Annotated in this window: 385 protein-coding genes, 1 tRNA gene, 2 other RNA genes, 4 pseudogenes, 1 riboswitch and 1 other annotated feature; of the genes and pseudogenes, 66 read left to right on the top strand and 326 right to left on the bottom strand. The window is 38.3% G+C overall.

All coding sequences use genetic code 11. From position 1 onward, the window contains the following. Positions 1–749: 749 nt before the first annotated feature. From sufB to KI375_RS06860, 12 genes are all read right to left on the bottom strand, one after another. Complete coding sequence (gene sufB / locus KI375_RS06915; RefSeq protein ID WP_207447643.1) at positions 750–2,147, bottom strand: Fe-S cluster assembly protein SufB; 1,398 nt, start codon at positions 2,145–2,147, stop codon at positions 750–752. 131 nt (positions 2,148–2,278) lie between these two features. Beyond that, on the bottom strand, positions 2,279–2,710 hold the full coding sequence (gene sufU, locus KI375_RS06910; RefSeq protein WP_212972757.1) for a Fe-S cluster assembly sulfur transfer protein SufU: 432 nt from the start codon (positions 2,708–2,710) through the stop codon (positions 2,279–2,281). Further along, positions 2,700–3,929, bottom strand: coding sequence for a cysteine desulfurase (locus KI375_RS06905; protein WP_212972756.1), 1,230 nt, complete (start codon positions 3,927–3,929; stop codon positions 2,700–2,702). Before KI375_RS06905 ends, sufU begins: the two co-directional genes overlap by 11 nt. Continuing rightward, on the bottom strand, positions 3,929–5,239 hold the full coding sequence (gene sufD, locus KI375_RS06900) for a Fe-S cluster assembly protein SufD (protein WP_212972755.1): 1,311 nt from the start codon (positions 5,237–5,239) through the stop codon (positions 3,929–3,931). The genes KI375_RS06905 and sufD overlap by 1 nt, the downstream gene beginning before the upstream one ends. Before the next feature lie 17 nt (positions 5,240–5,256). Further along, entirely contained in the window at positions 5,257–6,042 is a 786-nt protein-coding gene (gene sufC, locus KI375_RS06895) for a Fe-S cluster assembly ATPase SufC (protein WP_207448071.1), read from the bottom strand. Positions 6,043–6,263: 221 nt separating this feature from the next. Continuing rightward, positions 6,264–6,416: a YuzK family famiily protein gene (locus tag KI375_RS06890; protein ID WP_207447651.1), complete on the bottom strand. Its 153-nt coding sequence runs from the start codon at positions 6,414–6,416 to the stop codon at positions 6,264–6,266. A gap of 291 nt (positions 6,417–6,707) precedes the next feature. Continuing rightward, complete coding sequence (locus tag KI375_RS06885; RefSeq protein ID WP_212972754.1) at positions 6,708–7,013, bottom strand: thioredoxin family protein; 306 nt, start codon at positions 7,011–7,013, stop codon at positions 6,708–6,710. 107 nt (positions 7,014–7,120) lie between these two features. Then, on the bottom strand, positions 7,121–7,504 hold the full coding sequence (gcvH, locus tag KI375_RS06880; protein WP_212972753.1) for a glycine cleavage system protein GcvH: 384 nt from the start codon (positions 7,502–7,504) through the stop codon (positions 7,121–7,123). 99 nt (positions 7,505–7,603) lie between these two features. Next, positions 7,604–7,963, bottom strand: coding sequence for an arsenate reductase family protein (locus tag KI375_RS06875; RefSeq protein WP_212972752.1), 360 nt, complete (start codon positions 7,961–7,963; stop codon positions 7,604–7,606). 277 nt (positions 7,964–8,240) lie between these two features. Beyond that, a complete protein-coding gene (locus tag KI375_RS06870; protein ID WP_212972751.1) occupies positions 8,241–10,025 on the bottom strand; it encodes an acyl-CoA dehydrogenase family protein in 1,785 nt (594 codons plus the stop codon). A gap of 181 nt (positions 10,026–10,206) precedes the next feature. Further along, positions 10,207–11,388 (bottom strand): acetyl-CoA C-acetyltransferase, encoded by a 1,182-nt coding sequence (locus KI375_RS06865; protein WP_212972750.1) that lies wholly within the window; start codon positions 11,386–11,388, stop codon positions 10,207–10,209. Between the two features lie 297 nt (positions 11,389–11,685). Continuing rightward, positions 11,686–14,019: a 3-hydroxyacyl-CoA dehydrogenase/enoyl-CoA hydratase family protein gene (locus KI375_RS06860; protein ID WP_212972749.1), complete on the bottom strand. Its 2,334-nt coding sequence runs from the start codon at positions 14,017–14,019 to the stop codon at positions 11,686–11,688. 346 nt (positions 14,020–14,365) lie between these two features. On the opposite strand from KI375_RS06860, the gene KI375_RS06855 reads away from it, so the two are divergent. From KI375_RS06855 to KI375_RS06835, 5 genes are all read left to right on the top strand, one after another. Further along, positions 14,366–14,638 (top strand): hypothetical protein, encoded by a 273-nt coding sequence (locus KI375_RS06855; protein ID WP_244852365.1) that lies wholly within the window; start codon positions 14,366–14,368, stop codon positions 14,636–14,638. A gap of 21 nt (positions 14,639–14,659) precedes the next feature. Next, a complete protein-coding gene (locus KI375_RS06850; RefSeq protein WP_212972748.1) occupies positions 14,660–15,013 on the top strand; it encodes a spore coat protein in 354 nt (117 codons plus the stop codon). A 137-nt stretch (positions 15,014–15,150) separates the two neighbouring features. After that, positions 15,151–15,348, top strand: coding sequence for a helix-turn-helix transcriptional regulator (locus KI375_RS06845; RefSeq protein ID WP_212972808.1), 198 nt, complete (start codon positions 15,151–15,153; stop codon positions 15,346–15,348). A 5-nt stretch (positions 15,349–15,353) separates the two neighbouring features. After that, the gene (locus tag KI375_RS06840) at positions 15,354–15,818 is read left to right on the top strand and encodes a hypothetical protein (RefSeq protein WP_212972747.1); all 465 of its coding nucleotides are present in this window, start codon (positions 15,354–15,356) and stop codon (positions 15,816–15,818) included. A 39-nt stretch (positions 15,819–15,857) separates the two neighbouring features. Beyond that, positions 15,858–16,748, top strand: a complete 891-nt coding sequence (locus tag KI375_RS06835) for a CPBP family intramembrane glutamic endopeptidase (protein ID WP_212972746.1) — start codon at positions 15,858–15,860, stop codon at positions 16,746–16,748. Positions 16,749–16,782: 34 nt separating this feature from the next. Here KI375_RS06835 and KI375_RS06830 read toward each other — a convergent pair whose 3' ends face one another. Continuing rightward, positions 16,783–17,976: an FtsW/RodA/SpoVE family cell cycle protein gene (locus KI375_RS06830; protein WP_212972745.1), complete on the bottom strand. Its 1,194-nt coding sequence runs from the start codon at positions 17,974–17,976 to the stop codon at positions 16,783–16,785. 400 nt (positions 17,977–18,376) lie between these two features. On the opposite strand from KI375_RS06830, the gene KI375_RS06825 reads away from it, so the two are divergent. From KI375_RS06825 to opp4C, 7 genes are all read left to right on the top strand, one after another. Beyond that, the gene (locus KI375_RS06825; RefSeq protein ID WP_212972744.1) at positions 18,377–18,694 is read left to right on the top strand and encodes a thioredoxin family protein; all 318 of its coding nucleotides are present in this window, start codon (positions 18,377–18,379) and stop codon (positions 18,692–18,694) included. Between the two features lie 147 nt (positions 18,695–18,841). After that, the gene (locus tag KI375_RS06820) at positions 18,842–18,985 is read left to right on the top strand and encodes a lmo0937 family membrane protein (RefSeq protein WP_207447693.1); all 144 of its coding nucleotides are present in this window, start codon (positions 18,842–18,844) and stop codon (positions 18,983–18,985) included. A 439-nt stretch (positions 18,986–19,424) separates the two neighbouring features. Continuing rightward, complete coding sequence (locus KI375_RS06815; RefSeq protein ID WP_212972743.1) at positions 19,425–20,417, top strand: ABC transporter ATP-binding protein; 993 nt, start codon at positions 19,425–19,427, stop codon at positions 20,415–20,417. Positions 20,418–20,421: 4 nt separating this feature from the next. Then, positions 20,422–21,414: an ABC transporter ATP-binding protein gene (locus KI375_RS06810; RefSeq protein WP_207447697.1), complete on the top strand. Its 993-nt coding sequence runs from the start codon at positions 20,422–20,424 to the stop codon at positions 21,412–21,414. A 42-nt stretch (positions 21,415–21,456) separates the two neighbouring features. Further along, the gene (opp4A, locus tag KI375_RS06805) at positions 21,457–23,193 is read left to right on the top strand and encodes an oligopeptide ABC transporter substrate-binding protein (protein ID WP_212972742.1); all 1,737 of its coding nucleotides are present in this window, start codon (positions 21,457–21,459) and stop codon (positions 23,191–23,193) included. Between the two features lie 140 nt (positions 23,194–23,333). Further along, on the top strand, positions 23,334–24,299 hold the full coding sequence (gene opp4B / locus KI375_RS06800) for an oligopeptide ABC transporter permease (RefSeq protein ID WP_207447702.1): 966 nt from the start codon (positions 23,334–23,336) through the stop codon (positions 24,297–24,299). Positions 24,300–24,312: 13 nt separating this feature from the next. Continuing rightward, entirely contained in the window at positions 24,313–25,212 is a 900-nt protein-coding gene (gene opp4C / locus KI375_RS06795) for an oligopeptide ABC transporter permease (RefSeq protein ID WP_207447704.1), read from the top strand. 296 nt (positions 25,213–25,508) lie between these two features. On the opposite strand, the gene KI375_RS06790 is transcribed toward opp4C, so the two are convergent. The 8 genes from KI375_RS06790 to KI375_RS06755 all read right to left on the bottom strand — a co-directional run bounded on the left by KI375_RS06790 (position 25,509) and on the right by KI375_RS06755 (position 36,149). After that, positions 25,509–27,332 carry an ABC transporter ATP-binding protein gene (locus KI375_RS06790; RefSeq protein ID WP_212972741.1) on the bottom strand — a complete coding sequence of 608 codons (1,824 nt, stop codon included), beginning with the start codon at positions 27,330–27,332 and terminating at the stop codon, positions 25,509–25,511. Beyond that, positions 27,329–29,044, bottom strand: a complete 1,716-nt coding sequence (locus KI375_RS06785) for an ABC transporter ATP-binding protein (protein WP_244852362.1) — start codon at positions 29,042–29,044, stop codon at positions 27,329–27,331. Before KI375_RS06785 ends, KI375_RS06790 begins: the two co-directional genes overlap by 4 nt. A gap of 157 nt (positions 29,045–29,201) precedes the next feature. Beyond that, positions 29,202–30,503: an ABC transporter substrate-binding protein gene (locus tag KI375_RS06780; protein ID WP_207447716.1), complete on the bottom strand. Its 1,302-nt coding sequence runs from the start codon at positions 30,501–30,503 to the stop codon at positions 29,202–29,204. A gap of 374 nt (positions 30,504–30,877) precedes the next feature. Further along, on the bottom strand, positions 30,878–31,351 hold the full coding sequence (locus KI375_RS06775; RefSeq protein ID WP_207447718.1) for a CarD family transcriptional regulator: 474 nt from the start codon (positions 31,349–31,351) through the stop codon (positions 30,878–30,880). A 382-nt stretch (positions 31,352–31,733) separates the two neighbouring features. Next, positions 31,734–31,901, bottom strand: coding sequence for a methyltransferase family protein (locus KI375_RS27915; protein WP_374706816.1), 168 nt, complete (start codon positions 31,899–31,901; stop codon positions 31,734–31,736). 458 nt (positions 31,902–32,359) lie between these two features. Next, complete coding sequence (locus tag KI375_RS06765) at positions 32,360–32,545, bottom strand: hypothetical protein (RefSeq protein WP_207447720.1); 186 nt, start codon at positions 32,543–32,545, stop codon at positions 32,360–32,362. Between the two features lie 336 nt (positions 32,546–32,881). Further along, positions 32,882–34,183, bottom strand: coding sequence for an alpha-glucosidase/alpha-galactosidase (melA, locus tag KI375_RS06760; RefSeq protein ID WP_207447722.1), 1,302 nt, complete (start codon positions 34,181–34,183; stop codon positions 32,882–32,884). Positions 34,184–34,415: 232 nt separating this feature from the next. Then, on the bottom strand, positions 34,416–36,149 hold the full coding sequence (locus KI375_RS06755; protein WP_207448081.1) for a glycoside hydrolase family 2 protein: 1,734 nt from the start codon (positions 36,147–36,149) through the stop codon (positions 34,416–34,418). Between the two features lie 263 nt (positions 36,150–36,412). On the opposite strand from KI375_RS06755, the gene KI375_RS06750 reads away from it, so the two are divergent. The 4 genes from KI375_RS06750 (at position 36,413) to KI375_RS06735 (ending at position 40,849) form a co-directional block, all read left to right on the top strand. Continuing rightward, on the top strand, positions 36,413–37,231 hold the full coding sequence (locus KI375_RS06750; protein WP_244852360.1) for a helix-turn-helix domain-containing protein: 819 nt from the start codon (positions 36,413–36,415) through the stop codon (positions 37,229–37,231). 367 nt (positions 37,232–37,598) lie between these two features. Further along, positions 37,599–38,534 carry a DoxX-like family protein gene (locus KI375_RS06745; protein WP_212972740.1) on the top strand — a complete coding sequence of 312 codons (936 nt, stop codon included), beginning with the start codon at positions 37,599–37,601 and terminating at the stop codon, positions 38,532–38,534. 130 nt (positions 38,535–38,664) lie between these two features. Further along, positions 38,665–39,285, top strand: coding sequence for a DUF4166 domain-containing protein (locus KI375_RS06740; protein WP_212972739.1), 621 nt, complete (start codon positions 38,665–38,667; stop codon positions 39,283–39,285). Then, entirely contained in the window at positions 39,254–40,849 is a 1,596-nt protein-coding gene (locus tag KI375_RS06735; RefSeq protein ID WP_212972738.1) for a YndJ family protein, read from the top strand. The genes KI375_RS06740 and KI375_RS06735 overlap by 32 nt, the downstream gene beginning before the upstream one ends. 126 nt (positions 40,850–40,975) lie before the next feature. Here the strand turns inward: KI375_RS06735 and KI375_RS06730 are convergent, their stop codons facing one another. The 24 genes from KI375_RS06730 to KI375_RS06615 form a co-directional block, all read right to left on the bottom strand. Further along, the gene (locus KI375_RS06730) at positions 40,976–41,590 is read right to left on the bottom strand and encodes a hypothetical protein (protein WP_212972737.1); all 615 of its coding nucleotides are present in this window, start codon (positions 41,588–41,590) and stop codon (positions 40,976–40,978) included. Positions 41,591–41,706: 116 nt separating this feature from the next. Further along, entirely contained in the window at positions 41,707–43,005 is a 1,299-nt protein-coding gene (murA, locus tag KI375_RS06725) for a UDP-N-acetylglucosamine 1-carboxyvinyltransferase (protein WP_212972736.1), read from the bottom strand. Further along, entirely contained in the window at positions 42,992–43,804 is an 813-nt protein-coding gene (locus KI375_RS06720; protein WP_212972735.1) for a DeoR/GlpR family DNA-binding transcription regulator, read from the bottom strand. The genes murA and KI375_RS06720 overlap by 14 nt, the downstream gene beginning before the upstream one ends. Positions 43,805–44,220: 416 nt before the next feature. Next, complete coding sequence (locus KI375_RS06715) at positions 44,221–45,237, bottom strand: Gfo/Idh/MocA family protein (protein ID WP_244852358.1); 1,017 nt, start codon at positions 45,235–45,237, stop codon at positions 44,221–44,223. 177 nt (positions 45,238–45,414) lie between these two features. Further along, positions 45,415–46,596 carry an N-acetylglucosamine-6-phosphate deacetylase gene (locus KI375_RS06710; RefSeq protein WP_212972734.1) on the bottom strand — a complete coding sequence of 394 codons (1,182 nt, stop codon included), beginning with the start codon at positions 46,594–46,596 and terminating at the stop codon, positions 45,415–45,417. After that, positions 46,583–47,359, bottom strand: a complete 777-nt coding sequence (locus tag KI375_RS06705) for a glucosamine-6-phosphate deaminase (protein ID WP_374706810.1) — start codon at positions 47,357–47,359, stop codon at positions 46,583–46,585. The genes KI375_RS06710 and KI375_RS06705 overlap by 14 nt, the downstream gene beginning before the upstream one ends. Before the next feature lie 27 nt (positions 47,360–47,386). After that, positions 47,387–48,286 (bottom strand): Gfo/Idh/MocA family protein, encoded by a 900-nt coding sequence (locus KI375_RS06700; RefSeq protein ID WP_212972733.1) that lies wholly within the window; start codon positions 48,284–48,286, stop codon positions 47,387–47,389. A 30-nt stretch (positions 48,287–48,316) separates the two neighbouring features. Then, positions 48,317–49,354, bottom strand: a complete 1,038-nt coding sequence (locus tag KI375_RS06695; protein WP_212972732.1) for a Gfo/Idh/MocA family protein — start codon at positions 49,352–49,354, stop codon at positions 48,317–48,319. A 67-nt stretch (positions 49,355–49,421) separates the two neighbouring features. After that, entirely contained in the window at positions 49,422–50,927 is a 1,506-nt protein-coding gene (locus tag KI375_RS06690) for an extracellular solute-binding protein (protein WP_212972731.1), read from the bottom strand. A gap of 126 nt (positions 50,928–51,053) precedes the next feature. Then, complete coding sequence (locus KI375_RS06685; protein WP_212972730.1) at positions 51,054–52,580, bottom strand: extracellular solute-binding protein; 1,527 nt, start codon at positions 52,578–52,580, stop codon at positions 51,054–51,056. A gap of 90 nt (positions 52,581–52,670) precedes the next feature. Next, positions 52,671–53,534 (bottom strand): carbohydrate ABC transporter permease, encoded by an 864-nt coding sequence (locus KI375_RS06680; protein ID WP_212972729.1) that lies wholly within the window; start codon positions 53,532–53,534, stop codon positions 52,671–52,673. A gap of 13 nt (positions 53,535–53,547) precedes the next feature. Beyond that, positions 53,548–54,516 (bottom strand): ABC transporter permease, encoded by a 969-nt coding sequence (locus KI375_RS06675; RefSeq protein WP_374706809.1) that lies wholly within the window; start codon positions 54,514–54,516, stop codon positions 53,548–53,550. 143 nt (positions 54,517–54,659) lie between these two features. Further along, positions 54,660–55,709 carry a LacI family DNA-binding transcriptional regulator gene (locus KI375_RS06670; RefSeq protein ID WP_212972728.1) on the bottom strand — a complete coding sequence of 350 codons (1,050 nt, stop codon included), beginning with the start codon at positions 55,707–55,709 and terminating at the stop codon, positions 54,660–54,662. Positions 55,710–56,083: 374 nt separating this feature from the next. Further along, positions 56,084–56,452: a transfer-messenger RNA gene (ssrA, locus tag KI375_RS06665) on the bottom strand. Positions 56,453–56,597: 145 nt separating this feature from the next. Then, positions 56,598–57,335 (bottom strand): type II toxin-antitoxin system Phd/YefM family antitoxin, encoded by a 738-nt coding sequence (locus tag KI375_RS06660; protein WP_244852355.1) that lies wholly within the window; start codon positions 57,333–57,335, stop codon positions 56,598–56,600. A gap of 82 nt (positions 57,336–57,417) precedes the next feature. Beyond that, a complete protein-coding gene (locus KI375_RS06655) occupies positions 57,418–58,629 on the bottom strand; it encodes an MFS transporter (protein ID WP_212972726.1) in 1,212 nt (403 codons plus the stop codon). A gap of 93 nt (positions 58,630–58,722) precedes the next feature. Beyond that, on the bottom strand, positions 58,723–59,526 hold the full coding sequence (locus KI375_RS06650; protein ID WP_212972725.1) for a sugar phosphate isomerase/epimerase family protein: 804 nt from the start codon (positions 59,524–59,526) through the stop codon (positions 58,723–58,725). Positions 59,527–59,953: 427 nt separating this feature from the next. Beyond that, on the bottom strand, positions 59,954–61,564 hold the full coding sequence (locus tag KI375_RS06645; protein ID WP_212972724.1) for a gamma-glutamyltransferase family protein: 1,611 nt from the start codon (positions 61,562–61,564) through the stop codon (positions 59,954–59,956). Between the two features lie 22 nt (positions 61,565–61,586). Then, positions 61,587–62,714 carry a Gfo/Idh/MocA family protein gene (locus KI375_RS06640; RefSeq protein ID WP_212972723.1) on the bottom strand — a complete coding sequence of 376 codons (1,128 nt, stop codon included), beginning with the start codon at positions 62,712–62,714 and terminating at the stop codon, positions 61,587–61,589. A gap of 4 nt (positions 62,715–62,718) precedes the next feature. Continuing rightward, positions 62,719–63,528 (bottom strand): sugar phosphate isomerase/epimerase family protein, encoded by an 810-nt coding sequence (locus KI375_RS06635; protein WP_212972722.1) that lies wholly within the window; start codon positions 63,526–63,528, stop codon positions 62,719–62,721. 316 nt (positions 63,529–63,844) lie between these two features. After that, a complete protein-coding gene (locus tag KI375_RS06630) occupies positions 63,845–64,951 on the bottom strand; it encodes a Gfo/Idh/MocA family protein (RefSeq protein ID WP_212972721.1) in 1,107 nt (368 codons plus the stop codon). A gap of 32 nt (positions 64,952–64,983) precedes the next feature. Further along, positions 64,984–65,862: a carbohydrate ABC transporter permease gene (locus tag KI375_RS06625; RefSeq protein WP_244852353.1), complete on the bottom strand. Its 879-nt coding sequence runs from the start codon at positions 65,860–65,862 to the stop codon at positions 64,984–64,986. Between the two features lie 11 nt (positions 65,863–65,873). Continuing rightward, positions 65,874–66,836, bottom strand: a complete 963-nt coding sequence (locus KI375_RS06620; protein WP_244852379.1) for a carbohydrate ABC transporter permease — start codon at positions 66,834–66,836, stop codon at positions 65,874–65,876. 181 nt (positions 66,837–67,017) lie between these two features. Next, entirely contained in the window at positions 67,018–68,361 is a 1,344-nt protein-coding gene (locus KI375_RS06615) for an ABC transporter substrate-binding protein (protein ID WP_212972720.1), read from the bottom strand. A 323-nt stretch (positions 68,362–68,684) separates the two neighbouring features. Between KI375_RS06615 and KI375_RS06610 the strand changes: the two genes are divergently transcribed. Together KI375_RS06610 and KI375_RS06605 are read left to right on the top strand one after the other, a co-directional pair. After that, positions 68,685–69,137 (top strand): LytTR family DNA-binding domain-containing protein, encoded by a 453-nt coding sequence (locus KI375_RS06610; protein ID WP_212972719.1) that lies wholly within the window; start codon positions 68,685–68,687, stop codon positions 69,135–69,137. Between the two features lie 22 nt (positions 69,138–69,159). Continuing rightward, positions 69,160–69,537 carry a DUF3021 domain-containing protein gene (locus KI375_RS06605; protein ID WP_212972718.1) on the top strand — a complete coding sequence of 126 codons (378 nt, stop codon included), beginning with the start codon at positions 69,160–69,162 and terminating at the stop codon, positions 69,535–69,537. Positions 69,538–69,722: 185 nt separating this feature from the next. Here KI375_RS06605 and KI375_RS06600 read toward each other — a convergent pair whose 3' ends face one another. The 33 genes from KI375_RS06600 to KI375_RS06445 all read right to left on the bottom strand — a co-directional run bounded on the left by KI375_RS06600 (position 69,723) and on the right by KI375_RS06445 (position 114,591). Next, positions 69,723–70,592 carry an AraC family transcriptional regulator gene (locus KI375_RS06600; protein WP_212972717.1) on the bottom strand — a complete coding sequence of 290 codons (870 nt, stop codon included), beginning with the start codon at positions 70,590–70,592 and terminating at the stop codon, positions 69,723–69,725. 153 nt (positions 70,593–70,745) lie between these two features. Further along, positions 70,746–71,474, bottom strand: coding sequence for a glucosamine-6-phosphate deaminase (locus KI375_RS06595; RefSeq protein ID WP_212972716.1), 729 nt, complete (start codon positions 71,472–71,474; stop codon positions 70,746–70,748). A gap of 4 nt (positions 71,475–71,478) precedes the next feature. Continuing rightward, on the bottom strand, positions 71,479–72,450 hold the full coding sequence (locus KI375_RS06590) for an ROK family protein (RefSeq protein WP_212972715.1): 972 nt from the start codon (positions 72,448–72,450) through the stop codon (positions 71,479–71,481). A gap of 262 nt (positions 72,451–72,712) precedes the next feature. Then, entirely contained in the window at positions 72,713–73,180 is a 468-nt protein-coding gene (smpB, locus tag KI375_RS06585; protein WP_207447792.1) for an SsrA-binding protein SmpB, read from the bottom strand. A 98-nt stretch (positions 73,181–73,278) separates the two neighbouring features. Next, on the bottom strand, positions 73,279–75,600 hold the full coding sequence (rnr, locus tag KI375_RS06580; protein ID WP_212972714.1) for a ribonuclease R: 2,322 nt from the start codon (positions 75,598–75,600) through the stop codon (positions 73,279–73,281). A gap of 21 nt (positions 75,601–75,621) precedes the next feature. Continuing rightward, positions 75,622–76,368 carry an alpha/beta hydrolase gene (locus tag KI375_RS06575; RefSeq protein WP_212972713.1) on the bottom strand — a complete coding sequence of 249 codons (747 nt, stop codon included), beginning with the start codon at positions 76,366–76,368 and terminating at the stop codon, positions 75,622–75,624. Positions 76,369–76,543: 175 nt separating this feature from the next. Next, positions 76,544–76,774, bottom strand: a complete 231-nt coding sequence (secG, locus tag KI375_RS06570; protein ID WP_212972712.1) for a preprotein translocase subunit SecG — start codon at positions 76,772–76,774, stop codon at positions 76,544–76,546. Positions 76,775–76,961: 187 nt separating this feature from the next. Beyond that, positions 76,962–77,156, bottom strand: a non-coding RNA gene (gene ssrS / locus KI375_RS28120) — 6S RNA. A gap of 130 nt (positions 77,157–77,286) precedes the next feature. After that, entirely contained in the window at positions 77,287–78,912 is a 1,626-nt protein-coding gene (locus KI375_RS06565) for an extracellular solute-binding protein (RefSeq protein ID WP_212972711.1), read from the bottom strand. Positions 78,913–79,703: 791 nt separating this feature from the next. Further along, entirely contained in the window at positions 79,704–81,755 is a 2,052-nt protein-coding gene (locus KI375_RS06560; RefSeq protein ID WP_212972710.1) for a glycoside hydrolase family 65, read from the bottom strand. A gap of 24 nt (positions 81,756–81,779) precedes the next feature. Beyond that, positions 81,780–84,065: an AraC family transcriptional regulator gene (locus KI375_RS06555; protein WP_212972709.1), complete on the bottom strand. Its 2,286-nt coding sequence runs from the start codon at positions 84,063–84,065 to the stop codon at positions 81,780–81,782. 87 nt (positions 84,066–84,152) lie between these two features. Beyond that, positions 84,153–87,413, bottom strand: a complete 3,261-nt coding sequence (locus KI375_RS06550; RefSeq protein ID WP_244852350.1) for a fibronectin type III domain-containing protein — start codon at positions 87,411–87,413, stop codon at positions 84,153–84,155. Between the two features lie 401 nt (positions 87,414–87,814). Beyond that, positions 87,815–89,350 (bottom strand): type 2 periplasmic-binding domain-containing protein, encoded by a 1,536-nt coding sequence (locus KI375_RS06545; RefSeq protein ID WP_212972708.1) that lies wholly within the window; start codon positions 89,348–89,350, stop codon positions 87,815–87,817. Between the two features lie 20 nt (positions 89,351–89,370). Continuing rightward, complete coding sequence (locus KI375_RS06540) at positions 89,371–90,240, bottom strand: carbohydrate ABC transporter permease (RefSeq protein WP_212972707.1); 870 nt, start codon at positions 90,238–90,240, stop codon at positions 89,371–89,373. After that, positions 90,240–91,175 carry an ABC transporter permease gene (locus KI375_RS06535; protein WP_212972801.1) on the bottom strand — a complete coding sequence of 312 codons (936 nt, stop codon included), beginning with the start codon at positions 91,173–91,175 and terminating at the stop codon, positions 90,240–90,242. The genes KI375_RS06540 and KI375_RS06535 overlap by 1 nt, the downstream gene beginning before the upstream one ends. A gap of 302 nt (positions 91,176–91,477) precedes the next feature. Beyond that, positions 91,478–92,341, bottom strand: coding sequence for a carbohydrate ABC transporter permease (locus KI375_RS06530; RefSeq protein WP_244852348.1), 864 nt, complete (start codon positions 92,339–92,341; stop codon positions 91,478–91,480). Positions 92,342–92,346: 5 nt separating this feature from the next. After that, a complete protein-coding gene (locus tag KI375_RS06525) occupies positions 92,347–93,264 on the bottom strand; it encodes a carbohydrate ABC transporter permease (RefSeq protein ID WP_212972706.1) in 918 nt (305 codons plus the stop codon). 96 nt (positions 93,265–93,360) lie between these two features. Continuing rightward, positions 93,361–94,704 (bottom strand): ABC transporter substrate-binding protein, encoded by a 1,344-nt coding sequence (locus tag KI375_RS06520; protein WP_212972705.1) that lies wholly within the window; start codon positions 94,702–94,704, stop codon positions 93,361–93,363. Positions 94,705–95,140: 436 nt separating this feature from the next. Then, positions 95,141–95,953, bottom strand: coding sequence for a PP2C family serine/threonine-protein phosphatase (locus KI375_RS06515; protein ID WP_212972704.1), 813 nt, complete (start codon positions 95,951–95,953; stop codon positions 95,141–95,143). Continuing rightward, positions 95,946–96,398 (bottom strand): HIT family protein, encoded by a 453-nt coding sequence (locus tag KI375_RS06510; RefSeq protein WP_212972703.1) that lies wholly within the window; start codon positions 96,396–96,398, stop codon positions 95,946–95,948. The genes KI375_RS06515 and KI375_RS06510 overlap by 8 nt, the downstream gene beginning before the upstream one ends. Positions 96,399–96,836: 438 nt before the next feature. Continuing rightward, positions 96,837–98,435, bottom strand: a complete 1,599-nt coding sequence (locus tag KI375_RS06505) for an extracellular solute-binding protein (protein WP_212972702.1) — start codon at positions 98,433–98,435, stop codon at positions 96,837–96,839. A 286-nt stretch (positions 98,436–98,721) separates the two neighbouring features. Continuing rightward, on the bottom strand, positions 98,722–100,356 hold the full coding sequence (locus tag KI375_RS06500) for an extracellular solute-binding protein (protein WP_306419788.1): 1,635 nt from the start codon (positions 100,354–100,356) through the stop codon (positions 98,722–98,724). Between the two features lie 70 nt (positions 100,357–100,426). Next, positions 100,427–102,655 carry a right-handed parallel beta-helix repeat-containing protein gene (locus KI375_RS06495; protein ID WP_212972701.1) on the bottom strand — a complete coding sequence of 743 codons (2,229 nt, stop codon included), beginning with the start codon at positions 102,653–102,655 and terminating at the stop codon, positions 100,427–100,429. Between the two features lie 182 nt (positions 102,656–102,837). Next, on the bottom strand, positions 102,838–103,008 hold the full coding sequence (locus tag KI375_RS06490; RefSeq protein WP_212972700.1) for a twin-arginine translocase TatA/TatE family subunit: 171 nt from the start codon (positions 103,006–103,008) through the stop codon (positions 102,838–102,840). A gap of 28 nt (positions 103,009–103,036) precedes the next feature. Then, the gene (locus tag KI375_RS06485) at positions 103,037–103,948 is read right to left on the bottom strand and encodes a metallophosphoesterase family protein (RefSeq protein ID WP_212972699.1); all 912 of its coding nucleotides are present in this window, start codon (positions 103,946–103,948) and stop codon (positions 103,037–103,039) included. Between the two features lie 271 nt (positions 103,949–104,219). Further along, positions 104,220–106,511, bottom strand: a complete 2,292-nt coding sequence (locus tag KI375_RS06480; protein ID WP_212972698.1) for a helix-turn-helix domain-containing protein — start codon at positions 106,509–106,511, stop codon at positions 104,220–104,222. A 352-nt stretch (positions 106,512–106,863) separates the two neighbouring features. Then, on the bottom strand, positions 106,864–108,150 hold the full coding sequence (eno, locus tag KI375_RS06475) for a phosphopyruvate hydratase (protein ID WP_212972697.1): 1,287 nt from the start codon (positions 108,148–108,150) through the stop codon (positions 106,864–106,866). Positions 108,151–108,176: 26 nt separating this feature from the next. Beyond that, positions 108,177–109,718 (bottom strand): 2,3-bisphosphoglycerate-independent phosphoglycerate mutase, encoded by a 1,542-nt coding sequence (gene gpmI, locus KI375_RS06470; protein WP_212972696.1) that lies wholly within the window; start codon positions 109,716–109,718, stop codon positions 108,177–108,179. Further along, the gene (gene tpiA / locus KI375_RS06465; RefSeq protein ID WP_212972695.1) at positions 109,711–110,472 is read right to left on the bottom strand and encodes a triose-phosphate isomerase; all 762 of its coding nucleotides are present in this window, start codon (positions 110,470–110,472) and stop codon (positions 109,711–109,713) included. The genes gpmI and tpiA overlap by 8 nt, the downstream gene beginning before the upstream one ends. A 69-nt stretch (positions 110,473–110,541) precedes the next feature. Beyond that, positions 110,542–111,726: a phosphoglycerate kinase gene (locus KI375_RS06460; protein ID WP_212972694.1), complete on the bottom strand. Its 1,185-nt coding sequence runs from the start codon at positions 111,724–111,726 to the stop codon at positions 110,542–110,544. Positions 111,727–112,025: 299 nt separating this feature from the next. Beyond that, positions 112,026–113,033 (bottom strand): type I glyceraldehyde-3-phosphate dehydrogenase, encoded by a 1,008-nt coding sequence (gap, locus tag KI375_RS06455; RefSeq protein ID WP_207447844.1) that lies wholly within the window; start codon positions 113,031–113,033, stop codon positions 112,026–112,028. A gap of 66 nt (positions 113,034–113,099) precedes the next feature. Next, on the bottom strand, positions 113,100–114,131 hold the full coding sequence (locus tag KI375_RS06450) for a sugar-binding transcriptional regulator (RefSeq protein ID WP_212972693.1): 1,032 nt from the start codon (positions 114,129–114,131) through the stop codon (positions 113,100–113,102). Positions 114,132–114,348: 217 nt separating this feature from the next. Beyond that, positions 114,349–114,591: a glutaredoxin family protein gene (locus KI375_RS06445; RefSeq protein ID WP_212972692.1), complete on the bottom strand. Its 243-nt coding sequence runs from the start codon at positions 114,589–114,591 to the stop codon at positions 114,349–114,351. Positions 114,592–115,151: 560 nt separating this feature from the next. On the opposite strand from KI375_RS06445, the gene KI375_RS06440 reads away from it, so the two are divergent. Continuing rightward, positions 115,152–115,223: transfer RNA gene (locus tag KI375_RS06440), tRNA-Arg, on the top strand. Between the two features lie 1,148 nt (positions 115,224–116,371). Next, complete coding sequence (gene clpP / locus KI375_RS06435; protein WP_207447850.1) at positions 116,372–116,974, top strand: ATP-dependent Clp endopeptidase proteolytic subunit ClpP; 603 nt, start codon at positions 116,372–116,374, stop codon at positions 116,972–116,974. A gap of 97 nt (positions 116,975–117,071) precedes the next feature. Here the strand turns inward: clpP and KI375_RS06430 are convergent, their stop codons facing one another. From KI375_RS06430 to KI375_RS06315, 24 genes are all read right to left on the bottom strand, one after another. Beyond that, complete coding sequence (locus KI375_RS06430; RefSeq protein ID WP_212972691.1) at positions 117,072–118,796, bottom strand: ABC transporter ATP-binding protein; 1,725 nt, start codon at positions 118,794–118,796, stop codon at positions 117,072–117,074. A 163-nt stretch (positions 118,797–118,959) separates the two neighbouring features. Beyond that, positions 118,960–119,217: an HPr family phosphocarrier protein gene (locus KI375_RS06425; protein ID WP_212972690.1), complete on the bottom strand. Its 258-nt coding sequence runs from the start codon at positions 119,215–119,217 to the stop codon at positions 118,960–118,962. 18 nt (positions 119,218–119,235) lie between these two features. Beyond that, positions 119,236–120,189, bottom strand: a complete 954-nt coding sequence (gene whiA, locus KI375_RS06420; RefSeq protein WP_212972689.1) for a DNA-binding protein WhiA — start codon at positions 120,187–120,189, stop codon at positions 119,236–119,238. A gap of 345 nt (positions 120,190–120,534) precedes the next feature. Next, positions 120,535–121,497 carry a gluconeogenesis factor YvcK family protein gene (locus tag KI375_RS06415; protein ID WP_212972688.1) on the bottom strand — a complete coding sequence of 321 codons (963 nt, stop codon included), beginning with the start codon at positions 121,495–121,497 and terminating at the stop codon, positions 120,535–120,537. Further along, positions 121,494–122,387 carry an RNase adapter RapZ gene (gene rapZ, locus KI375_RS06410; RefSeq protein WP_212972687.1) on the bottom strand — a complete coding sequence of 298 codons (894 nt, stop codon included), beginning with the start codon at positions 122,385–122,387 and terminating at the stop codon, positions 121,494–121,496. Before rapZ ends, KI375_RS06415 begins: the two co-directional genes overlap by 4 nt. Positions 122,388–122,711: 324 nt before the next feature. Further along, a complete protein-coding gene (gene trxB, locus KI375_RS06405) occupies positions 122,712–123,662 on the bottom strand; it encodes a thioredoxin-disulfide reductase (protein WP_212972686.1) in 951 nt (316 codons plus the stop codon). 202 nt (positions 123,663–123,864) lie between these two features. Further along, positions 123,865–125,382, bottom strand: a complete 1,518-nt coding sequence (locus KI375_RS06400; RefSeq protein ID WP_212972685.1) for a tetratricopeptide repeat protein — start codon at positions 125,380–125,382, stop codon at positions 123,865–123,867. A 205-nt stretch (positions 125,383–125,587) separates the two neighbouring features. After that, positions 125,588–126,133: an acyltransferase gene (locus tag KI375_RS06395; protein ID WP_212972684.1), complete on the bottom strand. Its 546-nt coding sequence runs from the start codon at positions 126,131–126,133 to the stop codon at positions 125,588–125,590. Then, a complete protein-coding gene (gene ppaX, locus KI375_RS06390) occupies positions 126,130–126,783 on the bottom strand; it encodes a pyrophosphatase PpaX (RefSeq protein WP_212972683.1) in 654 nt (217 codons plus the stop codon). The genes KI375_RS06395 and ppaX overlap by 4 nt, the downstream gene beginning before the upstream one ends. A gap of 35 nt (positions 126,784–126,818) precedes the next feature. Continuing rightward, entirely contained in the window at positions 126,819–127,628 is an 810-nt protein-coding gene (lgt, locus tag KI375_RS06385; protein ID WP_212972682.1) for a prolipoprotein diacylglyceryl transferase, read from the bottom strand. Between the two features lie 22 nt (positions 127,629–127,650). Continuing rightward, positions 127,651–128,592, bottom strand: a complete 942-nt coding sequence (gene hprK / locus KI375_RS06380) for an HPr(Ser) kinase/phosphatase (RefSeq protein WP_207447873.1) — start codon at positions 128,590–128,592, stop codon at positions 127,651–127,653. 212 nt (positions 128,593–128,804) lie between these two features. After that, positions 128,805–129,161, bottom strand: coding sequence for a phage holin family protein (locus tag KI375_RS06375; protein ID WP_212972681.1), 357 nt, complete (start codon positions 129,159–129,161; stop codon positions 128,805–128,807). A 1-nt stretch (position 129,162) separates the two neighbouring features. Then, entirely contained in the window at positions 129,163–130,344 is a 1,182-nt protein-coding gene (locus tag KI375_RS06370) for a DUF4097 family beta strand repeat-containing protein (RefSeq protein WP_212972680.1), read from the bottom strand. A gap of 124 nt (positions 130,345–130,468) precedes the next feature. Then, on the bottom strand, positions 130,469–133,336 hold the full coding sequence (gene uvrA / locus KI375_RS06365) for an excinuclease ABC subunit UvrA (RefSeq protein WP_212972679.1): 2,868 nt from the start codon (positions 133,334–133,336) through the stop codon (positions 130,469–130,471). Positions 133,337–133,343: 7 nt separating this feature from the next. Then, positions 133,344–135,323 (bottom strand): excinuclease ABC subunit UvrB, encoded by a 1,980-nt coding sequence (gene uvrB / locus KI375_RS06360; RefSeq protein ID WP_212972678.1) that lies wholly within the window; start codon positions 135,321–135,323, stop codon positions 133,344–133,346. Between the two features lie 566 nt (positions 135,324–135,889). After that, a complete protein-coding gene (locus KI375_RS06355; RefSeq protein WP_212972677.1) occupies positions 135,890–136,147 on the bottom strand; it encodes a CsbA family protein in 258 nt (85 codons plus the stop codon). A 132-nt stretch (positions 136,148–136,279) separates the two neighbouring features. Continuing rightward, complete coding sequence (pstB, locus tag KI375_RS06350) at positions 136,280–137,065, bottom strand: phosphate ABC transporter ATP-binding protein PstB (protein ID WP_212972676.1); 786 nt, start codon at positions 137,063–137,065, stop codon at positions 136,280–136,282. Between the two features lie 12 nt (positions 137,066–137,077). Further along, positions 137,078–137,911 (bottom strand): phosphate ABC transporter ATP-binding protein PstB, encoded by an 834-nt coding sequence (gene pstB, locus KI375_RS06345; RefSeq protein ID WP_212972675.1) that lies wholly within the window; start codon positions 137,909–137,911, stop codon positions 137,078–137,080. Between the two features lie 16 nt (positions 137,912–137,927). Continuing rightward, a complete protein-coding gene (pstA, locus tag KI375_RS06340) occupies positions 137,928–138,812 on the bottom strand; it encodes a phosphate ABC transporter permease PstA (protein ID WP_212972674.1) in 885 nt (294 codons plus the stop codon). Then, positions 138,809–139,720 (bottom strand): phosphate ABC transporter permease subunit PstC, encoded by a 912-nt coding sequence (pstC, locus tag KI375_RS06335; protein ID WP_212972798.1) that lies wholly within the window; start codon positions 139,718–139,720, stop codon positions 138,809–138,811. The genes pstA and pstC overlap by 4 nt, the downstream gene beginning before the upstream one ends. 234 nt (positions 139,721–139,954) lie before the next feature. After that, on the bottom strand, positions 139,955–140,893 hold the full coding sequence (locus KI375_RS06330; protein WP_212972673.1) for a phosphate ABC transporter substrate-binding protein PstS family protein: 939 nt from the start codon (positions 140,891–140,893) through the stop codon (positions 139,955–139,957). A gap of 436 nt (positions 140,894–141,329) precedes the next feature. Then, positions 141,330–143,132, bottom strand: a complete 1,803-nt coding sequence (pnpS, locus tag KI375_RS06325) for a two-component system histidine kinase PnpS (RefSeq protein WP_244852346.1) — start codon at positions 143,130–143,132, stop codon at positions 141,330–141,332. Further along, positions 143,132–143,833: a response regulator transcription factor gene (locus KI375_RS06320; RefSeq protein WP_212972672.1), complete on the bottom strand. Its 702-nt coding sequence runs from the start codon at positions 143,831–143,833 to the stop codon at positions 143,132–143,134. The genes pnpS and KI375_RS06320 overlap by 1 nt, the downstream gene beginning before the upstream one ends. Before the next feature lie 197 nt (positions 143,834–144,030). Beyond that, complete coding sequence (locus KI375_RS06315; protein WP_212972671.1) at positions 144,031–146,103, bottom strand: heavy metal translocating P-type ATPase; 2,073 nt, start codon at positions 146,101–146,103, stop codon at positions 144,031–144,033. A gap of 567 nt (positions 146,104–146,670) precedes the next feature. Here KI375_RS06315 and KI375_RS06310 point away from each other — a divergent pair. Continuing rightward, positions 146,671–146,913: a ferredoxin family protein gene (locus KI375_RS06310; RefSeq protein ID WP_207447913.1), complete on the top strand. Its 243-nt coding sequence runs from the start codon at positions 146,671–146,673 to the stop codon at positions 146,911–146,913. Between the two features lie 34 nt (positions 146,914–146,947). Here KI375_RS06310 and KI375_RS06305 read toward each other — a convergent pair whose 3' ends face one another. Next, positions 146,948–147,676 (bottom strand): class I SAM-dependent methyltransferase, encoded by a 729-nt coding sequence (locus KI375_RS06305; RefSeq protein WP_212972670.1) that lies wholly within the window; start codon positions 147,674–147,676, stop codon positions 146,948–146,950. 298 nt (positions 147,677–147,974) lie between these two features. Here KI375_RS06305 and KI375_RS06300 point away from each other — a divergent pair, with 298 nt between their 5' ends. Then, positions 147,975–148,166, top strand: coding sequence for a hypothetical protein (locus KI375_RS06300; RefSeq protein WP_212972796.1), 192 nt, complete (start codon positions 147,975–147,977; stop codon positions 148,164–148,166). A gap of 171 nt (positions 148,167–148,337) precedes the next feature. Then, a complete protein-coding gene (locus tag KI375_RS06295; RefSeq protein ID WP_207447917.1) occupies positions 148,338–148,526 on the top strand; it encodes a hypothetical protein in 189 nt (62 codons plus the stop codon). A 109-nt stretch (positions 148,527–148,635) separates the two neighbouring features. Here the strand turns inward: KI375_RS06295 and KI375_RS06290 are convergent, their stop codons facing one another. The 22 genes from KI375_RS06290 to flaG all read right to left on the bottom strand — a co-directional run bounded on the left by KI375_RS06290 (position 148,636) and on the right by flaG (position 173,060). After that, positions 148,636–149,064, bottom strand: a complete 429-nt coding sequence (locus KI375_RS06290) for a disulfide oxidoreductase (RefSeq protein WP_212972669.1) — start codon at positions 149,062–149,064, stop codon at positions 148,636–148,638. A gap of 4 nt (positions 149,065–149,068) precedes the next feature. Beyond that, positions 149,069–149,758: a thioredoxin domain-containing protein gene (locus tag KI375_RS06285; RefSeq protein ID WP_212972668.1), complete on the bottom strand. Its 690-nt coding sequence runs from the start codon at positions 149,756–149,758 to the stop codon at positions 149,069–149,071. A 584-nt stretch (positions 149,759–150,342) separates the two neighbouring features. Beyond that, positions 150,343–151,527: a PDZ domain-containing protein gene (locus tag KI375_RS06280; RefSeq protein ID WP_244852342.1), complete on the bottom strand. Its 1,185-nt coding sequence runs from the start codon at positions 151,525–151,527 to the stop codon at positions 150,343–150,345. A 375-nt stretch (positions 151,528–151,902) separates the two neighbouring features. Beyond that, on the bottom strand, positions 151,903–153,342 hold the full coding sequence (locus KI375_RS06275) for a S41 family peptidase (RefSeq protein ID WP_212972666.1): 1,440 nt from the start codon (positions 153,340–153,342) through the stop codon (positions 151,903–151,905). A gap of 267 nt (positions 153,343–153,609) precedes the next feature. After that, entirely contained in the window at positions 153,610–154,581 is a 972-nt protein-coding gene (locus KI375_RS06270; RefSeq protein WP_212972665.1) for a homoserine dehydrogenase, read from the bottom strand. Positions 154,582–154,663: 82 nt separating this feature from the next. After that, complete coding sequence (locus KI375_RS06265; RefSeq protein WP_212972664.1) at positions 154,664–155,962, bottom strand: O-acetylhomoserine aminocarboxypropyltransferase/cysteine synthase family protein; 1,299 nt, start codon at positions 155,960–155,962, stop codon at positions 154,664–154,666. A gap of 93 nt (positions 155,963–156,055) precedes the next feature. Further along, positions 156,056–156,166: riboswitch (SAM riboswitch) on the bottom strand. 99 nt (positions 156,167–156,265) lie between these two features. After that, positions 156,266–156,877 carry a peroxiredoxin family protein gene (locus KI375_RS06260; RefSeq protein WP_212972663.1) on the bottom strand — a complete coding sequence of 204 codons (612 nt, stop codon included), beginning with the start codon at positions 156,875–156,877 and terminating at the stop codon, positions 156,266–156,268. Beyond that, a complete protein-coding gene (locus KI375_RS06255) occupies positions 156,874–157,251 on the bottom strand; it encodes a hypothetical protein (protein WP_212972662.1) in 378 nt (125 codons plus the stop codon). Before KI375_RS06255 ends, KI375_RS06260 begins: the two co-directional genes overlap by 4 nt. Before the next feature lie 585 nt (positions 157,252–157,836). Beyond that, complete coding sequence (cls, locus tag KI375_RS06250; RefSeq protein WP_212972661.1) at positions 157,837–159,291, bottom strand: cardiolipin synthase; 1,455 nt, start codon at positions 159,289–159,291, stop codon at positions 157,837–157,839. A gap of 344 nt (positions 159,292–159,635) precedes the next feature. Then, positions 159,636–161,063, bottom strand: a complete 1,428-nt coding sequence (locus tag KI375_RS06245) for a murein hydrolase activator EnvC family protein (RefSeq protein ID WP_212972660.1) — start codon at positions 161,061–161,063, stop codon at positions 159,636–159,638. A 144-nt stretch (positions 161,064–161,207) separates the two neighbouring features. Further along, a complete protein-coding gene (gene ftsX / locus KI375_RS06240) occupies positions 161,208–162,098 on the bottom strand; it encodes a permease-like cell division protein FtsX (protein ID WP_212972659.1) in 891 nt (296 codons plus the stop codon). Then, the gene (gene ftsE, locus KI375_RS06235) at positions 162,088–162,774 is read right to left on the bottom strand and encodes a cell division ATP-binding protein FtsE (RefSeq protein ID WP_207447946.1); all 687 of its coding nucleotides are present in this window, start codon (positions 162,772–162,774) and stop codon (positions 162,088–162,090) included. The genes ftsX and ftsE overlap by 11 nt, the downstream gene beginning before the upstream one ends. A gap of 584 nt (positions 162,775–163,358) precedes the next feature. Continuing rightward, the gene (gene cccB / locus KI375_RS06230) at positions 163,359–163,703 is read right to left on the bottom strand and encodes a cytochrome c551 (RefSeq protein ID WP_212972658.1); all 345 of its coding nucleotides are present in this window, start codon (positions 163,701–163,703) and stop codon (positions 163,359–163,361) included. Between the two features lie 207 nt (positions 163,704–163,910). Beyond that, positions 163,911–165,009, bottom strand: a protein-coding gene (gene prfB / locus KI375_RS06225) for a peptide chain release factor 2 (RefSeq protein ID WP_212972657.1) whose coding sequence is annotated in 2 segments (ribosomal slippage) — positions 163,911–164,936 and positions 164,938–165,009 — 1,098 coding nt in all. Because the reading frame shifts where the segments join, the coding sequence is not laid out codon by codon here. 60 nt (positions 165,010–165,069) lie between these two features. Next, complete coding sequence (gene secA, locus KI375_RS06220; protein ID WP_212972656.1) at positions 165,070–167,580, bottom strand: preprotein translocase subunit SecA; 2,511 nt, start codon at positions 167,578–167,580, stop codon at positions 165,070–165,072. Positions 167,581–167,730: 150 nt separating this feature from the next. Then, on the bottom strand, positions 167,731–168,258 hold the full coding sequence (locus KI375_RS06215; RefSeq protein WP_212972655.1) for a chromate transporter: 528 nt from the start codon (positions 168,256–168,258) through the stop codon (positions 167,731–167,733). Beyond that, on the bottom strand, positions 168,255–168,830 hold the full coding sequence (locus tag KI375_RS06210; RefSeq protein ID WP_212972654.1) for a chromate transporter: 576 nt from the start codon (positions 168,828–168,830) through the stop codon (positions 168,255–168,257). Before KI375_RS06210 ends, KI375_RS06215 begins: the two co-directional genes overlap by 4 nt. A 296-nt stretch (positions 168,831–169,126) precedes the next feature. Next, the gene (hpf, locus tag KI375_RS06205) at positions 169,127–169,681 is read right to left on the bottom strand and encodes a ribosome hibernation-promoting factor, HPF/YfiA family (RefSeq protein WP_244852340.1); all 555 of its coding nucleotides are present in this window, start codon (positions 169,679–169,681) and stop codon (positions 169,127–169,129) included. Positions 169,682–169,849: 168 nt separating this feature from the next. Further along, a complete protein-coding gene (fliT, locus tag KI375_RS06200) occupies positions 169,850–170,200 on the bottom strand; it encodes a flagellar protein FliT (RefSeq protein ID WP_212972653.1) in 351 nt (116 codons plus the stop codon). Beyond that, on the bottom strand, positions 170,200–170,604 hold the full coding sequence (gene fliS / locus KI375_RS06195; RefSeq protein ID WP_212972652.1) for a flagellar export chaperone FliS: 405 nt from the start codon (positions 170,602–170,604) through the stop codon (positions 170,200–170,202). The genes fliT and fliS (KI375_RS06195) overlap by 1 nt, the downstream gene beginning before the upstream one ends. 31 nt (positions 170,605–170,635) lie before the next feature. Then, positions 170,636–172,663 (bottom strand): flagellar filament capping protein FliD, encoded by a 2,028-nt coding sequence (fliD, locus tag KI375_RS06190; protein ID WP_212972651.1) that lies wholly within the window; start codon positions 172,661–172,663, stop codon positions 170,636–170,638. A gap of 19 nt (positions 172,664–172,682) precedes the next feature. Next, a complete protein-coding gene (gene flaG, locus KI375_RS06185; protein ID WP_244852337.1) occupies positions 172,683–173,060 on the bottom strand; it encodes a flagellar protein FlaG in 378 nt (125 codons plus the stop codon). Between the two features lie 218 nt (positions 173,061–173,278). On the opposite strand from flaG, the gene KI375_RS06180 reads away from it, so the two are divergent. Continuing rightward, positions 173,279–173,527 (top strand): hypothetical protein, encoded by a 249-nt coding sequence (locus KI375_RS06180; RefSeq protein WP_212972650.1) that lies wholly within the window; start codon positions 173,279–173,281, stop codon positions 173,525–173,527. Positions 173,528–173,863: 336 nt separating this feature from the next. Here KI375_RS06180 and KI375_RS06175 read toward each other — a convergent pair whose 3' ends face one another. After that, positions 173,864–175,198 (bottom strand): putative bifunctional diguanylate cyclase/phosphodiesterase, encoded by a 1,335-nt coding sequence (locus KI375_RS06175; protein WP_212972649.1) that lies wholly within the window; start codon positions 175,196–175,198, stop codon positions 173,864–173,866. Between the two features lie 424 nt (positions 175,199–175,622). Between KI375_RS06175 and KI375_RS06170 the strand changes: the two genes are divergently transcribed. Further along, on the top strand, positions 175,623–176,552 hold the full coding sequence (locus KI375_RS06170) for an aldo/keto reductase (RefSeq protein ID WP_212972648.1): 930 nt from the start codon (positions 175,623–175,625) through the stop codon (positions 176,550–176,552). Between the two features lie 210 nt (positions 176,553–176,762). On the opposite strand, the gene KI375_RS06165 is transcribed toward KI375_RS06170, so the two are convergent. Then, positions 176,763–177,536 carry a hypothetical protein gene (locus KI375_RS06165; RefSeq protein WP_212972647.1) on the bottom strand — a complete coding sequence of 258 codons (774 nt, stop codon included), beginning with the start codon at positions 177,534–177,536 and terminating at the stop codon, positions 176,763–176,765. Between the two features lie 238 nt (positions 177,537–177,774). On the opposite strand from KI375_RS06165, the gene KI375_RS06160 reads away from it, so the two are divergent. Then, complete coding sequence (locus KI375_RS06160) at positions 177,775–178,230, top strand: NUDIX hydrolase (RefSeq protein ID WP_212972646.1); 456 nt, start codon at positions 177,775–177,777, stop codon at positions 178,228–178,230. Between the two features lie 50 nt (positions 178,231–178,280). On the opposite strand, the gene KI375_RS06155 is transcribed toward KI375_RS06160, so the two are convergent. The 8 genes from KI375_RS06155 to KI375_RS06120 all read right to left on the bottom strand — a co-directional run bounded on the left by KI375_RS06155 (position 178,281) and on the right by KI375_RS06120 (position 186,002). After that, complete coding sequence (locus KI375_RS06155) at positions 178,281–179,819, bottom strand: plasmid pRiA4b ORF-3 family protein (RefSeq protein WP_212972645.1); 1,539 nt, start codon at positions 179,817–179,819, stop codon at positions 178,281–178,283. A 605-nt stretch (positions 179,820–180,424) separates the two neighbouring features. Then, on the bottom strand, positions 180,425–181,876 hold the full coding sequence (gene nagE / locus KI375_RS06150; RefSeq protein WP_212972644.1) for an N-acetylglucosamine-specific PTS transporter subunit IIBC: 1,452 nt from the start codon (positions 181,874–181,876) through the stop codon (positions 180,425–180,427). 373 nt (positions 181,877–182,249) lie between these two features. Beyond that, complete coding sequence (locus tag KI375_RS06145) at positions 182,250–182,720, bottom strand: hypothetical protein (protein ID WP_212972643.1); 471 nt, start codon at positions 182,718–182,720, stop codon at positions 182,250–182,252. 295 nt (positions 182,721–183,015) lie between these two features. After that, complete coding sequence (locus KI375_RS06140) at positions 183,016–183,351, bottom strand: hypothetical protein (RefSeq protein WP_212972642.1); 336 nt, start codon at positions 183,349–183,351, stop codon at positions 183,016–183,018. 181 nt (positions 183,352–183,532) lie between these two features. Beyond that, complete coding sequence (locus KI375_RS06135; RefSeq protein WP_212972641.1) at positions 183,533–183,733, bottom strand: YjfB family protein; 201 nt, start codon at positions 183,731–183,733, stop codon at positions 183,533–183,535. A gap of 100 nt (positions 183,734–183,833) precedes the next feature. Next, the gene (locus KI375_RS06130) at positions 183,834–184,799 is read right to left on the bottom strand and encodes a metallophosphoesterase family protein (protein WP_212972640.1); all 966 of its coding nucleotides are present in this window, start codon (positions 184,797–184,799) and stop codon (positions 183,834–183,836) included. Positions 184,800–185,101: 302 nt separating this feature from the next. Then, on the bottom strand, positions 185,102–185,557 hold the full coding sequence (locus KI375_RS06125) for a DUF2269 family protein (protein WP_212972639.1): 456 nt from the start codon (positions 185,555–185,557) through the stop codon (positions 185,102–185,104). 40 nt (positions 185,558–185,597) lie between these two features. Next, a complete protein-coding gene (locus tag KI375_RS06120; RefSeq protein WP_212972638.1) occupies positions 185,598–186,002 on the bottom strand; it encodes a globin domain-containing protein in 405 nt (134 codons plus the stop codon). Positions 186,003–186,682: 680 nt separating this feature from the next. On the opposite strand from KI375_RS06120, the gene KI375_RS06115 reads away from it, so the two are divergent. Together KI375_RS06115 and KI375_RS06110 are read left to right on the top strand one after the other, a co-directional pair. Beyond that, positions 186,683–187,915 carry a dicarboxylate/amino acid:cation symporter gene (locus tag KI375_RS06115; protein WP_212972637.1) on the top strand — a complete coding sequence of 411 codons (1,233 nt, stop codon included), beginning with the start codon at positions 186,683–186,685 and terminating at the stop codon, positions 187,913–187,915. A gap of 40 nt (positions 187,916–187,955) precedes the next feature. After that, positions 187,956–188,381 carry an OsmC family protein gene (locus KI375_RS06110; protein WP_212972636.1) on the top strand — a complete coding sequence of 142 codons (426 nt, stop codon included), beginning with the start codon at positions 187,956–187,958 and terminating at the stop codon, positions 188,379–188,381. A 97-nt stretch (positions 188,382–188,478) separates the two neighbouring features. Here KI375_RS06110 and KI375_RS06105 read toward each other — a convergent pair whose 3' ends face one another. The 4 genes from KI375_RS06105 to KI375_RS06090 form a co-directional block, all read right to left on the bottom strand. Then, positions 188,479–189,798 (bottom strand): ABC transporter substrate-binding protein, encoded by a 1,320-nt coding sequence (locus tag KI375_RS06105; RefSeq protein ID WP_212972635.1) that lies wholly within the window; start codon positions 189,796–189,798, stop codon positions 188,479–188,481. 144 nt (positions 189,799–189,942) lie between these two features. After that, complete coding sequence (locus KI375_RS06100) at positions 189,943–190,806, bottom strand: helix-turn-helix transcriptional regulator (protein ID WP_212972634.1); 864 nt, start codon at positions 190,804–190,806, stop codon at positions 189,943–189,945. Positions 190,807–191,141: 335 nt separating this feature from the next. Next, positions 191,142–191,396, bottom strand: coding sequence for a FliH/SctL family protein (locus tag KI375_RS06095; RefSeq protein ID WP_212972633.1), 255 nt, complete (start codon positions 191,394–191,396; stop codon positions 191,142–191,144). 88 nt (positions 191,397–191,484) lie between these two features. Then, a complete protein-coding gene (locus KI375_RS06090) occupies positions 191,485–191,703 on the bottom strand; it encodes a hypothetical protein (protein ID WP_212972632.1) in 219 nt (72 codons plus the stop codon). A gap of 462 nt (positions 191,704–192,165) precedes the next feature. On the opposite strand from KI375_RS06090, the gene KI375_RS06085 reads away from it, so the two are divergent. Together KI375_RS06085 and KI375_RS27630 are read left to right on the top strand one after the other, a co-directional pair. Continuing rightward, positions 192,166–192,501, top strand: coding sequence for a hypothetical protein (locus KI375_RS06085; RefSeq protein ID WP_212972631.1), 336 nt, complete (start codon positions 192,166–192,168; stop codon positions 192,499–192,501). Between the two features lie 17 nt (positions 192,502–192,518). Further along, positions 192,519–192,653 (top strand): hypothetical protein, encoded by a 135-nt coding sequence (locus KI375_RS27630; protein ID WP_280528627.1) that lies wholly within the window; start codon positions 192,519–192,521, stop codon positions 192,651–192,653. Between the two features lie 148 nt (positions 192,654–192,801). Here KI375_RS27630 and KI375_RS27310 read toward each other — a convergent pair whose 3' ends face one another. The 39 genes from KI375_RS27310 to KI375_RS05890 form a co-directional block, all read right to left on the bottom strand. Then, positions 192,802–193,263 carry an HIRAN domain-containing protein gene (locus KI375_RS27310; protein ID WP_244852334.1) on the bottom strand — a complete coding sequence of 154 codons (462 nt, stop codon included), beginning with the start codon at positions 193,261–193,263 and terminating at the stop codon, positions 192,802–192,804. Positions 193,264–193,748: 485 nt separating this feature from the next. Then, positions 193,749–193,979: a HipA domain-containing protein gene (locus KI375_RS06075; RefSeq protein ID WP_212972630.1), complete on the bottom strand. Its 231-nt coding sequence runs from the start codon at positions 193,977–193,979 to the stop codon at positions 193,749–193,751. Between the two features lie 97 nt (positions 193,980–194,076). Next, positions 194,077–194,304, bottom strand: coding sequence for a hypothetical protein (locus KI375_RS06070; protein ID WP_212972629.1), 228 nt, complete (start codon positions 194,302–194,304; stop codon positions 194,077–194,079). Positions 194,305–194,468: 164 nt separating this feature from the next. Further along, on the bottom strand, positions 194,469–196,082 hold the full coding sequence (locus KI375_RS06065; RefSeq protein ID WP_212972628.1) for a GIY-YIG nuclease family protein: 1,614 nt from the start codon (positions 196,080–196,082) through the stop codon (positions 194,469–194,471). A gap of 345 nt (positions 196,083–196,427) precedes the next feature. Next, positions 196,428–196,628, bottom strand: a complete 201-nt coding sequence (locus KI375_RS27910) for a flagellin (protein ID WP_212972627.1) — start codon at positions 196,626–196,628, stop codon at positions 196,428–196,430. Beyond that, positions 196,625–196,960: a hypothetical protein gene (locus tag KI375_RS06055; protein WP_212972626.1), complete on the bottom strand. Its 336-nt coding sequence runs from the start codon at positions 196,958–196,960 to the stop codon at positions 196,625–196,627. The genes KI375_RS27910 and KI375_RS06055 overlap by 4 nt, the downstream gene beginning before the upstream one ends. Continuing rightward, the gene (locus tag KI375_RS06050) at positions 196,957–197,361 is read right to left on the bottom strand and encodes a hypothetical protein (RefSeq protein ID WP_212972625.1); all 405 of its coding nucleotides are present in this window, start codon (positions 197,359–197,361) and stop codon (positions 196,957–196,959) included. The genes KI375_RS06055 and KI375_RS06050 overlap by 4 nt, the downstream gene beginning before the upstream one ends. Positions 197,362–197,586: 225 nt before the next feature. Continuing rightward, positions 197,587–197,778, bottom strand: a complete 192-nt coding sequence (locus KI375_RS27305; RefSeq protein WP_244852332.1) for a flagellin N-terminal helical domain-containing protein — start codon at positions 197,776–197,778, stop codon at positions 197,587–197,589. Between the two features lie 326 nt (positions 197,779–198,104). Next, positions 198,105–200,633, bottom strand: coding sequence for a YheC/YheD family protein (locus tag KI375_RS06040; protein WP_212972624.1), 2,529 nt, complete (start codon positions 200,631–200,633; stop codon positions 198,105–198,107). 217 nt (positions 200,634–200,850) lie between these two features. Further along, the gene (locus KI375_RS06035) at positions 200,851–201,690 is read right to left on the bottom strand and encodes a flagellin N-terminal helical domain-containing protein (protein ID WP_212972623.1); all 840 of its coding nucleotides are present in this window, start codon (positions 201,688–201,690) and stop codon (positions 200,851–200,853) included. Positions 201,691–201,957: 267 nt separating this feature from the next. Continuing rightward, the gene (gene csrA / locus KI375_RS06030) at positions 201,958–202,185 is read right to left on the bottom strand and encodes a carbon storage regulator CsrA (RefSeq protein WP_212972622.1); all 228 of its coding nucleotides are present in this window, start codon (positions 202,183–202,185) and stop codon (positions 201,958–201,960) included. Positions 202,186–202,189: 4 nt separating this feature from the next. Next, on the bottom strand, positions 202,190–202,627 hold the full coding sequence (gene fliW, locus KI375_RS06025) for a flagellar assembly protein FliW (RefSeq protein WP_212972621.1): 438 nt from the start codon (positions 202,625–202,627) through the stop codon (positions 202,190–202,192). Between the two features lie 11 nt (positions 202,628–202,638). Then, positions 202,639–203,193 carry a DUF6470 family protein gene (locus KI375_RS06020; RefSeq protein WP_212972620.1) on the bottom strand — a complete coding sequence of 185 codons (555 nt, stop codon included), beginning with the start codon at positions 203,191–203,193 and terminating at the stop codon, positions 202,639–202,641. Between the two features lie 69 nt (positions 203,194–203,262). Further along, entirely contained in the window at positions 203,263–204,135 is an 873-nt protein-coding gene (flgL, locus tag KI375_RS06015; protein WP_212972619.1) for a flagellar hook-associated protein FlgL, read from the bottom strand. Between the two features lie 13 nt (positions 204,136–204,148). Further along, positions 204,149–205,636, bottom strand: coding sequence for a flagellar hook-associated protein FlgK (flgK, locus tag KI375_RS06010; protein WP_212972618.1), 1,488 nt, complete (start codon positions 205,634–205,636; stop codon positions 204,149–204,151). Between the two features lie 42 nt (positions 205,637–205,678). Next, positions 205,679–206,161, bottom strand: a complete 483-nt coding sequence (locus KI375_RS06005; protein ID WP_212972617.1) for a flagellar protein FlgN — start codon at positions 206,159–206,161, stop codon at positions 205,679–205,681. Positions 206,162–206,180: 19 nt separating this feature from the next. Then, positions 206,181–206,618, bottom strand: coding sequence for a YaaR family protein (locus tag KI375_RS06000; protein ID WP_212972616.1), 438 nt, complete (start codon positions 206,616–206,618; stop codon positions 206,181–206,183). Positions 206,619–206,852: 234 nt separating this feature from the next. Then, on the bottom strand, positions 206,853–207,662 hold the full coding sequence (locus tag KI375_RS05995) for a flagellin N-terminal helical domain-containing protein (protein ID WP_212972615.1): 810 nt from the start codon (positions 207,660–207,662) through the stop codon (positions 206,853–206,855). A 21-nt stretch (positions 207,663–207,683) separates the two neighbouring features. Further along, the gene (gene fliS, locus KI375_RS05990) at positions 207,684–208,115 is read right to left on the bottom strand and encodes a flagellar export chaperone FliS (RefSeq protein ID WP_244852330.1); all 432 of its coding nucleotides are present in this window, start codon (positions 208,113–208,115) and stop codon (positions 207,684–207,686) included. Between the two features lie 44 nt (positions 208,116–208,159). Next, the gene (locus tag KI375_RS05985; protein WP_212972793.1) at positions 208,160–208,462 is read right to left on the bottom strand and encodes an EscU/YscU/HrcU family type III secretion system export apparatus switch protein; all 303 of its coding nucleotides are present in this window, start codon (positions 208,460–208,462) and stop codon (positions 208,160–208,162) included. A gap of 24 nt (positions 208,463–208,486) precedes the next feature. Further along, the gene (locus tag KI375_RS05980) at positions 208,487–210,667 is read right to left on the bottom strand and encodes a hypothetical protein (protein ID WP_212972613.1); all 2,181 of its coding nucleotides are present in this window, start codon (positions 210,665–210,667) and stop codon (positions 208,487–208,489) included. Between the two features lie 304 nt (positions 210,668–210,971). After that, positions 210,972–211,229 carry a flagellar biosynthesis anti-sigma factor FlgM gene (flgM, locus tag KI375_RS05975; RefSeq protein ID WP_212972612.1) on the bottom strand — a complete coding sequence of 86 codons (258 nt, stop codon included), beginning with the start codon at positions 211,227–211,229 and terminating at the stop codon, positions 210,972–210,974. A 100-nt stretch (positions 211,230–211,329) separates the two neighbouring features. Beyond that, the gene (locus tag KI375_RS05970; RefSeq protein ID WP_212972611.1) at positions 211,330–211,737 is read right to left on the bottom strand and encodes a TIGR03826 family flagellar region protein; all 408 of its coding nucleotides are present in this window, start codon (positions 211,735–211,737) and stop codon (positions 211,330–211,332) included. A gap of 168 nt (positions 211,738–211,905) precedes the next feature. Next, positions 211,906–212,616, bottom strand: a complete 711-nt coding sequence (locus tag KI375_RS05965; protein ID WP_212972610.1) for a ComF family protein — start codon at positions 212,614–212,616, stop codon at positions 211,906–211,908. Further along, positions 212,613–214,013 carry an ATP-dependent helicase ComFA gene (locus KI375_RS05960; protein ID WP_244852328.1) on the bottom strand — a complete coding sequence of 467 codons (1,401 nt, stop codon included), beginning with the start codon at positions 214,011–214,013 and terminating at the stop codon, positions 212,613–212,615. The genes KI375_RS05965 and KI375_RS05960 overlap by 4 nt, the downstream gene beginning before the upstream one ends. A gap of 91 nt (positions 214,014–214,104) precedes the next feature. Next, a complete protein-coding gene (locus tag KI375_RS05955) occupies positions 214,105–214,725 on the bottom strand; it encodes a YesL family protein (RefSeq protein WP_212972609.1) in 621 nt (206 codons plus the stop codon). Positions 214,726–214,804: 79 nt separating this feature from the next. Further along, positions 214,805–215,710: a carbohydrate ABC transporter permease gene (locus KI375_RS05950; RefSeq protein WP_212972608.1), complete on the bottom strand. Its 906-nt coding sequence runs from the start codon at positions 215,708–215,710 to the stop codon at positions 214,805–214,807. 2 nt (positions 215,711–215,712) lie between these two features. Then, entirely contained in the window at positions 215,713–216,609 is an 897-nt protein-coding gene (locus KI375_RS05945; protein ID WP_212972607.1) for a carbohydrate ABC transporter permease, read from the bottom strand. 73 nt (positions 216,610–216,682) lie between these two features. Beyond that, positions 216,683–217,987 carry an ABC transporter substrate-binding protein gene (locus KI375_RS05940; RefSeq protein WP_244852326.1) on the bottom strand — a complete coding sequence of 435 codons (1,305 nt, stop codon included), beginning with the start codon at positions 217,985–217,987 and terminating at the stop codon, positions 216,683–216,685. Between the two features lie 457 nt (positions 217,988–218,444). After that, positions 218,445–219,986: a response regulator transcription factor gene (locus KI375_RS27625; protein ID WP_212972605.1), complete on the bottom strand. Its 1,542-nt coding sequence runs from the start codon at positions 219,984–219,986 to the stop codon at positions 218,445–218,447. 7 nt (positions 219,987–219,993) lie between these two features. Beyond that, positions 219,994–221,757 carry a cache domain-containing sensor histidine kinase gene (locus KI375_RS05930; RefSeq protein WP_212972604.1) on the bottom strand — a complete coding sequence of 588 codons (1,764 nt, stop codon included), beginning with the start codon at positions 221,755–221,757 and terminating at the stop codon, positions 219,994–219,996. 161 nt (positions 221,758–221,918) lie between these two features. Further along, the gene (locus KI375_RS05925; protein WP_212972603.1) at positions 221,919–222,761 is read right to left on the bottom strand and encodes a DegV family protein; all 843 of its coding nucleotides are present in this window, start codon (positions 222,759–222,761) and stop codon (positions 221,919–221,921) included. A 737-nt stretch (positions 222,762–223,498) separates the two neighbouring features. Further along, positions 223,499–224,179 carry a response regulator gene (locus tag KI375_RS05920; protein WP_212972602.1) on the bottom strand — a complete coding sequence of 227 codons (681 nt, stop codon included), beginning with the start codon at positions 224,177–224,179 and terminating at the stop codon, positions 223,499–223,501. A gap of 43 nt (positions 224,180–224,222) precedes the next feature. Then, the gene (locus KI375_RS05915) at positions 224,223–225,365 is read right to left on the bottom strand and encodes a sensor histidine kinase (protein ID WP_212972601.1); all 1,143 of its coding nucleotides are present in this window, start codon (positions 225,363–225,365) and stop codon (positions 224,223–224,225) included. Positions 225,366–226,095: 730 nt separating this feature from the next. Next, positions 226,096–226,899, bottom strand: a complete 804-nt coding sequence (locus KI375_RS05910) for a carbohydrate ABC transporter permease (RefSeq protein WP_212972791.1) — start codon at positions 226,897–226,899, stop codon at positions 226,096–226,098. A gap of 50 nt (positions 226,900–226,949) precedes the next feature. Further along, on the bottom strand, positions 226,950–227,876 hold the full coding sequence (locus KI375_RS05905; RefSeq protein ID WP_212972600.1) for a carbohydrate ABC transporter permease: 927 nt from the start codon (positions 227,874–227,876) through the stop codon (positions 226,950–226,952). Positions 227,877–227,960: 84 nt separating this feature from the next. Beyond that, entirely contained in the window at positions 227,961–229,208 is a 1,248-nt protein-coding gene (locus KI375_RS05900) for an ABC transporter substrate-binding protein (protein ID WP_212972599.1), read from the bottom strand. Between the two features lie 292 nt (positions 229,209–229,500). Next, positions 229,501–231,009: an alpha-glucosidase/alpha-galactosidase gene (gene melA, locus KI375_RS05895; RefSeq protein ID WP_212972598.1), complete on the bottom strand. Its 1,509-nt coding sequence runs from the start codon at positions 231,007–231,009 to the stop codon at positions 229,501–229,503. Between the two features lie 102 nt (positions 231,010–231,111). Further along, entirely contained in the window at positions 231,112–231,984 is an 873-nt protein-coding gene (locus KI375_RS05890) for an AraC family transcriptional regulator (RefSeq protein ID WP_212972597.1), read from the bottom strand. Between the two features lie 141 nt (positions 231,985–232,125). Between KI375_RS05890 and KI375_RS05885 the strand changes: the two genes are divergently transcribed. Continuing rightward, the gene (locus tag KI375_RS05885; protein ID WP_212972596.1) at positions 232,126–232,773 is read left to right on the top strand and encodes a YigZ family protein; all 648 of its coding nucleotides are present in this window, start codon (positions 232,126–232,128) and stop codon (positions 232,771–232,773) included. A 945-nt stretch (positions 232,774–233,718) separates the two neighbouring features. On the opposite strand, the gene KI375_RS05880 is transcribed toward KI375_RS05885, so the two are convergent. From KI375_RS05880 to KI375_RS05730, 31 genes are all read right to left on the bottom strand, one after another. Next, positions 233,719–234,591: an ROK family protein gene (locus KI375_RS05880; RefSeq protein ID WP_212972595.1), complete on the bottom strand. Its 873-nt coding sequence runs from the start codon at positions 234,589–234,591 to the stop codon at positions 233,719–233,721. An 88-nt stretch (positions 234,592–234,679) separates the two neighbouring features. Next, positions 234,680–235,576 carry an ROK family protein gene (locus KI375_RS05875; RefSeq protein WP_212972594.1) on the bottom strand — a complete coding sequence of 299 codons (897 nt, stop codon included), beginning with the start codon at positions 235,574–235,576 and terminating at the stop codon, positions 234,680–234,682. A gap of 51 nt (positions 235,577–235,627) precedes the next feature. Next, positions 235,628–237,031, bottom strand: coding sequence for a glycoside hydrolase family 1 protein (locus KI375_RS05870; RefSeq protein WP_212972593.1), 1,404 nt, complete (start codon positions 237,029–237,031; stop codon positions 235,628–235,630). A gap of 43 nt (positions 237,032–237,074) precedes the next feature. Next, positions 237,075–238,580 carry a response regulator transcription factor gene (locus KI375_RS05865; RefSeq protein ID WP_212972592.1) on the bottom strand — a complete coding sequence of 502 codons (1,506 nt, stop codon included), beginning with the start codon at positions 238,578–238,580 and terminating at the stop codon, positions 237,075–237,077. Next, complete coding sequence (locus KI375_RS05860) at positions 238,573–240,333, bottom strand: sensor histidine kinase (RefSeq protein WP_212972591.1); 1,761 nt, start codon at positions 240,331–240,333, stop codon at positions 238,573–238,575. The genes KI375_RS05865 and KI375_RS05860 overlap by 8 nt, the downstream gene beginning before the upstream one ends. A gap of 207 nt (positions 240,334–240,540) precedes the next feature. Next, entirely contained in the window at positions 240,541–241,989 is a 1,449-nt protein-coding gene (locus KI375_RS05855) for an ABC transporter substrate-binding protein (RefSeq protein WP_212972590.1), read from the bottom strand. A 206-nt stretch (positions 241,990–242,195) separates the two neighbouring features. Beyond that, positions 242,196–243,179, bottom strand: coding sequence for a carbohydrate ABC transporter permease (locus KI375_RS05850; protein WP_242698373.1), 984 nt, complete (start codon positions 243,177–243,179; stop codon positions 242,196–242,198). A 47-nt stretch (positions 243,180–243,226) separates the two neighbouring features. Continuing rightward, a complete protein-coding gene (locus tag KI375_RS05845) occupies positions 243,227–244,153 on the bottom strand; it encodes an ABC transporter permease (RefSeq protein ID WP_207452199.1) in 927 nt (308 codons plus the stop codon). 483 nt (positions 244,154–244,636) lie between these two features. Continuing rightward, the gene (locus KI375_RS05840; RefSeq protein ID WP_212972589.1) at positions 244,637–246,088 is read right to left on the bottom strand and encodes an ABC transporter substrate-binding protein; all 1,452 of its coding nucleotides are present in this window, start codon (positions 246,086–246,088) and stop codon (positions 244,637–244,639) included. A 253-nt stretch (positions 246,089–246,341) separates the two neighbouring features. Beyond that, positions 246,342–247,127, bottom strand: coding sequence for a DeoR/GlpR family DNA-binding transcription regulator (locus KI375_RS05835; RefSeq protein ID WP_212972588.1), 786 nt, complete (start codon positions 247,125–247,127; stop codon positions 246,342–246,344). Between the two features lie 354 nt (positions 247,128–247,481). After that, complete coding sequence (locus KI375_RS05830) at positions 247,482–249,071, bottom strand: extracellular solute-binding protein (protein WP_244852323.1); 1,590 nt, start codon at positions 249,069–249,071, stop codon at positions 247,482–247,484. Between the two features lie 22 nt (positions 249,072–249,093). Beyond that, on the bottom strand, positions 249,094–249,972 hold the full coding sequence (locus KI375_RS05825) for a carbohydrate ABC transporter permease (protein ID WP_212972789.1): 879 nt from the start codon (positions 249,970–249,972) through the stop codon (positions 249,094–249,096). Positions 249,973–249,993: 21 nt separating this feature from the next. Next, positions 249,994–250,851 carry an ABC transporter permease gene (locus KI375_RS05820; RefSeq protein ID WP_207452250.1) on the bottom strand — a complete coding sequence of 286 codons (858 nt, stop codon included), beginning with the start codon at positions 250,849–250,851 and terminating at the stop codon, positions 249,994–249,996. A 534-nt stretch (positions 250,852–251,385) separates the two neighbouring features. Beyond that, positions 251,386–252,396, bottom strand: coding sequence for a histidinol phosphate phosphatase domain-containing protein (locus tag KI375_RS05815; protein WP_212972587.1), 1,011 nt, complete (start codon positions 252,394–252,396; stop codon positions 251,386–251,388). 124 nt (positions 252,397–252,520) lie between these two features. Then, positions 252,521–253,447: a metallophosphoesterase family protein gene (locus tag KI375_RS05810; RefSeq protein ID WP_212972586.1), complete on the bottom strand. Its 927-nt coding sequence runs from the start codon at positions 253,445–253,447 to the stop codon at positions 252,521–252,523. Between the two features lie 941 nt (positions 253,448–254,388). Beyond that, positions 254,389–257,184 (bottom strand): VWA domain-containing protein, encoded by a 2,796-nt coding sequence (locus tag KI375_RS05805; RefSeq protein WP_212972585.1) that lies wholly within the window; start codon positions 257,182–257,184, stop codon positions 254,389–254,391. Continuing rightward, complete coding sequence (locus KI375_RS05800) at positions 257,168–258,979, bottom strand: vWA domain-containing protein (RefSeq protein ID WP_212972584.1); 1,812 nt, start codon at positions 258,977–258,979, stop codon at positions 257,168–257,170. Before KI375_RS05800 ends, KI375_RS05805 begins: the two co-directional genes overlap by 17 nt. 9 nt (positions 258,980–258,988) lie before the next feature. Beyond that, entirely contained in the window at positions 258,989–259,759 is a 771-nt protein-coding gene (locus KI375_RS05795) for a DUF58 domain-containing protein (RefSeq protein WP_244852321.1), read from the bottom strand. 95 nt (positions 259,760–259,854) lie between these two features. Beyond that, positions 259,855–260,844, bottom strand: coding sequence for an AAA family ATPase (locus tag KI375_RS05790; RefSeq protein WP_212972788.1), 990 nt, complete (start codon positions 260,842–260,844; stop codon positions 259,855–259,857). 19 nt (positions 260,845–260,863) lie between these two features. Further along, complete coding sequence (locus KI375_RS05785; protein WP_212972582.1) at positions 260,864–262,468, bottom strand: hypothetical protein; 1,605 nt, start codon at positions 262,466–262,468, stop codon at positions 260,864–260,866. 2 nt (positions 262,469–262,470) lie between these two features. Further along, a complete protein-coding gene (locus KI375_RS05780; protein ID WP_212972581.1) occupies positions 262,471–263,325 on the bottom strand; it encodes an ABC transporter permease in 855 nt (284 codons plus the stop codon). Further along, on the bottom strand, positions 263,322–264,260 hold the full coding sequence (locus KI375_RS05775; RefSeq protein WP_212972580.1) for an ABC transporter ATP-binding protein: 939 nt from the start codon (positions 264,258–264,260) through the stop codon (positions 263,322–263,324). The genes KI375_RS05780 and KI375_RS05775 overlap by 4 nt, the downstream gene beginning before the upstream one ends. Next, positions 264,257–266,686, bottom strand: a complete 2,430-nt coding sequence (locus KI375_RS05770) for a COG1361 family protein (RefSeq protein ID WP_212972579.1) — start codon at positions 266,684–266,686, stop codon at positions 264,257–264,259. Before KI375_RS05770 ends, KI375_RS05775 begins: the two co-directional genes overlap by 4 nt. 398 nt (positions 266,687–267,084) lie before the next feature. Beyond that, positions 267,085–270,195, bottom strand: a complete 3,111-nt coding sequence (locus tag KI375_RS05765; protein WP_212972578.1) for an alpha-mannosidase — start codon at positions 270,193–270,195, stop codon at positions 267,085–267,087. A 5-nt stretch (positions 270,196–270,200) separates the two neighbouring features. Further along, positions 270,201–270,812: a YesL family protein gene (locus KI375_RS05760; RefSeq protein ID WP_212972577.1), complete on the bottom strand. Its 612-nt coding sequence runs from the start codon at positions 270,810–270,812 to the stop codon at positions 270,201–270,203. 37 nt (positions 270,813–270,849) lie between these two features. Beyond that, a complete protein-coding gene (locus KI375_RS05755) occupies positions 270,850–272,196 on the bottom strand; it encodes a sulfatase family protein (RefSeq protein ID WP_212972576.1) in 1,347 nt (448 codons plus the stop codon). A 95-nt stretch (positions 272,197–272,291) separates the two neighbouring features. Further along, positions 272,292–273,599 carry a glycoside hydrolase family 125 protein gene (locus KI375_RS05750; protein WP_212972575.1) on the bottom strand — a complete coding sequence of 436 codons (1,308 nt, stop codon included), beginning with the start codon at positions 273,597–273,599 and terminating at the stop codon, positions 272,292–272,294. Between the two features lie 2 nt (positions 273,600–273,601). Beyond that, positions 273,602–276,310, bottom strand: coding sequence for an alpha-mannosidase (locus KI375_RS05745; RefSeq protein ID WP_212972574.1), 2,709 nt, complete (start codon positions 276,308–276,310; stop codon positions 273,602–273,604). Positions 276,311–276,861: 551 nt separating this feature from the next. Then, positions 276,862–278,391, bottom strand: coding sequence for a UDP-glucose--hexose-1-phosphate uridylyltransferase (gene galT, locus KI375_RS05740; RefSeq protein ID WP_212972573.1), 1,530 nt, complete (start codon positions 278,389–278,391; stop codon positions 276,862–276,864). Positions 278,392–278,667: 276 nt separating this feature from the next. After that, positions 278,668–279,657, bottom strand: coding sequence for a UDP-glucose 4-epimerase GalE (gene galE / locus KI375_RS05735; protein ID WP_212972572.1), 990 nt, complete (start codon positions 279,655–279,657; stop codon positions 278,668–278,670). Positions 279,658–279,708: 51 nt separating this feature from the next. Beyond that, positions 279,709–280,878 carry a galactokinase gene (locus KI375_RS05730; protein ID WP_212972571.1) on the bottom strand — a complete coding sequence of 390 codons (1,170 nt, stop codon included), beginning with the start codon at positions 280,876–280,878 and terminating at the stop codon, positions 279,709–279,711. Between the two features lie 522 nt (positions 280,879–281,400). Between KI375_RS05730 and KI375_RS05725 the strand changes: the two genes are divergently transcribed. Together KI375_RS05725 and KI375_RS05720 are read left to right on the top strand one after the other, a co-directional pair. Continuing rightward, entirely contained in the window at positions 281,401–282,615 is a 1,215-nt protein-coding gene (locus KI375_RS05725; protein WP_212972570.1) for an ROK family transcriptional regulator, read from the top strand. Positions 282,616–282,767: 152 nt separating this feature from the next. Continuing rightward, positions 282,768–283,949 (top strand): M14 family zinc carboxypeptidase, encoded by a 1,182-nt coding sequence (locus KI375_RS05720; protein ID WP_212972569.1) that lies wholly within the window; start codon positions 282,768–282,770, stop codon positions 283,947–283,949. Between the two features lie 245 nt (positions 283,950–284,194). On the opposite strand, the gene manA is transcribed toward KI375_RS05720, so the two are convergent. The 26 genes and pseudogenes from manA to KI375_RS05595 all read right to left on the bottom strand — a co-directional run bounded on the left by manA (position 284,195) and on the right by KI375_RS05595 (position 312,926). Next, on the bottom strand, positions 284,195–285,142 hold the full coding sequence (manA, locus tag KI375_RS05715; protein ID WP_212972568.1) for a mannose-6-phosphate isomerase, class I: 948 nt from the start codon (positions 285,140–285,142) through the stop codon (positions 284,195–284,197). A 4-nt stretch (positions 285,143–285,146) separates the two neighbouring features. Next, complete coding sequence (locus KI375_RS05710; RefSeq protein ID WP_212972567.1) at positions 285,147–285,560, bottom strand: VanZ family protein; 414 nt, start codon at positions 285,558–285,560, stop codon at positions 285,147–285,149. Positions 285,561–285,851: 291 nt separating this feature from the next. Beyond that, on the bottom strand, positions 285,852–286,466 hold the full coding sequence (locus KI375_RS05705; protein WP_212972566.1) for an SGNH/GDSL hydrolase family protein: 615 nt from the start codon (positions 286,464–286,466) through the stop codon (positions 285,852–285,854). A gap of 60 nt (positions 286,467–286,526) precedes the next feature. Beyond that, positions 286,527–287,804, bottom strand: coding sequence for a DUF4129 domain-containing protein (locus tag KI375_RS05700; RefSeq protein WP_212972565.1), 1,278 nt, complete (start codon positions 287,802–287,804; stop codon positions 286,527–286,529). 21 nt (positions 287,805–287,825) lie between these two features. Continuing rightward, entirely contained in the window at positions 287,826–288,926 is a 1,101-nt protein-coding gene (locus KI375_RS05695; protein ID WP_212972564.1) for a DUF58 domain-containing protein, read from the bottom strand. Continuing rightward, positions 288,923–289,897 (bottom strand): AAA family ATPase, encoded by a 975-nt coding sequence (locus KI375_RS05690; protein ID WP_212972563.1) that lies wholly within the window; start codon positions 289,895–289,897, stop codon positions 288,923–288,925. Before KI375_RS05690 ends, KI375_RS05695 begins: the two co-directional genes overlap by 4 nt. Positions 289,898–290,079: 182 nt before the next feature. After that, entirely contained in the window at positions 290,080–291,132 is a 1,053-nt protein-coding gene (locus KI375_RS05685; RefSeq protein WP_212972562.1) for an aldose epimerase family protein, read from the bottom strand. A gap of 317 nt (positions 291,133–291,449) precedes the next feature. Then, positions 291,450–291,986, bottom strand: coding sequence for a DUF4870 domain-containing protein (locus tag KI375_RS05680; RefSeq protein WP_212972561.1), 537 nt, complete (start codon positions 291,984–291,986; stop codon positions 291,450–291,452). A 217-nt stretch (positions 291,987–292,203) separates the two neighbouring features. Then, a pseudogene (locus tag KI375_RS05675) lies at positions 292,204–293,181 on the bottom strand (alpha-L-arabinofuranosidase C-terminal domain-containing protein); the annotation flags it as partial. A 27-nt stretch (positions 293,182–293,208) separates the two neighbouring features. Next, positions 293,209–293,817 carry a hypothetical protein gene (locus KI375_RS05670; protein WP_212972559.1) on the bottom strand — a complete coding sequence of 203 codons (609 nt, stop codon included), beginning with the start codon at positions 293,815–293,817 and terminating at the stop codon, positions 293,209–293,211. Between the two features lie 13 nt (positions 293,818–293,830). Next, positions 293,831–294,055 (bottom strand): hypothetical protein, encoded by a 225-nt coding sequence (locus KI375_RS05665; protein WP_212972558.1) that lies wholly within the window; start codon positions 294,053–294,055, stop codon positions 293,831–293,833. Positions 294,056–294,077: 22 nt separating this feature from the next. Next, positions 294,078–294,224: a hypothetical protein gene (locus KI375_RS05660; RefSeq protein WP_212972557.1), complete on the bottom strand. Its 147-nt coding sequence runs from the start codon at positions 294,222–294,224 to the stop codon at positions 294,078–294,080. Positions 294,225–294,348: 124 nt separating this feature from the next. After that, positions 294,349–295,224: an RNA-guided endonuclease InsQ/TnpB family protein gene (locus KI375_RS05655; protein ID WP_306419786.1), complete on the bottom strand. Its 876-nt coding sequence runs from the start codon at positions 295,222–295,224 to the stop codon at positions 294,349–294,351. Beyond that, positions 295,190–295,507, bottom strand: coding sequence for a helix-turn-helix domain-containing protein (locus KI375_RS27795; RefSeq protein ID WP_306419785.1), 318 nt, complete (start codon positions 295,505–295,507; stop codon positions 295,190–295,192). Before KI375_RS27795 ends, KI375_RS05655 begins: the two co-directional genes overlap by 35 nt. A gap of 465 nt (positions 295,508–295,972) precedes the next feature. Continuing rightward, positions 295,973–296,884 carry a family 43 glycosylhydrolase gene (locus KI375_RS05650; protein ID WP_212972556.1) on the bottom strand — a complete coding sequence of 304 codons (912 nt, stop codon included), beginning with the start codon at positions 296,882–296,884 and terminating at the stop codon, positions 295,973–295,975. 330 nt (positions 296,885–297,214) lie between these two features. Beyond that, positions 297,215–298,033, bottom strand: coding sequence for a GNAT family N-acetyltransferase (locus KI375_RS05645; protein ID WP_212972555.1), 819 nt, complete (start codon positions 298,031–298,033; stop codon positions 297,215–297,217). Positions 298,034–298,120: 87 nt separating this feature from the next. Beyond that, on the bottom strand, positions 298,121–299,875 hold the full coding sequence (locus tag KI375_RS05640) for a glycoside hydrolase family 35 protein (RefSeq protein WP_212972554.1): 1,755 nt from the start codon (positions 299,873–299,875) through the stop codon (positions 298,121–298,123). Between the two features lie 60 nt (positions 299,876–299,935). Then, the gene (locus tag KI375_RS05635) at positions 299,936–300,973 is read right to left on the bottom strand and encodes a LacI family DNA-binding transcriptional regulator (protein WP_212972553.1); all 1,038 of its coding nucleotides are present in this window, start codon (positions 300,971–300,973) and stop codon (positions 299,936–299,938) included. A 127-nt stretch (positions 300,974–301,100) separates the two neighbouring features. Continuing rightward, positions 301,101–302,495: a glycoside hydrolase family 30 protein gene (locus KI375_RS05630; RefSeq protein ID WP_212972552.1), complete on the bottom strand. Its 1,395-nt coding sequence runs from the start codon at positions 302,493–302,495 to the stop codon at positions 301,101–301,103. Between the two features lie 303 nt (positions 302,496–302,798). After that, complete coding sequence (locus KI375_RS05625; RefSeq protein ID WP_212972551.1) at positions 302,799–303,425, bottom strand: YesL family protein; 627 nt, start codon at positions 303,423–303,425, stop codon at positions 302,799–302,801. Between the two features lie 219 nt (positions 303,426–303,644). Beyond that, positions 303,645–304,550: a carbohydrate ABC transporter permease gene (locus KI375_RS05620; protein ID WP_212972550.1), complete on the bottom strand. Its 906-nt coding sequence runs from the start codon at positions 304,548–304,550 to the stop codon at positions 303,645–303,647. Further along, positions 304,537–305,418: a carbohydrate ABC transporter permease gene (locus KI375_RS05615; protein ID WP_212972549.1), complete on the bottom strand. Its 882-nt coding sequence runs from the start codon at positions 305,416–305,418 to the stop codon at positions 304,537–304,539. Before KI375_RS05615 ends, KI375_RS05620 begins: the two co-directional genes overlap by 14 nt. 93 nt (positions 305,419–305,511) lie before the next feature. Next, complete coding sequence (locus KI375_RS05610; RefSeq protein WP_212972548.1) at positions 305,512–306,816, bottom strand: ABC transporter substrate-binding protein; 1,305 nt, start codon at positions 306,814–306,816, stop codon at positions 305,512–305,514. A gap of 642 nt (positions 306,817–307,458) precedes the next feature. Then, positions 307,459–310,425, bottom strand: a complete 2,967-nt coding sequence (locus KI375_RS05605) for a glycoside hydrolase family 43 protein (protein WP_244852375.1) — start codon at positions 310,423–310,425, stop codon at positions 307,459–307,461. A 92-nt stretch (positions 310,426–310,517) separates the two neighbouring features. Then, on the bottom strand, positions 310,518–311,510 hold the full coding sequence (locus tag KI375_RS05600) for a glycoside hydrolase family 43 protein (RefSeq protein WP_212972546.1): 993 nt from the start codon (positions 311,508–311,510) through the stop codon (positions 310,518–310,520). A gap of 126 nt (positions 311,511–311,636) precedes the next feature. After that, complete coding sequence (locus KI375_RS05595; RefSeq protein WP_212972545.1) at positions 311,637–312,926, bottom strand: ABC transporter substrate-binding protein; 1,290 nt, start codon at positions 312,924–312,926, stop codon at positions 311,637–311,639. A 409-nt stretch (positions 312,927–313,335) separates the two neighbouring features. On the opposite strand from KI375_RS05595, the gene KI375_RS05590 reads away from it, so the two are divergent. After that, positions 313,336–315,063, top strand: a complete 1,728-nt coding sequence (locus KI375_RS05590) for a heparinase II/III family protein (protein ID WP_212972544.1) — start codon at positions 313,336–313,338, stop codon at positions 315,061–315,063. 56 nt (positions 315,064–315,119) lie between these two features. After that, a complete protein-coding gene (locus KI375_RS05585) occupies positions 315,120–315,404 on the top strand; it encodes a hypothetical protein (RefSeq protein ID WP_212972543.1) in 285 nt (94 codons plus the stop codon). Between the two features lie 93 nt (positions 315,405–315,497). Here KI375_RS05585 and KI375_RS05580 read toward each other — a convergent pair whose 3' ends face one another. The 11 genes from KI375_RS05580 to araB form a co-directional block, all read right to left on the bottom strand. Then, positions 315,498–316,853 carry an ABC transporter substrate-binding protein gene (locus KI375_RS05580; RefSeq protein ID WP_212972542.1) on the bottom strand — a complete coding sequence of 452 codons (1,356 nt, stop codon included), beginning with the start codon at positions 316,851–316,853 and terminating at the stop codon, positions 315,498–315,500. 173 nt (positions 316,854–317,026) lie between these two features. Then, positions 317,027–318,322: an ABC transporter substrate-binding protein gene (locus KI375_RS05575; protein ID WP_212972541.1), complete on the bottom strand. Its 1,296-nt coding sequence runs from the start codon at positions 318,320–318,322 to the stop codon at positions 317,027–317,029. 289 nt (positions 318,323–318,611) lie between these two features. After that, on the bottom strand, positions 318,612–319,907 hold the full coding sequence (locus KI375_RS05570; protein WP_212972540.1) for an ABC transporter substrate-binding protein: 1,296 nt from the start codon (positions 319,905–319,907) through the stop codon (positions 318,612–318,614). Between the two features lie 149 nt (positions 319,908–320,056). Further along, complete coding sequence (locus KI375_RS05565; RefSeq protein WP_212972539.1) at positions 320,057–321,001, bottom strand: glycoside hydrolase family 43 protein; 945 nt, start codon at positions 320,999–321,001, stop codon at positions 320,057–320,059. Between the two features lie 173 nt (positions 321,002–321,174). Next, positions 321,175–322,341, bottom strand: coding sequence for a sn-glycerol-1-phosphate dehydrogenase (locus KI375_RS05560; RefSeq protein ID WP_244852316.1), 1,167 nt, complete (start codon positions 322,339–322,341; stop codon positions 321,175–321,177). Between the two features lie 91 nt (positions 322,342–322,432). Beyond that, positions 322,433–323,938, bottom strand: coding sequence for an arabinosylfuranosidase ArfA (gene arfA / locus KI375_RS05555; protein WP_212972538.1), 1,506 nt, complete (start codon positions 323,936–323,938; stop codon positions 322,433–322,435). 172 nt (positions 323,939–324,110) lie between these two features. Continuing rightward, complete coding sequence (locus KI375_RS05550; RefSeq protein WP_212972537.1) at positions 324,111–324,377, bottom strand: hypothetical protein; 267 nt, start codon at positions 324,375–324,377, stop codon at positions 324,111–324,113. Between the two features lie 9 nt (positions 324,378–324,386). Continuing rightward, positions 324,387–325,871, bottom strand: coding sequence for an alpha-N-arabinofuranosidase (locus KI375_RS05545; RefSeq protein WP_212972536.1), 1,485 nt, complete (start codon positions 325,869–325,871; stop codon positions 324,387–324,389). Positions 325,872–326,048: 177 nt separating this feature from the next. Further along, positions 326,049–327,533: an L-arabinose isomerase gene (gene araA / locus KI375_RS05540; protein WP_212972535.1), complete on the bottom strand. Its 1,485-nt coding sequence runs from the start codon at positions 327,531–327,533 to the stop codon at positions 326,049–326,051. A 297-nt stretch (positions 327,534–327,830) separates the two neighbouring features. Next, positions 327,831–328,526, bottom strand: coding sequence for an L-ribulose-5-phosphate 4-epimerase (gene araD, locus KI375_RS05535; RefSeq protein WP_212972534.1), 696 nt, complete (start codon positions 328,524–328,526; stop codon positions 327,831–327,833). A gap of 63 nt (positions 328,527–328,589) precedes the next feature. Further along, entirely contained in the window at positions 328,590–330,257 is a 1,668-nt protein-coding gene (gene araB / locus KI375_RS05530; RefSeq protein WP_212972533.1) for a ribulokinase, read from the bottom strand. A 333-nt stretch (positions 330,258–330,590) separates the two neighbouring features. Between araB and KI375_RS05525 the strand changes: the two genes are divergently transcribed. Then, positions 330,591–331,697 (top strand): GntR family transcriptional regulator, encoded by a 1,107-nt coding sequence (locus tag KI375_RS05525; RefSeq protein WP_212972532.1) that lies wholly within the window; start codon positions 330,591–330,593, stop codon positions 331,695–331,697. Positions 331,698–331,940: 243 nt separating this feature from the next. Here the strand turns inward: KI375_RS05525 and KI375_RS05520 are convergent, their stop codons facing one another. The 14 genes and pseudogenes from KI375_RS05520 to KI375_RS05455 all read right to left on the bottom strand — a co-directional run bounded on the left by KI375_RS05520 (position 331,941) and on the right by KI375_RS05455 (position 350,258). Next, complete coding sequence (locus tag KI375_RS05520) at positions 331,941–333,848, bottom strand: glycoside hydrolase family 127 protein (protein WP_244852314.1); 1,908 nt, start codon at positions 333,846–333,848, stop codon at positions 331,941–331,943. A 178-nt stretch (positions 333,849–334,026) separates the two neighbouring features. Beyond that, positions 334,027–334,860 (bottom strand): AraC family transcriptional regulator, encoded by an 834-nt coding sequence (locus KI375_RS05515; protein WP_212972530.1) that lies wholly within the window; start codon positions 334,858–334,860, stop codon positions 334,027–334,029. 25 nt (positions 334,861–334,885) lie between these two features. Continuing rightward, a complete protein-coding gene (locus tag KI375_RS05510) occupies positions 334,886–337,261 on the bottom strand; it encodes a glycoside hydrolase family 127 protein (protein ID WP_212972529.1) in 2,376 nt (791 codons plus the stop codon). Between the two features lie 70 nt (positions 337,262–337,331). Next, positions 337,332–338,593: pseudogene (locus KI375_RS05505) on the bottom strand (glycoside hydrolase family 27 protein). 100 nt (positions 338,594–338,693) lie between these two features. Next, entirely contained in the window at positions 338,694–339,557 is an 864-nt protein-coding gene (locus KI375_RS05500; protein WP_374706814.1) for a carbohydrate ABC transporter permease, read from the bottom strand. A 132-nt stretch (positions 339,558–339,689) separates the two neighbouring features. Further along, positions 339,690–340,664 carry an ABC transporter permease gene (locus KI375_RS05495; RefSeq protein WP_212972527.1) on the bottom strand — a complete coding sequence of 325 codons (975 nt, stop codon included), beginning with the start codon at positions 340,662–340,664 and terminating at the stop codon, positions 339,690–339,692. 97 nt (positions 340,665–340,761) lie between these two features. Continuing rightward, positions 340,762–342,369 (bottom strand): type 2 periplasmic-binding domain-containing protein, encoded by a 1,608-nt coding sequence (locus KI375_RS05490; RefSeq protein WP_212972526.1) that lies wholly within the window; start codon positions 342,367–342,369, stop codon positions 340,762–340,764. Positions 342,370–342,587: 218 nt separating this feature from the next. Next, entirely contained in the window at positions 342,588–343,862 is a 1,275-nt protein-coding gene (locus tag KI375_RS05485; RefSeq protein ID WP_212972525.1) for an ABC transporter substrate-binding protein, read from the bottom strand. Further along, positions 343,849–344,859, bottom strand: coding sequence for a glycoside hydrolase family 43 protein (locus tag KI375_RS05480; protein ID WP_212972524.1), 1,011 nt, complete (start codon positions 344,857–344,859; stop codon positions 343,849–343,851). The genes KI375_RS05485 and KI375_RS05480 overlap by 14 nt, the downstream gene beginning before the upstream one ends. Positions 344,860–344,882: 23 nt before the next feature. Beyond that, positions 344,883–346,403, bottom strand: a complete 1,521-nt coding sequence (gene arfA, locus KI375_RS05475) for an arabinosylfuranosidase ArfA (RefSeq protein WP_212972523.1) — start codon at positions 346,401–346,403, stop codon at positions 344,883–344,885. Positions 346,404–346,425: 22 nt separating this feature from the next. Next, on the bottom strand, positions 346,426–347,034 hold the full coding sequence (locus KI375_RS05470) for a DUF624 domain-containing protein (RefSeq protein WP_212972522.1): 609 nt from the start codon (positions 347,032–347,034) through the stop codon (positions 346,426–346,428). 29 nt (positions 347,035–347,063) lie between these two features. Next, on the bottom strand, positions 347,064–347,888 hold the full coding sequence (locus KI375_RS05465) for a carbohydrate ABC transporter permease (RefSeq protein WP_244852312.1): 825 nt from the start codon (positions 347,886–347,888) through the stop codon (positions 347,064–347,066). 11 nt (positions 347,889–347,899) lie between these two features. After that, positions 347,900–348,805 carry a carbohydrate ABC transporter permease gene (locus KI375_RS05460; protein WP_212972521.1) on the bottom strand — a complete coding sequence of 302 codons (906 nt, stop codon included), beginning with the start codon at positions 348,803–348,805 and terminating at the stop codon, positions 347,900–347,902. Positions 348,806–349,355: 550 nt separating this feature from the next. Further along, positions 349,356–350,258, bottom strand: a complete 903-nt coding sequence (locus tag KI375_RS05455) for an ArsR/SmtB family transcription factor (RefSeq protein WP_212972520.1) — start codon at positions 350,256–350,258, stop codon at positions 349,356–349,358. Positions 350,259–350,754: 496 nt separating this feature from the next. Here KI375_RS05455 and KI375_RS27790 point away from each other — a divergent pair, with 496 nt between their 5' ends. From KI375_RS27790 to KI375_RS05445, 3 genes and pseudogenes are all read left to right on the top strand, one after another. Further along, the gene (locus KI375_RS27790) at positions 350,755–351,000 is read left to right on the top strand and encodes a type 2 periplasmic-binding domain-containing protein (RefSeq protein WP_212972519.1); all 246 of its coding nucleotides are present in this window, start codon (positions 350,755–350,757) and stop codon (positions 350,998–351,000) included. Positions 351,001–351,201: 201 nt separating this feature from the next. Next, positions 351,202–351,654 (top strand): annotated as a pseudogene (locus KI375_RS27285) (ABC transporter permease subunit); the annotation flags it as partial. Positions 351,655–351,822: 168 nt separating this feature from the next. Then, on the top strand, positions 351,823–352,782 hold the full coding sequence (locus KI375_RS05445) for a glycoside hydrolase family 43 protein (RefSeq protein WP_212972518.1): 960 nt from the start codon (positions 351,823–351,825) through the stop codon (positions 352,780–352,782). 197 nt (positions 352,783–352,979) lie between these two features. Here the strand turns inward: KI375_RS05445 and KI375_RS05440 are convergent, their stop codons facing one another. From KI375_RS05440 to KI375_RS05425, 4 genes are read right to left on the bottom strand one after another with little or no spacing between them, the layout of a single operon-like run. Further along, positions 352,980–353,855 (bottom strand): ABC transporter ATP-binding protein, encoded by an 876-nt coding sequence (locus KI375_RS05440; protein ID WP_212972517.1) that lies wholly within the window; start codon positions 353,853–353,855, stop codon positions 352,980–352,982. Between the two features lies 1 nt (position 353,856). Further along, positions 353,857–356,745, bottom strand: coding sequence for an ABC transporter permease (locus KI375_RS05435; RefSeq protein ID WP_212972516.1), 2,889 nt, complete (start codon positions 356,743–356,745; stop codon positions 353,857–353,859). A 15-nt stretch (positions 356,746–356,760) separates the two neighbouring features. Further along, positions 356,761–357,813 (bottom strand): efflux RND transporter periplasmic adaptor subunit, encoded by a 1,053-nt coding sequence (locus KI375_RS05430; protein WP_212972515.1) that lies wholly within the window; start codon positions 357,811–357,813, stop codon positions 356,761–356,763. Then, entirely contained in the window at positions 357,782–358,477 is a 696-nt protein-coding gene (locus tag KI375_RS05425) for an ABC transporter ATP-binding protein (RefSeq protein ID WP_212972514.1), read from the bottom strand. Before KI375_RS05425 ends, KI375_RS05430 begins: the two co-directional genes overlap by 32 nt. Before the next feature lie 375 nt (positions 358,478–358,852). Here KI375_RS05425 and KI375_RS05420 point away from each other — a divergent pair, with 375 nt between their 5' ends. Together KI375_RS05420 and KI375_RS05415 are read left to right on the top strand one after the other, a co-directional pair. Next, a complete protein-coding gene (locus tag KI375_RS05420) occupies positions 358,853–359,938 on the top strand; it encodes a GntR family transcriptional regulator (protein WP_212972513.1) in 1,086 nt (361 codons plus the stop codon). Positions 359,939–359,999: 61 nt separating this feature from the next. Next, positions 360,000–361,322, top strand: coding sequence for an ABC transporter substrate-binding protein (locus KI375_RS05415; protein ID WP_212972512.1), 1,323 nt, complete (start codon positions 360,000–360,002; stop codon positions 361,320–361,322). Positions 361,323–361,586: 264 nt separating this feature from the next. Here KI375_RS05415 and KI375_RS05410 read toward each other — a convergent pair whose 3' ends face one another. The 5 genes from KI375_RS05410 to tagU all read right to left on the bottom strand — a co-directional run bounded on the left by KI375_RS05410 (position 361,587) and on the right by tagU (position 367,807). Then, positions 361,587–363,326, bottom strand: coding sequence for a phospho-sugar mutase (locus KI375_RS05410; RefSeq protein ID WP_212972511.1), 1,740 nt, complete (start codon positions 363,324–363,326; stop codon positions 361,587–361,589). A gap of 199 nt (positions 363,327–363,525) precedes the next feature. Then, positions 363,526–363,804, bottom strand: a complete 279-nt coding sequence (locus KI375_RS05405; protein WP_212972510.1) for a hypothetical protein — start codon at positions 363,802–363,804, stop codon at positions 363,526–363,528. A 65-nt stretch (positions 363,805–363,869) separates the two neighbouring features. Further along, the gene (locus KI375_RS05400; RefSeq protein WP_212972509.1) at positions 363,870–365,300 is read right to left on the bottom strand and encodes a serine hydrolase domain-containing protein; all 1,431 of its coding nucleotides are present in this window, start codon (positions 365,298–365,300) and stop codon (positions 363,870–363,872) included. 265 nt (positions 365,301–365,565) lie between these two features. Further along, entirely contained in the window at positions 365,566–366,648 is a 1,083-nt protein-coding gene (locus tag KI375_RS05395) for a Gfo/Idh/MocA family protein (RefSeq protein WP_207453219.1), read from the bottom strand. Between the two features lie 229 nt (positions 366,649–366,877). Further along, positions 366,878–367,807: a polyisoprenyl-teichoic acid--peptidoglycan teichoic acid transferase TagU gene (gene tagU / locus KI375_RS05390; RefSeq protein WP_212972508.1), complete on the bottom strand. Its 930-nt coding sequence runs from the start codon at positions 367,805–367,807 to the stop codon at positions 366,878–366,880. Positions 367,808–368,461: 654 nt separating this feature from the next. Between tagU and KI375_RS05385 the strand changes: the two genes are divergently transcribed. Beyond that, the gene (locus KI375_RS05385) at positions 368,462–369,574 is read left to right on the top strand and encodes an RNA-guided endonuclease InsQ/TnpB family protein (RefSeq protein ID WP_212972785.1); all 1,113 of its coding nucleotides are present in this window, start codon (positions 368,462–368,464) and stop codon (positions 369,572–369,574) included. 184 nt (positions 369,575–369,758) lie between these two features. On the opposite strand, the gene KI375_RS05380 is transcribed toward KI375_RS05385, so the two are convergent. From KI375_RS05380 to KI375_RS05330, 11 genes are all read right to left on the bottom strand, one after another. After that, the gene (locus KI375_RS05380) at positions 369,759–370,163 is read right to left on the bottom strand and encodes a DinB family protein (RefSeq protein ID WP_244852309.1); all 405 of its coding nucleotides are present in this window, start codon (positions 370,161–370,163) and stop codon (positions 369,759–369,761) included. A 244-nt stretch (positions 370,164–370,407) separates the two neighbouring features. After that, positions 370,408–372,006, bottom strand: coding sequence for an extracellular solute-binding protein (locus KI375_RS05375; protein WP_244852373.1), 1,599 nt, complete (start codon positions 372,004–372,006; stop codon positions 370,408–370,410). A 662-nt stretch (positions 372,007–372,668) separates the two neighbouring features. After that, entirely contained in the window at positions 372,669–374,255 is a 1,587-nt protein-coding gene (locus tag KI375_RS05370) for a type 2 periplasmic-binding domain-containing protein (protein ID WP_212972506.1), read from the bottom strand. Between the two features lie 232 nt (positions 374,256–374,487). After that, positions 374,488–376,095, bottom strand: a complete 1,608-nt coding sequence (locus tag KI375_RS05365; RefSeq protein ID WP_212972505.1) for an extracellular solute-binding protein — start codon at positions 376,093–376,095, stop codon at positions 374,488–374,490. A 23-nt stretch (positions 376,096–376,118) separates the two neighbouring features. Next, entirely contained in the window at positions 376,119–376,991 is an 873-nt protein-coding gene (locus KI375_RS05360; RefSeq protein ID WP_212972784.1) for a carbohydrate ABC transporter permease, read from the bottom strand. A 26-nt stretch (positions 376,992–377,017) separates the two neighbouring features. Further along, entirely contained in the window at positions 377,018–377,965 is a 948-nt protein-coding gene (locus KI375_RS05355; protein WP_244852306.1) for an ABC transporter permease, read from the bottom strand. Between the two features lie 59 nt (positions 377,966–378,024). After that, the gene (locus KI375_RS05350; RefSeq protein ID WP_212972503.1) at positions 378,025–378,786 is read right to left on the bottom strand and encodes an SDR family NAD(P)-dependent oxidoreductase; all 762 of its coding nucleotides are present in this window, start codon (positions 378,784–378,786) and stop codon (positions 378,025–378,027) included. Between the two features lie 3 nt (positions 378,787–378,789). Next, positions 378,790–379,944, bottom strand: coding sequence for a M20 family metallopeptidase (locus tag KI375_RS05345; RefSeq protein ID WP_212972502.1), 1,155 nt, complete (start codon positions 379,942–379,944; stop codon positions 378,790–378,792). A gap of 15 nt (positions 379,945–379,959) precedes the next feature. After that, complete coding sequence (locus tag KI375_RS05340; RefSeq protein ID WP_212972501.1) at positions 379,960–381,063, bottom strand: Gfo/Idh/MocA family protein; 1,104 nt, start codon at positions 381,061–381,063, stop codon at positions 379,960–379,962. A gap of 254 nt (positions 381,064–381,317) precedes the next feature. Next, entirely contained in the window at positions 381,318–382,466 is a 1,149-nt protein-coding gene (locus KI375_RS05335; RefSeq protein WP_212972500.1) for a mandelate racemase/muconate lactonizing enzyme family protein, read from the bottom strand. A gap of 108 nt (positions 382,467–382,574) precedes the next feature. After that, the gene (locus KI375_RS05330; protein ID WP_212972499.1) at positions 382,575–383,864 is read right to left on the bottom strand and encodes an aspartate aminotransferase family protein; all 1,290 of its coding nucleotides are present in this window, start codon (positions 383,862–383,864) and stop codon (positions 382,575–382,577) included. 199 nt (positions 383,865–384,063) lie between these two features. Here KI375_RS05330 and KI375_RS05325 point away from each other — a divergent pair, with 199 nt between their 5' ends. Then, on the top strand, positions 384,064–384,828 hold the full coding sequence (locus KI375_RS05325) for an IclR family transcriptional regulator (protein ID WP_212972498.1): 765 nt from the start codon (positions 384,064–384,066) through the stop codon (positions 384,826–384,828). 17 nt (positions 384,829–384,845) lie between these two features. After that, entirely contained in the window at positions 384,846–385,793 is a 948-nt protein-coding gene (locus KI375_RS05320; protein ID WP_212972497.1) for a fumarylacetoacetate hydrolase family protein, read from the top strand. 709 nt (positions 385,794–386,502) lie between these two features. Here KI375_RS05320 and KI375_RS05315 read toward each other — a convergent pair. Continuing rightward, positions 386,503–387,114 (bottom strand): YesL family protein, encoded by a 612-nt coding sequence (locus KI375_RS05315; protein WP_212972496.1) that lies wholly within the window; start codon positions 387,112–387,114, stop codon positions 386,503–386,505. 860 nt (positions 387,115–387,974) lie between these two features. On the opposite strand from KI375_RS05315, the gene KI375_RS05310 reads away from it, so the two are divergent. Next, positions 387,975–388,718 carry a sulfite exporter TauE/SafE family protein gene (locus KI375_RS05310; RefSeq protein WP_374706812.1) on the top strand — a complete coding sequence of 248 codons (744 nt, stop codon included), beginning with the start codon at positions 387,975–387,977 and terminating at the stop codon, positions 388,716–388,718. Between the two features lie 98 nt (positions 388,719–388,816). Here KI375_RS05310 and KI375_RS05305 read toward each other — a convergent pair whose 3' ends face one another. The 5 genes from KI375_RS05305 to KI375_RS05285 all read right to left on the bottom strand — a co-directional run bounded on the left by KI375_RS05305 (position 388,817) and on the right by KI375_RS05285 (position 393,293). Beyond that, complete coding sequence (locus KI375_RS05305) at positions 388,817–388,939, bottom strand: AgrD family cyclic lactone autoinducer peptide (RefSeq protein WP_212972495.1); 123 nt, start codon at positions 388,937–388,939, stop codon at positions 388,817–388,819. After that, on the bottom strand, positions 388,923–389,522 hold the full coding sequence (locus KI375_RS05300) for an accessory gene regulator ArgB-like protein (RefSeq protein ID WP_212972494.1): 600 nt from the start codon (positions 389,520–389,522) through the stop codon (positions 388,923–388,925). Before KI375_RS05300 ends, KI375_RS05305 begins: the two co-directional genes overlap by 17 nt. Before the next feature lie 14 nt (positions 389,523–389,536). Then, complete coding sequence (locus tag KI375_RS05295) at positions 389,537–390,802, bottom strand: hypothetical protein (RefSeq protein ID WP_212972493.1); 1,266 nt, start codon at positions 390,800–390,802, stop codon at positions 389,537–389,539. Between the two features lie 29 nt (positions 390,803–390,831). After that, on the bottom strand, positions 390,832–391,614 hold the full coding sequence (locus tag KI375_RS05290; protein WP_212972492.1) for a sensor histidine kinase: 783 nt from the start codon (positions 391,612–391,614) through the stop codon (positions 390,832–390,834). Between the two features lie 731 nt (positions 391,615–392,345). After that, positions 392,346–393,293 (bottom strand): alpha/beta hydrolase, encoded by a 948-nt coding sequence (locus KI375_RS05285; RefSeq protein WP_212972491.1) that lies wholly within the window; start codon positions 393,291–393,293, stop codon positions 392,346–392,348. 302 nt (positions 393,294–393,595) lie between these two features. Between KI375_RS05285 and serC the strand changes: the two genes are divergently transcribed. Together serC and KI375_RS05275 are read left to right on the top strand one after the other, a co-directional pair. Next, positions 393,596–394,684 (top strand): 3-phosphoserine/phosphohydroxythreonine transaminase, encoded by a 1,089-nt coding sequence (gene serC / locus KI375_RS05280; RefSeq protein ID WP_212972490.1) that lies wholly within the window; start codon positions 393,596–393,598, stop codon positions 394,682–394,684. Between the two features lie 123 nt (positions 394,685–394,807). Continuing rightward, positions 394,808–395,824 carry a Gfo/Idh/MocA family protein gene (locus KI375_RS05275; RefSeq protein WP_212972489.1) on the top strand — a complete coding sequence of 339 codons (1,017 nt, stop codon included), beginning with the start codon at positions 394,808–394,810 and terminating at the stop codon, positions 395,822–395,824. A 71-nt stretch (positions 395,825–395,895) separates the two neighbouring features. Here KI375_RS05275 and KI375_RS05270 read toward each other — a convergent pair whose 3' ends face one another. Together KI375_RS05270 and KI375_RS05265 are read right to left on the bottom strand one after the other, a co-directional pair. Further along, the gene (locus tag KI375_RS05270) at positions 395,896–397,041 is read right to left on the bottom strand and encodes a GntR family transcriptional regulator (RefSeq protein ID WP_212972488.1); all 1,146 of its coding nucleotides are present in this window, start codon (positions 397,039–397,041) and stop codon (positions 395,896–395,898) included. 239 nt (positions 397,042–397,280) lie between these two features. Further along, positions 397,281–397,526: a hypothetical protein gene (locus KI375_RS05265; RefSeq protein WP_212972487.1), complete on the bottom strand. Its 246-nt coding sequence runs from the start codon at positions 397,524–397,526 to the stop codon at positions 397,281–397,283. Between the two features lie 179 nt (positions 397,527–397,705). On the opposite strand from KI375_RS05265, the gene sspL reads away from it, so the two are divergent. Beyond that, positions 397,706–397,864, top strand: coding sequence for a small, acid-soluble spore protein L (sspL, locus tag KI375_RS05260; RefSeq protein WP_212972486.1), 159 nt, complete (start codon positions 397,706–397,708; stop codon positions 397,862–397,864). A 51-nt stretch (positions 397,865–397,915) separates the two neighbouring features. Here the strand turns inward: sspL and KI375_RS05255 are convergent, their stop codons facing one another. Beyond that, positions 397,916–398,233: a DMT family transporter gene (locus KI375_RS05255; protein ID WP_207453921.1), complete on the bottom strand. Its 318-nt coding sequence runs from the start codon at positions 398,231–398,233 to the stop codon at positions 397,916–397,918. Position 398,234: 1 nt separating this feature from the next. After that, positions 398,235–398,573 (bottom strand): DMT family transporter, encoded by a 339-nt coding sequence (locus KI375_RS05250; protein WP_207453919.1) that lies wholly within the window; start codon positions 398,571–398,573, stop codon positions 398,235–398,237. 175 nt (positions 398,574–398,748) lie between these two features. Here KI375_RS05250 and KI375_RS05245 point away from each other — a divergent pair, with 175 nt between their 5' ends. From KI375_RS05245 to KI375_RS05210, 8 genes are all read left to right on the top strand, one after another. Next, complete coding sequence (locus KI375_RS05245; RefSeq protein WP_212972485.1) at positions 398,749–399,996, top strand: serpin family protein; 1,248 nt, start codon at positions 398,749–398,751, stop codon at positions 399,994–399,996. 173 nt (positions 399,997–400,169) lie between these two features. Further along, positions 400,170–400,844 (top strand): response regulator transcription factor, encoded by a 675-nt coding sequence (locus KI375_RS05240; RefSeq protein WP_212972484.1) that lies wholly within the window; start codon positions 400,170–400,172, stop codon positions 400,842–400,844. After that, positions 400,841–401,917, top strand: coding sequence for a sensor histidine kinase (locus KI375_RS05235; protein ID WP_306419783.1), 1,077 nt, complete (start codon positions 400,841–400,843; stop codon positions 401,915–401,917). Before KI375_RS05240 ends, KI375_RS05235 begins: the two co-directional genes overlap by 4 nt. 55 nt (positions 401,918–401,972) lie before the next feature. Next, on the top strand, positions 401,973–403,709 hold the full coding sequence (locus KI375_RS05230; RefSeq protein ID WP_212972483.1) for an ABC transporter ATP-binding protein: 1,737 nt from the start codon (positions 401,973–401,975) through the stop codon (positions 403,707–403,709). Between the two features lie 140 nt (positions 403,710–403,849). Continuing rightward, on the top strand, positions 403,850–404,179 hold the full coding sequence (locus tag KI375_RS05225) for a PadR family transcriptional regulator (protein ID WP_212972482.1): 330 nt from the start codon (positions 403,850–403,852) through the stop codon (positions 404,177–404,179). Continuing rightward, positions 404,176–404,580 (top strand): permease prefix domain 1-containing protein, encoded by a 405-nt coding sequence (locus KI375_RS05220; RefSeq protein WP_212972481.1) that lies wholly within the window; start codon positions 404,176–404,178, stop codon positions 404,578–404,580. The genes KI375_RS05225 and KI375_RS05220 overlap by 4 nt, the downstream gene beginning before the upstream one ends. A 13-nt stretch (positions 404,581–404,593) precedes the next feature. Continuing rightward, positions 404,594–405,226 carry a hypothetical protein gene (locus KI375_RS05215; RefSeq protein ID WP_212972480.1) on the top strand — a complete coding sequence of 211 codons (633 nt, stop codon included), beginning with the start codon at positions 404,594–404,596 and terminating at the stop codon, positions 405,224–405,226. A 319-nt stretch (positions 405,227–405,545) separates the two neighbouring features. After that, entirely contained in the window at positions 405,546–406,112 is a 567-nt protein-coding gene (locus KI375_RS05210; protein WP_212972479.1) for a hypothetical protein, read from the top strand. Here KI375_RS05210 and KI375_RS05205 read toward each other — a convergent pair. Then, entirely contained in the window at positions 406,109–406,615 is a 507-nt protein-coding gene (locus tag KI375_RS05205; RefSeq protein WP_212972478.1) for an REP-associated tyrosine transposase, read from the bottom strand. The two genes, KI375_RS05210 and KI375_RS05205, sit on opposite strands and share 4 nt — an antisense overlap. 281 nt (positions 406,616–406,896) lie before the next feature. Between KI375_RS05205 and KI375_RS05200 the strand changes: the two genes are divergently transcribed. Together KI375_RS05200 and KI375_RS05195 are read left to right on the top strand one after the other, a co-directional pair. After that, the gene (locus KI375_RS05200; RefSeq protein ID WP_212972477.1) at positions 406,897–407,598 is read left to right on the top strand and encodes a FadR/GntR family transcriptional regulator; all 702 of its coding nucleotides are present in this window, start codon (positions 406,897–406,899) and stop codon (positions 407,596–407,598) included. After that, complete coding sequence (locus tag KI375_RS05195; RefSeq protein ID WP_212972476.1) at positions 407,595–408,827, top strand: CynX/NimT family MFS transporter; 1,233 nt, start codon at positions 407,595–407,597, stop codon at positions 408,825–408,827. Before KI375_RS05200 ends, KI375_RS05195 begins: the two co-directional genes overlap by 4 nt. 112 nt (positions 408,828–408,939) lie before the next feature. On the opposite strand, the gene KI375_RS05190 is transcribed toward KI375_RS05195, so the two are convergent. Both KI375_RS05190 and KI375_RS05185 read right to left on the bottom strand, forming a co-directional pair. Further along, positions 408,940–410,178, bottom strand: a complete 1,239-nt coding sequence (locus KI375_RS05190) for an MFS transporter (protein ID WP_212972475.1) — start codon at positions 410,176–410,178, stop codon at positions 408,940–408,942. A 155-nt stretch (positions 410,179–410,333) separates the two neighbouring features. Continuing rightward, positions 410,334–410,789: a CBS domain-containing protein gene (locus KI375_RS05185; RefSeq protein WP_212972474.1), complete on the bottom strand. Its 456-nt coding sequence runs from the start codon at positions 410,787–410,789 to the stop codon at positions 410,334–410,336. A gap of 135 nt (positions 410,790–410,924) precedes the next feature. Between KI375_RS05185 and KI375_RS05180 the strand changes: the two genes are divergently transcribed. From KI375_RS05180 to KI375_RS05160, 5 genes are all read left to right on the top strand, one after another. Further along, the gene (locus KI375_RS05180) at positions 410,925–411,356 is read left to right on the top strand and encodes a MarR family winged helix-turn-helix transcriptional regulator (RefSeq protein ID WP_212972473.1); all 432 of its coding nucleotides are present in this window, start codon (positions 410,925–410,927) and stop codon (positions 411,354–411,356) included. A gap of 813 nt (positions 411,357–412,169) precedes the next feature. After that, entirely contained in the window at positions 412,170–412,931 is a 762-nt protein-coding gene (locus KI375_RS05175; RefSeq protein ID WP_212972472.1) for a polyphosphate polymerase domain-containing protein, read from the top strand. A 30-nt stretch (positions 412,932–412,961) separates the two neighbouring features. Beyond that, on the top strand, positions 412,962–413,642 hold the full coding sequence (locus KI375_RS05170) for a DUF4956 domain-containing protein (RefSeq protein ID WP_212972471.1): 681 nt from the start codon (positions 412,962–412,964) through the stop codon (positions 413,640–413,642). A gap of 341 nt (positions 413,643–413,983) precedes the next feature. Then, entirely contained in the window at positions 413,984–415,444 is a 1,461-nt protein-coding gene (locus tag KI375_RS05165; protein WP_212972470.1) for a sulfatase family protein, read from the top strand. 496 nt (positions 415,445–415,940) lie between these two features. Further along, positions 415,941–417,671 (top strand): methyl-accepting chemotaxis protein, encoded by a 1,731-nt coding sequence (locus tag KI375_RS05160; protein ID WP_212972469.1) that lies wholly within the window; start codon positions 415,941–415,943, stop codon positions 417,669–417,671. 129 nt (positions 417,672–417,800) lie between these two features. Here the strand turns inward: KI375_RS05160 and proS are convergent, their stop codons facing one another. From proS to KI375_RS05130, 6 genes are all read right to left on the bottom strand, one after another. After that, complete coding sequence (gene proS / locus KI375_RS05155) at positions 417,801–419,243, bottom strand: proline--tRNA ligase (protein ID WP_212972468.1); 1,443 nt, start codon at positions 419,241–419,243, stop codon at positions 417,801–417,803. 48 nt (positions 419,244–419,291) lie between these two features. Then, positions 419,292–419,490: a binding site (T-box leader), on the bottom strand. 347 nt (positions 419,491–419,837) lie between these two features. Continuing rightward, positions 419,838–421,208 carry an extracellular solute-binding protein gene (locus tag KI375_RS05150; RefSeq protein WP_212972467.1) on the bottom strand — a complete coding sequence of 457 codons (1,371 nt, stop codon included), beginning with the start codon at positions 421,206–421,208 and terminating at the stop codon, positions 419,838–419,840. A 56-nt stretch (positions 421,209–421,264) separates the two neighbouring features. Further along, complete coding sequence (locus KI375_RS05145; RefSeq protein ID WP_212972781.1) at positions 421,265–422,143, bottom strand: carbohydrate ABC transporter permease; 879 nt, start codon at positions 422,141–422,143, stop codon at positions 421,265–421,267. A 33-nt stretch (positions 422,144–422,176) separates the two neighbouring features. Beyond that, positions 422,177–423,121, bottom strand: coding sequence for a carbohydrate ABC transporter permease (locus KI375_RS05140; protein ID WP_244852302.1), 945 nt, complete (start codon positions 423,119–423,121; stop codon positions 422,177–422,179). Positions 423,122–423,179: 58 nt separating this feature from the next. Next, positions 423,180–424,160, bottom strand: a complete 981-nt coding sequence (locus tag KI375_RS05135) for a Gfo/Idh/MocA family protein (protein ID WP_212972466.1) — start codon at positions 424,158–424,160, stop codon at positions 423,180–423,182. A gap of 12 nt (positions 424,161–424,172) precedes the next feature. Beyond that, positions 424,173–424,994 carry a sugar phosphate isomerase/epimerase family protein gene (locus KI375_RS05130; protein WP_212972465.1) on the bottom strand — a complete coding sequence of 274 codons (822 nt, stop codon included), beginning with the start codon at positions 424,992–424,994 and terminating at the stop codon, positions 424,173–424,175. 362 nt (positions 424,995–425,356) lie between these two features. Between KI375_RS05130 and KI375_RS05125 the strand changes: the two genes are divergently transcribed. Then, a complete protein-coding gene (locus tag KI375_RS05125) occupies positions 425,357–425,665 on the top strand; it encodes a helix-turn-helix domain-containing protein (protein WP_212972464.1) in 309 nt (102 codons plus the stop codon). 594 nt (positions 425,666–426,259) lie between these two features. Here the strand turns inward: KI375_RS05125 and KI375_RS05120 are convergent. The 26 genes from KI375_RS05120 to KI375_RS04995 all read right to left on the bottom strand — a co-directional run bounded on the left by KI375_RS05120 (position 426,260) and on the right by KI375_RS04995 (position 457,516). Next, entirely contained in the window at positions 426,260–426,799 is a 540-nt protein-coding gene (locus KI375_RS05120; RefSeq protein ID WP_212972463.1) for a chromate transporter, read from the bottom strand. A 13-nt stretch (positions 426,800–426,812) separates the two neighbouring features. After that, a complete protein-coding gene (locus tag KI375_RS05115; RefSeq protein WP_244852300.1) occupies positions 426,813–427,424 on the bottom strand; it encodes a chromate transporter in 612 nt (203 codons plus the stop codon). 133 nt (positions 427,425–427,557) lie between these two features. Beyond that, on the bottom strand, positions 427,558–428,697 hold the full coding sequence (locus KI375_RS05110; RefSeq protein ID WP_212972462.1) for an ROK family transcriptional regulator: 1,140 nt from the start codon (positions 428,695–428,697) through the stop codon (positions 427,558–427,560). Positions 428,698–428,916: 219 nt separating this feature from the next. After that, positions 428,917–429,861 carry a formylglycine-generating enzyme family protein gene (locus tag KI375_RS05105; RefSeq protein WP_212972461.1) on the bottom strand — a complete coding sequence of 315 codons (945 nt, stop codon included), beginning with the start codon at positions 429,859–429,861 and terminating at the stop codon, positions 428,917–428,919. 193 nt (positions 429,862–430,054) lie between these two features. Beyond that, positions 430,055–430,780, bottom strand: coding sequence for a GntR family transcriptional regulator (locus tag KI375_RS05100; RefSeq protein ID WP_212972460.1), 726 nt, complete (start codon positions 430,778–430,780; stop codon positions 430,055–430,057). A gap of 15 nt (positions 430,781–430,795) precedes the next feature. Then, positions 430,796–431,551, bottom strand: a complete 756-nt coding sequence (dagF, locus tag KI375_RS05095; protein ID WP_212972459.1) for a 2-dehydro-3-deoxy-phosphogluconate aldolase — start codon at positions 431,549–431,551, stop codon at positions 430,796–430,798. Position 431,552: 1 nt separating this feature from the next. Then, positions 431,553–432,656 (bottom strand): DgaE family pyridoxal phosphate-dependent ammonia lyase, encoded by a 1,104-nt coding sequence (locus KI375_RS05090; RefSeq protein ID WP_212972458.1) that lies wholly within the window; start codon positions 432,654–432,656, stop codon positions 431,553–431,555. Next, the gene (locus KI375_RS05085) at positions 432,634–433,764 is read right to left on the bottom strand and encodes an amidohydrolase/deacetylase family metallohydrolase (RefSeq protein WP_374706804.1); all 1,131 of its coding nucleotides are present in this window, start codon (positions 433,762–433,764) and stop codon (positions 432,634–432,636) included. The genes KI375_RS05090 and KI375_RS05085 overlap by 23 nt, the downstream gene beginning before the upstream one ends. A gap of 77 nt (positions 433,765–433,841) precedes the next feature. Further along, the gene (locus KI375_RS05080; RefSeq protein ID WP_212972456.1) at positions 433,842–434,843 is read right to left on the bottom strand and encodes a zinc-dependent alcohol dehydrogenase family protein; all 1,002 of its coding nucleotides are present in this window, start codon (positions 434,841–434,843) and stop codon (positions 433,842–433,844) included. Between the two features lie 180 nt (positions 434,844–435,023). Then, a complete protein-coding gene (locus KI375_RS05075; RefSeq protein ID WP_212972455.1) occupies positions 435,024–436,169 on the bottom strand; it encodes an oligogalacturonate lyase family protein in 1,146 nt (381 codons plus the stop codon). 52 nt (positions 436,170–436,221) lie between these two features. Beyond that, on the bottom strand, positions 436,222–437,586 hold the full coding sequence (locus KI375_RS05070; RefSeq protein ID WP_374706803.1) for a sulfatase family protein: 1,365 nt from the start codon (positions 437,584–437,586) through the stop codon (positions 436,222–436,224). Further along, entirely contained in the window at positions 437,558–440,827 is a 3,270-nt protein-coding gene (locus tag KI375_RS05065) for a glycosyl hydrolase (RefSeq protein WP_212972453.1), read from the bottom strand. The genes KI375_RS05070 and KI375_RS05065 overlap by 29 nt, the downstream gene beginning before the upstream one ends. 86 nt (positions 440,828–440,913) lie before the next feature. Beyond that, positions 440,914–443,262, bottom strand: coding sequence for a helix-turn-helix transcriptional regulator (locus KI375_RS05060; RefSeq protein WP_212972452.1), 2,349 nt, complete (start codon positions 443,260–443,262; stop codon positions 440,914–440,916). A 243-nt stretch (positions 443,263–443,505) separates the two neighbouring features. Next, complete coding sequence (locus KI375_RS05055) at positions 443,506–445,035, bottom strand: extracellular solute-binding protein (RefSeq protein ID WP_212972451.1); 1,530 nt, start codon at positions 445,033–445,035, stop codon at positions 443,506–443,508. 54 nt (positions 445,036–445,089) lie between these two features. Continuing rightward, positions 445,090–445,959 carry a carbohydrate ABC transporter permease gene (locus KI375_RS05050; protein ID WP_212972450.1) on the bottom strand — a complete coding sequence of 290 codons (870 nt, stop codon included), beginning with the start codon at positions 445,957–445,959 and terminating at the stop codon, positions 445,090–445,092. Between the two features lie 16 nt (positions 445,960–445,975). Further along, the gene (locus tag KI375_RS05045) at positions 445,976–446,938 is read right to left on the bottom strand and encodes an ABC transporter permease (RefSeq protein ID WP_212972778.1); all 963 of its coding nucleotides are present in this window, start codon (positions 446,936–446,938) and stop codon (positions 445,976–445,978) included. 325 nt (positions 446,939–447,263) lie between these two features. After that, positions 447,264–448,277, bottom strand: a complete 1,014-nt coding sequence (locus KI375_RS05040; RefSeq protein WP_212972449.1) for a sugar kinase — start codon at positions 448,275–448,277, stop codon at positions 447,264–447,266. Next, entirely contained in the window at positions 448,274–448,927 is a 654-nt protein-coding gene (locus tag KI375_RS05035; RefSeq protein WP_212972448.1) for a bifunctional 4-hydroxy-2-oxoglutarate aldolase/2-dehydro-3-deoxy-phosphogluconate aldolase, read from the bottom strand. The genes KI375_RS05040 and KI375_RS05035 overlap by 4 nt, the downstream gene beginning before the upstream one ends. Positions 448,928–449,104: 177 nt before the next feature. Next, positions 449,105–449,743: a YesL family protein gene (locus KI375_RS05030; protein ID WP_212972447.1), complete on the bottom strand. Its 639-nt coding sequence runs from the start codon at positions 449,741–449,743 to the stop codon at positions 449,105–449,107. Positions 449,744–449,810: 67 nt separating this feature from the next. After that, positions 449,811–450,683: a carbohydrate ABC transporter permease gene (locus KI375_RS05025; RefSeq protein ID WP_212972446.1), complete on the bottom strand. Its 873-nt coding sequence runs from the start codon at positions 450,681–450,683 to the stop codon at positions 449,811–449,813. Between the two features lie 3 nt (positions 450,684–450,686). After that, complete coding sequence (locus tag KI375_RS05020) at positions 450,687–451,598, bottom strand: carbohydrate ABC transporter permease (protein ID WP_212972445.1); 912 nt, start codon at positions 451,596–451,598, stop codon at positions 450,687–450,689. 42 nt (positions 451,599–451,640) lie between these two features. After that, on the bottom strand, positions 451,641–452,903 hold the full coding sequence (locus tag KI375_RS05015; RefSeq protein ID WP_212972444.1) for an ABC transporter substrate-binding protein: 1,263 nt from the start codon (positions 452,901–452,903) through the stop codon (positions 451,641–451,643). Positions 452,904–453,615: 712 nt separating this feature from the next. Continuing rightward, on the bottom strand, positions 453,616–454,770 hold the full coding sequence (locus KI375_RS05010; RefSeq protein WP_212972443.1) for a Gfo/Idh/MocA family protein: 1,155 nt from the start codon (positions 454,768–454,770) through the stop codon (positions 453,616–453,618). A 49-nt stretch (positions 454,771–454,819) separates the two neighbouring features. Further along, a complete protein-coding gene (locus KI375_RS05005) occupies positions 454,820–455,665 on the bottom strand; it encodes an SDR family oxidoreductase (protein WP_212972442.1) in 846 nt (281 codons plus the stop codon). A 56-nt stretch (positions 455,666–455,721) separates the two neighbouring features. Further along, positions 455,722–456,816, bottom strand: coding sequence for a mannonate dehydratase (gene uxuA / locus KI375_RS05000; RefSeq protein ID WP_212972441.1), 1,095 nt, complete (start codon positions 456,814–456,816; stop codon positions 455,722–455,724). Positions 456,817–456,883: 67 nt separating this feature from the next. Beyond that, entirely contained in the window at positions 456,884–457,516 is a 633-nt protein-coding gene (locus KI375_RS04995) for a GntR family transcriptional regulator (protein WP_244852298.1), read from the bottom strand. Positions 457,517–458,242: 726 nt separating this feature from the next. Between KI375_RS04995 and KI375_RS27905 the strand changes: the two are divergent. Then, positions 458,243–459,088 (top strand): annotated as a pseudogene (locus tag KI375_RS27905) (cache domain-containing sensor histidine kinase); the annotation flags it as partial. Further along, positions 459,083–460,030, top strand: a complete 948-nt coding sequence (locus KI375_RS27900) for a methyl-accepting chemotaxis protein (RefSeq protein ID WP_374706811.1) — start codon at positions 459,083–459,085, stop codon at positions 460,028–460,030. The pseudogene KI375_RS27905 and the gene KI375_RS27900, both read left to right, overlap by 6 nt. Before the next feature lie 659 nt (positions 460,031–460,689). Here the strand turns inward: KI375_RS27900 and KI375_RS04985 are convergent. After that, positions 460,690–461,169 (bottom strand): transposase, encoded by a 480-nt coding sequence (locus KI375_RS04985; RefSeq protein WP_244852296.1) that lies wholly within the window; start codon positions 461,167–461,169, stop codon positions 460,690–460,692. Positions 461,170–461,373: the final 204 nt, after the last annotated feature.

The raw sequence follows: 461,373 nt of genomic DNA, 5'->3' as shown, positions 1-461,373 counted from the left end.
GGCTGTAGTGGGGTTATTAATTATCCCCTTAATTATATTATATTTCTACGTTGATCGAACTAGGATATTTGAAATATTATTTTTTGGATTTTCTATACATCTATTATGGACTTACATAGATATTGTATTAGGTGCCACCACACTATTTGTCCATTTATATTTTATAATTCCCATATTACCATTTGCCCTGAGTATAAATTCATCAGTACTACCTATTGGATTTATACTGATGTACCAATACTGTTTAAACAATAACAAAAACTTTTATTTATATACAGTTCTAGTAAGTGGGGTATTTTCATTTGGATTCGCGTCAATCGAAATGTTAATGGGCTTTATTGATTTTAATCGAGGTATGAATGCATTTTTTATTTTCATCATTGATCTAGTCATTGTGTTTTTATCCTACTGGCTAACTAATTTTGTTAAAAGACTAAGTAAAGACAGAGTAAAGCCCTCACACAAGTGAGGGTTGTTTTTTTACACTTTCTCCATACAACTAAGATTAGCCGCCATGTACGTGCTACTTTTCAGATTTACATTTTAAATCATAGAGTAGCTAGTTGCTTGCATTCCAATCTGATTTGTCAACACATACTTAGATATTACGAAAAAATAGAAGAAGACGAACTTCAAAAGTTCGCCTTCTTCACTAAAAGAAAATCTGACTTGGCATAAAGTTGGCACGCAGTCACATTTCCCTTTTCTATTTCACCCTAACCCTTGTCGTACCAAAGGTTGTAGGGAGATTATCCAATCGAACCTTCCATCTCAAATTTGATTAGACGGTTCATTTCAACAGCGTATTCCATTGGTAGTTCTTTTGTAAATGGTTCGATGAAGCCCATAACGATCATTTCCGTTGCTTCTTGCTCACTGATTCCACGGCTCATGAGGTAGAAGAGTTGTTCTTCAGATACTTTCGATACTTTTGCTTCATGCTCCAATGAAATATTATCGTTTAAGATTTCATTGTATGGAATCGTATCGGAAGTGGATTTATCATCCATAATAATCGTATCACACTCAATCGTAGACTTAGCACCACTCGCTTTGCGGCCGAAGTGGACCATTCCGCGATAAGAGACCTTTCCACCATGTTGAGAGATTGATTTTGACACGATGGAAGAAGATGTATTTGGTGCTAAATGCATCATTTTCGCACCAGCATCTTGGTGTTGGCCTTTTCCTGCCATGGCAATCGAGAGGGTCATTCCACGTGCCCCTTCTCCCATCAAAAAGACAGAAGGATATTTCATCGTTAATTTAGAACCGATATTTCCATCGATCCATTCCATTGTCGCATTTTCTCTACAAATGGCCCGTTTCGTTACTAGGTTATACACGTTATTTGCCCAGTTTTGAATGGTTGTATAACGACAATAGCCACCTTTTTTGACGATGATCTCCACAACGGCACTATGAAGAGAGTTCGTTGTATAAACAGGCGCTGTACATCCTTCTACATAGTGGACAGATGCGTCTTCATCGACAATAATCAATGTACGTTCGAATTGTCCCATGTTTTCCGAATTAATCCGGAAATATGCTTGAAGCGGTGTATCAACCTTTACACCTGGAGGAACATAAATGAAAGATCCTCCAGACCAGACAGCGGAATTCAACGCAGAAAATTTATTGTCTGATGGTGGGATTACTGTTGCCCAATGTTCACGGAAAATATCTTCATTTTCCTGAAGAGCAGAATCTGTATCCTTAAAGACGATCCCCATCTCTTCAAGATCTTCTTTCATATTATGGTAGACAACCTCTGATTCATATTGAGCGGAAACTCCAGCCAAATACTTTTGCTCAGCTTCTGGAATTCCTAATTTATCAAACGTTTGCTTGATTTCTTCAGGAACCTCATCCCAAGAACGCTCTGTATGTTCAGATGGTTTTACATAATAGGTAATCTCATCAAAGTTCAATCCACTTAAATCTCCACCCCATTGAGGCATTGGACTTTTGTAAAATTGCTCAAGAGATTTCAAGCGAAATTCTAACATCCACTCTGGCTCTTCCTTCATTCTGGAGATTTCTTCTACGATCTCTCTCGTTAATCCCCGTTCTGAACGAAAAATGGAAACGTCCTTGTCATGGAAACCATATTTATAATCGCCAACTAACGGTGCTTCTTTCGCCATTCTTCATTCCTCCATTCTAGAAATTTTCCCTGCAAGAAGCAGGTCACAAAGGCGTTTCGGATTTCCCTTGCCTATTTCGAATCTCGCCTTTGCTCCTTCAGCGAGTAAAATCTACACTGAATGAGTTTCGTTTATTCATTCAATCCTTTTTCCATTGCCTTCCACGCAAGTGTGGCACATTTAATTCGGGCTGGAAACTTGGAAACTCCTTGTAAAGCTTCCATATCACCAAGATCAAAATCTTCTTCATCATAATCCTTGCCCTGGACCATTTCGGAAAAAATATGAGAAAGCTTATAGGCTGTTTCTACATCTTTTCCAATAATGGTTTGTGTCATCATCGAGGCAGATGCCATTGAAATGGAACAGCCTTCTCCTTCGAACTTGGCATCTGTCACCTTGCCATTCTCTACCTTCATGGTAAGATGAATTCGGTCTCCACATGTCGGATTATTCATGTCAACAGTAAGATTACCATCCTCTAAGCTGCCTTTATTACGCGGATTTTTGTAATGATCCATTATGACTTGCCGGTAGAGTTGATCAAGGTTACTAAAAGCCATTCGTGAAATACTCCTTTGTTTTGACTAAGCCAGCTACTAGCTTGTCAATGTCTTGTTCCGTGTTATATAAATAAAAGCTCGCTCTTGCTGTTGCAGAAACATTTAACCATTTCATCAAAGGCTGTGCACAATGATGACCTGCACGGACGGCGATCCCTTCTGCATCCAAAACAGTAGCCAGATCATGTGGGTGAACATCCTCTAAATTGAAGGTGATCACACCTGCACGCTGTTCAGCTTGTTCTGGTCCATAGAGCTTTAATCCCTCTACAGCAGACAATTTCTCCATTCCATATGCTGCTAATTGATGTTCATAGGCGAGAATCTCGTCAGGGCCAATCTCATTTAAAAAGTCGATTGCTGCACCTAGGCCGATCACACCAGCAATAATAGGCGTTCCTGCTTCGAACTTCCATGGAAGCTCCTTCCACGTAGATTCTTGCAGCCCAACAAAATCAATCATTTCGCCACCAAATTCGACTGGCTCCATATTCTCTAACAGTTCCTTCTTCCCATACAGAACACCAACGCCTGTAGGACCACACATTTTATGAGCAGAGAAAGCAAAGAAGTCACAGTCTAAATCTTGTACATCAACCCTCATATGGGGGGCGCTTTGGGCACCATCGACAACCATAACTGCGCCATTCTGGTGAGCAATCGCAGCTAATTCTTTAATGGGATTAATCGTCCCTAATACATTCGAAACATGCATGATTGAAACAATTTTCGTCTTCGCTGTAATCGTCTGACGCGCATCCTCAAGATCGATCGTTCCATTTGCTTGTAAGGGAATATATTTTAAAGTAGCTTTTTTTTCCTTCGCGATTTGTTGCCACGGAATAATGTTACTGTGATGCTCCATATAGGAGATCACAATCTCATCGCCTTCTTCAAGGTTCGCTCTACCGAAGCTTGCTGCAACAGTGTTCAGAGAGGTTGTTGTGCCTCTTGTAAAAATGACTTCCTCCATCAAGGAGGCATTGATAAATTGGCGAACCTTTTCTCGTGCTTCCTCGTAGCGATCAGTCGCCCGAGTGCCCAATGTATGAACACCGCGGTGCACATTCGAATTATATTCTCGATAATACTGATCTAATGCTTCTATGACTTGCACAGGCTTTTGCGAGGTCGCAGCACTATCCAAATACACAAGCGGGTGTCCATTGACTTCTTGATCGAGAATCGGGAAGTATTGGCGAACCTCTGAAAATGTCATTACTTAACTTTCCTCTCAATGATTTCTGTTAACTGATTTTTAACAGACTCAATAGGTAATCTCTCTACAACAGGTGCTAGGAAGCCATGAATAATTAATCTCTCTGCATCTACTTTGGAGATTCCTCGACTCATTAGGTAGTAAAGCTGCAATTCATCTACACGCCCAACGGAAGCAGCATGTCCAGCCATTACATCATCTTCATCAATAAGTAGAATCGGATTTGCGTCACCACGGGCTTTTTCACTTAGCATTAAAACACGTGACTCCTGCTCAGCATTTGCACCTGACGCACCTTTTTCGATTTTTCCAATTCCATTAAAAATAGAAGAAGCAGCATCCTTCATCACACCGTGCTTTAGAATAAAGCCTTCTGTTTCTTTTCCATGGTGGACAATGCTTGTTGTAAAGTTTTGTGTTTGCTTTCCTGTTCCAACCACAACGGTTTTCGCATTACTATTGGAACCATCGCCAATTAAATCTGTCACATTTTCAAAGATCGTGTCTCCATCATTCATCATCCCTAAAGCCCAATCAATAGTAGCATCGCGCCCTGTAATACCACGGCGATTCACATAGGTTGCAGAGCCTTTTGCGAGGGTATCAACGGCACCATAAACGACTTTGGCATTATTCTCTGTTACAACCTCAGAGATAATATTAAAAATACCATTGGTTTCATCAGATACAGAAAGATAGTTTTCAACATAGGTAACAGAACTATTATCATCTGCTACAACAAGCACATGATTAAACATCGCCGCTTCCTGATCATCGAAAATAAAGACAGATTGAATCGGTTCTTTTACCTCTACATTTTTAGGAATATATAGGAATGCCCCGCCATTCATTAGCGCAGCATGAAGAGCTGTTAATTTATGTTCGTCAACCTTTACGGCATTCTTCATAAAATACTTTTGTAAAAGCTCGCCATGTTCTTTGGCTGCTGTTTGAATATCTGTAAATATAACCCCTTGCTCCTGCAATTCATCTGAAAGAGTTAAATAGGCTGCTGTTTGATTATGTTGAATATACAAATTCTTATTTGCATTCTCAACATGAACAACATTCTTTGCAATCTCAGGCAAATCATTTAAAGATTGGAATACTGTTCCTTCTGCCTGATGCTTTTGAAAATCAGTGAGATTCCACTTTGTGATTCTTGTTTTATCAGGTTGTGGCATCGGTGTTTCATCCGCAAGGGCCAATGCTTCTACTCTAAGATCTGTTAACCAAGCAGGCTCGCCTTTTTCAGTCGAGAAGGAGCGGATATAGTCTTGATCGATTGCCATTTTCGTATCAATTGTCATTATGATCCTCCTAACACTTATGCTTCTTGACCAACTGTTTCGTCTTCAATTCCTAGCTCTTCTTTAATCCAATCATACCCTTGTGCTTCTAGTTTTTGTGCAAGCTCTGGACCACCAGATTTTACAACACGGCCTTGCATCATCACATGCACCTTGTCAGGGGTGATATAATTTAGAAGACGTTGGTAGTGAGTAATGATCATGCAACCGAATTCGCTGGAACGCATTTCATTAATTCCTTTTGAAACAATTTTCAATGCGTCAATATCAAGACCTGAATCAATCTCATCAAGAATCGCAATCGCTGGTTGGATCATCATTAGCTGTAAAATTTCATTCCGTTTCTTTTCCCCGCCAGAGAATCCTTCATTTAAATAGCGTTGCGCCATATCAGGATCCATCTCTAATAAATCCATTTTGCTATCCATTTCCTTAATGAATTTCATTAAAGAAATTTCATTACCTTCCCCGCGACGAGCATTGATGGAAGAACGAAGGAAATCGGCATTGGTTACACCACTGATTTCACTTGGATATTGCATCGCTAGGAAAAGGCCAGCTAAAGCGCGCTCATCCACTTCCATTTCTAATACATCTTTACCGTCCAAATGAATAGAACCGCTTGTCACTTCATATTTGGGATGGCCCATAATCGCAGAAGCCAACGTTGATTTACCGGTCCCGTTTGGCCCCATTACTGCGTGAATTTCCCCGCCCTTTATTTCTAGGTTTACACCTTTTAAAATCTCTTTACCTTCGATCTCCACGTGAAGATCTTTAATAACTAATGTTGAAGCCATGATCATACCTCCGTATCGAGATTGTGATTTTTTATTTGAATGAGTATTTCTTTTCTTTTACTCCTCTCCCATCTTAAACCATTTTAAAATTATTATCAACTAGGGAGGGTTTTTATACTATAGCAATTCTTTTTAAAAAAGCGCGTTAAAAAAGGCTGGCATATAAAATGCCAACCTTGTAATTCTAGGTTTCTACGTTTATTAAGGTCAGTTTAATTGATTTCTTAAACATGTATTTTCCGTTCTAAATCCGATGCCACTCTTTGAGAACGCAAGTAGTCTTTTTCTCGTTTTTTCTCAATCGTCATTCGAATGTCATGTTGTCTTTTGTAAACCTCGTAGCCGACTCCATGCGCCGCATGCATCGCTTTTTCCATACCATCTGTGTACTCAATCTTTAAGGGATTAATTAGGGACCAATCCTTTCATTTTTTGACCTTTTTAAATACCTTCTAAAGGTCATTTTTTCATTGCCCTCTTTACGTTCCCTATTATAAACGATAAAAAACAAATAAGAAAATAGAAAATTTCGCACAATACAAGCCTTCACACGCATAATATAAGGGTTAAAACGTCCTTTTGTGCAAAAGTATCTATTTAAAAAACTCTATCTAAAGACCTATAAAACTAGGTCTAAAAACCTATAAAATTAAGCTTTTTTGAAATTATTAAGGCAGCTGTAGTTGCTCGAATAAATAAGGGACAGAGTGAAAGGCATAGATTTTGTTTTCAACTTTCCCTTTATTTAATTGAATCAGACACGGAACACTTTCAATTGAAAATTGTTCAGCGATTTCTGGTAAATAATTAAGATCTGCTTTTTTAAAAGGAGGCTCCGCCATCATTTGTTCGACAATTCCCAACATTTTTCCAGCCACTTGACATGTCCCGCATAATGGCGTGTAAAAATAGAGAATCAATGATTGCTTGTTTTCTACAGCTTCGATTATTTCATCTTTTGTACATTCTTTCATGAAATCATCCTTTTTGAAAAATACACAGTCGTTACAGTACAATCTCTAAGTAAAAAATTTAACCCGCAGATCGCGGGTTAAAATGGTGTTTTTATTTAATACTTCTATTATTCCGCAGTTGTCATCTCCGCATATTTTTCCGCGGTCATCAAGTTGTCCAGTTCGCTTTTATTCGATGGTTCGATAACAATCATCCAAGCTTTTTCATATGGAGATTCATTCACAAATTCAGGGCTGTCATCGAGGTCTGCATTGACTTCAACGACTTTCCCACTAAGTGGTGAATAAAGCTCTGAAACTGTTTTAACAGATTCTACACTGCCAAATGGTTCATTCGCTGTGACGCTATCCCCTACTTCAGGAAGCTCAACAAATACGATATCTCCTAGTTCATCTTGTGCAAATTCTGTAATTCCAATCCTTACTTTTTCTCCTTCTTCTTTCACCCATTCATGCTCTTCTGAATAGAGTAATTCTTTTGGTGTATTCATCTTGATCCCTCCACAGTAATAATAATCCTATCCAAAAACGACCTTTTTCAACCTTCTATGTACATTGTTTCTTTATCGGCCTTAGGCACTTCTGTTGGCCTAGCTCGCCCAGGTGTTGTTAAATTCCTCTTCTTTAAACCCAACGGTCACTGTTTGACCATCTGTTACGATCGGCCTTTTGATTAGCATGCCATCAGTAGATAGGATGTCAAGTAATTCATCTTCTGAAGCTGTACCAATCTTGTCCTTCAATCCGAGCTCCCGATATTTCTTGCCACTTGTATTAAAAAACTTTTTTAATGGCAACCCACTTGCTTGATATAATTTCTCCACTTCATTACGGGATGGAGGCTGCTCGACAATATGTATTTCATCATATTCTACTCCATGCTCATCCAGCCATTTTTTAGCTTTTCGACATGTTCCACATTTAGGATACCAATAAAAACGTAAAGCCACTAGTATCTCTCCAATCCAAATAGATTGCACTGATTATAACATAAAAAATAATCATACACATAGACGAAAGTCTTTTTAATAAATACCCATGCAAGTTGCGATCACTTCAATGAGAGTTCCGATCAATCATTCTATGCTTGCAATTATTTAGTCGAGATCTTTGTCCATTTAACCTATAGGCTTGACCATTTGTTGGGAGGTTTTAACCGCACCATAAAAAAACACTGAGTTAAGGTGCTCTCCTGTCGGACAGCGCACCCATCTCAGTGTAATGCGATTAGACAATATAGCGTTCGGCCGCAATTAAGCGATCAGCTGCCGCTCTTTTCTTGGCAATACTATTAATCGGTGTATGACGAATTAATTTACGCAAAGCAGAGTTCATCATCCGGAAGGTATCCCCTTCTTCAATCGCGGCCAGACTCTCCCGTGCAAATTGCTCCACTTTTATGATTGCCTGTTGGCAAAAGATTTCCGTGTAAAGCTGTTTTTGCTTGTTTTTTTCAACACCGGTTTTGGCTATTGCCTTTTCAGTCCGAACCACAACCGATTCCATCGCATAAGCCAAGGAAACAACATCAGCCATCTTACTTAAGATCTCCTGCTCTTGTTCCAATTTCGGTCCGAATTTCTGGGCACCTAAACCAGCTATCATTAAAGCCACCTTTTTGGCCCCAGTAACTAAGTATTTTTCTTGCTCTAATGGTTTATCTCCAGGCTCTTCTGGTATGAGCATCATTAATTCTTCTTGCAAGGTCTGGGCTTTCTCTAGCAATGGAAGCTCCCCTTTAAAGGCCATTTTTAAAAAGGTGCCTGGAACGAGCAAACGATTTATTTCATTTGTGCCTTCAAAGATCCGATTAATTCGTGAATCGCGATACGCTCTTTCAATCTCGTACTCTTGCATATAACCGTATCCACCATGAATTTGCACACCTTCATCAACTACATGATCCAATACTTCTGAAGCAAAAAATTTATTCAAAGAGCATTCAATTGCATATTCGCGAATTGATTCTGCCACTTTGCTACCGTCTTTTACTTCCTCCTCTGTTAACTGGTTCATTTTCTCTTCAAACAAGCCAACGGTTCGATAAACAGAGCTTTCTGCTGCATATAGCTCCGCACCCAATGCCCCGAATTTTTCTTTCGTTAAATGAAATTGGGCGATCGGGGTTTGAAATTGTTTTCGTTGATTGGCATACTTTAATGTAATTTCAAGCGCACGTTTAGATCCACCAACAGCTCCAACGCCAAGCTTATAACGCCCAATATTCAAGATATTAAAGGCAATCCGGTGGCCTTTCCCAGCTTCACCTAAAAGATTTCGAACAGGTATTTCCGCATCTTCTAAGATTAACGTCCGTGTAGATGAGCTTTTAATCCCCATTTTCTTTTCTTCCGGGCCGGTAGAGACCCCCGGAAAATTACGTTCCACAATAAAAGCCGAAAAATGCTTCCCATCAATTTTCGCATAAACAATAAAGAGATCTGCAAAAGCGGAATTGGTGATCCACTGTTTTTCTCCATTTAAAAGATAATGGGTGCCGGCTTCATTTAATGTAGCTGTTGTTTTCGCTCCTAATGCATCTGAGCCTGATCCCGGTTCTGTTAAGGCATAAGCAGCTAATTTTTCACCTGTAGCAAGGTCTGGTAGATAAGCTTGCTTTTGCTCTTCATTACCAAACAAAACAATTGGGAGTGAACCAATTCCGACATGGGCGCCATGCGAGATTGAAAAACCACCCGCTTGTGACATCGCTTCTGCAATTAAGGAGGAACTGATTTTATCTAACCCTAATCCACCATAATCTTCTGGAACATCCGCTCCTAACAGTCCGAGTTCTCCAGCTTTTTTCAGCAATTCGACTGAACGATCAAACTCATGATTCTCTAGGTATTCAACTTGCGGCAAAACTTCCTTCTTAACAAAATCATCACTCGTTTTGTAAATCATTTTATGTTCATCTGTATAGTCTTCTGGAGTAAACAATTGCTCAGGCTTCAGCTCTTCAATTAGAAAGGCCCCGCCTTTCATAATTTTCCCAACCTTATTTCCCATGCCAATTCCTCCTTAGATAAAGTGAAACCTCAATTTAGCTCCCATTGATACAAGATGGACTCAGGCTAACATCACCGATCCTGCGGCAAACGCAACATCCTGTCAGCAGAACGAATCGGACTTTTACTGGCATTTGATTAAATCATGTTTTACTTTCTTGCAATAGGGATCTTACTTCCAGTTAATTTGGAATCAATTCAAACACACCGGCTGCGCCCATTCCTCCGCCAATACACATCGTCACAACACCAAATTGAACATTTCTTCGTTTCATTTCATGAATAAGGGATAGTGTCAATTTTGTTCCTGTACATCCAAGTGGATGCCCAAGTGCAATGGCTCCTCCATTCACATTTACGATATCTTCATTAATTCCTAAAGCACGAATGACCTGAATCGCTTGTGAAGCAAAAGCTTCATTTAATTCAAATAACCCGATATCTGCCAATTCAAGTCCTGCTAATTTCAATGCTTTCGGCACAGCTTCAATCGGACCGATTCCCATTACCTCTGGTGGAACCCCTGCCACAGCAAAAGAACGGAATTTAGCGATGGGTTGTAGCTCAAGTGATTTAGCTTTTTCATGGCCCATAACCAATACAGCAGCAGCACCATCACTCATTTGTGAAGAATTTCCAGCTGTCACAGTGCCTCTAACAGAAAAGGCTGGCCGAAGCGTCGCTAGCACCTCTGCAGTCGTATCTGCTCGGACGCCTTCATCCTTGGAAAATAAAATTGTCTTTTCCTGGAGCTTATAATCTGAATCTACCTTTCGTGAGGTCACTTCAACAGGGATGATTTCATCTGCAAATTTTCCTGCTTCTATCGCTTTGACGGCCTTTTGATGACTGCTAACCGCAAAGGCGTCCTGTTCCTTGCGGCTAATTCCATATTTTTTTGCTACTTCCTCAGCTGTATGGCCCATGCTCATATAATATTCAGGCATATTTTCTGCAATTTTCCGATTCGGACGTACAACATGCCCCATCATTGGCACCAAACTCATTGATTCTGCTCCACCAGCGACAATTGTCTCAGCCTGACCTAACATAATTCTTTCAGCAGCATAAGCAATAGACTGTAAACCCGATGAGCAATAGCGATTAATCGTAATTGCTGGAACAGTCTCAGGTAACCCTGCCAAGGCACCAATATACCGAGCCATATTCATTCCTTGTTCTGCTTCCGGCATTGCACAGCCAATAATCAAATCATCAAGCTCTCCATCATAATCTCCTGCCCGCCTCAACGTTTCCTTTACCACCAGTGCGCCAAGATCATCTGGACGTGTCGAAACCAGTGTCCCCTTTTTGGCTCTTCCAACCGGAGTTCTAGCCCCTGCAACAATCACGGCCTCTTGCATGTTATTCCTCCTCACCCTCTCTGTAAAAGGATGTTCAAAAAGTCCGGTAAAAATGACACTGCGAGATAAAAGATCTTCGACTAAGTATCGACACGTCCTGTGTCGAAAGTCGAAGTCCCCACATCCTGTGCAAGTCCGCTGCTCAAAGCTACGCCGCCTTGAACTTTCGAGGTACAGGATGTACTAGTGTCGGTGTTGCTGACAGTACGTCAGCGTCTTTAACCGAATTGGTCCTTTTTATCCTCCCTTTTGAACACACTCTGTAAAATAGAATACCTCTACGATTATAAGAATCTATTAATTTCTTAACGGCTTTCCTTTCATGAGCATGTATTGCATCCGTTCTTGTGATTTTGGTTCAGAGACAAGTTGGATAAATGCCTCCCGTTCAAGATTTAATAAATATTGTTCATCTACTACTGTTCCGTACGGCAGATTTCCCCCTGCAATCACATAGGCCAGTTTTTTGGCGATTTTCATATCATGCTCTGAAATATATCCGGATAATCTCATCGCTTCTGCGCCTACTAATAAAGCAGCATACCCGGTTTCTCCTGTGACAGGAATTTTCTCAGGTTCAGGTGGTTGATAGCCTTGCTCATATAATGTGATCACCCGTTGTTTGGCGTCCCAAAGCTGATGATCAGCATTTACACTAATTCCATCTGCATGTGTTAAAAAGTTGTTTTCAATCGCTTCTTCTGCGGACGTTGACACCTTTGCCAGTGCGATCGTTTCAAAAACACGATTCGCAACCGCCTGTAAATCCACTTCAACGCCTTCAGGGATGTTTCTTAAAATTTTGAGATATAATTCTTTATTGCCTCCGCCGCCAGGAATCAACCCTACACCTGTTTCTACAAGGCCAATATAGGTTTCCAGCGAAGCTTGAATATGTGCTGCGGGTAAACTCACCTCAGCTCCTCCACCAAGCGTCATACCAAAAGGAGCAATCACAACTGGTCTTTCACTATATTTAATCCGTAACATCGCCTCTTGAAACTTCCGTACAATAAGCTCAACTTCAAATACATCATCATCCTGAGCAGCCATCAATATCATCGCAATATTGGCACCCACACAAAAGTTTTTCCCATGGTTGCCAATGACAAGCCCTTTATAGTTTTTCTCCACTTCATCAATTGCATAGTTGATCATTTGAATAATATCAAAGCCAATCGCATTATTAGGGGATTGGAATTCTAATAACAGGACTTCATCACCAATATCTATTAAGTTGGCTCCACTATTTTTCTTTACGATCCTTCCTTGCTTTTCTAATAAACGTAAATCAATCTGCTTCGGGCTCTTTATAACAGGTTGATATTCCCCATTCCTTCCATAAAAATGCGCGTCATGATAGAAGGCGGTGTGTCCGTTTTCCACCATGGTTTTAACCCAGTCTGGGACAGCGATACCCTCTGCTTCCATCTTTTGTACTGCTTTTTCAACCCCAATCGCATCCCATAATTCAAATGGACCGATTCTCCAACCAAATCCCCATTTCATCGCCTGATCAATCGCGACAAGATCATCGGCAATCTCCCCGACTAACTCGGCGGAAATCGTCAGGACAGGCGCAATAATTTTCCAAAGAAATTGACCTGCTGGGTCATCAGAATACAGCAAGGTTTGTAAACGTCTATCAAGCCCCTTTGCCTGTTTGGCCATCTCCAAGCCAGTTGTTTTTAATTTCCTTCGTGGCTGATATTCAAAGGTTGCTGGATTTAATTCCAAAATATCCTTTCCTTTTTTCCAATAAAATCCTTTACCAGCCTTACTTCCAAGCAAATGTTGTTTTTCCATTTTCTTCATAAATTCCGGGATTGCAAAAACCTGTTTTTCTGCCCCATCAACCTTGTCAAAAACATTCTGTGCGACATGGATAAATGTATCCAGCCCAACAACATCAAGAGTACGGAAAGTGGCACTCTTTGGCCGTCCAAGCAAGGTTCCTGTAATGGAATCCACCTCTCCGATGCTTAAACCAGCAGCCAACATCTCGCGTACAGTTACAAGCAATCCATAGGTACCGATTCGGTTGGCAATAAAATTAGGTGTATCCTTTGCCTCGACGACTCCTTTTCCCAGTACATCTTCCCCGAACCGTTTCATAAAATTCAGTACCTCTTGATTAGTGTGCGTAGTCGGAATCACTTCAAGCAATTTCAAATAACGTGGCGGATTAAAGAAATGAGTGCCTAGAAAATGCGTTTGGAAATCCTTAGATCGCCCTTCTGCCATTGCTTCAACTGAAATGCCAGACGTATTAGAACTTACAATACTCCCTGCTCGTCGGTGTTGATCAATTAATTTTAATACTTGCCTTTTCACTTCCAGTTTTTCAATCACCACTTCAATAATCCAATCAACATCCGTTAACTTTTCGATATCATCTTCCATATTTCCTGGCGTTATCAAAGCCAAGCGTTTCTTATGTGTAAGAGGAGCTGGTTTATCTTTCAATAATCTTTTTAAAGCCATATTGGCTAACTGATTACGGTCACCTGCCTCATCCGGCACAACGTCTAATAATAAAGTCGGAATACCTACATTCGCCAAATGAGCAGCAATTCCTGCTCCCATTACACCTGACCCAATCACAGCCACCTTTTTAATTTGGTCAATCAAAAAACATTCCTCCTTTTTTGAATGAACAATCATTCATTTTTTCGTAAAAAAGTAATACGATGATCCTCGTTGGTATTATCAATATATCGAAATTTGTATCCGCTTGCAATAGAAATAAATTACTGACGGTTTACACCAAATGCCCCACTGCTTTACACTATATTGTTGCACATTCTTGAGTAATGCTGAAATTAAAACCTTGATTGCGCTACTTCAACCTCATATTGCGTATCTTGGGCTCTAATTGTGCGACTTCATTTTCTTATTACGTATCTTCAACCTTTATACATAAATAATCCAAAGGCAAGCCAAACTATATATGTCAAAATAAAGGAGGTAAATGATCATGTTGCAAAATCAACCTATGAACCAACAAAATCAGCAATCCATTATGCCACAGCCACCCCATGTCATTACAACGAAGGACTTTTCTTATATTAATGACATGCTTGCATGGAATTTGCTTGCGATGAAAAAAGCTCATCACGCTGCATCTCAATGTCAAGATCAGAAAATCAAAAACAAATTGGAAGCCTGTGGACAGATGCACCAACAACATTATATGAAAATTTTAGGTCACTTAGAAGAAAAACAACAAAATAATTCCATTACCCAATAAAGATTGAAAGGAGTTCTCTTTATGCAAAATTCAAATCAAAGCCAAAACATGCAACAAATTAAGAATCCAAGTACTGAAGTTCCGAAAACACCGCAAATGAATGAGCGTGATTTTGTCAACGATATTTTAAGTCAGGAGAAATATATGACCAACGCCTATTCTGTTGCCTTAAATGAAGCAAGTCATCAACATCTTTATGACGATTTATTAGCAATTTTTAATGAAACGCAAAATATGCAGCATGATTTGTTTAATCTAATGTTTGAAAAAGGCTGGTATAAGCTGGAAGCGGAACAAACGCAAAAAATTCAGCAGTCCTACCAGCAACATCAAGGGTATACAACTCAATTCCCTTACCAAGGCACTATCCAATAACAGAATAAGCAATTGAACAGACTTCGTAAAGGTCTGTTCTTTTTTACCCAAAATGTTAATTAGACTTTACATATAGTTAACTGTACTTTACAATGAGTGTTAAATCAATTTAACATAAGGAGGAGCAGTATGTGTTCATGCAAAATCGTGTAAAGGAGTTGCGTGCCAGATTTCAGTATTCGCAAACAGATCTAGCCGAGCAAGTCGGGGTGACTCGTCAAACCATTGCCGCGATTGAAAAGGGCGATTATACACCTTCTTTATTATTAGGATTATCAATCTGTAAAATTTTCAACTTGCCAATGGAAGATGTTTTCTGGTTAGAGGAGGAGTGATCCAAATGAAACAGTCTATTTTATTTATGATACTTAGTTTACTCAATCTGTTTCTAACAGGGTGGGTGCTGACCGCTTTGTATGACGCCTATTCTCAATTTGCGGTCATTATAAAAGAAGATCCGGCTTTACCATGGGAAGTTACAATATCTACTTGGCCATTCTTTTTTCTTATTATTTATGCTGTCATTCTAGTATTCTTCTATCGGCATAAAAAGAAACAAAACGAGAATTTATCTTGGCTATTCCCTATGCAGTTTTCAGAAAAAGATGAGCGTGAGCGAGCAATTTCAGGAGAAGCCTTTAGAAAAGCCTATATTGCTACTTGGGTTTCAGCTCCAATAGCAGCTGCTGCACTTGTCTTTTATCCATTATTTGAAGATCAATTTCGCTATTTTCCGATTATCATCATACTACTAATCCCAATGGTGCAGATCGTTACCTATTTCTTTCATATTCGAAAAATCTAGCACCAGATAACTTTCTCATCATTAAAGGAGGTCATAAAGTTGTTTACGAATCAAAACAACCAAATCCGCTCCGGCTGGATCATCCTGATCGGCCTAATCGCGATGTATATTGCCCAAAGTATTTTTTCCATTCCCGGAATGCTATTTTTGGCGGTTACGGAATTCACGAATCAATCTGCGACCATTACCATTGACATAATGTCCGCCCTCGAGAATCGACCATGGATGCTGTTGCTTATCCAAGGTGGAGGCACAATCGGAGGAATCCTAGCAACGATCCTTTTGTGGAAATTCCTTAACAAGAAAACGCTGAAAGAACTTGGGTTTAAACGATCATGGAAAGACTTCGGTTTTGGCCTTTTCCTCGGTGCGATTTCGATTACATTGATTTTTCTTTTCTTACTCGCCATCGGAGAGATCGAGCTGCTGAACTCTTTTTCACAACCGGATTTTAATGTTTTTACTTTTAGTTTTCTCATTATGTTTATTCTGGTCGGATTTTTTGAAGAAATGTTTTTCCGTGGATATGTCATGCAAACGATGGCCTCACGGCAAAATAAAAAATGGCTGATATATCTCGTTTCGGCTGTGGTCTTTAGTGTTGCCCATGGAGCTAATCCAAATGTAAGTATTATTGGCTTGCTCAATATTGTCTTTGTAGGTCTATTATTTGCTTATATGTTTGAACGGACCAATAATTTGTGGCTTCCGATTGGGTATCATATTACGTGGAATTATTTTCAAGGAAGTGTTTTTGGCTTTGCAGTTAGCGGTATTTCCCCACACGGCCTCTACCAAATTGATAGTACAAACGGAAATACGCTTTTAACAGGAGGGGCCTTTGGCCTTGAAGGCGGCTTAATTGCCACAGTTTTCATCTTAATTGGATTTCTTATTACTTGGTTATACACGAAAAATAGAATTGTATAAGCAAAAGGCTGCCTACCTTAGTAGACAGCCTTTCTTACTCCTCATCTTCAGAAGCAAACATATATCGTTTATAATGATATCTTACTGATAACACAATACCGATCACCATCATATTGGCGAGTAATCCACTTCCCCCATAGCTAATAAATGGAAGAGGAATCCCTGTTATTGGCATTAATCCAATCGTCATACCAATATTTTGGAAAACATGGAAAGCGATCATCGCTACAACCCCTGCACAAATATACGAATAAAATGGGTTTTTCGTATCTAACCCCGTTTTCGTAATTTGGTATATTAACAGGAAGAAAAGACTAATCACAATACTCGCACCAATAAAACCGAATTCTTCTCCAATCGTTGTAAAAATAAAATCAGAGTGACTTTCAGGCATGTATACTTCCCCTTTAAAAAATCCTTTACCTGACGTCATTCCTGAACCAATTGATTGCAAGGCGTTCACAAGCTGATAACCTTCATCTGTTCGAAAATTATATGGATCTAACCAGGAATAAATTCGCTTATATTGATGCGGCTCCAAAATCCCTTGTAAAAGCTCATGATAATAGACTGCAATATAGAGGAGAGCACTGCCAACAACCCCACAAACGGCGAACAAAGGAACTAAAATCTTCCACGTAATCCCTGACACTAAAATAACCGCCAATAAAATCGCCACAAAGACAAGTGCTGTACCAAGATCTGGTTGTTTCAGGATTAATAATGCGGGAACTCCTGCAACAACGCTCAATTTTACTAGTAGCCAAAAATCCGATTTGAGGGATTTATGAACAAATTTTACCTGGTGACCAGACGTTACTTTTGCCAGAGCCATAATTAAAAAGATTTTCATAAATTCAGCTGGCTGGATTAATCCCGCGCCTGGGATCGCATACCAACTACGGGCCCCGTTTCGTTCTGGGGCTAAAAAGAACTTCTTCGGAAAATTCAAGGCATCAATCGCCAATAGACCAAATAAGGAAAGTGCACAGAGCCCATAGGCATACCAAGATATCTTTTTCAACTGATCGGAATCAAGGCGCATCATAACATAGGCGGCAATCGCTCCAATTACATACCATTTAATTTGCCCAGTAACAAAATTGTTGACATACTGTCCAGTTTTTTGCGCGCTATAAATCGTAATTAAACTTACTAAAGCCATAAGCATTAATGTTAAAATTATACCGTAATCTATTTTAGGAATTGCTTTTTTAGATGATGTCATAATCTCTTCCTCTTTTTTTAAGTTCAGAACTCCATCTTACCATTATACTGAAAATGTAGCGATTAAAAAAGGAACAAATTATGGACTTTTTATTTCTAGGCCTAGATAATTGAAATATAGTGTCCAACATCCGTACAATATAAGAAGATGTTCAAAAAGTCCGGTAAAAATGACACTTCGAATTTCTTCGTTGGCTTGCCTTTCCGCTGCTCAAGACTACGCCGCCTCGAACTTTCGACGTACAGGATGTACTAGTGTCGGTGTTGTTGACAGGACGTCAGCGTAGTCGCCGACTTGGTCCTTTTTATCCTCCTTTTTGAACACGCAGTATAAGAAATGGCGATTCCCCAATTTAGGTGAATCACAATTGATACAAAACTAACCAAATGGAGGGTTCCGAATGGAAGACATACAAAGTCAAGAAAAGTTTGAGCAAGTGATTTCAGGTGAAAAGCCAGCCATCATTAAATTTGAAGCTGACTGGTGTCCAGATTGTAAACGGCTAGATATGTTTATTGGCGATATTATAGAAGAAAATCAACAATTTACATGGTACCAAATCGATCGTGATCAATTCCCTGAGCTTGCCGATCAATACCAAGTCATGGGCATACCAAGTCTACTTATTTTCCAAAATGGCGAGAAACAAGCCCATCTTCACAGTGCTAATGCAAAAACCCCTGAAGACGTTATAGCATTTTTAGAAAAAAATAAATAAAAGCTATCTCTATACAGTTTAAGTAGTTCGAGTGAAATCTTCATATTACAATTATCAGGCTCCGGATATCCTTCCGAAGCCTTTTTTCGTTTGATCCCCAAAAAATTGGGTACATTATGTAGAAAGACAAAAGAAAGGAGCTTTCTTATGCTTTGGACAATTATAGGTCTTCTAATTATCCTCTGGGTTCTGGGATTAGTCACAAAGATTGGCGGCGCTCTTATTCATATTCTACTCGTGCTAGCCGTCATCGTATTTATCGTCAACCTTTTTAGGGGACGAACTCGCTAGCTGCTGGGGAAGGTCCCGGATTTTACTCCGGCCTTCCTTTTTCTTTTTCCTTTCCTCAAGATCCTACCTCCTCTATTTCCTTTCTAAAAAACAGTATATTTATATAATATTAAAATGGATGAAAATACAAAATATTACATTATTACAGACTATTTTTCGACATGTTTTTTAATAATCCATCCCCATCATTCCTTTACCACTTTAAAGTTATAATGCTTTTCATCACTGATATTAAATAAAGCATCTTCTTCCAATCGTAACTTTTGTGAAATAAAAAAAGTTATTGTAATACAATCTATTCTATTATAAAATACATAGTAATAAAGTTATAAAAAGGGCTTTTTGATATATTTCTTGGTATTCAGACATTCATTATGAATTGTCTGAATTTATAGATTTACAAAAAGTAAATAATAATATATTTGAAGGTGTGTATGAGATGAATATGCTCGAAGTAAAAAACCTGAAGACCGGGTTTGATATAGATGGAAAGATCTACAATGCTGTAGATGATGTCTCATTCTCTGTAAAACCTCGACAAGTCGTTGGTGTTGTTGGTGAATCAGGTTGTGGGAAAAGTGTCATGTCCCTTTCCGTTATGAATTTACTACCAAAAGGAATCGGAAAAATTACAAATGGAGAGATTCTCTTTGATGGAAAAAATATTGCTGGCTTATCCGATAATCAAATGAATAAGATTAGAGGAAAAGACATTAGTATGATTTTCCAAGAGCCCATGACATCCTTAAATCCAGTCTTTACGATTGGATATCAAATAAAAGAAATATTATTAAATCATCAAGATATATCTAAAAATGAAGCAAAAATGAAATCTGTCGAATTATTAAAAAAAGTTGGTATTCCACGAGCTGAAACAGTTGTTGATGAATATCCCCATCAACTTTCAGGCGGAATGCGTCAAAGAGTGATGATTGCGATCGCCATTGCCTGTCAACCGAAGCTATTGATCGCCGATGAGCCAACAACCGCTCTTGATGTAACCGTACAAGCGCAAATTCTTGACTTGCTTAGCAGCATCCAAGAAGAGACAAATATGTCGATCATTTTAATCACCCATGATTTAGGTGTTGTATCTGAAATGTGTGATGAAGTGATTGTCATGTACGCCGGAAAAATCGTCGAACGAACAAATGTCGATCGTTTATTCTATAACCCTCAGCATCCATATACAAAGTTATTGATGGCAGCTATCCCGAGAATTGAAGAAGAAGTCGAGGAGCTTGCAACCATTAAAGGCATTGTTCCTTCTTTAAAAAATATGCCGCAAGTGGGCTGTCGGTTTGTTGACAGATGTCCATTTGCTAAACCAGATTGTAAGACGATCTCCCCTCAACTTGGAGAGGTGGAGCCAGGACATGAAGTTTCTTGCTTATTATATGAAAGTAGCTATCCAAAAGAGAGTGTGAGGTAATCCTATGAGCCATACATCAAACAAGCAAGATCAGAAGAATTTATTAGAAGTGCAAAATTTGAAAACCTACTATCCCATTAAGGGTGGTTTTTTAAGAAAAACAATTGGAAATGTCAAAGCAGTAGATAATGTTTCTTTTACAATCCGAAATGGTGAAACATTAGGATTAGTTGGTGAATCTGGCTGTGGAAAATCCACTACAGGTCGTACCATCCTAAGACTTTTAAGTCCAACTGATGGAAGCATTCTATTTAATGGTCAAGACATCACATCTTTAAAAGGTAAATCACTAAGAGAAATACGCAAAGATATTCAAATGGTGTTTCAGGACCCTTATGCAACATTGAACCCTATGCAAATGGTTGGAAATGTTGTCTCAGAACCGATTATGAACTTTACGAATAAATCGCAAAAAGCTTTAAAAAATGAAGTGTTAGAATTATTGAACAAAGTGGGACTTCCAGAAGATGCTTATTATAAATATGCCCATGAATTTTCCGGTGGACAAAGACAACGGATTGGTATCGCCAGGGCCCTAGCTCTCAGACCAAAATTAATTATTGCTGACGAGCCAGTATCAGCACTTGATGTATCCGTGCAATCCCAAGTGTTGAACCTTTTGAAAGAGCTGCAGGATGAATTTGATTTAACGTTTTTATTTATTGCTCATGACCTAAGCGTTGTAAAACATATGAGTGATCGAATCGGTGTCATGTACCTAGGAACCATGGCAGAGATTGGTGAAAAGGATAGTATCTATGCTGAACCACTACATCCTTATACACAAGCTTTAATTTCAGCCATTCCTTCCCCTGATCCAAGGGAGAAAAAAGAACGGATTGTTTTGCAAGGAGATGTGCCTAGTCCGGCCAACCCTCCTAAAGGCTGCCCATTTCACCCAAGATGTCCAAAAGCATTTGCGGAATGCGCCTTAACTAAACCTCAATTAAAGGAGGTGAAGCCAGGGCATAAAGTAGCCTGCCATTTATATAATTAATATGCTTATTATTGATAAAAGAGAATAACGGAGGGGAATCTCATGAGAAAATCAGTATTATGGTCTTTAGTCGTTCTGCTGACCATGTCACTGTTTTTAGCGGCATGTGGCGGCAATTCAGATGGCGAAAAAGAAGAAACAAATAAGGATAGCAATAATAATGAACAAGCAGGAGATAGTTCTGAACCTAAAGAAGGCGGCATCGTGACGTTTGGTACATCTCAAGCGCCAGAAGGTGTGTATGATCCAGCTTTCTCTGGAAGTATTGTTGATAGCCATGTTCAAGGTTTTATGACAGAGAGTATTTACACTGTCAATGATGATCTAGTATATGAACCAAATCTAGCGAAATGGGAAATTAGCGATGATGCAAAAACTTATACATTCACCTTTGAAAAAGGCGTAAAATGGCATAATGGTGAAGAATTAAAGGCTGATGACTGGATTTTTGCATTGGAGACTTTAGCAGATCCAGATTACACAGGACCACGTTACAATTATGTTTCTGATATAAAAGGGGCTAGTGCGAAAAAAGAAGGAAAAGCTGATTCAATCGAAGGAATTGAACAAGTAGACGATTATACGGTGAAAATTACTTTTGAGGAAGCAAAAGCAAATAATCTAGAGAATCTTTGGTCCAATCCAATGCCAAAGAAACATTATGAAGGCATTGCTGTTGCTGACTTGGAAGAGTCCAAAGAAGTTCGTGAAGAGCCTGTTGGCTTAGGACCATTTAAAGTTAAAAAGGTTGTTGATGGCGAGTATTCCGAATTAGAGCGTTATGATGATTATTGGCAAGGCAAGCCGCTACTTGATGGTGTTATTGTCAAGATCATTGATCCATCATTAGCAAGTGGGTCATTTGAAAACGGCGAAATCGATATTATGGATATTACTCCTCAAGACGTAGCTGAACTTTCTAATCTAGATAATGTTCGTGTCGAAGAAACCAAAGGTGTTGGCTATTCTTATATTGGTCTTCGTTTCGGTCATCGTGATCAAGAAACACATAAGAATATTGCTGACTTCGATAAATTCAATTCAAAAGAATTACGTCAAGCTTTATTACATGCAATTGACCGTCCAGCGATGATTAAAGCATTTCTTGAAGATAAGGCTGAAGTCGCCAATACTGTTATCCCAACTGTATTCTGGACAGCAGCAGATGAAGCCGAATTAAATCAATATGAATTTGATCAAGATAAAGCAAAACAACTTTTAGATGATGCTGGCTATAAAGATGTAGATGGTGATGGGTTTGTAGAAGATCCAGATGGCGAGGAATTTAAGATTTCATTTGGTCATTATGCAGGATCCGCAGCATTTGAAGGCCGTTCACAAGCAATTGTACAAGCATGGAATGATATCGGTGTAAAAACGGAACTTGCAACAGGTTCGCTAATTGAGTTTAACTTATATAACGATATGAAAGACAACGATGATGATGCCCTAGAAGCATTCTTTGGTTCTTGGAGTATGGGGTCTGACCCTGATCCAGCCGGATTATGGGGAAATGACGCTGAATGGAATTATGGTCGTTGGGTTGATGAAGAGAACCAAAACCTATTGAATGAGGCTTTAGGTGAAAAAGCCGCTGGCGATCAAGATTACCGTAAGCAAGTGTATGTTGATTGGCAAAAACATTTCAATGAAGAACTACCAGCTCTTCCACTATGGGAAAATTTAGACCTATATGGCGTTAACGAGCGCCTACAAGGTGTCCATATAAATGCTGTCGGTTTCCAAACAGATATTCATAAGTGGTATGTTACAGACTAAACATTCATGTAGATGATTCATCGCTTTTTCTATCCAACTAAAAGTCGTTGAAAAAACAATTCTTCCTACTTATCTGGGACCCTTTATATAGGTGGCCCTAGATAAGTAGGTAAATTTTATTATTGATAAGGAGAAGTCACATGCTTCAATACTCATTACGCAGAATACTTGGCATGATCCCATTATTGCTCCTTATTTCGTTTGTAGTGTTCGCCTTGGCATTAATGATGCCTGGAGATCCATTTGCTGGCGAAATTGATCCTTCAAATACAAATCCACAATATATTGAAGAAATGAGAGAAAAATTAGGGTATAATGATCCAATTTACGTACAATACGGAAGATGGATCTCTAATTTTGTCCAAGGAGATTTCGGGAAATCCACTGTCTATAAAAAACCTGTAGCAGATCTGATTGCGCAGCGAATACCAAATACATTATTTTTGACAGTTACTTCATTAGTCATTACGTATATTTTTGCTTTTGCAATGGGATTATTCGCCGGAAGAAAGCCATATACACTAGGAGATAATGCGATTAGCACATATAATTATTTAGGGTTAGCCGTGCCTTCTTTTGTCGCTGGGATTGTCTCAATTTACTTTTTCTCCTTTAAATTAGGATGGTTTCCATCCAGTGGTTCAGTCTCGATTGGCTTAGACAAGGGAACTTTGAGTTACTATTTGAGTAGACTGCAGCACGTTTTATTACCTGCAGCTGTTTTAGGTTTAATGGGAACAGCCTCCTATACACAATTTTTACGAAACGACATTATTGAAAATAGTCGAAAAGATTATGTCAGAACAGCAAGAGCCAAAGGAACAAAAGAATCAAAAATTTACAATCAGCATATTTTGCGTAATTCAATTATTCCACTTGTTACATTTTTAGGATTTGATATTGCCACATTAATTGGTGGCGCCGTTATAACGGAAACTATTTTTACTTATCCAGGAATTGGGCAACTCTTTTTAGAATCTGTTGAAAGAAGAGATTATGCCGTCGTTATGTCGATCACAATGTTACTTTCATTCTTAACACTTCTTGGAAATTTAATCGCTGACCTACTTTACGGTATCGTTGATCCGCGGATTAGGCTAGATTGAGGAGGGGAAACGTATGGAAATGATTACTGATAACAAAATTACAAAACCGCAAAAAAGCCCCTCTCCATGGATGATTGCGAGAAGAAAGTTCGTTAAAAATAAATTAGCGATGACGAGTTTCATTTTTGTTGTTCTCGTTATCCTGCTTTCTATATTTGCACCTTTATTAACAAATGAAGATATCGCTCGTGTTGATTTTATGAAAATCAGTCAGCCGCCATCTAGTGAGCATTGGTTAGGAACTGATACCAATGGACGTGATGTATTTGCACGTATACTTTACGCTGGGCGATCTTCTTTAACCATCGGCTTTGCTAGCATGTTTCTGATTATATTAACAGGAACGATTGTTGGGGCGATTGCAGGGTATTTCGGTGGCGCACTAGAGACTATCTTAATGCGTTTTACTGACTTTGTCCTAACCTTTCCTTTTTTAATCTTTGTAATTGTATTAAATGCTATCCTTGTAGGGAAGATCTCAGGGATTTGGACACTAATCCTCGTTATCTCCGCTTTGAGCTGGGGAGGAGTGGCCCGGCTTGTCCGGAGCCGAGTTTTAGCTGAAAAGGAAAATGAATATGTATTAGCAGCTGAGTCGATCGGCGGGAAGCCATCGAAAGTGATTATCAAACATTTGCTGCCGAATGTCGCTTCCACTATCATTGTCCAAGCTACCTTGTTAATGGCTTCTACGATTGTCATCGAATCAGCTTTAAGCTTCTTAGGCTTAGGGGTTCCACCAGATACACCGAGCTGGGGGAATATGTTATTTGAAGCACGAAATTCTGATGTACTTAAGAATAAACTCTGGATGTGGGTCCCACCTGCAACGATGATTACCTTAGTTATTTTATCGATTAACTTTATCGGAGAAGGGCTAAAGGATGCCTTAAATCCAAAATCCAGAAGATAAAAAGATGACCGTGAGATCCTCACGGTCATCTTTTTAAGGTTTAAATTTTGTGCTGGATCCAGCTCCAGCGCCCAGCGACTAGCAAACTTTCGGTGCCTTCCTACGATAAGTCAACATCCATTCGCTTTTCAAGCTCATGGTGTTTCCTTTATCTCAGGGCTACAGGATGTAGGTCAGAACAGCGTTGCGACGTACAGGATGTACTAGTGCAGAAAAAGCGCCAGGACGGCGCGTTTTTAGCTGTTCATCCTTACTAAAAAAGTTTGTACGTCGCTAAACGGGCACTTGCGCTTTTCTTAACCTGTTGCGCCAACAAATTGGCTGCGGTACAAGTCTGCGTAAAATCCATTTTGAGCAATCAATTCTTCATGGCTGCCTTTTTCAATAATATCCCCTTCATTCATAACTAATATCAAATCGGCATCGCGAATCGTTGAAAGTCGGTGAGCAATGACGAAACTTGTTCTTCCTTCCATCAGTTTATTCATTGCTTTTTGGATATTCATTTCGGTACGAGTATCGACACTACTAGTTGCCTCATCCAATATCAATATTTTTGGATCTGCTAAAATCGCGCGGGCAATCGTGATCAGCTGTCTTTGCCCTTGCGAAATATTAGACGCATCCTCGCCCAAAATCGTGTCATATCCATCAGGCAATGTGCGAATAAACTCATCTGCATAAGCACTCAATGCCGCTTGTACAACCTCTTTCTCATTCGCACCTTCTCGGCCATAGGCAATGTTTTCACGAATCGTTCCTTTAAATAACCACGTATCCTGGAGAACCATCGCAAACAATGCTCTTGCCTGCTCCCTTGATAATTCAGCAAGATTTCTTCCATCTATTAAAATTTTCCCTTGATCAATCTCATAAAATCGCATTAATAAATTAATAATTGTCGTTTTACCTGCGCCTGTTGGCCCCACAATCGCAATTGTTTGACCTGATTCCACTTCTAGAGTTAAATCTTGGATAATCGTTTTTTCTTTCTCATAACCGAATTGCACATGCTCAAAGCCAATTCTCCCTTGCAATCCTGCAAGATCTATCTGCGCAGGCTCTTCTTTTATTTCCTCTTCTTCATCTAAAAGATTGAACACTCGTTCTGCAGACGCCAAAGCTGTCTGAATCATATTGGCAATCCCAGCTGCTTGCGCCATTGGTTGTGATAACTGTTGAGAATACTGGATAAACGCTTGTACATCCCCTACTTGGATATTCCCGCTTAGCACGCGAATTCCACCGACAATGCTGACAAACACATACCCAAGATTTCCGACAAAGGTCATAAGTGGCATCATAATTCCACTAATAAATTGCGCTTTCCATCCTGAATCATACAGTCGATCATTCATTTGATCAAAATCAGCGATCGCCTTTTTTTCATAGCTAAATCCTTTTACAACTTGATGACCGGAAAACATCTCCTCAATATGGCCATTGACATTCCCCAGCTCTGTTTGCTGTTGGACAAAATGCTTTTGCGAGCGGGATGCAATCATCTGCACAACAAGAATACTTAGAGGAAACGTAATCAGTACAACTAACGTAAGCAACGGACTAATAACTAACATCATAATAATCGTGCCGATAATCATAATCGCGGATGTGATTAATTGAGATAAGGCTTGTTGAATCGAATTATTAATATTATCGATATCATTAATCACCCGACTTAAAACATCTCCATGTGGATGCTGGTCATAATATCTAAGTGGAAGACGTGTTAATTTTTCATTCACTTCTTTCCGCAATTCTGCTGTTGTTCTTTGCGAGATTCCTGCCATCATATACTGTTGGAAATAAGAAAAAATCGCCGATAATATATATAGCCCTAATAAAATAAACAGCAGTTTTGCTAAGAATGGAAAATCAACACTTACTCCGTTTTTGATACTGGCAAAAATAGAGGATGTCGCATCCCCAAGAAATTTAGGGCTAATTACATTAAATAATGTTGCAAAAATAGCAGCAATCGCGACAAGAATAATCTGCACTTTTCTCGGCTTCAAATAAGCACTTAAGCGAAACAGTGTTCTTTTAAATTCCTTTGGTTTTTCACCATGCATTGCTTGTCCACGTGCCGGGCCTCGTTTAGGCATTTTCTGCTGGCTCATGCTCCTTCCACCCCAATTCCCTGTGATGCAGCAATCTCTCGATAAATTTGATTTTCCGCTATTAATTGATCATGTGTGCCAATTCCAGCAATTTTCCCTTCGTTCAAAACAATGATTTGGTCTGCTTGCATAACGGTGCTAACTCTCTGTGCCACCATAATGATGGTACTATGCTCTTCCATTTGGCTGAGCCTAGCTCTTAATTTTGCATCTGTTTTATAATCTAATGCCGAAAAGCTATCATCAAACAAATAAATTTCCGGCTTGCGAATTAAAGCACGAGCGATAGATAATCGCTGTTTTTGCCCGCCAGAGAAATTAGCCCCTCCCTGAGCCACTTTCGCATAAAGGCCTTCCTCTTGTTTAAAAACAAAATCTGAAGCTTGCGCGATTTCTAGGGCTTCCTTCATTTCTTCTTCTGTTGCTTGTTCCTTCCCAAACTGGAGGTTCTCTGCAATCGACCCACTAAATAAGGTGGCTTGCTGAGGAACATAACCTATTTTTTGACGTAATTCTGTTTGCGCCATATCTCTCACATTCACACCATCAATGAAGATCGCTCCCCCTTCCGCATCATAAAAACGAGGGATTAATTTAAGCAAGGTGGACTTTCCTGCACCTGTACTACCGATAATCGCAGTTGTTTCTCCGGGCTTTGCTTGAAAGGATAATTGGCGTAAAACAGGTTTTTCTGCTCCTTCATAACGAAAGCTCACATCCCGAAATTCGATATATCCGTGGGCTTGAGATGTTTTCGCTGATTGCGGATCCTCAATATCCTTTTCGAGCGCAAGAACTTCATTAATTCTCTTTACAGAGGCTTGAGCTCTTGGTATCATAATAAACCCCATGGAAAGCATCACAAGTGACATCAGGATCATCATCGCATATTGCAGGAACGCCATAAGGTTACCTACTTGCATAACTCCTTCATCAATTCGAATCGCGCCAAACCACACAATCGCGATGTTGGTAAAATTCATGATAATCATCATCACCGGAAACAGTACTGCCATCATTTGATTTACTTTGATGCCTGTATCACGAAAGTCTTCATTTGCTTGGTTAAATCTACTTTTTTCAAAAGCCACTTTATTGAAAGCGCGAACCACTCGAATCCCGGTTAAATTTTCGCGAACAATTAAGTTAAGCCGGTCCGTCTTTTTCTGCAAAGAGGCAAATAAAGGCATGGCCTTTCTTGAAATAATAAAAATGACAAGCACTAAAATAGGGAGTGCGCCTAGAAAAACAAGTGATAAGCCTGGATCTCTAGTCACTGCTAAAATAATCCCTCCGACAAGCATTAAAGGCGCACGTGTCATCATACGCAACACCATATTTAACACATCTTGGACGATTTTCACATCATTCGTGGATCTTGTGATTAAGGAAGCAGGTCCAACTTTGTCAAAGGCCTGTAAGGAAAAATCCTCCACTTTGACAAACAAACTCCTTCTCACATCTCGTCCAAACCCTTGGGCGGTTTTCGATGCGAAATAGGAAACACCCACTGTAATCACAACAGCTATTAAAGCAGCAAGTATCATCCAAATTCCGACCTTTATTATGTAAGAAATATCTCCCTTGACAATCCCAATATCAACCACATTCGCCATTAGGGTCGGCAGAAGCAACTCTAATAGAATACCAGCGAGCGTTAAAATAATAACCGCACTAATCTGCCATTTATAGGATTTCAAATGCCTCAACACGCTACCATCACTTCCCTTTTCATTTCCTCTTCTAATGGTATGGTTTATTCTTTCATTGGTCAATGATTTTATGTAGGAATATTTCTTCTATTTTAATCGATTTCTTCTACCAAAAAAGGTCTCCCAGTTCAAACGATGAGAGACCATTCTATCATTTTTAGCTTGCCCCTTTTTCATCCTTAATTCTAATCTCTTCCTTCTCGGTCAGTTCTCGGATAAAGGTATTGACATCAAGTCCCGATTCAATGAAATCCTCACCTAAATGCTCAATTTGTTGAAATGCGCCAACATCAAATTTTGAACGTGATTCAGGACCGCCAGCAGCTTCTAGCTTATATAGCGCTTGTAAATTTTTCCCTTTAAACTTTTCCATTCTTTCCCCCACTAGCATATCATCAATATCCTTTCCTTCAAATAGATGGTTGAAAGGTGCATGGATTGGGGATTCTCCTAAAGAGCCAATATGCTCATCAGAATATAAAAATTTCATTACTTCCATCGCTTCGTCCTTATGTTGGCTTGGCTCTGTAATGCCAAACCCCCAACCGCCTGCCAATGGACCGATATTGGAAGCCTCTTCCCATTGTGGGTATGTGACAATATCAAAGTTTAAATCTTCAGGTGTGGCCATATCCAGCCATAATGGTCTCATCGCCAATGTCCTAGATTCTGTCCACGCGTCCCCTTCCGGCTTTTCATTCCCCGGCATATTATAAACACTCTCTACCATTTCCAGCCATTGCTTAACATAAGGGTTGTCTGTCCATAATACTTCTTCTGTTTCAGGATCAATTAATTGCGTCTTTCCGATAATCTGGGTCAAAGGTAAATGTCCATTACCGGTGATATCCAATCCCTGATATTGTATACCATTCCTTTCACCTGTTACTTTGGATGCAAGTGTAATTACTTCCTTCCAGGTCATCCCATCTGTCGGATATTCAACACCAAATAGATCAAAAATATCTTTATTATAATGTAAGGCATAACGATCAGCCATAAAAGGCAATAGCCAAAATTCGCCATTCGCCCATGATTTCCATTCATCCAAGTGCGCTGGATCATATTGCGATAAATCGAAGTCATGCTTGTCTAGTAATGGTGTCATATCGTAATTCAGCTCATATTCTTCTAAAAGCGCAACATGGTACTGGCGATGAGCAAAGATCATGTCTGGAATATTGCCAGCGGAAAGTGCCTCCTCAATCCATTCTTTATTCCCGGTATCCCCTCCGATGTTATTCACCGTAATATGAGGAAATTGTTCTTCCACTGCCTCTTTAATATTTTTCTGAAAGTCTTGTCCCCAATCATCCCACATCATAATCGTCAAAGTAATGTCCTCTTTTTCAGCGCTCTCTTCAGAATCAGACACAACTTTCTCCTCTTTATTGCAACCAACCAATAACAATACGATCAATACAGAAAAAATAATTGACTTTAATAATAGCTTGCACATAAACCTACTCATCTCCTTTATTATTATAAAAATTTTGAAACCGCTATCATTTTTGTGCATATTTAACTGTACTGCCGCTATCTCTCAGGCTTAGAACGATCGGTAAATTGATATTATTGCCGAGCTGATAACAAAATTGTCTATTTTTAATATACTGAAATCTTGCTATATACATCATAGAATTAAATAAATATACTTACAATGGTAAATTTTATATGAATGAAGGATAAAATATTGCTATCGTTAATCAAATTTTATGCAAATCAAAAAAACCCTTCCATTTCAAAAAATCAGAAGGGTTGTGCGCCGCTATATAGGGCGACTTACGCTTTTCATTGTCTAGCTCCAGCGCCCAGCGACTTACGATTTTGATGTTATTGAGCAACTTTTAATAAGTCATCTGCTTGCTCTTCGGTAATATCTTCAATAATGCTAATTTCACTTATTAAGGCTTTATGTGCATCACTTAGTAATTGCTTTTCTGTTGAATTAAGCGGTTTTTCTCTTTGTCGATATAGTAGTTCTTGCACGACTTGAGCGGAATTTTGCATTTCTCCTGATTTAAGCAATTCCATGTTTTGCTTATATCGTTCTTTCCATGGTAGGTCACCTTTCGGCTGTTCATGATGGAAATTCTCTACAATTCCTCTTGCTGTCTGAAGATCGACAACAGCGCGGATTCCCACTTTGGCTAAATTCGCTCGTGGTAACATAATGTTCAATTGAGTAATCGGAATAGAAATGACGCAATATTCCTTTGTGTGACCCTGTATTTCTTTCATTTCAATCGTTTGAATAACCCCTGCTCCATGCATTGGATAAAATACTTTGTCACCTATATTAAACAAATGATCCACTCCTGTATTTGTTCTATTTATATTATACCACCATTCAAACAAATACACAAATTAATAATTTTAACATGATATTTTTACTCAAGTCAACAATTTTCATCTTTTTTTATAAAAAAATCGACGATCGTTAATTCGTCATATATATTATAAAAAATCTACTTGAGAAACAGTGAAATCACTTCATCCACAGAGTCTAATATTCAGACAGTGCACCATTCAGCTAGCAGGTATATCTAACGGTTTTTACTCTCTCATCAAAGATATCTACGAACTTTTTTACAATATTCCTTGTATTTACTGCCATAAATTTTTCCAAAGAATCTTCTTCGCGGCAAATTTGGCGATTAATAAACCAAAACCCGACAACGAAATATAGTTACAATATCCAATTTGGGATAATTAAAAATATCCCGATCAACATAAACAAAAATGCTGTATAGATTGGATTTCTACTAATGGAAAATACATCTGATGTAACGAGTTCATTCGGATGATCCTCATCTAAGCCAACACGAAAACTTTTACCAAATACGATCAGGCTCAACAAAAAGATGATAAGACCAAGAATACTAAATGTAATACCTATCCAGGTTAATATCCGTTCTTTAAATAATACGGCACTCGTCCCCCACTTACAATTCTCATATTCACCTCGAATTCTTGAAGTGGGGTCTTACTGCCAGTTAATTCGGGATAAACTTTGATTATATTCTGCCTTTGAAATACAACAAGCTTTAGAGGTTATCTTCAGCTTTGCTCCTCCCCTGCACAAAACGTACAAACGTTCTCTAACATTCCTCGTTCCACCTAACAAAATGACCACTATCACTTTCAATTGGTATTTCAAATTATGCCGATGATTGAACATCATATCTAGACAATCGTGCCCGTTTAATGAAGATCGCTTTGCATAATTTTAAATTTCGTCGTTACTTCCGTATTCATACTAAATCATCCTTTTTAGATTATTATCTGTTCTATCCATACTTAAAGTTCCTATTCTTATTCCATTATAAGTCGTTTGTTGAAAGAATAAGTACTCAGATGAACACCATTCTCAATTCCTAAAATTTCTCTACCTTTCCATAAGCCAATTTCACTTGTTCTTTTAGTTGCTGATTCTCTTTCTCTAATTTCTTTACCTTTCTTTTCAATGATTGAATAAGAGAGCAGCTTTATTACCTTCATTTATGTTCCAATTGATTTGTAGGATCTATTATTTGTCGTTGACGTAAGGATTCCATACGCTCACGTAGTTCAGAATTATTGGATAATGTTGCTTTTTTACAATCATAACTGACCATCCAAAACGTCTTTCCTTTCATGTATTCTGACTTATCAAAAATGATGTTTCCACCTTTTATACTATTAGTCCTTTATTCTATAAAAAACCTCTAAAGGCATAATTGTATTGCACAAAAAACGCAATTTAATATCAATACAACAAGAAAAAACCAATTCCTCCATTTTACTGAGAAATTGGCTTTTTAATGCTTTAATTTCTTTTTTTCCTTACACTAGCCTTTATTGATATTTCGGTAACCAGTCTCCATGAGCCTCAATCAAATCGTCACAAAGTGCGACAATATCATCAATGGATAGCTCTGCTGAGGTATGTGGGTCAAGCATAGCAGCTTGATAAATATGTTCTTTCTTTTGCGTAATGGCAGCTTCAATTGTCAATAATTGTGTGTTGATATTCGTTCTGTTTAAAGCGGCTAGTTGCTCTGGTAAATCGCCAACATATGTTGGTGTCACACCACTTCTATCTACAAGACATGGTACCTCTACTACCGCTTTTTCAGGTAGATTGCTAATTAAGCGGCCGGTGTTTAAGACATTCCCGCCAATTTTATAAGGGACATCTGTTTCCATTGCTTCGATGATATATGATCCATATTCATGTGTTCTCTTATGCTGTAATTGTTGATCATGTACAAGATCATCGCGCATCTTTTTCCAACCCTCGATTTGATTCACACAGCGACGTGGATATTCATCAAGTGGGATATTAAACTTTTCTATTAATTCTGGATAGCGATCCTTAATAAAATATGGATGGTATTCAGCATTATGCTCAGATGATTCTGTAATGTAATAACCAAATCGTTTCATCAACTCAAAGCGAACCATATCATGATGCTTTGTTTCTTGCTTTTCCTCTGCTCGTTTTTTAATTTCTGGGTATAGGTCTTCTCCATTACGAGTAATTTCGAGTAACCAGGCCATATGATTAATCCCAGCAATTTTCCATTGAATATTGTCTGTTGGCATGTCCAATGATTTCAAAAGTCCTGGTGCACAAGCTTGAACACTATGACAAAGTCCTACTGTCTTAATCCCTCCATGACGCAACATGGTACCTGTCAGTACAGCCATTGGATTCGTGTAGTTTAGGAACCAGGCGTCTGGACATACCTCACGCATATCTTTGGCAAAATCAAGCATGACAGGAATCGTTCTAAGATTTCTAAAGATCCCGCCAATCCCAACAGTATCCGCGATCGTCTGGCGAAGACCGTATTTTTTCGGCACTTCAAAATCAGTAATCGTACAAGGATCATACCCACCAACTTGAATCGCATTAATAACGTATTTAGCTCCTCGAAGCGCTTCCTTTCGATCTGTATAAGCTTTAATTCGAACAGTAGAGCCTGTAGTAGATTTTAAATTATTCAACATAGCCTCTGAATCTTTTAATCTTCCTTGATCAATATCAAAGAGAGCAAATTCAAAGTCCTGAATACTCGGGACTAACATACAATCTCCTAGAACGTTTTTCGCAAATACTGTACTTCCTGCACCTAAAAAAGTGATTTTCGACATAATTTTCCTTCCTCCTTTAAATACCATAGCAACTTATTGCTACTTCAAAATATATGAAGATTGCTGATTACCTCTATAATAATCGCTAATGAATAAGCTTTCAATGGTAAAATGAATTGAAAAAAGGGTATAATATTGCTTTTTTATTTTATCACAGGTTGGGCATTCTTCTTAATTTAGAAACGCTCTCTGCTTCAATTTCTCCCACATATTAATCTCTTCTATCTTCTTTCTATTCGTCTGAGTCTTCAATTGCAGCCTTTTGACTATTTATCTTCCGAATCACAGAGGGATCAAATTTTGCCTTGCGCTCGTAGGTATAGAGACCATTTACTTCCTGTTCAATATCATAAAGCTGGGTATAACAAAAAGCACAAACAGCCGGATTTTTTAATAAGGTCTCTGTCAATCCCTTATATCTCTGCAAAAAGTCTTCTTCAGATTCTGGCTTATTTCCATAACCCCATCCTTCTTGATCTCCAGGGTTCCACCAAATCCCTCCATATTCACTGACAAAATAAGGCTGATTTTCATATTGTTGACGATCTGGGAATGTCACATACGTTTTTCCGCCACGGCCCATTTCTGCAAATTTTCCGGCGAATTTTTCCACATCCTGTTCATAATCATGGATATCAAATATATCTGTTACGACATGGAAGTTCCCGCTAGTATCAATCACAGGACGTGTGGGATCTAACCGTTTTGTCACTTCATACGTAATACGGAGCACTTCATCATTTTGCCGTGTCCCATTTTGATCCCATGTTTCGTTAAATGGGCACCAACCAATCAGTGCAGGACTATTGAAATCCCTTTCAACTGCTTCCATCCATTCCGGTAAAAAATGTTCCAATCCTTTGGAACCTGTAATATCTAATCCCCAGTTTCCGTGCTCTCCCCAGACAAGATAGCCGAGTTGATCTGCCCAATAGAGAAAACGAGGTTCAAAGATCTTTTCATGAAGGCGTGCCCCATTAAATCCCATTTCCATCGAGATTTCTATATCCTTTTTTAAATCTTCATCAGTGGGCGCTGTATAAATCCCTTTGGGATAAAAGCCTTGATCAAGCACCAAACGCTGGAAAACAGGATTCTCATTAATCAAAATCGCTTTGTCTTCAATCGAAACAGAACGGACGCCAAAATAACTTTCCACTTGATCAACCACTTGTTCACCTTTTTTAAGCGATAAGGTTAGATTATAAAGTTCTGGTTTCCCAGGTTCCCATAGATGAACCTCTGATAATGAAAGATTGCTATGAATAGAAGCACCCGATACATAAGTCGCTGCTTTTGCAACGCTTTTCCCTTTGTATGTAGCCTCTAATTCTACCTCTAATTCTTTTTCATATTGGTTTAAATGGACATCAACTGATACTATTCCTGTCTTAGGATTAGTTTTATAGGCTGTGTTTCTGATATAAGTATGTGGAACAGTCTCCATCCAAACGGTCTGCCAGATACCCGTGGTGCGAGTATAGTCACAACCAGCTGAATAATACCCGCCACTTTGTTTTCCACGCGGCTGTAAGCCAGAACGATTATCATCCTCCGCACAAACAACAATAACGGCCTCTTCTCCATCGAGAAAATCGCTTACATCAAATGAAAAGGGCGTATAACCTCCTTTGTGCTCTCCAGCCTTTTGTCCATTCACCCATACATGGGCATGATAATCAACAGCTCCAAAATGGAGAATAGTCCGTTGCTTCAACCAACTCTTGGGAATTTGTACCGCTTTCTTATACCAGACAGCTGCCATAAAATCAGTATAGCCAATGCCTGATAGTTCACTTTCTGGGCAAAAAGGAACTTGGATGGTATCCGTAAAAGGACCATCTTTGAAAAATTCACGCTCAATCCCGCTTTTTCCATGGTCAAAAGCAAACTGCCATTCACCATTGAGGTTGAGCCAATCCTTCCTTTCCAACTGCGGACGTGGATATTCATTGCGAATTGTCATCAATCATCTACCTCCATTTTAAATAATTGCTTTCTTCAAAAATCATTATACACATGTTCACCTAAATTAACGAGAGAAACAAAAATCACATATTCACATTGTATTCCTTTCATCTTATTGCTATATTCATGATAAGAATCATTCACCCATCATTACAATGGTAAAAAAATAGAAAGCAGGGTAGAATATTGCTATCTGAACACTCCAATAAAAAATATGAATCTTTCGGTTTCAGATTTAACGGGAGCCACCAGGATGAGATTGTGGGAATTTATGCTATCGGCTGGGAAAATGTGAATTCTCCCAATTATAACTGGGATGGCATGGCGCGAAGCGAAGTTGGCAAATATGTATTTCAATATACCTTATCAGGTCAAGGTATGATCGAAATAGATGGAAAAAGGTATCCCTTAACATCTGGAAAAGCCTTTTTGGTAGAGTTGCCCAGTCCACACCGCTATTTTTTTCCTAAAGAGAGTGAGCATTGGGAGTTTATTCATATTACTTTATATGGGAAAGAAATTCAAAGAGTCTTTCAACTGATCCATGAGGAAAAGGGACAAGTGATCACCTTTCCACCTGAATCAGAATTGATCCAATTATTATTAACGATTTATCAAAAAGCAGTGGAGAAAAACATCACGGATGCCTATCAGGCTTCTGCATTAGGTTATTCTTTTATGATGGAGCTTTATCGATTTGCTCGTCATTTGGGTTCACCTATCCAGCAATGGCCGGAACCTATTAATAAGGCTGCCTTATTTGCTCAAAAACATTATGATAAACCCATTGGGCTCGATGATTTAGTCGAAGCATCTGGTTTATCCAAATATCATTTCACACGACTTTTTCATAAAACAACATCGATGACCCCGTTAAACTATTTAACCAAAATCCGCCTCGATAAGGCGATGGAATGGCTTCTTACCTCCGATCAGTCTATTCAAGAGATTGCTCGAAAAGTTGGCTATTCCAATGGTAACTATTTCAGTAAAGTGTTTCATAAGCGAATGGGAATGTCTCCCGGACAATTTCGCAAAAGCAAACACACTGTACCTGTGGACCATATCGTGGTGGATTAACAAGAAAAGCGCAAGGCGCCCGCCTATCGGCGACAAGCAAATGTTCTGGGACAAAGAAAGGCGTTCTTTGCCTTTCATTGGCCCAGGCGCCCGTTTAGCGACATACAAACTTTTATAGTAAGGATGAACAGCTAAAAACGCACCGTCCTGGCGCAACGCTGTTCTGACCTACATCCTGTTGGCCTCCGACAAGCAAATGTTCCTGAACCTAGGAAGGGGCTTTTTCCCTTCATAGGTTCAGGGTTATTTGACCTCGTGGGGCTAGGCGCTGGAGCTAGACACCAATCTTCCCTGTTAGAACTTATCAACAATTTAGGTTTTTGTCATTTGCTATACAGCAAAAAAACAGAGCTTAAGGTGGTGAACCATGAAAGCAAAACCAATTTATGTAGAAGTCCCTATCAAAACGGAAATTGAGCGTTTATGGGCAGCTTCTCAAGAGCCTCAAAAACATGAGCAATGGGATTTGCGCTTTAGCTCCATTACTTATATGCCAAAAAAAGCAGATGAAGCGCAGCTCTTTACATATGAAACAAAGATTGGATTTGGGATGAAGATTGCGGGCTGGGGAAAAAGCACTGGTGAGGTGCAAAGTAAGGATGGTTCCCGTACGTCGGCTCTACACTTTGGTACAGAGCAATCTATCAGCATTATCCGAGAAGGGCGCGGGTATTGGAAGTATAAACCAAATGGGGATGCTATCGATTTTATCACCCAGTATGATTATCAAGTGAATGGGGGGAGATTTGGGAAATTATTTGATGGGCTCATTTTCCGTCCTCTGATTGGCTGGGGAACTGCTCTAAGCTTTGATGTTTTAAAAAGGTGGTTGGAAAAAGAAGAAACCCCTGCCTCCCAATTCTTACGCTTTTTCTCCGGTTGGATGATCACGTTTCTTTTCTTTTTTATTTGGCTGTATCATGGATTAGTGCCAAAGATCGTCCATCCCCATCCCGAGGAAATAAGTATGATGACCAATTTATTGCCTATCCAGCTTCAAGGTGCGCAAACGTTGACAGCGCTAATTGGAATAGCAGAAATCCTGTTCGGACTATGTTTAGTCATTGCCCGTAAAAAAAGAAAATGGTACATCTTACAAATGTTTGCTTTCCCAATTTTAGGCTGCTCTGCCATTATGGCCAATCCAGATTATTTAGCACATCCTTTTAGTCCACTCACTTTTAATCTAGCATTGGTCATTCTATCCATACTCGGTTTTCTATTACACAAGGATCTTCCTACTGCAAGGAGCTGTAAACAACAAAAGCGCAAGCGCCCGTTTAGCGACGTACAAACTTTTTAGGGCCTAACGAGATAAAGGAAACACAGTGAGCCTGAAAGGCGAGCTGATGTTGACTTATCGTAGGAAGGCACCGAAAGTTTGCTAGTCGCTGGGCGCTGGAGCCGGACGACGAAAAAAATGAGGTGCCCATATGTCGATTTATAAGGAAGTTATTGGAGAGGAATTCTTCCAATTACACCCCATGCTTCAAAAGAGGTATCAATTTCCTTTCGAAGCGAAAGGAATCATGAGTCATATTCAAGGTGGACCTAAATGGTTATTTCCACTATTTTACATAGCTACTAATTGGAAGCTGCTTTTTCCAGAGCGAGGAGAGAATATTCCTTTTTCCATCAAAAATATCCCTTTAAAGGGACCAGAAGATGAAGAACAAATTTATTGGGAACGCGTTTTTCATTTTGGCTCGAAAAAGAGATTTTTCAATGCAAAAATGAGTCTAGATCCTAATCGAATGATCATTAAAGACTATCTTGGCGAACCAAGCTTATTTTACTCTGATTTAACGATGTCTGTATTGAGTGATGGGAGTTTGCAAATTGATTCAAAAGATCAAAAACTTGTTTTAGGTAGGTTTGAAGTATCCCTTCCAAAAATGCTGCAAGGCTTGGCATGTGTTAAAGAGAGGTATTTGGAAGATCAAGAGTGTTTTCATATTTCAGTTGCCGTGACCAACCCGCTAATTGGAACCGTATTTGCTTACGAAGGAGAGTTTAGGTCGCATGAAGTTACGCCCGTTCATCCTTGTTCATAGCCTTTTATTTTTATTGATCGCCAATTTTAGTAGCCAACCCTGGCCTTCCATTATGCTGACGATTGGACAAATTGTTTATATTCCCATCGTATTGCAACTCATATCTAAACAACAAGGTTGGTTGAACAGAATGTATTACTATTTCGCCATTCCTGCTTACAGCGCTGTCGCTTTTTTACAATGGACAGACCAAACTTCTTGGGATGGCTGGGTCGCTGCGATTTATTTCCTGTTTACGATCATGGTAGCGATCTATGGAGTAAGTCGATTTTTACAAAGAGGTTTCGTGCATTTAGAGGAATTTTCCATCGATCTAGGACTTATTTATTTGGCGATGGGAGGAGCTTGGTTTTTGGCATATGAAGCAGGATGGAACACTGGTTTTTCAGCGATCCTTACCTGGCTAACAGCGATCCATTTTCATTATTCTGCCTTTCTATTGCCGATTTTTATTGGATTTTTAGGAAGGCAGGCTAAGTCGACAGCCTATCGCTGGATCAGCTCTTTGCTTTTAGTATCTCCGCTTATTGTCGCGATTGGCATCACTTTTGCCCGTTGGATTGAGTTGCTTTCTGTCCTCCTCTATATCATTGGCATTGGCGGATTAATTTTCTTAGCCTTTCAATGTGCGTTTCAAAACCTTTGGCAAAAACTGCTCGTGCGCATTTCATTTCTCTCATTAGCCGTCACGATTAGTTTTTCACTTTTATATGCCTATGGCAACTTATCGCATTTATTTATTGTTAATATTGATTTCATGCTTCGTTTTCACGGCTTGCTGAATTGTGTTGTGTTCGCTCTCTGCGGGGTAGTGGGATGGTCGCTCCATGTCCCTTCCCAAAAACCAAGCAGATCCGCTTTTCCGATTAGCCAGATCCGCGGAGGATTGGTGATTGGGGAAAACCTTATGGAAATAATAAAAAATGACCGTAATGGCCCTTCTTATTGGGGATTAGTCGATGATATGCGTGTTTATGGGGTGGATAAACAAACACTCTCTCCTATGATTATTGATTTTTACGAACGGACTATTGATTATCGACTTTTCGCAAAAATTAACTGGTCTAGTTGGTTTAAACCTTTGGCCGCTCTCTATCGAATATGGAGTAAATGTATGCAGCAAATCAATTTACCCATTCATCACCGTGAAATTGAGATGACAGGAGACATCTGGCGGATTCGCAAGGATTTAGACGGACGAACAGCGCCTCGCGCCTGGCTACGGAAGATTGATGATGAAATTGTGTTTGTCGCCCTTTACTCTGAACACAGAACAAACGAAAGAAACTATATGAATATCGCGCTACCGCTTCCATGGTCTGCGATGATTGGAATCTTAGATGTAAAGCCTTTAGGATCCGGCTTACAACTAACAAGCAAAAGAGACCAGCAACAATCTGATGCTGGCATTTATCTCACTTGGAAAAGGTATGTATTCAAACTACCTCTGGAAGAATGCTTTCATATCGAAGAGGTGCAAACAGGAGAATTGCGTGCCAAGCATAAAATGTGGATCTTCGGTCTTCCTTTTCTAAAAATTGATTATAAAATTAAGCAAAAATAAAGCGAGACTTGTCAGGGTGTTAGCGTCCGTTCCCCCACTCAGCCTTCTTTGGGTCTTATCGTCTTGAAGTGGGAGCTTACGGACGGCTGCACTGGATAAGAGGACTTTAAGTCTTCTTCTTTTTCTTTAATTGTTTCTCTTTAATTCATGATGAACCCTCTTAAATTCCTTTCTAAACTCCGCTTTCTTTACATTACGATTCTGTGCAATGTCATAAAACTTTTTCCCTGCCTTATGTTCATTCACAATATCCACCAAGGCACTATTGCTTAACTTTGCAATAATCGCAGCGTTCATTATATGATAAGTCTCCAAGGAATTTTCTGTTTGGATTTTTTTCAATTCTTCGGGAGAGATAGCAGAATATCCGGCGATATATCCGAGAATTTCTTCCTGATGATCTTTATAAAACTTTTTCATCTTCTTATGCTTGGCTTTCATTTTCTTATGCTTTGCCTTTATTTCCTTCACATCGATGCCAAAATGACTAGCCGTTTTTTCCCAAGATTTGCTTTTTTGATGATGATTCAATACATCCTCAATATCTTTTCCCGCAAGGTGAGCAATCCCTTTTGCATGGAAAATATCCTTTTTGGAATAACCTTTTTCAATCAATGACTGAAGTTCCCCTTGATCCATGTGAAAATGAGTCGTTTCATGTGCTGTTGCATTTCCAGTCAGAGTAGTTATTGCAATGAAAGAAATACAAAGTGCAATTACAAGTGTTTTTAATTTTAACAAATCTGAGCACTCCCTTTTTGATTATTTCGCTTGTTAGTATAACCCAAAAAGGAAAAATCATTAAAACAATGCCCTCTATCCTCAGTTCATTAATATTTATTGTCTGAAGAAGTTTGTTATTTTGAGTGAACTTCATGAATCATAGCTTCTTCATCTAGCTGGGAATCTTTTAAGGCAATTATAGCCCCAAGTGATTGGAAAGTTTCAACCACATTTTCATATCCACGTTCGATGTGCTGAATACCAGTAATCTTTGTTTCCTCTTCTGCCACAAGACCCGCAAGGATTAAACAAATACCCGCCCTTATGTCAGAAGCGTGGACGAGTGCGCCATTCAAAGGTGTTCCTCCCTTGATGAAAGAAACGCCTGAACGGACTTTCATATCCGCCCCCATTCTTCTTAACTGCTGGACATGCTGAAAACGCTGGGGATACACTTTATCACTAATAATACTTTTACCCGGCGCTTGTGTAAGTAATGCCGTTAATGGTTGTTGTATATCAGTCGGAAACCCAGGATACATAGACGTTCTTACTCTCGAGGCTTTTATAATACCATCAGAATGTGCGGTGATCGACTGATCATCCACCTGGATCGTTAATCCGATTTCCCTAAGCTTTAAAATGCAAGCAGTCAAATGATCAGGAATAACATCCTGTACCGTGACAGTCCCGCCTTTCATTCCAGCTGATATTAAAAAAGCACCTGCAATTAAACGATCGGGAATAACGCGATGGACGCCACCCTTTAAATGTGGAACACCTGTAATACGGATCGTGTCTGTTCCAGCTCCACTGATCTTGGCGCCCATTTTATTCAATAAAATTGCTGTATCGATCACTTCCGGGTCACGAGCCGCATTTAATAAGATCGTACTTCCTTTGGCTCGCACAGCCGCTAACATGATGTTAATCGTGCCACCTGAAGTAATTCGGTCAAAATAAATTGTTTCCCCTCTTAGTTCAGTCGCTTCCACTTCATAATAATCCTTGTGAAAGGTAAATTTCGCCCCCATCATTTGTAGTGCTTTGATATGCTGATCCATCGGACGACTAACAAAATCATCTCCACCAGGATAACCTAGCGATATTTTGCCAAACTTCGCTAGTAAAGCACCCACAAAATAATAAGCTGTTCTAAAAGCGGAAGATTTTTTAGGCTCGAGACATGTGTGATTAATCTTCCTAGGATCAATCTGCACTGCCCCCGATGAATCACGATACATTGTACAGCCAATTTCGTTTGCTATTTTACATATGACCCGAAAATCAGAAATATTTGGAACACCGAGTAAGGTTACCTCATCATCAGCTAAACAGGCTGCCGCTAGCAAAGCTAATGAGCTATTTTTAGAACCTGGGATATGAATTTCACCTTGTAATTCTGGAGAGGATTGTACACTAATCCATTTCATCTATTTCACTTCCATTCTCTTCTTCATCTGCAAATATGATGTCAACATTTCTTTTTCTAATTTCTTGAATTGCTCTTTCCGGTGCTGCTTGATCTGTTATCACGAAATCAATTGTTTCAATTGGAGTAGAAGTAATAAACATTTGTTGTCCTAACTTCTCATGTGGTGCAAGGCAAATGTTTTTACGGGAAACCTGGGCAACAGTGCGAGCAAAAGCCCCACTCTCTGGTGTCGCAGTACTAATTCCATCCCCAGAAACTCCACCACCTGTTAAAAAGCCAATATCTAATGTAAACTTGTTCATCATTTCAATCGCTAATATATCAATCATACTGCCAGCCGATTCTGCTCGCAATTTTCCACCGATTAAGTAGGATGTAATATTTTCTTGCATTCGAATGAGTGCAGCAATTTTCATTGAATTGGTGATTACAGTAAAAGGAATATCTGTGGGAAGATATTTCAACATTCCATATTGAATACCAGCACCACCTATATAGACCGTATCATCTTGCTTAATATAAGAAGCTGCTAGCTTGGAAATCGCATTTTGGTGAGGAGCACCTTCTCCGTATCGCTGTGATTCCGGTTGTGGCAAGGTCCGAACCTTTGGATTAGAAGACCTTGATATCGCTCCCCCATATGTCTTTTGTAGTAGACCCTGTTCCTCCATAATCGTTAAATCCCGGCGTATAGAGTCAACAGACATTTCGAACAACTCAGATAGATCCTTTGCAATAACTCTGCCTTCTTGCTTTAATAATTCTAAGATCTTCTGTCTTCGTTCCTCTGCTAACATTCTATTCATCCTTTCAAACTAACATCTGCCTCTTCTTCTTATTATTATGCCGGATGTTTCACTTTTGTCAATGAATTCATTCGTTTTGTTTCACATTAGTGCGTTTTTTTAAATACTTAGCTTTTCTCCCCTCAAACCAGCAAAAAGCCGACGGCGCTGTATCGCCGAACGGCTTGTAATTTCATAGTTTATAAAAGTGAAACTTCATTCAGTAGGGGTTTTTTGATCCTCCACTGTATGTTAAGGATCAAAGGCTAAATTCGCAACATCCTGTTGGCAGACTCAAATGCGACGTCCTGTCGATTCGTCTGCACTAGTACATCCTATACGCCGCTACGCCCTTTGTGGCCTGCGTCCTAAAGACCTGAACCAATCGGGTATTTACTGATAGTTGTCTCCCTATACGATTCCCTTTCTTAGATAAGCGTTTCAATTTCAGAATACTTTTTCGCTCGCTCATCGGCCTCGATTGCTGCTTTTGTAGCTTCTAAAATATCTCGATGGGTGATCCCTATTTGCTCACCATTGATGCGCCGTAAGAAATCCCTTGTAATATTTCCCTCCATATTTTCTAGTTCTACACGTCTAGGTTGTTGTTCATGAGTCACCAGGAACATTAAATTCTCATTAGTAATCAAAGGGTCTCCCGATAGACGCAGCTCAGCATATCCTTTTGTACCCACGACGAAGACACGTCCATCTCCATATGTTTTGCTTGCTGCCGGTGTGTGCCAATCCACATAAAGCTGTGCGAGGATATTACCTTTTAGCAAAACTTGAAGGGAGGCAGTATCATAAAAAGTGGGATATTCCGGTAAAATATTTTTGCTTACCATTCCCTCTACCTCAATGATTTCTGCACTAGTCAACCAACGCAACAAATCAAAATCGTGAACAGACAGATCTATTACCAATCCCCCACATTGTTCCTTAGAAAAATGCCATTTTGGACGGTTAGCAGGTTTTAATTTGTGGGGTTTGCGGATGCCGATGTTAACGATCTTCCCTAAATCTCCCTCATCTATATACCTTTTTAATGTTTGAAATGCTGGCCGATAACGTTCTGTCAAAAGCATGCCCACTTCGATTTTGCCTCGTTCTATAGTAGATTTCAAGCGCCTATAGCCTTCCCGATTCGTAACAGCAGGCTTATCAACCATGATATGTTTTCCTCGCTCTTCACAAAGTTCAATCAGATCTATTTTTTGGTTATTAATCGCAGAACTTCCAACAATATCGACGTAACTGCCGAGTAAGACTTCTTTATCTTCTACAATTGGAAGCTTGTATTTGCTTGCCATGGATGTAAGCAATGGTTTATTTTCTGTTTCATACATACCCACACATTCATATCCAAGCTCTAACATTTCCTCAATAAAAATGCCAATATGTTCGTGCTGACATCCGATTATAGAAAAAGCTCTTTTATCCATCTTGATCTCCTCACAGATTATATTTGTTCTTTAGATTGGCAGCGCACACCTCCTATAAATTTTGCAAGGTAGATCTTTTCTCCCTCACAATGAAGCAAATTATAAAGAGGAATAAAGCGTGACGAAGCTCATCCCATTGATGGTTAGCAGTTAGTCTCATCGTCTTGAAGCAGAGGCTTACGGACGGTTGCACTGGGGATATACGAGTGCTCCAGCTTTATAAGTCTGCAGAATATTTACATGCTTATCTTCCAAGTTAAAAACCACCAAATCAGCGGGCGCTCCTTCGAACAGGCCTTTTTGCGTTGGAAGCTTCATAAAAGTAGAAGGACGAATGGCGGCCATTTCCCACGCTTCCCGTAAAGTACATAGCCCTGTTTTTAAAAGATGACTGATCCCGTCTTTGAGCAATTTTACTGAACCTGCCAATAGATTGGGATTTTCCTGTAAATATAGCTTGCCTTCGGATGTCAGCACTACCTTACCACCAATATGTGTTTCATACTCCCCCGGCTCAAGCCCACTTAAATAGACTGCATCACTAACTAACATCGATTGAAAGCCCTTTGTTTTCATCGCCACTTTTAGGAATGATTCTGGTAAGTGGAATCCGTCGGCAATGAGACATGTCCAAAGATCATCTTGTGCTAATTGCTCCCAAATATAATTTGGGTGACGCGGCAGCATAACATGTGCGCCATTTCCTAAATGTGTTGACACCTTAGCCCCAGCTGCAACGGCTTTTTGTATTTGACCAGGGGTCGCGGCTGTATGCCCAATTGCAACCACCACGTCGTTTTCAACACATTTTGATATAAAATCAAATGAACCGGGCCATTCGGGAGAAAGTGTGATGATTTTAATCATCCCTCTCGCGGCTTTTTGCCAGGTCTGAAAAAGATCCCAGTCAGGAGCTTTGATGTATTCCTTCCCATGTGCACCTCTAGGACCATCTTCTGGAGAGATAAACGGCCCTTCAAGATGGATTCCGGTTATACATTGTTGAACTTGTTGATCACTTGCTTTCGCAATGACTTCCACTGCCTTTTCGATGGCTTCATCATGGTTGGTTATGATGGTTGGACAATAAGATGTGACCCCCTCTTTCCATAGGGATCTTGTTGTCTGTTCTACAAGTTCTGGTGAAATTGGCAGTGTATTAAAATCATTGCCCCTATAACCATTAATTTGTAAATCAACCAGCCCTGGAGCTATATATGGAAGTCCCCTCTCCCTTTGTTTAGCCACAGCTTGTATGTGATTAATTTTCCCCTCTTCTATTGATACTAAAATCTGTTCACCCGTTGCATAATGAATCCCTTCAATCACTGTTTTTATTTTTTGCTCATTCGCTGCCATAAGAGTCCTCATCTAAATAAAGGATACAATTTGGATGGCGACGCAAAACAGTTGCTGGATTTTTACTTGAAATCGGATTGTTTAATGTTTCTCTCACCGCAGCCTTCTTTGTCGTCCCTGGAACGATACAATATAAAGAGTTTCCCGACATTAGTGCAGGGATCGTTAAAGTAAGTGCATGTGTTGGCACATCGTCAATCGTCGGAAAACATCCGTCATTTACTTGTTGTTGACGGGAGATCTCATCTAGCTCCACCGCTTTAATAAATTGTGGATCTTCAAAGTTTGCAACTGGCGGATCATTAAAAGCGATATGACCATTCTCACCAATTCCTAAGCAAACGATATCCACTGGAGCTTCTTTTAAAAGCTGGCTATACCGTTTACATTCTTTTATTTCATCATTTGAACTGTCAATTAAATGCGTTGTTCCCGGTTTAACACAATCAAAAAGCTGTTCTGTTAAAAATGTACTAAATCGTTGTGGTGACTCAGCTGCTAGCCCAATATATTCATCCATATGAAAAACCGTAACACGATTCCAATCGATGTCTGGAGCCTTCCTTAATGTTTCAAGAAATTCATTTTGAGATGGAGCCGAGGCAAAGATCATTCGAATGTTAGTTTTTTCCTGTAAGAGTTCTTTCATTTTTGTTATAACATCTACTGCTGCAGCCTGCCCCATCGCTTTTCTACTTTCATATACTCTAACGGTTAAGCTTCCGACCTTTTCCTTTTTAATAGGATGTATAAGTAGATTCAACTTGCAAATAACCCCTTTCCCTGTTTCTTATAAGTTGACCGTTTTTCCAGTTGAGCGGCTTTCATTTGCCGCTTCCAAAAATCTCGTAATTTCCAGTATCTCCTCATACTGAATGGGCGATTTTCCAGTATTAAAAAACGAAATGATTTGCTCTAAGAGAGTAGCATAATAGGGTTTTTTATAAGCAGATACATCAACAAAATCTGTCCCTTCTTCTGTATGGATCAATGCGCCAAATGAATGATTGCCTTTGCGATTTCCTCGGACAGATCCGATTCGTCCATCTGCCCATTCACCAATAATCAAATCATGATCCGTACTCGTTGCAACCGTTACCTTTTGACATCCACTGCCAAACACTCGATAGAGCATTTCTACAGTATGAATCCCATACCAGAATAGACCATGATGAGGTTCGATCGCTAACGGTCCATAACAATCCATCCCTATACGATTTATCAGATCTGCTTTCTCAAGCACAGCTGATAAACCAGCTGCATACCGAAGAGCGGAACAACTCATGATTGGAGTTTGATATTGTTTAGCTAGTCTCTGAATCTCCTTCGCCTCTTCTGTTGTCGTGGCAAATGGTTTATCAATAAATGTTGGCTTTTTAAAGGAGACAATTTTTCTAAATTGCTCCAAATGAACTCTCCCATCAACAGATTCTAATAATATCGCATCACATTTTTCTGCAACTTCCTCTGGGGTATGGACCATTTCTATCCCGTAGCCATCTCGTAATTCCCTTGTAAAACCCTCTACACGATTATAGCTTAACTCCATGTCTGACGATCCTCCGGGATATGCTACAACCACTTCTCCTCCAGGTACATGAAAATCATTGTTGGGATCATTTAATAATTTAGTAAACGCTATAACATGCGACGTATCTAAACCAATCATACCAATTTTAATAGCACTCATGCATCGTTCCCCTCCACAAAAAATATTTCCTCATGCTCTTACCTTCACTTCTTTTCCAGTTCTTGCAGATTCATATATAGCTAAAATTAGATCCACAGCTTTTCGGGCTTCCTCACCAGGTACAAGTGGAGCACGGTTTTCATTTACTGCTTGGATCATGTCATCCACATAGATGTAATGCCCTTGACTCGAAATTGCTTTTGGATCATTGCTCCCTCCTTCTGTATTACTCACTTGTGGCATTGGTTCATCATGATCAATGAAATTCCACAGTTTAAAGCCACTGTCTCCAAAGATAATAGACCCCTTTTCGCCATGAACTTCAAACCTAGTTTCTTGACCCGGATAAACGGATGTCGTTCCTTGGATCACACCAAAAGATCCGTTTTTATATTTCACCGCCACAACTGCGGTATCCTCTACTTCAATCTTGCGAATTAACGGAGCAGAATAAGCAAACACAGATTCCACCTCACCTGCCATCCATTGAATTAGATCAACGCCATGTACCCCTTGATTCATTAATGCTCCACCGCCATCTAATTCCCAAGTGCCTCTCCAACCAGCACTCTCATAATATTCAGGGCTTCGGTAATATTTTAGATAGGCATCTGCTAGAACTAGCTTGCCAAGTTTTCCTTCTTGAATGGCTTTTCGCGTTTTAATTGCTGCCTCTAACGTCCTTCTCTGATAAACAGCCCCTAATTTTACATGATAATTTTTACAAGCTTCTATCATGTCTGTCATTTTTTCCTGAGTAATATCCAGCGGTTTCTCGCATAACACATGAATTCCAGCCTGTGCAGCCGCAATAGTTACATCTGCATGTATCCCACTTGGCACACAGACAGATACGATATCAATCGCTTCCGCTGTAAACATCTTTTCATAGTCTGTATACGTATGGTTGTGATTTATACCATACTCGCTCGCCAATTTCTCTGCCTTTTCTTTATCAACATCACAAATAGCAACTAGTTTGGCATCATTATGCGCTGCAATCGCTCTTGCATGGGAGGCTGAAATCACTCCTGCACCGACAATCGCAAAATTTGTTTTCTTCTTCATTTTCATCACCCTTTTTTATATAGAATTGTTAGATCCCTCTATAGAGCAGAGGGATCCTTACATATAACTAATTTAACTCTGCTTCCTGCATTCTATTGTAAGCCTCTTCATATATGTCTATTACTTCTTGTACACCTAAATTTTCAATTTCTTTCACATAGGTATCCCATTCACTTAAATCTCGTTTTCCAATAATAAATTTAGCAATTTCTTCATCACGATGTTTCGTAACTGCTTCTCCTTGAATAGCGATGACCTTTTGTTCTTCCTCTGAAAACGCAGGAACTGGAACGATCAGCGCATCGTATTGTGGACTTTCTTTATATGCTTGCTTTACCTCATCGCTAAATAGGACCATATGAGAATCATAATCAAACCATGAATAAGTTGAATATAAGGATATACCTGTCTCTGTACGTAATTCTGATGGGCTTGGATAGTCTTCAATCCAGCTTTTCTTCCCATCTTCTTCCTCGTAAGTTTCCCCTTCAATTCCCCAGCTTAAAGCATCTCTCCCTTCCTCAGAAAAGGTCCAGTCAATAAATTGAATAACTGTATCTATGTGATCAGAATTTACCGCGATGGAGTATCCTCTTTGCTGTGTATGTGCAGAGTAATCTAATTGCGAGCCTTCAGAAAAACCGGCAGGAGGTGGCATATTAACTAACGTATAATCTTCATTTTCTTTACGGTTTTCAACATTAAACATGTCAATTCTTGAAATATAGTCTTGTGTAATAAATGATGTGTTGGTAGACATTAATTCTTGCCATCCTGCTACATCTAGCGATAAGAAATCTGGAGGAATTAGGTCTTCCTCGTAAAACTTATTAAGATACTCTACCATGACAAGATAATTGTCCTCGACAGGTCCGTAGCGCCATTCATCTTTTTTATTATCATAATAGTAATTCCAATCTGTTCCAAAGTTTGTTGCAAAGTTTCGGATTTTTTCTGTACCATTACGGAAACCGAGTGGATAACTTTCTGGATAGACCTTCTTTAATGCTTGTAAAACTGTATGAAGCTCATCCCAATTATTCGGTATCTCTAAATCATGCTTTTCAAAAATATCCTTTCGATACAACCAAATCATTCGATTCGTTTCCCCAATCCCAATGTTAGGTGAAACATACATTTTTCCATCATGAGATAGAGCTGCTCTCGCTGCATCTGGAAATTGATCCATCCAAGCCTGTAAATTAGGCATACTCTCAATATGATCCAATAAATTTACTAAAGCACCTTGTGAACCATATTTATTCCCTGTGGCGTAATCTGGCATGCCGATTAAGTCTGGCAAGTCTCCCGAAGCAATTACAAGATTTAAAGACTCATTATAAGGATCTGCCGCGATATCAATATCCATATTCATATTACCGCCATCTTCCATTAAGTCCCATATCAGCCAATCTTTTTTAGTCGGCCAACTTGGATGTTCATTCGTATAAAATTTAATCGTCGGCCTATTTTTATTTGAACCGATTTCATTCATAGATGAATCATCTGAACAAGCGATCATTAATCCAGAAACAAACAGCATCATAATTATAAAAGAAATCACCTTTTTCATTGGTTGAACTCCTTTAAATTGTAAATTCATTTGTTTTTTGAGTAGCCCCTTAAGAACTTATTTTTATAGCGATCTCTTTATCCTTTAAGTTAGCTCCCTCCCGAAAGCAAAGGGACCCAGCTCTAACTAATTTAATTCCACTTCCTGCATTCTCCTGTAAGCCTCTTCATATATGTCTATTAATTCTTGTACACCTAAATTTTCAATTTCTTCCACATAAGCATCCCATTCACTCAAGTCTCGCTTGCCGATCATAAACTTAGCAATTTCTTGGTCTCGATGTTTTTTAATCGCTTCCCCTTTAATCGCTATGACTTCTTGCTCTTCCGGTGTAAAGGATGGTACAGGAACGATTGGCGCATCGTATTGTGGAGACTCTTCATATGCCTGCTTAACATCATCACTAAATAAAATCATATGTGCATCGTAGTCGAACCAAGAATAGGTTGAATTTGTAGATAACCCCGTATCAATTCGCAGCTCAGCCGGGCTTGCATAATCTTCAATCCAGCTCTTCTCACCATTTTCTTCTTTATAGGTTTCCCCATCAATTCCCCAACTTAACTTGTCTCTTCCCTCTTCAGAAAAGGTCCAGTCAATGAATTGGATTGCTTTGTCGATATGATCGGAATTTACCGCTATCGAAAATCCACCATCATTTGTGTGTGCAGAGTAGTTTAATGGCTCCCCATCAGCTAAACCAATCGGTGGCGCCATATGTTTTATTGTAAAATCAGGGTTCTCTTCGCGATTTGTAAGATTAAACTCATCAATTCTACCAATATAATCTTGTGTTATAAAAGAAGTATCCGTCGAAATCAATTCCTGCCATCCAGCTGTATCCGTTGATAAAAAGTCTTGAGGTATTAACTTTTCTTGATAAAATTTATTGAAATACTCAATCATCACACGATAGTTTTCTTCAATTGGTCCATAGCGCCACTCATCCTTTTCCTCATCATAGTAATAATCCCAATTTGTTGCAAAATTAGGCGCAAAGCTGATCAATTTGTCTGTACCATTCCGAAAACCAAATGGATAGCTCTCTGGATAGATTGATTTTAACTCTTGCAAAGCTGTATAAAGCTCATCCCACGTAGTAGGGGGCTCTAAATCATGCTCTTCAAAAACATCTTGCCGATACATCCAGAGCATACGATTGGTTTCCCCTATACCAGTGTTAGGAGATACATACATTTTTCCATCATGGGAAAGTGCCCTTCTTGCTTCATCCGGAAATTGTTCCATCCATGCTTGTAAGTTCGGCATATCCACAATATGATCCAATAGATTCACCAATGCTCCATCAGCGCCATATTCATTAGGAGTTCCAAAATTTGTCATCCTCATGATATCAGGTAAGTCTCCAGAAGCCACAATCAGATTTAAAGACTCTCCATAAGGTTCCGCCGCAATTTCCAGTTCAAGATCCATATTCGTCTCATCCTCTATAATGTCCCACACGATCCAATCTTCATTTGTTGGCCAGCTTGGGTGTTCATTCGTATATAATTTTAATGTTGGTCTATCTCCATCAGATTCCGAATCAGAAGACAAATTGGAATTAGAACCACTTGATGAATTGCTTGAACAGGCTGCCAGCACAGTGGACACAAACAACACCATTATGAAATAAAAAAGCAATTTTTCCATCATGAATCCCCTTTCAAATTTTCTACTTTGAATAGCTAAATATTCTAATCCAAAGGCTTCCTCCTAACAAATTCTTTTTACGTCATTTGCCTAATCTTTTAAAGAACCAATCATCACCCCTTTCACAAAATACTTTTGGAGGAAAGGATAGAGTAAAAGAATAGGCAGTGTTGAAACAAGTATCGTTGCATATTGGATAGATTCCTGGATAACCACTGCATCTGTCCCCGACACTGAAGCCATTTCTTCAACAAGAACCATATTTCTAAGAATAATTTGCAAGGGGTATAAAGCATTATCCCTTAGATATAAAAGCGGCAGCATAAAGTTATTCCAAATTCCTACTGCGTAAAACAAACCAATTGTGGCTAACACTGGTTTTGATAAAGGCAAAACAATTCGAATAAATATACCAATATCATTTAACCCATCAATTTTTGCAGATTCCTCTAATTCATTCGGTATTGTCGACGAAAAGAAGGTTCTCATAATAATTAGATTCCATGTAGAAATTGCTGCTGGCAGTACCATGGCCCAAACCGTATCCATTAACCCTAAATTTTTAACGACAAGAAATGTAGGAATCATCCCACCGCTAAATAAAATGGTGAAAACAATCATTAGCATAAAACCTTTACGAAAAATCATCTTTTTCTTTGATAGTGCATAAGCTCCCATTGCGGTAATGATTAGCGATATGATTGTGCCTAACGTTACATATATAAGAGTATTCAGATATCCCGTGCCAATCCTTGGATCACTTAACACATGTAGATAATTTTTTAACGTTATACCCTTTGGAATTAAATTTACGTCCCCTCGCAAGACGTGAACATCTCCACTTAACGAGACAGCAATCATATGAAGGAAAGGGTACGTCGTAACCAGGGCAACTCCTAACAAAATAATGGCATTTACGATTGTAAACGTAGTGATATTTCTTCTATTTCTCATTCATAGCCCCTCCTTACCACAGACTTTCTTGTCCAGATTTCTTTGAAAGATAATTGGCAGCAAATAAGAAAATAAAACTTATGACACCAAGAAATAATCCGATTGCCGTAGCATAACTGTAATTCCCATGAACTAAGCCAACTCGATAAACATAAGTAGAAATAATATCTGCAGTCTCATAGGTAACTGGATTGTAAAGCAAAAACACCTTTTCGAACCCTATTTCCAGTACTTGACCGATATTTAAAATACCAACTATAAAAATCGCCGGTAATATGCCAGGTATCGTAATATATCTTAATTTTGCAAATCTCCCTGCGCCATCTATATCTGCTGCCTCATATAACTGCGGATTAATCCCTGTTAGCGCAGCTAAAAAGATAATCGTTTCCCAGCCCATATGCTGCCAAATTTCGGATGAAACAAAAATACTACGAAATAATTCCGGGGTAATCATCCAATTGATTGATTCGATTCCTAAATGAGAGATCATTCGATTCACTACTCCATCTGAGGAGAGGAAAACAACAATCATACCTGCTACAACCACATTGGAAATAAAATGGGGTAAGTAACTAACAGTTTGCACAAAGCGCTTAAAGAACATATTCTTCACTTCATTCAATAAAAGGGCAAAAATAATTGGGATAGGAAAGCCAATTATGAATTTGTAAAACCCTAACAAAAATGTGTTACGTAATAAGAGATAAAAATCCGGGCTTTCAAAAAACGTCGTAAAATATTTCACCCCGACCCATTCACTATCCAACACGCCGGCAAATAAGTTATAATCTTTAAACGCAATAATAATTCCAAACATTGGTGCATAATGGAAAATTAAGTAATAAAGTAAACAAGGAGCAAAGAGGATTAATAAATATTTACTATCATTCAGCTTTTTCATAAAAGCTTTGCTTTTCTTCACTTTGACATTTGCCTTCACCATCATCTTATTTGTTTCGACAGTACTTAACTCTTTCATGACTTTCTACCTCCCCTTTATAATGATAAAAAATCTCTAGTACCGTAATTGGAAACGCTTTCAATGGCAAGTTGATGATCAAACAATAGCTATCATCTCCTATAGTAATCGATTACTTTAAAGGCAGGACTTTGGAGTATGATTTAAAAAGCGGTTTCTAAAACTTGTGTAGAATGTCGTTCAATTATCTTAGGCTGTAGGACAATATCCACTTTTTCCATTCCTTTTCCATCTAATTGATCAAGCAGGATATTACATGCCATTCTTCCCATTTCATAATCTGGTTGCTGTATGGTTGTTAAGGATGGTGTAATCATCTGGGAAAATTCAATATTATCAAATCCGATAACAGACATCTGTTCAGGAACTTTCACACCGTGATTCGCTAGTTCATTCATAACACCAAATGCAGTCATATCATTACAAACAAATATAGCCGTCGGCAAATTGGAACACTGTAACAATTTTCGGGTTAAATCAATCCCATTGTTAAATTCATAATTTCTTTCTGATAGTTCTTCCTCGTTTGAAGCAATTTGAATCCATCCCTTTTCTGTCTTCATTCCGTATTTCTCCAACGCATGCTGATATCCTTCGTAAATACTTTGTCGACTTGGCCGAGTTAAGGGAGAACTAATAAATGCAATTTTTCGGTGAGCTTTTTTTATTAAATACTCAGTTGCCAAAAAACCTCCTTTTCTAAAGTCAAACTGGATCTGGCTGCAATCCAATCCTTCAATGGTTTGGTCAAATGCTACAACATTTAACCCCTTTTGCACTAAAGCTTCAACCAACTCTTTATTAGACGAAATTGAAGAAACAATTAACCCCCTTACTTGCTTTTCCAATAATGTTTTTAAATATTCACCTTCAAGTTCAGGGCTTCGGTGGGAGTTACATAAGAGGACATGATATCCTCTATTTCTTGCTATATCTTCAATCCCTAAAACAATGGAAGAATAAAAAGGATTAGTGATGGATGGTATGATCACACCCACTGTCATGCTATTATTGGTTTTCAACTGTCTACCAATCATATTTGGGATATAATCTAATTCCTTTGCTACTTGCTGTATTCTCTCTTTTAATTTGTTGCTAACTGGATAGCCACTATCGCTTAATACCCGTGAAACCGTAGCAGTAGAAGTTTGTGCTTTTTTCGCGATATCATAAATCGTTGCCTGCTTTTTCATCTGTTCAGCACCTTATAGTAATCGATTTCTAAAAATCATTACTATTCCCTATTCGTAATATTTTTCTATCATTTCCAACCTATTTAACCAAATAGGCTAAAGGTTCAGATATTTTTTACGTTTAAATGTTTTTGATTATCTCTAGTTGATGATTATAATTTACTGAACTCTCTTCTAAAAGACAAGTCTTTTAATTGTCTTTTCATGACCGGAAACTGTCTTTTAATCGCGACACTTCAATTGACGTTGTGAAAACACGAAACAGTTAGATGCACACTTTATTTTTAAAATTAGAGGTTATAATAAAAAAACCTTACTTCTAAACTGGGTTGTCAGCAAAAAAAGCCAAAATAAAAACCACCAAATTATATATTTGGTGGAGACGGTGGGAATCGAACCCACGTCCAGAAATATCGCCACTTAAGCGTCTACGAGTGTAGTCGACATATTGTTATTTCGCGACTTCTTCGGCCTATCGACGGGCTTCCAAAGCGCTAGCCTGTTTAATCTCTTCCTTGGCCCCCAGGCGGAGAGCTTTTGGCGTATCCCACTAAGAGTGAGTCCCTTACCCTACCACATGGGCGATGGAGGGAGGAACCGCATCAGTGCCTTATTAGGCAGCTGCTAATGCGAAGTTATTGTTTTCTTTGCCAGTTATTATTGGCGTTGACGTTTTGACGAGGCCGATCCCCTCGACTCGCAACTTAAGCTCAAACTATCCCTGTCGAATCCGTAACGTCCCCATATAAAGGAATAAGGATTTGCTCCTCAGATCCTTTCCAAGTGGGAACTTGGAATAAATGAAGCCAATTGCTTACGTTCACTATTATAACATAATACCATAAAACATCAAGAATTCACGACTGCCAATATTTGCTGTGGTTATTGTCATTTGAAAATTTTCTCCAGCTCAATCGTTACATTTTCAAAAAGAAAGGATTTTGCCATATCCGGATATTTGAAGGTGTTGGTAGCATTCACTTCGTTTTTTTCAAAATAATAAATTGTAACATCCCGATTGAATGGGTTGGCGATCCAGTATTCTTTCACTCCGGCTTCCATATATAAATCTAACTTTTTCACCATATCTTTACTTCTTGTACTCTCTGATAATACTTCTACGACAAGTGACGGAACGCCCATATAATAATCTCTTTCATCTATGTGATCATCCAGATCACATATCACCATTAAGTCTGGTTGAACAACATTCGGATCCTTCCGGTTGGGCCTTTTTAAGCTAATATCATAAGGGGCAACAAACGGCATGCATTCATCTTGAAATGTATTAAAAAATAGACCAAACAATTTAGTGACTGCATATTGATGGGCCGTTTTTGGTGAGGGCAATAAATAAATCTCTCCATCAATGTATTCATAGCGATTCTCCATATCACTAGTTAATTCCAAAAACTCCTCATACGAAGCCTTTCTTCCTTTGAAATGATACTGCTCTGCTGATTCCTTAACTGAACTGTCCCATATAACCTCCTTCGTTGGATGATCCTTCATCGATTGCAATCGAGCTATTTCTGTACCATTACGGGTAATGATGACTTCTTCTTGGGCAGCAAGTTGTAAATACTTCCCAAAATTATTCTGTACTTCGGTTGAACTGACAATCACAGGATTCCACCTCACAATCCACATTAGCTAAAATAGCTAACTTTATTATAGCTAATGAATCATAAATTGCCAAATCATCTATTTATAGATCTACTCCCTCAGATTTAGCCTTTACTTGGTACTTTGCATCTTTTCGAATCCACATCCACAAGAAGCTAAAACCAACTGCTCCTAATAATGCAATCACAGTACTTACTTGGTACATCATTTGCGGCCCAAGTGACCCGAATAGCCAACCACCAAAAAGGCCTGCTATAATCCCGGATATGCCTCCCCATGTCAATGCATAGACGGCTTGTCCACTTGCACGCAGTTCAACTGGGATCAATTCAGCTGTTAACGTTGTGCCTATATAGTAATAGCCACCGAAACTAATGCTATGGAGCATTTGGATAAAGATAATTTGAACAGGTGATACTGCAATAGACATTAAAAACCAACGCAACACAAATAATAAACTCACAATAATAAGACAACCGATCATTGTAGGAATATTCCTTTTTAAATAACGATCAAATAATAAGAAAACAGGCACCTCAAAAATTGCAGTCAAAAAAGCCGCCCAGCCAATTAATACTACAGAACCACCTAACTGATCAATATATAAGGAGCTAAAAGTTTGATTCATCGAATTCGGTACGGAAATCAATACACCTAATAAAACAAATACTAAGAAATACTTATTCCCAAACAAAGCCTGGCCATATCCGCCTTTTGCTATTTTTTTCGTCCCCTCAACTTTTCCAGTTGGAAGCTTGATCGTAAATAAGATCGTTAAAAACAGCATTACACTGTAAACAATCCAGAGATTTCCGATCCCTATCCAATCAATCAATGGACTAACAGCAACAGCCAAAAGCGCCCACCCTAATGAACCCCATAGCCGAAACGAACCAAATTTATACCTTGTCCCTTCAATGGTATTCAAGATCAAACTATTACTTTGTGAAAATAGAGGCGTTTGAAAGAGGAAAAAACAAAGCATCGCTATAAAAGCCCATACCATCGAATTTAATTGGAAAACAAATTGCACGATGATCAGATTTCCAATCAGCATAATCACTAAAATACGGCGAATATTTTGCAGGCGATCACTCCAATATCCCCAAAAGGGATTTGCAAAAATCGAAACAAAAGGACCACCTGCCATAAGCATGCCAATCGCCATTTTATTAAAACCCACACTTTGAAAATAAAGTGGAAAAAAAGAAAGTAAAATTGAGATAGAACCATAAAGAAAAAAATTAAATAGTTTTACATGGATAAGGGTATTTTTATCTGTCGTATGTGCCAATCGTAGGTTCCTTTCCAAGTGAATATTGTGTCGAAGCTGATCTCTTCCAAATGTAGCATGCGATTTCCTCTAATTTTTGAACATCCTTTAAAATTAAATTTCTGCTTTTTTTATCAATCGCTTAACCGCACCTAACAGCCATTCAATTTCGATGTATTGATGTTTTTCAGCATTATGCTCAATTCCCCAATACCCATCATAACCACCATCTTTTAACATGCGAATGATGCTTTCTCCTTTTTCTGCTGTGGCGGTTCTTGCATCAAAATGGGTATGACAAACCCACGGAGCCACCATTTCATCACCAATGCTTGCATCTTCCTGCCAACGGCCCATATGCAATAAAATGCCAAAACTAGGATGATGAACGGCCTCCGCAATTTTTTTCAAATTTTTCGGACTTAATGAAGGACCTGTATGATTTTCTGGACCAATCTTATAGCCAAGATTGGCTGCACGATCAGAGAACTCCTTGTACCGTTTTACAATATATTCAAATTGCTCTTCCTCCATATCCAATGAAAAACCTGGATGTGAACTGAAATGACCTCCTGTATCGATTCGAATTGTTTTAGCTTGAAGCATCTCACCGACTTTTATATGTTTCAGGGCATTTTGATAGAGGCCTTCCCGTTTTTCCGGATCTGAATCCCATATATGTGCCCCATCAATCGCATAGTTGACTAATGTCATTTCTCTTTCATCCAATGCCTCACGAATTTTCTTTACATATTCTTCTTCAGGAGCCTCAAAACTTTGATTAGCAAATTGCCCATTCCAAAAATCTACTGTATCTAATCCATATCGATATTTAACCGTTTCCAAATAACCGAAAATATCCATCTTCCCCTCATACATCGTATTCCTAAATGAATAACCACCAATCGATAGCTTCATAGAATAGCCCCCTAATATAGAATTGTCTTCATATGCCATCTCTGACATTTTACCACTATTTTATAATTGATCCATATTTTAGACCTACTGCTAATGTTCCCGGAACGAAGAAGGGTTATTTTGCGGAATATCGTTTAAAAAGCTCGACGTCCTGTCGAAACACCGATGGACTCGCATCCTGCCGTCTGTAGTTAGACAGCACGGCGAAGCATAAGCCGATGTTGACTTACGTCGCTGAGCGCTGGAGCTAGACACCAACCGCAACATAAGCTAGTTACCCATAAGCCAAGAATTTTATAGTTCCCTTACCATAAAAAGTTGTCCAGCATAAACATATGCACTGAACAACTTTTTCATCACGATTATTTTCCCACCGCTATTCGTATCAATTACCTGTGTTTTCCGTTTTTCTTCTTCTCATGGGGCTCTACCAAACCGCAATACTACCATCCGCCCTGGGCTCAGTTCCACCAGTTAAAATACCCGTTTTCTCATCTCTGCATATAATTTGCCCCCGGCCAAACATACCAGAGTCTATGGCTCTTTGCACAGCATGGCCTTTCCTTATTAAAGCTTGTGCGATATGATCAGGAAATTGCGGCTCGACTTCAATTAATTTTTCCTTTATCCATCTCCATCTTGGAGCATCTAAAGCAGCTTGTGGATTAAGCATAAAATTAACCATATTCATCACGATTTGAACATGGGCCTGAGGCTGAATCATTCCACACATTATACCGAATGGCCCAACTGGCATATTATCCTTTGTAATAAATCCAGGGATAATCGTGTGAAATGTTTTTTTTCCTCCTTCTAATCTATTTGCAACTTCAGGATTTAATGAAAATCCACTCCCTCTATTTAACAAACAAATACCAGTGTCAGGTACAACTACTCCAGAACCAAAATCTCCTGCATGACTTTGTATAAATGAAACCATATTCCCCTCTTCATCCGCTGTTGCTAAATATGCAGTACCGCCTGGAATCGGCTCACCTGCTTCTGGTAATATAGCTTCATCTTGAATTAAACCTCTTCTTCCCTTGGCATATTGCTCTGAAAGTAACTCCTTCTCTGTCACACTCATGCTTCGCGAATCAGTAATATATTTTAAACCATCTACAAATGCTAATTTTACAGCTTCAATTTGTTTGTGGTACGTATCTACAGAATCTTTGCTGTGAAAATCAAAATCTTTTAAAATCTGTAAAGCTAATAAGGCTACTAATCCTTGCCCGTTCGGTGGAATCTCCCATATATCAAAGCCCTTATAGTTTACATTTATGGGTTGTACCCACTCAACTTGATATCTAGCAAGATCTTCCATTGATAAAAAACCATTATATTCGTTTACACAGTGGACAATTTTTTCCGCAAGTTCCCCACGATAAAAAGCTTCTCCATTTGTTTCAGCTATTAATTGTAAACTCTTCGCATGGTCAGGGGCTCTCCACACTTCACCTATATAAGGTGCTCTCCCGTTAGGAGCATATACCTTAAACCATTCTGCAAACTCTTCGCCCTTGAACTTATTTTTAAACTCATGAAAACGAATATTCCAATACCTACCAATTTCTACTGATACCGGAAAACCTTCAAGTGCATAGTCAATGGCTGGTTGTAATACGGTAGACAATGGAAGTCTGCCATATCTTTCTGACAAAGCCACCCAAGAAGCCGGTGTTCCTGGCACAGTAATAGGAACTACTCCTTGACCTGGCATACTATCATATCCCATGCTCTTTACTTTTTCGATAGAAATACTTTGTGGAGCTGGTCCACTTGCGTTTAATCCATGTAATTTTCCTTTGGTCCATACTAAGGCGAACGAATCACCGCCTATGCTAGTGGAGTTTGGTTCTACTATTGTCAAACAAGCTGATGTTGCAATTGCAGCATCAATGGCATTTCCCCCATTTTGCATAATTCTCAGTCCTGCTTGCGCTGCTAAAGGTTGCGTTGTTGCAACCATCCCCTTTCTACCATGAACAGCCATTCTTTTAGATGGATAAGGATAAAATTGGTGATCTGTATTCATGCTTTTCCCTCACTTAAATAGTTCACCTAAATATAGATGTGGATTTTGATTGATTAATGACTTCATCTACTGATACTTCCCGGCCAAGCGCATTGGATAAGTAAATACCTTCACTGATAAGCATAGTTTGTAATGCAATAGCAGCGGTTGGCAAGAGTTCCACTCTATTTTGCAGGGCGGCAATCCAATGATCTTGTGGTGAATCATATGCATCTTCGCTTTCATTCAAGCTATGTCTCCTTATCTCCATACGCTCTAAGTCAGGTGTACTATCAAAATCTATATCGGCAATCGTTGAATGGAAACTAAAATCTTTTTTACTAAATTCTCCTGGGTATGCAGGTAGTCGAATTCCACCTGAAGATCCTACAATACTAGGCCCATCAAATTGATTCAAATGGACAGACCAAGCTTCTATAATATCCAGTGTTAAACCTCCATGAAATCTAATAAATCCAAGTCCCAATTCTTCAACATTGAATCCACTTTGTTCTTGTCTATGGCGATCCATTGGCATTTCTTGATATAATTTTCCAGTGATTCTGTCTACCTGAGGCAAATCAAGCAGGTATAAAATTTGCGCAATATGATAAACACCCATATCAAATAATGCGCCGCCTCCAGCGGTTTCTTTTCTTGTAAAAGCAGGAGTTCCATAGCCATCTACAAATGGTCTGCCCCTTCGCCTAAAACCCGTTGAACGTGCATGATAGATATTTCCCAACATGCCTTCGTTTATCAAAGCTTTAGCTGCTTTTGTGTCACTCCGGAATATGGATCTTAATTGAATATGAAGTAGTTTTCCATATTCTTTTGCTGCCTCAACCATTGCTTTCCCGTCAAAATAGGTTCCAGCAATAGGTTTTTCACAATATACATGCTTGCCTGCTTGAAAAGCTTCAATTGTAATAGCCGAATGTAAATTATTATGCAAACAAACATCAACGGCATCAATATCATCACGTTTTAACATCTCTTTATAGTCTGAATAAACATGCGGGATATTGAACTTTTGCGCAACTTCCTTTGCTTCGTTTCTATCAAGATCACATACTGCAATAATTTCCACATTATTTATATCCAAATAATTCTTTATATGCTGTTTACCAATTAAACCAACCCCAATAATGGCGACTTTTATTGCTTCCATATTCTCATCCTTTCTCAATAGTATAGACTTCTATCAAACTCTTCTTTAACGAAGCTAATGCCCATTCAATTTCTAGATAATGATTTTCTGCAGGATTATATTCTATTGCCCAATATCCACGATACCCTGCGTCCATAAGCGTCTTTATCTCATTTTTCATATGATTTAAATCTGTTCTTTTAGGATCAAAGTGAACATGGTAAGCATAGGATGCCAGCATAGAATTGCCATGCGATTGATCCTCCCCCTCCCACCGGTTAGCATGGAGTAAAATTCCATAATTCGGTCGGTCAACAGCCTTTGCTATATCAAGCATGGTTTTTGGAACAAGTGATGGTCCCATATGATTTTCCGGACCTATATAAATATCATATTCCTCTACGACCTCACAATATTCTTGATAACGCTTTACAATTAAATCAAATTGTTCTTCATTTATTTGTAAGGATTCATAGCCGCCAGTATCGATTCTAACTGTTTTAGCACCCAATAATTTTGCTGCTTCTAAATGCCTTAAAGCATTTTCGTGTAATTTTTCGCGAATAGCTGGATCGGGATCCCAAATGTGAGCCCCATCAATCGCAAAGTTTACAACAGTCAAGTCTCTTTCCTCTATCGCATCTTTTATATTCTTAATATATGTTTCGTCTGATAAAATTCGAAACGCTTCTTCTTGTGTAGTAAAAAATCCATTCCATAAATCAACAGTATTTAAATGGTATCGATATTTTACCGTTTCTAAGTAATGGATAATATCCATCTTATTTTCTTTAAGCAAATTATAGAAAGAAAATCCGGCTAAAGATATATTCATAAACGATTATTCCTTTCAAAAGAGATCTTATGTTTAGGAGGCCACTGAAAAAATCATTTCCGTAAGGGCGTGTAAAAATTAAGTTGTTGATTTCCGTTCCAGGCGGCTTCGCTTTCCACGGGCGTGACGGGGAGCCGCCCACTCCAACCAATAGAATCCTTAACATAGATTAAATCTTGAGGATAACGAATATTCACACCGAAAATACATCGTCTTTTTCACAGTAAATCATTCATTTTCCTAAAAAGTGTAATATTTTCAGTGGTCTCATATTTAGGAGGGTTTATTCATTTTCTTAGATTTTGAAATTAAAATTCTAATAAGTTGGCAAGTTCTGATCGATATTATTCTTTGCAGCAAGTTCAACGGGCTGCCCTTTTCTAGCTGATTCATAAACAGCCTCGACCAATTCTAATGCTCTAAGACCTTGTTCCAATGTGCTTTTCGGCATATCTAATCCTTTTACACAATCAATAAAATGCTTAACCTCATATGCATGTCCTTGCTGCAACTCATCATTTGGGGAAGGGAAACTCCAGCCTTGATTAGAAGTAACATGTGGTTTTAAGCTTGTTAGTTCCTCTAGAGATTTCCCATATCCAGTATGACTATGCACTCTTAACCCACCAGCATCGTGCGTTGTACTCACATAGGCTGTTCCTTCTTTTCCAAACACCTCCAAGCGGACATCCATTCCGCCAGTTATTGCCCAACTAACAATCAACTCTGCCATCCCGCCATTTTCGAAGCGAACAATAATGACGGCGGAGTCTTCAGCGCCGTTTTTGCAATATTCATCCCATTTTAGAGTTCCTGTCTCCGCATAAATTCTTTTAATTTTAGAATTCATAATCCATTCCAAAGTATAAAGCCCATGTATTCCCATATCGATTACTGCTCCACCACCTGTCAAATCTGCATCCCAAAACCATTTACTATGAAAAGGCCCGTTATGGACTTCATTGGACCGAAGCATAATGATATCTCCTAAGCCACCTTGATCGATAATTTCTTTTATTTTTACTAAAGCTGGCTTAAATCTCATGTTCTCACCATAAAGTGCTAAAACCCCATTCTCCTTGGCAGCAGCTACTATTTCTCTAGCCTCTTTTGCATTACGTGCCAACGGCTTTTCGATTAGGAATGGTTTCTTTTCCTTTATGCAGGCCATTGCTATTTCATAATGTAGATGATTAGGGACAGTAATATCTACACAATCTATATTGGGATTCGCAACTAATTCTCTCCAGTCATTGGTCCAATTTTCCACTCCGAAATCATTTGCAGTTTTCTTTGCATTCTCCATACTTTTTGAAGCAATCATGCCAATATTAATATCAAACATTTTATAACCTGTTGCATGTGCTTTGCCCATAAATCCCGTTCCGATAATTCCAACTCGAATCTCTTGTTGACTGATCATGTTTAAAACTCCCCTTTCAAAAATATATTGCTTTAACCTTTGGCACCAGAGATAACAATTCCTTTAATAACATGTTTTTGAAAAATGAAGAATAATATTAATGGCGGCAATATAGCGATCAAAGAAGCCGCCATTAAAAGGTTCCAGGGTGTAGCTGTATACATGCTTGTAAAATTAGCCAATCCCAAAGAAAGCGGATACTTATCTGTGCTGCTTAAATAAATTAAAGGACCTATTAAATCATTCCAACGATACATAAATTCCAAAATTGCTGCTGTCGTCATCGCTGGAATCGATAAAGGTAATATAATTCGGAAATAAAGTGTAAATGTACCACCTCCATCAACTTTCAATGCGTCATCTAACTCTCTTGGTAAGCCTAAATAAAATTGTCTTAATAAAAAGACTATAAAGGCACTTGCACCGAAAGACGGTATAACTAATGGTAAATAGGTGTTTAGCCACCCGAATTCATTAAAGATTAAATACTGAGGAATCATTGTCACTTGTGGTGGTATCATCATTGTCGCTAAAACGATTGCAAACCAAATATTTCTACCTCTTGCACGCAATCGTGCAAATGCAAAAGCCACCAGTGTAGATGTGAAGACAGTTGCGGTAACTGTAACAACTGTATACCACGATGTGTTCCATAGGTATCTACCAAATGGGACAACTTCAAACACTTCAATAAAATTACTCCATTGTAAAGGCCAAGGAATCCAAGTCATTGGTACTGTATGTACTTGACCTAGTGTTTTTAATGAGGTGGATATCATCCAGACTAATGGAAATAAAAATAAACAGAGACATAAAAATAGAAATAAATAGGTTACTACTTTGCCGAATGGGCTTACATCTCCCGGTTTGTATAATTTTCTAAACCATTTATCAGGAAAAATATTTTTCAAACTAACCGCTCCTAACTTCTATTATCATATTCATAATGTATTTGTTTCTGTGAAATCCATAAAGTTAGCATAGTTAGTAAGGCTATGATCAAAAATAATATCCAAGCTTGAGCTGAAGCATAGCCCATACGAAATTGGCTAAATGCTGTTTCAAAAAGATTGAGTACATAAAAATATGAGCCCCATTCCGGACCGCCCGAGGTAATAACATAAGCCTCAGTAAAAATTTGAAAGGACGATATTATGGCCATAATGGTATTAAACAAAATGACCGGTGAAACCATTGGGATCGTAATTTTGAAAAATCTCTGGAAAGCATTTGCACCATCAATCGCTGCTGCTTCATATAGTTCATCAGGTAGACTCTGTAAACTAGCTAGAAAAATGATCATGGTGCTTCCCAATGCTGTAAAACGCATTAAAACAAATGATGGAATAACCCAAGTTGAACTTGTAAACCACCCAGGTCCTTTGGCATCAAATATAGAATGAATAATGTTATTAACAACACCGAAATCTGGATTGAGTAGCCATGCCCATAGAAAAGCCACTGAAACTCCTGAGATTATGCTCGGTGCATAATAAAATGTTCTAAAAAGTGCTTGTCCTTTAACCTTTTGATTTAATAAAATAGCTAGCAGTAGACTTATGATGATGGTAAATGGGACGCCTAAAATGACAAAGTACCCAGTAACCTTCAGAGATTTATAGAATAAATTATCTTGGAATAATTTAGTATAGTTAGATAGACCAACCCATTCAGGTGTCTCGATTACATTATAATTTGTAAAGCTTAGAATGAGTGAGGCTATTATCGGACCACCAATAAAGAAGACGAAGCCTAAAAGCCAAGGAGAAATAAATAAGTAAAACATCCCCTCTTCCTTCTTTTGTTCTCTATTCATTGATCTTTTAAGTCTTAAATTTCTTTTTGTGTGATTATGTGACAAACTGTGCTGATTTCCATTTTCCACCAATTAGATCACCTCTTTTTAGCAATGAGGCTGGGACAAAAGTGTTTTTACCTAAGAAAAAGTCGAACCACTATCGTGTATATAACCCGCTCCGGAAATATACTTCGCTAAGGTAATTAATTATTCGTCTTCGGCACTTAATTTAGTTTTGTCACAGCCTCAAAGTAAGCCTTACTTTTAATCAATCATTTAAATTTCTTAGACCTTGATCGACTTCTTCCAATGCTTTATCAATGTCCTTATTATTATTGTAAACAGCGTCAATGTTCTGATTTATAATCGTTCTGATGTTTGAAAAATCGGATATTTTATGATTGTCAGCTGCTCTACCATATTTCATTGCTCCTTCTATCGCCTCTTTAATTTGATCTTTCGTCATAATAATATTTTCATAGCCTTCAATCGTTTGATAGTATTCATCATTTAGTTTTTCGTAAACGGGCGGATTATTTAAATCTACCATTTGTTGGTAGCCTCCACCTTCTGGATCTGTAATAAATTTAATAAATTCCCAAGCTTCGTCAGGATGCTTAGAATCCTTCCCTATTGTCCATGGATCAACATACATAGGAACTTGCCTATCTTCCCCAGCAAACGGTAATGCGGCAAATCCCCAATTAAATTCTGCGGGTAAATAAGACATTACTCCCCATCCACCATTAATGGCCATTGCAACTCTTCCAGAAAGAAATGGATCACTAATCTGGGATATTGCCTCCACTTGTGAAGGGTTAGGGGATACTTTATGCTTGTAAATTAGATCATAATTAGCTTGTATTGATTCCTTATTTTTAGGATTGTTTAACGCTTGTGGATCACCCATCTCACCAGTTTCATACGCTTCTTTTGTAAAAAAATCTCCCCCAAAGAACCAGGAAAAGCGATTTGGAGTTTCGGGATTATAAAGACCATAGATTGCCTCGTTCGGATTATCGATATTTTTTGTTAATTTCTTAGCCTTATCCACCATTTCATCCCAATCCCAACTTACATCTTCCCAATCCGTTGTAGGATATTCGACTCCGGCTTCATCAAAGATATCTTTGTTATAAAATAAATAAGTTCCCATGCTCAGCATCGGGATACCATAAGTTTTCCCTTGAACCTTATACAACTCCATCAGTTCATCAGGAATCCCATTTAAAAACTCTGCATCGCTCTCGACATAATTGCTTAAATCCAATAATGTATTTCTCTTTTGATAGGTACCAAACCCAGAACGCGACCAATTCGGGGACCAAACGTCCGGTGCATTTCCCCCAGCCAACATTGTGGAAAGGCGTTGGTCCATCTCATCTTGTGGGATCGTAACTAATTCAATCCGGATATTTGAATGTTCATTTTCAAAGTCTTTAACCATTTGCTTATACCACTCATCACGAACTGGACTAGTCGTTACTAACCAAGTTAATTCGATTTTTTTAGAGCTTCCTCCTGAACTTTTGTCAGAATTACATGCAGCAAGTATACTTGGAAATAGTAACAATATCGCAGAAAATACAGCTATCTTCTTAATTAAACTCAAAATTTCCCCTCCCTATTTTCGGTTAGTTTAGAAACCCCTTACAAATGAAGAAAAGTTACTATTTTCCACAAATCTTGGGATAACTTCTCTATATCCATTATTTTATAAAAGAAGGAGTTTTGTTTCTTATAGTAATTCAATAATTCCTTATAATTTTTTTACTACTGGCAATCATTTCATAAAGTATGACAAGTTCTGAATAAGGACTTTTGGATTTGAAATTAGCCCCGTAGACCTCATAGGCCAAATTTTCAACCAGATAGTCTATTTTTAAAAAAAGAGGAAAATAAGCTGTTAAAATAAAAATGTAAGGAGGGATGTAAATGGAGGAGTTAATCGTAAACATGGAAATATCTGATAAATACCACCCGCCAAGAGTACTTATTCAAGCGAATAATACAAAGTTAGGAAACCATATCTCGGAATATATCAAAAGTTTTGAGGCAGATAATAGGAAAATCTCGGTTAAATATGAGGATGGATATATCTTGTTAGATTCTGAAGAAATTGTTTATTGCGAAATTTATCAGAAGATACTCACTGTATATACAGATAAAGAAAAATTGAATATGCGGAAACCATTAATAGAAATTCTTAAGAAGCTGGACTCCAAAGATTATATCCAGAATTCCAAAGCATCCGTCGTAAATATTCATAAAATCAAGCGTTTGGAAATAGCCTTTTCTGGTAACTATTATGCTTTTTTATCCAATGGTTTAAAAATTACTGTATCTCGTCGTTTTGTAGGAGCGTTGAAAAAGCGATTAGGAATTTAATGAAGTAAGGAGGAACCTGAAAATGTTAAAAATAATAAAATCTGGGATTCAAGGTATTTGTATTGGGAGTACCATTTTAGTGATTAGCGGTATATTTTTTACAGAGGGATCCATTCAGATGTTGTTTTTGAGTCTAGTGTTAATGTCTTTGGTAATAGGGTTATTGTCAAATATTTATAACTATAAAAGAATACCACTCCTATTACAAGTGGTCATCCATGTTTCCGGATGTTTTAGTGTTTTTCTAATGACCGCCTATATCAATAAATGGTTTCCTTTTCAATTTGATATTGTTTTACAAGCCAGTTTAATCTTTCTTTTAATCTTTTTTTCAATTTGGACTATTTTTTACTTGAGGGCTAAAAAGGAAATTGCAGCAATTAACAATCACTTAAAATAAGAAGTGATAGAGGATATAATATAGGAATGATATTTTTAACAAAACACTCTGCTCATTCTGTAATTAGAATAAGCAAGAGTGTTTTGTTGTCTAGCCGAGGCAAACTCGTGACCTTTTATCTGACAGACAAAAGTTCTCCTACCGAACTGGCAGTTGAAAAGCATTTAGATGATTAACATCAGGAGTTAGTTAGCAAAAACCCTAGCTCTCGATTTATTTCTAAATTGCTTTGGGGTCATCCCGACAAATTTTTTAAATACCGAAGTAAAATATGGAATATTATTATAACCTGAGTCTAATGCAATCTCGATAATTTTCAAATCAGTTTTTGCTAAGAGATTTCTTGCATAATGAATACGCCTAGAATTCAGAAATTCAGTAACGGTCATATCCGTCCGTTTTTTAAACTCTCTGCTAAGATATGAGGGATTAATATGAAACACAGAGGCGATTCTAGTTAAGTTCAAATCCTGTTTAAAGTTCTGATTTATATAGCCAATGGACTCGACGATGATTTGCGGTAAGTCTACCTCATCAATACACTTTTTATTCACATTGATCTGCTTATTGTAAATTCTATTAATCTCGATGATCAAAATATGGAGCAATGAAATTAAATAATCCAAGGATGTTTTTGGGAAGCTATTATACTCTGTTTGCATTCGATCGAAAACTAATTCTAATCTTTCTTTTTCCGTGCAATCCAATTTGATCATCGGTGAATAATCAGCATAATTCACTTTTATAAATTCCAAGACATCTATTCCATCCATATTCGGAAATTTATCACCTAATTCTAAATTAAAAATAATCACTAATACTTTAAAACCTTTCTTATCGACTAGTTCTGTCTTATGCAATTTATATGGACTAATCACAAAAAGGTCACTGTGAGCAAAATCATATTCGTTATCTTCAATATAGCATTTTCCCTGCCCCTCAAGGATATACAAAATTTCAATTTGCTTATGCCATTCCCACATCATTTTCCAACCATTACTATTGTGATCAATCTTTAAGTCAATGTATTGTAAATCCTGCCTAGTCTGTAGCATACTAAATCTCCCCATTTTACTACCAAGAGTAGTCATATTCATATTATACGTTCGGGATATTTATTAATCTAGTTGTGCTAAAACGAATTTTTATAATTTTCAATATCAATAAAATAATACTTTTTTGTCCAAGGCTTTGTTTAAAACAATCTTTTAAGCCTTAAGTGATGTTCCTTCATCCAAGATAACGGTAAGATTCGGATGTAACTGTAAAACAGAAGCTGGAAGCTCTGGTGTTACAGGTCCATAAAGTGCTTTATACACAATTTCCGCTTTGTTTTCACCTTTTGCCAGTAAAATAATTTTTTTCGCTTTCATAATCGTCTTTATTCCCATCGTAATCCCTCTTTTGGGAACTCTATGAATCCCGCCAAAAACATGTGCCTTTGATTCTCTCGTTTTTTCGTCTAATTCAATAACATGTGTCGTTGTTCCAAATGCTGTCCCTGGCTCATTAAAACCAATATGTCCATTTAAGCCAATTCCTAAGAACTGGACATCAATTCCGCCTTTTTCTGCAATTTTATCTTCAAATTGCGAACAAATTTGCTTAAAGTCCTCTCGTTCTGAAATATCTTTTAAGAAGATTATTTGTTCTTTTCTTAAATTGAGCCTTGTAAAAAATTGATCATGCATTCTATAATAACAACTTGCAGGATTAGTGCTGGGCACCCCTATATATTCGTCCAAATTTACGGTGGATAAGTCACCAACGCTTACATGATTATCCATTATTTTTTCTGCAAGTTCTTTATGGAATCCAACTGTCGTGTTGCCTGTTGCAAATCCAAGAAGTGAGTTAGGTTTATTTTTTATTTGGATCAATGCGATTTCCGCTACTTTCTCATCGTATTCACTCTGTTTCAAAATATTGATATTCATTGTTTCACTCCCTTACATAAGATTCCACATTTTTCAATGCTACACTAGCTGCTCCCAATAATCCCACATCATTATGATTTAACTCTGTAACTCTTACACTCTTTAAATTTTTTTTGGTGACAGGAAGGGTATAATCATCTACAAATTGTTTAATTTTACTAATAACTGCTTTATGATTAAAAACTCCACCGCCAAAAACGATATATTCAGGATTAAATAAATTTAAAATATTCGTCGTCCCTATTCCTAAGCCTTCAATAGCTTGCTCAGAAACAATTTTTGCAAGTTTATCTCCATTATCAGCCGCCTGAAAAATCGTACTTGAATTTAACTTATTCCTTTTCTGAAGTTCAGATAAAACGGAGGTAGGATATAGATGAAACCCATCTACTGCTCGTGTAATCATGCCACCACCAGAACTAACGGTTTCAAGATAATGGTAACCATCTATGCAAGAGTTTATCAGCATCTTTCCCGCTTCTCCGGCATAATTAGCTACGCCCCTATATAATTGAGAATTGGATACGATCCCCATTGCAATGCCAGTTCCAACATTTAGATAGATAAAGTCTCCAGATTTCTGCCCAACTCCCCATTGCATTTCAGCTAACGTTGCCGAATTAACATCATTATCCAGAAATACTGGTAATTTTATTTTTTCATGGATCATTTCCGCTAATGGAACAGATTGAAAAATTGGAATATTTATAGCACTTTGCCAGATCCCTTTGTCCGGATCAACATGTCCAACTAATCCTACTCCAACTGCACTCACATTGAATCCAGCGTATTGGTCCACAAAATTACATAATGAATTATGGATACATTCAACTGACTTTTCTTGCGAATCGCTATTCATTTTATACCATTTTTTATGAATAATTTTTCCGAAGTCGGATACAATGCCAATTTGAATTTTGGTTTTCCCAACATCGATACCAATAACTGAAGTAAGTGAATTATTTTTGGTTATCATTATAAAATACCACTTTCACATATTATAGTCTTTTTACAACTGATTGCTCACTAGCATTTTCCCGGCTTACGATAAACCGATATAGCATTTATCCTTCCTCATTCCTCCTTATAATTTAGCTTTATAAAATAATTATAAAAAAATCTCATAAAATAACTAACATTTTTATGACACTTTCTTATACAAATTTGCTATTTGTCCATGTGGTGTAAAAATAAAAAGTTGTCCAGCACATATGCACTGAACAACTTTTTCATTATGATTATACTTTTTGTCTCTCTCGAAAGGCTCTTTCGATATCTCGCTTGGCTTCTTTTCGTTTCAAGTCCTCGCGTTTATCGTATTTCTTTTTCCCTTTGGCGAGTCCGATCAGTACTTTTGCGTAGCCGTTTTTAATATAGATTTTCAATGGAATAATCGAGTATCCTTGTTCCTTCGATTCTCCAATTAATTTACTAATTTCTTTGCGGTGCAATAATAATTTTCTAGTACGTAAAGGGTCATGATTATAACGATTTCCCTGTTCGTATGGACTAATATGGACATTGTGTAAGTATAGCTCTCCATTTTGGATCCGAGCAAAGGAATCTTTTAAATTAACTCTTCCAGCCCGAATCGATTTAATTTCTGTCCCTTGTAAAACCATTCCCGCTTCATACGTTTCTTCAACAGAATAATCATGACGCGCCTTTTTATTTTGCGCAATCAGTTTTCCTTCCCCTTTTGGCATATGTAATCCCCCCTTCATTCTGTTCTATAAAATTTGGTTCCTTCATTATACACGAAGGAGAAAAAGGGTGGAAGCCTTTGCCTCCAACCCATCTGACATCATGACTTCTTTCTACCCGATTTTTTACTTTTATTTCGATAAGTCTTTTTTTTCTTTTTTCGTGGTGGTCTTGTAGACCACTCGTCATTATCACGGCGATTTTCTTGTGGTCCCTTTGCCTTATTCCCCTTTTTCAATTTAAGGATTTGCGGCTTCGTTTCATCTTCCTGTTTCGGTCGCTTCTTTTTCATACCGACAATTTCAAAATCAATATCATGCTCATCCTTATTAACATTGATCACGCGTACGGTAATCTCATCGCCAATCCGGAAGACAGTTCCTGTTCTTTCCCCAATCATCGCTAAATGACGTTCATCATAATGATAATAATCATCTGTCATATAACTCACATGGACGAGCCCTTCGATGGTATTGGGCAGTTCCACAAATAAACCGAAGTTAGTAATGGAACTAATCATCCCATCAAATTCTTCTCCAATTTTATCTTCCATATATTCTGCTTTTTTCATCTCATCCGTATCTCGTTCCGCATCAACTGCACGACGCTCCCTTTTCGACGTATGATCCGCAATATCTGGAAGCTCTGCATCCCACTTGCTCCGTGTGCCCTCATCCAACTTCCCTTCAAATAAGTATGTCCGAATCAAACGATGAACGATTAAATCGGGATAGCGGCGGATAGGTGATGTGAAATGTGTATAAAATTTAGTTGATAGACCAAAGTGACCGATGCTTTCTGGATCATATTTAGCTTGTTGCATTGAACGAAGCATCATCGTGGAAATCACCATTTCTTCTGGTTTTCCAGCAACTGCCTCAATAATATCTTGAAGAGCACGCGGGTGTACGGAATTAGCAGTTCCACGAACAATCAACCCGAAATTCGTAATAAACTCAAAGAACCTTTGCAGTTTATCTTCTTTTGGATCTTCATGTATACGATAGATAAAAGGTACATCCATCCAATGGAAACGCTCTGCAACTGTCTCATTGGCGATTAGCATAAATTCCTCAATGATTCGCTCCCCAATCGACCGTTCGCGAATCTCAACATCGGTTGGTTTTCCTTCCTCATCCACTAAAACCTTTGCTTCTTTAAAATCAAAATCAATGGCTCCACGTTTCATTCGTTTGTTTTGTAAAATGCCTTGAAGCTCCTCCATTAATTCAAACATTGGCACGAGGGTTTGATATTTCTCCCGTAATTCTTCATCCTTCTCGATTAACATTTGATTCACAGCTTCATAAGTCATTCGTTCTGCCGTCTTAATTAATCCAGGAAAGATCTCATGGCTGACCACTTCCCCTTGTCCGTTTATTTCCATTTCACAAGAGATCGTGAATCGATCTACTTGTGGATTTAACGAACAAATCCCATTCGATAAACGATGAGGAATCATTGGAATCACACGATCAACTAAGTAAACACTTGTACCACGCTCGTAGGCTTCACGATCAATCGCTTCGCCTTCACGAACATAATAACTAACATCAGCAATATGGACACCTAATTTATAATGTCCATTTGCCAGACGCGATAAGGTCACAGCATCATCTAAATCCTTCGCATCTGCCCCATCAATCGTCACAATCGTTTCATCGCGTAAATCTCGTCGATTCGGAATATCCGCTTCATCAACTACGTCAGGAATGCGATTAGCTTCCTCCATGACTTCGTCTGGGAATGCGAGCGGAAGTTCATGCTGATGGATAATCGATAAAATATCGATGCCTGGATCATTTTTATGGCCAAGGATTTCGACAATTTCTCCTTCAGCATTTTTTCGATCCTCAGGGAAAATCGTAATATGGACGACTACCTTATGGCCGTCGATCGCTCCCATACTTTTATTTTTCGGGATAAAAATATCATCGGCAATTTTCTTATCATCTGGAATAACAAAGCCAAAATATTTCGATTCCGAATACGTCCCGACAACTTTTTCAGAACCACGCTTTAAAATTCGGACAACCGTTCCTTCGCGCCTTGATCCTTTACTTTCATTTGCAATACGGACCAAAACATGATCTCCATGCATAGCGCCATTCTTCTCATGGGGAGGAATAAAGACATCATCAAGGCTTTTATCATCTGGAATTAAAAAAGCAAAACCTTTTGCATGCCCTGATAGTGTCCCACGCATCAAATTCATTTTTTCTGGTAAGCCATAGCGATTACTTCTCGTTCTGACGACCATTCCTTGTTCTTCCATATAGACAAGCGCTTTTACAAGGCTTTTAAAATCCTCGGCCTCTGTAACTTGTAAATTTTCCTCAATTTCACTAACAGTGAGCGGTTTTGCTTCTTCTTGCAAATATGCTAATACCTTTTCGATAAAAATTTGTCTATTCTCTTCCATTTCCAAGCCCTCCTTGGCCACCTACTCCGTCCAATCTAAGCTCTCTAGAAAATGATAAATATCCTTATGAAGAGTTTCCTTTTCTGGACCTAATGTAATCACATGTCCAGATTTTTCGTACCATTTGATCTCTTTTTGGGAGGATTCCACTTCTTCATAAATAATATTGGCACTTTCCGGATTAATCATCTGATCATTTCTTGCTTGTACAACAAACATGGGATTATAAATCATATCAACAGATCCTCGAACGCTCGCTATTAATTCCTGCATATCTTTTAGCGTGTTCATGGGAGTTTTTTTGAATTCATTCATTTCTTGTTCGATTTGCTCTATAGATTTTCCTTCGAATTGCTTATATTCTTTTGCATATTGTACAACTCCGTCATACATTGTTTCCTCCGTTTTAAAAAACACGGGAGCACACATGGGAATAATTCCCTTTACAGGTACAGTGTAACCCAGTTTCAAAGAAAAAACACCACCAAGTGAAAGTCCGGCGACGGCAATTTCATCATGTCCTAAATCTTTTAAGTGCTGATAAGCATTCATCACGTCCTGCCACCAATCCTCCGGGCCTGTATGAAGTAATTCCTCTGGTGGGACGCCATGACCTTTATAAATAGGTGCATGACTTGTATAACCCTTCTTTTCAAGAAAACGTGCTAGCATCCGAACATCCGCACTATTTCCAGTAAATCCATGTAATAGTAAAACAGCCCTTTTTCCTGCTTTAAATGTAAATGGCTGTGGGGGTATAATTTTCATTTTCATAACTCCATTTCTCTATATCTATGCGGTCAAGCTCTTCATTTAGTTTAAACAAAGATCGATCGAACAATCCAGAAAAACGATTGCTCATCTCGCCAAATTGTCCATTCACTATATATGTTAACCACTAAAAAAACCTGGCCCATATCGACCAGGTTTCGAATTCAAATATTTATTCAAACATAACCACGGCAATGGCCAATAAAAAGAACAAAACAGAAAGGATCACCGTTGTACGATGAAGAATTAAATCCATTCCACGCGCTTTTTGCTTTCCAAATAATTGCTCAGCGCCTCCAGAAATAGCTCCTGAGAGTCCAGCACTTTTTCCAGATTGAAGCAGAACAACACCTATAAGTGCGATAGAATCAATCAATAATAAAATAATGAGCAGTGTGTACACCAAATTCCCTCCCTAAAACGAACATAAAACGTTAACATAAATGTAACATAGTTGAGAACAATGAACAAGATATTTTTATATCGCTTAGAGTACTCAGCGATTCTATGTATGAATACAAACGTTGATGCCTATTTCAAAAGAATGAAAAATACCAGCTCCATATAGAAGCTGGATCATTGACCAATTTGTAAAAGCCACATTTGCCGTATCTAACTTAAAGAAGCTTTATACACCACTTGACTAAGTGGGTGTTTGCAGAAACCTTCCTGCTTGTCCTCCATGTCCTATAGACAGAGATTTGTCATTTGGGTTTCAATGTAAAACTCCCTAAATTCTAACTAGGTGAAAAACTTAATTAAAGGTACGAACAATGTAGCCTTTAAATGTATCTTACTCCTTTTCAAAAGATATAGCAATAGTAAATACTTACATAATGTGAATAGCCTTCTTCGTGGGTCAACCGGTATATACAAAGCTTCATACGTTCAGATCATCTTTCTATTTTTCCTTTCTTACTCTTTCCCTTTGCTGCTTTTATATCTTTCATAAGCCTTCTGCTGTGTCTCCATATATTTTTCCAAGCCCATTTTCTCTATGGTTTCAATGTATTTATCCCATTCAGAAAAGGATGATTCGCCCACAATAAATCTATCTCTCATTTCATTCACATACTTTTCAATATCTGCCCCAGACGTGTCCATTACTTTTTGTTCTTCATCTGTAAAAATAAAGGCAGGCCATACTTCTTCGATTAAATGTGGTTCTAATCTGTCCGCTGCATCTAATGACATATCCGTCCCTTGTGATCCCTGAAAATACTCTTCTGTAACAAGAGCCGGATAAGTACCACCAGGGTAAGTAAGATACTTTGAAACGGCCTGTTCGACTGTTAATCCATCAGGGTCATTTTTAATTTCGTCTACATATTCGTATTCTCCATCCTCAGTCTCTTCGTAAGTGACACCTTCAACACCCATGAAGAATAGCTTCGCTCCTTCTTCCCCATAAAAATGATCTATCCATCTTACAGTTGCAGCGGGATGCTCATTTGCACTAGTGATTACAAATGCTCCAGGGGTAGGGACTGGCGGCAATATACTTGTATATAGTCTGTCATGATTTGGGCTTGCTAAAGCCTCCGCCCCGATATAATTCTCTCCTTCTTTTCCAAATAGCACGTCTGGACTGAAATAATGGGTTACGCCATATACCCCCTCAGAACCTTTAGCTAGGTATTGATCTGTTGAAGCAGAAAAAATATTTTGATCAATTAGCCCTTCATCAAATAGCTTATGAATATATTGCAGCATTTCTTTATATTCATTCGTTGTTGGAAAAAATCGTAACTCTTCCTGCTCCGAGTCCATATCCACAAATTTATGTTTAAGACCACGATTGCCCAATCCATATGAGCCTTGTACCCATTCTACTAATGTATCAATTGAGTTTGCTCCGAAGGGAATCTCATCTGCTTGCCCATTCCCATTAGGATCTTGTTCCTTGACAGCTTTCAAAAATTGATAAAGTTCATCTGTGGTTGTAGGCATTTCCATATCTAATGCCTCCAACCAATCCTCTCTAATCCATGGCCTAGAGCTTAACAACATGGAAACGAAATCTGGTGAAAAAGCATAAGGAAAAGAATAGATATTCCCATCTGGCATTGTAATTCCATCTTTTATTTCCGGATACTCTTCAAGAATTTTCTTGAAATTAGGAGCATACTCATCAATCAAATCATTCAGTTGTATAAACGTTCCTTGTGCACCGTATTTCTGCAAATCAGTCACTGGCATACTTGTTGTATGAAAGGCATCTGGTAAATTCCCACTCGCTAATACTAGATTTCTTTTTTCCGTTAATCCAGCAGATGGTACCATTTCCCAATCTATGTTGATATTCGTTATTTTTTCATATTCATTATATAGCAAAACATCATTCCAATCTTCAGCCGTTGTATCAGCTCTCTCTGCAAAAAATTTCAGATTAATCGGCTCTTCTACAATTGGCATACCTGAAGCTTTTATTTCTTCACCCTTTCTTTGCTCTTCTTTATCTACACCTTGTTGTTTGCTACAAGCGGAAAGCAATAGTAACGTCAAAGCAATAACCGCGATAAATACTTTCTTACCTTTCAATCTTATCCTCTCCTATCTCTAAAAGATAAAGTGAGCCTTCAATCAGTGAGGGTTTTCATCCTCCACTGATTTCAGAGGAACAAAGGCTAAAATCGCGACCTCCTGTCGGCAGACTCAAACGCGACGTCCTGTCGCTTCGTCTGCACTAGTACATCCTATACGTCGCTATACCTTTGTGACCAACATCTTGTTGGCCTGAACCAATCGGGCTTTTACCGGCAGTGTATCCCCCGCCTATGCTTCTCCGTATTCTCTAAAGCCTTGAGGTGGGGGTTTACTGCACGTTAATGCGGGATAAAGTCCGCAAGTCATTCTTTCACTAACAGGTATGAACAACGAATTGCCAATCGAATTTACTAAAATACAGAAAACGAAGTATGTGGGACCTCCTCCCTTCTTTCTCATTTTGTAATAATCAGTTTATCATTGGTAAAAATTAAAGCATACAGGCGATTTTCGAACTTACTATGTAGTTTTTGTAAGGGGAATTTTTTTCAGATAGATCGCTTTTCTTATACACATAGACCATCATTGTACAAATTGACATATTTAGTAAAAGAACTACATGAATTTGTAAATGAGGCAATGCTATACATATAGAATGCTGGAGAAATACATCAATCCATCTCTCAGCTCTTATAATAAAAATAGAAAAAACCTTTTTTGTTTGACGATCAAAATCGTTCCAAAAAAGGTTTTCAACATAATTCTCCTATAATACTTTTTTCTTCTATTGGTGGTGTAATGACTTCGACATTCGACACAGGACGTATTAGTGCTTCTCTCTTCCTCTATAACCAAGCATGGAGACCTTCGTATTTTATCTTCCAGCTCCCATCATCTGGAAACCCTGGGCAATTCGGATTTGGTGCACCTTTCCAACCACATACCATCATCGCTACGGCTGTCAATAAACCGCCATTCCCCGGTAAATAAGCCGTCAATCCTGGTCTTTGATAATTATGCCCATTTGGTAAATAGGTATTTTTTGTTGCTTCCATCATTAAAAAGTCTACAGCCAGTTCTTTTTCTCCTAATCGAGACGCTGTCATAGCACACATCGGAAAATCCCATCCCCAAGCGCTTTCCCAATCCCAAACCTCGTATACCTTTCTGAGTGTATTTCTCATAATCTCTTTATCTATCAACATTCCAGGAAGAATTCCTAAGGCGCCTACCATAGACGGATGGTCATGATTTTTCTCCGTATAGGTTTGTTCACAGTTTTCATGCGCAAGATAGACATCTTTTTTCACAGGAGGGGTAGACATCGATTGAACGACTTTTAACCATACTGGATTCACACTGATATTTAATCTTTCCGCCCATTTTATAGCGATTTCTAAGCCGTACTTCCAATACTCTAATTCATATGGAGGATTCATACTTTCCCCCATTCGGTGACATTCTTGTGCTGGAATCAGTGGAGGACCCAAGATATAGGCAGCTTTTTCTTCATCCCAATGAGCGTAGGAAGCCATAAAATCAGCTGATGCAAAAATCATGTCTTTATATTTTTCCAACAATTCCTCTGTTGGAGAAGCCAGATAAAGTAATTCTGCTAATGCGATTGGATGCGGTTGTTGCCAGATAAGTCCTGGTGCTACAGGAGAAGGACTCTGCATGCCATCCATCCCGACCATTTTCGGCCATCTCGCTCCCTCATAGCCTTGGCTCTTGGCTAAGTCCTCTGCCAGTGGAAGGATTTTATTATACCATTCTAAGCTTTTATCAAGAATACCAGCGCGTCCCCATAAAGGAAAATGAGCTGCATGCCACCAATGCATTTCTAAATGAAATTTTCCAAACCAGCTATTATACATATACCCAGTCTCTTGTGGTGGCAATGAGCCTCCACTATGAATGGCACATAAATATTGAGAAAGAATAACTCTTCTTTCTAAATCAAAAGCCCTTGGATCAGCACTTCCGGAAAAATCAATCGCCCCACCTGTTTGCCAAAAATCTGCCCAGTGCTTTTCGCTTTCTGACAAAACATCCTTTCCTTTTACAACGGCAGGATCACTAGATGAGAATGATACAGTAAAAGCTTGTTCATTGGATGCTCCATCTGTAGTTAAGGTAAATTCATGTTGACCAGTTTGTTCCCAACTCCCTTGTTCCCAACTCCAGTATACTTGGTAGGAATCTTCATCAAGAACTCGCTTTAATAGAACAGATCGTTCAGTATTTTTAACAATCTCGGTTATATGCCGATCATCTGCCTCCCAATCTGGAAAAGTCGCTTTCGCCCATGCACGATCTGTCACATCTGGAGCAGGAAATGAAATTTTCACTTCCATTCTTTGACTTTTTAATAAGGGAGACAATACTTTTACACTAATCACATCTTGATGAGGGTGACAAGCAGTATATACCGTAACAGGCGCTCCATCTACTGTATAATGACTTTCCACAATCCCTGTCCATAAATGATGGTGCTGATCAATATTTTCAATTGAATCATGAGGGATTTCACAATGATCTTCTGTTAAAAAACGAAAGGCTATTCTCCCCAGCTGCAGGCGATGGGGATTTTGTCGCAGCCAATGATAGGCTTCATCACAATCCTCTGGCTTCATTGGATAATCAACTTGCCGTCCATAAGTATCGTAGCTTTGATAACGGATATCCTTTTTAGTATATAAGTTTCTACGCCCTGTATAGTGCCAGCCCCAATTGGATTGTGTCCCAAGTGGACTTTCATATGCCTCAGGATAGGTCTGCACCCCCGTAAAGTCAAAACTAAAACCAAATTCTCCATTTCCAACCGATAATGGTGCCAGTGGCTCTACCTTTTTAATAATTGGATCATGTCGTTCAACTATACTTTTTCTATCCATTCTCACACCTCAACAACATTATTTTTATTCGGCTAAACGGCTCTTTTTATCTTTTAGCATTTCCCGATATTTACCTGGTGTCGTATGTTTATATTTACGAAAGACGCGGATAAAGCTGTTCTCATGTTGATACCCTACCTCAACAGCAATAGCCGCCACCTTTTTATCTGTATTTAATAATAATTCCTCTGCTTTCTCAATTCGTAGTTTTGTTAAATATCCATAAATCGTATCAGCTGTTTTTTCCTTAAATATTTGGCTTGCTAAGCTAACACTAATCCCAATCGAATCAGCAATTTCCGTAATCCCAATGGCTTTATCTAAATGTTCCTCCATATAAGTAACCATTCTCTCACAAAGGAGATTCTCTTTATTTTCCGCTTGCTTTTTCCATTTTTCGCTTGCTTCTTTCGCCCCTTCTTTTAAAAGCTCTTCGATTTCCTCTAAACAAATCGTACTTATTTTATCCACTACTATTTCCTTAGACTTATTTTGAGTTTCTGGATTTTTTTTGCTCCAAATAACATTAATCATTTCGGTTAATTTTGAGTGAACGCTCGCTGGGAAGTATTGTTTATTGCGAAATTCTTGAATAATTTCTTCCACAAGTATCATCGCTTGCGTCTCATCACCTCCAATAATTGCTTCAGTCAATTGTTCTAAGCTAGGCTCGATTTTCATTGCAATATGCGGTTCATTTACATTGCATTCATCAATTTCTATAACACTTCCATAGCTTTTATAGAGTCGATATCCTAACGCTAACTCTGCTTCTAAAACCGCCTCCTTGATTTCCTCTACTTTTTGTTTCACTTGACTAATGCCAACAGAGGCAGTGAAACCTAATAACCGTTCAGATGTAGATAACGCTTTCAAAAACTCGCGTGATAGTGTGGTATTTCTTCCATCATATTGAAGTAAAACAGCAATTTTCCCTGGACCAAAATCCACACATTTATTATAAGAGTATTCCATAAGCACTTCTGAAATAATATTTTGCAGAGCGAATTTTAAAAGTGAGTGATCCGTACTTGGAAATTTCTTTAACCATGCCCAATAGTTATCAATTGAAATAATCGCTATGACTAAACTATGATGATTCCAGTCTCTGAAATAATGATTCCACTTTTCTTTTATTTCCTCTCCGGACTTTAATTCTCCTTGGTAGATATCCAGAATAAATTTCGACGATGCTTCTAGTTTCATCGTATCTAAAGTTTTAGCTAAATGGGCATGATCATCGATTAATTGGCCTGCAACATGCTCCAATTCGTTTAATCCTTGTTTTGAAATATCTTGTTCCTTCATTATAAATAGTTGCTTTAACCGAAAAACTGGGCGAAAAACCTTTATATTCATATAAAGAATGGCTGCCAAGCCAATAGAAAGAGCAATTAATGAGACTATAAATACAATATGACCCACTCGTCGAGATTTCGCCAATATACTTTCCTGGGTTACAAGCGAAACGTATTGCCAACCCGTAACAGGAGATTGCACCTGACTAGCCAATAAAGTTTCATCTTTATATGTAAAATCTCCTAATCTTTCTTTTCTAAGATTTGTCATACTTTCTTCAAGGCTCTTTTTATCAAATGAATAATTTGATACTGAATAAAGGATTTCATCTTGTTCATCCATAATAAATCGAGTACTATCTAGATTGGTTAGTTTTGGTGGATTGATGTTTGCAAATAAAGTTTCCTCCTTTAAATTAATGGCCACCAAACCTTTAAAATCACCATGAATTAATATTTTTCGAAAAAGAGTAATTTCCGAACCACTATTTTTCGCGCCCTCAGGCACCTCGCGCTTTTTCACAACCATCATCTTATCTGTTAGTTCATTGGCGACATCCGTCCATTCGGAATCAACAAACGTTTTTTTCGTTGCACTATAGCCGTGTGGAATCGTTACAAAACTCTTTCTGTTCATATCATATACGTATATACTTTTAATAATGGACGAATTATTGATGGAAGCGGATAACATTTTATAAATCTCTGTAATATTTCCATAAGAATTTTGCTCATCACTTGTAAGAAATTGGTAGACACCGTCATCTAATGCAACCTCTGTCGCAATTCTATTGTTTTCATTAATTGCTTCATCGATAAAATTCATACTGATCTGCAGCATCTGTTGCTGTGGATCATTTAATTGTTCTTGGAGAACAGCTTTAGATGTATTGTAAGATGTAATACTCACAATGATAATAACAATGAAAATTGTAATCGTTAAGAATAACCAAAGACTGGTCTGTGTTTTAAGTAAATTATAATTAAACCATTTTTGAAAAAAATTAGGCATGTATCTCCCCCCTTTTTTAGTATACTACATGCCTAATTATGGAATCCTTTTTTATTTTCATATTAATGGAAGAGTGATTTATATGTTTTACTCCTCCTTCCATTTACCAATCATGGCATTCGTATAGGATTTGAGGATATTATATAAATGAATGGGAAGTACCTGATCATTCTTTTGAGTTTTTGCCAATTCTTTAAAACTCTCCATATGCTTCACAACTTTTTCCTTTTTATTTTGCTTTTCATAGGCTTCTACCGCAGTTAAATGGAGATTCAGTACATGAGCGGATTTCTCATCAGTCCATTCTCCTGTTTCTTTAAACTGTTCGGTGAACGTCTTCATGCTAGCCGTGGCAACCTGATCTGGTGTGATTTTTACTTTATTTGATATCTTTGATTCCCCACTCGCATTCTCTGCTTTAAGGTAATAGACATACTCAACCCCAGGCTCGACGGTTCGATCGTAGAAAGTTTCCACTTTTGCATAGCCCACGTTTTCTACTTTACCATTCGCTTCTCTATAGACATTGAATTGATTCCCACCACCACCTGATGTCCATATTAACCCAACAAATGATTCTCCCACTAATCCAACTTTTAACCCTGTTGGCGCCTGTGGCAAAGGCAGATCAATGACTAGCTCTTTTGAAGGATTGGTCTCACCTATTTCATTCAGAGCCGTAATTTTGTATGCGTAACCAGATCGATTGTTATCAATGGTGTTATCCATATAATGTGTAGTCGTTATATTTTCGATCAGTGAAAAGTTATTGTCTTCATTTGCCTTTCTATAAATATTATAGCTTTCCGCTCCATCCACTGCTTCCCACAATAGTTTAAAAGTTGAAGTTGTGATTTTACCTGTCGTTAGTCCGACTGGAATTTCAGGTAAAATAACTGGGGGACCGGTTTTAGTACTAATACTATTTGTTTTTTCTGATTCACCACCAATTCCAGTTGCTGATAATTTATAATAATACTTTGTATCTGGAGTCAGATTCTCATCCGTATACTCCGGCTTTGTAGCACTCGCTACTTTTTTGTATGGGCCCTCTTTCTCATTTGCCCGATAGATGGAATAGCCAGTCACATCCTCAAGAGCTTCCCATTTTAATTGAATAGACATGCTTCTTGCTTTTATAACTTCCAATCCTTTAGGTGCAGCTGGTACTGGCTCTGAAGAATTGTAAGCAGGAAGTTCCAATTCCTTTGATTGTGGTGACTCCCCACTGGCATTAAGAGCAGATACTTTATAATAGTAGGTGTGTCCCGGTTCGAGATCATCATCCACATATTCTGCCATTTTAGAAGTGGCGACTGCTTTTAATTGATTCACAGATGATGAACGATAGATTAAATAGGTGTCTACATCATTTACAGGTAACCATTTTAAATTTACAGAAGCATCATCTAAAACTTCACCTTCCAATTCAGTAGGGGCCGATTCAGGTGGCTGCCCCTCTGAATTCGGTTTTAGCGCCATAAAATAATTCATTCGCGATGTATTATTGTTAGACCCTGTCACAACAAACGAACCTGCGGGATAATGCTTTTTATATAGTTTATACTTGACTGGTTGATCATCCTCTATCAATTTTCCAGTATCTTCATAAGATGCTAGCCATTCAGGCAATGTGCCAATTCGCGAATCATGGGCAACGTACACATCCGTATCTGCCACCACATGAAAGGAGACCAAATCATCATTAGAGGCACTTCTTGAATCAACTGCTGACCGAATCCATTCCATCCCAATAAGCTCATCAGGTATTGAAGTGAATCGATAAACGCTATTGCCTGTCATTCGATCTCCAGCAACAAAATCTCCAACCTGCAAATTCTTTTCGATTGACCATTTCTTTGCATTTTCTATTCCATTCTTACTATTATCATTGATGATTGCATTTCTGATCCATTCTCCATCCATCCCTACAACGGGTTCTTTGACAGATTCTTCTGGATCAGGATCTGTTGGTGGAATAAATGGCGGTCCTTCCCACTCTGGAGGCGATGTCGGATAATTCTTTGGAAAACTTGGTGCAGCTAGTTCATTTAAATAATATTCTAAGTTCGTATATCCTTCCCCGTGTATATCTCCATTTCGATCTTCCGGATTATTGGGATCTAATCCATTTTTAATCTCCCATTCATCTGGCATACCGTCTCCATCCGAATCAAGAGGCAGTGTTCCCTGTTGAAGAGTCGGATATCCCCCTACATCGTTCTCATGTCCGATGATAACACCTGTTTGATCTCTGACACTGTCAATTACACGTTTATCTACATCATCACGAGTCAGTGATGCACCCGAGTAATCTAATACATACTCATAGGCTTCTTCTGGTTCCTGTGTATGCACTAAAGGATATTCAAACCGTTCTGGAACGACTACACTTGGTCTTTCAGCCTCAATCATATCAGTACCTGTGTCCGTCCCATCAAGGATGCCATTTTGATTATGATCAAGGCGATTATTCTCAAGAAATACTTGATAGTTTTCATTTCCTCTAACAATCGCATATTCAGGATCTTTAGAATTTAAACCTGCAATAAAGTAATTTCCAACCACATTTCCATAACCTTTGGTACCTGATTCCCCTCCTGCTACATATGGATATTGGCCCCAATTATAGACAATATTGTTAACAAAATCGATCTGCCCTTTAGTTTTCGGATTACGATCATTATTATGAGCGTATACATTATGATGCATTGTAATTGTATTCATTTCAATTAAACCACCCATTGAGTGCGTAAGAAGCCCTTCCGACATAATCGACCATTGGACAGTAATATTTTTTGATTTAGGATCTTCATAGTTTTTGCTTTTAATAGACAAGACTTCATCGGTAGCCCAGGAAAACGTGCAATGATCAATGATCACATTTTGACTATCTTCTATATACATCGCATCATCATTAAAGTCTTCTTGGGCGCCCATACGAAAACGGATAAACCTGATAATAATATCTTGCGAATTAATGAAACGAAGTGTGTTTCCCCGTATGGTAATGCCATCTCCTGGGGCTGTTTGTCCTGCGATCGTGATATTGGACTTGTTGTTCACAACGGTCTTGGGTATGGTAATTTCACCTGATATATCAAAAACAATTGTCCTTGGCATATCACCCGCAGTCATTAAAGCGTCATGGAAAGTACCTGGACCTGTTAGCTCTCGACTTGTGACATGATAAACTTCCCCACCCCTGCCTCCAACTGAGGCATAACCAAATCCTTCTGCACCTGGGAAAGCTGGCAATTTGCTATTATCCGCTTTTGCAGAATGATCGTATGGTGGAAAAATAGCCAGACATAATACAACTGATAACATGAGGGTCAATATTCTCAAATATGATACCTCCTAAGATAAAGATAGACTCTCGGCATTCACCGAGTTAGATGATACAAGGTTTTCTTACTATTTTTTTATTTTTCCTCCTAAATTTTATAGGGACTATTCCATCCTATATTGAATGAGATTATCATCTACAAATGGTGAGTCTGCTAGTCATCGTTGATTTCCGTTCTATGATGCTTTCCAGGAGCATACGGTGATCCTCCTCATTGCTCATTTCATGCTAGCCTCATTACACCATACCGGCCCGCTACTTTTCTCCACCTTATTTGTGCAAATGTCTAAAACACAACATACTTTGCTGATGTACTTCATTGACTTAAAAATAATGCGAAACTGCCATCAGTAAGAGCTTCTTCATCCCCGACTGATGGTGAGCATGTTTCGCAATTTTTTCATTTTACTTTTTCATACCATTCCTGGACCCGTTCTGTTACAGTATCACCGCCAGATTCCTTCCATCTATCCACAAATTCATCAAATTTTTCAATCGGCCATTCTCCAATGACAATTTTGGTTAAATATTCCTGAAATAACTTATGAGACTGAATATCAGGAAAACCATCATAGACAGTACTTGGTAATCCATCTCCTGCAATTCGTCTTGCATCTTGGGTACTGATTTCAAAAATATCTTTCACCATTTTCTGCTGATCCTCTGGAAATGTTTCTTCAATTCTCTTTTCCATGTCCTCTTCTGTTGTTAAGTTCCTCATTCCTAGTGCAATTGGTGTTTCGTCTGTAGGGGGAATTAATACCTTTTTGCCATCCTCAACTTTGTGCTGTGCTCCCTCTATCCCAAATTGCACGAATTCTTCATTCGCATCATCATAAAAGAAGTCTAATAATTTCAGTGCAGCTGCCGCCTTATCTTCTGATGAAAGTGGGATCATCCATTCCGCTTCTCCCATACTCTTTTGGGTTACAAAACCTTCATAGCCCTCGACTTTTGGTAAAGGCATCCCGACAATATAAGCATCCGGAGCTCCTACCTTCATGGCTTCATAGCGCTCATGCAAGTTTGCTGGCAAATGATACCAGCTCCCTACTAGGTTATTGTTAATTTTTGCTGTCCATACCTCCCCTTTGTTTAAAAAGGTCTCATTGTCTAATAGTTTCTCCTCGTATAAATCACGAAGAAATTCAATAGCCGCCCTCATATTTTCTGAAGTACCTGCATAATTGATCTCACCATCGTAAATATCCCATTCAGGATTTCCTTCCCACATTGCCACACCATATAAAGCGAAAAGATGATCCATCCATTTTCCAAACTCTCTACCTGAAGTTGGTAATTCATCTTTTTCACCATTTCCATTAGGATCCTCATCCCGAAAGGCTATCAGTAGTTCTTTATATTCTTCCAATGTTTGCGGCATTTCTAGTTCAACCGCTTCAAGCCAATCCTTCCGTAGTAATGGCGCCCTTTCTGGAACAAGAAATACCTTTGGAATATAATAGATTTTTCCATCCTCCGACGCACTTCTAACAACATCCCATGCTTCTTCAGGAATATTCTTCCACACATTTGGAGCGTATTTAGGTAATAAATCATCAAGTGCTAACGCTCCCCCTTGTGTAATCAAGGTTTGTTCAACCCCGCCAATTGGACGTAATATATCTGGTAAATCATCTGAGGCAATCATATAATTTAACTGTTCTGCCGGATCAGAGCCCGCAGGTGTTGTCATTAACTCATATTCAACACCGGTTTTATCCGCGATATATTGGACATGCGGGTCATCGCTACCTGGAATGGTCCCTTTTCCTAGGTGACTTTTATACACTTTGACTTGCACAATTCCATCATCCGCATCTTCCCCACCTGCGGATTGTTTCGCTTCATTTTTACCACTACATGCCATCATTGTGATAGATGCCAATAGTAAAATAGCTAATAGAAAACAGCGCCTTCTAGTTAATCTCACCATCACTTTTCCCCCTATTTATTTTACTCTTTCAGTGATCCTAGTACTGCTCCTTTTACAAAATACTTTTGTAGATAAGGATAGACTAATACAATCGGAACAGTTGCAAAGATAATTGTTGCTGCTTTTAACGTTGTCGTATTAAAATCAAAATCTCCAACTATAAGATTCACTGCTGCCAACTCCTCTGGTGCTACAAAATATTCCCTCAATCTTAGCTGGAGCGGATACAAATTTTCATCTCGTATGAAAAGAATGGCTCGCATAAATGTATTCCAATAACCTACAGCATAAAATAAGCTGACTGTTGCAAGCACAGGTTTGGAAAGAGGCAAATAAATTTGAAATAAGAGGCGAAAATCATGGCAGCCATCTATTTTCGCTGCATCATCCAAATCACTAGGAATCCCCATAAAAAAGGTTCGGATAATCACCATATTAAATGTGCTAATTAAGCCTGGTATAATAAGCGCCCACAAAGAGTTCATCATCCCTAACTCTCTTACTGTTAAAAAGAAAGGAATCATCGGGGCATTAAAGATCATTGTAATCACAATGCCTAGCATAATCGGCTTCTTAAGTAAAAATTCTCTACGTGATAACGGAAAAGCTGTTAAAACAGAAAATAACATACTAAGAAGTGTACCCACTACTGTAATATAAACCGTGACAGCAAATGATCTCCACAAAACCTTATTTTGAAGAATATGTTCCCAGGTACCTGTTGTAAATTCTACTGGCCACAGGAAGACTTTTTTAGAATCAGCTGCGATCGGTGAACTAAACGAAACCGCCAATAATTGGAGTAATGGAGCGATCATTGTCAAAGCAGCCAAAATAAGAATCACATAGTTCAATACCTGAAATGTTTTTTCTCCTGTTGATATTTTCATTACCACAGCCCCTGATCTGTTTTTCTAGCTAAACGATTAAATATCCATAGTAATGCAAATCCAATGACGGATTGGAATAGTCCAATGGCCGTTGTCATACTATATTGACCTTGTAACACACCAGCCCGATATACATATGTTTCAATAATATCGCCTACTGAATAAGTCATCGGTGTTAATAAATTAAAGATTTGATCAAATCCTAGTTCAAGGAAATTACCAATATTAAGCAGGAACAACACCAATATAGTAGGAAATAACATCGGAATCGTAATGTGGATCGTCTGCTTCCATCTGCCTGCTCCATCAACTACAGCCGCTTCATATAAATTGGGATTAATCCCTGCGATGGCAGCTAAATAAATAATCGTCCCCCAACCAATTTCCTTCCATATACCAGAGAGCACAACAATCGTACGAAAATACTTTTCTTCCTGCATAAATAAAATCGGATCTACATCAAAGAATCCTAAGATAGCGTTTACAATTCCTTGAGTGGATAATAGCTCAAATACAATTCCACCAACCACTACCCATGAGAGAAAATGTGGTAAGTAAAACAAACTTTGAAGGGTTTTCTTGGCAAGAAGTACCCGAACCTCATTAAATAATAAAGCTAAAATGATCGGCGCAGGGAAACTAAACACCAATTGATAAAGAGCAATGGTTGCCGTATTTCTTAATACAAGAAAAAAATCTTGGTAAGAAAATAAGAACCGAAAATTATCTAAGCCTACCCATGGACTACCCCAAATCCCCTTAAAGATTTGATAATCTTGAAAAGCAATCACACTTCCAAATAAGGGAATATATTTAAATATAATGTAATAAATAATCCCTGGCAAAATCATAATATATAGCATCCAATGTTTTTTTATGTTTTCTACATAGCGATTTTTTCCCCTTCGCAGATTCAACTCCTTTTTCGAACTCATTTCTGTCTGATTTTGTGCGGATAACTCTGCCAACTTTCCACTCCCCCCTTTATGCTAAAATAATGTTCATTCGCTATTATACCGACGGCTCAACGGAACGAACAATTGACCAATCTTCCATTTTATGCACAATTATCTTTAATTCTGGAAAAATATTGGATTTGTGCATAGCGTAAAAGAATTGTTCATAAGTAAAATGTTAAGAAATGCAAAAAAGAACAGGGTATATATTGCTATACCATGTTCTTCCATCTCTAACTATCGAAAATTTAATCAAAAACGATTTGGTAAATAATTTTTATTTATCCCTTTGCTCCGGATATCACAATCCCCTGTATAAAGTATTTTTGCGCAAAGAAAAACAGGAGTAAAGGCGGGAGTACAGCCATAACTGACCCAGCCATTAATAAATTCCAAGGGGTCTGCGCATAGGTGGCCGTAAAATTAGCCAATCCCAATGATAATGGGTACAAATCCGAATTATTTAAATAGATTAATGGTCCCATCAAATCATTCCAGCGAAACATAAATTCCATAATCGCTGCGGTTGCCATCGCCGGGACTGAAAGTGGGAGAATGACTCGAAAAAATAAAACCGTGTAGCCACCCCCATCAATTTTCACCGCATCATCTAACTCACGGGAAATTCCTGTGTAAAACTGCCTTAATAGAAAAATTAAAAAGGCACTTCCTCCAAAGGCAGGAATAATAAGTGGTAAATAGGAATCGACCCATCCTAATTTGTTAAAAATTAAATATTGTGGAATCATCGTCACTTGCTGAGGAAGCATCATCGTGCTCAAAACAATGGCAAATAGAATTAGACTTCCCCTCGCCCGTAATCGGGCAAATCCAAAGGCAACCATAGCGGAAGTGAACACCGTAGCAAAAACTGAAATCGCGGTATACCAAACCGTATTCCAGATATATTTTCCAAAGGGATGGTCTGAAAATACGTCTACGTAGTTTTTCCATTGTAAAGGGTATGGAAACCATTCAGGTGGTAATTTAAATACCGCCCCTTGCGTTTTGAACGAAGTGGTCACCATCCAAAATAAAGGAAACATAAAGAGTAGTAGCCCAAGTAAAATAAGAAAATAGACTAAAACTTTTCCTGCTACTGATAATTCACCGGGAGCATAGCTTCTCTGTCTTCTTCGCTTCACTTTTTCTACCTCCTTGTTTCGGATTCATAATAGACATAGCGCTTGGAAACGAGCAGGGATAACATCGTTAAGGCAAAAATGATAATAAAAAGGATCCATGCTTGGGCGGATGCATACCCAATTTTAAAATCAGCAAAGGCAGTATCAAAGAGATAATATACGTAAAAATAGGACATCCAATTGGGCCCACCCTTTGTTACAACATATGCTTGAGTAAAGATTTGAAAGGAACTAATAATCGCTATGATTGAGTTAAATAAAATAACAGGAGAAATCAGTGGTACTGTAATATTAAAAAACCTACGGATTGGTCCTGCCCCGTCCATGGAAGCGGATTCATATAAGTCATTAGGTAAACTTTGCAAGCTCGCTAAGAAAATGATCATGGTGCCACCCAGTGCTGTTAATTGCATTAACACAAAGGATGGAATCACTGTTTTTGCATCTGTAAACCAACCAGGACCATCGATCCCAAAGACTGAATATAGAACAGAGTTAACGATCCCAAAATCAGGGTTTAACAACCATGCCCATAAAAAAGCAATCGAAACACCAGAAACCACTGTCGGAGCATAAAACATTGTTCGGAAAAAGGCTTGCCCTTTAATTTTCTGATTTAATAACAGTGCGAGCACTAATCCCGCACAAATTGTAAATGGAACAGCTAAAACAGCATAATACACTGTTACACTTAAAGATTTATAAAAAAGATCATCGGTAAATAAAACTTTATAGTTCCTTAGACCAATAAATTCGATTGCATCAGTAATATTATATTTTGTGAAACTAAGAAAAAGGGATGCAATGATCGGCCCGCCAATAAAAAATATAAAACCAAGTACCCATGGTGAAATAAACAACCAAAAAGCGACTTCTTCTCGTTTTTGTTGGTTTTTGAAGCCGCTCCTTCTCTTTTTCTTCATTCAAATCCCTCCTTATGTTGAGGTGTTTAGTTATACGCGACCGTCTTCCTTAAAATCACTTAGCATAGAAAACGGCCGGTGTACTGTTTCCCGTCTTTATTTATCCCCTGTCGCCCGTAATTGCGCATCCAAATCATTCAGACCTTCGTCTATATCTTTTGTGCCATCGTATATCGCATTAATATTTTGATTAATTGTATTTAATATGGTTGAAAAGTTACGAATTAAATGGTTATCTGCTTCAAATCCATATTTAATAGCACCTTCATGTAGTTCTTTTAGTTGCTCATTGGTCATCCCTGCTTGCTCAGCAACATGGTCTAACCATAGATCCATTAGCTGACTATTAGCTGGTGTTTCATTCGTCATTTCAACCAGTTCTTTCGCTCCTTTTTCAGGATCGATCAAGAATTTGATGAATTCCCACGCTTCATCTGGATGCTTACTTTTAGCGCTAATATTCCAAGGATCCACATACATTGGAATTCTCCGATTATCTACTGTGTAAGGCATGGGTGCAATTCCCCATTGGAATTCTGCAGGTTGATAACTACGAACGCCCCAACCGCCATTAATCGTCATCGCCACTCGACCAGTTAGAAAAGGATCGCCAATTTGCGAAACCGCATCCAATTGTGATTGTGTCGGGGATACTTTATGCTCATGAATTAAATCATAATGTGCTTGAATAGCTTGCCTATTAGCAGGATCATCCAATACATTCGGTTCTCCAATCGCTCCCGTTTCATAAGCCTCTTCTTTGAAAAGATCTCCACCCCAAAGCCAAGCGTCACGATTTCCATGATTGGTATTTAATAATCCAAAGACCTGATTATTTTTATCGCCTATGTTTTTCGTTAATTTTTTTGCATAGTCAACCATTGTATCGTAATTCCAAGATTCATCATCCCAGTCAGTGGGCGGATAATCCAATCCAGCCTCATCAAATAATTCTTTGTTATAAAAGATATAGGAACCCATTGCTAAAATTGGAACCCCATATTTCTTCCCGTCAATTGTATAAATATCAATAAGCTTCTCATCGATCCCTTCAACTGCATCAGGATCTTTTTCTAAATATGGGCTTAAATCTAATAAGGCACCTAGTTCTTGGTATGTGGCAAATCCAGAATCTGCCCAGTTTGATGACCAAACATCAGGTACATTTCCGCCTGCAATCATCGTTTGCAGCTTCTGATCGATCTGTTCTTGAGGAATTTCTTGAAGCTTAATTTTAATATCAGGATTCTCTGCCTCAAAATCCTTTACCATCTTCTCCTCCCAAGCTTTTAACACCGGATCACTACGGACTAACCATGTCAACTCCACCTTCTTTTTTCCAGCCTTTTCGTTTCCGGTAGAACTACACGCCGCCAACCCAAAAACCGACACAAAAATCAAACAAACGGTCAATACTTGAAATGCTGCCTTTCTCGTCATCTCGCGACCCCCTTGATATTTTGTGAAAAATAAGGATGACTTGTCCTTTAGCAGAAAATCATCCTTAAACTAACAATATTCATTTTAAAAGGAAATTATTCTTAAACGGTTTATACTAATAGCCGGAGGATTCCAAAGTTGAATAATAGGATTGTTGAGGGATTAACATTTGGAGAAGTTGTTATGAAGTTTCTGAGGCTGTCCAAAAAGTCTTCGGAAAAAAGGAGAAATGAATAGATAATAACGGGGTCGGTTCACGGGGAGAAAACCTAAATTAGCATTAGAAAAGAGGCTGAGACAAAAGTGTTTTCACACAAGACAGAACCGAACTACTAGGTTCATATACCCCTTTTGAAGGTTAGCATTTTAGTTCTGTCCCAGCCTCCTTCTATAGCATTTAACTTCATATTTAGCATAACAATCAGAAAATATTTGCCTATTGATTGCTGGCTCTAGTGGCTTCCTTTGAAATAGTTACTTTCCAGGAAACTATGGTAGTGCTATCTCTGACATTATTATCTTTGATATTCTTCAACATAGACTGAATGTTTTCGCCATCTTTAGAGTTAAAGAAAGAATTATAAATGTTTATCGGACTTGAATATGGTTCATTAGGGCATTCAATTAGACCATCAGTGGTTAGAAAAAGGTGATTTTCTCCTTGTCTTAATTCTTTTATCCCCATACTGAAACAAGGCACTTCCTGTTCAAATGTATTTACTTGTCCTATCCATTCATAGAATTGTCTTTGATTTAATTGGTACTGACCTAGTGTAGATAGTTCTGGATGAAATAAATAGAGAATACAGTCCCCAACTGAAAACCACCACACATATTTGTCTTTTCTTACCACAATTAAACAAGCAGTTTCTCCTTTGACATTTCGACAAGTAGATAAAAATTCTTGAGATTGGAACATATTTAATATTTGTTCTTCGAACATCTTAAATGTTTGATGAGTTGTCGGTAAAGATAGTAAATCTTTTATTTGAGAACTATCATTAACGAATTGTTCTACAATTATTTCGGCACTCTCTGATGTATTATGTGCGTCTAGAAGAATGATGAATTCCCAATCTTCCTTTTCATTTAACCATACCAAACATCCATCTTCATTCTTATATTGTCCTGCATTCGAATTACCACCATAACGCCCCACCACAATATGATTGAGTTGAAGAATATCTGGTTTATCGACGAAATTTTCTTGGCTCCCTATCCAGTTAAATTCTACGATATGGTTACTCATTTTCATTTCTCTCTAGATATCTTTTTATACGACTGCAAAGTTCAATAACATCGTTATTGTCCCCCATAGGGGCATCTTCCCAATCATAAACAGCATTTGGTCCCCAATATTCTTTAGGTGTATTTGGATAACGAGCTACTAAGTGCATATGAAGATGAGGAACAGCATCACCCATAACGTATGAATAAATATGTTCAGCATTTTCACTTTCTAATAATGCTTTGCTTACTCTAGCGATAATCATACCAAATGCTTTTGCTTCTTCCATATTCATATCCCCAAGTGTCGGAGCGTGTCTTTTTAAATCAATCATAATATGACCTAAATAGTTTGAATTTTCATTTCTATCAATATGACCAACGTAAACATATTCGTTCTCATAAATCATAACTCCAGATGTTTCAATATTTCCATCGTGTTTATTGCAAATAAAACACTCTTTCACAGGAATTCTCCCCTTTTTAATTATTTATAGAATTATAATATAAAAGATGTAGTATTGGTATAATTTTCTAAAAGTTCGTATTTCCCTGCAATAAAAACACCACCAAAACTGGCGGTGTTATCTTAAATAAATTATATCTTTTAATGAAAAACAGCTTATCTGTTAAACCCAAACGTTATACTGGCGTTGCCATTGTTCCATTTGATTTAAAGGCAAAACAAAAAATTGTTTATCCTTCAAGAAATATTGGGTTCGCCAAACAATTTAATCAAGATTTTTTTAGTCATGTTGCGGAAGGTTAACGAGTAAACATGGAAAATAGCCATACATCCTTTACCTAAACTATTTATCATTCCAAGATACAAAAAAGGTGCCTGTCATTTATATTGATCTAATACAGGCACCATAACCTGGCCTTAAACCACCTATCATTAGATTTTAATCCTCATTATATCTTTTAAATGCAGCATTTTTAATTTCCATATATTCTTCCAATCCCATTTTCTTTATTGTTTCTACGTATTTATCCCACTCTGAAAAAGAGATTGTTCCTGTAATAAATTTGTCTCTCATTTCATTAGCGTATTTTTCAATATCACTTGCAAGCGGTGCTAGTTTACTATTTTCCTCCTGCGAAAAGGTAAACTTTGGCCACACTTCCTCTATCAAATAGGGTTCTAACTTTTCGGTTGCCTTTAAGGAAGAGGGCAGACTTTTGAAATAATCCTCTTTTACAATACCTGGGTATCCCCCGCCAAGCCAAGAAAAGTATTTACTTTGTTCTTGTTGAATTGTATTACCATCAGTACTTTTTGTGATACTATCGACATATTCCAGATCGCCATTTTCATCCTTTTTATATGTCTCGCCCTCAACGCCCATAAAAAATAATTTTGCTCCTTCATCACTATAGAAATAATCCATCCAACGGGCAGTTGCGGCGGGATGTTTATTTTTATCAGTAATCACAAAACTTCCTGTATGAGACAGTGGAGAACCTACATAAGCATGCTGTTGCTCCCCATGAGGACCTATTAATGGCTCCATTCCAACATATTCGTTTTCTATGCCCCAACGACTTTCAGGGTTTGACGTCACAGAGCTGCCATATACTCCTTCTGAACCAGTTGCTTGAAATTGATTTGCATCAATCGAATAAATATTTTGTTCAATTAGCTTATCTTCATAAAGTTTATTTACATATTGAAGTAATTCTTTATAGCCATCCGAAATACGATAAAAACGTATTTCATCTGTTTCAGGATCCATATCAATAAATGGTTGATTAATACCTCTATTGCCTACTCCAAAAGCTCCATTTAGATAATATAGCAGTGTATCAATGGAGGTGGAACCAAATGGAATTTCATCGTCTTTTCCGTTTCCATTAGGATCTTGTTCTTTTACCGCCTTAAGATATTCGTAGAATTCATCTGTTGTTGTTGGCAGACCCATTCCTACTGCATCAAGCCATTCTTCTTTTATCCACGGTCTATTCACAACAAGGACTGATTTATAGTCCGGTGAATAGATCGTTGGTAAGGAATAAATATTTCCGTCAGGTAATGTAAGTCCTTTTTTAATTTCCGGGTATTCTTCAAACAGCTTTTTCAAATTTGGCATATTCTTATCTATCAAATCATTAAGTTCTAGAAATACACCCTGTTCACCATATTTAACTAAATCCGTATCTGGTACGAAAGCAGTATAAAGCACATCTGGATAATCTCCACTAGCCAATGATAGATTCCTTTTTTCTTCTAATTCTACTGTTGGAACTAAACCCCAATCAATGTGAATATTGGTCATTTCTTCGTATTTTTCCCAAACCAATAATTTGTTATAATCATCAGCTGTTAACGGAGATTTCCCTGTCATAAAGCTAATTGTGATAGGCTCATTAACTATAGGCATACCCGTCTTATTTAAGTTCTCTTCTCCTTTTTTCGTGTTTTTAGAATCTACCTCTTTATCGCTACATGCAACTAATGTTAATAAAAGTGCTGTAACTATCAAAGGTAATATTTTACATTTCATAAATATTAACCCACCTTGTTTTATTTTTTCAATGAATCAGTTTCATAATAGAAATTCAATATTAAAAACAGAACAATGTTGATTTCCGCTTCAATCAACTGGTGCGAAGGTTATAATAAATATTTGAATCACCACGATGTTCGAGTTTTATCTTTTGATCCATGATTATGAAATTAACTCTAATAACAAAAATTGGTTTGATTTTATTTTCATCAATTGCATCTGAAACTTTTCTTGCTGTTTTGGGATCAATGTACTAACATCGATCAGGCGTGCTTCCTTTTATTTAGCTATTTTTATAACGATCATAAGCCGCTTTCTGAATTTCCATATATTTTTCAAGTCCCATTCTTTCAATTGTTTCCACATATTTATCCCATTCAGAAAATGGGACATTTCCGGAAATAAACTTCCCGCTCATTTCATCCGCATATTTTTCTATATCTGTTTGTAAAGGAGCCAATTTTTGATACTCGTCTTCTGTATACATAAAAGGAGGCCATACTTCTTCGATTACATCTGCTTTGAACATTTCGCTTGCTTCAAGAGACGAAGGCAAGCTTTCAGCCCCTTTGAAAAATTCCTGTTTAACAAGTCCCGGATAACCTCCACCTAAATAAGTAAAGTATGGTCTTTGAGCCTGTTGTAAGCTGAGTCCATCTGGATTGTCTGTAATATGCTCCATATATTGCAATTCACCGTTATCTGCGGTTTCATAAGTCTCTCCTTCAACCCCCATAAAGAACAATTTTGCTCCGTCATCTCCATAGAAATAATCAATCCAGCGAGCCGTTGCTTCAGGATGCTGATTTTTATCTGTTATAGCAAAACTACCTTTACGAGCAATAGGTGAAGTGATGTATGCCCATTTTTTATCGCCATGTGGTCCTTCTAAAGCGGGCATTCCTACATATTCATCTTTTAATCCCCAGCGAGTTTCAGGATTTGAAGTAACAGAACTACCATATAAACCTTCGGATCCAGTTGCTTGAAATTGATTCTCGTCAATAGAAAAGATATTTTCTTCAATTAATCCTTCACTAAAAAGTTTATTCATATACTGAAGCAGTTCTTTATATCCATCAGCTGTCCGATAAAAACGCATTTCATTTGTTTCTGGGTCCATATCTAAAAAAGCATGGTTCCTTCCCCTATTTCCTACACCGAATGATCCTTTTAGGTAATATTCTAGAGTACTAATTGAGCTGGATCCAAAAGGAATTTCATCTGATTTTCCATTTTCATTAAGATCTGTTTCTTTCACACCTTTTAGGTATTGATAAAACTCCTCTGTTGTTTGCGGGGTATCCATCTCTAATGCCTCTAACCAATCCTTCCTAATAAATGGCTTTATATTACTTGTCATTGATAAGAAATCAGGGGAGTAGATCGTTGGTAGAGCATAAATCTGTCCATCTGGATGTGTAATACCCTTTCTAATATCTGGATATTGATCAAGTAATTGCTTAAAGTTCGGCATATATTTATCTATTAAATCATTTAATTCTATAAATATTCCCTGTTTTCCATATTTCGATAAATCCAGATCAGGTACTCCAGCTGAATAAAATACCTCTGGATATTCTCCACCAGCCAATGCTAAGTTTCTTTTTTCTGTTAATCCCTCATTAGGAATCAATCCCCAATCAATATTAATATTTGTCATTTTTTCATATTCTTCCCAAATAAGGACCTCGTTATAATTTTCAGCAGTGATCGGCGGCTTCCCTGTCATAAAGTTTAAAGTAATTGGCTCATTCACAATGGGCATATCAGTCTTATTAAAGTTTTCTATTTCTTCTTGATTTGAAGCAGATTCCTCTTCTTTTCCTTTGCCATTCGATTCTTTTTCATTCTTACTACAAGCCGACAATACCATGAATGCAATCGCTATCAAAATCATTAATTTTTTTATTTCCAATATCGACACTTCCCTTATACAATTCGTTTTTATTTGTTTTTATATATTTTTATCCTCTATTCAAAAACTCCTAATCTTGTAAAGCTTCCACTTCATCACTATCATTTTGAATCGAACCAAGATTATAGCCGTACTTCAAGTTGGCTGTTTTTTCATCAAACCAAATACCATAACGAAATTTCCCGTGAATGATATTATCTCTTATAACTCCTGTATGAGTCGCTTGTTCAAAAGTCAATGCATCTGAAGCAATGTCCGTCTGGGTTACAAGTGTATTAGCGGAGACCAATAATATTGAACTATTATGAATTTGAACAAACTGGTTTTTTATATCGATGACACGGTTATCTTTTATATCTACGATTTCACAGTTTGAGATATCCATGCCCTCTTCTGAATGATTGATTATGTTATTTAGTAGTGCAATAGTGGTTAAACCTTTACAATAGATGCCCGTTTTTAAAGCCTTCGTAACGATATTGTGATTAATATCTCCTAGTGAGCTATCTTCCAGCTGCAATCCTTCCTTTTGTGTTTCTTCCAAATGATTCTTAGAAATTACATATTGGGCACAGTTTTTTAAAAAGATACCATATTCATTCGGTTTAAAGATTTGGTTGTTTGTGATTGCTATATTTGAACAATCTATTAGTTCAACTGCGGATTTATCCATATAATTAATTGTATTATTTATTATTGATACGCGTTTTACATTGCTAATAATGATTCCATTATCTTTACTAACACTAAGCGTATTCCCCTCAATTTGTACATCTTCTGAAACAACATCAGTAGAGTAAATTCCAATAGCAAAGCGCCTATTTCCTTGGAAATACTCAGGATAAATTTCCTTTCCATTAATAAATTGATTTTTGGTTATATGCATTCGTCTGAATGGACCAGCCTCACCAAATGTTTGATGTTTAGCCCCACTAACTGCATAAATTCCTCCACCGCATTCATAAAAAGTATTCTCCGTGATCGTCACGTTTAACCATTTATAGGGACGGATTGCATAATAACACATTTCTTCAAATGTATTATTTCTTATCGAAATATTTTGATGCCATTTCCCCTCTTTATGCGTATGACCTCCAATACCAGCTGGCCAAGCTTTAAATTCAACAGTTGTCTCAATTCCGCTTTTTTGAAATGTGTAAGAGTTTCCCTTACCAAAATAGCAATTTTTAATGATAACATTCTTGCACTGAGTATCATCATATGGGAGTGCACCTTGAATTCCGCCAGTACCAGCATGGTCAATTTGAATCGCCTCTACATACCAACGATCCTCAGCCAATTCTCTATAGCCATAAAACTTACAACCCTCTATCACCACATTCTTGGAAGAATTAATTTCAATGGCATGTGCATCAATCAAATCGTAAAATTTGCAATTTCGAAATGTCCAATCCGCTGCGTGCGCAAATTGAAGTACATTTCCATCTTCATAGCAAAGAACGCTTGGATTAAATCCTACTAATTCGAATTGTGCATTCTCAAATAAAATATTACCATTCCCTGTATATCCCTCATGGGGAGTTCCGTTATATTCATAGTTGCGTAACATTGTTACTGTGTGGTTTCGCCAAAAGATGGCTCCCTCTTCACATATGACAGAAGTGTTTCCGTAAATTTCCAAGGCTTCTGACCAAACATAATCACCTTTCGTAACATATATAGTGATCGACTGCTTAATTTCATTTGATAAACGAAATACTTTTTGAAATGCTTCTGTATCGTCATTTTGTTTATCTCCTTTTGCCCCCCACCACTGAGGATAAACAGCAGCTCCTGAAAAATTACCAATTACCTTCCCACTACCAGCAAATATTTGAGTAGCTTTTGCCTCAATCAGGGATTGGATTTCAACCACTGTTCCTTTATCTGCATTTAATACTGCCCCATTATCGAATAATAATAATAGATTGTGGGGAAATAATAGGTTTTTCCCAATTAGATAAGTACCAGCCGGAAAATAAACGGTCGCCTGTTTATCACCCAATGTATCTAGTAATTGCTTTAATGCAGGAGCATCATCTTCTGTTCCATTTCCTGACACTTCAAAATCCTTAACATTATACCAATCTCCCCCACCAGAAGACTTTGGTTTAGAAATACTATTATCCTCTTTTTCTTCTTTATTATCTTGGGCATAAACATTAAGAACATTAGGTAATATTCCTGGAACAGTCATAAGACCTGCCATAATTCCTAGTGAACCGACAAATCGTCTTCTGGTCATATTTGGATTGAACTTATTTTTATCCTTATTATCGGGAGAACTATCTATTTTCATTTGCATACCCTCGCTTTTTTATGAATAGAACGGAACAATCCTGTTATCTTCCAAAATATCCTCCATTGGTTTACATTCTTTCAACATTTTACTGTTGGAGAAACTCACTTATTTACTTGATCCAATTTTGCATTCGTGTAAAAATTGTTTATGACCCATTCACCTACTTTTATGATCGGATTTTATTTATCATCATCTTTCTCTTTTCCCATAAGGTCATTTGCTGTTCTTTTAAATTCAGATAATGTCTTTCCGAAGGCAGCACCAAGCTCTGGGAGTTTTTTAGGACCAAATAGAATTAACGCAATAACGAGAATGATAACTAAACTTGGTATTCCAATATTTGGTAGCAATTGATCACCCCTTAATGATTTAAAACAACTACTCTTTATTAAATCTCACAAACACTTCCCGATCTTGTTTTCTCCCTTGAACATACGCCTTTTCGAAGGCGTATTCAGGATTAAAATCATCAAGGTCTATATGACATGTTTTTACTCGTAGATAATCTTGATCAATCTCAATGATTTTGAATTCGAAAGGTGTTTCTACAAATGAACTACTGGTTATAAATACATCATTAGAGATTGATTTTAAGGTATTTAAATGATTATGTCCTGACAAAACTAACTTTAGCTGCGGATATCTTTGGGTCATGTTTAAGATAGATTCTTGAAATGTAGCCGGTGGTTCATGGATGACTTTTTTCAATCCACTTTGTTCTGTGCTCATGCCAAAAACCGGACTATGGGTTACTAACACATGAATTTTGTCTGAATTTCTATTAATGCTGGTTTCTAATAACTGTAATTGTTCATCTGAAAAATAAGGATCCTGAATCTTTCCCCAATAAAACTCACGGCCACATTCCCAATGATTAGGCAGGACATGAACTACACAAGTATCGGAATGAATTTCGAAATTAGGTGATTGATTAATAAATAAATTTGGAGCTTCATTCAGCCAAATCTTTAAAGCATCAGGGTGATCCAAATCATGGTTCCCTAAACATAAATACATAGGAACAGAGAAACGAAATAAGTTCTCAGCCAGTCGAATTGTATCTTCATTGCATGAGTGGACAAGGTCGCCCCCATGAATAATAAAATCATAATGGCACTTTTTAATTTCTTTCCTTAGACAAGAAATAAGCTGGTTAATCTTTTCCGGATAAGCCGGTTGTTGATGGAACCCAATCGGATCCGCCCCAATATGGGTATCTGTTAAATATAAAAAACGAAGTATGGTCTGTCTCCTCCTTTCTTTAGGGAGATGAATTATTTCACTACTCACAAAAAGTCTATCATCAACGAAAATGGAACAAAACAAGTGATGCTTTTACTTCATGTGTGAGTTTTATGAGTGGGTTTTTCGTTCGATTTTTATTTGTTTTTCCATTCAAATATAAGATCAATGTAAAAATTGACATATGCAGTATAATATCCACATGATTCTGTAAAACATCCAATACTTCATAAGTATCTACTATTAAATTTGGAGCAACTCTAAAAAAGCAAACAAAAAATCTTTCCTGATCAACTATTACGTCATCCAGAAAAGATATTTACAAAACTTCTTTTTCATCTATATTTTGCTGATAAGACTTTCGATATTGGCTGGGAGTAATGCCTTCTTCTTTTCTAAATTTCCGGATGAAATTAGACACATCGAAATAACCAATATCTAAAACGATCTCTTTAATTGTACGGTTCGTGTGGAATAATTGATCTTTACATTCTTGCATTCGCAATTCCCATACAAACTGGGTAAAGGTAATCCCCGTTTGCTCTCTGATAAATTTGCTTAGATAAGTACTAGATATCTGAAAATGATCCGCAATACCTTCTAGGCTAAGGTCATGATGTTTGTACTGTTTTTGAATATATTCCATGATGTTATCGCGCAGCTGATAATTATGACTTTCTTTTCTTTTTTCAACTTCTAAACAAATTCGATCGATAGAAATATTGGCATTCTCTTTCATCTGAGCCAATGATTGGAATTCAGACAGTTCCTTCACTGCTTCAGTATGATGGAGGATGTCTAATTCAGAAGTGGTTTTCAAAATGGTGTTGATGATATCAAAACAAGTACATTTCAGTATATGGTTAGAAGTGTTCTTTTGGACAAGACTTGATAAGATTTCTACTAAGATTTCTTTTGCTACAACAGGATCTCCTTGTTTTAAGCTTTGAATAAATTTTAAGCGACTTTCTTCTGGAAACCAAATCGTTTCTTTGTTTTCTATAGAAAGATCTTCAAAAAAGATAACTTTATTTGCATAACCTAAGAGGCTATTTTCTGTAGAGGCAGAGGCTTCAATAAAAGAACGATTGATTTTATGTGCGCCTTTATAAATTCCTCCGACACCAATCACAGGCATCATCAGACGATATTCTTTTAAGACTTTGATCAAATGGTGTACAAATAATTGGCGATTATCATTCAGATCGGCTGAATTTTCTCTATTACTCACAATGAGAGTAGCAGTATAATCGTGAACTAATTCCACCCCATACCCAGTACAATCTTGATAGGAGACATGATCAATGAGTTTCACAAGCTTTTCCCAATAACAAAAGGCTTCTTGCCGTTTTATTTTCCCTTTATAAGATAGAGCTATGACGAAAAAGGAGTCCCCTCTTAGAAATACTTTTAGATCATTTGCTAAAGTAGTGATTTCTTGCACATTGTTCATTTCACCCTTAAGTAGATTTGATAGAAATTGGGCTCTAACAAAGGGTTTATGTATGACTATTTTTCTCTTTAAGTGTTCACTATCCTCATAAATGGATTCAATTTTTGTTCTAATTAACTCAATTTCATTTTTTCCCGCTAGATTTTGGCCGGACTGTTCTTTATTTCTTAGGGAGTGGACTAATTTTTCAATCGGCTTATAATGTTTCACAGATAGAAAACAAACAATAATCATCCCGGCTGCCGCAAGAATAAACAATATAACAAAAATGGATTGTTTCAGTGATGTCATTTTTCCATAAAACTGTTCTGTAGGCATTACAGTAACAAAAGTCCAATTACTTGTTTGCGAGCGGATAATAGAAAATGAATAATTGTCATTTTCAAAGTCTTCATTGGAAATGCCCGTTTTTTTCGAAGAAACCTCTTTTACAAAATCTAAATCCATTTGTATCCCATTTTTATTGGAAACTAGTAAATTAAATTCATCGTCAAAGATAAAGCTCGCTCCGTCATATTTACCTAGCGTATTTTTGATTAAATTGGACAATGATGTTTCTTTAATAAAAAAAGTAACGGTACCAATTGGAATAGAGCTATCAATAGGCATAGGATAGGAATAGGCTATAACTCGCTGATTATTACCATTAATAGAAATGGTGTTAATGACTTGTAACATAGGATCAGACTGGACCAGTAATCCCTTACTAAGGTCTTCTATACTCTGGGGTTGAACCTGATAGTTATTGCGAACAAAAGTCTGAAAAGTACTTACTCCTCTAGAAGAATAAACGAAATCCTTAGTCTCGTGGAAGTTTATAAATAATTCATCAATAAAAGTGTTGTTCATTTTATACTTTACGATTTCTGTTATAGCTTGTTTATCTAAATAGGGCTGCGTGAGCATATAAGGTGTTAAGCGCTGGTCATTTGAGATTCTAGTGGCCAAATGATTTAGTTCAACTAGTCTTGAATCCGTAATATCACCAATTTGGTTGATCTTATCCGTGTTTGATTGAATGATTTCTCTTTTTAAATTTCCTACTGATAAATGATATAAAATCATACTAATCGTGATAAATGGCAACATGAACACAAGCAAATAGGAAAAAAGATATTTATACAATAACCTCGGTTTCTTTTTAGACCATTTGAACATTTTCCCCCTCCTCCCCTATTTTTGATACGCTTTCAAAAAGGTCAATTACTCATTCATATTATAGTAACATGATGTAATTCTTACAATATAGGTCAATTTTGACAAAAACACAAGGGGGATTGAAAGCCCCCTAAAGTTAGATATGGTTATTTCAGCAGGATTACAGTAGATTCAATTTTAATTTTACCTTCATCCTAATAATGGATATATTTTTCTAGCTCTATTTAAATTGATCCACTCTTAATTTTGCATAAAAAAACTGCATCTCCAATTGTTAGATGGCATCTAACAACTGGAATGCAGTTCGGATTTCTTGTGTTTTTATAGATAACAAACTGTTATTGATCATCGATTATCTATTAATGTTATAAAATGTTTTCACACCCAAGTATTGCGCTGTTTCTCCCAAATTGTCTTCGATACGAAGCAATTGGTTGTATTTAGCAACTCGATCTGTACGAGATGGGGCACCTGTTTTGATTTGCCCAGCGTTTGTCGCTACGGCAATATCAGCAATTGTGCTATCTTCAGTTTCACCAGAGCGATGCGAGATCACAGCTGTGTATCCGGCACGCTTAGCCATTTCAATTGCATCAAAAGTTTCAGTAAGTGTACCAATTTGGTTCACCTTAACTAGGATAGAGTTTCCAATTCCTTCTTGAATTCCACGTTCTAGCTTTTTCGTGTTGGTTACAAATAAGTCATCCCCAACAAGTTGAACAGTTTTACCGATACGATCTGTCAACAGCTTGTGGCCATCCCAGTCATTCTCATCTAGACCATCTTCAATCGAGACGATTGGATACTTATTCACCATCTCTTCGTACCAATCAACCATTTCTTCTGAAGTACGGATAATGCCTTCGCCTTTCAGATTGTATTTGCCATCTTCATAAATTTCAGATGAAGCTACATCCATCGCTAATTTTACTTGTTCTCCTGGTTTGTAACCAGCTTTTTCGATAGCTTCCATAATTGTTTCTAGTGCTTCTTCATTTGATTTTAGGTTTGGCGCAAATCCACCTTCATCCCCCACACCTGTATTGTAGCCTTTTTCTTTCAACACAGATTTTAGGCTATGGAAAATTTCTGCACCCATACGCAAAGCTTCTTTAAAATTAGGAGCACCAACAGGCATGACCATAAATTCTTGAATATCTACATTATTGTCAGCATGCTCTCCACCATTGAGAATATTCATCATTGGTACTGGAAGTTGCTTTGAGTTAAATCCACCAAGGTACTCATATAGTTCAAGACCTAGGTAATCTGCAGCCGCACGTGCAGCAGCCATGGATACACCTAGAATCGCATTGGCACCAAGCTTACCTTTATTTTCAGTTCCATCTAATGCAATCATTGTTTGGTCAATGCCAACTTGATCTGTGACATCAAAGCCAATGATTTCATCAGCGATAATTTCATTCACATTATGAACGGCTTTTTCGACACCTTTTCCAAGATAACGGCTTTTATCACCATCGCGTAGTTCTACAGCTTCATATTCGCCTGTAGACGCACCACTTGGAACAAGCGCTCTACCAAAAGCACCTGATTCTGTATATACTTCTACTTCAACTGTTGGATTGCCACGAGAGTCTAATACTTCGCGTGCATAAACATGAGATATAAATGGCATAATCAATCTCTCCTTAAAAATAATTTTTATTTACGATCTATTATTGAACTTCCTGTCATTTCTTCTGGTTTTTCAACCCCAAGCAGGTCTAACATTGTTGGAGCTAAATCAGCTAAGATGCCTCCATCTTTCACTGTTATTCCCTTCTCTGTCACAATAACAGGTACAGGATTGGTTGTGTGAGCCGTCATTGGCTTCCCTTCAAGTGTCACCACTTCATCAGAATTTCCATGATCGGCTGTAATAATTGCTTTTCCGCCTTTTTCTACAATCAAATCGACAATTTTACCAAGGCACTCATCCACTGCTTCAATTGCTTTTACAGTCGGCTCTAACATACCTGAGTGGCCAACCATATCTGGATTGGCAAAGTTTAAAATGATCGCATCAAACTTATCCGCCCGAATCGCATCAGTCAAAGCATCGGTTACCTCATAAGCGCTCATCTCAGGTTGTAAATCATAGGTAGCGACTTTAGGCGAATTGATTAAAATTCTTTCTTCACCAGGGAATGTTTCTTCCCGACCACCACTCATAAAGAAGGTAACATGCGGGTACTTCTCCGTTTCAGCGATTCTCAGTTGTGTCATTCCCTGATTCGAAATCACTTCACCAACGGTATTGTCCAAGTTCACTGATTTAAAAGCGACATAGCCTTTTACAGTTTCAGAAAAATGGGTCATACAAACAAAATCAAGATTCTTCGGACGATCCTCGCCTCGATCAAATCCAGAGAACTCCTCATTAGTGAACACATTAGAAATTTGAATCGCACGGTCTGGTCGGAAGTTATAGAAGATCACTGAGTCCTCGTCATCAATCGTTGCAACTGGTTTACCATCAGCATCTGTCATAACAGATGGAATCACGAACTCATCAAAAATTCCATGCTCATAAGAGTCTGCAAGCATCTCCAATGGATTAGGGTAAACAGGTCCATCCCCATATGCCATCGCACGGTACGCTTTCTCCACACGGTCCCAACGCTTGTCACGATCCATAGAGTAGAAACGTCCGGAGATTGTTGCGAACTTCCCAATTCCATACTCATCCATTTTTGCTTGTGTTTCTTTAATATACTTTTCTGCTGTTTGTGGGCCTACATCTCGTCCATCTAAAATCCCATGGATATAGACTTCCTTGACACCTTCATCTGCTGCAAGTTTTAAAAGAGCAAAAAGGTGCTGAATATGACTATGAACACCGCCATCAGAAAGTAGTCCCATTAAATGCAATTTTTTACCCGTTTTTTTCACATGGTCAATCGCTTGCTGAAAAGTTTCGTTTTTAAAAAACTCACCATTACGGATTGCCACATTTACACGAGTCAAACTTTGGTAAACAATTCTTCCAGCGCCAATATTCAAATGGCCAACTTCGGAATTCCCCATTTGTCCTTCAGGTAATCCCACAGCCTCTCCGCAAGCTGTCAATTGATTATGTGGAAAAGTGTCCCAATAACGATCAAAGTTTGGTTTTTTTGCATGTTTCACTGCATTCCCTTTTTCTTCATTACGAATACCAAATCCATCGAGAATAATCAGTGCAACTGGTGCTGTTTTACTCATTGGCTGACGCCTCCAATAATTGAAGAAATGATGCTGCTTCTAGGCTCGCACCGCCTACAAGCGCTCCATCAATATCTGGCTGATTCATATATTCTTGAATATTTTCGGGCTTCACACTGCCACCATATTGAATTCTAAGTGCATCTGCTGCACTTTCGGATACATGCTGCTTCACAACTTGACGAATATGAGAGCAAACTTCATTGGCATCCGCAGCTGTGGAGGATTTTCCTGTTCCGATCGCCCAGATTGGTTCATACGCAATCACGGCTTGCTTCACTTGATCTTCTGATAATCCCTCTAGAGCCTTGACCACTTGTCCTTCAACAAGCTGTTTTGTTTCATTATTTTCACGTTGTTCTAGAGTTTCTCCCACACAAATGATTGGAACAAGACCATGCCGATAAGCAACATGTGCCTTCTTATTCACGCCCTCATCTGTTTCATTGAACATTTCTCTGCGCTCTGAGTGGCCAAGAATCACATAAGTAACACCAATATCGTTTAAAGCGACAGGACTAATTTCACCTGTAAAAGCTCCGTTTTCTTCAAAATGCATATTTTGTGCTCCTATTTTTACATCGGAACCCTGGACAGCATCGACTAACTGACCGAGGAACAATGCCGGGGAACAAATAACAGCATCTGCATGCTTAGCACTAGGTACCTGTCCCTTTACTTCATTCGCAAAATGAACCGCTTCTTGAAGTATTTTATTCATTTTCCAATTTCCTGCAATAATCGGTTTACGCAATGTTAACCACCCTTTCGTACAATCTGTGACAATAGCTAAAATTTGATTAAATAGCGAATCTAGCTTGTCTTATTTATCATCAAGAGCTGCAACGCCCGGTAATACTTTCCCTTCCATAAACTCAAGGGAAGCTCCACCACCGGTTGAAATATGACTCATTCGGTCTGCTAAACCGAATTTTTCAACTGCAGCTGCTGAATCTCCGCCACCAATGACAGAATATGTATTAGTGGCTTCCGCAAGCGCCTCTGCAACAGCTTTTGTTCCACCAGCAAATGCATTCAATTCAAAGACTCCCATTGGTCCGTTCCAAATGACCAATTTCGATTCTTGAATCACTTTTTGATACGTTTCTCTTGTTTTTGGTCCAATATCCAAAGCTTCCCAATCAGCCGGAATTTCTTCAATGGAGACCACTTTTTTATTGGCATTTTCTGAGAAGTCATCAGCTACAATTACATCTTGAGGCACGTAAAATTGGACGCCTTTTTCCTTGGCTTTATTCATAAATTGACGTGCAAGATCAAGCTTATCTTCTTCTAGTAGAGATTTTCCAACTTCATGACCAAGTGCCTTCACAAATGTGTAAGCAAGTCCACCACCAATAATTAGATTATCTACTTTATCTAATAAATGATCAATTACACCGATCTTATCTTTTACTTTCGCTCCACCAATAATTGCGGTGAACGGACGTTCAGGATTTGATAAAGCTTTGCCTAAAACGGAAAGTTCTTTATCCATTAAAAAGCCTGCTGCTGATGGTAAGAATTTTGCAATGCCTTCTGTTGAAGCATGGGCTCTATGTGCAGCACCAAATGCGTCATTCACATACACATCTGCTAAATCAGCAAAAGCTTTTGCCAGTTCAGGATCATTCTTTTCTTCCCCAGGATAGAAACGGACATTTTCCAGTAAGAGGATATCGCCCTCACCCAACTTAGAAATTTGCTCTTTTACAGAGTCACCATAAGCTTCATCTGCTTTGGCTACTTCTTTTCCTAACAATTCACTTAAACGATGTGCAACAGGGGTAAGACGAAGCTCTTCTTTTACCGCTCCCTTTGGTCGCCCTAAATGACTTGCTAAAAGAACGATCGCACCTTGTTCTGAGAGATATTGAATGGTTGGTAGAGCTGCACGAATACGGGTTTCATCCGTAATATTCCCCTCTTCCATGGGGACGTTAAAGTCTACTCGGCAAAAAACCTTTTTCCCTTTTACATCAAGGTCTTTAATTGATTTCTTTTCCATAATAGTACCTCCTCCTAGATAAAATGAAACTTAATCAGTGGGTACACTGATATAAGGTGAACTCAGGCTCTGCAGCTCCTGCGGCAACACCTGAGTGACCAACATCCTATTGGCCCCAACCAATCGGGCATTTACGGGCGGCTTTTCCTTCAGTATTAACTTTTCTGATCATCGAAAACATAAGTTGGGAGGCATTACCGGCCGTTAATGCGAGAAAAGATAAAGGGGAAGGGGACTAATGCCCGCTCCCCCAACTAAGGTGTTTCAAAGTTATTATGCTGTTCCATATATATTATAGATTATAGTCCTTGTTTCGCAACATAAGCAACAAGATCCACAACACGGTTGGAATAACCAGTTTCGTTATCATACCAAGAAAGAACTTTGACCATGTTACCTTCCATTACCATTGTAGATAGTCCATCAACAGTAGAAGAATGAGCATCACCATTGTAGTCAGTAGATACTAAAGGCTCATCTGTGTAAGCAAGGATTCCTTTTAGTTCACCTTCAGCCGCTTCTTTAAGAGCTGCATTTACTTCTTCAGCTGTAACAGATTTATCAAGTTCAGCAACAAGATCCACAACAGATACGTTTGGAGTAGGAACGCGCATTGCCATTCCGTTTAGTTTGCCTTTTAGCTCAGGCAAAACTAGGGCTACGGCTTTAGCAGCGCCTGTAGATGTAGGAATAATGTTTTCAGCTGCTGCACGGGCACGACGATAGTCTTTGTGTGGTAGATCAAGAATTTGTTGATCATTTGTGTACGAGTGAACAGTTGTCATCATTCCGCGCACAATGCCAAATTTCTCATTAAGAACTTTTGCAAAAGGAGCTAAGCAGTTTGTTGTACAAGATGCATTGGAAAGGACATGATGGCTCGCTGCATCATATTTGTCTTCGTTAACACCCATAACGACTGTGATATCTTCGCCATTAGCAGGAGCAGAAATAATGACTTTCTTTGCACCAGCTTCAAGGTGTTTTGCTGCATCTTCACGCTTTGTAAAGCGACCAGTTGATTCAACGACAATCTCAACGCCAAGATCTCCCCAGCCAAGAGCTGCTGGATCACGTTCAGCTAGTACTTTAACACGCTGATCACCTACTATAATAGTATCTCCATCCACAGATACTTCTTGATCAAGTTTACCATGAACTGTATCATGTTGTAGTAAATGCGCAAGCATACTTGCATCCGTTAAATCATTTACAGCTACAACCTCAACTTCCGGGTTATTAAGTGCTGCACGAAACACAACTCTTCCAATACGTCCGAAACCATTAATACCAACTTTTACTGACATATCTAACATCCTCCTTTTAATATCATGGATAATAATTATTAATTTATCTTTAAAAGAGATATCTATCTAAGATATATCTTTTAAAATCGACTTTGCGGCCCCTTCATCTGTAATTAAAATAGTCGATTCAGGTGCACTTTTAAAATAAGATTTAATCGCTTTGGCTTTTGATTTTCCACCGGCAGCTGCAATTACATACGATTTATCAAATAGATCTGATATTCGTAAACCAATGGTGGGGACTTTATGTACTATTTCCCCTTTTTCATCAAAATAATAACCAAAAGCTTCTCCAACTGCTTTTTCACCTATTAATTTTTTCATGACGTTTTGTTCAGTGGCTCTTCTATTCGCCATGGTGATTGCCTCGCCGATACCATGCACAATAATATCAGCTGATTTAATTTTTTCTACAACCTCCATAATGGCAGGTTCTTTCAGAAGAGATTGCTGAACTTCTAGGCTAACTTGATCTGGCACATATAGGACGCGGTGCATTCCATTTGTCTTCTCTGCCATTGTAGCACAGATAACATTGGCTTGATTTTTCAAGTCTTCCCCAAGCCCCCCTCGTGCTGGCACGAACAACAAATCTTTGCCTTGCCCCATCTCTGCTGTAAGCATTTCTGCTGTACAAGCCATCGTTGTTCCGCCTGTTACGGCAATTATTTGCTGATCTTCGAAACAGCGATTAAGTGCTTCTGCACAAGCTTTCCCTAATTCCTCTTTTACAATTAAGGATTCATCGCTATCACCTGAAACGATCACTACTTTCTTAATGCCCAACTTTGTCTTTAATGCTAGTTCCGTCTCGCTAATGCCAGTCAATTCCCTCATCACATCTTCAAGACCTGCAAGCAATTTTTTTCCTTTGTCTGTAACAGACATGCCAGCAGTATTGATGCGGATTAACTGACCAGCCTTAAGAAACTCCGCCTCACTTCTTAAAATCCGCTCGGTTGTCCCTAGCATATGGGCAAGTGTACGCCTGCCAACAGGTTCCGTTAAACTAATGGAACGAAGGATCTGATAGCGATTCTGCATAACAGACAGCATATCTGGCACTAATTTTGATTGAAGCTTTAAAAGATTGTGCATGTTTTTGCTCCTTTACCAGAAGGTCGCCTATTGTCCCGTCAAGACATATAATGTCCCAATCTAACTATAAAAATAGGATAGCAACTAATTTTATTGTAGCACTGGGTCTTTCACGAATCAATTTTAACAGCGGGCATTTTTTGTCCCGCATAGACATATTGTGACCCAATCAGAATACAATAAAACCATCTGCAATTATTTTACCATTAGTGGTTTTTTAAAGCAATTTAGATTTGACTTTTTCCTCTAAAATCAATAAATCAACGATACCTGATTGAACGATTTCTCCATCGATTTCAATCACAGGGATCATCAAACCGTATTTTTCAGTCCATTCTTCGTTTGATTCAATGTCTTTTTCAATGATGTGGATTGGATAATCATTCTGTAGTAGAGTTAGGATGCTTTTCGCATCCACACAAAGGCTACATTGATCTCTAGTGTAAAAAATAATATCCATAATCTATCCTGCTTCCTTATTTCCTTTTTCACGTTGTAATGATAACTATTTTTAGTATATGTACAAGCTTCTTTTGTATGTTCTAATGAACATATAAACCTTACAATTGCATCAATGATAAGGATCATTCATGCGCAAACATAGATCAGTCCTCAATAGACCGTCCCTTTAAAATGGGTTTGGCAGCGAGAGAAAATAATCTCTCACGAACCGGCTAGAGTGCATGAAGGATTATTTTTTAAGGTTTTTATCAGAAACGATAAACGCGACTAACATCCCGAAAGATATCATAAGCGTTAACGCACTAACAATGTCCATTGGCATCACTGCTCCTGGGAAGTCTCCCATCCGAAGACTTGCGGCAAAGCAACAGTGCTACCAAAACCCCTCATGCAAAGCCGATCTATTGTTCTTATATTATAACATATTATACTGATCAATAGGCCGATCTTCTAATGGATTAGAAACTTTTATTAAACAAACTGCTCTAACACACAAAAATATAGCTTGCATTCTATTGAAACTTGATCTATAATTTCATATCGTACGCTTCCTTTTTTGCCCTCGTAGTGTAACGGATAACACGTAAGATTCCGGTTCTTAAAATGTGGGTTCGATTCCTGCCGAGGGCGTATGAATACTGATACACCAACATTTGTTGGTGTTTTTTTATGTTGTTGACCAGCTTTTGACCAAGTAAGTTGATTTTTCATTCATATCTACAAAAACAAAACAATATCCAAAATAGACTCTCGGAATTTCAAAATGTAAATCCGCCTAATGACCAAAAGCATACTGGGAATCGAGGCCCTTTTCAAAAAAAGACATGCCAAAGAAGCGTCACAAGTGTATTTTTAAAAAAGAGAATGTTTTTGTAAACATCGTCTACCAAGATAGTGCGTGGTTGATTTCCGCTACAGTTGCTCGCTTTCCGCGAGGCGGGCGGTGAGCCTCCTCGGCGACGAGGAAGCTCACCGCATGCCCCCCGGAAAGCGTCCGCCTGGAACGGAAATCACCGTTGACAAGCAGACTCGCCATTTGTAGAAGATGATCTTCTCAATATAGAATGGAAGTTCTACAAAAAAAGTGAAATATCTCCTAAAAAATGTAGGAGGAGAATTAAAAAATAGTACAAGAGAACCTTGTACCAGCTAACTCGGTGAATGGCGAGAGTCTATCAAATTAAGAAGAAGGGACGAGGAAGCTAGTCCCTGTCCCTCCCCGTCTTAAAAAATAGATGGACGTGATAGGTTTGTGTTTCTTTCTGTTTTCTCTTGCTTTTGCAGCTCAGTATTGAGTGATTTTTCTGATAGATCAGGTGACTCTTGAGCTTTCTTGATAGCTGAATTTTTCGCCGCTTCATTTTCCGCTTTTCTTTCTTGTAACGCGGCATTCAATTTGTTGAGCAGATCCGTTTGCCGTTGCGCTTGGTTCACTTCATGATGGTGGTTCGATTTTTCTTAGGTAAAATACTTTTGTCCCACTTTTCGAAGAAATAAACCTGAGTCATCCCCTCCAAATCCCTTTCACAATTATCTTCAATCTATCTATATGCCTTCCCCTTACCCTAATTAAGGCGAGTTTTGCCTTAATAAAAATCACGTATTTTTGTTTAAAATCATCTTAATTGGAGAATATGGAATGTTATAGGAACAAATTTCCAAAAGGCAAATGTCAGGTTGAATATTTGACCTTTATTGACCATCAGTGTATGATAAGAATACATAAAGTTTTCAACACTTTAGGGAATCTGTTTTTTTAAAAAGAGGAGGAGAAATAAATGAATTTAATTCCTACAGTTATTGAACAAACAAGCAGAGGGGAACGAGCTTATGACATTTATTCTCGTTTGCTAAAAGACCGTATTATTATGCTTGGAAGTGGTATTGATGACAATGTGTCCAATTCCATTGTAGCACAGCTTTTATTCTTAGAAGCGGAAAATCCTGAAAAAGATATTACGATTTTTATTAACAGTCCTGGTGGGAGTATTACAGCAGGAATGGCCATTTATGATACCATGCAATATATTAAGCCAGATGTTTCTACAATTTGTACGGGGATGGCTGCTTCAATGGGTGCTTTCTTGCTCGCTGCTGGTAAAAAAGGCAAAAGATTTGCTTTGCCTAACAGTGAAGTGATGATTCACCAACCACTCGGTGGTGCTCAAGGGCAAGCAACTGAAATTGAAATTGCGGCTAAACGGATTCTATTCTTGCGTGAAAAGCTCAACCAAATTTTAGCTGATCGTACAGGTCAACCACTTGAGGTCATTCAACGTGATACAGACCGCGATAACTTTATGACAGCTGAAAGAGCGAAAGAATACGGGCTAATTGATAGAATCATCGAACGTAAAGAAGAAATTGAGGAGAAAAAATAATATTACCTAAAATTTCAAAAAGGTGATGAAGATTACAAAATGATCTTCATCACCTTTTTGATTGGCTTGTTTACTTCTAAATTAGAACCCGGCTTAATTAAGAACCTATTTCTTGAAATTGGATATTATGCAATCTTGCAAATAGTCCATTTTGTTGGACTAATTCCGTATATGTTCCATCTTCTTCAATGCCATTTTCTGTTACGACAATCACACGGTCTGCATCGCGAATCGTCGCCAGGCGATGAGCAATCACTAATGTCGTACGGTCCACAGCTAGTTCATTCAATGCTAATTGAATAATTTTTTCTGTTTCCGTATCAAGAGCTGAAGTGGCTTCATCCAAGATCAGGATTGGTGGATTCTTCAAAAACATGCGAGCAATGGCCAAGCGCTGTTTTTGACCACCAGATAGTTTTAAGCCTCGCTCACCAACTTGCGTTTCAAAGCCTTCAGGAAGTGAGTCGATAAAGTCCTCTAAATGAGCTTTCCTGGCTGCCTCACGTATTTCTTCTTCACTAGCATCCTGTTTTCCATAAGCGATATTTTCTAGAATTGTCCCTGTAAACAAAAAGACATCTTGCTGAACAATCCCAATTTGTGAGCGCAGCGAATGTTTGGTCATATCCCGAATATCTATTCCATCAATCTTAATGGCCCCTTTGTTTACATCATAAAAACGCGGGATCAAGGAACAAATCGTCGTTTTTCCTGCACCAGAAGGACCGACAAAAGCAACTGTCTCCCCTGTGCGAATATTTAAGTCAATTCCTTTTAATACCTCTTTATGGTCATCATATTGAAATTGAACATCCTCAAAAGAAATATTTCCCCTTAAGTAATCAATCGCAACAGCATTAGGACGATCTTGCACTTCTGGCTCTTGATCAATAAGATCCCTGAATCTTTTAAATCCAGCCATCCCTTTCGGATATAATTCAAGCAAAGCACTAATTTTATCCACTGGTTTGATCAATACATTTACATAAAGAACAAAGCTAACCAATTCTCCATATGTCAGTTTTCCATTAAAACTAAACCATGCTCCTACAACAAGCACCAATAAAGTAACGAGTCTTGTCATCATATAAATGCTGGAATGAGTTCCTGCCATGACTTTGTATGCCGCGAGCTTGGCGATCCGAAATAATCCATTATCTTTTTTGAAGCGATGAATTTCAAATTGCTCATTAGTAAAAGACTGGACAACCCGGGCACCAGAGACACTGTCTTCCACTCGTGCATTGACATCTGCAATCCGGCTGTACATATTTTTCCATGCATGATTCATTTTAATATTGCAATACGTCACCAACCAAATAAGGAAAGGCACCATGATACAAGTTATTACAGCTAAGCTAGGATTGATTTGGAACATGATCGCAAAAGCCCCAACAAAGGTCATGATCGCAATAAAGAAATCCTCTGGACCATGATGGGCGAGCTCGCCGATATCAAATAAATCATTCGAGATCCGGCTCATAATATGACCTGTCTTCGTATTATCAAAAAAGCGAAACGATTGGCGCTGAACATGGGTAAATAATTGCTCGCGCATATCTGTTTCAATATTAATTCCCAGCTTATGTCCTAAATAACTGACGATATATTGAAGCAATGTGCTCAATAAATATACAATAAGTAACAGAACACCCACCGTAAATATTTTATTCAAATCGCCTTCGGGTAATAGTTGATCAATAAACCATTGAACCGCTACCGGAAAAGCTAATTCTAGAATAGCCACGATCACCGCACTTGAAAAGTCGATAATAAATAAACGTCTATGTGGTTTATAGTAAGAAAAAAACTGTTTTAACATCGTCTAGCTCCTTCAATCATTAAATCCTATTCTACTATCTTTTATAGTGAATCCATTGAATATATCGTTCATATTACTCTATTTCTTATGTATGGTCCATACCTACTTTTTTCCAAAGAAAAAGAGTGTTAAACAATGCATTCAACACTCTTTCTCAAGCACACTAATTATTATTTTCAATAAAGCTGGACAACTGCGCAACTGCTTCTTCTTCATCACTACCTGTAGCAGAAAGTGTTACAAGTTCATTGGGTCCAATCGCAAGACTCATTAAACCCATGATACTTTTTGCATTGACATTTCGACCGCCTTTTTCAAGATAAACATCTGCGGCAAAATTACTTGCCTCTTGCACAAATTCTGCTGCATGACGAGACTGTAATCCAGCTGGCAATTTGACTTCTATTTCCTTGGCTACCATAGTTCCTCACCCCTTTCCTTATTTATATGTGTTGCTTGTTTCACCTTTGCGTATTTTTTCTGCAATTTCATCGATTTTTCTTAATCGATGATTAATGCCCGATTTGCTGATTGAATTTCCGGAAACCATTTCGCCTAATTCCTTCAAGGTTAAATCTTGATGCTCCATACGCAAAATGGCAATCTCTCGAAGTTTTTCAGGCAAGATATCTAAGCCTTCTGTTTCCTGTATATAGCGGATATTCTCCGCTTGTCTTAATGAAGCACCAATCGTTTTATTTAAATTAGCTGTTTCACAATTCACAAGCCGGTTCACGGAATTGCGCATATCCCGAACAATTCGGACATCCTCAAATTTCAATAAGGCATTATGAGCTCCGATCACACTAAGGAAATCAGCAATCTTCTCAGCTTCTTTTAAATAGGTAATATACCCATTCTTTCGCTCTAAAAACTTACTATTCAAGGAAAATTCATTCATGAGCTCACTGAGTGCCTGATTATGCTCTTTATATAGAGAGGCAATTTCAAGGTGATAGGAAGATGTCTCCGGATTATTGACAGAACCACCTGCTAGGAATGCCCCTCGTAAATACGAACGTTTGCAACACTCATCTACAATTAATTCTTGTGCAATATCGTGTATAAAGGTAAAACCTTCCCCTATAATTTTTAAATCGCGCAAAATGGTTTCTGACTGTTTTTTCAGACGAACAATATAGACATTATTCTTTTTGAGACGCATTTTCTTCCTAACTAATAATTCTACTTCAGTTGCATAAATCCTTTTTATTAAAATATAAATTCTTCTAGCAATGGCTGCATTTTCGGTTTGCACATTTACAACAAGAATACGATTGGAAAAGGAGAGTGAGCCATTCATTCTAATCAGGGCAGATAATTCAGCCTTTGCACAGCAATCTGCGGGTTCTAATGTTGTTAATTCTTTTTTTGTGTCTGAAGCAAACGACACCACTGCCACCTCCTAAGAAAAACGCAAGCGCTTTGGTCAGCCCCGAGACAGGAAAAGTTCGATTTTGATTTTAGATGAACATCGGCTAAGGCCACATCTTGGGGCAACGCCGATGAGCTCACATCCTATGAGTTTCTCGAGGCTAAGCGCTAGAGCTAGATCAAAACACTAGCTAAGTTATATACTTTCTTATAAATCGCAAGCGTCCATCATTATCCGGCTAATGCATCACATCCTCTAGGCATATTCATGATGAATACTTTCTCCATTTGTATGAGGATATATGTAAGTCATTAGATAACAGAAAAATGGACTGTTTTCGCAGCAATTCCTTTTCATTCCCTCCTACTTCTTTTCAATAAGGGAATAAAGAATCTGAGCGACTTTTGCAGTATCGTGTCGAACGAGCCCTTTATCTAAGCCAATAATTTCTTCTGCAATAACGCCAACTCCCAAATCCGCCAAGTTCTCTACATCAAAGACAACCGGTCTCGCTTGCTCTTCCTGGTATCGATATTTTAAATGGGTTGGGATTGGTTTATTATTGACAAGCACAAGATCAATAAAGGGACGATCCATATGGGAATATAGCGCGCGAATATGATCACTTGCGGAAAAGTTCAATGTTTCTCCAGGCTGTGTCATCAGGTTGCAAATATATACTTTTTTGGCTTTTGCTTTACAAATTTCTTCACCAATTCCAGGAACTAATAAGTTTGGTAAAAGACTGGTATACAAACTGCCAGGTCCCAGTACGATCAGATCCGCTTCACGAATCACTTGAACGGTTTCCCTCAAGGGCTTAATCAGCTCAGGAGTTAAAAAGACTCTTTTAACAGCTTTCCCTGATTCAGGAATTTTCGATTCGCCACTTACAATAGAACCGTCCTCCATTTCAGCATTCAATACAACACATTGATTGGCTGCGGGAAGAACATGACCACGTACATTTAATACCCGACTCATCTCTTGGATAGCATGAACAAAATTGCCAGTGATAGATGTGAGTGCTGCGAGAATTAAATTTCCTAGAGAATGGCCAGAAAGCTCACTATTTGAATTAAAACGATGCTGAAACATCTCAATGATCAAAGGTTCTTGATCTGATAAAGCAGCAATGACATTCCTTACATCCCCTGGTGGTGGAATTTCCATTTCCTCTCTTAAGCGCCCTGAGCTTCCACCATCATCTGCCACTGTTACAATGGCAGATAAATCAACAGGGAGATTTTTTAAGCCGCGCAATAGAACGGGTAATCCTGTACCCCCTCCTACGACAGCTATCTTGGGACTTGATGTTTCTGTCATAATGTTTTTCCCTTTCTCTTTTGAATGTCTCGATGGGTAATCGATACGTGATAATCATTTTCATAAAATTCACCAATATATTCAGAAAGGGCGACAGAACGATGTTGTCCACCCGTACAGCCAATCGCAATCACAAGCTGGCTTTTCCCTTCCCGTTTATAGAGGGGCAGCATAAAAGTGAGTAAATCTGTCGTTTTCGCAAGGAATTTCTGTGTATCATTCCATTTTAAAACATATTGATACACTTCTTCTTCCATTCCAGTTTTAGGCCGCATATGATCAATATAATGCGGATTTGGTAAGAAACGTACATCGAATACTAGATCTGCATCAATCGGAATTCCATGTTTAAACCCAAATGACATCACATTGACTGTAAAGACGGTCTTTCTATTTGCGGAAAAATCTTCTATAATTTTTTCGCGCAATTCTTTCGGCTGCATATTGGATGTGTCATAAATTAACTGAGCACGACCTTTTAATTCATCTAAAATATGACGTTCTCGTCTGATTCCTTCAAGTGGTAACCCCTCTGTCGCAAGTGGATGGGAACGACGTGTTTCTTTATACCGTCTTACAAGAGCCGCATCATTTGCATCTAGAAAAAGAATTTGGGGAGTCATCCATGTTGAACCAGAAAATTCATCCAACACACGTAATAAAGTATCAAAAAATTCACGCCCTCTTAAATCCATAACAAGCGCTACTTTATTCATCTTATTTCCAGATTCCTTCATTAATTCCAGAAACTTTGGCATCAATGCAGGAGGTAAGTTGTCCACGCAAAAGAAGCCTAAATCTTCGAAGCTATGAATGGCAACTGTTTTCCCTGCCCCCGACATCCCGGTAATTATGACTAGTTGTATGTCTTCAGATCCTATTGTGCTCATGCATCCCACTCCGTTTTCCGTTTCGCTTTCTTTCTCATGATATTATTATACTATCAATGACGTGTAAATAACAGCCTATCAATTCTTTTAAAAGTAGGAGTGTTTTTTTGTCAACGATAAAAAGCTGTTTAAAAAAAAAGCACAAGCCCTAAGGCTGTGCTTTCAAAAAAGGGATATTGTATAAAAAGGGGGTCAATATCTCATGTATATAATGTACCCGAAAATCATTGCACTACTGTTACAAACAGATTAATTCAGTGTAACTTTTTATTGCATCCAAATTGCAAGAATAGACAGGATTTCCCCTTGTTAAAACAGGCTTTATTATTGAGCAGTACCTATTTTATCCTTTAAATTTTCAATGAAAATTTGTGCACTTTGCGCAGCGATACTCCCATCCCCTGTTGCAGTAACAATTTGGCGAAGCAGTTTATCACGTACATCTCCAGCTGCAAAGATACCGGGAATTTTCGTTTCCATGTCTTCATTTGTTTCAATATATCCTTGGGAGTTAGTAATTCCTAGGTTTTCAAATGGTTTTGTTAATGGATCCATTCCAATATAGATAAAAACACCATCTGTTTTAAAATTGGATTCCTCTCTAGTCTCAGTAGAAATAAGCGTGACAGAACCGACTTTTCCATTTTCCTCATTTACTTCTTTTACGGTGTGGTTCCAGATAAATTCAATTTTGTCATTGGCAAAAGCACGATCTTGGAGGATTTTTTGAGCTCGCAGTTCATCACGACGATGGACAATCGTCACTTTACTAGCAAAACGAGTAAGGTAAACACCTTCTTCAACCGCTGAATCTCCACCGCCAACAACAACAAGCTCTTTATTCTTAAAGAAGGCTCCATCGCAAACAGCACAGTAAGAAACACCTCGACCAGTTAGCTCGGTTTCACCTGGAATGCCGATTTTACGATATTCGGCACCTGTTGTAATAATCACAGCACGTGCTTTATATTCTTTGTTACCTGCTTTTATCACTTTATACATTTCTTTATCCGTCACTTCTTTTATATCCCCGTAAGCATATTCAGCGCCAAATTTCTTTGCGTGGTCCATCATTTTCGTTGACAATTCTGGACCAAGAATATGTTCAAAACCTGGGTAGTTTTCTACATCCTCCGTATTAGCCATTTGCCCACCCGGAATACCGCGTTCAATCATTAGTGTAGACAGATTGGATCTTGATGTATAAACAGCTGCTGTCATTCCAGCTGGTCCTGCTCCTATAATAATCACATCATATATTTTCTCATCTGACATGCTGTACACTCCTTTTGTTATCTATTCATAGAGAATGTTCAAAAAGATCGATAAAAATTAATCCAGCAAATTTTCACCGTATAGGATGTACTAGTGCTTATTCACTGGCTCGGGCCTTTTATCCTTCTTTTTGAACATACATTTATTATTACTGATCTATTTCTATCGTATTAAAGAGCGCCAGTTTCGTCTATTTATCTGCTCATTCTAATTCGTTTTCCAAAATACGGACATACTTCCGTAAAGTGGACGTCGAAATAGCATACTCCTCAGCTATTTCCAATTGTGTTTTTTTATTATGGCGCGTTTTTAACCAAATATACTCTATTGCACCCGCTAAGGCGAAAGGATTTTTAATCGCCGTTTGATTTTCAAGCATTTTAAAAAAAGCACGAAACCATAAAAGGAGTAAGCTGCGTCTTTCCCATGCTTGTGCTTGATATTTCTCGAATAATACCATTGCCACTTCATGTCCTTGCATGATCTCATCTTCATACGAAGTAAATTCAGGATTTAGTTCTGTTTGTAAAATATAGTTTAAATATCTTTTTTCAAATGGCGTAAATTTGTCTAAGTCCATTTGCTCCAATTGCTTATAAATTACTGCTTTAGATGTGGACACAGAGATTAAAAAGATTCCATATAACCTATTTTCAAGATGCTCACTAGTCAACCATTTCATAATGGTCACATCCTCATTCTCAAAATGAGTGATCGCTTCTTCTGTGACCTTCCAAGGTTCCTTTTGTGAAAGCGCAGGATTGATTTTGGTTAATTTCTCCCAAGCCTCCATGGCTACTTTATGATTTCCAGAAAAATAAGCGGATTTCGCTAACCAATAATAATAAGAAGAATCTCCTTCATATCCGTATTTCTGTAAATGGCGCAGCCAAGAATAGGCTTGATGATACTTTCCAGCCAAAGCAAAGGTAGCGCCCAATTTATAACGATGTTCAAAATGAATCGGTTGGACTTTATCCAATGCTTGGAGTAATTCCTCTAACTCCTCTAGCTTATCTTCATAATAAAGAAATACAGCTAAGTTACAAAGAGCATGTAAATTACCTGGACTTTGCTCCAATACATATTGAATGATATCAAATGCTTTTGTTGTTTTACCTTCATAAAAATACGCTAGAGCCAAATTATTATATGCTGGCCAAAGCTCAGGATAATCCTTCACAGTTTGTTCAAGTAGTTCGATTGCTTGTGACATTAAACCTTCTTGCAATAAATCTCTGGCTTGGTCAAGTTGGGCAATCATTTCATCTTGTTTAACAAGTTCAGAAAAGCTTTCATCATCTTCTACACCAATTAAATCTAATAACTCCTTTGCTTCTTCCGTAAATTCTCCGACTTCGTCTAACTCAAGATAGAGTTGCGCATTCTTATAGGCTTCTGTAAATAGCCCTAAGTGGGCATCATTATTAGCCATAAAATAATAACATTCGGTTAAACTTTCATCTAATTCTGCCAACACCATTTGTAATAGCTTATTGGACTCCTCATATTCTCCAATTTCAGTGTGAACAATAGCTAATTGACAGGCAATGACCGGTTCCAAGGGCTCTAATTCGAAAGCTCTTTTCAAATACTTTTTCGCTTTCTTCATATCAAAACGATCATATGCTTTTATACCTCTATTAAAATAGTATTCTCCTGTTGGAATAAAAGAAAATATTTTGGCTTTATCTAATTTTCCTTTCGAGTTGTTAAACATCAAAATCCTCCGTTGCTGTATTCCTTGTCGCTTTTTGTAGTATATCATACGACACCCATGCTGACACACCTCGAATTTTGGAAATTTTTCTACTTTTATACCATTTTTTATTAAAAAAATGCAGACTAGGTATAACTACACAGGTCTGCCTCTTTTGCTTTATATATTTCAAAACAGAGACAGACTAAAAGCATAAATAAAACACCTATGATTTAGGTGTTTTATTCATCCCGTAAATGGGATCATCTTTCCAACGCTCTTCCCGCTCTTGCTTTGTATAGATCATTTTCATTGGATTTCCCCCTACGAATGCTCCTGCGGGCACATCCTTATGCACAAGAGTACCTGCTGAGACAATCGCATGGTCCCCAATTGTAATTCCTGGCAAAATCGTGGTATTGGCTCCAATCATGACATGGTCACCAATACTCACCTGCCCTAAACGATATTCTTTAATCAAATATTCATGGGCTAGAATCGTGGTATTATAACCAATTACAGTATTTTCCCCAACCTTGATTTTCTCTGGAAACATCACATCTAACATAACCATCAAAGCAAAAGCTGTTCTTTGACCGACCTCCATTTTTAGGAAACGCCGATACAGCCAATTTTTTAGTTTTAAAAAGGGGGTGTATCTAGCTGTTTGAATGACGATGAAGTTTTTCACTACTTTCCAAAATGGAACGGTTTTATACACATGCCAAAGTGAGTTCGCTCCTTCTACCGGAAAGCGCTCCGTGCGTCTCATTGAGGTTTAACTCCAATAATATTCAATAAATCAGCCATATGATCCAACATAAAATCAGGATGATAACTTTGTAAATGATCCTTCCCTTTCAAAGACCAAGCAACCCCGCAAGTGGCGGTACCTGCATTTTTACCACCAAGAATATCATGATAATTATCCCCAATCATGATCGTTTCCTCTGGTTGTGAATCAAGTAAATGCATGGCCTTATTCAATGGTTCAGGATCTGGTTTTACATTTTCCACTTCATCCATTGTAATCACCACTTTAAAAAACGGCTCTAAATGGGTTAACTTTAAGCCTTTTAAGACTGTATTCCTTTTCTTTGTTGAAACAATTGCCAGTTTGTAGCCATTTTCATGTAAAGTCCGTATCGTTTCAAAAACGCCATCAAATTCCTTCACAAGCAAATCATGTTGTTCGAGATTATGTTTTCGATACACTTGAATCATTTCTTCGGCTTTCTCAGGGTCAAGCCCATGAAACACATCGAATAAGGATGGCCCCATAAACGGAAGCACGTCTTCACGTTGGAATCTGCCAGGAAAATATTGTTCCAATGTATGTAAATAAGAAGAAATGATTAATTCATTCGTGTCAATTAAGGTTCCATCAAGATCAAATAATAATGTTGTAAGATTCTGTCGCATGCCAAAGCCCCTTCCTATCCTGTCTTTCTCTGGTGTCACGAACCTTGATCCTTATATTTTTGTTTGGCCATTCCTGTGTAACGACGATAGAACCAAATCGCAACGGCAATTAAAATGATGACAAGTGAAATGACTTGAGCCATCCGCAATGATTCCAGCATTAAGCTGTCCGTACGCAGTCCTTCCACAAAAAAACGCCCAATTGAATACCAAATAAGATAACTTAAGAAAAGTTCCCCACGTCGCAATGAGCTTCTCCTTAAAAGAAGCAGGATGATAAAACCAAGTATATTCCAGACAGATTCATATAAAAAAGTGGGGTGATAATACTCTCCATTTATATACATTTGGTCTATAATAAACTGTGGTAAATGGAGATTTTCTAAGAATGCTCTAGAAACGGCCTCCCCATGTGCTTCTTGGTTAATGAAATTACCCCAGCGTCCAATCGCTTGTCCTAAAATAAGACTTGGGGCAGCAACATCTGCCAGTTTCCAAAAAGATATATTTTTTTTGCGGCAAAAAATTACCGCGGTCGCAACGGCTCCGATTAGAGCGCCATGAATGGCGATCCCACCTTCCCAGATCCTAATAATCTTTTCTGGGTGCTGAGAATAAAAGCCCCATTCAAACAGTACATAATAAATCCGCGCACAAATAATTGAAATCGGAATCGCCCAGATCAAAAGATCCGTAAATGTATCTTTTGGAAGGCCCCTCTTATTCGCTTCACGTACAGCAACAATAAGAGCCAGAGCAATTCCTACCCCAATAATAATGCCATACCAGCGAATAGCAAAAGGTCCTAATTCAATCGCTATCGGGTTAATTGGTTCAATGCTCATTCTTCCTCTCCTTTCTAAATCGTTATGTCATCATATCATGGTCATTTCCATTTTGAATAACTTCTGCTAATCTTTCTGTAAATTGCTTCGCCGCATTCACTCCCATATTCTTCAAACGGAAATTCATTGCAGCCACTTCAATAATAACAGCAAGGTTACGCCCTGGTCTTACAGGGATAGTTAATTTCGGTATTTCTGTATGAATGATTTTTAGTTTGTCCTCATCAAGACCTACTCGATCATAATGCTTTTGCTCATCCCAAAGCTCTAAATGAACAGATAAGGTAATCTTTTTACTTGAACGAACAGCCCCTGCCCCAAACAAAGTCATTACGTTGATAATGCCCAATCCACGGATTTCCAAAAGTTGTTTTAATAACGGGGGCGGGCTTCCTACAAGCATGTTTTCCTCAATTTCACTAATTTCCACACAATCATCTGCGACAAGCTGATGGCCACGTTTAATGAGGGCTAATGCCGTCTCACTTTTCCCGACTCCACTTTGTCCTGTGATCAAAACACCAATGCCATAAATATCAATTAAAACACCGTGCACAGCCGTTGTAGGGGCTAACTCACTTTCTAAGTAATTCGTCAGCTTACTGGAAAAACGGGTCGTCTTCATCGATGTTCTTAGCAAAGGAACACTATTACGTTCTGCCGACTCAACTAATTCCTTGGGAATTTCTAGTCCTCTCGAAATAACAATAGCAGGTGTTATATCATTACAAAGCAATTCCATTCGTTCTTTTCTTTCACTTTTTAATAACCTGCTACTAAAATCAATTTCTGTTCTGCCTAGCAATTGAACACGTTCTGCAGGGTAATAATTAAAGAAGCCTGCTAATTCTAAAGCTGGGCGGGAAATATCCGTGGTTGTAATCGGTTTATGAACACCTTCTTCTCCACTTATAAGCTCCAAATCGAAACGCTCTATGATATCTTCTGTCCGAACTTTGGACAAGTCCATCACTCCTTGCCATTTAAATAAACTTCTAATGAATAAGCTATCTAGACATCATTGACTATTTTATCATTATATATGATATAAAAACCACTATTCGATTTAAGTTTTCTATCAACATTGATAGATACTCCTCTTTACCTAAGATTTTCACATACAAAACAGAGGCCCCAAAAAAAGCAGATATCTACCTTTTTGGGGCCTCCTACATGTCAATTTCTTTTTCTCGGTTCTATAATGATTTTTTGGATCAGGAGATTGATTAATGACATGATCACAGCGAGAAGCAAGGCTAAACCAAAGCCAGAGATTTCAAACAAGCTTCCCATTAAAGCATCTGTCATTAATAAGGTACATGCATTGATCACAAATAAAAATAATCCTAACGTTAGTAAAGTAACGGGTAAAGTGAAAAGAATGAGTATCGGACGTACAAGCATATTTAATATAGACAAAATGATGCTGGCTCCAATGGCTGACCATATACTTGACACCTCAACCCCTTCAAAATACCCCGCAAAAGCAAGAAATAAAAGGGCGTTGACAATAATCCCTATACTCCACTTCATCTTACTGACCTTCTTCTTCCTGGATATAGACAGAGCCTGTCTTCGTGTTAGCAAACAAATGAGCTTTTTCGTTATCTGTACCTGTCCGTTTGAATTTTACTTGTTTTTGAATGATTTCATTCTTTTCATGCATGATATCAATATTATTTAACTGCAGTTTATAATTCCCAACATTGGATTGAACGTCTCCATCAATCGCGATTCCATCGGGAAGTGTAACATGAATATTTCCTGTTACTGATTTTGTTTCAATGATATTTGGAGCTTGTTTTGTGACAATACAGTCAATATTGCCATTTAAGGATTGCAAGCTTAGATCCTTATAAACCCCTTCTGCTTTAATCGTACCATTGACTGTTTCGGCTTCCACCTTTTCAATTTGTGAATCAACTAGCGCCACTTGGCCATTGACAGTGTCTAAATCAAGTTTTTCTCCTTGAATGTTTGTAAGATCAGCTTTTCCATTTGTTGTTTTAATAACGAAGGATTCAGCTTGTAAATTTGTGCCTCTTACTCCGCCATTAAAGACACGAACCGAGATTTTCTTATACATTTTTTCAGGGATATAAATGACTGCTTCTACCTTCATCAGCTTAGATTGAGTTCCGAAGACGAGTAATCCATTCTCATACTTGAATAGGCTATGATCTAGAAAATAGGTTCTCGCTTCTTCGCGATCTTCTGTACGGTAAACTTTGGCTTGGCACTCTATTCTTATTTCCGACTGATCCCAGGTCTTGATTCTTACAGGACCGTTTGCCACATCAATATCAATTCGCTCAACCTGTTCACCCGCTTGCTGAAAAGCATGGGGAATTTCAACTGTTTGATTAAATTGAAAATCAAAATCCTTCATTTTATTAAAGGTAGTTTGAACAAAATCGAATAATCGTTCACCAGCCGATTCAAGCTGCGAATAGATATTTTCAGCAGAATCTGTTTTTTCCTTTTCCTTCTTTTCATCTGTTTGCTGATCATCTTGAGAAGTCTGTTCCTCTTGCGTCCCCTTTTGAAGAGACGTAGTTGGTTGTGGTTGAGATTCTTTCTCCGCCTCTTTTGGCTTGGAAGTCGAAGAACCCTTAGTCGGCTCTCCTTCAAGTGCTTCTAACAAAATAATTGCCTCTTGTGCTGAAAGCTTTCCATCCTGTACCATTTCAAGTATTCGTTTCTTTTCCTCGTTCACGTCAGCTTCCTCCTTTTAGGTTCTAACAGAATTTACGGATATAGGCCGTTGTAGGTTTCAAAAAAAGCTGATTCCATTACTAAAAAATTATCTATTCGACAAAAAACGAGGCCTGCCATGCACTTTAAACGTTCATTTTTTCCAGGATTTTTCGATTCATTCGTTCTTTGTCCCGCTCTAAGATCGGCTTTAGGTAGTGTCCCGTATAGGAATCAGTTGTTTGTGCTACTTTCTCTGGGGTTCCTTTTGTGACAATCGTTCCGCCTTTGTCTCCGCCTTCAGGTCCTAAGTCAATGAGATAATCAGCTGTTTTGATCACATCTAAGTTATGCTCTATAACTAGAACGGTGTCGCCATTCTCCACAAGTCTCTGTAAAACCCCTAATAAGCGGGCGATGTCCTCTGCGTGCAATCCAGTTGTTGGTTCATCTAATATATACAAAGAACGACCATTGGAACGACGATGGAGTTCCGAGGCAAGCTTCACCCTTTGTGCTTCTCCTCCAGATAACGTTGTGGCCGGTTGCCCTAACTTCATATACCCAAGCCCAACATCAACAATGGTTTGCAGTTTACGGTTGATTTTAGGAATATTAGCAAAAAATTCTAATCCATCTTCAATTGTCATATCTAATACATCTGCAATATTTTTCCCTTTATATTTTACTTCCAATGTTTCCCGGTTATACCTACTACCGTGACAAACTTCACAGGGAACATATACATCAGGGAGAAAATGCATTTCTATTTTGATAATGCCATCCCCTTTACAAGCTTCACAGCGTCCTCCTTTTACATTAAAGCTAAAGCGACCTTTTTTATATCCGCGAACCTTCGCCTCATTGGTTGAAGCATAAACATCACGCACATCATCAAACACTCCTGTATACGTGGCAGGGTTTGAGCGTGGCGTCTTTCCTATCGGGGATTGATCAATATCAATGACTTTTTCCAGATGTTCAACTCCGTTGATTTCTTTAAAATTGCCTGGTCTTGTTTTGGATTTATGAAGCCGCTGCGCCAAAGTTTTATAAAGGATTTCATTCACTAACGTACTCTTCCCTGAGCCTGATACACCTGTTACCGCAGTAAACAAGCCAAGGGGAATTTTCACTTGAACATTTTTCAGATTATTTTCTTTTGCCCCTTTAATTTCAAGATAACGACCATCCGGCTTACGGCGTTCAATTGGTAGAGGGATGAACCTGTCACCTGATAAATACTGTCCTGTTAAGGATGCCTTATTTTCAGCTACTTCTTTCGGTGTTCCTTGAGCAACAATTTCCCCGCCATGTACACCAGCACCTGGCCCAATGTCAACTAAATGATCGGCCGCAAGCATGGTATCTTCATCATGTTCGACAACAATTAAAGTATTGCCTATATCTCGCATGTTTTTTAGTGTCGCAATTAAGCGGTCATTATCCCGTTGATGAAGACCGATGGATGGCTCGTCTAAAATATAGAGAACACCCGTTAATCTTGAACCAATCTGAGTAGCTAAGCGAATTCGCTGGGCTTCTCCACCAGATAAAGTACCAGCAGCACGGTTTAATGTTAAATAATCAAGTCCAACATTGACAAGAAAACCGAGCCTTTCCCCAACTTCCCGCAAAATTAATTTCGCAATTTGCGCATCTTTCTCTGATAATACCAATTCCTGAAAAAACTGGTTGGCATCATTTACCGATAGCTCTGTTACTTCACTAATATGCCGGCCCGCTATCTTCACAGCTAAACTTTCTTCTTTTAAACGATGTCCCTTACAGCGAGGACAGCGCTGCTGCGCCATATATTTCTCCATTTGTTCACGGATATAATCGGAGCTTGTATCACGATAGCGTCGTTCCACATTATGAAGCACCCCTTCAAAACGGATACTGCTTTCACGCATACGACCAAAGTCATTTTTATAACGAAATGTAAATACTTCATCTGCGGAACCATGAAGAATAATGTTTAAATGTTTTTCCGGTAAATCTTCTACAGGCGTATCCATATCAATTTTAAAATGGGTACAGATCGTTTTTAAAAGCTGTGGATAATACTGTGAACTTACGGGAACCCAGGGAGCAATGGCATTTTCATTAAGGGTGAGGGAACGATCCGGAATCACCAAATCAGGATCCACCTCTAGTGTTGAACCAAGTCCATCACAATCAGGACAAGCTCCAAAAGGACTATTAAAAGAGAACATTCTTGGTTCCAATTTATCAATTGAAAATCCACATTCAGGACAGGCATGGTTCTCACTGAATAACAGTTCCTCTTGATCAATGATATCGATAATCACTTTTCCTTCCCCTAGGCCAAGAGCTGTCTCTAGTGAATCAGCAAGTCTTGCTTCAACGCCTTCCTTCACAACAACCCGGTCAATAATCACTTCAATCGAGTGTTTTTTGTTTTTTTCAAGCTTGATCTCTTCGCTCAGGTCTTCTACTTCTCCATCAATTCGCACACGCACATACCCTTGTTTTTTTATTCCTTCTAATACTTTTACATGGGATCCCTTGCGTCCGGAAATAACAGGTGCAAGTACCTGTAATCTTGTGCGCTCAGGATAGGTCATAATGCGATCAACCATTTGTTCAATCGTTTGTGAGCTAATTTCAATTCCATGGATCGGACAGATTGGCTTACCAACTCGTGCAAAAAGCAAACGAAGATAATCATAAATTTCTGTGACCGTTCCAACGGTCGAACGTGGGTTACGACTTGTTGTCTTCTGATCAATTGAAATAGCTGGTGAAAGACCTTCGATGGCATCTACATCCGGTTTATCCATTTGTCCTAAAAATTGCCGCGCATAAGCAGATAGAGATTCTACATATCTTCTTTGTCCCTCCGCATAGATAGTGTCAAAGGCGAGGGAGGACTTTCCAGATCCTGATAAGCCCGTTAAAACAACGAGCTTATCCCTTGGAATTGTCACATCAATATTTTTTAAATTATGAGCTCTTGCCCCTTGAATGATTATTTGGTCTTGTGCCATCGTTTGCTCATCCTTCCGCTTTCAATTCCAATAAAGCATCACGTAATTGTGCTGCACGTTCAAAGTCTAATGCTTTTGCCGCTTCTTTCATTTCCATTTCCATTGTCTCAATAAATTCTTCTCTTTCTTTTTTAGACATCTTTTTCAAATTCCCTTTAGCGGTATATTCTGCTGGATCCTCTGCTGCCACTGTAGCTCGAATAACATCGCGAATATCCTTCTGAATCGTCATCGGGGTGATACCATGTTCTTGATTATATTTTTCTTGAATAGAACGACGCCGTTCCGTTTCAGATATCGCCTTTTCCATGGAATCGGTCATCTTATCTGCATACATGATCACTTGTCCATCCGAATTTCTTGCCGCCCGTCCCATCGTCTGAATAAGAGAACGCTCTGAACGCAAGAATCCTTCTTTATCTGCATCTAATATCGCAACAAGTGAAACCTCGGGTAGATCCAAACCTTCTCTTAACAAGTTAATCCCTACTAATACATCAAAAGTACCCATTCGTAAATCTCGAATGATTTCAATTCGTTCTAATGTTTTAATTTCAGAATGCAAGTACTGCACTTTCACGCCAACTTCTTTTAAATAATCGGTTAAATCCTCGGACATTTTTTTCGTTAAGGTTGTAATAAGAACTCGTTCATTTCGTTCTACCCGTAATTGAATTTCACTAATCAAATCATCGATTTGCCCTTCGATTGGGCGGACCTCAATTTTAGGATCGAGCAATCCTGTTGGGCGAATAATTTGCTCGATCATTTTCGGTGTATGTTCTAGTTCAAATGGGCCTGGGGTAGCAGATACAAAGACAATATTGTTAATATGTTTTTCAAATTCGTCAAATTTCAAAGGACGATTGTCCAAGGCAGATGGTAAGCGAAAACCGTGATCCACTAACACTTGTTTCCTCGCTTGGTCACCATTATACATTCCTCGTATTTGCGGTAGGGTCACATGTGATTCATCAACTACAATTTGAAAATCCTCTGGAAAATAATCAAGCAATGTATAGGGAGTAGCGCCAGCCGGCCTTAGTGTCAAATGTCGTGAATAGTTTTCGATTCCAGAGCAAAAGCCCATTTCACGCATCATTTCCAAATCGTATCTTGTGCGCTGTTCCAGTCGTTGTGCTTCTAATAATTTGTCATTTTCCTTTAATATTGCCAACTGCTCCTCTAATTCTTTTTCAATATTAGCAATCGCTACCGTCATTTTTTCTTCACCAGTTACAAAGTGAGAAGCCGGAAAAACAGCAGCATGATCTCGTTCCCCTAACACTTCACCTGTGAGGACATCCACTTCTCGAATCCGGTCTATTTCATCCCCGAAAAACTCAATCCGGATACAATGCTCATCACGCGAGACAGGAAAGATCTCCACGACATCTCCGCGAACGCGAAACGTCCCGCGTTGAAAGTCAATATCGTTCCTAGCATATTGAATATCAACTAAACGACGTAATAGCTGATTTCGCTCAATTTCCATTCCTGTTCTCATTGATAAAACATGGTCGCGGTATTCAAATGGTGACCCTAGACCATAGATACAGGAAACACTGGCGATAATAATTACGTCTTTCCGTTCAAATAGTGCAGACGTCGCAGAATGTCGCAATTTATCAATTTCATCATTAATGCTGGCATCTTTCTCAATATACGTGTCTGTTTGCGGCACATATGCTTCCGGCTGATAATAATCATAGTAGCTGACAAAGTACTCCACAGCATTATTCGGAAAAAACTCTTTAAACTCGCTATACAATTGCCCTGCTAGTGTCTTATTGTGGGCAATCACAAGCGTCGGCTTATTTACATCCCGAATCATATTAGAGATAGTAAAAGTCTTCCCAGTTCCGGTCGCTCCTAATAAAGTTTGGTATTTTTTTTGATTATGAATTCCTTCGACAAGCTGTTCAATCGCTTTTGGTTGATCACCTGATGGCTTGTATCTTGATATCAATTCAAAAGTATTGTCCAATCATTCTTCCTCCTAACTTGATTTTTATCTATATATAGTCTAATAGGTGACTTCGATGTTCGACACAGGACGTGTCGGTAACTAGGCGAAGTTCCTTTATCTCGCAGTGTCATTTTTACCGGACTTTTTGAACATCCTCTAATAGTGATTTATTTTTACATGTCTTACATTTTACCACAACTCCTATAAAGATAACCAGTGAAAAGCGAACGTATTTTCGATATTTTTTTAATATCCATCACTGCTATAAATAATAATAGTCTCTCGTCATTCGCCGAGTCAGTTGAAACAAGGTTCCTGGACCACTTTTTTATTTCTCCTCCTGCATTTAATAGGGGATATTTCACCTTTGTATAATTGTCCATTCTATATTAAACAAGATCATAATCAACAAGCAGCGTATTTGCTAGCCCTTGAAAAGGTTTTGAAAATGAATACCATAAGCTCAATTCCTAGTAATTCGGCAAATTTACACCTCGAAATTCCGAAAGTATATTAATAGAAAAAAACAGGACCTCCTAGTGGGCCTGCCTTCTGTGTTCATAGTCATATTTCAATCCTATCCTTCAATCGTTATTCTTTGTCTTAGACTCCTTTTTAGCTGGTCTCTTCTTATTTACCATTCGATCCGTGATGAACAGGCCTGCTGTTAACGAGGCAGCCTCAATCGCAATTAAACCCCAACCATGAATATAGCCTTTATAAGCAGAAACAATAATTAAGGCCAAGGTTAAAAAAAAGCTAACACTTCTTCTATATGTCACTCTAGTAAACAGGACCATTAGTATCGCCGGAATAAAAATGGCTGAGAAAATTTTATCCATTGTCTCACCTACTCTATAATTAAAGCTTCTCTCTTAGTTTTTCTCAATTACAAAAAAAAAGCAAGTTTTAACTGTAGGTAAAACATAATATTAACACATGATCCAAAATTGCAGAAGTTTTATACTATAATATCAACCAAACTGTCCCATAATATATTGTTTTGTTTTTTCATGTTCTGGGTTCGAAAAAAGACTTTGAGTCGGCCCATATTCAACAATTTCACCATGGAGGAAAAAGGCCGTTTGATCTGAAATTCGAGCCGCTTGCTGCATATTGTGAGTAACAATGATAATCGTATATTTCTCTTTTAATTTTAAAATAAGACTTTCCAGCTTTTTTGTTGAAATCGGATCTAAGGCAGAGGTCGGTTCATCCATTAAAATCACATCTGGTTGAATCGCTAGTACTCTTGCGATCACTAATCGCTGTTGTTGTCCTCCTGATAAGCTTGTAGCAGGAGCACGTAAATCATCCTTCACTTCATCCCATAAAGCAGCGGAGCGAAGACAGGATTCTACTGTTTGATCCAGATGTTGTTTATCTTTTCGTCCGTGAATCCTTGGACCATAAGCGATATTATCATAGATGGAAACTGGAAAGGGATTAGCTTGTTGAAATACCATGCCGACTTTTTTTCTTAAGTCAACAACATCGACAGAAGGGTTGGTGATCTCCATTTCATTTAGATAGATCTTTCCCTCTGTTCGACTTTCTGGTATAAAATCATTCATTCGATTGAGTGTGCGTAGAAAAGTCGATTTTCCGCAGCCTGAGGGACCAATTAATGCGGTAATTTGGTTCTTTTTAATTTCAAGGTGAATATTTTTAAGCGCTTGGAAGTCTCCATAATAAAATTGAAGATTTTCTGCTTTCATTACGGTTTCTTTATTATGCGGCTGATGCAATGTTAAAACCATTAATTCCACCCCTTATCCAAAAATTCCAGCAATATATCCTGCTGTCCGTTCATCTTGAGGATCGGTAAACATTTCTTCTGTTGTCCCAAATTCGATTAAATCTCCCATGTAGAAAAAAGCTGTGTAATCAGATATTCGAGCTGCCTGTTGCATATTATGGGTCACAACAATGATCGTATATTCTTTTTTTAATTCACACATTAGTTCTTCAATTTTTCTAGTGGAAATAGGGTCTAATGCTGATGCAGGTTCGTCGAGTAAGAGCACCTGAGGCTTCATCGCAATCGCTCTAGCAATACATAGACGTTGTTGCTGCCCTCCTGAAAGACTTAGCGCAGACGAGTGGAGTTTATCCTTTACTTCATCCCATAAAGCAGATTTTCGCAGCGCCGTTTCAACAATTTCATCTAATTGCTGTTTCTTTTTTATTCCATGGTGAGCAGGACCATACGCAATATTTTTATAAATAGATTTAGCGAAAGGATTGGGCTTTTGAAAAACCATGCCTATTTGCTTTCGTAATTCAAACACATTTACTTCCGGTGAATGAATCTCAATATCACGATAATGGATCTTGCCTGTTACTTGGCAATGGTCAATACTATCATTCATTCGATTCAAGGAACGCAGGAAGGTTGACTTACCGCAGCCTGAAGGGCCAATCAAAGCTGTAATTGCCTGATCAGGGAAAGCAAGATCAATATTTTGTACAGCAATCTTATCTCCATAAGCAACAGTAACTCCTTCAGTCGCTACAATCGAACGTGTCGGAAGGAAAACGATATTTTTATTTGGCGTAAATCTATCCACTTGCGTATTTTGATTTACTACTTTAGCAATCGCCATTTTTAAACCACCTTTCTTATGTTGTAGTCATTTTTCTAAATACAAGATGACCAATCCAGCGCGCTAATCCGTTAAATAGTAAGATTGCTATTAATAAAAGCGCGGACGCACCACTTGAAATTGCTGCAGCATCAGGCATGATCCCTTCTCCATTAATTTTCCAGATATGCACAGCCAGCGTTTCTGCTGGTCGTAATGGATTGAGCGGAGATGCAGCCGAAAATGGGTTCCAATTGGAAAAGTCAAGTTGTGGACTGCTCATCCCAGCGGTGTAAATGAGGGCAGCTGCTTCTCCAAAGACTCGACCTGCTACAAGAATAATCCCTGTTATTAAACCAGGTAAGGCAGCTGGTAAAATAATTGTCGTGATCATCTCCCATTTCGAAACACCTAAAGCTAATCCTGCTTTCCTTTGTTCATCAGATACATTTTGAAGTGAATCTTCCACAACCCGAACCATTATTGGCAAATTAAATACAGTTAAGACACAGGCTCCTGACAGAATGGAAAAGCCCCACCCCATATAAATCACGAAGAACAGAAAACCAAAGAGCCCGACAACGATAGAAGGCAAAGAAGATAGTACTTCTATCATCGAACGAATAAAATCTGTGAACTTGTTCTTAGGTGCATATTCCGATAGATAAATTCCCGCCCCTAGAGAAATCGGAATTGTCATTACAATAGTTAACACTAGTAGGTAAAAGGAATTAAATAATTGGGGCCCAATCCCTCCACCCTCTTCAAAAATTTGTGGGGAAGCTGTGATAAAATTCCAACTTAGTTTTGGTACACCTTGAAAAAAGATATATCCTAGTAAACTAATAAGAAGCCCGAGAATAAGAAAGGCAATCCCGTAAAAAACGGTTGTTGCGATCCGATCGATCCATTTTGCATTCATACTCCTCGCTCCTTTCTTCCAATCCATCTTACGAGCATAATAAATAGAAATGACATCATTAATAAAATAAGGGCTAAGGACCAAAGAGCGTTATTTTCCGCTTGTCCTAATACGGTATAGCCCATCCCCATTGTCAAAATGCTTGTAAGTGTTGATGCGGGTTCCATTAGGGAGGTTGGCATTACAGGTGAATTGCCTATCACCATTTGGACTGCTAAAGCCTCTCCAAAGGCACGCGCCATTCCAAAAATCATCGCTGTCAGCAAGCCAGATTTAGCGGTTTTTAAAATTACTCGATAAATCGTTTGCCAACGTGTCGCTCCCAATGAATAAGATGCTTCCCTCAACGAACGGGGAACGGAAGCAATTGCCTCAACCGATAAACTTGTGATCGTCGGCAAGATCATCACTGAAAGTACGATTGTCCCCGCGGCAATGCCAAATCCACTTCCTGAAAAGGACTCTCTCAATAACGGAACCACGATAGAGAGACCGATAAAACCATAAACAACGGAAGGAATTCCTACTAATAGTTCCAAGACAGGCTGTAATACTTTTTTCCCGAATCGCGGTGAGATCTCAGACATAAACACCGCTGCCCCAATCGCAATTGGTGTACAAATGAGAGCGGAGAGAAGAGTGACAATAAAGGAGCCTGTAATCAATGGAAGTGCTCCAATAATCGGTTTTCCTAGCTCACTTACCACTCCAGGATTCCACTTCAACCCTGTCAAAAATTCTATAATACTCCCTTTATTAAAGAGGAAGATCGTGACTCCTTTAGAAACAACAAGAGCAAGAATCATCACGGTCAGTAAAATCGTGATGCCCACTGCAATCAAAGTGATCCCTTTTCCCATCTTCTCCAATCGCAGCTTCTTATTTGGCTTCGTGATATCCATATACATTTCACTTTCCGCTTTAGCCAAAGCGATCGACTCCTTTAATAGCAATGTGTAAGAGGCTGCGGCATAATTAAAATGTTCAGCTCCAAGGACGAAGAATGCATTGCCTTAGCCAAGGAAATATACGTAGACTCCTGCGGGAAGTGAGAGTTGCCACTCGCCCGTGGAAAGCGAAGTATATTTTCGGATCGGAGGTATATGCACCCTATGTTTCAGCCTCTTATCAAGCTTCTTTTATTATTGGTTACTTACTTCCCCGTTAGCATTTCGATCGACTTTCATGCTTGTGACGGGAAGGTAGTCCATTTTCGGAAGTAGCTTAGTTTGCACTTCCTCTGTTAACATATAATCAATAAATTGTTTTGTAACATCCACTGCATCACCATTCGTATACATATGCTGGTAAGCCCAGACTTTCCATCTATTCGTCTCTACATTTTCAGCCGTTGGTTCAGCTCCATCCATTTTCAAGGCCTGAATGGAATCATCAATATAAGAGAATGCTAGATAACTAATGGCACCAGGCGTTTCACTAACAATTTTTCGAACTGTACCTGATGAATCTTGTTCTTGTGCTTCAATCGCTTCCTCACCATTTAAAGCAAATGTTTCAAATGTATCTCTCGTACCTGAGCCTTGTGCTCGATTGACTACAATAATCTCTTGATCAGCACCGCCAAGTTCTTTCCAATTTTTGATTTTTCCTGTAAAAATATCAATCAACTGATCTTGCGTGATATCTTCAACACCAACTTCTGAATGAACAACGGGTGCCATGCCAACGACGGCAACTTTATGGTCTGTGAGTTTGTCAGCTGGAATCCCATCTTTTTCTTCAGCAAACACATCTGAGTTTCCTATATCAACGGCTCCTTCACTAATCTTACTAAGGCCCGTTCCACTTCCTCCCCCTTGGACATTAACAGTTACTTCAGGGTGTTGTTGCATAAATTGCTGAGCAGCCGCTTCAACTAAAGGTTGCATCGCACTTGAACCAACCACAGTAATGGAACCTGTTAATTCGTCACTCTCTGTTGATGTTTTTTTACTTGTTTCTGTACTAGGTTTACTAGTCCCTGATGCCGATTCTGAACCTGCCTCTGTATTACTACATGCCGCCAGAAGCATTGTAAACATAAAGAGACATCCGAGATACGCGATCCATTTCTTATTCATGAGTGAGCCACCTTTTCTGTTTGAATTGCAATCATTGATTGCTTATCTATACAATAAACAATCTCTTTTAAGTGCCTATAAATAGTATGTGAAGTTTATGTAAAGCTTTGTTTGGAATTTGTAAAGAACAAAAGCACAAGCGCCTTGATCAGCCCCGACAAGCAAATGTTCCTGAACCTAGGAAGGGGCTTTTTCCCTTCATAGGTTCAGGGTTATTTGACCTCGAGGGGCTAGGCGCTGGAGCTAGACGACAAAACTCAAAATTACAACTTATCCACAAGCCAAGAATTTTATAGTTTCCTTAACAAGAACAAGCGCCCGTTTACCGATGTACAAACTTTCTTAATAAGGATAAACAGCTATGCACGCATTTTCATGCAAATTATCCACAAGATAGCATTACTTCATCGATCTTTTCCCATGACAAAACCCTCGCTTATGAAAGCGAGGGTTTGTCATGGTTTTCATGTGTTTTTGGTAATGTAATAATAAAGGTTGTCCCTTTTCCTTCTTCACTTTGCACTTCAATTTTCCCATGATGGGATTCCGTTAAATGTTTTACAATCGCTAATCCGAGCCCCGTTCCACCAGAACGGCGAGATCGAGCCTTTTCTACTCGATAAAAACGTTCAAATATTCGAGGCAGCTCAGATGCTGGAATACCAATCCCGGTATCCGAGATACTAAGTTTTACTTGATCAGCCTCCTCCCATAGCTCCACGACAATCTTCCCTTCTTCGGGTGTATAAGCGATCGCATTAGAAAGGAGGTTTAAGACAATCTGGTGGACTCGATCCTTTTCTCCCTCCATCCAAATATCGTGCCTCTGTTCTGGAAGGACAAGGGTTAGTTTCTTCTTCTTCGCTTCTTTTTGAATCGTGTTCACCATATTCCAGACAGCCTCTGTCATATTCATTTGTTCAAGTTTTAAAGGAATATGATGCTGTTCAATTCTCGACAAATATAATAACTCACTAATTAATCGATGAAGCCGCTCGCTCTCCTGATAAATAATACTAAGAAATTCGCGACAGACATCTTCATCATGCATGGCTCCGTCTAATAAAGTTTCCGCAAATCCTTTTACCGACGTGATCGGTGTCTTTAATTCATGAGAAACATTGGCAACGAAGTCCCTTCTCATATTTTCGAGCCTGCGCACTTCCGTTACATCATGCAATACCGCGATCATCCCTTTTCTCACCTGATTCTCGCGGACATATGGGGCAAGATGGACATCCATGATTCGCTCCCTTGGATAATAGAAGGTAATTTCTTTTCTTAGTTCTTGCCCGGTTTTTAGACATTCCTCCATCAAGGAACTGAATTCTAAGTTTCGACTAGCATCCATATGCATTTTTCCTGGAAAAGCTTGCGGATCCTCTCCCATAAATTGCGCCATCGCCTTGTTCGCTAATAATATTCTGCCTTGCATATCCACTAATAAGACACCGCTCGTCATATTCGCTAATACACCTGAAAGCTGCTGTTCATTTTCTTGAATCGTCTCCATTTGATTTTTCAAGCTCGAAGCTAGCGTATTAATGGACGTTGCTAATTGACCTAATTCACCTCGAGGTTGGTGATGGACTCTGGCAGAAAAATCTTTCTCTTTTAGCCTTGCCGAAACGCTAATCATTTCTTCAATTGGTTTAGAGATGCTTTTCGCTAATCTCGTCCCAATTAAACCTGTGAGAAGAAAAACAGTAAGTAAGGAAATACTGATGCTAATCCATAGCTTGCGTAAAGCAAGATCAATTTTCTGAAGAGAATAAGCCACTCGAATGGCTCCAACTGTTTCGTCTCCTTCCATCATCGGAACGGTCACATACATCATATGAAAGCCAAGTGTTTTACTATAGCGAATAGAGAGACCTGAGGCAGCTTGATCCTGGAGGACCTGTTTTACTTCTGGTCGATTTAAATGGTTGTCCATCTCTGCAGGAGAATCCTCTGAATCAGCTAATACATTTCCGGCCTGATCCAAAACGGTTAATCGTGATTGGATTGATTCAGCTAACAGATCCATTTCCTCCTGAAGTTCTGGCGGAGTGGAAAGCAAGTCTTCCCTCTCAATGACATTTACTACTAATTTTGATGTTTGAAGTAAGTGGGTTTCTTTTAAATCATAATATGTATCTTTCATCATTCTTGATAAAAACAAGCCAGAAAGGACTAATAAAACTGAAATCAATAATAAAAAGGAAAATGTGATCCGCACCCATAATTTGTGAATCATCACGGTTGCCCCAATTTGTACCCGAACCCTCTCACTGTTTTAATATACAGTGGCTGCTTCGTATCTTTTTCAATTTTTTCACGTAAATGGCTAATATGGACATCGACAATCCGTGAATCTCCAACAAATTCATAATTCCAAACTGCATCTAATAATTGATGCCGATTAAGAACCTTGCCCTGATGATTCGCCAAATACAAAAGCAATTCAAATTCCTTCGGTGTTAAATCAAGCTTTTCACCAGCAAGCTCTGCCTCGTATTGATCGGGAAAAATAGCGAGATCGCCGATACGAATCATCGTTGCTTCCTGCTTTGGTGCATCAGCAGATTCATTCATTTGCGATCGTCTCAAAATAGCTTTCACTCTTGCAATGACTTCACGTGGACTAAAGGGCTTTGTCAAATAATCATCTGCCCCAAGTTCTAGCCCTAATACCTTATCAAATTCATCATCCTTCGCAGTTAGCATTAAGATAGGAGTTTTCAGTTTTTCCTGGCGAATGGTTTTACAAACATCCATACCATCCATACCAGGAAGCATTAAATCCAGAATAATTAAGGTAGGATCTTCTTCAAGAGCTTTCTGTAAACCTGAATTTCCATCTCCTGCTGTAATCACCGCAAAGCCTGCTTTTTCTAGATTAAATTGTAATAATGTAACAATGGAAGGCTCATCATCAATCACAAGCACCTTTTCCATTCAATTCGCCCCCTTTATCAGGTTGTTAAAAAGGATCAAAGACTAAATTCGCGACATCCTGTCGGCAAGGTCAAAACGCGAAGTCCTGTCCTTGCACTAGTACTTCCTGTACGTCGCAACGCCTTTGTGACCTGCGTCCTGCAGGCCTCCGGTAAAAAAGGACTGCCTCTGTACTTTTCGAGACAGCCTAATTGAACTTATGATTTTAATGTACGTTTTTCCATCAAAACAGTCAAGCTTAATAGTGTGACAAGCACAGTCGCTCCCATATCAGATAAGATGGCAATCCATAGAGTCAGGAGGCCTGGAATCGTTAAAAGCAAGGCGATTAGCTTTAATCCAAGGGCTAAACCAATATTGAGTCTAATCATTGCATTGACTTGTTTTCCAACTTTAATGGCAGAAGGTAGTTTGCCAAGATGATCTTGCATCAGCACGATATCAGCTGTCTCTATCGCACTGTCGGTTCCCTTGCCCATCGCAATCCCTAAATCTGCCGTAGCCAAAGCTGGAGCATCATTAATTCCATCCCCGACCATTGCAGTGATTCCTTGCCTCGTTAATTCTTTGATTTTCTCCACCTTTTGATCTGGCAATAATCCTGCATAATAATCAGTGAGTCCAATATTTACAGCGACTTTTTCAGCCGTTTGTTGGTGATCTCCTGTTAACATCGTTGTCCTCTTAATCCCTGCTTTATATAACTCTGCGACAATTTCCTTACTCTCAGGGCGTACCTCATCGGCAATTCCGAATAAGCCTAATACTTTCTCATGATCGGACACAGCTACTAACGTAAACCCTTCGTTTTTCAAAGTTTTTAAATCATTTTGAACAGCCACTGTCAAAGCAGGAGCCGGAATGCTTTTTTCATTTCCTAACGTATAATTGAAACCAGCAATCACGGCTTTCACACCTTGACCGATAATCGTTTCGATGTAGGAAGGCTCTTGCACAGCCACATCACATTCTTCTACTTTTTTCATCACAGCTTTCGCCAGTGGATGGGAAGAATTTTTTTCAATTGCACCGGCAATCGTTAAAAAAGCGTCTTGATCATAAATGACCATTTTCTCAACATGCGGCTCACCCTTTGTTAATGTGCCCGTTTTATCAAAAGCGATGGTGTCGACTTTGCCCAATTGCTCAAGAAACACGCCACCTTTGATTAAAATACCATGCCGAGCATTTCTTGTGATACCCGAGATTAAGGCAATTGGTGAAGAAATAATCAATGCACAAGGACAGCCAACAATTAAAACAGCAAGCCCTTGATAAATCCACTCTCCCCAGCTTCCGCCAAACAGCGGAGGAACAACGATCACTATAACTGCAATCATCATAATCGCAGGAGTATAATATTTGGCAAACTGATTAATAAACTTTTCTGTGGGCGTTTTTGTTTCCTGAGCTTCTTCAACAAGATGAAGAATTTTAGCTAAGGAAGAGTCTTCATAAGCCTTCGCAATTTTTATCCGCAAAACGCCCTCATTGTTAATACTTCCGCCAAAAACAGAGTCTTCTATCCCTTTTTCTACGGGCATCGATTCTCCAGTAATCGCCGCCTCATTCACAGAGCTTTTTCCCTCTATGACGATCCCATCTGAAGGGATTTTCGAACCTGATTTAACAAGGACGACATCCCCTACCTGTAAGGCTGAGATCGGGACAACGTTTTCGCCATTCTCGGAAATGCGTATCGCCTCTTTGGGGGCAACTTCTAATAAAGTCTTCATTGATTTACGAGCTTTTTGCATCCCTAGCCCCTCTAAATATTCGTTGATTCCGAACAAAATCGCAACCAATGTTCCTTCCTTCCACTCGCCAATGCCAAATGCACCAATTAAAGCAATGCTCATTAATGTATCAATATTAAACTTGAATTTGACAATGTTTTTTAACCCTTTTATAAAGGTAGTGTATCCACTTAGAGCAGCCGCAACAAGAAAAAGAAGAATCGCTATCCAGCTCTGGCTAGTACCTTCTACGAGTAGCGCACTAGCAAATAATAAAACGGATAATCCAATGAGCAATATTAAATGCTGGATTGAACGATGGTCCTGTGGATCTGCTTCTTGCTTGACGAGAACCGCCCCATCGGCCGCTAATATCTTTTCTATTTTTTGCAATTCGACTTGATCTGAAACAATTAATTTACTGGAGTTGAATAGGACCTTCGCATCCTTTCCATGTTCCAGCTTTTGGATATCCTCTTCCATCTCCCTTGCGCAATTGGCACAAGACAATCCTTGTAATTTGTATTCTGCCATTTTTGATCAACTCTTTTCGTTCTTAGTGCATGCTATTTCAGATAAGGCTCTATAAATAAAGTGAAACTGAATGTTAAGGATCAAAGGCTAAATTCGCAACATCCTGTTGGCAGACTCAAACTCGACGTCCTGTCACCTCGAATTCTTGAAGTGGGTGTCTTACTGCCAGTTAATCCGGGATAAATTTAAAATGGTTCCTTATCTAATTCATTTAGTGTAGATAGGTTTTACTGAACGACTACCATTTACTCTTCTATTTATATGCGTATATGCTCATATATTAATTATATTTCAACCATTTAATTTGTCAACTAATTCAAAAAAGATTCCCTTTTTTGTGACAATATACAAAAATTACTCCAGTTTCATCAAGAGAGTTTGCTTGTCCAATTGAAAATAGGAAAGAGATTTGCTATATTTGTATTGAGGCCAACAGGGGTTGGTCACAAAGGCTTTGCGACAGGGGTGTCGCGAACTTAGCCTTTGATCCTTATTTAATCAGTGGAAATTCCCCAATGATTGAATTCTCACTTTATCATAAGATACTATTTTAAAGGTGGTTTTTATATGTCCTACGTTATTACGGCACCATGTATAGGAGAAAAATTCGGCGAATGTGTCGAAGTTTGCCCTGTCGATTGTATTCTAGAGGGGGATGAGATGTTTTTCATCGATCCTGATCTTTGTATAGACTGTGGAGCTTGTCAAGCCGTTTGTCCTGTCGAAGCGATTTATCATGAGGAAGATATCCTTCCAGAAGATGAAAAATACTTCGATAAAGCGAAGGAATTCTTCGCAGCTGCAGATTAATGCATTTTAGAAAAAAAGGTGGACTTGCCCAAGTTCACCTTTTTTCTGCTTGTATAACCATATAGCCAATCTTATCAGCATACTCCATTAGTAAAAGGCTTTGTTCTACTAAAATTTGTTCAACATCTTCACTGTAGACCACGGTTCCTCCATTATCCAACATTTTTTCTTCATCTGCATACTCTGATAATTCTTCTGTCATTTTTCTATCTTTTATGATGGTAAAGTTTTGAAAACCTGCCTTTTTTAGCTTCGAAAACCATTCTTCCTTCGTTAAAATTTCCTGAATTTGATACAGATTTTTAAATTGCTCTAGCTCTTCAACCTTCATTTGTTCTTGCACACACATTTCATTACAAATAAAAGTTCCCGGTTGTTTTAAAACTCTTCTCAATTCGTCTAAGGATTTTTCTATTTTCGTAAAAGCGATAACAGATTCCGAAACAATTAAATCAAATTGTTCATCAGCAAATGGAAGTTCTTCGATATCTGCTTCAATAATATCGATTGGTAAAGCTTGTACGCCATTGTGTTGACGTAAATGGTGAATCATTTCTGGATGTTTATCAACTGCGACAACTTGACAGCCAATAGTTTCTGCTATATATAAAGTCGTTTGACCCATTCCACAACCTATATCAAGCACTTTCATTTCTTTAGTTAACTTTATATTTTCAAGCAGCCTTTTCGTCAAATAAAAACCACCTGGATGAGCCCCATACACTTTCCCTTTTGCTAATGCATCATGATAATTAAATGCCATCCTTTCCGCTCCTTCATTGCTTATTTATACAATAAGATATGATAGTTGCTCCTGAGCGTGATGTTATTATTTCCGCTTAACAACCAAGTTGTTTGTCCATTCAAAAGCTTAGAAAGGTACATAGTCTAATAAAGGATGGGTTACAGAGGATGTTCAAAAAATCAGGTAAAATTGACGCTGCGAATTCTTTGTCCCTTTTATCCTCCTTTTTGAACACGCACTTAAAGTTAGGGAGGTGTTAAGTTTGCCAGTGAATCAATATTATCATGCTTGTCGCCGTGGTGTTGGCCGTCCTGTGATGATTACAACCAGAGATGGTCAAGTGCATCGTGGCATTATTGACCGTGTCTCTTCCAATCGAGTTTATCTTCGTCCATTGGGTGGATCTAATTATGGAGGATATGGCTATGGCTGGGGATGGGGTTGGGGATTTGGCTGGGGAGTTGCTTTAGGAGCCATCGCTACCTTAGCTTTCATACCCTTCTTTTAACGTATATGCAAAGAAGGGATTCCACGTTAAAAATAATGGAATCCCTTCTTTTTCCAAAGTTATACACTATTGTCATGTACAAAACATTCGTCGATCTATATTTTTGCCTATACACCTTCCCAAAATCTGAATAGGATAAAGCGAAATCGTCATTTAGAAAGGAGGATGGACATGTCCCATGAACACGAAAAGAAGCCGAAAGAAATACATGTGGAAAATCTCGTTATTCACGCAAAAAATGTAGAAATAAAAGAAGAAGGGCAGGGTAAGCCCCCTCATCATCGAGACCCTTGGAATTTCTTTTGGGGAAGAAACCAAGAAGAAGCGGTGGAAGAACATTCCGAAGATAAAAAGGAGTAAGGCAAGCAAATCTATTTTAAAAAACTCAATCGCTGTTCATACGTTAATTGCAAAAAAAGGGAAATGCCAAAAAAGCACTTCCCTCTTTTCCTTTGCAATGAATATAAGCTTAATCTTTTGTTCTACGAAGCAACAACATAAAAACGGTAATGAGAATAAAGGCAATCAGGGCTAAAAATGGGATGGTGATGAATCCCAGCCAGTTAATATATTGACCATTACAGGGAACTCCACCAACACATGGTTTCACAGCCGCTAGCCCAGGAACCTTTTGAATTAAGTAATGATAAAAGGATACCCCGATTCCAATAATGGAAAAAGGCAGCACGTATTTTTTTATATTTCTATTCTGCTCAAATACGGCGATCCCAATGATCACAACTAAAGGATACATAAGGATTCTTTGATACCAGCAAAACTCACAGGGGATAAAGCCTTTGATTTCACTAAAATAAAGACTCCCTAATGTGGCGACAAGCGATACAATCCAAGCAAAATAAAGAAGATAATCCTGAAAGCTCGACTTGGTATTCTTCATCCTCTTACTCCAATCCTTTTTCAATGAGATTTGCAATAGATTTATAATCAAACGGATCCTTTACAACGACACCATTGATGATAACAGTTGGAGTCGATTCAATATTATGCTTTATTCTCAACTGATTATCAAGATTGACCTCTGGTGATTCTATTGGCTGTTCCTCATTATACTTTTCAATCTCTTGGTCAAATTGGTCTATATCTAATTCAACATTAGGTGCTGTTTCTTGAGCAATTTCTACTAAAGATTCATTTGTCACCCATTGTTCATCATGTTGTTCAGTTGCAGGCTGTGCCGCGAATAGAGATTCATGGAATGCCCAAAAGTTTTCAGGATCTTGCTTGAAAACAGCCTCTGAAGCTAATGCCGCGCGAACAGATTCCTCTCCGTGGAATAGAACATTTATATAAGATAGCTTCGCCTGTCCAGTATCGATATAATCCTCTTCAAGCTGCGGTAATACTCTTTCAGACCACGCTTTACAGCTTGGACATTTATAATCACCAAATTCCACGATAGAAACCGGAGCGTCTGCCTCTCCCATAGTAGGTTGATTATCAATATTGGGGTGTTCGACTTTTGGCGCATTTTCTTGATCTGCTTGATCCAGTTTCTGATTCAAAATGATAATAGCAGCGACGGCAATCACAACGACCGCAATCGTAATGATCATTAATTTCTTATTATTCATTTGGCACCTCTCCAGGTTTTTTCTAGTAAAGAAATGGGGGTTCTCCCCCTTTTAGTTCACGATATTCCCTTCTCACAGTAACTAGAGAATTGTCAATATGGGGGTTAGACCACCAATGAAAACAAATATTTTCCACTGTAGGGAAACATCACTTCAATTCCTTTGTTAATCCTATCATACCCCTGGAAGGTAGGTAAACTAACATTCCGTTACAAAACAATGTCTTCTTCGTGAACTTTTCCGTTATTTTCTGTTATAGAGGATGTTAAGAAAAGCGCAAGACTACCGCCTATCGGCGACAAGCTTTGCCTCAGGTTATTTATGCAGAGGATCGCTAAGTTCGCAACGTCCTGTCGCTTCCTTCATCTGCACTAGTACATCCTGTACGTCGCAACGCCGATGGACTTGCTCCTGCGGGTTCTCACCTATCACGCTTATCCCCGAGGAGTAGCCGCCTTCCGCTCCAATCAACTGGTGCAAAGTTTACAATAGGCATTTGAATCACTATAACATTCGTGTTTTATCTTTTGATCCATAATTATGAAATGGACTCATCTTTCAAAAAAGACCCTGTGCTTTTCTCCTTAACCAACCTGATCAGGCTGACCAAATTTCTGATTTTCTATGAAAAGAATGCCGAGTTCATGGTGATCTCCCTCATATAAAGCTCCTTGAACAATCCGGATTTCATTATTATGATCAAACACTTCTAATTTACAATATGCTCGATTTTTTGATAAAGCCTGATACATTTCTTCCTGACTATTAACATTTACTTTGTTACAGGTTTGAATAACTTCGCCTGTTTTGAGTCCCATTTTCTCAGCTGGAGAATTGGGCAGCACGTCCAAAACCATAACACCAGAATTTCTTGGAGCATAGTAGTACGGATTGTTATTTTCCCTTATACGGTGTCGGTAAACAAGCCAAACTCTTCCTATTAGAGCAAATACCGATGTCGTAATTGCAGCATATGCAGGTAAGAGGAAAACACTCACAATTCCTACGATGAGAACAAGCAAGCCAAGGCCAAAAACATTTTTCCCCATTCGCTTAACAGCAGCACCAGGCAATTCCGTTTGAATCTGCTGTTGAAAACCGAGCAAAAATGGCAGTAGCACAAGAGAATATCCCTCAGATCCAGACGATATAACAGGCCACCAATCAAAAGGCAATGTTAAGGCACCAGAAGGAAGAAAAAGAAAAGTAGGAAGAAGCCAAAATCTTTTTGTTTGCAAAGCCCCTACTGTTAACCCTCTACGGCTTGTCCGTAATTTAGGTGAGACATCCTTCAACCCATTTTTTATCATGAGCATCCCTTCAGCAACCATTAATAAGCCCAACATAACAGATGCGCCAAGCAGATAATTCGAATCCAACGAATCAAGGAAGTCCCATTCAATGGAAAATAGAGACAATGAGCTTACTAGTAGTAAAGGGATGCCAATCGTGAAAGCAGCTGATAGCAATCTAGCATTTCCAATAATAGTTAATACAATCGTAGCAACCGCTACTATTAATAGCAGTTGTAACGGAAAGGTCAAACCTAGCAAAATAGATACAATGGATAGAAGTATTCCAACGAGTATCCCCACAGGAAATAAATGTCTCAGCTCAAGAAAAATAGTATGTACTTTCATATGAAAATCACGTCGTTCTCGCTTTATTCTCCAGAACCCCGCCAATACCACCCATATTATTGAGAAATAGAAAATAGGATGAAGTAACATTCGCCCTATCCCTTTAGCAACTTCTATGGTCCATTCCAAGTCCCTCCACATCCCTTCCGAACATTAATATAAAAGAATGTTCAAACAGTCCGGTAAAAATGACACTGCGAATTTCTTCGTTGGCTTGTTTCTGTACTGCTCATGTATCTAAATGCATACATTCCGCTGCTCGAAACTGCGCCGCCTCGAACTTTCGACGTACAGGATGTACTAGTGTCGGTGTTGCTGACAGGACGTCAGCACCTTTAGCCGACTTGGTCCTTTTTATCCTCCTTTTTGAACACGCACTATAACTTCTATTTTACCAGACATTAGAAGAAAAAGAATAAAAATATGGCTAGACATCTGAAATTTTCAAAAATGTCTAGCCTATCTCTTTTGAACATCCGTTTCAACTGAAAATATGTTCATTCATCATTTATTTTTTTGTAAGGATTTTAAAGCAACTTGCAATTGAATATCATTTTTCTCATCTTTTATAAAAGAAGCAATTTTTCCTTCTAATTTTGCTACTGTCTGATCATCAATTTCCCCTGTTACTGGCAGTTCCTCGACCGATTGAAAGGCTCTCACAGCTTTTTCCGTTTGTTCATCAAAATAACCATCGATTCTGCCTGGAGAGAATCCTAATCCTTTCAACATCTCTTGAGCAAATTTAATATTTTCATCATTCATATTTATTTTGAATGGTTCCTTGTATTCAATGGCATGTACATTAAAATAGGCTGGCTGCTGAACCTCAATCGTAGGTTTAACCCCTTTACCATGTATCCAGTTCCCATCAGGGGTTAACCATTTCGCCATCGTTAATTTTAAATTACCTCCAGCTTCCAAAGGAATTGGTTGCTGCACTGTCCCCTTGCCGAAAGTTTTTGTACCGATCAAGGTTGTACCATTGACTTCATTTAAAGCGGCCACCAGAATTTCTGATGCAGAGGCGCTGCCTTCATCCATAAGTACAGTAATAGGGTAGTTTTTCTGCTGTTTCAATTCCGAATAATAGGTTTGCTTTTTACCTGAACGCTCCTCGATTTGAACATAGGGTTTATCCCCTGTCACTAATTGAGTCAGGATTTCTTGTACACTAATTAACATACCACCCGGATTTCCCCGTACATCAATCACAAGGCCATCAATCTTTTCCGCTTCCAGTTCCTTCAATTCTGCCTCAAAGTCTCTCGCTGTTGCCTCCGCAAAAGAAGTGATCTCAACATAGCCAAATTTCTTTCCGCCACTCTCTTTCACCTCGGAAAAAACGGTCAAAATTGGGACTTCGTCTCTGGCAATCTCGTATGTGAGCGCCTTAGATACACCAGTCCTCGTTATATCCAGTGTCACCGTTGTTCCTTTTTTTCCACGAATTTTACTCGATGCTTCGTATAAATCCAACCCATCAACAGGGTCCCCATCAATCCTAATAATTTGATCCTTTGCTTTTAGCCCTGCCTTTTCAGCGGGGGAATTTTTTATTGGGGAAATAATCACAAGCTTTCCTTCTTGAATGGCAATTTGAGCTCCGATTCCATTAAAGCTAGAATCCATACTCTCATTAAATCTTTCTGCGGTTTCTTCATCCATATACACAGAATAGGGATCTTGCAATGTCGCAACCATTCCTTGAATCGCACCTTGGGTTAATTTCTTCGTATCTACTTCTTCTACATAAGCCTGTTGGATTAACTCATAGGCTTCTGCTACTTTTTCCATAGCTGGTAGTATCTGCCCCGTTTTTGCTTCTTGACTCCCTTGTGTCTCTTGCCAATTCGGAAGAATCCACACCATACTCGCATATATACCGCTTGCTCCTAAAAGGAATGAACAAACGGAAATGATAACCAGCCACCTTTTCTTCATACGTTTCCTCCTCACCGCAATTAGGCCAACAGGATGTTGGTCAAAACGGCGAAGACATGCGGACGGAGGCCCACACGACGGTCAAAACGGTGTTGCGAAGACAGGGACGTACTAGTGGCAGGCGAAGCAACAGGACGCTGCGTTTTAAGCCTGCTGCCAGGACGACGCGAACTTAACCGTTTATCCATTTTAGCCGTTTATCTCTTCATCCATTCTCCTTTATGAATAGCCTCTATAAATCCTATGCGATGAGGGGACAAGTTATAACTAATTTAGGACAGCTGCTTTATTACTTTGAAAAATACTAATAAAATCTTCTAACATAGCGCTAGCTGTTGGTTTACTCCCCGCTCCCGGTCCTTGGATCATGATTTTTCCAGCCAAGGAAGTTTCCAGCACGACTGCATTATCTACACCTTCAACAGAATATAAAGGATGCCCGCTATCGATTTCAACAGGACGAACAAACGCCTGGATACGATCTCCTACCTTTTCCAACTCTGCAATATGCTTAAAACGGCCGTTAGAATTAGAAATCTTATCTTGTGAAAGGCTTGCTATTCCTTGGAGCTCAACTGTTTTCCACGGTGGTTGCTTCCCGTAGATCAACTGACTCAAAATCATAATTTTATAGAAAGCATCGATTCCCTCTACATCATTCGTTGGATCAGCTTCGGCAAAGCCAAGGGATTGAGCTGTTTTTAACACTTCGGCAAACGGAAGTTGTTTCTGTCTCATTTCCGTTAAAATAAAATTAGAGGTACCATTTAGCAATGCTTGAACCCGCTCAATTTTATTCAATTGTAGTTGCTGTTGAATGGTGCGGATAACGGGAACCCCGGCTGCAACGGTCGCTTCGTAGCCAATTTGAACATTGTTTTCTCGCGACTTTTCCAATAAACCTTCTCCGTGTTTAGCAAACATTTCTTTATTGGCTGTAATAATATGGCATCCATGCTTAATGGCTTCATCCAGGTAATGATGCGCTGGTTCAGCACCGACAATCGACTCAAAGAGGACATCAAGCCCTGGAATTGCTAAAATTTCTTCAATATTATTTGTTACCATAACATCTTCTGCTACTTCCCGCTCTTTCTTTTCATCTTGAATCAGCACCGCTACTACCTGCACTTCGGCTCCAATAAGCTCCTTTAATTTTTCTTGCTGATTACATATAACCTCATAAACGCCGGCTCCAACTGTGCCAAGCCCTAATAGTGCTGCTTTAATGATTCGCACCTATTTCTCCCCCTTATTCATGGATGTCATTTAAAAAAAGGAGACTGAAACGCATGGCGCCAGCCTCCTAGCTTTCTTTGCCTTACTTTACAGACACTTTTTCTACGGCTTTTCCGATCGCTTGATTAAGATCAGCTATAATATCTTCAACAGCTTCAAGACCAACCGAGATACGAATTAATTCTTCCTTTACCCCAACAACCTTTAACTCTTCTGCACTTAATTGTTGATGCGTTGTGGAAGCAGGATGGATAATTAATGATTTTGCATCTCCGACATTCGCAACATGGGAAAATAATTTCACATGGTCGATGGTTTGTCTTCCTGCTTCTCTTCCACCTTTAATACCAAATACGATAATTGAGCCAGCACCTTTTGGTAGATATTTTTGTGCTAGTTCATTGGATGGGTGATTTTCTAAGCCTGGATATGATACCCACTCAATCGCTTCATGATTCTCTAAAAATTCTGCTACGGCTTTTGCATTTTCTATATGTTTATCAATTCTCAAATGTAATGTTTCTAACCCTTGTAATAATTGGAAAGCATTATCTGGGCTTAAGCATGGTCCAAAATCACGTAGTAATTGCACACGTAATTTTGTTGCAAAGGCAGCATTAGGTACATCAATCCCATAACGAAGCCCATTGTATGTTTCATCCGGTTCTACAAAATCAGGGAATTTCTCGTTATTCCAATCAAACTTTCCTGCATCGACAGCAACCCCACCGATTACCGTTCCATGGCCGCCAATCCATTTTGTTGCAGAATGGATGACAATATCCGCTCCCCACTCAATTGGCTTACAAAGATAAGGTGTAGCAAAAGTACTGTCAACAATAAGTGGAATCTCATTTTCATGCGCAATATTTGCCACAGCTTCCACATCAAAAATATGCAAGCTTGGATTTCCGATAATCTCACCAAAAAGTGCTTTCGTTTTAGGCGTAATTGCTTTGCGAAAATTTTCCGGATCTTTCGGATCTACAAACTTCACATTAATTCCATATTTTGGCAGTGTCACAGCAAATAGATTATACGTACCTCCATATAGATCCGTGGCCGCAACAATTTCATCACCAGCACGTGTAATATTCAAAATCGAAAAAGCAATGGCTGCCATTCCAGATGATAGACCAACAGCGGCCGTACCCCCTTCAAGCAAAGCGACTCTTTTTTCAAATACATCAACCGTTGGGTTGGTAATCCTTGTATAGATATTTCCCGGTACTTCTAATCCAAATACCTTTTGCGCATACTCCGAATCTTTAAACACATAAGAGGTTGTTCTATGTACTGGAACAGCGCGTGCTCCTGTTTCATCTGGCTCTTGTCCTCCGTGCAATAATAAGGTTTCTGGTTTATATTGTTCTTGTGACATTCCCTCTCATCCTCCTTAATGATATCATCCTTATCGCTAACACTAGTCAAAAAACCCCCTTCTGATAAGAAGAGGGTTTGATTGTATTTCCGCTCCTTATCTCTCAGACCATGCAGTCTGTAGGAATTAGCACCTTTTCAGAATAATTCCTCTGAAGGTTGCTGGGCATCGCAGGGCCTATCCCTCCGCCACTCTTGATAAGAGTATTACGATTCACTGTTATTAACATCAAGTATAGTCTATTATTCTCAAAGAAGTCAACCTTATTTTCAAATAATATATCCATTATTTGTTGTTAATTGTCTATTTTAAATCTTTTACAAGCCTTTCCATCATTTCTTCGTCCATAGGACCGATAATACTTTTCGCTATTAATCCATTGGAATTGATAAAGTAACTTGTCGGAATAGAGATAACCTGGTATTTATCGCCCACTTCTCCCTTTTCATCTAACAGAATAGGGAAATGCAATCCATACTCCTTGACAAACTTTTCAACTTTTTCTCGCTTATTACCAACACGTTCACCGGAAGTAAGATTCACAGCAATCACTTCTACACCTAATTCTTCCACTTTTTCTTGATAAAATTTCTCCATATGGGGCATTTCTGCTTTACATGGACCACACCAGCTTGCCCAAAAATTCAATAATACTTTCTTTCCATGTAGGCCAGATAGTTTGAACTTTTCACCAGCTAATGTTTCTAATTCAAAATCAGGTGGAATATCCCCTTCGGCTAAGCCTTCCGAATAAACGCCATTGGATGTTTCGGTGGCAGCCTCCAGCCTCAGCTGGAGAACTTGTTCTTGAGTTTCTTCCACTTCTTTCTTCGCTTGTGTTTCTTGGACAATATTAATGACTAAAACCCCTGCTAAAATCGCTAAAAGACTAAAGCCAAATATTTTCTTCGTCATGATGAAACCTCCCATTTTCGCAGAGCTATCACTAAGATTATAGCCATGAGGAAATAAGTGACCATTGGAATGGATAGTAAAGAGTGATGAAGGGAATAAAATATCGCCTGCACAGCTGTATAAAGAATCAGTAATTGTTCTTTCCATAATAACTGATTTTTATTCGACACGAATAATATGAATACTCCACCGATGAATAATTGCATTCCCATCCATAGGAAAGAGCCTTGATCCAAAATAGCCTGGAGTACCTCATATACAATCATGGAGCAAATCCAAGCTTGATACATATTCACCACTTGCAAATTCCGAAGTCTAACCTTATGTAATGTATAAAAAATTGTTACTGCAAAACCAAGCCAGTATCCTTTCACACCGCCATTAAAGTATAAAATAGATAAGGGGTGAGCCCATATCATCGGAAATTGGAAGAGAAGGACACTGAACTTCCATGTTACCAGCCATATAAAAACAGCATTTCCATACCACTCTGCTGTTATCCTCTTTTTATAGAGATATAGGCCTGCTGCTGTGAGTATGCAGGCACCGACAATCGCAATCCAAGAAGCGGGAATCGTTAATGTACCAATGGTATACCACTTAATGAATCATCCCTCACTTTCCAAAGACAAATATCGCCTTATAAATGCATGTTCAAAAAGGACCAAGTCGGCGTCAATCGCAAACATCCGACACTAGTACGTCCTGTATGTCGAAAGTTCGAGACGGACTTGTAGATGATATACTGACTTCCGTGTTGTCCACAGGACGTGGGCGATTTTAGCGGGAGGTCCTTTCCCTGCCAACGAACTTTCATAGGATGTGATGACGTCGACGTTCAACACAGGACGTGCCGGTACTCAGTCGAAGATCCTTTAGCTCGCAGCGCCATTTTTACAATGACCTACAATAAGGAGGTCACAAAGGCGTTGCGACAGGTTATCGCCTTTGACCATCCTCTACAAGATCGGTGATAACAAGCGAGAAAATGATTCCTTAAAGCGAATGTAAAGGGAACGATTTTGGTATTCTTCCCAACTTAATCCATGAGAATGCTTCACATCCTCATGAAAGATATCGACTAATTGTTGGACAAGTGCTCGATCATATAAAAAGGCATTCACTTCAAAGTTTAATTTAAAGCTGCGAACATCAATATTTGCCGTACCAACTGTGGCAATTTTACCATCTGCAATAATCGTTTTTGCATGAATAAATCCATTATCGTAAATATAAACTTTCGCCCCTGTCTTTAGTAATTCCCCGACATTCGAATAGGTCGCCCAATAGACGAAAGCGTGATCTGGTTTATTTGGAATCATTAATCTTACATCGACCCCTGAAAGAGCGGCTATCTTGATTGCATCAAGCACACTTGCATCTGGAATAAAATAAGGTGTCTGAATGTAAATATATTTTTTGGCTGATGAGATAAGTTTTAATATCCCATATTTGATTTGCTCCCATTCAGAGTCGGGGCCGCTTGAAACAAGTTGGACATCTGTATCTCCTTTTGCACCAATTTCCGGAAAAAGTCTGTCCTCATAGCGAATTTTTGCCGATGAAGCTTGGTTCCAGTCAAGAATAAATCTTGTCTGCATGCTAAAAACAGCCTTACCGCTAATTTTTAGGTGGGTATCTCGCCAGTAACCAAATTTTTTATTTAGCCCAAGATACTCATCGCCAATATTGAATCCTCCGATATAGCCACTTTCACCATCAATGATCACAAGCTTGCGGTGGTTGCGAAAATTCACCTGTAAATTTAAGTGGGGGATTAAAGCAGGAAAAAAAGCACTTACCTTTCCACCAGCTTCAAGCAAAGGTCGAAAAAATCTTTTTGGTAATCGTCTTGAGCCCATTGCGTCATATAAGACTTTTACATCTATGCCTTCTTTCGCCTTCTTGACAAGCATTTGCAGTAACTCATTGCCGAGTTTATCATTCCTGATAATATAATATTCCATGTGGATATGATCTTTCGCTTTGTCTAAATCCTGTAATAAAGATTGAAACTTATCTTTTCCATCACTAAAAATCTCTACCTTATTATCTTGGGTTAAAATGGAACGATCATTCACAAGCAACATATAGATGAGATCTTTATATTGGATTGTTTTCGTATCGTGGAAAGGAAATTCTCCAGTTTGCAATAATTCAATTTGATTTTTAGTAATCTCCATAATGCCAATTTTATTCGAATCTTTCCATTGAAAAAGCTTTTTACGGCTTAAATTCTGTCCGAAGATAAGATATAAAATAAAACCAGCTACAGGGACAAAAAATAGAACCAATAGCCAAGCCCATGTTGAGCCAGGATCTCTTCTCTCCAAAAACACTACGAAGACAGCCAAAATAATATTTAATAAAAGTGCTAAACTAACCAAAGCTGCACTAATCGCTGTAAAAGTCATATAGGCTCCCCACATCATTTATTTTCTGAAAAGCAGATTCCCCTCCTTAAGTATTTCAGAGGTACATCCTTTTCAGTTCAGGTTTACTTACCATATGAATGGCTTTTTTCACAAAAAATACTCCACTATATCTTAGCATACTCTTTACATGAAAACACGAGGATTGAGCGTTTGAATTCACCTTTTGTCGGTCATTAGATCTTCTAAGCGAATTACCTTGCTACTTCCCTGTCAACTAGAGCGATATTACAGTAATTAATTTACTATGAAACGAAAAAAAGCCGCATCATCTTGATACGACTTTCAATCGGAAAAGGAGCATTAGTAATAAGTTGTTCCCTTTATTAATTTAAGTAGTTTAATGGATCTACAGCATTCGATTTAGAACCGTTCCATAATCCACCTGCATGTACTTCAAAATGCAAATGTTGACCATAAGAATGTCCTGTATTTCCCATAACGCCAAGTTGTTGACCTTTTTTCACTGATTGTCCTTCTGATACACTGCGGCTTCTCATATGCGCATACACTGTTTCATAGGTTTTTCCGTCAATATGATGAATGACAAACACGACTTCTCCATAGCTGGAAGATTGGTAGGATCTATGTACGACCCCGTCAGCTGCAGCTACAATTGGGACGGCACCACTATTGGCAATATCAATCCCAAAGTGGGTTGCTCCCCATCTTCCTCCAAAACCAGATGAAACAGTTCCAGCAGCAGGCCAAGAGAATGTACCCGAACTTGCTGGCGGGGCCTCCGGACTTGTAGAAGAAGAACTATTAGAATCACTTGAGCTACCAGAACTACTGGATTCAGGTGAAATTGTTTGGCTCTTTGTCACCGCAGGTGCTTCATTTGTTTGAGCTTCTTCTGCTTTCTTGGCTTCTTCTGCCTTTTTAGCTTCTTCCGCTTTTCTAGCTTCTTCTGCCTTTCTAGCTTCTTCTGCTTTCCTGGCTTCTTCTGCTTTTCTTTCTTCCTCTGCAATTCTATCTTTTTCCTGTTGGATCGCTTTTTGTAAAGTCTCCTCTTGAGTGCTTAATAATGCCTCTTCTTCCTCAAGAGACATTTTTTCGCTTTCAGCATGCTTTTTCTGAGCAGCTAGTTCATCCATTAACACTTTCTTTTCATCATTCTGTGACTTTAAGTCCGCTTTTATAACTTCTAATTCTTCCAGCATTTCATTTAAACTAGCAAGCTTCTCTTCTACTTTCTTTTGATCAGCCTCTAATTTTTCCATATCTGCCTGTTGCTCTTCTAAAATCTTTTTATCAGCACTAACTAATGTCGAAACAGCTGAGACACGATCGACTAAATCTCCGAAGCTGTTAGCGCCTAATACAACATCCATAAATTTAACAGAGCCGCCATTTTGTTGAATATTTCTTGCACGGTCTCTGAGCACTTCATTTCTCTTTTCAATTCGTTCTTTCAACTCTTTAATTTCCGCTTTTAATTGCTCAATTTCTGCTTTTGTATCATCGATTTGCTGTTCTTTTTCTTTTAATTTTTGATCGGTATCAGCAATCTTCATTTCTAATTTCTCAATTTCGTCTTCAACCGAATGTTGCTGGTTTAAAATATTAGAAATTTCCCCATCCTTTTGATTGATCGATTCATTTACATTCGACTTCTTATTATGAATATCGGATTGCTGTTGCTCTAGATCATTCAGTTTAGAAGTGGCTTGTGCCTTCCCCGTATTCGTAAATAAACCTCCACAAACCAACGTTGCTGCCAGTGTCACCGAAAGTACTGAACTTTTTTTCAAGAATCGTTTCCCCTTTCTCCCCTTGCATTTCCCCCGGATTATCAACTATTTCAGTGGGATGAAAAAATCCCACTGAATGAAGTTTGAACGAATCCGCTGTCTAGGCCAATGCAATTTTCTCCAAGATGCTTATTCGAAATTTCCTTATACTTTTAAAAAGCGTCGAACAGAAATGAAACTTCCCCATGCTCCGATAATGACGCCGATCAGTAAAAGTAAGAGACTTACCTGATAGACAAATGGTGTGTATTCAAGTGGGGACATAAAATAATCATCTGGAATACGTTGTGACAAAAAGTCATATCCATAATTATAAGCTGTTGCAACAATGCCAATAGGAATCACAGAACCTAGTATCCCCAACCAAATACCTTCAAAAATAAATGGCCAACGTATAAACCAATTCGTTGCTCCTACTAGTTTCATAATTTCTATTTCTCTTCTTCTAGCAAAAATAGTAATTTTAATCGTATTTGAGATTAGAAACATAGCTGTAAACAATAATCCAACAACAAGAACGGCCCCAACATTGCGGCTTGTCCTTAATAAACTAAACAAGTTCTCAACTTTTTTCTCGCCAAATTCAGCGGAATACACAAAATCTAATGCACGTATTTTTTGTGCCACAACAGGAGTTTCATCTGGTTGCTTTGTTTTGACAATATAGACATCGTGAAGAGGATTTTCATCATCACCAATAAGGCTCCATTCTTTCCCCATTGTTTGAATAAGATGATTGAGCTCGTCCTCTTTCGACGAAAAGACAACCGACTCTATTTCAGAGATTTCCTCAATGTTTTCTCCTAATTCCTTTTGTTCATCTTTATTTGCCGTCAAGTCAATATGTACGCGGATCTCCACATCATTTTCTATGTCTGTTGCAAATTTGTTCATATTCATCATAATGACAAGAAAAACACCAACCAACAGCAATGTCACCGTGACTGCACTTATTGATGCAAACGTCATCCAACCATTACGGCGCAGACTTTTGAAGCTTTCTCTCAGATGGCGACCGATGGTTCTAATTTTCATAGCCATATTCCCCCCGATGCTCATCACGGACAATTCTTCCGTTTTCGATGGCAATAACCCGATGTGTAATAGTGTTTACAATCTCTTTATTATGGGTGGCCATTATAACGGTTGTTCCATTTAAATTAATTTCTTCTAAAATACCCATGATTTCCCAAGCTGTATCAGGATCCAAATTTCCAGTAGGTTCATCCGCAATAATCAACTTAGGATTATTGACGATTGATCTCGCAATCGAAACACGTTGTTGTTCTCCGCCTGATAACTCTGAAGGAAGCATGCGCATTTTATGTTTCAGCCCGACCATGGAAAGAACGTCCATCACTCTATTTTTAATGTCTTTCGGTCGATGTTCTGTTACTTCCAAAGCAAAAGCCACATTTTCAAAAATCGTCAATGTGGGCAATAATTTAAAATCTTGAAAGACTACTCCAATATTACGTCTTAAAAAAGGAACTCTTCTATTTTTTAATGTGGATAAGTTAATCCCATTTACGAGTATTTTTCCCGATGTAGGTTTTTCTTCTCTATAGATCATTTTGATAAAAGTGGATTTACCAGCACCACTTGGACCAACAATATATATAAATTCACCCTGCTGTATATCAACATTAAAACGATTAGCGGCTATAATACCGTTCGGGTATTTTTTCACAATATCCTGCATTTTAATCATTTTCTCACCCGACCTTAAAAAAAAGCTGTATTTATAAAGGTTGTTCAAAAATTCCGGTAAAAATGACACAGCGAATTTCTTCGTTGGCTTGCTTTTTCGTTGCTCACGTATTAACTGCATACGTTCCACTATTCAAAGCTACGCCGCCTTGAATTTCTTGGTCCTTTTTATCCTCTTTTTTGAACACGCACTTATATGCTGTCAAATAAAGGGAATTCCCGTCAAACTATGACGAAATTTCATAACAAATTCATTATAACATCCCAATTTGCGCTTTTATATTACAGTTATATTTCATTTTAGAGCTTTAGTTCTAAATTCTTATCTTTTGCTATATAAACTATTATTTTTTTAGTGATTTTTCATTAAATTTTGTTTATTTATCTCATGTTCCTCAAATAAAGAGAGGTAAAAGTCCTATATTTATTGGGGTTATCCATAGGAATTATGGTGGTATATTAATAAGATTTTCGTCACTACTACATGACATTAGAAGTGGATTTCCTCGCGGAGAATAGGGTCTTTTGTCGTTTTAGTAATAATAAAAAACGACAGCTGTTTCTCACTGTCGTTTTGTTTCTCACTTATTTTTTCTCAGATAACCATTGAGCCACCTTGTCAGCGTCATCACCTGTAATGATATTTGGAGGCATTCCGGTTCGCCCATTTTCGATAACATCTAAAATTTCATCTTTAGATAATTCTGCACCAATATGGGCTAACTCTGGTCCGTTTTTACCTTCAAGATTTTCTCCGTGACAAGAAATACAATTGTTTTTCACGATTTCTTCTGCATCATTTGTTGCGGTTTCTCCGCCTGTATCGTTGTCAGTATTATTATTATCAGCGTTATCTCCACCACCGCCACAAGCAGCTAGACCAATCGCTAACATAAGTGCTAGTGGTAACCCCATCCATTTTTTCCTCATGGGAACAACTCCTTTTCTAGATTAATCTATTTTAGTATACCAATAACAGACATTAATTAAACGCAAAAAAGCGGTGTGAAAATAGGTATAATTTTCCAAAAGCACTAGGACTCCAACAGAGGCACGGGCTTGGGTAATTAGCACAAGTTTGTGAACCAAAAAAGGACTGAAAGAATAGCTCCTTTCAACCCTTTTATATTTTATTATTTAAACTCTTGAACGCAGGTAGGCATTGATAAAGGCATCAATATCTCCATCTGTCACTGCTTGAACATTGCCTGTTTCTTCATTCGTGCGATGATCCTTCACCATGGAATAGGGGTGGAAAACATAGGAACGGATTTGACTTCCCCAACCAATTTCCTTTTGCTCCCCTCGAATTTCTGCTAATTGTTTTTCCTTTTCTTCTAACTCGCGCTGATAAAGTTTCGCTTTTAGCATGTTCATCGCTTTTTCTCGGTTTTTAATTTGTGATCTTTCATTTTGGCATGTTACGACCGTCCCCGTTGGAATATGGGTAATCCGAACAGCGGAATCTGTTGTATTGACGTGTTGTCCACCTGCACCACTTGAGCGATACGTATCAATTTTCAGGTCATCCTGTTTGATATCTACCTCGACATCATCAGTAAATTCAGGCATAACATCACAGGATACAAAGGATGTGTGGCGACGCCCCGAAGAATCAAATGGTGAAATTCGTACTAAACGGTGGACACCTTTCTCAGCTTTTAAATATCCGTATGCGTTATGACCTTTAATCAACAACGTTACACTTTTAATGCCAGCTTCATCTCCGGGTAAATAAGAAAGGATTTCTGTTTTGAAATTTTTCTTTTCTGCCCAGCGTGTGTACATCCGCAAGAGTATCGATCCCCAATCTTGCGACTCAGTTCCACCTGCTCCTGGATGAAGTTCAATAATAGCATTGTTTTTATCATAAGGATCGCTTAATAATAATTGTAATTCAAAATCATTAAGACGCTGGATTAGATCCTGCAGTTCTCCTTCAAGCTCGGCTTCGAGGTCAGGATCACTTTCCTCTTTGACGAGGTCATGGGTTAATTCCAAATTTTCATGGATCTCTAGCAGTTCCTTATATTCATTCACAATGTCTTTGAGACTATTCGCCTCATTAATGATCGTTTGAGCCAACTGTTGGTCATCCCAAAAGCCAGGCTCAAGCATTCTTTCATCCAGCTCAGCAATCCTTGTTTCCTTCTCTTCTAAGTCAAAGAGACCCCCTAAATTCAGCTAATCGCTCCGCTGTTTTTTCAAGCTCTGTTCTTACCTCAAATAATTCCATTACAAGCACCTCAACTGTGTCAGATTTATTTCATTTAGATGGGAATAGCGATTAACGGACTTACGTTAATCGACCATGACATTGTTTGTATTTCTTACCACTTCCACATGGGCATGGATCATTCCGACCAACTTTTTCACTTTTTCGGATTGGTTTTCTTTTAACCTCTCCACCCTCTTCTTTTGGATTCACTGCCTGCCCTTTTGCAACTTCTTCCCGTTCCAAGTTATTTCTTATTTCCGCCTTCATGATATATTTAGCTGTGTCTTCCTCAATAGCCTCCACCATGCTTTCAAACATGGTAAATCCTTCACTTTGATACTCCCTAAGTGGATCAATTTGCCCATAAGCACGTAAATGAATACCTTGGCGAAGCTGATCCATTGCATCAATATGATCAATCCATTTAGTATCAACAGAACGGAGCAAGATGACTTTTTCAAACTCTCGCATTTGTTCCGGTGTTAAATATTCTTCTTTTTCATCATAATGCTTTTTCACTATGTCGAAGATGATTTCTTTCATTTCTTCTCGTTCTCTTCGCTCTAAATCTTCAACTGCCAAGTCACCCTCAAACAGAACGGTCGCATTTAAATAATCAATTAATCCTTGGATATTCCACTGTTCTTCTTCTGACTCAGCTGTATAGCTAGCAACCGCCCGATCAATCACAGATTGAATCATTTTTTCAACGATATCTCGGAGGTTTTCTGAGCTCATTACATCATCACGCTGCTGATAAATGATTTCTCTTTGCTGACGAAGAACATCATCATATTGTAAAAGCTGCTTCCGAGCATCAAAGTTATTTCCTTCTACTCGTTTTTGTGCTGATTCAACTGCTTTGGAAACCATTTTACTTTGGATCGGTTGAGAATCATCCATGCCCAGCTTTTCCATCATCGATTTCATATTTTCAGATCCAAATCGGCGCATTAATTCATCTTCCATTGAAAGATAAAACTGTGTAATCCCTGGATCGCCTTGACGACCAGAACGACCTCTTAGCTGATTATCAATCCTTCGTGATTCATGACGTTCCGTACCAATTACAGCTAAGCCACCTAGCTCTGTTACACCTTCACCCAGTTTAATATCTGTACCACGCCCAGCCATATTTGTCGCGATCGTAACGGCTCCTTGTTGTCCAGCTCCAGTAATAATTTCCGCTTCTCGCTCATGGTTTTTCGCATTTAATACATTATGCTTTACACCTTTTTTAGTTAGTAAAGAAGAGACTAACTCCGACGTTTCAATGGCCACTGTCCCGACAAGGATCGGCTGCCCTTTCTGATATCTTTCATAAATATCTTCTACCACTGCATTGAACTTACCATTCATAGAAGAATAAATTAAATCAGAACGGTCATCCCTAACAACCTCCACATTCGTTGGGATCGAAATGACTCGCATATTATAAATATTGCGGAATTCTTCTTCTTCCGTTTTGGCTGTACCAGTCATCCCCGCCAATTTATCATACATGCGAAAATAGTTCTGAAATGTGATCGTGGCCATGGTCATTGACTCACTTTGAATTTCAACGCCTTCTTTCGCCTCAATCGCCTGATGTAATCCGTCACTAAAACGACGTCCTTTCATCATCCGGCCCGTAAATTGATCGACAATAACAATCTCGCCTTCTTGAACCACATAATCCACATCATGCTGCATGCTGACATGTGCCTTTAAAGCTTGATTAATATGGTGGTTAAGGACAACGTGAGACAAATCGAATAGATTATCGATTTTGAAAAAACGTTCGGCTTTATTGATTCCCTCTTCTGTTAATTGAACCCCTTTTGTTTTTTCATCGTACGTATAATCTTCTTCTCTTTTTAAAATTTCTGCAAAAGCATTTGCCTGTAAATATAATTGTGTCGATTTCTGAGCTTGTCCTGAAATAATTAATGGTGTTCGTGCCTCATCAATTAAGATCGAGTCAACTTCATCAATAATTGCAAAATGAAGAGGGCGCTGAACCTTTTGTTCCTCATACAGCACCATGTTATCGCGGAGGTAGTCAAAGCCAAACTCATTATTCGTTCCATACGTAATATCTGCGGCATACGCTTCTTTCTTTTCTTCCTTTGACATGCTATTTAAATTAAGTCCAACAGTTAGACCAAGAAATTGATAAAGTTCACCCATTTCTGTTGCATCACGACTAGCCAAATATTCGTTGACTGTCACAACGTGGACACCTTTTCCAGTAATCGCATTTAAATAAACAGGCATTGTTGCAGTTAATGTTTTTCCTTCACCTGTTTTCATTTCCGCTATATTTCCTTCGTGTAATGCTACGCCCCCCATAAGTTGGACTGGGTATGGATAAAGTCCTAGCACTCGGCGAGAGCCTTCTCGTACTACAGCAAAAGCCTCTTCTAGCATATGGTCTAGCGCTTCACCATTTTGATATCTTTCCTTTAATTCATCTGTTTTTTGGCGAATTTCCTCATCCGATAACTGCTCCATCTCTGGAGCTAGTTGATCAATTTTCTCTGCCATTTTTTCTAGTCGTTTCAAATCACGCTTATTGGGATCAAATAATTTATTAAGAAAAGCTGCCATATTTAAACGCTCCCCTATCTATTAAAAGTGCATACTTCTTTTGAAAGAAATATTAATTAAAACAAGTTGTCAAAACTAAAACCTTTTACCTAATTATCTATCATATCACTATCGGTTTTCTCTGACAACATTGGAAAAACGCCAGAAGCTTCAGAGGAAAATCGCTCCATAAATTAGAGCCCCAGCAATAACAAGGGCGGGATGGACTTTCCATTTTGCTAATAATAGATAGCTCATAAGTCCAATAAAGATCGTCTGCGGAAGACCAGCGCTTTTTGTAGAATTAGCAAAGAAATCAAAGGTCATTATACCCAAAAGCACAGCGATAGTAGGCCGAACCAATTGAGTCATTTTTTTAACCTTTGGCGAATCTTTATGTTTTAAAAGCAGGCCTAACAATGGGATCATCAGGACTAAAGAAGGAGCGACTGTGGCAAATAAAGCAATAAAAGCGCCTAATACACCACCTTGCTGATAACCGATATATCCGGCCATCTTCGTAGCAATAGGGCCTGGTAAGGCATTTCCTAAAGCCAACACTTCACTAAACTCTTGAACAGAAACCCATTCATAACGTCCCACTACTTCATGCTCAATCAAAGGAATAGAAGAAGGCCCACCGCCATACCCAAGAATCCCTGGAATAAAAAAGGCAATAAAGATCTGCCAGTATATCATAGTGAACTCCTTTCATTCTCTGCGTTTACAGTTGATTTCTTCTTATTTCGTGCTGAAAGAGCAACAATTAATAAAAGAGCGATCACGATTGCTGGGTGAATACCTAATAATTGCATCACAATAAAGCTGCCAACAATAAGGAGAAGCGTAGAGATCCATCCCAAAGATTGATTGGATTTTTTTACGAATTCCCATGTGAGGATCCCCATTAAAACCCCTGCTACAGGGAGAACTGCCTGCGACATCCCGGAAACCCAGGGTTTATCCTTATAAGCACTTAACAAAGACAAAAATATAATCATCAAAGCTACTGTTGGCACAACCGTTGCAAAAATGGCATTGATCATGCCAAGCCAGCCGCCAACTCGCCAGCCAATATATCCGGCCATTTTTGTATTGATTGGACCTGGCAAGGCATTTGCAAGAGCCAGCACATCGCCAAACTCATCGTCATCCATCCATTTATACACACGGACTACTTCATGTTGAACCAACGGAATGGCAGAGGGGCCTCCCCCAAACCCAAGCATGCCAGAACGAAAAAAGGCGATAAAAATATGTAGATGTTTCAAACCAATCTCCTCCTCTAAAACACCCTATAAGAATAACAAATGATCACTATGCCGAGAAGATGACTTTCTTATCAAAAAAGAATCAAAAGCGTAAGCGCCTTGATGTAAAAGAAAGGCTAAGTTCGGCCGTCCTGGCGCTTCGTACGTCAATGCTGAGCGGCTCGTCTCCAGCGAAGCCTCTCAGAGCTAGGCGCTTGAGACGGATGTCAAAGCGCAGGTAAGCCAGTTATTCATAAGATAAAAACAAATAAAAAGCACGCCACCGTTGAGGCAGCGTGCTCCAGATAGATTATTTCTTAATTTGTTTCAATCAATCCATACTTTCCATCTTTACGGCGGTACACAATATTTGTTGCATTGGTCTCAGCATCTGTGAAGATAAAGAAACTATGCCCGAGCATGTTCATTTGCAAAACGGCTTCTTCACTATCCATTGGTTTAAGACTAAACTGCTTAGTACGGACAATCTGAAGCTCATCTTCTACCTCATCATTAACTGGAAGCCCATTCCCATTCATTTTGAAAAATTCCTTGGCGCTTCCTTGATCTCTAAATTTACGATTAACTTTTGTTTTATGCTTACGGATTTGTCTCTCTAATTTATCAACAATCAAGTCTACGGCTGCATACATGTCATCATGCTCTTCTTCAGCGCGAAGGACTAATTGTGGAAGTGGAATTGTTATTTCAACTTTTGCTTTTTTATTTGGATTAACTTTTAAATTAACGTGAACATTTGCTTCAGGGATTTCATTAAAATATCTTTCCAGTTTCCCTACTTTCTTTTCAATGTGATCACGTATTGCATCTGTAAGGTTGATGTTTTCACCGCGAATATTATATTTCAGCATTTTAACTCCTCCTTATTTAATGCCTATGTATATATACTTCTACATACCCTTTCAAACTCCTGCTTAATCCAATAAAAAATTTGTCGATTTTTTTACATTTTAACAAAGTAGAGAACAGATCGACATTAAAGCTCAAAACTACTCTCCAAATGGACTTAATATTCTCTATTACTGCCGTTTATCATAAAACATTCCGTCCAAACTATCTGTTGCCGCATACGGATTAGCATAATGGCTAACAGACTTCTTTTTCTGCTCTAGTGTTTTAATGTCCATTTGAATGTCTTTTAAAAACTGTTTTAACAGAGTATTCATTTCCTGATCCCGAGCAAGCAAGGCTTTTCCCAGTTCTTGCTCTTCATCTGAATATGGGGCTTGGAGATCTGCGAAAAAAGTCGAACGTTGTTGTAATAGGGTTTCGATTTTTTCAATAGTAGCCTCTCTTTGTTGATCAGCAGTTGTTTGAGCCAATACAATGATTTTCTCTGTGATGGCTAAACATTGTTGTAAAGTATCCATTAAATGCCACTGCTTCCTGCAGCATGTTGATGTTGACGATTTAATTGGATTGCTTGTTTCCAAGTATCACGAAATTCTTTGATCATTTCTTCCATTTCAGTCAGGATTTCAACATCATTTTTAATATTCGCTTCCATTAAACGTCGATTCACATAGTCATAAAGTGTCATCATGTTCTTGGCTACCGGTAATTCCATATTTAAGGTGACCATTAGCTCACTAACAATATTTTGCGCCTTTTGGATATTCGTATTCTTTTCTTCAATATTATTTTTTTCCATGGCTACTTTAGCCAAATGGATAAATTTAAGACAGCCATTGTAAAGCATTAATGTTAACTCGCCCGGAGCAGCCGTTGTTACGGCATTTTGTTGATACGTCTGGTATGGGTTTGCACTAGCCATTTTTTCACTCCTCTAAAATGTAAATGTTGCTCTAAAATCCACCAAATTGTTGCATTAGATACGCCGATTGCTGATTAGCCTGTTGAATCGCTTTTTCCATCGCAGTAAATTGGCGCCAATAGCGATTTTCCGTCATTTTCAGCCTTTCTTCAAAGCGATCAATACTTTTGTCTACATTAATCAATTCACGTCCAAGTGTGAATTGTTGATTGGTTGAAGTAGCACGACCAGCTTTTTCCTGCACCTTTTTCATAGAAGCATCCACCGTGTCATAGAGTCTGTGGACAATCCCTTTCCCGGCTTCAGAATCATTGCCGCGGAATAAATTTTCAACAGAGTCGGGATCTTCTTCTAAAGCTTCCTTTAATTTCGCTTCATCGATTTCTAGCTTTCCGCCTTCAAGATAATTAGAGGTTGTTTTAATGCCGATACTGGCTAATTGTTTAAAAATACCATTGGTCTCTACTGTACTGTACATATCCATTCTCATACTGGATAAGACGCCTGATAGTACCATATCGCCTTTTAAGAGACCACTTCTCGCCATTTCTTCCCATTTTTCTTGTTGCTTTTCAGAAAGTTCGTCCCGCTCGTCCTCTGTTAAAGGTTTATAATCACGATAACGTTCCTCATTCAACTTATCGCCAATTTCTTTAATTAATTCATTGTACTGATTGACAAATTCCTTGATATTTTCAAGTACTTGTTCTGAATCATTTCCGACTGAGATGGTCGTTGGTTGTTGTTCTCCTTCACCGAATGGTTGCTTTAAGGTAATGGTGACACCATTCATATCGAAAGTGTTGGAGCTCCGCTCTGTTTCGAGTCCGTTGATCATGAATTTGGCGTTTTGCCCGTCCTGTAATTCTGCGTCCTTAAAATTTAAAATATCTTCCATAAAAGTTCCAGTTACAGAGATATCACCAATTCCATCCTCGCCAAATTTACCGGTTTCCTTACGGGTTAAAGTCACCCGATCTGTGACAGAATCATAAAACATGGTGACCCCTGCGCTCGATTCATTAACTTTGCGGATAACGCTATTTAAAGTATCCGTGCCCGTCATAAAGATTGTTTCGTTTACTTCACCTTTCGATGTTTGCGTATTAATGCCGAAAGAGGCATAATTTTGGGTGAAAGTGGCTTCCATTTTTTTCGGCCAGCTTTCTTCCTCATCCTCTTTAAACTTCTCGGAGTTGAAAGTAATAATTCCTGTATCCAGGTTAATATGTCCTAACACATCTGCTGAGTCATCTCTATTTACAAGTGTGCTGTTCCCCTGTTCATCTGTTGCAACAATGTATTCAGCACCATCAACAGCCACTGTAACCCCTTCAGTTAACGAACCTTTCCCTAGGTTCCAAGTAGTAGCAGGCTTTTCACCAATCTCCAATGTTTGTGTTTTTTTATCTAAAACATAATCAACCTTAACGACACTGCCTTTTGCTGGGGTGATATTATCCCCGAAAATCAATTCCCCCTTACTATTTACTACTACTTGATTCTCAGATGCAACGGCATTCTCTGAAAGATCAATCTTTGCAGTAACAGCACGTCCATTAACAACAACCTTTATTTCCTCTCCATCTTTAAGTTCTCCATTTAATTTCAATGGCGGTACATTCCCTACCTCATCTACAGTTAAGGTTTCCGATTCGACAACACCCGTTTTCCAGTCAGCATCTACCTGGTCTTTCAATCCTTTAGTTGGATCTAGAGAAATTTTCCCTTTATTCACCAACCTCGCCGCTTCCGCCAACTGTTCTACCTTCGAAATCGAATACGACGCCTGTGCAGCACCACTTGAAACCGTGGCTGTGACGAATTGTTCATTCGATGAGGAAACTGTTCTTGCCCGATAGTTGGATGTTAATTTTAAATTTGCAAGCTTGTCCCGAAAGCTAAGTAATTGTGTATTAAGTGCACGGTAGTCATCTCTTTGCCATTCTAGGATTTGTTTCTTTTGCTTCAATTTATCGAGTGGAACACGTTCAGCACTCATTAAATCCTTTACAATTTGATCTATATCCATTCCACTTGCCAAACCGGCAATCCTCATTTACCTCACTCCATCTATCTTATATTTTCTTATCGACCATGATGCCTAAATACTCGGTCATTGCCGCAAACATATCCAGTAATTTTTTCGGTGGAATTTCCCGCACAATTTCATCTGTCACTTCATCCACAAGAGTGACATAGTATTCATTCAATTGATCATGGAATTGAAATTTCAAATGTGTTTGTGGAGAAGCTTTAAGAAATTCATTCATTCCATTAACTACATTTGCAACATCTTCTTTTGAAGAAGGTGAATCCATTTTGATTGCCTGGTCTTTTGTTACAATCTTTTCTGTTGTGTTATTTATGGTTATTGGTATTTCTTCAAATTTGCTGGTCATACTCCCACTATGTGTTGATGTGGCTGAGAGACTTCCCCCTATTGGTCCTGACATCACTTTACTCCCTTTCACACATTGGTCTATTTACAGCTAATATCGGCATGAAACCCTTTTTGTTTATAGATAATCTATACTAATTTTATTCGCGAGCTTTATGGATATCGCCTATTTTCCGCTTGAGATTGCGTCTTTTTTTCTTAGGAAACATATTATGCAATGGAGGAGATTTGGGTATTTCACTCCAAAAACTTTAATTAAAGAGGAGGTTCCCTATGAATCAAATGCACTATCCAGTAGAATTTCATGATCAATTTGGTCATACGGATCACAGATTAATTGGCCGCCCAGTTGGATTTGGCAGACCATTCGGTTTTCGACCAGGCTTTGGGCGACCGTATGGATTTGGCTTTGGTGCTCCATTGCTTGGAGGGTTTTTAGGTGGTTTGGCACTCGGCTCCTTGGTCCAACCTTACCCTTACCCGTATTACCCTGTTTATCCATATGGAGGCTATTATTGGTAAACAGCTGAGATGATAAGCAAGGATTTCCCGGGAAATGGCGGATTTTGTTGAAATATGAAGATTCTCCAGATGATAAACCTTATGGTAAAAACTTTATTTTGTAGTTGGGGTAATTTATTTGTGAATGGGAATACCAAAAGGGAAGGAAAATTTTCATAAAAGGAGTGACCTTCATGAAAGGCACAGCGATTATGGCAACAGTTGCCCTTGGTGCTGCTTATCTACTCAGAAATGAAAAATCACGTAATAAATTAATGAATCAATTTAAAAGCATGGCTTCAGTAATGAAGTAAAAAAATTAACCTATCCGTCTGTTTTTTTATTTCGACGGATAGGTTATGTTTTTTTATTTTCCCACCAATCCCATACATCCTGATAACGCATCGGTTTAGAAAAATAATATCCTTGTAAGATCGGACAGCCGATCTGTTGTAAAATCTTATATTGCTCCTCTGTTTCTACACCTTCACAAACGACTTTTAACTTCAACATATTGGCAAGTTCAATGATTGATTTGGCAATTTTCACGCTCATATCATTATAAGTAATATCTTGAATGAACTGTCGGTCAATTTTTATTTCTTGCACAGGAAAATGCTGTAAATAATGGAAGGCAGAGAACCCTGTTCCAAAATCATCAATACTCACTTGAAATCCATATGCCCGGATGGCTAAAATTTGCTGCTTCGCTTTTTCTAAATCTTCGATAGCCACATCCTCTGTAATTTCAACAATTAATTGCTGTGCATTCACATCATACTTTTGCAAACGAGCTGCTAGAAAATGCTGGAGAGATGGATCCAAAAAATGTCTAGATGAAATATTAATGGAAATGGTTAATGTTTCCCATCCTTGTTTTTTCCATATTTCTAACCGTCTAAATGCTTGCTCAATTACCCACTCCCCAAGTGGAAAAATAAGTCCAGTAGCCTCCGCTAGTTCAATAAAGGTTCCTGGCATCTTCACTCCTTCCTCGGGGTGCTGCCAGCGAATTAATCCCTCTAAACCAATTAATTCTCCAGACATCGCATCTACTTGCGGCTGATAAAATAATTCGAATTGCTCTTGTTCAAGCCCTTTTCTTAGACTCATTTCTGTGCGAAAATCGTCTCTCATTTTTCGCGTTATTTTGTCGTTATATTCCACCCGCAAATCACGAACGACCATTGTATTCTTTTGATTTAAAGCCGCCTTTGCTTTCGTTAGGCAATCTTTTGACGTATTCCCATGCTTAGGAAAGACACTGACTCCATAACTACAGGTAACAAAAATTTCCTGATCATAAGCAAAAATCGATAAGCCTAAAACCTCTATTATTTCATCCATTAAGAGCTTTATTGGTTTTTCTAAACATCGGTCTAACAGAAACAAACCAAAAAAGCCATCTTCTATGTGGGTAGCAAAGCCTCGATTATTCATAGCCTTTTGCAAACGCTCTCCCGTAATGGCTAATACATGTTCAGTATATTTGTCCCCGAGAACATTCCTTATTTCAGGAAACTGATCTAGTTGGAGATAAATAAAATAAGCTTTTTCTTTAGCTTTAAAAGCTTTCCCAAAATCATCGGCTAGCATCAAGAAGTCATCGTAGGGATACAACCCCATTAATGAATGAGGAGCAACAAACTTACTGATACGATTATTAGAAGAGTTACTCGGGGTTAAGTCCATTATAAACACGTCCTTGTGAATCTGTACTTCTTTTCTTATATCGGTAAAATTTCGACAAATTCCACACATTCTTCTATTAAATTTAAAGAGAATTTCAGAAAACACGCACTTCTCTACTGTTACTCAATAGATGATGTGCTATACTAAACATTAAAAATAGCAAAGGAGTTGATTTTGAAAAAAGAACGTTTGGGAGTTATAAGAACGGCTTATTCTGAATGAAGTCGTAGTAATTGTAAGTTCTAGAAATTGATGCCGTTTACATTCCACCTCCCAACCATTTACATAAAGCGGTAAAGAGGATGTGAAAAAACAATTGCCTTTGGTATAAAATCTTATCAAGGGAATAAAATCTGGTAAGACTGTACTAAATTACGCTGAAAAAGTGACAGATTGACTTTTTAATAGAAAGGGAGACAGCTTTATGAAAAATATTCGTGTCAAAGGAATTGAAAAAGAAATATCTAGTCTAGTAATGGGATCGGATTATTTTACACCCGATAAAATGGAAAAAGTTACTGAAGTTTTAAATGACTATCTTGAAATCGGTGGCAACACAATTGACACCGCTTTTATCTATGCCGGTGGAAGAAGTGAAGAAGCGATTGGCATTTGGATGGAAGATAATAAACGTCGCGATGATGTCATCATTCTAACAAAGGGTGGTCACCCTAATGCGAAAGGACCACAAATTAATAAACAAGCTATTGATAATGAATTAAAAATTAGTTTAGAGAGATTGCGTACAGATTATGTGGAATTATATGCCCTCCATCGTGATGACCCAAATGTACCCGTTGGGGAGATCTTAGAAATTCTTAACGAGCATGTAGAAGCAGGTCGTATTGGTGCATTCGGTGGATCGAACTGGTCTTTTGAACGTTTACAAGAAGCGAATGATTATGCTGAAAAACATGGGTTAATTGGCTTTAGCTACAGTAGTCCTAATCTTAGTTTAGCTAAAGCGCAGGAACCTTATTGGGCTGGCTGTGTTTCTGTCGATGATCCAATTATGTCTTGGCACGAAAATAACCATATGCCACTATTTTCATGGTCTTCACAGGCACGTGGATTTTTCACTGGACGTTTTACACCAGAAGACCGCTCAAATGAAGATTTAGTCCGTGTTTTCTATAATGATGAAAATTGGGAGCGTTATCGCCGGGCTGAACAGCTCGCAAAGGAAAAAGGTGTGGAAACAATTCAAATCAGCTTAGCTTATGTATTAAATCAAGCATTCCCGACAGCCGCTATTATTGGACCACAAAACAAGCAAGAAATGGTTTCTTGTCGGCAGGCTGCAGATATCCGCCTAACAGAAGACGAAATTCAATGGCTTGACCTGAGAAAATAGAATGTAATAGCAATTAAGAAATAGGCTGGGACATAACTAAAATGTTAAACTCCAAAAACGAACCTGCGGGAAGTGAGAGTTAGGTAAGCCTCCGCCTGAGGAGGCTTACCACTCGCCCGCAGAAAGCGAAGTATATTTCTGGAGCGAGTATACGCACCATTCTAGTTCGTTTTTTCTCTGGTGAAAACACTTTTGTCCCAGCTTCTTTGATCAGCGCTTTTTTCTCGTATTTGATTTTCCGGACGGTTTCCATTCGATATGGACAGGCTGCCATTCACCATTTTCAAAATACCAATCTGTTTCGACGACTCCAAGTTGATCCGCATGATAGGCACCACTAATTTGTCGATACCCTTTCAATCCATAGCCGGCTTTTCCTTTTATTTTCACCACTTCAAAAAAGGCGATAGGATCAATCATTAATTCTGTTGGTTCATTCAGCTGTCCATTTTTTTGATATAATCCAATCGAAATATAATCCTTTCTTCGATCCCATAAATCGAGAATAATCGGTTTTCCTAATCCTGGAACCTCGATCACAGCGACAAAATCTTGGTCAAAATGGCCTTGGATCGCGAGCGGAGTTGGAAGAGGAATTTCTTTTATCTCTCCTCCTTTAGCCGTATGCAGAGCATAATTATAAAGACCGCCACTTCCCCCAGTTGCGCTAGAATATAAAATATCATCGACTCCATCATGGTTTAAGTCTGCAAAATCAAGCTTTGGCTCATAGCCACCTCCTTCATAATCAATTTTTAACTTCTTCCCATCAGACGTTGTTATTTCTGTCCAGATTTTCTTGTAATATGGTGAGTCTTCTTTAAATGGAATGCCATAGACAATAATATCATCCATTTTTCCATCGCCTGTCACATCATGCTTGTATTCTAAAATGGTCTTTCCTTGCTCAGCTGCAGCAGCCGTGGTGAAAACGGAAAGGATAACAACAAACGCAATAAGAACAAATATCAGTTGCTTTTTCAAAAAATCACTCCACTCATTGGTTGATATGAATATGATTCCCTTTATGAATTGATTTATGAACAGTGGCTTTATTCTTTTCTCGTTTGTCCTATTATTCGTCTAACTTCCCAAGTTTGTATGGAAAATAAACAGCTTGGTCTTCGCTTTATTCAAGAATCAGCTATACACCTAAGGAAAGTTGGCGACAGAAGCGATATAATAAGAATAAGGTTAATGGTTCGAAAGGAATGAAATAGATATGGGGTATGTCGAGGATTTAAGAAAACTCGTAGGGCATAGACCATTAATACTCCCAGGCTCTGTTGTGATTGTGTTGGATAAACAAAATAATGTTCTTTTACAGCAGCGAAAATACCCATATGGGATTTGGGGATTGCCTGGCGGGTTAATGGAATTAGGCGAATCTACGGAAGATTGTGCACGGAGAGAGGTTTGGGAGGAAACAGGACTCACAATTGGGAAACTAGATTTAATCAACGTTTCCTCCGGGAAAAATCATTATGTCAAAGCTCAAAATGGCGATGAATTTTATGTCGTGACCATTGTGTATATGACAAAGGATATTATTCAAGGAAAACCGCAGATTCATGATGACGAATCCCTGCAGATAAAGTTTTTTCCTCTGCATCAATTACCAGATAATATGGTCGGCAGTCATCGAAAAGCCATTACAGATTATCTTGATCCTGCATAAAATGGTAAGGGCAATTCAATCATTGAACAAATCGATTGAATTGCCCTTTTCTAATGTTGCATTTGTTCTAGCATGCGTTTAAATTCGTCCACACTAGATAATTCTTCACTTTCTATAAGATTTGATGCATAGCGGAATTTCAATGGAAGTAACATCTCGTAAATGGTCTCTGAAACAAAGATTTTACTCGGAACTGTATCGCGATTTTGTAAAAATTTTAAAAAGGCCCGTTGGCATTGCTCCACCATGTCTCCACCGGCTTGCATTTCTTGAAATAAAACCATACCACTTTCTTGATCAATCGCCACACATAAATTTGGAAAATACGGACGCTCTCCTTCCTGCTCCTGAATCGGCATATTGACAGGAAAGAAATCAAATTCGACGGTTCCCTGATCTTGTTTATACTTGGATAAACGTTTAACTTCCAACTCTGAAAGATAAGATGGGTATTCCTCCTCACTAGTAGCATCCCAGTTAAAGATAGAGGAAGTCACATATCCGGAGGTCCATTGTATTTCACCTTGTGAATTTTCCTTTGGGATCCTTGCTAACCAAGCTCCTTGTGCTGTTTCCTCTAAATGAGGAGGTTGTTCTTTTATACCCTCAACTAAATAAGGTAATTGCTCTAGCGCTAATAAAAGCAGTCTCGCTTCCTCTTGATTAATCATCCATGGAAAGAAACCTGGCTGATAACTACGGAATTCGGGCCACTGATGTTTCCCTCTAAAAGACATATTGGCTTCTTTTATTAGCTCATAATCCGCCTTTTCAAGTTCATCCCGATTCACAAATGAAACTAACACAGCTTTTTGTTTCTGAGAAAGTTCAAATGCACTTTCATTTGATTGATTCAAGATTTGCAATAAAGATTCAAAGCCTTCTTTCCCTATATAAATGGCAAGCCCATACAACTCATTAGCATTTCCAAGCACACTGCAAAACACCTGATCCTTTGTGATCGGGTCCGTAATAATATAGATATCATCGCCCTCTACTACCGTCCAAGGGGCTAATTTATTAAATTCTTTTGCTGCTATAAGCAAACGAGACCAATCAAATTCCGGTTGATTCCCCTCTAAAAAACAGATAGATAATTTCTCATTTACATGATCCGTTAAAGCCTCTGAATTCATGGTTTCTTCAGGAGATACGTCATCTAGGTACATTCCTCGACTATCCTCTTCTGGTGCCTCTCTCATTGCCTTGACACAAAAAGGATAAGCAACTCCCTTTTCGGGTGTCAATACTTTTTCCAAAATAATTTCATGGATCCAATCGTCACCAAAATCATAGATATAGACTGCTCGGTCTTTCTCCTGTATAAAAAAATCTGAAAGTAAAGTTTCCGCTTCATCGTACGCAGGTGAAAAAAGACCGTATTCGTCCTCAGCTCCGATTTCCAATGGTTTGATGGATTCCCCATTGGATTTTGTCATCCGATACGTATGTAGATGATAATCTTCCCATTCAAATGCGAGTTGTAACACTTGGTGAAAATCTAAAAAAGTCATATTGGACTCTATCTGTAACCGCCGCCAAATTGGAGGGCGAAACCCAAGCAATTGCACTTTAAATTGATAAATCACATTGTCACCTCATCATGCTTTTCTTTAAGTGTAAATCATTCAAAACAAATTTTCTAGACATCTATGGTCCTTTCGCACTTTTGACTCCGCAATACAGAACAAAAGCGCAAGGCGCCCGCCTATCGCCGACAAGCAAATGTTCTGAGACAAAGAAAGGCGTTCTTTGCCTTTCATTGGCTCAGGTTATTTGACCTCGAGCCGATGGCGCCTGGAGCTAGACACCAACCACAAGGTAAACAGTTATCCACAAGCGACAATTTTATAGTTTCCTTAACAAGAACAAAAGCGCAAGCGCCCGTTTAGCGACGTACAAACTTTCATAGTAAGGATGAACAGCTAAAAACGCGCCGTCCTGGCGCAACGCTGTTCTGACCTACATCCTGTAGGCCTGAGATAAAGGATACACGGCGAAGCATGAGCCGATGTTGACTTATCGTAGGAAGAAGCTGAAAGTTTGCTAGTCGCTGGGCGCTGGAGCTGGATGACAAAACTCAAAATTACAACTTATCCACAAGCCAAAAATTTTATAGTTTAATTAACAATAAAAAAACTACCCTCTTCAAAAGTTCAAAAGAGGGTAGTCTTTCATTATTCATGTTCACGGGCTAATCTTTTTTTCGAAGTTTTTCTACCTCATCTGCAACAAATTGCACCTGGGTTCCGACGATAACCTGAATATTATGAGGCCCAACTACATTGATGCCAGGGACACCAGTTGATTTTATTTTGGCTTGATCGACAGCATCCATATCTTTTACTTCAACACGTAAACGAGTCGTACAGTTTTCAACAGCTGTCACGTTTTCATCTCCACCAAGCCCAGCATAAATCACAGTGGCCATTTTGGAAAATCGGTCCTCTCCTTTTCTAGAATCCGTTTCTTCTTGAGAGGAATCTGCTGTTTCTTCTTCTCTTCCCGGTGTTTTCAAATTAAATTTGAGGATTAAGAAGCGGAATAGGAAATAGTAGATCACTCCGAAAACCAATCCCTGTAGCAGCAACATATATGGCTGATTGGCGAGCGGAATCCGTAAGCTTAAGACATAATCAACAAATCCGGCACTGAAACCAAAACCTGATGTCCAATGGAAAAAGGACGCAATTCCGAGGGATAATCCTGTTAAGACCGCATGGACCACATAAAGGGCTGGCGCTAAAAACATAAATGAAAATTCAAGCGGTTCCGAAACCCCGGTAAAAAATGAAGCAAAACCAGCGGCCAGCATAAGTGAAGCGGCTTGTTTCTTTCTCTTTGATTTAGCTGTATGATACATGGCAAGTGCAGCGGCCGGCAGGCCAAACATCATAATTGGGAAAAATCCAGCCTGATACATGCCAGTAATCCCTTTAATCCCTGTGCCATCTCTGAATTTACCGATATCGTCAATCCCGATGGTATCGAACCAGAAAACGGCGTTCAACGCATGGTGAAGTCCAGTTGGAATTAATAATCGATTGAAAAATCCATATAAACCGGCACCGACAAATCCTAACTTACTAATGGCGGTTCCGAAAGTAACTAGCCATGAATAGACGACCGGCCAGATGAAAAACAATGCAACCGCGGCGATTAGCATCGCAACAGAGGTCATAATCGGAACAGATCGCTTTCCACTAAAAAAAGCGAGGGCATCAGGTAACTTCACCTGACTAAAACGATTATACATTAGAGAAGCCACAATCCCTGAAAGAATTCCAATAAAGGCATTTCCGATTTTTTCAAAAGCAGGATCGACAGCCTCTTCTTCTATCCCCTGGAACAATGCAACCGCTTCTGGAGATAGTAAGGTTGTCACAACAAGAAACGCAACCAAACCACTTAATGCAGCAGAACCATCCCTTTCTTTTGACATTCCTAACGCCACACCAACAGCAAAAAGAATGGGAATATTATCAATAATGGATCCTCCTGCTTTTACCAAAAAGGCAGCAGCGACATTTTCAGCTCCCCCGGTAGGATCGATCCAGAAACCAATCCCCATTAAAACGGCGGCTGCCGGCAAAACAGCCACTGGCAACATCAGGGATCGTCCAAGGTTTTGCAGAAATTTCATCACATCCATAACCTCCTCACATTCATAGATTCTCCTATAACCGTGATCCTATAAGTAATTTTTTATGATTCCGTGTTTGTAATCGTTTCTGCTGTCAGCGTTCAAGGAAATCGTTTTCAATTCAACGTAAATCAGTATTTCATTGCCTTTCTTTGCTTCAATCTGAATCGTAATTCCTTCTCCCCATCATCTTCTGACTAAATTGCTCCTTCTAAGAGAAACACTCCACCCGCATCAGCGCTATCCTCTCCCTCTTATCATTTTTTAAACAGCATGCACCTCTCCTTTCTTCTTCCGTATTCTTTCTATACCACAACAAACTTCATTCATTCCTATTGGATAATATGCTTCTTGGAAATATTTTACTCTTGAAATATCAAGTGGTTAACTCGGTAATAATGTGATTGATCCAATCTAATCCAAGTAAAGCAATCCAAACAAAAACTGGTATAGCTAAGCATTTTAGGGCTTGCAACCAATGGAAGGTGTTCTTTCGTTTTTGCAACAGTCTATCAATAACAAAAAACAGAAGCGCAGCCCCTAAACTAAATGGCAGAAGAACAAGCCCAAAGACAACGTGGAAAACGCCTGAAATCAAAATTTCCTTCTTAATGTTTCCATCCTTTTTTGTTAGGAACTCCGCTATCTTATCACTGGCAATAGAAGTAAGCACGCCATAGAACAAAATAACAGGAAAGCTATACATTAAATACACATTTACAACCGTAATTGCGGTGTAAAAATAATTTTGCCCTGTGTCCCCAAAGGGATTGGGAAAAATAAACCCTAATAATAAGGCAAATAAAGTCCCGGATATTGTCGCCGTTATTATTTTTCTAGCTAACATATTCTTCCCCCTTCTATATTTGTAACATTTATTTTAGTCATTATGCTTTTTCAACAAGAGAAATTGAGGATGAATTCGAAGAAAAACAACTGGCGATGAATTCCAGTTGCTTCCAACTTAATGATGACATGGAAAATAATAAGGGGAGTATTCGGCCATCCCCATTAAACAATAGGATATGTAATGGATTTGAGCAAAGAAAAGATGGCCTTTCTTAGAGTGGTATATTGTTGTTGGCATGATGAAGTTTTATCAAAAGAAAAGTATGAGCTCAGCCATCAACTTTGTATAGTGGTTATAATTCTTTCCATAAGTCGACATGAAGCAAAGTAAGATCCAAATTCACAACACAATTAATTTCTTTTCTATTTTTTAAAAACCAAGTAAAAAATTTAATATCTTTGACGACTTCGCAAAATGGAAGGATTTTGAAATGTTTTTTTGCATGATAATGTAAATATTGAATAAGTACTTCCTCACGAATAAATGATAAATATAGAAGATCTGAATATTCATATAAAAAATGAAACATTCTATCCAATGATTCTTGTTTTTTTGACGGAATTCCTAAATCATCGACTTTAAATTGTGATTGTAATACATCAAATCTTGATCGCTCTTGCAATGTCATGTTTCACCCCTATGTCCATATGTTCGAACAAACAATCTTTCAATATACATATTTTTCCAACAATAAACATCATACGACAAGTGTCTTTCCTTTTCAATGGATATCCATTATCCCTATCTGTAAAAAAATCGAGGAGACTAGTAGATAAACTACTAATTTCCTCGATTTTTTAAAATAGTTTTCAACTTGTAAGGTCAATATTCCCACCTAAATGAGGTTGAGCAGCATGCTGAATCGCCGAAACATTTGATGATTGTAACAATGTTTTCAATGCTTCTCCTTGTTGTCCCATCATTTCCATCGTCTTTTTTGTCACCAAAACGGACGCCTGTTGCTTAAGCTGTGTCTGATTTAATGCCATTGATAGACCAGCAATATCCAATCTCATACCTCCTTTCATTTACCCGGAACTTGATTTATATATTAAATATATCGACCAAAAAAGGGGATTTTTAAGACGAACCTTATAAAAGGCTGATAGTTCATTTGTACCCTTTTTCTGGATCATGTACTGGTTGCTCATGGACGACAGATCCATCATTTTCACGTATCCACGTATCAAATTCATGTTTCCCTGCCTTCAATTGGATCACACGTGCACCAGTTGGAAAATAGTCATTTCGTTCATTGTCAATGTAACTCACATACTTCGTTGCCCGGCCATAACAGAGCTGGATTCCATGGAGTGTACTACAAAAATCATTTGCATGATCATGACCAACGAACGTCCCCATCACATCCCCCATTTCTACCATAGCTGAAAAAAATCCTGAATTCACCATGGGTGTGTGACATTTTCCATCCAATCGATGGCCGTAACAAACTTGATTCTCCCAAGCTTCATTGTATTCCGGTAATGGTATATGGAAAAAGGCAAGCGCTGGTAAAGGGTTCCCCCCATTTTTTTCTGTAAAAGCCTGAGATGTTTCAACATACCAGTTAATCTGATCTCTTCGAATCCAATCATATCCACCAAATCGAGAATAATCACCACTATCCAAAAAATATAATGCAGAGGCTACTTCTTGTTGATCGTTCATAATCGTCAATGCATAGTTTCCCGCCCCACTTATACCTGGCGGATCCTCCTTAGCCACGCAGTATTCATGCTCCAATTGAACCTTATGTAGTTGCTTCCTTGTCGCACTTCCTTCTGAATCATGGTTTCCAAAAACAGCGGCCCACGGAACTTGATAATCCTCCGCGACCGCGACTGCACGGCGGAATGATTGGATGGGGTCTTTTGTTCTTGCACTCGCAATGAGATCCCCCGTGAAGACAATTAGATCAGGGCGTTCCTCGCGAATCACCATCTCCATTAAGCTTCGTGTTTCCTTATCCATCTGAGGTGAATCAGGATCATAATCAAATTCATCAATAAACTCTACATCGGTAAATTGGACAATCATAAATGTACCATCATCTCGAAACGTTAAGCTTTTATCCATCTCTTTTGCTCTCCTTTTTTATCCCTCATTAACTGGCTGTATGCCCCCACTAAAAAATTAGGGAGGATGACCAGCCAGTAAAAGCCCGATTCTGGCCAAAAGGATGTTGATCACAAAGGCGTTTCGAATTTAGCCTTTGATCTTCTTCCATCAGTGGGGTTAAGAAAAAAACCACTGATGAAGTTTCATAATGTATCATTTCACCAATAGAGTGAACTTTTCCTTCTTGGTTCTTAATCTATTCTTTTCAGATGGAGTCAAATCCGTTTTTCTTCAAAAAAATAGCGCCCCAAAAAGGAGCGTTAAAAGGGTTTTACGATCATCAAGGCAATAATGATCAAAAAGAGTAGATTTTCGAAATTTTCATAGCGGTTGAGCTTCTTAGATAAGCGAAAGTATTCTTTTGGTATTTCTTCTCCTTGATGCTGGTTGACAATTTCTTTTACAGGAATCGCAAAGGGTTTTAAAACGAATGGTCCCATCGCAAGGGCAATAAAAAACAAGATCAGGCTTACAATATACCAGCCCATCTGAAAAAGATAGGGATGCATCATCCCCATAAGTAAACCAGTAATAAGCAATAATGTACCACCAATCATGACTAAAATATGCAAGTGATGTTTTATCTTATAAGCATGGCGCAGTTCTGTCATCGTCTTGGCTGATTTTGGAATGAAACTCAAGACAAAACCAGGTCCCATTCCAAGAATCGCTGAGAAGATATGTATAAAAACAAGTATTGTATAAACGGTATTCAATTAGTACTCCTCTTCCCTTACAAATATTAAGATTCTTCCTTTACTCCTGAGAATGCTCTGTTCCTTCACTATTTACCATAATGGCTGCCACCTGTGTAAGACGCTGAAAGAAAAACTCCCCTGCTGGATGATCACTTAATCCCACTTCATCAAAAGCTTCTTTCATACATAGTAACCAATTTTCAGCACGGATTGGGGTAATTTCAAATGGGAGATGTCGTCTCCTCATCGCAGGCGGCCCATAGACTTGACTATATAAAGGAGGTCCACCAAGAAACTGAGTTAGAAACATCCGCTGTTTCTCCATAATTTCCTCCATGTCCCCTTCGAAAAGCGGACTAATTACAGGATTCGCATAAACCTTTGGATAAAAGGTCTGCACTAATCGATCGATCGTATCTGCACCAATTTGGTTATATAACGTTTGTAAACGGGGTTCTGTCACTTCTACTCCTCCTTATACAGTTATAGTTTACCATAACCTATCTAGAGATAAATGAATGTGATTTATCTCACCAAAGCTCTTTTATTATGCTAAATTTTTTGTAAAAGTTGAGGAGCCATTCGAAAAGGAAAATACTTTTCATATATGGAGAAACCCATTTATTTATCTTGGAGCCCATTCTTCTTGGTGGAAACCCATTCATTTGACTCGAGACCCATTATACACAGAAGAAGCCCATTTTTCCCTATGTAAACCCATTACGCATTGAAGAAGCCCATTTTCCTCTCGGAAACCCATTCTTTTCCGGAAAAACCCATTTATTTATCTAGGAGCCCATTATACGCAAAAGAAGCCCATTTTTTCCCTATGCAAACCCATTACGCACTGAAGAAGCCCATTTAAAAGCTGAAAAAGCCCATTTTGAAGGGGCTATCCCCATTAACAATGAACGATTCGTTGCAACGAATCGTGGACAAGAAGAAGAAAAGCCATTTTCGTAGTGTACTTATTTCTATGTGTTAGTAGGAAGTTTACAGATGTCTGAATTTAACATCTTGTTGTATATAGAAAATGTCACGGACAAAATGCTCAGAATTTGGTTTAGCGGTTATACTTGACAAGTCTATTAGAATTTAATATATTAATCCTATCTTTTTGATAGGAATTATGGAGGAACGAAGATGAAATTATCAACGAAAATCACAGCTGGTTTGGTTTTGGGAATTATTTTTGGCGTTATTATAAATCTCTTTTTCCCACAAATTGTACCAAAACTTGATCAATATGTGCTGTCGCCAGTAGGCACGGCCTTTTTAAATGTTATTCAATTTGTTGTTGTACCAATCGTATTTACATCATTGATTGTTGGGTTTTCCAGTATTGGCAATTCGGAAAAAGTAGGCCGATTGACGTGGAAAATCATATTTTTATATATTATTACCAACATTCTTGCACTTGTTATTGGTTTTGTGACTGCCTACATCTTAAAACCTGGAAAATCAGTTGGTGATTTAGGTGATGTAGCAGCTCAAGAGGCAGCGGAAGGACAAAGTATTATTGATTGGCTCGTTTCGATTATCCCTACCAATCCGTTCGCAGCTTTTGCAACTGGGAATTTGTTGCAAATTATTTTTACAGCGATTCTCTTTGTGATTGGAATTCGGATGGCTGGCGATCGATCCAAACCGTTTCTCTCATTTATTGAGAGCTTCCATGGAGTTGTAGAAAAAATCACTTTAATTGCCCTGAAGTTTTCACCAATAGGGGTTTTTGCGTTAATTAGTTCGGTTATTGCAACCCAAGGCTTTGATATCGTGCAAAAATTACTTATGTATATCCTAGGATTAATTATCGCCATCGTTGTTATGATCATCGCCTATGCCTTAATCTTGAGTCTAATAAAGATCTCACCCATCCGTTTTTGGAAAAGTTTTCAACCAACATTTGGCATCGCCTTTGGTACCGCCAGTTCGAATGCAGCATTACCCGTCGCCATCGATAATGGAAAAACTTCATTTAAAATGCAAGAAGAGATTGCAGGTTTTGCTATTCCTTTAGGAACAGCTTTAAAACGTGACGGTGCCTGTATTTTGCAAACTTTTAACGCGTTGTTTGTAGCACAGTTATTTGATGTCCAATTAACGGCTACGCAAATTGTTGCGATTATTATTAGCGCCCTCGTTGTTTCATTTAGTACAGCTGGTGTACCAGGCGCTGGGATTATCATGATGTCGACTGTGTTGACTGCTGCCGACCTTCCACTTGCAGGTATTGCACTTGTTGCTGGTGTTGACCGTCTAACTGATGGTTTTAGAACATTGTTAAATGTTGTAGGAAATACGGCAAATGCGGTAATGTTAGATAAGTGGGAAGCGAAAAACGCAATTGATCCGAATCAAAAGACTTCCCAATAGGAAAACTAAACTATCAAGGAAAAACTGAAAGGAGAAAACGATGAAGTCGACAATAAATTGGCAAGGCAATATGGCCTTTTCTGGTCAAACTGCTTCAGGACATGAAATCCGCTTGGATGCTGCCGAAGAAATAGGTGGCCAAAATTCAGGGGCTAGACCGATGGAACTGCTTTTGTTCTCTGTAGCAGGCTGTACGGGAATTGATATCATTTCCATTCTGAAAAAAATGCGCATAGAACCAACTTCATTTAGTATGGATGTAAACGGCGATCGTGCAGAAGAAATACCAAAACGTTATACCCATATTCATATCCATTACTCCTTAGAAGGCGAATTATCTGACAGTAAGGTCGCACGGGCCATTCAATTATCAAAGGATAAATATTGTTCCGTTGCCCATTCCTTAAATGTGGATATGTCTGTTAGCTATTCAATCAATGGAATAGCCGGGAAAGAGGACATTTAAGCCTTTTGTGCTAGACAGTTTCCATATTAAACACCCAGTGCACCTCAATTTAACAATTGAGGTGCACTTTTTTGGCGTAAAATACGCCAATGCTTTCTTAATCAGAACCTTTTGCCTCTTTAATCAATGTTTCAGCCTCTTCTTGAGCCTCTCGAATTGCGGTGTTTATATCAACACCCTCATAGATAATCCTATTAGCACTCTTACCAAATAACCATCTACCCGTTACTTGATGTTCAGAAGCTCTATTTTCAGGAACATTTAATGGATGACGTGTAAAGGCTTCCATATTCTTGTCCTTAAGGATGTCCATATTGTAATCAAGTGGATCGGTGTTTTGAATCCATTCATCTGAAATTAAATATTCAATCGCTTTAAATGCCTCATCAGGATATTCTGAATATGGTGAAATGGCATAGAAAGTACCGTCCGTATACGGTTGAGTTGGGTTATTTTCATCTAAAAGTGGCCAGCTTACAAAGTCAAAGTTAATATCGCTTTCCTCAGCCGACTCTGCTAATCCTTGAGCAATATAACGTGCATGAAGTGCCATTGCCACATTTCGCTCATTATATATCCCATAGCTCCATGGGTCAAAGAAGTCCTCTTTCCCATTATCTGGGATATTCCCAGGAATAGACGCAACTTCTTCTATTAAAGAGAGGACCTTTTTCACATCTTCACGATTTTCAAAATGCACTTCATCATCTGCATCAACAAGCCAATCATCAAGCATCCCTACCATTTGCGGATCTAACGCAATGTCTAATCCACGGTACTGTGTTCCATCTCGTTCACCTGTTACTTTACGAGCAAGATCAATAACTTCTTCCCATGTCATATCATCTGTCGGATAGGGTACACTGAACTTATCGAATACATCCTTATTATATGCCAAGCCGTGGTATGTTAACTGACCAGGTAAGGAGTAAATTCCATCATCATCAGGTTTATGTGCATGCATTGCTTTTATTCGATATTCCGGCCAATCACTCATATCTAATTGATGTTTTTCAATTAATGACGTTAAATCAAACAGCATTTCGTATCCTTTTAAAATACTTAAACTATAGTCTGTTAAGACCATAATATCTGGAAGTTTTTGTTTTGAAATTTCCTCTTCAATGGTCTCCTTATACGCATTTACTACTTGGATATTCTCCCATTCAAAAGTAATATGTGGGAAAACTTCTTTCAAACGTTTTTCAACTTCTTCAGGCTCACCTGGATACCAGAAACGCATCGTGATATCTTCTTTTGGATCATCCTCTGCATTATTTCCATCATCTGACGAATGATTTTCACTTGTATTATCTGTGTTATTCGAGCTTCCTGGTTCCGAAGAATTAGAACAGGCAGCTAATAGCATTATACTTAATAAAAGACCTAAAATAACAAGAAAGCGCTCTCTTTTCAACCGTTATTCTCCCCCTTTTATTTTTAATCGACTTTTTGTATGTTTCTGTATCACTATTATTATATTATAATATTCCGATAACTTCTTGTCTGTAATGGAGAGGATGAAACAAGTATTTGTCTATAAAGGAAGTAATCTAATATATTAATTGTTATATTGTGGAGAGATTCTTTCACGTCTGAACTGAGATGGGGGTACTCCCGTTTTTTCGCTAAAGTAGCGACTAAAGTGAGCACTATTTTTAAACCCAACATCTAATGCAATATCAGATATCTGTTTATTTGGTTCTATTTCAAGCAAAATTTTCGCATGATCAATTCGGCAGCGCATAACATATTCCATAACAGTTATTCCTAAAATATCTCTAAATAGCTGGGTAATATGCCGTTTCGATATATGGAACTCTTTGGACAAGTGATCCAATGTTAGCTGCTCCATATGATTTTTCGTAATCCATGCTATCATTTTTTCCATTAATGTATCCTTCTCACTTTTGTTTAATATAATTTCAGCAAGCGGTGTTCGGGCTAAATGATTGATTTCAAATAAAAGATCGATAATCGTATTTTTCACTTGCCCTTCGACAAGTGAATGGTTAAGTTGATTGTTATCTCTACGGCTTATCAAATGATTTAGCCTTGCAATACAATCCTGAAAATATACTAAATCTGCTTGGTCTTTCATTCGAATAATCGAATTATTCAACACTGAAAATATATCAAATAATTCGATCGATTTCATAGATTTTAAGATCAAGGCAATAAATTCTGGTAAGAATTCTACTGTTGTTCGTACATAAGGATGGGGTGGCATCGTACATGTATGATGTGGCGTTAACCCATTTAGTAATACAATGTCGCCAGGTTGTAAATCAAAAATACGATGTTGAATAATGATTTTCGCTTTCCCTTCATGAAAATAAAAAATTTCAAATTCACGATGTGAATGATAATTCATGGAATGATGCTTATTTTTCTTATAATCAAAGCGAAACCAACGGTGTTTCAAACTACTAACCCCCTTTTCTTTGTTGAAAACCCATTACACATTTCTGTAGTTATTTTCGACAAAAGTAAGGGAAATCCTGTTAATTCGGCTATATATTTAGAACAGTCAGATTGAAATACTACAGACTTATAAGACCGTACACCAATCTTTACAACAAATCCTTCCTTAGCACCATACACTCTGAGAAAAAATCCCGGTAAAATAACGATTGACTGTTATTTTACCGGGACAACTTGGTTTGCTAGATTCTCACTGATGAAGATTTAAACTTCTTAAACTTACATTTCCATTGTTTCCTTCTCTCCACTTTTGCGTCAAAGAAAATCCATAATGATCTAAATCAGCTTCTGAAGCCTTTCAATCTCTCGCCGATCTAACTGGGTAAGCTCAACGATTAAATCAAAAGAAAGATCTTTTTTTAACATTTGTAAGGCTACTTCTTGTTTTCCTTCTTGCTTTCCTTCCTTTTTCCCTTCACGCTTTCCTTCTTGTTTCCCTTCCTGCCTACCAATTATCTTCCCTCTTTCTTCATACGAAATAGGCAACTCCATAATTTTTTCGGCATCTGGTAGCTTTTGAATTTCTTCCATCAGTTTTTCCTCCTCTTCTACCTCTAATTTTAAATAGGTTTCAAAAAAGCCGTATACAAGTCGTTGTTTGACGAACAAACAATAACAGCTATGGAACTTCTCCTTCAAAATGACGAATAAGGACCTTAGGTTGATTGGGCACTTTGTAGCCAAATGTCCAACCACCATACTCTTCCTCATTTTTCCCGTTTAAATAACTTGGATCTAAGTGGTAGGATACAAGTACGGCAAAGTCGCTATTTACATAATAGTCTTCAAGTTCAGTGATCATATTTTCTACTGCAACAGCCTGTTCTAGCTGAGTCATTGGCACCTCTGAGAAAATGCCTCTTAGCTTTCCAGTCTTTTCACCATACTGTAGAGCACTGTCCCTCCAAAAAATCAAGGTAGTTGAACTCAGCTGATATGTATAAAAAACACAAACGTACGTTTGTAAACACTATCAAAAAAGTGTATAATGGTATGTAGGGAGGTGAAAGTAGATTAATAAGAATTCGGAAAAAATTGTATTGATAAAAGGTGATAAAGGAATGTGTTAGTAGAGGCTTTGATGCTGAGATGTGTATATGGAGATCAGATCACAGAAAACAGCAAACGTATACAATATAGAAGAAAAATAGAATAGGAATCCGCCTAACTTTCAAGACAAACGGATTCCTATCATCGCTCCCTCATGAGAGGTTGCACTCTTATTATATACGGAATGCCTCATTTTCAGCAAGAGAAATGTAAGCGCAATAAAGGAATACACTAAACAGGAGGAGTTTTCATGAAAAACGAACACCACTATACAGTAAAAAATACAACGGTTGAACATCCAAACATAAATAATCATCCAACAAGCTATTACCTTACTCGAATTTATGAGGATCATAATACCTATGAATCAGCTAAACAACAAGATCATTCTCCGTACAATCACAATGTGGTTCAAAAAGCGTTTATCAACGTCATCTTTGCAAAACAAGTTCACGAAGTCGCATTTGCGCACAAGTTAAAGACGACGAGGAATACCGTACAGCGGAAGAAAAATGTAGTCGTATCTTCCCACAACTTAGACAATCCCTCACGACGGAAGAACAAAAGCATCTTCTCCTCGAACTAGAATCAGCGTGGCATGGCATGCACGGCATTTTTCTGGAATATAGCTATTGCCAAGGATTAGCGGACAGCAAAATGATTCATAAACAGCTTGAGAAATATGGAATTTCAATTACGAAAGAAACTTCTGAATATCATTATGCTTTACCAGCTTAATGTTACTTTTCTAATGTATGGGGATTGCCAGGATTTCAATACAGTACGAATTGCGTTGAAATCTTGGCAATCTATCTAATCACTTTTATTAAATTTTTCCATGTAGTCAAACACTGCTGTGTTCTATACCGCACCCCTATGGTTTGTCTTAGCACATTACCAATCTCAATTGTTCCTTATCGTTTAAGACGTCTTCAATATTAACAGATTGATTCATATCCCCAACAATTGAAATGTTGAGCTTACGATGAGGCAGTGCTTGAGGGTGAATGCTTTCAATTGTTGCTTGGTAATTGCATTTCTTTTTAAGAATTTCAAACATCCATCCACTGTAAAATGCTGGGATGTAGCCTAACTTCTCTCTGTTTACAGACATAACTAGAACTGCTTTGGGAACTTCAGGATTCTCGGGATCTAAAGAGAAATCTACCACATCGCCTTTCCGTAATTGATCAATTACACATTCACCGCCATAATAACGCCATCCCGCGACAAAGAAATCTAAATCAAAATGATTATCTTCTACGAAGATAGGAGAAACAAATTCATAAGAATCTGTTGCTAAGATTCCGCCCGTTGCACGCAATACATCCATTTCAGTGCTATCCATTGGAAGACCTAACTCCCGAAGAACTGTCTGGTAATCCAGCCTTCTTGGATCAGGTAATCGACGAGCAAATGGGCCAAAAAGTTTACTTGAAGTATATACCCTATTTGTATCCGGAAAAGCTAAGTGAGGGCGATATCCGTTGATATCCGTTACCCATTGCTTCGGCTAACTTTCTTCTAAACCCACCCGTCTCATACGAGAAGGTATAAATTCCATCTTGATGAAGTAACCCTCCTACATGCTATCATTGGCGAGTCTCAACATTTTGCCAAATCAGCCATTTCTTGTTCAGATCACTCATAATATCACTCGAAATTCCTTCGACGATCATTAATAGCATTCCCTCATCAATCTTATTTAATCTCTCTATAGCTATTGCGATTTCTTTAGGAAGGCTGTTCTTTAAAAAGGACAGTAATTCAAAGTGCTTAGTTTTTTTCTGTCAGGTAAACCAATGATAGGTCTCCCCCTGTTACAAAATCCCTTTAACATATATTGTCAGTCAGCATTTTTTGCTTTTTAAGATCTAATTCATTAAAACCAATTGAAGAACCATTATCATAAATGGGCGCCAATCGATACCGCTTGGACCCGCCAAGAACTCCCCAATTATCACAATATCGATCATTATTAGCAATCAATGCGTCAAAAACCGGTAAAACCATGAAATCCTTATCTAAAGTATATTCAGAAAGAAGCTTCAGGATGTTAGGCAACTCGTAATGCTTCAACGAATATCGATCAAAATCCTCAAATCGAGCAAGAAATAAGTCTCCGCCTTCATATAATTCTTCTGTGGGAGCCCGAAAGTTCTTAGAAATAGTACCTTAACTCCACTTTAGCTGTATGAAATCCTAACGCCGTACCTAGTTTGCTTACTACAAATTCAGCCCAATGACCTCCCGTCCCCTTGGTTGGTATTTTAAAAAGATATTCCGCAGCATGCTCTAAATCCTTTCCAGGTTCAAGTAACCAAAACTTTGCCCGTGTTCCTGAAGCCTGGCTTTTAAAATCCCTATTCCAGAACGAAGTATCAATCATTTGTTATCTCCTTCAACCAAAGTAACCATTATAGTTTAGTATATATTTAATGTACATCATTTCACTTAGAAGACATACGATGGTGTTCCCTCTCTCAAACCCTTTGGCCAACCTCTATTTTTTTATGTTTCAGAACCTGGAATCAAGGGATGCCAATGTTTCATCTATACAGCCACAGATTCATCTATGGCAAGCGTTCGTCGATATTCCTCCGCCAACATAGTTGTCACAAATTCAGCTGTCGGATCAATATCCTCCACCATGTTTTTCAATGAGTCCATATCCGTTTTAAAGAATTCCTTCCTATAGTTGACTTTATTTACTCTACTGTCATTTAATTCTTGATGCAATTTTTGCTCTAAACTTACGGCATCATCACTAAAGATCATGGCATGAACATCAAATTTAAATGGTACGGACGCGCTACCTAACTCATCTACGCGATCTTGAGGAACCATTCTTCTTGTCATCCCAATTTTGAACATATTGTCACCGAAAGAGCCAAGATTTGAGATAATATACACATAGCCGGCTTTTCCAAGTGTAAGACTAGCAATCTCCTCTTTCTTTTCCTCTATATTCATCATTTGTAATTCCAATTCTTTCAAGCGATCCTGCAGTTGAGTAATTTTATCTGCATCCGTTTCTTTTGAAAGTAATTCTTTATTTCGATCCATTTCCACTTTAAATTTACGTTCTTCATTATTAAGTTTCTTCTGTTCCTCAGCAAGAAGCTTTCTTTCTGCTGCTTCCTGCTTCATTTGTTCCTTAATCATTCTTTGTTCTTCTTTTTCTTGCTCTCTGTATACATAATATTTATACTCAATTTGAATTAATTCCAAATATAAAGGCTCTATTTCTGTTAAAAACTTTGTGATTGTTGAGAGAATATTACGATTACCTTCACCGCAAATCGCCAAATATTTAGTGAAAATATCCTTTACAGATTGAATGGAATCTTCCAATTTATTATATTTTAATTGAAATAATAAGATTTGCAATTCTGCTTGAAGCCCAATGATCATTAAATTATAGATTGTTTTATTCGCTTTGGTTGTATAGCGCTCTTCATATTTAGCTAGCACATTTTTAATTTCTTTATTTGTTGCATTCGATAATTTCCTTAGTTCTTTAGAGTGATCTGAATGAAGATGCAGTCTTAGAACTGTGCCAAGAACTGTGTCTTCCGATAATTCACTCTGAAGGTCTTCAATTTTCTTTTCTACATCATCAAATAGAATGGTATGGGGAAATCTTTCATCAAAATTCTTCAAGCCAACAATTTCTGATTTATATTTTCTAGCTTGGTTTTTATATCTATTTACCTCCCGAACTAGGCTTTCGTGCTCCTCAGTAAGAGACTCTATATTTGTATTGTACTCCAGCGTTTTTTCAACTACTTCTTGTAGGGAATCTTCAGCATCTCTTGCTATACGCTTAGCCTCTTGTTTAGCATGTTCAATAATTTCTTCTTTCTCTGCACTCGTAGCCTCATCAAATTCTTGTCTAAACTTAGTAAGAAGTCCCTCCTTATTTTCTAAAACCTCATTCTTTTCTCCAATTTCCTCATCCAATTTTGCAAGGATTTCTCTTTTCTCTTTAATAGGTGTACTGATTAATTCATCTTCCGCAAGATAATCGTAAAATTCCTTTCTTTTTACCATTTGAATGATTAAAAAGACTAAAGCTAATAACGCCGGCACAACTAGAATACTAAACAAAGATAACCCAAAAATCATAGGCGTAGAATACCACCATTTGTCTTTATAAGTCGACATAGAACCGCCTCCTACTTAGTTATTTTTACCTAATTCCATTTTACCAAAGTACCATACTTTTAAAAGTCCATTTTCCAAAAATAGAAGACTTTTCCAAATTAATAGCCTGCAATCAAAATCTTCTTCTAAATAAATTGACCATCACTTTTTTATGAGGCTTCAAGATACTGAAAAAATAAAAGCACACTTCTAAATCTTTTCAATAAAGATAACCCCATTCTTTATAAAATGAGGTTATCTTATTCAATTTCCCTTTAACAATTACAAAATCCCTTGAGGCATTTGCTGTGATTGAGCAATCATTGCTTGAGCAAATTGTGCGGATATTATTTTTTGTATACTTAGTCATTTCCAAAGCCAATCGGCATCTTTAATACGTGAGAAAGTTGAATTAAGATTTTCTGATGTATTTGTTACATTATTATAGGTGTGCTCTAACAAGTTTTGATAGGCGGCCCCATTTAGAACGTCAGCCGGTATTTGGTCAATAGCCTTATCTAATATTCGGATCGCCTGTTCTACGCCACTCTGAGTCGATAGATTCACACGAGTAATAGCCAAACTTTCCGCTCTCGTATCTGTTGTTGAGTTTTATAAAGATCTCCTTTGTTCGCTCCCACTTGTAAAATAAGATCATATAGTCCTTCTTTTTCTGTATCATTCGGATTCTCAATTGTCGGTGGAACGGCAAGCCCATAATACGTATTCACTTCAAAAGAATCATTGGTCTTTAATTCTCGCTCGTTCCACCATATACTATAGGTACTGTCTCCAAAACCACCACTTGATGTCCAGTCCCATTTATCCACCTCGGTCCACTTCCCAACACCAAATTGATCCGGTTCCTCAATAATATGAATTTCATCCCTACTTTTCAAAATACCGTGTGCTTGCACTCTGGATTGGTTTCATTGTTGTTATACACAATGAATGAGCCAGGAATGTCATTTCCTTGATACTTTATCGGCGCTTCACTCATCATAAAAGGAGCATGGTCATCACTGCCAAGCTGTGTATCATTATTGAATAGGAATCCAATGTCTTGTTTTGTTGCCGATTGGTTTTCAATTCTATATTTAATTTGATATTTATCTCTGACGATATTAACGTATTGGCTGACTTTTACATCAATCTCCTCATCTTTTACTTCATAGACCACTTTATATAGACCATCTTTCTCTGTTAACGATTCAGAAACTGAGACATTCGATGACTCGCTATTATGTAAAGCATATGCATTTCCACCAATTTTTATAGATGGATAAGAGGTTGAGCCCACACCATAAATAAGTGGTTGATTGTTATCATTTTCTATTGTAGGATAACCTAAATTGGTTCCAAATTGAAACAGCCCGTTATTGGAAACTGGCGGTAGATCTAATACATTTCATATTAATAGGATCCTCCCCCCCCTCCTCCCATCGAGGATATATAAGGGTTCGAACCTCCAATAAATGAATCTGGAAAAAAGTAGTAGAGGATGCAATATCATCAACCTTATGCTTTAACTGGCTGATTTCCTTTCCTGTTGGATAACTAGCCGATCACTTTCAGTCAATGAATCATTTGCCACCTGAACAAGTGAAACACCATCTAATATATTCCGATCCGCTTGGGATAACCCTCGCGTTTTGGCACGCATCTTTTCCGATGTACTCAATCCTGCCGCATCATCGGCCGCCCGATTACTCCACAACCCTGACACCAACTTTTCCATCGTTTTTAGATGTTTGCGTCACATTCCGTTGCTGTTGGTTGTATGCATTGAGTGCAGAAATGGTGTGATTAATTCTCATATCGAAGCTCCTTAAAAATTGAATCTATTCATTATATCGGATGAATAAGGGGAGAACTCAAATGAAAAAGCAAAGATGTTTTAGGGTTCTTGTACTTCTTTCAGTAGCAACAATGTATGCGAGATAGGTCCTTTGACAATTGTGTGGGTACAGACCTATACAATCCTACTCAATTCTGAATTTAAAACCTGTGCGTATGCCGGTATTCTACTTAGACAAAAAACTATTATCTTTCAAAATGAGATCTTCTCATTTCACTACTTTTTGCTAAATAAATTGCATAGGGAATTGCATGTTTTGCTACTTCAAATTCATAGTAAATAATGCCGGGCTTATTTACATTTACCTCTATAATATAAGGTTCAGAATTCTCCCTATTAATTGCTATATCCAAACCAAGTTCACTATTATTTATATCATATACATTTCCAAGTAGTGTACAGATTTCAAGCGATATTTTTTCTATTTTTTCTTTTAACTCTACTGCATCTACTTTTTTAAAATTCCTTTTTAAAAAACCTAAAATCTCGCCAATATACCCACCGTTTCCAGTACTAGAAATAACTGCATTATGAATTCCAATACGGGGATATATATTAACAAATGACCATTCACCGTTTCCATCCTTCATCATATGAACTCTTATATCAAAAGGTTGACCATCAATCGTTCGTGTTTCAATATATTCTTGTACAATAAAGGGTCCTTTTTTAATTAATTCCCTTAAATACTGACCAAGAGTAACTTCATTATAATGTGTCTCTTTTTCACCAAGCGCCACGAAGTAATCCAGCGCATTTTTTTTCTCAATATAATGAACTCCACTTGCAAAGGATCCAACTTCTGGTTTAAGTATTATCCTGCCATAATGTTGAATATAATGAAAGATGTCTTTTACACGATCTACTCTTTGATATGGGATTATAGCATCCTCTAGTAAATTTGTAGATGACAATTTATCGTATACTTCCAGTTTACTAATGGAATTGCCAAAAAATTCATTGGTAAATGGAATTCCTTCTAGTTCCTCGTAGATTGTCTTGTACCCTTTAATGCCTCTTAAGCGTAAGCGATCATAAATAACATCGGGATATTCAACAATTTTAGGAACCCATTGTTTATTTTCATAAAAGTATCCTCTAATACGCATCTCATCATAATCGATATCTTTTGGAGTAAAGTAATAAAAATGGACATCTTCAAACTTAGCTACATAAGCACATGCAACAGTAAGGTCATTGATTTCATTTTGATCAACTAACATACCGATACGATAGCGATCATCCAAATTCGCATGAAATATGGTTGTATGCATGGCATCAAATTGCCCTTTAACTTTATTCCTCTTTTGAAATTCATTTGTTAAATATATTCCATTTTCAGCAATATACTTGGCATATGCTATAGTATTAATAGCTCTTTCTTCCTCATGATAGGTAGTTTGAGGACCAACATTCACTTCATGCAACCAAAAACGGCCAGTATTATCAATTGCTATATCTAAACCTAATTCGTCAAGGGCCAATCCATGTAATTTATCAAGATGAAAAGTAAGGTCCATCGCCAACTTTTTTATATTCTCCTCATATCGCTTACCGTCACGGCCATATTCATGCTCAAAAAATGTATTAATATCCTCCGTCCTACCTCCACGACTTATATTACTTAGAATACTTTTTTCATTTCCAATACGAGGGTAGATTTTGGTTAAAGTCCATTTACCTTCTCCATCTTTTTGGACATGAGCTCGTATATCATACGGCTCACCATTCTTCGTCCTGCATTCTACATATGGTTGAATTAAATAACTATACTTTTTCTTTAAAATTACATTTCTTTTCCAAAGGTTAAATTCTTCCTGGGTTAGCAGTTGCTTCTTTTTATGTTCTAAAAGTATAAATCTATTATTTTTCTTTTCTATAAAATAAATATTCTCACCTTGTCTACCAAGTAATGGTTTAAATACAACTTTTTTATTATCTTTTAGAAATTCATCGACAATAAATTCGTCATTTATAACTTTGAAGGGAACTAATAATTCAGCATATCTTCCTGACTCCACTAACTTTTTTGGTAGAGAAAATTTATTACCAAGACCAAAACTAGTAAATGGAAGAAGCTTTCTTAGTTTTCTTTCTACTCGCGATTGCTGGGTTCGAGATGTTATGCCAATATTATGAATTACATCTGGGAATGAAACAGTTTCTTTTTCCCATGCTTGATTATTAAATGTATCGGCCGTTATCTCTTCTTTTTCAAAATTTACATCGGCAGAAGAAAAAAAGTACAGTTTTGTTCCTTGTTGTACACTTTGGTTAACTAACGCATTAATTCTTGCTTCTGGGTATCCACTTCGGGGATTGGTCTCACTTAGATAAACCCCTATCTTTATATTTTTTTGTGCTTGTTCGCTATGTTGATTTGTTAAAAGACAACTTTTCAAGGTCTTAAATTGTGGCATTAACGTAAACTGTATTATTTCAGAGACTTTCAGTAAGTTTCCTTTTTCTAGTGTTTTAGCAACTAAAAGTATGGTACTCTCTATTTTCTCGATGTTATTACTTGTATTCAATTCAGCATCATTTAATACTATCTTTTTTATAACTTCAAACCCTTCCACAATGGAACTAAATATAAAGATGCTCTGGCTAAACTCCTTTTTCCTTATTAAAACTGAAAAATGTTCAGTTGCTTCATTTAAAGTGTTAATTATATTTAATATTTGAGTGAATTTTCTTTCTTCTATATTTTTCATTTTTAAATACTCCTCGTTCTTTAATTACTTTTGTATTTGAAAATCAATATTTTAAAAAGGAACGTCCATCTATAATATCGGAGGAAAATAAAGAGTTTAGAGCATTAGGGGTTTAAAAAATTGAACACTATATCCAAATTATTTATAGATTTAGAAGGAAAAATTTGAAGTAGAAAAAATCTGGTTATTCGAAATAGAATAACCAGATCTAATCAAATTAACGAAGCAGTTGCAATACTCCCTGTGGAGCTTGGTTAGCTTGTGCGAGCATAGCTTGAGATGCTTGTGCAAGAATAGAACTCTTCGTTTGTTCCATCATTTCTTTCGCCATGTCAACGTCTCTAATACGGGATTCTGCCGCAGTTAGGTTTTCCGAAGATGTGTTTAAGTTGTTGATAGTGTGTTCTAAGCGGTTTTGTGCAGCACCTAAGTAGCTACGTCCAGATGAAACTGAAGCAATTTGCTTATCAAGGGCTACTAAAGCTGCGTCTGCACTAGCATTACTATCTAATTTTAAATCCTCAACAGCCGTATGAAGAGCTTCTAAATTAATACCCTCAGTACCAAGGTTTAAATCCATTGTTTGTGTTGTATTTGCCCCTACTTGAAACTTAAGATTTCCATCTGAAGATTCACCAGCACTACCGTCCAACAAATTCATTGTGTTAAATTGTGTGGTGTCTTTAATTCTTTCAATTTCTTTAGAAAGTTGATCAAATTCATCTTGTAATGCTGTTCTATCCGCATCAACATTGGTATCTGATGCCGCTTGTACTGCGAGTTCTCTTTGACGTTGAAGAATTGAATGAACCTCGTTCAATGCTCCCTCTGCAGTTTGGATTAAGGAAATTCCATCTTGACTGTTTTTAGCAGCCATATCTAATCCTTTAATCTGTCCACGCATTTTTTCAGAAATTGCTAACCCAGCTGCGTCATCTCCCGCACGGTTAATACGAAGACCTGAAGCCAATTTCTCCATTGATTTGCTTTGTGCGTTTGAAGCAGCACCCAATTGACGATGCGTGTTCAACGCTGCAATATTGTGATTGATAATCATAATGTTTTTTCCTCCTTGAATGTGCCAGCCACGTCCTTGTGGATGGTTGTTCTTGTGTTTTGACGGAGTTGAGGATCGGCCGCGTTCCTCTCATCCGTTCTACTAGTTATATCGTCATGGTCCGGGAAAGTTTAATGGTTTTTGCTAAATTTTTTCATCTTTTTTTGTAAGTTTTTGGGAGTCGTTAGCTATTCTTTGTCGAAATATTTTATAGGCAATTAAAAAACTGCCAATGATCCCTCTCTCATCATTAACAGTTGTACATGTCTATTCTTTTTTTGCTTTCGCCAATACGCCAAACAAATCTCCCACTCCTGTAGATGCTGCTGCATTCTCCTGCTGGATTTCTGCCCAGATTTCTTTCCGGTGAATTTCCACATTTTTTGGGGCGTTAATGCCAATTTTGACTTGGTCGCCTTTGACTTGAGTGATGGTGATTTCGATGTCATCACCGATTTGAATGGATTCGCCTTTTTTTCTTGTTAGTACGAGCATCGAATCACCCCTCTACCATTTGGCCGAAGAGCGGCGTTTTGGTTTTATAGTTTTCTTGATTGAGAATCACTTGCTTAGCATGACTAGTCTTCACATTCATAATAATTGGTGCTTGTAAATTAGCAGTTGTTTTTTCAAATGGATCTTGCACTGTTAAAATCACAAAGGCACTGACATCTTGATCACTTTCAATATCCAACAGTTCAATAGTGTTCTCATCTAATGAAAAAGTATAATTTTCGAAAAAGCTATATGGATCAGCAATGACAAAGGCTAGTTCTGGTGTTTTTACTGATTGCAAGACTGAAACCGAGTCCATCTCTGGTAATGGCAATAAAGTAAATTGTTTTTCATCTTGGAAACCGGGGATCCCTTTTTCAAAAATAAGAATTGACTCTTTCTGGATGTCGATTTCGCCATGGTATTTCGTTTGGATGTTCATCTTCCACACTCCTATTTTACAAGATCAATTTTCAAGTGGTTTCTTTGTGCTAACTGAATTTGTACATCTCCCGGTGAATAGTTCATGATTGGTTTTCTGATCGTTGCATCAATCCTCGGTTTTCTTGGTTGGAATTGAATATCTACACCTCCAGGTTGATAATGCGTTTTAACCGCAAAAGGAGATGGGACCCATGTAATATTCACCTCTGGCATGGGTGGATTCGCTTGGCGTTTCGCTTGCTCCACATAAGCGTTTTGACCATTCTGAATCTCAATCATTTCATTGCCTTCTTGAGCTACCCGAGCAATGCCTTCCATTACTTTTTGGCTTCCCTTCACCGCATTTTCCTTTATCGCTTTAAACGTACTCTTTAGATTCATTTCTTCCCAAGCTTGCGACTGATCAATCGTTAACTTTCCTGGGGTGGTTCGCATTTTCAGATCAGCTTGTGGTTGCTCAATCTGTAAATCCGCTTGTGGCTGTTGGATTGATTGTCTTCCCGGCACCGTCTGAATCGCAATTCTCGCTTGCTGTGATTCCATTTGAATCTGTGGGATTCGCATACCGTCTCCCCTTTCTTTGAAAAAGGGATGTCCTATAAAGACCATCCCTTTTCCTCTAAACTACTTATATTATCTTAAAAAGTCCATCAAGGTCGGTTGAATAATCCGCGCGCCAATTGACATGGCTGCCCGATGGACTGCCTCCTGGGCTTTAAAGTCCATGACAACTTTTTCAAATTCAACATCTTCATTATCAGACATAATCCGGTTAGCGATAACCTCTTGATTATCAATGCGTTCTTCCATAAAATCAAGTCGATTCGTCCGGGCTCCTAATTCTGCTCTCCCAGATAGCATTTTATCACTGCTTGCATCAAGATCATCCAAAAATCCATTTAAATCAGTTTCGCCCTCTTTTAAAGCTGTTTCTAACCGTTCAAGGACAGCAAATACACTTGTCTCTCCGGTCCCAAATACAGCTTCCCCTTGCATATTGACAGGTACTTTAATTCCCTTTGCTAATTCAAATTCGACATCATCTGAATTAAATTCAATCGTGTCCCCGTCCACAGGTGCAGTTAAAGTGTCCGTTCCATTAAAAATATACTTATCCCCAACTTTAGAATTGGCAATGGTCTTGATATGTTCTTTTAACTGGGCAACTTCCTCAGCTACAGACTTAAGTTGACTTTCATCATACGTATCGTTGCTGACTTGAACGGTTAATTCACGGATCCGCTCCATTGCTTTGCTCGCTTCTCCAATCGCCGAATCCGTTGTTTCCACCCAATTTCGCGCTTCTGTAAAATTACGTTTGAATTGCTCAATCTCGGTCACATTTGTCCGATAGAACATCCCCTTCATCGCCACAACTGGATCATCAGATGGGCGGGAAATCTTCTTCTGTGTTTGCGCTTGTTCAAATAATTTATCTAATCGCGAATAGCTTTGATTAATGTTGTACATAACATTATTGGCAATCATGCCGTCTGTTACACGCATTCAATACCCCTCCTTATCTCCCTACCATACCCATGCCATTAATAATTTTATCCAGCATTTCGTCAATTGCCGAGATCATTCTCGCAGAGGCTGAATAGGCATGTTGGAATTGAATCAAATTTGAGAACTCTTCATCCAAAGATACCTCACTGACTGAACGGCGATTTTTATCAATCGATTGGAGTAACACGGTCGTGTTGTATTCCATGCGATTCGCTTGCTGGCCTTTTACCGCCATCTCTCCAATTACTCCTTCATAAAAAGATTGGAGTGTGCCTGATTTAATATCTAAATCGGTTAGTTCGGGCAACTCTTCCATACTGCCTTCACGAATCACCCAATTTTTCATATCCGCTAGCCTTAAGGCATTTTCGCCGTTTCCGCTCTCCTTACCAGCTAAAGCAGCAGCTACTTTATCGGGATCTTTTAAAAGGACACTGATTGCAGCAGCTGCACCTTCATATGTATCACCTACAGCAAAAAAGTCTTCCCCTGTCTCCTCGTTTAGATCGACTCCACCTTTATGTACTTCATTAAACACTTTCGCAAAGGTAAAGGCATATTTATCAAGATTTTCGAGCATTTCGGGATAGTCATCGTTATATGCCTTGAATAAAGCAGCTAGTTCTCCATTACCTTCACCAAGTGTGTTATAGGAAAGTTCTTTTTCACCTAAATAGAGTTCACCTGTTTCTTCTTTCCATTCCATTGAACGGGCCCCTTGTTCATCTACAAGAAGTGTCTTTTCACCATTAATCATAGCGTAGACTTTCTTGCCTCCCTCAGCAATGGCTAATGTATTTCCACCATTTGCCACCGTTTCAGTTGAGATAGGTAGATAGCTTGCGAGTTCATCTAATAATTGATCTCTAGCATCATATAAATCATTTGGTAAATAACCATGTGGTTCTACCTCACTGATTTGCTTGTTGATAGCCGCAATATCTCGCGTAAGTGCATTAACTCTCGTAACTGTTAAGTCCATCTCTTTTTTAATATCGTTCCGAACTGTCGTCAGGGAAGAATGTAAGTACTGAAAGGTTTCCGCCACAGAGCGAGCCCGTTGTAAAACAACCCTTCTCGCCCCTTCATTTTCTGCATTGGTACTCAAGTCTTGCAGGGATTGCCAAAACTGGGTCATTGCGGCTGAAAGTCCATTCTCACTAGGCTCATTCATAATATCTTCCATTTGCTTGATGGAATTAGACATCGACTCATAGAAACCTAGTTGATTTCTCTCACCTCGATATTGGCTATCAATAAATGTATCGCGAATCCGCTGAATTGAACCATCTTGTACACCTGTCCCTAATTGTCCTGGGATTTGTGGTCGATTCATCGAACCAGCTGGATAAGGTGTCGTTTGTTCAAAATTAACACGTTGTCGTGAATAGCCAGGTGTGTTCTTATTCGCAATATTATGGCCTGTTACATATATGGCGCTTTGTTGCGAATACATACCGCTTTTGGCTGTTTCCAGCCCCATAAAAGTAGAACGCATGGAAGCTCCTCCTTTAGATAGAAATTGTTCATAATAGTTTCATTATGCTTGGGAATCAAACATTGATCGATTGCTTTCTGAATAGGGATTGGTTTTTCCTTGCTCTTTTGTGTAGTTGGGAACTTCTTGTTCCGGTGCCAGCATATCCAGATTCATATTCAAAAATTGTAAAGAGTATTGAAGTAGCTGCTGGTTTAAGCCATTCACATTCTGGAGCTCACCCAACACATCAATAAGTGTGCTTTGTAATTCAGATATTTTTTCCTGATCCGCATCATCTAGTTCTTTTAAAATCTCGGAAACGGTTGTCTCTTTTTGATTGGTTATTAGCAAGGACGCCTTTTCCCTTTTTTGATCTGCAACTTGAATGGCCGTTAGAATCTTTTGTTCTTCACGGAGCATTTGTGATAATGCTTCTATATCATTTTTTTGCAAAACCTCAGTCTTCTCGATCGTCAATGTCAGTAGTTGTCGATGGAGTGCAAGCAAATTTTCCATAGATTCAATGAGTGTCTGAGACGACATTCGTACGTCACTTCCTAATTTAAGTGTAGATATTGATTAATAACCCTTCAATTTCTCCGACAAGACTTAGAATATTAAGCCCGGATTTTTCCTTATCAAGGACAGTATTCGCCAAATCGATCAGCTTCTTGTCCACTTCTTTAACAATCTTATAGACTTTTGTCCGGCCGCGCCAATCAAGCCCACGCTGTTCTTTTAACTGCAGTCCATTGTTTACTGCATCCTCCATAAATGATTTCACAAGTTGTTTATACTTTTTAAAATCCTCAATGGTTTGTGATTTGGCGAGTTTCTGTCCTTGCGCCTCGATATCTTGACGCATCTGATCCATCCGCTCATAGACAACTTGTTCTCGTCCCTTCGTCATCATCTCAGAAAAACGAACAGATTCCGTTGCTTGTTCTCCCTTCTTTTGAACTTGATGGATCCCCGTCTTTTCAACTCTGCGTACATCCATGAATATCACTCCGCCTAGTGTAATTCTAATGTCTCCGTTTTAATTCCAATCCTGCTTCGGAAGATCTAATCTCCTCTGAGTTATGGGTTTCTTCCATGAGTTATGGGTTTCTTCCATGAGTTATGGGTTTCTTCCATGAGTTATGGGTTTCTTCCATGAGTTATGGGTTTCTTCCATGAGTTATGGGTTTCGATCGGTCAGTCTCTTCCGATCGAAACCTACTTAACTATCAATTTACTGCAATAACTGCAGGATTCCTTGTGGAAGTTGATTCGCCTGTGCCAGCATCGCTTGTCCAGCTTGGTTTAAGATATTATTACGGGTAAAGTTGGTCATTTCGAGTGCCATGTCAAGGTCACGAATCCGTGATTCCGCTGCTGTTAGGTTTTCGTTGGCTGTTTGTAGGTTGGTGACTGTGTGTTCTAAGCGGTTTTGGTATGCACCGAGTTTAGCTCGCTGTTCAGATACTTTTCCTATAGCTTTATCAAGTGTTGAAATTGCTTCCTCAGCCTGTTTAGAGGTAGAAATATTAAGATTTACCACCCCTATTTCACTAGCAGTCATACTGTCTAATGTAATTTCTAATGTATCCTCCTGATTAGGACCAACTTGGAATTGAAAATCATTTTTTCCATTAAGTAACGACATACCATTAAACTCTGTTTTTTGTGCGATTCTCTCAATCTCAGCTGTTAATTCCTTTATCTCTAGTTGAACCGATTTACGATCTTCATCATCCAACGTCCCATTCGCTGCCTGCACACTCAATTCGCGCATTCTTTGCAAAATCGAATGTGTTTCGTTTAAGGCGCCTTCTGCGGTTTGGATTAAAGAAACGGCGTCCAGCGCATTCCGTTCTGCCATACCAAGACCGCGGATTTGTGAGCGCATTTTTTCAGAAATGGCAAGTCCAGCGGCGTCATCGGCTGCGCGGTTGATACGGAGGCCTGATGATAGTTTTTCTAGGCTTTTGGATGTGCTTCCCATTGTTTGTGATAGGTTGCGATAAGCGTTTAAGGCTTGGATATTATGATTAATTCTCATTGTTTTTCCCCTTCCATTTTTTTATTCCCCTTGTTGGATCACTCTGACGTTTTTCTCGTAGGCGTTGGTTTGCTTATAGCGTTCACGCTGGCCAGTTTTGATTTCCGTGTTCATGGCTTCTGTCCAGGCTGTGGCCAGTTGCTCCATGATCGCCAATACTTCTTGAAGTATTGGGATATCCTTTTTCAAGTTGCCTGTGACAAGTTGATTGGCCATATAGTTATATAAGGTATCGAGCTGATTCGCGATCGTGCCTGCTTCATAGTTCAGGCCAGCTCCGAGTCTTTCGATAATATCATTGACTTTTTGTAATTTCTGATTGGCTTCAGCCCATTGTTTGTTCTCGATACAGGCAATGGCTTCTTGCAATTGCTGAATGCCAGCTTCATAGAGGAAGGCTGTCAGTTGTTGTGGTGATTTTTGATAAAGCAATTCTTTTGATAGAAAATCCAAGTGCTTAGCCTCCATTCATATAGATTATCGGATTACTTCCCGTATTATTTAGTGATTCGATCGATTTCTTCAATCATTAATAAAATTTCTGCAATCACAGAATAGAGCTGTGGTGGAACATTGTTGCCAAGATCAATGTCCATTAGCTGTCCAACCAGACTCGCATCCTCTTGCATATGGATTCCGTGTTCTTTCGCCATGTCCATCAATTTGACAGCCATCGCTCCTGTTCCTTGTGCGACAACTTGCGGAGCCTGATGGCTATCTGACTCATCATAACGTAACACTGCCGCAGAGGGACCGTTTTTTATGCGGCGCATTTTTTGATTGTAATAGTGTGGCATGATCGCACACTCACTTTCTATTAAAAATTAGACAGAATAATCATAACCATGATCGGAATAAGTTGGTCGTCCTTTAACAGGCGTATCCTCTTTCGCTTCTTCTGTTTTCAATGGAGAAAAGTAAATTTGTCCAACTTGGTAGCCAATCTCCTGAAGGCGTTCCTTTGTTGTTTCTACTAAGGGACTCATTTTTCGTTCAAAATCGACTGAGTCATTTTTTAATGTTACAGATAATACGCGATCGGTTGCATTCAAAAGAATTCCGACATCCCCGACCTGCTTCGTTTCCAATAGGAAATAGAGACTACAATTCTCCCAATCCATTTTTTGCCCAGATTGCTTTGATTGGAGGAAAACTTTTACGTTTTCTACTTGTTCCCGCAAGATAAGCGGAAGGGTAAACATCATTGTTTGCAATCCAGATGCATCAGGCTTGCTTAACAATTGTTGACCAGTGACATTTTGCAAAGCCTGTTCAGCCTTCTGACCTGTCCCATGGCTCTCTGCTAGTTTCATCAACACTTGCTTAAGCGTAGAATCTACCTCACCTGATTTTCCATTTAACAAGTCAGCTTCCCGTGTTATCCCGAGTTGGCGTAGGTATTCAAGTGCATGTCTAGCCGTTGGTTCTTGCCGTAAAGCTTGCTGTGGATCTTCAATTGTACGCCAAAGTTGCTTGTCTAACGGCTCTTCCTGTAAATCAGCCCATTGCTTTGCCACAAAATGCTTGACCTTTTGATCAGATGGCTGAAAAATAATCTTATCCACGGTTGACCTTACTTGTTGAACAATCTCACTAGCCTTCTCTCTATCGCCTTTAGCCAACCATTTCTTCGCCTCATGAAGTTGGGAACTTGCCTGCAATAACGTTTTTTCGGTCGTCATATCCGTATAAAGCATGAAATCACTTTTTAAAATCGCATTATCAAGCTGTTTGATCGCTGTTTCTATAGATGGCCTGGCTAGTACCGGAGATTGTTGCACCATTTTCTCAGCAGTATAGAGGGCATTTGAAATATCCCGTTGCACGGCTTTAAAATCAATAGCAGCTTGTGACATTTTCTTCGTGATTGTCGTGACAATCAAATCTCGTGACGAAGCAGGGATGGCCGCTATAAATTCCTCACTTAATTGATAAGCAGGATTCGTCCCGGCACTCCCTTGCTGTGGCTCCTCTGTTTCTAAAGCTGTTAATCCTTCAGCAAGTGCCTGGCGTGCTGCTAATTCTTTTCCCGTTCCCAATAGTTGCTCTGCTTTTCCAATCGTCTCTTCTAAGGCCTGTTGCTGTAGGGCTGGTAAAATATCCATTTCCTTCTGCAACGTCACAAAAAGCTTTTCCAGTTGAGGTTGCTTTTTCACCTGAGAAAGTGCATGTTCAACGAATTCCTGTTGCGGTGAAATCGTCGACAGCTCTTGTCCGCCCCCAGCTTGTGAAATAATCGCAGATGGAAAAGCTGTCTGCAATTGCGCAGCCACTTTCGCCAGCTCAGGATTCGCCTTTAACTCTGCCGCAAATTCTGTTTCAATCATTTTCAGGGCCTGACTCTCACTCCCACCTGATTGTAAAAAACGGATGATTTCTTGCGCCAAGCGTGCCTTATCTGAGGAAGCTTGTTGTTGCACTTTTTTTAATACATCGACTAACCGGGCTACATCCCCTTGCGCCCCACTTGTTTCGCTTGGTTTTGAGGCAAGTCCATTCAACACTTCTCCCAGTTTTGAACCATGTAAGGTTTCATGTACGGCTTTTAACTGACTTGAAGTAAAGTCCAAATTTTTATTTGCAAGCTGCTGGATGGTAGCCAACTTTTGATCGGTCGTCCCATCCCCTTTTTCCATAAATTGCTGGATCGTTTGCAGCATCTCACGCGTGATTGGGATTTGCTGTTGATTTAGTATTTGGATTGCTTGCCTTGTGCTCTTTGGAAGAGTAGCAGTCTTTGCTGGGATTGCTTGTGGTTGATCCGAAACAACTTTCACTGTCGGAGGTTCTGTTTTTAGATCTGTCACTTGTAGTCGCACACTTCCAGAGTCTGGAAACTTCCCTTCATATTGCACCCTCATTTCTCGGCCTTTCACCTGAATGAGGGCTTCCTTCTCTGGTAGCTTCTCCTTCACATTGCCAGAATAAATTCCGCCTTCCTTAACAGAGGCTGCTGAATCGGCTTGTGGCAAAATGGTTGTTTGGCTATCATTTTGTACTTGCATTTTTTGCACTCCTATTCCTTTCACTGGCTAGAATGTTAAATGAACGCTATATGTAATGGTTTGTATTTTTTCAATAAAAAAGAGAATTCGCCTCATTCCGCGGATTGCGGAAATACCCATTTGACTGGTGCAAATTCCCTAACCTCTGGATGATGGCATAGTGATGCAAAGGGATACATAGAAGAACAACGATCTCCATCCTCTATATAAATCCCATTGCTATTGCTCTTCCTTGAGCCATCTTCGAATCCGTTCGGTAATTTTTATTCAACTATTTTCTGCAATTTAGTATTCAATCCCCATCCTAGAGATCAAAAAACTTAGCCATACTTTTTGCAACTTCTTGAGGATCGACTTCGTAATTTCCAGCTTGCACTTGTTTTTTCAATTCAGCAACACGCAATTCTCTTTCCTTCACAATCGATGGAGTATTTTGCATTTTTTGGGCCTCGGAGGAAATTTCAACTTTATCTGTCTTTTGGCCAGATTCTGATCCTTCTTTTTTATGGACTTGTCTTTGATATGGATTATTTTCGACATGTCTGAAAGGATTAATTTTCATTTCATTCCCTCCTTCATTTCTTCGTCTGTATTATTAATATCGGTAAACTGCCTGATTTATTTAGTTTCTTTTGCTAGGTGAAATTCACTATTTTTCCCTATTACTTTTTTCGCTGATCCTGTGAATAATAAACAGCCTTGTTTAGTTCTTCATGCCGAGTCTTTTCTTTCTCAAATAAAGAGAGCTCCTCCTTAAGTCCTGTGGTACAAGATTCACATAACTTTCCCTCTCTGATCAGTTTACCACACCGGTCACAAGGATAACCAAGATTCGGAAATTGCGCAGCATGTAAACGCCCTTTCCTTACCCATTTGTACAATAAGTTTTCCTCAACACCAGTCGTTTGGGCGATCGTCTCAATGGTGGCTGCACGGTTTTCTCGCTTTCGTAAGAAACGATAGACTTGGTCATAATCAGCTTCCTCTTTTCGATAACACTCATCACACACATCTCGCACGGAATGATTCAGATAGATCTTCCCACAAGTTGGACAATTTAATAAGTCCATGAAAATCCCCCGCTCTTCATATTGTTATCTATTATCTATATCGGCATAATGGAAGAGTTATTAACATAATTTAAGGAAGTTCTCAAGCATATCCCATCGGAGGGAATAACCTTTTATCCTATATATTTATTTTACCAAAAATGAAGGTTTAGAGTTGATCCCCTCTGTTTATCCCCTAGCCACCGTGATCGCTTGAATGTCTTTTGCCCCTGCCATTTTCAACACCTTCGCTGCTTGCCGTAACGTCGTCCCCGTCGTGTAAATATCGTCGAGCAATACAATGTTTTTTTCTTTGATCTCTTCACGGTTTCCTTGAAACTGGAAAATTTGTTTTTGTCTTAGTCTTTCTCCACGTGATTTTTTTGATTGTTTTTCTGAATGGATTCTTTTTAAGCAATCCCTCGTTTCCTGCCCTGCCATTTGGGCAAGTGCTTCCGTCTGATTAAATCCCCTTTCCTGTAAACGTTCTGTACTCAAGGGGATCGTCACCACCCAATCGAATTGGAGCTTTTTCAACTCCTTTACTAGGGTTTGAGCAAATATTTCAGCTATCTGATAATCTCCACGGAATTTAAATAGAGCCATAACGTCTTTTAAAAATTCATTGTAATGATACATAGAGATATTTTGTTTAAGTGTATTAGCCCACCGGGGATCTTGTTCCCAACGAACACAATCCATGCATACATCTGCTTTTATGAATGTTTTATTTAATGCAGCTAGAGAGCGGGAACATATTCGGCAGCGTTCCCCTGTAATCAGTTGGAGTTTCGCTTTGCATGAGGTGCATATCGGAGAGTGTATAGGTGGAAAGATAAGGGTTGCCCATGTAAAATCTCGCTTTAAATGGGTATCACAAACCAAACAATAATTATTCATGAATCAATCAACCCCTTTTTTCTCGCTTCTTGATTCATTTGATCGATATGAGAAAGGGCCTGAATCATCGCTTTTGTCCGTCCGTAATGAAAAAATGTAATATTTCCTTTTGGGAAATCAGTGCTTCTTCCTACACGACCAGAAATTTGCACAAGGGCTGCCTCTGTAAAAATATCATTCTCCGAACCGAGTACAGCGACATCAATATTCGGAAATGTGACGCCTCTTTCTAAAATCGTGGTCGTTAAAAGCAGAGGAATTTCTTGATTTCTCATCTTTTTAACCTTTTGCTTACGATCAGGATCTTCAGCATGGACAGCGGCTATTTTTGGATCTAAACGTTGAAATAAGGGCAATGCTTTTTCCATTAAGTGAATATCGGGCAAAAAAACAAGGGCCTGCTTATTTCTTTCCAGTCTTGTTTCGACCCATGTTTTCACATTCGACGGAATTTTCCCTTTGGCAAATGCTTTTGACCAATTTCCACACCACTTGAATATAGGAATGGGAAGGGGGTGACGGTGATAGCGAGCAGGGATTTTGATATGGGGACGCTTTCCTCGTTTACACTCGCGTTGCCATTTTTTTGAGGGTGTTGCTGTTAAAAAGATGCGGGAAGATTGTGGCTTGGCTGCTTTTTGCACAGCTGCTTGCAAGCTATAATCATAAGAGAACGGAAATGCATCCACTTCATCAACAATGATGACATCAAAGGCCTCTTCAAAACGATATAACTGATGAGTAGTCGAGATCGTCAAAGGGGCAAATAGATGGCGATCTTCACTACCACCATATAATGCAGCCACACGAAGATTTGGAAAAACTTTTTGAAACCGTGGTGCTAATTCAAGGACAACATCTGTCCTTGGTGTCGCCACACATACTCTTTGCTTCCTTTTTATTGCCTCATCAATCCCTGCAAATAAAACTTCAGTTTTTCCGGCTCCACATACCGCCCAGCATAAGAACTCTGAATGAGCATGCACCGCTTTAACGACTGCCGATGAGGCGGCTTTTTGTCCTGCAGATAAGGTACCGTTCCAGTCTAAATAGCTTTGGTCATCCTCAGCTGGTAGCAAATTCGTCCAATATACTGGGGGACCGCTCCACCTATAAAGTGAAGTACATGTGGATACCCGTCCCATTTTAATGCAATTTCGGCAATAATAGCTTTCTTTCCCACAACAAGCGCAGGGGAATGCCGAAAATAAATGTTGCTTGCGATTGCGACAGCGTTGGCACAGAAAAGCTCCATTCTTACCAGTGATTCCTTGAGTTTTTTTCACGAATCCATATTGAAGATGTTCTTGCATGATGTGTTCTGAGAAGGGGATTTCTTGGAGTAATAACGAGCGGCCGAAGAGGAATTGTTGGAGATCTGGAGAATAATTTTTCAATCTATCACCTCAAAAGTAAAAGTTGATTGGAGACAATATATCGTCCCCACAGCTCTATTCTATCGAAGTTTGAATTACTTGGAAAGTCTTTCTATTGCTTTTGAGAATAACCCGCTTGTTTTTGCTTGATTTTTGCAAATGCACGTTGTGCTGGCATCGTAATCACAATAGCCAAAACGCTCATACTAAAAAAAATAGCCAAGCCTTGGAATCTCCATAAAATAAAACCAATGCCAAAAGTACCAATAAGCATAATGAGAGTTGGTAGTGGGTTTATCATCATTACGAAAAAAGAACTTTTGATAACTTTGAGAAGCTTTTGATCATAGTGCACGAAGGTTGGAAACACATAAAATAACGTAAGAACATAAATGAATCCAATGATTAGAAATGGGATTGTTAAGATTGCCGTCATATTACTTGGCGATACTATAAGATAAGCAAAATCAAGATACAGAATATAACCAACTACAAAAGATAAATAGCCAAGAATATTGCTTTTCATAAACTCTTTTTTATATGCTCTGCAAAATGTTTTGAAAATCGCAACATCCGTTTGTCCCCTAGCCCACTTGCGCGCTACTGAAAATGTAGCTGCTGTCGCCGGAAAAAGCCCCACAGCAATTAATCCGACTGCCGAGAAAAAGATCCATAATATATTTAAATAGGCTAGTCTTGTAATCCACTCTAGCACTATATTGACTGCTCTCATTTTGCTCTTCCTCCCTCCGTCATGGACTTTCCAGGGCAATTACCTAGGTAATGACCCTGGAATCAATTCTCCGCCGAACTTACCCTTTCAAACCACTCGTACTTATCCCATCCACCACATAACGTTGGAAAATAAAGAAGATCACAAACACGGGAATCAGTGTGACAACAGACATCGCGAACATTGCTCCCCAATTTGATACTGTTTCATTACTTAGGAACATATTTAGTGCCATCGAAACCGTATATTTACTAGGACTATTCAAATAAAGCACTGGTCCAAGTAAATTATCCCATGTCCAGTAAAAAGTGAATATCGCTGTAGTCGCTAAAGCGGGTGTAATCAAAGGTAAAATGATTCGCCGATAAATACCAAATGTATTACAACCATCAATAGTCGCAGCTTCATCTAGTTCCCTAGGAATTGTCCGGATAAACTGAACCAATAGGAAGATGAAAAAAGGATGACCAAAATATGCTGGAACAACAAGTGGCTTCAATGAATTTAACCAATCTAATTTTGCAAAGATAATGTATTGAGGAATCATCACGACTTCATACGGTAACATGAGCGTCACTAGCATAATCGCAAACCAAAATCCTCTTCCTGCAAACTTTAATCTAGCAAAGCCAAACGCAATTAACGAACATGATATTAAATGACCTATCAACACCAATACTACAAAAATGACTGTATTCTTAATAAACACACCAAAGGAATGTCCACCAAATCCCTGCCACCCTTGCCCAAAGTTTTCAAAAGTAAAGGGGACGGGGATTAAGGATTCAGCCGTAATAAAAATTTGTTCACTGACTTTGAAGGAACTCATAATCAGCCATATTACTGGATATAGAAGTAAGATCGCAAAACCACCAACTAAAATATGGTATAGAATATACTTTGGTTTTAATTTGGAAGGCCGGCGTTTACCTATGCTTTTTCTGGGATAATGCTGTACAATTTCCTTAGAATTCAATCCCTGCATGATTACCTGCCTCCTTCTGACTCATAGTGCACCCAAAATTTCGATGTGGCAAAGATAGCCGATGTTAAAATAGCAATAATAATTAGCATCACCCAAGCCATAGCGGATGCATAACCCATATTAAAAAATTCGAATCCTTGCTTGAATAAATACAGTGAATAAAGAAGTGTCCCGTCTAAAGGCCCCCCCGTCCCCTTTGAAATAATAAAAGCAGGGACAAATGTCATAAAGGCACCAATGGTCTGCATAATGGCATTAAACAAAATAACCGGACTAAGCATTGGTATCGTAATTTTCACGAATTTTTGCATAAAGTTAGCACCATCCACACTTGCTGCTTCATAGTAGCTTTGCGGGATTGACTTCAAACCGGCTAAAAAGATTAACATGGATGAGCCAAATTGCCAGATTGATAGAAAAATAAGCATCCAAAGAGCTGCTGTCGGATTTCCAAACCAACGCACAGCATCTAATCCTATAAGATGTAATGCTAAATTTACGATTCCCTCATCCCCAAAAATATTACGCCACATAATCGCAACGGCGACACTCCCACCGATTAGTGACGGTAAATAGTACATCGTTCGATAAAGACCGACCGCCTTGGATGCCGTATTTAGTAACATGGCGACTAATAGTGCGAAAGCCAATCGCAATGGGACTCCGCCAAATACATAAATGAAAGTCACTTTTAATGACTTTAGATATCGTGGATCATCGGTAAACATTTTTTTAAAATTATCTAGCCCGATCCATCTAGGTGCCGAGAACAAATCATATGAAGTAACTGAAAAGTAAAGAGAGGAAACGATTGGAATCATCGTAAAGGCTAAAAAACCTATAATAAATGGCCCGATAAAAAAATAGCCCCATAAATTATTTCGTAAGCGCACACTCATTTACTCATCCCCTTTCTATTGATATCTGAAAGTTTGATAGCTGATCAATAGGATCAGCTATCATTCGTTATCATTAATTTCCTAAAATACTCTCCGCTTGTTGCCTAAAGTTCTTAGCCGCGTCTTCCGGACTAATTTCTCCATAGTTCATCTGTTCTGATAAACTATCTAGTAATTCGATAATTTGTCCGGCTTGAGCAGGATCTGGTACTCCCATTGGTGAACTGTTTTCTTCTGCCCATTCTATATAATCAAATACTTGGGCTTGGGCTTCCGATACCTCGGATTTTAGGGCTTCTTTTACTTCAGAAGAAACGGGTACACCTCGTTCGGCTAAAATGAATTTATTAGCTTCTACATCATTAATAAAGAAGTCAATAAATTCTGCTGCTGTTTCTTTATGTTTGGAGTTTTCTGTCACTGAGAAAAACATACTTGGCTTAAGGAATAAGCCATCTTTTGCACCTGGTCCAGGCATTGGCGCTATTTCCATTGGTCTATCAGCTACTTGTTGTAAGCCGACAAATTGATTTGACCATTGCCAGATCCCCACGCCTTCTTGCTTTACGACAGGATCATCCTCAATACCTGTTAATTGAGCTGAATAATCAGGCGTTGGGGCTAAACCTTTGTCCACCTGTTCCTTTAGCATTGTGAACCAATCAACGAATAATTGATCATCGTCATACCCTAAACCTGAGCCGTCCTCAGCGTAGAGGCATTTCCCTTGCGTGCGAAGATAATAGTTAAAAAACACATCTGGTGTCATACCTGTATCAAAGTAAATACCAACGCCTTCCGCTTTTTTGGAAAGTTCTTTATAATCATCCCATGTCCAATTTTCAGGAATAGCGTCTACACCAACTTCTTTTAACACCTCTGGATCATATTGAAAACCGATCGCATTAACACCTAAATTAAATCCGTAAACACCATTCCCAACTTTTCCTCCTGTTATCACCGTGTCAGCAATATTAGATGTATCAATTTGCTCACCAAGATATGGTGTTAAATCCGCCAATTGATTATTTTGAGCATATTGAGTGATATACGAGAGATCCATCTGGATAATATCGGGCAATTCATTTGCTGCTGCCTGTGGTGCTAGCTTCTGCCAATAATCGGCCCAAGTAGCATATTCTGCCTCAACTTTTACATTCGGATTTTTCTCTTGGTAAAGCTTAATCACTTCATTGGTTGAATCATGTCGCGGTTGGTCCCCCCACCAGGCGATTCGCAGTGTAACTTCTTCATCTGAATTTTTATTATTATTACCTGATTGATCATTTGAGTCTGTAGAAGTGTTCTCATTGCTGTTACATGCCGCTAACAAGAAAACTAGCAACATTCCTAAAATGAAAACCAAACCTTTTTTCAAAGTAAGTCTCCTCCCCTTTTCTATCCCTTTTTGTAAGCGATTGCAAATATAGTATATCAAAAAGACTGTTCTTTTCATTATAGAAAAAACAGTCCTATTTGTTTAAAAAGAAGAGAAAAAATACTTTTCTTTATGAAATTTGATTCCCCCCCAAAAAAAACTAGGGTTTAAAAATTAAATATCTAGGTGCTTATAAAACGGGGTATTCCTATGTTCAAAGTTCTCCATGTTATAAAGCTGCTATGAGGAAATCCCTTTATAAAATTCCCTAGGGAACCCTTATAGAAAAGTATAAATTTCGGCTAATTCTAGTAGTGCAGACAAAGCAACAGGACAGCGTGCCCTTAGCCATTCATCCTTATTATAGAATTTATACACCAAAAACGGACGCTTGGCTTTTCTTTTCAAAAGACGGGAATGCTAGTAAAAGGGAGATATCTATACGGGAGTATTTTTCTTAAACCTTCCTGTATTCGGAAGGAGTCAATCCCGTTTGTTTCTTAAATACTTGGCTAAAATACTGGGAATCTGTGAAACCAAGTTTTTCGGCTACTTCAAACACCTTGACATCCTTTTCCTTATCAATTATCTCAATCGCCTTCTCCACTCTAATCCTTGTAATATAAGTAGAAAAACGCTCCCCCATTTCTTTCTTAAAAAGCTTGCCTAAGTAATCCGGACTCATAAACATTTTTTCATTGGCGATAAAATTAAGAGAAAGATAGTGATTGCCGATTTCTTTTTCAATAATGTGTAGGACCTTTTGAATAATCGCTGAATGTTTACTTTTATTTTGCTGATAGAAATGGAGGCTTATTTCTTTTGCAACCTTTGAAAATAGAGTATGCATACTGTGAATGGTTTCCATTTCTAATAGTTGCGGCATGATAAGCAAGTATTCCTTCATTTGTTCTGGATGACATAGCCGAATCATTTCATTAAAAAGCTGAACACAATAGGATTTGGTTGTTTGGATATCTAAACGAAGTTGGGCTAATTGCTGAAAAAACTGTGCTAATTCCTTTTCTGCCTCCTCCCATCGTCCTGATTTTACGAATAAACAAAACTTTTGCTCATCATATCGTAAATCATTTTCCTGCGTCGATTGAGTTAAAATATCGTCTTTTGTAATAATACTCCCTTCTCCCAAATAGAAACGATGCTGAAGACATTCCAATGTTTGCTTATAAAGCCGCCTTATTGCAATCATTCTTCCGGCTTCACTAACAGCAATGGTTGTATCTTTTTGATAGTATTGAAAAATTTGTTCACGAATCTTCTCCATTTGGTCATGCAGATTGTCTATTTGCGATGAAATGCCAATCACAAGTAAAACATGCTCTCCCACTGTACAACTAAGAATCATATTTTCAAAGAGATGTTCTGAAATATTTTTAATGGCAAATAAATGTTCATAATCAAATAGATCCTCGATTTGGAAAAGCACAAGTTTAATGAGAGGATTACGAAGCTCCATCCGAAAAATTCGCTGATAATGCTCTAACTCCTTATTGCCATATCCGTCGCTTGTGACAAATTCCTTTAATAGTTGTTCCTTTGCATATGGAAGCATTTTTTCCAATCGCTGTTTCATCTCTTGAATAAATTGATCTTGGGTCTGAACCTTTTCTATCTCTTCTATACATTCTTTTAATGCTTGAATGATATTGTTTTCATTGCAAGGCTTAAGCAAATAATGCTTCACACCATATTGCATCGCCTGTTTTGCATAATCAAATTCAGCAAAACCTGAAAGCATTATAAAATGGATCTCGGGATGCTTTTCATGAACTTTCTCAACTAATTCCACCCCATTCATTCCTGGCATTTTTATATCTGTGATCACAATATCCGGGTGTTTTTCCACAATAAATTGGTATGCTTCTACCCCATTTTTTGCCGTTCCTATTAATGTTGTTTGATAGGTTTCCCACTCGATAAAATTGGAAATTCCTTCAAGAATAATCCGCTCATCATCAACAAGTAAAACTTTATACATTACGATTTCACCCTTTATCATATGGCAATAGTATATGTACAGATGTCCCCACATTTGGCTCAGCTTCTATTCGTATTCCATATTGTTCACCAAATAAACGCTTAATTCGCTCATCAATATTTTTTAGGCCGATCCCTTGTCCCCTTGTTTGAACTTTATAGTTTCTCACCTGTGCTAAAAGTGCTTTATCCATTCCCGGCCCATTATCTGCAACGATTAATTCTATCGTCTTTTCTTTTTTCTCAGAGCTGATTGTAATGAAACAAGGTTCAATCATAGGTTCCAAGGCATGGTGGATGGCATTTTCAATTAAAGGCTGTAAAGTTAATTTCGGTATTTTATATAGAAATAAGCTTGGTTCTACATCTATATGGAAATTTAGTCTATCTTCAAAACGGTATTTTTGAATAACAACATAATTTTTAACAATATTTAACTCCTCTTCAATCGAAACAAGTGGTTCCTTCCAACTCATGGAATTGCGTAATAAGTAACCAAGGGATTCTACCATATTTGAAATTTGCATTTGACGATTACTCTTCGCTAACCAATTAATCGATTCCAATGTATTGTAAAGAAAATGCGGATTAATCTGCGCTTGTAGTGCTTTAAATTCTGTTTCCTTAATCATGATTTGTTTGGAAGAATTGGCATGAATTAAATCGTCGATTTGCTGTGTCATGTCTAAGAAATTTTTATGTAATTCCCACACTTCATCTTTGTGAAGCTTCGGCATATGTAAAATCTCACTTTTTGCTTTGCTAAAATTCCCTTTTTGAATATATTTCATTCCAGCAGCTAAATTTTCTAATGGATTTGTAATGCTTCTAGCAAATTTAATGCCAATCACCAAAACAATGACAAACATTACTATAAATAAAATGGGAATACTCGTTTTGATTAGAAGGATTTGCCGAAAAATCTCGTTAAAGGGGATGATGTTAAAGTAGTGCCAATTAGAAAAATCTGATTCCATCTGCACAATAAAATATTTACTCTGATCGACGGTTTGGATACGATAACCTTCATCATCCTGATTCACTAAAATCATGGCTTCCATATCATTTGGTTCCAATGGATAGATCAGTTCCCCATTATGATTTTTGACAAGAAAATTCCCCTCCTTCTTTTGTGAACTTTCCATAAAATGACGGATTAATTTATCTGTATCCACTCGAATGATCACGGTACCAAGATTAGCAAAACTTAAATCTTGATATTTTCTAATCTCCCTTGCTGAAACAAGTGTAATCTCACTTCCAAGTTGGTCTAACCATATATGACTACCGGCCGATTTATTGGAATGGTCTAAAATATCCTTTTGAATTTCAGTCGGAAGTATCCTTGGTCTTTTCCCTACAATATGAGCTTCCCCGTAAGAATCCACGATATGGACAGCTTCAATATAATTCTCCGAATTAATCAGGTTTAATACTTTATCTTTCATTTTTTGCCGGATTAGAAATTTTTCATATTCCGACCGTTCTTCCCTTAAAGTCGTCAGATATTGCTGAATAAGAGAATCCGTTGCGATCGTATAGGAAACATTCTCGATGTTTTTCAACTCGTTCTCAATATTATCAGCTGATGTATTCAAGACCTGTGCAGATTTTACGTATATTTGTTCATCATAGCTGTGAAAAGCATATTGTAGTCCGATTACCGTCAATAATAAAGAAATGAACATAATACAGGAAATTAAAATCATTAACTTTCTTTTAATGGGCTGATTAAAGTAAACTCTATCCATAAAGCGTTTTCTTTTTATCATATCAATGCTATCCCCTTGCTCTAGATATGAACCACCGTTTCTAGATTTTTCTCCAATACAAAGAACCTCCAAAGCAAAATAGTCCTGCGCACAACAAACAATTACAACAGTTGTACCTATCCCTTCAGCTTTTCTGGAGGCGAAATATCATATAGAAAAAATTATTTTATCGTCCAACAAAGTCCCATTGAGCCTTCCCCTAGGTGAGTGCCAATCACAGGACCAAAATAGCTAATGTTAAATTCAACTTGAGGATATTGCTTGGCTAATTCCACTTTCCATTCCAGGGCTTCATCCAAACGGTTCGCATGAATAATGGTCGCTTGCAGATTCTTCCCTTTTTTCACATCTTCATCTAGTAGATCGACGATCCGTTTTAATGCTTTTTTACGTGTACGAATTTTTTCAAAAGGGACAATCACTTTGTCTTGGAAGTGTAGAAGTGGTTTAATACTGAGCAGACTTCCTATCATTGCTTGGGCACTGGACAATCTTCCGCCACGTTGAAGATGAGTAAGATTATCCACCATGAAATAAGCACGCATATTTTCTTTCATTTCATCTAATACAGGAAGAATTTCTTGAGGACTCTTTCCTTCCTTAGCCATTTTCGCGGCTTTAATTGCATAAAAACCTTGTGCCATACAGCTAAGCTCAGAATCATAAGCATAAACCTTTGCACCAGCAATTAGATTACCTGCGGCAACAGCTCCTTGATATGTTCCACTTATACCACTGGAAAGATGAACACTAATAATCGCGTCAAAGTCTTTCGCAAGTTCAGTAAATAATGCTTCAAATTCCCCAATCGGTGGTTGGGTTGTTGTTGGAAGCTTGTCCCCGTATCTCACCTCGTCATAGAAATCTTTCACAGTGATATCGATCTCTTCTCGGTAAGATTCTCCCTTGATTACTACACTCAGTGGGATCATATGAATATCGAATGTTTCTCGAACCTGTTTTGGTATATATGAAGTACTATCTGTCACAATAGCTGTCTTCATTTCTATCAACCTCATTTTTTTATCCCGCATTAACGGGGCAGTAATACCCCCACCTTAAGACTCTAGAGAATACGGATAAGCGTAGGTGGGGATACACTGTCCGAAAAAGCCCGAATCAATAGGAGTTTGAAAAACCCCGCACTGATTGAAGTTTCACTTTATGTTACTTTCGCTTTCATCATTCTATCGGATAAACATCACTTTGAAAAGTCTAAATGAATGGGAACAACTACCTCGATACATAAAAATGGCGAATAAGTTCTTAAAATGACCCCCTATTTAGGAAAAGTACTTTGACGAGAATACCAATTTTAGCAGGAAGATACCCATTTTTTAATGGAGAAACCCATTTCTGTTGAATGATACCCATTCCGGGATGAGGAAACCCATTTAAGAGCAATAATGCCCATTCTTCGGTGGAGCCCCATTTCTGCTAGAGGATCCCCATTCTCGGACGAGGAAACTCATTCAAGAGGAATGATGACCATTCTTCAACGGAGAACCCCATTTCTGGTAGAGGATCCTCATTCTCGGACGAGGAAACTCATTTAAGAGCAATGATGACCATTCTTCAACAGAGAACCCCATTTCTGGTAGAGGATCCCCATTCTCGGACGAAGAAACCCATTCAAGAGAAATGATGACCATTCTTCAACGGAGAACCCCATTTTAATAGGGAGCTAAATCAATCCAAAAAAAAGGAATCTGTTAAATTTTTAACAGATTCCTTTTTCCGTTTAACGAACTTCTACCCAGCCATTTTTAATTGCTGTGACAACAGCTTGAGTGCGGTCGTTTACATTCATTTTTTGCAGGATATTACTAACATGATTTTTAACCGTCTTTTCACTTATGTAAAGTGTTTCTCCGATTGCACGGTTACTTTTTCCATCTGCAAGTAGTTGCAATACTTCACATTCTCTACTTGTTAGCAAATGAAGTGGTATTTGTACTTCTGGTTGTTGATAACCTTGACCATCATTTTGTTGGTTCGCAAGTCTGCGGTATTCGTTGACAAGCTTATGAGTGATTTTTGGATGGATATAGGAGCCTCCATCTGCTACTACTTTTACAGCCTCAATCAATTCGTCTGAATCCATTTCCTTCAGCATATAACCAGCTGCTCCAGTTTTTAGTGCATGTGTCACATAAGCTTCATCATCATGAATCGACAAAATCATCGCTTTTGTTTCAGGATAAGATTCAATCAATTGACGGGTAGCTTCAATACCATTTGTATCCTTCATATTAATGTCTAGTAGAACGACATCTGGATGGTGTTCCTCTACCAAGCCAATTACATCAGATCCATCATCCCCTTCCGCTACAACTGAAAAGGATTTTTCAAATTCTAAGATTCGTTTAACTCCTTCACGAAACAATTGATGATCATCGATAATAATAATCTTTGTGGTCATTTTTTCTCCCCCTACATATCTATCGGCAGTATTTCTCAATTTTTTATTCCAATACGGGAACCTTTATATGGATCATTGTCCCTTTATCTGGAGCGGATTCAATCTTTAGCTCCCCATCGAGAATGGTAACGCGCTCCTTCATTCCAATTAAACCAAATGATCCATCTTTATTAATAGCAGGATCAAAGCCTTTTCCATTATCCTTTATAACGGCAGATACTTGATCATTGCAAACTTGTAATTTCACTTTAATTTCTTTTGCTTCAGCATGTTTAAGTGCATTATTAAGGGATTCTTGAATCAATCGAAACAAAGCTACCTCATACTTGGAGGGCAATCGTTTATCTTCTCCCAAATTAATAAATTGAATATAAACGGATGGATGATACTCACCCATTGACGAAATATATTTTTCAAGTGTAGGAATTAATCCTAAATCATCCAAAGCCATCGGACGTAGATCATAGATAATTCTCCGCACTTCATAAAGGGCATCCCGAATCATTTCTTTCAAGCTCCGAATTTCTTTAAATGCCTCATCAGGTCCTTGTTCAATATGTACTTTTTCTGCCAAATCAGACCGGATTAATACATTCGCTAATAGCTGTGCGGGTCCGTCATGGATCTCTCGTGATATCCGCTTTCGTTCATCCTCTTGTGCTTCAATAATTCGCAATCCAAAATCTTGCTTCATTTTTGCATCTTCTAAAGCGATCCCAATATCTTTGATATCGCTGATAAGATAATTAGAAATAACCGTAATCTGCGATACAAGTAATTCTGAACGATCAATGGTTTCCTGTAATCCTAGTAATCTTCTTTCCAAATCATCTCGTCGCTGTCTTAGTTGCTTTTCTAATTGTTCATTAACAATATACTGGGTCTGCAAATTATTAGCAAATTCATATACCTTTCGGACCTGTTCTTCTGAATATGTTTTGAAATTGCGGCTTACCTCTGAAAGACGTTTCCTCGCAAATCTCGACTTTTCTTCAAGTTCATCACTCTCAGTAATCACTTGTCCGACTTTTGTTTTGATTTCTTTCAATTCCGTAATAAGGGAATCATGTTCCTTTCGACACTGTTCGCCGATTCGGAATATTTCATTTTTACTTTTGTCAACTGTGTCTATCATTTGTTCTACAATAAAATCCAGTGCTTTTACATCAAGTTTTCTTAGTGGCATCTTCCCGCTGAAGGATACCCTCCTTTCTGGATAAAATTTATTTTACATGATTACGTAAATTCCAACTATTTTTAGATCGTAAATTTGCATAAAATCCATCTTAAAGGCTAATAAACGGTTACCCATTTCACGCCAAAAGACCTACATTAAAATGCTATAGACCTATAGATCAAGACATTAATTCTATCTATTTTTATTTGTAAATGGCGTCATCACTATTTCATTATTATAGCATGGAAATTTGATGTGAATATTAAGTTTAGCTTACAATTATTTCGCTAAAATGAGAACTATTGCTTCTGACCTAGTTTATTCTACGAACAAGAAAGCGTAATTCAAAAGTCAAGAGCTTGAACCAAAGCCCCATGTTATCCTCAGTTTAACATGAAACTCGGTTAAAAAGACTGAGTGCTTTACATTGGTCATAATTGGCATAAGAAAAGCACAAGCGCCTTGATATAGGAAGAAAGGCTAAAATTCACGACGTCCTGTCGCTTCGTCTGTACTGGTAACATCCTGTACGTCGCAACACTGTTCTGACCAACACCCTGTAGCCCTCGACAAGTAAATGTTCCAAGTCAAGAAAAGTCCGGTTTTAACTTTTATTGGCTCAGGTTATTTTAGTGGACATCGGCGGGGCTATGCGCTGGCGCTAAATCCAAACCAAAATTTCCTTCTAATCTTATAAAAAGAGGCACTAGGTCCTTATGACCTGGTGCCATTATATCTATTAATCCTTCACCGCTCCTGCTGCGATCCCAGAAATAAACTGGCGGCTGACAAATAAAAACATAATGATTAATGGAAGCGTCGCCAAAAGTGTACCAGCCATCACCATTCCATAATCAGTATCATAAATTCCGTTTAATTGTGATAAGGTCACTTGTAAAGTATATTTTACGGGATCATTCAGCACAATAAGCGGCCAGAGGTAATCATTCCATACGCCAATAAAAGAGAAGATACCTAGGAAAGCTAAGGCAGGCCTTAATATCGGTAAAGCAATATTCCAGTATAATCTGAAATAATTGCAACCATCTAATCTGCCAGCATCAAGAAGACTATCATGAATGGATTCTTGCGAAAATTGTCTGATCCAGAAAATCCCAAAAGCATTGGCAATTCCAGGTACAATGAGGGCTTTATAAGTCCCGATCCATCCGATCTTTGAAATCAAAATGTAAGATGGAATAAAAGATAATTGAGAAGGTATCATTAGAGTGATAAGTAGGAGGCCGAACAGCCAATTCTTTCCTGGAAAATCAAATTTCGCAAAAGTGAAGCCTGCTAGTGAGCAAAAGAAAAGTACACATAAGGCAGAGATGACAGTCACAAAGAGGGTGTTCAAAAAGGCTTGAAAAAAATTTACATTGTCTATAACATTTCGTATATTTGTGATTAATTCTACTCCAAACACTAGTCTTGGCGGAAACCGTAAAATATCACTCGTTTGATTCGTTGCCATCACAGTCAACCAATAAAACGGAAAGATTGAAACGAAAACACCAATCATAAGTAAAAAGTGCAACCCCATCGTTTTCAGGAGATTTTGCGTTTTATTCACTTTGGCACTCCTTTCTTATTTCACTTCGCTCCCGTTTTTTGAACGACCTGCCAATTAATCAGTGAAAATAAAGCAATAATGATAAACAAAGCCCAGGATACGACGGAAGCATAGCCGAATTGATGATCGACAAACCCTTGCTTATACATATATAACGTAATGGTAAGACCTGCGCCGCCAACTCCTCCAGAATTTCCAAGTAAAACCTGTGGCTCTGTAAATAATTGCATGGAACCAATCGTCGTCATTAAAACCGTAAATAAAATAATTGGTCGTAATAACGGAACCGTAATATAGAAAAATTGTTGAAAAATACTGGCTCCATCGATCTTAGCTGCTTCATAGAGATCATTTGGGATCGCTTGTAATCCCGCTAAATAAATAATGGCATTATATCCCGTCCACCTCCAGACGACCATAGATGCAATTACAAGCTTAATTAAGAAACTAGAATCCAGCCAGTTAACTGGTTCAAACCCAATTGTTGTAATTAAATAATTTAGTAAACCATAATGATTTCCAAATATCGATTTAAAAATAATCGTGACGGCTACGATAGAGGTTACATTGGTGACAAAATAGGCGGCACGATAGAAACCTTTCATTTTTATAAACGAAGCATTTAATAAAAATGCGATCACTAATGCACCAAAAAGCATCGGGATGGTCGAAATAAACCAAATAAGAAACGTATTCGTAACCGCCTGCCAAAAAAGATGATCGGTTATCAGATATTTGAATTGCTGTAGTCCAACAAATTGCATTTCGCCAATACCATCCCATTTTTGAAAGGAGAGATATAAAGAGAATAAGATGGGAAATAGACCAAAAATAAGAAACAGAAGATAAAAAGGAGAGATGAATAAATAGAGCACCTTTTTCTCATATATTTCTGCCCAGACACTTTTCTTAGATGCTTTTTTCATGTTCTGTTCAAGGCTATCCATTTCAGCGCCTCCCTTATTCGTTGGCATAATAGCTAATGAGACAGAAGAGACGAGATTCTCATTCCCGTCTCCTATTCTTCCAAATTAGCGAGAAAGCTCTTTTTCCACCTGATCCAGAACCTCCTGCCATGATTTATCAGGGTCTTTCCCCTGTTTGGCAATATCGGTTAACGCATCACTAAAGAGCGTATTGACACGCGAATAGTCAACCCCAAAATACATCGGCTTTACATGTTTAGCCGATTCTGAGAAAATTTGAGTGGTTTCTTGCCCTCCAAAGAATTCCTCGGTAGAAGTCATCTTTTCGTCCTCAAAAACACTTGGGGTGGAAGGGAATAAATCCATTTTCACATAAGACTCTAATTGATTTTCAGGATTCATCATCCATTCAATTACCTTATAAGCCTCCTCTGGATGCTCAGAACTTTTAAGTATGCCGATAAAGGAGCCGCCTTGATTTCCATCCCCACCAGGAGCTCTGGCTATTCTCCATTTACCAGCAGTATCAGGAGCCGCATCTTTTAAAATATTTTTCACCCAAACTCCACCGATAAAAGAGGCTACTTGCCCATTATTCATGCTGGCATTCCATTCCGGACCATCCACTTCTGTATTGGCACTCAAGCCTTTCTCGTTAATGATAACCGCACGGTCCCACGCTTCCTTGATGGTTCCTGTATCACCAATAAATTGATCATTTTCATCAAAATAACTGGTATCACTTTGACTAATGGATTGTGTGAACACACGGTTAATCGTATCGAACATTTTCACGCCAGTTGCCGCTTCTAACTTCTCTCCTGCGGCAATATAATCATCCCATGTGGAAATTTCAGCGGAAACCTCCTCAGGATCGGTCGGTAAACCAGCCTCTGCAAAAAGATCCTCTCGGTAATATAAGGCAGTAGGTGCTGTATCCATCGGTAAAGCAATTAGATTTTCGCCATCAGGGGTTAACGCATAATTCCATTTCCATTCCAAGTAATCGTCCTTCACTTTATCCGCATCATAGTCTAATAGGTTGACGAACTTATCATGATTCGGAAGAAACTCGGTTACCCAGTCATTCAGGGCAACGATATCAGGTGCACCTGTACTAGTAGTTAAAGAGGTTTGCAATTTCGTTTTGTATTCTCCACTATCAATTTTTTGCGCATTGATTTTTATATCGGGAAATTCCTCACTCACTCTTTTGATCAAATCATCATCAATGGAACGATTCCAATACCATACGTTTAAGGTCACTTTCTCATCCTTATCACCACCGCTGCAGCCAACCAGCATGAAGACAAATAGTCCCAATAAGATTAATAAAAACGATCCCCTTTTCATCCCATTCACCTCTTTTGTTATTTGAATCTATCCACTAGCTGCATTTCATTCGCCAAAATCAAATAACAGGATGCCTAACTGTGAGAGAGATTGCTTTCACTTCGAAAGTAGATCTATTTTAGAATATTGTATGAGTTTTCATTCAGAATATGTCAAAACTTGCCCATTGTTATTGATTCAAATAAAGGTAGCAAATTTTGTAGATTTTTAATCCATTAAGACATAACAAATAGAGAACTAGAAAGAGAAAACCAGCCCAATCCTCTTGCGAATCGGGCTGGTTTCTCTCATTTTATTTCGTGGCTGCCGGACGTTCCTTCGCTTTATCTGCTTCCCCTGCATTTTTATTTGCAGCTTCCCGGTCTTGTGCCATTTCCTCTACCGACTTGACTTTGATCCGAGCTGCACCCTTGTAGTCTGGATTGGTTGGTAGTAATTCCTCTGTAGCAAGGCGGTGCTTCGCGTTTGCAATCGCCTCTTTATATTGTGGCAACCATTTTTCTTGAGCTACTAGCATTTCATCTACCATTTGCCAAATTTCCTGCGGATTACAAACTGCTCCCGTAAGAGGGTCCATCATCATCGCTTGACGAAGAAGGGCATCATCGCCATGAACCGCGGCTTCGACCGCCAATCTTTGCACCGAAATGCTTACATTACAAACAGCCGCACAACCTAATGGTAGATCGCCGACTTGCGGCATATTGATGCCATTTCGATCGACATATCCTGGAGCTTCAATAATTGCATCATCTGGTAGATTGGCAATCACCCCATTATTCATGACATTAAAATGCCCTCTATACACCCGACCTGTCTCAAGACCTTCAATAATATAAGACCCATGCTCTTCACTGCGATTTTCTTGGGTGTACTCCATTGGTTTTTCTTTTAACCAGTTCGGAAAGTCTGTTTCAAACCAATTTCTTCCTTCTGTGCAGACACGTAAGTAACCGCCTGTCTCCCCGTTAATCCAAGAACCTAAGTCAATCCACTCTTGAATCTCCTCTGGACGTTTGCGATACCATGGGACATACTCGCTTAAATGACCATTTGATTCCGTGCTATAATAACCAAATCGCCGTAGCATATCAATTCGGACTTTTTCCGTATTTTTAAAATCAGAATGTTGTTCAAAGGCTTCCAACAAATTCCCTGTTAAATCCTCGCCTTTATGTTTGATACTGATATACCAAGTTTGGTGGTTTATTCCTGCACAAATAATGTCTACTTCTTTTTTTGGCAAACCAAAAGCCTCGGCAATCTGTGAGTGCCCACCTTGGACACCATGGCAGAGGCCAATCGTTCGTACTCCGCCATAATGGTTACAAGCCCAAGTCATCATGGCCATTGGATTGGCGTAATTAAGCAGTAAGCAGTCCGCGGCAGCGGTTTCACGAATATCCTTACAAATATCAAGAATCTCGGCAATGCCTCGCTGTCCATACATGATCCCGCCTGCACATAATGTATCCCCAACACATTGATCAATCCCATATTTTAAAGGAATATCGATATCCGTTTGGAAGGCTTCAAGTCCACCAATTCTTACAACAGAAAAGATGTATTTCGCATCCTTAAAGGCCTCGCGTCGATCAGTCGTTGGCTTGATTTTGATGTTTAAGCCGTTCGCCTCAATATCGCGTTGACAAAGCTGTGTGACCATTTCTAAATTACGTTCATTAATATCGGTAAAAGCAATATCAATATCCTGAAATTCTGGTACTGCTAATAAATCGCGCAATAGCCCTCTTGTAAAACCAATACTCCCCGCTCCAATAAAAGCTACTTTGAATGACATTCAACCACTCCCTTTAAAATATGTGTCAATAAAAGTGTAACAAGCTTTATGTTTGAATGATTGTATCTTCATCACTTTATGCGAAGTTTGATGTTCAAAATCCTAACTTTTATTCCACTTCTCGATTGTGCGTACTGAAAAACGCCGGTAGTCAACAGGGGTTTTACCCGTATACTTTTTAAACACCTGGCTAAAGTATTGGCTGCTGTTCATCCCAACATATTGTGAAATTTCGATAATCGGAATGTCTGTATCTGCTAATAACATTTTCGCCTTTTCCATTCGAAAAGAATTGACATATTCCATGAGAGAGCTCTGCACTAATTTTTTAAAAATACGATGCAAATAACCGGGATGGAGATTTACCTCATCTGCAATATCCTTCACTTGAATGTCTTGGTCATAGTGTTGATGAATATATTCCAAGGCTTGATGAATATAAAGATTAGCCTGTGGATCCTCCTCTTTACTTTTTATCGCCATTCTTGCCAGTTGTAACAAAAGCTGGGTCAAAAGAAGATGAACCATCAAGTCTTGTTTTTTATCACTCTCTAGGACGATGTTTTTAAGCGTATAGTAGATTTGAGCAGAATCCTTTAGGATCAGGTAGCCTTCATTCAAGCTTAAAAAGCGGGAAAACACATCATTTTCGTTCACAAGATCTTGGATGCTTGGTACGCGGGCCATTTTCAGCCTAAAAGTAAACTCAATATTTAGCATTCTACACGGAGTGCCTGATCCAACAATTAAACGATGTGGCATATGCGCATCCAGTAAAATAAAGTCTCCTTTTTTTAATGAGAAAGCCTCTTTTAGAAGCTCAACAGTGCATTTCCCATCTATAACATACATAATTTCCACTTCTTTATGGGCGTGAAAATCCATTTCATAACCATCCCATTGTTTAAAATAATAAGCGTTTATTTTTGGTACAAAATCCCCTTTTCTCAACTTAGGATCAAATAGACTTGTCATCTATATAGCCTCCTATCTTAGGATTTCATTCGTATCTATGATATATTGAATGTATACGGACACATCCTACCACCTGGAAATCAAACATGAATAAGTTGATCTTTTTCATATATTCACTTTATCATAAACTCGGAGGTTAGAATGAAAAAAATTCCATCCTATTTTACAGTCAAACAGCGCGGCGAACATGAAATCGTCATTCAAAAATCAAGATTTATTGCCCATCTTGCCCGAGTAGAAACGGAGGAAGAGGCGCAAAATTTTATCCAAGAAATTAAAAAGCAACATTGGAGTGCAACCCATAATTGTTCCGCCTATCTGATTGGGGAGCAAGACCAGATTCAAAAAGCGAATGATGATGGGGAACCAAGTGGAACAGCCGGGGTCCCAATGTTAGAAGTGTTAAAAAAGCGGGAATTAAAAGATACAGTTGTGGTTGTAACAAGATATTTCGGTGGGATCAAACTTGGAGCAGGTGGCCTTATCCGTGCTTATGGTGGTGCTACTTCTGAAGGATTAAACGCAGTCGGCGTCGTTGAAAGAAAACGAACAACACTCATGCATTTGAAGGCAGATTACACCTGGCTCGGAAAACTGGAAAATGAATTACGAAGCTCCGCCTATCCCCTAAAAGACATTCACTATACCGACTCCGTAATCTTAGACGTCTATGTGCAAGATGCAGACATCCCGGCATTTACCGACTGGATCACCGATATGACTAGTGCACAAGTCGACATTTCTGAAGGAGAAAAAGTCTATTTAGAAACGGATATTCCCCCAAGATAAAGAGGAACTCCATTTATAGAATGGGGTTTTTGCTTTCTGAATAAGTTTTCCTAACCAAAATATGGGCTTCCCTTTTCTTGAGAGTGGGTTGCTTTGGCTCGGGATGAAGGTTCTCATCTGAGAAATGGGGTCCTTCTATGAGTTATGGGGTTCTCAAGTTATAAATGAGGTTCTTACCTCAATTATGTTTTTTTCTTCTTTAGTATGGATTCCTCTTCCTAAGTATGGGTTTCTCCTTCAAGATATGGGCTTCTTTTCCAAGTTATGGGGTTCTTCTTCAAAGTATGGGGTTCCTTGATCAAGATTGGGCTATTTTTCATTTAAGGGGTTCTCAGCACAACTATGGGTTCTTCAAATTATAAATGAGGTTCTTACCTCAACTATGGGGTTTTCTTCTTAAGTATGGGTTCCTCTTTCTAAGTATGGATTTCTCCTTCAAGATATGGGCTTCTTTTCCAAGTAATGGGATTCTTCTTCAAAGTATGGGGTTCTTCTTCAAAGTATGGGGTTCTTCTCCAAGTTATGAGCTTCTCCTTCAAAGTATGGATTTCTTCTCCAAGTTATGAGCTTCTCCTTCAAAGTATGGGTTTCTCCTCCTAGTTATGGGCTTCTCAGGCATAAGATTGGGTTTCTCATGTTATAAATGGGGTTCTTACCTTAACTATGGGGCTCTCCTTCAAGATATGGGCTACTTTTCCAAGTTATGGGGTTCTTCTCTAAGTTATGGGGTTCTCAGCACAACTATGGGTTTCTCCTCCTAGTTATGGGGCTTCTCCTCTTAGGTATCGGTTTCTCCACCCCACCTCAATATAAGTTTCTTATTTCAAAGCAAAAAGGAGATAGAACTTTAAGTTCTATCTCCTTTTCTATCAGGTGCAATCGTCCAAGTGAGGATAAACTCGATCAGTGGGAATGAAGAATACCTACTGATAGCAGAGCCTTGGTTTATTTTTCGATAGCTCGTTTGGCGAGCATGAGTGCACCGGTGATGCCGGCGTTATCGCCAAGTGCAGGTGGAACGATATATTCATCGATATGTTCCAAGATTTGCGGAACGGCGACATATCCATTTAGTAATTCTTGAACTTTTTTCTGAATGAGTGGGAATAATTGCTTTTGTTTCATGACCCCGCCACCCATGATGATTTTCTTTGGTGAGACGATTAGGATGAATTGCATAAGGGCTTGAGCTAAATAATAAGCTTCTAGTTCCCAGACCTCTTGCTGCTCTTGAAGTTCGACTCCCTTTTTGCCCCAGCGTTGCTCAATGGCTGGTCCTGCTGCCATTCCTTCTAGGCAATCACCATGATAGGGGCAGAAGCCTTCATATGTATCATCTGGATGCCTTCTCACTAGAATATGGCCCATTTCTGGATGAGAGAGTCCTTGCAATAGTTCACCTTGTATAACTGCACCAACACCCACGCCTGTACCAACCGTTATGTACATACAGCTATCCACATCTTGAGCAGCCCCTAGCATCACTTCCCCTAGAGCAGCTGCATTCACATCTGTATTAAACTCCATTGGTACTTGCAAAGCGTTCTTTAGCTCCTGGAGAAAGGGATAATTTCTCCATTTTAGTTTCGGAGTCGACGTGATATTTCCATATGTTTTACTCTTTTTATCTATATCAATTGGCCCAAAGGAGCCAATTCCTAATGCATCAATTTCATGTTTTTTAAAAAACTCAATAACATGAGGAATGGTATTTTCCGGAGTCAGTGTATCAAGTTGAATCCGTTCAATTAGAGTACCGTCTTCTTTCCCCACAGCACAAACAAATTTTGTACCCCCTGCTTCAATAGCTCCAAGCATATGCTAACACTCCGTCTCAATAATTTTTATATGATACGCCTATTTTATCATAAATACAGCGTTAAAGAGTTAAACTCGTTACAAATTATCATCCATTGTTCATTTTTTGAAAATGATGGAGAGCACCGATTAACCCAGCTTTGTTCTTTTGCTTACATTCTTCAATGTCTATTTTTGCGGCGATAGCGGTAGGGACTTTGGCAATCTGCTTTTTCACATATGGAATTAATTCAGGGCGACTACTTATGCCACCGCCAATCACGATCTTTTCAGGGGCAAAAATATGCATCAAATTAATGATTCCAATGGAAAGACGATCATAAAAAGAATGAATGATCTCCATTACCTCGGCATTTTGTTGATCATATAATTCAAACCATTCTTCTCCGGTTCTTTCTTCATCAAAATGTTTATTTAATCTGTCCACCATATTCCATGTAGAGGAATAGCGACTGAAATTTCGTTGATCTAATAACTCGGGGATATCTGCATGTGTGTCCAGCATCATTAAGCCGAATTCTCCTGCCATCCCTGCTACTCCATGGACAATTTCATTTCGGCTAAAAATTGCCCCGCCGATTCCTGTTCCAATCGTCACACAAAGGAAATTATGACAATCTTGTGCATTCCCCTTCCACTTTTCTGCCAAGGCAGCACAATTCGCATCATTTTCAACTTCCACTGGAACCCCGAGATCAGCTAACTCCTCTTTCATTTTCACGCCGATAATATCCATCACGGAACCCGCATAGGAAACATAGCCGCTTTCAACATCCACTGCCCCAGGTATACTCAAAGCAACCCCCGCAATATCAGGATAAAGCTCTTTTTGCTGATGGAAAATCTCTCGTATCACCCGGAAAATGCCTCCATCACCAGAGGCAGGAGTCGCCACTCTCTCCTCCGCTAAAATTTCTGCATCTTCCTTCATCACAGCTACCTTAATAAACGTCCCACCAACATCCATAACTAAAAACTTTTTCATCACAACACCTCATTCTTGATGCCTAGTACCACCCGAGTTTTATCGAATTGCTTAATCTTCAAATCCACCTTGTTCAGATACGGAGCGATACCATTCGCCGCTTTTTTTGATGGTGCGTTTGAAGTTGTTGTCAAGATCAAGGGAGACGAGACCATAGCGATTTTTATAAGCATTTAGCCATGACCAGTTATCAATAAATGTCCAGACATGATAGCCTTTGACATTGGTTCCTTCTTCAAGGGCTTTATGAACCCATTTTAGATGGCTCTTGTAAAAGTCAATCCGGTAATCATCTTGAATTTGGCCGTTTTCATCAACAAAACGCCCCTCGTCTTCCACGCCCATACCATTTTCAGAAATAAAGCAGGGGATATTGCCATAATTTTCTCGTACATTCACTAAAATATCGTAAATGCCTTTTTCATAGATTTCCCAGCCGCGATATTTATTGATTTTCCGACCATGCATTTCATTAAAATAATCAAAAAAACGTTCAGGGACAAATGGAGCTTTTAGATTAGGCATATTTTCTTTCGCTTTAATGCGACGTGGTTGATAGTAATTAATCCCTAATAGATCTACGGTGTTATCGGCAATAATCTCCAAATCTCCGTCCAACACTTCTGGCATAAATCCTTCCTCACGCAAAAGCTCAACGAAATCGCTAGGAAATTCACCTTTTACAAATGGATCAAGGAAAGAACGGTTAAAGAATAAATCTGCAAGATGTGCAGCCTTCAAATCTTCTGGATGTTGACTGCGTGGATAAGATGGAGTAAGGTTCAAAATCACACCAATCTCTCCTTCATGTCCACCTGCACGGAAGGCTTGTACCGCTTTTGCCCCAGCTAAAATAGAATGAAAACCAGCTTGTACACCTTTTTTGAAATCAAGTTCCCCAGGATAATGGAAACCATACAAATACTGGCCTTCTATTGTTACAACAGGCTCGTTATGTGTAAACCATTTTGTGACAAGATCGCCAAATTGATCAAAACAAGTCTTTGCATAACGGACATAGGCTTCTACCACTTCACGATTAGTCCAGCCGCCTTTTTCTTGCATCGCAATCGGCATGTCGAAATGATATAAATTGACGAACGGCTCAATTCCATTTTCGCGCATTGTTTGGAAGACATCACGATAAAAGCGAACAGCCTCTTGGTTCACTTCGCCATCACCGGATGGAATCAAACGTGACCAAGAAATCGATGGACGAAAACTATTATGTCCCGTTTCTTTCAATAATTGAATATCTTCTTTATATTGATGGTAGAAATCTGATGTATTCTCTGGTCCTACTCCATTGAAGAAGCGATTTGGTTCCTCTTGATACCAGCGATCCCAAATATTTTCTCCTCTTCCACCTTCATGAGCGCCCCCTTCCATCTGTGTTGCAGAGGAAGCAGACCCCCACCAAAAATCCTTCGGAAATTGATAAAATTGTTTTGTCATTGTACTTCATCCCTTCTTCAATTTTACTAAACGGCCTAAGCTCCTAGATATTTCTCCACTCTGTTGGTGTTGTACCAATATGTTTTTTAAATTGTTTATAAAAATAAGCGGTGTCTGAATAACCAACCTTCTTGCCAATTTCACCAGCGCGAAGATGAGTAGTTTTCAATAATTCCTTTGCCTTCTCTAACCGAAAATGGTTAATGTATTCCGAGAAAACAACACCGATTTCCTTCTGAAATAATTGACCAAGATAAATGGGATTAATATGAAAACGTTGGCTCAATGTTTTCAATGATAATTCCTCATTATAATGAGCATGCATGTAGTCCAAGACATTTTGGATGATCGGGCTTCTGGAATCTTGCTGGTGATCAATCGCTGATAGCAATTCCTGACAGTAATCCATTAAGATATGTTTGATCTGTTTCAAGTCTGTTGCATATACTAATTTTTCAATAGCGGCTGTATGATTATAATGTTTCACATCTTGAATCGAGTGGTGTATATACGCGATTAAATCAATTGCATATTTTCTAGCAACAGCTGGTGCTAGAAACTTTGTATGCTTCGTTAAAGTTTGAAAAAATAATTCAATTCCTTCTTCTACCTCTTCATCAGCATCAAGAATTCTTTTTACTAGATCTGCTTTATAGGTTTGTTGATTCTTTAATAAGGTTTGACGATCCACATGCACTTGACTAGAAATCACTGTATTGGGCTCTAAACAGATTTGGTAAAGTGAATATTCTCGTGCTTGAAAATAACTTTCCTCAATCCGTTCCATTGAATCGACTGGGTCTCCCATCGATAAATAGAAGGAACCCATTTCAGGACAATTTGCATGCAAATATTGAGCTAACTGCTGATTTATTTGATAAAGATCTGAAGGATCTGTTCCATCCAGAATAATTAATAATTCTTGGTCAGGACTCAACAAGCAATGTGCGGAAAATTGGCTTTCAATCATCTTTCGTAATTCTATATATATTTCCCGGTTGCCCACATTGGAAAATTCTAAAGCTGAGACATTATAAAATGGCCGTAAACTACTCATTCCATATAAAGACAATCTTTGTTCCCATTCATTCTTATTGATATCACCATTTAATAAACGCCATAATGTATTATCTTTTAAAGTATGGAAGGCAGTGGCTTCCGCCTCTTCATGGGCAACTGTTAACTTTTCGCTTACTGCCTGTACGGTTTTTAACAGCTCATCTTCATCGACTGGCTTGACTAAGTAGTTCTCAATCCCTAATACCATGCCTTTTTTCACATAATCAAACTCTTCATAGCCTGATAATACAATACATTTTAATTGCGGGCGTATTTTCTTTGCTTCCTCAAACAGCTCCAGTCCCGTACGCTTTGGCATAATAATATCTGTTACTAAAAGATCAATCGGATTTTCTTGAATATAGGCTAGGGCTTCCTCGCCATCCTCCGAAATATGCATGATCTCGAAACCATAATCCTCCCAATCAATAAGTGCTCCTAATCCTCGCGTAATAAGCGGTTCATCATCTGCTAATAAAACTTTATACATGATCATCCCCTCCGACTGGGATAATAAAGGTAATGCTCGTCCCCTGATTTTCTTTACTTTCAACTGTTAAGCCATACTCTTTACCATGCTTCAATTTTAAGCGCTGATGAACATTTTTCATACCAATTGAATGCAAGTTCTCACCTTCTTCATCATTAATATGTTCAAGGATTGTGTTCAATCTTTCTTCTTGGATCCCTTTTCCATTGTCCTTAATCAATAGTCGAATATGATTCTTTTCCTGATTTGCGATGATTTCTAGCTGGTTATCATTTCGATCCTTTTGAAAACCATGGACAATATAGTTCTCCACGATCGGTTGGAGCAGTAATTTTTGCACTGGTGTTTTCTCAATTTCTCTTGGGATCTCCAAATGAACCGTCAATTTATCGGGATGCTGTAGCTGAACAAGCTGTAAATACTGTTGAATATTTTCTACTTCCGCTTGTAATGGTACCATTTCTTTCGATTCAAGCGAATAACGTAATAATCTAGATAGATGGTAGATCATTTTACTTGATGTTTTCGCCCCATCTACAACTGCTGTCATCCGAATAACCTCAAGCGTATTAAATAAAAAATGCGGGTTAATTTGCGATTGTAATGCTTTTAATTCTGCCTGATTTTGTTTCAAACTTAAAACATAGACCTGCTCGATATACTCATTTAGTTCGTCTAACATCGCATTAAAACTGAAAGCAATGGTCGCCAATTCATCCTCGGTTTTCGATTCTGGAATGCGGATTGATAGATTGCCTTTTTGCACTTCTCGGATAGAGGCGTCAATCGTTTTAATTCTTGCTGAATACTTACGCATAAATGTATACGTTAGGCTAAGCGCGACGATTAGGACAGCAAAAATCAAAATCCACATCGTGCCTCGTACAAACGTTAATTTATTCAATTCCTCTTGAGGAGTGACAGTATAAGCACTAAATTCACCGATATCGGTAATCGCATTGACAAAATACGTTTTATCTTCCCATTTCACTTCATTTTCATTACTTTCATCTGAAAGCTTTTGAATCATCGCCTTTGGAATCCCTTGATTATTTGAATAGACAACTTGTTCTTCTTTCCCTATTAGAAAAAAGGAAGATTTAACGTCAGCATTTTCTCTTTGAACAATATTTTGTAAGCCCTCGGTTGAATAATAAATTCGCAAATCTCCCATTTTTTTTAAAGTCGTTGGATTATTGATCAAGATTGTCTTTATGAATGTATTCTCTGGTGTTTTTGCAGGAATGCCCCCTTCAAGTAATGGATTATCTGAAGAGGATGGGTTCATACTTTGATTCCAGCGACCATGGTTATAAATGAAGAGATAATAAATCTCTGGATATTCAGATGACTCTAACGTAATCGCATTGACATCAGGATCTTGACTGAAATATCCATAAAAATACGTATCCATATTACTAGGCATAAAAGAAGTTTGTCCCGTGAATTTATCCAATCTATACTTTAAATAATCATTATATTCATTATGAAGGGCCACAGAAAGATCATCAATAATTTCCTCTTTTTCATAAAGGTTTCGAATCAAACCATTCCAATCCGCTTCCTTATTAACAAAGTAATCCTCGACTCTCTCTAATGTTCTTATATTTAAATCCATTTCTCTTTGAACAATCACATCGGAGTAATAATTGGTAATTAAAACGATCAAAAAAATAACGGTTATAATAATGGTTAGAGATGAAGTTAAAAGAATTCGCTTAAATACTTGATGCTTTAAACGTTTTATTGCCATGTATTCAGATCTCCTGTCTATCAATGAGATTCGCATCTAAGTAGAAATGAACGCTTATGTAATTGTAAAAAACATATGTATAAAAAAGCAAGCTGGAACTAGGGCAATGGATCGTTTTATGAGTGATTATTCATAAACTAGTTTTCGACATGCTAAAAATCAAGCTGGAGGATGATCCAGCTTGATTCTTTTATCGGTCATGTTCCTTTATTTTTGCTCGGCTTTCCATTCATCAAACTGTGTTTGAATTTCATCCAACACTTTGTCGATACCTGCAGCTTTTAGTTTTTGATTAAACTTAGGCAGATATTCTTCAGGATTAACAGATCCTGTTGCTAAAGCTGGATAGAATTCTTTTGATACATTGGAAATCGAAGCAATTTCGGTTCTTACTGGATCACTGTTAAAGTGGAATCCAAGTGTTGGTGCTGGTTCTGCAGAATCATTAAATTCTTTGAATTTATCCCATTTATCGGAAGGATCATTTTCGTATAGATCCAAAATAAAGTGGTTCCCTAATGAATAGGTTGGCATATTGTATTTTTCGATACGAGCCGGTAAATCTTTAATCTTTCCATCATCATTCTTTTCGTAATGAACCCCTTCAATTCCTTTGTCCACAAGATTACGAAGATATGGATCTGTATTTAATAGGTTTAAGAATTCCATCGCTTTTTCAGGGTTTTGCGATGTGGATGAAATCGCCTGAATTGCTCCAGTTACAGAATTATTGAACGTAACAGGATCCTCCATTGGTACGGAAACAACCTCATATTTTGCAGAACGGCTCCAAAGCAAATCTGAATATGGCTGCGAATCCTCTTTACGTACAAACCAGTTTTCTACATCCATTGGCCAGCTATCTTTACTGGTGGCTGCATCTGATTTAAGATAACCTGCTTTGAAGTATTTATGCATTGTTTTAAATGTGTCCATCGCAATATCAGATTCGAATGGATTCACAACATGATCACGGTCACCCTCAAGAGCAAAGCCAAACGGCATTTCTTCTCCAAGAATATAGTCAAAAGGCAGATAAGCTTTAATCGTTGCCATCGGTGTAACATTTGGCTCATTTTCTTTTATCTCTTTTAACATTGGTTCAAGATCTTCTAAGTTTCTTACTTTCGATAGATCAAAATCATATTTATCCACTAAGCGTTTATTAAATGTATAAACACTTTGTCTAGCGGTTTCTTTATTGGAAGGTATACCATAAAGCTCGCCATCTACTCTAGCCCCTTCCAAAAGTGCGGGCTCTAAAATTTCTTTCAAGTCTTTTCCTTGTTCGTCTAGTAAATCATCTAGTGGAAGGAAAGCCCCTTTTTGGGCATCTTGAACATATGTGCCACCCTCAGTGAAACCAATGTCAAATGGCTCGCCTGAAGAGATGACTACTTGCATTTTTTGATCATAGTCGCCCCAATCAATTTGTGTCAATTTAACAGTGGCATTGATCTTTTCTTCCGTATATTTGTTTACTTCTTCAAATACCTTTTCAGTATCTTTTTGCGGAGTACCAATCGTATACCATTTAATTTCGTATGGTTTTTCGCCTTCTCCGCCTCGGCTTTCATTTTTAGAAGAGCCACAAGCTACAAGCACTGTTCCTACGCTTAGAAGCAAAACTAACAATAACACTAGCTTCTTTTTCATTGTAAAACTCACCTTTTCATTATTATTCTTGGGTAATCAGAAAATAGTATGGATTTTTTTGAATGCCGCAAAATGGACTATGCTCCCTTTCCCTGGGCGGCTAACGAGCCTCCTAGTGCTAGGCCTTTACGACGCACACGATGTTCTAGTGCCGGCGTGGCCATCACTAGCCGACATCCAATTTCCACACGATAATATGAATAGAATTATTCTTTAACGCCACCAATTGTCAATCCACTAATAAAGTATTTTTGGAAAAATGGATAAGAGACGGCAATTGGCAATGTGGCAATCACGACCATCGCCATTTTAGCTGCATCGGCTGGAATCGTATTGAACAAGCTAGACTGCTGAGAGCTGATGTCAATGTTCTGCCGCATAAACTCTAAATTCGCTTCAATTTTCATTAGTAGAGATTGTAAAGGAACTAAATTAGGCTGATCTATATACAACAGGGCGTTAAACCAGTCATTCCAATATCCAAGTGTACTAAATAAAGCAATCGTGGCAATCCCTGGTAAAGACAATGGGAACACAATTTGGAAAAACGATCTCCATTCATTTGCTCCATCTATTCTTGCTGATTCCAGAATCGCTTCTGGAACAGATCTTATAAAGAAGGTCCTCATAATAATAATGTAGAATGCATTCATCGCGAGTGGTAAGATCAATGCCCATATCGTATTTTTAATACCCAAAAATTGCGTTGCTACGATATAAGTTGGAACCATTCCACCACTGAATAGCATAGTGAAGAAGGCAAAGAAAGTAAAGAACTTACGATATTTAAATTGCGGTCTAGAAATCGCATAGGAATAGAAGGTAATCATTGCCACACTGATGATCGTCCCTAAAATCGTAACAACGATCGTGATCCAATAGGATTGAAGCAATTGATCTTTCGTCTGCCACAAATATTTATAGGCATCTAGGCTCCATGTTTCTGGGATTAGCTGGAAACCATTTCGCACGATACTCTCTTCACTTGTGAAAGAAATGACAATGACATAGGCAAATGGGAATAAACAAGCAATCGTAAAAATCCCTAACAGTACTGTCATAATGCCATTCGTGACTGGGTGAAATTGATGGTAATCGCGAGCTTTCTTTCTCTTTTTATTGATAATGCCATTTGGCGTTTCGTTACCTTTTGGTTGAGAAGATTGCTCAACATTATTGTTTTTACTCATAATATCAGTCGCAGGGCGACCTTCCTCCTCTCTGTAAAGGGTAAGCTTTAGAACAAAGCACTATCCTCATCAATTTTTCTCACAATATAGTTCGTAATCATAACGAGGACAAATCCAACAGCAGATTGGTAAAGACCAGCAGCAGTACTCATTCCAATATCACCAAGCGACATCAATCCTCTATATACAAAGGTATCAATGGTGTTTGTCACGGAATAAAGCGCACCTGCATCCCTCGGTACCTGGAAGAATAACCCAAAGTCTGAGTTGAAAATTTTCCCAACATCCATAATTAATAGGATAATAATAAGTGGCTTAAGCATTGGCAATGTTACATGTTTAACCTGTTGCCATTTTGTCGCACCATCAATCATAGCTGCTTCATAATAGGTTTTATCAATTCCAACAATAGATGCTAGATACACAATACTGCCGTATCCAATTCCCTTCCACATGCTCATAAACACAAGGAGGAACGGCCAATATTTTGGTTCACTATACCATGCGATAGCATCAACATTGAACCACCCTAAAATGTTGTTCAATAAACCACGATCTGGGCTTAAAAAGGTAAAGACGAAATAACTCACTATAACCCAGGAAAGGAAATGTGGAAATAACATCCCTGTTTGGAAAAACTTCGCTAATTTTTTATTCGCTAATTCACTGAGCAGGATAGCTGTTGTAACCGCTGTTACCATCCCCAACACAATGAAAATCAGATTATACCCAATTGTATTTCTTGTAATAATATAGGCACTGTCTGTACTAAATAGGTATTTAAAGTTATCCCAACCAATCCACTCACTGTTGATAATACTAGCGAAAAAACCACCTGGATCGATTCGGAACTTTTTAAAGGCGATTACGTTTCCCGCCATTGGCAAATAAGCAAAAAGTAGAAACCAAATGGTTCCTGGCAAAACCATCAAAAGCCATATACGGTTTTTATAAATATCTTTAAAAAACTTCATTCTGCACTATCCTCCCTTACCATGGCCTGAAACCACTTTCATGTATTTATTATAAAATTTACTATAGTAGAATAGTAGTTAAGAAATTTGAGATTCACTAGATAAATTAAATAATCATGTAAAGACTTTCATTTTGACTTGTACAGGATGTATTGACTTCCATGTTGGGGCTAAAATCGCCTGCTGCAGGCGTGTCACCGTTTTTGGCGATTTTCTTTGCATTTGAAAAAGCAGAGGCTGGGCGTTAAGCATCAAGGATGAACAATATATTTCCGTAGCGAGATTTGTGCACCCTAGTTATTCGTTTTTTTTTGGTAAAAAGATTTATGTCCCAGCTTTTTTGTTCGTCTCCGAGGACTCTTTGGACAACTTCAATTTTAGCGGAAGCTCATTTATCTCGCAGTGTTTTTTTAAAAACATCCTCTTAAAGTAAAACATCAATCAGCGAGAAATTTTCATTCCTACTGATTGATGTTTAATAGCTTATTTTTGTTCCGCCTTCCATGTGTCAAATTGTGTTTGAATTTCATCTAACACTTTGTCGATACCAGCATCTTTTAGTTTTTGATTAAACTTAGGTAGATATTCTTCAGGATCAACAGAGCCTGTTGATAAAGCTGGATAGAATTCTTTTGACACATTGGAAATCGAAGCAATTTCGGTTCTCACTGGATCACTGTTAAAATGGAATCCAAGTGTTGGTGATGGTTGTGCAGATTCATTAAATTCTTTGAATTTATCCCATTTATCAGAAGGATCATCTTCGTATAGATCTAAGATAAAGTGGTTTCCTAGAGAATAAGTTGGCATATTATAATCTTCGATACGTGCTGGAAGATCTGTAATTTTTCCATCATCATTCTTTTCATAATGAACCCCTTCAATTCCTTTGTCCACAAGGTTACGAAGATATGGATCCGTATTTAAGAGATTCAAGAATTCCATTGCTTTTTCAGGGTTTTGTGATGTAGATGAAATCGCCTGAATCGCTCCTGTAACCGATGTATTAAAGGTGGTTGGCTCTTCTGCTGGGACAGAGACTACTTCATACTTTGCTGAACGAGACCAAAGTAGGTCTGCATATGGTTGAGAATCTCCCATACGAACAAACCAGTTTTCTACATCCATTGGCCAGCTATCTTTACTGGTAGCTGCATCTGATTTAAGATAGCCTGCTTTGAAATACTTATGCATTGTCTTAAATGTCTCCATCGCAATATCAGATTCAAATGGATTGACAACATGATCACGATCTCCTTCAAGAGCAAAGCCAAAAGGCATGTCCCCTTCAAAGATATAATCGAATGGAAGATAAGCTTTAAATGTTGCCACTGGTGTAATATTTGACTCATTTTCTTTAATCGTTTTCAACATTGGTTCAAGGTCTTCTAATGTTTTTACCGTGGAAATATCAAAATCATATTCATCCACTAAGCGTTTGTTAAAAGTATAAACACTTTGTCTAGCGGCTTCTTTATTGGAAGGAATGCCATAAAGCTCTCCATCTACTCTAGCCCCTTCTAAAAGAGCTGGGTCCAAAGTTTCTTTCAACTCTTTCCCATGTTCATCTAATAAATCATCTAGCGGAAGATAAGCGCCTTTTTGGGCATCTTGGACATACGTTCCACCATTTGTGAAACCAATGTCAAATGGTTCACCTGAAGAGATGATTACCTGCATTTTTTGTTCAAAATCGCCCCAATCAATTTGTGTTAGCTTAACAGTTGCATTGATCTTTTCTTTTGTATATTTGTTTACTTCTTCAAATACCTTATTTGTATCTTTTTGTGGTGTACCAATTGTGTACCATTTAATTTCATATGGTTTTTCACCATCCCCACCCTTGCTTGATTCAGTCTTATTATTGCCACAAGCAGCAAGAACTGTACCAACACTTAGAAGAAGCACAAGCATTAATAGTAGCGTTTTCTTCATTTTAAATCCCCCTTTTTATTCTTACAAATTAACATTACCCTAGTTGTTTTGTACTATTCTTTTCAAACGCTTTCATGTATTTATCATAAGATATACCCAAATAAAATAGTAGTTCATTTTTCTTATATTTACTGTACAAATCATATATTTAATCGTTTTCATATTAATAGAGAATGTTCAATATTCAAAAAAAGAGAACTGCTCTGGTTTAAAGTGCTAAGCGCTTTAAAACAGAACAGCTCTATCTTTTAAACTATTCAGCCAAAATCCAGTCAACATTTTTTTTGTCTAATTCGGACTCCCATGAAGAGGGTGGCTTCTTATCACATATCATCACATCTACCTGTTCTAAAGTCGTAATCTTGGTAAAGGATTGTACACCTATTTTACTATAATCCGCTAAAACGATTACTTCCTTGGCATTTATAGCTGCTAATTTTGAAATGGAGGATTCGTTAAAATCATAATCACTTATTCCTGTTTTAAGTGATACACCACCCACCGACAAGAAGGCTTTATCAACATAAAAGTTTTTCAGCATTTCTTCACATAGATAGCCAGATACGGACTGCTGATCTGGGGAGAGCTCTCCACCTAAAAGAATGACCTTTCCGCGAAACAACCCCTGTGCTAAGGCATCCTTTAAAACATTGGCGGCAGGTAAAGAATTTGTAAGAATCATAAGCCGATTGAGGTTTTTTATAAATTTAGCTAGGTTTAATATCGTAGTTCCCGTATCCAAAAAGATCGTATCCCCATCTTTTATTAAAGAAGCTGCCTTTTTCCCAATAAGCTTTTTTTCAGTCCCCTGAATAATTTGCCGCTGTTGGTAGGGAGGCTCTCCATCTTCGTAGGATATTTTCACAGCTCCTCCGTAAACCCTTTTCAATTTCTTTACTTTTTCCAATGCTTCTAAATCTCGGCGGATTGTCTCATTCGATACCTCTAATTTCTGTGCCAAGTCAGAAACTCGAACTTTCCCATGAGTATCCAACTCATCGATTAACAATCTTTTTCTTTCTTCAGATAGAAGAGACAAATTTTGCACCTTCTCTCTATTTCCTTTTCAATCAGAATAGAGACTAGGACAAAAGTGCTTTACCAAAGAAATAAAACGAACTAATATGGTGCATAAAACTCGCTCAGGAAATATACTTCGCTTTCCGCGGGCGAGTGTCAAGCCTCCTCAGGCTTCGCCTTCTGGGGTCTTGCCGAGCTCTTACTTCCCGCTGGAGTCTACGTATATTTCCTCCGCTAAGATAATGCATCGTTCTTCTTTGGAGCTTAGCATTTTAGTTATGTCCCATCCTCATTTAATCAGAATATCCCTATTCTTTCTTAGATCACTTACTTTAATCTTACCCTTCCCTAGTCGCATTTTCAAATTATATTTTTATTGCTTATTATACCTTTCATAGGCATCATTATAAATTTCCATATATTTCTCAAGCTTCATTTTATCAAATTGGGCAACATAGTCATCCCATTCATCTAATGATCTCGCTCCCGTAATGAATTTCGCATTCATCTCATTGATGTACGTCTCAATATCATTTCTTAAGGCATTCATTTCTTCAAGCTCTTCAATTGTATAATTGAACGGCGGCCATATTTCCTCAGGAATAAATGGATCTACCTTTTCAGATGCTTCAATAGAACTTGGTTTTCCTTCAGAACCCTTGAAATAATCTTGCTTTAAGATTCCTGGATATCCGACACCAGGCCAAACAAGATACTCTCCAACAGCCTGGTCTTGTGTTAAGCCATCCGGATGATTCTTGATTTCATCTGTATAATCTAAGGTACCATCTTCATTTTCGACATAGGTCTCATCTTCAAAGCCCATAAAAAACATCTTACTGCCTTCATCACTATAAAGGTAATCCACCCAGCGCACCGTTGCTTCAGGATTCGGATTATCCTTTGTAATAACGAATTGACCTACAGAACCGATAGGTGAACCAATATGAGCATATAGCTGATCACCATGTGGGCCTTTTAATGCCTTCCCGCCAATATACCCCGTTAAATTACTATATACAGCTTCTGGATTATAATCTGGCAGGACACCATATATTCCTTGGGAACCTTTGGCAATGACTTGATCCGCATTCGCTGTAAAAAAGTCTTTATCAATTAATCCATCCTCATAAATCTTGTTTAAATACTCCAACATTTCCTTATAACGAGGAGCGGTCGGGATAAATCGCAGTTCATCCGTCTCAGGATCAACATCAACATAAGGATGTGAAGCTCCTCTATTGCCCAGTCCCCAAGCTCCCTTAAAGAATGGGATTAAATACGCGTCTATTCCAGGTCCTCCTCCCATCGGAATGGCATCTGGGTAGTTTTCTTTAATCGCCTTTAATAATTGATACATTTCTTCCGTTGTTTCTGGTTCTTCAAGTCCTAGCTCCTTTAACCACTCCTCTTTGAGCCACATAAAGGATCCTTCCAACATCGCCTTAAATTCAGGATCCGTAATCGTTGGGAAAGAATAAATATTTCCATCTGGCATCGTAATCGCCTTTTCTACTTCCGGATATTGTTCAAGCAATGCCTTAAAATTAGGTGCATACTGATCAATTAAATCATTTAACGCCATAAAATCTTCCTGTTTTCCATATTTCATTAAATCATTTACAGTTAAACCGTTTCCAAAAAGTACATCTGGATAATCACCGCCTGCTAGTAAAATATTACGTTTTTCTGCTAAATTATCCCGATCAACATTCTCCCATTTCACTTTGATATTCGTCATGTTTTCATACTCATTCCATATCTTAATATCATTCCAGTTTTGTGAAGCGAAGCGTTTAGGAGCAAACATCTTAAGTTCAATTTCTTCTTTCACTATTGGCATCCCATCCAAATTAAGATTATCTAAATTAGCTTCTGCTTTTTTATCCGTTTTTTCATTACAAGCAGCAAGAAAAGAAACAGACATGATTACAAATAAGGCAAGCATAAAAATTTTCTTCATTTCTATAAACCTCCTAATTTTTCTATCCTTTGATAGCCCCAACCATTATTCCTTGTACAAAGTATTTTTGTAAAAATGGATAGAGTAAAAGAACAGGTAAATTCGCTACGATCACAACTGCATATTTGATTGATTGTGCATACATCACTTGTTGAGCCATCGATTCCCCACTGCCAGCCATTTCATCCATCGAATTCTGGATAAGGATTTCTCGTAATATTAATTGTAAAGGGAATTTTTCCCGATCCGTTAAATAGATTAATGCATCAAAATAGGCATTCCAATGACCAACACTATAAAATAAAATCATGACAGCAATAATCGGTGTTGATAAAGGCAGCACAACTCTTCTTAAAATTTGGAAATCGGAACAGCCGTCAATCTCTGCTGCCTCTTCAATCTCTCTGGGAATATTTGATTGAAAAAAGGAACGCATAATAATTAAATTAAATACGGCCACTGCATTTGGGATCACAAGTGCCCAAAACGTATTCAACATGTCTAGATTCTTAATGACTAAATAAGTTGGGATTAAACCACCGCTAAAGAACATTGTAAAAACTAAAAAGAACATAATGAGATTTTTCCCATAAAAATCTCTACGTGAAAGTGGATAGGCACCTAATGTGGTTAAAAAAAGATTAATTAGTGTCCCCACAGTAGTGTACAGGATGGTATTAAGGTACCCAGTTAAAATATCACGATTCTGAAAAACCTTTTGATAACCAATTAAAGTGAGTTCCTTAGGAAATAGCCATAATTCTCCATTTGCCACTAACAGTGGATTACTTATCGATGCACTCACTACAAAAATAAGCGGATACAGAACAAGGAGTAGAAGTATAAACAACAACGTATTATTTATTGCACCAAATATTTTATCTCCAATGGTTTGATTCATCCGCAAACGACACCTCCATTTTTACCATAGACTCGTTTGTCCTACTTTCTTAGCAATTGAATTTACTGTAATAAGTAGAATAAAGTTAATAATGGTACTAAATAGTCCAACTGCTGAAGCAAAACTAAATTCTGCGTCTAAAATACCGCTCCGATAAACATATGTGGCGATCACATCAGAAGCCTCTAAATTCAAATCGTTTTGCATTAAGAAAACCTTTTCAAAACCAACACTTACAATAGATCCAGTATTAAGGATTAATAGAATGATAATTGTTGGTAGAATACCTGGAATATTAATATTCCAAATCCGCTGCCATCTATTTGCCCCATCCATAATCGCCGATTCATGTAACTGTGGGTCAATCCCTGCTAAGGCCGCTAAATAAATAATCGAACTCCAGCCCATTGACTGCCAAACACCAGAAAAGACATAGACCGTTTTAAACCATTGTGGTTCTGTAAGGAATGAAATCTCCTTGCCGCCAAATAGTTGGATCAATTGATTCACAACCCCGCTATCAGGAGATAAAAAGATAATGATCATCCCTACTAATACAACGGTTGATAGAAAATGCGGTGCATAAGTAACCGTTTGCACAGTTCTCTTAAAAAACTTCAAACGAACCTCATTGATCATTAATGCCAATATGATCGGTACAGGAAATCCTACTAACAGCTCGTACACACCAATTCCTAATGTATTTTTCATTAACCGCCAAAAATGATAGCTATCAAAGAATCGTATAAAATGCTTGAACCCTACCCATTCGCTTCCAGTTATGCCCTTTGAGGCAATAAAATCTTTAAAGGCAATCTGGACTCCATACATAGGTACATAATGAAAAATGACAAAATAAGCGATGACTGGCAGAATCATAATATATAATTGCCATCTCTTTTTAATGCTTTTTTTTAGATTGGCACCGCGACTTTTTAAAGATGGAGTAGTATTAGTTTGAACAGTTGTTGCAACTTTGTTTGTTTGCTGAACCAATTCTAAGAGCCCCCTTTCAAAATGCTTTTTTTGATCGCGTTTGTTTCACGAAACTACATAATCTTATTTCATTAAATACTGCATCCGACTCACCTCCCTTGTTTGCTTACTGAAACCGTAAAGTATTTACTATTGGCAAAATAATAAATAAATAGAAAACTCGTCAGATAAAAGATATGAATAAAATCATCTAGGTTCTATAAGCTGGGACATAACTTAAATACCAAACTCCAAGGGCAAACAAGACATTTCCTTAGCGGAGGAAATCTACATAGAAGTAGGAGTTCAGCAAGTCCCGGAAGGCGAACCCTGATGAGACTTGCCACTCGCCTGCGGGAAGCGGAATATATTCTTCCGTTCCAGGGAATATGCATTTTTCTTTGGTGATATCACCTTTGTCCCAGCATTATATTTATTTTAAGTAAAGACTTTCTCAATCTGATGCTTGATCTTTTCGCCATTTTCAAATGTGACCACTTCATGGATGCCCGCATTTTGTAATGCCTCCAATTGCATCCCAACAAATTTCCCAAGATCATCTGGATAATGAGCATCTGAGGAAACGGTCAGTGGTACCTGATAGTCTGCTAGTACCTTTAGAAAATTGGGACTTGGGCACATTTCCTTAATTGGATAGCGGTAATAGAGCCCTGCATTGATCTCAGTAGCCGTATTTGATTCTACTAATCTCTCAGCTATTCGACGATAAGCTGGCATAAGTTTTTCTTCATCAGGTCGATAGCCAAAAACTTTCAGGTTGTCCAGATGTGCGACGAAATCGAATAACTGTGAGGAAATTGCCTTCTCTACTAATTGGAAAAACTCATCATAAAGCTTAACTAAATCATAGTTTAGGAACAAATCCTGAGTTTTCGGGTTATCAAACCCCCAGCCATTAAAAAAATGCACAGAGCCAATCACATAATCATACGGATGATCTTCGAGAATTTCTCGCAATTCCTCTTCCCCATCAAGGAAATAATCTGTTTCTACGCCTAAATGAAGTTTCACACCATTTTCTGCCCATTTTTGTTTGGCATCCACAATAAGTGCGATAAATTCATCCCTTGATTCCACGCAAACCTGGTCGAGCCATTTTCTCTGCAACTTTCCAAGCTCATCATCCTCTAGATGAATATGTTTTTCATAATACGGTTTATATTCCTTAAAGCGATATAAGTGGTCCACGATCCCAACTTCTTGGATACCTAAATGCTTCGCTTGTTGTAAATATAAATCCAACCATTCCATCGAAAAAGGGCCACCCATCAGCCGCTTATGTAATTTTTCTGTTTGCTCAAGCATCCATTCTCGTGTGTGCGAAGATTGAGAATTATTGTCTAGATGATTGATTGCTTCAAATGTCCGCTTCAACCAATTGGGTGAATAAGGTCCTTCCTCCAAATGTAAATGATAATCAATTTTCAAGTTTTTCACTCCTTTTCTTTGATGCATCCTTGACCCGGAGCTAGTTGTTCAAAAAGCCCTACTTGGGATAGAGGGGCTTCGACTATGTGCCGACACGTCCTCGAAGTCAGCACATCCTATGATGCTAGTCATTAATTTTATGCTCATGTGTGTAAGGAGCAATAACCTTCCCATCATCCAGCCTGATCCATGTATCAAATTTATGTTGCCCTTCATACAATTGGATAACCCTTGCGCCCCGCTGTAATGATCCGTAGACATTATATCCACTTATCCGCCCGTAGCATAAGGAAATACCATGAAGTTCGCCACAGTAATCATTGTCATGATCATGCCCCACAAACGTACCCATGACATTACCTGATTCTAGTAAAGCTGTGAATAAACCACTATTAATCACAGGGGCACAAACTTGTTCCAATTTATTTCCAGACACTTTGCCAATGTTTAGGACATCGCGATATTCAGGTAGTGGAATATGGAAAAAGGCTAGTGCGGGAATTGTTTCTTTACCGTTTGCATACTTTTTCGATTCTGCTTGAAACCAGCTTACTTGATCAGGATGAACCCATGCATAGCCGCCAACAGATTTTGGTGCATAATCACCTGAATCTAAAAAGTGTAAAACGGATTCATTTTTCTCTTTATTTGAAGATTGAATCGTAAGCGAATAATTGCCAACACCATGAATATCTTCAGGTCCAGCCATTCCTAAAAAATGTTTATACTCAGCATTAATGGCAAATAACTGCTCTCGTGTGACATTTGCTTCTGCATCGTGATTGCCAAAGACAGTGGTAAATGGAATCCCCCATTGAGAAATTTGGTCCAATACCCTGCGATAGGATTGTTCAGGTTGTTCTACCCCTTCACTCCAAATCAGATCACCTGTCACAACAATTAAATCAGGTTTTTCGTGTTGAATGGTTTCGCTGATTACACGAAACGTCTTTTGATCAGGCAAATGGTTCTCTTCTCCTCCAATATGTAAGTCAGTAAATTGAATAATTTTAAACGATTGATCCGCTCGAAATTTTAATGATCCCTCCACTGTTTCTCTCCCCCTATTCTTATACATCGCAAAAACTCTCACATAAATACAATTAAAATCACAAAAAACTTAACAAATACACAAACACAATATACAACAATTGTCGAAACACGTCAATATAATTTTTACAAAATTTCAACTAGATTGATATTACGCTCATTTGGGTGTTTTTTAGGAACAAAAGCGCAAGCGCCCGTTTAGCGACGTACAAACTTTCTTAATAAGGATGAACGGCTAAAAATGCGCCGCCCTACGCACCACTTTTCTCCGTTTTCACTGAATTTTTGGTGCGTAGAACTTCCTACGTACTTTTTTCCGCGTTTTCACTGAATTTTTGATGCGTAGCGCTCTCATAGACAATCCTTTTCCTTGTTTCAAAAAGTAACTAAAGCAAAAAAGAGAAATCTGCACAAAGAAAAGCAGCTGTTCAATAAGTTGGCAACAACGAAAAGGACGAAGAGAAGGAATGAAGCTCTCTTCGTTTTTTATTGATGAATACAGTCTAAGAAAAGCGCAAGCGCCCGTTTAACGATGTACAAACTTTACTAATAAGGAAACCTTGAAAGAGAATGGATGTTGACTTACCCAAGCAGAAGCTGAAAGTTTGCTAGCCGCTGGGCGCTGGAGCTAGACACCAACCGCAATGTAAACATTTATCCACAAGCCAAGAATTTATAGTTTCCTTAACCTAAACAAAAAAGAGCCTTGGGCAAAAGTGTTTTCTCCAAAGAAAAAACCGAACTAGTATGATGCATATCCCCCGCTCCGAAAATATACTTCGCTTAGGTAATGCCTTGTTCGGTTTTAGAACTTAACTTTCTTTGTCGTTTTGTCCCCGACTCTTCATTTACGTTATAGACTTCAATAGGTAAGACTTTGAAGTTATCTCTAGCATGCCAAATTCCGACTACTTTTTCTGAATTTCCTTCATCAATTTGTATTTACCACTTATTTCTTCTGTTTTTCGCATCTAGCAGCCTTTTAAGGCGCTCATTGTTATCATTATTTGGCTGTTCTGCGTCTTTCTTCCGTTCTGTTTTGGGTTGTTTATCCACTTTTCTTATCACATCTGTTTGCACCTTTTTAATTTCTCCTTTAGGTTTAGCAGATACTTTTGAAGAAGATTTTTTAAGTCGTGAATATTTTTGCTTTATTTCCTTTTCTTTTTTCTCCTTTTTATCAGCCTTTTGATTGCTGAAGGAACGGATTTTCTCAACTGCAGATGTTACGCCAAACCTTCTTATAGCAATTTCGACAAAGAACAACAGAAAAGCTATTAAGAGAAGCAGCATCGTAATCGGCTGTTTTTTAGATTTTTCTATATCAATTGGCCGGAAAGCTTCTTCTGGATCTGTTAAAATTTTCCCATTTCCGAGCTCTATTATGTCATTTAAAAGTGTATTATTTTGATTTTGGAGTTTAAATTCCTTGGAATATGGAACAACAATACCTGTTTGGAAAGTTGAAGTGATATCTTCGCCATCAAATTTAGCAAGCTGCAAAGAATAAATACCCGCTCCTGCAGTAAAATTCACCTCATGCTCACCAGGGGATTTTATTCTGTAATCTGCTTCAATTTGCTTGCCCTTTTCATCCACTACAGTAGCTTCAATTGGTAGCATATCCTGATTTAAGGAGGTGATATCCAGTTTAATATCCTTCCCGTCTATCGTTTGCTCTATATCATATAATTCATTTTCATATGTTGGAAAGCTCCATGTAATGATTTCATTCCATAATGACGGCCAGTTTGACCAGGCTGGCCACTCGCCTGCCCATTCACCACTGGTGTCAGATGTCCATGCAACAGTATTTCCCAGTCCGTATTGCCATCTTGTTAGAACAGGATCATTTTTTTCACTCATTAAAATCGTTTCTGCTCTTGATTTTGGTTCTGTGGCTACATATGCATTCATTACTGGAACACCTTTTTCAAATACCGAACCCCAGTTATTTCCTTCTGTGTACATTGGATAGAAAGGATTATCTTCAATATACGTTCTTGTTGTTAGAACCGTTTCTCTTGAGAGGATACTTGGTATGGTGGAAGCATCCTGGACATCATAGAATCTTCCTGTTCCCTCTGTTGCTAATTGCTCCAGTAGAAAGCGATCAGCATCACTGCCAATTGCAACCGTCGATAATGTCACATTGTTTTCGAGTCCTGTTGAAATTAGTTCCGAATAATTCCCATTTGTTGCTGACTGTCCATCTGTTAATAATATGATATGTTTTCGCTGTAATTTTAAATCGTTTAGTTCATTATAGGCCTGCTCAAGTGGTGTGAAGATCTCCGTCCCTCCACCTTCTGTTATAGAACGGATTTTTTCGGCAGCTTCTACTTTGTCATCAAGGGGACCTGTTTCAATGATTGTCCATGGTTTATCATCAAAAGCAATAAAGCCTAATGTATCTTTATTACGGAGTAATTCAATGGAACGTGCCGCCGCCTCCTTTGCCAAATCCAGTTTGTAGCCACTCATACTACCAGATCGATCCAGTACGATAACCATTCCGAGTGATGGCAGTTCTTTCTTTCCTTTTAAATCCATTTCAACCGGCAATAATTTTTCGATCGGTGTTTTGAAATAACCGCCTAGACCATAACTCTTATTTCCCCCAGCCATGAGAAAACCTTTGCCAAAATCACGAACAGCACTTTCAATCATTTCCATTTGTTCCTGAGTCACATCAGTAGCGGAAATATTATTGAAAATAATCATTTCATACTCTAAAAAACCAGATAGAGATGTTGGCAATAATTCTGGTTTTGTTTTAGTCACTGTGAGATCGGATGCTTCTAATGCCTGCAGTAAATTATCCCCATCCGTTCCATCATCCACCATTAGGATTTGAGGAGGTCCTTTTGCTTCAGCAACAGCAAATGACTGATTGTTTTGTGAAACACCATCATCATCAGAAATGATTTCAGCCTTATAATTATGAACACCTGAGGATTTTATGAAATCAACGAAACTATAGGAATTCTCCCCCTTTTTCACTTGAACCTCTTCATCAATCACTGTTTCATTATTCTTTGTAATTCTTACTCTAGCTTTTGTATCCATCGTACTTGATAGATTGACAGATAACTTTGCATTTTCTCCCTGATACAAAGTTGAGGGGCTGCTAAAACTTTCAATTGCGACATCTTTTTGAATAGAAGGATTAAATGGAAGTACATCAATGGGAATTTCCTGACCATGCAAAAGTTCTACTTGCTGTCTAGCGTCACCCATATTTTCATTTCCATCTGTCATTAAAACAATCCGTCCTTTTTTATCGCTAGACAATAAACTGGAAGCAAGCTGCAGCCCCTCTTCCAAATTTGTATAAGATTTATTTTCTATATTGACGTTCGTGATCAATCCTTGTTCACTGTTTGATGGTGACTGGATTATTTGTGCATTTTCTGCTGTTGAAATAACCGCATAGCTGTCTTCTGGCTCCATTCCACTAATCGCTTGTTCAATTGCAGCAAACATTTCCTCTTCTTGGTTCTTAACACTTTCAGATTGATCAATAACAAAAACGGTTGTGATACCTTTAACTGGATATAAAATATTCGGTATAGATAAAGATAAAATCAAGATAGCAAATATGAGAAATCGAATCGTTAAAATGATATTTTTTTCAATAAGGGGGGTTACCTTATTCTTTTTCCAGTAAAGATATAAGACAATGAATGCCGGTATTAGTAATAATAGAAATAGGGGTTTTTCAACCTGTAATCCCACGGCGATATACCTCCCATTCCAAAAATAAAATGAATAATGCAAGGATTGCAAGAACAGTCCAAATTTCATTTGGGTGTTTCTGATTATCTCCACCAGTTTCCTCATTTTCACTTTCAATTGTAAAACTGTCCTCTGGTGAAATGTATTTCTCCTCTTCATCCACAATAACTGCGAAAAGCCGCTCTTTTAAGCCAAATTCTGTTTCTTCTGCAACCTTGTATAGACCAGGGCGTTCTGGAGCAATTAAAATGGAATTATCTACATTCATGTCAGCTATTTTCTCGTTCTCTTCATTTAAAATAGTACTCCTGGTCACTCCAGTGGAATAAGCAATTTCTTTTCTTTCACTCGACTGTAAATATCCAAGCAGCTGGTTTTGATCTGTGAGATAATCAATCGCATTATATAAAAAGATTGGAAAACTGGAATGCATTGGCCAATCAGTATCCTCTATATCAAACCCAAGAAATATAATCGGATTTCCTTGGTAATTCCCTTTACTGATTATGGGAGTTTCCCCACTCGATACAATTGCTTGGAGCTCTGGCGTAGTAAATGGATAGCTTTTTTGAATATAGACCTCCTCTATATCTACAAACTGTAGAAGGGAATCATCGCTAACCGCTTTTAATCCTGTCTGTAACATCTGCTCATTTTTGATATTAAATGGTTCACCCTCTGTTGGTGAAATGATAAGCTTTGGTCCATTTGGCCAGTTTTCAGCTGGAACGTTACTAAGCACATAGATTGCGTTTTCTGTTTGTGGAACTTCATTCAGTTCTTCAATTTGGATAATATCGGTGCTTAAATGCGATAAAGCTTTTGTGAGAAATGAATTCATCTCACCCACCAAATAAAAAGTTGGCTGTCTGTCCTCTCCAAGAAATGCAAAACTGACATTGTCTGCCTGAAAATGATCCTTATTAACAATCATAGCTTTATAATAAGGCTTTTCTGGCAGGTCCTGGATATGAATCTGGGTCGGCTTTTCTGGATCAACTGTTTCTTCAATTTCGGCAAGTTTTTCATCTTCAAAAACGATTTGAATGGTAACTTGCTGTTGTTCGTCCATTTCATTCGCGATTGACAATACCCCATTCACAGTATCATCTTGTTTAGCCACGCCGAATGTATGAATGGATAAATTATTTGTCGTTGTTCCAATATTATGTACTTCAGTCTTATGGCTCAAATGGGCAGCCGTTATTTCCTCATGCTTTGCGCGATCAGAAAAAACATGTATTTCCCCACTTGAATCTGATAACAGCTGATTGGCTAATTGAACAGATTTATCGATATTTTCACTTTGAAAAGAAGGAGATATATTCTCAATAGCACGCCGCATCTCACTTTTATTGGTTTCATTCGAAAATAATATTTCTGGTGTTTGTTTAGCAAGAATGGCTGTCAGCCTCTGAGTATCCAATTGATCAATAAGCTCATTCATCTCTTCTTTTGCCAATTCTAATCTATTATTCTCACCTTCTAGTGCTGTCATTGATGCAGACGTATCGATAACGACTGCAATTTGTTCCCCTGAAAGGTCACTAACGCCAATATAAGGACGAACTAAAGCAAACATTAATAATGTAAGGATGAGTAATTGCAGGTATAAGAGCAAGTGTTGCTGTATTTTCCTCCACCATTTCGTCGCTTGCCACTCTCGCATTACCTGCTGCCAAAAAAATGTTGATGGTACAATTTGTTTTTCATATTGTTTTCTAAATAAATAAAACAGGATAACCCCTAGTAAAAAGACTGATAATCCAAAAAATCCAGGTGTTAAAAACCGCATAGACTCACCTCACACAATCCAGCCTTTTGATAATAGTTCTTTGAATAAAACATCTTCCAGGGAGCTACTGGCATTACATTGAATAAAACCAATTCCCCGCGTATGACAAAACTTCTGGATTGCTTCGGTATGTCCCAGAAGTCTTGTTTGATATTGTTTTTTTATTGAACTGCTCATAGAAACATTCATAAAGTTTTGCGTTTCACTATCAATCAACTCGAGATCTCCTTGAAAGGCGGGATTGATCTCTTCTTCAGTCAAAATCTGAATCACAAATAACTCCTGTTTGTAGCCCTGCATTTTTTTTAGAGCGGTCTCGATTTTTTCAGGTGCTTCCATTAGATCACTTATCAAGATCGATATACTGGACTTTGGCTGAATCACCTTTTGAATCGATTCTGAAAAGGTAATCGGCAGCTCATTTGAATTGATATTCTGTACATATTGAATAAGCCGGTTTGAAAAGGCTCGTCCTTTTTTGTACATAAAAGGATGACTGTCTGAACCAATTGGAAAAACACCCACACGATCATCACTTGCAAGAGACATGAATCCAAGAGCAGCAGTAAGTCCTTTGGCAAACTCCCACTTTCTTGAAAGAAGTGCCATTGATTTGGAGCAGTCAATATAAAGGGAAATGACTAATTCCTGTTCATCAAGATACCTTTTGATATAATGCTTGTTTGTCCTTGCATATACATTCCAATCGATCTGTCGTAAATCATCACCAGGCTGATAAAAACGGTAATCGGAAAACTCCAATGAAGTACCAGATCTCATCGAACGTCTCCCGCCTTTTTGATGTCCACGCCTCATTCGTTTTGATTGCAATTGATGCTTAGAGAGCCTGTACATGAGTGTGCTTGACAGTTCTTTCATGACTGACCAGAACCAATTGTTTCGATGATCTCTTTAATTATTTCATCACTGCTGATCCCTGTCGCTTCCCCTTCAAAATTCAAGAAAAGCCGGTGCCTTAGGACAGGCAATGCAGCATGTTTGATATCTCCTCTTGAAACATGGTATCTTCCACTCGCAAGTGCTCTCACTTTTGCAATTTTGACCAAACTTTGCAACCCGCGTGGTCCAGCTCCATAGCGTACAAATTTCTTTACGGATTCCGGAGAGTTTTCCGTCTCGGGATGTGTTGCCATGACCATATTTACCGCATAATCCAGTATTTCCTCGGAAACAAGTAATTCTAAAGCTAACTGCTGGATTTCGATGATCTCAGCAGCATTCATCACCCGTGATAAGCTGTTTGTCTTTGTTCCAGTAGTATTTACAATGATCTGTTTCAAATCCTCTTTTGATGGATACTCAATATTAATTTTTAGCAAAAATCGGTCCATTTGCGCTTCTGGTAATGGATATGTACCTTCTAAATCCAGTGGATTCTGTGTTGCCAATACAAAAAAGGGCTCCTCTAGTTGTTTTGTATCGCCCATGACAGTTACCGTTTTTTCCCCCATTGCTTCAAGCAGTGAGCTCTGCGTTTTTGGTGTTGCCCGGTTTATCTCATCCGCTAATACAATATTGGCAAACACTGGGCCTTCGTGAAAAACAAATGACTGCCGCTTCCCATCATCGGAAGGTTCAATCATCATCGTTCCGGTAATATCTGAAGGCATCAGATCAGGTGTAAACTGTATTCTGGAAAAAGTTAAGTCCAAGCATTCGGAAACAGTACGAACAAGCATTGTTTTCCCAAGTCCAGGCAAGCCTTCCAAAAGCGCATGTCCTCCAGCAAATATTGCCCATAACACTTGATCAATAATTTCATCTTGTCCAACAATAAATGATGCTATTTCAGCTTTTGCTGCTGCTATTTTGTCCATTACTTCCTGATGCTGCTTTTCTTTCATTTGAATATCAGGCAAATCCTTATTCCCCTTCCGGATTAAGTTCACTAAAATACTCTTTCACTGCATCTTCCAAATATGCAGGTAAGTCCATTCTTTCCACACTTTCGCGATAAGTACGCTCATAATTGCCATAGACTTCTTCATATGACCGTATGTTTCCTTTTAATACAGGAGCTTCAGGTGCCAATTGCTGTTCACCACTGCCTTCTCCCAATTCTCCCAAATCATTTTCTATTGATTCTTCTCCATCAATTTTTTCAGGAATCATCAATTCACGGGAGCCTTGCCCAAACCCGGCACCGGACCCCGATCCCGCTCCACTTCCGCCATTTCCGCTACCAGAGCCGGAACCACTACCAGAGCCATTTCCTGCTCCTGATGCGTTTCCCGAGCCAGACCCGCTGCCATTTCCTGAGCCTTGTCCCTGCCCATCTTGCCCCTGTCCATCCTGCCCACCTTCACCTTGCTCCTGACCGTTTGAATTGTCGTTATTTCCACTAGAGTTTTGCCCATTGTCCCCCTGATTATTGGCATTTTGTGAAGCAAATGAAAGCTTACCTGAATTCGATATGCCATTATTTGTCATGCTTTGATTCAATGAAGTCGCTAGCTGCTGCAACTGCTCCTGAGAGATTGCCAATTGATTTAGTGAGGCAGCATTTTCGATTAAAGTACCAAGCTGCTCCTCTAAAGCTGACAGCAGTTCGTCCCTTTCTTCTTCAGTCATCCCAGCAAAGTCACTTGCTTTTTCCCCAGTAACATCAGATAACAACTTTTCCAAATCCTGTTGTTGCTGTTTAGAAAGTGCTGGCAGCTCTTCACTCAATTGTTTCAGTGCTTGTTTCATCTTTTCAGAATCAACTTCATTTAATGCAGCCTGAAGCTCATCAAATTCATTTAAACCATCAGCTAATTTTTGTAATCGCTGTTCATCTGTTCGTGCATCCTGCTTCATTTCTTCAAGACCAGTTTCTTTTTCCAAAAGCTTTGCCAGCAATTCTTTACTTTTGTCTATATCGGCTGTTTCTTTCTTCAATTCTTCTATTTGCTCACTGACTGTTTCATCATCAACTAACTTTTCTATTTCCTTTTTCGCCTCTTCCACTATTTTCTTATCTGTTTCCTGCTGTTTAGCAGTCTCCATGACATCATTTGGAAAAATCAGCGATAATCCCGCAAGAATAATCAGCAATAAGGAAATCAGCAATTTTTTCCAATAAAATAGCTTTAGTTGGCTTTTCTCAATTTCTGGCAAGGATTTTTTCATATGTGATAAGGCGTCGCGCCTCTGTAGCTGACTAAAAGCAGATTCATCTTTTAAATAGGTCAATGCTGTTTTCACTCTGTCTTCAGCCACGTAATGATCAAATAAAGCCGCTGCATTTGTATTGTCAGGCTTTTTAAAATAGGCGACAATGATTGTAAAAAGCATGATACTTCCTGCAAGGATCAAAAGCGATTGATAGAAATACATAATCGGCGTGACTCGAGCGATTGTGGCTGTAAGTACTGTTGCAACACCGACAAGTAATAACCCCATATGACAATAGCTGCTAAAGTGTTCGATAAGAAGCTTGCGCTTGCAGACAGTCAACAATTTTAAAAATTGTTTTATCTCATTCATTTTCAGGCAGCTCCTTTTTTCACTTTCTTATCCGGACGGAGTTTCTTAATACTGATAAACAGACAGAGAAAACTGATCAGTAAAAATGAAATAATGAAAGCTGCTGTCATAGGAAACTCAATTCCTGAGATTCTATTAATCTCAGTTGCCATTCCTTCCTCAAATGCATTGAACAAAATAATGAATGGATTAAACATAGATGTGATATATGGAAAAACCGAAGTCTGGTTTGCACTTTGATAGCTGATAAACTGTACGGCAAATAGGGTTATAAACGCAGTTCCTGCTGTTATAAACAAAGTGATCCCATATGTAATAATGGTGGCAACAATTGTTTTTCTAATGATTGTAGAAAAAAGCACCCCGATACTGCCAATTGTCAGCATTGTCACAAGGTAAAGGCCAAATGTTATGAAAAGTAAGCTTGGTGAAACACCGCCAAAAAGAAATACTATACTATAGAGCGGGAGCGATGCAATCATCATCAATAGCAAATAGGCAATCGATGAAAAAAGCTTGCTTAAGATGATACTTGTTGATGATTGCGGTGTTGTTAACAAAATATTCAGCGTTTGCCGCTCCCTTTCTCCACTAATAACACCTGAAGTTAGACCTGGTGTCATGAAAAGGACTAGCGCCATTTGCACAAATGATAACACCATAAACATTGTCCTACTTTGTTCCGGACGAAATATGAATGTGGAAGAATAAGAAAAAATCGTATTCAAAAGGATAAAACCAATAGCAATCCCCCCTATAGCCAATAGATAAAAAAATACACCTAGAAAACTTTTAAAGGAACGAAAACGGAGTTTGATTTCTTTATTTAGCACAGGGTTTATCCAAATTGACTTCATGAGAAATCCACTCCTTTCGTGATTTCCAAGAATACATCCTCTAAATTCGATTCTTCTTGACTGAAACCTAAAATAGCAAGACCGCTGTCCAGTGCTTTCTTGAGCAACTCTATCTGTTCTGCATCACTACCTGTAAATGCGAATGACAGCATATCTGTATACTTTTCATTTTTCGTAATTGTTGAAACCCGAGGATCATCTTCAAAAAAAGAAACAGCTTTTTCTACATCAGAGGCAAGCTTGACATTGATAACCTTATTTGCCTGCAGCTGATTCTGGATGGAAGCTACAGATCCAGATGCAACTAGTTCACCATTTGTAATGACACCTAATTCATCACACATTTGGGCAAGCTCTGGAAGAATATGGGATGAAATGAGAATGGTTTTCCCCATATTTTTCAGTTCTTTTAAAACTTCTCTCATCTCGATCCGGGCACGTGGGTCCAGTCCGGAAGCTGGCTCATCCAATATAAGCACCTCTGGATCATGAATAAGGGACCTAGCAAGACAAAGACGCTGCTTCATACCACGTGACAGTACATCAACATATACATCACCTTTATTCGAAAGATTCACAAGCTCTAATAATTGCGGTATCAGCAATCTTCGTTCTGCTGCACTGATTCCATAGCTCGCTCCATAGAAATCCAGGTATTCGACTGTTTTAAATTGATCATATACCCCAAAGAAATCTGGCATATAGCCAATATGATTTCGAACTTTCTTCGGCTCTGTTGTCACATCATATCCATTAACGTATGCTGCTCCAGAAGTTGGGGCAAGTAATGTCGCCAATATTGAAAAGGTCGTTGATTTGCCTGCACCATTATGACCGACAAATCCAAAAACAGTCCCTTTTTCAATTTTGAGATTCAGCTCATTCAATGCTGTAAAGCTACCGTATTTTTTCGTCAAATTTATTGTTTCAATCATTTTTTATACTCTCCCTCCAGGCTGACAGCTGGAACACGAACCTCAGGATTACTCGAACCGCTTTTCTCAAAGGACAGAACAATGGAGCCGTCTTCAGCTAAAAATTCATGTGCGTTTTCTTCAAATACCATTGAACGATCCTCAAGCGGAAGGAACTCTCCTTTTTCAACATTGAAAATAGAAAAAGCTGTATCTTCCTGGGAAAGCTTAACTTGAAGCTTATGAATCGATACATTATTTATCTTCATTTGTTCAGGCAATTGGTAGGTTATCTGATACTTACCTGGCTCTACCACAAGTAAATTTTCCCCTTCAGGTAGACCATTATGAATAATGTCTGCATTGACTCCTTCCAATATGGAAATAGCTGTCTGAAGTTTTTCCTCAGTTAGCGTAAAATCACCTTCAAAAGAGGAAGTGATATCTACAGCTTGAGTGATCAATGTCTGTGACCCGGAATTCGACTGCTTTTTATCCATTTCAATTGAGATTATGGAATCTGTTGAAAAACCGACGATTAACGGCTGATTTAAATTTTGCTGATGTATTTCATATGCCAGCATCATTCGCAGCAGTTCCTGCTTTTTCCACTCATCTAAACTTTCCTTATTATCTGGTGCACTTTGGCCGTACATCCCACTGGCAGCACCCTGGTATATCGAATTAGCGGCATCACTCCTTGGTGCACTAAGCGGTATATCTGATTTCTCCGTATTGACTGAAACTTCAGTAGGCGCCCCAGCTTTAATCTCACCTAGTGAATAAGCGTTTGATCCTGATAATAAAAAGGCTTCCTCTATATCCATTGAAAGGGCACTGTTAATCGTACCAACAAGCTTTTGATTATCAACTTTTAAATCTGCCACCAATTTCCCTGTATCGATAGAAGGGATAGCCCCTATGGCAGATCGAATTGACCAATATTCAACATTATTAAATGTTATTTTTGTGTGCTCCTGCCCTTTTTCCACCATCGCATGATTCAAATTCAGCTCATCATAATTGTAGTCAGTAGTTAAAGGAAATGGATTAAAGCCCCTGGGACTTATATTTAATGGATATTCGCCACCACTATTTGTCAGGATTGATACTGCCCCATATCCGCTGGCAATACCAGCATCGTCGATAGAGAGAATACTCACATCACTCGTTTGTGAGCCGGCAATCCGGTTCTTTGCTCCTACAAGAAAAATAACCACCGAAACGATGATCGCGACACTAGGAATAATCCACCATGAGTTTTCCCGTTTATCTAGCCTTTTCAGAAGAAAGTAAAGGCCAGGTATCAATAGAATCAGATAAACGCTGAATAACACAATCAGTGCAGTTACTGGCAAAAATGAAGACGGAAAGGAATTGACAATATTTCCAAATTGATCGGACAATTCCTCCATCATGTACTGCTGGCCATTGGTAAATTTATCAACCGTTTTTTGCAGGATATCTTCCCACCAGGCAGGATATAATTCCCATGTGGCAAGCGTCTCACTTCCCACATTAAATGAAAACTGAGTGACCTCACCAAGTCCAAAGCTTTTATTCATTACCATTGGAAGCGAGTGATCCGCATAAACAACCTTTGTATGCTCAGACACCTCTCCAGTCATAATGTCAACCTGGCTAAAAGAGGGGTTATTTTCATTTTCTGCTGTTGCGAAAAACTTCAGATCATCAAAAGATGTTTGATCATCAATATGTAATAAAGAAAGATTTTGCAGCTCGCCTAGCTGTTGAGATAACCCTGGGGTACTCCCCAGCATTAAATGCCCGCCAGAACGAACCCAGTTTTTCAGAGCATGTTGCTTTTCAGTAGAAACAGTTGATAGATTAAAATCATTGATCAACAGAACATCAAACATCTCTAATCCTGTGGCATCATTTGGTATATCATCTTCTTTCAATGTGATAAGTTCAATTGACTCAGCATTGTATTTCGAGAGTTTCAAATAATTCAATGAATCGGGTGAGTCACTTAAAACGCCTAAAACCAACCGATTTTCCGGAAAAAAACTTGGATTTACTTTTTTCCCCATTGCCCCTTTTATTTCTTCTCCATCTTTCCAACCACCTTTATAAAAGCGAATGAGCGAATTCTTGCTTGACTGCGGATTAGAATAGTAATTTTCGACTTGCCCTGGGATTGAGACATTCACTACCTTCTCTTCCCCAGTTGGAAGCTCAATAGGAACAACGATATTTCCCTCTGATCGATAATTTGGATTAGAATAAATAACGAGATCTCCTGAAAGATCTTCCCCTTTATTTGTAAGCGTGATCTCCATAGGAAATCCTTTGCCAATTTGTACTTTTCCATCAATTCCATATTGAACTGAAATGTCTATCTCTTCCTTTGCAGCAACAGACTGTGGAAACACAAAAGCAATAAAAAACAGGATAAAAACCGCGATTTTTATAAATGATTTCACCATACTCCCCCTACTGTAATGAGCCTCTATTAATTTTCTAAATATATAAACAATATAACACATAATGGTTTAAAAAATATACAGAACTTCTAAATATGGGAATATAGCAAAAATTAATTATTCAGGGATATGTACAAAAAACCAGCCCGCACTGGAGCTGGTTTTACATATGTTATAGATGCGTATTCAAAAAGGAGGATAAAAAGGACCAAGAAGTTCGAGGCGGCGCAGCTTCGAGCAGCGGAATGTATGCATTTTAATACATGAGCAGCGAAGAAGCAAGCCAACGAAGAAATTCGCAGCGTCATTTTTACCGAGGCCTGCAGGACGCAGGTCACAAAGGCGTTGCGACAGGATGTCGCGAATTTAGCCTTTGATCCTTATTTTTTGAACATCCTCTATAGGCTTAGTTTAAAAGTTTTAATCTCATATGGTTTAATACTAAATTCAAGAGACGAACTAGATAGCTCTTCGCCGATTGATTCTTCTATTAGATTGGTCTCTACCCACTTTTTGATTGGTTTGTGTACTTCCAATGCCGCTTTTCCTCTACGTCCTTCATACTCATGTACGCGAATGATCACGCCATTTCCATCTTGGGCAGGCTTCACTGCATCAACCCAAATATGGTCGGAATGTAAATCAAAGAAGGATTCATTATCTTTCCATTCTCCTTGGAGAGTCAAGACAGGATCATTTAGATCCCACGCTTTTTCTACTGTTTTCGCTTCACGCCAATCACCAGTGTGAGGATAAAGGGCATACGTAAAGGTATGCTGTCCTTGGTCCGCATGGGGATCTGGATGTGTCGCAGCTTTTAGCAGAGACAAGCGCATGCGATTTTCTTTAATATCATACCCATATTTGGAGTCATTCAATAAGCTAACTCCGAAGCCAGCTTCAGATAAGTCGGCCCATTGATGACCAACAGATTCAAAGCGTGCCATATCCCAGCTTGTATTCCAGTGATTCGGACGTTTCACATTTCCATATTGGACATCATACGTCGCTTCTGTCGCACGAATATCGACAGGGAACGCTGTTTTTAATAACTTATTTTTCTCATGCCAATCAACATTCGTTTTGAAATCAATCCGGCGTTCATTCGCATAAAAGATAATATTTTGCGTGAATTCGGATTTATGATAATGCCATTTTGCTTGAATTTCTATTGCTAGTGGCCCATTTTCTTTGACTTCAAATGCGACCAATTCACGGATTTCTTCCATTTTTTCTTGATAGAAGATATCAATATCCCATGCATCATGGGCAAGTGGCTTGTCTTCAAAAATTTGTAAGACATTGCCATTCTCACCTTCAGCAAGGATGGAGCGTTCAGCCTCTTTATCATACAGCTTGGAAATTTGTCCATATTGGTTGAATGCTACTGAATAGAAAGGCGTTTCGAGCTTCTGATCAGCATAATGGAACGGGGTGTCTTCTTCCGATCTTGCAGCGGCTTCAAAGTATAGAGTTTTCGCGCCAAAAGCTGGAAGAGATTCCACTTCTACAAGCCAACCATTCACTTGTTTTTGAGCCGGTAATATAACCCCATCAGCTGTTTTCCAAACACCATCTTCTCCTACGTGCTCAGGAACCCACACATTTCTTGCCTTCTTTATATGTGAAGCATTATAAAGCGTAACTGCTTGATCTGCGTTTTCTAATGGAGTAGATAAAATCTCTGCTTCCACCTGATCGACAATCTTAAATGCTTCTTCGTATTCCTTTCTCGCATCCTCATAAACCTCAGTAATAGAGGAGCCTGGAATAATATCATGGAATTGATTACGTAAGATGATCTTCCAGCCTTCTTTTAACGCGTCATTGCCTTGCCACTCGCCAGTTTGTGATAACCAACTAGTCAGGATTTCAGCCCGACGATATTGCAGTTCCAATTGACGGTTCATCCTTTTCATAAAGGCTTGGCTTGTATACGTGCCGCGATGATATTCAAGATATAATTCGCCATCCCATTTATGAATATAACCATCTGATTCCTTCACATTTTCATGGAGTTTCTCGAAAAATTCTCCTGCTGTAGAAGTTTTGACGTTTGGCATCCCTGGAAGCTGATCGAGACGGCGTCTCATCTCAAGCATATGACGGTTTACTCCGCCGCCACCATCACCATACCCATAAGAGACAAGCAAATCCTTTGTCAATTCTTTATCTCGGTAGCCATCCCATGAGCCTTTGACTGTTTTAGCCGTAATAAAGCCATTGTACGTATAGAACCAAGAATCTGGTCCATTCCAAGGTTCAGGTGTTGTAATGAAATGTGTCAATATCTCCGATCCATCAATCCCTTTCCAATAGAAAGTATCATGTGGCATCCGGTTATATTGGTTCCAACTGATCTTCGTTGTCATCATCGTGTTAATCCCTGATTTTTTCAAAATCTGTGGAAGCGCCCAACTATAGCCGAATACATCTGGAAGCCAGAGATAAGTACTATCGGCATTAAATTCCTTTTTGAAAAATTCCTTTCCATAAAGGATTTGCCGCACAAGTGACTCACCACTTGGGATATTACAGTCAGCCTCAAGCCACATCGCACCAGCTGCTTCCCATTTCCCATCCGAAATCTTCGCTTTGATTTGTTCATACATTTCTGGATAATCAGATTTAATATAATCATACAATTGTGGTTGTGTTTGTAAGAATAAATATTCTGGGAATCGCTTCATCAAATTCAACACAGTTGAAAAAGAACGAGCTGATTTTTCCCGAGTATTTCTCAATCTCCATAACCATGCAACATCGATATGTGTATGACCAACAGTATGGATCGTAATTTCAGATGTAGGATCGATCCCATCAACAGCCTTCATCAACTCGGCTTCAGCCTCATAACAAGATTGATAAAATTCCTCACTACCTGGCTCTGTCCAATTGATCAGCCTAAGGGCATCGCCAATCAGCTTGCTTAATGTTAAATGAGCCGGATCAGCCTCTGCCGTTTCTTTTAATATTTCAAAGGCGGCATACAATGTATAAAATAAATTATCCACTTTTGAATCAAGCCAGGCGATCTCTGCTTTTTCCAGCTTATACTCTTGTTCCTGCGGGACGCCTCCCCCTTCCATGCCGGACCAAAGGCGAAAGTCAAGACGTAAAGGACCTTGCGTATATTCGTCATCAAATAAAACTTCCTCGTGATTAGAATCCACCCCTTGATAAGGTTTTCCGTTCACAAATAGCAAAGATTCGAATCCTGAGTTGTTTCCTCCACCTGTTCGGCCGAATGAGAAAAGGCCAACCATTTGTTTCCCTGATAATTTTTGCTGCTCCTCCACTGTCGCATGAAGCCATAAATAGCGATCTCGACCTTTCCAATGATCACCTAAACTCATTTTTTGTTGTGAATCATACTGCGCAGGTGGATAGGCACCGATTTCCCCAGCATCCTCTTGAATGATAAATTCCTCGATAGAAACACCATCACGATAACGATAATTGGCTAATTCACGAATACGATTTTCATATTTATTTTCTGTTAAAAACAACTTCATCACTCCTTGATTACTGTGTTTTTTTCCATTTTACGGAATCGTTTCATACAAATCGTCATAATCCAATAACTTGGAAGAACTCCTCCTAAAAAAGGAATAAGCCCTGGAACTTTTGTTAGTAGGAAGCCAATAAGGGTAAGCCCAAGTAAAAGGATAATAATATCTTTTATGCTCGCAATCGCGTGGAACAGTGATTGTTTTACATATTCTTTGATTGAGAACGTATATTGCACATAAAGCGGGAAAAAGAACGCTAGTGTTAGGAAATAAATGATCGATAGAACAAGAAAGAAGACATATAGAAATAACGAGAAAAATCCTGTCATTTGCTCAGAAAAGCTAAGATCAAGAAATAGAAAAATCCCAATCAAAGCAAAGATCACCCCAACCAAATTACTCTTTTTCCATTCTTTAAAATATGTAGTTTTAAATGTTGACCAAATTGGTGCGTCGAAATCCTTCATTGTCCATCTGCGGACAATCGTGAACATGGCCACAGTTGCTGGCATGATCCCGAAAATACCTAATCCAAGCAGGGTAAATCCAATCCATAAGAGGTTGGTCCATATCAAACGGAGTAGCCACTCACTTACTATTTGAAACAATTTCATTCTTGACCAACCTCCAAAGTGTAATCTTTATTTCAGCTCAACATGTTTTTGGTAATATAAAAGGATCTCCAGTCTCTTCAATCCATTTTTGCAAGCGCTCCTGTAATTGCCGCTTTTTTTCAAGATAAAATGGATTATGGGCAAGATTTATCTGTTCAAATGGATCCTCATTCAGATTGAATAAAAGCCATGAAGCCCCTTCAAAGCAAACATATTTCCAACCGTCCTTTGTGACAATCCCTCGCCATGGTTTATCAACACTGTCACCATGTCCAGTCGGGATAACCGATTGTAAAAAGGCAGCATCCGGCTCTGCATCAACCGGACAATCGGTTAAACGATGGGAAGAGAAGTCCGTTCCTTCCATCCACTCGGGCTTGTCAATCTCACAAAGCCCCAATGTCGTTGGTGCGATATCGACAAGATTGAAAGGTAGCGAACAATTTCCAGTTTTTCTTCCTTCATAAAAAGGTTGTTCACCGCCAATTATAAACGGAATCCGGATCGATTCCTCATATGGACTCAGTTTCTTAAATTGTCCGTGTGATCCATGTAGATCCCCATGGTCACTAAAGAAGATGATATGGGTATCGAAAGCTAAATCTACCGCTTGAAGAGCCTGTTGAATTCTGCCAAGATTCCAATCTAAATTTTCGATCATCGCATAGTATCCCGATAAGTCTTTTCTAGCTTGCTCCTCAACTCGGGAAACATTCGGAACATTGGTCCTTAATTGGATGTTGGCAGGTGTGTGTTCTTTCCGATAATCTTCAGGAGCGATATACGGATCATGAGGGGGTTGGACAGATAAGACAGCAAAAAATGGATCTTCCTTCCCTTGCTGTTTTTCCATTCCCTTTTCCTCAATATAATCGATAAAAAGATTCGTCATTTCATCTGTTTCGAAACCTGGCAAGCGATAATGAAACGCTTCCTCTCCTTCACCACCATGAACCCAACAATCCCATTGACTATTGTTGTTCTCGTAACCAAGCCATTTTTTAAATCCGCCTCTTCTTTCAGGTGGAATGATATGATGTGCCGCTCTACCAGCTTCTTCATGATATCCATCGATATGCCATTTACCAAAATAAGCGGTATCATACCCTGCTTCATTGAACACATGGGCGATTGTCGGTTGATCCTCTGGCAGCCGATGTTCATGTCCGGGAACACATTTATGCGGATAGCGACTTGTTAAAATTGAGCCTCTCGCTGGAGAGCATAGAGGTGAACCAGAAACAGCATTGGAAAAATGGACACCTGATGCTGCAAGATTGTCAATATTAGGTGTATGAACATTCGGATCGCCATTCAAACCAAGAGCTTGAGCACGATGCTGATCGCCAAAAACCCAGATGACATTTTTCTTTTTCCTCTTCATCCTTCTCAACTCCAACTTATGTATGACGTATATAGCTTGCCTGCGTCTAATTATCAAGGTAATTAGACGCAGGAAGACATAGCTATTTTTTAAAATTACTGTTGTTTTTGCTGTAGTGGACTACCTTTGACGGTTTTTCCAATATAGCTAAGGACAAATTCACTAAACATTGTGTTTGACCATGCAAACCACTCGCGCGTAAATGCTTCTGGGTTGGATGCATTAAAGCCTTCATGCATAAAGCCTGTCCCACCATCTGTACTCAACAGTGTACGCAAGAGCGATTCCTTTTCTTTCTGATCAATACTCGTCATACCTTGTACAGAGAGAGCAATATGCCAAATATAATGATCTGGTGTATGCGGACTACCAATCCCACTAGCTACTTTTCCTTCATAATAATAAGGATTGTCTCGGCTTAGGATAAAGTTTCGTGTGTTTTGATAGATTTCATCATCAAAATCACAATAACCTAGATACGGAGCTGACATTAGACTCGGCACATTGGCATCATCCATTAGTTGATAGCCGCCTGCTCCATCTACCTCAAAGGCATAGATTTTTCCGTACATTGGATGTTCGATTACCGCATGGTTTTCAATGCCTTCACGGATTTCTTGTCCTAAGTCAGCACACTCTTTGCCTAGCTCTACATCTTGTAAAACAGTTTCGCAGATTTCTGCGGCATAGCCCATCACAACAGATGCAAACATGTTGGCAGGTACTAAATAACCGTATGTGCAAGCATCATCACTTGGACGGAATGCACTCCATGTCATCCCAGTTGGTACAACCTTTGAACCTTTTCCATCCCGAATTAATGTATCTTGTGGTCTATCTTCTGTTCGTTCAAAACGATATGGAGAGTTTTGCTCATGATCTTGCTCTGTTTTCCATACCTTGACAATCGTGCGGACTGCTTCATGGAAATCTGCGTTTAGATGGCTTGTTTCCCCTGTTGATTTCCAAAGTAAGTACGCTAATTGAATTGGATAGCAAAGGGAATCAATCTCATATTTACGCTCCCAAATCCACGGCGTCATTTCTGTTTTATCTGTTTGATGTCCTTTCCCATTCGCGGAATCATTAAAGGCATTCGCATAAGGATCATGTAAAACAAATTGGATTTGTCGATTAACGACACCAACAAGCATCTCTTTAATCGCTTCATCTTCATTTGCCGCCATTAAATAAGGGCGGACTTGAGCTGCAGAATCGCGCAGCCACATTGCTGGAATATCTCCAGTAATAACGAAGGTGGTCCCATCATCAAGTTGTTTTAAAGTTGTTGAATACGTGTTAACAAAACATTGAGCAAACATCTCGTGTAGCTTTTCCTCTCCTGGAAAAGCTGTTTTGACTTGCTCGATTATCGCTTGCAATGAAGCTGGTATATTGGTCATGATTAATTAACTCCTTCCATACCCACAGTCATAATTTTGTAAGCACCGACTGGTCGCTCTTGGCAGTTTTCCCCAATCGTTTCGATTTTCTCTTCAATTAGATTACTCTCGTAGTAGTTTACATGATCAGGATGATGAATGGTTAGTACTTTGTCTTGTTGAGAAGGATTATATACCCTTAAGAAAAGATCCTCACTTGTTTCTCCTCTTTTTACGCTCGTTAAGACTAGCCCATTGCTTTCCCATTGCATGAATTGGCCATTCGGTGTTAGCTCTCCATCATGTGAGTCTGTTTGTACACATACAGATGGAATTTGGAAGTCAGAAGCCGACTCATAAGCTTTTGCGGAAATCGCATCACCAGCATGAGGAATCACATACCATTCCGCTGTTTGCTCTCCTAGGCATTGTGCCTCAGGCGTTGGGAAGTATCCCCAGTCACCAAGTTCAGATACAGCACGTAATACCGTAATGGCTAGTGTAGTATTGTCTTCCACAATTTCATATTCTTGCAAACCTTTTGTCGCAACAGTCAGCCCATTTTTCCCATCTGATAAAGACGCGAAAGAATGTTGATGATGATCAAAACTTGGATTACTCCATTCTAGCTCTGGCTTATTTGGTCTTTCTGCGATTTCAAAAGCACTTTCCGCTAAATGGTGATTGGTCGCAAAATCAGTTGGATAGACAACCCGAAGCCGATGGTCTTTCGCTGTATTATTGAATGCTAATTTTACGGCAACCCCTTTTGCTTGTTTATCTAGTGTCAGAATGGTTTTCAATTCAAGTGTAGTCATTTCATCTGATCGTCTAGCTTCCCGATCTTTATGCCATACAACCCGATCCTTCAAGTCCTCTAATTCTTCATGAGCTGCTGCAGGTATGTTAAATTGATGAGTGATCTCAATTCTTCCTCTTGAAGCATTGTTTTCGACAATTTTTACGTTTGCCTGCAAGCCTTTTGTAGTATAAGCTTTTTCTCCAGTTGCTTTTTTAAACATATACTCATTGCCAATATCACTTGTGTCTTCATAACTTCCTACATTTTGTAATTCATGCCCTGTTACTTTATCCAGAACATTATACGTTCCATCCTCGTGAACATCTACACGCAGATAGTCATTTTCAAGTACGTTACCGTCTTTAGCGATTGGTTGTAGTGAAATGGTTGATTCTTTTTCTACAAGGAAATAAGTAGCATAACCAAGTTCTGCAAGTTCCTCTGTCGCAAATGTTAGTTTTACTTTTTTCGCATAATGTGGCTGCCTAAATTTATCGTCAGGCAAATCATATCCAAATGTAGCGCCTAGGTCTTCAATGGTTGCAGGAATTTCTTCCCCTTTTTCATTCACAATGGCCAATTTTGGTAGAGCCTTATTTTTCAAATGCCCATGAATTTCCTGTAAAGGCATTTCTCCAAAATAAACTTTTTCAAAATCAATTACTTTTTCAACAGTAGTATGACGCTTATAGCCAGCTGTATTCATGACGATCAACGGAATGGCTTTATCAAATCCAGCGGGTGCGGTCGTATTGATTTTCGCCGCTAATTTTTCTGATTGTTCCTCAATAAGCTTATCAGCCATCTGATCTACTTTTTTAAATCGAGTTACCATTTCTTCATGAACTTCATCAATCGAACAACCACAAATACTATCATGTGGATGATTTTGCATCAATTGCTTCCAAGCAAAACGCAGATAATCTTCTGGATATTCTTCCCCATTCATATAAGCGAATGTCGCTAATGGTTCTAGTAATCGTTCCAGCTTCGTTTGGGCAGATTGATTCATTTGTTTTAAATAAATACGAGCTGAAGCAGTATTCACTAAAGTAGACCAACCGTCTGTACGTTGGTTACGCAATTCCCCTTTTACGGTTTGAAGCTGTTCCGGAAGATTGTTTTTGACGGCTTCCATATATTCTTCAAAATTCGAATGCTTAAATTCGATATCTGGATACAATTCATTAGCTAATTTAATTGCTTCTGGGAGATCCTTTTGTAATGGCTGGTGATCACAGCCGTTCATGTAAAGTAGATGCGGTGTTGATGCATATTTTTTCGAATCTGCTAGTTTTTGCTCCCAGAATTTCTTTGCTTCTTCCTCTGAAGCCGGAATTTCATTCCCGTTTGAATACCAATTGGCAAACAATACACCTAAAACACTTGAACCATCAGGAGATTGCCATTCTAATTCAGAATAAGGAGATTCAAAGTTTTCCGAATCACTGACCATGTTATTAAAGCCAGTTGGTTTAACTCCACGGCCAAATGCAGCTGTATCAATGCCAGCCTGGTTGAGCATTTGCGGAGCTTGTCCATAGATACCGAATGTATCTGGGAAATAGCCAAGCTTTGAATAAGGACCATATTTCTTCGTTTCATTAATCCCAATCACTAAATTACGTACATTGGCTTCTGCACTTGTTAGAAAAGCATCTTGTAAAATATACCAAGGTCCAATGATGATTCTCTTTTCTTGAATATACTTTTTTACCAGTTCAAATTTTTCCGGACGGACTTCCAAATAATCGTCCAATGCAATAGTTTGCCCATCTAAATGAAAGCTTTTATAATCAGGATCATTTTCTAATTTCTCCAATAAAGCATCCATTAATTTCACTAAATAAAAACGATGTTTCTCAAAAGGCAGATACCATTCACGATCCCAATGTGAATGAGAAATAATATGTGCTGTTGTGTTTGCCATGTTGTTCACAATCCTTTCTAGTCATCACGCTAATTTATCCCGCATTAACGGGCAGTAATCCCCTCACCTCAAGGCTCTAGAAGATACGGAGAAGCGTAGAGGGATACACTGCCCGTATGTCTGGCCTGCAGGACGCAGGTCACTTTATGGGTACTTACAGAAACCGCTGTCAAACACCCCCGAAAATTCCCTATCTTTCATACTTGTTAATCATACAACTATACATTAGTAATCTATAAAAAAAAAGTCAATCCCCTCGAACTCTTCCATATCATTTTTTCAGCTTTTCTAAACATAATCAACACACTGCAATTCGACACAATTCGGGGCGTGCCAGGAACAAGAAAAGCGCAAGGCGCCCGCCTATCGGTGACAAGCAAATGTTCTGAGACAAAGAAAGGCGTTCTTTGCCTTTCATTGTCTCAGGTTATTTGACCTCGAGCCGATGGCGCCTGGAGCTAGACGACAAAACTCAAAATTACAACTTATCCACAAGCCAAGAATTTTATAGTTTCTTTAACAACGAAAAAAAGTCAGCCCACGGCTGACTTCTAATCTTTATTAATCGTATGAATAAAGGTCTGAAAGGCTGCTTTTCCTTCTTGGGTCCTTTTGAATACGCCGGCATGTTCTAATACAGTTGAGAAAACATGGCCCACTTCTTCTTGGAGGATAGACTGTACATTGTCTTGACTTAGTTCTGAATAATTTGCTCTAATCTGACAGGCCCAGTCAGCATGTTTCTCTGTCATCTCATCTGTCTTTAATTTCTCTTCATAGTTTGGTTGAAGAAGATATTCGCCCACTCGTTGAAGCTCATCCTTTAAGCGGCCTGGAAGAACAGCAAGACCCATTACTTCAATTAAGCCAATGTTTTCCTTCTTGATATGGTGAACTTCTGCATGTGGATGAAAAATCCCTAATGGGTGCTGTTCACTTGTTCGATTATTACGTAACACAAGATCAAATTCATAGTTTTCACCAGAGCGACGAACAATCGGTGTAATCGTATTATGAGGAACTCCGTCGGTTGATGCTATGATATCCACAGTGGGATCACTGTAATCTTGCCAGCGTCTCAAAATATAATGAGCTAATTCTGCTAGTTGCTGACGATCTTTGCCTCTTAAACGAATAACAGACATGGGCCAGCGTACAATCCCCGCTTCTACTTCTTCATAGCCTTCAAAAGAAAACGTGTATTCCATTTCCGCCTTCGCCATCGGGAAAATATGGTTCCCACCCTGGAAGTGATCATGACTTAAAATCGAGCCACCGACAATTGGCAAATCAGCATTGGACCCAACAAAATAATGTGGGAACTGTTCAACAAAGGCTAATAAACGATGAAAACCTTTTTTAGATATTTTCATAGGAACATGTTCTCCAGAGAAAACGATCGCATGCTCGTTATAATAAACGTAAGGAGAAAATTGTAAATACCATTGTTCTCCTTCTAATTCTACAGGAATAATGCGATGATTTTGCCGTGCAGGATGATCCACTCGCCCCGAATATCCGGTGTTTTCTTTACATAGCAAGCATTTTGGATAACTGAATGTCTTTTTTGTTTTTTCTGCTGAAATCGCAATCGGGTCTTTTTCTGGCTTCGATAAATTAATCGTAATTTCTAAATCCCCATAAGGTGTTGGTGAAAACCAATGTTCATTTTTTGCAATTCGATCTGTTCGAATATAGTGAGAATCCTTCGCCAATTGATAAAAGTATTCAGTTGCTCTTTGCGGTCCTTCTTCTTTATAAATTGAATAGAATTTATCAATAATGCTTGAAGGTCTGGCGATTAAAGTGCCCATTAATTTAGTATCCAACAAATCTCGAAATGTGACTGTGTTATGCTCTAAGCGGCCATTTTCAGCAGCCCAATCTAAAATAGTTGCCAATATATCGACAGGAGATGCCTCGCTCGGCTTTGTCCCTGTTGTCATGATAGGCAAGTCCCAATCCTCTAAATCAAGGGCTTGCAGTAACTGATTACGCACAAAGTCAACATCCCATTTTTCAATTAGCTGTTTCTGTAAACCATACTGGACTAGCTGTTCTAACGCGGAATAAATATTCATACGCTGCCTCCTCTTTATTACCACATTACTTATTTAACAATAAATGAATAAGAGACTGGGACATAAGTATTTTTCTCCAAGAAGAAAAACAAACCAATAGGTACATGTACTCCCGCTTCGGAAATATACTTCGCTTTCCGGGGGGCGTGCGGTGAGCTTCCTCACTTCCCACAGGAGTCCACATATATTTCCTCCTGCTAAGAGAATGCACTTGTTCGTCCTTGGAGGTTAACGTTTTAAATTATGCCCAGCCTTATTCCATTCGCTTACAAATGTTTATTTCTCGTAGCCATTAGGATGTTTAACAAACCAATCCCATGCACTTCGGATCATCGATTCTAATGAAGCATGCTGTGGCTTCCATCCCAGTTCCTTTTGGGCTTTTGCAGAAGAGGCAACGAGTCTTGCCGGATCACCAGCACGTCTTGGAGCAACAACAGCCGGAATTTCTTTCTCCGTCACTTTTCGAGCCGCTTCAATCACTTCTTTTACACTAAAGCCATTGCCATTTCCTAAATTATAAGTACCGCTTTCCCCTGTTTTACGTAATTTCTCAATGGCTAAGAGATGGGCATCAACAAGGTCCATAACATGGATATAGTCACGAATACAGGTGCCATCCGCGGTATCATAGTCCTCACCGAAAATAGAAATTTCCTCTCGTTTGCCAAGTGCTACTTGTAAAATAATCGGGATGAGATGAGTCTCAGGATCATGATCTTCTCCAACAATGCCATTTGGATGAGCACCCGCAACGTTAAAGTAGCGTAAAACAACATAGTGAATACCATGAGCCGCTTCTGTCCACTTCAACATTTTCTCTATCGACAATTTTGTTTCTCCATAAGGATTTGTTGGATCTGTCACTGCCGTTTCAGGAATCGGAATTTCCGTAGGTTCCCCAAAGACCGCTGCTGTTGAAGAAAAAACAATTTTATTAACTTGATGCTTTTTCATGGCTTGTAATAAGGCCATTGCTCCGCCAACATTATTATCATAATAGTCAAGCGGGATTTGCACACTTTCCCCTACAAGTGAATTAGCTGCAAAATGCATCACAGCATCAATCTTATTTTCCGAAAAAACTTTATCTAAAAAGGGCAAATCTCTTATATCCCCTTCATAAAACTTTGCCCCATCTAGTAAAGCTTCCTGATGCCCCTTCTGCAAATTATCGACTACAACTACATCTTCACCCTGCGCCAGCACCTGTGCCACCGCATGGCTCCCAATATAGCCTGCACCACCACACACTAAAATCGCCATCTATTTTTCCCTCCCATTAAATAACCTTCGCCATTATTCAAGTCGTACCTGTCATCGTAGTTCTCTTGCACCGTCACCAATTGCCACAGTGTAGAAGTCTGCCTTGATTCCTGTTGCTTCTTCATAGCTTGCACTTACGTTTTGGATGAAGGAATCAAGATGCGTTTTTTTTACGAGATTGATGGTGCAGCCACCGAACCCCGCTCCAGTCATCCTTGCTCCTAAGGCATCTTCATTCCAAGCTGCTTCTACAAGCGTATCTAATTCTTTTCCCGTTACTTCATAGTCATCGCGTAATGATAGATGCGATGCACTCATTAATTTCCCAAAAGCCGTAAGATCTCCATCTTTTAATTTATCGACAGCCACTAGGGTACGAGCATTTTCGGAAACAGCATGTTTCGCACGTTTACGGTCTGTTTCATTATCGATTAAGTATTTATGAGCTTCAAATTCATCTACGGTTAAATCCCCTAGAGATTGAATATCCAATTCCTTTTGCAATTGTTTCAAAGCCCGTTCACATTCCGCGCGACGTTCATTATATTTGGAGTCCGCTAAACCACGGCTTTTATTTGTATTGGCTATGACTAAAGCATAATCCTCTAAATGGATCGGGGTATAATGATATTCAAGTGTCTGACAATCTAAGAGAACCGCATGATCCTTCTTCCCCATTCCACTTGCAAATTGATCCATAATCCCACAATTCACACCAACAAATTCATTTTCTGCCTTTTGCGAGTACTTCACCATATCAAGCATCTCTACTTGAAAATCGAATAACTCATTGATCATAACCGACGTAACAAGTTCAAGCGATGCAGAAGAAGAAAGACCGGCACTATTCGGAATATCGCCATAATACAAGATATCCAAGCCATGTGAAAGCTTATGACCTGCCTTCTGGAATATATCGATCACACCTTTTGGATAATTAACCCAATCATCGCTTTTCTTATAAATGAGATCATCTACATTCACTTCTACGACGCCCTTTTCCGCAAAATTCATCGAGTAAAATCTTAGCGTCTGCACCTCTCTTTTTTTCACTAAAATAGTTGTACCCACATCTAACGCACAAGGAAAAACATGGCCGCCGTTATAGTCTGTATGCTCACCAATTAAATTGACACGTCCTGGCGCAAAGAAAACGCGCGCATTTTTGCTGTCACCGTATACCTTTTCAAATTCCTTTGTTAACTTCTCTAGATTTTCCAATTTGGTCACCTCTTTGTTTTATAAGATTTAATCTCCAGAAACTTAATTAATTAATTTAACTTACTTTATATGTTATTATAAAAATAACATTTTTGCAATGACTAATTATCAGAACAAAAGCGCAAGCGCCCGTTTAGCGACGTACAAACTTTTTAAGCTTCTGACGAGATAAAGGAAACACCATGAGCTTGGAAAGCGAATGGATGTTGACTTATCGTAGGAAGAAGCTGAAAGTTTGCTAGTCGCTGGGCGCTGGAGCTGGATGCCGAACCGCAACATAAGCTAGTTATCCACAAGCCAAGAATTTTATAATTTCCTTAACAAGAACAAAAACGCAAGCGCCTTGATCTAGAAAGAAGAGCTAACATCCTGTACGTCGTAACGCCGATGAACTCGGGGCTAGGCGCTGGAGCTTGATCAAAACAATAACTACATTTTCTCTCTTATCTTTTTAAGAAAAATATCTCCTCTATGGCTTGGATCTCTCTATTATCTCCTAAATAGAAGAAAGGATTTGTCATAATGAAAAAAGGCAGTTTTAAATGGATGAAATCATTAAATCGCACGATTATTTTAAATAAAATTCGTACTGATGGCCCTATTTCCCGAGCCACCATTGCCAAACAAACAAATTTAACGCCACCAACCGTCAGCAGTCTTGTGAATGAACTTATTACCTCAGGCCTTGTCATCGAAAGTGAACAGGGGCAATCTGTCGGCGGCAGAAAGCCAACCCTATTGGTAATTGATCAAGCTCATTACCATATTATTGGCCTTGATGTTGGGACAACGGTGATTCGGGCTGTGCTTATAGATTTATCGGGAGTAATGATTGAACAGATAGAAGTCCCTATCCCTTTATCAATTTCCAAGGATTCCTTGCTAAAATTGATTGAGAATACGATCATGAAACTCATTCTTCCACATAAGGAAAAAGAGCTAATCGGAATCGGAATTGGTATGCACGGGGTCGTTGATGTGAAAACTGGTGTTAGTATCTATGCACCTGGATTAAATTTGCATGATATCCCTTTGAAGGATGAACTGGAAAAGAGATTCGATCTACATGTCAAAGTAGATAATGATGTACGCGCAATGGCTTTTGGTGAATATTGGTTCGCTAACGAGAAGAATCATGATAATATGGCGGTCCTCAATATAGGACATGGAGTTGGTGCCGGGGTTATCTTGAACGGAAAGTTGTTTCATGGCGAACATGATCTTGCTGGGGAAATTGGTCATATGACGATTGATATTCATGGAAAACTATGTTCCTGTGGAAATCATGGATGTTGGGAAACCCTTATTTCCGGTCCAGCGATTGGAAGAGAAGCCCAACACCAGATTCAACAAGGACGGGATACAATTATTAAAAATTTAGCAGCAAACAATGGCGTAAACATAGATGGAAAGTTAGTGTATGAAGCAGCTTTGGCAAAAGATCCATTAGCTTTGGAGATTTTAGAAAAAACGGGGATCTATATTGGAGTTGGCTTGACTAATCTTATTCACATTTTGAACCCGACTAAAATAATTATTGGTGGTGGTGTTGCTCAGGCTGAATCGTTTATCATGCCAAAAATAAAAGAAACGATCGCAAATAAAGCACTAACTAAACAAGCTAGAGATACGGAAATTACCTGTTCAAAACAAGGGATTTTTGCAACAGCTAATGGAGCGGCTGCTTTAGTTTTAGAAGATATATTTGCAGGAGACTTTCCGTTAGAGCGCGAGTAGAAGAAAACAGGAGCCAAGCGGCAAGGAAGATGCCGCCTTACTTGGAACGATATTCATTTAAATTGGGCGGCAATTGGTTCCATATCTTCCTGTCATGTTTTATAATTTGTTTCATACACCTAATATGATGAATGTATGTGGAGGGAAGACTTATGAAAATACAGGTTCGTTCAGGAGATACACTCGAATATTATGGACAATTGTTTTCGATTCCCCTTGTCCTTATCGCCGATTCCAATAAAAAAAGAAATACCGAGCAGCTCCAAATTGGGGAAACCGTATATATTCCCGGCTATACAACAAGCACATATATCATTCGCTACGGTGATACGCTATCAAAACTTGCAAATGGACATCAACTTAAAGAGGATGCTTTACTCCTTGTCAACCAGTCAATGGATCTCCATCATCTTTCACCAGGTGAAAAAGTACATATTCCTTTACGTATCAGCCAAAATATAGTTGATCCAAAAGCTCATTATGATTTTACCCAACTCCAGATGGATATTAAATCTCTATTGGATCATTATCCATTTATACGAAACCATCAGGTAGGGAACAGTGTTCTAAAAAAACCCTTATATGGGCTGCAGATCGGAAAAGGAGAAAGAAAAGTACAGATTAACGCCTCTTTCCATGCAAATGAATGGATCACAACCTGTATATTTATGCAATTTTTAAACGATTATTTACGGGCTCTCGTAGATGGCCAAAAGATCAATGGGGTTCAAGCCCTCACTCTTTATGAACAATCACAGCTTTTCGCTATTCCGATGGTCAATCCAGATGGAGTAAATTTGGTTTTGAATGGTCCCCCTATAGATTTGCAAGATAATTTAGTTGACCTGAATAATGGTAATATCGACTTCTCTGGTTGGAAAGCAAATATTTGCGGGGTAGATTTGAATAAACAATTCCCAGCAAACTGGAATCTTGAGAAGAAAAGAAAACCAACAAAGCCTGGTCCTCGTGATTTTCAAGGGGATACGCCGATCAGTGAACCAGAAACGAAAGCCATGGCTCGGCTAGCTCTACAAGAAGGATTTGATCGCCTTCTCTCCTTACACACACAAGGAAAAGAAATTTATTGGGGATATGAAGGATTAGAACCTGCTGAATCCGTTATACTTGCACAAGATTTTGCTGTAGCAAGTGGCTATGAGGCTGTTCAATATGTTGATAGTTTTGTAGGTTACAAGGATTGGTTTATCCAAGAATTCCGCAAACCAGGTTTTACGATCGAGTTGGGGATGGGGCAAAATCCGCTCCCTATTTCCCAGTTCGATGAAATTTATACGGATATGAAACCTCTTTTAGTGAGAGCGCTAAGATAGACTTACAGGACTACTTCGATCTTTTGCGATATTCAGAAGGGGCTATCCAAAAAATCGAAAAATCGCCAAAAAGGCTCCTTTGCCTCCGGAGTAGCTTCAGCTGATGCTGCTCCCACAGGCTTGTCGCCGTTTTTGGCGATTTTCTTAAAATGTAGTCAACAATAAAAACGAAGAGAGAGTCATTCATTTCCCCTTCGTTTCGTTGTTGAAGACTTATTGGTCAGCCTCTTCCACAATGTTTTCTATTAAACATGCGAAACAATTAATTTTGCCTCTCCATCCATTTCAATAGCACCTACTTCATCAGGTAAAATAAAGTGGTCACCTTTTTGAATTGGATAGAATTGACCATCCACCAGCATGTCTGCTTCACCATCAATGACACTAACAAGCATGAATGGCTTGTCTTGTTCAAAGGTAGCTTTTCCATCAACTTCCCATTTATAGACTGTAAAATACTCTGCTTCAACAAAAGTTGTAATTTCTGCTCCAGGTACTTTACTAATCGCTTCTTGAACATCTGCATTTTTATGCGGAATCGTAGCTACAGCAATCGACTGATCAATATGTAGTTCACGTGTCTTCCCATCTTGGCCAATTCGCCCATAATCGTATAAGCGATATGTGGTATCAGAACTTTGCTGTGTTTCAAGTACGAGTGTTCCTTCTCCTAAAGCATGGATCGTTCCACTTGGCACGTAGAAGAAATCTCCTGGTTTAATTTTCACGCGTCGAAGCAACTGATCCCATTCATCCTTCTCAATCATACTTGCGAAATCCTCTTTTGTTTTTGCAGTATGCCCATATATCAGTTCTGCTCCCTCTTTACAATCAATAATATACCAGCATTCTGTCTTTCCAAGTTCACCATTTTCATGCTCATTTGCATATTCATCATCTGGATGGACTTGAACAGATAAATCTGTATTCGCATCTAAAATTTTGGTTAGGAGCGGAAATACCTTTGTTGGATGGTTTCCAAATAGTTCAGGTTGCTCTTCCCAAAGTTCTATCAATGTCTTACCGGCAAATGGACCATTTTTTATAATAGAAGGACCATTTGGATGGGCAGAAATAGCCCAGCATTCTCCTGTATGGTCAGATGGGATCTCATAGCCAAATTGAGTTTTAAGGGCAGTACCTCCCCAGATTCTTTCTTGAAAAACAGGTTGTAAAAATAAAGGTTCCATCATGCTGTCATCCTTTCTTCCGTCTCACTACATATTTTTTCAGAACTTTCAGGGTCAATAAAGCGAGTAATGCACCTAGTGAATCCAAGCCTACATCCCATAATGAACCTGTTCTCTCTGGAATGAAGGCTTGGTGAATTTCATCTGTTGCTGCATAACCAGTGGTGACTATCCATGCCCATAAAAATCTATTTTTCTCAAAACTATTGTAGAATAAAATAGCGAGAAAGCCAAATGCCGTCAAATGGACTAATTTTCGGAATAAAAAATTTACATTAGCTGCTACTTCCTCTGATATCGGCAAAAACTGCAAAATTAGAAGCTTCGTCTGACCGCCTGTTGATACGGGTAATGCCGTTGTCACGAAAATGGCGATACAAACTAGAATTGCAAATCCAAGCCATACATGCTTTTTTTTCATATACCGATTCCTTCAGTTAAATTTCTAAAAGAGGATGTTCAAAAAGTCCGGTAAAAATGACACTGCGAATTTCTTCGTTGGCTTGTTTCTGTGCTGCTCATGTATTTAAAAGCATACATTCCGCTGCTCGAAACTGCACCGCCTCGAACTTCTTGGTCCTTTTGAACACGCACTAAAAAATGGATAAAAATAAGTTCAACCACTATGTAGTATAATGTGCTCTAGCAAATGTGTCAAAAAACCTCAAGGAACCAACCCTATTTGAGTTGGCTCCTTGCTTTTCACACAGCCCTATTCCCATAGAGATTCACAAGCTTTCATCCAAGTTTTTGCCATTAACATATCGCCTGCTGAATTCATATGAACTCCGTCAGTCGTTAACTTATGGCTATTTCCTGAAAGGAGGTAGTTTTGAAAAGCTTGATGGGTTGGCACAAGAATGGCATTGTATTTCTTTGCAAGTCTCCTCACAATTTGAACATAGTCTACCAGCTTCTGATTCCCTTCAGATTCCAGATTCTCTTCAATAATCGTTGGCTCCATTAAAATGAGCCGAGCATTCGTCTGCTCACATAATTCATGATAAATTTTTTCATATTGATCAGGATATACTTGCTCTACTTGCTGTTGATCTAACTGGCGCCAAACATCATTAATACCGATGGAGATTGATACATAGTCAGGTTGTTCACGTAAGACATCTTCTTGCCATCTTGCCTGCAAATTCGTAATACGGTCGCCGCCAATTCCTTTATTTAATATTTCTATTTGCTTGTCAGGATTCGTGACTAAAAGCTCGTCATGGATAAGACGTACATAACCAAAACCGAGTTTGTCCGGGTCTTCCCTTCTCCCTGAATCCGTAATACTATCCCCAATAAATAGAATCCGAGCTGGATACTCCATGTTTCATTCCTCCTTTTTTTGCCACAGTATAAGGCCAATATTGATCTCTAATAACAGAACTCACTTTATATACTTATAAATCGTTTGCAAGGTTTGTACCTTTACGTCTTGCTCTCCATATCTTACTTGTTCATAAGCTTCTCTTACTAAATCCAAGTTTTGCTCATGACTGAGTCTACTAAGCACTTCACGCGGCGTCATCGAATCCACAAGATCCTTATCCTTTGCCTGTTGCTCGACAAGCTTTCGATAAATGAATCTTGCTTTTTCTTTGTTGGTAAGCGACTCATAACGCACTTCTCGATTGAATAAACGCGACACTATATTCTTCGCTTTCGCCTGTTGTTCCCTTCTCCATTCTTGCCAATCAAAAAGACTCTCTTTTTCATCAATATATTGCTCTGTCTCCCAATCCTCTGATGAACGACTTAGAAGATTTTTGATCATACTCAGGAATTTGCGAAAAAGCAGTAGCAAACGTTGACGTACTTTTTTGAACAGTAATAATAAAGCGAGAAGCAGGATAATAGCCACCACAACATACGCGATATAGGTCATTACCATGTCCAGGAATTCGAGAAAGGCAGATTTTTCTTCAGCAGGAAGATCGGGCAACATCGGTGAGGAGGGAGCGCCCTCTTCTGGCATCGGTTCAATTTCTTTTTCTGTCGATTCTCTAAAGATCAATCCCATGATTGCCCTAAAACCATCCCATAGCCATTCACGAATCTTGCCAAGATTAGAAATCGCCACAATCACAAGCAGAGTCCCTATCAAGAAAAAGCGATTTTGACTCTGGATCGTACGACTAATAAAAGGTTTTTGCTCCTGAGATAAGGTTGAAGCTTTTAACGTTTCATCATTGGAAACGAATAAGATAATGCCAACTAAGACAACACCACAAATGGAAAATACGGTTAGATATGGTTGGAAAAGAGATTGATAGCGAAACAGAAAATAACTAACAAAATAAATAAGCAAACCGCCGTACCACATAAAAAGAAGTGGTATCACGGATGAATTCCCTAAATAAGTCAATCCTCTAAAGACCAACACAACCTGAATAATCGCTAACAATACTTGGATATACCATAGATCTGAAAAAAGCCATGTAGGCAGAAGCCCAAGGACAATAGCGATAAATATATAGAACCACCATTGCTTCTGCGGCCATACAGCACGCAGGACAATCCCGAGAAAAAATAAGCCCCATAAACTAAAGAGCCATCCCCATAGTTTCTCCGTTCCAACGAGGAGCACACCTGCCATTAAGACTAGTGGAAAGGTAAGTAATAATTCAATGATACCATAGTAAAAGGAGGTCCTTAGCTGCTTCATCATGCTCAACTCCTCTCCCAGTTAGTTTGCTTGCTTTAGTGGCTCTGCTGGTTCTAATTCAAGGATTTCTACAGAATTCCCACGAGCTTCTAATTGCTTGATATATTCTCTCATTTTGTCTGTCACGAGGACGGTAATGATTAAAATATCTGTTCCCTCAACTTCACGCTCTACTTCATCTTTTAGAAAAAAGTCAAAATAAGTACTAGAACCAATCTTTAACTTCGCCATCGTTTCTAGTAAATACATTAAATGTTGCTCACCATTTGCTGGATCAATATGGATCGACTGTTTATCCATTTCATTAAAATAACTATTACAGCCAAAGCCTGTATCAATCCCATTATCCAATGCATATTGAGCAATTGAGGCCGCATAGGATATTGCCTTTTCCATCAAAGGCTCATCTACAATCGGTCTCCATATATCCTCCGTCTGATTGAAATTCACATAAATCATTAAATGATGATCTGCCGAAAAATCCTTTTGACTAACCTGCAATACCTGCGACTTTGCCGTTGCCTTCCAATTAATTGTATTCAATGGATCTCCCGGACTATACTCTCGAACTCCCGCAATCAAAAATGGATCCTCCATGATCCAGCGACGTACCACTACATCTCCTAACCAACTGTGGGTTGGCAAAGGAATATCGTCCATAGAAATCAAACTGGGATATACGATAATTTCCGCTTTGGAGGGAACGCTTTTAAAAACTTGGCCAAACCCAAAAATATCACCGGTTGTCAAAGAGACTGTTTCAAAACGATAATACCCTCTCTTCTGACACGTTAACATTTGTCTTCTTCTTACTTTTTGATAAGGCATTAGACTAAAGAGTGTTCGATGAAAATCGCCACCAGCATGAACTTCATTATCTAAATTAGAACGTTTCTGAAATTGAAGATTGGCATCAATTTTTGATTCTAATCGAAGCCATGGTACAGGTAATAATTTTTTATTGGATATTTCATCTACCATTTCAATGCTCTCACCCGTAAAAACCGCCTGCTTACTAAAGGAACGGCGATAACGGATCTTTGCAAGGCCCCAGCGGTGAAATACAAATACTTGCCCAATGATAATGATAATCGTCATGACAATAAACCAAGCAATATTCATTTTGACACAATGCCTTTTCCTATATTTTCCTCCGCAGGAACGGGGATTTCTCGTAAAATATCATCCAAAATTTGATAGGCTTGATTCTCTCCTACTCGTTTCATTTGAGTTAAAATAATACGATGCCCTAAAACAGGCTTAACTACCGCCTTTATGTCATCAGGTATCACGTATTCTCTCCCCTTAATCGCTGCATAAGCTTGTACGGCTTTAAGTAAGGCTTGGCTTCCACGAGGGCTCACCCCTAAAGCAATATGTTCATGTGATCTTGTTTTCTCAATAATATCAACTATGTATTGAAAGAGATCTTCACTCACATGGACTTGATGATAAAGGCGCTGAGCCTCCAAAATAATATCTCGGTCTGCTACAGCTTCAATCTCTTCGGCTGGATTCTTCTCTTTAAATCGTTTTAGAATGGAAAGCCCTTCTTCTTTCGTTGGATAACCTAAATGGATCTTCAATAGAAAACGATCCAATTGTGCTTCAGGTAAAGGGAACGTGCCTTGGCTTTCAAGCGGATTTTGTGTAGCAATTACCATAAAAGGTCGATCTAACTGATGGGTTTCTCCATCAATCGTTGTTTGCCTTTCCTCCATACACTCTAGTAAACTAGATTGCGTCCTTGGAGTAGCTCGATTGATTTCATCCGCCAGCACAATATTTGTGAAAATAGGACCAGGTCGAAACTCAAACTCTCCTATTTTCTGATTGTAAAAATGAATCCCTGTTACGTCAGAAGGTAATAAATCGGGGGTAAATTGGATCCTTTTAAAAGAACAGGCCAAGGACTTAGCCAATGTTTTAGCCGTTAATGTCTTCCCCGTTCCTGGTACATCCTCAAGTAAAACATGACCTGATGAAATAAGTGCCACAAGCAGTAATTCAATTGTTTCATCTTTCCCCACAATGACTTTTTGGACATTTTCCTTTAATTGATTCGCTAATTCTTTTATAGTGAGCAGTTCCATCTGTTCTCCTCCTCAGTAATCGCATTTATGTCACGAACAGTCTTCGGATTTTGGCATGATAGCTGATTCAGGTTAGCCCTTGTAAAAAATATATGTATGGTTAATCGTTTTCCTTTGTAAGCGGAACCATTCATTTATGAAAGGGAAACCACTCATTGGCGGTTTCAATCAAAATCTATTATTTATTTTTCAAGTTGACCAAAATAATATTTAGTCACAGATGAAAATGGTTTATTTTTCTCTAAAACCCAGGATGGGAATTCAGGTTGATTCACTGCATCTGGCAAGCCTTGAGTTTCTAAGCAAATCCCCAAATGTTTGCGGGCTGGAACCCCCAAAATTTCTCCTTCTGCTTTCAATTGATTGGCTGTATAAACGACAACCCCTACTTCATCTGTCTCTACCGTAAGCGTGCGTCCACTTTCAGGATCTGCAAGGACAATTTCATCGCAATGATGATTTTTCAATATAAATGGATGATCATACCCACCACCTACAAGTTGATTTTGTGGATGAGTCGACACTACGCCATTTTTAATAGGTTGTCCTTCACGAAAATCAAAAGCAGTCCCTTCAACATCCATAATTGTGCCAGTTGGGATTAATCCTTCATCTAATTCCAAAAATTGGTCACTTTCCATCTTTAGAGTATGATCAAGAATATCTCTCTTTAGTTCTCCACTTAAATTAAAATATGAGTGGTTTGTCACATTGAGCACTGTTTTCGCGTCTGACTTACCAGAATAATGGATCATAAATTCATTGTCATTGGTCAGAGTATAGGTTACCTTCATTGCTAGATTTCCTGGATAGCCTTCATCTCCATCATGGCTAAAATAAGCAAAATGTACTTTAGCTTGATTAATATCTTCTTCATAGGAAGAATTCCAAAGGACTTCCCCGAAACCCTTTTCACCACCGTGGAGGTGATTGCCATTGTTATTTTTGGCAAGATGGTACGTCTTCTCGTCTAGAGAAAAAGTAGCATCTTTTATCCTTCCTGCTACACGTCCTACTACACAACCAAAGTTACCAGTCCCGTGGACATATTCATCAAGCTGATTATATCCGAGAACAATATTCTCTAAGCGCCCTTCACGATCCGGCGTTACCATTTTGGTAATGATACAACCATAATCAATGCAAGTGATTTCCACGCCATGCGCATTTTTCATGGTGTAGGAATATACGGGTGTGTCTCCTAAATAACCGTATATACTTTTTGTTACCTCCATATCCATCCGCCTTTCCTGAGTTATACATACTAAATGATAGACCTCCTTAAGCAAACAGTCAATTTGAAATACAAGAATCGTCACATCTTTTTGAAAGTATTTGCCAAAAAAAGGGAAAAAGGGAAATATTTCGTCTTTTTTTGCGGTAAAGAAGGTCATTGAGATATTATAGCACTCTTAAATAAAAATAGCTCCCGGCCGTACACAAAAGGTTAGACGATGTCAGCGTATAATTGCACTAGAAAGGAGCTATAAAGTGGGCTGCCATTAGTTTGTTTCATCCACCACTAATGGTTAGTATTGTGCCTATAAATCCATCATTTGTATTGATCGGCTAAATCGCCAATAACCGGAAGTTTAAAGGTTTGTTTCTGGTAAGCTTTCACCATACAAACGATCCATATCGCCAATGCAATACCATTCACTAAAAGAACGAGTAACCAACCAATAAATGGGATAATGTCCAACACATTTTTAATAATCAACCATGCTACCGTTAAAATCGTAGATTGCAAGGCATGAAAACGGATAAATTTATTGTCCTTTTCCAAAAAGAAAAAGATAATGCCTGTCACAAATCCACCACTGTACGAAATCAATGCTGCAATATTTTCATCCAAACCGGTTGATGTTTTTGCATTGCTTTCAGATTGTTGAGAAGACTCTTTCGCAGAAAGATTCGCCCCTGGAGAATTTTGACTGTCTTCTGCTTTGTTTGTTTCTTCAGCATTTTCAATGTTCTCTTGTGGTTCATTACTTCCATCTTCGTTTTGGTTTACTTCATTCCCATCGATTGACCCCTGATTTTCTGGATTCTCGTCTCCCTCATTCAGGTTTTCTGGATCCTGACTCATACTAATCCCTCCTTCTCCTAAAATAAAGAATATTCACCTTTTTATTAAAGTGCAATACTCTTATTTTAGTAAAAAACTACACAACTTTCCCGTACTGAAAGACCTATGTATCTTTCTCCCTCTATTTTACTAGTTAAAAATCCCTCCCAAATTAACTGTCTGCATGATCACCAGTAAAAAATAGAATTAGGGAAACCCCAATAATTGGAGTTTCGTTTTATTTTAAGGTAACAAAAGCCACCCCAAGTGCAGGCACCTCAATGTCCAGCCTATTACTTTCTACTTGTATCTCATAGGTGCTTTCATTAAAATCACGAGGATTGTCTAACGTGTTGAATGCACCCTTTTCACCATAAATCGTATAAACTGCCGCTTGTACAGCTTCACAGGCAACATTAACTGTAATTGCCTCATCGCGTACATTTACAAGCTTCACGATTTTTGCTCCAGAAGCATCCTCAACAGCATTAATATATAATCCTTCTTTCTGCGGTAGCTTCGCTTCAATCTCATTGAAGAGTTCACCATCAATCCACGCCGAAATATTGCGATCTTTCACAGTTAATTTGCATTGATACAGCTTGTCTTGTTCAACGCTCCAAATTGTTTGCGTTAAATCACTAATCCGATTGTCACATACACTCCGAATAATTGAATCTTGATTTTGCCAGCCCCCTAATAACCAAGACATTGTATTCTTATCATCCTGATGGCTAAATAATAAGCTAAAGCCTTTATCCCATTTACCACCAGTTTTCTTGAAATCAAATGTAATGGTGTAATGAGTGCTCTCAATATTCGCTAAAATTGTAACAGCATTAGCAGAAATTGTGCCGTCTGGGATTGATGTAACCTCACCAGTTACATGATCAACAATCGTCATATTTTCATAGCGAATATCCGCCAAATCGCCAGCAAATCCAATTCCACCATGAATGGTTGGTTCACCATATACTTCTGTTTCAGGTAAATCGCTTGCTGTCCAACCAATATTGCGAACTCCTTGGTTTGCCATAAAAAATTTTTGAATATAATAATTTTGACTACCGTATACCTTTTCTTGATCAAACCAAACTAGATCTGGCCGCCAATTCACATGATCAATATTTGCTAGCATTGGAGCATAGCAGGCTAACGCCACTTTATCTGCATTTCTTTCAAGGCCAATCATATAACTCGCTTCGACCACTGCGTTAAACCATTCATTGCCCCAAGATGCATATTATCCTAAAAATACTTTAGGACCATTTGGGTCATATTCATCATAGCGATATTGATTTGCTAGTAACCAATCTGTTGTTTGATAATAATGCTCGTCAACAATATCTGATCCATGTTCACGTGCACTATCCCAGCCACGCTCGTACTCACTGCCAGCCGCAAATGGTCCTGCAGAGTTAATAATTCTAATTTCAGGATGCTTTTCACGTAGTGCCTTATGGAAATATACATAACGATCAAAGAATGGTTGTCCAACCTCTTCATTGCCAATTGCAATATATTCGAGGTTAAATGGCTTCCGATGCCCCATTTCTGCACGAAGAGCTCCCCACTTCGTATCAATGGGTCCGGTTGCAAATTCAACTAAATCTAACGCATCCTGTACCCACTCATCCATTCTCTCAAATGGAACTGCACGTTGATGATGTGGATCAAATCCTCCAGGTAAAACTGGAATCGGCTTCGCACCAAGGTCTTCACATAGCAGAAAATATTCAAAGAAACCAAGACCTAAGCTTTGATTATAGCCCCAGCTATTTCTACGACTTGGGCGATGCTCTATAGGACCAACTGTGTTTTTCCAACGATACATTGAGTCACGATCTTCCATATTTAAGCTTCCATCATGTACTAAGCATCCACCCGGAAAGCGTCGCTTCATGCATCTCTGCAATATCTTTACGGCAGCCATTTATGCGTCCCTTATATGTATCAACAGGAAAAACTGATACCATATCAATGGCTAGATTAGCTCCAGCTGGGAATTTAAGAATTAGTCTACCTGTACGAGTCGTTTTACTGGCGGTTAAAATCACTTCATATTTTTCCCACTCACGAGTTTTTACCATACACGAGCCTTCTGAGATTGTTTCACCTTCTGCGGTCACAAACGATATGCCCAAAGGTTGTCTGATTCATTGCATGTCGGGCAAATACAGAAAAACGGTACTGTTTATTTTCTTGAAAATACATCCCTTTAGTGAACAACGCCTCCTTATCAATCCTTACAAACTGCATGAAGAAGGGGCTTCCTGATTCACAGATCTTTGCGCAATGGAGGAATCCCCATTCCGTCTTACATGATCTCCACAGGCGTTGGTTATACTGTTCGGACATGACCTTGCCCTACAGTATTATTGGATTAGGCGATCTGGAGTTGTTCCAGGCCCTTTGCTAAGATATTCAGGGCGGCGTTATGGTCTCTGCCTAATACAGTACCACATCCCGTACAGATATGGGTGCGTACAGACAGGGACTTTTTCACACGGTTTCCGCAGGAAGAACAGTCCTGTGTTGTGTATTCAGGCATCACCTTCACAAGGAATCCACCATTCCGTCGACATTTGTAACCAAGCATATTCCGGAACATGCCCCAGCCTGCATCCGAAATAGACTTCGAGAGTTTACGGTTTCTGACCATCTGACGGATGTTTAGGTCTTCTACGCAAACGACAGAGTGGTCGTTCGCAATCCGGTAACTTTTCTTGTGAAGAAAATCCTTCCGTTGATTGGCAATCTTCATGTGAAGCTTCTCCACTTTGGCCGCCTGCTGTTTGTAGTTCCCAGAACCACGAGTCATGCGGGAAAGTTTCTTTTGTGCTTTGCGTAATTGCTTTTCAGTCTGCCGGAGATAGCGTGGGTTCTCAATTTCCGTCCCATCGGAAAGGACCGCGTACTTATTCAGGCCAACATCGATGCCAATAGCTTCTAAAATACGGAGGGGCTGTGGTTTCACTTGTCCTGCGACACTAAAAATGGCGAACCACCGACCGCCTTTCCGCTTGATGACGACCTGTTTGATGACTCCTTCGATGGGACGATGCATCTTAATGTCAACGTTTCCAAGTTTCCCATTGAAAAGCTTCCCATCTTCCGTGAACGATAAAGCCATCCGATTTCCTTTCTTGTTGTAACCGAATTGGGTAAAGGTAAGGCTATTGTAGTCCTTGTATTTCTTGATTTTTGGATACTTAGACCGTTGGTCAAAAAATCCATTGAATGCTTTTTCCAGCCGCACGAAAACCTCCTGAAGGGGTTGAGAAGGGACCTTCGTTTAAGAAAGGGAATTTTTTCTTATCTACGACTAATTGCTTCTGCATATCGTAACGAGAATAGTTTGTCTTGTCTTCCTGATACATACGATGCCTATCGATCAAGGCAGAGTTATAAAGATGGCGACAATAATGAATCCAAGTATCAAGTTTTTCTCTTTGCTCTTCATTTGGATAAATTTCATATTGATAGTTCACAACAAGCATCTCTGTTTCCGAAGCGAGCTTCTCTCCAACCTTCTTTTTCATGATTATCACCTCTCCACCCCTATACGTTATGTATAGTATACCAAACGTATATTCTCTAGAACAAGTGGAAATAGAAAGAAAATAGGAAGAATTCGGTTTACACCGACCGAAATTCATCCCCTCCCTGTTCGCTTAGCTCCCTGAGGAAGAGGACTTCTTTCGGAGGGCTGTTAAACATGGATCACGTATCCCTTCCTCGTCAATATTAGAAATTAATACGGATTTTCCATTGTGTAGATCATAGAAATGATTCCCATCTTTACTCTCTCCAATGAAATGTGCAAACAGAAAATTCGTCCTACGTATTCTCCTTATTTATTAGTAGTAAGAGCACTTTCTATTGATCAGCTAATACACAGCCTTACAAAAAAGCTAAATGAAATATAAATAATTCATCTAGCTTCTATTTTTTCAAAAGCTTCATACCTAACCAACGAAAATAAATGCGCATTCATAAGTACTTCTCTAAATAAAAGTTTCCCACTCGTCATAGTATTTTAATCTTAATTTTTCGCCTTCAAATTGTATTGGTAAAAGAACATAACTAGAATCAACATATTCATCTGCATTCCATCGATTAGAATAATACAATATTTTTTCTTCATTGAGCTTTAAAACAAATGCAGGCTGGGTATCATAGGTCGTTTTGTCACCAAAATCTTCCAGTATTGTCCAGTTACCTTCTATCGAATCGCTGATGGCGTATTTCCCTTGATTTGGCGCCCATCCCGTGCAAAAAGAAGATAACATATAATATTTTCCATTTCTCTTGAATACTGCCGGAGCCTCTCTGTATTCACCTTGCCATAATCTATGGACTAATTTGTCAACATTCAAAAAGTCAGTACTTAATCGATACACATGTAAATCAGCGTTATCTCTTGCTGCAGAGATAAAGTAGGCGGTTCCATCATCATCTTGAAATAATGTGCAATCCCTTGACATATATCCAAATGGATTCATATGTCCGTGATAGATAAAATCTCCATCCGGTGTATCACAAGTCGCAATCGCAGCTGCCGCTTCCTTATAATCTTTTCCGTTTTCAAAATGAGCCCATAAGATGAATTTTTTCGTCAGTTTATTATACAGAACCTTTGGACGTTCAATATTCACTTTCGATTGGTCTTCATTGATAAGAGAAAGTCTTGTTCGAACTCTAATTGGCTGCAACTCTGACTCTGTCGTTAACACATGGTTTCGAAATTCCCAATGAACTAAGTCTGTAGAACGATAACAACTTACATAATAATTCTTTCTACGATCTTCTCCATACCAATAATAATAGCCCTCAAAATATAAGATGTGGCCACCATGAGCATGGATCTCATTTCCATCTGTATCTGTCCATAATGTTCCATTCTTTAAAGTATTCATTTCCTATTCTCCTTTTTGATATTTTTTAATGAAGCATCCACTAACAAGCTTTCACTATTAAAGAAAATTGGAGGTATTTGTTTTGCACAAGTAGCCATTGTTGAAATTTGGCTATCATGAATGGTAATTAAATTTTTGTTCGTTAAATTAATATATCTTGTCATCTACTGATATTTTTAGAGGCAACAATCAAGAAAACCACTCTGATAGTTTTCGCCAACAAATCTTTCTAAAACAACTTTGATCATTTAGTTGAAAGCAGTGTGCACCAACGAAATTTGTATTCTTTACCGTTATTTCCATGTAATACTGATAAACAATCTCTTGTCGTTAAAATTGAAAATATTGTACAAAATAACTCCGAGCCTTTTCAAATCCTATTTTTTTAGCGACAGCATTGGAAGGGAGATTCTCCTTCATGCAATCCCAATAAGGAGTGATCCCCCTGCTAAAGCATTTTTGCACATAGGCAACTGCCACAGTTTGCGCTAAGTTTTTCCTCCTATATTCTTCTAATGTTTCTACATCCGTTACGGAAAAAGTATTTGTTATAAATCCTGAAAAACAAAAACTCACAATTTTGTTATGATGGGTGATGCAATATCCTTCACCTTTATCTAAGAAATCCTGTATAGAATCCCAAAAACTTAAAATTCTATCATATAGAAAGATAGTGTTTTCAATTGTGTTTGATTGTAATAAGGGGTCTGATATTTCATATAACCTGTATCCATTTGGCAAACCCTCTTGAGGTTCCATACACTTACTTTCATGTAGGATATAAACATGTTGTTCTTGGGTTTCTACATTTTTATGCTTGAATATATTCTCTATTTGGCGATCCCACGCTTCGTCTCCCCCACTCACATCAAGCCAGTCACATCCGATCTTTTTCGCTTCGGGCTTAATATTTTCATCAATGAAAGAAACAATTTCTTGATTAAAATTTGTATTGAAACAGTCACCAATGAAATTAAAGCCGATATCCATTGATTTAAACCAGATGAGTCCCGTAGTCGGGTTATCTTTATTATCAACAAATATTCTGCCAGGATTATTTCCCACAACTACAGCAACTGACTCAGGAATATTTTCATTTACCAAGCTTTTGCATTTATAAAATTCATCTTTTTTTAACTCATATATCATGTATCCAACGCCATCCTTAATTTTCACATGAAATCTGGGTCCCTTACGGTTGCCATTTCCACTAATGTTTTACTTGTAATAGTTTCTTTAGTAACCCGGTTTATCCGTTAAGTAGATCTTATCTTGATAAACCCCTTCTGTTTCAAATAAAATAATTTCGTTCATTCCCTTTTTTAATAACGGCCCCGGAATGTAAAGCTTTTTCTGTGGTCCGATCTTCCAAAAGCGGCCAATATTAAAGCCATTCACAAATGCAACACCCTTGCCCCAGCCTTGGAAATCTAAAAATGTATCACCAATCGCTTCAACCTCAAACTGAAATTGATGGAAAGCAGCGCTTCCTTCTTTAAACTCTTTATTAAAATCAACCAGTTCGATATTGTCTAATGGCAGGGGATAGTGCTGCCATTCACTCTGGTATGCTCCGTTGATGACGACACCATTTTTAATCCCTTTTCGCTGTTCTTCCATTTTAATTGAGTAATTGACTCTTCCCATATTTTCAACAAGAATATCTAATGTATTTTCCTCAGCAGTTAGTTTAAAAGACTCCTTTTCAGGGAGCTCCAAATCATATTTTGTACATTCCAGTTCTTGATTAATATAGATATGGGCGCGATCATTAGCATTGACTAAGCGGAAATCCTCAATTTCCCTCTGTTTCCCAATATTCGTTCTATATAAAATATAGCCGTCATTTTGATCCAGTTTTTCCATCGGCAATGTGTAATCTGAGTAGATTGATTCAGAGATAGAATCAAGTGTCTCGAACAGAGATACCCGGTTCTTACAAGAGATCGCTCCATACTCTTTTTTAACAATTTTCGTAGAATATTCAACCTCTGGAATCTTAGTTGTTTTAGAAATTACTTGTTTAAATGCCTCATATTTAGGAGTTGTATCACCCCATTCAGTTAAAGGCGAATCATAATCATAAGATGTTGTATCAGGTAATAATTTTTCATAATAATTCGCACCACTTGTAAAGCCGAAATTGGTACCACCGTGAAACATGTAAAAATTCACATGTCCTACCTCTAAAACATCCGCTAACTCTTGTGCAGCACTCTTTTCATCTCTTATGTGGTGTTCAGCATCTCCCCATGCATCAAACCAACCGATCCAGAACTCCATCACCATTAAGGGGCCTGTCCCCTTATTAAATTCTTTTAGTCTTTTAAAATGAGTTTTTAAATTTGATCCGCAATTCACGGTAGGAAAAGCGAGTTCCGGAATCGAGCCATTTTCTAACATATCATGCCAAGGACCATCTGAAGTAACTAAAGGAACAACACAGCCCTTTTCTAGCATCATATTCGCAAGAGCGCGCATATACTTCTTATCACTGCCATATCCACCGTACTCATTTTCAACCTGCATCATAATAACTGGGCCGCCATAATTAACTTGTAATGGCACTAATTGTTTAAATAATACTTCGAAATATTTGTCTACATGCTGTAGAAACGGCTCATAATGACAGCGTATGCGCATATTTTCGTCTTTTAATAGCCAAGCAGGTAATCCGCCAAATTCCCATTCCGCACAAATATATGGCGAAGGGCGAACAATCACCCATAAGTCTAATTCTTGGGCAATGGAAATAAATTCAGCAATATTATACATTCCCTTAAAATTAAACTTTCCTTTTATAGGTTCATGAACATTCCATGGCACATACGTTTCAACCGTATTGCACCCCATTGCTTTTAGCTTTTCGAGCCGGTCCCGCCAGTATTCAGGTACAACTCTAAAATAGTGAAGCGCTCCTGAAATGATTTTAACTTGCTCACCATTTAACAAAAATTCATCCTTAATCGCAAATTCATTTGTCTTTTTCATGTTTGTCAGTCATCCTTTAACGAATCTAGTAATATGTTTATTTATTGAAAAAATCGCTCTTTACTTTCTTTGCTTATTTCCAAAACTGGATTCTCTAATAATTAGCTTTGTATCGATTAAACGTTCTTTTTGAGTATCCTTCTTTTCAATGATGTTCTTTATAACCTCAATAATTTCAGAAGTTAACATTTCATAATTGTGATTGACTGTTGTTAAGCTGGGATAAACGATATCCGATGGAAAAATATCATCAAAACCAACAAATGAGAATTCGTTTATCGGTACGTTTTGCTCTCGACATTCTTTTAAAGCTCCATAAATCACCATATCGTTAATACCAATAATAGCAGTCGGCATATGTGAACTGCCTAGCAGTTGTTTCATTGCCGTCCGACCATCCTCGATTCCAAATCCCGCATAAATTTGCCATTCGTTATGGAATGGCAAACCGCGTTTTGCTAGCTCCTCTTGAAATATTGAAACCTTAAGATCTCCCGTTGAAACGCCTGCCACTCCCCCAATTAAACTAATATCTTGATGACCATGGGAAATAAGATGATCAACAATCGACCGCATTCCTTCTTCCTCGTCTGTCCGAATGGTATGACAATCGACTCCTTTCATCTGGCCGTTCACCATAATAAGGGGGACTCGTTTCATTACCTCGTTCATTTCCTTTGTTTCTCTTTCTGGTGGTTTAGATTTATTAATACGCCCCCCCATAAACACAATACATTCTACTCGCCTTTCTACAAACTCACGCAGATGGGCTGATTCCATTTCACTGTTATTCATAGAATTCCGTAACAGAATCGTATATCCTTTTTCAAAAGCCTTTCTTTCGACTTCTATGTAGGTTTGAGAGAAAAAAGGGTTAGTAATGTCTGGTAAAATAAAGCCAATCATATTTGTTTGCTTTTTCGTTAAGCTTCTTGCAGCTTCATTAGGGGTAAACTCCAGCTCTTCCATTTTTTCAAGTACCCGTCTTCTAGTACTCTCTTTAACCAGCGGATTCCCCGTGAGTACCCGAGAAACCGTTGTTGGCGAAACATTTGCTACCTTAGCAATATCGTATATCGTAATATTCTTCTTTTTCATATTTGTATTCGACCTCGTCTTTATTGGAAACGCATTCCATATTTATATATAGAATATCATAAGTGACCCTTTTATTTTCATAATTATAGCTTTTATATTGGTACCGATTTCATACATATAAAAATAGTTACTGTATTTCTACATTAGATAGAACAATCGTTGTCACTGACTCGCTTTCTACTAAAATTTTAAAACCATTACGATATACCGGAATTTGAGAATATGCTAGACCTTTTAGTAAGCTGGTTTCATATACGTCTGCTGAATCAGTATCAAATTGAAACGCGCATAAGTCATACTCAAGCTCTTCTTTCGAACATTCATTTCTTACTACAATTGTAAGCTGTTTTTCCTTTTGATCATAGGCCGCTATAGAATGCTCATTATTAGTCCTGATAATGTCACTTCCTGGTCGAATAAAGCGGCTGAAATTAGCCATTGCATAGTATTGCTTTGTCAGCTCATAATTTTCTTCGCCACGAAAATCAGAGTGAATAAACCCCCAATTGTTTTTTGCACTTTCATCCTCGACTGCTTGCCAATAGATCCAAGCAGAAGGTTGTAGTAATTTTAGATCAAGGATAATTCGTTCTGACAGTTCCATTATACTGCTTATATCTTCATGATTATGTGGTTCTGACCCACCCGTACCATATTCAGACATCCATAGTCTTTTCTTCTTCTCGGCAGCTAATTCATGAAGTTCCTCTAACTGACTGCCGTTATAGGAATGTGTATTAATTTGCAATAGTTTATCGATCGTTTCCTGATCATAGCCTTGTAACATGTCTATTGTCTCATCAATACTATTTTCATCAGGAGCACTGATGACCGTGTCACTCAAGCCTTTTTCCTCTAGTGATTCAGCAACACTTTTAATGATCTCCATTTGTTTATCTAGACTAAAATGAGCGCCTTCCTGAATGTTTCCCTTTATCCACCAATTAGAAGCAGGTTCATTTAACGGGTTTAATGTACGGAAGATAACACCGAATTTTTCTTTGTAGAACTTTACAACCTCGGTTAAATAATCTGCAAAGGCAGCATAATATTCTTCTTTTAAGTTATTTCCACCATCTTCTGCTCCTGTCACCGAACCACTTATCGTCATCCAGTATGGGGGAGAATTAGAAAATGCTTCAGCAATCGTTGCGCCGCGTTCAAAAGCGGCCAACAACACTGCCCTTTGACCTTTGTCAGCCTCCCAATTCCATACTCCTTCATCAGGTTGAAAACCAGGAACATCCCCACCAGGGCGCAAAGTGTTTGGGACAATACTTGGATTCTCCCCGCCCCCGATATTGTATCGTACAATATTAAGACCAAGGCCTTTCTTTGCATCAAATACTAAGTCCAGCAATTCGTTCATTTTTTCTGTATCTTCCCATTGCCCTATAATATGGGCCCACCACGCAAGTGAAGTTCCCCAACCTTCGAAATTGCTATCCCCATCATCTGGTTGAATTTGAATCGGGTTTTTATCAAACACCAATTGATCTTTTTGTTGCTCAAATGGTCTCATTACCTTGCCTCCCGTTAATAAGGATTATGATTACTGCTATACAAAAATGTCCCCACTCGTAAGTACTCAATCATTCATAGCTCCATTCTTTCTTCGTAGATTCCCTTTCGTCAAATTTTCCTCACAAATATGGAGCCGGTATTAACCTTTAGTATTTCAGCTATAATATATACTTCTATTTTTCTTACTCCAATATTTTGTAAATCATAACGCGAACGGAAACTATATCATCTGAAAATCATGCGAAATGAGCATTACCTCCAAACACGCTGTTAAATTTTTTTCTAACTAACTTTTTATTTATCAATCTCCAGCCAACGCATGGTTACTGTCTAGCTTTTTGAAAATACTCCATGCAAAATGTGTAATGACTAAACTAATCACACTTCCAGAAAAGAATAGAAGTAGTCCAGGGAAAATAAGAAATATAAATACAATCGGCACAATAATTATTGTTAACAATAGAAGTTGGAGTGGATGACTAATAACAATTAAAAAGGAGTACCTTAAATACTGTGCAATTTTAATATTGTAATGAGCAAACATCGGATACGTAAATAACGCGGTGAATAGATAGATAATCATGATACTTGCTAATCCAGCAGTTAATACTGTATATAACCATCCCTCAAAATGTATTAAAAATCTAAAATCAAAAAATAGTACATAGCCAATAACAAATAATATTGAAAATAACATATTTGATTTTATAAATTCGGTTCGATATGAGCTCCAAAAAGTAGAGAAAATTGGAATCTCTTTCCCTTCCATCACCCATTTTCTGGTAACAGCGAACATAGCCTGGGTTGAAGGGCCAATACCAAGAATGATTAAACCGATAAGGGTAAAGAGAATCCATAACAAATTTACATAAGCTAAACGCATGCACCAGTCACATATATAATGAATTTTTTCCATTATTGGGTTCATTTATTTACTCCTCTTAAAACATATCGTTGACATAAAAGGGACAAATGTCTTGACCTTATACTTATTTTGCAATTATTTAATCAAAGGTTACGATATCTAACGAGTGTCGAATTTCGTTTTCGATCAATCTATTTTCTTCCCTTAAAAGGTAGTATAAGGTCAAGATCGATAGACGCTCCCTTGAATTCTATTAATTATCGTAACATTCGGCCAATGCCATCAACCTTTGATTGAACCGCCTAATCTTATTCCACTTAAAATATGTCTTTGTAAAGAAAGAAATAAAAGTAGTGGTGGTACTAAGGCTGTCAGAGATGCAGCAAATAAAAGACTAAAATCAGTTTGTCCTTCGCGTTCACTTTCTAACGAATATAGTCCAAGCTGTAATGGAAACTTTTCTGGATCTCTTAAGTAAATTAGCGGCCCTAAGAAATCATTCCAATGAAAATTAAATGTCATAATCGCTATTGTAATCAAAATTGGGATACAGAGCGGTGCAATAATTTTAGTTAATACTTTAAATGAATTGGCTCCATCCATGTATGCTGACTCATCCAGCTCCCTAGGAAGACCCTTAATAAATTGCCTCATAAGAAAAATGTTATAAGGCGAACCGAATGCACCTACAATAATTAAAGGTAAATAAGTGTTGACCCAACCTAATTCAGTGAATAGTAAAAACTGCGGAACCAATGTCACATGTTCTGGAATCATCATTGTTGCAAGAACAATTAAAAACAAAGGCCCATTAAAACGACTCTTGAACCTTGCAAAACCGTAAGCAACAAAAAATGATGAAGCTGTTGTTAAGATGATGTTAAAACCAGTGATAATAGAACTATTTAAAGCATAGCGAAGCATTGGTACCGCATCAAACATTCGAACGTAATTTTCCCATCTAAACTCACTCGGTATCCATGTAATAGGAACACTGAAGATCTCTCCGTTCGGTTTTAATGAACCTGAAATCGTCCATGCCAACGGTAGCATAAATAAAATGGTTGCTCCAATTAACAATAAATATTTTAAAAAAGTCAAAAATGCTTTATTCATTTTTTTTCTAGTATTTTTCCGTACAACTTTACTATGATAATTGGTCGAATTCTCTACTTTATTCTGAGTCATAGTACACCCACTTTTTCGACAACTGAAGATTTATTAATGTTACGATTAATATAACGACAAACATAATCCATGCAAGTGCTGATGCATAGCCCATTTTAAAATTCTCAAATGCATTTTGATACAAATACACCATTACAGAGTCTGTCCATCTTTGATTCGTTCCTGGAAGAATCATCGGTTCTATAAACATCTTTAATGTACCGATAAGCTCCATCGTTGCAACAAAAAGAACTGCTGGACTAATTGTAGGGAGTACAACAGAGAAGAATTTTCTCCAAACAGAACCACCATCCATATCACACGCCTCTAACAGTTCTTTTGGTACACTTGCTAAGGCCGGCAAAAATATCAAGATTGTCCCACCAACACCCCAAATTTTCGTAAGAATAACAGCTGGTTTTGCCCAAGTTTCTGAACTCGACCATCCAGGTCCATCTATTCCAATCATATTGAGCATTGCATTTACTAAACCAACATTTTGTCCTTGGTAACCGGGAGCTAACATATAATTCCATAATAATAGAATCGCTACACCGCCAAATATTGATGGTAGATAAAAGGCTGTCCTAAACAACTTAATTCCGGGAATATTTTTTAATAAAAGTAGGGAAACAAGCAAGCCTAGTATGACATGTAATGGTACTCCGACAATGGTGTAATAAAAGGTATTCCCTAGTGCATTCCAAAAACGATCATTTGTAAATATTTTTATATAATTATCAAACCCTATCCATTTGGAAGGCGTTAAAATATCATATTTTGTAAAGCTTAAATATAAAGAAGCCAACATGGGGCCTAGAGTAAAAGCAAGAAACCCAAATATCCATGGGGATATATACATCCAAAATCTTCTGCTGTCTTTCTTCATCAAGTACACTCCCTTCAAATGGGGAGCATCAAAAATTATAAAATACCCCCCGAAACAATTATCTTGTACCTCTCAGAATGATCCAAAAATCCATCATTCTTGTGATTCTTTCAATTCCTCTGCTTCTTCTAAGAGTTCCTCAATTTCTGCTTTCATACTAGGCATGACATCTTCAATCGATTCATTTAAGTCAACTATTCTCGCCATTCCTTCATCCACTACTCGATTGACCTCTGTCCATACTAATGAAACCTCTGGGGCAAAAGCGGTCTCTAAACCATCTAGCATTATGGCAAAATTCTCAGGCGCTTTGCCGTCTAGATCTAAAAATAAATCTGATTCCGCTACTTCTTTCATAGTGGGAATGTCTCCATGGTCTTTGGCCAATATTTCCTGTGCTGTTTTTCCTGTCCAAAAACTAATAACCTCCCATGCAGCATCTTTATTTTTAGAGTCTTTTGCCATATGGAATGCATTCGAGAAAATAGGCGCCGACTCTTGGGTTCCAGCAGGAGCGGTCGTAATATCCCAATCAAAATCTGCATTTTTTTGACTACTAATAATCCACCATGGGCCATCAATTTGCATGCCTATCTTACCGCTAATCCATAAGTCTACCCCTTCCGGTACCTGGGTGGAGGTAGGGGCAACATCCAGATTCCATGATAATTCTTGCATCTTTTCAATAGCGGTTAGAGACTCTGGTGAATCTAGATTAAATTCAGTTTTATCTTCACTTAATACACTTCCACCATAGGAATGAAGAGATTGAGCAGTTCCTGCCCACCAACCGCCTTGTCCACTAACCCCAAACACGCCTTCTTCAGGGTCTGTAATGATTTTTGCTGCCTCTGTCACATCATCCCAAGTCCAGTCTTCGTTTGGATATTCTAAGTCATGCTTATCAAATAAATCTTTGTTATATAACATAATCGTTGAGCTAACACGCAACGGCATGCCGTAAACTTTATCATTATGCGTATATGCATCAATGGCAACATCATAGTACTGACTTAAATCTACATCATCATCCTTTTCAATATAAGGTGTTAGATCTTCTAGCATCCCGCGGGAAGCATAAGCTAATGATTGCTCTGCAAATTGTATGACATCATATGGAGTGCCAGCTGAAAACATTACTGTTTGTTTCTGGTCGTACTCTTCACCCTCAGGTAAAAGAACAAGTTTCACCTCAATGTCGGAATGTTCCTTTTCGAATTCCGCTTTAATAGCCTCCATTCTTTCCGTATCTTCGTCCCCACCCCAATAACTGAAACTAACAGTAGTTTTTCCATTTTTCTTACCATTACTACCATTTACTTTTTCATCATTACTAGAACAAGCAGCCATCCCAAATACAAGCAAACAAACCGTTAACAAAAATAAAAGTTTTTTCACTTCATAAACCCCCTTGTATATAATTTGCCTCTCATATATCTAAGTAAATTTTTCATCTAAAATATGACAACTAGAAAGGTAAACTTATATTCTTAAAATTTCATTCTTTCCACACTCATTAATTTCTCACCTCCTCAAAGTAATGGTACCGGTTGCATTTTATTGAAATAAATAATTCACTTATCCAACTAAGTGAATATTTTGGCAGTAAGACCTTCACTTCAGGAATTCGGTGAGAAACAAGGAGTGTAATATAGGATAAAGAAAACTCAACTGATGGAAGTCCTTGTTTATGTAAGTATCAATACATTGAAACGGGTTTCAATGTATTTAAAATCAAAAGTCTTTTGGATTTATTTCAAAAGACTTTTGATGTTTGTCTCCTTATCCCAATAAAAGGCTTACCTTAAAAATGAAACCGGTGTCAATATGGAACAAAAATAAAGGTTATTCCTTTTCAATGCATTTACGAATGTTCTAAAAGGGAACCGGTTTCCATTTTTAAGGATAACATCTCATAATTTGACTTGTCAATCACCTTATGAAAAAAACTACATTTTTTTACATTTTTCAACAATACCAAAAGTAAACGTGCTCCTAGAATATTTATGTTCTCCCCCTGTATGAAACAGGGGAGGTCGTTTATTGCCAGTGAGCAATCAATATCTGAGCATCTCGTTTAAGCACTTTAAACATATCATCAGAAACGAGCCCTTTTTCTTTCTGATGTTCCAATAGTTCTATAAAACTATTCATATGCTTCACGGTTTTTTCAGCCTCTTCTTGACGTTCATAATGTTGAAGTGCAGTTAGGTGCACTTGTAGAGAATGGTAAACAGAATCTTGTAAATCCGCTTTATATTCCATCAATGTTTCTAACATCTTTGAGACATTCACATCTTGTTTCTGTTCATCTCCAACAATCATAATCCAACTGATTTGTGGATCAGGGGTATTTGTTTTGCGAATGGTCACATCCAAGAGGTTATCCGCAATTTCCACATCTCCTCCAGCCACATCATAAGCATCAGTGAACACATAATCCTTCGTATGGACTTCTTCGTTGAATAAAATATCCACTTTTCGACTTCCTCGCGTTGAACTATACCATGGATCGTACAACCCGAGATAAACAGTATACTCGCCATTATCCAGATTAAATTTATATGTCAGATCTGTACCGGAATTAGGAGTCAGATATCGCAGTGCGGAGAATAAGTCACCATCTTCACTTCCCGAGGGACTCGTCCGATCGCCAACATATCCCCAGTTTTGGCCGTTTTCCGGATCATATTGTTGATCAATCCTATCTTTATTCAAAAGCGTTTCTGGCATATAAGAGGCCCAAAGCTTGTAATCTCGGGTTTCGGCACCACCAGCATGAACAAAATATTCCACATTATTAGGGAGCACAAGGATCTCGATTCTGACTACCTTATCTGCCAGCTCTGGTAGTTTTCCTTCAACTGTCATCATTCCAGGCTGGGAAAAGTCTTCATCATTTATTTCCCATATAACCGATGTATCCATTTGCTTCCCTTCAGTATTTGTCACATTGATAACATCGGGTAAATCTGGTGTTTTACCTAATGTTACTTTTTCAGGTAACTTGCTGTTAATCGTCACTCGACCCATTTTATCTAGAATAGACAAATCCCATTCATCATACCACCTTAAGATCATCTCATCTTCTTGCCCAAATTCAATAGGGAGCCATACATATGAGGAGTTTGCTAGGTCCTCTTTCTTCCACCGATCCCCCATATAAATAAATTCACCATTTTCAGGATCCACAGGGATGACATGGGTACTCTGCGAATCAAAAGTTGTTGAAGCCTTTTCACCAACTGCTGGATTCCGCATTGGCTTCCACTCACCAAAGATATCATCGGCTACTGTGTATCTGGCCGGATTAGGGTCCCATCCGGTTGCACCTGATGTTATCATATAATATTTTTCTTGATACTTAAAAAGAGCTGGAGCTTCTCTTTGAGCACCTGGGAATACCCTTATATAGTCCTCTCCATGCACTGCTTTATAGGTCGAATCCCGTTCTTCCTTGCCTTCTTTATGCCATCCAACCACATCTGTGTAACTATCATTTAGTTTGGAAATATAGATGGTCATATTTTCTTCGCTTGAATAGATTAAATAAGCGGTTCCATCGTCATCCTTAAACAATGTCATATCCCGCGCCATTCCTGGCTGATCTGGCTGTCCATTATAATCAGCATCTTCTGGTGCCCTATCCATTCGATTACTTTCTTGGTACACAAAAGGACCTGCAGGAGAATCACTAAGTGCATAGCCAGCATGTGCCTTCGCATACATTGCATCAGAAGTTTCAGATGGACCATCAATATGCATCCACATCACATATTTCTTCGTTTTTTCATTGTAAATTACTTTCGGCCTTTCAATGACCCGATCTGTCCCAATATCATTCAAAATAGCTTCCTTGTCGTCTCTTCCCGTATAAAGTTTGGAAATAAGTGGATCATCTGCAAATTGATCCATCGACTCAATCGCTGTTAAGGCGAGACCCTCGTCCTCCCAGTTATATAGATCTTTAGAGGAATAGACTCTAACTCCCCTTGCAGGTAAATAACCATGCGTCTTATCTTCTCCATACCAGTAATAGGTTTCCATTTGTTCGTCATACATAATCCCGCTGCCATGAGATTGGATAGGTTTTCCATCCGTATCCTTCCATGTTTGCCCCGGTTTAAAAGATTCATTTTCTTTATACAACTCTAGCCCCCCTATAGCAGTGTCTACATCATGAATAGTCGTATAAATATCTTCTTGGACAGCTCTTGATTCTACATCCAGCCTTTCATTCGTGATACTATCCAGCAATTTAGCTCCCTGATCAATGGCAGCCTGAAGTTGTTGAACACTATAATTTGTGTATGGATTGGGCTCCTCCACTTTTTCCCTAGCGTCTACTATTTTGGCTATTAGGTCAGAAAGGGGAATGAGTACGCTCTCCTTAATAAAAATATAGTTTACTAATGGATCATTATGATTGGTTAATTCGGCGCTTTCAGGGCCTTGAATTTTCAGAGTCAATTCTCCGTCTTTCACTAATAGCTGACGATAATTGAATTCTTTCTCTGCACCGTATTCTCCAATATCATAATCTCCATTGGACAAATTTTCCCCTTCAGCGATAATATTGACATTTCGTCCACTCCATTTATTTTTAAATCCAAGTGTAAGATCATAATTCCCTTCCGGAAGTTCAAATTTGTATTCAATCGCTTTATCACGAGATTGTGGACCGTTATAATATCTTAAGGAAGAATACTTGTCTGACTTCCCCTCGTCAAAGTTACTTGTAGCGGTCGTTTCAGTGACTAATCCCCACTTTTTCCCTGTTCCTTCATCGGTCCCATACATCTGTTCCGTTTGGCTTTGATATATACCTAATTGATCATCCTCCCCCACCTTTTCTGGTGTTGGATCACCTGCATTGACAAAATATAGGACATCCTCGACCTTTCTTAAATCATTATCTGCTGCCTTTGCTGTTATAGGCATATTCATGATCAAACCGGAAAACAACATCATGGCCGTTACTAATAAACACATTTTTTTATTCGTCACCAAAATATACACCTCCAAGTAATAATCATCGAAACAATCGAATTTTCCATACTTATCTTCATAAAGTTCCAACATTTAATTTGCTGAATTCATTAGCCATGCAATTCAGTTCTCGGTCTAACTACTTTAAAGCTATCTTCTGTTTCTTCCATCTCGTAAATCTTTGCACGTGATTCAGGTGTACTAAATGGATGATGGATAATCAACATCCAAGTACCCGCAAAAGTTTTAAATAGCATTCCATGTCCACTGTCATCATCTACTAATGGTTCAAGTTGTTCCCAAGGCCCCTTTAACTGACCAGACTTCGACCTGGCAATTGTTTGGACATATCCTTCTTTGTTATAGCTTGACCAAAGCATAACAAGATGATTGCCTTTTGTACGGTATAATTGGCATCCATCAGAAACGTATACTGAAGGTTGCACACTGGGTACCCGTTCAGCATTGATCCATGGGGCATCGGATGCCTTGAAAAGATGTTGTGGCGGGCCAGTTACTGCGGACAAATCATTCTTTAAAGGAATGGCCTCAAATGTACCATCCACCACCTGAATCCATTCATGGCAATAGACCATCCACGGCTTTTGCTCCTCATCCACATACAATGTTCCATCTAATGTCATAAAATTTCTAGGTGTTATTGGTCCATCTGTTTTAAGTAATGTAAAGGGGCCTTCTGGTGAATCAGCTACAGCAATGCTTGTCCCCCGAAGATGATTAGTTTTCCATACCTCTGGTGGTTCCACCAATATTTGCTCTCTATTATGCAGGGTAACAAACAGATAATATTTCCCATTATACTGATGAACCTCTGGTGCCCATGTGCCATGCTGTGGGTGGGCCCATGTGCCATTAGGAATTGTAAAAACGACATAGGGGCCGTCCCAATCCAGTAAGTCTTTACTTTTATAAACTAGCACTCCATATCTATCTAAATCTGTTAATTCTGGAATTCCCGTTGTATATAAATAGTAAGTATTTGTTTTTTTATGCACCAATACATACGGATCATGTGCAGGAATATCGCGAAGTCGAAGTCCCTTCCTAGGATGAAAAGGATCAGACGCATTGTTATATGGCATGTAAGCATCTCCTACCAATTATTTTTGTCAATTCACACCTCTTATTGAAGTGAAATAGCAAATCTCGCAGTGCCATTTTTATTGGACCTTTTGAACATGCTCTATAGGAATTCATCAGACTACCGATTATTTCTTTGCTTTTTCTTCTTCAATCCGAACTAATTCCTCTTCATACTTTTCTCTCATAAGAGTATTTAAATCCATCTGATCACCGTCAATATATTCATATAAGGCATCATAAACTATGTCATCATTTTGATATTTAGATTTTTCCTCAAGCGGTTCCGCTACTGGAAGAGAGAAAAGTGCTTCCATATTCCGGCCCTCCCATAAATCTGGAGATAATTCTAAGGCTCTTTCTACTGCTGTACCATCGTCATAAAGATGGGCATATGGAACAGAGAGGGGACCACCTGTAAAAGTGTTATTCATTAGTTGCTCATCTGAATACCAGAAGTCAAAGACCTTCATTACTTCTTCTTTATATTCACTTGTAGAACTAATCCCCATTGCCCATCCACCGGCAGGAACACCATTTTCTGGCTCAGGATAGGTTGCGACATCCCAGCTTACATTTGATTCTTCCCCTGGGTGCATAAACCAATGTGCCGCCATGGCTAATTTTCCTTGTGCAAATAATTCTGGCCAACCCTCTTCTTCCCAATGCTCAGGAATATACGGGTTTCCTGGGATGGAGTAAACTTCCTTATACAATTCGAAGTAATTTCTAACCGTATCATTATTTGTCCATATCGGTTCATCCGTTTCTGGATCAACTAGATTACCTGCTGTCCAGGCAATAGGGGCCCCAGACTTTGGCATATATAAACCTTGATATTCCATTCCATTTCGTTCACCAGTTACCTTTCTTGCTAAGTCCACAACCTCTTCCCAGGTCATCCCATCTGCTGGATACTCAACACCAAACAGGTCAAAAATATCCTTATTATACATTAATGCAAAGCGATCGGAACTCATGGGCAGAACCCATAATTCTTCCCCAGAAAACTCCTGCCATTCAGCTAACTGATTAGGATTGAACCGCGAAATATCAAATCCTGTCTCTTCAATTATCTCCCGCATATCGTAGGTCATTTCAAGCTCACTCGCATGCTCAAGCCACCCTTGGTCCCAGAACCACAAAATATCCGGAGCCTTCCTTGCAGCAATCAATTCTTCTAAATCTCCCTCTACATGTTCAAATGTAATATAAGGAAACTTTTCTTCCGCTGGCTTGATAAACGCATCGATAAATGCTTCATCTTCAGCAAAATGAATCTTTAATGTGATTGGGTCAGGCTCACCATTGTTTGCTGAATCTGTCTTCGTTTTAGATGTACAAGCTGACAACACAGCGATGCCGAAAAGTAATATCCCAATAAATAGTATGTTGCGATGTCTTAAAATTAATTTCATAAAGATTCCCCCATTAATAGTCAATAATACTGCTTCTCCACTTAATGACACCGGTTTCAAAAAGTGAAAGAAAAAGGACCTTTTGATTAAACTATCAGCTAACAGTCAGAAGCAAGCGGTTTACCTTCATCTATAGCCTTCTTCTTGTAGCTCCCACAAAATTTTGTTTTATCATCCCCCTTAGAAATTGGTTTCAAAAATCTAACAACAAACATTATGTCTCTATTGAAACCGGTATCAATTTAAAGTATGCTAAATATTGGTACTTATAAAAATCTTACAACCCATCGCTATCATTTGTCAACGATAATTATTAGAAAAATTTAAATATACAAGGATTATAGAAACAGCTTCAGACCATCATGCAATAATGACTTCATAATTAAATAGATTCAGAGAGGGATTTTACATGACCCGTTATACAATAGCCACCAAATTAACGAATGAAATAGTAGAGGAAGCAGCAGAATATCGCGTTGAAAACAAGGTGGAACCAATTGATTTATTTGGATACAAAGAGTATCTCGAAACTGGTGAGCGTTTGGCTTTTGAACAGCAATATTTCGCTCGAAGAAAACAATTAAGTGTATTAGCTTTAGATGTTTTCCTTAGAAAAAGTGAGGAGAGTCTTCCACTATTGGAAGAGGTTATTTTTCAAATTTGTAATGAATATTCATGGGCACTTCCTGCACATATTCCGATTGTGAATCATAGTTTTAGTCGTGAAGGTAAAATTGTAATAGATCTATTTGCTGCTGAAACAGCGCAAACTCTCGCGGAGATTACCGAAGTTAATGGTGATCAACTTTCCGACTTTATTAAACAATTAGTTTCTGAAGAAATTGAATGTCGAGTCTTTACTCCATTTGAAGAGCAAGACTGGCATTGGGAGCGTTTAGAAAATAACTGGAGTTCCGTCATTGCCAGTTGCATCGGCCTAACAGCCTTGTCTGCTTTGCCCCTGCACTCTACAAGACAAAAACAGATTTTGCAACGGCTTGAAACATCCTTTGCTTATTATTTAAGAAGTTTTGCTGAAGATGGAGTATGTGCGGAAGGGGTAGGGTATTGGGCCTACGGATTTGGCTATTACTGTTATTTTGCAGAAAAATACACCCATTTATATCAGGACGATCGATATATAAATGATCCAAAAGTAAAGAGCATTGCTGCCTTCCCATTTTATGCCATGATTTCTAGGGATCAATATATTCCTTATTCCGATTCTACTAATCATTTGGTTTTGCCAAGTGGCTTGCTCTGTTACTGTGAAAGAACATTTGATGTGGCCATCCCGCCAGTGACTGAAACAAGCTCACTGTATGATGATCATTGTTACCGCTGGGCACCAATGTACCGGAATCTAATCTGGACAAAAGAAACAAGCCATTCCAATGTCGTATCCTGTAAACACTACCTTAAAGATGCTCAATGGGTGATCATTCGGAATTCAGAAAAAAAATTTGTTTTTTCTGCTAAAGGGGGAAGCAATCAGGAAAGCCATAATCATAATGATGTTGGACACTTTATCATTGGGGATGGTTGTGATTTATTTTTAACAGATTTAGGCTCTGGAGAATATACAAGAGATTACTTTGGAGAAAAACGTTATACATTTTTACCAAATCGAGCTCTCGGACATTCTTTACCGATTATTCAGGGGAAAGAACAAAAAGATGGGAACTTTCAGGCGAGAGAAAGCCATTTTCAGATGATTGATGAACATACCAGTACGTTCTCACTTGAGATGGCCGAAACATATCCTGATGTGGACGGATTGCAATTTTTCAAACGCAAATGGATTATAGATGAGCAACAGAAATATATTCTGTTAGAAGATAGGATGCAATTTGATACAGATGAACAGGGTATCATTACGGAGAATTTTGTCAGTCTCTTTAAACCATCGATACTGGACAATCAGATTGTTTTGCAAGGAAAGGACAATACATTCATTTTGCAATTCGATCAAAGTATCGATACACCGAAGATCATAGAAGAGATTTTTTCCAACCATCAGGGCGTACAAACAAAAGTTTATTTGATACAGCTTGAAAATAAGAAAACAACCAAGTTTTACATCCGGCGCTATTCATTTAGGCTACAAAAATTATGGGAATTTTCACCAAGACAATAGAAACTTCATTAGCTATACTTATTGTAGTGTTGGAATACACTAACTGGAGGTGCGCTGTGATAAAACATAAAAGTATTTTTTGCTCATCTATATTTTTATTGATAAGTGCATTAATCATGAATGCTGTATTAACGAATTATAATTATTTCCAAGGTTACACTGGTACAATTTTGAGCATCCCTATCTGGAATACGGGAGGGTACTTTGCCATCGGCCTTTACTTATTGTTTGCAGGTGTAATAGGGTTGGTTTTATTGCCGATATCATTAAAAGAAAAGAAAGTTAGACTTACGCTTATTGCAATCATCATATTTATTATCATTCCTCCAATATTAAAATAAATGGTTAAAAAAGTAACTCATCCTCACTCTCCATATCACTGGTAAGGGTGAGTTACTTTTTTCTTGTAACTTGGAATATTTTATCGAACTACTTTACTTCTTCCCTTCTAAATCAGCGACAATACTCGAGATCTTTTCTTCTGTTTCTCTCATATAGGTGTTTACATCAAGATCCGATTTTATGAGATCAACAAAGATACTATTGCGGTCAATCTCATTTTCAAATTCAGATCTTTCAATGGGGGCGGCAAATTCCTGAGCGAATAAAATATCATAATCCACATTTTCAAAGATTGGATCTGGTTCAACATCTTCTCTTAAACTTGGACTATCTAGCGGGAATCTCGAAACATCTCCGAAAATACTGTAATATTTTACAAGCTGATCATCTGATAACAAAAACTTCAATACTTCAAAAGCTGCCTCTTTATGTTCACTTGTGTTAGATAAACCGTACGTCCATGCTCCGCCCCCGGCAACTCCTGGATGATCTTCAAATTCGGGAATTGTCGTAATCCCCCAATTTTGGAAAGCTTCATTAGCTTCCTTCAGGGCATCTGAACTAAAGGGATGTGGTGTCATCGCAACGGCTTGATCTTGAACAAAAGCCTCCCAATTCGAATACCAATAAAAATGGTCTTCCCCCGTAAAATTTCCCGGAATCGCATAAATATCTGCCACATATTCCAATGCTGATCTCCATATCGGATTTGTAGTGATTTGTGATTCGTTTGTATCTGGATCTAACACAGGAGTATCTAGCGTCATAAATTGTCCTAAAAAAGCATCAGCAATATCCATTCCTCTATACTGAACACCATCACGCTCAAATGTTAATGTTCTAGCTAATTCGATTGCTTCTGGCCAAGTCATGCCTACTTCAGGGTAGGGTACTCCAACCATATCAAATATATCCTTGTTATAATACATCACGTTTCTAGGAGATTGAAATGGTAGGGCTTGAATGCCATTATTAATTGAAAACATGTGAATATGGTCAATATTCCCCTCAACAAAACGAGTCAGCTCATAACCAGATTGCTCTATCAAATCGGTCAAATCATAAGCCAATTCCAATTCTGTAAATAAACGAAATTCATTTGTTGTTAATGATACAATATCAGGGATCTGGTCCGTCAGAATCCATTCTTCTAAATTTTCTTGATCCCGGGGTTGCCCATCCACTCGTTCCATTGTAATATTTGGAAACTCTTCCTTTAAATCTTGAACAAACTCATTCCAATATTCATCCCCTTGATACCAGCCAATCGATAGAGTAACAGGCTCGTCAATGGTCACTGGATTTTCTTCATTTGAGTCATTCACATTGTCATTTTTACTAACTTTTTCGTTCGTGTTACTGCATGCATATAATACGAAACTACAAACAATGATCAACCCTACAAAGATCAAGGAGCTCCATCGATTTTTCCTTTCTCCCACAATCACTCTCAATACCCCCTCTTCAAGCTTGTAAAATCCCTTCAGCTCAACAATATAATCTAAATCTCATTCAATAGATGAGGGAATACAGGACATATCTGCCTCACCTGTATTCTCTCCTCCACTAATGGCTAAATATTTGATTTATTGCCGATTGATTTCGCTTCGTCATTTGTCTATTATTTTTTCCCTTTTTCATCCTTGATACGGTTAATTTCTTCGTCGTATTTTTGCCTTAAAAGGGTATTTAAATCAGTTTGGTCTTCAGTGACTAATTCGTATAACGCTCCATCGATCGTCCCGATTGCGCCTTCTTCATAATCAGAGATCACTTCTGGCGAATCCGCAACAGGAAGAGAGTATAGGGCATCCATATTGCGATTTTCCCAAATCTCTCCATCTCTCTCTAGCGCTTTTTCTAAGGCAGATCCATCCTCATATAGATGAAGAAACGGGACATAAAGAGGTCCTCTTATAAAGGTGTTGTTGAGTAGCTGTTCATCGGAATACCAAAGGTCAAATACCTTCATTATCTCTTCCTTATGTTCACTTGTTGCACTGATCCCCATTGCCCATCCTCTGGAAGGAACACCATTCTCCGGCTCTGGATAAGTTGCAATATCCCAATTTATATTTGCATCTGGATTTGGAGCACCGAAAAACTGGGCCACCATCGCTAATTTCCCTTGTTCAAATAACTCTACCCATCCTCCCTCTTCCCAATGCTCGGGAATATACGGGTTACCGGGAATGGAATAAGCTCGCTGATACGAGTTAAAGTATTCCCTAATCGTCCCGTTCTCCGTCCAAACCGGCTCGTCCGTCTCTGGATCAACAAGATTTCTGGCAGTCCAAAAAATGGGCGCTTCATGTTTTGGCATATATAACCCTTGATACTCTGTACCATTTCTTTCACCAGTTACTTTTTCCGCCAAATCAATCACTTCTTCCCAATTCATTCCATCTTTAGGATATTCAACACCAAATAAGTCAAAAATATCCTTATTATACATAAGTGCAAAACGACTTGTCATAATTGGAAGAGCCCAGGTCTCCCCATTTGCGGCCGCTTGCCATTCGGCTATATGATTAGGATCAAACCGAGAAATATCAAATGCGGATTGTTCAATCAGCTCTGTCATATCATAAGCTAGTCCATATTCCTCTGCTTCAGCATATCCCCCTTTATTCCAATGAAATAATATATCTGGAGTGCTTCCCGCCGCATTTAATTCTTCATAGCTTCCTTCCACATGTTCAAATGTAATATACGGAAATTTTTCTTCTGCAGGTTTAATAAATGAATTAATGAAATTCTCATCTTCTCCAAAATGGATCTTTAAGGTAATTGGCTCTGGTTCACCATCAGCTGATACCTTTTCCTTCTCCTTTGCTGTACATCCAGAAATAATTAACACACAACATAACAACAAACTAAATAGTAGAGAAATACGATTGCTAAATATTGATTTCATATGAACTACCTCCCTTTGATATTTTGATAAAACTTGGTATTGATTAATCGTCCTGTTTTTTTCACCTCCTTCGACTCGAAACCGCTTCCATTACTGAATTAAATTAGTCATAAAGAAACCGGTTCCAATTTATTCATAGAATTACTCCTCTTACCTATGTTTATTGCTCTACCCACTCGTGCCCCTTGTTTCTTTCATAATTCCCGGCATAATCGCTAGGAATGTTATCTGGGACAAAGATTTTTCAATTGGAATACATTAACTCTATATTTAACACCCATTAATGGTATTATTTTTTCCCTTTTTCATCCTTGATACGGTTGATTTCTTCGTCATATTTTTGTCTTAAAAGGGTATTTAAATCAGTTTGATCTTCAGTGACTAATTCGTATAACGCTTCATCAATCGTCCCGATTGCGCCTTCATCATACTCAGAAATCTTTTCTGGCGAATCCGCAGTAGGAAGAGAAAATAGTGCTTCCATATTACGATTTTCCCAAATCTCGCCCTCCCTCTCGTTCGCTTTATCTAAGGCAGCTCCATTTTCATATAGGTGAGGAAATGGAACATATAGAGGACCAGATATGAAGGTATTGTTAAGTAACTGTTCATCAGAAAACCAAAAATCAAACACCTTCATCGCTTCTTCCTTGTGTTCACTTGTTGCACTAATTCCCATAGCCCATCCTCTAGACGCAACACCATTCTCAGGTTCTGGATAGGTTGCAATATCCCAATTTATGTTTGCTTCTGGATTCGGAGGAGAGAAAAACTGGGCCACCATCGCTAATTTCCCTTGTTCAAATAACTCTACCCATCCTCCTTCTTCCCAATGTTCAGGAATATATGGGTTGCCAGGAATAGAATAAGCTCGCTGATATGAGTTAAAGTAATCCCTAATTGTTCCGTCCTCTGTCCAAACCGGCTCATCTGACTCTGGATCAACGAAATTTCCTGTAGTCCAAAAAATAGGTGCCTCATGTTTTGGCATATATAGTCCTTGATATTCCATACCATTTCTTTCACCAGTCACTTTTTCCGCTAAATCAATTACTTCTTCCCAATTCATTCCATCTTTAGGGTATTCAACGCCAAACGCATCAAAAACGTCCTTATTATACATAAGCGCCCAACGACTCGTCATGATCGGAAGAACCCATGTTTCTCCATGTGAAGCCGTTTGCCATTCTGCTAACTGATTAGGATCAAACCGAGAAATATCAAATCCAGATTGTTCAATTAGCTCTGTCATATCGTAGGCTAATCCGTACTCTTCTTGATCTGCTAATCCGCCTTTATTCCAATGAAACACTATGTCTGGAGTACTTCCAGCCGCATTTAATTCTTCATAGCTTCCTTCCACATGTTCAAATGTAATATACGGAAATTCCTCTTCCGCAGGTTTAATATAGGAATTAATAAAATTCTCATCTTCTCCAAAATGGATCTTTAAGGTAATTGGTTCTGGTTCACCATTAGCTGATACCTTTTCCTTCTCCTTTGCTGTACATCCAGAGAAAATTAACACACAACACAGTAGCAAACTAAATAGTAGAAAAATACGATTGCCAAATATTAATTTCATATGAATTCCCCCTTTAAAATTTTAATAAAGCTTTGTGTTGATTAAGCATCTTGCCCTTTTTCACCTCCTTCAACCGGAAACCGTTTCCAAATAAACATATAAGGAAACCGGTTTCAATTCAGCCGTAGAATTACTCCTTTCCTCTAAGTTTATTGTTCTTCCCACTTATAACTCTTAATTCTTTCATAATCTTCCATTGTAATCGTTAGAATCGTTCCATGTTTAAATCCATATGGAAAATTGAATGCCTGATCAGAGCGTACAAACTTCCCTTCTGCTAGACTATCAGCAATGAAAGGAACATAGCCTTGCCCTGCTCCAGGTACGCCATAATAATCAAGAAATAGACACCATTTTCCATCTTCCAGACGAACTGCTGTTGGCGCTTCATAAAGTCCAGACTCCAATACTTCCATGCTTCGATCAAATTCTTCAACTCGACTATATGGTCCATGAACATGATCTGCCTTCAAAAGTACAATCCTTGCTGGCTTATCTTCACTTTTTAAAAACATATAATACTTGCCATCTTCCTCATAAATTGCAGAATCAATCACACCACTGTCTTCTTTCCTGTACAGAAGCTGAGGGGCAGAAAAATCTTCAAAATTCTGCGTACGGCTGCAATATATGCCTTTCCAGCCAAAATTATTTTCTTTATGGGATGACGACCAGTGGAGAACATAGTCACCATGCTCTCGGTCGTAGATAATGTCTGGCGCCCACATACAACCAAAATCTTCATTTCCTATCTTTACAAGACGTTGCTCTGTCCAATTCACTAAATCCTCTGATTCCCATACAGAGAAGCATTTGCTTCCTTTTTTTGAGATTTCGTTCCAAGACTGGTGATACTGATTGCGCATACCATAGGCAAGGCTTAAGTCTGTTGCAAAGATATAATATTTTCCGCTCCTCTTACAGCGAGTGATTGTAAAATCCCGTACACCTTTATCTCCATAGTACGCCCATAAGAGCGGTCGACCTTTATTCACTTCTTCCCATTGGAAGCCATCTTTACTAATTCCAAAATACACCTGCTCCCCATCTGGACTAGTCTTCTCCCGAAAATGCACAAATAAATAAGCTTGCATTTATTTCTTCCTTTCTCTTATTTTTATAGAATTAATTTGAAGTTGAATATTCAGAATTTCTTTGAAAAGGTATCTGTTTTTCACCCCCACTTCCATTTATGTCTCTCTTTGAAGTGGGGGCATGTTATCCGTTGATTCGAAAATAAATACACCAACGAAATAATAATCTATTCTCACCGAATATTATGGCTTTTCAACATCGTAAAACGATTTCTTAATAAGTAGGCTTCTTTTAAACTTCTATTCATAAGGTTTTCCTCAATCCCTAATTGCTCAGGAGTGGTAGGCCCACCCAATTGTTCCATTAGCTTCGTTAGATATGTAGCATCAGGAAGGGATTCAATAATTTCTTCAACTTCAACCTTCTGGTCAAATTCGTTAGAGAGCAACTCTCCCTCTTGGTACCATTTTGGATAAAGAGAAGACAATAAAATGGTACTGACACCAACCTTTGCTCCATGCAAAACCTGTTGTCTTTTCTTCTGAAGGAATTCCATTTCCCAGTAATGGGATAGATGGTGTTCTCCACCAGAGGCAGGATGAGACTGCCCAAACATTAACATTGCTAATCCAGATTGAATAAGGGCATTCATTAAAATTTTCAGTCCCTCTTCTTCCCCCCTAGCAATTGTATCTACTGCGATTAGGCAATCGTCCAAAGCCGTTTTCGTTATTTCTGCTGCAAGTGAACAATATGGTTCCCCTCGCATTAGATGACCAAATTTCCAATCTGCTAAAGATGTAAATTTCGCCATCATATCGCCAACCCCGGCGGCAGTCATCTTTTTTGGAGCTGCCACTAATACCTCAATATCAGCGAATAAGGCGATGGGCGAGGCAGTTGGAAAGGTCTTCTTCACCCCTTTAATAATGAGGGGAGCGCCAAGTGAAGTAAAACCGTCGACAGAAGCCGCTGTTGGCAGCGAAATAAATGGTTTACCCGTCTTCGCTCCGCAAAACCTCGTAATATCATGGATCGTGCCAGACCCAACAGCTAACAAACAATCAATCTCAGCTTCAATTGCTAGTAAAGCTTGGACAAGTGCTTGTTCATCTGCGACCACATCGCCGATTTCATTTGGTTCGATCAAACAGATTCTATAGGTAAGCTCTAATTTTTCCAAGTATGTGACTACTTTCTCCCCTGCTGCTGTAAAAGTATTTTCATCCGCAATCATCAATACATTTTTATATCCTTTATCGGTTACAAACATAGAAAATTGATCATAAGCATCTGAATCCACAGTCATTTTCTCGATTGTAATAGGGGAGTGTGCGTGGGTACAGGAACAATTTTCATCCGCATGATTAACGAGTTCAATTACTTTTTCTGTCTTCATTGCAGTCATCCTTACATAAAAATTAGATTTTCTCTTTCATGGAAACAACATCTTCTAAGAATTAGGGGGCGGCCCCTAACCCTTATTGTTTTTATTTTTTCAAACGTATAACGTTCCAAGACAATTTTGGCAATGTCGCAGAAATATGACCATTATCGAGAATTGCATCTCCGTTAGTATGTGGGACAACTGCTTGTTTTATCGCAGTATTAACCTGTTTCAAATCATCATTTTCAAGCACAATATGCTCAACAATCTTATAGCCTGTAAAGTTACGAATATCGCAATCAAGCTGTAGACGTTCTTCAAGATCACGGTTCACAGCAAAGATCGTTAATTCCTCTTCTTCCTCGTTATAAACAGCCGTTGTGTCTAGTACCGGAACATCTGTAAAATCCTTACTATCATATTTTGGACTTGAAACGATTGGATTTAAAACTATTCCTCTTCCGTATTTAGATGCATGCATATAAGGATAAAAGATCGTTTGTTTCCAAGCTGATCCGCCATTTTCTGTCATAATAGGCGCAATAACATTGACTAGCTGGGCCATACAGGCAATCTTCACACGGTCTGCATGTTTTAATAGTGTAATCAGCATGGAACCAACTAATAAAGCATCTTCAAAATTATAAATATCCTCCAATTGAGATGGTGCAATCGACCATGGTTCAATTTTTTGATCAGCTGCATTGGAATGATACCAAACATTCCATTCATCAAAAGATAAATTGATGGTCTTTTTACTACGTTTTTTCGCTTTTATATAATCGGCAATTGAAATGACGGACTGGATAAAATCTTCCATTTCTAACGTTTTCGCTAAATAGTTGGCAACATCATTATCGTGATTTCCATAGTATTGGTGAAGGGAGATGAAATCGACTTGATCATAAGATAGATCAAGCACAGTCGCTTCCCAATCTGCAAAAGTTGGCATTGTTCGACTGGAACTCCCACATGCCACAAGTTCAATGGATGGATCCACAAGCTTCATCACTTTTCCAGCTTCATTAGCAATACGGCCATATTCTACTGCTGTTTTCTGGCCCATTTGCCATGGACCATCCATCTCATTTCCCAAACACCATGTTTTAATATTATGGGGATCCTGATAACCATGAGAGCGGCGCAAATCACTATAATATGTTCCTGATGGGTGATTGCAATACTCAACAAGATTCCTTGCTGCATCAGGTCCTCTAGTACCAAGGTTTACCGCCATGTTGACATCAGCATTGACAAGCTTAGCCCAGTCCACAAATTCATTTGTCCCAAGTTCATTTGTTTCGATTGTTCTCCAGGCTAGTTCTAGTCGATGGGGACGATCTTTTTTCGGACCTACACCATCTTCCCAATTGTAACCTGAAACAAAATTCCCCCCAGGGTAACGAACAAGTGGTACATCTAATTCCTTAACCAGCTCAATGACATCCTGCCGAAAGCCTTGCTCATTGGCTGCTGGATGCCCCGGCTCATAAATACCGCCATAAACTGCACGTCCCAAATGCTCAACAAAAGATCCGTAAATACGCTTATCCACTTCTGATACTTTAAAATCCTTCTCCACAATCATCTTTGCTTTCTTGCTACTCATCGCTTCTCTCCCTCTCTTTACTCTCGGATAGAGTTGATTTACTCTCGGATAGAGTTGATTTACTCTCGGATAGAGTTGATTTACTCTCGGATAGAGTTGATTTACTCTCGGATAGAGTTGATTTACTCTCGGATAGAGTTGATTTTTCAGGCGTGTGACACGCCTGAAAAATTTATGCTCCAATCCATTTAGATCCTGCAGGGCATGGGCATGTTCCACTTAATATTTTTGCTTTATATTGAACAAGACCTCCACTATATTTACAGGTTGTTCCGTATTGAAGGGCGGGGCATGTTTGACAATGCCGCAATCTTTCTTGATAGCTTTTTGGAGAGACCATTTTTATGCCTTTCTTTTCGGCATCCAGAAGCAGATCCTCCACAAGTTCATTTGAAACGATTACACTTTCCGTGCAGCCCTTACACAGTAATTTCACCATCGTCTTCTCCTATTCCAATGTTAAAACGGCCACAGACATAGCTGGTAGTTTAGCGGTAATGGCTTGACCATCAATCCTCACATCTGTCCATTCAACTGGTTTCACTTGTTCTGGCTGGTCAAAAGTGTTATGTGCATCTATCTCATCTGCAGTAAGAATTTTCCCACTCAGCTTGCTAGCGGATAAGTCAAGGCCACGCAAGTCTAGATTAAGATTTGCCCCGTTCTGGTGATCTAAGTTACATAGACTGATATGAACTTTCCCATCCTTATCCTTTGAAGCAGAAATACTCACCTGTGGTAAAGATTCATCCCCAAATTGATATTGATTAATTTGACCATCCACTTGTAGCAAGGAGGCATCATGATGCACTTTAAACATATCAAACACATGATAGGTTGGCGTAAGAAGCATCTTCTCTCCTTCTGTTAAAATCATCGCCTGCAGCACATTAACTGTTTGCGCGATATTGGTCATTTGGACACGTTCTGCATGTTCATGGAAGATATTAAAATGTAGGCCTGCCACAAGTGCATCACGAATTGAATTCTGTTGATAAAGGAAACCCGGATTTGTCCCAGGCTCAGGATCAAACCATGTTCCCCATTCATCAATGATCATACCGACTCTTTTCTGTGGATCATATTGATCCATAATAGCGCTATGTCTTGATATTAAAGTATCCATATGGTGGGCTTTTTTTAATGTAATAAACCACTGATCCTCTGGAAAGTCTGTTGCAGACCCTTTATGATGCCATTCACCAGGAACTGTATAATAATGAAGGCTTAATCCATCCATCATCCAATGGGCATTTTTCATCAACACTTCTGTCCAGCGATAATCGTCCACATTGGCTCCACCAGCGATCTTGTAAAGCCTGTTGTCTCCATAATTCCGCACATAAGTCTGATAACGGCGATAGAGATCTGCGTAATATTCAGGACGCATATTTCCACCACAGCCCCAGTTTTCATTCCCAACCCCAAAATATTTCAATTTCCATGGCTCGGGCTGGCCATTTTCTTTTCGCCAATCAGCCATTGGAGACTCTCCATCAAAGGTCATATATTCAACCCATTCGGACATTTCCTGAACGGTACCGCTTCCAACATTTCCACAAATATAAGGCTCTGCTCCAAGCATATCACAAAGCATCATAAACTCATGTGTGCCAAAATGGTTATTCTCAATCACACCACCCCAGTGCGTATTGACCATTCTTTTTCTATTTTCTCGCGGGCCAATTCCATCTTTCCAATGATATTCATCTGCAAAACAGCCTCCAGGCCAACGCAATACAGGAATTTGAATATTTTTCAATGCTTCAAGCACATCATTTCTAATCCCATTGGTATTTGGTATAGAAGAATCCTCTCCTACCCAAATTCCTTCATAGATTCCACGACCTAAGTGCTCTGCAAAATGACCATATATATTTTTATTAATCTTTGCTTTTTCTACATCAGTGTTAATGACAATTTTGTTATTCAAATTACAGCTCTCCCTTTTCCTGCTTTTTTATAATAATAGAATGGAGCCAATCTAGCCAAAATCCCTAACAAACAACTAGCATATTAGGCACGAGATTGATGACATCACGTCCTGTGACGTCATCAATCCTTAATAAGAAGCAAGTTTGGTTGTTTAAAAGACTGATTCCTGTAATTTTCACTTATAAAAAATTTCATTTAAGCGCAATTCATTTTCAAAGGCATGAGTATTCGTGTCGTTATTAATAAGGACTGATTCGATTCCTAGCAAATCAGCAAAATCCTTTAATTGCTCACTTGTCACCTGATATGAGTAGCAAGAATGATGGGCACCGCCAGCCATAATCCAATTTTCAGCTCCTTGTGACATGGAAGGCTGGAGCTTCCAAAGCACGCGAGCGACAGGCAGCTTCGGCATATCTTTTTCAATTTTTACAGCATCTACTTCATTAATGACTAACCGGAAACGATGACCAAGATCAATAATGGAAGCATTTAAGGCAGCCCCTTCATGCCCATTAAAGACCAGTCTTGCTGGATCTTCCTTCCCGCCAATTCCTAGTGGATGAACTTCAATCATTGGTTTCGCTTCAGCAATCGTTGGACAAACTTCAAGCATATGTGATCCAAGAACCATTTCATTGCCAGGTTCAAAATGATATGTGTAATCTTCCATAAAGGATGTATCTTTACCATCTGCTATAATTTTCATAAGGCGAACAAGAGCTGCGGTTTTCCAGTCCCCTTCGCCACCATAACCGTACCCTTGCTCCATCAAGCGTTGAGTGGCAAGTCCCGGAAGCTGATGCATTCCATGTAAATCTTCAAACGTATTAGAGAAAGCTGTATAACCGCCCTCTTCCAAAAAGCTCTTTAAAGCTACTTCCAATTTAGCTTGATAACGAATGGAATCTCGAACCGCTCCGTCTTGAAGCCCTTCTGGAACAATTGAATACTGTTCTGCATATTCATCCATAAGCTGATCAATATCTTGTTCAGATACAGCTTCAATTTTTTCAACTAAATCACCAACACCATATGCATCAACGGTCCAGCCCAGTTTGATTTGCGCTTCGACTTTATCTCCTTCAGTCACTGCAACATTACGCATATTGTCACCAAAACGGGCCACCTTCAATGTGTGACTCTCGGAAACTGCCACTGCCGTGCGCATCCAGCTTCCGATTCTCACACGTACTTCTTGATTTTCCCAATGTCCGACAACAACTTTTCGTTTAATATTCATGCGACTGCCGATAAAGCCAAATTCACGATCGCCATGTGCGGACTGATTTAGGTTCATGAAATCCATATCAATACTGTCCCAGGGGATATCCCGATTAAACTGTGTATGTAGATGTAGCAGTGGTTTTTTCAGTACATTCAAGCCTGCAATCCACATTTTTGCTGGTGAAAAGGTGTGCATCCAAGTAATAATTCCCGCACAGTTCTCATCTGCATTGGCCTCAAGAAACTTTCTACGAATGGAATCTGCTTCCTTGACAACCGATTTAAATACTAATTTATACGTGACCGCTGGATCCTGATCAAGACCTGCAACCATTTTTCGAGAATGTTCCTCCACCTGCTTTATAACATCCTCACCATATAGATTTTGACTACCTGTAACAAACCAAAACTCATAGTCTTTTACCTTTAACATAAACATTCACTCTCCTGTTAATATTCGACATGATCGCATTTATTTATCTCGAATTAATTGGCAATAAGACCCCCACTTCAAGAATTCGAGGTAAAAACAAGAATTGTAAGTGGGGAACAACTGCCAGTAAATCCCCGATTGGTTCAGGCCTGCTGGACGCAGGTCACAAAGGGGTTGCAACGTATAAGATGTACTAGTGCAAGACGAATCGACAGGACGTCGCGTTTGAGTCTGCCAACAGGGTATTGCGAATTTAGCCTTTGATCCTTACTAATCAGTGGGGGATGAAGTTTCACTTTATTTTTGCCCGTAGTAAGCATTTGGGCCATGTTTGCGTAAGTAGTGCTTATCTAATAAGTATTGGTCTAGTGGCTCGACATTTGGAGTGAGTTGGAATGAGTGCAAGGCCATTTTGGCTACTTTTTCCAACACCACAGCGTTATGAACGGCTTCATGGGCATCTTTTCCCCAATTAAAAGGGGCATGGCCGCCGACCAATACACCTGGCATCGCTATGGGATCTAATTGTAAGTTTTTGAACGTTTCAATAATGACATTTCCTGTTTCAAGCTCATACGCTTGTTCAATCTCTTGTTGTGATAAAGGGCGAGTCACTGGAATTTCTCCATAATAATAATCTGCATGCGTTGTACCCAGAGCAGGGATCGACCTTTTCGCTTGTGCCCAACTTGTCGCCCATGGAGAATGAGTATGAACAACTCCACCGATTTCTTTAAAAGCTTTATAGAGTGCTAGATGAGTAGGTGTATCAGAAGAAGGGCGTAAATCCCCTTCCACGATATTTCCTTCTAAATCCAAAACAACCAAATCATCAGCCTTTAATTCAGAATAAGCAACTCCACTCGGTTTTATAACGACAAGACCTTTTTCACGATCTATCCCACTAACATTTCCCCATGTAAATGTCACAAGGCCATATTCAGGTAATTGTAAGTTGGCTTCTAATACTTTTTGCTTTAATTCTGCAAGCATGCTTTCTCCTCCAATCCATCCTCTATCTCTATGTGATTTACATCAGGTTTTTTGCACATCCATTTAAAGACTCTGCTTTTTAATATTTTTCAGTCGCTTCATCACATCATTTTCACCACGACCAAAATAGTTATATAAAGTTTCATATTCTGAGTAAAGTTGTTCATAAACATTTACATTCTCGGAATTTGGTTTAAATGTTGTCTCTTTCACGCCTCCCATTTCTATAGCAGCATCAGTAATATCATCATACCCGCCACGGTCTTTTCCAGCGGCAACTGCGCCAAACATCGCTGAACCTAATGCAGGAGTTTGAGAAGAGGCAGAAATTTTGATTTCTGAGTTCAATACATCAGCATAAATTTGCATCATTAGCGTATTTTTCTCTGCAATCCCGCCACATGCATAGATTTCGTTTACCGGCACATCACTGTTACGGAAAGCTTCCACAATCGTCCGTGTTCCATAAGCAGTTGCTTCAATCAGGGCACGATAAATCTCCTCTGGTTTTGTTAAAAGTGTTGCCCCTAGCAATACGCCTGTTAAGTCCACATCTACAAGGGTGGAGCGATTTCCATTCCACCAATCTAACGCGAGAAGACCGCTTTCACCAGGTCGTAGTTTACTAGCTTTCTCTGTTAATAATTGATGGATATTGACTCCCTTTTCTTTCGCCTCTTTTTCATAAGCTTCTGGGACACAATTTTCAGTAAACCATTCAAAGTGGTCTCCAACACAGGATTGTCCTGCTTCATATCCCATTAATCCAGGTAATACACCGTCTTCAACTACTCCACACATACCAGGGACAATCTCTTCTTCTTCCCCTAGTAAAATATGACATGTGCTTGTTCCCATAATCATCAATAGTTTACCTGGTTCTGTAATCCCCACAGCCGGAATGGAAACATGGGCATCGACATTCGCTATTGCAACAGCAGTTCCTTGTTTTAGTCCTGTTAACGCAGCCGCTTCAGCTGTGATTTCTCCAGCCTTGGACCCAATAGAATAAATATCATTCGATAACTTCTCTTCAACCACATTTTCTAAACGCGGATCTAATGCTTTAAAGAATTCCTTTGAAGGATACCCTTTTTGCTTATGCCAAATCGCTTTATATCCCGCTGTACAACTATTCCGTTTGATTTCACCAGTTAACTGAGAAATGACCCAATCGGTTGCCTCGACAATTTGGTCTGCCTCCTCATAAATTTCAGGTGCCTCATTTAAAATCTGCCAAACCTTTGGAAAGACCCATTCTGAAGAGATTTTCCCACCATATCGCTTTAGAAAATCCTCTCCACGTTCCGCAGCAATCTCATTTAAACGATTTGCTTCCTCTTGTGCTGCATGATGCTTCCACAATTTTACATAGCTATGTGGATGTTCTTTATATTTCTCTAACATACAAAGAGGTGTGCCATCCCCTTTAACAGGCAGGACCGTACAAGCCGTAAAATCAATTCCAATTCCGATCACGTCCTCTGCTGCAACATTTGCTTTTGTTAACACAGACGGGATCGTCACTTGCAACACTTCCAAATAATCCTGCGGGTGCTGCAATGCCCAATCGTCTTCGAGCTTTATCTTATTCCCTGGTAAAAATTCATCCATGACACCATGGGTATATTCCTTAACAGAAGTTGCAATCTCGCGACCAGAGCCAATTTCAACTAGAACCGCCCGACCAGATTGGGTTCCATAATCTACACCAATCGAATATTTTGCCAATCTCCTCACCCTTACTATTAGATATTATGTTTTTTCAAATGATACACTTTTTAAACATAACTTGTACGTATAACTTATTTTTCATTTTATCATGTATAGATATTTTTTCAATACATAAGCAAACTTTTTTCTTTAAACTTGTATGCAACAGCCAAATGATTATCTTTCCTTTTCTGCTCATTTATGATACTTTATTTTCATGTAGGTGTGTGACACCCTACATTATTCTACAATTCACCTCATACATTTTCTTGTGGAAAATTGTCAGTACAATCAAGTGAAATTTAAAAATAAAGCTAGAACAGACAGAGAACCCCATGGAGGCAAAGATTTATGGCACAACCCGCGAAATATATAATGGTCATTAACAAAATTAAAGAATGGATAGAAGCAGGAAAGGTCAAACCTGGAGATAAAATTCACTCCGAAAATGAACTTTCTAAAATGTTCCAAGTAAGCAGACATACAATTAGACAAGCAATTGGGGAACTTGTTCATGAAGGGTTATTGTATCGAGAACAAGGGGCAGGAACATTTTGTGCAGAACAACCGGAGACTCTTTCTCCCTCCTTTCCCAAACCAACAAGTTCTGGTAAAAATATCGGGATTATTACAACCTACATCTCTGATTATATTTTTCCATCGATTATAAGGGGGATGGAATCCTACCTCACATCGAAAGGCTACTCCTTATTTATTTCTAGCACGAATAATGAAGTGGAAAAAGAAAAGCAATGTTTAGAGGCGATGTTGGAGCGGAATGTAGATGGACTTATTATCGAACCGACGAAAAGTAGTGGCTATAACCCCAATATTCCTTATTACTTAGAACTAGAACAAAAAAATGTTCCGTATTTAATGATTAACCAGTATTACTCCCAATTAAATCCTCCCTATATTTTAATGGATGACGAACAAGGTGGATTGATGGCAACAGAACATTTAATTGAACTTGGTCATAATAAAATTATTGGGATTTTTAAAACAGATGACTTACAGGGGATTTACCGAATGAAGGGGTTTATCAATGCTTTCCGTAATCATCAAATTCCGTTTCAAAATGATACGGTTATTTCCTATACAACCGAAGATTTACCAAATGTTTTTCAGGAAAAAATCGAAAATCTATTAGCTGATTCAGAACAAACTCCAACAGGGGTTGTTTGTTATAATGATGAAATTGCTCTAAAGATTATTCATATACTAAAAGAAAAAGGATACCGTGTTCCGGAGGACATCTCCATCATTGGTTATGATAACTCTGCCCTTGCAGAAGCATCAGAGGTGAAAATCACTTCGATTAACCATCCAAAGGCCCAATTAGGAATAGACGCAGCCAAGTGGATTGTCGAGGCCATTGAACACCCAGACACATTCGAAAAACAGAATGTGACGTATGAACCGGAATTAATTATTCGTGAGTCAACGAAAGCCATTTAACCGAAACAATCAAGGAAAGCGCAGGGCGCCCGCCTATCGGCGACAAGCAAATGTTCCTGAACCTAGGAAGGGGGCTTTTTCCCTTCATAGATTCAGGGTTATTTGACCTCGAGGGGCTAGGCGCTGGAGCTAGACGACAAAACTCAAAATGATAACTTATCCACAAGCCAAGAATTTTATAGTTTTCTTAACAAAAATAGTAGCAAACAGCCATGAGAACATATTCTCATGACTGTTTATTTTTTAAATATCTTGATTTAACCACACTCGAATCTCACCATAGCCGCGATTTCCCCACATAAAGTATGGAACAAAGGTTACTTCCATTGCTTTAAAGCTCGGTTTTTGGTAACTATAAGTAGCATTATCATTAGACACTAATTTTTTCCCAGCCGTTTTTAAATAAACCGCGTGAGGTAAAAGTTCTTCGTTTTTTTCTGTTGTAATGGGGGCATCTGCTAACCAAATCGTGCCTAAATCACGGCCATTATCTGTCTCTTCCGCAACATATACAAGTGGTCCCCGCATTATAGCAGTCTTGCCAATATCCTCAGTAATGTTCGTATTGGCAAAAACTCGTCGTGGTTCCATATCTAATCCTAATTCAATAATGTCGTGATTATCCCAAGTACGGTCAAGTAGTACATACCCATTGTGTATATGAACTGGTACCACTTCACCATTTACTTTAAGGTTTGTCTTTTCTGACCAAGCAGGAATGCGCAAACTAACTTTCCCTTGAACTGATTGATCGCTTAAGAAAGTAATTTTAACGTCACCGGAAAACGGATAGTATGTTTCCTGCTGCAAAACAACTTTTTGCCCTTGCCACACTAAACTCGTTTCACTTTCGCCATACATATGAAGATGTAAGTGATCTTCCTTATTGCTGACAAAATAGGCGCCGATAGAACCAATTAAACGCGCTAAATTAGGTGGGCAACATGCACAATTAAACCATTTTTTTCGTTCTGGCGTAACATGTGAATGATCGCGTCGTTTACAGGCATTTTCTCCGTTAATTTCTAATGGATTCACATATAAGAAGCGCTCGCCGTTTAAATCCATCCCACATAAAGAACCATTGTAAACAGCATTTTCCAAAACATCAGCATATTCACCGTTTACTTCTAGCTCTAACATGCGCTTAGCCCAAAATGCTAATCCAATTGATGCGCAAGTTTCATTATAAGCAGTATCATTTGGTAAATCATAGTTTTCTGCAAAGGCTTCTCCCCATGCACTAGCTCCAATTCCACCATTAATAGACATTTTTTGCTTGACGACATTATTCCATAAAATTTTCACAGCCTTAGCTAACGATTCATCCTGATTTAAGCGTGCTAAATCAGCAACTGCCGTATAGAAGTACATCGCCCGAACAGCATGACCCTTCGCTTCCTTTTGCTCACGAATAGGCGTATGTGCTTGAGAATAGTCATGATTGCCATGCCACCAGTTTTGCGAATTCCTTCCATGCGTTTCCGCTTCTAAATCGAAATAATGCGGTTTTTTTCCTCTTTCTTCAACAAAGAAAGTAGCTAAATCTAGAAACCTTTTATCATTCGTCACTAAAAATAGGCGAATAAGCGCTAATTCGATTTCTTCATGTCCTGGATACCCCTTAATTTGTCCTTCATTTGGTCCAAAAACCTCTGCAATATAATAAGCAAATTTTTTAGCAATTGTTAAAAAAGCATCTTTTCCTGTAACTTCAAAATATGCTACTGCAGCTTCAATCAGATGTCCAGCACAATATAGTTCGTGGTTGTCTCTCACATTTGTCCAACGGTTTTCTAATCCTGCTTTTACTTGATAGAATGTATTTATATAGCCATCCGCCAACTGGGCTTGCCCAATTAAATGGATCACACCATCTGCACGAGTTTCTAATTCAGCATTGGGATGATTATTCAGGCTATATGCGACACTCTCTAACCATTTGTATACATCACTATCTTGAAAGACCATGCCATAGTACTCATCCTCTTCCAACCCTGCTGCAATGCGGAAATTTTTAAGGGCATGGCTAGGATCCGTATCATCCAATTGATCATTTAACGCTCGCCATTGATAGGGAATTACATTTTTATTTACAACATTTTGATAGGTATTCCAAAATCCGTTTGTCATCTTTGTTTCAGCCTTCATTTTTTCGTCCCTCATTTCCTTAATTGTTTACCCTATCTTAATTGTTACGGAAGATAATGTAGTTAGAGAGAAAAACAGAAAAGGTGGATAAAAACTAGGTGTTGTACTTTATCTAAGTTTTTATATAAAAAAAGAGGACGCTACTCTTCTTCAGTAACGTTCCTCCTGCATCATTGCTTCACATTTTTTCAATCCGTCCATAACACTTTCGATAAGCGAATGGCGATCGTTGATATTTTTTCGAAAAAATTCGACTAAAATATTTTTCATCTTCGAAGCCATTTTGATTAGCAATTTGTTGTATGCTGGCATTTGTCGTTAATAAAGACTGTCTAGCAGCCTCTAAGCGTATAGTATTTAAATACTGGGTTATTGTTTCCCCGGATTCACGAGAAAAAAGATTGGAAATATATGCTTTGTTATAACCAAAATAATTAGCAATTTCTTCCACAGAAATCATTCTCTGATAATTCCACCGTAAATAATTTTTGATGTAATCAATTAAATAATGTTTGTCTTTTTTTACATACAATGGTTGCTGGAATTTTTCACTAATACTCAATAACAAAGTGTGTAAGTATGCATCAATAAGTGCAGAATCGGAAAAGTCCATCTGCTTAATCGTTTGCATTTGCTGGATTAACAGTAACTCATTATCAAGAAGTAATTCTTTTGAAAAAACCGGTAATTTCCATAATCTTGTTGCATGGTTTGAAATAGAGGACTCCGGCTTAGTTGCTTCAAAATGAACCCAATAGAAACCTAGATTTGTAGCAGCACCAACGCCTACAAAATATGTATTTGGAGGTATTAATAGCATGTTTCCAGGGCGTAGTTCTATTTTTTTGTTTTCTACTACTAGTTGAAGTACACCTTCAGTAGCAATCATTAATTCATAGTCAGAATTGATTCGCTCGTCATGTTTCCAGGGCCCTTTAGCTTGAAAATATCCACACCAATGAAAGTGGACATTCTCTCGTTTCAAACATAACACATCTGAAAAATTCAGCACAACCACCTCTTTGCGACCTTTTCTTCTATCTAGTTAAAAAGGTAATTCCAAAAAGCCTCGGTGTTTCTTCCTCAATCGCTTTAAAAGTTAATTTGATTTTCCCTTCATTTGATAAAAGGGCTTTATCCAACAAGATTTGTTGGGATATAAATTCACCTTCCACATTACCGCTGACAATCATTGTCCGTGCCTTATGCTCATTCAAAATTAAATCCATTTGTTTACCAGTATCTTCCCGATGAAAGTCTAGTTGCAAATAAAAATCATCCTTTGTATGAATAGTAAATTCATAGCTAAACCAACCATTTTGAAAAGCTTTCCGATAACGCTTGCCCCAAAATGCTCCTACCTCGGATTGATGATAAGTAAGCTTTTTCGCGTATTCACTATTATTTTCATCAAAATTATGTAGTTCAGCTAAAATCCGCTCTTGTTCTCGCAACAATTTCCTTTTCTGTTTAATTGCAACCTGAGCTGCTTTAGAACCTGCCTTTAATAACTTAAAATAAATTCCATAGCGTTCCCCGTGCATTTCATAGTAGGGAGTAAAAATAATTGACTCTTCAATATTGTTCATTTGAAAAGCGAAAAGCTTATCTTCCCGTTCAATATGTTGCATATATTTTGGAAAGTTTTCCCGCCAATCCTCTACAGTCATCGTTAATGTATCGGATAATAAGCGTTCCTTCGTGCCCACACGAACAATAATTCCATTTGGGTTATCAGCAGAAATGTTTTTGGTCCCAAGGCCACCAGCTAGTACATATGGGCCGTATTCAAAAGCCACATAATCGGGATTATCTTTGGTCGACACTACTTTTAAGTAAGGAGCAAGCTTAATCATGATGGTATCATTTTCTCCAACAGGCTGTTCTAGAAAGACAAACCCATTTTTCAATTCATAATTTGCCTTGACATCATTATGAAAAAGTTCAAATCCATCCGTCCAAGCGGGAATCCGTAATGCTAGATAGATTGGCTTCACTTCTTCTCCACTTATGGAACTTGTCGTAAGCTTAAATATACTATTCTTCCGATCAGAATTTTGAACTAGACGAATATTCTTATCCGTTATACTTACCTCATTTGAGAAATAAAGATGAACGAATACATGATCATCCTCTTGAAAATAATAAGTATCAGCTAGCTTCGCGAAGCTTTCTATCCCTGTTCCTGTACAACACCAAAATTCATCATATGGACGGTTGTATACTTTATTATAACCAGCTCCCATTGGCTGAAAATACATCATCATCCCATTTTCAGGATTTTGCGATGCTAGAATGGCATTAATATATGTTTTTTCATAGTAATCCAAATACTTCGGTTCTTTAGTGAGAAAATACAAATTGCGCGTTAACTTTAGCATATTATGAGTATTGCAGGTTTCACATGTACAATCCCCCTTCCGAACTTCCGCATCATAATAAAGGGTGTTTGGTTCATGGAAATGTTCACTTTGACTGTTTCCACCTGTACAGTATGTATGATTTTGCACGACAATATCCCAGAAATTTTTTGCAGCCGCAAAATAGACTGAGAGTTTTTCTTTTTCATCCTCGGGAAGGAATGAAGAAAATTCATCATTTTGAAAAACTTGATATCTTTTTAATGCACCAATTAATTTTGGAATCTGCGTATTCGCATGCTTTCCGGGAAGGACATTTTCATGCTTTGCTAATTGCTTAAATAATTCATCCTCATCAAAATAAGTAGCCGCAATCATATGTTCTTTCTTGCTTGTTAATTCAAATAAATGATAGAGCGCATCATTCATTCCGCCATATTCAATTTGTAACATTTTGTTTTTATCCACTAATTTCATCATACGATTATAGATATAATCACCAAATTGACTGGCAACTTTTAGTGCCACTTGGCTTGCCTTTTCTTCAATTCCTTTTAGGGATTCATGAATATCTAATAAACCAGCTAAAATTTTATGCAAATTATACCAAGGGACAAGAACATTCTCTTTATCTTCAGGTGCAATGCTCTTTCCTTCTACCTCATCAAGCGCGGATTCTCGAAAAGCCGAGATATAACCGGCGCTTTCAGGATGAAGAAAAGCATAGTTTTCCTGTGCCTGGGCGAGACCAGTTATCGCAATCTGCATTTGTGTCAATATTTGTTTTTTCAAGGAATTATTTTTCTCGGCATGATAAGCTAAAGCTAGAGCTGACATATAATGCCCAAAGAAATGCCCTCTGAAATTAATTTGGTCACTTCTTTCCCACCCTTGATATCCCTTCTTTGTCAAAGGCTTTAACTCCGCCACTTTAAACACTTCAAATAAAAATTTTTCCGATTTCATACTCAATAGATATTGCACAAGATGATCCTGCGCTCTTTTGACATATGAATCTGTGATCGTAATCGCATTTGTTTTAATCGTGTTCATCTATAAAACTCCTTTAGACCAGATAATCAATGTCTTTGTTGTACATGCTTGACTATATAGCTACTAAACCTTATTTGCGAACAAGTAGAACTCCATGACTTGCAACGTTTTGATTTGGCATAGTCATTTCTTGCTGGCGCCATAAGTCTTTGACTATTTCCTTTGGCTTCAGAAGTTTTGACCATATTTCTTTTGGTACTTCCAACTCTTCCTCACTCACATTAAAAAATGCAAAATACTCGTTTTGATCATTTCTAGCATGCCAAACAATCCAACTATCATCTCGATAATATTGACGACGATCGGTTAATGTTTGATACATGTCTAAAACATCACGATTCGTGAATAAGCTCAATGTGAATTCGTCGATATCTGGTAGCGTGCCGCCATACATTAACGGTGATTGGAAAATAGTCCATAGAGTCATCAAAAGATATTGTTCTTCTTTTGTAAAACGTGTCCAATTATCTCCTCCTCCACCATCTACTGCACGAATACCGATGTGTCCAAGTGGCAACATATCACAATCCGGCCAATTTCCTTGACGAACAAATGGTGCCCATTTTTCAGTTCTATCAAACATATGATAGAGTGCTGGCCAATGATCCCAAAAGTCATCCGTTAGGCTCCACATATTGGCATGTTCTTGCAAAAATGATCCATCTTCTAGTTGTGCAGGACCTGGAGATAAAGATAAAACGATAGGCCGTGAAACTTTGTCGATTGCTTTGCGGATCGCTACGATTTCTTTACGATGGGCACCACCATATAAATATGAATTCGCGATATCGTCAACTTTAATAAAGTCAACACCCCACTCTGCATACAATTCAAGCAAAGAATCATAGTATAATTGACCTTCCTCCATATCAACATTCACACCATACATATCAGAATTCCATGGACAAATATTATTCAAAGCAATATCCCGAGCCCGTTTATGTGTGCCTTTAATCGCTGTATTTTGATGAACTGCCTGTCTCGGGATTCCTCGCATAATATGGATACCGAATTTCAAGCCCAACTTGTGAATATAATCGCCTAAAACTTTAAATCCTCCTCCTTCACTAGCACTTGGAAAACGATTTTCAGCAGGTATCAAACGTGAATATTTATCCATTTCTAATGGAAAAAAGCATTATAATGTGTCGAGTTCGCTTGTGGCTCTGACCATTGGATATCGACGACAATATATTCCCAGCCAAATTCTTTTAAATATTTTGCCATAAAATCAGCATGTGCCTTTACTTCTTCTTCACGTACAGATGCACCATAACAATCCCAACTATTCCATCCCATGGGTGGAGTTTTAGCAAATTCTAAATGTGACATTTTTTCCCTCTTTCTATTATTTGATTTTATATAACATTACTTATGTACCTTCATCTTTCCTTACCTATAGATTCGGCTTTCTTTATCTTCCATCGGTCTCTTAACCTTTAACTGAACCAATCATAACACCCTTCTCAAAATACTTCTGCATGAATGGATAAAGAACTAAAATAGGTAATGATGAAACAATAATGACTCCGTACTTAATCTGATCGGCATATCTTTGTGCATAGCCTCCACCAGTTCCTCCACTTCCAGCTCCTTCTTGAAATACTTGGTTTGATAATAGAATATCTCTTAAAATTATTTGTAATGGTTGCAGGCTATAATCTCGAATGTAAATTAAACCTGTAAAGAAATCATTCCAGTGCCAGACCAAATAATAAAGACCAATTACAGAAATAACAGCCTTGGATAAAGGTAATACAATAGAAACAAAGAACTTAAAGTGTGAGCATCCATCGATCGTAGCTGCCTCATACATTTCTTTCGGTATTGTCGTTTCAAAGAAGGTGCGAGTAATAATCAAGTTAAATATATTTACAGTAACAGGATTGAATATAAATACCCACATTGTATCAATCATACTTAGATCCTTCATTAATAAATACGTTGGAATTAATCCGCCACTAAAGAACATCGTAAAAATGAAGAAAAACATTAAAATGCGTCTTGCCCTAAACTCTTCTCTAGATAATACATAAGCAGCTGGTAAAGTGAAGAGCAAGTTAATCAAAGTACCTCCGATTGCATAAATTAAAGTATTGCGATATCCAATCCAAATTCTAGAGTCTTGAAATATTTCTTGATAACCAAATAGGCTAAACCCTTTCGGAAACAATAAAACTTTTCCTGTTGAAACAAGCGTGGAATCACTGACAGATGCTATGACAATAAAATAAAGTGGATAGGCCACAATAAAAAACACTAATATGCAAATGAAGTATATAATAAAATCAAACATTAAGTCTGACTTTTTCCTGGTTTTTAATTTTTGCAAAACAGCAGTCATTTTTTATCTCCTTTCGACTCTTCCATATCCATATACTACCAATTGATTGGAAATTAAATAGGTTTAGCAACACAATTGTGTAAGTTACCACAAACTTATCTTTGATGCCCGTTTTGCAATGTAATTCATTACTAATAGTAATGAGAAGTTAATCAACGTATTAAACAATCCGATAGCAGCTGCGTAACTAAATTGGTTTGAAATAATCCCAATTTTATAGACATACGTCTCAATCACCTCGGAGATCGGCAAATTTAATGAATTTTGCATTAGAAATATTTTTTCAAATCCTGTACTAATAATTGAACCCATATTAAGAATTAAGAGAATAATTATCGTAGGGATAATTGCAGGTATTTCTACATTTTTTATAATTTGCCATCTACTTGCCCCATCCACTTTAGCAGAATCATATAACTGAGGGTCTACACTTGAAAGGGCCGCTAAGTAAATAATGCTATTCCAACCAACGTGTTGCCAAACGTCGGAAAGAACATACACAGGTACGAAAGCTCTAACAGATGCAAGTAGATTAGAATTCTCAAATCCAAGAGCACTTATTACAAGACCAATAATTCCAGTATTTGGAGAAAGCAAAACATTCAATAGCCCCACAAGCACTACAATCGAAATAAAGTGAGGTAAATAAACAGTTGTTTGCAGTATTTTCTTCCCTTTTTTCCACTTAATTTGATTGACTAATAAGGCTAAAGCAATCGGAGCAGGGAATCCAACTATAATTGTGGTGATACTAATGAGAAGCGTATTTCTAATTAAATCCCAAAACATATGGCTATTTATAAACTGCGAAAAATATTTCAATCCAACCCATTCACCACCTGTTAATCCAGCGGTGAAGTCATATTCTCTAAATGCTAATTGGATACCATACATTGGAATATAATTAAATATCAAAACACAAACAATCGCAGGCAAAATTAATAACCATAACTGATAATCCCGCTTAAATGTATTTCCAATTGTCGGTTTATTTCTTTTCACATTAATGATTGAATCAGTAGACGATTGCCTTTTAGTTTGGGAATTTATAACTGCCATAGCATGTCCTCCTTTGTTTAAGGAGATATTTTTCAACTACAAATATCTCCTTAAAAACGGGTTAGATTGCATATCTTCAATTTATCATTTATTCAAGTCATTGCTTACTTTTATATTCATCATAATATTTTTGTATCACGTCAATATTTGAATCAAGCCCAATATTTTTCATCTCTTGTACGTACTGCTCCCATTGCTTTTCAATTCCGCCTTTTGTTATCCATTCTCCAAATTTCGACATACTTAAATTCATTAAATCAGTATTGACCAACGCCATTTTATTATTATCCTCAGTACTATATTTTAAAAACATACCAGGCAACACGTTTTCCTCAATATTTAATGATTCAAAAGTTTTTGTAAAAGGTTCCTGTTGTTCTCCTACGGCTTTCATATCTTCCCCAAGTTCAAGTTCAATTGAATCAGCTATATACATAGGACCATTATCAGCCCATGTTGACGTCCATTTCCAAGTCCCAGGATCCATGGTTTCGTCTTCAGGAGGTAATACTTTATACGTCCCATCACTATTTTCCTGAATATTAGGACCAATTGAGCCAAAAAGCACCTGCATACTCACTTCAGGATCATACAATTCATTAATAAATTTCATTGCTGCTTCTTTATCCTTGGTTTTCGATGACATTTGGATAAAATTTACCCCATAATTCAATTCATTATAATCATATGTCCAGGAAACTTCTCCTGAATAATCGGCTGATTTTTTCATCGGAGCAAAAGATTCATACTGATCTGCAATATCTAAGCCAAAACGATCTGTCCTTTCCCATCCAAACGTATATCCTACTTTCGCTACATCTCCCTCGCCGCGAGCAACAGATTGATATTTTGTATAATCCTGTGTAAATGCTTCCTCGTTAATCAACCCATTTTTATATAGCTTATTTAAAAAGGTTACAACTTCTTTATAACGCTCGTCGACAAAGAAATTCTTAACCTCACCATCTTCAAGAAAATATCCTTGCCCCCCACCACCAGTAATCGTCATGCCTGTACTACCTAATAAAACAGTCGGTTGAAAATAACCAAAACCACCTGTACCAACAGGGGCAAAATCCATAGGTATCTCGTCATTTGGATCTCCATTTCCATTTGCATCCTGCTCTTTAAACGCCGTTAATACATCAAATAATTCATCCCAATTAGTTGGAACATCAAGATTTAAATTATCAAGCCACTCTTTGTTTATAAATTGCATCGTAGCTGTCTCCGGCCAGAATCTTTGGTACTTAGGCAATCCATAGATTTCTCCACCTGACTGAGTAGATAATTCTTTAGTAAGTGGCTTTTGATCAAACATTGCTTGTATATTGGGTCCGTGTTCCTCTATTAATCCAGACATATCTTCAAATAAACCAGTAAACTTTGCAAAATCCGCATCCGTAATGGCATTCGGTCCAATGATTAAATCTGGTATATCCCCACCAGCAAGCATTGCTCCCTTTTTCTGGTCCCAATCGGCAGAAACTTCTTCCCATTTAATCTTCACACCTGCGCGCTCCTCTACCTCTTGCAACCATTCCATATCTTTAACACTTTTAGTTAATGGGTGTTTAGTAATAAGAGCTGTAAGCACAACTTTCCCATCATCTGTTACTGCACTTTTTTTCTCTTTATTGCACGCTGTTAAAAAAAGCACCCCAATTAAACAAAATACAACCAACAACATAAACGTTTTTTTCATTCAATCTCCCCCTGATAAATTTTAATAACCTTACAATAAGTTAACGCTTTCTTCTTTGAGTGAAGCTATCGAATTTTCACCAACCCCATTACTAAATTGATCCTAATAAATCAAAAAGGAGATTCCAGAAAGTCAGTAAAATAACTTTCTGGACAACTCTTTTTAGATAACAGCAATATCTACTATTTTTGCATGTAGAGATCTGTAGGATCAACTTCCTAGTCTTCTGATAAAATTTTGTTCACTTCTTCATTTGCTTTATCCATTAATTTCTTAGGATCTTCTCCTGCTAATACCTTCTCAATCATTGGGTTTATTACGTCATTATTAATACTCGGGATTTTATAGGATCCTGGCATAAATGGTTCAGCATATTCAATCTGTTTATATAATTCTGTGATTATTTCATTATCTTTTATCTCTTGATCTTCAGATACCGATTTTAAATAAGGTGGGAACCCATTTTCAAGACTCCACTTTTTCCCTATATCTGTAGTGTTCCAGAATTTAATAAATTCATAGATCGCATCTTTTTTACTAGAATCTGTACTAGATGGAATACCAAATCCTACTCCATCCAGTATAGCTTGCTCTTTGCCATCACTTCCCAATGGTAGTGTCTTTACACCATAATTAATTTCATTTTTCTTTAACCCGTTGTTTAACCAAGGACCATTAATTTCGATTGCAAGTTGCCCGGCGTTCATCAGATTGTCCACCTCAGCACCTGAAATCGATTCAGGACCGACCTTTTGATCATGAATCATAGTTTGAATCTTTTCTAACACTTCTAATGTTTCATCAGAGGCAAAGGCCGATTTTGTACCATCATTATTGGCAAGTTGTCCACCATTATCTAGAATCCAATTATAAAGAATTGGATTTCCCTCTTTTGGTAGGGCGAAACCAGATACATTTTTTGAAGTATCTGTTAATTTAGGAGCCATTTCTACTAACTCGTCCCATGTTTCTGGCGGGGATTCTGGATCTAATCCAGCTGCTTCAAAGAGATCTTTATTCCAAAATAAATACATCCCTTGTACTTGCATAGGAATAAAATATTGTCCACCATCAATTTGTCCTAATTGCATGGCCGTGTCACTAAAGTCCTCTTTATTGACTCCATCTACTTCCCAGAAATCATCTAAGGGTTGTACAGCACCATTCTTTACATATTGTGCAAAATCACCATAATTTAATAAAATAAAATCTGGAGCTGATTTTGCTGAAATCGCAGATGGCAATTTCTCATTAAGATTAGCCCAAGTCATAATATCCATTTTTACAGTAATACCTTTATCATTGCTTTCATTAAAATCCTTTACAATCTCCTTAAGAATTTCTCCATCAGATGCTGTAAAACCATTCCACATAGTGAGGGAAATTTCTCCTTCCTTCTCAGCATTTTTTTTATCTTTCCCTCCACAGGCAGCAACCCCAAAAACTAAAATGCAAATACATAATAAGGTAGTTAATCTTTTAAAGTTTTTCATTTTCACATCTCCTTAGTTTTTTCAACTCTGAATTATTCCTGACAGGTTGACCGAACTTTGGATAGCCATATTTATCATATTCAAATGCCTGAACACATGCATGACGACCAGCATCATGTAAGGCATCCTCAGTATCTTCGTCATTTTTTTGATCGCGTACATGGTACACCAAGATATCTTCTGTGCCATCCTCTGATACTGTAAAGCTATTATGACCTGGTCCATATTTCTTGTTTTCTTCACATGTTCGGAAAACCGGTGTTTTTGATTTTTCCCAGGATGTTCGGTCTAATAGATTACTATCTGCATCAGCTACTAGTAAGCCAATACTATAATTCTCATCTGTAGCACTTGCTGAATAGGTGATAAAAATTTTTCCATTTCTTTTTAAAACAGCTGGACCTTCATTCACAAGAAAGCCGATTTTTTCCCATGGAAATTCTGGTTTCGTTAATAGTATTTGTGGCCCCTTTAATGTCCATGGATTTTCCATTTCTGAAATATATAGATTCGAGTGTCCCGCAATGTTTGGTTCCTTTTGAGCCCAAACATAATAAATCTTCTCATCATGTTCAAAAACGGTCGCATCAAGAGCAAACGTTTCCCAAAGGGTTTTAACCTGCCCTTTTTCCGCCCATTCTCCTTCCAGCGGATTGGCATGCCCATTTTCAAGTACATACATTCTATGTTGAAAAGTATTGTGTTCCGGATGAGGATCTTTAGTCGCAGCAGCCGCAAAATAAACATACCACTTTCCGCTTATATAATGGATTTCCGGCGCCCAAATCAATTCACTCATTGGTCCCGATTCATGTTTTTCCCAAATAGTGATGGAATCAGCCGCTCTTAGACCTTCGATCGTTTTTGCTCTACGAAGATCAATACGATCAAATTCTGGTGATGAGGCGGTAAAGTAGTAATAACCGTCCAAGTGTTTATATATCCATGGATCTGCTTGTTTCTTTAGAAGTGGTGTAGGATATCTATTTGAAGACATTATCTATCTCTCCTTTCTATCCTTTATATTTTGATCCGAATCACATTCCAGGAATAAGCAGGTAATTCACTTTTGACTATCCCATCTTCAAGTAGAGAATTTTTTATTCGTTTTGGTGATACCTTATCTGGGCAATCAGAAGCATTACAATCATCTAGATCTTGAGAAGATAAGATAATATGCTCAATAACCTGCTCCATTTTAAATCCATATAAATCTGATTCTAGTAGAATACTTTCTTCAGTACGATTAATAGCAAAGATTGTTATATCCTCTTTATTTTTCACCACTACATGATCAACGGTCGGAATCTCATTAAAAAGACTATTACTATATTGATCACATGAAAGTTTTGAATCCATTAAAATTCCTCTTCCAAATTGGGATGCATGTAGCATCGGGTAATAGGTTGGATTCACCCATGCTTTCCCACCAGCGTCTGTTAATATAAGCGGAATTGTATTGACCAATAATGACTGACAACTAATTTTAATCCGGTCAGCATGACGTAAAATGGAAAGTAGCATCCCGCCGAATAGAAGTGTATCTTCCATGGTAAAATGACACCAGTCAATGGGGCTGCCTGTCTTCCACTCTTCATAATCTTGTTCAGGATAGCGATGAACATTCCATTCATCAAAAGAAAGATACATTGTTTTATCGCTGCGTTTCACTGCTTTTACATAATCACAGGTGGCAATTACCTCTTTTATTTGCCGATCAAAGGCTAATGATCGAGATAAATAGGTAGGCGTATCATCTGGTTCACGCTTTTTGTAAACAGCTAAATCTTCATCTTGTGAACGATTAATATAATTGTGTAAAGATAAATAATCTACATTTTCATACGACTGCATCAATACCTCTCTATCCCATTCAGGATAACTAGACAAACGTGGTGTCGAGCTTCCAACAGCAACGGTCTCAATAGTAGGGTCAATCAATTTCATGGCCTTTGCTGTTTCGTTTGCTAACCTACCATATTCCTCTGCCGTTTTGCTGGCGATTTGCCAATGCCCATCAAGTTCATTTCCCAAGCACCATGTTTTTACATGATGGGAACTAGTATAACCATGCTGCTTTCTTAAATCACTCCAATACGTCCCACCTTCAAAATTACAATATTCAAGGATATTACAGGCAGCCTTAATCCCTCTAGTGCCAAGGTTCACGGTCATAATCGGATCAGCTCCAACTTGTTTACACCACTCAAAGAATTCATTTAAGCCAAAAGTATTTGGTTCAATCTGTCTCCAAGCTAACTCAAGACGCGTTTTTCTCTCCTCTACAGGGCCAACTGTATCTTCCCAATTGTAACCAGATGTAAAATTTCCACCGGGATAGCGAATCACCGATAAATTCAATTTTTTCACAAGCTCCATAACATCTCTCCGAAAACCATTCTCATCTGCTTGCTCATGACCTGGCTCAAATATCCCTGTATAGACAACCCTCCCCATATGTTCTACGAATGACCCATATATCCGCTCATCAATCGCTGAAATCTGAAAATCCTTACCTACTTTTAATCTAGCTGTTTTCAACCAAATCCCTACTTTCTAAAAATTAAATTACCAGTTGCTCAACTTTGATACTTTTGACTGCTTTATCGCTTATTCGTACTAACAAATAACCTGTAAAAGAAGCGACTAAGAAAATCATGAAAGGAAGAAATAAAACGAATAAAATATCAAGAAAGACAATTCCTAATCCTAAAATCGTCCAATGAAAACAAGAAATCGTTAAAATAATCGTATTTTTAAAAATAAGCCTAATTTTCTTTTCTTCTGAACGGACATAAATATTAAAAAAGTGAACAGAGAAACTCATCAATAAAAGGAAAGATAGACCTAACAACAAAAAGAGAATAAAGTTCGCTGGATTCTCAATCGGTGTGATGAGCTGAATGTTTTGATAAAGTACAAAAATAAAGCTAACTAAAAAGAGGCTTAACAATGATTTTTGCAAAAAATGTTGTTTGAATTCTCCAAAAAACAAGACAAGCAGTCCTTGACTTGTTCCCTTTCTCCAAACCCTAATGACTGTAAAAAGAGAAATTGTAGCTGGAACAATCGTAATAATGGGAAGTAAACAAATTCCCCATAAAATACTGAGAAAAATATAATCACAGAATTGAATAAGCTGATAATAAAAACGACTAGAATAAAACCCCATTACATTACCTCCAGTCTTGAGAAGAAATACTATTCTTTTAATCCTGACATAGCTACACCTTGAACGAAATATTTCTGCGCAAAAATATACACAATTAACAAAGGTAACATTGATATGACCGCGCCAGCCATAACCGGTCCGTAGAATGAGATATTTTGACCCGTAAATAGCGCGAGTCCAGCCGGTAATGTCCTCATTTCTGCGGTACTTGTAAGAAGTAATGGGTACAACAAGTCATTCCAGTTATTCATAAGCGTGAAAATCCCAAGTGTTAACATAGCTGGTTTACAAAGGGGCAACATAATCTTAAAAAATATTTTAAATTCATTTAATCCATCCACACGTGCAGCTTCCTCGAGATCCTTTGGAAGGGAAACAAAGAAGGATCTCATCATAAAAATTCCAAATGCGCTTGTCATCCGAGGTAAGATTAACCCTATATAGGAATCAATCATATTTAATTTATTGACCTCAATAAAAAGCGGGATCATAAAAACCTGAAATGGAATCATCATCGATAAAAGCACAAGATAAAATAAAAATGTCCGACCTTTAAATTTCATACGAGCAAAGGCGTATGCTGCCAATGAATCAAAGAAAACCGATGTAATCACTACACCGCCTGCAAAAATAACAGTGTTTTTTATATAATCTAGCAAAGGAATTGTAGACCAAACTTGAATATAGTTTTCAAATGTATACTTATCGGCAAATACCCTAGGTGGAAAAGAGATAATATCCTTTTCAAATTTAAAGCTCGAGACCAAAAGCCAAAAGAACGGAAACATAATTAGGATCACAATTAAAATCATGAAAATTTTATAACTTAGCCTTCCAAAAGTATATTTTTCCAATTTCTTCCCTCCTACATCATTTGGCTTTCTTTTTTATTTAGATAGAAGTTAATTGAAATGGCTATTACTGCAATTATGATAAAAAGAATCGACGAAACCGCCGATGCATAGCCTAATTCATACGGCGCTGAAAAGCCTCTATTATAAATATATTGAACAGCTGTCTCGGTCTTAAATTGTGGACCACCATTTGTTGTCACATATACTTGGTCAAAAACCTGCATTGAACCAATAAAATTTGTTAGGATACAAAAACTTAAAGAAGGAATTAACTGTGGAATCGTTATTTTAAAAAATTGTTGTATTTTTGTTGCGCCATCTATTTCAGCAGATTCATATAAAGAGTTAGAGATCCCTTGTATCCCCGCTAAAAGAATCATCATTGTGACTCCGAAATTTTTCCAAACAGTCAGAATAGCAACGGTTGGCATAGCCAATACAGGGTCACGAAAAAATTGTGGAATCGTCATACCTAATCTTGAAAATAGGTAAGGAATAGAACCAATATTCGGATCTAATAACATGGACCAAACAATTCCAATTGATGTAAGGGAACATACAACGGGAATGAAGAATACTGACCGACAAAACTTATTAAAGAAAGTACTCTTTGATAAAACAACAGCAAATACTAAGCCTACAATAATTTGAATTGGTGTTTCTAAAAGAGTGAAATAAAGCGTATGTACCAGAGAATTAATCGCTCGTTCATCTGAGAAAAATTTAATAAAATTATCCATACCAGTAAACATTGTGTTTGTGAAAAAAATATTAATATCAAAAAATCCTAATGCAAAGGTACCTAGAAGTGGCAAAAATATAAATGCTACTAAAATAATTAAAGATGGCAGTAAAAAGAGATAGGCTGCATGATTTGGTTTATTCCAATATGCTCCAAGACGCTTCATATACAACATAGCTACTCCTCCTTAATAAAGTATAAATCTAGCTTCATATATAAAAGTAATATGCAAACAAATCCTTCAAGGCTACTTTATAATCTAATCATATTCCCATAGGTTAATTGAAAACGCATTCCAATTATTTAACTATAAATATATTATACATATACGTACATGTCAATAATGCATTTCGAAAAACTACACAAGTTTCTCTCTATTACTGCAAATTTCGACTTAAACAACCGATGTTGTTGTTCGCTTTATCTAAACCTTACGGAATATGTATGTACAACTTTTATTAACCTTATGGAGAAAAAAACCTTTTTCTCTAATTTCGTTAACAAAAGTGTTAGGTATTTGTTTGTTTTTCTCCTATATAAGAATCTAAATATTCTTTTAGGATCGGAATGATTGAGGAGGAACTAAGTGAGGATGGTGCTCCCTATGAGGTCAGATGATGGATCACGATCTAGAGAAAACAGGTGTTGAGTGAAGAAAGAATCTAAGAGAAAAACGACTCTACCTTTGCGATAGAGTCGTTTTCTCTTAGATTCTTTGCCTACTATTACAAATAGTACATTTTAAAGACAATATCCTGATCATGATTTCCAAATTTTTTCCCGAAGATCGTGGCTCCACCAACATGCTCAGCATCTTCTTTTACTTCGATTCGAAATGTCCAGCGATCGCAATCTGTTTCTAAATCCCCTACAACTACATCAGATAATGGGTCTCCATCAATATACGTACCATGTTCTGTAATTCGTATCGTCTTCAATAAACCATATTGATTAATATTATTGGGCCACCAGTCAGGTGTGAATTTCCCCCTCGTATCAGCAAAGTCTCCAGGACTTGTCCATGTCCCCAGTTGAAGGCCATTCAATGAAAAGGTAATGTCAGAAGGCCATACATCATTAGAGAAAGGAAATTCCGATGAAATTTCCAAACTAATTTCAAATTGCTGTAGCTGTTCTTCTTTCTTAAGAAAGTTGGCTACATTGTATTGAACGAATCCTTGAGTAAACCATAAAATTTCGGCATCCACCCTTTTAGGGTCCATAAAATACTTTGGCTCATCCACCGGGCCGATAAAATCCTTTTCTGTTGCTAATCCACATGTTGGCTTAAAATCAAAATCAGTATAATGCCCTATCGGTACAGATGTTTTATATGAGGCAAAGGAATGATAGATTTTCTTCGGAAAGTTAATTTCAATATGATCCACTTTTAAAATTGATATTTTTTGTCTCCCTGATTTTCCCGGAACCTTCTCCGTTCGAATTAGTCCGGCTTCCTCTAACTTTTGAATATGCTTTGTCACAATCGGACTGCTAATCTTTAATTCCTCGGATAGTTCTTTAATATTCATTTTGTTTTTAGATAACAATTGAATAATTCTCAGTCGCACATCACTCGCCAATGCTTGATAAACAATCAACGAGGACTGATCTATTTCAAGTTGCAAAGGATTTCCCCCTCTTCCATTTTTTAAAATTAAATCTCTACTCTTTTGCAAACATTTAAAATAATGAGTACGTATATATCATAATTTAATCATTAAATATAAGTAAAAACAACAATATTTACCACCAATATAGTTAATTATTTAACTAATAAAGTAACAATTGTATCAAATGGAATTCACATAATTATTATTGACATCGTTCTATACTAGATTTATACTAAATCCAAGTTAATTATTTATATGGTTTATAGTTTTATGAATAATAACTAAGTAATCTATGAACTAGATGGAGGATAGAATGAGAAAAAGCGTTATATCAATAATGTTGAGTATAGCAGTCATGTGATTAACCGGTGGGTGTAGTAATGATGATAAAAACATAATTACCTATTGGACCCCACTAACGGGAGACCGATGGTGCGTACAAGGGACAAATTGTAAAGGAATACAATGTGACAGATCCAGAATTGAAAGTGAAGATGTCATTACGTCTGATATGTATAAGAAATTGTCAACCATTTTAAACTCTGGTAAGGTAGTCGCTGATTTAACGATTATTCATGCAGATCGTGTTCCTTCATATGTGAAACAAGAGGTTTTAGAACCCATGACTAATCTCATTGCAGAGCAACCAGAATTAAAAGAAGAACACTATTCACCACAAGTTTGGTCTGTGGGGAGCATTGATGGAACTCAATATACAGTTTCACTTGATATTCCTATTAATGCCTCTGTACTATAACCAAAATTTACTTTTTGTTTCTAAGCTTAATCTACGTTCATTTCGCCATGAACCATATCGATTACATACTTATCTAAGACTTCTTGTACGTACACATAATATTCATACGCCTTTAAAAACCGCTGTCGCACTTGAACATAAACAAGTGAAAATGAAGAGTTTCATTCAATCGATTATTTATATTCCGGCCTTGTTTCTAAACTTTTGATTATCACCGTTATATTAATTACGGGTATGATTATTCAAGATTGAAATATACAGAAAGAGATACTCCTTTTTCACATTGCCTGGAATTTCTTTTTTCTCGCGGTCGTCAATCTGATTCCATCCTATAAAATCATTGATGTTCTTGGATGGGTCAACACCGCATGGGCGATGTTCATTCCTGGTTTAACCGGGATAGGAAATATCTTTCTTGTGCGCCAATTCATGAAGGGGATCCCATCAGAGTTAGATGAATCAGCGCGTGTAGTGATTTCCGTATCTTTATTTCGGTTATCCTCCCGCTTATTAACCGGTTCTAATTGTAGTGGATTGTTTTCCTTTACTTGGATCCTGAAACGATTTCCTATGGTCGATTATCGTCTATACAGATGTTGGTAAAATGCTAGTTACGGCTGGCTATTACTATTGCAAGATATTTACGGAAATTATTAGATGATTGGCCAATTGATTGGATCGGCGATACTAGCGATTTACATTTGTTCATTATCTTGCCAAAAACAAAGCGATTAAGCTATCCGAAGAAAAAATAGAAAGTCTAACACAATAAGGGAGACTTTTAAAACAATATAAAACACAAAATGTATAGGGGTTGACATCATGTCTACATTCAAAGCAAAAAATCCATTAATCGAGCAACGTGCAGATCCTTGGATCTATAAACATACTGATAGTTATTATTATTTCACAGGGTCCGTTCCTGAATATGACCGCATTATTTTACGTCGCTCCAAAACTATTCAAGGACTAACAAACGTGGAAGAAAAAGCGGTTTGGTGGAAACATAATACTGGACCAATGAGTGCCAATATTTGGGCACCTGAGATTCATTACATAGATGGTAAATGGTACATTTACTTCGCTGCTGCTCACACCTCTGAAACCCACGAAGGATTATTTGATCATCGTATGTTTGTGCTTGAAAATTCTTCTATTAATCCATTAGAAGGAGATTGGGTGGAAAAAGGACAGGTTAAAACGGAATGGGAGTCGTTCTCGTTAGATGCAACTTCTTTTGAACATAAAGGAGTTCGCTATTATGTATGGGCACAAAAGGATCCAAAAATCCCAGGTAACTCTAATCTTTATATTTCAGAAATGGAAAACCCTTGGACACTAAAAGAAGAACAGGTTTGTATCTCGACACCAGAATACGAATGGGAGAAAATTGGTTATCTTGTCAATGAAGGAGCTGCTGTTCTTAAAAGGAATGGTCGTATTTTTATGACCTTCTCCGGTAGTGCCACGGATGCCAACTATTGCATGGGCTTATTGACAGCAGACGAAAACAGTGATTTACTTGATCCCCAATCTTGGGTCAAAACACCGGAACCTGTTTTCCAAACATCGGAAGAAACAGGCCAATACGGACCTGGTCATAATAGCTTTACTGTTTCTGAAGATGGACAACAAGATATTCTTGTCTACCATGCCAGAAGCTATAAAGAAATTGAAGGAAATCCATTGTATGATCCAAATCGTCATGCACGTGCTCAAGTGATTCAATGGAATCCAGATGGAACACCCAATTTTGGAGTTCCAAGAGCTGATACTGACTAAGACGATTAATTTTTTTAAAAATAGAATTCAAAATAAGAAGACAAGCAAGTTATTCCAGCCTGAGTTCCCTATTAGTGATCTCAGGCTGTTTTTGTTTGCTTTCTTTAATACTCCCCCCTTTATTCTTCCTATTCATGATAGTTTCCAGAAACTTCTACTACTTTAACCAAATATAATGACCTGCTCATTCTTTTAAATCAATTACGAGGATTGGCAATCACAATTTTTTCGTCTTCCATTTTGAGGTGAACTTTGTTGCTGTTCGTAATTCCAATTGCCTTTAAATATTCCTCAGGAATTTGAATTCGTCGAGCACTATCTAAAACAGCTAATTCGACATGAGTTTCTTCTTCCGTGTCTTCCTGATCTTCTTGATCTTGATGAAGCAATTGGGAACGACGCAAAATTTCACTTGACGTTTTACCATCGCGAATCGCGACAATCCGATCCATTTTACTTTTAAGTTGAGTATCATGTGTAACGATCACAACAGTCACACCTAATTCTCTATTCAAATGATGTAAGACATCTAAAATGGTATCAGCTGTTTTCCCATCTACACTGCCGGTTGGTTCATCTGCCAAAATAAGGCTAGGTTCGTTCGCAAGGGCAATTGCAATTGCAACCCGTTGCTGTTCACCTCCTGAAAGAGAGCCTAATTTACTTTTAAACCGATGCCCCAATCCGACAATTTCTAATAATTCCTTAGCCCGTGATCGTTTCTGGCCCCCTTTGAGTAACATCGGCATTTCCACATTTTCCACCGCTGATAAATATGGGATTAAATTTCGCGCATTATTTTGCCAAACAAATCCGACGCTTTCTAACTTATATTTCACAAGCTCACGGTCAGATAAGCGCAGCAAATTTTTACCATCGACAATCAATTTTCCAGCGGTCGGGCGATCCAGCCCACCAAGCATATTCAAAAGGGTAGATTTCCCACTACCACTACTGCCAATAATCCCCATCATTTCGCCTTTCTCTACATGTAAATCCAAGCCTTGCAAAGCAATGACTTCATGTTCCTCATCAATTTTATAGATTTTCATTAAATTTTCGCATTGTATCATCTTAATCCTCACCTAGCTTGATCGCTTGATCAATTTTTATTTTCCGTAAAAATCCGATTAATACCGCCGAGCCAACCAGAAGCATGAGAGCTGAGAACAGATAAATCTTTGCTTCATCACTCGCTTCTGAAACGACGGAAAAGGGTGGCATTAATTGATCAATGCTTAATGATATTTTAAATAGGGGAACATAGAGAAAACTTGTTAAGCCACCAACTAGAATCCCAAGCCCGCATGCTGCTCCAGATGTAAACAATTGTTCCGATATTAAAATTCCCATTAATTTCGGCATTGAAATTCCCATAGCTCGATAAATACCATACTGTAATGTGCGCGCTTTGATTGTCAAAATCCAGTAAAGAAGGAAACCTATAAAGGAAATCAATAAGGAAATTAAAAATCCCATCGTCATCATCCCATTGACACCAAGCAATAAAGCACTATTTTTTAATTCGGTTATTTGCGGAACGACATCACTCATAGCAGCCACCGCAATGTCCGCTTCTTCGATTTCTTCATACAACTCGGCACGTGAGGAATCTGGTTTTGCTTTCATCCATACCTCGTATGGTTCCAAACCAAGCATCGTCTGTACATATGGAAGGTTTGCGACGACTAAAGCACCTACCTGCCCTTCCTCTTCGTCTTCATCTATTTTTTGCAATGGGTTAAACGTAGGCCAATAATCGACAATCTCATAGACAATAAATTCCCCTGTATCTGAGTCCTGCCAGTTTAGAGAAATTTCATCGCCTTTTTTTAGATTTAAGGCATCCGCCGTCTCTCTTGAAACAAGAACCGCACTTGGATCTTCTGCCAGCAAATTCAGATAATGATACCAATGGTACGGTAAAAGTGACTCTTTAAACCAAACCGCTTCTCCAAAGTCCTGTGTCTCGATTGCCATTAATTGCCCATTAGAGATGCTTCTTTCCTCATCCGCTGACACCGTCAATCCCTTTTTTTGGAAGACCTTTGCTGTTTTATCTACATGTTCTAATTTTTCTATAGGTTCAAATGGCGGTTCAGTATAAACAACTTCCTGCACTTCTGGTTCCGTAGTCTCTTCTTCATCTGCTTGTTCAACACCTGGAGTTGGATAGCCCATCGCATTAGGAGGCGGTAAATTATCTTGCCACCTCACTTGCATGCGGATTTCTGCGCCCTGCTCATACAACAATTGTTCTTCTAAATTCGTGTTAATTGTCCGCGCCGCACTTGCACTGAAGACACCCATCCCGATCGTCATCACTAAAAAGAGCATTAAAAATTTATACTGTTTGGAGGAACGGCTCACTTGCAGCAGGGTACTATAAAGTGGTAACGACCAAAAGCGTTCACCTATTTTAAAAATCATCTTCATAATCCATGGATACACCCGTAAAACGATTAAGCCAAACCCAACAATAAAGAGAGCCGGCAGAAAAAATAGCACTGGGTCAATCGATACATCGGCGCTATCAATATTGAATGTAAGTAATTCTTTCTGTCTTTTATTAAACGTTACCAATCCATAGATTGCAGCACCTAACAGGACAAATTCCAAGATTGCCAGTGACCACAACATCTTCCCCTGGTGTCGTACTTTTCTTTGCTTATGACTGACAATACTACTCCCAGAAGCATGGATGACCGGAATCATCACCATCACAATCGAAGCGAGTACCGTCCATAATGCATAGAGAAATGCATCCCCTGAAAGTTCAACAGGTAAAGTAGATCTTTGTACAAATTCTAAAAAACCATTGGAAGCCCCTAGTATTTTACATAGTTGTAAGGCGATTAGCGGTCCTAGTATAAAAGCGAGTCCACCTAAGATGGCGACTTCGATAAAATAAATAAATACAATTTGCAAGCGGCTTGCCCCACGGCTAAAGAAAACAGCAATTTCATTGAGCTGCCTTTCAATAATTAAGCGCGAAATCATAAATAAATAGATCGCAAGCATGATTAAGACAGGAACATTAAGAGACCATAGCATAGTCGTCATTTGTTTTCCCTTTTGCTCATACGTTTTCAAAATACCGTTAATAGGAAAATCAAAGAGCATATTGGTTTCCTTGTTCCCATTTATTTCTCGCTTTATCTTCCCTGGCAATTGCAACAGCGCAGGAAAATCTAGAGGGGTGATTTGGTGGTAATCAAAAGCTGTATTGAATCGGGCGAACCATAAAGCATCTTCATGATTTTGCAAAATTTCATCGCGAAACCATTTTTCTGAAACGATAAAGTCTTGACTCATATTATTGGGAATCAACGTCCAATAGGGGCTTTCTACCGCTTTTGGACGATAAACGCCAACAGGCTTCACTCTATATTCTAAGTTCAGCTCTTCCTTAGACAACATAAACGTTGTCCCCAGTACCATATTCCTTTTTAATAGAGCTTCTTCTGTTACAAGTGCTTCGATGACTCCATCAACAGGTTCAGCTTCTGGAAGCTTACCGTCCACAAGCTCTATTTCATCCTCGATCCCTGCGATCATCATCAATTTCCCATCTCTTTGCTCTTTTTCCTCTTCACGTCTCCCTTCGTCTTCATACATAGCTTTCAAAGCGATCGTGCCAAATGAAATATTTTTAGCTAAAATTGGTAATCCAACCTGCTCCGTATAATCAGCGTTGACCTGTTCAGCTTTTAAAAAGGCTTCTGTCGGCTTGTCGGTTACAGATGAGGCAAAGGAGTCTGTAAAGGTAAAGCTTCCTGGAAATTCACCTGTTTTCACCTGATGATCTTCCAATTCCTTAATCAATAATTTTTGCATGACACCAGATGTGTAGATCGGGATACTTGCTACAAGCGACACAGTAATCAGTAGACCAAGGAATAAGCTTCCTGTTAACCAGCGATTATTCAACATTTTATTAATAATTAATTTCAAAATGGCCATAGCTTATTCCCTCCTCTACTTAGTGATAATCTGATCGCCTTCTTCAAGCCCTTTTAACACTTCTACTTCAGTAGAGGAAACAATTCCTGTTTGAATATCCACCTCTCGTTTTGCATTCCCATCGATCAATTGCACATAATTTCGCCCAGTAATCGAACGAAGTGCATTCTTAGGAATAATGAGCGTATCATCCTGCTTCGCTGTAATCACTTCAAAATCAATCATATCCCCAACCTTTATATCTTTGGGTATCTTTTTTATCTCCAACATCATCGTTCTTCCATAGAACTCAGGATCTTTCTGTGAAACATCAGAAGGAACCGTTTTCGGAGTTTGCACCACTTCTCCATTCACTTTTTCACCATCAATCTGGAGAGTGGCCTTCATCCCGATCTCTACATCAGATAAATCTGCCGCTTTATTCGCTGTATATTGCAGCTTAAGCTCTGTAACTTCTGCTACTTGAAAAATAGATTCATAGGCTGGGACTTCGGCTCCCTGATTTAATTCAGCTACAAAGGTTACAACACCATTAATCGGGGAAGTAATTGTGGCTTCCGCCATTTCATTATTCAACCGAGCAAGAAGATTTGTCCCTCCTTGTACATCTAACTCCGCAATCTTAATATCGTAGGAACTCACTCCTTCCTGTGCCTTCACCTGCTGCAAGCGAATTTCCGACTTTTGCAGATCTAATCTAGCTTGCTCAATGTCATAAGCAAGCCCCCCTGTATCTAATACAGCTAGAACCTGTCCTTTTTCGATCGTATCACCATTATGAACCGAAATTTCCTTCAGACGCCCTCCTTCTTTCTTATAAAACAAATCAACATTATTTTTAGGGACCATTGTCCCTAATCCCTTCACACTTTTAACGATTTTCCCCTTCGTTACCTCCACCGTTTTATAATCCAATTGAGCTGGTTCAGTAAGTGGAGGTGCAAGGACGGCCTCCTCCTTCGGTAAGAATGTACAACCGCCTAAAACAATAAGCGGAAGAGTAAATAAGGTAATATTTATAGGAATCTGACTATTTTTACACAATATTCTTATTATTTTGATAAACAATATTTCGATCCTCCAATGTATAGACATGTTCAATCATTTCTAAAATAACAGGGTCATGTGAAGTCATAATAATTGTCGCCTTTTGACTTTTTACCAATTCCTGAAAAATGTCCATAATGCGAAAACCAGTTTGACTATCTAACTCTGCTGTTGGCTCATCAGCCAAAATCAACATAGGGTCGATAGCAATTGCACGGGCAATCGCAACTCTTTGCTGTTCTCCACCTGAAAGCTCATATGGATAATGCTTTCTTCTTTTATATAGCCCAACAATGTCAAGTGCCTCTTTTATTTTCGTTTGCCATGTTCCTCGCGAGGTTTGAGTGATCCGTAAACCAAATGCGATATTTTCCTCCACAGTCATAAAAGGAACCAAACCGTAGGATTGAAAAATAAAGCCCATTTTTGCCTGCCGAAGCTTCGAGCGTTGCTTTTCGTTAAATTCCCCGATCGCTTCACCCCCTATACATATTTCTCCCGCAGTAGGATAATCAAGTGCCCCTATCAAATTTAATAAGGTTGTTTTTCCAGAACCAGACCTGCCACGAAAAGCAACTAATTGATATGTTTCAATCGATATATTAATATTTTCCAATAGATCAACCTTGTTATTTCCACTTCCAAACGATTTAGATACCCCCTCGATCGTCACAAGTGATTCCATGTTCTTCCCTCCCCTAACATTGATAGCGTTTCCATTTTTTTATAAAGATAAATTAGAGAAATTGCCACTTCAGACATACGTATGTATATAAATCTCTTTTTAGCAGTTGTGCATATAATTGTTTTCGTTCATTATAAATAACTTATCCATATTTTACAAATCAATTTCAAATATTTTATTATAATATTATCCCTAATCAACTATATTTTTCAAAAGTTCACTACATCATCCCTCTACTAAAACCTTCTTTCCTGCTCCATGCAGAACTTGACAGTCTTCTATAATAGCATTAATTTATAATTATATCCTATCAGGATATAACTGGATATATCAGGATTTACTTGGGAGGTGGAGAGCGTTAAGAAGACAATACCTTTGTATCAACAAATCAAAACATACTTAGAAGAAAAAATAGAAGGTGGTGTATACGAGACCCATGATCGCCTGCCCTCTGAGGCAGAACTAGCGAAACAATTTAAAGTAAGTAGAATTACAGCAAAAAATGCCATCAATAAACTTGTTGAAGATGAAAAGGCCTACCGAATACCTGGAAAAGGCACATTTGTTGATGAACCTTCTAAAATTGTACAAGTAAATCAAAAGAAAGTGGAAAATGATTATGCCTATCCTCCATTTATTGGCCTAATTATGCCGGAAGTAATTGAAGAGCACTCAGCAAAAATTTTAAGTAGTATTGAGAACGCTGCCACTGATATAGGATATGGCTTAATTCTTAGGCAGTCCAATCATCAAATTGATGTAGAGAAAAAAGCAATTAGATCATTGTTGCAAATGGGAGTAAAAGGACTAATTGTTTTTCCAGTCGATGATCAATTATACAACGAAGAGCTCTTAAGGTTGAAATTAGACCATTTCCCTCTCGTATTAATTGACCGTTACCTGAAAGGGATTAAAGCATCAGCTGTTTATTCTGATAATGTACAAGGGGCATATCAGCTGACGAAAATGCTTCGTCCTGATCATAAACAAGTGAGTTTATTTACAGTACCACATTTTGAAACCACAACAATACTTGATCGGATGAAAGGATTTGAACAGGCCCTTGATGAGGTCGGTATTTCTATTAACCGCTCTAATTGGTTTACAGATATTCTTCATGAAGAGGCTGTAGACAAAGCTGTTACTCTTTTACAAACGAACCCTGATATAACCGGGATTTTTGCTATGAATGCTTTTGCAGGGAAAATTGCCTATCAAGCAGTCCAACAGCTGGATAAACAACTCCCAAGAGAATTTTCGATTGCCTCTTTTGATCAAGAAAGAGAATTGAAGAGATATCCCATTTTTACTGCTAAACAAAACTCAACGCAAATAGGCAAAGAAGCTGTACGACTTCTGCAATCACAATTAAAAGATAAGAACGATATACATCAAATCGTCTTACCTGTAAAAATCTATTTTCAAACAAATGAAGTAAAGCTAGAAACTAGCGAGCTGTAGTCTTCTACATATTTGATATCGCTCTCTAAAATTAAAACATATATAAATCGGGGGATCAATAATGGAAAAAACGATTAATAAAAAATGGAAACGGATACTTTTCTTACTTATTCTACTCTTCACTTTTCTTTTAGTAGCTTGTAATTCGGATAAATCAGCGACCAAACCTGAAACATCCGATAAAGAAACTGGAAATGCAACAACAAAGGACGAATCAGAGCCAGTGACATTAAAGGTTCATTACGGCTGGGAAGAGGAATTTATTGAAGATATTAAAGAGCCTGTTGAGGAGAAGTTCCCCAATATTACATTAGAGTTTACCGAGGTGGATTTTGATGCAATGGACGATGATATTGCGAAAGGAAATATACCCGACATTTTTTATTTATCAGGTGGAGGGCAATTGAAGGTTTTAGAAGAATATGAATTAAGTTACGACTTAGATGAGTTAGTAGAAAAAAACAGCTTTGATTTAACTAAAATTGACAAGGCACAAATCGATAAAGTACGGAGCTGGGGGGAAGGAAAGTTATATTACTTTCCTTATGTAAAAAGATGGGATGTCTTATATTATAATAAAGGAATCTTTGATTTATTTGGAGTTAACTATCCTCAAGATGGGATGACTTGGGATGAGATAGCGGATCTTGCTCGCAAGGTCAATGGGGAAGTCAATGGCACTAATTACCGTGGAATTGATATATCTTCAACTGGAGCTATGTTGAATCAACTTGGTGTACAACATGTAGATCCTGAAACGGATGAATCTATGTATCTGGAGGATGAACGTTTTGCAAAATTCTTAAACAAAATTGAGAGTATTGCGTCCATTCCTGGTGTAATTCCGGAAGATGAGGGTGATTGGGGTAACTTTATTAACGAACAGAATGTGGCAATGGTTCCATTATTCGATGTTCATATATGGTTAAGTAATGTAGAAGCAGAAACAGGATTGGACTGGGATATGGTTTCCTATCCCGTATGGGAAGACCAACCGGAAATAGGCCCAAGTGCAAATGCTGCTGGTTTATCGATTTCAGAAACAAGTGAACATAAAGATGCAGCTTTTCAAGTATTAGAATATCTTATGTCAGATGAGTGGCAAATGATGCGTTCTAAAAAGGGATTTGCCACTGTATTAAACAATTCAGAAGTACAAGAAGCTTTTTCATCCGAAATCGAAGGCTTAAAAGATAAAAATATGCAAGCTGTCTTTGATCTTGAAGCAGCAGAGGCACCAGAAAAGGTCTCCGCTTTCGAAGAAGATGGTGAAATATTAGATGCCATGAAGTTCATCGAAAAAGAACAAGATGTCAACACATATTTGCGAGAAACCTATGAAGAAGCAGAAGCCAAAATTAAAGAAGCTAAAGGTAGTAGCTAATAAAGATATGGCCAACCCTTAGGTAGAAGAAGGGGCTGTCCAATAAGTATTCAGCAACAAAAAAGGAAGGGAGAAATGAAATATCCCTCCTTCTTTTTCAATCGCTAAGAAAATCTCCAAAAACGGCGACACGCCTGCGGGAATAGCATCAGCTGAAGACCCCACGAAGCGAGGAGGCTGAAGCGATGCCCGCGGCAAGGGAGCCTTTTTGGAGATTTTCGACTTTGGGGACAGCCCCTTCATTTTAACTATATAATGCTTTCCTTATTTTAAACGTGTTTGAACCATCCCCATCACTTCTGCTTCAAATTGCTCACGTTTTTTAAAGCTCTCTTTCATGGTTTCACCTTTCACGGCAAAATAAAATTTAATTTTTGGTTCTGTCCCTGAAGGACGAAGGCAAAACCACGATCCGTCACCTAACTTAAATTTAAGAACATTTGATTTCGGCAGCTCAATTTGTGTTTTCTCTCCTGTTTGTACATTTACAGCTTCACTAATCGCATAGTCTTCCAAAACAGCTACTCGCACTCCTCCGATCGATTGTGGAGGTTCCTGACGGAAAGAATCCACGATTCCAGCAATTTGTTCAGCTCCGTCTTTCCCTTTTAAAGTTAACGATTGAAGAGATTCTTGGTAAAACCCATATTTTCCGAAAATTTCCAGCAATCCATCATAAAGAGACTTTCCTTGCAGTTTATAATATGCAGCAATTTCTGCAACAAAAACTGCAGCTTGCACAGCATCTTTATCACGAACGAAATCGCCAATTAAATAACCGTAGCTTTCTTCATATCCAAATAGAAATTGATGTTCATTTGTTTCCTCAAACTCCTTTATTTTCTCGCCAATAAATTTGAAGCCAGTTAAAGTGTCAAGGGTCGAAATTCCAAAGCTTTCCGCTATCGTTTTGCCAATTTCCGATGTCACAATGGTTTTAACGATCGCACCATTTTTAGGCAAACGACCAGTTTGTTGTTTTTGTGTCAAAATATAATCAGTCATTAAGGCTCCAACCTGATTGCCTGTTAAAACGATAAAATCTCCTTGATCATTTTTCACAGAAACTCCAAGACGATCGGCATCAGGATCAGTGCCTAGCAAAATATCCGCATCTATTTTCTCCCCGTATTGAATTGCCAGTTCAAAGGCGGCATGTTCCTCAGGATTAGGAGAGGCAACCGTTGAAAAATTCGCATCTGGTAATTCCTGCTCCTTCACAATCGTTACATTTTCAAAACCAAATTCCTTTAATCCTTCACGTACGGGTAAATTTGCGGTCCCATGAAGTGGCGTAAACACGATCTTCAAATCTTTTCCAGCTTTTTGCACGGCTTCTGCATTTAAATGAATGGATTTCAAAGATCTTTGATAAGCCTGATCTACCTTTTCCCCAATAAAAGTGAGGTATCCCTGCTCTTGCAGTTGTTTTTCATCAGCCACCTCAATATTTAATTCATCCCCTGCTTGGTTCACATAGTGAGTAAGCTCATCAGCAGGCTTTGGTGGGAGTTGCCCGCCATCTTCTCCATACGCTTTGAGACCATTGTATTCAGGGGGATTATGACTAGCCGTAATCATTACGCCGGCAAAGGCATGTAAATAACGAACAGCAAACGACAATAGGGGTGTCGGACGTAAACTCTCAAACACATACGCCTGAATTTTATGATTCCCAACTGTCTTTGCTACTTCCAAAGCAAATTCCGGGGACATATGACGACAATCATAAGCAATGACCACCCCACGGCTTTTCGCTTCTTCTCCCTGGTCTTCTATGTATCCTGCTAGTCCTTCTGCTGCTTTTCGTACAGTGTATATATTCAACCGATTTGTTCCAGGTCCAAGCTCTCCACGCATTCCACCTGTACCGAACTCTAACTCCTTATAAAAACTATCCTCTATAAGCTTCTCATCCTGCTCAATCTGTCTCAACTGTTCCTCAAGCTGACGATCAAGCCCTGAATGCTCTTTCCATTGAGAATACTTCTCTCTCCAACTCATTTCCATACCTCCTCTTCGGGTGCTCCAGAAGGCCCATTTGTGGTGCCTGACACTCCCCGAATTTTGTCAAATTCCATCGAAAAATATTATTTTATATCTCGCTATTACTTTATTAATCATACCTGTTTATGTATTATGACTCAACTCCTTAGTCGTAACGTTTGAAAAAAGAAATGGCTCAATAACAGAGGACGTTTAATCACTTTAAGCGAGATAGTTCAAATAGTAGTGCAGACTCATTTTTATCCAATTGGGCATATTTACTTTCAGCATCAATTACAGGTTCTACTTTGTCCTTATTTGGACTTATCCAAAATTCATATAACACTGCTTTTGCTTCAATATTTGGATTTTTATAGTGAAAACTAAATCTGTAATCAGGCAGATGTTCCATTTCCACTTTTGCATTCAAATTAGGTTTGACTGGGAAAAATGTCGATGATATAAAAAAGACACCGAAGTGTCTTTTGTTTTCCAAATTAAGCATACGATAAATTGAAATTTAATTACTTAACCTTATGCTTATCTTTGGAAAGAGGTATTTTATCGGTGAGTGTATACAAACCATGTAATGCTTGCTGTTAATAATGCTGACGAAATCAAAACTGTAAGAACACTATATGTTTGCCAAATAAGTATTGTTGACCAATCGAAAGCACAACACAGTATACTCAGGGCAATCGTAGCGATCAGGAAAATAACTGTTACGATTATTCTCTTTTTTGTCATTGGCTGCCGTTCATTCGTTTTCCTTCTGCGTAATCCTAAGAGAAATAGCAAAACAGCCAATAGGCAAAGAATAATTGTGATAGACGACAAAATGATATCCAAAAGCTGTGTGCCGCTTATTTCATATGACTGGGTTAGATTTCCGTCTAATATATCTTTAATTTTTAGTACCATGTTTATATTGGTATTTGCGCCGTTGCTCAGCAAGCTGACGGCTGCTCGTTCATTTGGAAATATGGTTACTTCGGTTCTGAAATTTGGATTGCCTCCAGTGTGTTCTATAATCGTTTGTTCGGCGTCTACGGACCAGCCTGCCGCATAATACATACCGTTGACAGCCGAAACAGACATATCACCCCTATGTGATTTTTCGATAACCTTGTGAAATATTTCGGGTATGTCCTGCACGATACCCATCTGTATGCCCATCCAACGCGCCATATCTTTTGTATTAGAAATGATGTAGCCTGCGGGTTTATTCCCAGCATAATCCGGGGCTTTAAATGGAGTTGTCATAAAAAAGGAAGAACGGTAGCCCTGTGCCAACTGTCCAGTGGCCTGAGCGTCTTCTTTATAAACATACGTCTGGTGAAGACCTAATGGCTGAAAAACTTGTTTCTTCATAAAGTCTTCATAGCTTTGTCGCGACACAATCTCAATAACCAAACCCAATACGTCATAATTAACGGTTCCATAGTTATACTGTTCACCGGGAGGGAACGCCAATTCAGCATCCACGAGCATTTCCACAGTCTCTTGCAACATATCCGGTGTATTGCCCTGTGGAATATTTTGAGTATGCCTCATATTTGTTAGACCACTGGTATGGTGAAGAAAGTTATTTAGTGTGAGACTTTGCATATCAACAGGTTTCCCTTGATACTTTAACGTAAACCAAGGTAAATATTTTTGGACAGGGTCAGTCATTGAGAGCAGCCCTTGCTCTTCCAACAGCATAATACCCATACCGGTAAAAGCTTTACTGACCGAGGCTAACTCATAGAGTGTATTTTCACTTGCAGACAACCCCTTTTCACGGTCTGCATACCCTGAAGAAAAGTAGAACACTTCATCATCAGCAAGTATTGAGATTGACATTCCCGGCACACCTGATATTCGACAGGCATCATCTAGCAATGCTTGTATTGCCGCAGATTGCGAATCTGACAACGCATAACTTTGCGTTGCGAATCCTGAGGAGAATAATATAAATATCGTTAATACAAAAACAATAATCTTTTTCATAAACTCTCCTTTTGAAGCTTCCCTTTATTATAAGACGGAAGGTGTCTGAAAAAGGTTTCAAATTTATCCCGCATTAATACCCCCACCACAAGGTTTTAGAGAATACGGAGATGCATAGGTGGGGGATGAAAGAAAACCCCACTGATTGAAGGTTCACTTTATCCTTTATAAAAATATCTTTGCAAAATCATACAGATCACTCCATTTCTTTTTGCAAAAAAATTCCGATCTATCTAAGATAGATCGGAATAATAGTAGAAATCTATTAATCAAAGTATACTGCTTTTCCAGTTTTCGCTGATTCATAGATAGCTTCAAGAATTTGTGTCACCACAAAAGCTTGTTCTGGTTTTACAAGTGGCTCTGTATCATTAATAATACTTTCAATCCATTGGCGTGCTTCGATATCAGAATCGCTTTCTGCTTTTCCACCATAGAATGCGACCCCACCAACACCTAAATCCACTTTTTTCGTATACAAACGGCTAAACTCTTCTCCATTAATACGGAGACCATCCTTCATATCTGCACCAGCAAGTGTCCCACTTAAAGAAACCTTTGCTTCATCCACATCTAATGTGTTAAGGGCCCAGCTTGATTCCAAAACAATTGTTGCGCCGTTTTCCATTGTAATAAAGCCAAAAGCAGAATCTTCTACCTTAAACTTTTCAGGGTCCCAAGATCCAAATGCATTTGCAGCGTTTTCCATATGTCCAAGTTTATGGTAAGTTGTTCCTAATACCGCCTTTGGTTTATAATTGTCCATCGTCCACAATGTAAGATCCAATGCGTGAGTACCAATATCAATTAACGGACCTCCGCCTTGCTTTTCTTCATCAAGGAAAACACCCCAAGTTGGAACAGCACGACGACGGATTGCATGGGCCTTCGCATAATAAACCTCACCCAAATCTCCACGAGCACTAACATTATGTAAATGAAGGCTGTCAGGTCTGAAACGATTATTATAGCCAATTGTTAACTTTTTACCTGTACGTTTAGCAGCTTCAACCATTTGCTTTGCTTCTTCCGAAGTTTTAGCCATTGGCTTCTCACACATTACGTGTTTGTTAGATTCCAATGCAGCGATCGAAATTTCGGCATGCGAGCTATTTGGTGTACATACATGTACAACATCAATAGACGAATCCGCTAACAATTCTTTATAGTCTTCATAAACTTTTGCACCTTCGACTCCAAATTTAGCAGCCGCTTGTTCCGCTTTTTCCACAATAATATCGCAGAAAGCAACTAATTCTACCTGCTCTACTTTAGATAGACTAGGCATGTGCTTACCGTTTGCAATGCCACCACAACCAACAATTGCTACCTTCAATTTCTCTGACATCCATCTCATCCCCTTATTTTAAACTTCGTCTATAATTTAAACGTTTCTACCAAAATAGTCAAGGAGATTTTCACTGGACATTGGAACTCTCCGAATTTTATCGACTGAAATTAAAACAACCAATCTATAACCATGCGTTACAGATTGGTTGTTTGTTCATCATTTATTCTTTCCAGAGTAATAAAAAGCTTTGATTATACTTTTTCTTCTAATGATCCTTCGAAGTCATTTAGCTCAAACCGAGATGTTCTTTTAAGTGAGTTTGGATGTTTGTACGTTCGTCATCGGCAACGATATAATACCATACGCCACCGATCGTCGAGCCGCTTCCCTTGATTTCTAATTGCTCAATTTTATGACGAGCACCAGCATAGTTCTTCTGAATATCAACCATGTCATCCATCGCCAAGTTTGTCTCGACATTATTACTTAACGCTTTTAAAACATCATCGTATTTCCAGAGGGCTGAGATATTTGCGCCTTTATTCATTACACCTTCAATTACTTGACGCTGACGCATCTGTCTTCCAAAGTCTCCTCGGGCGTCTTGCTTACGCATTCTCGCGTAACTTAGCGCTGCATCCCCATCTAAATCAATTTTCCCTTTAGCAAATGGGTGACCGTCTTGCGAAAATTCTAAATCGTTATTCACAGTAATTCCGCCTACTGCATTGACAATATCTTTAAATCCATCCATATTCATTTTAATATAATAATCAATAGGGATATCTAGAAATTTCTCCACTGTGTTCATCGACATTTCTACACCACCAAAAGCATAAGCATGGTTAATTTTATCCGTTGTTCCATGTCCAACAATTTCAACTCGTGTGTCACGAGGAATGCTTAACATTTCCATCGAATTCGTTTCTGGATTTACTGTTATCACAACCATTGTATCTGATCGGCCTTTATCCCCGGCTCGTTCGTCTACCCCAAGCATCAAGACAGAAAAAGGCTCCTTTTCCTGTAAAGATAATGCTGAGGGCCTTTTTACCTCAGGTGTCCGCTCAATCGGTTTATGAACTGTGTTCACGGCTTTATTCACATTATGAAAAATTGAATACCCATACCCTACGATTCCTAATACTAATACAATAAGGACAGAGAGAAATATCTTTAGACCTGTCCTTTTCTTTTTTTGTTTTGCTCTTTGCATTTTTTTGTTTTCCTTTCCCTTATTTAATTTTTCTTTTACCTTCTCATAAACTACTGCGAATAATACATAAAGCTGTCTATAATAATAGACGTTTATTGACACAAAAAGTTACATTCTGACCTTTTTTTAAACATTACAAGCACAATCTTAATTATACGAAACATTTCAAGGCGAATTCAATATTAATTTTGTCTAATTTATGTCTGGACAAAACTCATCAATTGAACAACTGTTCTATCATCTCATTCAACTGTCGGCATGGTCCAGAAATACAGGCAAATAGTACAACAGCTTTTTCTTATACCGTTGTGGAATTGATGGGAAAACTCTCAGGAAGTGCATAGTCGAGGTTCCGAGGATATAATACAATAAGCGTGGGCAATTGATGCAGCAATTCAATTCATATAGAATGAATAAAGCAGTTCATTACTTTAGTAGCGTTTGCTTCATACTTTTAACAGCCTCTCCGAAAGAGTCCTCTTCCTCAGGGAGGGGATGAATGTCGGTCGGTGTAAACCGAATTCTTCCTATTTTCTTTCTATTTCCACTTGTTATAGAGAATATACGTTTGGTATACTATACATAACGTATAGGAGTGGAGAGGTGACGATCATGAAAAAGAGGGTTGGAAAGAAGTTCTCTTCGGAAACAGAGATGCTTGTGAATTATCAATATGAAATCTATCCAAACGAAGAGCAAAGGAAAAAACTCGATACTTGGCTTCATTACTGTCGCCATCTTTATAACTCTGCCTTGATTGATAAGCATCGCATGTATCAGGAAGACAAGACAAACTATTCTCGTTACGATATGCAGAAGCAACTGGTCGTAGATAAGAAAAAATTTCCTTTCTTGAGCGAAGTCCCTTCTCAACCCCTTCAGGAGGTTTTCGTGCGGCTGGAAAAAGCATTCAATGGATTTTTCGACCAACGGTCTAAGTATCCAAAAATCAAGAAATACAAAGACTACAATAGCCTTACCTTTACCCAGTTCGGTTACAACAAGAAAGGAAATCGGATGGCTTTATCGTTCACGGAAGATGGGAAACTTTTCAATGGGAAAATTGGAACCGTTAACATCAAGATGCATCGTCCCATCGAAGGAGCCATCAAACAGGTTGTCATCAAGCGGAAAGGCGGTCGGTGGTTCGCTATTTTTAGCGTCGTAGGACAAGTGAAACCACAGACCCTTCGTATTTTAGAGGCTGTCGGCATCGATGTTGGCCTGAATAAGTACGCGGTCCTTTCTGATGGGACGGAAATTGAGAACCCACGCTATCTCCGGCAGGCTGAAAAGCAATTACGCAAAGCACAAAAGAAACTCTCCCGCATGACCCGTGGTTCCGCGAACTACAAACAGCAGGCGGCCAAAGTGGAGAAGCTTCACATGAAGGTTGCCAATCAACGGAAGGACTTTCTGCACAAGAAAAGTTACCGGATTGCGATCAACCACTCTGTTGTTTGCGTAGAAGACCTAAACATCCGTCAGATGGTCAGAAACCGTAAACTCTCGAAGTCTATTTCGGATGCAGGCTGGGGCATGTTCCGGAATATGCTTGGTTACAAATGCCGACGGAATGGCGGACTTCTTGTGAAGGTGATACCAGAATACACGACACAGGACTGTTCTTCCTGCAGAAACCGTGTGAAAAAGTCTCTGTCTGTACGCACCCATATCTGTATGAGATGTGGTGCTGTGTTAGGCAGAGACCATAATGCCGCCCGGAATATCTTAGCAAAGGGCCTAGAACAACTTCAGATAGCCTAGTATCCAATAAAACTGTAGGGCAAGGTCATGTCCGAACAGTATAACCAACGCCTGTGGAGATCATGTAAGACGGAATGGGGTTTCCTTCATTCCGCAAAGATCTGTGAACCAGGAAGCCCCTTCTTCAAGCAGTCTGTAGGGACTGGTAAGGAGGGGTCGTTCACTTATTCCCATATGTAGATTTTCAATTCATATGAAAAATCATCATATCCCCTAAAGTTCTCATCCCTAAAAAAGATTTTTTAAGTGGTTTATCAAGATGAGCTCTACACGCTTCTTCAATGAAATTAGGTTGTTCTTCCAACTGCTTAATAAGCATAGCCATTGATGGAGGTTGTTCTGTCCAATTCTCCGGTTTACTCCCTCCTGGGAACATTAAGTGATAAGGGATGGGCATTTGTCTCTCCTTATCAACAGCTGGAAACATCATGTTGTCCCAACCTACTAAAATATGCCCAGCATTCCAACGAATACTGTTATTATGACCAGAGGGAATTTGATCGACGACTTCCTCGGGAATTGTCCGTAGAAACTCAACCGTCCAGTTACGCCACATTTTCATTTGTTCAAATAATTGTTCTTCACTCATCAAACTCATTCCTTTTATATCAATTAAATATAGCGCTTTGTTCTACGTAATAACTACCACCCTTTTATTATACTTAAATTTTTAATGGTTAAATTATATATTTGTTAGTTTATTTCTATACTTGCGTCATTTCAGTTCAATATAAGAAAGATCTGGGAGTCCCCCAGATCTTTCCGATTTCCAGCTTTTATTTGTTTTCTAAGTCAGTAGTTCCACATTTCCCATTAATTCGATTAAACAATGATTAATTGGCTTCGTAACGCTCAAAGGCTTGCTTTTGAATTTCCATGTATTCCTCCAAGCCCATTTTTTCAATGTTTTTCACGAAGCTATCCCATTTATCAAAGGATTCTTCCCCAACAACAAATTTATCTTGCATTTCATCTACGTATTTTTCAATATCTGCAGAGAGAGAAGATAATTTTTTTGCCTCATCCTCCGTATAAGTGAATTGCGGCCATACTTCATCCAGTAAATAAGGTTCAACTTTTTGGGCAGCATCAATAGCTTGATCAGATCCTTCCGATCCATCAAAGTAGTCCTGCATCAAAATACCAGGTGCGCCAATCCCAACCCAGGCAAGATACTTAACAATTTCTTGCTCCTTCGTTAGTCCTTCGCTACTATTTGTAATCTTTTCCGCATACTTAAACTTCCCATCATCTGTTTCTTCATAGGTCTCACCTTCAACACCCATATAGAATAATCTTGATCCTTCATCACTATAGAAGTAATCAATCCATCTCATGGTCGCTGCAGGATCAGGATTTTCACTCGTTAAAATAAATTTTCCAATATGTCCTACTGGGTGCGCCACGTTGGACCATTTATGTTCCCCCTTCGGTCCTTCAAGTGGTAATCCACCGACATACTTTTCTCCTACATCTTTACCAAAAAGTTCTTCAGGTGCATAGAAAATCATGCTCGCATATTTGTCTTCTACTCCATTATTTAAAAATTGCGCCCAGTCAATCGTATAGATATTAGGTTCAATTAATTTTTCGGAATGCAATTTATTCATATATTGCAATAATTCCTTATAACTGTCTGTTATAGGGTAAAAACGGATATCTCCTGTTTCTGGATCTTTATCAATGTAGCTTCGTCCAGTTGTTCCAACTCCGAAAGCTCCCCGTAAATAATTCACCATTAAAGTTCCGTTATAAGAGCCATATGGAGTGATATCTGGATCTTCCGCTTTCACTTTCTTTAAGTATTGATAAAATTCCTCTGTGGATTCTGGCACTTTCATTCCATATTTATCCAATAGCTCAGAGTTATACCACATAAGTGGATGAGTTCTTACAGAAGTAAAATCTGGATCATGAATAACAGGCAATGAATATATTTTCCCATCCGGGAATGTGATCGCTTTGCGAATATCAGGATTTTCTTCCATTAGCTTTGTTAAATTAGGGGCATACTTTTCAATCAAATCATTTAACTCTAGAAAAGAGCCCTGCTGACCATATTTAAAAATATCTAGAGTAGGCATATTTGCTGCATAGAAAGCATCCGGCAAGGAACCACTGGCCAATGCTAGGTTTCGTTTTTCCTCGAGAGCCTCTGCATCATTCTGTTCCCACTCAACGTGAATATTTGTCATATCTTCATACGTATTCCAAATAAGAATATCATTCCAATTCTTTTGTGTATTGTTTGCCATTCCAGCAAACATCTTAAGTGTAATCGGTTCGTTGACGATCGGCATGCCTGTTTCGTTGAAATTTTCCGATGCCTCTTTTCCCTCATCCGTTGTGCCAGCTTTTTCTCCTGAATCCTTACTACATGCAACGAGGAACAGCAATAATGACACCATACACACATATGCTATCTTTTTCATTTTCAAAGAAAAAACCCCCTATATAGATTGTAAGTTTTAAAAAAGGGTAAAAACATTTCTATCAACGAATTACTTGCCGATCACCCCCTTAAATAAGGATTATCCCGTTAAAATAAAGCGTTTTCATAAAAAATACATTTAAAGAACTTTTTGTATAGCCTAGAGCATTTAATATAGATTAATTTCCCTTTCAATATTTTAAGCGTTTTCAAACAAGTCGTTATTTGAAATTACATTTTATTTATTAAGTACTTTTAACGTATTCCTCTTTCATTCAAATTACACTATCTCTATTTTTCTGTCAAGATATTTAATAAAAAAACAGTTTTCTAGATAAAGCAAAGCTATCTTCGACCATCGATGACTTATATTTTATCTTAGTATCGGCACCCCTCCTTAACTAGCAAAATATGTAGAATAGTTAAAGATTAAAATACAAAAAAGCGAAAATTGCGTTTTTTATTGTTCGCTGTGAAACATTTTTTATGGAAAGGCTGAGACATAGGTAAATCCTTAATCTCCGAGGACAAACAAGCATTCCCTTAGCTCTGGAAATATACGTAGACTACTGCTGCAAGACTCCAGAAAGCAAAGCGTAGCAGGTTTGCCACTCGCCCTTGAAAAACGAAGTATATTTCCGGAGCCGGGGAAACCTCTTCATATCAATTATTTTGATATCTTTTATAAGCAGTCTTTTGAATCTCCATATATTCAGCTAAGCCCATTTTTTCAATATTTTTTATAAAAGTATCCCATTTTTCAAAGGATTCTTCTCCTACAATGAATTTGTCTTGCATTTCATTCACATATTTTTCAATATCAGCTGATAGGGCTGCTAATTTTTCCGCTTCTTCATCCGTGTATGTGAAAGGTGGCCAAGCTTCGTCAATAAGGTACGGTTCAACCTTCATTGCCGCTTCTAAGGCCTGTGGAGCAGCCTCTGAACCATCAAAATAATCTTCTTTTAAAATTCCTGGGGCGCCAACTCCAAGCCAAGCTAAATAATTGGTGATTTTCTCATCCTTTGATATTCCATCTTCACTGTGAGTAATTTTATCTAAATATTTATAATCCCCATCATCCGTTACTTCATAGGTTTCTCCTTCTACTCCCATATAAAACAATCGAGAACCTTCATCACTATAGAAATAATCGACCCATCTAATTGTTGCAGCAGGGTTAGGATTTTCATTTGTTAGAACGAATTTGCCGATATGACCAACGGGATTCGCAAGCTGCGCAAACACTTGATCACCATTAGGACCTGCAAGCGGAAGACCGCCAACATAATTTTCACCAGCTTCCTCCCCGAACAGCTCAACTGGCGCATAGAAAACTGTACTTGCATATTTTTCATCTTTACCATTCGCTAAAAAACTTGCTAATTCAATGGTATAAATATTTTGCTCAATTAATTTCTCGCTATATAATTTGTGGATATATTCAAGCATGTCTTTATATTCATCCGTTATTGGATAGAAGCGAATGTCACCTGTTTCAGGATCTTTATCAATAAAACTGCGTCCTGTCGTGCCAACAGCAAAAGAGCCTCTCAACCAACCGATCAATCCATTCATATCTCTTCCACCAAATGGGGTGATATCAGGGATTTCCTTCTGGACGGCTTTGAGGAACTGATAAAATTCAGTTGTTGATTCAGGTATATCCATTCCTACTGCATCAAGCACTTCTTGATTAAAGCAGGGCAAGGGATGTGTCCTGACAGATATAAATTCAGGATCATGGATAACAGGCAGCGAATAGATTTTTCCATCTGGAAAAGTAATCGCCTTGCGAATCTCTGGGTTTTCCTCCATAAGTTTTTTCAAATTGGGCGCATATAGATCAATTAAGTCATTTAATTCTAGAAAAAGGCCTTGTTGACCATATTTAAACAAATCTAAAGTTGGCATATTCGCCGCATAAAAGACATCCGGGAGATTCCCTCCTGCTAAAGCTAGATTTCTTTTTTCATCACCCCCCTCCTGTGGTACCTGTTCCCAATCAATATGAACATTTGTCATTTCCTCGTACGTATTCCAAACTAAAATATCATCCCAATTTCTTTGTGTCTTAGCCGCCATTCCCGCAAACATTTTGATCGTAATTGGTTCATTGACAATCGGCATACCTGTCTCATTAAGATTTTCATCTGTGCCTACCTCAACTTGGTTGCCCTCTGTCTCTTTGCTACAAGCTGCTTGAAAGATAACCAGTAGAATCATGAGTGCATACAACCATTTTTTCATCCTATACTCCCCCTGCTTTTTGAATAAACTAGCCACTTTCTATCAACCTCACTATAATGTATTCGCTATTGGCTTTCTTATCACTTTTTCATCGCTAATAAAAAGCGGTAAATCCTCCAACATTAAATTCATTACAGTAAGAGCCCTATACCGGCCCACTAAAAAAAGAAGGGCGTCCAAAAAGTCAGTTCACTGCTTTTTTGGAAGCTCCTCCAATTCCTCTAGCTATTATTTAATTACTGTCTTTATATCTCTTAAACGCTTCATTTTCTATTTCCATTAAGCGATCTTTTCCCATTTTTTCGATTTGCTCGACAAAGCTGTTCCATTCACTAAAGGAGGTTCTCCCTGTGATAAACTCGGCTTCTTTTTCTGAAATAAATTGGGCAATGTCTTCTCCTACGGAAGATTTAAAGTTAATTTCTTCTTCCGTATAGTTAAATGCATTATATGTTTCCCCAATATAATCTTGCGCTTTTTCTGCTGCTTCTAAAGCATTAGGATGGGATTCAGACCCTTTAAAATACCATTCTTGGACATAACCTGGGTAACTTCCCCCATTCCAGCTAAAGTACTTCTCAATTGCTTGTGCGTAGGTAAGACCATCTGGGTTATCGGTAATTTCTTCTACATACTCAAGTTCTTTTTCGCCCTTTTTCTCAAAGGTTTCTCCTTCAACTCCCATAAAGTAGAAGGTTGCACCTTCATCACTAAAGAAATGATCCATCCAACGTACGGTTGCGGCAGGATGTTCATTTTTGTCTGTAATGGCAAAGGCTCCAACATGCACAATCGGCGTTTTTAATTGACTATACAGTTGATCACCATGCGGACCTTCCAATGCGCTTAAACCAATAAATCCATCTTTATCCATCACAGAACTTGGATTTGGTACAATCACAGATCCCAATAAGCCCTCTGCCCCTTTGGCATTTAATTGTCCACTCTCAATTTCGAAAATCTCCTTATCAATTAGGCCTTCACTATATAATGTATGGACATACTCCAAGACTTCCTTATATTTCGGATCTGTACGGTAAAAGCGGAGCTCATCCGTTTCAGGATCGAGGTCAATCAGTGGATGACCATTGCCCATATTTCCTAGCCCCCACGCTCCTTTTAATTGATATAGTAATGGACTAATTCCATTACCACTAAACGGAATTTCATCATCTTCGCCATTGCCATTTAAGTCCGTTTCTTTTACAGCTTTTAGATATTCGTAGAAATCCTCTGTTGTTTGTGGTTCATCCATATTTAATTCTTCCAACCATGGTTCGTACACCCATAATGGCGTTCCAATTAACATGGCGAGGAAGTTAGGATCATAATAGGAAGGAAAAGAATAGATATTCCCATCTGGCATTGTTAATCCTCTTTCCAAGTTAGGATCTTCCTCCATTAGTCTCTTTAAATTCGGCGCATATTCATCAATTAAATCATTCAAAGGAATAAACGTCCCCTGTTTGCCGTATTTATATAACTCTGAGGAAGATAAACGCGCTGAATAAAAGGCATCCGGATAGTCTCCCCCTGCCAAAACAACTCCCTTTTTTTCACTAAGTGTATCAAACGGATGCAATTCAAATTCTACATTCACATTCGTTTCTTCAGCATACTTCTTCCAAATCAATAAATCTTCGTATTGATCCGAATTGGAAGGATATTTCCCTGTAAAGAATTTCAAATCAATCGGCTCATCGACAATCGGAAACCCTTCTTTATTCAGCTCTTCATTTTCGCCAACTTCATTTGCGTCATTCCCAGCCTTATTATTACAGGCTGTTAACAAAAACATTATTATGACCAACGAGATAAAAAATATTTTTCTGACTCCCATTTTTTCACCCTCCATTTTAAAAACTATCCTTTTAAAGATCCAATCATGACGCCTTTGACAAAATATTTTTGCAATAATGGATATAGAATTAACATCGGCAAGCTGGCGACGACCACAACCGAGTATTTCAATCCTTCTAAATATTTAACATATTCTCCTTCTCCCAGACTCCCCATGTCAGCCATATTATCTTGAATAAGCATTTGTCGTAAAAAGAGCTGTAGAGGATATTTTTGCGAATCGGATAAATAAATCAACGCATCAAAGAAGGCATTCCAATGAGCAACACCATAAAACAAGGTCATAACCGCGATAATCGGCATCGAAAGAGGGAGCAAGATCCTCATTAAAAAGGTAATATTACTACAACCATCGATCGAGGCTGATTCTCTTATTTCTTCGGGGATATTTTGGAAAAATGTGCGCATAATGATCACGTTATACACGGAAACTGCATTCGGAATCACAATCGCCCATATTGTATTGACCATTCCTAAATCTTTGACAAGAAGATAGGTCGGAATCATCCCCCCACTAAAAAACATGGTAAAAACAAGGAAAGCAGTAATAGCTCCTCTCCCTAGAAAATCCTTTCTTGATAAGGGATACGCAATCATCGTCGATAAAGCAAGATTGATAGCTGTCCCAACAACCGTATAAATAATGGTGTTTTTGTAGCCAATCATAATCTTGTCATTCTGAAACACCTCTTTATAGGCTTGGAAGGTAATATCTTTCGGAAACAGCCAGACCTTCCCCTTCAAAATCATTTCAGGGTTGCTTAATGAAGCACTTAGTACATACACAAGTGGATAAAGCACAATGCAGGTAACAACGATCAAAATGATATAAGCAATGATCGTAAATATGCGGTCCCCTACACTTAGTTTTTTCATCATAAAACATCCGTCCTTTACATCGTTTACCAGAGACTAGTTTCATTTACTTTCTTGGAAATGAAATTCACCATCAAAAGCATAATAAAATTGATAATGGATTCAAATAATCCTACAGCCGCAGAATAACTATACTGAGCATCTATAATTCCGGTACGGTAAACGTGTGTAGCAATTACATCAGAGCTATTCATATTTAATTCATTTTGCATTAAGAATACTTTTTCAAAACCGACACCGAGTATTTTACCGGAGTGAAGAATTAAGAGAATAATAATCGTTGACTTAATCCCTGGTAAGTTGATGTGCCAGATCCTTCTTAATTTACTTGCCCCATCTACTTCAGCAGCATCATGCAATTGTGGATCAATGGCTGACAAAGCCGCTAGATAGATAATCGAGCTCCACCCCATTTCCTGCCATACTCCTGAAAACACATAGATGGATTTAAACCATTCTGGAGTTGTCATAAATGAAATCGGTTCTCCGCCAAATAAGACGATGAAATGATTCACAATCCCTTTGTCAGGAGAGAGAAATAACACAAGCATTCCGACCAATACAACAGTAGATAAAAAGTGAGGGGCATAGGTAACCGTTTGGACAAATTTCCTAGAATGTTTTTGCCTCACTTCATTAATGAGTAAGGCCAAAATAATCGGAATAGGAAATCCCACTACCAATTGGTAAAGGCCAATTAATAAAGTATTTTTGATTAATCTCCAAAAATAATAACTATCAAAGAAACGTTTAAAATGTTCAAACCCGATCCATGGACTCCCCGTGATACCCGATGAAGCAATAAAATCTTTAAAAGCAATTTGTACGCCATACATGGGGAAGTACTTAAAAATCAGAAAGTATAAAATAACGGGAAGTGCCAATAAATATAAATCCCAATTTTTTTTTATAGATTTAATGTACCTGTTTTGCTTACTGGGTTGAATTTTGGCTTCCGCTGTTTTCAGATTCAACCTATTCACCTCCCTATATAGTTCATCACTCATTCGCCATTTTTCTACGCTCAAACATGCTATAATTCACTCGCATTCGCTAAATGCCCGCCATCTACAACAATCGTTGTGCCCGTAATATACGAAGCTTCCTCTGAGACAAGAAACAAGACTGTATTAGCTACTTCACGGACTGTTCCCAATCTCTTCATCGGTGTTCGATTTGTTAAGCTTAAAGTGTTATCGTCCATTTTTAATTCCGTATCTAAAGGGGTTTCGATAAACCCAGGTGCTACCGCATTGACCCGAATTTGATATTCAGCTAACTCTACAGCCATCGATTGTGTAAGTAAATTCACCCCTGCTTTGGATGAATTATAATGAGCTAATTGTGAACCTGCCGCAAGCCCATTTTTCGACCCCATATTCACGATAGAGCCTTGCGTATTTTGCTCCACCATCTTTTGGGCAATCAGTTGTCCCAGGCGAAACATGGATGTAAGATTCACCTCAAGAATTTTAGACCAATTAGAGATTGGCATTTCTAGAAAGGGTTCACGTTTTGCGATCCCTGCGTTATTGACAAGAATATCAATCTTTCCATGCCGCTCCCATGCTGACTCTGCAGCCGATTTCGTTTGGATTTCATTCGCTATATCACATACGAAATAATCGACACACCCATATTTTTCATAAAACTCTTTATAGGTTTCCTCTAATTCCCTTTCTTTTCTATCAAGCAGGATTACATTCGCACCCTCCTCTAAAAACAACTCCGCAATTCCTTTTCCAATTCCACGAGCACTCCCTGTGACTAAAGCACTTTTTCCAAGTAACCGCATGATTTAATTCTCCTTAAAACCAATAAATTGTTTGATGATGTCCAAATAGATTTTTGCGGTTTTTTCTAACTCAACTATTTCGACATATTCGATTTCTGCATGGGCCCTTTCTTGATTAGGACCTGCACAAACAGTTGGTACCCCTAATGCTTGAACAAAAATACCCGCATCTGTAACCAATTTTTTGCCCACAAATGGTGGAGTGATTCCTCGGTATTTTTCGATCGCTCTTTTAAGACATTGAAGAATTTCAGTATCCTTTAGGATCGCATATCCATCCCGCACTTTTTTCATATCAAGTGAAATATCAATATGACTTTCTGCAGATATCCTCTCTAGTATTTCTGTTAGTTCTTTCTTCACTTCTTCAAAGCTTTGTGATGGACCATAACGACGAACACCCGTAAGATAAGCATACTTTGGCATTTGATTATAGAATTCACCGCTCTCTGCCTTCCCTATGAAATAGGAGCCATAGCCGACATCCGCAAATATCTGCTTTTTCACATTTTCGTTTTGTCGTTTCACTTCTTCTATGACCTTTCCCATAACCGTAATGGGATGAGGCGTTGTTTCATCGGTGAACAGTTGATGAGTTGGCTTTCCTTCTCTGGCAATGGTGATGTCAAAGGTTGCCGATCCCATTTGTGCAATGGTACAATCCTCGGTTGCTCCTTCCATCACCACAGCAGCATCCGCCTTTACATTCGTGTTCTTTAATAACGCTTCAAGGTCCTCACCTCTACCACCCGGACTTTCATGAAGACTATTGGCGATAATGATAATTTCCCCATCTAATTCCTGATCCGATAGAGAAATTGCTCGTATCACTTCTAAAATCGTAGCAAGGGAGCCTTTCATATCGCATGTTCCTCGCCCATAAATTTTCCCTTTTTCTATATAGGGCGCATCATGTTCTAAAGGGATCACATCCATATGTCCATTAAAGATAAGCTTTCTTCCATGGTTGGAAGAACCAAATTTCGCAACTAAAGTGGGGTTATTCTGAATAAATTCATATTTTTCTACTGAACAGCCAGCCTCTTCTAATAAAGTCGCATAAGCATTCGCTATTTCTCTTGTATCGCCTGTCACACTTTCAATATTGACAAGATCTACTGTGTTCTTCGTAAGGCGGTCCATATCAATTAATTGCACTTTGTGAAGACCCTCCTATCTATTTTCATGTAGTTCTTTTTTATTTTTACTAGACAGATAAGGCATTTCGATCATTTTTCCTTCTGTCATGATTGACTCTTCAGACAAGATTCCTGGCAATGTCATCTCAAGGGCTTGATGAATATTAATCGGGACTGGCTTATCTTCCTTGATAGCCGTTAAAAAGTCAGTGACCATTAAATAATCTCCACCCCAATGATTTTTTCGATTAGGAATATCTTCCAATTTAAATGGTAGATATTCATCATAAAAGTCGGATAGAGGAAGCCATTCCTCACTATGTTTTGCATACCCTTCAATCCAAACGAGCGGTTCTTGATTCTTTGATCTAGCTGCTTCGTAACAGCCTTTCGTCCCTTGCAGTGAATAATAATTCATTTGATGCGGACGATTTGATAATAAATCTAAACGAATACGAATCATCGCTCCACTTCCCGTTTTGCAAAGCATGGTGGTTGTATCATCATGAGTGTAGCCTGGATATCTTGAAGCACCAGAGCCAACACAATAAATTCCTGCTATTTTCTCATCCATCCATTGTAAAACAGGTCCTAGACTATGAGTTCCATAAGTAATGCCCGCACGTCCTACCTGCATTTTTTTCCTCCAGGTTTCTTTACCTTGTTCATCATGATGCAATGCGCGGACATTATGTACATACTCGCCCTCCGCATAATAAATATCACCGAATAATCCAGCTGCAACCATATTTTTTATACAGATATTTTCTGGAATATAACAATAATTTTCTCCCAGCATATACTGGGCCTGACTATTTTGGGCTGCCTCTAAAAGGGCTTGACATTCCTCTACTGTTGTAGCTGCTGTGACCTCTGATAATACATGAATATTTTTATTTAATGCGGCAATCGCTTGCTGAGCATGGTATTGCATCGGCGAAGCAATCACGACGATATCGAGATCGCATTCTAGTAATTGATCATATTCTGTATACAAGAAGGGGACTGCCGTAAATTCGTCCAGCACCTTTTGATCCGGATCCATAATTGCCACCACTTCTACTCCCTCATGGCGGGAAAATTCCTGATAAAATACCTTTCCTCTCTTCCCGCCAGCAATTCCTACTTTTAAATTCATTTCATTGTTTCACTCCTTTAGGTGCGTGCTCAAAGAGGATAAAAAGGGCCAAGTCAGCAACATCAACACTAGTACATCCTGTCCATCGAAAGTTCAAGGCGGACTTGTGCTTGTTGTCATGAATTCGACGTTCGACACAGGACATATCGCTACTTAGTCGCAGGTCCTCTAACACAAAGTGTCCATTTTCAGCGGACTTTTTGAACATCCTTTTTAAAGAGAGGGCTTTCATTTCCCTGCTTGCACACTTCCATTTACTTGACTTGCAATCTCTTTTCCCATCCATCTCTGAACAATGGTAGAAAGTGACTTTGATGGTAAGGATGTTCCTTAGCCAGTTCTAAATTTAAATCTGTCCCCCAGCCTGGTCCATCGGGAAATTGAATATAGCCATCTACTACTTCAATGGACTGAGTTAATATCTGCTGGGTCCAATCCTTATTGAAATCGTCAAAAACTTCATGCAGATAAAAGTTTGGAGTTGCTGTATTCAAATGAGCGCATACTAATGAACAAAGAGGTCCCTGTGCACTATGTGGTGCGATTACTCCATTATGAGCGTGAACCATAGCTGCAACTTGCTTTGCCTGTGAGATGCCCAAGTATTGAGGTTCCAATTGAATAATATGAACTGCATTGTGGTCCAATAGTTCCGCAAATTGCTCTCTGCAATAATAATCTTCACCACAAGCAATCGGTACTGGACTTCTTTTTCCAACCTCTACCATAGAAGAAATTTTCTGCGGTGGCACTGGAGCCTCAAACCAACTTGGTTGATATTTTTTCATTGCTTCTGCAAATTGAAGGGCTGTTGATACATTAAAGCGATTATGTCCTTCTATTAAAATATCAACTTCATCTCCGACTGCTTCTCTTACTGCCGCAATAATTTCTAAGGCTAACCCGAAATCCTTTCGATCCACGACTCGCCAAGCTGATCCAAACGGATCAAATTTCAAAGCCGTATAACCTTTTTCAATCACTCGTTTGGCATCGTGATAAAAACCATCGGGACTTCTCTCAGATCGATACCAGCCATTGGCATATGCTCGTAGATTTTTTTGAGCTTTTCCCCCAATCAATTGGTAGACCGGTACATTTAAGGCTTTCCCCATGATATCCCAGCAAGCGTATTCGATCCCGGCTAAGGCCGCCCCTTGTATTTGTCCGCCATCGGAATAATAATCCCGAAACAAACGAAGCGTATGCTGTTCGACATCAAAGGGATCTTCCCCAATTACCAGTCTTTTTAATTCATGAATGGCGGCCTCTGTTGTTTTGGCAAATCCATTTAAAGTAGCCTCTCCAAGCCCCGTTATGCCTTCATCTGTTTCAACTTGCGTAAATACCCAATTTTTCCACTCATTTCCAACCACATACGTTTTTACATCTGTAATTTTCATGATAAGCTCCCTCCTTTATATACTGTCCTAGCGCAAAGCATGGGGATCATTAAGGTTTGTAAACCATTTCAGGAAGTGCTGTCGAAAAGTTCCGATCACCGATGCCTCTTAAACTAGTTTTTTCAAGACTGATTCTGCAATTTCTAGCGTGACATCAATCTGTTCCTGCGTATGACTATAGCTAATGTGATTACGTTTTAGATTCATAGGCATTTTAAAAATACCTCTTTTAATGAGTTCCTGACGATATTGAACATAGAGTTTCTCATTATTTTCTTTTAAATCATCATAATTCTTAGGTTCAAAATTCATAAAATAAGTTGTAAAAACTGAGCCGAAACCTGCAACAAATGTTTCGATTCCCAATCTATTGTGAATGTCCTCTAAACCATTTCGCATTCGATCGCCTAACCCGAAAATATGTTCATGAACTGGTTCTTTTTCCATTACTTCAATGGTTGCGAGTGACGCAGCCGTACCAACAGCATGCCCGTTATATGTACCAGCAAACCATACATCTCCACCTGGTTTTGTATTATACCGTTCCATATATTCCTTTTTTCCTGCTACCGCTGCAATGGGAAATCCATTGGCCATTGCTTTTCCTAATGTTGTCAAATCAGGTGTCACACCAGCTATTTTTTGGAAGCCACCAAGATCATGACGAAATCCAGTAATTACCTCATCAAAAATTAATAATGCGTTATATTTATTTGTTAACTCTCTTAATCCTGCTAAGAATCCTGTTTCTGGGAGCACACAACCGATATTATGAGGGATAGGCTCGACAATGATGGCGGCAACCTCCCCTTTATTCTCTTCTAATGTCTGTTCCACATCCTCCAAATCATTAAAGCGGCAAACTAATGTATGATCAATAGCCTCATCTAACATTCCTGCAGATCCTGGATCTCTTTTTCCGATCATATCCCAGCTGCTTAACATATTTCTAGCAACATAGTCATGCCAACCATGGTAGCAACCTTGGAATTTAATAATTTTGCTTTTTTCTGTTATCGCTCTTGACAGTCTTATCGCATGATAAGTCGCTTCAGAGCCAGAATTACAAAATAACGATTGTTCAGCAGATGGAATATGTTTATTCAATTTTTCTGCAAGCTGAATTTCAAGGTCAGTTGTTCCTACTCCATATAGATCAGTCCGGTTAAGAGCTTCGATTACCTTTCCATTTACCTTTGGATCGTTATGCCCCAATATATATGGTCCAAAAGCAGATTGATAATCAATATACCGATTGTCATCTGCATCATATATGTAAGCGCCCTCAGATTTTGTAAAAATTAAATGTGGTTCAACATTACGGATAGAAGTATGAACACCTCCCGGGGTGAACTCATTCGCTCTCTTATATAATTCCTGACTTTTTACATTAAGCATTTCTCTCTCTCCCTTCAAAAAGTATGACTATTCAATTAAAAATTCCGTATTTAGATAATATATTCAATAGATTGAATTGTCAACACTCTAATCTTAAATTATCCGTAAAAAACAGATAAGTAAGCCCCTTAATTCAGTATATTGAATAAAAATCATAAAAATGATATTCTTTATTTATGCAAATAGAAAGGAGAGCACTATGTCGAAGCAAAAAGAATATTCAGTTCCTGCAATTGAAAGAGCCATCATGATTTTAAATGCACTAAGCGATAGGGAAATGACCATTCATGAAATTCATAGTGAATTAGGCATTCCCAAAACAACAGCCTTTGTGATTTTAAATACTTTGGAGAAGCATCATCTAATTGACAAAAAAAACGATGGTACCTTCTGTTTAGGACACCAAACGTTTCAATGGGGAATGAGTTATTACAACCGAATTGATTTGGTCAAAATTGCCCATCCCTTAATCGAGCAATTAGTGAAAAACACCCCATATACGGCTCATTTAGCTGTATTAAGCGATAATCAGCCTATTTATATTGATAAAGCAGAAGGAAATGGCTTTGTCCGCTTTGCTACATCCATTGGTCAACGCCTCCCTCTTCTATCTTCTGGTGTCGGGAAAGCGTTAGCTCCACTTTTTTCGGAGGATGAACTGGAAAATATCCTTGTAAAGGAAAAGAAAAAAAAGCAGCACATAGCAAATTTAAAAGACGAACTGAACTTCCTAAAACAAAATGGCTATGCCATAGAGGATGAGGAAATGGAGGAGGGGATTCGCTGTCTAGCTGCACCTGTTTATGGATTAAGAGGAAATATTATGGCCTCTATTAGTATTACAGCTCTTTCTCGAGATTTACCAGCTGTTAAGTTTCCTGAATGGGGAGAAAAAGCGAAGACAACTGCGACAGAGATTTCTCACCAGCTTGGATTCTATGAGACTAAAGAAACTCAAACCTAAAATGGAGAGGTGATCAAATGAAACTAGTAAAATTTGAAATTGCAGAAAATCAACTTATCGGAGTAATTGTCGATAATACAGTTATTGATATACATGCCGCATATCATCATTATGCTGAGGTAAAGGCGAAGGAGCATTTGAACCAAGAAGCACTTCCAATCAATTTGCTTGATTTTCTACAAACAGGAAATGAGACTTTGAGACTGGTCCAATCTATTAGCGATTATGTTTTACAAAATGACGTAGAGGATTCTTCATATAAAATCTTTTATTCACTAAGTGAGGTCACCATTTGTGCCCCACTTCATAATCCTGAAAAGATTATTTGTGTTGGTTTAAATTATCTTGACCATTGTAAAGAAACCGGCATGGAAATCCCAACATCACCGATTATTTTTTCAAAATTTACAAATGCACTAATCGGTCCAAACGAAAGTGTACAACTTCCTATAAATTCCCAGGAGGTTGATTATGAGGCCGAATTAGCTGTGATCATAGGAAAAACAGCAAAAAAGGTAAAAGAAGAAGATGCCATGGACTATGTTTTTGGCTACACAATTTTAAATGATATAAGTGCCAGAGATATCCAACTAGGGGATGGACAATGGCTCAGAGGGAAAACACCAGATACCTTTGCGCCAATAGGACCATACATTGTAACAAAAGATGAAATCGCTGACCCTCACCATTTAGATATTATGTTAAAACTAAATGGAGAAGTTATGCAAGACTCCAATACCGAAAATTTAATCTTTAACATACCATTTATCATATCGTACCTTTCTCAATCCATGACTCTAAAACCCGGAGATATTATTGCGACAGGAACCCCTCATGGAGTTGGCATGTCACGTGAACCCCAAGTATGGCTAAAAGACGGCGATGAAATGGAGATTACAATTGAAAAAATCGGCACACTTCTTAACCCTGTAGAGAATGATAATGAGCCAAGCAAATGTTCCTGAAACGAAGAAGGATTATTTTGCGGAACGTCGGTTAAAGGCTCGACGTTCTGTCGAAACACCGATGGGGCTGTCCAGAAAGCCAGTGAAAACTGAGCTTTTCTGTGACAGCCTTCTTCCAGGCATGAAAAAGTTGGTGTGCGGTTCCCGGTTGCCTTCCGTTCCGGGGCAAGGCTTGAGCTTCCTCAGTCGCTGCGCGCCTTGCGGGATCTCAAGGCCATGCTTGTCCCGCAGGAGTCGGCCCCTGCACTCCAAGCAACGGCTAGGCAGACGAACGGAAATCGATGAGCTTTCCCAACCGAATAAATAGAAAAAATCGCTTCCTTTAGTAGAATGGATTTACCACAACAACATCCAAAGGAGCGATTTTTTATGTGCAATCCGAAGCCTGCTACTGAAGGATAATTGGCTTTTTTCGTTAGAGATGGAAGAGATAGTCTGTGAACGGCCGAAACGCAAGCTTGCTCCTGTATTCCGCCCTTACAACAACCGCCCTCGATGTCCAACCCAACATAAGCAAATTATCTACAAAACAAGAATTTTATAGTTTCCTAAACCAGAAGTAAGGCTGTTTATAAAAAAGCCCTTAATCAATGAGGATCACAATGATCCTCATTGATTAAAGGAGTTAAAAAAATCGATATCCACAAGTACAATACTGAAAATTCAAAAAAATAAGTGCGGAAGCCTCCATACTAAGCTTCCGTTTTTCCTACCCTTCCTTCTCTGTTACAAAACCAAGAAAGGCATTCAATGCGATCCTCATCCATAGATAGGCTACCGGGGCAATGAGAAGTACGGCTAGAATAAGAGAAATTTTATAAGCAATCCAGCCTATTCCAATAAGCATCGCGGCCACGGCTACTGTGTGAAAGGGACGAATTAAAGTAATAAGAAAAGCCCCTCTTATTAAATGAATAATTGAGATTTCCATATGTACTAGAGACGGTAACCCCTGAATAAATAGAATAAGTATAATTGCCTCCAGAAAATAGGAGCCATATATAAGTAGTTGACTTAACGCTCCATCAACTTGTTGAAAATGATAGATATTAATAAGTAATAACACGGCACCCACTATTAATGGGAGGCCAAATAAATTGCCTTTAGCAAACATTTCCTTATAAAAACGCCAAAACATTTTTGTAATCGATGGTTCTGCTGTTTCTCGCAAGAATTGCCTAGCCACTGCCATGACTGCTAGAAGAGCTGGTAAAAAGCCTAATATTCCTAAACCTAATATTGTAAAAGCCATAAATAATACTTGTAAAATTATCACTCTTCCTACAATCTGTCCAAATTTCCCAGAAGATTTAGATTGCATCAGAGCACCCCCTATTTCCCCTTATCTGTATAATTATTGTAAGCATTTTAATTGATTTGAGCAAGTAACGGTTCATCCTTCTCTCCACCATTAATTTTCACTATAAAAAAGAAGCCTCCAAGGCCATTTTATTGCCTTTGGACAGCTTCTCTTTTTCAATAAAGTTTGGGACTTTATATTACAGCATTTTCTTTTTCCTACTAGAATTTCCTGGGAAATTGTCATTTCACGGGAAATCCTGAAGGGGTTTTTAACACGAATATTGTTGGATTCAGGGTGCAGCCCCATTTATCATGTGCAAATTCTTCTACACTGTATATACCCCTCTTTCCACCAATACTTTTGCATTTATTGTCCCTCTCTTTGCAGCACATATTGTCTTTGTGTTAATAAAGCTAGCATGAAGGAAAATAGCTCCTTGATCGTAAGTTCGCAGGTTAATCTGGCAATCCTGAAAAGCGGAACAACCAAATCAGAGCTGCATTACGAAAGGAGCTATTTACTATGAAGGATACCACAAATACATAAATTTAGACGTTTCTAAGAAAAAATTATTACCATTGCTGAATCTGAGCCCAATCTTTTCCTCAGAAGTGCCCCCGCCTTCATCCTATTATCTAGTCTATCATTGCTCTTCATAGAAAGAAAAACTATTATAGTAATAGATTGTTTTTTCAGTCATAGTGCGTGTTCAAAAAGGGAGCAAGTCGGATAATTGTGTTGACTTCTGTGTTGCCCACAGGATGTAGTGACTTCGACGTTCGACACAAGGTGTGTCAATTATTGAAGCTCCTTTATCCCGCAGTATCATTTTTACCGGGCTTTTTGAACATTCTTTTGAGGAGTTGGACGTTTTGGTGATGGTGGAATTAATTATAGTTATGTTTTTCACTGGTTTATTACTTGGGTTTATCGGAGCAGGTGGTTCAGGATTTATGATTGCCATTTTAACAGTGGGATTTGGGTATCCTATTCATATCGCTATGGGCACAGCGCTTGCGGCGATGATGTTCACCTCGGCTTCCGGTGCTATTAGTCATGTTCGTGAAAGGAATACAGATATTCTAAGTGGAGTAATGATCGGGTTGATCGGCGCGGTGGCAGCCTGGTTTGGGGCAGGTATTGCCATTACGATTCCTGAATCAGTAATCATTTGGTTAACAGCAAGCATGCTTGCTTTATCCAGCATTGCTCTCTTTCTGCGTTTAGTCTTAGCTTCAGACCATTCCGTTCCACTAAATAAAAAGAGTTATCGATATCCTCTTGCTGTCATTTCTCTTGGATTACTAACTGGTTTCTTGTCTGGCACATTCGGTATTGGAGCAACTCCGTTTATTCAACTGGGCCTCATGTTGTTACTTGGATTACCCATGCGTTTAGCTGCTGGTACCTCCATGCTCATCATCTTGCCAATCGCCGCAGCAGGGGGAGCGGGATATTATTGGGCAGAAAGTCTTGATATTCAGCTATTGCTGATGGTCCTTATTGGGACCATGACCGGTTCTTATATTGGTGCCAAGCTAACAAAGCGTGCACCGCAAAAACTACTTAAAACTGGTATCATTGCCACACCGCTTGCTGCTGCTCTAGTACTCTCCTTCTAGCATGGCAATTTAGGCCGGGAATATCAGATACAAACCTACGTTTTTAGCCCAATCAAAAGAGGCTCATCCGAAATGGAAAGGCCTCTCTTGTTTGATCGTCATTTCGTTTTCTTTAGGCTTGCAGGGATCTTAGGTGCATGGAGCATAGGGCTGGAAGCGGCAACAAATGTTGAAGCAACAGTATGGGTAGCTTTTGAAACATGTTTAGCTAGCTTTTTCATTTTTATCACCTCCTTTAAAATGCAGGTTGATGAAGTGATCTAAGGTATGTATCGTTTTTATTCCTAGCGGTGTTAGTAATATGCCTTGGAGTAACGCACCAAAAATAAAACCAGATTGTCCTAACCATAAATAAAAAGCAAGTGATGCAGTTAGCCATACGATGGCAAAAATCTTCTTTTTCTTCTCCCATTGGGCAGAATGTTTTAACTGATGCTCCTCATAATAAGGTGCATACTTCAGAATTAAGAGTAAACTAAGCAGCCAATAGCTATATACATAAATGTCGTTTACTGGCAACAAGACCATTGATATTAATAAAATTAGACTTGTCACCGCACAAGCTATAGATTGATTTAAATGAGCACCACCGGTTAATATACGAAGAATCATAAACGACACTCCAACCTGTAGAATTAAATAGAAGGCATTCAACACCCAACCTGCAAGCGCTATCAAAAATCCGGTCAATAATAAATTAATTATAATGGTGAAGCCAAAGACAAGCACATCAAGTGGTGCTGTTTCCTCCGGGTTTGCCTTTTTTATTTGATTCGCTAGGGAAATGGCCCATTTTTCAATCAACTACATCACTTCCTTCACAAAATCGGAGATCGAATAGACAAATGAATTGGCTGAAATTCAGATTGAATTGAGGCGCCAAGTTGCTTCAACTGTAAAATAGCATCATAAGATTTAAGATTTCCATGTACCTTCTCCTTTATATAGAAAGGACTAGAGATGGTGAAGATTATTGATTCTTCATTTAGATCAACATGAAAATAAATAATTTTATTTGCTTCTTCTGACGATCGAAAAAGCATAAAGATGCAATCATCCATAAACTTGCTTATACATACAATTTGTTGGAGTGAAATGGATACATTATGGTGAATATTTCCAGATACTGAAACTTTAATTGATACGCCAAAAAGCTGACCTAGCTTTCTTTTATTTGTTAGAAAAACAAAAAGTAATTCATCAAGTTGTGATGTTAAGCCTGAGTTTGTAGATATCTCCGGTGGCATTTTATCTAATTGGTTGGTGGTTATATAATCTGGAATAAATTCGTGTGCTTGTCTAGACGCAAGTTTTGCAATTGCTTGAAAATGCCGACATTCCTCCACTCTCAAGTAGCCAACTTGATCAATTATTTGCTGTTCCTGATCTAGGAATAGCTTCTTCGCCTCGAGTATTTGTTTTTTCTGAAATTGAATATGTAAAAAGAGATAGAAAGTTAAAATAATGAATCCTAGAACCATGATCAATAGAATCGACAATTCTTTGTAATCAGATTCCTCAATTAATAGTGAATAAACTGTTAAACAAATAAACAAAACGGTCAATAAAGAAATTAGTAAAACTAAGATTCTGTATTTTTTATTCATCTTTGGTCCCTTAAGAATAGATCGGAATTCATTTAATTGATAAGGCGAACACCAAACAACAAAACAAATAAGAAATAGAAAACCAATAGTTATGAATTGGGTTAAAGTTTGATTAAAAATATCGGAAAGGAAATTGAAATACTTCCAGCTAAACGCTCTTACTAAAAACTCAATAAATATCATTTGGACGAAAATATAAAAACCATACCCCATACTCGTGATCACAAACGCCTCTAACATTTTGTCAGCCAAAAAATAGCAAGCTAATATAAACGCAATTATAATTTGTAGAAATACAATATATATAATAGTAAGGGAAGTATAATGCAATAGAAAAGAAGAGAAACTCATCATAACTGCAACTGACAGTATAGCTTTCCAATACTTTTTCAAGGGATACCCCAAAATTGTGATTGGGAAAAGAAACAAGCATATCCACTCTAAAAAGTCAATGAGAATCTTCGCAACCCCATTCATAAGCCTCCCCTTCTTTCGTTCTATTAAGACTAAGACGTATCTTTCATTAATGGCAACCGAATTTGGACTTGTGTACCTTTAGGTGTTTGATTCTGTATAGTCAGTTCTCCATTCAATGCCTCTACAATTGCTTTACATATTGGCAATCCAACACCTGTGCCCTCCTCTTTGGTTGTAAAAAAGGGGGTAAATAAATGTTCAATAGAATCTTCGGGAATACCTGTCCCATTATCGGTTATAAGTATATACACATCTTTGTCTATCTTTTTCAGTTGGGTGTGGATCACACATTCTCCATTAGTTGCCTCAATCGCATTATTCATTAAGTTAACAAGCAATTGTTCAAATCTCGATTCATTAGCAGTAATATAAAGCTCTTCTAATAAATCAACCGTAAATTCAACTTTTTTATATTGAGGCTGCATATTGAAAATTGCAATCGTCTTCTCCACCAAACTTTTCACATTAATGATGGATAAATGGTCCTTCTGAAAATCAGTTGTAGATAAAATAAGAAGTTCCTGAATTAACGACTCCATTCGCAAAGCTTCATCTTTAATAATGGAAAGATATTGACTAATCTTCGGGTCTGCCTTTACAGTCTGATCTTGCTCAAGAAATTGAGTAAAACCAATAATTGAGGTCAAAGGGTTTCGAATTTCATGGGCAAAAAAAGCTGCTAGACGACCAATAACTTCATCATGATTTTCGCTTTTTTCCTCTTTCACTAGTACCTTTGGTTCACCTTTTTGTTTCTTAAATGGTCTCATCTTTTTCCAATTTATTCGATTAAAGAATGGCCAAGTGTTCATCGAGTTTTATACTCTCCTATGGGATTGTTTAGTAATTCAAAACTCAAAGTTGATATGCCTGTTCCATTAGAGACTTTGATCCGCCCTTCGTTTCTGAACTAGAACTTCCTATCCTTTACAAACTGCAATATTAAATACCAATATTAACGAATCGATGAAGGTAGAACGAAATTCAGACAATCACAAGAGCAATATTCATGTTATCTTCTTTAGAAATCATACCTATACAAGGAATTCTACAACAACTTTTTTAAAAAGGTCGTCGAAATTCGTCGATTTCTTAAAAAGATTTACAATTTTCCACCAGATTTGACCTGGAACAGGAGTTAAAGCTGTTTTTCAGTCTTTTATTATAAAATATTAACCATTCTTATGTTCCGCAATTTTTATAGGATCGTTATTTATCTTATCGATCCATTATGAAAAGACTGTCCAGGCGGGAGTATGGGGATTGGGTTTCTGATCTTGCTTATGGGTTTCTTAGAAAAAGAATGGGGTTCCTATTTTCATTATGGAGGTTCTTTAGACTAGTATGGGCTTCCCTGCATTAAGAATGAGGTTCTTCACATGTTAGGAGTTTCTTAACCTGGATATTAGACAGATAGGAATGGATCTGTAATTAAAAATTAAATGAACCAAATTAAAATAAGGAGCCAGTAACTAGCTCCTCCTTAAAACATTTCAGTATTGAAAGTAAACACAATGAACTGGATTGACTCTTAAATAATTTACTAGAGAATCGCATCCAAAAACTTTTTTAAACGATTTTCATATTCTTCCGTCACATTGTCAAAAGCCTTAGTATGACCAGCATCTGGCACAATCCACAATTCCTTTTCACCACCCGCTGCTTCATACAATTCGTGCCCCATCGCAGTTGGAACAAGATCATCGGCATCTCCATGGATAATGAATAATGGGCGAGTATTTTTTTTCACTTGTTTCACAGCTGAAGCTTCTTCAAAGGTATATCCTGCTTTTATGTTTGTGATCACACTTGTTACGTTTAGCAATGGAAAAGATGGAAGATGATAAATATTTTTCAATTGATGTTGGAGCTCAGCCTTCACAGAACTGTAGCCACTATCGGCAATAATTCCTTTGACTTCATCGGGTAAATTTTCGCCGCTTGTCATTAGCACAGTTGCAGCCCCCATGGAATTCCCATGTAAAAGGATCTCTTTTTCGCTATGTTCATTAATTAGAAGTTGAATCCAATCGAGATAGTCAAGCCTTTCATGCCAGCCATAGCCAATATATTTGCCTTCACTATCCCCGTGTCCCCGAGCATCTGGCAGCAAAATGTCGAAACCTTCCTGATAATAAAATTTTGCTAATTTTCCCATGTCATCCCCGGTATTTCGGAATCCATGAGCTAATATCGCCGCTTTTCCAGTCTGCTGCTCATTTTGGATATATTTTGCCCTCAGCCTTAAATTATCATATGAGATTAGTTCCAGTATTTCAGGGTCTTGTTCATCGTACCAAGCCTTTGCTTCCGCTAAAAGACTTTGGTCCAGCTCACTTGCTTCAGCATTAACCGCCGTTGCTTCTTTATGAATTTCAATTTCAGTTCCCCGCTTGATTCCTTGACCATAAAAATAATTCCCCGCAATAACAAGTGCTATAAGTAAGATCATCATAACACTCGCTAGCGTAATCCATATTCTTTTTTTCAACTTTCTACCCCCTGTTTTACCCTCTTAGCCACTTAAAATATGCAATTTTCAAATCATTCTTCTAGACTTCCTTATTATATCATGTAGAAAGAGGGCAGGATCAAAAAAAACGACAGGATCTTCTTATTCTTGTCAGATGATATCCGCTGTTTTTCATTACCTCCTTCATTTTATGATCAGCTACCAGTGATTAAAGATAGGGTGAAAAAGTTGAAAACTATATTTTTTGTCATTTTTTACCCTCTCACCCTTCTGAAAGGTGTATAATGCAATCAAGTTTAATTTCTTAGGAGTGATACATATTGAGACAACGTGCTTATAATTTTAATGCGGGTCCTTCGGCTCTTCCTCTTTCTGTATTGGAAAAAGCTCAAAAGGAGCTTGTTGATTTCCAAGGAACTGGGATGTCCGTTATGGAATTAAGCCATCGAAGTGTTGCTTATGAAGAGGTACATAATCAGGCAATTGCTCGTTTAAAATCATTACTTTCTATCTCAGATCAATATGACGTACTTTTTCTACAAGGCGGAGCTAGTTTACAATTTTCAATGATCCCAATGAATTTCTTAAGTTCCGGGCAAAAAGCTGGGTATATCATGACGGGCTCATGGTCTGAAAAGGCGATCAAAGAAGCCGAGTTATTGGGTGAAGCTTATCATGCTGCAAGTTCAAAAGAAAATCATTACCGAGCAATTCCAGCTCTAAATGAATTCACGTTCAATGAACAAGATGCCTATATCCATTTGACATCTAATAATACAATCTATGGTACTCAATGGAAGGAATTTCCTGAAACAGGAGATGTCCCTTTAATTGCAGATATGTCTAGTGATATTCTTTCTAGACCTATTGATGTCAATCAATTTGGACTTATTTATGCTGGTGCGCAAAAAAACCTCGGTCCCGCTGGTGTGACGGTCGTGATTATTCGTAAGGATCTATTAGAAAAATCCAACGCCAATGTTCCAACGATATTAAAATACAACACCCATGCGAAAACGAACTCTCTCTTCCACACCCCTCCTACTTTTGGAATTTACATGCTTGGAGAAGTGTTGAGATGGCTTGAAGAGCAAGGTGGAGTTGACAGTATAGCAAACCGAAATGAAGAAAAGGCAAAAATAATCTATAATACGATCGATCATAGTAACGGATTTTATTACGGTCACGCTGAAAAGGAAAGCCGTTCTCTTATGAATATTACCTTCCGCCTAAACAATGAAGAATTAGAAAAGAAATTTTTAGCGGAAGCTAAAGAAGCTGGTTTTGTCGGTTTAAATGGCCATCGTTCTGTCGGTGGTTGTCGTGCATCTAGCTATAATGCTGTTCCAAGAGAAGCTTGTGTAGCATTAAGTGAATTTATGAAGGAGTTTCAACAAAAAAATAGTTAATTAACACTAGAAGGGGAAGGGCTTTAAAGCCCCTGCCCCTTTTGTGTATTTTTTCAAAGAACATAAAAGACCCTCTCTATAATTGTCATTAATGAAAAGACTAAAAATGAAGGAGTTGTTCAAGTGAATTCATTTAAAATTATTGTGGCTGGTTGTGGCAGCATGGCAAATACATGGTTAGATTATGCGATAAAACGAGAAGATGCTGAAATCGTAGGGCTTGTGGATGTTTATTTAGAGACAGCGGAAAAAATGGCAGAACAGCGGAATTTAAAAGTACCTGTATTTACTGACTTATCTGAAGCTATAGAAGCAACAAATGCCAATCTGGTTTTTGATATCACGATTCCTGCCGCTCATAAAAAGATCGTCACTACTGCATTACAAGCTGGCTGCCACGTTTTTGGAGAAAAACCAATGGCGGAATCATTAGAGGATGCGCAAGCGGTTTTAGAAGTGGCTAACCAAACGGAAAATAAATATGCGGTTATGCAAAATCGTAGATATTTGCAGCAGATTCGGGCATTCCGGGATCTTCTATCCGCCGGGACCATCGGAACGGTCGGTTCTCTTCATGCGGACTTTTTCATCGGTGCCCACTTTGGTGGATTTCGCGATCTAATGGACCATCCACTGATTCTAGATATGGCCATTCATACCTTTGATCAGGCTCGTTTCATTAGTGGGGCTGATCCTGTATCAGTTTATTGCCATGAGTATAACCCGCCAGGATCTTGGTATAAAGGCAATGCCTCTGCTATCTGTATTTTTGAAATGAGTAATGGAGCAGTATTTTCTTATAATGGATCCTGGTGTGCGGAAGGAATGAATACCTCATGGGAGGCAGACTGGCGTGTCACAGGTAGTAAGGGCACCGCATGCTGGGATGGACAGCACAATCCCAAATATGAAGTCATTGAATCTGAACAAGAAGCTACTTTTATCAACTCGATGAGAAAAGGTGAAGTGAATAGCGATTGGACTGGTCAAGAAGGACATTGGGGATGCCTAGATGAAATGTTTGCGGCTCTTAAGGAAGAGCGATTAGCAGAAACGGATTGCCATGACAATATTGAAAGCATGAAAATGGTCTTTGGCGCCATAGAAAGTGCGAAAACACAGAAAAAAATTATCTTGTGATCATACTCAGGAACGATTATGAATGCCCTACATGACCGATGATTTTAAGGAATGTAGGGCATTGAACATTATTATTTTTTGATATGTGTAGTCGATTCTCCAATCACCAACTCCGCCTCTAGTAATTGTCTTGGGGAAACGGCTGAGTGACTCTTCATTTTCAAGATATTTTCTACTGCCTTTCTTCCAATCACTTTCTCCTGTTGTTTCAAATGTGTAAATAAATAACCATCCGCCAAAGGGAATTCTGGACTATCAAAGCTAACAATTGAAATATCCTTCGGTACCTTTAACCCGAGTTCTTCGATGGCCTTCTTGGCAATTAAAGCCAAGTTATATTCCACTGCAAACAATGCTGTGATTTCCGGATTTTCTTGTAAATAATGCTTTATTTTATCAATATCCTCTCGAATATTTTCACTTGTAAATGCATTGGGCAGTGTACTTGTAAGATCTGTTGCCCAAAGCGCTTTGTTCATTGCTAATCCCTTTTCATCATACGCCAAGGTGAAGCCCTCCATCCTTTCTTCGATGGCAGTGGTGTCAACGGGTGGCGGTGTGATCAGACCGATATTCTCATGTCCAAGCTCAAATAAATAGTGGATCGCTTTTTTAGTAGCTGAAACATTATCTGTACTAATCGATGTTGCCGCAATTCCTTTAAAATATCGATCAATTAAAACAAGAGGGAACTTATCTATGGCAACTCTTAATATTTCTTCATTAAAATATTCACCTTGAGCAGGAAATACGATTAATCCATCTACTCCTAAGTGCAAAAGTTCCTTAATCGCCTTAATCTCATTTTCAATCAGACCCATTGTTCGACGTATAATAGGGAAACAATCATGTTCTCTTGAAGCTTCTTCCACCCCATGTACAATATGAGTACCAAATCCATAATCAAAATCGGTCATGACAAGACCAATTAATAATCCTTTTGACCTCTCATTTATCGCTTTTGAGGGCTTTACTTGTTTGTCTAGATCCACTTCCCTTACAAACGAACCTTTACCAGGTAATCGCACAATTAATCCATCATTAGCTAATAGTTCCAATGCTTTTTTACTTGTAATCCGACTTACCTCATATAATTCAGCCAATTCTTTTTCAGATGGAACACGATCTCCTTCCTGATATTGCTTGTTTATTATTTTTTTACATAATTCATCGTAAATTTGTTCATACATTGGCTTATTTGACTTTTCCACTTCCATTTTGTTTCCTCCCTAGGTAGCACTCCCTAATATATAATATATATTAATATATCATTTTATGGAGTGAAAGGAAATAAATTGAGATGGTTCCTTTACTCTTTTCTATTAGTAGATAAAGTAAGCTGACTTTTCGCTGGATCATTTCTTTCAAAAAAATATCGCTTAGCGTTTACTCATAAATAAAAAAAAGAAGGATTCTCCCTTCTTTTTCGTTGTTGAAAACAGTGCCCAAACATTTTTTATTCTTCTCCAGACTCCTCTTGAAGTTCATTATAATACTGAACACTCGTCATTGCGCCTTCATCCACCATTTTGGCATCCTCTACTTCTGAAGGTTTCCCTAAATCTTTTATATAGGATGAATTCAACTTACTGACAACCTTCGTAAATTGGCTTTTGATTTTTTCTCGATTTTCACTGCTGGATAGGTAGGTAGCACTGGCTACTGCTCCAGCCACACCTATTATTTTTCCGAACTTCCCCATTGATTTCAGCTTCCCTTCTCGTCAATCTTAATGACCTACTACAGGGTATGCATCTGTGGGCGAAATGATATAAATATTTATGGTGGATAACAGCAATAAAAAGGGAAGTTCATTATTTAGATTTGACGATCTCATAGATTTTCTAACCTTGGTAATAATAAAAAGAGAGGTGAAAAGCAATGACAAGAGAAAAAAATGTACCAAGAAAAAAGCTTCATACCCAAAATAAGGGGAGAAATGCTCCAAGCGTAACCCCACAAGGCTTCGCCGATACTGAGCTTGCAGAAGAACCAAAAAGCAAACTAGAAAATGCGGCAAAGAAAAAGAATACCAAGTAGGATTACTGAATCTTATCGTAACTGCCCCATAACTGAGGGGTAGTTTTCTTTTTATCCCCCCAATACCTTTAAACCGACTGCCCCAGCAATAATACAAAACAAAAACAAAATTCGTTTCCAGCCAGCAGATTCTTTAAAAAAGAGAATCCCGATAAGAACCGCTCCGACTGCCCCTAATCCCGTCCATACCGCATAAGCCGTTCCTAGTGGGATTTCACGCATAGCCATAGATAGAAAAAGAAAGCCACCGCCAAATGTACCGATAATGGCGAGGAGCCAACCAATTGATTTATGACGCAAATATAGATTAATACTCATCACACCAAAGATTTCACCTAAGCTGGCAATGATTAAATAAATCCAAGCCACGCTACTCCCCTCCCTTTGTTGCTGGCTCTTCATCAGGTGTTGTGACTTTAATTCCAATCACGCCAACGATAATTAAGCCTATGAAGAAAACTTTCGCAAGCGAAAATTCAGCATCAAAAATAAGAAAATCAATCAAAACAATAGCCGCAGCACCTGACCCTGTAAAAACGGCATAGACAGTACCTGCAGGTAGTTTTTCACATGCTTTAATAATAAAATAGAAACTAAGTACAATGACAATTCCAGTACCAATCCACTCTATGATGGAGCTTGAGTATTTTAAACCAATCACCCAAAACACTTCAACAATGGCGGCTAGAAGCACATAGAGCCAAGCCATACCAATCCCCTCCTCTATCTTTAGCATTTTAGCACATCTGTGCAATTTTAGCCTTGAAAAATTCTTCGGATATTCCTACTATACTAAGTATCCCCTACTTTAATTTGGGAAGTTTTTAAAAGGCTGTAACCTTTCTTCATTCCTACAGTCTAATCTATAAAGGAAGGTGACCCATTTGAAAAACAGGACTATGATTTTTCTAATCATCGGAGTATTGATTTTACTTCAGACTGGATGTGGCACAATGGAAGATCAAGATGGTTTAGCGATTGAGAGTAATGTTGATTATGGGAAAAAGGATTATGAAAAGATCCATTCTGCTAATAATGCATTAGGTTTTCAATTATTGTCTCAGGTAGATCCGGATGATCATGGCAATGTTTTTATTTCTCCTACTAGTTTATTGATGGCACTTTCGATGGTCTATAATGGGGCTGATGCTGAAACAAAAGAGGAAATAGCCAAGGCATTACAAATGGAAGGGATTAATGTAACAGATTTAAATAAAGCCAATGCCTCACTTATGTCCATGCTCCATGATCATTCAGAAGATATGGAGTTAACTGTAGCAAATTCTATATGGCTGAATGAGCATTTCCATTTTCAAGAACATTTTAAAGACAATACTGAGGATTATTTTAATGCGATGATCCAAGAGATCGATGTACATGACAGCAAAGCGTCAGATACAATCAATGACTGGGTGAAAAAGGCGACCAATGGGAAAATAGAGGATATCGTCGATTCCCCATTAGATCCCAATATGGTTTCGATCCTTATCAATGCCATTTATTTTAATGGAAATTGGACCTATGAATTTAACCAGGAGTTGACCGAAGATCGGCCCTTTCATTTAGAAGATGGATCCTCAAAAGAAGTGCCAATTATGACACTCAATGAAGAGCTAGCCTATATGGAAAATGAATATATTCAAGCCGTGACTCTTCCTTATGGGGATGATGAGGATATGAGTATGAATGTAATTTTACCAAAAGAAAACTCAAGTTTGGAAGAAGTTCGCTCATTAATAGCCAATGAAAGCTGGCAAGACTGGCAGCAAGAATTAACATCCCAGGAAGGAACAGTCATGCTGCCAAAATTTCAACTTGAATATGAAGCTACTCTTAATGAGAGTCTGGAAAAGCTAGGGATGAAGACCGCCTTTGACGAAAATAAGGCGAATTTTTCAAAGATGATCCAAGAAGAAGACCCTTTGTGGATTAGCGAAGTGAAACAAAAAACATTCATTGACGTAAATGAAACAGGAACTGAAGCAGCGGCTGCCACCTCTACTGAAATAGAAACGACATCCGCTCCAATTGACCCTCCCTTCATCATGGAAATCAATCGCCCATTCATCATCATCATCACAGACCATCCAACGGACACAATCTTGTTTATGGGAAGCATCAACAAACCATAATAAAAAAGGGGTCAGAAAAGGGGCCAGTCCCCCAGCGCTTTAAAGCGCTGGGGGACTGGCCCCTTTTTTGAGTTCATATATAGTTCATATTGTTATATTATGATCTTGTTGTAGCAAAAATAGGGGTAGTCATTAAATGGGATAGAATTAAAATAAAAAAGGAATGATCGATTGTGACGAAAATTTTAATGGTTGATGATGATGCATATATTCGTGAGTTGATTTCCTTGCTTTTACGTGATGAAGGGTTCCAGGTATATGAAGCTTCCGATGGGTTAGAAGCTCTTACCATGTTGGAATCTATCCAGGTAGATTTGGTCATTTTAGATATTATGATGCCTAATATGGATGGCTGGGAGTTGTGTCGTGAGCTTAGAGATTTTTATGATTTCCCACTCTTAATGTTGACCGCAAAGAGAGAAACAACAGATAAGCTAAAAGGTTTCGATATGGGGACAGACGATTATTTAGTAAAACCATTCGAACCATTGGAACTTGTAGCAAGAGTAAAGGCATTGTTGAAACGATATCAAATTTCTATTTCTCAACAAATACAAATTGGGGAACTCATTTTAAACTACAAAACGCTTGAAGCTCATTATCAAAGTCATTCAGTTGACTTGCCAAGAAAGGAGTTTGAATTACTTTTTCTTTTGGGAAGTTATCCTGGGAAAACTTTTACACGGGAACAATTAATTGAAAATATTTGGGGCTATGATTATGAAGGAGATGAACGGACAGTGGATGTCCATATTAAACGATTGAGAAAAAGATTTCCCGATGAACAAAAGGATTTTGTTATCAAGACCATCCGTGGTTTAGGCTATCGATTGGAGTCTCCCATATGATGAAAACTCGCCTTAAAATATCGCTTGGCTTTTTCATTGTTGTTCTCTCTCTATCCATTTGTTGGTCTGCAGCATATTTTTCAACAAATTGGTTCTATACCTTCTATTCCATCCAATTCCACCCTTATTGGGTACAGATAATCAATTCCCTGTTAGGTTTTTTCCTATTTGGTTGTGGAATGTTTTTATTGACGCGCCTTTTTACTCATCAAAGACAAAAACAGGCCGAGTTTTATCAATCCATTATCTATGCCATCAAGCAAATTGCTCAGGGTAATTTTAATGTCAGCTTGCCTAAGTTTGAGGGCCATAATCCCTTTGTAGAAATCGTCGACAATATTCATTATATGTCTAAAGAGTTAGCACAAACGGAAAGGATGCGCCAAGAATTTGTTTCAAACGTTTCTCATGAAATCCAATCTCCGCTTACTTCTATTAGCGGATTTGCCCGAGCCTTAAAAAGCGAACACCTATCTCCAAAAGATAGATTGCATTATCTGTCCATTATCGAAACGGAAAGTGAACGTTTATCCAAACTTAGTGATAATTTATTAAAATTAACATACTTAGAATCGGCTCACCATTCCCTCGAACCGGCAGAGTATCGATTGGATAAACAAATCCAGCAAGCAATTTTATCTTGTGAACCTCAATGGTTGGATAAACAAATTGAAATGGAATTTTCTTCAAAAAATTTATGGATAACTGCAAATGAAGATTTGCTTAATCAAGTGTGGATGAATCTGCTTCATAATGCGATCAAATTTACACCAACGGGTGGAACGATTTGCATGAGTGCCTCTCTCCAAAAAGAAAAGATTATAGTAGAAATTTCCGATACGGGGATTGGCATTGCAGAGAATGATCAACTTCATTTATTTGAACGATTTTATAAAGCCGATAAGGCTCGCTCTCGCCAAACAGGCGGCAGTGGCTTAGGTCTTTCGATCGTAAAAAAAATTATTGATTTGCATAATGGCGATATTCATGTAAGGAGTAAGCTACACGAAGGTACAACCATTGTGCTTACGTTCCCTCCTGTTCACTCTGGAACAGAAGACAGACAAACGTGAAGAAATTCACTAAGCATTCCCTAATCCAGCTATTATGCAGAAAAGGAGTTACATCATGAAAAACAATCAACAAAACAGTTTAAAACCGTTTATCTCATTACTATTATCCACTAATATCCCAAAGCTAGCTTTAACGATGGGACTTATTACAAGTATGATTACAACCTTAGCTGGATTAGTCGTTCCGCTACTGACCAAAAATCTGGTTGACGGCTTTTCAGTTTCTTCTTTGAGTGTCCCTCTTATCATTGCAATTGTGCTTGCGTTTATCATTCAGGCTGCGATTAATGGCGTTTCGATGTATCTTTTAACAGCCGTTGGGCAAAAGATTGTCGCAAAACTGCGAGATTCCATGTGGCTCAAACTGATTCGCCTCCCTGTCAGCTATTTTGACAAAAATTCAAGCGGTGAAACGGTTAGCCGAGTCGTCAATGATACGAGTATTGTGAAAGATTTAATCTCTCAACATTTCCCGCAATTTGTTACAGGGATTATTTCCATTATCGGTGCAATTACCATTTTACTAGTGATGGACTGGAAGATGACATTGATTATGCTGCTCTCTGTCCCCTTAACGATAGCAATTATGCTGCCACTAGGCAGGCAAATGGCGAAAATATCCCGGGGATTACAGGATGAAACTGCTGTTTTCACAGGACATGTTCAACAAACTCTTGGCGAAATCCGCTTAATGAAAGCCTCTAATGCTGAACAAAGCGAAGAGAAAAAAGGTTTATTTGGCATCGAAAAACTACTAGGCTATGGTTTAAAAGAAGCGCGGATTTTTGCCCTTATTGCTCCGATTATGTATTTAGTGGTCATGGTGGTGATCGTTATGATTATCGGATATGGAGGAATGCGTGTAGCGAGTGGAGCGATGTCGACAGGATCACTTGTTGCCTTTCTCCTCTATCTTTTCCAAATTATTATGCCAATTACTTCTTTTGCTACATTCTTCACTCAATTGCAAAAGGCAAAAGGAGCAACCGAAAGAATTATCGGTATTTTAGAATTGCCTTTGGAAGAGGGACAAGAAGGAATTGACATGGATATTGCAGCAAAGCCAATTTCTGTGCAAAACATTTCTTTTGCCTACAGTGAGGATGAACCTGTCTTAGAAAACATCTCGTTTGAAGCAAAGCCAGGAGAAATGATTGCTTTTGCTGGTCCAAGCGGTGGAGGAAAAACGACGATGTTTGGTCTGATGGAACGATTTTATCAGCCTACTTCTGGGGATATCTATATTGGTGACACCTCTATTTATAAATTGTCTATAGCATCTTGGCGTGATCAAATTGGATATGTTTCACAAGAAAGTGCCATGATGGCAGGAACGATCCGAGAAAATCTTTGTTATGGTTTAGAGAATGCAGAGGAAATTCCAGATGAACGATTATGGGAAGTGGCTAAGATGGCTTATGCCGATCAGTTTATCCACGCCTTTCCAAATGGTCTGGACACGGAGGTTGGTGAACGCGGAGTCAAACTATCTGGTGGTCAAAGACAACGAATTGCCATTGCACGGGCATTTTTAAGAGATCCTAAAATTTTGATGATGGATGAAGCAACAGCAAGCTTAGATAGTCAATCAGAAAGCATCGTCCAACAAGCCTTAACTCGGCTCATGCAAGGACGAACAACCTTTGTCATCGCCCATCGACTATCCACCATCGTCGACGCCGACAAAATCATCTTCATCGAAAACGGAAAAATAACCGGCAGCGGCTCCCACCACGAACTCACCCGCGCCCACCCATTATACCGGGTATTCGCCGAACAACAACTCGCCTAACTTTTTTGGGGCCAGTCCCCCAGCGCTTTAAAGCGCTGGGGGACTGGCCCCTTTTTTCAAAAATTACTTTGACAGGTAGAGCAATATGCGGTATTATTACTCCATCAGATAGAATAGTGATGAAACAAGGAAGTGTCAATATGATCAGAAGTGATATTATCCGCGGGCATCTAGATTCGATTATTTTGCGCTTGATTTTGGAAGAGGATCGATATGGTTATGAAATATCGAAGGAAATTAGCCAACGTACGAATAATCGTTTTCAAATTAAAGAAGCCACTTTATATGCTGTATTTCAACGTTTGGAAAAAAAGGATTTAATCGAGTCTTATTTTGGCAGTGTTTCCTTTGGGGGAAAAAGAAAATATTATAAAATCACAACCTTAGGTAAGGCATTTTTGAAAGAGTCAGCAGAAGAATGGGAAACCACGAAGGAAATCATTGATCTATTTATGGAGGGGTTAAAATGAAAGTATTGAAGAACCATGTGCATAGCTTATTTAAAGATATTCCAAGTAGTGAACAAAAAGAAGCTTTGATGCAAGAGGTATTACAAAATCTTGAAGAAAAAGTATGGGATTTAATGGAACAAGGCAAAGCAGAAGAAGACGCAATTAATAAAGCCATTGTGGACTTTGGAGATATTGAAGATTTAAAACACGAATTAGGTACAGGTGAGACACAGCCGCAAAAGAAAAAGATGAGAAAATTAAACTTAGGTTATTCTCTATGGGGAAGTTCGTTGGTTATCGCACTAGTACTTTTTATCAACCTTTACTATACCCCCCATACAATTTGGTTCGTGTACCCTACCTTCGTCATACTTTGGTGGCCGTTAACGATGTATTTTATCTGGCTTCGGAATAAATAAGGAGGGTTACATTTTGAAAAATTATGATATTGGTTTCGTCGTAGTAGGCAGTCTGATGACCGTCGTTTTTTTAATCATCGTCAATCTCATTACCGGACCAGGTTATCCTTGGGTCATTTATCCCGCTTTCGCATTGATTCTATGGATAATGGGCTACTATTTTATTCGAAAAGGAAAGCATAAACAACTTGCTCTCTTCTATAGTCTTCTGATTATATTGTTTCTAATTCTCACAAATCACCTAAATACACCTGACTATCCATGGTTTCTATTCGCGGTCTACCCCATTCTATGGTGGCCAATCCTTGTATTTTTAGGTGATAAAGCCGCAGCAATGTCAACAGCTCTCATTGGCAGCATAAGTATTATCATATATTATTTTATTTTAAATATGATATTCTTACCCCAATATTTATGGGTCATCTATCCAGCCTTTGTTGTACTTTGGTGGCCATTATCATTGTATCATGTTAAAAGGGGAACCTATTTTCAATATTCCATCCATGCTAGCCTATTGATCAGCCTATTTTTTATCTGTGTAAATGTCATTTCTTCTCCAGGCACAATTTGGGCAGTCTATCCGATCTTTTGTGTACTTTGGTGGCCTTTGACTATGTATTATTTCGTATATAAACTTGAAAAATAATCCGTTTTAAATTTACTGTTGGCAAAGGAAACAAAATACTTGCGATCGGTACCTTGTAATGAACAGTACCTTGTGATAATTTATTGTTAAACCTATCATCATCTGCAGCTGGGCTATATGTCAAAGGGCTGAAGAAAAGCAGAAGGTGCGATAATTAATGAAAAAAATGGATACAAGGTCTAATTAAATCCTGTTTCCATTTTTTCATTTTTCAGCTGATAAATAGACCTCAAGGCTTAGTCGAAAATATTTCTTAAGCTCCTTATGATTAAACACTGAAGCCAGTAAGATGAAGATATGTTAACAAGGAGGAGTCACAATGGAAGAAAAAAAGGTATATATTCTCCTTTCGGATACAGGAACCCTATTTACAAGACTTATTAAATTATATACAAAAAAACCCTATAACCACGCGTCTATTGCCTTTGATCCCAATTTGATTGAAGTATATAGTTTCGGGAGGAAACATCCCTTTAATCCCTTTAAAGCTGGATTTGTGAAGGAAGACTTACACGGGAAATTCTTTAAACAAGCACGGTGTTCTATTTATTGTTGTACGATTTCAGATGTCGAATTGGAAAAGATGAATCACTATATTAATAGAATTGCCGCGCATGCGGAAATCTATCGATACAATCTAATTGGATTATTCGCCCTTGCGCTAAACAAACCGATAAAAAGAAAAAATGCTTTCTTCTGCTCTCAATTTGTTGCAACTGTCCTATTAAAATCCAATACAATTAAATTTGATAAACCGATATCACTTATCACCCCTCATGATTTACAAGAGTCTCCTCGATTTGAACTAACTTATCAAGGAAGACTTGCAGATTTTCACACAGAAACCGACCTCTGGGGACTGTCCCCCACTACGATAATGCATTAACGTGTCAAGGGACTGTCCCCTAGTGTTAGGGCTTTTTTCGTTTCTAAAATGGGGTCTTCTTTGTTGCTGACTAGTTTCGCATAGCTGCTCCATGGGTAATATTCTGGTTTAGTGACGATGTTTGCTTCAACTGGATTTAAGTGAATGTATTTACATACAGTGAGAAAGTAATCATCTGTTCTAACTAATTCGGCATGAAAACGCCCTTGGAATAGATGTCCTGATAATTCATAACGCTTGTTAAAACGAATGGCAAAGCGACTATGAATATAATGAATAATCGGACCAGGTGGCTGATCTTTTGTTTCCAATAACAGATGAATATGATTCGGCATGAGGCAATAAGCATGAAGATTAAAGGAGATATGATTCTTACACGATTTAATTAGGCTTAAATAGTATTGATAATCTTGAGTTTCTCGAAAAATTCGATCACGTCTATTTCCACGAGCCGTAATATGATAAGTTGCCCCCGGAAACCATACACGCAGTTTTCGTGCCATGTAATCCCTCCCCATTTTATTAGCCCCATTATAGTCATGGCAAGCATCCTTTTCAAATTGTCAAAAAGGTATTTTGATTATAAAAACAAACTAAAAGTCCCCTTTTTACACTTGAATATCCCAAAATTCCTCTCCCTCGACACTCCAAAATCCTAATCTTCTATATTTAAAAACTTTAGTACGTTAACACAGCGGGGGACTGTCCTCGGATTTACTTCTATTTTCAATTATGTTAATATATCCTACATACCAATCATCCTACAAATTTTCGGGAGGTGTTTGTGATGTTAAGGAAAGCAAGTCGGCTATCTTTAGTGGAGCAGGTTGTGATGCAGATTGAGAGTTTGATTGAGGAGGGGCATTGGGCGGTTGGCGATAGGTTGCCGCCAGAGATGGAGCTTATGGAGGAGTTTGCGGTTAGTCGTAATACTTTGAGAGAGGCGATTCGTGCGTTAGTTCATGCAGGCTTACTGGAGACAAAGCAAGGAAGTGGAACACTTGTCCGCTCTTCAAGTTCACTGGGCGCTGCCATGGAACGTCATCTTGAAAATTCTAATCTAATTGAAACATTGGAAGTAAGATTAGCTCTAGAAAGGGAGGCTGCACAATTAGCCGCCGTTCATCGAAATGATGAGGATCTTCACCAGCTTGAGGTTTATATGGAGCAATGTCGGGACACCGCCCAAAGAGATGCGGTTGAGGATTTTATCTCAGCTGACATGGCTTTCCACAAAGCTATGGTGAAGGCCTCGCACAATCAATTGCTTCAAGAGCTATATGAATATATGACGGACCCTTTATATACATCCATTAGCAAACTCATGATTATCGATACACCATTTGCCTGTGAAAAAATGATTCACAGTGAATTATTAGATGCTATTCGAGAGCAGAATATCGAAGAGGCGATAAAATATGTCAATGAATATATTTTTGACTTTAAAAAAAGATTAGCATCAGAGCTTAAGGAGGAAGATTTTTGAGTAAAAACACGACATCATTAGAAAATACATCAAGCCATCAAGCGCATTGGTTTCTTTTACTAGGAATCATATTAGTAGGAGCAAACTTAAGAGCTCCCTTAACATCGGTCGGTGCACTTATTTCATTTATACGTGATGATTTAAGCCTGAGTCATGCTGTAGCTGGGAGCATTACCACCCTTCCATTACTCGCTTTCGCCCTTCTTTCTCCTTTCGCACCTAAACTCGCCAATCGATTCGGTATGGAAAAAACAATTTTTTTCTCCTTACTACTTTTAATGATTGGATTAATAGTGCGATCATTTTTCGGAACGAGTTTTCTCTTTATAGGTACGATTATGATTGGTATGGCGATTTCAATGGGGAACGTCCTTTTGCCCGGTTTGATTAAAATGAATTTTCCATTAAAAATTGGCTTTGTCACTGGTATATATGCAGTTTTCATGAATTTATTTGGTGCCTTCGGTTCAGGTTTAAGTGTACCGATCGCTTCCATAAAAGGAGTGGGTTGGAAAGGATCGCTGGCTTTTTGGACAATCCTTGCGATCATTGCCCTACTCTTCTGGATTCCACAACTTCGAAAACCTAGTGAATCCGTAAAAGTTGTCAAGGCCTCTGGACAAAAAGGCAAAAGCATTTGGCACTCTCCATTAGCCTGGCATATTACCATCTTTATGGGATTACAGTCATTGATTTTTTATACATTTATTACATGGTTGCCTGAAATCCTTCAAACACATGGATACAGTTCAAGTGCGTCTGGTTGGATGCTCTTCCTTATGCAATTCGCGCTTATTCCTGTTACCTTTATTATTCCGGTCGTAGCGGAAAAAATGAAAGACCAAAAAGTCATATCCGGAATCACTGCGTTTTTCTTTATGGCTGGCATTGTCGGTTTATTCCTGGGTAGCAAGCTGCTCATCCCCCTATCGGTTATCCTGATCGGGATTGCAGCCGGAAGCGCCTTTAGCCTGGCGATGATGTTTTTCAGCTTACGTACTTCGAGTGGACAAGAAGCTGCCGAAATGTCGGGAATGGCGCAGTCTTTCGGCTATCTCTTGGCCGCTGTTGGCCCGATGTTATTTGGTGGTTTACATGATTTATTTCATAGTTGGAAAATCCCGCTACTTTTGCTATTTTTGCTAGCAATGGTCATCTTTATTACCGGAGTAAATGCTGGGAAAAGCAAAGTCATCTCAGATTCCACTACAACAAGGAAATTAGCTTGATAAGAAAAACCGAAGTCAGATCACAGTCTGACTTCGGTTTTTCAACTTTCTTTATTGTTGTCCCCTTCATAAAAACTTTAACATTTTAACAGAGCGGGGGACTGTCCCCGAATTAGTGTCCTGTTTCTACGTCATCAACATGTTTTACATGGATGTGGTTGGCCCATACGACTAATACTGAGATGAAGACGAAGATGGCGCCGACGATGAAGGGGGTGCTAGGGTTAAAGATTTCCGATAGTTTTCCTGCCAAGAATGGAGCGATCGCTGCTCCGATGAATCGAAGAAAGCTGTAGGCGGCAGAGGCTGTGGAGCGTTCAACTGTTGTGGCGTTCATGACTGCTGTTGTAATTAGTGTATTGTTATTTCCTAGTAGTGCGCCTGAGATTACAACGGCTGAGATTACTAGCCACTGCTGGGAAGTCCAAAGTCCCATGGCTAGAAGGACGATTCCAAATAAGCCTAGCATCAAACACATGGATTTAACTGTGCCAAACCATTGCTGGATTTTTGGTGCCATAAAGACTGATGTAATAGCTAGTAGTAGCCCCCAACCTAAAAAGACAAAACCTAATCCATGTTCATCTAAGCCTAATACAAATGGGGCATACGCTAGTAAGGTAAAAAAGCCAAAGTTATATAGGGCTGCTGTAATCCCAAAGACTAATAAAGAACGATGTTTCAATGCCCGAAATGGATCCAATATAGAAGTCTTTGGTTTAGCACCCTTCGTTGTCCCACTTGCTTTAGGCATTAAAATCGATAATCCTATAAAAGCGATGACCATTAAAACAGCTACCCCAAGAAAGGGACCTCTCCATGACATCGCCCCTAGCCATCCTCCTAGTAATGGACCAACAGAAATTCCTAATCCAATTGCAGCTTCATATAATATAATTGCTTTTGCATTTCCACCTGTTGCCAATGTGACAATCGCCGTTAATGCTGTAGCGACAAATAAGGCATTCCCAAGTCCCCAGCCACCTCTTAAGGCTACAAGTGACCAAATATCGTTCGATACTCCACATAATCCAGCAAATAAAGCAATGATGACAATCCCACTAAGTAGTGTGCCTTTCATCCCTAGCTTTGAAGATATAGTACCTGTTACAAGCATAGCAACCGCCATGACCGCATTATAGCTTGTAAAAAGCAACGTTGTCTCACTTTGGGATGCATCCAATTGGTTTGCGATGGCCGGTAATATTGGATCAACCAAACCTAATCCCATAAAAGCAATAATACTCGCAAAAAAGACAGCCCATACTGCTTTCGGCTGCTTCAAAATACTTCCCTCTTCCTGTATCGACTGATTCACTACTTTCGCAGCAGTTGTAACATCTTGTGACATACATCTTCTCCATTCTATTTTTTTAATACTCTAAGATCATTCAGATATCTTTAAGACCACTAATGAATCCTCTTATGATCGTGCACATTTTAAAATTTTCATTCCGCTTGTATGTGCTCAAATTTTTGCACATCACCCCAAGTACGGTGATCAAATCAGAGAAAATTTTTAAATGTATGGCGAATCACATCCCCACGGCTGACGATCCCAATCAATTTCCCATCTTTTTCAACGGGTAGCTTTTTTATTTTTCTTTTCCCTAGAATAGTGGCTATATTTTCGACCTCTTCATCCCATGCTACTTTGATTACCTTTTTCTTCGCAATATTGAGAACCGGTAAATCCAGTACCTGTTCCACTTTTTCCAAAAATCCTTCTTTGTCGCCTTCCACGACATTCACGAAATATAAGGAATCAACGACAATGTCCTTATGTTTTCCAATATATCGCATAATGTCGCCATCACTTATATAGGCAATTAATTCTTTCTGATCATTTACTACAGGTAACCCACTAATTCCATGGGTAATAAATTGTTGAATCACTGTACGAATAGAATCCGTTTCTGTCACATGATAAACATCGTGTATCATAACATCTTGAGCTTTCATTTCTCATTCCTCCCATCATTGATAAATTAAAAAACAATATAGTTGATTGTACCATACAACTAAATATTTGTCTAAAAAATTTCGGAACTTGCACAAGCTTGAGTTTGTCGCTAGGATAATAGTGAGGTGTCATAAATGGATAAAGATGCGATCAAAATAATAGAAGAAGAAGTCAGTTTATTTATTCGCCGCATTGTCATAACCGAAAAACGCAATGACATGCTTGAGCGCTCTGCCTATGTCTTATTAAGGCAATTATCTGTCGCTGGTCCGGCTGGAGTGAAGTCTTTATCAGAACAGCTAAAATTAGATATTTCCACCATTAGCAGACAGGCAGCAGCCCTTGAACAAAAAGAATATATCGAGAAAATGCCAAACCCTAAAGATGGACGCTCCTACTTTTATAGGATTACCAATCTAGGCATTAAGGAATTAGATGATAATAAAGAAAGAAGATATGATCGACTATCTGAGGTGTTATCGGATTGGTCTGAAGAGGACAAACTAACTTTTGGCCATTTATTGAAAAAGTATAATCAAACAATCATTGAAAAAGACAAACCATAAAGTGAAACTTCAATCAGTGGGGGTTTTCCTTCATCCCTCCCTGATTAGTAAGGATCAAGTGGATGAACAGCTAAATTCGCGCCGTCCTGGCGCAACGCTGTTCTGACCAACGTCCTGTTGGCCTAAATTCGCAACATCCTGCCGGCAGGCTTAAAGCACGACATCCTGTCGTTTCGCCCGCACTAGTACGTCCTGTACATCGCAACGCCTTTGTGACCTACGTCCTGCAGGCCTGAACAAATCGGGCTTTTACTGGCTGTTGATCCTCCACTTACAATTCTAGGTTTTTTCAAGAATTTTTGAATTGGGGGTTTTACAGCCAGTTAATGTGGGATAAACGATCACCTATTTTTTCATAAAGCAGGTGTTAGTGTCCGTTATCTCCTACTTAGTCATTATCGTGAATCAGGGCCTTACGGACCGGATCAAAAATCGTCACATCAAGTAATCGATGTGGCGATTTTTGATCCGGTTTGAAAATCATAAAATCGCAGCTTGTGAATCATTCGCATGATGTTGGGTGCCTTTGTCTAGCTCCTAGCGCCATTGACTTGAGGCTCACAGGAACGGTTGCTACAGGATCTACTCGTGCAGGCAGAACGTTGGGGGTTGGAACTTAGCCGATGTTCTGCATAATAAGCTGCTCCAAAGAACGCCCTTCTTTGGAGCAGCTTATTTACTTGTCGACTTGCGCTTTTCTTATTGAGACTATTTTTTCCCTCAGCACTTTCTCATACAATTCTAATCTAGCTTCAATTATATTTTAAGATTCATTGAGTACTATACAAGTATTGACATGAAGGAGATGACAACATGGCCATTGAAATTTTTAGAAGGAGAGAGCAGAAATATTTGATCACCCACGATCAATATCAGGAATTGGTGAAACGAATGATGCCTTTTATGCGACCAGATCGGAATGGTAGTGCAGGCCAGTATACGATTACTACATTATATTTTGAAAGTCCTGATAACAGGATTTATTTTGAGACAAAAAACAAATTAAGGTTTCGCCAAAAGCTTCGGTTACGGATTTATGATGATACTAATTTAGATGGAAACGCCTTTTTTGAGATTAAACAAAAGCATAAAAAGGTAGTAAATAAACGAAGAATGGTCCTGCCTTTATCAGAAGCTTATCGGTATTTATCTGGAGAAACACCTGAGTCCCTAGAAGATTACATGACATCAAACTTACAAGTTTTTCGAGAAATTGATCATTATCGAACATTATACGAACTCCGCCCAGAAATGGTTGTAAGCTATGACCGGCATGCTTTACATCATATCGAGGATCCCGATTTACGTGTGACGTTTGATTTAAATTTACGTTGTCGAAATCATGATTTACAGATTGAACATGGCCCCTTTGGGGAACATTTTATTGCTCAAAACTTAGTAGTCCTAGAGGTAAAGGTAAGCCACAGTATTCCTCTATGGCTTACGCGTATTTTGCAAGATTTAAGATGTGAACAACGCAGTGCTTCCAAGTTTTGTACAAGCTTAGAATGTTTAAAAGGTGAAGAGTTACCAAATGGTATTGAGCAGGAGAAAATTCTCGTTGATGCCATATAAAGAAAAAGGAAAAAGGTGGAGGAATATACAATGGATTTTATAGAGAATTTATTCACGTTGGAAAGCTTAGCAGAAACAAACATTTGGATGAGTTTGGTTGCAATGGCACTTGCCCTTATACTCAGTTTATTAATTACCAAGGTTTATCAAATCACCTTTACAGGTGAAAGGTATTCGCAATCATTCGTTCATACAATTATCATGATGAGTGTTGTCGTGTCTGTCGTCATGAATGTTGTGAGTGGAAATGCTGGTGTTGCCTTTGGCCTATTTGCGGTCTTTTCATTGATACGCTTCCGTAGTGCTGTAACAGATGCAAAGGATATCGCTTATATCTTTTTTGGCCTTTGTGTCGGCATGACAGCAGGTCTCTTCCAATTCGGTTTAGCGATTATGCTTACCCTCTTTGCTAGTTTCATCTTTTATCTGCTTTATAAAATGCAATATGGAAAAGGCAAAGATACGCAGATTTTAAAAGTCACCGTCCCGGAAAACTTAAATCATGAAAACTTACTCGTTGATATTTTTCAACACTATACACTGAGTCATACACTCAGACAAGTAGAAACAACTAATCTCGGAACCATGATTTTATACACATACGCCATTCGCAGCAAAGACACAACTAATGACAAAGAGCTCCTTGATCGAATTCGCGAAAAAAATGCCAACCTGAAAGTTTCGATCACTTATTTAGAAAGTGCAAATTAATAAAGCGGGGTGTTAGCGTCCATTATCCTCCACTTAGACTTCTTTGAGATCTCTTAGTGGCTTACGGACGGTTGCACCGGGATAAAAAATTAAAAGCTTCTCGTGAGCATTGAATGGGGCCTTAGCACTCTTTTTTGATTGATGCAAAGGCCCTCCCCCATATAAATTCACAAAAAAAATCCTCGTAAACAGTACAATATTCTACTATAAATCAGAGAATTATACATGGACCCCCCTCCGTTGATCATCCTATAATACATAGAAAGAGGCGAAGTGTAATCGCCTTCTTTTACAAGCGGTATGTAGCTTTTTTTAATATTAAATAGTAAGGAGAGTCTTTCATGAAAGTATTATTATTAGATTTAGATTCTACTAATCCAGCACATTTAGGTTGTTATGGCTATCACCGTCATACTTCACCAAACATTGATAAGATTGCAGCTGAAGGAGTTCGATTTACCAATTATTATACATCTGATGCTCCTTGTTTTCCTTCACGAACCGCTTTGATGACTGGCCGTTTTGGAATTCATAATGGTGTCGTAAACCATGGGGGTGCAGCTGCAGATGTGCGTCATGATGGAGAGGAACGCGGATTTCGTGATAAACTCTCTTTCGAAAATTTCCCTAATGTGTTTCGACGCAAAGGGATGAAAACATCGTTAATTAGCCCCTTTGCGGAAAGACATTCTTCCTATACTTTCTATGCTGGCTTTAATGAGATGTATAACACGGGAAAAGGTGGAATGGAATCAGCTGAAGAAGTGACACCTGTTGTATTGGATTGGTTGGAGCGAAATGGAGAAAATGAAGACTGGTTTTTATACGTTAATTATTGGGATCCTCACACTCCATATAGGGCACCTGAATCATTTGGAAATCCGTTCAAGGATGAGCCTCTTCCTACCTGGATTACCGATGAAGTTTTAGAAAAGCAAAAGGAGAAAATTGGGCCTCATAGTGTTCATGAAATCAATATGTTTAACAATACCACAGATCCAGAATATCCTCGTTATCCTGGTGAAATTAAAAATATGGATGATATGCGAAAAATGATTGATGGTTATGATTGCGGAGTAAAGTATCTCGATGATCATATTGGGATGATTTTTGAACAATTAGAGAAACAAGGCGTTATGGAAGAAGTGATCATAATCATCACAGCGGATCATGGCGAAAATATGGGAGAATTGGGCATCTATGGAGAACATGGAACAGCTGATCAAGGAACATGCCATATTCCTATGATCATTCGTTGGCCTGGTCTAAAATCGGGGCATGTGGATAATGATTTCCATTACCATCTTGATCTTCCGCCAACGATTGCGGAATTAATTGATGTAGAGCCTGCCGAAAGATGGGATGGACAAAGCTATGCTGCTGCTCTAAAAAAAGGAGAATCAACTGGTCGCGATTATTTAGTAGTGTCGCAATGTGCCCATGTATGTCAAAGGTCTGTTAGATTCGGAGACTGGTTATACATTCGCTCCTATCATGACGGGTATCATCTATTCCCTAAAGAAATGCTATACAATCTGAAAGAAGATCCCTTCGAACAGCATGATATAGCATCTGAAAATCCTGATCTTTGTCGAGAAGCTGTTTACTATCTAAACGAATGGCATGATGACATGATGAGTACAATGGATCATGATGTTGACCCACTATGGACAGTCATGAAGGAAGGCGGACCCCTTCATGCAAAAGGCAATCTGAAACATTACGTAAAGAGATTAGAAGCAACCGGAAGAGGACATGCCATTCCAGAACTAAAAAAACGCCATCCACGTGAATTCGAATAAAAAGGAGTGCCTGGTACAACCCTGAACATGTCATGTTTCGCCGAATAAACCATTTGGCATAAACAGACAGGAATAGGGAGGTGCCAGGCATCTCCCTATTGTCCTAGACACCCATAGGTTAAAAGTATATAATTAACAAGACCTATAATTAAATATTATTGACTGCAATATCCTAATGGAAGCCAGTAGTACACCGACCTATTCAATCTAACGTCGGTATTTTTTCCTATATGGATATTTTTTAAAATTGAAAATAAGAGAAGCCTTTTCATAATGACTTATTTCTGCAAAAACGAGCTTTCATAAAAAAATAGATTTACTCATCCGTTCATGATAGGAGCTAATTTTACGGGCTGAAGTAGAGGCGGGATCTCCTGCGATATCTATACTTAGTAAGGAAAAAGATTGAGATCTGCTAGTAGTACCTATTGTTTTTTGAAAGCTCAAACTTGAAGCTCTAAATTAAAAAATGCACATAGTGGAGGAAGAGCAAACAATGAAGCTTTTCACAAAAAAAACAAAAACATGGGAAGAATATCTCAATCATTCTGATCAAACTGATATTGCCGGTGTAGGGAAGCGAATAAAGGAGCGACTGACTTTTATGAATATCAAACAAGAAAATTTAGTCGCTATTCGTGAGGCGTCTCCCATTCTTTCACCCTATAAAAATGAAATAGTTAATCAATTTTACGACCGGATTACGTCTGTTGATCATTTACAAGGCATCATTGTCCAACATTCAACCGTTGAGCGTTTAAGAAAAACGATGGAGAAATATTTAGATCAATTTTTGGATGCAGAGGTAAATAAAGAATATATCGAGACAAGAATTGTAATTGGTCAAGTACATAGTCGCATTCATTTGACTGCTGAGCATTTTATTTCCGCCCACCATCTGTTGATACAAATTATGACTTCTATTCTGATGGAAAAATTGTACAGTCAGCCAAATCAGATGATCAATACTGTCCTTTCCATTCAAAAATTAGCAGCATTTGATCAGCAACTCATCGTTGAAGTTTATATGGAAGAAACGTTTAAAGCCTTTTTGTTTGGCATTTCCGATACATTAAACTACACCACGCAGCTAGATACTTCAAAACAATTAATCGCAGAGATGGATAATATGAATGAGGAAAGCTATAGTGTTTCAAGTGCAACAGAAGAAATCAGTGCTTCTATTCTAGAAGTCGCCAATCATTCAACCAAGGTGGCTGAAGGAACAGATGAAGCCGTTCAATTTGCGGAACAAGGCAAACAAAATGTTCATGAAACAATGGTAGATATTGAACAAGTGGGGCAAGTCTATAATCAGGTGGTACATCAAGTCGATCAGCTTAACCACGAGATTGAGAAAACGCATGAAATTGTTGAAGTGATCAAGCAAATCACAGATCAAACCAACTTGCTCGCCTTAAATGCAAGTATCGAGGCTGCACGGGCAGGAGAAAATGGAAAAGGATTTGCTGTAGTAGCGAATGAAGTAAGGAAGCTAGCAGAGCATACAAAGGAACAAACATTACAAATAGCGGAGCATATGCAATCATTACAACATGTCTCAACCCTCGTAACGAAACAAATGAACAATACAGAGGCTTTGATTAAGAAAAGCGTAACGGGGGCCAAAGTGGCGGATGAAGCACTAAACAAGATCGTGTTCGCCATGCAAGGAATTAATCAAGCGACATCACAAATCGCAGCAATGTCAGAGGAACAAACGTCAGCTGTTGATGAAATTGCACAACGCAACTCGATTATTTTTGATTTAAGCAAGAGTTCACAAGCCATTGCGAATCAGACGGCTAAAGTTATTTTTGATTTAAGTAGACAAATGGAAGAATATCGAAACACTTTTTTTTCAACAAATATTCGTTTAAATTCAAAAGACGTCATTAAGGTGGCAAAAACAGATCACCTTCTTTGGAAATGGAAGATCTATAATATGCTGCTAGGATTAGAAACACTTAATTCCCAGCAAGTGACATCACACGAAACATGCCGACTTGGCCAATGGTACTATGGAGATTTATCTTCAAAAGTGAAGGACATGCCTGCCTTTAAGCAATTAGAGAAGCCTCATAAAGCCGTCCACTATTATGCCAAACAAGCCGTTTCATTATATGAACAGGGTGATCTATCAGCATCGCAAAAGGCATTTGAGCAAGTCCTAAACTATTCAGAGCTTGTGCTTACATTGCTAACGCAATTAGAATCGGAGATTTGAGAAAAGCATATCTTTAATGAAAGGATGAAAGGAGAGATTTCCCCCCTTCATCTTTTCATTGTGGAGTTTCAACCCTAGTGATCTTTTGCCATCAAAAAACCTGCCTGTATGCAAAAACTGCTAAATCCTTTAATATGCTTTCGCCCAATAGACCATTTCTTTTGCTTCTTTCCCACAGCATATACAATTATCTGCCACTTTCTCTTGTTCAAAAGGGATACACCTTGATGTAGCCTGGGTTTCTTCTTTTATTCTCTCTTCACAATCACGATCTCCACACCACATTGCTTTAATGAAACCAGGATTTTTTTCAAGAATATGTTTAAATTCCTCCATTGTCGTAGCAATGGATGTTTTCTCCTCACGAAGGAGAAGTGCACGATTAAAGAGGTTCTCTTGAATTTCCTCCATTAAGATCGGTAAACGGGCTTCTAAATCAGCTAAATTGACAAATTCCTTTTCTCCCGTATCACGCCGAACAAGGACAACTTGATTTTTTTCAATATCTTTTGGTCCCATTTCAATTCGGACAGGAATCCCCTTCATTTCACATTCGTTAAATTTCCAGCCTGGCGACTTTTCACTTGCATCCATTCCTACGCGAACAAAACCTTTTAATTGATCATGCAAGGCATAGGCTTGATCTAGAACTCCTTCTTTATGTTGAGCAATGGGAATAATAATCGCTTGTGTTGGAGCAATTTTTGGCGGTAAAACCAAACCGCGATTATCGCCATGAACCATGATTAGTGCACCAATCAAACGGGTAGTAATTCCCCAAGAGGTTTGATAGACAAATCGGCTTTCCCCCTTTTCATCCAAATAAGTGATATCAAAGGCTTTAGCAAAACCTGAGCCAAAATGATGAGAAGTACCCGATTGCAAGGCTTTCCCATCATGCATCATACTTTCAATCGTGAGTGTATAATCAGCACCAGCAAACTTTTCCTTTTCAGTTTTTCGACCACGGAGAACGGGAATGGCTAGATAGTTTTCAAGCACATCTGTATAAACATTCAACATTCTTGTTGTTTCTTCCGCGGCCTTCTCATATGTTGCATGTGCTGTGTGTCCTTCCTGCCATAAAAATTCCAATGACCGCAAAAAAGGACGTGTCGTTTTTTCCCAGCGTACTACATTACTCCATTGATTATAGAGCATAGGCAAATCACGATAAGAATGAATATTTTTTGAATAATATTCACAAAACAGAGCCTCAGAGGTTGGGCGCACAACCAATCGTTCACTTAATTCATTTTCACCACCATGTGTAACCCAGGCCACCTCAGGCGCAAATCCCTCTACATGATCTTTTTCCTTTTGCAGCAGGCTCTCTGGAATAAATAAAGGAAAAGAGACATTTGCATGACCTGTCGCTTTTATTTGTCTGTCTAACTCATCACGAATGCGTTCCCAAATTGCAAATCCATCTGGTTTAATAATCATCGTTCCACGAACTGGCCCATAATCGATGAGATTGGCCTGTTTCACAACATCTGTATACCATTGCGCAAAATCCTCTTCCATCGCTGTAATCTTTTCTACAAATTGCTTATTATTCTTTTTTCCCATCTTCTACACCTCTAATTTTTTTGTGAAACCACAAAAAGGCCCCCATCCAAAAAGGACCGGGGACCGGTGGTACCACCTTTATTTACATTGATCAACAAAAACATGCACACTCAATTGGATAACGGCCAAAACCGCACACATCGGCGAACTCCAAGGCAGGTTCTAATTTGTATCTTGGAAATTCGCACCACCCATTTCCTCTCTAAAAAAGATAGCAAATTATACTAATCCTTATCACTGTTTTTTATCATATATAAATGAATATATTATAACAGATAACTTAAATTTACTGAACTACAGAATATTAAATTATGGCTTTTCCAGCCAAAGAATGCAAATACAAGAGATGGAACTGTCCCAAAAGCCGAAAATCGCCAAAAGCCTTCCTTGCCGCGGGCGCCTTAGCCTCCTCGCAAATTCGTGAGCTATGGGGTCCTTCAGCTAATGCTATTCCCGACGAAATGTACCTTTTTTGGCGATTCTCTTAGCATTTACTCATAAAAAAGAAGGAGAATTCTTCCTTCTTTTTTCGTTGTTGACGACTTATTGGACAGCCCCATCTTTTCGTTTTGATTCAATCTTTAACGAATTTTGTTATTGATTGGCCGACCATTTTTCTGCACGTTTTTGTAAATCGCTTAGAAATTTTTCAATATCCGGTGTTTTTCCATTAGCTGCATTACTGATGAATCCGTTTATAGCTGGAACAATCTCACTACTAAAGAATGGGTTTGCTTCATCCATCAGAACTGAAGGTGAAACGTCTGCAATCTCCATCGCTTTTTGCGAAAACTTATCTTCTTTGGGAACAAAGTCAGCATCAGCTAAGGTTGGAGTTGCTGAATAGTTATCATAATTCCATTTTTGGGTTTCATACCCAGTTAGAAACTTCATTACTTCCCAAGCTGCTTCTACATCTTGTGCATCTTTAGCCATAACAAATGGGTCCATCGCTACCCATCCTTCCCCATTCGGACCTAAATTCAATACTGCTTCATAACGGTCTAATATTTCTTTATTATCATTTGCCAAGTATTCTCCCATTATTGGGCCACCAGCATCATCAAGGGCAATGCCTATATTATTCATTTCTGTTCCGAAATTTTCATTTCCTTTTTCATTTAAAAAATCGATTGGGGGATATTGAGAAGCTTTAGCAAGCCATTCCATTACTTTCACCATTTCGGGTGTATCCAATTTCCATTCGATGTTCTTCAAATCATCTAAGGATCCCGTTGCACCTTCTGCTCCAAAGGCATGTGTGAGTGCTACAAAGGTAGAAGCATTTAGGGATTTTCCACTAAAATACAGCCCATAATTTTTTTCGCCGGTTACTGGATTCTCCCCTGTCATTTGTTGTGCTTTCTCCAATATTTCCTCTGGAGATGGATTTTCCGATAATGGTTCCACTCCCCACTCTTCAAAAAGTTGTTTATCATATACAGTAACGCGTTTTCCTAATACAGATGGAAGACCAAATCGCTCTCCATCATAACTAACCGTACTATAGGAATTTTCCCATATTCCTGCAAGGTAGATACTTTCATCAAATTCGGAATCATCTTCAATTAAATCTTCAATCCCTCTAAGTAAACCTTGCTCCATCCATTGGGCTCCAAAGGCTCCTCCTGAATAAATAAGGTCCACATCTTTCGATTGTAACATAGCTGTTTGTTTGGCTTGGGCATTATCCCAAGGGACTTGGTATATTTCCAATTCGATATTAGGGTATCTTGGTTCAAATTCATTTTTTAAATATTCTTCAAAACCGATTGTTTCTTTCCCGGTAATAGGATCAATTCCATCTTCAAGCGGCCATCCAGCCACTGATACGCGGACTGTTCCTTCCATATCAGAAACTACTTCAATATTGCTTGTATCCTTTCCTCCCTTAGTCGAGGAAGAACAGGCGGCTAAAGCAGCAACTAACAGTGTAGTGATTAATATTGAAAAGATTTTCTTCATTTAGAAGACCTCCCATTTTAATATACTTTTTGGCTAAACGAATTACATCATTTCATTTATTGCTTCACACCAGACAACGCGATGCTTTCTACGATATAGCGTTGAAGAAATAAATATAATGTCACAACAGGAATTAAACTAACGGTTGTTGCTGCCATGATGATGGACGGCAATGGCGCTGTTTTATTAACACGGAACATAGCTAAACCAAGCTGAATAGTATATTTATCCGGTGTTTTTAAGGCAAGTAATGGCCATAGTAAATCATTCCATACAGCTAAAAATTGCAGGATCGCCATGGTAGCTACAATCGGAATACATAATGGAAGAAAAACACTAAAAAATACTTTAAATTCTCCCGCCCCATCTATAATCGCCGCTTCTCGTAAACTAGAAGGAGTTTGATCAATGAACGCCTTTGCTAAAAAAGTACCGAATGCATAGTTAAGAGCCGGTAAAAAAAAAGCCCAATACGTATCTAATAAGTGAATTTTTGCAAAAAGTAAATATTGAGGAATCATTGTCATTTCGAAAGGAATCATCATCGTACTTAACGCTAATACAAGCACCACCATCGATCCTTTAAATTTTAGCTTGGAGATGGCATAACCCGATAAAAGCGCTGACATTAAACTAACAAAAATAACTCCAATTGAAATGATCAAAGAGTTAATCATATATTTGATCATTGGCATATTTGTAAATGCAAGTTGGTACGTTTTAAATGAAAATTCCTTTGGCCAAAATCTGGGTGGGTAGGGAATACTTAATCTAGCTCCCCAATCAAAGCTGGTCAATAGCATCCAGACAAATGGGATAATCATTATAACGGACCCTATTAGAAGAATACTTGAAATGATTATATTACTTACTAGTTTCGTCCTTTTCTTTGAGTTGTATTTAAAGTTTTGATCTCCAACATGTACATTGGGCATACCGACTGGATTACTCAAAACCTCCACCCCTCTCTATTCAAAATTATTCTTCCGATTCAAATACAACATGATGACAGTCAAAATAAGAATAAACATAAACAAGATATAGGATGCGGCTGTTGCAATTCCCATTTGACTAGCTGAGAAGGCGTTACGATAAATATATAAAACGACTGTCATTAAAGAGCCGGCAGGGTTTCCTCCCGTACCACCAATCAACCATACTTCCGTAAACCTTTTCATCGCACCTATTGTACTCATAATGACCATGAAAAGAATGATAGGTTTTAGGTAAGGTATCGTAATGTAATACCATTTTTTAAACCAATTGGCCCCATCTACTTCAGCGGCTTCGTATAAATCTCTCGGAACACTTGTTAGTGCCGCTAAGAAAATAATAGTGTTATAGCCAAGCATTCCCCATAATGTCATTAACACAATACTAAATCTTGAAACACTTGGATTAGTAAACCATCCGACTGATTCCACTCCAATAAGTCCTAAAACATAGTTTAGCAATCCTTCACTGCCCGAATTGAATAAAAACTGAAACAATATACTAGTGGCAACAAGAGACACTACATTGGGTAGAAAATAAACCCCTTTAAAGAAATTCCTCCATCTTACCCATGGAACATTATAGATCAATGTTGCCAGAATAAAGGATAGAGATACACCTAGAATGACAGATATTACGCCCATATACAGAGTATTATATAAAGATTTCCAAAATATCGAGTCTGTGAAAACGCTCTTATAATTAGCTAAGCCAACCCAATCCCCACCAAAGCTGGTAGATGATTTTTGAAAACTTAATATTAAAGCACCTACCATAGGATAAATCGCAAATACCAAAACCCCTATTACAAGTGGTGCAGAAAATACATATCCTGCCAAATCTTTAGAAGTAAAAAACTTTTTCTTTGTTTGCCTTGTTTGAAACTTTTTATTAGGCGAAACTTCTGAATGAATAGCCAATTCGATGTCACCTCTTTCAAAAATAATGGCGAACTATGAACTTGAGTTACAAAACAATCTACCCCTTATAAAACTCTTCCATTGTAACGATACTTCCTTGTTCATTTGCTACATTTGCCGCAAGACTTTTGCTTAAAGTTTCTACACCGTCCTGGTAAGAAGCAAGAACGAGTTCCTGATTGTTTGTTTGTATCGCTTTAATAAATTCGCGATCTTGTACATCATAAAAATCAACCTTTGATGTATACGTAGTCGTTCTCTCTTTTTCATAAATAGATAAGCTAGTCCCCTCTATCTCAAGTCGGAAATTACGTCCCAAAATTTCTAGGCCCATTCTATGATCATGTTGAGTAATGGAACTATCTAAATGACCAACTGCACCAGTTTCAAAGCGAACATTTACGGATGTCACATCTGGTATATCCATTTCTTCAATACCATTCATAACTTGCAAGGACATATGGGCTTGTATTTGTTTTATATCCCCACACAGATAACTCATTAGATCAAGAATATGAGTCGCTTGCTCAACCAATTGCCCGCCCGACTTATTCTTGAGTCGATACCAAGGTGTCGGAACCAACGAGGTTAAGTAATGTCCACGCACCATAGCGACTTGCTTGTCCTGTAAATAATCTTTCGCAATTTGCACAGTATCTAGATAACGGAGACAATATCCAGATGCGTTTATCACACCTGACTGAGCGATGATTTCTGCCTTTTCTTTTGCCCTCTTAAAATCCAATTCTACCGGTTTTTCTACTAATAAATGAATTCCTTTTTGTGCAGCTTTTTCCTCAATATCTCCATGCGCAAATGGTGGGACGCAAATAAATAGAGCATCCATATTTTCCTTTTCCAACATTTGATCAATGTCTGTATAGACTGTGGCTTTATACTTTTCGCCTTGCCTGATAGCTGCTTCTTCCGCAATATCACAAACCGCAACAATTTCAGCATCTTCATTTTGAGAAATATTATTTAAATGAGCATTAGCAATACCGCCAACTCCTACAAATCCAACACGAACTTTTGCCATTTCAAATGCGCCTCACTTTTTTAAAATAATATCTAAATGCTGTGCTGTATCATCCGCCAATGTATGGGGGCAGAATGAATAGGGAGATAATTCGGCAGTTAAAGTATCCTCATATCCCAATTCCCTCAATGCAGCTATTACTGCTCTCCAGTTGACATCACCAGCTAATAAAGGAACAAATCCTGCTCCATTCCCTACAGCTGTATTAAAATCTTTCACATGTACCTTGAATATCCGCCTCCCAAGTAAGCGTATCCATTGTTCCGGATAACCAAACTGTAAAACATTCCCAACGTCAAAATAGGCCCCAACATAATCTGATTCGAAATCATCTATATATCTGGCCATTTCAAGTGGAGATAACAGGAATTTATTCCACACATTTTCTATGCCTATTTTCACACCATATTTTTCCGCAGTTGGGATGATCTCCCTAATGGAGACTTGACTTCTTTTGTAGCATTCTTCATAGGAAACCTGCTCAGAAACTGCGCCGGGAACCACGAGAATCGTATCCATTCCTATATAACCCGCAATTTCAAGCATCTTTTCTACTACTCTTATACCTTGTTGCCGAATTTGCTCATCAGGCGAACAAAGAGACATTTTCCATAGTAATGACGTCGATAAGCTTCTAAGCTTTATTCGGTATTTCTCTGCAATCGCTTTAATTTTTAACGCTTCTTCCTTCGTTGTCTCTACTGTTAGTCCGACTCCATCAGCTTCATAAAGGTTTAGTTCCACAGCATGAAAACCAGCATCTCTGCTATATTCGAACACTTTCTCTAATGAGGTCTGTTCTGGATAACACCATTGATTAATCCCCTTTAGCATTCTCATCCTCCTAACCAAGTCTTCTTAACAACGCAACAGGCCGATTTTTCTACTCCATGTCACTTTAGTTTATGGTTCACCTCCTTCAATGCTGATTGATACATCATGTTGTCATTACCAGTTATCTGGAGAGAACTTCTTTTAATTTAGAGTTTTCTCAGCTCACTCCCCCATACCAGCAAAAAAATTAACTTTTACTATTCAATATTAATCAATCTCTGTAGCTATCCCGATTTAACCTCTATTATATAACTATTGGCTATAAAGTCAATATTTTTATAGCTAATTACTATTTTTCACCCTTATTGTTTCTCTCTTTCCATACAACTCAGATTATATAATTAGGATAGGTGATAATTACTATGAATATTGGAAAACGAATTCGAAATTTGCGAGAATCAAAAAAACTCAAAGCAACGGAACTAGCAAGAAATGCATTTATTTCACAACCTTATTTATCTGATATTGAAAAAGGAAAAACTCAACCTTCAATTGACACACTGAAAGCCATTTGCAGTGCTCTAGAGATTAGCATAGGTGACTTTTTTGGAGATCTATCTGAATTATCTCCACATACCATCCAATTAATGAACGATGCTAAAAAGCTAACAAATGAAGAAGTAAAATTATTAGGAGCCTTTATAGCAACCTTTGTTAAAGATAGGGAATAATACCCAATTGTAGTAATGGGAGATCAGATGTTGGAACAATAAGGGGACAATAAAGGAAAGCGCATCCAAAGTGAGTTTTTTACAAAATGTTAGTCTAATCATATGACTGTTCTTGGCCAACATCTTTGCCGCATCAACAAAATTAGAAAAAGGGACGTGGTTTTATTTAATAATTGTAATTTTCCGTTTTATGGTAACAATCATATGCATCAGTTATTTATTAAATAATTGGAGGATTAGCTCGTTACATATTCTTGAAATGATAGATTGTAGTGCCTTGAAATACTGAGGAGAATGGTGTTTAGCCCTAGTTTATTGAATTTATAAACGAGGCTGGGACAAAAGTGTTTTCACCAAAGAAAAAACCGAACTAATATGATGCATATCCCCGCTCCGGAAATATACTTCGCTTTCCGCGGGCGGCTGGTGAGCTTCCTCGTGCTACGCACTCCGGGATCTCACCGATGCCTTTCCTCCCGCTGGAGTCTACATATATTTCCTCCGCTAAGGTAATACATTGTTCAGTTTTATAACTCGATTTTTTAGTTTTGTCCCAGCCTCGTATTTTTAGTTTGGTTCCTTTTAATCATCTTACTAAAACACCACGACTCCAATAATTCCCGCAAAAATGATAACCACAGTTGGATGGATTTTAAAATATGCCAAGGCAACTAAAGAAGCGATGAAAATTAGGAACAAGGTCACCATATGCCATGATATCTGTAATCCGATCACACCATTTGATATTGCAAAATGGATAGCTGCATAGATAATTAGGCTCGTCACAATAGGGCGCAATCCATAGAAAGCAGATTGGACCCACTTGTTTTGATTTAATTTATAAAAAAATAGCGCAATGATTAGAACAATTAGCACGGAAGGCAGAGTAATCGCAATAGAAGAGACAATTGCACCTGGCAATCCTGCAACCTGATAACCAACTGCAGTGGCGCTATTGGAGGCAATCGATCCTGGTGTCATGCCTGCAAGTGCCACAATATCTGTATATTCCGCGGTTGTCAGCCATCCCCTGCTTGTAACCTCTGTTCCAATCACTGGAATCATCGCATAACCGCCACCAAATGAAACTGCACCAATTACAAGAAAAACAAGAAATAATTCTAGTAACACCATATTCTTTCTCCCCTTATGAGCTCATTTTTTCATTATGTTTTTTAATAGGGGGTCTATTATCATGACGAGGACGCATATGGAGTACTTCCTTAATCTTTACGATTAGAATACCCAGTAAGGCACCACTAACAATGACAAGGATCGGATGCCAATGAAAAACAAGCATCATCACAACCATGAAAACCATTAAAATAAAAGTTGGTGCATCTAGAATAGACGTCTTTGCAATTTTAATCGCCGCATAAGCAATTAAGGCCACAACCGCTGCTCGAATTCCTTGAAAAGCTGCGTCAACATGTGGGTTCCCCTTTATCGAAAGAAAAATTAAATTTAATAGCATCACAATTAGAAAGGTTGGCAAAAGCACACCGATCATCGCAACAATTGCCCCAAGCACTCCAGCAATTTTATGTCCAATAAAAGTCGCCGCATTTACTGCAATTGCTCCAGGAGCCGTCCCTGCAAGTGCAAACATATCGGAGACTTCTTCCATTTTCACCCATTTTCTTTTATCAACCACTTCACGTTCAATCATGGGAATCATCGCATAACCGCCGCCAAATGTAATCGGCCCTATTTTAAGAAAAGTCCAAAATAATTGTAAAAGTAATCTCCAATTCTTCAAATTTCTCCCAGCTTTCTGTATTTCTCGTATGTTATCTATATTGTAACATACTTTATACCAAAATGGACTAAAGTGGTTAAAAAATAAAAAGTAAGACACATTAATCCTACTTTTTAAAAATAATGATGTTCGTTCATTCAAAAAAATGGTCAAATACTTGGATAGCTGCGCCAATGCTTGTGGCATTTTCACCATGTACTCCTTTACGAATCGTGATGCCATTAAGGCGAGAACCAATATGCTTTTGTATGGATTGAAAAACTTTATCATAGTACTTTGCATCATGGTACATTAATGTCCCGTGTAATACCACGGTGTCCGGGTGTAATACCTGGATCATATTAGCAATTCCAATACCGTAATAATGAGCGGATTCCATGATGATTTCTCTCACTAATGCTTCTTTACTGTTGAACAAATCATCGATTGTTGAAGGTCTCCCTTTAGATGCCAAACGGTTCAGCATTGCTTCGAAAGAAACATAAGCTTTTAAACACCCTTTACTTCCACAAGTGCAGTCCCTGCCATCTGCTTCAATGATAATATGTTCATAGGAAGTGGCATCCCCTTGCTCCTGATTAAATAAGCGGCCTTCTTGAATATAGCCACAACGAATACCATAACCGCTGATGCAATATAAAATATTTTCTTCATGATCATTGCGGATATAATATTCTGCTAAGGCCCCCGTATTGGCCCCATTATTTAAGATAACAGGAACCGAAAACCTTTTATGTAAAATTTCTCCAATCTGGACATCCTTCCAACCTTCAGCTGGAAAGGATTCAGGATTCAGTATGACACCATTTTCTCGATCAATCGGTCCGACAGCGCCAATCCCAATTCCTAATAGAGAGAAAATTTGGTGACGGTTCATAAGGGAATCAATCATATCGATAATACTTGCAATTGTCACTTGAGGAGTATGTTGCTTCAAGAATGGAAAACGATCCTTATCTATAATTTCAAAATGAAGGTTTAGGAGCATCACCCTCACATCTGTACGAGCAATTTCTACGCCGATCAAATAGCCTGCATTTGGAACGCTTTCATATAATATTGGCGGCCTTCCCCCTGTTGGTTGTCCAAATCCCGCTTGGTGAATTAAATTCCGATCTGTCAATTCCGCCAACATCCGCGTCATCGTTGTATTCGGGACATGAAATTCCTTTAGTAACTCAGCCTTTGATGTTCTTCCTTGTCTATGAATATACTTATACAGAAGCTTTTTAAATTGATTTTTTTCACTTTTATCGCTTAAAAAATCCCGCATCTCCCTTTCCCCTCCTGCTCCTCATCTAAAACCGTGTAAACCCATTCACTTTATATGCTATTAACATGATAGTACTTTATATTTGAGGAGTGTCAAGTTTTACTTATACATTTGTATATTCAATTTTATAAGGAGTTCCCTCAACACAACGAACCTTCAGAATCTGTGCTTGCTCAAACACATTCTCTGAAGGTTCATTTTTAAATATTCACAGCAAAGTTAGTTTACGTCTCCTACGCATCGGAAACCGATATTTCCAGTGGAGCTGTCAGGGGTGTTAGAGCTCCTGGCGGCGACTCTATAACGATTACAATAGGACTTGTGACAAAGGTACGAACCGCCACGCATGGACTTATTGGTCCCTGTAGTGGGGCCTGTGGGATTATGTGTAATAGAATCTAAATGATATTGGGGGCTAAACCAATCGTTACACCATTCCCATACATTCCCAACTATATTATATAATCCATAACCATTAGGAGAAAAGCTATTCACTGGGCAAGTCCCGATATATCCATCTGCTTTGGTGTTTTTCACAGGAAATTTCCCTTGCCAGATATTACATTGATGCTTGCCATTGAGGATTAGCTCATCCCCCCATGGATATTTCTTTTGAGTGAGTCCACCACGGGCCGCGTATTCCCATTCCGCCTCTGTTGGCAGTCGTTTTCCGCTCCATTTGCAGTAGGCTTCCGCATCATTCCATGAAATATGGGAAACAGGGTGATTCATTCGGTCTTGAATAGTTGAATCTGCTCCCTCTGGATGCCGCCAGTAAGCCCCTTCTACAGGAACCCACCATGGAACTCCTACAGGCCGTTGAGATATTTGCTGTAACGTTTCTTCTGATAAAAATAAATGAAAAACGAATGACCAGCCAAATTGCTCAGCCTCTGTCACATACCCCGTCTCATCTACAAATTGTTCAAACTGCTCATTTGTTACAGCATATTGGTCCATATAAAATGGATCAAGCTGAACCTTTCTTATCGGCCCTTCACCATCAGCCGGAAAACCTTCTTTATCTTCCGTCCCCATTAAAAATTCTCCACCCTCAATAAGGACCATATTTTCTTTAGAAAAGTCAATTTTTTCTTTTATCTCCGTATTGGTCGAATGTACTTTTTCACCATTACGGTCTTGGACTTGACAACAGGATTTCATCCCCTGCACCTCCAACCAATAGATTTAATTTACAGCGCTATCAAAATAGTATTCTGATTTATTATAACATGATTTAATAGACTGCAAAGTAATCATCTCTACTAAATATCTTAAAATTTATCTTTTCACAATAATTTCAATACACCAGCAGTCTCGCTTTATTGCCATTTTTTTATAGACATGATTTACAAACTTATCCATCATAATTCACAATATAATGATGCTCCTCAGTGTTATAATACCCTACACTGTATTCAATCAGATTTCCTTGATCATCAAATGAATAGCGCATTCTCTTTAATAAAGAAGTTCCTTTTTCTACACCTAAATGTTTCTCCACATATTCTGGGGCAGGGGCAACAGCAAATTGATCTTGGAATTTAGTTAAATACATCCCTCGTTCTGTAATAAGTTGATATAGAGAATGATCATAAACCTCGGATAGTTCCAGTTTCTTAAGTTGATTCGATAAGTAATGGCTAAAATGAATATAAGGAGCACCGTCTAGCTGGTATAGCCGCTCAATATAAAGACATGAATCCCCTAATTGTTTTGCAATCTCTTGCTCCTGAAGATTGTGTTCAAGCTCTGTTTTTAATACTTTTTTATGAATTTTATAGCCTTCTTCAACTAGAAATTCTGTAAATCGTTTGCCAGTTGATAATTTGGATGCTAATGTGTTTCGAATCACTTTGGTGCCCTTCCCACTTTTCTTTTCAAGATATCCCTCTTGAACAAGCTCTTCGATTGCTTTGCGGATCGTAATTTTACTTACAGCAAATTCATTTTCCAATTCCGTTTCCGAGGGAATGTTCATTTGCTTCGGGTAAACACCATGTAAGATTCGATCTCTCATAGTATCACGTATTTGTAAATATAACGGTCCCTTTTTCCGGGATATATTCACGGATGAAAACACGACCTTTCCTTCTACTTATGCTCTAGTATCCACCAATCCTTTAACAATTGCTAATAACTCACGAACATCTGCAATTTTTGTTTCGCCTGTATTTTTATCGATAATGGAAGAATACACATGCGGAATGACAATCGGAACATCGGCTTCAAGCGCAATCCGCAAAATCGCTGCAAAATTCGCTTTGTCAATTCCCCCCGTAGGCTCTAATGCAAATTGTTCTTCTCCACACGCTTTGGCGACAGCACGATATTCTTCCTCACAACTTAATCCTTTCATCGGAAAATATTTCAAAGCATTCCCGCCCATGTCACGAACAAGTGCAATCGCTGCTTTAACGGGTACAATCGCATTTTCTACCGCCTCACCACTAATCGGTCCAGTTGAAATATTGACATAGCCAACTTTTCCAGTCGGAGAAACCAAACTATTAATCCAGCTATCTTTCTCACCAAGATTCGCTCGAGTCGCACCCACACTTGGAAAGACTTGATTAATATGTGTCCCGGGATAATGCTTGGCAATTTCAGCCACAACAGTGGATTGGCGGCTATCACCAGCACCTAGACCAATGGAGACAGCATCTTCAATTTCTTCCCCGTATTTTTTCATTGCCGTTACCGCTTCTTCAACACTTGAATAGTCTTTGGAGAGCACTCCAATCAGCGCATATCCTTCTGCCGCTGTAAAAATTTCTTGCGCATTTCCTACACTATTTGCAAGGACATTTAATCCTACGCGTCCTTTATAGAGTCGTTTTGTCATATTGGTCATATTATTTCCCTCCTATAATAGTACGTAATTGCTGCTCGATTACATCAATATCATCACCCTGCAAAGGACGTGGATCAATATCAAAGAAGCCTTGTTTCACACCATAATCCCGCGTATAAATCGCGATCTCTCCTTCTTTCAGAGCAATGTTTACTTCGTCCGCACTTTTGTTTGTTTGTTTTTCATCAATATGAATACGAGCACGAAAGATTGCTCTTCCCGCTTCATCTTGAACAATTGTCACATTGACTCCATCTATTTCGGTCAAAGGCATTAATACTTGTAAAACTTCTCTTTCTTGTTCACTTGTATCTTTCTTCTCCCCATATTCATCTAAGGCTTGCAGTAAGCCAAAGCTCGCTTCTTTTCCCACTTTCATACTGCGCCCAATACAATGTAATTGTACTTTCAGCCATTCAATATATTCTCTTCTTCCTCCCACGATTCCTGAAGTTGGTCCTTCTATTGCCTTAGAGCCACTATAAATCGCAAGGTCAGAATAGCGAATATATTTCTGTAAATCTTCCTCTGCCGCAGCATCGACAATCAGTGGAATTTGATTTCGCTGGGCCACTTCCCATGCTTCCTCAACAGAGATCATATTTTTCTGAACGGCATGATGGGATTTTACATAGAGGATAGCCGCTGTGTGTTCTCCGATTGCCGATTCAATATGTTCAGCTTTCCCCTCATTGGCATAGCCTACTTCCATAAGCTTTCCTCCACCTAAATAAACCATTGTTTCAACAGGTGCTCCATATTGAACATTATGGCCTTTTAACATAATCACTTCATTTTGATCGATCGGATCTTGATGGAGTCGTTCACTTTTCCGGCGATTGCCTTTCGTGACGAGTGCTGCAACAGAAAGTGCGATCCCACTGGATGCAGAATTGACAATTACAGCTGCCTCTGAACCCAGGATATCAGCAATATAATCACCGGCTTTATTTACTAAATCATCGATTTCTACATAGTTTTGTCCACCTTTTTTCATTGCCTCCATAACGGTATCAGTTGGTGCAGAAACGCCAAGAATACTCATTCTTCCACTTGCATTAATAACGCGTTTTAAACCATATTTAACATTTAATGAATTCGTCACGTATTACCACTCCTTTTGCATTGATTTTCTTTTCACCAATACGTTTTTCTCCTTGGGAATCTATCAATTCTATTGATCCGTCCTCGACTGTAAAAATGGTCAAGTTAGCCGTATCCCCTACTTGGATTCGCCCCAGCTCTGGTCTCTTTAACCAATCGGCCGCATGACTTGTTACAGCCGCAACTACCTCTTCTAGTGTATAGCCCAAATAAAGAAATTTAGATAATATATGGGCCATACTAAAAACAGGACCATTGATTCGATTTCCCCGATAGATATCCGTGCTAATCGTATTCAAACCGATATGATGACGCTTCGCAGTCTCTGCCACATTAAAGGAAAAACTAGCTGTTCCATGGCCGACATCAAGATGGATACCACGTTGGATAGCATCCAAAAATTCAGGAAGTGGCTCTCCATTTTCATAAAAAAGATTATTCGACTTTCCGTTCAAATAATGAGTAAGCACATCTCCCTTTTTTAAAAGGGCGAGCACCTCTTCAATTTTTGGTGGAGCAGATCCGATATGAACCATCAATGGCAGAGATGTTTCGCTTGATAGCTGCCTAGCAATATGGAGAGGTTCTATCCCGCTCGCGCCCACAACACTACTACTGATACGTGCCTTTAATCCAACAATCTTATCCACATACTGCTGAACGGCTTGCATCACTTTATCATGATCAATCCATTCAAGCCGGGATAGCTCGTCTACCCTCTCTAAGCCAATCCTAGATATATTTAAGAAGGCAAGTAAGTTTGTCTTATTTCTTTCACCATCAGCCAATAAATCGGCAATGCGAGCTGCCCCACAACTCCCCGCATCGACGATCGTTGTCACGCCTTGCTTAACCCCGATTTCATCAATCTGATCCCCATATGGATCAAATTCTGGGAAAGCATGGACATGTAAATCAATCCAGCCACTAGACACATAATGCCCTGTTAGATCGATGACCTTGTCGCCTTGTCCTTTCCCTGGTGCAGTTACTTGGGAAATTTTTCCTCCCCGTAAAACGATATCTCCTTCTTCTTCATTCACAAATTTAAGATTTTGTAATACGAGCTGCCGTTCCAAAAAAATCCCTCCTCTACCTAAACCTTTCATAACATTATAATGTTATTATAGCAAAAAAGCTGTCTAGCGTAAAAAATCTAGACAGCCTTTAAATGAAATTACCTACTTTAAATTTTAATTTGCACTTTTAATAAATCCGGCTCACGTGGACCTTCCAAAAATGAGATCGTTTCATCCAACGAAATCGTTTTAGAAACAAGTGGTTGGACATCAATCCGCTTTTCCTTCAACCAGTTAAAAGCAGGGATAAACGTATGATTAATCGCCATTGTCCCAATTAGGGTCCAGTCTTTATGATAGAGATCAAATGGGTTCACCTTTATCGTGGCATCTGCCGGCGTCACACCAAATTGCAGATATTTGCCAACAGGTCCTGTAAAGGGAATAGCCTGCTCAATAACAGCTGGAATCCCTGTCGCATCGACAACAATATCAAATCCCCTTGGCTGCAATTCTCGGACCTGATCAAGCTCTTCACTTGTAAATGTATGGGTTGCCCCCCATTCTTTCGCCATTTTTAGCTTTTCCTCAGATAAATCTACAACAGCAAGCATGGATGCTCCGGCTGCTTTCAATGATTGAATGAGTTGTTGACCCATTGCACCTGCACCAAATAGTAAAACCTGATCTCCTACCTTTAACTGGAGGCGATGCATAGCATAGACAACACAAGCAAGTGGTTCGATAAAAGCCCCTTCCTCAAAAGTCATCTCATCTGGCAATCGTACCAGGTTTTCATAGGGGACCTTTACATATTCAGACATACTGCCATTGACTGTATTTCCCAGAGCTCCCCAATTTTCACAGTGATTGCCTCTATTTGTTAAACAATAAGAACATTTTCCACAAAACAGCGATGGATCTGCCGCTACTCTTTCTCCAATTGAAAATCCAGGTACATCTTCTCCAACCTCATGAATAATCCCTGAAAACTCATGCCCCGGTATAATCGGGTATGGGGATAAAAATTCTCCCTTATAAATATGTACATCCGTGCCACAAATCCCAACCTGCTTTACTTCGATCGTAACTTCTCCTCGGCCAGGTTTGGGATAAGGAACATCCTTGATTACAGCTTGTCCCGGCTTCTCAATGACTAATGCCTTCATTTTTTTCACCTCATTATTTTTGATCAGTTCATCTTCAAGATACTTACACTCTTTATTCTTGAAAAAAAGCGATTCTTCCTGCTTAATTTCAAAATATGTTTCCTAATCAAAGTGAAAGACCCTAAAAAGTGAAACAGCTAGCTTTTTAGGATCAATAACACTCATAAGAAGATTGCTATTTCACTCTTCCGTAACATAATCAGGTAGTGAATGAAGATTCTTCGGCAAATCAACCAAATACAAATTTCCATAACCATTTTTATCGCTTGTGAAGAGTAGCTTATTACCATCTGGACTAAATCGAGGATGGGCATGGACCTTTTGTACATGAAAACTACAACGGTGTTCACATAACACTTTAGGATTCGTAAATTTCCCGTTCACTTGACTCCATACAATTAGTTTATTCAGTGGGGACCTGCCATCGACAACGATTTTGGAAAAATCATTAGATTGGGCATGCCAATTACGAAAAGGAAATTCCACTTCTTTCATTTGCTGATTATCATAGCTTATTTTACCAAAAAAAGCCGTTCCATTGGCCCGAAATCCATGATAACCAATCGTTTCCCCATCTGTATGCCAATATTCATGGCCCACCATTTCCCTCTCTTCTTTTCGTTCACGAATTTTCCATACTTCGCCTGTCTCCATGTCCAATCCCCAAATACGATGGTCGACCAACTGCCATGGTCCTTCATGGCAAAAAGTGATGAGGTTCTTTTTTGTTGGAGAAGTATTGATATGTGTAATAAAGTTCTCTTCCTCAAAAACGACTTTAGCTTTTTGATCCACAATAGATATCTGCAGTATTTGTGATTTGGGTTTGGCTTCCATTAGTTCACGATGACCGATATAACCATTCTTCAGATCGATTTGAATCTGATTTGAAAAATCCTCCCTCATACATGTAATCAAATATTTCCCATCTGCTGTACAATTAAGATTTCCACCAATCAGATCTTCTGGTCCTTCGTAGATCATTTTTTCTTCCAATGTCTGGAGATCAATCTCCATTATCTTATTTTTCCTGCGAAAATAAGCCTTCGTCTCATTAGGATGTAAACAAGCAGACATATCATAAGTAGTGTCATAATCGGTTAGTTGTATCATCTTTCCAGTCTGTAAATCGATCTGAAATAAATTGGTTTTATTCTCTCGATCTGAGCAAAACAATAACTTTTGTCCATCTTCATACCAACCATTCTCTGTAAAATATAAATGATGACTATGCCCTAAGTAATCTGTTAATTGTGTGATCTGGACACCGGTAAATCGATCTTTATATTGCGACCATTCGGGTGACCAGATTTTTCCCTTTCCCATTTCTTAGCCTCCTATGGAAATTTCTTTTTTATCATTTTCATACAAACATAGTCTATAGAGTAATCTCTCGTTCTTTCACTTTCCGCTGGCCACTTCCTCTTACTGGTGCTTGCTCAATCGTCGGATGTTCAGATTCGACTTCTGCAATCCGGCGTAGTAGACGCTCTCTTAATTTGCTTGTTACCTCTTGATGTGATTTGAATCCAATCAGATTCGTTAATTCATAAGGATCTGCTTCTAAGTCATAAAGAAACTCTTCAACATAATGATCGGATTGAGCATCACACACGGGATCTTTTGTTGGATCAGAGACACTATATTTCCACTTTTTCGTACGGATCGCCCTTCCTACCTGTGCCTCACTAATCTGGATAAAGACTTCCTCCTGCCATTTTTCGTTATATCCGCGAACAAGAGGTAAAATCGAATGTCCCATCATTTCTTCGGGAACTTCCAATCCAGCTGCGTCGATTAAAGTTGGAGGGAAATCTATTAAGCTGACCAATTCCTGCTTTTGTCCTCCTTGATGGAATCCGGGCCCGGTAATCGCTGTTGGAATACGAATGGAACTTTCATGACAAGAACGCTTATATTCCTTATTCCTTGTTTTAAAATGACAGCCATGATCTGAAGTAAATAAGATAATCGTATTTTCATATAAATGAAGACTTTTCAATGCATCCATTAGTCTCCCGAATGCTTCATCTAAACGTTTTACCATTCCATAATACCCAGCTAAATGCTGAGGAGCCGTACCACCAAGGGCAGCAAGATCAGGCGGTATCCACTTCGATGTATATCTTTCGCGATATCCGTCAGGAGCTGGATAATCATCAATATTATTTTGGTGATGTGGTTCAAGATAAGAAATAAAAAGAAAAAACGGATTATTTTTATGTTGATCAATATAACGAATAGCCGCATCTGTCAGCGCGTCAACTCGATAACCTGGCAACTCTACAGGTTCACAATCATTGTTATAAAGAGTAGTTTGATAAGCTTCAGATGTGTGTTCCAGAGCATTCGAAGCTAACCAATAATCATATCCTCCCCTTCTCGCTTCACTCACTGGTTCCTCAGCAGCAAGATGCCATTTACCGATATAGCCTGTTTGATAACCAGCCTTCTTAAATTGCTGAGCTAATGTTGCTGTATCAGGAGGTAAAGGGACCCCATTGTGATAACATCCTGTTTGTGTTGGATAACGTCCAGACTGAAAGGCAGAACGAGCGGGTCCACAAACAGGCTGGCAGGTAAAGCTATTATAAAGATGTGTTCCTTCCTGAGCCATCTGATCAAAGTTAGGTGTTAGATCAAGCGGATTGCCATGAACACCTGTTGTATCCCATCGTTGCTGATCTGTGAAAAACACGACGACATTTGGTCGATTATTTCTTTGTTTGCCCAATTGTTTCACTTCCTTTATCGAAATTCCTCGCTTTTACCAATCGTACATCTTTCAGTGTATGTGTCTCGTCATCAAAGTATTTGCCTTCTAATAGGCCAACAAGTGTATTCGTCACTTTCACTTCAATCACATTTTCTCCTTCTGACAGAATACTTGTTTTCCCCTCCCATCTGTATGGTGACCATGCTTTGATTCCAAGTGAATGACCATTTACCACGACTTCGGCACATTCATGGAAATACTCAAACTCGGAAAATTGCAATGCAAAGTCAGCTGTTGCTGGAAGGCTATTAAGATGAATTTTTCTTTGGAAATGCACTTTACCCGCATAATAAGGTAATCCTCTATATGGTCCAATTAGCGTGGGGGAGTTTCTAGGTAATTCTGTCAAGATTGGCTGGAGAGCATTAGTAAACTCAACACCAAAGTCTCCTTTTATATAAAGTGGGTCGACAACTCCCTGCCAATCATGATGAATCTTTCCTTTTATTTCGATTGTATTTATCCCCTTTTTAATCAACAAGCAAATATCGCAAACAGCATTATGATGATCGTAAACAAATTCTCGCTGGAAACGATCCTGCTCCAGAAGGGATCCATTAATAAAAATAGCCAATTCCCCTTGAATTGCATGAGTATCCATTACCAATGAACAGTATGAAGGAAACTCCTCGACTTCAAAGGTAGACTGATAGCAAATATCGATTGGATAAGCCATCTTTACCTTCATTGGTGTTCCAAATGTTTGCTTAAACTGTACCGGTAATGCTTGTTTTTCAGCTAAGTCCTCACATTGATCAATAAATGTCTTTGCCTGAATAGGATAATGAGCTATTCCTTGTTCGGGCAAATGGAGAGTAAATTCCGCCAATCTAAGCATATTCTCCTGTAGTGGGCTCACAATCCAATCATCAGTAGCATTTATTTCCAAAATATCCGATCTATTCTTAACGAACGAGTTTTCGATTGCTACCTTGTTTTGCATCTGAATAACATAAGATTGATACGGAGAAAATTCCAAATCTACTTTCCAATGATCTTCCATCCATTTAACCGGTATTTGTTCACTTTGCCCGGTTTCCAGATTTAATTTTGAAAAGCTACTATAATTGCGTTTGACTAAGAGTTCGGCTTGATGCGTATCTCCTTCTTGATTACTTATAAATATCATTTCTGATTCATCGTCAAATTGGCGGTGCTGCAATAAAAAGCACTTCGCATCATTTTGTACCTTGAACTGGACATCAGTTTGTAAAGATGAATCAAGAATTTTAAATAAAGCCTGTATTCTTTTTTGTAAAGATTGATTCACTGTGCAAGGAATGAAGAAGGCATTGTTCTCGCCCTTCGTGTAATAGCTGAGCAGATCTGTCTCCTCCCCATTCCAAAAGTTGATGATTGCTTTAGGTGCTAGTCCAAAGGTTTGCTTAATTTCCGCAAACATCTCTTCATCCCCATCAATATTTTCATAAGGAAGAAGCCCGTTAGCAATCACCACTCCACCTTCATCGATAAATCGCTTGATTTTCCTCCAAGCATTCGCTTCCAAATTTGAAATGGGCGGAATGACTAAAACCTTATATCTCGCTTTTCCAATCACCATCTCTCCATTAGAAATCTCTGCTCTCGCAAGTAGTTCTGGATCAAGATGATCATAATCCTTATAATGGGTCGTTAATTCAATACACAGGTCTGCCCAATGACTCTTCAAGTTTTCAAGTTGCTCTTTTTCCGTTTCATCCTTTCCTGTATACGCAAAGGATGAAAATGGATTTCCCATATGTGTCCACAAGCTTGTGGTTGGGTCTAGCACAGCAATTGAGCGTACGGGAGTTCCTTCACTCATAAGATAACTCATTCTTGCTGTATAATCTCCTAGCATTCGATAATGCTGCCAATATGGGTTTTGTAAAAATTGAGACGGCGGTGCATCATGTTTCACCATCGCATCCAATGTATAAAAGAAGGCATGGAAATTAAAAAAGTTAACCCCAAATGCAGCTAAACGATCAATCATCCATTTCGCATCCTGTAATGTCATTGACCAGCCGACACTATGGAAGCTTTCAATCAATGCTCGGTCCCTTCCAAGCTGCAGACTTAGAGAACTAATCATTTTAGGATTCGCTCGTAAACTATAAAAATAGCGCTTTAAAATCCAGTCTAGTGATCGCCCTAGCTTTTCATGAGCACTATCGCCACCTGGGATATGGCTATAAGTTTGCGTTGCCATCCTGACAGACGGAACTTCCGCCACATATTCTAAGTCGTACTGTTCACACCAATCATGTACTTGCTTATGATAGGCTTCCCTGAAAAGAAGATGGTTGGCTTGAAAATAGTGATAGCGGATTTTCGGGGCTAAATCTCCATCTTGATAAAGAAGTAAATATAAATAATCCCGAATATCATAGCCATATTTTTCCTGTATAAATGAGACAAAACGCGGGGACCAAGGATAACGGCCTAACAAATGAATTTCATCAGTAAACATTCCTTTTATTGTTTTTCCAAAGTGCTTTTTCAATTTCTGTGCGTAGCGCTCATGAGTCAATTCTATAAAAGTTGTCATGGCCTCATGATGACAAGGATCTACAAAAGTCCCATAATATTTAAAATCATTGATTTCTCCTTCAAGAAAACAATGGATTTCCCACTCTCCACTAGGAGCAGTCCAATTCAACATTTTCTTGGGATTATAGGTAAAAAAGCGCTTTTGATTATAAGCCGTGAGCCCTGTTTTTTGGTAGACTGGCTCCACCTGTATATTTCCGATATATTCTTTCAGATCGATCGCCTCATGCCAAATAGGAGCTTTTGTCTGAGGATCTATTGGCACTGCCTTAGCAAACAACACTTTTCCCCACGGCAATTCGACTTCAGCTTTTTTCCCGCCTCCTATTTTCTCCACAACATGTTGCAGAACAGACTGCTTAGCATCCGGATGTTCCAATGTCACTTCCCCGCCAGCCATTCCACTTGGATACGGATATTCATCATATAACCAAACATCCAGATGATATTTAGCCGCTACTTCAACGGCATATTCCACTTTTTGAAACCATTCATCAGATAAATAAGGCACACTCATCCCCTGCCTAGCACATAAGAAAAAGCCCGTCACTCGTTTTTCTGCCATCTCTGTTATTTGCTTTTCAATTTCCGAATCCGTTATTTCGCCATTCCAGAACCAGAATGGGTGAATTCCATATTGGGGATCAGGATTTTGAAAAGTTGCCATATCTAGCATTTTGTCACCTCAAATGTTTTATCGTATCTTATTCCTCTTCTCCATCGCCAATAATTCACATTGAAATCAGTTTGGATCACTTACTCCTACGAAATAAAACTCCCCTTTCTCTGATTTACTTTTCTGAATTCACTAGGCGTTACCCCTTCGCTTTTTTTGAAAAGTCGGTTAAAATAGCTTGGCTTATATCCAATATGATCGGCAATTTGATTGATCTTAGCATCCGTTTTAATAAGAAGCTCTTTTGCTTTCATAAGCCGGATATTAGTAAGAAAATCGATAAAGTTCCAGCCGGATACTTCCTTAAATACACGACTTAAAATAGTCGGATGCAAATGAACCTGATCTGCACAATAGTCTAGGGAAATATCTTTCATATAATTCTCTTGCATAAAATGAACAACTTTTTCTACTACTATCCTCATTCTTTGATCTTGCTTTTCTGAGAGTTCTTGAATGACCACTCGTACAACCTTTTCTTCAAACCATCGTCCCATCTCAACGGGATCATTTAATTCAAAAAGCTGCTTATAAAGCTGAATACCTTTATTCATAATACTTTCATCCATTAATCCAGCCTGTAAGGCAATCTGATGAATACTACTCAAAAGTTGAAGAGCACTTTGTTTCATCATTGCCGTACTGACGTTTTTCTCAGATAATGTTTGGAAAAATAGTCTTGATCGCTTAATGGCATCCTCTTCATTTCTCAGCCTGATAGCTTGTGTAATCTCTTTTTCTATATCAAATGGAAATTCAACCGGATTTTGATGTAAAAACAATTGATCCATTTTCTCAATCTCAATAATTTGATTATAATCTTTCCATTTGCGAAGACTTAGGGAGTTTTTGGTTTCTTCGAAAATAGGGTGAATCTCTTTGATTGCATTCGTCATCCTACTAATTCCGATCACGACATCCATATGACAAATTTCATTTATGGATGTGATCATCGACTTACTGAGCTGATGAATTTTTTCTTCAGCCTCCTCCTTTGCTTCTGCTTGTGGGATCGTAATAAATAACCCAAGAGAGAGATCGTGAAAATTAATGATTTGTCCAGAAACATCCACTTGGTGCATTAACTCTTTTGTTACGTTTCCAGCTAAAAAGGTAACAAGTCCCTCGTCTCCCTTTAGAAACTTTCCTTGTAACTTAGATAAGCCAAATAATTGTACAAAAAGCAGCAAGTACTTTTGCTCTTTTTTCCAACCAAAATGGTGAAAACGCTCCTGTAATTCCTTTTCTGTAAATGGAAATAAATAGCCTTGAAAAAGCTGCATTAAAAGACCTTCTCTCAAATCAGGCAGTTGTCTTTCCAAACGACTTCGCAAATCTTCACTCTCACTCGAAAGATGATTCCACTGATTTTCAATAAAATCAAACTCATTTTTCGTTGTATTTCCCCCATCATTTATTTTTTTTAGCAACGTTTCAATCGGAATATATAATTTCTTAGAGGCAAATAAAGAAAGGAAAATAGCTACCAATAATAAGGTTGAACAGAGAATAATGAATAGTTTCGATATAAATACAACTGGTGCTGTAATCGTTGTGAGCGGCGCTATCGAAACATAGTACCATTGATCACCAAGCCTGGAAAATGAATCATAGGTTACGGTATATTCCATCTTGTTCAAATGGAATAAAAATGGTTCCTTTTTTCCCGATCTTTCTTGTATTTCGTTATAAATAGCCTTTTCCAACTTGCTTGGCTTCACTTGATTAGGATTAGCAAAAATCCAATGGTTTTGGTTACTTAATAGAAAAACTGACCCCGCTTCATATGGAGATTTAAGTAGTTCAGCTAGCTTATCCTTATCCATGTATACTAGGATGGATCCGTAAGAAGTGAATCTTGTATTTGTTATATTATGAACTAACCCAAGTGGTGCATATCGTTCTTTGTAATCCTGCTCCACTTCCAATAGGTTTGGACTCCAAAATAAGCTATTATCACGAGATAGAAATTGGCGATAGGCAGATAATTTTGAATCATTTATAAAACGATAACCACTTTTTGAGAAAACAATTGGTTCCTCTTGATCGATGAATAACTCAACATGCCCGATAAATGGATTGGAATTCTCAATGTATAGGAGTGTTTTATATATTTGCCGTACTTTCTTATAATCATTCTTTAAATCTATCTGTTCATAGTCTTCACCAAAGTTAACATCTGTAGCCCAATTAGCGAGTAGAAATTCCACATAGGAGAACTGCTCTTGGATAGAATCAATCGTTTTATATAGATGATTTTGATGAACTGTCTGTAATTCTTTTTCCATCTGTGATTTACTTACGAAAAATAATATTACACCGATTAGAATGCCTGGAAGACTTGTGATCAAGAGGAATAAAATTAAGTTTCTTCGGTAGTGACCGTTAAATTGCAAACAATAGCTTGCAAACCTTTTACCAAATACATTTCTCAATTATTCCACCTCTTATTGTAAGCACTTTCAAATATATTACCATACTTTCAAGGAATATTTTAGAGGCGTTTTCCGACCATTTAAAAATCTCCATCGCTACACTTGCAAGTTTTTCAAAAAAAGTCTTGAAGCTGAGACAAAAGTGTTTTCACACAAGACAAAACCGAACTACTAGGTTCATATACCCCGCTACGGAATTATACTTCGCATTTTAGTTAAGTCCCAGCCTCAAGATTGAGTATATTAACTTTCCCTAGCTTGATAGGATTCATTAATCTCTTCTGTCAGTGTTTTCATATCAGCATCATCCTTTAACTGTTCTACTAAATCATCCCATGCAGTAATAGGTTCTTTGCCTAAAATGATTTTCGTTTTTAGATCTTGAACTTTCTTTCTAAACTCTGGCAAGTACGTGTTGCCTTTTTCTGAATAAAGCCCCATCCCAATATTTGGGACACTGGTTTTCGCTCTTTCGTCTTGGATTTCTTCATATAATTTCTGGGCATCCTCAGGGAAAGTCGGTTTCGTTGAGCTGGCATATGGATCGGAAACATAGACAATTTGATTAAAGTCGCCAACTGCATCCTTCTCCATTTTTTCTGTATCAATGACAACTTCGCCATCCTCCACCTGATGATGGATTCCCTCAATGCCCTGTTTATGCAAGATAAAGACATCATCTTCCATCCAACGATCAATCATCGCTAATATTTCTTTCATTTTCTCCTCAGGTACAGATTTTGGAATGACATTTCCACCAGCAAACCCTGGACCTTGCGGATTAAAGCCATTTATATTTGTAATTGGCAAAAGATCCGTGAACTTCAACTCTGGTTCGATTTGGATAATTTGTTCATAATAATCTTGCAATGCCCCAGCTTTCTCATTGATTATTCCTGCTTTTCCTGCTTTAAACATATCCTTCGCTTGACTATTCTGCAAAGATGCAAAATCCTCTGCTAGTAGTCCATCCTTATAAGCATTCGCTAAATATTCAAGCGCATCACGGGTTTCAGGAAGAAACACTGTATGAGTCAATTGACCATTCCCTTCTTTCCACTCCCCATTCACACCTGTAAAGATTCCTTTAAAGTTCCCCATTGCTCCCATATTTTCATCGCCAATCTCGCCAATAAAGCCAAAAGTGTCATCCTTGCCATTATTATCAGGATCTTTTTCTTTAAAAGCCTTCATTACTTTGTATAGCTCATCAGTATTCGTTGGCACTTCCATATCAACGCGATCTAACCAATCTTTCCGAATAATAAAGAAGGTTTCTCCTTCAGCAGGTCTTGGTCGCGGGATAACATAATTTGCCCCATTCATTTTGGTTAAATCCCAGGCAATCTCTTCAATTCCATTTTTGATATTGGGATAATCGTCAATATAAGGTGACAAATCCCAAAAGGCTCCTTGATCTGCTGCCTGTCTGAAAACAGGAGTAAATGGATCTGGGACTAACATCAATTCCGGCAGTTCTCCTGATGCCAATGTAACATTGAATCGGTCTCCATAATTATTTGCTGACACCCAATCAATCTCTAATTTTGTATTGGTTGCTTTTTCGATTTCTTCTTTAATTGGAGAATCCTTACCTGGGGGTGTTGCGCTAAAGAAATGACTCATGATATGCACTTCAGTCGGTTCATCGCTTCCATTAGTATTTTCTCCATCTTCTTCCTTCTTAGTTGATGCTTTTTCTTCTCCGCTACTACAAGCTGTCAAAAAAAGTAAGAGTAGAACACTAATCAGTATAAATCCCTTTTTCACCATTTTTCTCCCCCATTTACATTATTTTTTTAATAAAAACAACCTCGAAACTGAGCGTTATTCTTTGATTGATCCAATCATCACCCCCTTCGCAAAATGCTTTTGTAAGAATGGATAGACAAGTAGAATCGGCACAATCGCAATCACGACGGCAGCCATTTTCAAGGTTTCAGAGGGAGGTGGTTTAATGAGTGGATCCACATCCCCTAAACTACTGCCTGACGCGTCAATTAACATATTCTGCAATAAAACCTGAATGGGCCATTTACTTGCATCATTCAAATACAACAGGGCATTAAAGTATTGATTCCAATAGGCCACAGCAAAGAATAAACCAAAGGCTGCAATGGATGGCAAGGACAGTGGAAGTATAATTTTCACCCATGCGGTAATATCATTACATCCATCAATGGTCGCTGCTTCAACTAAAGAATCAGGGATACTGTCATAAAATCCTTTCATCAAAATAACAAACCAACCATTGGAAAGGGAAACAAGGATGACAGACCAAAGGCTATTGAGTAAACCTAGTTCTTTAACAAGTAAATAATTAGGAATAATACCGGGACTAAATAAAATCGTAAATAGTATTAATAGTAAGAGAACTCTTCTCCCTTTAAACTTCTTACGCGATAAAGCATAAGCGAGAGAAGAAGTGATGAGTAAACTACAAAAAGTCCCCACTATCGTTAAAAATGTACTCACACCAAGTGATTGTACAAAAGCATCTGCTGATAATAGATATTTATAGGAAGCCAATGACCATTTCTCTGGAAATAACACGAAAGTTTTTTGCAGATATTCTGTTGGTTCTGTAAAAGAAACGACAAATACATAATAAATCGGAAAAAGCGTGATCACCGCAATGATGCCCAAAATAAAAATATTAAAGACATTAAAAACCCGATTTCCAATACTCACTTTCATCCCCCATCACCCCTATCTAATAAATTCCTTCCTCACCAAACTTTTTGGACATTCGATTAGCAATGACGACTAAGATAAGTCCTACAAATGATTTAAATAGGCCGACTGCTGTGCTATAACTAAATTGTCCTTGTTGAATCCCTACGCGATACACATATGTATCGAATACTTCGGCAACTTCTGAAACAGCGCCATTATACATAAGGAACACTTGCTCAAAGCCAACCTCCATGATATCTCCAAGACGTAAAATCAATAAAATTACAATCACGTTGCGAATGGCGGGTAAAGTTACATGCCAAATCTGGCGGAATCGATTGGCCCCATCTATCCTTGCTGCTTCATACAGATCTGTATTAACACCAGCGATGGCTGCTAAAAAGATAATTGTACCCCAGCCACATTCCTTCCAAATCGATTGACCTGTTAATAAAAACCAAAAAGTATTGGGATTTGTTAAAAAATCAAATTTTTCAAATCCAAAATAGTCAAATAAAAGATTAACCACACCTCCAGATTTGGATAAAAGCATAAAGGATAAGCTTGCGATGATCACCCATGATAAAAAATGGGGAAGATAAATAATTGATTGAACCACACGTTTATAACTCTGACTTCTTAGCTCGTTTAACAATAGAGAAAGTATAATGGGCAGTGGAAAGAAAAAAATCAAATTTAAAAAGCTAATCGCTAATGTATTTCGCAAAATCATCAAGAAATCGGAATGTGTAAATAATCTTGCAAAGTGTTTCCAGCCAACCCAAGGACTATCTGCATATCCTAAAAAAGGCGAAAAGTCTTTAAAAGCAATCGTGATCCCCCACATAGGCAAATACTTAAACATTAAAAAATAGATTATACCGGGCAATGCTAATAAATATAGATACCGGTCCCTAACCATATGTCTTCCAAACCTTCTAATCTTCAATTGAAAATTTTCTTTTTCTCTGTATACGTTTTCATTTATTGCTTTTTGCATCGGAATCTTACTAGCCAATATTACCTCACTCCTTTCCATTCCTTTAAAATGAAACAAGTACCATTTTCATATTTTTAAACTACTCGTTTCGTTGATTTCCCGCAATAGGACTCTTTTTACCTAGACAAATAAGGGAATAGCACTTTTTTTATATAATTGATTTATTTTTATATAAGGAGTTTAAAATCCATTTACTGTCTTCTTTTGAACAAAAAAAATCTCCCTAAGAATCGTTCTTAAAGAGACTTTTTATGATAATAATATTTACGTCTGTATAAAAATCTTCCTATTTCCGAACATTCAATACCCTCATTTAATCCTTCCCTCATCGAACAATCTTTCCAGGCTCTTGTTCAGCGAAGGCAATAATTTCATCTTTGGAGAAAGTATTGCCATCTCCTTGAATGGTATGCTTTAAGGAAGAAGCTGCGGTGGCAAAGGAAACCGTTTGTTCAGGTGGCATATTCGTTATTAGTCCATATAGAATTCCTGCTGTAAAGGCATCTCCTCCTCCGACTCGATCAACGATATGATCGATGTGAAAGACTTTCGATTGATGGAGCTTTCCAGCAACATAATAATTTCCTTGCAAAGTATTGGTAGAAGCAGAAATCACTTCGCGAAAAGTTGAACTGAAATATTTTATATTTGGGTATTGAGCTTGGAGCGTTTTATAGTACTCATAAAGTCTTTCCGTCTGGTCCCTTCCTTCCTCCGTTCTCGGAAGTCCAAGTAAATAAAGCATATCTAATTCTCCACAGGAACACAGATCAATAAAGGGCAGAAATTCCTTGATGGTTGCCCCAGCTTCTTCTTGAGACCACAGCTTCGCACGATAGTTAAAATCGAAGCTTGTGAGTATCCCTTGTTCCCTAGCTTTTTTTAAGGCAACGCCTGTTAATTTTTTCATCATAGGAGAGACTGCAGGTGTAATGCCTGATATATGAAAAAGGGAAGCGTCCTTAAAAATATCGGTAAAATCTATTTCATCCAGCTTCATTTGCGCAAAGCTAGAACCCTTTCGGTCATACGTAACTTGTGTACTTCTTCCACCCACTCCTGCTTCAATATAATAAGTACCTAATCGCTCTCCCCCTGTTTCTACATAATCCGTATGTACTCCGTTCGCTTTTAAATACCTTTTTACCCCTTGACCAAGCGGATTATCTGGAACTTTACTAACAAAATAAACCTCTAATCCTAGATTAGCCAATGATACACCCACATTAGCCTCTGCTCCTCCATAATGCATCAGCAGTTGATTGGATTGTTGAATCCTCTCACCAACAAGAGTCGAAAGACGTAATAATATCTCACCCAATGTAACAATTTTTTTCATACGATCTCCCCTCTGACTTCCTCAAGCTTTTGCACATATAGACGAGCATTTTCCGTAATTTTTTCATATTCTCCATTCTTAGCAGGCGAAATCAGTTGTCCGCCAACACCTACTGCTACACAGCCACTTTTTAACCATTGATCGAGATTATCCAAACTTACGCCCCCCGTTGGCATGATATTCACCTGTGGAAGGGGCGCTTTAATTGCCTTAATATAGTCCGGACCAAAAGCAGAGCCTGGGAAAAGTTTGATTATATCTACACCAGATTCTAAAGCTTGTTTGATTTCTGTGATCGTCATACACCCTGGCATATAAGGAATTTGATACAGATTGCAAAGTTTAGCTGTTTCTGCATCAAAACAAGGGCTCACAATAAACTCTGAACCTGATAACAACGCCATTCTTGCTGTGACAACATCTAATACCGTTCCTGCACCAACCACAATATTAGCGTCATCCTTATATTGTATCGATAACTCCTCTATCACCTTGTCTGCTTCAGGAGTCGTAAAAGTAATTTCAATGCCTTTGATTCCTCCTTGTATACAGGCCTTAGAAATCTCTACAGCTTCTTCCCGTGAATCTGCCCTAATGACAGCTACGATCCCAGCCTCTGCAATCTTAATAAGCAATTGAACCCTTTTCATTTTGCACCTCTTTTTTCGGTTAAGATCAAAAGTATGAAACTTCAAGTTTATTGTTTTTCCATTTCCCAATATTACTCCTAAAATGGAACCAGATTCATTTTATCATAGATGAAAGCGCATATATAATTATATAGTAAGTAATATAAAAATAAAGTTAGAGATCATCGAGTAGTTTTTTTAAACACGAGTTGTCATTGCCTGTTGTTCATATTCAATTTTCTTAAACGACCGATAACCAAACCACATAAGATTTAAACTAAATAAACTCACACAAAGCAACGGAATGAGTCCGGAAAAATACCAATATAAACAGAAAATAACGATACAACCGAGCATCATCATAATTGTGGATGAAAGCTGAGAGATCCCAATCAACAAAGCATATTTAATATACGAAAAAAAGGAAATTTCATAGTGAACATACACAGGGAAAAAGTTCAATATAGTAATAAAATATAGTACTCCTAAGCAAAACATAACAATAAGGAGTACTTGAAATACGAAATGAGGAGAAGTTTTAAGATAAATAATATCGATTCTTAATATATAGCCGACTACTAAAAATAACAAACCAAACAAATTGGATTTTAAAAATTCTTGTCTAAAACTATTCCAATAGATTTGCAAGGCAGATTCTTTTTCATTTCCCATAATCCACTGCCGCAAAAGAGTAAATAAACCGACCGTTGCTGGCATAAATCCAAAAATCCCTAGCCCTAATATAGTGAAAAACACCCATAATAGATTGGCATAGACAAGCTTGATCACCCATTCTCCAGCTTGATAAACCACCTTCATGAGGCCATTTAGTTGCATGAATTGATCACTCTCCCTTGTCAGGAACTTGACAATAATTTTGCCAAGTCCCCTCATTTTCTTTCAATTAGCCCTTTACTGCTCCAATCGCTACACTACCAATAATTCGCTTGGAAAATATTGCGAAAACAATAATAATCGGTAGAACGGACAGTGCGACACCTAAATACTGAACACCATAATTGGTACCATAGTACCCTTGAAGAAGTTGAACCAATAAAGGCAGTGGATATTTTTGATTGGAAAAAAGTAAGACCAATGGTCCGATAAAGTTATTCCACGAACCGATAAAGGTAAAAATACCTAATGCGGCCAATGCTGGTAATAGCATCGGCAAAATAATGCGGTTAAATGTTTTAAACTCCCCAGCTCCATCGACCCTTGCCGATTCCATAATTTCGTCTGGAATGGTCCCATCAATAAATTGTTTGACAAAGAAAACAGCAAAGGCATTAGCAGCGGCCGGTAAAATTAAGGCTGCGTATGTGTCCAATAGGTTCAAAATATACATAATCCGGAAAGTCCCCACAAGTCCGAGCTGCTGGGGAACCATCATCGTTGCTAATACAAACCAGAACAACACTTTATTCCCTTTAAACTTATATTTAGCAAACCCATAGGCATTTAAAGCCCCAAAATAAAGTGTCAACGCGGTTGAACATGTTGAGATAATTAAACTATTCAAAAAGCCACGCCATATATTGATATTCTCATTCATCGATTGGTAATTTTCGATTAATGCGTGTCCAGGTAGAAAGATGAATTTGGAGGCAATATCCGCATTTGTATGTGTCCCATAAATAATCATAATATAGAAGGGAACGATACAAATGATGGCCAAACATAAGAGCAAAACATGAATGATAATATGACTCGGTTTCATCTTTTTAGACTTCCGAATTGATCGGCTGATTTCCATTTGCACCATCTTCTGTGCCATCCTTTATGACCTCCCTTGAATATCTTCGGTATTTGTTCTTCGGTTTGTAATCACAAAGGAAAGGATCGAAAAGATCACAATCACGATAAACAACCCGAATGCGATCGCTGAACCGTAACCATACTGATATCTTGTAAACGCGGTCTCATATAAATACATCACACTCGTTAATGTGGCTTTGTCCGGCTCCCCTGAACCGTCTGTTAAGGTATATGGTTGATCAAATATTTGCATCCCCCCAATAATTGAAGTTATAACTTGGAAGATAATGATTGGTTTTAAAAGTGGTAATGTAATATGAAAAAACACTTTCACTTTGGAAGCGCCATCAATTTCGGCAGCTTCTAATAAATCTTTTGAAATCCCCTGAAGACCAGCGATATAGATAATCATGGAATAGCCAAAATACTGCCAAAAGAGAATAGATGAAACTAGTATTCTCATAAACATCGGTCTATCCGCCCAATGAATCGGATCCTGAATAAAACCGAGACTCATTAATAATTGGTTAAAACTTCCCGTTTGCCAACTAAAAATCAACCCAACTAAAAGTCCTAATGATGCGGCTGTCACAATATTCGGAAAGAAAAACACAGCCCGAAAAATACTTTTTCCTTTGACAAACTTTTCATGTAGGACTACAGCGAGTACTAGACTTACAGTTAACTGAGGTATAACCGAAACGCCCCAAATAAGTAGTGTATTAAACAATGATTTATAAAAGAAAAAATCGCCAAAAAGTCGTTGATAATTCTCAAAGCCAACTATAACCGGAGTACCAAAACCATCCCAATTGGTAAAGCTCAAATAGAAGGAATATACAATTGGATATAATCCAAAAACAAGAAAAATGATAAAAAATGGGGCGATAAAAACATACCCATAGTGATCTTTTCGTAAAAGTTTTGAAAACATATTCAGTCCTCCTTTTCCGGTATATAAACTCCAGCTGTATGGCTAGTCCACATCAATTTCAGGAAAGTTATGCCCAACTTCTGTTTTGAATGACTCAATCATTTCATCTTTTGTTTTGTACCTTCCATTTAAATAATTATTGACCTTATCACTCCATATTCCATTAAAATCATTATCATATTTCGTCTGTGGCGCTGAAGGGACTTGCTCTCCAGCTTCTACAAAAAACTCAAAATACTTTTGTCCACCTAGAAATTCAGACGTTAGTTTTGGGGCTAATTCAGAATCAATCTCTCTATTGCTAAGAAAATATTGTTGACTTTCTGCAAGCTCCTTCAAAAACTTTGAATCAGACGTATAAAATTTCATAAATTCCCAAGCAAACTCCTTATTCTCACTTTTGTTATACATCGCTAAATAAGTACCGCCACTACTGAATGATTTAGGGCCATGGGCCAACCCCCATTTTCCAGCAGTTGCTGGAGCATCCTTTTCGAATGTATACGGCAATCCCCATGTAGCTGCCGGATAAAACATTACCGTCCCATTTTGCATGGAGGCTGTTTTCGCCGATCCTCCACTCTCATATTTTGCTTCCACGTTCTTTTCTCTTGCTTCTTTTAATAAATCCAATTCATTCATTCGTACAGAATCAATCACTAATTTTCCATCTACGACCCAAGGTTCATTAATATTCGCACTCTCCACCACATCAATATCATTCCAACCACCTAATGCGTGAATTTCCCCACCGCTTTCTTTAAAAACCATTTCGCCAATATCCATAATTTGATCCCAGCTGGAAATCATCTCACTTACTTTATCAGGATCATCTGTATCTAGATACTTTTCCGTAAGATCTCTTCGATAATAGAATCCCCCTGGGGTCCCCTGATAACCTAAGCCCCTGATAATCCCATCTTCATCTGTTTCGATGTCCTGAATATATTGAAACTGCTGCTCAAGTATTTCCTCAGCATGATAAGGTGATTGCGACAAATTCTCTAGGCGTGGTATTTCTTTTATTTGTGGCCAATACGTATTCTCTACAAAGAAAATATCTGGTACATTTTTCTCCACCTGCAAAACAGATATTAATTTTTGTACATAATTATCATTGGTAATAAAGAGAAGGTTTACATCAATGTCAGGATTTCTTTCCTCAAATTTCTCAACAGCATACTTTGCCTCATCCGTAAAAGTCCAAATGGTCAATTCATTCTTCTTTTCATTAGATGCAGAGAATGAACATCCAAAAAGAATAAGAAGCAAACATAGAAAAACAAATACTAACTTTCCTTGCATTTTTCAACACCACCCTTTTATTTATTGGAGAAACAAAGAAAAAGCTATATAATATACCACCTCCTTAAATCTATCTACGTTACCTATAGTGGTGGTCTTTGATGAAAGAACAATGTTTATATCCCTGATAATGAATGCGCTATCACAAAAGAAAAAGTTTCATTGATTTATTAAAAAACCTTTTATTAGGTATTTCCTAGTCTTTTTTTTTAGGAGATTTTTTGAATAAGGTTGTAACCTTCCGTAGAATCAATTACTAAATTTTGGGCATTATTATAACAATGCCTTCATTAGTTTGTTCATTGAATATACAAAGTTTTTGGATTTCCTTCTATATAACTCTTTTTCTCATTAATCAAAAATAAAGCTTTATATACTTTACACAAATAGTAGTACTTATGAAATCATTCCCAAGACTATAATTCCTTCTGTTCGTTCTTGGTAAATTTCTATTGTAAATCTACTTTTAAAATGCAAACATTCCTTCTTCATATTTGTTTGCATCTGTAAAATTCCTAATTTGTTAAAACCCCTTTTTGGTGGTAAGTTCAGAATTTTTTCAAGATAACGACTATAAAATAAAGGAAGCGGAAGACCGAGACCCCTTATACAACAATTCGGGCTTCCTACTCCCACCTTGAAAAGTGAGTACCATCTGTTTTCAAGGACTCCAGAAGACCTTTTTACAAACTCTTTTCAGAGTACATCCGTTTTATTCATATTTACCGCCTGTAGTAATCTCATTGCTATTGAAATTTTCAATTGCTGTCGTTTTTTCATAAAAATGCGTGACATTCTTTAAGATTCCTACTCTTGTATAGAATGGGCTATCTTCTTCCAGTGGAAGTTGTATCGTTTTTCCCAGACTAGAAGATTGATAAATGGCTGTAATCAGTTCTAATGTTTGCCGCCCTTGCTCTCCATCAATCAAAACTGGTTTATTTTCTTCAATTGCTGTCAATACATTGTCAATCTGACCAGTATGTCCCTCATATTTTAACTTTGGAAGTTGTTCGTACACTTTTTGAATCTCCGCTTCTAAGGTTTTATCGTCTTCAGGGAAACCATTTTCTTTTGAACGAGAAGCTTTGAGCTTCCATGGTGCTGATACACGCGCATTTTCCCCTTGAAAAATCAACTGCTGCTCCTCTCCATGATGAACAACCGAACTCGTAATTTGCGCTAGACTGCCATTTTCATATTTGCCAATCGCGATCGAGATATCTTCTACTTCAGCATTATCATGAGAGGTATTGCTTGTAATCGCTGTTATTTCTGCCGGCATCCCATTCATCCATTGGAATAGATCAATATGGTGGACGGCATGATTTAATGTACAGCCTCCGCCTTCTTTCTCCCATGTACCTCGCCACCATAAATCATAATAGCTATGACCTCGCCACCAGTAAGAGTCCACTTGGGTATGAACGATTGGTCCCATTAATTTAGTGTCCAGCACTTTTTTTAGCTTCATCATCGGGGTTGTAAAACGGTTCTGAGCAACAACGGATAAAATCTTCCGATGCTTGTGGGCAGCTTGATTCATCGCATCGCATTCTTTAAGCGAGGAAGCCATTGGTTTTTCTACTAAAACATGTTTGCCTGCCCGCAAGAAATCAATGGCAATTTCTGCATGCGTATAAGGCGGAGTACAAACAGAGACAAGATCAATATCTGTCCGATCTAATAGAGCTTTGTGATTGTCGACAACATCGACTGCCAGGTGTAATTGTTCCTTTAGTTTTTTAGCTTTTTCAGGGAATACATCACATAAAGCAACAATATTACATCGTTCGGGAAAATTTAAATAGGCATTCATATGAGCAGGCGCAATCGCCCCTGTACCAATAATCGCGATATTTAACATAGTAGCAATCTCTCCCTTTTGATTATTTGAGCTTTAAAAGGCGAATCTCTTACACACCCGAATACGCCATAAATCCTCCATCCACTGGGACACAAATTCCTGTTACAAACCCGCTCGCTTGCTCATCTACTAACCAAAGTAAAGTGCCTAATAAATCCTCTGGACTGCCTAATTTTCTCATCGGTGTATGGGCGATTATCTTTTCCATTCTTGGAGTTGGGGAGCCATCTTCATTCGTAAGCAAGGAGCGATTTTGATCGGTTAAAAAGAAACCAGGCGCAATCGCATTGACGCGAATATCTGCTGATGCCATATGAACAGATAGCCATTGAGTAAAATTATTAATTGCTGCTTTTGCTGCACTATAGGCAGGAACCTTTGTCATTGGACTAGGAGCACTCATCGATGAAATATTAATAATCGACCCTTGATTTGCGATCATTCGCTTCGAAAAAATTTGTGAAGGAATTAATGTACCAATGAAATTCAAATGAAAAACAGATTCAAACCCTTTAGTAGATAAATCAAAGAATGATTGAATATCTTTGTCATCTACATCTGCTAGCTGAAAGATTTCATTTGTTGTACTTGCCTGTGGATGGTTTCCTCCTGCACCATTTATTAATATTTCACAATTCCCGTACCTTTCAAAAACCAATTCATCTGCTTTTTTAACACTTTCTTGATCTAAAACATCACATCGAACAGGAAATGCCTCTCCACCCGCCGCTCTGATCTCATCAGCTACTTTCACCGCCTTTTCATATGTGCGGTTTAAAATTGCTACTTTCATCCCTTGTCTAGCAAGTTCTCTCGCCATACAACCACATAAAACTCCTCCACCACCTGTTATGACGGCTACTTTCCCATCTAAGTTAGGATTTTTTGCAAGCAAAATGTCCCCTCCCCTTTCAGATTCGGTATTTCTAAACAGATGTTATACGATCGTTACTAGGACATCGTTTTCGAATAGACCCTTTTTTCCTTTTTGCTGCTCTCTAACGAGTCCCATATTCCCCAAAGATACATAATCCCTAGAGCACGATCATATAGACCATATCCTGGCCGGCATTCTTCATCCCAAATATGCCTGCCATGATCTGGGCGGACATAACCAGTAAAACCACAATCGTGATACGCCTTGACAATCTCATACAGATTAAGAGATCCGTCTTTGCTTCGATGCGATGTTTCAATAAAATCGCCATTTTCATAGATTCTTACATTTCTAATATGAGCAAATGGAATGCGGTCAGCAAATGCTCTTATTATCGCTGGGATATCGTTTTGGGGATTAGCACCCAAAGAACCGCTGCATAAAGTAATACCATTATATGGATTGTCGACAAGCTGAAGAAATCTTCGAATATTATCTTGTGAAGTCATTAATCTCGGTAAACCAAATATCTCCCACGGTGGGTCATCTGGGTGAAGCGCCATTTTAATATCGTGTAATTCAGCCACTGGAATAATCTCTTCTAAAAAGTACTTCAAGTTATTCCATAATTGCTCTGTCGACACATTACTGTAGGCAATGAAAAGCTCCCTCAACGACTTTAAACGTTCTGGTTCCCAACCTGGCATCGTAAAACCAGGGGTATGAGCAATTTTCTCTACTAATTCTATAGGGTCCATTCCATCCACTTTCACCTTTTCATAAAATAAGGCAGTTGAACCATCTTCCAACGGTTTAGCTAAATCGGTTCTTGCCCAATCAAATACAGGCATAAAATTATAACAAATAACTTTTACACCAACCTTAGCTAAATTCTTGATCGTCTTTTTATAATTCTCAATATACGTATCCCTAGAAGGTAAGCCGAGCTTAATATCATCGTGAATATTAACACTTTCCACAACTTCCATGTGAAATCCATATCCATCTGCTTGCTGCTTTACTTCAAGAATGCGCTCCAACGGCCACTCTTCACCTGCTGGAATATCATGAAGTGCCCAAACAAGCCCTTCCACTCCAGGAATTTGTTTAATATGACGTAAGCTTACGCTGTCATTCCCTTCCCCAAACCATCGAAATACCATCTTCATGCCTTATTCCTCCTAATATAGAAAACGCTTTCCTGCACATGCTAAATAGGGCGTTATCCGTTAGAACCTATTTAAAGTAATCTGGATAACGCGATTTAAGTTCTTCCTTTTCAAAGTTTACTAATTTTAAATGCTGTGCCATCATATCTTCTGCGAGATCTGGTTTATTTTCTGCTATATATTGGTAGATCGCTTTATGCTGGTCAAAAAGGAGAGACCAATTCAAATTGGAAGCGATACTTAACATTCGTACTCGATCAAAATGACTATTCATTTGTCTGATCATCTTAAACGAGCGAACTTTTTTACAGCCTTCAAATAATAAAAGATGGAAAGACTCGTCAAGCTCAAACAAGTCAGAAATCAGATCTTTTTCCAAACATAATTTCTGCATAACTAAGTTTTTCTCTAATTTCATTAGTTGATCATCGTCAAAGCTACCACAAGCATCTCGCACAATTGCCTTTTCAATATTTTCTCGAATAAACCGTCCTTCTTCCACTAAGTTTAAATCAATTTTCGTGACAAAAGTTCCGCTTTGTGGATAAATTCCCACTAATTCTTCTTCTGCTAATGTCAAAAACGCTTCTCTTACAGGAGTTCGACTTACGTTAAGCTTAGTCGCTATTTCATTTTCGGAGATTTTCGTTTCAGGCTCTAACTCACAATGAATAATTTGTTTTTTTATCGTTTCATACACATAATCCCTCGTAGAACCATTCGTTCTTGTCCGCGCATTATTAATGTCTCTCACCCCGGCTTATAATCATAAACAAATTTATAATAACATCTTCCGTAATATTTGTATACTAGTATGGTAGTAATAATTTTGATGTTCTTCGCCATAACAATAGTGTTTTCAATAGGTCTTTTTAACCTTATTATTTTAATAATTTTACAAGATTTTTCCTTTTTTCTGCATTTTATTGTCAATTATTCTAGTACAAATGGTATAATCAATCTAGCTAAAAATGGATTTAAGGATAAAATAACCAGGATAAAAGAAAGGGGATTCATATTTAGAATTTTCTCAAACTTGCACGAATAGCATCACTGAGAACATGTTGAATTTTGAACATTAAGGGAGGAAGGAACATTGGGGCAGCTAAGAAAGTGGTTGAATAAGACCAAAGGATTAGGTAAAAAACTTATTCAAAAAATCTCTTTAAAAAACAGAAAATTACATACAAAGAAACAAAAACTAGGATCGATAAAGACGAAAAAATCCATTAGCACAAAAATTTTATACAATTTTATTGTAACTGTTTTAATATTCGTTTCTGTTGTGGGCATTTCCTCTTATGTCATTTCTAATCAGATCATTAAATCAAAAGTGAAGGATGCATCAGAACAAACGATTATTCAAGCTGGAGATAAATTAGACTTTGTTTTTAGTAATTATAAAAACCGTATTACTGAACTGATCATGAAAAAGAGTTTTACAAGTAATCTAAGCTCTTTACATGAGTTGGCTGGAGAGACGAATGACTATCAATATTTTCAATTAAAAAAAGAGGTTGAAGAAGATTTAACAGGTGTGGCTTTGGTAGATAATTATTTAAATATACATTTATTTGATGTCGAAAAATCTGAAGTCCTTTCATCTTCAAGCATTCCAGATAGTACGCAAATTATAGAATCCGATTGGTATAAAAATGCACTTGATGCTAAAAATGGAGCCATATGGATCGGAGGAAATCAAGCAGGACTTAACGGTGATAGTACTTATCCAACGATTAGTTTTGGGCAAAAGGTTAATATCGGTAGTAGCGACTACTTTATTATTCTTGAAGTAGATAATGATTTACTAAAAGAATCATTAGAAGGCGTTCGGTTTGGAGAAACGGGCTTAGCTAAACTGATCGATCAAAATAATCGCATCGTATTTTCGTTTGATGATGATGAAATCAATAAGGAAAATTCCTATTCTATTTCAACAGATTCAGATGCAAATGTATTTGAATCAGGAAAGCAATTGATTTTTCAAACAAAACCTGAAAGCACGGAATGGTACTTAGCAGGGGCTGTATCTTCTTCTGAATTAACCAAGGATACGAGAATTATTTTTTATGTCACAGTGTTAATGATTATTTTATCGATTATCGTTTCTTTAGTGATTGGAAGACGAATTGTCAATATGGTCGGCATTCCTTTGGGGAAAATAACGGAATTAATGGCTGTGGCCCAGAATGGAGATTTAACGACACGATCTGATCTTACAAATCGTGAAGATGAGATCGGGCTTGTAGCCAACAGCTTTAACAAAATGCTAGAAAACATTTCAGAAATGATGTGGAAAACAAGGGACTCGGCAAATAAGGTTTTACAAGCAGCCGTTGAATTAAGTGAAATATCGAAAGTTCAATCAGAATCGGCAAAAGAAGTTGCCGTGGCATCTGAAGAAATTTCTAGTGGGGCAGCTAATTTAACTCACGAAGCTGAAAATGGCAACAGTTTAGCTATGAACATTAATGTTGAAGTAGAGAATGTATACAGTAATAATACAGAGATGGAAAACTATGCTAAAGAAGTTTTAGCAGGTAGTAATGAAGGGATCAGCAAAATGAATGAGCTCGTGACTCAGACAAAGCACGGCGAGCAAATGACGAGCGCTCTGATTAGCAAAACTGATACATTAAAAGCAAGTACAAATCAAATCAGTGAGGTTATGGAGATTCTAACCAATATTGCCCAACAAACCAATTTACTCTCATTAAATGCCGCCATTGAAGCAGCTCGAGCAGGCGAAGCAGGCAAAGGATTTGCCGTTGTAGCCGATGAAATCAGAAAGTTATCTGCCCAATCGAAAGAATCGATTGACACAGTAGGGAATATCACTCTCGCCATTATTAATGAAGTAAATGGTACACTACAAGTATTAGAGGAAGCAAATCCTGTTTTTAAAGAACAAGTCGTAAAAGCACAGGAAACAGATGTGATTTTAAATAAAGTGGGCACACATATGAATGAATTTATGGGCAAAATTGAGCATGTGTCCAATTCAATCCGACAATTACAAGAGTCACAGGATGTCTTGTCGTCCACAGTTCAGCAAGTGAGTGCAACGGCAGAAGAGTCCTCTGCAATTAGTGAAGAAGTCTCAGCCTCAACGGAAGAACAATTAAAAGTGAGTGATTCACTTGTCACCACTTCAAATGAATTAAAACGATTATCGGAAGAATTGCAGGAGATTTTGGGGAATTTTAAAGTGTAATAGAACAAAAGCGCAAGCGCCTTGATGTAAGAAGAAAGGCTAAGTTCGCGCCTTCCTGGCGCAACGCCTTCCTGACCAACATCCTGTTGGCCTCCGACAAGCAAATGTTCCTGAACCTAGGAAGGGGCTTTTTCCCTTCATAGGTTCAGGGTTATTAAGCAGAACATCGGCTAAGTTCGCGCCATCCTGGCGCAACGCCGATGGACTCGCATCCTGCGAGCCTCTCGGGGCTAGGCGCTGGAGCTGGATGACAAAACTCAAAATTACAACTTATCCACAAGCCAAAAATTTTATAGTTTCCCACTAGCGTTGCATAAAAAAGCGATAATAAAGTCAAGTGATTTGTTTTCTACGAGAGACGATATATAACTGAATATTCAGTTATATATCGTCTCTTTGCAAAAAAAAAGGAGAATGGGAATTAAGGGTAGTCCTTCATCCATTTTTTTAGAATTTTATATTAAATAACCCAATATCATAATAGAAAATGTAGTATTAAAATCCGAACAATGTTGATTTCCGCTCCAGTCGGACGCTTTCCGCGGGCTTGGCTTCAGTCTCCTCGCCGCTATCGCGCCTGTGGGGCCTTCCGCTCAAGCTATTCCCGCAGGAGTCGCCGACTTCCACTCCAATCAACCGAATGGGAGATGTACATGGACTCAAATGATGGGATCGTAAGTTAGGTCCTCCAAATGGAAAATATCCCCAAATTCATATTGTGCGAGAGTTTCTTCAAAAATCCGCTGATGTTCAGGCCTGCGTCGACCATGAGAAGATCGCTCTGGTTCTTTACACAACTCTGAAATCAGCTCAACCATAGGCTTTGACCAATAATCACTCATACCGTTTAGCATTTCAAGCAATGTTCCTTTGTAGCCTACTTTCTTCTTCATGAGTAATGTTAAACAATAGGTAATCATCGCAATATAAACCTGATTATAGACCGCATTTTTTCCTTTTCCATATAACGTCTTCAGGACAAGATGTTGTTTGATCCATTTGAAGAATAGCTCAATCTGCCACCGATTCCGATAGAGATCACTGATTTCTTCCGCCTTGACTTTTGCATCATTGCAGATAATGGAAATCTTATTGCCTTCGCTATCTACTGTCTCGACTAATTGTAAAGGGGTCTTCATGGTGCCAATTTTCACAACGGCATGTCGTGTAATGGAAGAAGATGGATCGACCGGTAACTCTTCGACTACGCGTACAAGGTATTGCTTTTAATCCGTGTAACAAATCGAATTCCGTTCGAAGAATAAAGATCAAATTTTTCAAAGTTGAAATATCCTCGATCAAAGACATGGAGGGCCTTTTTATCTGGTGTCATGAGTGCGTCT

The sequence above is a fragment of the Bacillus sp. J14TS2 genome (assembly GCF_018333015.1).
Classification (GTDB): Bacteria; Bacillota; Bacilli; order Bacillales; family Bacillaceae_C; genus Lederbergia.
Note: the sequence above shows the minus strand (reverse complement) of the source record. Positions and strands in the feature narration are given on the sequence as shown.

What these genes read in the sequence shown, in the direction of transcription:
- KI375_RS27900 (WP_374706811.1), top strand. Translation starts at nt 459,083, where the DNA reads ATGCTAGAAAACATTTCAGAAATGATGTGGAAAACAAGGGACTCGGCA.
- gcvH (WP_212972753.1), bottom strand. Translation starts at nt 7,504, where the DNA reads ATGAATACACCAAAAGAATTACTCTATTCAGAAGAGCATGAATGGGTG.
- KI375_RS05855 (WP_212972590.1), bottom strand. Translation starts at nt 241,989, where the DNA reads ATGAAAAAGAAGCTAGTGTTATTGTTAGTTTTGCTTCTAAGCGTAGGA.
- arfA (WP_212972538.1), bottom strand. Translation starts at nt 323,938, where the DNA reads ATGAGTAGCAAGAAAGCAAAGATGATTGTGGAGAAGGATTTTAAAGTA.
- KI375_RS06670 (WP_212972728.1), bottom strand. Translation starts at nt 55,709, where the DNA reads ATGAAAAAGCAGGCAACGATTTATGATATCGCGAAAAAAGCACAAACT.
- fliS (WP_212972652.1), bottom strand. Translation starts at nt 170,604, where the DNA reads ATGGCTAGTGCAAACCCATACCAGACGTATCAACAAAATGCCGTAACA.
- KI375_RS05340 (WP_212972501.1), bottom strand. Translation starts at nt 381,063, where the DNA reads ATGAATTTAAAAGTAGGAATTGCTGGCGGGAAGAGAGGAAAGGTATTT.
- KI375_RS06525 (WP_212972706.1), bottom strand. Translation starts at nt 93,264, where the DNA reads ATGAAGAAAAAGAGAAGGAGCGGCTTCAAAAACCAACAAAAACGAGAA.
- araA (WP_212972535.1), bottom strand. Translation starts at nt 327,533, where the DNA reads ATGTTAAAGGTAAAAGACTATGAGTTTTGGTTTGTTACAGGTAGTCAA.
- eno (WP_212972697.1), bottom strand. Translation starts at nt 108,150, where the DNA reads ATGCCATTTATATCTCATGTTTATGCACGCGAAGTATTAGACTCTCGT.
- KI375_RS06415 (WP_212972688.1), bottom strand. Translation starts at nt 121,497, where the DNA reads ATGACAGAAACATCAAGTCCCAAGATAGCTGTCGTAGGAGGGGGTACA.
- KI375_RS05400 (WP_212972509.1), bottom strand. Translation starts at nt 365,300, where the DNA reads ATGAAAAAGATTATTGTTTTTGTATTAACGATATTTATATTATTCTCC.
- sspL (WP_212972486.1), top strand. Translation starts at nt 397,706, where the DNA reads ATGACAAGAGAAAAAAATGTACCAAGAAAAAAGCTTCATACCCAAAAT.
- KI375_RS05025 (WP_212972446.1), bottom strand. Translation starts at nt 450,683, where the DNA reads ATGGCACAGAAGATGGTGCAAATGGAAATCAGCCGATCAATTCGGAAG.
- KI375_RS05880 (WP_212972595.1), bottom strand. Translation starts at nt 234,591, where the DNA reads ATGCTTGGAGCTATTGAAGCAGGGGGTACAAAATTTGTTTGTGCTGTG.
- KI375_RS05565 (WP_212972539.1), bottom strand. Translation starts at nt 321,001, where the DNA reads ATGCAAGCTTATTTATTTGTGCATTTTCGGGAGAAGACTAGTCCAGAT.
- KI375_RS05840 (WP_212972589.1), bottom strand. Translation starts at nt 246,088, where the DNA reads ATGAAGAAAACGCTACTATTAATGCTTGTGCTTCTTCTAAGTGTTGGT.
- secA (WP_212972656.1), bottom strand. Translation starts at nt 167,580, where the DNA reads ATGGCAGCTTTTCTTAATAAATTATTTGATCCCAATAAGCGTGATTTG.
- KI375_RS04985 (WP_244852296.1), bottom strand. Translation starts at nt 461,169, where the DNA reads ATGAAGACCCCTTTACAATTAGTCGAGACAGTAGATAGCGAAGGCAAT.
- KI375_RS05035 (WP_212972448.1), bottom strand. Translation starts at nt 448,927, where the DNA reads ATGAAAAGGGTTCAATTGCTTATTAAGATTGCAGAGGCTGGGATCGTA.
- KI375_RS06815 (WP_212972743.1), top strand. Translation starts at nt 19,425, where the DNA reads ATGAATATGCTCGAAGTAAAAAACCTGAAGACCGGGTTTGATATAGAT.
- KI375_RS05210 (WP_212972479.1), top strand. Translation starts at nt 405,546, where the DNA reads ATGGAAGAAAAAAAGGTATATATTCTCCTTTCGGATACAGGAACCCTA.
- KI375_RS06865 (WP_212972750.1), bottom strand. Translation starts at nt 11,388, where the DNA reads ATGCAAGAGGCCGTGATTGTTGCAGGGGCTAGAACTCCGGTTGGAAGA.
- KI375_RS06575 (WP_212972713.1), bottom strand. Translation starts at nt 76,368, where the DNA reads ATGAAAATTATACCCCCACAGCCATTTACATTTAAAGCAGGAAAAAGG.
- KI375_RS06005 (WP_212972617.1), bottom strand. Translation starts at nt 206,161, where the DNA reads ATGTCGTCTCAGACACTCATTGAATCTATGGAAAATTTGCTTGCACTC.
- KI375_RS06675 (WP_374706809.1), bottom strand. Translation starts at nt 54,516, where the DNA reads ATGAAAGAGTTAAGTACTGTCGAAACAAATAAGATGATGGTGAAGGCA.
- KI375_RS05970 (WP_212972611.1), bottom strand. Translation starts at nt 211,737, where the DNA reads ATGGACTTATTAAATTGTCCAACTTGTGGGAAGATCTATCTGAATCAT.
- KI375_RS06715 (WP_244852358.1), bottom strand. Translation starts at nt 45,237, where the DNA reads ATGGATAAAAGAGCTTTTTCTATAATCGGATGTCAGCACGAACATATT.
- pstA (WP_212972674.1), bottom strand. Translation starts at nt 138,812, where the DNA reads ATGAATGCAAAATGGATCGATCGGATCGCAACAACCGTTTTTTACGGG.
- KI375_RS06330 (WP_212972673.1), bottom strand. Translation starts at nt 140,893, where the DNA reads ATGAATAAGAAATGGATCGCGTATCTCGGATGTCTCTTTATGTTTACA.
- KI375_RS05270 (WP_212972488.1), bottom strand. Translation starts at nt 397,041, where the DNA reads ATGGAAGTGGAAAAGTCAAATAAGCCAATGTATGAACAAATTTACGAT.
- KI375_RS27625 (WP_212972605.1), bottom strand. Translation starts at nt 219,986, where the DNA reads ATGTATAAAGTTTTACTTGTTGATGATGAGCGGATTATTCTTGAAGGA.
- KI375_RS06605 (WP_212972718.1), top strand. Translation starts at nt 69,160, where the DNA reads ATGTTAAAAATAATAAAATCTGGGATTCAAGGTATTTGTATTGGGAGT.
- KI375_RS06395 (WP_212972684.1), bottom strand. Translation starts at nt 126,133, where the DNA reads ATGAGACGCACGGAGCGCTTTCCGGTAGAAGGAGCGAACTCACTTTGG.
- KI375_RS05795 (WP_244852321.1), bottom strand. Translation starts at nt 259,759, where the DNA reads ATGAGATCTGGTACTTCATTGGAGTTTTCCGATTACCGTTTTTATCAG.
- KI375_RS05295 (WP_212972493.1), bottom strand. Translation starts at nt 390,802, where the DNA reads ATGAATGGGGTTGCGAAGATTCTCATTGACTTTTTAGAGTGGATATGC.
- cls (WP_212972661.1), bottom strand. Translation starts at nt 159,291, where the DNA reads ATGACTTTTACAGCGATTAGTGCAGCTTTGGTTAGTTTAGCACTTTTA.
- trxB (WP_212972686.1), bottom strand. Translation starts at nt 123,662, where the DNA reads ATGTCAGATGAGAAAATATATGATGTGATTATTATAGGAGCAGGACCA.
- KI375_RS05015 (WP_212972444.1), bottom strand. Translation starts at nt 452,903, where the DNA reads ATGCAAGGAAAGTTAGTATTTGTTTTTCTATGTTTGCTTCTTATTCTT.
- KI375_RS06375 (WP_212972681.1), bottom strand. Translation starts at nt 129,161, where the DNA reads ATGAAGTGGAGTATAGGGATTATTGTCAACGCCCTTTTATTTCTTGCT.
- KI375_RS06260 (WP_212972663.1), bottom strand. Translation starts at nt 156,877, where the DNA reads ATGACGAAGAAAATATTTGGCTTTAGTCTTTTAGCGATTTTAGCAGGG.
- KI375_RS05800 (WP_212972584.1), bottom strand. Translation starts at nt 258,979, where the DNA reads ATGCGGTTTTTAACACCTGGATTTTTTGGATTATCAGTCTTTTTACTA.
- KI375_RS05725 (WP_212972570.1), top strand. Translation starts at nt 281,401, where the DNA reads ATGAAAAAAGGCAGTTTTAAATGGATGAAATCATTAAATCGCACGATT.
- KI375_RS06300 (WP_212972796.1), top strand. Translation starts at nt 147,975, where the DNA reads ATGATTACAACCAGAGATGGTCAAGTGCATCGTGGCATTATTGACCGT.
- KI375_RS05760 (WP_212972577.1), bottom strand. Translation starts at nt 270,812, where the DNA reads ATGAAATTGTTTCAAATAGTAAGTGAGTGGCTACTCCGTTTGATATGG.
- KI375_RS05325 (WP_212972498.1), top strand. Translation starts at nt 384,064, where the DNA reads ATGTCGAAGCAAAAAGAATATTCAGTTCCTGCAATTGAAAGAGCCATC.
- opp4C (WP_207447704.1), top strand. Translation starts at nt 24,313, where the DNA reads ATGGAAATGATTACTGATAACAAAATTACAAAACCGCAAAAAAGCCCC.
- KI375_RS05755 (WP_212972576.1), bottom strand. Translation starts at nt 272,196, where the DNA reads ATGAAGAGGAAAAAGAAAAATGTCATCTGGGTTTTTGGCGATCAGCAT.
- KI375_RS06085 (WP_212972631.1), top strand. Translation starts at nt 192,166, where the DNA reads ATGAAAAACGAACACCACTATACAGTAAAAAATACAACGGTTGAACAT.
- KI375_RS06535 (WP_212972801.1), bottom strand. Translation starts at nt 91,175, where the DNA reads ATGAGTTCGAAAAAGGAGTTGAATCTGCGAAGGGGAAAAAATCGCTAT.
- KI375_RS05305 (WP_212972495.1), bottom strand. Translation starts at nt 388,939, where the DNA reads ATGAAAAAGCTAGCTAAACATGTTTCAAAAGCTACCCATACTGTTGCT.
- KI375_RS06400 (WP_212972685.1), bottom strand. Translation starts at nt 125,382, where the DNA reads ATGTTTAACAACTCGAAAGGAAAATTAGATAAAGCCAAAATATTTTCT.
- melA (WP_207447722.1), bottom strand. Translation starts at nt 34,183, where the DNA reads ATGTCGAAAATCACTTTTTTAGGTGCAGGAAGTACAGTATTTGCGAAA.
- KI375_RS06095 (WP_212972633.1), bottom strand. Translation starts at nt 191,396, where the DNA reads ATGGAAGAAATTCAAAAGCTACCAGATGCCGAAAAAATTATGGAGTTG.
- KI375_RS06850 (WP_212972748.1), top strand. Translation starts at nt 14,660, where the DNA reads ATGCAAAATTCAAATCAAAGCCAAAACATGCAACAAATTAAGAATCCA.
- KI375_RS06170 (WP_212972648.1), top strand. Translation starts at nt 175,623, where the DNA reads ATGAAAAATATTCGTGTCAAAGGAATTGAAAAAGAAATATCTAGTCTA.
- flgK (WP_212972618.1), bottom strand. Translation starts at nt 205,636, where the DNA reads ATGCGTTCTACTTTTATGGGGCTGGAAACAGCCAAAAGCGGTATGTAT.
- lgt (WP_212972682.1), bottom strand. Translation starts at nt 127,628, where the DNA reads ATGAGCATTGAACCAATTAACCCGATAGCGATTGAATTAGGACCTTTT.
- KI375_RS06115 (WP_212972637.1), top strand. Translation starts at nt 186,683, where the DNA reads ATGAAATTATCAACGAAAATCACAGCTGGTTTGGTTTTGGGAATTATT.
- KI375_RS06630 (WP_212972721.1), bottom strand. Translation starts at nt 64,951, where the DNA reads ATGATCAGTCAACAAGAGATTCGAGTTGGAATTATCGGAACGGGATTT.
- KI375_RS06065 (WP_212972628.1), bottom strand. Translation starts at nt 196,082, where the DNA reads ATGTCGACTTATAAAGACAAATGGTGGTATTCTACGCCTATGATTTTT.
- KI375_RS05790 (WP_212972788.1), bottom strand. Translation starts at nt 260,844, where the DNA reads ATGAAAGAAAAGCAGCATCAGGAAGTAATGGACAAAATAGCAGCAGCA.
- KI375_RS06275 (WP_212972666.1), bottom strand. Translation starts at nt 153,342, where the DNA reads ATGAAGAAAAGGTGGCTGGTTATCATTTCCGTTTGTTCATTCCTTTTA.
- KI375_RS05075 (WP_212972455.1), bottom strand. Translation starts at nt 436,169, where the DNA reads ATGGGAAAGGGAAAAATCTGGTCACCCGAATGGTCGCAATATAAAGAT.
- ftsE (WP_207447946.1), bottom strand. Translation starts at nt 162,774, where the DNA reads ATGATTAAAATGCAGGATATTGTGAAAAAATACCCGAACGGTATTATA.
- KI375_RS06810 (WP_207447697.1), top strand. Translation starts at nt 20,422, where the DNA reads ATGAGCCATACATCAAACAAGCAAGATCAGAAGAATTTATTAGAAGTG.
- KI375_RS05290 (WP_212972492.1), bottom strand. Translation starts at nt 391,614, where the DNA reads ATGAACACTTGGCCATTCTTTAATCGAATAAATTGGAAAAAGATGAGA.
- sufD (WP_212972755.1), bottom strand. Translation starts at nt 5,239, where the DNA reads ATGACAATTGATACGAAAATGGCAATCGATCAAGACTATATCCGCTCC.
- KI375_RS05625 (WP_212972551.1), bottom strand. Translation starts at nt 303,425, where the DNA reads ATGAACCCAATAATGGAAAAAATTCATTATATATGTGACTGGTGCATG.
- KI375_RS06590 (WP_212972715.1), bottom strand. Translation starts at nt 72,450, where the DNA reads ATGATAACCAAAAATAATTCACTTACTTCAGTTATTGGTATCGATGTT.
- cccB (WP_212972658.1), bottom strand. Translation starts at nt 163,703, where the DNA reads ATGAGGAAAAAATGGATGGGGTTACCACTAGCACTTATGTTAGCGATT.
- KI375_RS06560 (WP_212972710.1), bottom strand. Translation starts at nt 81,755, where the DNA reads ATGGATAGAAAAAGTATAGTTGAACGACATGATCCAATTATTAAAAAG.
- KI375_RS05615 (WP_212972549.1), bottom strand. Translation starts at nt 305,418, where the DNA reads ATGAAGAAAGACAGCAGAAGATTTTGGATGTATATATCCCCATGGATA.
- KI375_RS05630 (WP_212972552.1), bottom strand. Translation starts at nt 302,495, where the DNA reads ATGAGACCATTTGAGCAACAAAAAGATCAATTGGTGTTTGATAAAAAC.
- KI375_RS06215 (WP_212972655.1), bottom strand. Translation starts at nt 168,258, where the DNA reads ATGATATACTGGCAGATCTTTATTGCCTTTTTTATTCCAGGGATTCTT.
- KI375_RS05865 (WP_212972592.1), bottom strand. Translation starts at nt 238,580, where the DNA reads ATGTATAAAGTTTTATTAGCAGATGATGAACCGCTTATTACGCGAGGA.
- KI375_RS06780 (WP_207447716.1), bottom strand. Translation starts at nt 30,503, where the DNA reads ATGTGCAAGCTATTATTAAAGTCAATTATTTTTTCTGTATTGATCGTA.
- KI375_RS05110 (WP_212972462.1), bottom strand. Translation starts at nt 428,697, where the DNA reads ATGCGGGATTTTTTAAGCGATAAAAGTGAAAAAAATCAATTTAAAAAG.
- KI375_RS06545 (WP_212972708.1), bottom strand. Translation starts at nt 89,350, where the DNA reads ATGGTGAGATTAACTAGAAGGCGCTGTTTTCTATTAGCTATTTTACTA.
- KI375_RS05885 (WP_212972596.1), top strand. Translation starts at nt 232,126, where the DNA reads ATGAAAAAAATTCCATCCTATTTTACAGTCAAACAGCGCGGCGAACAT.
- KI375_RS06885 (WP_212972754.1), bottom strand. Translation starts at nt 7,013, where the DNA reads ATGAAAGAATGTACAAAAGATGAAATAATCGAAGCTGTAGAAAACAAG.
- KI375_RS05480 (WP_212972524.1), bottom strand. Translation starts at nt 344,859, where the DNA reads ATGTCTTCAAATAGATATCCTACACCACTTCTAAAGAAACAAGCAGAT.
- KI375_RS06140 (WP_212972642.1), bottom strand. Translation starts at nt 183,351, where the DNA reads ATGACATTGCAAGAGCGATCAAGATTTGATGTATTACAATCACAATTT.
- KI375_RS05575 (WP_212972541.1), bottom strand. Translation starts at nt 318,322, where the DNA reads ATGAAATCAATATTTAGCAATCGTATTTCTCTACTATTTAGTTTGTTG.
- KI375_RS05500 (WP_374706814.1), bottom strand. Translation starts at nt 339,557, where the DNA reads ATGTTTGATTTTATTATATACTTCATTTGCATATTAGTGTTTTTTATT.
- KI375_RS05395 (WP_207453219.1), bottom strand. Translation starts at nt 366,648, where the DNA reads ATGTCAGAGAAATTGAAGGTAGCAATTGTTGGTTGTGGTGGCATTGCA.
- KI375_RS05485 (WP_212972525.1), bottom strand. Translation starts at nt 343,862, where the DNA reads ATGAAAAACTTTAAAAGATTAACTACCTTATTATGTATTTGCATTTTA.
- KI375_RS06480 (WP_212972698.1), bottom strand. Translation starts at nt 106,511, where the DNA reads ATGTTCAAATGGTCTAAAAAGAAACCGAGGTTATTGTATAAATATCTT.
- KI375_RS05205 (WP_212972478.1), bottom strand. Translation starts at nt 406,615, where the DNA reads ATGGCACGAAAACTGCGTGTATGGTTTCCGGGGGCAACTTATCATATT.
- KI375_RS05120 (WP_212972463.1), bottom strand. Translation starts at nt 426,799, where the DNA reads ATGGTGTTACTAGAATTATTTCTTGTTTTTCTTGTAATTGGTGCAGTT.
- clpP (WP_207447850.1), top strand. Translation starts at nt 116,372, where the DNA reads ATGAATTTAATTCCTACAGTTATTGAACAAACAAGCAGAGGGGAACGA.
- KI375_RS05350 (WP_212972503.1), bottom strand. Translation starts at nt 378,786, where the DNA reads ATGCGGTTACTTGGAAAAAGTGCTTTAGTCACAGGGAGTGCTCGTGGA.
- KI375_RS05130 (WP_212972465.1), bottom strand. Translation starts at nt 424,994, where the DNA reads ATGCTAAAGGGGATTAATCAATGGTGTTATCCAGAACAGACCTCATTA.
- KI375_RS05330 (WP_212972499.1), bottom strand. Translation starts at nt 383,864, where the DNA reads ATGCTTAATGTAAAAAGTCAGGAATTATATAAGAGAGCGAATGAGTTC.
- KI375_RS05220 (WP_212972481.1), top strand. Translation starts at nt 404,176, where the DNA reads ATGAAAGTATTGAAGAACCATGTGCATAGCTTATTTAAAGATATTCCA.
- KI375_RS05595 (WP_212972545.1), bottom strand. Translation starts at nt 312,926, where the DNA reads ATGAAATTAATTTTAAGACATCGCAACATACTATTTATTGGGATATTA.
- dagF (WP_212972459.1), bottom strand. Translation starts at nt 431,551, where the DNA reads ATGACCAATATGACAAAACGACTCTATAAAGGACGCGTAGGATTAAAT.
- KI375_RS05645 (WP_212972555.1), bottom strand. Translation starts at nt 298,033, where the DNA reads ATGATATATGAGTTAAAAAAAGATGAATTTTATAAATGCAAAAGCTTG.
- sufB (WP_207447643.1), bottom strand. Translation starts at nt 2,147, where the DNA reads ATGGCGAAAGAAGCACCGTTAGTTGGCGATTATAAATATGGTTTCCAT.
- gap (WP_207447844.1), bottom strand. Translation starts at nt 113,033, where the DNA reads ATGTCAGTAAAAGTTGGTATTAATGGTTTCGGACGTATTGGAAGAGTT.
- KI375_RS05055 (WP_212972451.1), bottom strand. Translation starts at nt 445,035, where the DNA reads ATGGTGAAAAAGGGATTTATACTGATTAGTGTTCTACTCTTACTTTTT.
- KI375_RS05050 (WP_212972450.1), bottom strand. Translation starts at nt 445,959, where the DNA reads ATGAAAGTGAGTATTGGAAATCGGGTTTTTAATGTCTTTAATATTTTT.
- KI375_RS05925 (WP_212972603.1), bottom strand. Translation starts at nt 222,761, where the DNA reads ATGAAGACAGCTATTGTGACAGATAGTACTTCATATATACCAAAACAG.
- KI375_RS05150 (WP_212972467.1), bottom strand. Translation starts at nt 421,208, where the DNA reads ATGAAGAAAATCTTTTCAATATTAATCACTACACTGTTAGTTGCTGCT.
- KI375_RS05650 (WP_212972556.1), bottom strand. Translation starts at nt 296,884, where the DNA reads ATGAATACTTTAAAGAATGGAACATTATGGACAGATACAGATGGAAAT.
- KI375_RS05845 (WP_207452199.1), bottom strand. Translation starts at nt 244,153, where the DNA reads ATGAAGTTTTTTAAAGATATTTATAAAAACCGTATATGGCTTTTGATG.
- KI375_RS05490 (WP_212972526.1), bottom strand. Translation starts at nt 342,369, where the DNA reads ATGAAAAAAACGTTTATGTTGTTGGTTGTATTTTGTTTAATTGGGGTG.
- KI375_RS06290 (WP_212972669.1), bottom strand. Translation starts at nt 149,064, where the DNA reads ATGAAGAATACCAAGTCGAGCTTTCAGGATTATCTTCTTTATTTTGCT.
- KI375_RS05745 (WP_212972574.1), bottom strand. Translation starts at nt 276,310, where the DNA reads ATGGCAAACACAACAGCACATATTATTTCTCATTCACATTGGGATCGT.
- KI375_RS06040 (WP_212972624.1), bottom strand. Translation starts at nt 200,633, where the DNA reads ATGAAAAATATAGAAGAAAGAAAATTCACTCAAATATTAAATATAATT.
- KI375_RS06285 (WP_212972668.1), bottom strand. Translation starts at nt 149,758, where the DNA reads ATGAATAATAAGAAATTAATGATCATTACGATTGCGGTCGTTGTGATT.
- pstC (WP_212972798.1), bottom strand. Translation starts at nt 139,720, where the DNA reads ATGTATATGGATATCACGAAGCCAAATAAGAAGCTGCGATTGGAGAAG.
- KI375_RS06175 (WP_212972649.1), bottom strand. Translation starts at nt 175,198, where the DNA reads ATGGACTTAACCCCGAGTAACTCTTCTAATAATCGTATCAGTAAGTTT.
- KI375_RS06145 (WP_212972643.1), bottom strand. Translation starts at nt 182,720, where the DNA reads ATGTTAGCTAGAAAAATAATAACGGCGACAATATCCGGGACTTTATTT.
- KI375_RS06445 (WP_212972692.1), bottom strand. Translation starts at nt 114,591, where the DNA reads ATGGATATTATTTTTTACACTAGAGATCAATGTAGCCTTTGTGTGGAT.
- sufU (WP_212972757.1), bottom strand. Translation starts at nt 2,710, where the DNA reads ATGGCTTTTAGTAACCTTGATCAACTCTACCGGCAAGTCATAATGGAT.
- KI375_RS05775 (WP_212972580.1), bottom strand. Translation starts at nt 264,260, where the DNA reads ATGATTGAAACAATAAATTTGACGAAAAAATACGGTAGCTTTACAGCA.
- opp4A (WP_212972742.1), top strand. Translation starts at nt 21,457, where the DNA reads ATGAGAAAATCAGTATTATGGTCTTTAGTCGTTCTGCTGACCATGTCA.
- pstB (WP_212972676.1), bottom strand. Translation starts at nt 137,065, where the DNA reads ATGGTTTTAACATTGCATCAGCCGCATAATAAAGAAACCGTAATGAAA.
- KI375_RS05410 (WP_212972511.1), bottom strand. Translation starts at nt 363,326, where the DNA reads ATGAGTTGGAGAGAGAAGTATTCTCAATGGAAAGAGCATTCAGGGCTT.
- KI375_RS06840 (WP_212972747.1), top strand. Translation starts at nt 15,354, where the DNA reads ATGAAACAGTCTATTTTATTTATGATACTTAGTTTACTCAATCTGTTT.
- KI375_RS06020 (WP_212972620.1), bottom strand. Translation starts at nt 203,193, where the DNA reads ATGCGAATCCCACAGATTCAAATGGAATCACAGCAAGCGAGAATTGCG.
- KI375_RS05830 (WP_244852323.1), bottom strand. Translation starts at nt 249,071, where the DNA reads ATGAAGAAAATTTTTATGCTTGCCTTATTTGTAATCATGTCTGTTTCT.
- KI375_RS06110 (WP_212972636.1), top strand. Translation starts at nt 187,956, where the DNA reads ATGAAGTCGACAATAAATTGGCAAGGCAATATGGCCTTTTCTGGTCAA.
- KI375_RS06180 (WP_212972650.1), top strand. Translation starts at nt 173,279, where the DNA reads ATGAATCAAATGCACTATCCAGTAGAATTTCATGATCAATTTGGTCAT.
- KI375_RS05080 (WP_212972456.1), bottom strand. Translation starts at nt 434,843, where the DNA reads ATGAAGGCATTAGTCATTGAGAAGCCGGGACAAGCTGTAATCAAGGAT.
- KI375_RS05125 (WP_212972464.1), top strand. Translation starts at nt 425,357, where the DNA reads ATGAATATTGGAAAACGAATTCGAAATTTGCGAGAATCAAAAAAACTC.
- KI375_RS06320 (WP_212972672.1), bottom strand. Translation starts at nt 143,833, where the DNA reads ATGGAAAAGGTGCTTGTGATTGATGATGAGCCTTCCATTGTTACATTA.
- manA (WP_212972568.1), bottom strand. Translation starts at nt 285,142, where the DNA reads ATGATGGAACCTTTATTTTTACAACCTGTTTTTCAAGAAAGAATCTGG.
- KI375_RS06355 (WP_212972677.1), bottom strand. Translation starts at nt 136,147, where the DNA reads ATGGATAAAATTTTCTCAGCCATTTTTATTCCGGCGATACTAATGGTC.
- KI375_RS06315 (WP_212972671.1), bottom strand. Translation starts at nt 146,103, where the DNA reads ATGGCAGAATACAAATTACAAGGATTGTCTTGTGCCAATTGCGCAAGG.
- flgL (WP_212972619.1), bottom strand. Translation starts at nt 204,135, where the DNA reads ATGCGTGTAACAGACGGCATGATTGCCAATAATGTTATGTACAACATT.
- KI375_RS05590 (WP_212972544.1), top strand. Translation starts at nt 313,336, where the DNA reads ATGACCCGTTATACAATAGCCACCAAATTAACGAATGAAATAGTAGAG.
- pnpS (WP_244852346.1), bottom strand. Translation starts at nt 143,132, where the DNA reads ATGATTCACAAATTATGGGTGCGGATCACATTTTCCTTTTTATTATTG.
- KI375_RS06690 (WP_212972731.1), bottom strand. Translation starts at nt 50,927, where the DNA reads ATGAAAAAGGTGATTTCTTTTATAATTATGATGCTGTTTGTTTCTGGA.
- KI375_RS06640 (WP_212972723.1), bottom strand. Translation starts at nt 62,714, where the DNA reads ATGGAAGCAATAAAAGTCGCCATTATTGGGGTTGGTTTAATTGGTAAA.
- KI375_RS05065 (WP_212972453.1), bottom strand. Translation starts at nt 440,827, where the DNA reads ATGCTAGATATGGCAACTTTTCAAAATCCTGATCCCCAATATGGAATT.
- KI375_RS05045 (WP_212972778.1), bottom strand. Translation starts at nt 446,938, where the DNA reads ATGCAAAAAGCAATAAATGAAAACGTATACAGAGAAAAAGAAAATTTT.
- KI375_RS05520 (WP_244852314.1), bottom strand. Translation starts at nt 333,848, where the DNA reads ATGAAGGCTGAAACAAAGATGACAAACGGATTTTGGAATACCTATCAA.
- KI375_RS05875 (WP_212972594.1), bottom strand. Translation starts at nt 235,576, where the DNA reads ATGAAAAAGTTTTTAGTTATGGATGTTGGTGGGACGTTTATTAAGGTA.
- KI375_RS06555 (WP_212972709.1), bottom strand. Translation starts at nt 84,065, where the DNA reads ATGCCTAATTTTTTTCAAAAATGGTTTAATTATAATTTACTTAAAACA.
- KI375_RS05145 (WP_212972781.1), bottom strand. Translation starts at nt 422,143, where the DNA reads ATGCCCAATGTACATGTTGGAGATCAAAACTTTAAATACAACTCAAAG.
- KI375_RS05640 (WP_212972554.1), bottom strand. Translation starts at nt 299,875, where the DNA reads ATGAAAAAGACAAATGAATTTGCGATTAAGGATGAATTTTTGTTAAAT.
- KI375_RS05365 (WP_212972505.1), bottom strand. Translation starts at nt 376,095, where the DNA reads ATGGGAGTCAGAAAAATATTTTTTATCTCGTTGGTCATAATAATGTTT.
- KI375_RS27630 (WP_280528627.1), top strand. Translation starts at nt 192,519, where the DNA reads ATGCACGGCATTTTTCTGGAATATAGCTATTGCCAAGGATTAGCGGAC.
- rnr (WP_212972714.1), bottom strand. Translation starts at nt 75,600, where the DNA reads ATGGAAGAGAATAGACAAATTTTTATCGAAAAGGTATTAGCATATTTG.
- KI375_RS05185 (WP_212972474.1), bottom strand. Translation starts at nt 410,789, where the DNA reads ATGAAAGCTCAAGATGTTATGATACACGATGTTTATCATGTGACAGAA.
- KI375_RS05670 (WP_212972559.1), bottom strand. Translation starts at nt 293,817, where the DNA reads ATGGAAGATCGTGACTCAATGTATCGTTGGAAAAACACAGTTGGTCCT.
- KI375_RS05980 (WP_212972613.1), bottom strand. Translation starts at nt 210,667, where the DNA reads ATGCAAGTACAAAATGATAGCCAAACAACCATTTTGCCACAAGCCGAT.
- opp4B (WP_207447702.1), top strand. Translation starts at nt 23,334, where the DNA reads ATGCTTCAATACTCATTACGCAGAATACTTGGCATGATCCCATTATTG.
- flgM (WP_212972612.1), bottom strand. Translation starts at nt 211,229, where the DNA reads ATGAAAATTAATCCTTTCAGACATGTCGAAAATAATCCATATCAAAGA.
- KI375_RS06540 (WP_212972707.1), bottom strand. Translation starts at nt 90,240, where the DNA reads ATGAAAATATCAACAGGAGAAAAAACATTTCAGGTATTGAACTATGTG.
- fliW (WP_212972621.1), bottom strand. Translation starts at nt 202,627, where the DNA reads ATGAACATCCAAACGAAATACCATGGCGAAATCGACATCCAGAAAGAG.
- KI375_RS06820 (WP_207447693.1), top strand. Translation starts at nt 18,842, where the DNA reads ATGCTTTGGACAATTATAGGTCTTCTAATTATCCTCTGGGTTCTGGGA.
- KI375_RS06505 (WP_212972702.1), bottom strand. Translation starts at nt 98,435, where the DNA reads ATGAAATGTAAAATATTACCTTTGATAGTTACAGCACTTTTATTAACA.
- KI375_RS05310 (WP_374706812.1), top strand. Translation starts at nt 387,975, where the DNA reads ATGGTGGAATTAATTATAGTTATGTTTTTCACTGGTTTATTACTTGGG.
- KI375_RS27790 (WP_212972519.1), top strand. Translation starts at nt 350,755, where the DNA reads ATGTATAAGAAATTGTCAACCATTTTAAACTCTGGTAAGGTAGTCGCT.
- KI375_RS05685 (WP_212972562.1), bottom strand. Translation starts at nt 291,132, where the DNA reads ATGGAGGTAACAAAAAGTATATACGGTTATTTAGGAGACACACCCGTA.
- KI375_RS05315 (WP_212972496.1), bottom strand. Translation starts at nt 387,114, where the DNA reads ATGCAATCTAAATCTTCTGGGAAATTTGGACAGATTGTAGGAAGAGTG.
- KI375_RS05825 (WP_212972789.1), bottom strand. Translation starts at nt 249,972, where the DNA reads ATGAATCAAACCATTGGAGATAAAATATTTGGTGCAATAAATAATACG.
- KI375_RS05705 (WP_212972566.1), bottom strand. Translation starts at nt 286,466, where the DNA reads ATGGAGTATCCAGCTCGGATTCTATTTATTGGGGATAGTATTACGGAT.
- KI375_RS05900 (WP_212972599.1), bottom strand. Translation starts at nt 229,208, where the DNA reads ATGAAAAGGGGATCGTTTTTATTAATCTTATTGGGACTATTTGTCTTC.
- KI375_RS06740 (WP_212972739.1), top strand. Translation starts at nt 38,665, where the DNA reads ATGTCGATTTATAAGGAAGTTATTGGAGAGGAATTCTTCCAATTACAC.
- KI375_RS06745 (WP_212972740.1), top strand. Translation starts at nt 37,599, where the DNA reads ATGAAAGCAAAACCAATTTATGTAGAAGTCCCTATCAAAACGGAAATT.
- KI375_RS05135 (WP_212972466.1), bottom strand. Translation starts at nt 424,160, where the DNA reads ATGGCAAAAGTTCGTGTTGGATTTGTAGGAGTTGGCGGTATTGCTAAT.
- KI375_RS05930 (WP_212972604.1), bottom strand. Translation starts at nt 221,757, where the DNA reads ATGATAAAAAGAAAACGCTTTATGGATAGAGTTTACTTTAATCAGCCC.
- KI375_RS05030 (WP_212972447.1), bottom strand. Translation starts at nt 449,743, where the DNA reads ATGCAACTAAATGGCCTCATGAAGGTGGTTTATCAAGCTGGAGAATGG.
- KI375_RS06000 (WP_212972616.1), bottom strand. Translation starts at nt 206,618, where the DNA reads ATGGATGTACGCAGAGTTGAAAAGACGGGGATCCATCAAGTTCAAAAG.
- galE (WP_212972572.1), bottom strand. Translation starts at nt 279,657, where the DNA reads ATGGCGATTTTAGTGTGTGGTGGTGCAGGCTATATTGGGAGCCATGCG.
- flaG (WP_244852337.1), bottom strand. Translation starts at nt 173,060, where the DNA reads ATGTCAGGACCAATAGGGGGAAGTCTCTCAGCCACATCAACACATAGT.
- KI375_RS06790 (WP_212972741.1), bottom strand. Translation starts at nt 27,332, where the DNA reads ATGAGCCAGCAGAAAATGCCTAAACGAGGCCCGGCACGTGGACAAGCA.
- ppaX (WP_212972683.1), bottom strand. Translation starts at nt 126,783, where the DNA reads ATGCGACAGAATCTTACAACATTATTATTTGATCTTGATGGAACCTTA.
- ftsX (WP_212972659.1), bottom strand. Translation starts at nt 162,098, where the DNA reads ATGAAAATTAGAACCATCGGTCGCCATCTGAGAGAAAGCTTCAAAAGT.
- KI375_RS06720 (WP_212972735.1), bottom strand. Translation starts at nt 43,804, where the DNA reads ATGTTAGCAGAGGAACGAAGACAGAAGATCTTAGAATTATTAAAGCAA.
- KI375_RS05860 (WP_212972591.1), bottom strand. Translation starts at nt 240,333, where the DNA reads ATGGCAATAAAACGTTTAAAGCATCAAGTATTTAAGCGAATTCTTTTA.
- KI375_RS05890 (WP_212972597.1), bottom strand. Translation starts at nt 231,984, where the DNA reads ATGACAAGTCTATTTGATCCTAAGTTGAGAAAAGGGGATTTTGTACCA.
- KI375_RS05700 (WP_212972565.1), bottom strand. Translation starts at nt 287,804, where the DNA reads ATGAAGCAGCTAAGGACCTCCTTTTACTATGGTATCATTGAATTATTA.
- gpmI (WP_212972696.1), bottom strand. Translation starts at nt 109,718, where the DNA reads ATGAGTAAAACAGCACCAGTTGCACTGATTATTCTCGATGGATTTGGT.
- KI375_RS05750 (WP_212972575.1), bottom strand. Translation starts at nt 273,599, where the DNA reads ATGACCAATATACCAGCTTCATTGCAAGCGATAATCGAGCAAGTCAAA.
- fliD (WP_212972651.1), bottom strand. Translation starts at nt 172,663, where the DNA reads ATGAGGATTGCCGGTTTGGCAAGTGGAATGGATATAGATCAAATTGTA.
- KI375_RS05570 (WP_212972540.1), bottom strand. Translation starts at nt 319,907, where the DNA reads ATGAAATTAATATTTGGCAATCGTATTTTTCTACTATTTAGTTTGCTA.
- KI375_RS06905 (WP_212972756.1), bottom strand. Translation starts at nt 3,929, where the DNA reads ATGACATTTTCAGAGGTTCGCCAATACTTCCCGATTCTCGATCAAGAA.
- KI375_RS05785 (WP_212972582.1), bottom strand. Translation starts at nt 262,468, where the DNA reads ATGAATGAGATAAAACAATTTTTAAAATTGTTGACTGTCTGCAAGCGC.
- KI375_RS06610 (WP_212972719.1), top strand. Translation starts at nt 68,685, where the DNA reads ATGGAGGAGTTAATCGTAAACATGGAAATATCTGATAAATACCACCCG.
- KI375_RS05955 (WP_212972609.1), bottom strand. Translation starts at nt 214,725, where the DNA reads ATGAGAGCAGTCAATATAGTGCTAGAGTGGATTACAAGACTAGCCTAT.
- KI375_RS06295 (WP_207447917.1), top strand. Translation starts at nt 148,338, where the DNA reads ATGTCCCATGAACACGAAAAGAAGCCGAAAGAAATACATGTGGAAAAT.
- KI375_RS27310 (WP_244852334.1), bottom strand. Translation starts at nt 193,263, where the DNA reads ATGGATAGCACTGAAATGGATGTATTGCGTGCAACGGGCGGAATCTTA.
- KI375_RS05020 (WP_212972445.1), bottom strand. Translation starts at nt 451,598, where the DNA reads ATGTTTTCAAAACTTTTACGAAAAGATCACTATGGGTATGTTTTTATC.
- KI375_RS06425 (WP_212972690.1), bottom strand. Translation starts at nt 119,217, where the DNA reads ATGGTAGCCAAGGAAATAGAAGTCAAATTGCCAGCTGGATTACAGTCT.
- KI375_RS06130 (WP_212972640.1), bottom strand. Translation starts at nt 184,799, where the DNA reads ATGGATAAAAGCTTAACGTTTCGAGATGATGGTACATTTATGATTGTC.
- KI375_RS05085 (WP_374706804.1), bottom strand. Translation starts at nt 433,764, where the DNA reads ATGAAAGGTTTAGGTAGAGGAGGGATTTTTTTGGAACGGCAGCTCGTA.
- KI375_RS05910 (WP_212972791.1), bottom strand. Translation starts at nt 226,899, where the DNA reads ATGGGGTTGCACTTTTTACTTATGATTGGTGTTTTCGTTTCAATCTTT.
- KI375_RS05445 (WP_212972518.1), top strand. Translation starts at nt 351,823, where the DNA reads ATGTCTACATTCAAAGCAAAAAATCCATTAATCGAGCAACGTGCAGAT.
- KI375_RS06695 (WP_212972732.1), bottom strand. Translation starts at nt 49,354, where the DNA reads ATGAAGAAGAAAACAAATTTTGCGATTGTCGGTGCAGGAGTGATTTCA.
- KI375_RS05690 (WP_212972563.1), bottom strand. Translation starts at nt 289,897, where the DNA reads ATGGAACTGCTCACTATAAAAGAATTAGCGAATCAATTAAAGGAAAAT.
- KI375_RS05470 (WP_212972522.1), bottom strand. Translation starts at nt 347,034, where the DNA reads ATGGGGTTTTATTCTAGTCGTTTTTATTATCAGCTTATTCAATTCTGT.
- KI375_RS05660 (WP_212972557.1), bottom strand. Translation starts at nt 294,224, where the DNA reads ATGCAGTTTGTAAGGATTGATAAGGAGGCGTTGTTCACTAAAGGGATG.
- KI375_RS05905 (WP_212972600.1), bottom strand. Translation starts at nt 227,876, where the DNA reads ATGGATAGCCTTGAACAGAACATGAAAAAAGCATCTAAGAAAAGTGTC.
- KI375_RS06160 (WP_212972646.1), top strand. Translation starts at nt 177,775, where the DNA reads ATGGGGTATGTCGAGGATTTAAGAAAACTCGTAGGGCATAGACCATTA.
- KI375_RS06685 (WP_212972730.1), bottom strand. Translation starts at nt 52,580, where the DNA reads ATGGAAAAATTGCTTTTTTATTTCATAATGGTGTTGTTTGTGTCCACT.
- KI375_RS05170 (WP_212972471.1), top strand. Translation starts at nt 412,962, where the DNA reads ATGGATTTTATAGAGAATTTATTCACGTTGGAAAGCTTAGCAGAAACA.
- KI375_RS06305 (WP_212972670.1), bottom strand. Translation starts at nt 147,676, where the DNA reads ATGGCATTTAATTATCATGATGCATTAGCAAAAGGGAAAGTGTATGGG.
- KI375_RS05525 (WP_212972532.1), top strand. Translation starts at nt 330,591, where the DNA reads ATGGCACAACCCGCGAAATATATAATGGTCATTAACAAAATTAAAGAA.
- KI375_RS05380 (WP_244852309.1), bottom strand. Translation starts at nt 370,163, where the DNA reads ATGAGTGAAGAACAATTATTTGAACAAATGAAAATGTGGCGTAACTGG.
- KI375_RS05335 (WP_212972500.1), bottom strand. Translation starts at nt 382,466, where the DNA reads ATGAAAATTACAGATGTAAAAACGTATGTGGTTGGAAATGAGTGGAAA.
- KI375_RS05385 (WP_212972785.1), top strand. Translation starts at nt 368,462, where the DNA reads ATGCTTGTGAATTATCAATATGAAATCTATCCAAACGAAGAGCAAAGG.
- KI375_RS05460 (WP_212972521.1), bottom strand. Translation starts at nt 348,805, where the DNA reads ATGTTGTATATGAAGCGTCTTGGAGCATATTGGAATAAACCAAATCAT.
- KI375_RS06035 (WP_212972623.1), bottom strand. Translation starts at nt 201,690, where the DNA reads ATGATTATCAATCACAATATTGCAGCGTTGAACACGCATCGTCAATTG.
- KI375_RS05870 (WP_212972593.1), bottom strand. Translation starts at nt 237,031, where the DNA reads ATGACAAAACAATTTTATCAATTTCCGAAGGATTTTTGGTGGGGGTCT.
- KI375_RS05850 (WP_242698373.1), bottom strand. Translation starts at nt 243,179, where the DNA reads ATGAGTAAAAACAATAATGTTGAGCAATCTTCTCAACCAAAAGGTAAC.
- KI375_RS05105 (WP_212972461.1), bottom strand. Translation starts at nt 429,861, where the DNA reads ATGAAATCCTGTTGTCAAGTCCAAGACCGTAATGGTGAAAAAGTACAT.
- hpf (WP_244852340.1), bottom strand. Translation starts at nt 169,681, where the DNA reads ATGCTGAAATATAATATTCGCGGTGAAAACATCAACCTTACAGATGCA.
- KI375_RS06520 (WP_212972705.1), bottom strand. Translation starts at nt 94,704, where the DNA reads ATGACGAGAAAGGCAGCATTTCAAGTATTGACCGTTTGTTTGATTTTT.
- KI375_RS05370 (WP_212972506.1), bottom strand. Translation starts at nt 374,255, where the DNA reads ATGAAAAAATGGTTGTATGCACTCATGATTCTACTGGTTATCTTTCAA.
- KI375_RS05360 (WP_212972784.1), bottom strand. Translation starts at nt 376,991, where the DNA reads ATGAAAAAACTAAGTGTAGGGGACCGCATATTTACGATCATTGCTTAT.
- rapZ (WP_212972687.1), bottom strand. Translation starts at nt 122,387, where the DNA reads ATGAGCACAATAGGATCTGAAGACATACAACTAGTCATAATTACCGGG.
- KI375_RS06855 (WP_244852365.1), top strand. Translation starts at nt 14,366, where the DNA reads ATGTTGCAAAATCAACCTATGAACCAACAAAATCAGCAATCCATTATG.
- KI375_RS05265 (WP_212972487.1), bottom strand. Translation starts at nt 397,526, where the DNA reads ATGGGGAAGTTCGGAAAAATAATAGGTGTGGCTGGAGCAGTAGCCAGT.
- KI375_RS05425 (WP_212972514.1), bottom strand. Translation starts at nt 358,477, where the DNA reads ATGGAATCACTTGTGACGATCGAGGGGGTATCTAAATCGTTTGGAAGT.
- KI375_RS05995 (WP_212972615.1), bottom strand. Translation starts at nt 207,662, where the DNA reads ATGAGAATTAATCATAATATCCAAGCCTTAAACGCTTATCGCAACCTA.
- KI375_RS05010 (WP_212972443.1), bottom strand. Translation starts at nt 454,770, where the DNA reads ATGTTAAATATCGCGATTATTGGTACAGGGGCGATTGCGCCTGCTCAT.
- KI375_RS05225 (WP_212972482.1), top strand. Translation starts at nt 403,850, where the DNA reads ATGATCAGAAGTGATATTATCCGCGGGCATCTAGATTCGATTATTTTG.
- KI375_RS06765 (WP_207447720.1), bottom strand. Translation starts at nt 32,545, where the DNA reads ATGAAGGTAATAAAGCTGCTCTCTTATTCAATCATTGAAAAGAAAGGT.
- KI375_RS06650 (WP_212972725.1), bottom strand. Translation starts at nt 59,526, where the DNA reads ATGAAGCTATCGATTGGTGGTTATTCATTTAGGAATACGATGTATGAG.
- murA (WP_212972736.1), bottom strand. Translation starts at nt 43,005, where the DNA reads ATGAAATGGATTAGTGTACAATCCTCTCCAGAATTACAAGGTGAAATT.
- KI375_RS05165 (WP_212972470.1), top strand. Translation starts at nt 413,984, where the DNA reads ATGAAAGTATTATTATTAGATTTAGATTCTACTAATCCAGCACATTTA.
- KI375_RS05180 (WP_212972473.1), top strand. Translation starts at nt 410,925, where the DNA reads ATGGATAAAGATGCGATCAAAATAATAGAAGAAGAAGTCAGTTTATTT.
- KI375_RS05950 (WP_212972608.1), bottom strand. Translation starts at nt 215,710, where the DNA reads ATGCAGGGATTGAATTCTAAGGAAATTGTACAGCATTATCCCAGAAAA.
- KI375_RS06310 (WP_207447913.1), top strand. Translation starts at nt 146,671, where the DNA reads ATGTCCTACGTTATTACGGCACCATGTATAGGAGAAAAATTCGGCGAA.
- pstB (WP_212972675.1), bottom strand. Translation starts at nt 137,911, where the DNA reads ATGGCGATTGCTAAAGTAGTAAATCAAAATACGCAAGTGGATAGATTT.
- proS (WP_212972468.1), bottom strand. Translation starts at nt 419,243, where the DNA reads ATGGGAAAAAAGAATAATAAGCAATTTGTAGAAAAGATTACAGCGATG.
- KI375_RS05375 (WP_244852373.1), bottom strand. Translation starts at nt 372,006, where the DNA reads ATGAAAAAGATAGCATATGTGTGTATGGTGTCATTATTGCTGTTCCTC.
- KI375_RS05665 (WP_212972558.1), bottom strand. Translation starts at nt 294,055, where the DNA reads ATGGTAAAAACTCGTGAGTGGGAAAAATATGAAGTGATTTTAACCGCC.
- KI375_RS06070 (WP_212972629.1), bottom strand. Translation starts at nt 194,304, where the DNA reads ATGATTGATACTTCGTTCTGGAATAGGGATTTTAAAAGCCAGGCTTCA.
- uvrA (WP_212972679.1), bottom strand. Translation starts at nt 133,336, where the DNA reads ATGGCACAAGACCAAATAATCATTCAAGGGGCAAGAGCTCATAATTTA.
- KI375_RS05560 (WP_244852316.1), bottom strand. Translation starts at nt 322,341, where the DNA reads ATGAAGACAGAAAAAGTAATTGAACTCGTTAATCATGCGGATGAAAAT.
- smpB (WP_207447792.1), bottom strand. Translation starts at nt 73,180, where the DNA reads ATGCCAAAAGGGGAAGGAAAACTGATTGCGCAAAATAAAAAGGCGCGT.
- KI375_RS05235 (WP_306419783.1), top strand. Translation starts at nt 400,841, where the DNA reads ATGATGAAAACTCGCCTTAAAATATCGCTTGGCTTTTTCATTGTTGTT.
- KI375_RS05160 (WP_212972469.1), top strand. Translation starts at nt 415,941, where the DNA reads ATGAAGCTTTTCACAAAAAAAACAAAAACATGGGAAGAATATCTCAAT.
- KI375_RS06515 (WP_212972704.1), bottom strand. Translation starts at nt 95,953, where the DNA reads ATGAGTAACCATATCGTAGAATTTAACTGGATAGGGAGCCAAGAAAAT.
- KI375_RS05230 (WP_212972483.1), top strand. Translation starts at nt 401,973, where the DNA reads ATGAAAAACAATCAACAAAACAGTTTAAAACCGTTTATCTCATTACTA.
- KI375_RS05600 (WP_212972546.1), bottom strand. Translation starts at nt 311,510, where the DNA reads ATGCCATATAACAATGCGTCTGATCCTTTTCATCCTAGGAAGGGACTT.
- csrA (WP_212972622.1), bottom strand. Translation starts at nt 202,185, where the DNA reads ATGCTCGTACTAACAAGAAAAAAAGGCGAATCCATTCAAATCGGTGAT.
- KI375_RS05710 (WP_212972567.1), bottom strand. Translation starts at nt 285,560, where the DNA reads ATGAAAAAAAAGCATGTATGGCTTGGATTTGCAATTCTAGTTTGTATC.
- KI375_RS05720 (WP_212972569.1), top strand. Translation starts at nt 282,768, where the DNA reads ATGAAAATACAGGTTCGTTCAGGAGATACACTCGAATATTATGGACAA.
- KI375_RS06595 (WP_212972716.1), bottom strand. Translation starts at nt 71,474, where the DNA reads ATGAATATCAATATTTTGAAACAGAGTGAATACGATGAGAAAGTAGCG.
- melA (WP_212972598.1), bottom strand. Translation starts at nt 231,009, where the DNA reads ATGTCATTCAAAGTAGCTTTTATTGGAGCGGGGAGTATTGGTTTTACA.
- KI375_RS05965 (WP_212972610.1), bottom strand. Translation starts at nt 212,616, where the DNA reads ATGAATAATTATTGTTTGGTTTGTGATACCCATTTAAAGCGAGATTTT.
- KI375_RS06600 (WP_212972717.1), bottom strand. Translation starts at nt 70,592, where the DNA reads ATGCTACAGACTAGGCAGGATTTACAATACATTGACTTAAAGATTGAT.
- KI375_RS06645 (WP_212972724.1), bottom strand. Translation starts at nt 61,564, where the DNA reads ATGAATACAGATCACCAATTTTATCCTTATCCATCTAAAAGAATGGCT.
- KI375_RS06870 (WP_212972751.1), bottom strand. Translation starts at nt 10,025, where the DNA reads ATGGGAAATAAGGTTGGGAAAATTATGAAAGGCGGGGCCTTTCTAATT.
- KI375_RS05495 (WP_212972527.1), bottom strand. Translation starts at nt 340,664, where the DNA reads ATGGCAGTTATAAATTCCCAAACTAAAAGGCAATCGTCTACTGATTCA.
- KI375_RS06710 (WP_212972734.1), bottom strand. Translation starts at nt 46,596, where the DNA reads ATGGCAGCGAATGAGCAAAAAATAAAAACAGTGATTGAAGGGATTCAT.
- KI375_RS05175 (WP_212972472.1), top strand. Translation starts at nt 412,170, where the DNA reads ATGGCCATTGAAATTTTTAGAAGGAGAGAGCAGAAATATTTGATCACC.
- KI375_RS27795 (WP_306419785.1), bottom strand. Translation starts at nt 295,507, where the DNA reads ATGAAAAAGAAGGTTGGAGAGAAGCTCGCTTCGGAAACAGAGATGCTT.
- tagU (WP_212972508.1), bottom strand. Translation starts at nt 367,807, where the DNA reads ATGCAAAGAGCAAAACAAAAAAAGAAAAGGACAGGTCTAAAGATATTT.
- KI375_RS06265 (WP_212972664.1), bottom strand. Translation starts at nt 155,962, where the DNA reads ATGTCACAAGAACAATATAAACCAGAAACCTTATTATTGCACGGAGGA.
- KI375_RS06460 (WP_212972694.1), bottom strand. Translation starts at nt 111,726, where the DNA reads ATGGAAAAGAAATCAATTAAAGACCTTGATGTAAAAGGGAAAAAGGTT.
- fliT (WP_212972653.1), bottom strand. Translation starts at nt 170,200, where the DNA reads ATGGATACTTTACAACAATGTTTAGCCATCACAGAGAAAATCATTGTA.
- KI375_RS05250 (WP_207453919.1), bottom strand. Translation starts at nt 398,573, where the DNA reads ATGGCTTGGCTCTATGTGCTTCTAGCCGCCATTGTTGAAGTGTTTTGG.
- KI375_RS06430 (WP_212972691.1), bottom strand. Translation starts at nt 118,796, where the DNA reads ATGTTAAAACAGTTTTTTTCTTACTATAAACCACATAGACGTTTATTT.
- KI375_RS05680 (WP_212972561.1), bottom strand. Translation starts at nt 291,986, where the DNA reads ATGAGTCAGGATCCAGAAAACCTGAATGAGGGAGACGAGAATCCAGAA.
- KI375_RS05780 (WP_212972581.1), bottom strand. Translation starts at nt 263,325, where the DNA reads ATGAAGTCAATTTGGATAAACCCTGTGCTAAATAAAGAAATCAAACTC.
- KI375_RS06495 (WP_212972701.1), bottom strand. Translation starts at nt 102,655, where the DNA reads ATGAAAATAGATAGTTCTCCCGATAATAAGGATAAAAATAAGTTCAAT.
- KI375_RS05550 (WP_212972537.1), bottom strand. Translation starts at nt 324,377, where the DNA reads ATGGTGAAATTACTGTGTAAGGGCTGCACGGAAAGTGTAATCGTTTCA.
- KI375_RS05510 (WP_212972529.1), bottom strand. Translation starts at nt 337,261, where the DNA reads ATGAACACGATTAAAACAAATGCGATTACGATCACAGATTCATATGTC.
- KI375_RS06680 (WP_212972729.1), bottom strand. Translation starts at nt 53,534, where the DNA reads ATGAGAAATAGAAGAAATATCACTACGTTTACAATCGTAAATGCCATT.
- KI375_RS05635 (WP_212972553.1), bottom strand. Translation starts at nt 300,973, where the DNA reads ATGAAAAAGAAGAATATTACGATATACGATATTGCTAAGGTAGCAAAT.
- KI375_RS06890 (WP_207447651.1), bottom strand. Translation starts at nt 6,416, where the DNA reads ATGGAAAAAGCGATGCATGCGGCGCATGGAGTCGGCTACGAGGTTTAC.
- KI375_RS06755 (WP_207448081.1), bottom strand. Translation starts at nt 36,149, where the DNA reads ATGACAATTCGCAATGAATATCCACGTCCGCAGTTGGAAAGGAAGGAT.
- KI375_RS06825 (WP_212972744.1), top strand. Translation starts at nt 18,377, where the DNA reads ATGGAAGACATACAAAGTCAAGAAAAGTTTGAGCAAGTGATTTCAGGT.
- KI375_RS06090 (WP_212972632.1), bottom strand. Translation starts at nt 191,703, where the DNA reads ATGACTCAGCTAGAACAGGCTGTTGCAGTAGAAAATATGATCACTGAA.
- KI375_RS05915 (WP_212972601.1), bottom strand. Translation starts at nt 225,365, where the DNA reads ATGCCACTAAGAAAACTTGATGTAAAAGCACTGGATTTTATTGTAGAA.
- KI375_RS05190 (WP_212972475.1), bottom strand. Translation starts at nt 410,178, where the DNA reads ATGTCACAAGATGTTACAACTGCTGCGAAAGTAGTGAATCAGTCGATA.
- KI375_RS05320 (WP_212972497.1), top strand. Translation starts at nt 384,846, where the DNA reads ATGAAACTAGTAAAATTTGAAATTGCAGAAAATCAACTTATCGGAGTA.
- KI375_RS05040 (WP_212972449.1), bottom strand. Translation starts at nt 448,277, where the DNA reads ATGAAAAAAATTGTTACATTGGGTGAGATATTATTACGTCTTTCGACT.
- KI375_RS06700 (WP_212972733.1), bottom strand. Translation starts at nt 48,286, where the DNA reads ATGAGTGCTATTAAAATTGGTATGATTGGTTTAGATACGTCGCATGTT.
- KI375_RS05440 (WP_212972517.1), bottom strand. Translation starts at nt 353,855, where the DNA reads ATGATACAATGCGAAAATTTAATGAAAATCTATAAAATTGATGAGGAA.
- KI375_RS05415 (WP_212972512.1), top strand. Translation starts at nt 360,000, where the DNA reads ATGGAAAAAACGATTAATAAAAAATGGAAACGGATACTTTTCTTACTT.
- KI375_RS06845 (WP_212972808.1), top strand. Translation starts at nt 15,151, where the DNA reads ATGCAAAATCGTGTAAAGGAGTTGCGTGCCAGATTTCAGTATTCGCAA.
- KI375_RS05820 (WP_207452250.1), bottom strand. Translation starts at nt 250,851, where the DNA reads ATGATTCTGCCAGTCATCGCTTATTTTGTCATTTTTCATTATGTACCT.
- KI375_RS06450 (WP_212972693.1), bottom strand. Translation starts at nt 114,131, where the DNA reads ATGCACAATCTTTTAAAGCTTCAATCAAAATTAGTGCCAGATATGCTG.
- galT (WP_212972573.1), bottom strand. Translation starts at nt 278,391, where the DNA reads ATGAATATTTATTCCGCGTTAGAACAGCTAGTCCAGTATGGTTTACAG.
- uxuA (WP_212972441.1), bottom strand. Translation starts at nt 456,816, where the DNA reads ATGAAGATGGTATTTCGATGGTTTGGGGAAGGGAATGACAGCGTAAGC.
- KI375_RS06635 (WP_212972722.1), bottom strand. Translation starts at nt 63,528, where the DNA reads ATGAATATATCTTTAGCCGGATTTTCTTTCTATAATTTGCTTAAAGAA.
- KI375_RS05695 (WP_212972564.1), bottom strand. Translation starts at nt 288,926, where the DNA reads ATGAATATTGCTTGGTTTATTGTCATGACGATTATCATTATCATTGGG.
- araD (WP_212972534.1), bottom strand. Translation starts at nt 328,526, where the DNA reads ATGCTTGCAGAATTAAAGCAAAAAGTATTAGAAGCCAACTTACAATTA.
- KI375_RS05620 (WP_212972550.1), bottom strand. Translation starts at nt 304,550, where the DNA reads ATGACTCAGAATAAAGTAGAGAATTCGACCAATTATCATAGTAAAGTT.
- KI375_RS06830 (WP_212972745.1), bottom strand. Translation starts at nt 17,976, where the DNA reads ATGACATCATCTAAAAAAGCAATTCCTAAAATAGATTACGGTATAATT.
- KI375_RS05945 (WP_212972607.1), bottom strand. Translation starts at nt 216,609, where the DNA reads ATGAGTGTGCGCTTACGAAATAATTTATGGGGCTATTTTTTTATCGGG.
- KI375_RS05435 (WP_212972516.1), bottom strand. Translation starts at nt 356,745, where the DNA reads ATGGCCATTTTGAAATTAATTATTAATAAAATGTTGAATAATCGCTGG.
- KI375_RS06735 (WP_212972738.1), top strand. Translation starts at nt 39,254, where the DNA reads ATGAAGTTACGCCCGTTCATCCTTGTTCATAGCCTTTTATTTTTATTG.
- KI375_RS05920 (WP_212972602.1), bottom strand. Translation starts at nt 224,179, where the DNA reads ATGACCACAAAGATTATTATTATCGATGATCATCAATTGTTTCGTGAA.